This is a genomic window from Ruegeria sp. ANG-S4, assembly GCF_000814005.1.
Classification (GTDB): Bacteria; Pseudomonadota; Alphaproteobacteria; order Rhodobacterales; family Rhodobacteraceae; genus Ruegeria.
Map to the genome: position 1 here is coordinate 559561 of NZ_JWLK01000001.1, position 451293 is coordinate 1010853.

At 57.8% G+C, this 451293-nt stretch carries 431 protein-coding genes, 7 tRNA genes, 1 other RNA gene and 1 pseudogene (2 of these 440 cut by a window edge); 239 read left to right on the top strand and 201 right to left on the bottom strand.

Annotated elements, in window-relative coordinates; genetic code table 11:
• The 3 genes in view from RA28_RS02945 to RA28_RS02955 are tightly spaced (each overlapping or abutting the next) and all read left to right on the top strand, a layout consistent with a single transcriptional unit that may run on beyond the window.
• Positions 1–1025, top strand: partial view of a hydantoinase B/oxoprolinase family protein gene (locus RA28_RS02945; RefSeq protein WP_039523619.1) — the 3' portion only. It extends 625 nt beyond the left edge of the window; the window shows 1025 of its 1650 coding nt (coding positions 626–1650); its start codon lies beyond the left edge, outside the window; it ends in the stop codon at positions 1023–1025.
• Positions 1022–2101, top strand: a complete 1080-nt coding sequence (locus RA28_RS02950; RefSeq protein ID WP_039523622.1) for a pyridoxal phosphate-dependent aminotransferase — start codon at positions 1022–1024, stop codon at positions 2099–2101. Before RA28_RS02945 ends, RA28_RS02950 begins: the two co-directional genes overlap by 4 nt.
• Positions 2101–2877 (top strand): maleate cis-trans isomerase family protein, encoded by a 777-nt coding sequence (locus tag RA28_RS02955; RefSeq protein WP_052261336.1) that lies wholly within the window; start codon positions 2101–2103, stop codon positions 2875–2877. Before RA28_RS02950 ends, RA28_RS02955 begins: the two co-directional genes overlap by 1 nt.
• Before the next feature lie 242 nt (positions 2878–3119).
• On the opposite strand, the gene gph is transcribed toward RA28_RS02955, so the two are convergent.
• Positions 3120–3794 carry a phosphoglycolate phosphatase gene (gph, locus tag RA28_RS02960; protein WP_039525607.1) on the bottom strand — a complete coding sequence of 225 codons (675 nt, stop codon included), beginning with the start codon at positions 3792–3794 and terminating at the stop codon, positions 3120–3122.
• Positions 3795–4017: 223 nt separating this feature from the next.
• On the opposite strand from gph, the gene hemP reads away from it, so the two are divergent.
• Both hemP and RA28_RS02965 read left to right on the top strand, forming a co-directional pair.
• The gene (gene hemP / locus RA28_RS22395; RefSeq protein WP_082029707.1) at positions 4018–4185 is read left to right on the top strand and encodes a hemin uptake protein HemP; all 168 of its coding nucleotides are present in this window, start codon (positions 4018–4020) and stop codon (positions 4183–4185) included.
• 11 nt (positions 4186–4196) lie between these two features.
• Positions 4197–4658, top strand: coding sequence for a hypothetical protein (locus tag RA28_RS02965; protein ID WP_241481050.1), 462 nt, complete (start codon positions 4197–4199; stop codon positions 4656–4658).
• Between the two features lie 60 nt (positions 4659–4718).
• Here RA28_RS02965 and RA28_RS02970 read toward each other — a convergent pair whose 3' ends face one another.
• The 4 genes from RA28_RS02970 to RA28_RS02985 all read right to left on the bottom strand — a co-directional run bounded on the left by RA28_RS02970 (position 4719) and on the right by RA28_RS02985 (position 11628).
• Positions 4719–7784 (bottom strand): aminotransferase class III-fold pyridoxal phosphate-dependent enzyme, encoded by a 3066-nt coding sequence (locus RA28_RS02970; RefSeq protein ID WP_193747342.1) that lies wholly within the window; start codon positions 7782–7784, stop codon positions 4719–4721.
• Positions 7785–7787: 3 nt separating this feature from the next.
• Positions 7788–8660: an NAD(P)-dependent oxidoreductase gene (locus RA28_RS02975; RefSeq protein ID WP_039523626.1), complete on the bottom strand. Its 873-nt coding sequence runs from the start codon at positions 8658–8660 to the stop codon at positions 7788–7790.
• Between the two features lie 101 nt (positions 8661–8761).
• On the bottom strand, positions 8762–9151 hold the full coding sequence (cueR, locus tag RA28_RS02980; protein ID WP_039523628.1) for a Cu(I)-responsive transcriptional regulator: 390 nt from the start codon (positions 9149–9151) through the stop codon (positions 8762–8764).
• Positions 9148–11628: a heavy metal translocating P-type ATPase gene (locus RA28_RS02985; RefSeq protein ID WP_039523630.1), complete on the bottom strand. Its 2481-nt coding sequence runs from the start codon at positions 11626–11628 to the stop codon at positions 9148–9150. The genes cueR and RA28_RS02985 overlap by 4 nt, the downstream gene beginning before the upstream one ends.
• A gap of 221 nt (positions 11629–11849) precedes the next feature.
• On the opposite strand from RA28_RS02985, the gene RA28_RS02990 reads away from it, so the two are divergent.
• Positions 11850–13007 carry an acyl-CoA dehydrogenase family protein gene (locus RA28_RS02990; protein ID WP_039523632.1) on the top strand — a complete coding sequence of 386 codons (1158 nt, stop codon included), beginning with the start codon at positions 11850–11852 and terminating at the stop codon, positions 13005–13007.
• Between the two features lie 77 nt (positions 13008–13084).
• On the opposite strand, the gene RA28_RS02995 is transcribed toward RA28_RS02990, so the two are convergent.
• Positions 13085–13978, bottom strand: coding sequence for a LysR substrate-binding domain-containing protein (locus tag RA28_RS02995; RefSeq protein ID WP_039523634.1), 894 nt, complete (start codon positions 13976–13978; stop codon positions 13085–13087).
• Positions 13979–14160: 182 nt separating this feature from the next.
• Between RA28_RS02995 and RA28_RS03000 the strand changes: the two genes are divergently transcribed.
• Positions 14161–16353 (top strand): dehydrogenase E1 component subunit alpha/beta, encoded by a 2193-nt coding sequence (locus tag RA28_RS03000; RefSeq protein WP_039525614.1) that lies wholly within the window; start codon positions 14161–14163, stop codon positions 16351–16353.
• Entirely contained in the window at positions 16350–17393 is a 1044-nt protein-coding gene (locus RA28_RS03005; RefSeq protein WP_039523637.1) for an acyl carrier protein, read from the top strand. The genes RA28_RS03000 and RA28_RS03005 overlap by 4 nt, the downstream gene beginning before the upstream one ends.
• On the opposite strand, the gene RA28_RS03010 is transcribed toward RA28_RS03005, so the two are convergent.
• Positions 17394–18095, bottom strand: coding sequence for an SDR family oxidoreductase (locus RA28_RS03010; RefSeq protein ID WP_152611997.1), 702 nt, complete (start codon positions 18093–18095; stop codon positions 17394–17396).
• 101 nt (positions 18096–18196) lie between these two features.
• Between RA28_RS03010 and RA28_RS03015 the strand changes: the two genes are divergently transcribed.
• On the top strand, positions 18197–19048 hold the full coding sequence (locus RA28_RS03015; RefSeq protein WP_039523639.1) for a LysR substrate-binding domain-containing protein: 852 nt from the start codon (positions 18197–18199) through the stop codon (positions 19046–19048).
• Here RA28_RS03015 and RA28_RS03020 read toward each other — a convergent pair.
• Complete coding sequence (locus RA28_RS03020; RefSeq protein WP_039523642.1) at positions 19039–19941, bottom strand: LysR family transcriptional regulator; 903 nt, start codon at positions 19939–19941, stop codon at positions 19039–19041. The genes RA28_RS03015 and RA28_RS03020 overlap by 10 nt on opposite strands.
• A 76-nt stretch (positions 19942–20017) precedes the next feature.
• Here RA28_RS03020 and RA28_RS03025 point away from each other — a divergent pair, with 76 nt between their 5' ends.
• From RA28_RS03025 to RA28_RS03045, 5 genes are all read left to right on the top strand, one after another.
• Complete coding sequence (locus tag RA28_RS03025; protein ID WP_039523644.1) at positions 20018–23230, top strand: reductive dehalogenase; 3213 nt, start codon at positions 20018–20020, stop codon at positions 23228–23230.
• Between the two features lie 126 nt (positions 23231–23356).
• Positions 23357–24223: an FAD binding domain-containing protein gene (locus RA28_RS03030; protein WP_039525621.1), complete on the top strand. Its 867-nt coding sequence runs from the start codon at positions 23357–23359 to the stop codon at positions 24221–24223.
• Positions 24220–24699: a (2Fe-2S)-binding protein gene (locus RA28_RS03035; protein ID WP_039523646.1), complete on the top strand. Its 480-nt coding sequence runs from the start codon at positions 24220–24222 to the stop codon at positions 24697–24699. Before RA28_RS03030 ends, RA28_RS03035 begins: the two co-directional genes overlap by 4 nt.
• Positions 24699–26957 (top strand): xanthine dehydrogenase family protein molybdopterin-binding subunit, encoded by a 2259-nt coding sequence (locus tag RA28_RS03040; RefSeq protein WP_039523648.1) that lies wholly within the window; start codon positions 24699–24701, stop codon positions 26955–26957. Before RA28_RS03035 ends, RA28_RS03040 begins: the two co-directional genes overlap by 1 nt.
• On the top strand, positions 26950–27195 hold the full coding sequence (locus RA28_RS03045) for a MoaD/ThiS family protein (protein WP_039523649.1): 246 nt from the start codon (positions 26950–26952) through the stop codon (positions 27193–27195). Before RA28_RS03040 ends, RA28_RS03045 begins: the two co-directional genes overlap by 8 nt.
• Before the next feature lie 523 nt (positions 27196–27718).
• On the opposite strand, the gene RA28_RS03050 is transcribed toward RA28_RS03045, so the two are convergent.
• The gene (locus RA28_RS03050) at positions 27719–29683 is read right to left on the bottom strand and encodes an alpha/beta hydrolase (protein ID WP_039523650.1); all 1965 of its coding nucleotides are present in this window, start codon (positions 29681–29683) and stop codon (positions 27719–27721) included.
• Positions 29684–30415: 732 nt separating this feature from the next.
• Between RA28_RS03050 and brxF the strand changes: the two genes are divergently transcribed.
• Genes brxF through RA28_RS03080 form a run of 6 tightly spaced genes read left to right on the top strand, consistent with a single transcriptional unit; the run spans position 30416 to position 42940 of the window.
• Positions 30416–30874 carry a BREX-3 system P-loop-containing protein BrxF gene (gene brxF / locus RA28_RS03055; protein ID WP_039523651.1) on the top strand — a complete coding sequence of 153 codons (459 nt, stop codon included), beginning with the start codon at positions 30416–30418 and terminating at the stop codon, positions 30872–30874.
• 14 nt (positions 30875–30888) lie between these two features.
• On the top strand, positions 30889–34620 hold the full coding sequence (locus RA28_RS03060) for a DUF6079 family protein (RefSeq protein WP_206539610.1): 3732 nt from the start codon (positions 30889–30891) through the stop codon (positions 34618–34620).
• Positions 34621–34655: 35 nt separating this feature from the next.
• The gene (locus RA28_RS03065) at positions 34656–37424 is read left to right on the top strand and encodes a DNA methyltransferase (RefSeq protein ID WP_052261247.1); all 2769 of its coding nucleotides are present in this window, start codon (positions 34656–34658) and stop codon (positions 37422–37424) included.
• The gene (locus RA28_RS03070; protein WP_039523652.1) at positions 37421–40234 is read left to right on the top strand and encodes a DEAD/DEAH box helicase; all 2814 of its coding nucleotides are present in this window, start codon (positions 37421–37423) and stop codon (positions 40232–40234) included. The genes RA28_RS03065 and RA28_RS03070 overlap by 4 nt, the downstream gene beginning before the upstream one ends.
• A complete protein-coding gene (gene pglZ / locus RA28_RS03075) occupies positions 40231–42243 on the top strand; it encodes a BREX-3 system phosphatase PglZ (protein WP_039523654.1) in 2013 nt (670 codons plus the stop codon). The genes RA28_RS03070 and pglZ overlap by 4 nt, the downstream gene beginning before the upstream one ends.
• Positions 42224–42940: a hypothetical protein gene (locus RA28_RS03080; RefSeq protein WP_039523657.1), complete on the top strand. Its 717-nt coding sequence runs from the start codon at positions 42224–42226 to the stop codon at positions 42938–42940. Before pglZ ends, RA28_RS03080 begins: the two co-directional genes overlap by 20 nt.
• Positions 42941–43197: 257 nt before the next feature.
• Here RA28_RS03080 and RA28_RS23080 read toward each other — a convergent pair whose 3' ends face one another.
• The 4 genes and pseudogenes from RA28_RS23080 to RA28_RS03090 form a co-directional block, all read right to left on the bottom strand.
• The gene (locus RA28_RS23080; protein WP_342585412.1) at positions 43198–43557 is read right to left on the bottom strand and encodes an HGGxSTG domain-containing protein; all 360 of its coding nucleotides are present in this window, start codon (positions 43555–43557) and stop codon (positions 43198–43200) included.
• A gap of 125 nt (positions 43558–43682) precedes the next feature.
• Complete coding sequence (locus tag RA28_RS22965) at positions 43683–44381, bottom strand: hypothetical protein (protein WP_039523659.1); 699 nt, start codon at positions 44379–44381, stop codon at positions 43683–43685.
• A gap of 340 nt (positions 44382–44721) precedes the next feature.
• Positions 44722–44919: pseudogene (locus RA28_RS23115) on the bottom strand (helix-turn-helix domain-containing protein); the annotation flags it as partial.
• A gap of 100 nt (positions 44920–45019) precedes the next feature.
• Entirely contained in the window at positions 45020–45220 is a 201-nt protein-coding gene (locus tag RA28_RS03090; protein ID WP_446737311.1) for a helix-turn-helix transcriptional regulator, read from the bottom strand.
• 484 nt (positions 45221–45704) lie between these two features.
• Here RA28_RS03090 and RA28_RS03095 point away from each other — a divergent pair, with 484 nt between their 5' ends.
• Positions 45705–48383, top strand: coding sequence for a P-loop NTPase fold protein (locus tag RA28_RS03095; RefSeq protein ID WP_039523661.1), 2679 nt, complete (start codon positions 45705–45707; stop codon positions 48381–48383).
• A gap of 697 nt (positions 48384–49080) precedes the next feature.
• Here the strand turns inward: RA28_RS03095 and RA28_RS03100 are convergent.
• The 7 genes from RA28_RS03100 to RA28_RS03125 all read right to left on the bottom strand — a co-directional run bounded on the left by RA28_RS03100 (position 49081) and on the right by RA28_RS03125 (position 53322).
• Positions 49081–50031, bottom strand: coding sequence for a tyrosine-type recombinase/integrase (locus tag RA28_RS03100; RefSeq protein ID WP_241481051.1), 951 nt, complete (start codon positions 50029–50031; stop codon positions 49081–49083).
• A gap of 163 nt (positions 50032–50194) precedes the next feature.
• Positions 50195–50269: transfer RNA gene (locus tag RA28_RS03105), tRNA-Phe, on the bottom strand.
• A gap of 79 nt (positions 50270–50348) precedes the next feature.
• Positions 50349–50531: a DNA gyrase inhibitor YacG gene (locus RA28_RS22410; protein WP_082029710.1), complete on the bottom strand. Its 183-nt coding sequence runs from the start codon at positions 50529–50531 to the stop codon at positions 50349–50351.
• On the bottom strand, positions 50528–51550 hold the full coding sequence (locus tag RA28_RS03110; protein WP_039523663.1) for a ribonuclease E/G: 1023 nt from the start codon (positions 51548–51550) through the stop codon (positions 50528–50530). The genes RA28_RS22410 and RA28_RS03110 overlap by 4 nt, the downstream gene beginning before the upstream one ends.
• A complete protein-coding gene (locus RA28_RS03115) occupies positions 51547–52125 on the bottom strand; it encodes a Maf family protein (protein ID WP_039523665.1) in 579 nt (192 codons plus the stop codon). The genes RA28_RS03110 and RA28_RS03115 overlap by 4 nt, the downstream gene beginning before the upstream one ends.
• Before the next feature lie 11 nt (positions 52126–52136).
• Positions 52137–52355: a translation initiation factor IF-1 gene (gene infA / locus RA28_RS03120; RefSeq protein ID WP_005978431.1), complete on the bottom strand. Its 219-nt coding sequence runs from the start codon at positions 52353–52355 to the stop codon at positions 52137–52139.
• 91 nt (positions 52356–52446) lie between these two features.
• On the bottom strand, positions 52447–53322 hold the full coding sequence (locus tag RA28_RS03125; protein WP_039523668.1) for a carbon-nitrogen hydrolase family protein: 876 nt from the start codon (positions 53320–53322) through the stop codon (positions 52447–52449).
• 187 nt (positions 53323–53509) lie between these two features.
• Here RA28_RS03125 and RA28_RS03130 point away from each other — a divergent pair, with 187 nt between their 5' ends.
• A complete protein-coding gene (locus RA28_RS03130; RefSeq protein WP_039523671.1) occupies positions 53510–53902 on the top strand; it encodes an ankyrin repeat domain-containing protein in 393 nt (130 codons plus the stop codon).
• Positions 53903–53948: 46 nt separating this feature from the next.
• Here RA28_RS03130 and RA28_RS03135 read toward each other — a convergent pair whose 3' ends face one another.
• From RA28_RS03135 to RA28_RS22755, 9 genes are all read right to left on the bottom strand, one after another.
• Positions 53949–54542 carry a GNAT family N-acetyltransferase gene (locus RA28_RS03135; RefSeq protein WP_039523673.1) on the bottom strand — a complete coding sequence of 198 codons (594 nt, stop codon included), beginning with the start codon at positions 54540–54542 and terminating at the stop codon, positions 53949–53951.
• Positions 54535–54933, bottom strand: a complete 399-nt coding sequence (locus RA28_RS03140) for a ketosteroid isomerase-related protein (protein ID WP_039523675.1) — start codon at positions 54931–54933, stop codon at positions 54535–54537. The genes RA28_RS03135 and RA28_RS03140 overlap by 8 nt, the downstream gene beginning before the upstream one ends.
• A gap of 2 nt (positions 54934–54935) precedes the next feature.
• Positions 54936–55388, bottom strand: coding sequence for an arsenate-mycothiol transferase ArsC (locus RA28_RS03145; protein ID WP_039523677.1), 453 nt, complete (start codon positions 55386–55388; stop codon positions 54936–54938).
• Positions 55389–55391: 3 nt separating this feature from the next.
• Positions 55392–55871 carry a UPF0262 family protein gene (locus RA28_RS03150; protein WP_039523679.1) on the bottom strand — a complete coding sequence of 160 codons (480 nt, stop codon included), beginning with the start codon at positions 55869–55871 and terminating at the stop codon, positions 55392–55394.
• Positions 55872–55946: 75 nt separating this feature from the next.
• Positions 55947–57248, bottom strand: coding sequence for a histidinol dehydrogenase (gene hisD / locus RA28_RS03155; protein ID WP_039523681.1), 1302 nt, complete (start codon positions 57246–57248; stop codon positions 55947–55949).
• A gap of 53 nt (positions 57249–57301) precedes the next feature.
• Entirely contained in the window at positions 57302–57826 is a 525-nt protein-coding gene (locus RA28_RS03160; protein ID WP_039523683.1) for a GNAT family N-acetyltransferase, read from the bottom strand.
• Positions 57823–58299, bottom strand: coding sequence for a DUF2948 family protein (locus tag RA28_RS03165; RefSeq protein WP_039523686.1), 477 nt, complete (start codon positions 58297–58299; stop codon positions 57823–57825). The genes RA28_RS03160 and RA28_RS03165 overlap by 4 nt, the downstream gene beginning before the upstream one ends.
• Positions 58296–59564 (bottom strand): UDP-N-acetylglucosamine 1-carboxyvinyltransferase, encoded by a 1269-nt coding sequence (gene murA / locus RA28_RS03170; protein WP_039523689.1) that lies wholly within the window; start codon positions 59562–59564, stop codon positions 58296–58298. The genes RA28_RS03165 and murA overlap by 4 nt, the downstream gene beginning before the upstream one ends.
• Positions 59565–59570: 6 nt before the next feature.
• On the bottom strand, positions 59571–59726 hold the full coding sequence (locus tag RA28_RS22755; RefSeq protein WP_193747345.1) for a hypothetical protein: 156 nt from the start codon (positions 59724–59726) through the stop codon (positions 59571–59573).
• Between the two features lie 83 nt (positions 59727–59809).
• On the opposite strand from RA28_RS22755, the gene RA28_RS03175 reads away from it, so the two are divergent.
• Positions 59810–59884: transfer RNA gene (locus tag RA28_RS03175), tRNA-Thr, on the top strand.
• A 595-nt stretch (positions 59885–60479) separates the two neighbouring features.
• A complete protein-coding gene (locus RA28_RS03185; RefSeq protein ID WP_039523693.1) occupies positions 60480–60686 on the top strand; it encodes a hypothetical protein in 207 nt (68 codons plus the stop codon).
• 101 nt (positions 60687–60787) lie between these two features.
• On the opposite strand, the gene rplT is transcribed toward RA28_RS03185, so the two are convergent.
• The 5 genes from rplT to pyk all read right to left on the bottom strand — a co-directional run bounded on the left by rplT (position 60788) and on the right by pyk (position 65246).
• Positions 60788–61153, bottom strand: coding sequence for a 50S ribosomal protein L20 (gene rplT, locus RA28_RS03190; protein WP_039523695.1), 366 nt, complete (start codon positions 61151–61153; stop codon positions 60788–60790).
• A gap of 14 nt (positions 61154–61167) precedes the next feature.
• A complete protein-coding gene (rpmI, locus tag RA28_RS03195; RefSeq protein ID WP_039523697.1) occupies positions 61168–61368 on the bottom strand; it encodes a 50S ribosomal protein L35 in 201 nt (66 codons plus the stop codon).
• A gap of 182 nt (positions 61369–61550) precedes the next feature.
• On the bottom strand, positions 61551–63101 hold the full coding sequence (locus tag RA28_RS03200) for an alanine/glycine:cation symporter family protein (protein ID WP_039523699.1): 1551 nt from the start codon (positions 63099–63101) through the stop codon (positions 61551–61553).
• 14 nt (positions 63102–63115) lie between these two features.
• Entirely contained in the window at positions 63116–63553 is a 438-nt protein-coding gene (locus RA28_RS03205) for a universal stress protein (protein ID WP_039523701.1), read from the bottom strand.
• A gap of 247 nt (positions 63554–63800) precedes the next feature.
• Positions 63801–65246: a pyruvate kinase gene (pyk, locus tag RA28_RS03210; RefSeq protein WP_039523703.1), complete on the bottom strand. Its 1446-nt coding sequence runs from the start codon at positions 65244–65246 to the stop codon at positions 63801–63803.
• A 116-nt stretch (positions 65247–65362) separates the two neighbouring features.
• Between pyk and RA28_RS03215 the strand changes: the two genes are divergently transcribed.
• Positions 65363–66100, top strand: coding sequence for an N-formylglutamate amidohydrolase (locus RA28_RS03215; RefSeq protein WP_039523705.1), 738 nt, complete (start codon positions 65363–65365; stop codon positions 66098–66100).
• Positions 66101–66168: 68 nt separating this feature from the next.
• The gene (locus RA28_RS03220; RefSeq protein ID WP_039523708.1) at positions 66169–66483 is read left to right on the top strand and encodes a DUF1244 domain-containing protein; all 315 of its coding nucleotides are present in this window, start codon (positions 66169–66171) and stop codon (positions 66481–66483) included.
• A gap of 36 nt (positions 66484–66519) precedes the next feature.
• Here the strand turns inward: RA28_RS03220 and RA28_RS03225 are convergent, their stop codons facing one another.
• From RA28_RS03225 to dgcN, 3 genes are all read right to left on the bottom strand, one after another.
• Positions 66520–67380 carry a D-amino-acid transaminase gene (locus tag RA28_RS03225; RefSeq protein WP_039523710.1) on the bottom strand — a complete coding sequence of 287 codons (861 nt, stop codon included), beginning with the start codon at positions 67378–67380 and terminating at the stop codon, positions 66520–66522.
• A gap of 10 nt (positions 67381–67390) precedes the next feature.
• Entirely contained in the window at positions 67391–68356 is a 966-nt protein-coding gene (gene dgcA / locus RA28_RS03230) for an N-acetyl-D-Glu racemase DgcA (protein ID WP_039523711.1), read from the bottom strand.
• Between the two features lie 90 nt (positions 68357–68446).
• Positions 68447–69448, bottom strand: a complete 1002-nt coding sequence (gene dgcN / locus RA28_RS03235) for an N-acetyltransferase DgcN (protein ID WP_039523713.1) — start codon at positions 69446–69448, stop codon at positions 68447–68449.
• Between the two features lie 295 nt (positions 69449–69743).
• Here dgcN and RA28_RS03240 point away from each other — a divergent pair, with 295 nt between their 5' ends.
• Complete coding sequence (locus RA28_RS03240; protein WP_039523716.1) at positions 69744–70706, top strand: L-malyl-CoA/beta-methylmalyl-CoA lyase; 963 nt, start codon at positions 69744–69746, stop codon at positions 70704–70706.
• A 44-nt stretch (positions 70707–70750) separates the two neighbouring features.
• On the opposite strand, the gene RA28_RS03245 is transcribed toward RA28_RS03240, so the two are convergent.
• Complete coding sequence (locus tag RA28_RS03245) at positions 70751–71317, bottom strand: PA14 domain-containing protein (RefSeq protein WP_241481052.1); 567 nt, start codon at positions 71315–71317, stop codon at positions 70751–70753.
• Positions 71318–71728: 411 nt separating this feature from the next.
• On the opposite strand from RA28_RS03245, the gene RA28_RS03250 reads away from it, so the two are divergent.
• A complete protein-coding gene (locus RA28_RS03250; protein WP_039523718.1) occupies positions 71729–72325 on the top strand; it encodes a LysE family translocator in 597 nt (198 codons plus the stop codon).
• On the opposite strand, the gene RA28_RS03255 is transcribed toward RA28_RS03250, so the two are convergent.
• Positions 72326–73159 (bottom strand): AraC family transcriptional regulator, encoded by an 834-nt coding sequence (locus RA28_RS03255; protein ID WP_039525635.1) that lies wholly within the window; start codon positions 73157–73159, stop codon positions 72326–72328. It abuts the gene before it with no gap.
• Between the two features lie 122 nt (positions 73160–73281).
• Between RA28_RS03255 and RA28_RS03260 the strand changes: the two genes are divergently transcribed.
• Positions 73282–74244: an acetyl-CoA carboxylase carboxyltransferase subunit alpha gene (locus tag RA28_RS03260; protein ID WP_039523719.1), complete on the top strand. Its 963-nt coding sequence runs from the start codon at positions 73282–73284 to the stop codon at positions 74242–74244.
• Positions 74245–74248: 4 nt separating this feature from the next.
• Here RA28_RS03260 and RA28_RS03265 read toward each other — a convergent pair whose 3' ends face one another.
• The 3 genes from RA28_RS03265 to RA28_RS03275 all read right to left on the bottom strand — a co-directional run bounded on the left by RA28_RS03265 (position 74249) and on the right by RA28_RS03275 (position 76866).
• Positions 74249–75379, bottom strand: coding sequence for a lytic murein transglycosylase (locus RA28_RS03265; protein ID WP_039523720.1), 1131 nt, complete (start codon positions 75377–75379; stop codon positions 74249–74251).
• Between the two features lie 113 nt (positions 75380–75492).
• Positions 75493–76140: a GntR family transcriptional regulator gene (locus RA28_RS03270; protein WP_039523722.1), complete on the bottom strand. Its 648-nt coding sequence runs from the start codon at positions 76138–76140 to the stop codon at positions 75493–75495.
• Between the two features lie 30 nt (positions 76141–76170).
• Entirely contained in the window at positions 76171–76866 is a 696-nt protein-coding gene (locus RA28_RS03275; protein WP_039523723.1) for a M48 family metallopeptidase, read from the bottom strand.
• A gap of 100 nt (positions 76867–76966) precedes the next feature.
• On the opposite strand from RA28_RS03275, the gene RA28_RS03280 reads away from it, so the two are divergent.
• Both RA28_RS03280 and RA28_RS03285 read left to right on the top strand, forming a co-directional pair.
• Entirely contained in the window at positions 76967–77290 is a 324-nt protein-coding gene (locus RA28_RS03280) for a TIGR02300 family protein (RefSeq protein WP_039523724.1), read from the top strand.
• A 141-nt stretch (positions 77291–77431) separates the two neighbouring features.
• Positions 77432–77507 (top strand) — tRNA-Ala (locus tag RA28_RS03285).
• An 81-nt stretch (positions 77508–77588) separates the two neighbouring features.
• Here RA28_RS03285 and RA28_RS03290 read toward each other — a convergent pair.
• The 13 genes from RA28_RS03290 to RA28_RS03350 all read right to left on the bottom strand — a co-directional run bounded on the left by RA28_RS03290 (position 77589) and on the right by RA28_RS03350 (position 94474).
• The gene (locus RA28_RS03290) at positions 77589–78836 is read right to left on the bottom strand and encodes an MFS transporter (RefSeq protein ID WP_039525639.1); all 1248 of its coding nucleotides are present in this window, start codon (positions 78834–78836) and stop codon (positions 77589–77591) included.
• A 237-nt stretch (positions 78837–79073) separates the two neighbouring features.
• On the bottom strand, positions 79074–80759 hold the full coding sequence (locus tag RA28_RS03295) for a tryptophan halogenase family protein (protein ID WP_039523725.1): 1686 nt from the start codon (positions 80757–80759) through the stop codon (positions 79074–79076).
• A 280-nt stretch (positions 80760–81039) separates the two neighbouring features.
• Positions 81040–82506 (bottom strand): M81 family metallopeptidase, encoded by a 1467-nt coding sequence (locus tag RA28_RS03300; protein WP_039523727.1) that lies wholly within the window; start codon positions 82504–82506, stop codon positions 81040–81042.
• 16 nt (positions 82507–82522) lie between these two features.
• Positions 82523–83377 (bottom strand): alpha/beta fold hydrolase, encoded by an 855-nt coding sequence (locus RA28_RS22145; RefSeq protein ID WP_052261251.1) that lies wholly within the window; start codon positions 83375–83377, stop codon positions 82523–82525.
• Positions 83378–83445: 68 nt separating this feature from the next.
• Complete coding sequence (locus RA28_RS03310; protein ID WP_039523730.1) at positions 83446–85464, bottom strand: CocE/NonD family hydrolase; 2019 nt, start codon at positions 85462–85464, stop codon at positions 83446–83448.
• Positions 85461–86462 carry an ABC transporter ATP-binding protein gene (locus RA28_RS03315; RefSeq protein ID WP_039523732.1) on the bottom strand — a complete coding sequence of 334 codons (1002 nt, stop codon included), beginning with the start codon at positions 86460–86462 and terminating at the stop codon, positions 85461–85463. Before RA28_RS03315 ends, RA28_RS03310 begins: the two co-directional genes overlap by 4 nt.
• Entirely contained in the window at positions 86459–87445 is a 987-nt protein-coding gene (locus RA28_RS03320) for an ABC transporter ATP-binding protein (protein WP_039523733.1), read from the bottom strand. The genes RA28_RS03315 and RA28_RS03320 overlap by 4 nt, the downstream gene beginning before the upstream one ends.
• The gene (locus RA28_RS03325) at positions 87445–88287 is read right to left on the bottom strand and encodes an ABC transporter permease (protein WP_039523734.1); all 843 of its coding nucleotides are present in this window, start codon (positions 88285–88287) and stop codon (positions 87445–87447) included. The genes RA28_RS03320 and RA28_RS03325 overlap by 1 nt, the downstream gene beginning before the upstream one ends.
• A gap of 16 nt (positions 88288–88303) precedes the next feature.
• On the bottom strand, positions 88304–89248 hold the full coding sequence (locus RA28_RS03330; protein ID WP_039523736.1) for an ABC transporter permease: 945 nt from the start codon (positions 89246–89248) through the stop codon (positions 88304–88306).
• A 55-nt stretch (positions 89249–89303) separates the two neighbouring features.
• On the bottom strand, positions 89304–90863 hold the full coding sequence (locus RA28_RS03335) for an ABC transporter substrate-binding protein (protein ID WP_039523737.1): 1560 nt from the start codon (positions 90861–90863) through the stop codon (positions 89304–89306).
• A gap of 91 nt (positions 90864–90954) precedes the next feature.
• Entirely contained in the window at positions 90955–91647 is a 693-nt protein-coding gene (locus tag RA28_RS03340; RefSeq protein WP_052261252.1) for a helix-turn-helix domain-containing protein, read from the bottom strand.
• A gap of 128 nt (positions 91648–91775) precedes the next feature.
• On the bottom strand, positions 91776–93815 hold the full coding sequence (locus RA28_RS03345) for an NADH:flavin oxidoreductase (RefSeq protein ID WP_039523738.1): 2040 nt from the start codon (positions 93813–93815) through the stop codon (positions 91776–91778).
• Positions 93812–94474, bottom strand: coding sequence for a helix-turn-helix domain-containing protein (locus tag RA28_RS03350; protein WP_052261253.1), 663 nt, complete (start codon positions 94472–94474; stop codon positions 93812–93814). Before RA28_RS03350 ends, RA28_RS03345 begins: the two co-directional genes overlap by 4 nt.
• A 166-nt stretch (positions 94475–94640) precedes the next feature.
• Between RA28_RS03350 and RA28_RS03355 the strand changes: the two genes are divergently transcribed.
• Positions 94641–96605, top strand: coding sequence for a CocE/NonD family hydrolase (locus tag RA28_RS03355; RefSeq protein WP_052261254.1), 1965 nt, complete (start codon positions 94641–94643; stop codon positions 96603–96605).
• Positions 96606–96774: 169 nt separating this feature from the next.
• On the opposite strand, the gene RA28_RS03360 is transcribed toward RA28_RS03355, so the two are convergent.
• On the bottom strand, positions 96775–97809 hold the full coding sequence (locus RA28_RS03360) for a hypothetical protein (protein WP_039525656.1): 1035 nt from the start codon (positions 97807–97809) through the stop codon (positions 96775–96777).
• 76 nt (positions 97810–97885) lie between these two features.
• On the opposite strand from RA28_RS03360, the gene RA28_RS03365 reads away from it, so the two are divergent.
• The 5 genes from RA28_RS03365 to RA28_RS03385 all read left to right on the top strand — a co-directional run bounded on the left by RA28_RS03365 (position 97886) and on the right by RA28_RS03385 (position 104570).
• Positions 97886–98965 carry a trypsin-like serine peptidase gene (locus RA28_RS03365; RefSeq protein ID WP_052261256.1) on the top strand — a complete coding sequence of 360 codons (1080 nt, stop codon included), beginning with the start codon at positions 97886–97888 and terminating at the stop codon, positions 98963–98965.
• 120 nt (positions 98966–99085) lie between these two features.
• On the top strand, positions 99086–102094 hold the full coding sequence (locus RA28_RS03370) for a di-heme-cytochrome C peroxidase (RefSeq protein WP_039523739.1): 3009 nt from the start codon (positions 99086–99088) through the stop codon (positions 102092–102094).
• Positions 102095–102222: 128 nt separating this feature from the next.
• A complete protein-coding gene (locus RA28_RS22150) occupies positions 102223–102636 on the top strand; it encodes a hypothetical protein (protein WP_052261257.1) in 414 nt (137 codons plus the stop codon).
• Positions 102636–103595, top strand: a complete 960-nt coding sequence (locus RA28_RS03380) for a tyrosinase family protein (RefSeq protein WP_039523742.1) — start codon at positions 102636–102638, stop codon at positions 103593–103595. Before RA28_RS22150 ends, RA28_RS03380 begins: the two co-directional genes overlap by 1 nt.
• Positions 103596–103661: 66 nt before the next feature.
• A complete protein-coding gene (locus RA28_RS03385) occupies positions 103662–104570 on the top strand; it encodes a hypothetical protein (protein WP_039523744.1) in 909 nt (302 codons plus the stop codon).
• A gap of 60 nt (positions 104571–104630) precedes the next feature.
• On the opposite strand, the gene RA28_RS03390 is transcribed toward RA28_RS03385, so the two are convergent.
• Positions 104631–105899, bottom strand: coding sequence for a cytochrome-c peroxidase (locus RA28_RS03390; RefSeq protein WP_039523746.1), 1269 nt, complete (start codon positions 105897–105899; stop codon positions 104631–104633).
• A 15-nt stretch (positions 105900–105914) separates the two neighbouring features.
• Here RA28_RS03390 and RA28_RS03395 point away from each other — a divergent pair, with 15 nt between their 5' ends.
• Positions 105915–106385 carry a tetratricopeptide repeat protein gene (locus RA28_RS03395; protein WP_039523748.1) on the top strand — a complete coding sequence of 157 codons (471 nt, stop codon included), beginning with the start codon at positions 105915–105917 and terminating at the stop codon, positions 106383–106385.
• 4 nt (positions 106386–106389) lie between these two features.
• Here the strand turns inward: RA28_RS03395 and RA28_RS03400 are convergent, their stop codons facing one another.
• The 7 genes from RA28_RS03400 to RA28_RS03430 all read right to left on the bottom strand — a co-directional run bounded on the left by RA28_RS03400 (position 106390) and on the right by RA28_RS03430 (position 112750).
• Positions 106390–107094, bottom strand: a complete 705-nt coding sequence (locus tag RA28_RS03400) for a phytanoyl-CoA dioxygenase family protein (protein ID WP_039523751.1) — start codon at positions 107092–107094, stop codon at positions 106390–106392.
• Positions 107095–107166: 72 nt separating this feature from the next.
• On the bottom strand, positions 107167–108234 hold the full coding sequence (locus tag RA28_RS03405) for a TRAP transporter substrate-binding protein (RefSeq protein WP_039523753.1): 1068 nt from the start codon (positions 108232–108234) through the stop codon (positions 107167–107169).
• Between the two features lie 24 nt (positions 108235–108258).
• Positions 108259–109548: a TRAP transporter large permease gene (locus tag RA28_RS03410; RefSeq protein ID WP_039523755.1), complete on the bottom strand. Its 1290-nt coding sequence runs from the start codon at positions 109546–109548 to the stop codon at positions 108259–108261.
• On the bottom strand, positions 109549–110136 hold the full coding sequence (locus tag RA28_RS03415) for a TRAP transporter small permease (RefSeq protein ID WP_039523757.1): 588 nt from the start codon (positions 110134–110136) through the stop codon (positions 109549–109551). It abuts the gene before it with no gap.
• Positions 110137–110190: 54 nt separating this feature from the next.
• The gene (locus RA28_RS03420) at positions 110191–110706 is read right to left on the bottom strand and encodes a flavin reductase family protein (RefSeq protein WP_039525665.1); all 516 of its coding nucleotides are present in this window, start codon (positions 110704–110706) and stop codon (positions 110191–110193) included.
• Positions 110706–111596, bottom strand: a complete 891-nt coding sequence (locus tag RA28_RS03425; RefSeq protein ID WP_039523758.1) for an aldo/keto reductase — start codon at positions 111594–111596, stop codon at positions 110706–110708. Before RA28_RS03425 ends, RA28_RS03420 begins: the two co-directional genes overlap by 1 nt.
• A complete protein-coding gene (locus RA28_RS03430) occupies positions 111596–112750 on the bottom strand; it encodes an LLM class flavin-dependent oxidoreductase (protein ID WP_039523759.1) in 1155 nt (384 codons plus the stop codon). The genes RA28_RS03425 and RA28_RS03430 overlap by 1 nt, the downstream gene beginning before the upstream one ends.
• 105 nt (positions 112751–112855) lie before the next feature.
• Between RA28_RS03430 and RA28_RS03435 the strand changes: the two genes are divergently transcribed.
• Both RA28_RS03435 and RA28_RS03440 read left to right on the top strand, forming a co-directional pair.
• Positions 112856–113566, top strand: coding sequence for a GntR family transcriptional regulator (locus RA28_RS03435; RefSeq protein WP_039525667.1), 711 nt, complete (start codon positions 112856–112858; stop codon positions 113564–113566).
• Between the two features lie 12 nt (positions 113567–113578).
• Entirely contained in the window at positions 113579–114676 is a 1098-nt protein-coding gene (locus tag RA28_RS03440; protein ID WP_039523760.1) for a Gfo/Idh/MocA family protein, read from the top strand.
• 87 nt (positions 114677–114763) lie between these two features.
• Here the strand turns inward: RA28_RS03440 and RA28_RS03445 are convergent, their stop codons facing one another.
• From RA28_RS03445 to RA28_RS22630, 5 genes are all read right to left on the bottom strand, one after another.
• Positions 114764–115252 (bottom strand): putative molybdenum carrier protein, encoded by a 489-nt coding sequence (locus tag RA28_RS03445; RefSeq protein WP_039523762.1) that lies wholly within the window; start codon positions 115250–115252, stop codon positions 114764–114766.
• A gap of 117 nt (positions 115253–115369) precedes the next feature.
• The gene (locus tag RA28_RS03450; RefSeq protein ID WP_039523764.1) at positions 115370–117547 is read right to left on the bottom strand and encodes a xanthine dehydrogenase family protein molybdopterin-binding subunit; all 2178 of its coding nucleotides are present in this window, start codon (positions 117545–117547) and stop codon (positions 115370–115372) included.
• A 5-nt stretch (positions 117548–117552) separates the two neighbouring features.
• Complete coding sequence (locus RA28_RS03455; RefSeq protein WP_039523766.1) at positions 117553–118017, bottom strand: (2Fe-2S)-binding protein; 465 nt, start codon at positions 118015–118017, stop codon at positions 117553–117555.
• Positions 118018–118045: 28 nt separating this feature from the next.
• Positions 118046–118888, bottom strand: a complete 843-nt coding sequence (locus tag RA28_RS03460; RefSeq protein ID WP_039523767.1) for an SDR family NAD(P)-dependent oxidoreductase — start codon at positions 118886–118888, stop codon at positions 118046–118048.
• A gap of 22 nt (positions 118889–118910) precedes the next feature.
• Positions 118911–119126 carry a hypothetical protein gene (locus RA28_RS22630; RefSeq protein ID WP_152612000.1) on the bottom strand — a complete coding sequence of 72 codons (216 nt, stop codon included), beginning with the start codon at positions 119124–119126 and terminating at the stop codon, positions 118911–118913.
• A 158-nt stretch (positions 119127–119284) separates the two neighbouring features.
• On the opposite strand from RA28_RS22630, the gene RA28_RS03465 reads away from it, so the two are divergent.
• From RA28_RS03465 to RA28_RS03485, 5 genes are all read left to right on the top strand, one after another.
• Positions 119285–120181 (top strand): AraC family transcriptional regulator, encoded by an 897-nt coding sequence (locus RA28_RS03465; RefSeq protein ID WP_241481054.1) that lies wholly within the window; start codon positions 119285–119287, stop codon positions 120179–120181.
• 172 nt (positions 120182–120353) lie between these two features.
• Positions 120354–121118, top strand: a complete 765-nt coding sequence (gene fabI, locus RA28_RS03470) for an enoyl-ACP reductase FabI (RefSeq protein ID WP_039523768.1) — start codon at positions 120354–120356, stop codon at positions 121116–121118.
• Between the two features lie 17 nt (positions 121119–121135).
• Positions 121136–123553, top strand: a complete 2418-nt coding sequence (locus RA28_RS03475) for a DUF3141 domain-containing protein (RefSeq protein WP_241481055.1) — start codon at positions 121136–121138, stop codon at positions 123551–123553.
• Positions 123554–123559: 6 nt separating this feature from the next.
• Complete coding sequence (locus RA28_RS03480) at positions 123560–124948, top strand: bifunctional enoyl-CoA hydratase/phosphate acetyltransferase (protein WP_039523769.1); 1389 nt, start codon at positions 123560–123562, stop codon at positions 124946–124948.
• The gene (locus RA28_RS03485) at positions 124945–126162 is read left to right on the top strand and encodes an acetate/propionate family kinase (RefSeq protein ID WP_039523770.1); all 1218 of its coding nucleotides are present in this window, start codon (positions 124945–124947) and stop codon (positions 126160–126162) included. The genes RA28_RS03480 and RA28_RS03485 overlap by 4 nt, the downstream gene beginning before the upstream one ends.
• A 51-nt stretch (positions 126163–126213) precedes the next feature.
• Here the strand turns inward: RA28_RS03485 and RA28_RS03490 are convergent, their stop codons facing one another.
• The 4 genes from RA28_RS03490 to RA28_RS03505 form a co-directional block, all read right to left on the bottom strand.
• Positions 126214–127812 carry a hypothetical protein gene (locus RA28_RS03490; protein WP_039523771.1) on the bottom strand — a complete coding sequence of 533 codons (1599 nt, stop codon included), beginning with the start codon at positions 127810–127812 and terminating at the stop codon, positions 126214–126216.
• 12 nt (positions 127813–127824) lie between these two features.
• Positions 127825–129009 (bottom strand): hypothetical protein, encoded by a 1185-nt coding sequence (locus RA28_RS03495; protein WP_052261259.1) that lies wholly within the window; start codon positions 129007–129009, stop codon positions 127825–127827.
• Between the two features lie 81 nt (positions 129010–129090).
• Complete coding sequence (locus tag RA28_RS03500; RefSeq protein ID WP_039523772.1) at positions 129091–130218, bottom strand: amidohydrolase; 1128 nt, start codon at positions 130216–130218, stop codon at positions 129091–129093.
• On the bottom strand, positions 130211–131221 hold the full coding sequence (locus RA28_RS03505) for a pyridoxal-phosphate dependent enzyme (RefSeq protein WP_039523773.1): 1011 nt from the start codon (positions 131219–131221) through the stop codon (positions 130211–130213). Before RA28_RS03505 ends, RA28_RS03500 begins: the two co-directional genes overlap by 8 nt.
• 72 nt (positions 131222–131293) lie before the next feature.
• On the opposite strand from RA28_RS03505, the gene RA28_RS03510 reads away from it, so the two are divergent.
• The 6 genes from RA28_RS03510 (at position 131294) to rpsD (ending at position 136696) form a co-directional block, all read left to right on the top strand.
• Positions 131294–131782, top strand: coding sequence for an Lrp/AsnC family transcriptional regulator (locus RA28_RS03510; RefSeq protein ID WP_342585413.1), 489 nt, complete (start codon positions 131294–131296; stop codon positions 131780–131782).
• Between the two features lie 193 nt (positions 131783–131975).
• Positions 131976–132929 carry an HlyD family secretion protein gene (locus tag RA28_RS03515; RefSeq protein WP_039525682.1) on the top strand — a complete coding sequence of 318 codons (954 nt, stop codon included), beginning with the start codon at positions 131976–131978 and terminating at the stop codon, positions 132927–132929.
• Positions 132926–133852, top strand: coding sequence for an ABC transporter ATP-binding protein (locus tag RA28_RS03520; protein ID WP_039523774.1), 927 nt, complete (start codon positions 132926–132928; stop codon positions 133850–133852). The genes RA28_RS03515 and RA28_RS03520 overlap by 4 nt, the downstream gene beginning before the upstream one ends.
• A complete protein-coding gene (locus RA28_RS03525) occupies positions 133849–134994 on the top strand; it encodes an ABC transporter permease (RefSeq protein WP_039523775.1) in 1146 nt (381 codons plus the stop codon). The genes RA28_RS03520 and RA28_RS03525 overlap by 4 nt, the downstream gene beginning before the upstream one ends.
• A gap of 292 nt (positions 134995–135286) precedes the next feature.
• Positions 135287–135790, top strand: a complete 504-nt coding sequence (locus RA28_RS03530) for a hypothetical protein (protein ID WP_152612001.1) — start codon at positions 135287–135289, stop codon at positions 135788–135790.
• A 285-nt stretch (positions 135791–136075) separates the two neighbouring features.
• Positions 136076–136696, top strand: a complete 621-nt coding sequence (rpsD, locus tag RA28_RS03535) for a 30S ribosomal protein S4 (RefSeq protein WP_039523776.1) — start codon at positions 136076–136078, stop codon at positions 136694–136696.
• A 123-nt stretch (positions 136697–136819) separates the two neighbouring features.
• Here rpsD and RA28_RS03540 read toward each other — a convergent pair whose 3' ends face one another.
• Positions 136820–137281, bottom strand: a complete 462-nt coding sequence (locus tag RA28_RS03540) for an Lrp/AsnC family transcriptional regulator (RefSeq protein WP_039523778.1) — start codon at positions 137279–137281, stop codon at positions 136820–136822.
• 103 nt (positions 137282–137384) lie between these two features.
• On the opposite strand from RA28_RS03540, the gene RA28_RS03545 reads away from it, so the two are divergent.
• From RA28_RS03545 to RA28_RS03560, 4 genes are all read left to right on the top strand, one after another.
• Positions 137385–138800, top strand: coding sequence for an aminotransferase class V-fold PLP-dependent enzyme (locus RA28_RS03545; protein ID WP_039523780.1), 1416 nt, complete (start codon positions 137385–137387; stop codon positions 138798–138800).
• A 65-nt stretch (positions 138801–138865) separates the two neighbouring features.
• Positions 138866–139951 carry a histidinol-phosphate transaminase gene (gene hisC, locus RA28_RS03550; protein WP_039523785.1) on the top strand — a complete coding sequence of 362 codons (1086 nt, stop codon included), beginning with the start codon at positions 138866–138868 and terminating at the stop codon, positions 139949–139951.
• Positions 139948–140862 (top strand): prephenate/arogenate dehydrogenase family protein, encoded by a 915-nt coding sequence (locus tag RA28_RS03555; protein WP_039523786.1) that lies wholly within the window; start codon positions 139948–139950, stop codon positions 140860–140862. Before hisC ends, RA28_RS03555 begins: the two co-directional genes overlap by 4 nt.
• 47 nt (positions 140863–140909) lie before the next feature.
• Entirely contained in the window at positions 140910–141713 is an 804-nt protein-coding gene (locus tag RA28_RS03560) for an extensin-like domain-containing protein (RefSeq protein WP_241481056.1), read from the top strand.
• Here the strand turns inward: RA28_RS03560 and RA28_RS03565 are convergent.
• A complete protein-coding gene (locus tag RA28_RS03565; protein WP_039523790.1) occupies positions 141710–142711 on the bottom strand; it encodes a DUF2125 domain-containing protein in 1002 nt (333 codons plus the stop codon). The genes RA28_RS03560 and RA28_RS03565 overlap by 4 nt on opposite strands.
• Before the next feature lie 67 nt (positions 142712–142778).
• On the opposite strand from RA28_RS03565, the gene RA28_RS03570 reads away from it, so the two are divergent.
• The 4 genes from RA28_RS03570 to RA28_RS22760 all read left to right on the top strand — a co-directional run bounded on the left by RA28_RS03570 (position 142779) and on the right by RA28_RS22760 (position 147024).
• Positions 142779–143309: a gamma-glutamylcyclotransferase gene (locus RA28_RS03570; protein WP_039523791.1), complete on the top strand. Its 531-nt coding sequence runs from the start codon at positions 142779–142781 to the stop codon at positions 143307–143309.
• A gap of 69 nt (positions 143310–143378) precedes the next feature.
• Positions 143379–144557 (top strand): hypothetical protein, encoded by a 1179-nt coding sequence (locus RA28_RS03575; protein WP_039523793.1) that lies wholly within the window; start codon positions 143379–143381, stop codon positions 144555–144557.
• Between the two features lie 3 nt (positions 144558–144560).
• On the top strand, positions 144561–146261 hold the full coding sequence (locus RA28_RS03580; protein ID WP_039523795.1) for a peptidoglycan -binding protein: 1701 nt from the start codon (positions 144561–144563) through the stop codon (positions 146259–146261).
• 424 nt (positions 146262–146685) lie between these two features.
• Positions 146686–147024, top strand: a complete 339-nt coding sequence (locus RA28_RS22760) for a hypothetical protein (RefSeq protein ID WP_193747346.1) — start codon at positions 146686–146688, stop codon at positions 147022–147024.
• A gap of 112 nt (positions 147025–147136) precedes the next feature.
• On the opposite strand, the gene clpA is transcribed toward RA28_RS22760, so the two are convergent.
• Positions 147137–149461 carry an ATP-dependent Clp protease ATP-binding subunit ClpA gene (clpA, locus tag RA28_RS03590; RefSeq protein WP_039523797.1) on the bottom strand — a complete coding sequence of 775 codons (2325 nt, stop codon included), beginning with the start codon at positions 149459–149461 and terminating at the stop codon, positions 147137–147139.
• Between the two features lie 173 nt (positions 149462–149634).
• Positions 149635–150402 carry a hydroxyacylglutathione hydrolase gene (gene gloB / locus RA28_RS03595; RefSeq protein WP_039523800.1) on the bottom strand — a complete coding sequence of 256 codons (768 nt, stop codon included), beginning with the start codon at positions 150400–150402 and terminating at the stop codon, positions 149635–149637.
• A 61-nt stretch (positions 150403–150463) separates the two neighbouring features.
• Here gloB and RA28_RS03600 point away from each other — a divergent pair, with 61 nt between their 5' ends.
• From RA28_RS03600 to RA28_RS03630, 7 genes are all read left to right on the top strand, one after another.
• Positions 150464–151198, top strand: a complete 735-nt coding sequence (locus RA28_RS03600) for a class I SAM-dependent methyltransferase (RefSeq protein WP_039523802.1) — start codon at positions 150464–150466, stop codon at positions 151196–151198.
• A gap of 314 nt (positions 151199–151512) precedes the next feature.
• A complete protein-coding gene (locus RA28_RS03605) occupies positions 151513–152073 on the top strand; it encodes a F0F1 ATP synthase subunit delta (RefSeq protein WP_039525691.1) in 561 nt (186 codons plus the stop codon).
• Positions 152074–153612, top strand: a complete 1539-nt coding sequence (gene atpA, locus RA28_RS03610) for a F0F1 ATP synthase subunit alpha (RefSeq protein ID WP_039523804.1) — start codon at positions 152074–152076, stop codon at positions 153610–153612.
• 12 nt (positions 153613–153624) lie between these two features.
• Positions 153625–154503 carry a F0F1 ATP synthase subunit gamma gene (locus tag RA28_RS03615; protein ID WP_039523806.1) on the top strand — a complete coding sequence of 293 codons (879 nt, stop codon included), beginning with the start codon at positions 153625–153627 and terminating at the stop codon, positions 154501–154503.
• Between the two features lie 20 nt (positions 154504–154523).
• Complete coding sequence (gene atpD, locus RA28_RS03620) at positions 154524–155948, top strand: F0F1 ATP synthase subunit beta (RefSeq protein WP_039523808.1); 1425 nt, start codon at positions 154524–154526, stop codon at positions 155946–155948.
• A 12-nt stretch (positions 155949–155960) separates the two neighbouring features.
• Positions 155961–156371: a F0F1 ATP synthase subunit epsilon gene (locus RA28_RS03625; protein WP_039523813.1), complete on the top strand. Its 411-nt coding sequence runs from the start codon at positions 155961–155963 to the stop codon at positions 156369–156371.
• A 118-nt stretch (positions 156372–156489) separates the two neighbouring features.
• Positions 156490–156840 (top strand): H-type lectin domain-containing protein, encoded by a 351-nt coding sequence (locus RA28_RS03630; protein ID WP_039523814.1) that lies wholly within the window; start codon positions 156490–156492, stop codon positions 156838–156840.
• A 44-nt stretch (positions 156841–156884) separates the two neighbouring features.
• Here the strand turns inward: RA28_RS03630 and RA28_RS03635 are convergent, their stop codons facing one another.
• On the bottom strand, positions 156885–157316 hold the full coding sequence (locus tag RA28_RS03635; protein WP_039523815.1) for a hypothetical protein: 432 nt from the start codon (positions 157314–157316) through the stop codon (positions 156885–156887).
• Between the two features lie 156 nt (positions 157317–157472).
• Positions 157473–158492, bottom strand: a complete 1020-nt coding sequence (locus RA28_RS03640; protein ID WP_039523816.1) for a ribose-phosphate pyrophosphokinase — start codon at positions 158490–158492, stop codon at positions 157473–157475.
• A 108-nt stretch (positions 158493–158600) separates the two neighbouring features.
• Here RA28_RS03640 and RA28_RS03645 point away from each other — a divergent pair, with 108 nt between their 5' ends.
• On the top strand, positions 158601–159203 hold the full coding sequence (locus RA28_RS03645) for a 2-hydroxychromene-2-carboxylate isomerase (RefSeq protein WP_039525694.1): 603 nt from the start codon (positions 158601–158603) through the stop codon (positions 159201–159203).
• A gap of 95 nt (positions 159204–159298) precedes the next feature.
• On the opposite strand, the gene RA28_RS03650 is transcribed toward RA28_RS03645, so the two are convergent.
• The 7 genes from RA28_RS03650 to RA28_RS03685 all read right to left on the bottom strand — a co-directional run bounded on the left by RA28_RS03650 (position 159299) and on the right by RA28_RS03685 (position 165824).
• Positions 159299–160333, bottom strand: a complete 1035-nt coding sequence (locus tag RA28_RS03650; RefSeq protein ID WP_039523817.1) for a threonine aldolase family protein — start codon at positions 160331–160333, stop codon at positions 159299–159301.
• A complete protein-coding gene (locus RA28_RS03655) occupies positions 160333–160806 on the bottom strand; it encodes a YcgN family cysteine cluster protein (protein ID WP_039523818.1) in 474 nt (157 codons plus the stop codon). Before RA28_RS03655 ends, RA28_RS03650 begins: the two co-directional genes overlap by 1 nt.
• Positions 160803–161735 carry a bifunctional riboflavin kinase/FAD synthetase gene (locus RA28_RS03660; RefSeq protein ID WP_039523819.1) on the bottom strand — a complete coding sequence of 311 codons (933 nt, stop codon included), beginning with the start codon at positions 161733–161735 and terminating at the stop codon, positions 160803–160805. The genes RA28_RS03655 and RA28_RS03660 overlap by 4 nt, the downstream gene beginning before the upstream one ends.
• A 399-nt stretch (positions 161736–162134) precedes the next feature.
• Entirely contained in the window at positions 162135–162578 is a 444-nt protein-coding gene (locus tag RA28_RS03670) for a MaoC family dehydratase (RefSeq protein WP_039525698.1), read from the bottom strand.
• A gap of 100 nt (positions 162579–162678) precedes the next feature.
• On the bottom strand, positions 162679–163554 hold the full coding sequence (locus RA28_RS03675) for an HAD family hydrolase (protein WP_039523821.1): 876 nt from the start codon (positions 163552–163554) through the stop codon (positions 162679–162681).
• Between the two features lie 220 nt (positions 163555–163774).
• Positions 163775–164695: a manganese-dependent inorganic pyrophosphatase gene (locus RA28_RS03680; RefSeq protein ID WP_039523822.1), complete on the bottom strand. Its 921-nt coding sequence runs from the start codon at positions 164693–164695 to the stop codon at positions 163775–163777.
• Between the two features lie 103 nt (positions 164696–164798).
• Positions 164799–165824: a TraB/GumN family protein gene (locus RA28_RS03685; protein ID WP_241481057.1), complete on the bottom strand. Its 1026-nt coding sequence runs from the start codon at positions 165822–165824 to the stop codon at positions 164799–164801.
• An 84-nt stretch (positions 165825–165908) separates the two neighbouring features.
• Between RA28_RS03685 and RA28_RS03690 the strand changes: the two genes are divergently transcribed.
• The 6 genes from RA28_RS03690 (at position 165909) to RA28_RS03715 (ending at position 171701) form a co-directional block, all read left to right on the top strand.
• Positions 165909–166583, top strand: coding sequence for a DUF2161 domain-containing phosphodiesterase (locus RA28_RS03690; protein ID WP_039523823.1), 675 nt, complete (start codon positions 165909–165911; stop codon positions 166581–166583).
• Between the two features lie 154 nt (positions 166584–166737).
• Entirely contained in the window at positions 166738–167025 is a 288-nt protein-coding gene (groES, locus tag RA28_RS03695) for a co-chaperone GroES (RefSeq protein WP_039523824.1), read from the top strand.
• A 55-nt stretch (positions 167026–167080) separates the two neighbouring features.
• Positions 167081–168724 carry a chaperonin GroEL gene (gene groL / locus RA28_RS03700; protein WP_039523825.1) on the top strand — a complete coding sequence of 548 codons (1644 nt, stop codon included), beginning with the start codon at positions 167081–167083 and terminating at the stop codon, positions 168722–168724.
• 174 nt (positions 168725–168898) lie between these two features.
• On the top strand, positions 168899–169741 hold the full coding sequence (locus RA28_RS03705; protein WP_039523826.1) for a DMT family transporter: 843 nt from the start codon (positions 168899–168901) through the stop codon (positions 169739–169741).
• Positions 169742–169779: 38 nt separating this feature from the next.
• Positions 169780–170553: an esterase/lipase family protein gene (locus RA28_RS03710; protein ID WP_039523828.1), complete on the top strand. Its 774-nt coding sequence runs from the start codon at positions 169780–169782 to the stop codon at positions 170551–170553.
• Positions 170550–171701: an alpha-D-ribose 1-methylphosphonate 5-triphosphate diphosphatase gene (locus RA28_RS03715; RefSeq protein WP_039523830.1), complete on the top strand. Its 1152-nt coding sequence runs from the start codon at positions 170550–170552 to the stop codon at positions 171699–171701. Before RA28_RS03710 ends, RA28_RS03715 begins: the two co-directional genes overlap by 4 nt.
• 67 nt (positions 171702–171768) lie before the next feature.
• Here RA28_RS03715 and RA28_RS03720 read toward each other — a convergent pair whose 3' ends face one another.
• From RA28_RS03720 to RA28_RS03735, 4 genes are all read right to left on the bottom strand, one after another.
• Complete coding sequence (locus RA28_RS03720; protein WP_039525704.1) at positions 171769–172836, bottom strand: 5-(carboxyamino)imidazole ribonucleotide synthase; 1068 nt, start codon at positions 172834–172836, stop codon at positions 171769–171771.
• Positions 172836–173594, bottom strand: a complete 759-nt coding sequence (locus RA28_RS03725; RefSeq protein WP_039523832.1) for an NAD(P)-binding domain-containing protein — start codon at positions 173592–173594, stop codon at positions 172836–172838. Before RA28_RS03725 ends, RA28_RS03720 begins: the two co-directional genes overlap by 1 nt.
• Positions 173591–174076: a 5-(carboxyamino)imidazole ribonucleotide mutase gene (gene purE / locus RA28_RS03730; RefSeq protein WP_039523834.1), complete on the bottom strand. Its 486-nt coding sequence runs from the start codon at positions 174074–174076 to the stop codon at positions 173591–173593. Before purE ends, RA28_RS03725 begins: the two co-directional genes overlap by 4 nt.
• A 64-nt stretch (positions 174077–174140) precedes the next feature.
• Positions 174141–174365, bottom strand: a complete 225-nt coding sequence (locus RA28_RS03735) for a YdcH family protein (protein ID WP_039523835.1) — start codon at positions 174363–174365, stop codon at positions 174141–174143.
• A gap of 162 nt (positions 174366–174527) precedes the next feature.
• On the opposite strand from RA28_RS03735, the gene RA28_RS03740 reads away from it, so the two are divergent.
• The 3 genes from RA28_RS03740 (at position 174528) to RA28_RS03750 (ending at position 176164) form a co-directional block, all read left to right on the top strand.
• Entirely contained in the window at positions 174528–174941 is a 414-nt protein-coding gene (locus RA28_RS03740) for an Hsp20 family protein (protein ID WP_039523836.1), read from the top strand.
• Positions 174942–174946: 5 nt separating this feature from the next.
• Positions 174947–175171, top strand: a complete 225-nt coding sequence (locus RA28_RS03745; protein WP_039523837.1) for a DUF1150 family protein — start codon at positions 174947–174949, stop codon at positions 175169–175171.
• 114 nt (positions 175172–175285) lie between these two features.
• Positions 175286–176164 carry a PhzF family phenazine biosynthesis protein gene (locus RA28_RS03750; RefSeq protein ID WP_039523839.1) on the top strand — a complete coding sequence of 293 codons (879 nt, stop codon included), beginning with the start codon at positions 175286–175288 and terminating at the stop codon, positions 176162–176164.
• A gap of 7 nt (positions 176165–176171) precedes the next feature.
• Here RA28_RS03750 and RA28_RS03755 read toward each other — a convergent pair whose 3' ends face one another.
• The 4 genes from RA28_RS03755 to trxB form a co-directional block, all read right to left on the bottom strand.
• Positions 176172–177017: a hypothetical protein gene (locus tag RA28_RS03755; RefSeq protein ID WP_039523841.1), complete on the bottom strand. Its 846-nt coding sequence runs from the start codon at positions 177015–177017 to the stop codon at positions 176172–176174.
• A 105-nt stretch (positions 177018–177122) separates the two neighbouring features.
• Positions 177123–178838: a bifunctional sulfate adenylyltransferase/adenylylsulfate kinase gene (locus RA28_RS03760; RefSeq protein ID WP_039523843.1), complete on the bottom strand. Its 1716-nt coding sequence runs from the start codon at positions 178836–178838 to the stop codon at positions 177123–177125.
• 199 nt (positions 178839–179037) lie between these two features.
• Positions 179038–180723: an adenylate/guanylate cyclase domain-containing protein gene (locus RA28_RS03765; protein ID WP_152612002.1), complete on the bottom strand. Its 1686-nt coding sequence runs from the start codon at positions 180721–180723 to the stop codon at positions 179038–179040.
• A gap of 143 nt (positions 180724–180866) precedes the next feature.
• Positions 180867–181808: a thioredoxin-disulfide reductase gene (gene trxB, locus RA28_RS03770; protein ID WP_039523847.1), complete on the bottom strand. Its 942-nt coding sequence runs from the start codon at positions 181806–181808 to the stop codon at positions 180867–180869.
• Positions 181809–182038: 230 nt separating this feature from the next.
• Here trxB and RA28_RS03775 point away from each other — a divergent pair, with 230 nt between their 5' ends.
• On the top strand, positions 182039–182539 hold the full coding sequence (locus RA28_RS03775; RefSeq protein WP_039525708.1) for an Lrp/AsnC family transcriptional regulator: 501 nt from the start codon (positions 182039–182041) through the stop codon (positions 182537–182539).
• A gap of 119 nt (positions 182540–182658) precedes the next feature.
• Here RA28_RS03775 and RA28_RS03780 read toward each other — a convergent pair whose 3' ends face one another.
• From RA28_RS03780 to lgt, 4 genes are all read right to left on the bottom strand, one after another.
• On the bottom strand, positions 182659–183441 hold the full coding sequence (locus RA28_RS03780; RefSeq protein ID WP_039523849.1) for a Hint domain-containing protein: 783 nt from the start codon (positions 183439–183441) through the stop codon (positions 182659–182661).
• A 725-nt stretch (positions 183442–184166) separates the two neighbouring features.
• The gene (gene pgeF / locus RA28_RS03790) at positions 184167–184925 is read right to left on the bottom strand and encodes a peptidoglycan editing factor PgeF (RefSeq protein WP_039523852.1); all 759 of its coding nucleotides are present in this window, start codon (positions 184923–184925) and stop codon (positions 184167–184169) included.
• Positions 184922–185989: a class I SAM-dependent methyltransferase gene (locus RA28_RS03795; RefSeq protein ID WP_039523854.1), complete on the bottom strand. Its 1068-nt coding sequence runs from the start codon at positions 185987–185989 to the stop codon at positions 184922–184924. Before RA28_RS03795 ends, pgeF begins: the two co-directional genes overlap by 4 nt.
• Entirely contained in the window at positions 185986–186873 is an 888-nt protein-coding gene (gene lgt / locus RA28_RS03800; RefSeq protein WP_039523857.1) for a prolipoprotein diacylglyceryl transferase, read from the bottom strand. The genes RA28_RS03795 and lgt overlap by 4 nt, the downstream gene beginning before the upstream one ends.
• Positions 186874–186970: 97 nt before the next feature.
• On the opposite strand from lgt, the gene RA28_RS03805 reads away from it, so the two are divergent.
• The 5 genes from RA28_RS03805 (at position 186971) to RA28_RS03825 (ending at position 190172) form a co-directional block, all read left to right on the top strand.
• Entirely contained in the window at positions 186971–187219 is a 249-nt protein-coding gene (locus RA28_RS03805; RefSeq protein ID WP_039523859.1) for an accessory factor UbiK family protein, read from the top strand.
• 317 nt (positions 187220–187536) lie between these two features.
• The gene (locus RA28_RS03810; protein ID WP_039523861.1) at positions 187537–188037 is read left to right on the top strand and encodes a YbjN domain-containing protein; all 501 of its coding nucleotides are present in this window, start codon (positions 187537–187539) and stop codon (positions 188035–188037) included.
• 38 nt (positions 188038–188075) lie between these two features.
• Positions 188076–188891 carry a pyrroline-5-carboxylate reductase gene (gene proC / locus RA28_RS03815; RefSeq protein WP_039523862.1) on the top strand — a complete coding sequence of 272 codons (816 nt, stop codon included), beginning with the start codon at positions 188076–188078 and terminating at the stop codon, positions 188889–188891.
• The gene (locus tag RA28_RS03820; RefSeq protein ID WP_039523863.1) at positions 188884–189222 is read left to right on the top strand and encodes a tRNA-binding protein; all 339 of its coding nucleotides are present in this window, start codon (positions 188884–188886) and stop codon (positions 189220–189222) included. The genes proC and RA28_RS03820 overlap by 8 nt, the downstream gene beginning before the upstream one ends.
• Positions 189222–190172: a 2-hydroxyacid dehydrogenase gene (locus RA28_RS03825; protein WP_039523864.1), complete on the top strand. Its 951-nt coding sequence runs from the start codon at positions 189222–189224 to the stop codon at positions 190170–190172. Before RA28_RS03820 ends, RA28_RS03825 begins: the two co-directional genes overlap by 1 nt.
• On the opposite strand, the gene RA28_RS03830 is transcribed toward RA28_RS03825, so the two are convergent.
• Positions 190169–190747, bottom strand: coding sequence for a thymidine kinase (locus tag RA28_RS03830; protein WP_039523866.1), 579 nt, complete (start codon positions 190745–190747; stop codon positions 190169–190171). The two genes, RA28_RS03825 and RA28_RS03830, sit on opposite strands and share 4 nt — an antisense overlap.
• 355 nt (positions 190748–191102) lie before the next feature.
• On the opposite strand from RA28_RS03830, the gene RA28_RS03835 reads away from it, so the two are divergent.
• Complete coding sequence (locus RA28_RS03835) at positions 191103–191564, top strand: hypothetical protein (protein WP_039523869.1); 462 nt, start codon at positions 191103–191105, stop codon at positions 191562–191564.
• Between the two features lie 27 nt (positions 191565–191591).
• Here RA28_RS03835 and RA28_RS03840 read toward each other — a convergent pair whose 3' ends face one another.
• The gene (locus tag RA28_RS03840; RefSeq protein ID WP_039523872.1) at positions 191592–192716 is read right to left on the bottom strand and encodes a beta-ketoacyl-ACP synthase III; all 1125 of its coding nucleotides are present in this window, start codon (positions 192714–192716) and stop codon (positions 191592–191594) included.
• A gap of 158 nt (positions 192717–192874) precedes the next feature.
• Here RA28_RS03840 and RA28_RS03845 point away from each other — a divergent pair, with 158 nt between their 5' ends.
• From RA28_RS03845 to RA28_RS03855, 3 genes are read left to right on the top strand one after another with little or no spacing between them, the layout of a single operon-like run.
• A complete protein-coding gene (locus tag RA28_RS03845) occupies positions 192875–193342 on the top strand; it encodes a MarR family winged helix-turn-helix transcriptional regulator (RefSeq protein WP_039523874.1) in 468 nt (155 codons plus the stop codon).
• Entirely contained in the window at positions 193339–194376 is a 1038-nt protein-coding gene (locus RA28_RS03850; RefSeq protein ID WP_039523875.1) for an efflux RND transporter periplasmic adaptor subunit, read from the top strand. Before RA28_RS03845 ends, RA28_RS03850 begins: the two co-directional genes overlap by 4 nt.
• Before the next feature lie 11 nt (positions 194377–194387).
• On the top strand, positions 194388–197429 hold the full coding sequence (locus tag RA28_RS03855) for an efflux RND transporter permease subunit (RefSeq protein ID WP_039523876.1): 3042 nt from the start codon (positions 194388–194390) through the stop codon (positions 197427–197429).
• Between the two features lie 19 nt (positions 197430–197448).
• On the opposite strand, the gene RA28_RS22970 is transcribed toward RA28_RS03855, so the two are convergent.
• Complete coding sequence (locus RA28_RS22970; protein ID WP_241481058.1) at positions 197449–197655, bottom strand: hypothetical protein; 207 nt, start codon at positions 197653–197655, stop codon at positions 197449–197451.
• Positions 197656–197974: 319 nt separating this feature from the next.
• Positions 197975–201319, bottom strand: coding sequence for a carbamoyl-phosphate synthase large subunit (carB, locus tag RA28_RS03865; protein ID WP_039523881.1), 3345 nt, complete (start codon positions 201317–201319; stop codon positions 197975–197977).
• A 177-nt stretch (positions 201320–201496) separates the two neighbouring features.
• Here carB and RA28_RS03870 point away from each other — a divergent pair, with 177 nt between their 5' ends.
• The 4 genes from RA28_RS03870 to aspS all read left to right on the top strand — a co-directional run bounded on the left by RA28_RS03870 (position 201497) and on the right by aspS (position 205749).
• On the top strand, positions 201497–202624 hold the full coding sequence (locus tag RA28_RS03870; protein WP_039523883.1) for an aminodeoxychorismate synthase component I: 1128 nt from the start codon (positions 201497–201499) through the stop codon (positions 202622–202624).
• On the top strand, positions 202579–203226 hold the full coding sequence (locus RA28_RS03875) for an aminotransferase class IV family protein (protein ID WP_039523886.1): 648 nt from the start codon (positions 202579–202581) through the stop codon (positions 203224–203226). Before RA28_RS03870 ends, RA28_RS03875 begins: the two co-directional genes overlap by 46 nt.
• Entirely contained in the window at positions 203223–203894 is a 672-nt protein-coding gene (locus RA28_RS03880) for a CPBP family intramembrane glutamic endopeptidase (protein WP_052261263.1), read from the top strand. Before RA28_RS03875 ends, RA28_RS03880 begins: the two co-directional genes overlap by 4 nt.
• A 79-nt stretch (positions 203895–203973) precedes the next feature.
• Positions 203974–205749, top strand: coding sequence for an aspartate--tRNA ligase (gene aspS / locus RA28_RS03885; protein WP_039525712.1), 1776 nt, complete (start codon positions 203974–203976; stop codon positions 205747–205749).
• A 179-nt stretch (positions 205750–205928) separates the two neighbouring features.
• On the opposite strand, the gene RA28_RS03890 is transcribed toward aspS, so the two are convergent.
• Positions 205929–206645: a response regulator gene (locus tag RA28_RS03890; protein WP_039523888.1), complete on the bottom strand. Its 717-nt coding sequence runs from the start codon at positions 206643–206645 to the stop codon at positions 205929–205931.
• 135 nt (positions 206646–206780) lie between these two features.
• On the opposite strand from RA28_RS03890, the gene mce reads away from it, so the two are divergent.
• Together mce and RA28_RS03900 are read left to right on the top strand one after the other, a co-directional pair.
• Positions 206781–207185, top strand: coding sequence for a methylmalonyl-CoA epimerase (gene mce / locus RA28_RS03895; protein ID WP_039523890.1), 405 nt, complete (start codon positions 206781–206783; stop codon positions 207183–207185).
• 9 nt (positions 207186–207194) lie between these two features.
• Positions 207195–207470, top strand: coding sequence for a DUF1467 family protein (locus tag RA28_RS03900; protein WP_039523893.1), 276 nt, complete (start codon positions 207195–207197; stop codon positions 207468–207470).
• A gap of 3 nt (positions 207471–207473) precedes the next feature.
• On the opposite strand, the gene RA28_RS03905 is transcribed toward RA28_RS03900, so the two are convergent.
• The 3 genes from RA28_RS03905 to RA28_RS03915 all read right to left on the bottom strand — a co-directional run bounded on the left by RA28_RS03905 (position 207474) and on the right by RA28_RS03915 (position 209145).
• Positions 207474–208172, bottom strand: a complete 699-nt coding sequence (locus tag RA28_RS03905) for an EI24 domain-containing protein (RefSeq protein ID WP_082029758.1) — start codon at positions 208170–208172, stop codon at positions 207474–207476.
• Positions 208169–208747 carry a nitroreductase family protein gene (locus RA28_RS03910; protein ID WP_039523899.1) on the bottom strand — a complete coding sequence of 193 codons (579 nt, stop codon included), beginning with the start codon at positions 208745–208747 and terminating at the stop codon, positions 208169–208171. The genes RA28_RS03905 and RA28_RS03910 overlap by 4 nt, the downstream gene beginning before the upstream one ends.
• 149 nt (positions 208748–208896) lie before the next feature.
• Positions 208897–209145, bottom strand: a complete 249-nt coding sequence (locus tag RA28_RS03915; RefSeq protein ID WP_039523901.1) for a hypothetical protein — start codon at positions 209143–209145, stop codon at positions 208897–208899.
• Positions 209146–209266: 121 nt separating this feature from the next.
• Here RA28_RS03915 and RA28_RS03920 point away from each other — a divergent pair, with 121 nt between their 5' ends.
• The 3 genes from RA28_RS03920 to RA28_RS22415 all read left to right on the top strand — a co-directional run bounded on the left by RA28_RS03920 (position 209267) and on the right by RA28_RS22415 (position 210657).
• Entirely contained in the window at positions 209267–209971 is a 705-nt protein-coding gene (locus RA28_RS03920; protein WP_039523904.1) for a M48 family metallopeptidase, read from the top strand.
• Positions 209968–210336: a YigZ family protein gene (locus RA28_RS03925; RefSeq protein WP_039523906.1), complete on the top strand. Its 369-nt coding sequence runs from the start codon at positions 209968–209970 to the stop codon at positions 210334–210336. The genes RA28_RS03920 and RA28_RS03925 overlap by 4 nt, the downstream gene beginning before the upstream one ends.
• A 69-nt stretch (positions 210337–210405) precedes the next feature.
• Positions 210406–210657, top strand: a complete 252-nt coding sequence (locus tag RA28_RS22415; protein WP_082029759.1) for a DUF6455 family protein — start codon at positions 210406–210408, stop codon at positions 210655–210657.
• A gap of 128 nt (positions 210658–210785) precedes the next feature.
• Here RA28_RS22415 and RA28_RS22420 read toward each other — a convergent pair whose 3' ends face one another.
• A complete protein-coding gene (locus RA28_RS22420; RefSeq protein ID WP_082029712.1) occupies positions 210786–211028 on the bottom strand; it encodes a CDGSH iron-sulfur domain-containing protein in 243 nt (80 codons plus the stop codon).
• Positions 211029–211257: 229 nt separating this feature from the next.
• Here RA28_RS22420 and RA28_RS22425 point away from each other — a divergent pair, with 229 nt between their 5' ends.
• Positions 211258–211446, top strand: coding sequence for a hypothetical protein (locus RA28_RS22425; protein ID WP_082029713.1), 189 nt, complete (start codon positions 211258–211260; stop codon positions 211444–211446).
• Positions 211447–211559: 113 nt separating this feature from the next.
• Positions 211560–211916, top strand: coding sequence for a diacylglycerol kinase (locus RA28_RS03940; protein WP_039523914.1), 357 nt, complete (start codon positions 211560–211562; stop codon positions 211914–211916).
• Positions 211917–211924: 8 nt separating this feature from the next.
• Here RA28_RS03940 and rimO read toward each other — a convergent pair whose 3' ends face one another.
• On the bottom strand, positions 211925–213322 hold the full coding sequence (rimO, locus tag RA28_RS03945) for a 30S ribosomal protein S12 methylthiotransferase RimO (protein WP_039523916.1): 1398 nt from the start codon (positions 213320–213322) through the stop codon (positions 211925–211927).
• 97 nt (positions 213323–213419) lie between these two features.
• Here rimO and RA28_RS03950 point away from each other — a divergent pair, with 97 nt between their 5' ends.
• Complete coding sequence (locus RA28_RS03950; protein ID WP_039525716.1) at positions 213420–215372, top strand: AsmA family protein; 1953 nt, start codon at positions 213420–213422, stop codon at positions 215370–215372.
• Positions 215373–215405: 33 nt separating this feature from the next.
• Here RA28_RS03950 and RA28_RS03955 read toward each other — a convergent pair whose 3' ends face one another.
• Genes RA28_RS03955 through RA28_RS03970 form a run of 4 tightly spaced genes read right to left on the bottom strand, consistent with a single transcriptional unit; the run spans position 215406 to position 219962 of the window.
• Positions 215406–216902: a phosphomannomutase/phosphoglucomutase gene (locus RA28_RS03955; RefSeq protein ID WP_039523919.1), complete on the bottom strand. Its 1497-nt coding sequence runs from the start codon at positions 216900–216902 to the stop codon at positions 215406–215408.
• 15 nt (positions 216903–216917) lie between these two features.
• Positions 216918–217751, bottom strand: coding sequence for a 3-deoxy-8-phosphooctulonate synthase (kdsA, locus tag RA28_RS03960; RefSeq protein WP_039523920.1), 834 nt, complete (start codon positions 217749–217751; stop codon positions 216918–216920).
• A gap of 5 nt (positions 217752–217756) precedes the next feature.
• Positions 217757–219325: a capsule biosynthesis protein gene (locus RA28_RS03965; protein ID WP_039523922.1), complete on the bottom strand. Its 1569-nt coding sequence runs from the start codon at positions 219323–219325 to the stop codon at positions 217757–217759.
• Positions 219303–219962, bottom strand: coding sequence for an ABC transporter ATP-binding protein (locus RA28_RS03970; protein ID WP_039523924.1), 660 nt, complete (start codon positions 219960–219962; stop codon positions 219303–219305). Before RA28_RS03970 ends, RA28_RS03965 begins: the two co-directional genes overlap by 23 nt.
• A 201-nt stretch (positions 219963–220163) precedes the next feature.
• On the opposite strand from RA28_RS03970, the gene RA28_RS03975 reads away from it, so the two are divergent.
• Both RA28_RS03975 and RA28_RS03980 read left to right on the top strand, forming a co-directional pair.
• On the top strand, positions 220164–220751 hold the full coding sequence (locus RA28_RS03975; RefSeq protein WP_039523927.1) for a uracil-DNA glycosylase family protein: 588 nt from the start codon (positions 220164–220166) through the stop codon (positions 220749–220751).
• A complete protein-coding gene (locus RA28_RS03980; RefSeq protein ID WP_039523929.1) occupies positions 220744–221532 on the top strand; it encodes an SseB family protein in 789 nt (262 codons plus the stop codon). Before RA28_RS03975 ends, RA28_RS03980 begins: the two co-directional genes overlap by 8 nt.
• A gap of 13 nt (positions 221533–221545) precedes the next feature.
• Here the strand turns inward: RA28_RS03980 and yghU are convergent, their stop codons facing one another.
• Positions 221546–222421, bottom strand: a complete 876-nt coding sequence (gene yghU / locus RA28_RS03985) for a glutathione-dependent disulfide-bond oxidoreductase (RefSeq protein WP_039523931.1) — start codon at positions 222419–222421, stop codon at positions 221546–221548.
• Between the two features lie 245 nt (positions 222422–222666).
• Here yghU and RA28_RS03990 point away from each other — a divergent pair, with 245 nt between their 5' ends.
• Positions 222667–223185: a YHS domain-containing (seleno)protein gene (locus tag RA28_RS03990; RefSeq protein ID WP_039523933.1), complete on the top strand. Its 519-nt coding sequence runs from the start codon at positions 222667–222669 to the stop codon at positions 223183–223185.
• Between the two features lie 69 nt (positions 223186–223254).
• Here RA28_RS03990 and RA28_RS03995 read toward each other — a convergent pair whose 3' ends face one another.
• Positions 223255–223917 (bottom strand): J domain-containing protein, encoded by a 663-nt coding sequence (locus tag RA28_RS03995; protein ID WP_039523935.1) that lies wholly within the window; start codon positions 223915–223917, stop codon positions 223255–223257.
• A gap of 143 nt (positions 223918–224060) precedes the next feature.
• Positions 224061–224927: a methylenetetrahydrofolate reductase [NAD(P)H] gene (gene metF / locus RA28_RS04000; RefSeq protein WP_039523937.1), complete on the bottom strand. Its 867-nt coding sequence runs from the start codon at positions 224925–224927 to the stop codon at positions 224061–224063.
• 94 nt (positions 224928–225021) lie between these two features.
• On the opposite strand from metF, the gene RA28_RS04005 reads away from it, so the two are divergent.
• A complete protein-coding gene (locus RA28_RS04005; RefSeq protein WP_039523938.1) occupies positions 225022–225927 on the top strand; it encodes a LysR family transcriptional regulator in 906 nt (301 codons plus the stop codon).
• A gap of 96 nt (positions 225928–226023) precedes the next feature.
• Entirely contained in the window at positions 226024–226809 is a 786-nt protein-coding gene (locus RA28_RS04010) for an inositol monophosphatase family protein (protein ID WP_039523940.1), read from the top strand.
• A gap of 47 nt (positions 226810–226856) precedes the next feature.
• Here RA28_RS04010 and bhcD read toward each other — a convergent pair whose 3' ends face one another.
• Genes bhcD through bhcA form a run of 4 tightly spaced genes read right to left on the bottom strand, consistent with a single transcriptional unit; the run spans position 226857 to position 231206 of the window.
• The gene (gene bhcD / locus RA28_RS04015) at positions 226857–227843 is read right to left on the bottom strand and encodes an iminosuccinate reductase BhcD (protein WP_039525719.1); all 987 of its coding nucleotides are present in this window, start codon (positions 227841–227843) and stop codon (positions 226857–226859) included.
• A gap of 14 nt (positions 227844–227857) precedes the next feature.
• Complete coding sequence (gene bhcC, locus RA28_RS04020) at positions 227858–229021, bottom strand: 3-hydroxy-D-aspartate aldolase BhcC (RefSeq protein ID WP_039523943.1); 1164 nt, start codon at positions 229019–229021, stop codon at positions 227858–227860.
• 11 nt (positions 229022–229032) lie between these two features.
• Complete coding sequence (gene bhcB, locus RA28_RS04025; protein WP_039523953.1) at positions 229033–230004, bottom strand: beta-hydroxyaspartate dehydratase BhcB; 972 nt, start codon at positions 230002–230004, stop codon at positions 229033–229035.
• An 11-nt stretch (positions 230005–230015) separates the two neighbouring features.
• The gene (gene bhcA / locus RA28_RS04030) at positions 230016–231206 is read right to left on the bottom strand and encodes an L-aspartate--glyoxylate aminotransferase BhcA (protein WP_039523955.1); all 1191 of its coding nucleotides are present in this window, start codon (positions 231204–231206) and stop codon (positions 230016–230018) included.
• A 201-nt stretch (positions 231207–231407) separates the two neighbouring features.
• Here bhcA and RA28_RS04035 point away from each other — a divergent pair, with 201 nt between their 5' ends.
• Complete coding sequence (locus RA28_RS04035) at positions 231408–232226, top strand: IclR family transcriptional regulator (protein ID WP_039523957.1); 819 nt, start codon at positions 231408–231410, stop codon at positions 232224–232226.
• 17 nt (positions 232227–232243) lie between these two features.
• Here the strand turns inward: RA28_RS04035 and RA28_RS04040 are convergent, their stop codons facing one another.
• Positions 232244–232987 carry a rhomboid family intramembrane serine protease gene (locus RA28_RS04040; protein ID WP_039523960.1) on the bottom strand — a complete coding sequence of 248 codons (744 nt, stop codon included), beginning with the start codon at positions 232985–232987 and terminating at the stop codon, positions 232244–232246.
• 42 nt (positions 232988–233029) lie between these two features.
• Positions 233030–236431, bottom strand: coding sequence for a bifunctional proline dehydrogenase/L-glutamate gamma-semialdehyde dehydrogenase PutA (gene putA / locus RA28_RS04045; protein WP_039523961.1), 3402 nt, complete (start codon positions 236429–236431; stop codon positions 233030–233032).
• A gap of 103 nt (positions 236432–236534) precedes the next feature.
• On the opposite strand from putA, the gene RA28_RS04050 reads away from it, so the two are divergent.
• Positions 236535–237023: an Lrp/AsnC family transcriptional regulator gene (locus RA28_RS04050; protein ID WP_039525723.1), complete on the top strand. Its 489-nt coding sequence runs from the start codon at positions 236535–236537 to the stop codon at positions 237021–237023.
• A gap of 53 nt (positions 237024–237076) precedes the next feature.
• Here the strand turns inward: RA28_RS04050 and RA28_RS04055 are convergent, their stop codons facing one another.
• Both RA28_RS04055 and RA28_RS04060 read right to left on the bottom strand, forming a co-directional pair.
• Positions 237077–238966 carry a PhoX family protein gene (locus RA28_RS04055; protein WP_039523963.1) on the bottom strand — a complete coding sequence of 630 codons (1890 nt, stop codon included), beginning with the start codon at positions 238964–238966 and terminating at the stop codon, positions 237077–237079.
• Between the two features lie 255 nt (positions 238967–239221).
• Complete coding sequence (locus RA28_RS04060) at positions 239222–240172, bottom strand: LysR family transcriptional regulator (protein ID WP_039523965.1); 951 nt, start codon at positions 240170–240172, stop codon at positions 239222–239224.
• 128 nt (positions 240173–240300) lie between these two features.
• Here RA28_RS04060 and RA28_RS04065 point away from each other — a divergent pair, with 128 nt between their 5' ends.
• The 7 genes from RA28_RS04065 (at position 240301) to RA28_RS04095 (ending at position 248693) form a co-directional block, all read left to right on the top strand.
• Positions 240301–241305: a TAXI family TRAP transporter solute-binding subunit gene (locus tag RA28_RS04065; protein ID WP_039523967.1), complete on the top strand. Its 1005-nt coding sequence runs from the start codon at positions 240301–240303 to the stop codon at positions 241303–241305.
• A gap of 86 nt (positions 241306–241391) precedes the next feature.
• A complete protein-coding gene (locus tag RA28_RS04070) occupies positions 241392–243605 on the top strand; it encodes a TRAP transporter permease (protein WP_039525726.1) in 2214 nt (737 codons plus the stop codon).
• A 4-nt stretch (positions 243606–243609) separates the two neighbouring features.
• Positions 243610–244848, top strand: coding sequence for an NAD(P)/FAD-dependent oxidoreductase (locus RA28_RS04075; protein WP_039523969.1), 1239 nt, complete (start codon positions 243610–243612; stop codon positions 244846–244848).
• A 47-nt stretch (positions 244849–244895) separates the two neighbouring features.
• Positions 244896–245636: an aspartate/glutamate racemase family protein gene (locus RA28_RS04080; protein WP_039525730.1), complete on the top strand. Its 741-nt coding sequence runs from the start codon at positions 244896–244898 to the stop codon at positions 245634–245636.
• 122 nt (positions 245637–245758) lie between these two features.
• Positions 245759–246487 (top strand): TSUP family transporter, encoded by a 729-nt coding sequence (locus RA28_RS04085; RefSeq protein ID WP_039523971.1) that lies wholly within the window; start codon positions 245759–245761, stop codon positions 246485–246487.
• Positions 246488–246500: 13 nt separating this feature from the next.
• Complete coding sequence (locus tag RA28_RS04090; protein WP_052261264.1) at positions 246501–247514, top strand: D-cysteine desulfhydrase family protein; 1014 nt, start codon at positions 246501–246503, stop codon at positions 247512–247514.
• Between the two features lie 99 nt (positions 247515–247613).
• Positions 247614–248693: a PLP-dependent cysteine synthase family protein gene (locus RA28_RS04095; protein ID WP_039525736.1), complete on the top strand. Its 1080-nt coding sequence runs from the start codon at positions 247614–247616 to the stop codon at positions 248691–248693.
• A 119-nt stretch (positions 248694–248812) separates the two neighbouring features.
• Here RA28_RS04095 and RA28_RS04100 read toward each other — a convergent pair whose 3' ends face one another.
• Entirely contained in the window at positions 248813–249727 is a 915-nt protein-coding gene (locus RA28_RS04100; protein WP_039523973.1) for a LysR family transcriptional regulator, read from the bottom strand.
• A 98-nt stretch (positions 249728–249825) separates the two neighbouring features.
• On the opposite strand from RA28_RS04100, the gene RA28_RS04105 reads away from it, so the two are divergent.
• Positions 249826–250473, top strand: a complete 648-nt coding sequence (locus RA28_RS04105) for a class I SAM-dependent methyltransferase (RefSeq protein ID WP_039523974.1) — start codon at positions 249826–249828, stop codon at positions 250471–250473.
• Between the two features lie 120 nt (positions 250474–250593).
• Here the strand turns inward: RA28_RS04105 and RA28_RS04110 are convergent, their stop codons facing one another.
• Positions 250594–251397 (bottom strand): TIGR01458 family HAD-type hydrolase, encoded by an 804-nt coding sequence (locus tag RA28_RS04110; protein WP_052261340.1) that lies wholly within the window; start codon positions 251395–251397, stop codon positions 250594–250596.
• Between the two features lie 74 nt (positions 251398–251471).
• Between RA28_RS04110 and RA28_RS04115 the strand changes: the two genes are divergently transcribed.
• The 4 genes from RA28_RS04115 (at position 251472) to RA28_RS04130 (ending at position 256507) form a co-directional block, all read left to right on the top strand.
• A tRNA-Gly gene (locus RA28_RS04115) sits at positions 251472–251545 on the top strand.
• A 158-nt stretch (positions 251546–251703) separates the two neighbouring features.
• Entirely contained in the window at positions 251704–253524 is a 1821-nt protein-coding gene (locus RA28_RS04120) for an ABC transporter transmembrane domain-containing protein (protein ID WP_039523977.1), read from the top strand.
• A gap of 156 nt (positions 253525–253680) precedes the next feature.
• The gene (locus tag RA28_RS04125) at positions 253681–255570 is read left to right on the top strand and encodes an acyl-CoA synthetase (RefSeq protein WP_039523979.1); all 1890 of its coding nucleotides are present in this window, start codon (positions 253681–253683) and stop codon (positions 255568–255570) included.
• 13 nt (positions 255571–255583) lie between these two features.
• Positions 255584–256507: an alpha/beta hydrolase gene (locus tag RA28_RS04130; RefSeq protein ID WP_039523981.1), complete on the top strand. Its 924-nt coding sequence runs from the start codon at positions 255584–255586 to the stop codon at positions 256505–256507.
• A 3-nt stretch (positions 256508–256510) separates the two neighbouring features.
• Here the strand turns inward: RA28_RS04130 and RA28_RS04135 are convergent, their stop codons facing one another.
• Positions 256511–257347, bottom strand: a complete 837-nt coding sequence (locus RA28_RS04135; RefSeq protein WP_039523983.1) for an alkaline phosphatase family protein — start codon at positions 257345–257347, stop codon at positions 256511–256513.
• Positions 257348–257525: 178 nt separating this feature from the next.
• On the opposite strand from RA28_RS04135, the gene RA28_RS04140 reads away from it, so the two are divergent.
• Positions 257526–258023: a thioredoxin family protein gene (locus tag RA28_RS04140; RefSeq protein ID WP_039523985.1), complete on the top strand. Its 498-nt coding sequence runs from the start codon at positions 257526–257528 to the stop codon at positions 258021–258023.
• 42 nt (positions 258024–258065) lie between these two features.
• Here the strand turns inward: RA28_RS04140 and RA28_RS04145 are convergent, their stop codons facing one another.
• The 11 genes from RA28_RS04145 to RA28_RS04195 all read right to left on the bottom strand — a co-directional run bounded on the left by RA28_RS04145 (position 258066) and on the right by RA28_RS04195 (position 270523).
• A complete protein-coding gene (locus tag RA28_RS04145; RefSeq protein WP_039523988.1) occupies positions 258066–259703 on the bottom strand; it encodes an ABC transporter ATP-binding protein in 1638 nt (545 codons plus the stop codon).
• Positions 259700–260515 carry an ABC transporter permease gene (locus tag RA28_RS04150; protein WP_039523990.1) on the bottom strand — a complete coding sequence of 272 codons (816 nt, stop codon included), beginning with the start codon at positions 260513–260515 and terminating at the stop codon, positions 259700–259702. Before RA28_RS04150 ends, RA28_RS04145 begins: the two co-directional genes overlap by 4 nt.
• The gene (locus RA28_RS04155) at positions 260512–261468 is read right to left on the bottom strand and encodes an ABC transporter permease (protein ID WP_039523991.1); all 957 of its coding nucleotides are present in this window, start codon (positions 261466–261468) and stop codon (positions 260512–260514) included. Before RA28_RS04155 ends, RA28_RS04150 begins: the two co-directional genes overlap by 4 nt.
• 11 nt (positions 261469–261479) lie before the next feature.
• Positions 261480–263069: an ABC transporter substrate-binding protein gene (locus RA28_RS04160; protein WP_039523992.1), complete on the bottom strand. Its 1590-nt coding sequence runs from the start codon at positions 263067–263069 to the stop codon at positions 261480–261482.
• 396 nt (positions 263070–263465) lie between these two features.
• On the bottom strand, positions 263466–263903 hold the full coding sequence (gene dtd, locus RA28_RS04165; RefSeq protein ID WP_039523993.1) for a D-aminoacyl-tRNA deacylase: 438 nt from the start codon (positions 263901–263903) through the stop codon (positions 263466–263468).
• Positions 263904–264064: 161 nt separating this feature from the next.
• On the bottom strand, positions 264065–265168 hold the full coding sequence (locus tag RA28_RS04170) for a TFIIB-type zinc finger domain-containing protein (protein ID WP_039523994.1): 1104 nt from the start codon (positions 265166–265168) through the stop codon (positions 264065–264067).
• A gap of 27 nt (positions 265169–265195) precedes the next feature.
• Positions 265196–266341 (bottom strand): SPFH domain-containing protein, encoded by a 1146-nt coding sequence (locus tag RA28_RS04175; protein ID WP_039523997.1) that lies wholly within the window; start codon positions 266339–266341, stop codon positions 265196–265198.
• 22 nt (positions 266342–266363) lie between these two features.
• Positions 266364–267278: a DUF2927 domain-containing protein gene (locus RA28_RS04180; protein WP_039525744.1), complete on the bottom strand. Its 915-nt coding sequence runs from the start codon at positions 267276–267278 to the stop codon at positions 266364–266366.
• Positions 267279–267330: 52 nt separating this feature from the next.
• Positions 267331–268521: a toxic anion resistance protein gene (locus tag RA28_RS04185; RefSeq protein WP_039523999.1), complete on the bottom strand. Its 1191-nt coding sequence runs from the start codon at positions 268519–268521 to the stop codon at positions 267331–267333.
• 29 nt (positions 268522–268550) lie between these two features.
• Positions 268551–269465 carry a 5-bromo-4-chloroindolyl phosphate hydrolysis family protein gene (locus RA28_RS04190; protein WP_039524002.1) on the bottom strand — a complete coding sequence of 305 codons (915 nt, stop codon included), beginning with the start codon at positions 269463–269465 and terminating at the stop codon, positions 268551–268553.
• A gap of 173 nt (positions 269466–269638) precedes the next feature.
• Complete coding sequence (locus RA28_RS04195) at positions 269639–270523, bottom strand: pseudouridine synthase (protein WP_082029715.1); 885 nt, start codon at positions 270521–270523, stop codon at positions 269639–269641.
• On the opposite strand from RA28_RS04195, the gene RA28_RS04200 reads away from it, so the two are divergent.
• Entirely contained in the window at positions 270517–270966 is a 450-nt protein-coding gene (locus tag RA28_RS04200; protein ID WP_039524003.1) for a nucleoside deaminase, read from the top strand. The genes RA28_RS04195 and RA28_RS04200 overlap by 7 nt on opposite strands.
• 2 nt (positions 270967–270968) lie before the next feature.
• Here RA28_RS04200 and RA28_RS04205 read toward each other — a convergent pair whose 3' ends face one another.
• Positions 270969–271661 carry a metal-dependent hydrolase gene (locus tag RA28_RS04205; protein ID WP_039524005.1) on the bottom strand — a complete coding sequence of 231 codons (693 nt, stop codon included), beginning with the start codon at positions 271659–271661 and terminating at the stop codon, positions 270969–270971.
• A gap of 57 nt (positions 271662–271718) precedes the next feature.
• Between RA28_RS04205 and RA28_RS04210 the strand changes: the two genes are divergently transcribed.
• Entirely contained in the window at positions 271719–272399 is a 681-nt protein-coding gene (locus RA28_RS04210; protein ID WP_039524007.1) for a ceramidase domain-containing protein, read from the top strand.
• Here the strand turns inward: RA28_RS04210 and RA28_RS04215 are convergent.
• The 3 genes from RA28_RS04215 to RA28_RS22765 all read right to left on the bottom strand — a co-directional run bounded on the left by RA28_RS04215 (position 272359) and on the right by RA28_RS22765 (position 274001).
• Positions 272359–273114, bottom strand: coding sequence for a class I SAM-dependent methyltransferase (locus RA28_RS04215; protein WP_039524009.1), 756 nt, complete (start codon positions 273112–273114; stop codon positions 272359–272361). The two genes, RA28_RS04210 and RA28_RS04215, sit on opposite strands and share 41 nt — an antisense overlap.
• A gap of 33 nt (positions 273115–273147) precedes the next feature.
• Positions 273148–273711 (bottom strand): DUF4202 domain-containing protein, encoded by a 564-nt coding sequence (locus tag RA28_RS04220; protein WP_039524012.1) that lies wholly within the window; start codon positions 273709–273711, stop codon positions 273148–273150.
• A gap of 131 nt (positions 273712–273842) precedes the next feature.
• A complete protein-coding gene (locus RA28_RS22765; RefSeq protein WP_193747348.1) occupies positions 273843–274001 on the bottom strand; it encodes a hypothetical protein in 159 nt (52 codons plus the stop codon).
• A 232-nt stretch (positions 274002–274233) separates the two neighbouring features.
• Between RA28_RS22765 and gatC the strand changes: the two genes are divergently transcribed.
• The 5 genes from gatC (at position 274234) to rnpB (ending at position 277938) form a co-directional block, all read left to right on the top strand.
• Complete coding sequence (gene gatC, locus RA28_RS04225; RefSeq protein WP_039524015.1) at positions 274234–274521, top strand: Asp-tRNA(Asn)/Glu-tRNA(Gln) amidotransferase subunit GatC; 288 nt, start codon at positions 274234–274236, stop codon at positions 274519–274521.
• 3 nt (positions 274522–274524) lie between these two features.
• Positions 274525–276012, top strand: a complete 1488-nt coding sequence (gene gatA / locus RA28_RS04230; RefSeq protein WP_039524017.1) for an Asp-tRNA(Asn)/Glu-tRNA(Gln) amidotransferase subunit GatA — start codon at positions 274525–274527, stop codon at positions 276010–276012.
• Positions 276013–276053: 41 nt separating this feature from the next.
• Complete coding sequence (locus tag RA28_RS04235; protein WP_039525749.1) at positions 276054–276746, top strand: hypothetical protein; 693 nt, start codon at positions 276054–276056, stop codon at positions 276744–276746.
• Positions 276697–277416: an N-acetylmuramoyl-L-alanine amidase gene (locus tag RA28_RS04240; protein ID WP_052261265.1), complete on the top strand. Its 720-nt coding sequence runs from the start codon at positions 276697–276699 to the stop codon at positions 277414–277416. The genes RA28_RS04235 and RA28_RS04240 overlap by 50 nt, the downstream gene beginning before the upstream one ends.
• Positions 277417–277540: 124 nt before the next feature.
• An RNA gene (rnpB, locus tag RA28_RS22190) (RNase P RNA component class A) lies at positions 277541–277938 on the top strand.
• Positions 277939–277947: 9 nt separating this feature from the next.
• On the opposite strand, the gene RA28_RS04245 is transcribed toward rnpB, so the two are convergent.
• The 3 genes from RA28_RS04245 to RA28_RS04255 form a co-directional block, all read right to left on the bottom strand.
• Positions 277948–278280, bottom strand: a complete 333-nt coding sequence (locus tag RA28_RS04245; protein ID WP_039525752.1) for a GYD domain-containing protein — start codon at positions 278278–278280, stop codon at positions 277948–277950.
• Positions 278281–278364: 84 nt separating this feature from the next.
• A complete protein-coding gene (locus tag RA28_RS04250) occupies positions 278365–279192 on the bottom strand; it encodes a DUF2182 domain-containing protein (protein WP_039524023.1) in 828 nt (275 codons plus the stop codon).
• A gap of 13 nt (positions 279193–279205) precedes the next feature.
• Positions 279206–279841, bottom strand: coding sequence for a DUF1326 domain-containing protein (locus tag RA28_RS04255; RefSeq protein WP_039524025.1), 636 nt, complete (start codon positions 279839–279841; stop codon positions 279206–279208).
• A 312-nt stretch (positions 279842–280153) separates the two neighbouring features.
• Between RA28_RS04255 and RA28_RS04260 the strand changes: the two genes are divergently transcribed.
• From RA28_RS04260 to RA28_RS04270, 3 genes are all read left to right on the top strand, one after another.
• A complete protein-coding gene (locus RA28_RS04260; RefSeq protein ID WP_039524028.1) occupies positions 280154–280858 on the top strand; it encodes a DUF533 domain-containing protein in 705 nt (234 codons plus the stop codon).
• Between the two features lie 116 nt (positions 280859–280974).
• The gene (gene rpmG / locus RA28_RS04265) at positions 280975–281142 is read left to right on the top strand and encodes a 50S ribosomal protein L33 (protein WP_005630270.1); all 168 of its coding nucleotides are present in this window, start codon (positions 280975–280977) and stop codon (positions 281140–281142) included.
• Positions 281143–281339: 197 nt separating this feature from the next.
• Positions 281340–281846, top strand: coding sequence for a membrane lipoprotein lipid attachment site-containing protein (locus RA28_RS04270; RefSeq protein ID WP_193747349.1), 507 nt, complete (start codon positions 281340–281342; stop codon positions 281844–281846).
• 115 nt (positions 281847–281961) lie between these two features.
• On the opposite strand, the gene RA28_RS04275 is transcribed toward RA28_RS04270, so the two are convergent.
• On the bottom strand, positions 281962–282738 hold the full coding sequence (locus RA28_RS04275) for a Bax inhibitor-1/YccA family protein (protein WP_039525766.1): 777 nt from the start codon (positions 282736–282738) through the stop codon (positions 281962–281964).
• A gap of 174 nt (positions 282739–282912) precedes the next feature.
• On the bottom strand, positions 282913–283131 hold the full coding sequence (locus tag RA28_RS04280) for a DUF1127 domain-containing protein (RefSeq protein ID WP_039524034.1): 219 nt from the start codon (positions 283129–283131) through the stop codon (positions 282913–282915).
• Between the two features lie 127 nt (positions 283132–283258).
• On the opposite strand from RA28_RS04280, the gene RA28_RS04285 reads away from it, so the two are divergent.
• Positions 283259–284140: a LysR family transcriptional regulator gene (locus RA28_RS04285; RefSeq protein WP_039525769.1), complete on the top strand. Its 882-nt coding sequence runs from the start codon at positions 283259–283261 to the stop codon at positions 284138–284140.
• 3 nt (positions 284141–284143) lie between these two features.
• On the opposite strand, the gene RA28_RS04290 is transcribed toward RA28_RS04285, so the two are convergent.
• On the bottom strand, positions 284144–285100 hold the full coding sequence (locus RA28_RS04290) for an NADPH:quinone oxidoreductase family protein (RefSeq protein ID WP_039524036.1): 957 nt from the start codon (positions 285098–285100) through the stop codon (positions 284144–284146).
• A gap of 341 nt (positions 285101–285441) precedes the next feature.
• Here RA28_RS04290 and RA28_RS04295 point away from each other — a divergent pair, with 341 nt between their 5' ends.
• The 3 genes from RA28_RS04295 (at position 285442) to RA28_RS04305 (ending at position 288102) form a co-directional block, all read left to right on the top strand.
• Positions 285442–285813 (top strand): helix-turn-helix domain-containing protein, encoded by a 372-nt coding sequence (locus RA28_RS04295; protein WP_039524038.1) that lies wholly within the window; start codon positions 285442–285444, stop codon positions 285811–285813.
• A gap of 45 nt (positions 285814–285858) precedes the next feature.
• On the top strand, positions 285859–286650 hold the full coding sequence (gene hisN / locus RA28_RS04300) for a histidinol-phosphatase (RefSeq protein WP_082029716.1): 792 nt from the start codon (positions 285859–285861) through the stop codon (positions 286648–286650).
• A 117-nt stretch (positions 286651–286767) separates the two neighbouring features.
• On the top strand, positions 286768–288102 hold the full coding sequence (locus tag RA28_RS04305; RefSeq protein WP_039524041.1) for an 8-oxoguanine deaminase: 1335 nt from the start codon (positions 286768–286770) through the stop codon (positions 288100–288102).
• Here the strand turns inward: RA28_RS04305 and guaD are convergent.
• On the bottom strand, positions 288099–289388 hold the full coding sequence (gene guaD, locus RA28_RS04310) for a guanine deaminase (protein WP_039525776.1): 1290 nt from the start codon (positions 289386–289388) through the stop codon (positions 288099–288101). The genes RA28_RS04305 and guaD overlap by 4 nt on opposite strands.
• A gap of 140 nt (positions 289389–289528) precedes the next feature.
• Between guaD and mgtE the strand changes: the two genes are divergently transcribed.
• Positions 289529–290923 (top strand): magnesium transporter, encoded by a 1395-nt coding sequence (mgtE, locus tag RA28_RS04315; RefSeq protein ID WP_039524044.1) that lies wholly within the window; start codon positions 289529–289531, stop codon positions 290921–290923.
• Positions 290920–291477 carry a 5-formyltetrahydrofolate cyclo-ligase gene (locus tag RA28_RS04320; RefSeq protein WP_039524046.1) on the top strand — a complete coding sequence of 186 codons (558 nt, stop codon included), beginning with the start codon at positions 290920–290922 and terminating at the stop codon, positions 291475–291477. The genes mgtE and RA28_RS04320 overlap by 4 nt, the downstream gene beginning before the upstream one ends.
• A gap of 19 nt (positions 291478–291496) precedes the next feature.
• On the opposite strand, the gene RA28_RS04325 is transcribed toward RA28_RS04320, so the two are convergent.
• Entirely contained in the window at positions 291497–291724 is a 228-nt protein-coding gene (locus RA28_RS04325; protein ID WP_039524049.1) for a putative hemolysin, read from the bottom strand.
• Positions 291725–291812: 88 nt separating this feature from the next.
• On the opposite strand from RA28_RS04325, the gene RA28_RS04330 reads away from it, so the two are divergent.
• From RA28_RS04330 to RA28_RS04340, 3 genes are all read left to right on the top strand, one after another.
• Positions 291813–292625, top strand: a complete 813-nt coding sequence (locus RA28_RS04330) for a TIGR00282 family metallophosphoesterase (RefSeq protein WP_039524051.1) — start codon at positions 291813–291815, stop codon at positions 292623–292625.
• A gap of 91 nt (positions 292626–292716) precedes the next feature.
• On the top strand, positions 292717–294495 hold the full coding sequence (locus RA28_RS04335) for an SLC13 family permease (RefSeq protein ID WP_039524054.1): 1779 nt from the start codon (positions 292717–292719) through the stop codon (positions 294493–294495).
• A gap of 97 nt (positions 294496–294592) precedes the next feature.
• Positions 294593–295342, top strand: coding sequence for a YbaY family lipoprotein (locus RA28_RS04340; protein ID WP_039524056.1), 750 nt, complete (start codon positions 294593–294595; stop codon positions 295340–295342).
• A gap of 10 nt (positions 295343–295352) precedes the next feature.
• Here the strand turns inward: RA28_RS04340 and RA28_RS04345 are convergent, their stop codons facing one another.
• The 4 genes from RA28_RS04345 to RA28_RS04360 all read right to left on the bottom strand — a co-directional run bounded on the left by RA28_RS04345 (position 295353) and on the right by RA28_RS04360 (position 300481).
• Positions 295353–297014 (bottom strand): FAD-binding dehydrogenase, encoded by a 1662-nt coding sequence (locus RA28_RS04345; RefSeq protein ID WP_039524058.1) that lies wholly within the window; start codon positions 297012–297014, stop codon positions 295353–295355.
• 13 nt (positions 297015–297027) lie between these two features.
• The gene (locus RA28_RS04350) at positions 297028–297885 is read right to left on the bottom strand and encodes a bile acid:sodium symporter family protein (RefSeq protein ID WP_039524061.1); all 858 of its coding nucleotides are present in this window, start codon (positions 297883–297885) and stop codon (positions 297028–297030) included.
• Positions 297886–297957: 72 nt separating this feature from the next.
• Positions 297958–298692 carry a glutamine amidotransferase gene (locus RA28_RS04355; RefSeq protein WP_039524063.1) on the bottom strand — a complete coding sequence of 245 codons (735 nt, stop codon included), beginning with the start codon at positions 298690–298692 and terminating at the stop codon, positions 297958–297960.
• Positions 298693–298708: 16 nt separating this feature from the next.
• On the bottom strand, positions 298709–300481 hold the full coding sequence (locus tag RA28_RS04360; protein ID WP_039524066.1) for an SLC13 family permease: 1773 nt from the start codon (positions 300479–300481) through the stop codon (positions 298709–298711).
• Positions 300482–300591: 110 nt separating this feature from the next.
• Here RA28_RS04360 and RA28_RS04365 point away from each other — a divergent pair, with 110 nt between their 5' ends.
• Entirely contained in the window at positions 300592–301332 is a 741-nt protein-coding gene (locus RA28_RS04365; RefSeq protein ID WP_039524068.1) for a YebC/PmpR family DNA-binding transcriptional regulator, read from the top strand.
• 160 nt (positions 301333–301492) lie between these two features.
• On the top strand, positions 301493–302761 hold the full coding sequence (locus tag RA28_RS04370; protein WP_039524071.1) for an MFS transporter: 1269 nt from the start codon (positions 301493–301495) through the stop codon (positions 302759–302761).
• An 8-nt stretch (positions 302762–302769) separates the two neighbouring features.
• On the opposite strand, the gene RA28_RS04375 is transcribed toward RA28_RS04370, so the two are convergent.
• Positions 302770–303657: a LysR family transcriptional regulator ArgP gene (locus RA28_RS04375; RefSeq protein WP_039524074.1), complete on the bottom strand. Its 888-nt coding sequence runs from the start codon at positions 303655–303657 to the stop codon at positions 302770–302772.
• Between the two features lie 84 nt (positions 303658–303741).
• On the opposite strand from RA28_RS04375, the gene RA28_RS04380 reads away from it, so the two are divergent.
• From RA28_RS04380 to RA28_RS04405, 6 genes are all read left to right on the top strand, one after another.
• Positions 303742–304341: a LysE/ArgO family amino acid transporter gene (locus tag RA28_RS04380; protein WP_039524076.1), complete on the top strand. Its 600-nt coding sequence runs from the start codon at positions 303742–303744 to the stop codon at positions 304339–304341.
• Positions 304342–304380: 39 nt separating this feature from the next.
• A complete protein-coding gene (locus RA28_RS04385; RefSeq protein ID WP_039524078.1) occupies positions 304381–305301 on the top strand; it encodes a DMT family transporter in 921 nt (306 codons plus the stop codon).
• Between the two features lie 72 nt (positions 305302–305373).
• A complete protein-coding gene (gene betI, locus RA28_RS04390) occupies positions 305374–305955 on the top strand; it encodes a choline-binding transcriptional repressor BetI (protein ID WP_039524080.1) in 582 nt (193 codons plus the stop codon).
• Positions 305942–307450, top strand: coding sequence for a choline-sulfatase (betC, locus tag RA28_RS04395; protein WP_039524083.1), 1509 nt, complete (start codon positions 305942–305944; stop codon positions 307448–307450). The genes betI and betC overlap by 14 nt, the downstream gene beginning before the upstream one ends.
• Before the next feature lie 88 nt (positions 307451–307538).
• Positions 307539–309197, top strand: coding sequence for a choline dehydrogenase (betA, locus tag RA28_RS04400; protein WP_039524086.1), 1659 nt, complete (start codon positions 307539–307541; stop codon positions 309195–309197).
• 77 nt (positions 309198–309274) lie between these two features.
• A complete protein-coding gene (locus tag RA28_RS04405) occupies positions 309275–309514 on the top strand; it encodes a YdcH family protein (protein ID WP_039524089.1) in 240 nt (79 codons plus the stop codon).
• A 27-nt stretch (positions 309515–309541) separates the two neighbouring features.
• Here RA28_RS04405 and RA28_RS04410 read toward each other — a convergent pair whose 3' ends face one another.
• Entirely contained in the window at positions 309542–310942 is a 1401-nt protein-coding gene (locus tag RA28_RS04410; protein WP_039524091.1) for a helix-turn-helix domain-containing protein, read from the bottom strand.
• A gap of 63 nt (positions 310943–311005) precedes the next feature.
• On the bottom strand, positions 311006–312211 hold the full coding sequence (locus RA28_RS04415) for a multidrug effflux MFS transporter (protein ID WP_039524093.1): 1206 nt from the start codon (positions 312209–312211) through the stop codon (positions 311006–311008).
• A 182-nt stretch (positions 312212–312393) separates the two neighbouring features.
• Here RA28_RS04415 and RA28_RS04420 point away from each other — a divergent pair, with 182 nt between their 5' ends.
• The 5 genes from RA28_RS04420 to RA28_RS04440 all read left to right on the top strand — a co-directional run bounded on the left by RA28_RS04420 (position 312394) and on the right by RA28_RS04440 (position 317844).
• Positions 312394–313926, top strand: coding sequence for an acyl-CoA carboxylase subunit beta (locus RA28_RS04420; RefSeq protein ID WP_039524096.1), 1533 nt, complete (start codon positions 312394–312396; stop codon positions 313924–313926).
• 73 nt (positions 313927–313999) lie between these two features.
• A complete protein-coding gene (locus tag RA28_RS04425) occupies positions 314000–314476 on the top strand; it encodes a DUF6497 family protein (RefSeq protein ID WP_241481059.1) in 477 nt (158 codons plus the stop codon).
• A gap of 127 nt (positions 314477–314603) precedes the next feature.
• Complete coding sequence (locus tag RA28_RS04430; protein ID WP_039524098.1) at positions 314604–314957, top strand: hypothetical protein; 354 nt, start codon at positions 314604–314606, stop codon at positions 314955–314957.
• A gap of 520 nt (positions 314958–315477) precedes the next feature.
• Positions 315478–315681, top strand: a complete 204-nt coding sequence (locus RA28_RS22435) for a hypothetical protein (RefSeq protein WP_082029719.1) — start codon at positions 315478–315480, stop codon at positions 315679–315681.
• 117 nt (positions 315682–315798) lie between these two features.
• Positions 315799–317844 carry an acetyl-CoA carboxylase biotin carboxylase subunit gene (locus RA28_RS04440; RefSeq protein ID WP_039524102.1) on the top strand — a complete coding sequence of 682 codons (2046 nt, stop codon included), beginning with the start codon at positions 315799–315801 and terminating at the stop codon, positions 317842–317844.
• A gap of 76 nt (positions 317845–317920) precedes the next feature.
• Here RA28_RS04440 and RA28_RS04445 read toward each other — a convergent pair whose 3' ends face one another.
• Complete coding sequence (locus RA28_RS04445) at positions 317921–318367, bottom strand: DUF4174 domain-containing protein (protein WP_039524104.1); 447 nt, start codon at positions 318365–318367, stop codon at positions 317921–317923.
• Positions 318368–318536: 169 nt separating this feature from the next.
• On the opposite strand from RA28_RS04445, the gene scpA reads away from it, so the two are divergent.
• From scpA to RA28_RS04475, 6 genes are all read left to right on the top strand, one after another.
• Entirely contained in the window at positions 318537–320663 is a 2127-nt protein-coding gene (gene scpA / locus RA28_RS04450) for a methylmalonyl-CoA mutase (RefSeq protein WP_039524106.1), read from the top strand.
• Between the two features lie 108 nt (positions 320664–320771).
• On the top strand, positions 320772–321374 hold the full coding sequence (locus RA28_RS04455; protein ID WP_039524107.1) for a VOC family protein: 603 nt from the start codon (positions 320772–320774) through the stop codon (positions 321372–321374).
• A complete protein-coding gene (locus tag RA28_RS04460) occupies positions 321371–321859 on the top strand; it encodes a GNAT family N-acetyltransferase (protein ID WP_039524108.1) in 489 nt (162 codons plus the stop codon). Before RA28_RS04455 ends, RA28_RS04460 begins: the two co-directional genes overlap by 4 nt.
• Positions 321860–321904: 45 nt before the next feature.
• Positions 321905–322585 (top strand): molecular chaperone DjiA, encoded by a 681-nt coding sequence (locus RA28_RS04465; protein WP_039524109.1) that lies wholly within the window; start codon positions 321905–321907, stop codon positions 322583–322585.
• A gap of 3 nt (positions 322586–322588) precedes the next feature.
• On the top strand, positions 322589–323602 hold the full coding sequence (locus RA28_RS04470) for an endonuclease/exonuclease/phosphatase family protein (RefSeq protein WP_039524110.1): 1014 nt from the start codon (positions 322589–322591) through the stop codon (positions 323600–323602).
• 37 nt (positions 323603–323639) lie between these two features.
• On the top strand, positions 323640–324005 hold the full coding sequence (locus tag RA28_RS04475; RefSeq protein ID WP_039524111.1) for a hypothetical protein: 366 nt from the start codon (positions 323640–323642) through the stop codon (positions 324003–324005).
• An 11-nt stretch (positions 324006–324016) separates the two neighbouring features.
• On the opposite strand, the gene RA28_RS04480 is transcribed toward RA28_RS04475, so the two are convergent.
• From RA28_RS04480 to RA28_RS04495, 4 genes are all read right to left on the bottom strand, one after another.
• Positions 324017–325561 carry a Ppx/GppA family phosphatase gene (locus tag RA28_RS04480; protein WP_039524112.1) on the bottom strand — a complete coding sequence of 515 codons (1545 nt, stop codon included), beginning with the start codon at positions 325559–325561 and terminating at the stop codon, positions 324017–324019.
• Positions 325562–325610: 49 nt separating this feature from the next.
• Positions 325611–326300, bottom strand: a complete 690-nt coding sequence (locus RA28_RS04485; RefSeq protein WP_039524113.1) for a DnaA/Hda family protein — start codon at positions 326298–326300, stop codon at positions 325611–325613.
• On the bottom strand, positions 326301–327374 hold the full coding sequence (locus RA28_RS04490) for an AI-2E family transporter (protein ID WP_039525782.1): 1074 nt from the start codon (positions 327372–327374) through the stop codon (positions 326301–326303). It lies immediately after the preceding gene.
• A gap of 101 nt (positions 327375–327475) precedes the next feature.
• Positions 327476–328840 carry an FAD-dependent oxidoreductase gene (locus RA28_RS04495; protein ID WP_039524114.1) on the bottom strand — a complete coding sequence of 455 codons (1365 nt, stop codon included), beginning with the start codon at positions 328838–328840 and terminating at the stop codon, positions 327476–327478.
• Positions 328841–329009: 169 nt separating this feature from the next.
• On the opposite strand from RA28_RS04495, the gene proS reads away from it, so the two are divergent.
• A complete protein-coding gene (gene proS, locus RA28_RS04500) occupies positions 329010–330350 on the top strand; it encodes a proline--tRNA ligase (RefSeq protein ID WP_039524115.1) in 1341 nt (446 codons plus the stop codon).
• A 30-nt stretch (positions 330351–330380) separates the two neighbouring features.
• On the opposite strand, the gene RA28_RS04505 is transcribed toward proS, so the two are convergent.
• The gene (locus RA28_RS04505) at positions 330381–330740 is read right to left on the bottom strand and encodes a hypothetical protein (RefSeq protein ID WP_039524116.1); all 360 of its coding nucleotides are present in this window, start codon (positions 330738–330740) and stop codon (positions 330381–330383) included.
• Positions 330741–331132: 392 nt separating this feature from the next.
• On the opposite strand from RA28_RS04505, the gene RA28_RS04510 reads away from it, so the two are divergent.
• Both RA28_RS04510 and RA28_RS04515 read left to right on the top strand, forming a co-directional pair.
• A complete protein-coding gene (locus tag RA28_RS04510) occupies positions 331133–332419 on the top strand; it encodes a lipoprotein-releasing ABC transporter permease subunit (protein ID WP_039524117.1) in 1287 nt (428 codons plus the stop codon).
• A complete protein-coding gene (locus RA28_RS04515; RefSeq protein WP_039524118.1) occupies positions 332412–333098 on the top strand; it encodes an ABC transporter ATP-binding protein in 687 nt (228 codons plus the stop codon). Before RA28_RS04510 ends, RA28_RS04515 begins: the two co-directional genes overlap by 8 nt.
• Here the strand turns inward: RA28_RS04515 and RA28_RS04520 are convergent.
• Entirely contained in the window at positions 333082–333519 is a 438-nt protein-coding gene (locus RA28_RS04520; protein ID WP_039525785.1) for a DMT family transporter, read from the bottom strand. The two genes, RA28_RS04515 and RA28_RS04520, sit on opposite strands and share 17 nt — an antisense overlap.
• Positions 333520–333614: 95 nt before the next feature.
• On the opposite strand from RA28_RS04520, the gene RA28_RS04525 reads away from it, so the two are divergent.
• Positions 333615–334022, top strand: coding sequence for a c-type cytochrome (locus RA28_RS04525; RefSeq protein WP_039525789.1), 408 nt, complete (start codon positions 333615–333617; stop codon positions 334020–334022).
• 4 nt (positions 334023–334026) lie between these two features.
• Here the strand turns inward: RA28_RS04525 and RA28_RS04530 are convergent, their stop codons facing one another.
• A complete protein-coding gene (locus RA28_RS04530) occupies positions 334027–334713 on the bottom strand; it encodes a hypothetical protein (protein ID WP_039524119.1) in 687 nt (228 codons plus the stop codon).
• A 42-nt stretch (positions 334714–334755) separates the two neighbouring features.
• Positions 334756–335418: a DNA-3-methyladenine glycosylase I gene (locus RA28_RS04535; RefSeq protein ID WP_039524120.1), complete on the bottom strand. Its 663-nt coding sequence runs from the start codon at positions 335416–335418 to the stop codon at positions 334756–334758.
• 368 nt (positions 335419–335786) lie between these two features.
• On the opposite strand from RA28_RS04535, the gene RA28_RS04540 reads away from it, so the two are divergent.
• The 8 genes from RA28_RS04540 (at position 335787) to RA28_RS04575 (ending at position 342618) form a co-directional block, all read left to right on the top strand.
• Positions 335787–336737 (top strand): ABC transporter substrate-binding protein, encoded by a 951-nt coding sequence (locus RA28_RS04540; RefSeq protein WP_039524121.1) that lies wholly within the window; start codon positions 335787–335789, stop codon positions 336735–336737.
• 10 nt (positions 336738–336747) lie between these two features.
• Positions 336748–337797 carry a quaternary amine ABC transporter ATP-binding protein gene (locus RA28_RS04545; RefSeq protein ID WP_039524122.1) on the top strand — a complete coding sequence of 350 codons (1050 nt, stop codon included), beginning with the start codon at positions 336748–336750 and terminating at the stop codon, positions 337795–337797.
• Entirely contained in the window at positions 337794–339857 is a 2064-nt protein-coding gene (locus RA28_RS04550) for an ABC transporter permease (protein ID WP_039524123.1), read from the top strand. The genes RA28_RS04545 and RA28_RS04550 overlap by 4 nt, the downstream gene beginning before the upstream one ends.
• A gap of 146 nt (positions 339858–340003) precedes the next feature.
• Positions 340004–340525, top strand: a complete 522-nt coding sequence (locus RA28_RS04555) for a DUF2478 domain-containing protein (RefSeq protein ID WP_039525793.1) — start codon at positions 340004–340006, stop codon at positions 340523–340525.
• A 390-nt stretch (positions 340526–340915) separates the two neighbouring features.
• On the top strand, positions 340916–341215 hold the full coding sequence (locus RA28_RS04560; RefSeq protein ID WP_039524124.1) for a hypothetical protein: 300 nt from the start codon (positions 340916–340918) through the stop codon (positions 341213–341215).
• Between the two features lie 204 nt (positions 341216–341419).
• Positions 341420–341599: a hypothetical protein gene (locus RA28_RS04565; RefSeq protein WP_039524125.1), complete on the top strand. Its 180-nt coding sequence runs from the start codon at positions 341420–341422 to the stop codon at positions 341597–341599.
• 387 nt (positions 341600–341986) lie between these two features.
• Entirely contained in the window at positions 341987–342172 is a 186-nt protein-coding gene (locus tag RA28_RS04570) for a hypothetical protein (RefSeq protein WP_039524126.1), read from the top strand.
• The gene (locus tag RA28_RS04575) at positions 342169–342618 is read left to right on the top strand and encodes a helix-turn-helix domain-containing protein (RefSeq protein ID WP_039524127.1); all 450 of its coding nucleotides are present in this window, start codon (positions 342169–342171) and stop codon (positions 342616–342618) included. Before RA28_RS04570 ends, RA28_RS04575 begins: the two co-directional genes overlap by 4 nt.
• A 234-nt stretch (positions 342619–342852) precedes the next feature.
• On the opposite strand, the gene RA28_RS22635 is transcribed toward RA28_RS04575, so the two are convergent.
• Positions 342853–342936, bottom strand: a tRNA-Tyr gene (locus tag RA28_RS22635).
• 116 nt (positions 342937–343052) lie between these two features.
• On the opposite strand from RA28_RS22635, the gene rlmB reads away from it, so the two are divergent.
• From rlmB to RA28_RS04595, 4 genes are all read left to right on the top strand, one after another.
• Entirely contained in the window at positions 343053–343826 is a 774-nt protein-coding gene (rlmB, locus tag RA28_RS04580; RefSeq protein ID WP_039524128.1) for a 23S rRNA (guanosine(2251)-2'-O)-methyltransferase RlmB, read from the top strand.
• Positions 343827–343892: 66 nt separating this feature from the next.
• Complete coding sequence (locus RA28_RS04585; protein ID WP_342585414.1) at positions 343893–344108, top strand: hypothetical protein; 216 nt, start codon at positions 343893–343895, stop codon at positions 344106–344108.
• 56 nt (positions 344109–344164) lie between these two features.
• On the top strand, positions 344165–344656 hold the full coding sequence (locus RA28_RS04590; RefSeq protein WP_241481060.1) for a YHS domain-containing (seleno)protein: 492 nt from the start codon (positions 344165–344167) through the stop codon (positions 344654–344656).
• 201 nt (positions 344657–344857) lie between these two features.
• Positions 344858–345328 (top strand): CoA-binding protein, encoded by a 471-nt coding sequence (locus RA28_RS04595; protein WP_039524130.1) that lies wholly within the window; start codon positions 344858–344860, stop codon positions 345326–345328.
• A 4-nt stretch (positions 345329–345332) separates the two neighbouring features.
• Here RA28_RS04595 and RA28_RS04600 read toward each other — a convergent pair whose 3' ends face one another.
• The 3 genes from RA28_RS04600 to hisF form a co-directional block, all read right to left on the bottom strand.
• Positions 345333–345899 carry a hypothetical protein gene (locus RA28_RS04600; protein ID WP_039524131.1) on the bottom strand — a complete coding sequence of 189 codons (567 nt, stop codon included), beginning with the start codon at positions 345897–345899 and terminating at the stop codon, positions 345333–345335.
• Positions 345900–345974: 75 nt separating this feature from the next.
• Positions 345975–346292 (bottom strand): phosphoribosyl-ATP diphosphatase, encoded by a 318-nt coding sequence (locus RA28_RS04605; RefSeq protein ID WP_039524132.1) that lies wholly within the window; start codon positions 346290–346292, stop codon positions 345975–345977.
• Positions 346289–347050, bottom strand: coding sequence for an imidazole glycerol phosphate synthase subunit HisF (hisF, locus tag RA28_RS04610; RefSeq protein ID WP_039524133.1), 762 nt, complete (start codon positions 347048–347050; stop codon positions 346289–346291). Before hisF ends, RA28_RS04605 begins: the two co-directional genes overlap by 4 nt.
• A 120-nt stretch (positions 347051–347170) precedes the next feature.
• Here hisF and RA28_RS04615 point away from each other — a divergent pair, with 120 nt between their 5' ends.
• Positions 347171–347617, top strand: coding sequence for a DUF302 domain-containing protein (locus RA28_RS04615; protein ID WP_039525801.1), 447 nt, complete (start codon positions 347171–347173; stop codon positions 347615–347617).
• Positions 347618–347629: 12 nt separating this feature from the next.
• Here the strand turns inward: RA28_RS04615 and RA28_RS04620 are convergent, their stop codons facing one another.
• Both RA28_RS04620 and hisA read right to left on the bottom strand, forming a co-directional pair.
• Positions 347630–348094 carry a DUF2867 domain-containing protein gene (locus RA28_RS04620; protein ID WP_039524134.1) on the bottom strand — a complete coding sequence of 155 codons (465 nt, stop codon included), beginning with the start codon at positions 348092–348094 and terminating at the stop codon, positions 347630–347632.
• Positions 348087–348821 carry a 1-(5-phosphoribosyl)-5-[(5-phosphoribosylamino)methylideneamino]imidazole-4-carboxamide isomerase gene (hisA, locus tag RA28_RS04625; protein ID WP_039524135.1) on the bottom strand — a complete coding sequence of 245 codons (735 nt, stop codon included), beginning with the start codon at positions 348819–348821 and terminating at the stop codon, positions 348087–348089. The genes RA28_RS04620 and hisA overlap by 8 nt, the downstream gene beginning before the upstream one ends.
• 134 nt (positions 348822–348955) lie before the next feature.
• On the opposite strand from hisA, the gene RA28_RS04630 reads away from it, so the two are divergent.
• Entirely contained in the window at positions 348956–349357 is a 402-nt protein-coding gene (locus RA28_RS04630) for a DUF2147 domain-containing protein (RefSeq protein ID WP_039524136.1), read from the top strand.
• A 4-nt stretch (positions 349358–349361) separates the two neighbouring features.
• Here the strand turns inward: RA28_RS04630 and hisH are convergent, their stop codons facing one another.
• Together hisH and hisB are read right to left on the bottom strand one after the other, a co-directional pair.
• Positions 349362–350000: an imidazole glycerol phosphate synthase subunit HisH gene (hisH, locus tag RA28_RS04635; protein ID WP_039524137.1), complete on the bottom strand. Its 639-nt coding sequence runs from the start codon at positions 349998–350000 to the stop codon at positions 349362–349364.
• A gap of 58 nt (positions 350001–350058) precedes the next feature.
• A complete protein-coding gene (gene hisB / locus RA28_RS04640) occupies positions 350059–350646 on the bottom strand; it encodes an imidazoleglycerol-phosphate dehydratase HisB (protein WP_039524138.1) in 588 nt (195 codons plus the stop codon).
• A gap of 156 nt (positions 350647–350802) precedes the next feature.
• On the opposite strand from hisB, the gene RA28_RS04645 reads away from it, so the two are divergent.
• Positions 350803–351042: an Lrp/AsnC family transcriptional regulator gene (locus RA28_RS04645; RefSeq protein ID WP_039525804.1), complete on the top strand. Its 240-nt coding sequence runs from the start codon at positions 350803–350805 to the stop codon at positions 351040–351042.
• Here the strand turns inward: RA28_RS04645 and RA28_RS04650 are convergent.
• From RA28_RS04650 to RA28_RS04660, 3 genes are all read right to left on the bottom strand, one after another.
• Entirely contained in the window at positions 351039–351905 is an 867-nt protein-coding gene (locus RA28_RS04650) for a GNAT family N-acetyltransferase (RefSeq protein WP_039524139.1), read from the bottom strand. The two genes, RA28_RS04645 and RA28_RS04650, sit on opposite strands and share 4 nt — an antisense overlap.
• Before the next feature lie 80 nt (positions 351906–351985).
• Positions 351986–352060, bottom strand: a tRNA-Gly gene (locus RA28_RS04655).
• A gap of 33 nt (positions 352061–352093) precedes the next feature.
• A tRNA-Gly gene (locus RA28_RS04660) sits at positions 352094–352168 on the bottom strand.
• 149 nt (positions 352169–352317) lie between these two features.
• On the opposite strand from RA28_RS04660, the gene RA28_RS22770 reads away from it, so the two are divergent.
• Entirely contained in the window at positions 352318–352461 is a 144-nt protein-coding gene (locus RA28_RS22770; protein WP_193747350.1) for a hypothetical protein, read from the top strand.
• A gap of 15 nt (positions 352462–352476) precedes the next feature.
• Here RA28_RS22770 and RA28_RS04665 read toward each other — a convergent pair whose 3' ends face one another.
• Positions 352477–352860 carry an MAPEG family protein gene (locus RA28_RS04665; protein ID WP_082029720.1) on the bottom strand — a complete coding sequence of 128 codons (384 nt, stop codon included), beginning with the start codon at positions 352858–352860 and terminating at the stop codon, positions 352477–352479.
• A gap of 74 nt (positions 352861–352934) precedes the next feature.
• Complete coding sequence (locus RA28_RS04670; protein WP_039524140.1) at positions 352935–356372, bottom strand: pyruvate carboxylase; 3438 nt, start codon at positions 356370–356372, stop codon at positions 352935–352937.
• 363 nt (positions 356373–356735) lie between these two features.
• On the opposite strand from RA28_RS04670, the gene RA28_RS04675 reads away from it, so the two are divergent.
• On the top strand, positions 356736–359132 hold the full coding sequence (locus tag RA28_RS04675) for an ATP-dependent helicase (protein WP_039524141.1): 2397 nt from the start codon (positions 356736–356738) through the stop codon (positions 359130–359132).
• 404 nt (positions 359133–359536) lie between these two features.
• Here RA28_RS04675 and RA28_RS04680 read toward each other — a convergent pair whose 3' ends face one another.
• Positions 359537–359761 (bottom strand): DUF1127 domain-containing protein, encoded by a 225-nt coding sequence (locus RA28_RS04680; protein WP_039524142.1) that lies wholly within the window; start codon positions 359759–359761, stop codon positions 359537–359539.
• 949 nt (positions 359762–360710) lie between these two features.
• Between RA28_RS04680 and mraZ the strand changes: the two genes are divergently transcribed.
• From mraZ to RA28_RS04725, 9 genes are all read left to right on the top strand, one after another.
• Positions 360711–361178, top strand: a complete 468-nt coding sequence (gene mraZ, locus RA28_RS04685; RefSeq protein WP_241481061.1) for a division/cell wall cluster transcriptional repressor MraZ — start codon at positions 360711–360713, stop codon at positions 361176–361178.
• A 4-nt stretch (positions 361179–361182) separates the two neighbouring features.
• On the top strand, positions 361183–362175 hold the full coding sequence (gene rsmH, locus RA28_RS04690; RefSeq protein ID WP_039525814.1) for a 16S rRNA (cytosine(1402)-N(4))-methyltransferase RsmH: 993 nt from the start codon (positions 361183–361185) through the stop codon (positions 362173–362175).
• A complete protein-coding gene (gene ftsL / locus RA28_RS04695; protein ID WP_039524143.1) occupies positions 362172–362540 on the top strand; it encodes a cell division protein FtsL in 369 nt (122 codons plus the stop codon). Before rsmH ends, ftsL begins: the two co-directional genes overlap by 4 nt.
• Positions 362537–364324 (top strand): peptidoglycan D,D-transpeptidase FtsI family protein, encoded by a 1788-nt coding sequence (locus tag RA28_RS04700; RefSeq protein ID WP_039524144.1) that lies wholly within the window; start codon positions 362537–362539, stop codon positions 364322–364324. The genes ftsL and RA28_RS04700 overlap by 4 nt, the downstream gene beginning before the upstream one ends.
• A gap of 21 nt (positions 364325–364345) precedes the next feature.
• Positions 364346–365827: a UDP-N-acetylmuramoyl-L-alanyl-D-glutamate--2,6-diaminopimelate ligase gene (locus tag RA28_RS04705; protein WP_039524145.1), complete on the top strand. Its 1482-nt coding sequence runs from the start codon at positions 364346–364348 to the stop codon at positions 365825–365827.
• The gene (locus RA28_RS04710; protein WP_039524146.1) at positions 365824–367218 is read left to right on the top strand and encodes a UDP-N-acetylmuramoyl-tripeptide--D-alanyl-D-alanine ligase; all 1395 of its coding nucleotides are present in this window, start codon (positions 365824–365826) and stop codon (positions 367216–367218) included. The genes RA28_RS04705 and RA28_RS04710 overlap by 4 nt, the downstream gene beginning before the upstream one ends.
• 35 nt (positions 367219–367253) lie before the next feature.
• The gene (gene mraY, locus RA28_RS04715) at positions 367254–368336 is read left to right on the top strand and encodes a phospho-N-acetylmuramoyl-pentapeptide-transferase (protein ID WP_039524147.1); all 1083 of its coding nucleotides are present in this window, start codon (positions 367254–367256) and stop codon (positions 368334–368336) included.
• A gap of 98 nt (positions 368337–368434) precedes the next feature.
• Positions 368435–369850, top strand: a complete 1416-nt coding sequence (murD, locus tag RA28_RS04720) for a UDP-N-acetylmuramoyl-L-alanine--D-glutamate ligase (protein WP_039524148.1) — start codon at positions 368435–368437, stop codon at positions 369848–369850.
• A gap of 84 nt (positions 369851–369934) precedes the next feature.
• Positions 369935–370315, top strand: coding sequence for a hypothetical protein (locus tag RA28_RS04725; protein ID WP_039525817.1), 381 nt, complete (start codon positions 369935–369937; stop codon positions 370313–370315).
• On the opposite strand, the gene RA28_RS04730 is transcribed toward RA28_RS04725, so the two are convergent.
• Positions 370312–371493 (bottom strand): NAD(P)/FAD-dependent oxidoreductase, encoded by a 1182-nt coding sequence (locus tag RA28_RS04730; protein ID WP_039524149.1) that lies wholly within the window; start codon positions 371491–371493, stop codon positions 370312–370314. The two genes, RA28_RS04725 and RA28_RS04730, sit on opposite strands and share 4 nt — an antisense overlap.
• 280 nt (positions 371494–371773) lie before the next feature.
• Here RA28_RS04730 and RA28_RS04735 point away from each other — a divergent pair, with 280 nt between their 5' ends.
• Positions 371774–372817: a Hint domain-containing protein gene (locus RA28_RS04735; RefSeq protein ID WP_039524151.1), complete on the top strand. Its 1044-nt coding sequence runs from the start codon at positions 371774–371776 to the stop codon at positions 372815–372817.
• A 46-nt stretch (positions 372818–372863) separates the two neighbouring features.
• Here the strand turns inward: RA28_RS04735 and RA28_RS04740 are convergent, their stop codons facing one another.
• Positions 372864–373220 carry a hypothetical protein gene (locus tag RA28_RS04740; RefSeq protein WP_241481062.1) on the bottom strand — a complete coding sequence of 119 codons (357 nt, stop codon included), beginning with the start codon at positions 373218–373220 and terminating at the stop codon, positions 372864–372866.
• Between the two features lie 249 nt (positions 373221–373469).
• Here RA28_RS04740 and ftsW point away from each other — a divergent pair, with 249 nt between their 5' ends.
• The 15 genes from ftsW (at position 373470) to RA28_RS04820 (ending at position 389906) form a co-directional block, all read left to right on the top strand.
• Positions 373470–374633: a putative lipid II flippase FtsW gene (ftsW, locus tag RA28_RS04745; RefSeq protein ID WP_039524155.1), complete on the top strand. Its 1164-nt coding sequence runs from the start codon at positions 373470–373472 to the stop codon at positions 374631–374633.
• On the top strand, positions 374633–375730 hold the full coding sequence (locus RA28_RS04750) for a UDP-N-acetylglucosamine--N-acetylmuramyl-(pentapeptide) pyrophosphoryl-undecaprenol N-acetylglucosamine transferase (protein ID WP_039524156.1): 1098 nt from the start codon (positions 374633–374635) through the stop codon (positions 375728–375730). Before ftsW ends, RA28_RS04750 begins: the two co-directional genes overlap by 1 nt.
• Entirely contained in the window at positions 375727–377133 is a 1407-nt protein-coding gene (murC, locus tag RA28_RS04755) for a UDP-N-acetylmuramate--L-alanine ligase (RefSeq protein ID WP_039524157.1), read from the top strand. The genes RA28_RS04750 and murC overlap by 4 nt, the downstream gene beginning before the upstream one ends.
• Before the next feature lie 3 nt (positions 377134–377136).
• Complete coding sequence (locus RA28_RS04760) at positions 377137–377385, top strand: DUF2484 family protein (protein WP_039524158.1); 249 nt, start codon at positions 377137–377139, stop codon at positions 377383–377385.
• Positions 377382–377624, top strand: a complete 243-nt coding sequence (locus RA28_RS04765) for a DUF2484 family protein (protein WP_039524159.1) — start codon at positions 377382–377384, stop codon at positions 377622–377624. The genes RA28_RS04760 and RA28_RS04765 overlap by 4 nt, the downstream gene beginning before the upstream one ends.
• A gap of 39 nt (positions 377625–377663) precedes the next feature.
• Complete coding sequence (murB, locus tag RA28_RS04770) at positions 377664–378590, top strand: UDP-N-acetylmuramate dehydrogenase (RefSeq protein ID WP_039524160.1); 927 nt, start codon at positions 377664–377666, stop codon at positions 378588–378590.
• 107 nt (positions 378591–378697) lie between these two features.
• Complete coding sequence (locus RA28_RS04775; protein ID WP_039524161.1) at positions 378698–379615, top strand: D-alanine--D-alanine ligase; 918 nt, start codon at positions 378698–378700, stop codon at positions 379613–379615.
• The gene (locus RA28_RS04780) at positions 379603–380610 is read left to right on the top strand and encodes a cell division protein FtsQ/DivIB (protein ID WP_082029722.1); all 1008 of its coding nucleotides are present in this window, start codon (positions 379603–379605) and stop codon (positions 380608–380610) included. Before RA28_RS04775 ends, RA28_RS04780 begins: the two co-directional genes overlap by 13 nt.
• A 7-nt stretch (positions 380611–380617) precedes the next feature.
• Entirely contained in the window at positions 380618–381952 is a 1335-nt protein-coding gene (ftsA, locus tag RA28_RS04785) for a cell division protein FtsA (RefSeq protein ID WP_039525824.1), read from the top strand.
• Positions 381939–382355 carry a hypothetical protein gene (locus tag RA28_RS04790; RefSeq protein WP_039524163.1) on the top strand — a complete coding sequence of 139 codons (417 nt, stop codon included), beginning with the start codon at positions 381939–381941 and terminating at the stop codon, positions 382353–382355. The genes ftsA and RA28_RS04790 overlap by 14 nt, the downstream gene beginning before the upstream one ends.
• 351 nt (positions 382356–382706) lie before the next feature.
• Positions 382707–384320 (top strand): cell division protein FtsZ, encoded by a 1614-nt coding sequence (gene ftsZ / locus RA28_RS04800; RefSeq protein ID WP_039524167.1) that lies wholly within the window; start codon positions 382707–382709, stop codon positions 384318–384320.
• A gap of 214 nt (positions 384321–384534) precedes the next feature.
• Entirely contained in the window at positions 384535–385455 is a 921-nt protein-coding gene (lpxC, locus tag RA28_RS04805) for a UDP-3-O-acyl-N-acetylglucosamine deacetylase (RefSeq protein WP_082029723.1), read from the top strand.
• Positions 385456–385580: 125 nt separating this feature from the next.
• A complete protein-coding gene (locus RA28_RS04810; protein ID WP_039524171.1) occupies positions 385581–386444 on the top strand; it encodes an outer membrane protein assembly factor BamD in 864 nt (287 codons plus the stop codon).
• 36 nt (positions 386445–386480) lie between these two features.
• Positions 386481–388130, top strand: a complete 1650-nt coding sequence (gene recN / locus RA28_RS04815; protein WP_039524173.1) for a DNA repair protein RecN — start codon at positions 386481–386483, stop codon at positions 388128–388130.
• Positions 388131–388220: 90 nt separating this feature from the next.
• The gene (locus RA28_RS04820) at positions 388221–389906 is read left to right on the top strand and encodes a chloride channel protein (protein ID WP_039524175.1); all 1686 of its coding nucleotides are present in this window, start codon (positions 388221–388223) and stop codon (positions 389904–389906) included.
• A 3-nt stretch (positions 389907–389909) separates the two neighbouring features.
• Here the strand turns inward: RA28_RS04820 and RA28_RS04825 are convergent, their stop codons facing one another.
• The 7 genes from RA28_RS04825 to pepN all read right to left on the bottom strand — a co-directional run bounded on the left by RA28_RS04825 (position 389910) and on the right by pepN (position 399283).
• Complete coding sequence (locus tag RA28_RS04825) at positions 389910–391277, bottom strand: DUF3179 domain-containing protein (protein ID WP_039525827.1); 1368 nt, start codon at positions 391275–391277, stop codon at positions 389910–389912.
• Positions 391278–391395: 118 nt separating this feature from the next.
• Entirely contained in the window at positions 391396–391857 is a 462-nt protein-coding gene (locus RA28_RS04830; RefSeq protein WP_039524177.1) for a DUF4177 domain-containing protein, read from the bottom strand.
• Between the two features lie 80 nt (positions 391858–391937).
• A complete protein-coding gene (pepT, locus tag RA28_RS04835; RefSeq protein WP_039524179.1) occupies positions 391938–393194 on the bottom strand; it encodes a peptidase T in 1257 nt (418 codons plus the stop codon).
• Positions 393195–393286: 92 nt separating this feature from the next.
• Positions 393287–394798, bottom strand: coding sequence for an Asp-tRNA(Asn)/Glu-tRNA(Gln) amidotransferase subunit GatB (gene gatB, locus RA28_RS04840; protein WP_039524181.1), 1512 nt, complete (start codon positions 394796–394798; stop codon positions 393287–393289).
• A 111-nt stretch (positions 394799–394909) separates the two neighbouring features.
• Positions 394910–396169 carry a hypothetical protein gene (locus RA28_RS04845; RefSeq protein ID WP_039524182.1) on the bottom strand — a complete coding sequence of 420 codons (1260 nt, stop codon included), beginning with the start codon at positions 396167–396169 and terminating at the stop codon, positions 394910–394912.
• A 124-nt stretch (positions 396170–396293) separates the two neighbouring features.
• Positions 396294–396677, bottom strand: a complete 384-nt coding sequence (locus RA28_RS04850; RefSeq protein WP_241481063.1) for a hypothetical protein — start codon at positions 396675–396677, stop codon at positions 396294–396296.
• A 53-nt stretch (positions 396678–396730) separates the two neighbouring features.
• On the bottom strand, positions 396731–399283 hold the full coding sequence (gene pepN / locus RA28_RS04855; protein WP_039525830.1) for an aminopeptidase N: 2553 nt from the start codon (positions 399281–399283) through the stop codon (positions 396731–396733).
• Positions 399284–399489: 206 nt separating this feature from the next.
• On the opposite strand from pepN, the gene RA28_RS04860 reads away from it, so the two are divergent.
• Together RA28_RS04860 and RA28_RS04865 are read left to right on the top strand one after the other, a co-directional pair.
• A complete protein-coding gene (locus tag RA28_RS04860) occupies positions 399490–401625 on the top strand; it encodes a malate synthase G (protein ID WP_039525835.1) in 2136 nt (711 codons plus the stop codon).
• A gap of 67 nt (positions 401626–401692) precedes the next feature.
• Positions 401693–402118, top strand: coding sequence for a GlcG/HbpS family heme-binding protein (locus tag RA28_RS04865; protein ID WP_039524187.1), 426 nt, complete (start codon positions 401693–401695; stop codon positions 402116–402118).
• Position 402119: 1 nt separating this feature from the next.
• Here RA28_RS04865 and RA28_RS04870 read toward each other — a convergent pair whose 3' ends face one another.
• Positions 402120–402938, bottom strand: a complete 819-nt coding sequence (locus RA28_RS04870) for a phosphatase PAP2 family protein (protein WP_152612003.1) — start codon at positions 402936–402938, stop codon at positions 402120–402122.
• 305 nt (positions 402939–403243) lie between these two features.
• Between RA28_RS04870 and RA28_RS04875 the strand changes: the two genes are divergently transcribed.
• Positions 403244–404023, top strand: a complete 780-nt coding sequence (locus RA28_RS04875) for a gamma-glutamyl-gamma-aminobutyrate hydrolase family protein (protein ID WP_193747351.1) — start codon at positions 403244–403246, stop codon at positions 404021–404023.
• A 45-nt stretch (positions 404024–404068) separates the two neighbouring features.
• Here RA28_RS04875 and RA28_RS04880 read toward each other — a convergent pair whose 3' ends face one another.
• On the bottom strand, positions 404069–406309 hold the full coding sequence (locus tag RA28_RS04880; RefSeq protein WP_039524189.1) for a xanthine dehydrogenase family protein molybdopterin-binding subunit: 2241 nt from the start codon (positions 406307–406309) through the stop codon (positions 404069–404071).
• Positions 406310–406312: 3 nt separating this feature from the next.
• A complete protein-coding gene (locus RA28_RS04885) occupies positions 406313–406777 on the bottom strand; it encodes a (2Fe-2S)-binding protein (protein ID WP_039524190.1) in 465 nt (154 codons plus the stop codon).
• Between the two features lie 98 nt (positions 406778–406875).
• Here RA28_RS04885 and RA28_RS04890 point away from each other — a divergent pair, with 98 nt between their 5' ends.
• The gene (locus RA28_RS04890; protein ID WP_039524191.1) at positions 406876–407454 is read left to right on the top strand and encodes a TetR/AcrR family transcriptional regulator; all 579 of its coding nucleotides are present in this window, start codon (positions 406876–406878) and stop codon (positions 407452–407454) included.
• On the opposite strand, the gene kynU is transcribed toward RA28_RS04890, so the two are convergent.
• The gene (kynU, locus tag RA28_RS04895) at positions 407447–408640 is read right to left on the bottom strand and encodes a kynureninase (RefSeq protein WP_039524192.1); all 1194 of its coding nucleotides are present in this window, start codon (positions 408638–408640) and stop codon (positions 407447–407449) included. The two genes, RA28_RS04890 and kynU, sit on opposite strands and share 8 nt — an antisense overlap.
• Before the next feature lie 218 nt (positions 408641–408858).
• Here kynU and RA28_RS04900 point away from each other — a divergent pair, with 218 nt between their 5' ends.
• From RA28_RS04900 to RA28_RS04925, 6 genes are all read left to right on the top strand, one after another.
• Entirely contained in the window at positions 408859–409308 is a 450-nt protein-coding gene (locus RA28_RS04900) for a methyltransferase family protein (RefSeq protein ID WP_039524193.1), read from the top strand.
• A 131-nt stretch (positions 409309–409439) separates the two neighbouring features.
• Complete coding sequence (locus RA28_RS04905; protein WP_039524194.1) at positions 409440–411011, top strand: Re/Si-specific NAD(P)(+) transhydrogenase subunit alpha; 1572 nt, start codon at positions 409440–409442, stop codon at positions 411009–411011.
• 13 nt (positions 411012–411024) lie between these two features.
• Positions 411025–412479, top strand: a complete 1455-nt coding sequence (locus RA28_RS04910) for an NAD(P)(+) transhydrogenase (Re/Si-specific) subunit beta (protein ID WP_039524196.1) — start codon at positions 411025–411027, stop codon at positions 412477–412479.
• A gap of 84 nt (positions 412480–412563) precedes the next feature.
• A complete protein-coding gene (locus tag RA28_RS04915) occupies positions 412564–412920 on the top strand; it encodes a VOC family protein (RefSeq protein ID WP_039524198.1) in 357 nt (118 codons plus the stop codon).
• Positions 412921–413027: 107 nt separating this feature from the next.
• Entirely contained in the window at positions 413028–414305 is a 1278-nt protein-coding gene (locus RA28_RS04920; protein ID WP_039524200.1) for a DUF3422 family protein, read from the top strand.
• 69 nt (positions 414306–414374) lie between these two features.
• Positions 414375–415511: an MFS transporter gene (locus RA28_RS04925; RefSeq protein WP_039524202.1), complete on the top strand. Its 1137-nt coding sequence runs from the start codon at positions 414375–414377 to the stop codon at positions 415509–415511.
• Between the two features lie 6 nt (positions 415512–415517).
• Here the strand turns inward: RA28_RS04925 and RA28_RS04930 are convergent, their stop codons facing one another.
• The 3 genes from RA28_RS04930 to RA28_RS04940 form a co-directional block, all read right to left on the bottom strand.
• Positions 415518–416498, bottom strand: coding sequence for an ABC transporter permease (locus RA28_RS04930; protein ID WP_039524204.1), 981 nt, complete (start codon positions 416496–416498; stop codon positions 415518–415520).
• Positions 416491–417498 carry an ABC transporter permease gene (locus RA28_RS04935; RefSeq protein WP_039524205.1) on the bottom strand — a complete coding sequence of 336 codons (1008 nt, stop codon included), beginning with the start codon at positions 417496–417498 and terminating at the stop codon, positions 416491–416493. Before RA28_RS04935 ends, RA28_RS04930 begins: the two co-directional genes overlap by 8 nt.
• 94 nt (positions 417499–417592) lie before the next feature.
• Entirely contained in the window at positions 417593–419299 is a 1707-nt protein-coding gene (locus tag RA28_RS04940; protein WP_039524208.1) for a peptide ABC transporter substrate-binding protein, read from the bottom strand.
• 249 nt (positions 419300–419548) lie between these two features.
• Between RA28_RS04940 and RA28_RS04945 the strand changes: the two genes are divergently transcribed.
• The 6 genes from RA28_RS04945 to RA28_RS04970 are packed head-to-tail and all read left to right on the top strand — an operon-like array spanning position 419549 to position 426957.
• A complete protein-coding gene (locus tag RA28_RS04945) occupies positions 419549–421405 on the top strand; it encodes an ABC transporter ATP-binding protein (protein WP_082029762.1) in 1857 nt (618 codons plus the stop codon).
• A gap of 6 nt (positions 421406–421411) precedes the next feature.
• On the top strand, positions 421412–422221 hold the full coding sequence (locus RA28_RS04950) for a hypothetical protein (protein ID WP_039524210.1): 810 nt from the start codon (positions 421412–421414) through the stop codon (positions 422219–422221).
• Between the two features lie 13 nt (positions 422222–422234).
• The gene (gene argE / locus RA28_RS04955; RefSeq protein WP_039525847.1) at positions 422235–423401 is read left to right on the top strand and encodes an acetylornithine deacetylase; all 1167 of its coding nucleotides are present in this window, start codon (positions 422235–422237) and stop codon (positions 423399–423401) included.
• Between the two features lie 30 nt (positions 423402–423431).
• Complete coding sequence (locus RA28_RS04960; RefSeq protein WP_039524211.1) at positions 423432–424598, top strand: M20 aminoacylase family protein; 1167 nt, start codon at positions 423432–423434, stop codon at positions 424596–424598.
• 14 nt (positions 424599–424612) lie between these two features.
• Positions 424613–425776, top strand: coding sequence for a M20 aminoacylase family protein (locus tag RA28_RS04965; protein ID WP_039524212.1), 1164 nt, complete (start codon positions 424613–424615; stop codon positions 425774–425776).
• Between the two features lie 17 nt (positions 425777–425793).
• The gene (locus RA28_RS04970) at positions 425794–426957 is read left to right on the top strand and encodes a M20 aminoacylase family protein (protein ID WP_039524213.1); all 1164 of its coding nucleotides are present in this window, start codon (positions 425794–425796) and stop codon (positions 426955–426957) included.
• Between the two features lie 45 nt (positions 426958–427002).
• Here the strand turns inward: RA28_RS04970 and RA28_RS04975 are convergent, their stop codons facing one another.
• Both RA28_RS04975 and moaA read right to left on the bottom strand, forming a co-directional pair.
• Entirely contained in the window at positions 427003–428328 is a 1326-nt protein-coding gene (locus RA28_RS04975; protein ID WP_039524214.1) for a 3-deoxy-D-manno-octulosonic acid transferase, read from the bottom strand.
• Position 428329: 1 nt separating this feature from the next.
• The gene (gene moaA, locus RA28_RS04980; RefSeq protein WP_039524216.1) at positions 428330–429337 is read right to left on the bottom strand and encodes a GTP 3',8-cyclase MoaA; all 1008 of its coding nucleotides are present in this window, start codon (positions 429335–429337) and stop codon (positions 428330–428332) included.
• Positions 429338–429427: 90 nt separating this feature from the next.
• Between moaA and RA28_RS04985 the strand changes: the two genes are divergently transcribed.
• Complete coding sequence (locus RA28_RS04985) at positions 429428–429847, top strand: hypothetical protein (RefSeq protein ID WP_039524218.1); 420 nt, start codon at positions 429428–429430, stop codon at positions 429845–429847.
• Here the strand turns inward: RA28_RS04985 and RA28_RS04990 are convergent.
• Genes RA28_RS04990 through glmU form a run of 3 tightly spaced genes read right to left on the bottom strand, consistent with a single transcriptional unit; the run spans position 429835 to position 433715 of the window.
• The gene (locus RA28_RS04990) at positions 429835–430536 is read right to left on the bottom strand and encodes a DNA alkylation repair protein (protein WP_039524220.1); all 702 of its coding nucleotides are present in this window, start codon (positions 430534–430536) and stop codon (positions 429835–429837) included. The two genes, RA28_RS04985 and RA28_RS04990, sit on opposite strands and share 13 nt — an antisense overlap.
• Positions 430533–432356 carry a glutamine--fructose-6-phosphate transaminase (isomerizing) gene (gene glmS / locus RA28_RS04995; protein ID WP_039524222.1) on the bottom strand — a complete coding sequence of 608 codons (1824 nt, stop codon included), beginning with the start codon at positions 432354–432356 and terminating at the stop codon, positions 430533–430535. The genes RA28_RS04990 and glmS overlap by 4 nt, the downstream gene beginning before the upstream one ends.
• Positions 432357–432359: 3 nt before the next feature.
• Positions 432360–433715 carry a bifunctional UDP-N-acetylglucosamine diphosphorylase/glucosamine-1-phosphate N-acetyltransferase GlmU gene (gene glmU, locus RA28_RS05000; protein WP_039524224.1) on the bottom strand — a complete coding sequence of 452 codons (1356 nt, stop codon included), beginning with the start codon at positions 433713–433715 and terminating at the stop codon, positions 432360–432362.
• A gap of 132 nt (positions 433716–433847) precedes the next feature.
• Between glmU and RA28_RS05005 the strand changes: the two genes are divergently transcribed.
• From RA28_RS05005 to RA28_RS05015, 3 genes are all read left to right on the top strand, one after another.
• The gene (locus RA28_RS05005; protein WP_039525850.1) at positions 433848–434519 is read left to right on the top strand and encodes an HAD-IA family hydrolase; all 672 of its coding nucleotides are present in this window, start codon (positions 433848–433850) and stop codon (positions 434517–434519) included.
• A gap of 39 nt (positions 434520–434558) precedes the next feature.
• Positions 434559–435749 carry a DegT/DnrJ/EryC1/StrS family aminotransferase gene (locus tag RA28_RS05010; RefSeq protein WP_039524225.1) on the top strand — a complete coding sequence of 397 codons (1191 nt, stop codon included), beginning with the start codon at positions 434559–434561 and terminating at the stop codon, positions 435747–435749.
• Positions 435750–435915: 166 nt separating this feature from the next.
• Positions 435916–437079: an isovaleryl-CoA dehydrogenase gene (locus RA28_RS05015; RefSeq protein WP_039524226.1), complete on the top strand. Its 1164-nt coding sequence runs from the start codon at positions 435916–435918 to the stop codon at positions 437077–437079.
• A gap of 49 nt (positions 437080–437128) precedes the next feature.
• Here RA28_RS05015 and RA28_RS05020 read toward each other — a convergent pair whose 3' ends face one another.
• On the bottom strand, positions 437129–437734 hold the full coding sequence (locus RA28_RS05020) for an OmpW/AlkL family protein (RefSeq protein ID WP_039525853.1): 606 nt from the start codon (positions 437732–437734) through the stop codon (positions 437129–437131).
• 136 nt (positions 437735–437870) lie between these two features.
• Between RA28_RS05020 and RA28_RS05025 the strand changes: the two genes are divergently transcribed.
• The 17 genes from RA28_RS05025 to nuoF all read left to right on the top strand — a co-directional run.
• Positions 437871–439475: an AMP-binding protein gene (locus RA28_RS05025; protein WP_082029763.1), complete on the top strand. Its 1605-nt coding sequence runs from the start codon at positions 437871–437873 to the stop codon at positions 439473–439475.
• Entirely contained in the window at positions 439472–439999 is a 528-nt protein-coding gene (locus RA28_RS05030) for a lysozyme inhibitor LprI family protein (protein WP_039524227.1), read from the top strand. The genes RA28_RS05025 and RA28_RS05030 overlap by 4 nt, the downstream gene beginning before the upstream one ends.
• Before the next feature lie 86 nt (positions 440000–440085).
• Positions 440086–441693 carry a carboxyl transferase domain-containing protein gene (locus RA28_RS05035; RefSeq protein WP_039524229.1) on the top strand — a complete coding sequence of 536 codons (1608 nt, stop codon included), beginning with the start codon at positions 440086–440088 and terminating at the stop codon, positions 441691–441693.
• Positions 441694–441695: 2 nt separating this feature from the next.
• Positions 441696–441977, top strand: coding sequence for a hypothetical protein (locus tag RA28_RS05040; RefSeq protein WP_039524231.1), 282 nt, complete (start codon positions 441696–441698; stop codon positions 441975–441977).
• Positions 441974–442408 carry an ASCH domain-containing protein gene (locus tag RA28_RS05045; protein ID WP_039524233.1) on the top strand — a complete coding sequence of 145 codons (435 nt, stop codon included), beginning with the start codon at positions 441974–441976 and terminating at the stop codon, positions 442406–442408. Before RA28_RS05040 ends, RA28_RS05045 begins: the two co-directional genes overlap by 4 nt.
• On the top strand, positions 442398–444329 hold the full coding sequence (locus RA28_RS05050; RefSeq protein ID WP_039524235.1) for an acetyl/propionyl/methylcrotonyl-CoA carboxylase subunit alpha: 1932 nt from the start codon (positions 442398–442400) through the stop codon (positions 444327–444329). The genes RA28_RS05045 and RA28_RS05050 overlap by 11 nt, the downstream gene beginning before the upstream one ends.
• Positions 444330–444406: 77 nt before the next feature.
• On the top strand, positions 444407–445264 hold the full coding sequence (locus RA28_RS05055; RefSeq protein WP_039524238.1) for a hydroxymethylglutaryl-CoA lyase: 858 nt from the start codon (positions 444407–444409) through the stop codon (positions 445262–445264).
• Between the two features lie 7 nt (positions 445265–445271).
• Positions 445272–446060 (top strand): crotonase/enoyl-CoA hydratase family protein, encoded by a 789-nt coding sequence (locus tag RA28_RS05060; RefSeq protein WP_039525858.1) that lies wholly within the window; start codon positions 445272–445274, stop codon positions 446058–446060.
• A gap of 186 nt (positions 446061–446246) precedes the next feature.
• Positions 446247–446612, top strand: a complete 366-nt coding sequence (locus RA28_RS05065; RefSeq protein WP_039524240.1) for an NADH-quinone oxidoreductase subunit A — start codon at positions 446247–446249, stop codon at positions 446610–446612.
• Positions 446603–447136 carry a NuoB/complex I 20 kDa subunit family protein gene (locus tag RA28_RS05070; protein WP_039524241.1) on the top strand — a complete coding sequence of 178 codons (534 nt, stop codon included), beginning with the start codon at positions 446603–446605 and terminating at the stop codon, positions 447134–447136. Before RA28_RS05065 ends, RA28_RS05070 begins: the two co-directional genes overlap by 10 nt.
• A gap of 11 nt (positions 447137–447147) precedes the next feature.
• Positions 447148–447753, top strand: a complete 606-nt coding sequence (locus tag RA28_RS05075; RefSeq protein WP_039524242.1) for an NADH-quinone oxidoreductase subunit C — start codon at positions 447148–447150, stop codon at positions 447751–447753.
• Positions 447754–447927 (top strand): hypothetical protein, encoded by a 174-nt coding sequence (locus RA28_RS22775; protein ID WP_039524243.1) that lies wholly within the window; start codon positions 447754–447756, stop codon positions 447925–447927.
• Positions 447928–447934: 7 nt separating this feature from the next.
• Entirely contained in the window at positions 447935–448060 is a 126-nt protein-coding gene (locus RA28_RS23040; protein ID WP_275041366.1) for a hypothetical protein, read from the top strand.
• The gene (locus RA28_RS05085) at positions 448060–449283 is read left to right on the top strand and encodes an NADH-quinone oxidoreductase subunit D (protein WP_193747367.1); all 1224 of its coding nucleotides are present in this window, start codon (positions 448060–448062) and stop codon (positions 449281–449283) included. Before RA28_RS23040 ends, RA28_RS05085 begins: the two co-directional genes overlap by 1 nt.
• The gene (gene nuoE, locus RA28_RS05090) at positions 449283–450386 is read left to right on the top strand and encodes an NADH-quinone oxidoreductase subunit NuoE (RefSeq protein WP_039524248.1); all 1104 of its coding nucleotides are present in this window, start codon (positions 449283–449285) and stop codon (positions 450384–450386) included. Before RA28_RS05085 ends, nuoE begins: the two co-directional genes overlap by 1 nt.
• Positions 450387–450415: 29 nt before the next feature.
• The gene (locus RA28_RS05095) at positions 450416–450643 is read left to right on the top strand and encodes a DUF5337 domain-containing protein (RefSeq protein WP_039524250.1); all 228 of its coding nucleotides are present in this window, start codon (positions 450416–450418) and stop codon (positions 450641–450643) included.
• Between the two features lie 6 nt (positions 450644–450649).
• Positions 450650–451293, top strand: partial view of an NADH-quinone oxidoreductase subunit NuoF gene (nuoF, locus tag RA28_RS05100; protein WP_039524252.1) — the start only. 655 nt of this gene lie beyond the right edge of the window; 644 of the gene's 1299 nt are visible here — the first part of the coding sequence; the start codon lies at positions 450650–450652; the stop codon falls past the right edge of the window.

Consider the following 451293-nt stretch of genomic DNA (forward strand, 5'->3'; position numbering starts at 1 on the left):
AACTGTCGGAGTACATCATCGAAACCTCGCGCAAAGGAACAATCGACGCCATTTCCGAGTTGCCGCAGGGGACGTGGCGCCATGTCCTGACCGTTGATGGGTATGGTTCAGAGATAGAACTGCGCGCCGCACTCACGATTGAGAAAGACCAAGTTTTACTGGATTTCGCGGGCACGGCAGATTGCACAAACAAAGGTATCAACGTTCCGTTGAACTATGCTGCGGCCTACTCGGTTTTTGCGTTGCGATGCGTCATCGGCTCGGACATCCCCAATAATGCAGGCTCTTTGGAGCCGTTTCGCGTGATCGGTCCAAAGGGATGTATTCTTAACGCCCAGCCGCCGGCCCCGGTCGCCATGCGCCACACGCTTGGGCAGATGACGCCGGATCTGGTTTACGGCTGCTTGTCACAAGCCTTGCCTGATCTGGTGCCAGCAGAGGGGGCCTCGTGCATGTATGATCTGCCGCTACGGCATGTTCCCGAGGCAGTCGAACGCGGAGAAGCGCCGTTCGCGCTGGAATTGGTATTCAACGGCGGCACCGGCGCGCGTCCGACATTGGATGGGTTGTCGGCCACCGCCTTTCCCAGCGGCGTCTGGGGCAGTCAGATCGAAACCACCGAGGCCGCCGCGCCGGTCCTGTTTCGACGCCGCGAGCTGAGGCCTGATTCTGGTGGTGCGGGCCAATATCGCGGCGGGTTGGGCCAAAGGATCGAGGTAAGCGCGGCATCCGACAGGGATTTCATGGTCTTCCTTTCGGTCGAGCGCATTCGAAACGCCGCCAAGGGTCGGTTTGGTGGTCAGGATGGTGCGGCTGGACGCGTTCGGATCGGTCACGATGGACCGGACCTGCCGGGCAAGGGCGAGCTTCGCGTGGGGGCCGGGCAAACGCTGGTGTTTGAAACGCCTGGCGGCGGAGGGTACGGGCCACCAGCGGAACGGTGTCCGGAAGCATTGGCACAGGATGTCGAGGCTGGCCTCGTCAGCGCTGAAGGTGTCGAATGTGATTACGGAGACGGCAAATGACCGTGCCAAGACCCCATATTGCGAGTATGGCACCCTATAGTCTGGCTCGGCTGGCTCCACCCGATGGCGTTCCGCTGATTTCGCTTTCGCAAAACGAAAGCCTGCGACCACCCAGCCCCAAAGCTGTCGAAGCGGCGGCTGCAGTGCTGGGCAACGGGATGCTGTACCCGGACCCGGACTGGTCCGAGCTGCGTGAAGTGTTGGGGCAACAACATGGAGTGAACCCCAACGGCATTTTGTGCGGCAACGGGTCCCTGGACCTGATAGGCTGCATTGCGCGGGTATTCTCGGGTCCCGGTCGGTCCGTGCTTGCGCCAGCCCACGCCTATCCCTTTTTCAGATCGGCAGCGCAGATGTCTGGCGCGCGCTTCGATATCGCTCCAGAGCGCGGAACGACGGTCAGCATCGACACTTTGCTGAATGGGGTGGCACCCGACACGGGCGTCGTTTTCCTCGCCAACCCGGGAAACCCGACTGGAACCCGCATACCGCAGGCCGAGCTGCGCCGCCTTCGAGACAATTTGCGACATGACATCCTGCTGGTTGTGGACGAGGCCTATGGCGAGTTTGCCGACCCTTTGAACGAGACGAATTTCGATATGGTTCAAGAGGGAAACACGGTTGTTTTGCGTACGTTTTCCAAAGCCTACGGAATGGCGGGGTTCCGTGTTGGCTGGGGTCTGTTTCCAGAACGCATCGCAGCAGAGCTGCGCAAAGTCATGAACCCAAATAACATCAGCGCGGCGGCGCAGGCGGCGGCCGTCGCGGCTGTTTTGGATCACGACTACATGCGCGAGACCTGCCGGATCACGGCTGCATTGCGTGACGATGCAGCAACGGCGCTTACCAAAGCGGGGTTCAGCCTGACGGATAGTTTCACGAATTTCTTGCTGATCGACATGGGCGACCCTGAATCCGCGCAACAGGCGGATGAAGCAATGCGAGATAAAGGCATCTTTCTCCGGCCTCAGGGTGGCGCAGGCTTGCCGCATATGCTGCGTATGACCGTAGGAGCCAAACACGATAACGAAACGGCAATTTCGTCGCTGATCAAATGGAAAACGGAGACCCGCTGATGACCCCGTCCAGAGGACGCGCTCGTTTAGGTGTATTGGTGCCATTCACAAACACAAATCTCGAACCTGATATGGCGCTGATGCGGCCAGATGGCGTTTCGCTGCACTTTGCGCGTATGGGGGGGTATGATGCGGACGAGATACCGGATGAAGCGCAGATGCACGGCCTCGGGACTGCCGATCTGGGTGACCCGCTTGCACTGCTGATGGGCGCGCGCCCGGATGTTGTTTTGTACGGATGCACCTCGGCCACGCTGACTCACGGCCCGGAATTCGATCGGACGTTGGCAAAACAGATCAAGGCCACAAGCGGCGCCGAAACGGTCACGGCGGCAGGGGCACTTGTTAACGCACTGCATTTTCTGGGAGCGCGCAAGATTGGTTTTGCGTCGCCATACGTGCCGGCGATCAATGACATGGCAATCCAGTTCCTGGCCAAAACGGGCTTTGAAACACTCAAACGCTCGGAAATGGCCGAAGAACTGGACAATGAAGGGCAGGGCGCGTTGCTCCCTGACATGGTGTATGATCTGGGTCTGCGCGCGGATCATCCAGATGCCACAGTGGTCGTTTTATCTTGCACGGATATGCGCAGCGTTGAGGTTCTGGATCAGCTTGAACAGGCTCTGGGAAAGCCGGTGATCAGCTCGAACCAGGCGATGTTGTTTCAAACACTGCAGATTTTGAACATCGCGGAGCCTATCCAAGGGTTCGGAAGTCTTTTGGAACGTCCGCGACAGGTAATCGAAGCTGCCCAGTCCGTCCGGGTAAACTGACCCGATGCGAATGTGAATTTCTGACCATCGGTGCCTGCGAAGCTGTATCGGAAAGCCCAATAAACATTGGGTAAACCCAAAAAATCACAGGCACTACGGGAATCCCCCAATTACGCGCCGAGACCAGATGAGTTAACTTTTTGTTAATCAGGGGCCGAGTGCGGCCCAACCACTTTCACTTTATTTCCCCCGATGAGGGGCTGGCTCTAACCCCCTTGGCCGGCCCCTCTCTCTTTTTGAGGTTATGCCGGTCGCGTTTCGGCCTGCACGATCTGTTGAACCAAAGCCGGAATTTCCGCGCTGTCGTCATAGGAAAATCGGTGCGGAATTTCGGCGACTGGCGACTTGCGATAGCCTTGTGAAAACAGAAGGAACGGAACTTTTGCGCGCTGCGCGGTTTCGGCATCGACTTCACTATCCCCAACAAAGATCGTGGGCCCGGCCTGAGAAAGTCCACTAACGCAAGCAGTTAAGAGCGCCGGGTCAGGTTTACGGACACTCAGGCTGTCGCCACCGACCACGTGGCCAAAAAAGGGCGACAGGTCAAATGCGTCCAGTACGTGCCGCGCGGGCGCCTCTGGTTTGTTGGTGCAAACGCCCAAGGCACAGCCCAAATCGCGCAGTTGTTGTAAAGCCTCTGGAATGCCCGGGTAAACGGTCGATTCGCTGATGGGTGCAGCGGAATAGTGCTGCAATGTGTTCTGCGTGAGTTCGGCATGCCGTGCGCTGGGCAGATCACAATGCCGCATGACCCGCTCCACCAATTTGGGCAAACCGTTGCCAACGAATCGCTGAACCGTTTTTGTCGGAAGCGGGTCCACCCCTTGTTCCTTGAGCATCCGGTTTGCCGCTGCGGCAAGATCGGCGACACTGTCCACCAACGTCCCGTCCAGATCGAAAATCACCACTGCGGACATCGCCGTTCCTGCCATAGTTGCCTGCCATTCAACGCCTAAACTGCACCCAGAACCGGTGCAAGCCATTGTCCGGTGATGGTCGGAGATTCCTGCGCTTGACATACCTTACTATTTTTATCAGAATACTGCCAACGAACAGAAAGCCAACCCGTTTCAGGGTCAGCCAGATCAGGAAAACTATTGGACACGGCCATTCGCCACCCACCTTCTGGAGAAGTGACCCATGAACGCGCAGAACCCCACACCGTCGCAAAGCTATGCGGTTTCGATGTTGCCATCGCATAAGGCCGAAGACCTGACAAATGGCGGTAATCTTGCGCATATCGAATTGGGCGACCAGCTATACACGCTGCGCATAACCCGCGCCGGAAAACTGATCCTGACGAAATGAGGGCCCATTCGATGCGCGGCGGAGCTGCGGTCGGGCGATTGGCCGATCTGACCCCGATCGAGGCTGGCGCGGTCATGTACTTGCGCCTTTGGGGCGAAGGGCCGCACGGCCGCAAAGATGCGGCCAAGGACTTCGATATCGCGTTGGGCGCTGACCGGGGCAGGGCGGCGATGCTGACGCTGGATCGTCTGTGCGCACTGTGTCTCAATCATGGACGCAGGCCGCTGATCCGGCATGGGTTGGACTGCAGATGCCTTGGTGCGGATGAAAATTGCTTTGCGCAGATGATCGCCGCCGCCGCCGATGGTGACCGTGAAGATGCCATGATGATGGCGTCATTGATTGTTCGGCCGGATTATGCCCCGGCCTTGGCTTCATTGTCCGAAGAGCTTGGGATGGCTTTGCGCCGAATGACCGCCAGCACCCCCATGCCGACCACGGGACATCACGCTTCCCCCGCTGTATTGCACTGATCGGCAGGACAAACCCCGGCATCGTTGCCGGGGTTTCGTTTTGCAGTAGGTTTGTGCGGCTTAGCAGCACCCGCACCCGGCATGGTGATGATCATGATCGCATTTCAGCGCGGGGGTATAGTCGCCGATTTCAGACAGAACACTGCGCATCGCCCATAAGATCATGTCCACGTCATCACGTTCGATGGTGAGTGGCGGCCGGATCTTCAAGATATTGTCCTTCGGACCCTCGCTGCCGATCAAAATTCGGTGGTCGCGCATCCGGTTTTTGACATAGGCGCAGATTTCCGTGCCCTCGGATCCGTCCGGATTGACAAGTTCGACGCCCAGAAACAGACCCATTCCACGTACGTCGCCGACGCGATCAAAGTCCGCCTCGATCTTCTGTAACCCTGACATCAGACGGGCGCCCATCAGACGTGCGTTATCCTGCAGCCCTTCGTCATCCACGATATCCAGAACCTCTTTGCCGATGCGGCAGGACAATGTTGATCCGCCGAAGGTCGAAAAGAACTCGATCCCGTTGTCAAAGCTGTTTGCGATCTCTTGGGTCGTGACAACGACGCCCAAGGGATGCCCGTTGCCAATGGGTTTACCCATCACAACGATATCCGGCAGCGCGCCCTGATGTTCGAAACCAAAGTAAAATTCGCCCAACCGTCCCAGACCTGTCTGAACTTCGTCGGCAATGCAGACGCCTCCGGCGGCGCGAATTTTTTCGTACACTGCAGACAGATAGCCCTTGGGGGGAATGATCTGTCCGCCGACCGAAGGGAACGTTTCAGCAATAAAAGCCGCAAGGCCATGCCCCCTGTCTTGCAAAGCCGCGATTGCGGGGTCAACAAGGTCAGCATACTTGCGGGCGCGGTCCAGATCGTCGCGCCTGAACGTGCCACGATATTCGTCGGCGACCTCAACCAACTCAACCCAATCCGCTTTGCCAACACCGCCGGGTTTATTGAACTTATAGGCCGATATCGCCACAGCCGCATTGGTGTTGCCGTGGTAGCCATGATCCGGGGTAACGATCCCTTTGGCTCCGGTATGCGCCCGGGCCAGTCGCAGCGCAAGTTCGTTGGCCTCGGTACCCGAATTGACAAAAAAACAGACGCTGAGTTGATCCGGCAGCTTTGACAGTACCTTGTCGGCAAAGGCCGTCTGGGCAGGGTGCAAATAGCGCGTATTCGAGTTTATCCGCTTGAGTTGGTCTGCAGCCACCGCTTGAATGCGGGGGTGCGCGTGGCCGACATGGGGAACGTTGTTGTACGCGTCCAGATAGGGGCGGCCCCATTCGTCAAACAGGTGATGCTTCCACCCGCGGACCAACATGACCGGGTCGTCATAGGTCAGGGACAGGTTCCCGCCAAAGTGTTCCCGCCGCCCTTCAACGATCGTTCGTTTGTCTGTCGGACGGTAAAACACTTTCTCATCCGGGAGGTTCAAAAGGGCCGCAGGGTTCGGGCAAACTGCGTGCCACAAATCCATGTCGTCCGGGTCGCCGACGCCTGGCCAATCAGCCTGCATCCCGGCGGTCGACAGCGCCAGCTGGAAATGGACATGCGGGGCCCAACCGCCGTTTTGGGTGGCGTCGCCCAACTTTGCAAAAGCTGCGCCCTGGGCCACCGGATCGCCGGGTTTCAATCTATCGCAAACTTCCGGGTCGAGATGACCGTAGAGGGTATAAAACGGATCGCCCTGGGGCGTTTCGTGGTGCAGGATGATGACACCGCCGTAGTCCAGGTGATTATCCCGGTTTTCAACCACCTGAACACGTCCGCTCATCGGAGCATGCAGAACTGTTCCGGCGGGCGCGAAAACATCGACAGCCAGATGCACGGTACGCCGGTCAGATGCTTTCCAGGGCCCCTTGCGGAAACCAGGCTCGGCGTAGATCAATCGCGGCTCGTTGTAGTAGCCCAGCCAAATACCTTCTCCGAACTCCTCGCCGACCCGGGCGGCCTCGTCCAATGGCATGTGAAAAGGATTCTGCGGCCAAGTGGAGTTCTCGACAGACAGCGAACCCATCGGCGCTTCGGACAGATCCGCGGCAAACATTTCGGCAAATTGCCCGCGATGCTCGGTCAAATACGCGTGGATACGCTCGGCTCCGTCTACGACCGGCAGGCCGCAGGTCGCGCGCAGCCGCGCGGACATCAGATCGCCGTTGACATCGTCCCGTTCAAGGAAACGCCAGGCAGGGGTCTGACTAATCGTGACATAGGGGTCATCTGGGTTTTCAACGGCCATGAGCGTCGAATTGACGACAGAGACCGCAAGCCGCATGCGCAGCAACGGCCAGATCAGATCCACTTCTTCGGGACGCAGCCGATTTGAAGCGTGATAGCCTTGAACCAAGGCAGCAAGGGCGCGTTCCGGCTTTGGGTGGTCCAGAACAACATAGGCCCCGGCAATGGCCAGATCACACACGCGGGGGGCCGCGCACATGTCACCCAAGTCGATGAGGCCCGAGGCATTCCGGCGCTCCAGAAGTTCGCCCACCACCAGAATATTGTAGTCGTTTGCGTCGTTGTGGATCGCTTGTTTCGGCAAAACGTCCAATTTATCCGAAACGGCGTCAAAATTTTGGACGATCTCTGACAGAAGAGCCTTTCTGCTTGGGTCGGCAATTGCATCCAAGCAGTCGGCGATCCACCCGGCCTGCATCAGGTCCCATTTGAAATCCGGTCGGTTCAGACTGTCGTGGGTAAAGGACTCAAGAACGCGGTCGGTTGCACCCAGAACGCGCCCGAGTTTAAGGATCAGATCGTCCGACTTGGGCTCGGCAGCGGCATAGCTTCGCCCTGGCAACCTCTCAAGCAGCCAGACCAAGCGGGCGCGTCCGTCTTCGTCCGGGATTTCGGGCAACTCAGCGCCATTCAGGGTTTTTACAACCTTTGGAAACGGTAGGCCGGGCGCGGCGTCTGCAATGTGTGCAAGGGCCTTGATCTGCAAGTCGACAAGCGCGGTGTCGCATCCATCGCGCATGACTTTCAGAACATAGTCCTGACCATTTGTGGCCTCGACCAGAAAGTTGAGATCGTATTCACCGTCCAACTGAGACAATCGGGCGTCCAATCCCCAGTGACCGCGCAGCGCTGCCGCCCAATGATCCAAAGCCGTGGTCATGTGTCAGCCCAATGCCCGTAGCCGCTTGATGAGCGATGACGTATCCCAGCGGCCGCCACCCAATTTCTGAACGTCCTTGTAGAACTGATCGACCAGCGCGGTCACGGGCAGCGATGCCCCGGTCTCGTTCGCAGTATCAAGGCAGATCCCAAGATCCTTGCGCATCCAATCCACGGCGAACCCGTGATCGAAGTGATCGTCCAGCATGGTTTCATAGCGGTTTACCATCTGCCAACTGCCCGCGGCACCCTGGCTGATAACCTCGACAACAGAGCGCCCATCAAGCCCGGCCTTTTCGGCAAAATGCAGCGCCTCGCTGAGCCCTTGTACCAAGCCGGCTATGGCAATCTGATTGCACATCTTGGTCATTTGGCCCGCGCCGCTGTCTCCGATGCGACGGCATATTTTGGAATAGACCTGCATCACCGGCTCAGCCGTGTCATAGGCGGTTTGATCCCCGCCGCACATGATCGACAAAACCCCATTTTCGGCCCCGGCCTGCCCGCCCGATATCGGAGCATCAACAAATGCGATCCCCTGGGCGGCTGCGGTTGCAAAAAGCTCGTGTGTGACCTTGGCAGAAACCGTGGTGTGATCGACGAATATGCTGCCTTCGGACATCCCGTGAAAAGCACCATCGTTGCCCGTGCACACCGCGCGCAGATCATCGTCATTGCCAACGCATGACATGACAAACTCGGCACCTTGTGCCGCTTCCTTGGGGGTCGAAGCCGCCGCGCCACCGTATTGCGCGACCCATTTGTCGGCTTTGGCGGGCGTTCTGTTGTAAACGGTCACGTCATGACCAGCAGCCTGAAGATGACCCGCCATGGGGTATCCCATTACGCCCAAACCAAGAAACGCAATCTTTGCCATTAAGAAATTTCCTCCGCTGTCCGGCGGTCAATCGTCGGCGACCGACCACCTGGCTGATTGGCTCTGACAAAGCAAAGGACGGGCGAAAGGGCAACCCCGCTTCAGGACTTACCACCCAAATCCTTGAGGATCGGACAATCGGGCCGATCGTCTCCGGCGCAGGCATCAATCAAATGGCTCAGCGTGCCGCGCATCGCGTTCAGGTCAGCAATCTTGGCTTCGATCTGGGTCAGGTGTTCGCGTGCGACACGTTTTACATCAGCGCTGGCGCGGGTTTCGTCCTCGTAGAGCGCAAGCAATGTGCGGCAGTCTTCTATCGTGAATCCCAACGCCCGAGCGCGCCCAAGGAAGTTCAGTTTGTGGACGTCCTGATCGCGAAAGCGTCGGTAGCCGTTGCCGTCCCGCATCGGCTTGATCAGTCCGATATCTTCGTAATACCGGATTGTCTTTGCCGGTAGACCTGTGTTTTCTGCAACGTCGCCAATGTTCACGAGGTAACCTCCTGCGTGTTCAGCGGCGTTTCACCGTCTGGCAAAGTCGCCCGCATCCGGCGCAAACGCAGCGCGTTCGAGACGACAAAGACACTGGACAAGGCCATGGCCCCGGCCGCCAATGCCGGTGACAAAAGATGACCGCCAAATGGGTACAGAATGCCCGCCGCGACCGGGATCAGAACGACATTGTAGCCAAATGCCCAACCCAGGTTCTGACGGATGTTCCGCATCGTACGGCGACTGATCTCAAATGCGCGCGCCACCCCGCCAAGATCGCCTGACATCAGGACGATATCAGCCGTTTCGATGGCCACATCCGTGCCGGTACCAATTGCAATGCCAGTGTTCGCAGCTGCCAGCGCTGGCGCATCGTTGATCCCGTCACCAACAAATGCCACCACGCCATATTGCTTTTGAAGTTCCGCTATCGCCTCTTGTTTGCCTTCGGGCAGAACCTCGGCAGTCACATGGTTGATATTCAGCTTTCGGGCCAGTGCGTCGGCGGTTTTTGAGTTGTCGCCAGTGATCATTGCAAGTTTGAGGCCCTGATCCCTAAGCTGATCAAGCGCGGCCTTTGTTTCGGGTTTGATGGGGTCCGACACCGCCAAAGCTGCTGCGGCTTGCTTGTCAATCGCAAAGAACAGTGGCGTGGCACCCGCCTGTGCATGATGCTCGACCGCGTCCGCGAGTTTGGCACAATCAATACCACTCTCGGACAAGAACCGGTCAGAGCCGATCAGGATGGAACGCCCCTCAACCTCGGCACTGACGCCCTGACCTGTGTGAGAGCTGAACTTGGTGACTTGCGGAAGGGTTCCCGGTGCAGCGCGGGTGACCGCGTGGGCAATCGGGTGCTCCGACTGTGATTCGACCGCCGCAGCAAGCCGGAGGACCTGCGCGCGGTCAAAACCGGCCGCCGGGATTACGTCCGACAATTCTGGTCGCCCCTGCGTCAGCGTCCCGGTTTTGTCAAAAGCGACAACCCGAGCCCGTTGCAGGTTCTGCAACGCGTCGCCTTTTCGAAACAAAACGCCAAGCTCGGCGGCGCGGCCTGTTCCGACCATGATCGAGGTCGGCGTGGCAAGGCCCATCGCGCAGGGGCAGGCAATGATTAGGACTGAAACGCCAGCGACCAATGCCAGTGGCAAAGCGGGCGCTGGCCCCAGGATCAACCAAACCAACACAGTCAGAATCGCGACAGCAATCACAACGGGCACGAAATAATGCGTGATCCGGTCGACTAAGGCCTGGATGGGCAGCTTCGCACCCTGCGCCTGCTCGACCATCCTGATGACCTGGGCCAGCACAGTGTCCGCCCCGACATGCGTAGCACGGATGCGCAATGCGCCGGTGCCATTCATCGTTCCCCCGACAACCTGATCGTCTGGTGCTTTACCGACCGGAACCGGCTCGCCCGTGATCATGCTTTCGTCAACATAGGATGTGCCATCCAGAACCGCGCCATCCACCGGAACACGTTCGCCCGGACGAATTGTTAATTTGTCTCCTGCCTTGATGCTGGAAATGGGCGCATCCTGCCAAGACCCGTCGCGCCAGACGCGGGCCGTGCTGGGTTGCAAACTCATTAGCTTGCGGATCGCGGCACCGGTTCGGCCTTTGGCGCGTGCTTCCAGCAGGCGGCCCAGAAGGATCAGGACGATAATGACCGCCACAGCCTCGAAATAGACGTTTGCGGTGCCCTGCGGCAACAATTGCGGTGCGAATGTTGCGATGACAGAAAAGATGTAAGCGGCACTGGTTCCCAGCGCCACCAGCGCATTCATGTCAGGCGCGCCACGCAGAAGCGACGGTACGCCTTTGGCGTAAAAGACCCGTCCCGGACCGATCATGAGAATACTGGTCAACCCAAATTGGATCACGTGGCTGGCTTGAGTTCCAATGGTCACATGAACCCAGTGGTGAAAAGCCGGGATCAAATGGCTGCCCATTTCAAGAACGAAGACCGGCAGAGCAAGCGCCGCGGCGACCAAGGTAATTCGGGTCAGCGCGTGAATTTCATTGGCCTTGGTGCTGTCATCGCGGGTGGCTTCGGCGGTCTGTATCGGATGGGCAGGGTAACCGGTTGCTGTCACAACGGCCGCGAGATCAGAAGGGCTTGTCGTGCCTTGCGCATAGGTGACGGTCGCAGATCCGGTCGCAAGGTTCACATTCGCTTCGATAACGCCAGTGCTATCGCGCAGGGCGTTTTCGATCCGCCCGACACATGAAGCGCAATTCATGCCTTCAATTTTCAAGCGGGTCTGGTTCGAAGTTGTTGGATAACCTGCATGCGCCAAGACCTCAGCAATCCCTGCAAACCCGCCATCGTAGGACACCTGCGCGGTTTCGGTCGCCAAGTTAACAGTGGCGTCCGTGACGCCCGGCGCACCGCGCAGGGCGGATTCTACCCGTGTGACGCACGAGGCGCAGTTCATACCCTCAACTTTGATTTGGCTTTTGTGTGCTGCGCCCATTCGACTCGCCTCGGCGTTACTTCACAGCGCTATATGAGGGTTCCAGTGACGGGAAGGTCAAGGGGTGTGGTTTGATTTTCCGTTGTGTCGTAGCAAGGAAAGTTTCGCATCGGATCAGATGTCAAAACGTTGCGTCGCTGCATCTCAATCGTGTTCGACGTGGATTGGAAGAACATACCGCGACGGTTAGGGTTAACCATCACACCAGCTTCGAGGTCAATATGTCTCTTTTTACCAGTTCCGCCGCCTGGGTTACCGATGAACACAGGATGTTTGCCGAAATGGCTGGTCGGTTCATGGACGATGCGTTGGTTCCCAACGTGGAGACATGGATCGAACAAGGCATTGTGGATCGTTCCTTTTGGCAAGATGCAGGGACGGCCGGATTGATGGCTGGATCAATTGCCGAAGAACATGGTGGCGTGGGCGGTGGCATGGGTTTCGACGCCGTTACGCTTTATGAACAAAGCGCACGCGGCGACATGGGCTGGGGCTATGGCATTCAGTCAATCGTGACGCACTACATAGACACGTATGGAAGCGAAGAACAAAAGCTGAAGTGGCTTCCCAGGCTCGCCTCGGGCGAAATGGTTGGCGCACTCGCAATGACCGAACCCGGTACCGGCTCGGACGTTCAGGCGGTTCGGACACGCGCGGACAAGGATGGCAATTCCTATCGCCTCAACGGCTCAAAGATATTCATCACCAATGGTCAGTCGGCGGATCTGATCGTAGTCGCCGCCAAGACTGACATGTCCTTGGGCGCCAAGGGTGTTTCGCTGATTGTGGTGGAAACCGAAGGCGCCGACGGCTTTCGCCGGGGTCGCAACCTTAAAAAGCTAGGGATGAAAGCCAACGACACGGCCGAGCTGTTCTTCGAAGACGTAAAAGTGCCCATGACCAACCTGCTGGGGCGCGAAGAAGGGCAAGGGTTTTATCAACTTATGAAACAACTGCCGTGGGAGCGGCTGACAATTGGCATCATGGCGCTGGGAGCCATTGATTTTGCGATCGCGGAAACCGTGAAATACGTTCAGGAGCGCAAGGCGTTCGGTCAACGGGTCATGGATTTCCAGAACACCCGCTTCAAACTCGCCGAGTGCAAGACGAAAGCCGAAGTTCTGCGCAGTTTCGTCAACGACTGTATAGCCAAATTGGAGGCGGGCGAACTGGATGCAGCGACAGCATCCATGGTCAAATATTGGGGGTCCGAAGTGCAAAACGAAGTGATGCACGAGTGTTTGCAGCTTTTTGGCGGGTACGGTTACATGACAGAATACCCGATCGCACGACTTTACGCAGACGCCCGGGTTCAGATGATTTACGGCGGAACCAACGAGGTTATGAAAGAACTCATCGCGCGATCATTGGACGTATGAGAGTGCGCTAGGTCATTCTCAAAATTGTGGATCGGAACAGCGGACTAAAAACGCTGGTCTGGTCGCCTGAGTGATCGTTAGGTTTGCGAACCCAGCTGTACGGCCAGCCAATTCCGAAAAGACTTCACCGGTTGCGGTGTGGCCTGCGTATTAGGCCAGACGAGGTAATAGTCACCCAAGCTGATCCTGGGCGCGTTCCAGGCCATCACCAGTCGTCCGGCGTGCAAGTCTTCCTCGATCAAAAACACGGGAAGCAGCGCCACACCTAACCCATGGATCGTCGCCTGTATCATGGTTGAAAACTGATCAAACAGCATCCCCCGCGGTCCTGAAACCGAATGACCTTGTGCTTGAAACCACTGCTCCCAGGCATTTGCGCGCGTTTCAATGTGCAGCAGTGGGCTGTTTTGTAATGCGTCCAGCGTCTCGAACCCGCTTGGTGCCAAGCTGGGCGCACAAACGGGCACAACTTCTTCGCGCATGATCTTCTGGTACTCAACACCCGTCCAGTTGCGGTGTCCAAAGTGAATGGCAGCGTGAAACGGCTCTGTGGCAAAGTCAAAGGGCCTCAGGCGGGTGCCCAGATTGACGGTCACTTCGGGGTGAAGGCGCGCAAAATCATGCAGGCGTGGGGCCAGCCAATGCATGCCAAAGGTAGGTAAAATCGACAGGTTCAGCGACCCGCCTTTTGGGTTGGCCTTGAGCCTGATCGCGGCCTGGGCGAGATCGGTCAAAGATGATCTTGCCGTTTGCACGTAATCCTTCGCGGCAGGCGTCAGATGCAGGCGCATCTGGTTGCGTTCGATCAGTTTTGTTCCCAGCTGTTCTTCGGCCGTCTTAAGCTGGCGGCTTATGGCGCTTTGCGTCAACGACAGTTCCTCGGCCGCGGCAGAGGCGCTGCCAAGGCGGTCTACCGCTTCCAGTGCCAACAAAGAAGAAATGGAAGGAAGAAAGCGGCGCGGGCCGATCATATGACTAATCCTCATACCTTTTGGTCGCAATATCACTGGATTTTGGCACTTACCAGCCTCATCACAGTCGAACTTCGTGTTTTAAGTCGAAGCAACTGAATCGCCTTAAAAGCATGGACAGGCAGGTCAAAACCGACAACAAGTTCGGGCAGGTCGTACGTGCCAAAAGAATGAGGAGTGCCATGGATCGCGCCCAGATCGTACATGAGAATTTCCTGAGCCGTGTGGCGCGCCGCGACTTTCCACAAGGTCCGCCTCCACAAGCGGGCATGACCGACACCCAGGCCGTTTCGGTGTTCCGTTCGCAGGTTCTAAGCCGGGCGCTGGATCGCACCAGTCGGGACATGCAGAAGCGCGGTCAGGGCTTTTACACGATCGGGTCGTCCGGGCACGAAGGCATGGCCGCAGTTGCCCAAGCTTTGCGTCCGACCGACATTGCCTTTTTGCATTACCGTGATGCCGCTTTTCAGATTGCACGGGCCGAGCAGGTCCCCGGCCAACAGATCGCCTGGGACATGTTGCTGAGTTTTGCGTGTTCGAAAGAGGACCCGATATCGGGTGGGCGCCACAAGGTGTTGGGATCAAAGGCGCTGATGATCCCGCCCCAGACGTCAACCATCGCCAGTCACCTGCCAAAAGCAGTCGGCGCTTCATACTCATTGGGGGCAGCACGGCGTCACGACCCCGAACACCGAGAATTGCCCGAAGACGGGATCGCAGTTTGCTCGTTCGGTGATGCCTCGGCCAACCATTCCACGGCGCAAGGTGCGATCAACACCGCCGGTTGGACAAGCGTGCAATCGACCCCGCTGCCCTTGCTGTTCATTTGTGAGGACAACGGCATCGGAATATCCGTCAAAACGCCAAAAGGTTGGATTGAAATGTCGATGGCCCAACGCCCGGGCATCAAGTATTTTCAGGCAAATGGGCTGGATATCTTTGAGACCTACGCCGTGGCGCGGAAGGCTGCGGACTACGTCCGCTACCGGCGCAAGCCGGCGTTTCTTCATCTGAAAACCGTGCGTCTTTACGGTCATGCCGGTGCGGATGTGCCGACCACCTATCTCAGCAAGTCCGAGGTTGAGATGGACGAGGCAAATGATCCGCTGCTGCATTCAGTTCGGCTGCTGGATCAGGCGGGGGCGTTGGCGCCGGAGGCGGCGTTGAAAATCTACACCGATACCTGCGCGCGCACCGACCGGGTTGCCGATGAAGCAGCAACGCGCCCCCGTTTGGCAGACGCGAGAGAGGTCATGGCAAGTCTGATCCCACCAAAGCGTGCGTGCAAGCCGACAAACGGCCCAACTATCGATGCCCGCTCGGTTGCATTTGGCGGTGATTTGCGCGCCATGTCCGAGCCGCAGCCCATGAGCCGTCTGATCAACTGGGCACTGACCGATCTGATGCTTGAGCATCGCGAACTTGTCTGCATGGGCGAGGATGTCGGCCGCAAAGGCGGGGTATACGGGGTCACGCAAAAGTTGCAGCAAAGGTTCGGCGCGGACCGGGTTATCGACACTCTTCTGGATGAACAGTCCATTCTGGGGCTTGCAATTGGCATGGGGCATAACGGTTTCGTACCGATCCCCGAAATCCAGTTCCTGGCCTATCTGCATAATGCCGAGGACCAGATCAGAGGAGAAGCAGCGACTCTACCGTTCTTTTCGAACGGTCAGTTCACGAACCCAATGGTCGTCCGGATCGCGGGGCTGGGCTATCAGAAAGGGTTCGGTGGGCATTTCCATAACGATAACTCGCTGGCCGTGCTGCGCGACATCCCCGGTGTGATCATTGCGTGCCCGTCAAACGGTGCGGATGCCGCCAAGATGCTGAGGGAATGCGTGCGGCTTGCGCGGGAAGAGCAGCGGGTCGTGGTGTTTCTGGAACCTATTGCGCTCTATCCCATGCGGGATTTGCACGAACCGCAGGACGCAGGGTGGATGACCACCTATCCGGCGCCGGATCAACGGATTTCGATCGGCGAGGTTGGGCAGCATGGTAAGGGTACCGATCTGGGCATCGTGACCTATGGAAACGGGCACTATTTGTCCAGACAGGCACTGCCCCAGCTTCAAGCCGCCGGAATTGCGTCGCGGATTATCGACATGCGCTGGCTGGCCCCGCTGCCAGCGGAGTCGCTGCTTGCGGCGACGCAAGGCTGTCGCCACGTGCTGATCGTCGATGAATGCCGCCGAACCGGAAGCCAGTCCGAGGGGCTTATGACTTTGTTCCGCGAAGAAAGGGTGCAAACACCAATTGCCCGTGTCGTGGCCGAGGACAGCTTTATTGCAACTGGCCCGGCTTACGCCGCGCCGCTGCCATCAACCGAAGGTATCGTCGCGGCAGCCCTGAAACTGACCGGAGTGTCCAAATGACGCGAACGGCTGTCGTGATCTGCCCCGGGCGGGGCACCTACAACAAACACGAACTTGGCTATTTGCATCGCCATCATTCCGACCGAATGGGTATGTTTCGCGACTTTGACACCATTCGCGGTCAGGCTGGTCAGGATTCAATCATCGATCTGGACGGGGCCGCCCAATACTCGGTCGCGCGGTACACGCGGGGCGACATCGCCTCACCCCTGATTTACGCAGCGTCTTTGGCGGATGCACAAAGCCTTGCGCCGGACATTGAGGTTGTGGCCGTCACCGGAAACTCGATGGGTTGGTACATCGCGCTGGCGGCTGCTGGCGCTTTGAGCGCCACGAACGGGTTCAAGTTGGTCAATACAATGGGCACACTGATGCAGACCCATTTGATCGGAGGGCAACTTGTTTATCCGTTTGTCGGCTCAGACTGGGCAGACGACCCAGCACGCAAAGCGAGCGTTTTGGCCGACGTGGCAAGGATCAACGGTTTGCCGGATCATGACCTCGCGCTGTCCATCGATCTGGGCGGATTGCTGGTTCTGGCTGGAAACCAGGCTGGGCTATCCGCATTCGAAGTATCGCAACCGGTGGTGGATGCACGTTTTCCTATGCGGCTGCAAAACCACGCGGCGTTTCACACATCGTTGCAGGCCCCCGTCGCATCCGAAGGGCGGTCGAGGCTATCCGCCGATCTTTTTGAACAACCTGAGCGTCCGCTGATTGACGGCCGCGGTAAAATCTGGTGGCCGGGCGCAACGCAAGTAACTGATCTTTGGGATTACACGCTTGGGCACCAGGTGACCGAGACCTACGACTTCACCCGCGCGATCCAGACGGCCGCCCGCGAGTTCGCGCCGGACCTGTTCATCGTCACAGGACCCGGCGAAACCCTGGGTGGGGCTGTAGCACAATCCTTGATCCTGGCGGAATGGCGCGGGATGAAAGACAAGGCCGCTTTCCAGACGCAACAAAAGGCGCGGCCTTTCTTGGTTTCAATGGGGCGTCCGGATCAAAGGGCAATGGTAGCGCCCGAATCCCAGTGATCATACGGAACGCGTGATCCCGCCATCCACACGGATGTTCTGACCGGTGATATAGCCGCCGCCATCTGATGCAAGCAGAGATATGACCGACGCGATTTCGTCATAACTGCGGCCATAGCGGCCCATGGGAATGCGTGAGCGGAACTCTTCCTTTTCCGGCAAACTGTCGATGAAGCCGGGCAGGACATTGTTCATGCGGATGTTCTCGGCTGCATATTTGTCCGAAAACAGCTTTGTGAATGCCGCCAGCCCTGCGCGAAATACGCCAGAGGTGGGAAAAACCGCATCTGGCTCAAAGGCTGCAAAGGTCGAAATGTTTATGATCGATCCTCCGCCTTGTGCTTGCATGATCGGCGTAACGATCCTTGTCGGACGGACGGCGTTCAGGAAGTACACGTCCATTCCGGTGTGCCAATCCGCATCTGTCAATTCCAGGACAGGTGCGCGCGGTCCATGACCGGCCGAGTTGACCAATACATCGACCCGGCCCCAATGCGCCATTGCCGCGTCCACCAGCCTTTGCAGATCATCGTTGGACTGGTTCGATCCGGTGATACCAACGCCGCCCAGTTCTGACGCCAACGCCTCGCCTTTTCCCGAAGAGGACAGGATACCCACTTTGAACCCGTCCGACGCCAGACGCCGTGCAGCATCGGCACCCATTCCACTGCCCCCAGCCGAAATCAATGCTACTTTCGTCATGTTTTTTCTCCATTCAGTTTCGATCAATTCTGAAGGGTTTCGCGCCGTTTCACCAATCAGTTCTTTTGACAATTTGCTGTAGAAAATCTACTGTCTCATACATGAGCGCGCTTCCCCCGCTAAACGCATTGAGAGCTTTCGAGGCCTCGGCCCGGCACCTGAACTTTCGTCTGGCAGCCGAAGAATTGGGCGTCACGCAGGGCGCAGTGGCCCAACAGGTTCGCGGACTGGAAGCGCGTTTGGGGCAATCTCTTTTCGATCGCTTGCCGCGCGGGCTGCGACTGACGGAAGCTGGTCGCCGTTTTCAGTCTCCGTTGCGTCGGGCATTTCGGCTGATTGAAGAAGCGGTGGAGGATTTGTCGGGGCATCGTCAGATCACCCTTTCCGTAACGCCCAGTTTTGCCTCGAAATGGTTGGTGCCACGTCTGAGTGATTTCATGGAGAAGCACCCGGACATAGCAGTGCAAGTGGACGCGCGCGAGCGTTTGGCAGACTTCCGAACGGACGGCGTTGATCTTGCGGTCCGTCAAAGCCGCGCCCCCGCCGGCGCCGGATTGAAGGCAACGCCTTTGTTTTCCACCGAGTTCGTTGTGGTATGCAGCCCGGCGTTGGGCGAGCAGATTTCAACCGCCTCGGATTTGATGAATCATGTTTTGTTGAGCGATACGCACGGGCTGTGGCCGTTGTATTTGGAAAGGGTCGGGGTGGAAGGGCGCCCAAAGACGATGAGCTTCAGCCAGACCAGTCTGGCGATTGATGCGGCCGTTTCCGGTCAGGGTCTGACATTGGCGCACGCACCTCTGGTCGCGGCGGAGCTTGCTTCGGGTCTTTTGGTGCAACCCTTGCCCGACGCCTTGGTTGACGACCTGGGCTTTTACATTGTGGCCCCCAGCCGGCCTCGGCAACGTGAATTGGTTGCTATGATGCGGGAATGGCTGCTTTCTCAGATTTGAAGCGTTGACGCGATTCCTTCGATCTGGGTCCTCAACCATTTGTGGGCCGGGTCATTGGCCGATCTTTGGTGCCATACCAGGTAGATGACGACCGGCTCACACTCAAAGGGCAGGGGCGCGCAGTCCAGATCGGCCAGCGGGCCAGATTTCATCAGGGCCGTATCTGTCGAGATCATATCGCTGCCTTTGACAAAAGATGAAATCGCGTTGAAGTGCGGCAAGGTGACGGTTGCAGGTTTGATCTGGCTTTGGTCCACGCCGCGCATCACGGACCGCGCGCTGCGCCCGTCCGCAAATCGCACGTCCACGTGTTCGCTTTGGCAGTAGCTGTTCCAACTGTTCGGCGGTTCTCGCCGGTTGGCGTCGTAGAATACCATCAACGGGCTGGTCATCAGCCGCTTTTGAAAGATATCCGGGCCATCCGGCGGCAGCGGGGTCAGCATCAACTGACACCTGTCATTTCGCAAAAGCTCCGGGTCGGGAACGCCAGAGGGGATGAATTCGAGACGTAAGCGGATGGCGTCGTCGCGTGTCGTCCTTAATAGATCAGGAAAGATCAACTCGCGCGGCATGTCGTTGGTGGCAATCTGAAAATCCATCTGTTCTGACTGGGGATCGAATGGGCGGCCTTCGGTCAGGGCACGCATTCCGTCCAGAACGCTTTGTGCGGGGTCTTTCAGCGACAACGCGCGCTCGGTTGGCGTCAGGCCCTGACCCGAACGGACAAACAGCGGATCGCCCAGAACCTGCCGCAACTTGCCCAGCGTGTGGCTGATGGCGGATTGGGTCACGCCCAGCCGGTCGGCGGCCTTCGAGACCGAGCTTTCTTCGAGGATCATCAGAAACACCCGCAAGACCTTGCCGTCCAGATCCGTAAAATCGATTTTCTTCATGCCATTTATGATTATTCATGAATGGATTTGGTGTCTATGCCGGGTTAGGGGAAATGCAGCAAGCAGGAGGCACGCGATGGGGATCCGCTTTTTCTCGGACAAGAACAGACCCGTTCACATGGGTCCGTATCCCCTTGAGCGGCTGGCGCGGCAGGATCAGATGCCCGATCTGGCGCGGGTCTCGCCGATGCCGGCGCTCAGCTTTCATCGGCCTGAACAGCCCGAAAGCATCGTGAACGCGATGGGTGAGTTTCAGGCGATGATGGATGCAATCCGCGATGGGTTCGTGAACCCGGTTGCTTCGGAAATTCCCGCCAACCCCGTGGATCGTACCAACCATCTGAAAGCGTTTGGCTATTTCAACGACGCCTCGATGATGGGCTGCGGGCCGCTGCCCGCGGGCGCGATGCTGGCTGAACCGCGGCGCAACCCGGATATCGACCGCCTGGCCCATGCGCTTAGGACGCGTCAGACCAAGACGCTGGCCTCGGGCATTGATGTGATCATGGCGGACCTGAAGGAAAGCATGGAAGCCGCGCCCAAGCCCATGGACAGCCATCGCCATGCGATCGTGTTCCTTTATGAGTTCAACCGTGATCCCGACGCCTCGGAACCCGGTGCTGACTGGATTGGTGCGGCGCAGGATCACCGCGCGTGCTTGCTGGCGACTGAGAATGCGGTGGTTATCGCCAATTATATCCGCCTACTTGGCTTTGACGCGCGGGCGCACACGGTAATGTCGTCCGAAGTGGATTTGGGCAAGCTGGCGGTCGCCGCCGGTCTGGCCACGGTCGAAGACGGCGCGATTGTCGCGCCGTGGCTGGGTCAGCGTTTTGGACTGGCGGCGGTGACGACCGAGATGGAGATCGCCCATGATCGCCCCTTGCGACCCATGCGCGAACAGCCGTGGTTCCGCACCCAAGGGCCGGCATGGTGGCTGGGCGCTGGCTTTGCCAAGAACGCACTGAACAGGGATGTCTATGCCAAGCGGCGCTATGTCGACGGGACGCATCCGTTCGAAAATCTCAAACGGGTCGACACCCCCACCACCTATATAGACGAGGAAAACGTTGCCCGTGTACCGAAACGGGCCGATATGTTCGCGCGGGCGCAATTCGGCGATATGGGCAAATCGCTGCAGGATGCGACCAAGGGCGGGCATTACGTGCGCAAATCCGCCCCCAGCTTTGCCCAACGCCGCGCGCTGGGCGCGTTTGTCCTGCTGCAGGACAGTGACAGCGCCAAGGTCGAGCGGCCCGTGGATGCGGACCGCAATGCCGCGAACATCAAGGCCGCGACCTATTTTCTTGGCGTCGATGCAGTGGGCCTCAGCCGGTGCCCCGCGTGGAGCTGGTATTCACACGACGCCACCGGGGAAGAGATCGTGCCGCCCCATGATCACGCGATCAGCATGATCATCGATCAGGGCTATGAAACGATGGAGGGCGCCAGCGGCGATGACTGGATCAGCGTTGCTCAGTCCATGCGCGCCTATCTGCGCTTTTCGCTGCTGGGTGGCGTGATTGCGCAGCAAATCCGCAATCTCGGCTACAAGGCCAAGGCGCACACAGTGATGGATGGCGAGGTGTTGCAGCCGCCCCTTTTACTGCTGTCAGGGCTGGGAGAAGTCAGTCGGATCGGTGAGGTGATCCTGAACCCCTATCTCGGCCCGCGCCTGAAATCCGGCGTGGTGACCACCGACATGCCGATGGCACATGACAAGCCCATTGATTTCGGTTTGCAGACCTTTTGTGAATCCTGCAACAAATGCGCGCGCGAATGCCCCTCGGGTGCGATCACCGCCGGGCCGAAGCTGATGTTCAACGGCTACGAAATCTGGAAATCCGACAGTCAGAAATGCGCCACCTACCGTATAACCACGCCCGGGGGTGCGATGTGCGGGCGCTGCATGAAAACCTGCCCCTGGAACCTTGAAGGTATTTTCAAGGAACGCCCCTTCCGCTGGGCGGCGATGAACATTCCTCAGGCCGCGCCTGCATTGGCCAAGCTGGATGATGCCGTCGGCAATGGCGGGTTGAATGACATTAAGAAGTGGTGGTGGGATATCGAATTGCAGGCGGATGGGGCCTATCGCCCGTCCGCGCACCCATTGAACCGGCGCGATCTGCAAACCGATCTGGACCTGAAATACGAGGATCAGACACTGGCCGTCTATCCCGCCCCCTTGGCCCCGCATCCTTGGCCCTATCCGTTTGCGATGGATCGCGAAGCCGGGATTGCCGCGTACGAGGCGATGGTCACTGCCGAAGACTACAAGGCGCGGAAGGCTGCCGGCGATCTGTCGGTCATTCATCGTTACAAGGTCGCCGGGGACGCCCCGGTGATGCGGGTTGAACTGACCAAGGTCGACAAGATGACGGCGGATGTGAGCAAGTATGAATTTGCGACCCTCGATGGCGCACCGCTGCCGGAATGGACTGCCGGTGCGCATCTTGATGTGCTCGTTTCACCCGAATTCCTGCGGCAATACTCAATGTCGGGCGACCCCTCTGACCGGGCCACCTATCAGATCGGCGTTTTGCGCGAAGACGAAGGGAGAGGGGGATCGGCCCTGCTGCATCGCATCTTCTCCGAGGGGCGCAAGGTCTTCATATCGAAACCGATCAACCATTTCGAACTCGATGAGACCGCGACCAAAACGTTCCTGATGGGAGGTGGCATTGGAATCACCCCGATGATTGCCTTTGCGCATCGCCTGCACGCGCTGGACAAGCTGTTCGAACTGCATTATTCCGCCAGCACACGCGCAGGGGCCGGGTATCTGGACGATCTGGCTGCGATGCCCTGGTCCGATCATGTGCACTATCATTTCTCGGATGAAGGCACGCGGGCCGAATTGGATGTGATTCTGTCGGGGTATCAAGACGGCTGGCATGTCTACACCTGCGGGCCTGACCGATATATGGATGGAGTCATGCAAGCGGCAGAGCGCTTGGGCTTTCCTGAAGAGGCGCGGCATCTGGAGTATTTCTCGGTCCCCGAACAGCCTGAATATGAAAACCACCCATTCACGCTGAAACTGGCCAAATCGGGTAGGGAACTGGCTGTTCCCGCTGACAAGAACGCGGCGCAGGTGCTGAATGAGGCAGGTTTTCATGTGGATGTGAAATGTTCCGATGGGATCTGCGGCGTCTGCAAATGCGGTGTAATTTCGGGTGAGATTGAGCACCGCGATTTCGTGTTGTCCAACAAACAGCGTGAGGGTGCGATCATCCTGTGCCAAAGCCGCGCGGCGGAAAAAGACGGCGTGATCGAGATCGATTTGTAAGCCCAATCTGAAACCGACATTTCCCGGGTAAAAAATAGGTCGCGACAGCCATGGACGCGGGCGGGTTGCTGCACTAACGTCCCCTCAAACCCAGTCACCCTGATGAACAGGCACAAGGAATTTTCAATGAACTACCACAGCCCCGCCAGTTTCGCCGAAGCGTCGGCGCTGGCCGCAAACGCAACGGGCATTACACGGTTTTTGGCGGGCGGCACTGACGTTCTGGTGCAGTTGCGCTCGGAACTGGTGACGCCTGAAACCTTAATTGATATCAAGAAGATAGACGGTGTCAGCGACATCACCCAAAATGCCGATGGAAGCTGGACGCTTGGCGTCGCAGCAACCGGCGCCGAGATGAGCGAACACCCTACGCTTGGTCGCGACTGGCCAGGTGTTGTTGAGGCGATGGACCTGATCGGCTCGACTCAGATACAAGGCCGCGCCACGCTGACGGGCAATCTGTGCAACGGCTCTCCGGCGGCGGATTCGGTGCCTGCGATGGTTGCGGCAGGTGTGACCGTCACGGTGACTGGTCCGGGTGGTGACCGCGAGGTTGCGGTCGAGGATATCCCAACCGGACCCGGCAAGACGTCGCTGACAAAGGGTGAGCTGATTTCGGCCGTGCATATCCCCGCACGCGGCGACAATGCGGGTGACGCCTACCTGCGTTTCATCCCGCGGACCGAGATGGATATCGCCGTCGTCGGCGCAGGTGTCAGCCTGCGTCTGGACGGGGACACCGTGACCGAAGCGCGCGTCTCGCTGGGGGCCGTGGCCCCAACCGTCCTGCTGGTCGAGGACTGTGCCGAGGCGATTATCGGCAGCACGTTGGATGACACGGCGCTCGAGGCTTTGGCCGCTGCAGCCTCTGCCGCCTGTAAACCGATTGATGACAAGCGTGGTACGATCGCATTCCGTACCGAGGTTGCTGGCGTTTTGGCCAAACGCGCCGCCAAGATCGCCTATGCCCGCGCGAAGGGAGAAGACCTATGAGCAAGCTTCATGTATCCACCACCGTAAACGGCGACACGGTCGAATATCTGTGCGACCCGCGCGAAACCCTGCTGGATTGCCTGCGCGACAAGCTGAACCTGACCGGTGCGAAAGAAGGCTGCGGAACCGGCGATTGCGGCGCGTGCTCGGTCACTGTCGATGGCCGTTTGGTCTGCTCGTGCCTGATGCTTGGCGTTGAGGCCGAGGGCAAGCAGATCGAAACCGTTGAAGGCATCGCGGACGGGGATATTCTGCATCCGTTGCAGAAGAAGATGATCGAGTATGCCGCCCTGCAATGCGGCATCTGCACGCCTGGTGTTCTGGTGGCGGCCAAGTCGCTGTTGGAGAAAAACCCCAACCCCACCGAAGAGGAAACCCGGTACTGGCTGGCCGGCAACCTGTGCCGCTGCACCGGGTATGACAAGATCATTCGTGCCGTGATGGATACGGCGGCTGAGATGCGGGAGGCTTCGTAATGGCTCTGGACGATCGCAAATCTGACTTCACCTTCGTGGGGACCCGTCCGAACCGCCCGGACGGTCTGGACAAGGTGACTGGTCGCGCCAAGTTCGGCGCGGATATCTCGGCCCCCGGCATGCTGCACGGTGCCATCCTGCGCTCGCCCCATGCCCATGCGCGAATCGTGAAGATCGACACGTCAAAGGCCGAGGCGCATAAGGACGTCAAAGCCGTTGTTACGCGTGCAGATTTTTCCGACAAAGTTGAATTCAAGCCCGGATTGTCCGGCGAGTTCTGGAACGTGCTGGAAAACGTCATGGCGAGTGACAAGGCGCTCTATGACGGGCACGCAGTGGCGGCTGTGGCGGCCACATCTGCCCTCGCAGCGCGGGATGCGCTCAAGCTGATTGAGGTCGAGTATGAGGTTCTGCCCCACGTCACCGATGTGGACAAGGCAATGGCCCCAGACGCGCCCATCATTCGCGAAGGCGCTGCAGACTATTCCGTGCCCGAAGGGATGCATCCCAACGTGGTGCGCTATCACGAAAGTGGTCACGGCGATGTCGACGCCGGTTTTGCCGAGGCTGATCTGGTCATCGAAGACAGCTTTGCCACTGAGGCGACCCATCAGGGTTACATCGAACCGCATGCCTGCATGGGATCCTTGGGTAGTGATGGCAAGGGTGAGCTGTGGTGCACCACGCAAGGCCACTGGATCGCGCAGAAAACCTGCGCCGCGCTGCTGGGGATCGAGACCTCGCAACTGCGCGTGACAGCGTCCGAGATTGGTGGCGGATTCGGCGGCAAGACCACGGTGTTCATCGAACCCGTCGCGCTGGCGCTCAGCCGCAAGGCCAACCGCCCGGTCAAGATCGTCATGTCCCGGTCCGAGGTATTCCGCGCCACGGGTCCAACGGCCTCGGCGTCGATGGACATCAAGATCGGCATGAAGAAAGACGGCACAATCACCGCCGCGCAGGGTATCTTCCGCCTGCAGGGCGGTGCGTTCCCCGGCGCGCCCGGTGACATGACCGCCATGTGTGCTTTTGCGCCCTACAACCTGACCAATGTGCGTCAGGTCGGTTATGACGTGATGTCGAACCGCCCGAAACAGGCCGCGTATCGCGCACCGGGTGCCCCGATGGGGGCTTTCGCGGTAGAGTCCGTGCTGGATGAGCTTTGCAATCAACTGGGTCTTGATCCGGTGGATGTGCGTCTGAAGAACGCCGCGCATGAGGGCACCAAAGCCAGCTATGGTCCGACCTACGAACGCATAGGTCTGGTCGAGACGCTTGAGGCCGCCAAGGCCCATCCGCATTACTCGGCCCCGCTGAAACCAGGGCAGGGGCGCGGCATTTCCTGCGGGTTCTGGTTCAATCACGGCGGTGAGACGTCGGTATCGCTGGCTCTGTCCGAGGACGGCTCGGCCCAAGTCATGGTCGGCACGCCTGATATTGGCGGTTCGCGTGCGTCGATGGCGCTGATGGCGGCTGAGGTGTTGGGCATCCCCTACGAGAATATCCGCGTCACCGTCGCGGACACGGCAACGCTGGGCTATAATGACGTAAGCCACGGCAGCCGTGTCACTTATGCCTCGGGTCTGGCGACCATCAAGGCGGCGCGTCATGCGGTCGAACAGCTCTGCGCCCGCGCGGCGGCCAGTTGGGGCATTCCGGCTGATGCGGTGAAATGGGAAAACGGCTGTGCCGTGCCTTCGGGGCCCAATGCTGGTGACTTCGACCCGCGCCCACTGGCCGATATCACCGCCCATATGGGCGCGACCGGTGGCCCGATTTCAGGCCATTTCGAAGCGACACCGGAAGGTGCGGGCGTGTCCTTTGGCACCCATATCGTCGATGCCGAGGTTGATCCGGAAACCGGTAAAACCAGCATCACGCGCTACACGGTCATTCAGGATGCGGGCAAGGCGATCCACCCGACCTATGTCGAAGGTCAGTACCAGGGTGGTGCCGCGCAGGGCATCGGCTGGGCGCTGAACGAGGAATATATCTATGGCGACGATGGTCGCCTGCAGAACTCGATCTTCCTCGACTACCGCATCCCCGTAGCAAGCGACCTGCCGATGATTGATACCGTGATTGTCGAAGTGCCCAATCCCGGCCATCCCTTTGGTGTGCGTGGCGTGGGCGAGACCGGCATCGTGCCGCCCTTGGCTGCAATCGCCAACGCGGTGTCCAACGCTGCCGGGGTTCGGATGAAGCAACTGCCGATGTCCCCGCCACGCATTCTGGCGGCCCTGAAAGACAATGGTTGACGTCCACTTGTGGTCTGGTCTCCGGTCTCTGACCGGGGGCCAGCAGGTCGTCGCGGTCGAGGCCAAAACCACCGGCGATTTGCTGCGTGAACTGGTCCGGGCCCATCCCCAGCTTCAGGCGCCGATAGACGCGGGCGTGTCCATCGCCATCGACGGACGCGTCATCGCCACCGGCTTGACCGAGCCGATCCCCGAGGGCAGCGAAGTCTTTCTGATGCAGCGCCTGCGCGGCGGTTGACGCGACTGCATGTTCGATTGTTCGGACTTTCGATCTCGATTGGTGCGAAGTGAGACAGCATCACTTGGTCTGCTCAGCTGATGTATGCGAACTCCGAAACCCGATGCTAACCCTTATGCCTTCGGGCAATAAGAAAGGCATTCGCAAAAAACGGCCTCAAACATCGTTGCCTTGAAGTTGGAATGTAACGTTGGCGAATCTAGGCGATCTTTTTCGAGTGATTGAAACCTACTGCAACGTCTGCCAACGTGTTTCGCCGTTGCGAAGTGTTTTGCGAGTGGGGGCACCACTTTAGCCTCGTCTCAAAAGCTGACAAGAGGCCATGCGACTTGGAGAGTAATGGTGCCCGGGGGCGGAATATAAAAATCAACGTAGTACATTGAAAGTAATAAATAAGATTTTCAGCCTTTTTGCACGGTACCCCTATAGATACCCCCATGCGCGTTTTGCGCGAAAAGGGTCTATCGAATACACAAATATCCGGGTTCGGCTGTTACTGCTCTAAAGTCCAGCACCATCGAAATCAACGTACGCCGGGTTCGATCTTGTAGTAGTGCAAGGTCGATCCTGGTGCGGGTAGTGGGTTTAATCCTCTTTGTGCAGCCCGCCACTCTCCGCCAAACAATTTAGATAGGTCGCCCACTACTTCCTTCACTGTAAATGCGTGCCGATGATTCAAGTCGCCTGTAATGCCTTTGTCGAAAGCGGTTAAATCAATTGTATCCATGCCATCCAAAACAAAAATCGGTTTTGCTCGACCGGCGCGAGGTCGGGCATGAATACGGTTCGACCACCAAAGGGCGCCGTCGGCTTCAGTAGCCAAGACTGTTGTGACCGAGCCATCTGTTGCATTTACACTTTGAGACAGAATACGGCGCGCAAGGTCCGGGGCGGCCAAAACAATTGCTGCATCATTTCCGGGCCAATTGTCTCGCATGAATTTCGAGACTAGTTGAGTTCCCATACTGTGCGCCAAATAATCCACGCGCTCAATGCGCGGGTCGTTCACTAGGTTGACTATAAGCTCAATATAATGGGGCTGGCTCCACTCAAGACTATCGGAGTCATATCCATAGCTAGCGAGACCGCCTCCGGATGGCCAACTCCATACAAGCAAGTTGCTTTTCAGTTTGGCATCTCTTGCAAATGCTAAGGCGGTACTAAGGGCATCATCAAAAGTATTGTTGTAACCATGAACAAAGACGATAAGATCACCTCCACCTTCGCCTATTAGGGAAGCAATATATCCATGGCAGTCTTCATTTCGAACTATTGATCTTCCAGGCATCAGTGATACTACGCCGCTTACTTGTCCTATCTTTCCCGCGTTCACCGGCATTAACTCGCCACAATAAATCTCTTCGTTGAGGCTTTCTGAATTGGAGAATTGGTTTACCAGTGGACTAGCGCCTGAGTCGAAACGACGGTCAGTGGCAAATAAAATCTTCGCTGGTGATTGGATCGCCCCCTCTTCTTCCTCTTCCGGCTCGCGGCTTTCGGTTTCTTCATCGGAGTCACTAAGCGCCTCAATTTCATCGCGGAACTGAAGTATTCCTTCGGGGTCGGATTTGCTGGTGGTCCTTATGCTCGATGAAACAGCTTCTCGAAGCAACTCAGGTGCGATCGCTGACCATGAGGTTTCAAAAATGCCATACTTAGAGACTAGCTCACCAACCTCGTCTAACTCATTCTGAATTTGTTGAGCTGCTGCAAACTCAGCACTTTCAAGCACTTCAAAAACAGTTCTCTGTTGCAATGCAGTCAAACTCACCCACCAGTCGGAATTTACGAAAGTGGCACTTAGATCAACTTTGTGATCAGTAAGAATTGTACCACCCTCAAAGAAAGGCATTCTTTGCGGGCTGAGCCACTGCCGAGAAAGAACCGCACCATCTGCGATGCCCTTCTCCAATGCTTGATAAACTTCGGAGAACCCGATTTGAGCTGGTTGAGCTCCCATTGCTTTCAAAAAGTCATTGGTTTGAAAATCTACTGTGGCAATCTTCTTACCTTCCAGTTCCTTTATAGAAGAAAACGCCTGACCGCTTATGAGTGTGGAGCTTGAATAGGGCCATAACCGCAATGCAAAGGAGCTTTCTCCTGCAATTTCCTCTCTGGCTATATCGCCAATTATTCCTTTTGACGCTTCACGTGTGTCGTTCAGGCTAGGGAACGCACCAGGCGATGTGAGCAGCGCTGCAGCCACATCCCCTTCCGAGGTACTTCGCTGAAGGCTTGTAAGACCAAAGGAGCCCATTGTACTATCCACAAACTTCCTGACTTCTCCACGTTCCAAGGTTATTGCTTCACTCGGCGCGTCCGAACCAAAACCAGCTTCGATCAGTCCTTGCGTCAGGACTTCCAGATAAGCGCTTGTTGCGGCCGTTTTCGGCAAATCAGTTGCGATAACAAAACTTTGGCTGGTTTGTTGGGCGGCGCCGTTCACTCCAACAATACAGAAAGCAAAACAAAACAAGAAAATTCGCATCTTCGCACCAAATAAAACTAAGAAATGGTAGCCAAGTTTTGCACACTTCGAAGTACCAAACAACTTTTGCGACTTACGGCAGAAAAAAGGAGGCAAATTGTACCGTGTAGGCTCCAATTTGCTTTCGTCATCGGCAGTGCGCCCTATTCAGCGTCGACTTTGCTGCAGGTAATTCGAACTGCCTGTACCGACCGCCGCATTAATTTGCGCAGTCAAGGGCGTGGCCCGCAGCAATGACGGCGGCGCCGGTGTCCTGCCTCGACATAGGAAACGCCTGTCTAGCAGAGCAGACAAGGATTGCCGACCGCGACTGATTGGTTTTGGTACTCTGGTGCAAGTACTCCCCTACGCTGACTTCGCCTCGGGGTCACGTGAGAAGTCTTCTCCAACCTTGGCCCCGCTCTTCATGTGTATGTAAACCGTATAAGTGACTGCGATGTTTTACTTACTTAATCCTTGAAACTCGATTGATAATCAGTATGACGCTACCTAAAGTCGTCGTACTCCCCAAGTGGGTGCGCAAAATTTAAAAGCGCGCAAAATACGGGACACGAGTTGTATTACAACACATCAGAAATTCACGGGAGATCCAATCAGCGCCTTAAGTTCGCAGAGCTCCACCTAGTAGTGGGTAAACGGCGGGAAGACACAGTTTGTTGAACCGACTTAAAGTGATAGTGAGCAAAGCATCGACCTATTCGGTTCGCTTTCAGCAACTGGAGGCCGAGTTTAATGATCTCGTCTCTTGAACGTGTTGTCGACGATCTTGTAGTGGTAAACAGCAAGCTTCTGTTGTTGATTGGCGCACCCAACTCAGGAAAAAGCGATTTGCTATGCCAATTGGCCAATCGTCGGCAGCAGCAAATCCTCAAAGTCGGTGCGGCACTAGGGCGCGAACTGCTCACAGTTCCAAGCCCCAGAAGGCATCTTCACGCTGCGGATCTTCTTAAGGGGTTGGCCGGTGAGTACTCCCGCGAAGATCTCCTGCTCATGGACAATCTCGAACTCCTATTCGATAAGAAGCTGAAACTCAGTCCACTGGATTTGCTCCGACGGCATTCTCAGGCGCAACGCGTCGTTGCGGCTTGGCCTGGAGCACTTACGAACAACAGACTGTCCTATGCAAAGACAGGACACCCTGAATACCGGGACTACAGCTGTGATGGCGTAGTTCCGTTCAGAGTAGATTGAAAGGAAATCTCGAGATGGCAATGCGTTACGGCGATCTCATTCAATTTGAACCTATTGAGTCGGTTATTCAGCTTCTCGACGCGGATCGTCCTAGTGAAGCCAAGAAGCTTGTGTCCACCTATGTCATCTCAGATGACATGGCCGAACGCATCGCCAAGCTCATGATCCCGCAGCTGTCCTTCGATGAGGCTGTGGACCACAAAGGCGTCTTGGTGGTCGGGAACTACGGCACTGGTAAGTCGCACTTGATGTCGGTGCTGTCACTTGTCGCTGAGGATGAGGCATATCTACCGATGATCCTGCACCCCAAAGTGGCCGAGGCTGCAAAGACAATTGCGGGCCGCTTCAAAGTGCATCGGATTGAAATTTCAAGTCAGATGTCATTGCGCGACATCATCACCCAACAGCTTGAGGTGTTCCTAGAAAAGCACGGCGTGACATATGCGTTCCCGCCTGCCGACAAGGTCATCAATAACAAGGCCTCGTTCGAGGAGATGATGTCGGCTTTTGCGGACGTTCACCCCGATCAAGGAGTTCTCCTCGTTGTCGATGAGTTCCTCGAATACCTGCGGTCGCGCAAGGACCACGAACTGGTGCTCGACTTGTCCTTCCTCCGCGAGATTGGAGAGGTTACCAAACATCTCCGGTTCCGTTTCGTTGCGGGCGTTCAGGAAGCGATCTTCGATAGTAGCCGCTTTCAACATGTGGCGGATAGCCTGCGGAGGGTGAAGGACCGATTCACTCAAGTTTTGCTGGCAAGACAAGATGTCAGTTTCGTTGTCGCGGAACGCCTCTTGAAGAAGTCGGCTGACCAGCAGGACAAGATCCGCGCTTACCTTGCGCCATTCTCGAAATTCTATGGCTCAATGAATGAGCGGCTGGACGAGTATGTGCGTTTGTTCCCAGTACACCCAGACTACATCGGGACGTTTGAGCGCCTGGTATTCACCGAGAAGCGGGGCGCCCTGGTAACCTTGCGTGATCAGATCCAGGCAATCCTGGACGATGAAGTTCCTTCAGATCGGCCTGGTTTGATCGGCTTCGACAAGTTTTGGGACACTGTCGTAGCGAACTCCGTTCTGCGTTCAGATCCGAATATCGGGCCTGTGCTCAAGGTTTCAGAAGTGTTGGCGGAGAGGGTCTCCAAGGCGTTCACTCGTCCTGCCTATAAGCCGATGGCGCTTCGCATCATTGACGGTCTTTCTGTCCATCGCCTGACGACAGGTGGGGACATCTATGTTCCTGTCGGACCGACGGCCGAGGAACTGCGCGACACGCTGTGCCTGTTTCAGCCGGGTATTGAAGACATGGGTGGCGATCCGTCCGACGACCTACTCACTGCGGTCCAGACCACGCTTCGAGAGACGCTCAAGACAGTAAATGGTCAGTTCATCTCCAAAGCGCCAGACACCGAGCAATACTATCTCGACCTAAAAAAGGACGTCGATTACGACGCGCAAATCGAGAAGCGGGCCGAGGCTCTTTCTGAGGATGCGCTCGATCGCGCTTACTACGGCGCAATTAGCCAACTCATGGAGCGCACGGACGAGTCCAGTTACGTGACGGGACACCAGATTTGGCAATACCAGATCGAGTGGCAGGAGCGTCGCGTCGAACGGATTGGCTATTTGTTCTTTGGGGCGCCGAACGACCGGCCGACCGCTCAGCCAGAGCGGGATTTCTATTTGTACTTCATCCAGCCCTTCGATCCCCCGCGTTTCCGTGATGAGCAGAAGCCCGACGAGGTCTTCTTCCGTCTTAAAGCACCAGACGAAATCATCAAGCGATTGCTGAGCTTCTACGCCGCCGCCCAGGAACTGGCCTCCACGGCAAGTGGTGGCGCAAAAGGCGTGTATCTTGACCGCGCTCGCGATGCGCTGCGCGAAATGAGCAAATGGCTGCAGGAAAAACAGCTGGAGGCATTCGAGGTCACGTTCCAAGGCAAGTCCAAGACACTACGTGACTGGACCAAAGGTATTTCACTCAGGGACAAAGCGCGTTTGGGGCCAGACGAGCGCATCAACTTCCGCGACGTCGTCAACGTGATCGCGGGGATCGCGCTAAGCAGCCGGTTCACCGATGTTTCCCCCGAATACCCAACGTTCTCGGCGCTCGTGACGGAGTCCAACCGAAAACAGCTCATTGGCAACGCGCTTCGTGCCCTAACTGGCAGCAACCGTACGAAAGACGCTGTGATCGTCCTGGATGGCCTCGAAATGCTCGATGGTGATCGCATTGATCCGGTTCAATCTCGATATGCGCAGGAGGTTCTCGCGCGGCTGAAGACCAAAGGTCATGGGCAAGTGCTTAACCGCAGTGAGTTGCTCGTTGGAAATGCGGATATCGAGTACTTCGGCCCTGACAAATACCGGCTCGAGACTGACCTATTGGTCACGGTGCTTGGGTCACTGGTCTATTCCGGTGACATTGTCCTGGCAATTACCGGGGACAAAATTGACTCCGGCAAGATCGGACTTCTCGCGGATCGTCCGCTCGATGAGTTGAAGCAGTTCAAGCATGTTGAAGCACCGAAGGAAATCAACGTTGCAGTGCTCCGGTCGCTCTTCGAGATGCTGGAGTTGCCGCCGGGTCTCGCGCAGCAGGCCACTCAAGGCTCGGACGAGCCAGTCAAGGCGCTTCAGGAGGAAGTCAGCAAGCTCACAAAGCGTGTGCTTGCAGCCTCCACCGACATGGCAAACCGGCTTAGCTTCTGGGGCCAGCCCCTCCTGCGCGAGGAAGAAATCCGCGACTGGAGATCAAAGCTCGACGAGCTCAAGACCTTCTCGGAAAGCCTGTCGCCCTACAACACGGTCGGCAAGCTCAAGAACCTGCGCATTGGGTCGGATGATATCGCAGCCCAGAAGAAGAACCTTGAGGTTCTGAACTCCGTCGAAGGGCTCGTCAGCCTGATCGGCGAGCTCGGGAATACGGCAAGCTACCTTGGTCAGGCCGAGATGGTGCTGCCGTCTGACCACGCATGGGTGAAGCAGGCTCAGGATAGGCGCAAGCAGGTCGTCGATGCATTGTCGACGAGCCGAACTGGTCAGAATGGAACCGAACACCGGCAGACGCTCGCCAAGCTCAAAAAGGACTATGTGACGGCTTATGTCAGCCTGCACAGCAAGGCGCGTCTCGGAGTATCCGAGGACAAGACAAAGACCGCGCTGCGCAAGGACCCCCGGCTCGTCGCCATGCGGGCTTTGGCGAATATCTCGCTGATGCCGACAAGCCAGCTCACCACGTTCGAGGAGAAGCTCGACAAGTTGAAGAGCTGCGCCTCGCTGATCGACTCCGAACTCGCGGCCAGCCCGGTTTGCCCGCACTGCAACTTCCGCCCGGCGAACGAGCAGGGCGACATGCTGCCCGCGGCCAATGTGCTCAAACAGCTTGATGACGAGCTCGATCAGATGCTGGACGGGTGGGTACAGACGCTTCTCGACAACCTCGAGGATCCGATCATCCAGTCGAACTTCGAACTGCTCAAGGAAGGTTCCCGCAAGATCGTCACCGGCTTTGTCGACAGCAAGTCATTGCCCGATCCGGTCATGCCCGAATTCATCAGTGCAGTGCAAGAGGCGCTGTCCGGCCTCGACAAGGTCGTCGTCTCGGGCAGCGACATCCGGCAGGCACTGCTTCAGGGCGGATCGCCCGCGACACCCGAAGACCTGCGCAAGCGGTTCGAAGCGTTCCTGACCGACCGCTGCAAGGGCAAGGACACCTCCAAGCTGCGCTTCGTGGTCGAGTGAACTTCCGCCAACCGACATTGAAAAGAGACCAACCGATGACTGAACAACTGAAGATGGATGGCGGCAAGAACGGCGGGCCTGTCGAATGCCTGGGCATGACGTTCCCGAGCGATGACGCGCGCCGGGATCACTTCTCGGGGCTGCTTGAGGAAAGGCTGAAAGATCCGGACTTTCGGAACCAGGAAGGGTTTCCGCAAGGAGCGGACGACGCGATCCTTGCCATGTCGGATCCGCCCTACTACACGGCGTGCCCCAACCCCTGGCTCGCGGATTTTGTTGAGCATTACGGATCGCCCTATGATCCGACGCGATCGTATGCTCGTGAGCCGATGGCCATCGACGTGTCCGTTGGCAAGACCGACGCGTTGTATAAGGCTCATGGGTATCACACCAAGGTTCCTCATCTCGCCATCGTGCCCTCGATCCTCCACTTCACGGATCCGGACGACATCGTGCTCGACGGCTTTGCTGGGTCTGGGATGACCGGTGTTGCGGCCCAATGGTGTGGAACTGCGCCCGCCGCCTACCGACATCAATTGGAAATGGAGTGGAAAAAGGCGGGCATGGAGGCCCCCAAGTGGGGAGCGCGGCGCGCGGTGCTTAACGATCTATCCCCGGCGGCCACGTTTATCGGAGCCAATTACAATCTGCCTTTCGACGTCGACGCCTTTGCGAAAGCGGGTAAGCAGCTGCTTAACGAAGTCGAGAAAGAAATCGGCTGGATGTACAAAACACTGCATTCTGATGGCAAGACAGAAGCGCGGATTCAGTACACTGTCTGGAGCGATACGTTTAGCTGTCATTCTTGCTCAGGTGAAATCGTATTCACTGAGGCGGCTCTGGATATGGAAACCAAAAAGGTCTCCAAAACGCTGGTTTGCCCGCATTGTGGGGCAGAGGCTGCAAAAGAAAAAATGGATCTAGTCTTTGAGAACTTCATTGATCCAGCAACCAACACTATGACACAGCGCCCAAAACGGGTGCCGTCCCTCCTTGTCTATAAAATTGGTAAGGAAACTTTCGAGAAGACACCGGATCAACAAGACATTGAGCGCTTGTCCAAAATCGCAGAACTCGATTTGCCTAGTGCGCTACCGACTACCACGCTTCCAGACTGTCAAATGACACGGGTGGGTAGAATGCGCACCACGCAAACCGAAGCAATTCATCACATGTACTTGCCGCGTGCTGCTCATGGAATGAGCCTCCTCTGGCAAAGAGCTCAGAGTCACCCTGATCCAAAAACTCGCTCATTCTTAGTTTACATGGTGGAACAAGCGATTTGGGGAATGTCTATTTTGGCGAGGTATACGCCAACGCACTTTTCGCAGGTCAACCAGTATCTCAGCGGTGTTTTTTATGTTGCGTCTCAGATTTCAGAGTGCAGCCCTTGGTACATCTTGGATGGAAAGCTCAAGAGATTGGTCTCTGCCTTCGGGAAGTATCAAGCTAAGAAGAATGTAACCGCGGTTAATACAGGGTCAGCGACCGCGCTACCACTTCCCGACAACAGTATCGATTATGTGTTTACTGATCCGCCTTTTGGAGAGAACATTTACTACTCAGATCTGAATTTCTTAGTCGAGTCATGGCACGGCGTCACAACAGACCCAACTCCTGAAGCGATTGTGGATCGGGTAAGGCAAAAAGCTGTGCCAGAGTACCAACATTTGATGACACAGTCTTTCCGAGAGTATTTTCGGGTTCTTAAGCCAGGCCGCTGGATGACAGTCGTCTTTTCTAACAGTCGTGCCGCTGTTTGGAATTCGATCCAGGTTGGTCTTCAACAAGCAGGGTTCGTCGTAGCTGAAGTAAATGCACTAGATAAAAAGCAAGGCAGTTTTCAACAACTGGTCTCGCCAAATGCTGTAAAGCAAGATCTCGTCATTTCGGCCTACAAGCCCAATGGCGGCCTTGAAACGCGTCTGGCTGAACGTGGTGCTGCGCCTGAGTCTGCTTGGGACTTTGTCGAAACCCATTTGCGCCAGTTACCGGTTTCGAAGGTAAAAAGCGGGGTCATTGAAATCGTTGTGGAACGTGATCCGCGCCGCATCTACGACCGGATGGTTGCGTGGTTCATCCGCCATGACTACCCGGTCCCGCTCTCAACCGAAGAGTTCCTCGACGGGCTGCGCAGCCGCTACCCCGAGCGCGACGGGATGGTCTTTTTGCCCGAACAGGTGACCGACTATGACAAGAAGCGCGCAAAGGTGGAGCAAGCACCGCAGATCGAGCTTTTTGTCTCTGACGAGCGCTCAGCCATCGATTGGCTGACCGACCATTTGCGCAAGCGCCCCTCGACCTACCAGGATATCCACCCGGATTTCACGGTGCAGATTGGTGCGGGTTGGCGGAAGCACGAAGAGAAGCCAGAGCTGTCGGCGCTGCTGGAGGACAACTTCCTGCGCTATGATGGGAACGGCGACGTACCCAGCCAGATCCACAGCTACCTGTCGACCAACTTTAGGGATCTCCGCGGTCTTGAGAAGGAAGAAACGCTCCTGCAAGCAAAAGCAAAGGGCCGCTGGTATGTGCCCGATCCGAACAAGGCGAAGGATCTGGAACAGAAGCGTGAACGGGCGCTATTGAAAGAGTTCGAAGACTACAAGACTGCGACCAAGCGCCAGCTCAAGGAGTCGCGCCTCGAGGTATTGCGCGCCGGGTTCAAGGCAGCGTGGGCCGCGAAAGATTACCAAACGATCATCGGCATTGCGGACAAGCTGCCAAGTGAAACGCTGCAAGAGGATGAAAAGCTGCTGCTCTGGTACGACCAGGCGCTGACTCGTATGGAGGCTGATGCGTGACGCATGCCTCCCAAGACTTTGGCATTGGCGCGTGGTGCTGGCATGAACGACATGCCGCACCCTGCCGCGTCGTGGACCGGGAGGAGATGTGGGGCGAAACCTCATACCGTGTCTGGCTCCCGGGCAAGGATGCTGTTGTCCGTGCCAGGTCTCGGGAGATAGGGCCACTCGACGCTGTCCGGCCGTCAGTCGAACAGATCCTGCACACGGCCGCCGCGGCAAAGCTCCAGGACGCGCTGGAAGACAATCTGCTTCTCGCGCCAATCCAGTCGAGCGTCGTTCCTTTGCCGCATCAGCTCTATGCCCTGAACCGCGCCATGAGCCGGGATCGGATCCGTTATCTGCTTGCGGATGAGGTGGGGCTCGGCAAGACCATCGAAGCCGGTCTGATCCTCCGGGAGTTGAAGCTTCGCGGCATGGCCAAGCGGATCCTTGTCGTCGCGCCCAAGGGTCTGGTGCGGCAATGGCAGGCCGAGATGCGCCTGCATTTTGGTGAGAACTTCCAGTTCATCGAGCCGTCAGAGCTCTCCGCTTACCGGCAGTTTCGGGATGACGAGGAGAACCTCTGGCGGCTGCACGATCAGGCTATATGTTCGCTGGATTCGGTGAAGCCACTCGAAGGGCGGCGCGGATGGAGCGCGGAGCAACTCAGCACCTACAATCGTGAACGGTTCGAAGACCTGATTTCGGCCAACTGGGACCTTGTGATCATCGACGAAGCTCACCGAATGGGAGGCAGCACGGATCAGGTTGCACGGTACAAGTTGGGCGCGGCACTTGCCGAGGCCGCCCCGTACCTTCTCCTTCTGTCGGCAACGCCCCACCAAGGCAAAACGGATCAATTCCACCGTCTGATGCAGCTGCTGGATCGAGACTCTTTCCCCGATGAGAACAGCGTCTCGAGCGACGGCGTGCGCCCGTTCGTTGTGCGGACAGAGAAGAGGCTCGCGATCGATGCTGAAGGCAAGCCTCTGTTCAAGCCTCGAATGACCCGCATTCAGGCTGTCGCCTGGCTTGACCGACACAAAGCACAGCAAGGGTTGTACGAAGCGATCACTGAGTATGTTCGCCACGGCTATAACCAAGCCATGGCATCGAAGCAGCGGCACATCGGCTTCTTTATGATCCTCATGCAGCGTTTGGTGACGTCCAGCACCGCAGCCATCCGCGCAACCTTGGAAAAGCGCCTCCTCGCCCTGGACGACGACCAGCGACAGCTTCAGCTCTTTTCCACCGAAGGTGTCGGAGACTGGCATGAGCTAACGGGTGATGACCAGATCGATATCGCCGTGGCCTTCGATGCCTTGGATGACGAGCGAAAAGACGTTGAGGCATTGTTGTTCCTCGCTCGTGAGACAGAGGCGAAAGGAACAGACGCAAAAGCCGAGGCACTCCTTGAGCAGATCTACAAGATTCAGCAGGAGGAAAACGATCCTGAATTTAAGGTCCTGGTTTTCACCGAGTTTGTTCCGACCCAGGCCATGCTCGCGGAATTTCTCGAAAGCAGGGGGTTCTCGGTTGCAACGCTCAATGGGGGCATGGACCTTGAGGCGCGTGGCCGCGCGCAGCGGGCATTCTCCAAGGATGTGCGTATCCTGATCTCGACGGACGCTGGCGGCGAGGGCCTCAATCTTCAATTCTGCCATGTCATCATCAACTTCGACATGCCATGGAACCCGATGAGGGTCGAGCAGCGTATTGGGCGCGTGGATCGCATAGGGCAACCGCATATTGTGCGAGCCATCAATTTCGTACTCGAAGACACCGTCGAGCATCGGGTTCGCGAAGTTCTTGAAACAAAGCTCGCTGTGATCGCAGAGGAGTTCGGCGTGGATAAAGTTGCCGATGTGATGGATTCGGTGGAGGCGGAGCCTCTGTTCGACGAGCTTTTTGTCCATGGGATCCAAGACCCGGCGTCGATCGAAACAGAATGCGATGCCGTTCTTACGCAGCTTCGATCCTCGTTGGCAGAGAACCGGAAGAATAGTGATCTGCTCGCCGACGGCCATGAACTAGAAGCCGCTGATGCGCGCAAGTGGCGAGACCATCCGGCACAGTTTTGGCTGGAGCGGGCAATCACAACTGGCCTCCCTGCGCGCGGGGGTGAAGCCAAGAAGGAAGGCGATACCTGGCGGATACGGTGGGACGATGACACAGAGTCATCTTCGGTGTGTTTTGATGCGCGCACCGCGGGAGATCGGCCCGAAGTTGAGTGGGTCACGCTGGAAGATCCAAGAGCGCAGGCTTTGATTACCGATCTTCCGCGTTGCATCGCTGGTCAACCCGTCCCCGCCGTCCGCATAACAGGCCTGCCTGATAGTGTGAAAGGCGTTTGGTCACTTTGGGAAGTCAGTCTGGCAGCTGACGATTTCAGCCGCCGCCGCTTCCTATCCGTTTTCGTCAATGATGAAGGGCGCGCCTTCCAACCGACGGCAAAACGCATTTGGGACGTGCTTCTGACGGAGCAGATCGAGTCGATTGGTGCGCCTCAGATCGAGGCGCCGCGCGACTGGTTCGAGAGATCAAAAGGGGCTGCGGTCACGCAAGGAGAGCGGGTGTTCTCTGATCTTGTGACAGAGCACAAGGCTCGGATCAAGGAAGAACGAGAACGCGCACTCTACGCTTTCGAAGCTCGACACCAGGCGATTGGCAGAGTGGGGCTTCAGACTGTTCGTGATTATCGACGGAAGCGGCTGCAGAAAGAACATGAAGCTTGTATGGCGCAGCTCGATGCCGCGGCATCTTACTCGCCCGATCTCAATGCCCTCCTCGTGTTGCGAATTGGCGAAACGGTGGCTGGTGCACAATGAGTATTTGGGCTGATCGTATCCTGCGGGAGTTTCCCGCAGATCTGTCTCGCTTCTGGATCGCCTTGGATCCGGATGGCCTGCTCTTGGATGAGACCATTCTGCTCGGGCTTCGCGAACGCGATTTTGAGGTTCTCCCGTTCGAAGACTCTGTTTCCTTTAGAACCGAGTATGAAGAGCGTTATCGATCCGCATGGGATGTGGGTGAGAAAGGTACCGCGAAGGCGCTCATCCTGCAGTGGCGGGGCGCGGACATCAACTCCATACCTTGGGACTACATCAGGTCAGCACGACAAGTCAGCCTGAGCTTGGCTGATCTTTTCCCCAATCTGAATTATGGTGTCGTCCGCAAGCTTGACGCTGAACACCACGAAGGGCTCTTTCAAGCCTATCAGAAGCACGCGACGCAGCTACTGGGAGAAGGCGCAACCAAGGATTTTGTCCTCACGCACATCTTCAGGCTTAGCCCTTATCTGCTGAATCGACCGGAGGATTTCTGGCGAGAAGCTCTGCGGCTTCACTATCGCGGGGCTGGCCTTCCCAGCCCATTTGCAGACCATGTCGCAACCGTCCTCCGGGACACATCTCTTGGAAGTCTTCCGATTAGTGAGCTGCTCGCCTCAAAACCCTTTATGCTCCGCGCCATACAGGAATCTTGGGCGCGTTTCGTGGCACAATTTGGCGTTGAACCCGATGCCCGCGACAGGGATCAGGAGCCGGTCGAAGGCCATGCGTTTGACGTGCCCTTTGATCACCCCGACGTAAGGGTGATCATTGATACCATGTTCCTCGAGGGAGCCCTTCAGCCTATTGAGGCAAATGTCCGTCCTGAGCACCTTCCCGATTGGATACAGGTTGGTCTGATTGATGACCCTCAGGCACTTGCGCATTTGGTGTCGGAGGGAACGAAAAGGATCGCGGCGAGTCTACCCTCGGAGGGCGCTTCGCATCGAGATTGGTTAGAGGCGGCGCGCCGCCTTGGAGAACTCATCTACCGCTTCAACGAACTGAAAGCGGCGGACGCAGATAACCTGCAGGGGCAACTTCTGATCTTGCAAAAAGAGGCCGATGCCCGCCTCAAGGATTGGGTGCTTCAGCATTTTGCAGACTTGCCCTCCCTACCCGTCGCAAAAGCGCCAGTGATGGTACATCACGTGCCGCGCTATCTCGCGATGCGCAGGGGATTTGGCGAAGATCGAATTGCTCTTCTTGTCTTTGATGGTTTGGCATTGGACCAGTGGGCCCAGATCAGGGAGCACCTGTCGACCAAGCTTCCCGACTTATCCGCCGACGAGGGTGGCTGCTTTGCGTGGCTGCCGACTCTGACGTCAATCTCTCGCCAAGCGCTCTTTTCCGGCCTCAAGCCACGGGAGTTTCAAGGCTCAATGGATTCGACGGCGCAAGAACCGTCTCTCTGGGCGAAGTTCTGGCAAGAAAACGGCCTCCGGAAGCCCGAAGTCGTTTACCAGAAGGGCCTAAAACGTTCCGACCAATTGGCACTACTCGAGGACGTACTTTCAAAGCCGACGACCAAGGTCGCTGGCCTTGTCGTTGATATGGTCGATGAAATTGTCCATGGAGCAATGCTTGGGAAACGCGGGATTGCTGGCCAAATTCGCGAGTGGTGCGATACCGGCTTCATTGAAAAACTGTTTCTAATGCTCAGCAGGCACGGTTACCATATCTACCTGACTGCTGATCATGGAAATGTTGATGCTTTGGGCATTGGACGGCTTAGCCAGGGTGTTGTATCCGAGATGAAGGGAGAGCGTGTTAAAGCATATCGCAGCGAGGACCTCGCGGCGTCTGTTCCACAAGAGATCGATACGTTTCGATTCAGCGGTCCAGGACTCCCGCCCGACTTTTTGCCCGTTTACGCGAATGAACGCGGCGCATTTGTGCCCAAAGGAAACATGGTTGTCGCTCATGGAGGGATGGCGTTAGAGGAACTGATTGTGCCGTTTGTGAAAATAAATATGAAGAAAGACGAACATGCGACCAACAGCGCCTAAGATAGGATTTGACCGTTTCATTCGCCTTGAATGGGCAAAAAAAGCGCTGGAAGTCAGAACTGGTCTCGCTGAGCTCGACGATCTTGATGTTCTCCTGGATGAGGCTCACTCAGGACCTTCCGCCAAGAAAAAGACCAGAACCGTACTGAACCGCCTCTGGTTGGAGCCGCGCAAGGATCTGGAGCCTTTAGCTGAACACGCAGTGGAGCTTTTCCAATCCATGCCATCAGTGTCACCGGCCACTCTCACGTGGGGTATGGCTATTGTGACATACCCTTTCTTTGCCAAAGTGGCTGAAATCGTTGGCCGATTGACCTCGCTCCAAGGCGACTGCACTACCGCCGAGGTACATCGCCGGATGGCAGAAATCTACGGCGAACGCGAAGGGACGAGAAGGATGACCAACATGGTCCTTCAATCCATGTCCGACTGGGCAATGCTCGATCGTAGTAGCAACGGGAAGATTCTCACGCGAAAGAATGCCATATTAATAGATGGGCCAGATTTGGTTCGCTGGATGATAAGGGTTATTTTAGAGGCTGCAGGACGGCCGATTAAACTTGGATCGCTGGAAGCAAGGCCAGAAATTTTTCCTTTTGAGCTTGGTGAAAACCTCGGGTTCGTCGTATCATCTTCGACTTATCTGGAATTGGCCACCGATAGCGCTGGTAACCAGATTGTATCATCAAAAGTCTAGCTCAACTGTTTCAATGAATTTCAACTTTACACCCCCTTTTGCAAAGATAAGTTTTCTTTGAGAGCTGAGTTAAAAGGTCCGATGTAGCTAACCAAGCCGCATAATCTTTAAGTAACGATGCCGCCATATTCACTGTGTCCCTTGTATTGGAGGCATCCGGCAATCCACACTCTTTTCCAAACCTGCATCAGAATACGGAAACGCAGCACATGAAACCAATCGATTGACGGAAAGAGTGTTGTCCATACTATTATACATTAGTCAGGCGTTTTTAGAGCATTTTTTCCCTTTGGCCCAGTACTGAGACCACCATGAAGCCTGCATCGCCGTTTTCCGGGTACTACACGGGCATGACACTGGCCTCCAGCTCGAGTCTTTGCGCCGCATTGTGGGCGCTCTGACTTAGGCAGTTGTTCCCCGTCATCATTCAAACCCAATTCAGCCATCCGCTTGCAGTTCACTCCGGAGCACTGAGAGCAGTCCCTCTGGAAGTTCTGATGTTTGTGGGACTCTGCGGGGCAAGGCCGCCAGCGTGACAGACGCGACTGCCAATCTATGGGGTTGCCTTTAAAGCGTGCACGTATTTTCCGCTCAAAATTTGTCGGGCGCCCCATCATGAAACCTCAACATTTGTTAACATAGTCTGCAAACCCCATGACGAAGGTAGTACTAAGGGATTTCTGAGATCTTGTTATCGCCCGCCCCCCTTTCACGGTTCCTGTGGTGGCAATAACTATTGCTTTTACTTGCAAAATCCCCTGGCTTGCCGTGGGAAGGTTTCGTCCACGAGTTTTTGAATAGCCGCTCTTTCCTCTTCTGTTGGTGATCTTCGAACAGGAGCGGGATCCGGCTGCTGTCGCGAAAGCTCCTGCAGCATAAGCAAACGCGGCGAAATTTTGATTTTGCAAACTTGTTCAAGTTCATCCCAAGCTGGAAACCATTTCCAAGTTTTTGTCACTAGAGCGTAGCGGACAATGTCCGCGGGAAACTCCAAAAGGCGTCTCGTGTAAGCCGAAACCATGAGCTCAGCTTCAAAACCGTTGCGCCCTGCTCCAGCCGTTATCACTGACAATTCCGCAATCCATTCCTCGATTTGTCCCCGGCAAGCCGGCGTTAAGAACTTCAAAAGATCTTGCCTTGCTTTAGCGCGCTGTTCATTTGTACCAACAGCCGTGCAGGAGGTTGCCACTGAGAATGAGCCCAGGCTTTCGCCATTTTGGCCTCTGGGGTAACGGCCTTCATATACTACGTTCAGCTCGACGCCGCGCGACAACGCTCGCGACACCGCTGCCGTGTCGACGTCGTGAGGTGTCTGGCGTGAAAGCCATGCGCTGACTTCCAAATTTTCTTGAATTGCTAAGCCATGTTCTCCAGCCAGCATCCCAGTCTTTGAACTTGGTTCCCTTTGCGAGGTGGTAATCACGGAAACGATCGGCTTCATACTCAATCTCCTTCTCAGTGAAACTGCGATCTACTGCGTCTTGAACGTTTTTCTTAGAGGGCACCCAACTATCCGGCAGTGAGGTAGCCCGTGTCGTTTTTTGTTCTCGGGGGACTAAAGGGGGTTCTTCTGACGGTTCACTTAAGTTTCTAGGGATATTTGGGTGTACCTCCTGCACTTCTAGACCGGCATCTCTTGCACGTGTCAGATGTCCTTTTTGCATTCGTGCAGCTAGTGCACGGGTTGGCTCCAAGGTGGAGATCGCCCTAAGATTCAGTCGATACTCGATTGTGAAACCGTTGGCGCAAGGTCGCTTGCCAACGTGTGTGATAAGTCCAGCGCCAACTAAATCCTCGATGCACTTTTGAACTGTTCGCTTTCCCATTTCCAGATCTGCGGCGATAGTAGTTTTGCTTGCCCAAACACCCGAGCCGTCATCGCTCGCGCAACCCGCCATGTAGAGCAACACTGCTTTTCGTGTGGGCGAGCCAACTTTCTTTTTTAGAACTGCTCCTGTTGCCACGTAGCTCATGTGCATCCGCCTCGAAGGTTGAAACTTGACGGATTTCCAGCCAGCGGGTAGCTAAAATTTAGACACAACGGCCGACTGCGAAATAGTGCATCTTTTACCCACTTGGTCATGGTTCGATCTCGGCAAAACGGCGAGCATCAAGCCACGACTTTATGCTCGTTTCTGTCCAACCCACAGCTCGCTTTCCAAGTTTGATTGACTGCGGGAACTCACCCTCCGCAATCATCGCGTAAATTGTTGAGCGAGAGAGACCAGTAACCGCCTCAACTTCCTTTCGCCTCAAAACGCGCTCGATAGTTTTGTTCACAGTTTTTCCTTTCAAATCTTGTGCAATCAAAAAGCGCCCAAAAGTTGCGGCGCCTATATCGCTAACAGCCCATGAGTTGTTGGATCAACTCGGTCACAGTAAGACTTTGCCAGAATTTCAAAGCCACCTAAAAGCGTTTTTTTTCAATATTTTACCTTCGTTCATCACACTATCTCATTGGTAGAAATTCGCGATGTAGCAGGTTGTTGCAACTTGTTGCACGCTGTTGCAAATAGACTCACCAAGAAATCGAAGCGACTATACTATAAGTTGTGTCACAATTGGTCTTTTCACACGCATGCGGCTACCCAAAGCAAGGAAACTGCGCGAATCAATAAGGAAACTCCGCTTCTAACCAAACCACAAACATAGACAGTTCAATTAAGGCAGCCACACCAACGGTCTAGAATACCGATGCATATCTGGTCGTTCCGAGGCACAATGACTTTGCATAACCCATTGATGAATTGACCAAGGCAGTTTAATGGAACCTGAAGAGAACGATCCGACCCTCAAGGCTGTCTACTCGACCTCTGGAAAAGACGTCCTCCGGCTTCAGAAAATTTTATCGGAACTCGGACTGCTTAAGGACGTCGATGGCGTTTTTGGAGCGGACACAAAGAGCGCTGTCGAAAAATTCCAACGGCGAAATGGTCTTCCAGCTGACGGGGTAGCTGGTGAAGAGACGTGGAATGCGTTGAACGCTGCAAAATTGCGCGACGTAGAATACGAGCTCGAAGACGCCAGGCATCAAGACGCTCAAGGTCGACCCACCAAAGAGGTTATCCGGGAACTCCAGCGGGATCTGAACTCCAATCTAGGAGCCGACCTGGCTACAGATGGGATCGTTGGACAAGACACGCTGTCGGCCGTTCGGGATGTCATCTCTCAAGACGAAGAAGTGTCCGCAATGGTCAACGACCCCGAAGCCATTCGGGTCAACAGAGATCAGATCCTCAAGTACCTCACAGAAACATTTGGAACTGCACCGGCCCAGTTTCTATTGACCAGTCTTTGGTCCCAAGGGCCATTCACGATAGATGCTCCGATCCTTGAGCTGCAAGAAAAACTCAAAGCGGCGGGTGCGCTGACTGGAGAGGTCGACGGATCCTTTGGGCAAACAACAAAGTCGGACATCATAAGTCTCGCTAGCGAGCACGGGCTCCTTGAGGAGATCGAAAGATCCAGCGAGTTTCGCGAGTTCGCGCACTACGTCAATATGGCCAGGCGTCTTGGTCTTAACCTTGACCCAAAGAATAACCAAATAATTGGGTCACTTCTGTTTCGTGAGGCGTTCGACAAGAACTGGCGCGCCGGCAAACCTACCAGAGAAACCGTTCGAGAATTGCAGGAGTTACTCGATGCGAACGACCGCCTGAAGGGTCCCCTAGACGGAGGGCTGGGTTGGATGACGATCGGCGCCCTGTACGACTGGGCGGACGATTTGATCCCAACAGACCAGGATCGTGCCAATCGCGAAGCAGTCCGTGGGGCTTTGTCACGCCAGTTTCCCGAATTGTCGGACCCAGCGATCGAACTGTTCACTTTATCTGTCTGGCATCCTGGCCCAGAGATCTTCGAGCAAGAAACCGCACCTTTCTATTCTGATCGACCTGCAGAAGTCGACGAACTCGGTCGGGGCTCAGTTGCCCGCACTATTGCAACCATAGTAGACAGCGTTTGGCGCGAACCGGTGCCCGAAGGCGCCATGGATCACAGCTTCATGGTGCACATCCACGGCCCATGGGGCAGCGGAAAGACCTCGATACTGAACTTTCTCAAGAAAGACCTCCTTAAAGGTAATGTCGCTGCTCCGAAGCGAATAGATGGTCCGTCCTGGATTGTGGTGGATTACAACGCCTGGCAGAACCAAAGCCTTGGACCTGCGTGGTGGAGCTTAATGGAGGCCGTCTACCATGCAACGCGGGCTCAACTCCGCAAAAGCGACCGCAGAACGAGCAGAAAGTTGTTGTGGGGTCATCGCTTCTGGCAATTCAGGACTGCCTGGCTTCCTTCGATCTCAGGCGCGCTTCTTTTGGTTGTTGCCTTGTTCGTTCTTCTTTTCGTGGATCCCAGCAAATTTGGTCTCGGCGACGAATGGGGCGCTGTGGCTAAGACAATCTCGGGACTGGCCCCCCTTATCGGCTCCATCTTCCTGTTCAGAAACAACCTGTGGCTCTTCAACTCCAAGGCTGCCGAACGCTACGTGGAACTCGCGCGAGACCCGATACGCCCTCTCACAAGACGATTTGGTGAGATGATTAGCAACGTAAATCGGCCGGTCGCGGTATTCATTGACGACCTGGATCGCTGCAATCCGGACTTCGTTGTCGAGCTTTTGCAGTCCATCCAAACCCTGTTCCGAGGCGCGAGAGTTCTCTACGTCGTTGCGGCTGACAGGGACTGGATCAGTACCGCCTACGAGAAAGCCTATTCTGAATTCAATCAAAAGGTCAGTGAGCCAGGAAAAAACCTTGGGCACCTCTTTCTTGAAAAGGTCTTTCAGTTGGCCATTGAAGTGCCTCAACTTGGCGACAACCAGCGCGACGTTTTCTGGTCTTCGTTGATCAAGGTTGATGATGCTGAGCGGTCAAGCGACACCGGAACACCAAGTCAACCAGGCGAACACTCAAAACAAGACCGTCGACAGGAGCTGGAAACTCAAATCGACAGGAGGACGAAAGCCGCGACCAACGAAGCGGAGCTGATTGACATCGTCAGGCAGAGCACAGGCAGCGTCGAAGAGGCATCGATTGCCGGTGCAAAAGTCTTCGAAAGGCTGCAGTCTCCGGAACTCCGCAAAAAGCAAGAGCATTTGCTGTGGCACTACAGGAGCATGCTGGAGTCCAACCCGCGTGCAATGAAGCGACTTCTGAATGCTTACGGATTTCGGAGAGGTTACGAGATTTGGAACTACGGCACTGGGCGGGCATTCGATCAAATGGCTGGACGGGACGTCGACGACGACCAAGCCATCTATGATCCAGACCGCATCGTTAGAGAGACCATCTTGGAAACAAGGTGGCCAGTGCTAGCCGATTACCTCGACCCGCATTCGACCAGGCGGCATGACAAGGACACCATAAATGCCCTCCTCAAAAACCGAGAAGTCCAGGACGTTGTCGGCCCGCTGAATCTACAGCGCTTCACACCGATCGAATGAACCGCCTTGAACTTCAGAAAGCTGATTGAAGCATCTGTCTAACAGATTGTGGAAACGGCGATCTTCGTTCAGCATGCGGAGCGAGAACCATCGGATTGGCAAAACTTTTGGCTGGAAACTAGGGTCAAGACTTCGGTAAAGGGGCCGTTTCAGTCAAGCTGTTTTACGCAGAATAATTGATCCCCAAGGCGGTGTAGCTTTTCTTCGTTTGTGTCCGCCCTGCTTTCTGTCACGGCCTTCAATTGAAATCCTTCGGGTACAACCTAGCATTGCAAGTAACTGAATCTGCCAAAGCTGTGTGTCGGTCCGACGAAGACAATCATCGAGCTTTGCATTCTATCTGATCTGCGGACAAATCGTAGAAGCTAGTCCAAACGTGATGGCGGAAAACTGGTTGGTAAAATAGTGATTTCGTGAATCCTAATCAAATTGCCTTAGTTTTAACCTCGACTATTTCTTGGCCGCTTTAAGCTGATCCAAATAGTCAGCGCACCACTGAGACAACCGAGTTCTCTCATCCCAGTACTGTCCGCGAGCGTAAGCTCGGCGAATCTCGTTACCTTCGACGTGCGCAAGTGCTCTCTCAATAGCATCGGAGTGCCAGCGCCCCGCCTCATTGGCTAGTGTAGAGAATATCGCACGAAAACCGTGCGCCGACATCTCTTCCTTGCCATAACCCATTCTGCGAAGAGCCGCGTTAAGCGTGTTGTCGCTCATACATCGTTTGGATGACCGAATAGACGGAAAAAAGGTAAGTTCCCCAACTAGTCAAATTCTTCAATTCAGCAAGTTTGGATTGCGCCTGGTTTGAAAGTGGTACTGCGTGCGGGCGGCGCATTTTTGCGCGATGATCTGGGACTATCCAAACAGAGCCGCTTTCATCAATTTCAGACCACTCAGCCATGCGAAGCTCCCCGGGTCTTAGAGCAGTGAGTGATAATAGTTGGAGAGCAATCCTAGTAGTTGGCTGACCTTCAAATCCGTCGATGGCGTTTAACAAAGCCCCTACACCTTCCGGATCAAGGATTGCTGCACGGTGATTTGGTTTGGGTCGCACGAGAGCGTCTTTCAGGCCAAATGTGGGATCATTGTCAATTAGGCCCTGCGAAATCGCAAATCTAAAAACTGCTCCAGCAGCTGAACGCATACGCAATGCTGTTTCGTAATTTCCTTTAGCCTCGGCTTTCTTTAGCGGCACCAGAACATCACGGGCAGTTATCTGCGCTATGGGCATTGATCCAATTTCTGCGCACAGCATACCGTGAAGCCAACTTGTTTTTGCAAGGGTTGCCTGCGCTCTTCCTTCTTTATGCTTTTTCTCTAAAAGATCTGAAGCTAACCGCGCAAAGGTATTACGATGCTCGGCTTCCTGCTCAGCCTTCATCCTTTTAGCAACTGCTGATGGGTCTTGGTTGTCCGCTAGCATTGATCGAGCATCATCGCGCTTGGATCTGGCCTGTTTCAAAGAGACGTCAGGGTATTTGCCCAAAGCTAATAGTTTCTCTTTCCCCAACCAACGATACTTGAAACGCCAGAGCTTAGATCCATTCGGCTTTGTGAGCACGAAAAGCCCATCAAAGTCGGCGGTCTTAAATGGCTTATCCTTCGGCTTAAGCGCTCGAATCTTTGCATCACTTAGAACCGCCATAGGGGTACCTCTCCTATTTGATCGAAACGGTACCCCAGATTGATACCCCCTTTAGGGGTATATTCAGCTAGACCACCCAGGACACTGTCGGACACAAATCTCGACAATAGCCATAAAAAACAAGCTATTGTCAAACCAATCTGGAAGCAACAGGAAGGCTTTGTGGTGCCCGGGGGCGGAATCGAACCACCGACACGAGGATTTTCAATCCACTGCTCTACCCCTGAGCTACCCGGGCACGGGAACGGATATGTCCGCTGGGTGGAGGCGTTCTATGACTTGCCACTGGGAGTGTCCAGAGGCTTTTTCACATTTTTTCAGTGCGGTTGTGGTGGCTTTGGTAGTTCAACGTCATCCTCGGTCTCGACGTCCTCTTCGCGCTGTGACGGGATCGCGTAAGAGCCGTTAAGCCACTTGGCCAGGTCGAGATCCGCGCAACGTTTTGAGCAGAACGGGCGGTACGTAGGAACGGTGTTCTCGCCGCAGATCGGACAGCTCATTTCAGCACCTCAGACAACGGCACGCGGCCGCGTTTTCGTTGCAACTCATAGTGCCCCAGTGGCGTCCATCCGGCCATGATCGTTTCCTCCGGATCAGACTTCAAAGCCGTGCGAAGGGCGGCTTCAAACCCGCGCCGGTCCTTTTTGGGCATCGGGGCAAGGTCCAGTGTGATCTGACCGCCCAGTCCCCGGACGCGCAGCGCCCGAGGCAGCGTCTTGGCGCAGGCAAAGTTGGCCTTGGTGCCCGCCGCCAGAGACGTGTCTCGGCCCGTGTTGATGTCGACAGCCACAAGGGCGCGGGTTGGCTGGATGAACAGCGATCCACCCCCCGGCAAAGGCTCGGCGATACCTTGGGCCGTTTCAATCGCGTCCAGAACGCCGTATGTTTCGAAGCCACCGGGTTGCGTGGCGACTTCGGCAGGATCCGTCCAGTCGCGCCACGCGATCACATGGGGACCGTCACCTTCGCAAAGCGTCTCAAGCCCCGTTTCGGTGTCGTTCAAAACCTGTTCGGCCTGGGCGCGCATGGCCGCGATATCCTCGGCGATTTCGTCGGGGTCTGCGTTCCAGCAACACGACCGCAGGATGAGGCCGTAGTCGCATTGCTCCATCTGCTCATGCGCGATTTCCAGGAGGCGGTCGCGGATGTCATCGTCGCGGATACTGCGCGAAATGTTCAGACCTGGCGCATCGGGTGTCACGATCGCGTAGCGGCTTTTGAACAGGATGCGGTTGGTGACCGGGATTGCCTTGCCCGGTTCGGCGTAACCGGTGACTTGTACCAACATGTCAGCCCCCGGAGCGAGCCCCTTGACCTGCCGCAGAAAGGCCGGGCCATCGGGTGTCGTCAGGAACATGCCGCCTTGCCCCTTGACCGGACGATCCGCACGGGCTCGGTAAATGGTTCCGGGCGGCGGTGCATCCGAGGCGATCAGGAGGTCTTCGAGAACACCGTCAACCATCAGGGCTGCGGCCTCGCGGTCCTGAATGTGGTCCAAAATGATCGTCCGGCCCTTCATGATCCCTCACGATACAGCGGATAGCCGATGCCTTGCAAAAGCGCTGCGGTTTCTGACAGGGGTAATCCGACGATGCCGGTAAAAGACCCGGAAATCCATGGGATGAACGCGCCAGCCGGCCCTTGAATCGCGTAGGCACCGGCTTTGCCTTCCCAATCGCCGGTCGCCAGATAGGCATTGACCTCGACATCTGAAAGGCGTTTGACCTTCACCTGACTGACGACATCGCGTTGCAGAACACGATCGTCGCGACGTACGGCGACCGATGTGATCACCCGATGTCTGCGTCCGGACAAGGCGTGAAGGAATTCTGCAGCCTCGCCCGCGTCTTGCGGCTTGCCCAGTATTCGCCGCCCCAGCGCGACTGTCGTGTCGGCGCAAAGCGTTATGTCACCCGGATCGGACTGGACTGCGTGGACTTTTGCGCGAGTAATGCGGTGGCAATACGGAACGGGAAGCTCGCCTTTCAGCGGCGTTTCATCAATGTTGGGGGCGCGAATGGCGTCAGGTTGAATTCCAAGCTGCGCCAGCAGGTCCAGCCGCCTTGGGCTGCCCGATCCGAGGATAAACGCCATAGGGCAGGGCGTTACTTGAAGCGGTAGTTGATCCGACCTTTGGTCAGATCGTACGGGGTCATTTCGACCTGAACCTTGTCGCCGGCCAGAACACGGATGCGGTTCTTGCGCATCTTGCCTGCCGTGTGTGCGATGATCTCATGGCCGTTTTCCAGCTCGACCCGAAACGTCGCATTAGGCAGGAGTTCCTTCACGACACCGGGAAATTCGAGCGTATCTTCCTTGGCCATGTTGTCTCCACATTTAAGTTGCATCCGCAGAATCTGCGGGGATGTGCGCCTAAATGAGCCTATTTTGGCCTTAATTCAAGGGCGGATTCGCCTAAAGGCTGCAGATTGTGACGGAATCGACTCGGGGCGTCTGTTCTGCCCAATGGGCGCGGTTCAGCACGTGGCCATCGGCGCGGACATTGGCAATCGCGGACAGATCGACCTCGGCGTATGTCCATCCCGCTTCGTTCAACCCGCCTTCGGACAAAACCCCGTTCGGTGGAAATCCAATATCCGGCGGGCCAAAGACTCCGCCTGCGCCCGTATTCACATCCACGGCCTCGGACCAATCATAGGTGCCAACCAAGGACGACATGACCGTGACGCATTGGGTCTCCAGCGCGCGTGACATGGCCCCGATGCGAACGCGCCAATAACCTGACAACGCTTCGGTGCAGGAGGGGACAAGGATCAGATCCGCTTGTTGCAACGCGCGTCCCAGCAGCGGAAACTCGCTGTCATAGCAGATCAGCACGCCGATTTTGCCCAACGCGGTGTCAAAGAGTTTCAAGGGCCCGCCCGGCGCGATGTCCCAAGTTTCGCGTTCGAACCGTGTCATGATTTGCTTGTCCTGATGGTCGTACCGTCCGTCCGGCGCATAGAGCACTGCCCGATTGACCGGCCGGCCCGTCCCATCCAACACCGGGGCGGACGCGCCCAGAATGTATGTTTTGAATTCCTGCGCCAATCGGCGATGAATATCCGCGGCGTCCCCCATCCGGTCTGAAACTGCATGGATCGAACGCTCAAGATCGCCTGCGGTTTCGGCGCCATCCAAGGTCGACAATTCCATCGCGCCATATTCGGGAAACACCAACAACTGGGCGCCCTGTTTGCTGGCGTCGGAGACCCAATGTGCCAGTTTGTCTTCGTATTGGGCCCAGCTATCCAGCCAGTCCGGCGGATAGGCGGCGGTTGCTATTTTCATTCTTAACTTTCAGGACCGGTTTCTCGGGTGACCATAGGGTCAAACATCCTGCCGTGTACAGCCCATGCCCTTGCTTGAATCACGATTTTCTCTTTCGGATTAAGTGTTGTCGTGTGAAACATTTGCCGGGTGAATTCGACAAGACGAACGCGCGCCGTCGATCAAAATCGGTATATGGAATCGCGAAATGGCCAAAAAGCCAAAGACAAGAGAGTCACTGCAAGACATCCTGGCGTCTTGTTCGGACACCCTTTTTCCGGATCAAATGGGTGAGGCACCTGTTACAATCGACAGTCGCGACGCCGACGGGGACACACCGCTTCACGTAATGCTCTGGCGCGACAACACTCATGCGGTTCTGCAACTCATCAAAGCAGGCGCTGATGTGAACGCCGTAGGCGATATGTCGGAAACACCGCTGCACATAGCGGTAAAGAAACAGAACCTGCCTGTAATCGACGCGCTTTTGAAGGCAGATGCTGACACGTCGCTTAAGTCGGAATTCGGGCAATCGTCCCGTGACATCGCGGACCAACTTGGCGGTGAAGTCCGGCGGCTTTTTCTGAATTATCAGACCTGACGCAGTTCGAAACTAAGTTTCAGTTTAAGCGGTGTTGTCAGAGCCGTCAAAGATCCTTGATCCAGAATTGCAATGGCTTCAACGTTTCTCGGTCTTGATCCAGGTCTTTCCACGAAAACTGCGCGACTACGCCAGCCAAAGGTTCGTATCCCCGCGTACGCCAGAAAGCGTCCAGAGGGCGATAGTGTTCGGGGCGCATCGGATGATCCTCCGGGCGTTGAACGCCACAGAATGCGCATTTGGTGAAACCAAAGTGCCGTGCGTGCGCTTCGCGCAGATCAAAAAACCGGTGGCCGACACCCTGACCTCGAAACGCGGGCAACAGCACGGATTCTGCGCAATAGAAGATTTGCGAAAGATCCAAACCCGTTCCTTCAAAGGCTGCGGCAAAATCCTCGGCATGATCTACAAGCGGCGCGCCAGTGGACGCACCGACCAGTTCATCACCTTGGAACGCGCCGACCACGATGGCTTTGTCGCTGTCGCGGTAGGATTGCAGATATTTCCGTTCGTATTCCAGATCGCCGTCGTAGAGGTATGGCCACGCCCGAAACACCTTGATCCGCAGCCGCGCAACATCGTCCAACGCATCCGCGAGCGCCGGGCCCGTCAACGCGCGGACATTCGTGACTTCACCCATTGGAAACCTGTTTGGTCCAGTCGGCGAGGTTGTAGAAGGTGGTGACGCGGGTGATCTTGCCATCCCTCAGGTCAAAGAACGATCCCGCAGGCAGGCGATACGTCTGGCCATGCGCGTCGGGCAGGCCTTCGTCCGTTTCCAGGTATGTGCCGTTCACAACGAACTCAGCCGCAGCCCGCGCGCCGCCGTTGGCCTCAAAAATAACGATGTCAGTGAGATTTTCGCGATAGCACCGGTTCATATGGGCGCAGAAATCGGCAAATTTATCCTTTCCGACGCGGATTTGGCCCTCGTTCACATGATGTGCCACGTCTTCGGAAAGGCAGGCCAACATGCCGTCGACGTCACCATTATTGAAAGCATCGAAATAGGTCTTGATGGTCGCGTTCATGTTCACTCCGTCGGGTCGCCCCAGTTGGCTTTGAGATGCTGAATGATCTGATCTCGGGTCTGTCGGTAGTGATGTAACTTCTGTTCGCGGGTCTCGCCCATCCCAGTAGGGTCCATTATTGGCCAATAATCGACATCGAGGTGAAAAATCCGCGTCAGTTCAAGCGCTTTTCGCTGACTGGCAGGGGACAACGCCACGATCAGATCGAACGAGCTTAGATCATCGCCCCAATCCTGCATCTCATCAAAGGATCGCGAGCGGTGGCGGGACAGTTCAACATCAATCTCTTTGCAGGCCGCAATACAGAACCCGTCGATCTCCATATCGTTGTAGACGCCGGCGGACTGCACATAAGTGCCGGTGCCATAGAATTTCTTCATGATCCCTTCGGCCATGGGGGACCGAACCGCGTTGTGGTCGCAACAAAACAGGACCGACTGCGGCAAGGACTTCACGCGTCAGCCCCCGAAATGCAGCACGCAGATCAGCGTGAAAAGGCGGCGGGCGGTGTCACTGTCAACCTCGGCCTTGCCTTCCAGCCTTTCCTGCAAAACGCGGCTGCCTTCGTTGTGAATGCCGCGTCGGGCCATGTCGATTGTTTCAATCTGGCTGGGCGGCAACGATTTGACCGCGTTGAAATAGCTTTCGCAGATCTGGAAGTAATCCTTAACGACCTGACGGAACGGACCCAGCGACAGATGAAACTCGGCGGCTTTTTCTTCTGCTTCGGTCGCGATATCGAAAACCAACCGTTTGTCGCGGATCGACAACTGAACGTGGTACGGCCCGTCCGGCACAACGCGACCATCCCTTGACGGCAAGGCGAAAGAGTTGTCTTCCAGCAGATCGTAGATTGCCACCTTGCGCTCCTGCTCGATTTCGGGCGTCGGCGGCGGAAGGTTTCGATCATCCAGTTCGATATGCGAAATGCGGGTCATTTTCAGTGTTGTCCAGTCAGCTCGGATCAGACCTATAGCAACAAATCGGGCAGAGCAATGCAGCCGTGCGCTGCGCTAGGTGTTCAGCCGATTCAGCCGGGCGAGGACGGAAAGACCGTGGGCTTCAAGGCTCTCTGAACGGGCCAGTTGAGCCGCGGCGGGACCAATTGCACGCAGGGCTTCGGGTGTCATCTGGCTGAGTGTCGTTCGTTTGAGAAAGTCCATCACGCTGAGACCCGAAGAGAACCGGGCCGAGCGGGCCGTCGGCAAAACGTGGTTTGGTCCGCCAACGTAATCCCCAATCGCCTCGGGTGTATATTGACCCAGAAAGATAGCGCCCGCATGTTTGGTTTTTGTGCTGAGCGCAACCGGGTCCGCCACACAAAGCTCAAGATGCTCGGGGGCGATGCGGTTGGACAGATGCGCGGCTTCATCCAGGTTTCGAACCGAGATGATCGCGCCAAAGTCCCGCCAGCTGGCCCCAGCGATTTCGCGGCGTTCCAGCGTCTGCAATCGGGCATCTACCGCTTGTGCAACAGCTTGCCCGAATCCCGTATCATCTGTGATCAGGATCGACTGCGCGCTTTCGTCATGCTCGGCCTGGCTCAGCAGGTCCAGTGCGATCCAATCCGGGTCATTGTCTTTGTCCGCAATCACCAAAATCTCAGATGGGCCGGCGATCATATCGATCCCGACCTTGCCATACACTCGGCGTTTCGCGGCAGCCACGAAGGCATTTCCCGGGCCGGTGATTTTGTCGACTGCTGCAATCGTTTCCGTCCCATAGGCCAAAGCAGCGATCGCCTGGGCCCCGCCGACGCGATAAATTGTGTCCACTCCTGAAAGCTGTGCCGCCAACAGGACCAATGGATTCACCTGCCCATCTGGGGTTGGCACTGTGATGGACAACCGTTCAACGCCCGCAACCTTGGCGGGGATTGCATTCATCAGAACCGACGAAGGATACGAGGCCAAACCACCCGGCACATATAGCCCGGCGGCCGACACTGCGGACCAACGCCAGCCGAGTGTCGCGCCAGCCTCGTCCGTCCATTCGCTGTCGTGCGGTAATTGCTTCTGGTGGTAAGACCGTATGCGGTCAGCGGCCAATTCCAATGCTGCACGTTCTTCCGGCGACACCTGTTCGATTGCGGACGCAATTTCTGTGTCGCTGAACGCCAAGGTATCGGTCGTCAGCTCGAGCCGATCGAATTTTGCTGTCAACTCGATCACTGCCGCGTCGCCGCGATGGCGCACATCGTCGATGATCTGTGCTACGACGGCATCGACATCGGGGCTGTCTTCGCGTTTGGCGGATAACAGCGCCTGAAACGCGGGCTCGAATTCGGCAGAAGTCGTGTCGAGGAAGACGGGCATGTCAGATACTCCGAAGGCGTTTCCACGGGTCTTATCGTCGGTGCCGCAGGCGCTCAACCCCGACGCTGGGTTTCGTTTCCTTCGCCACGTAAATCAAGCACATAAAACCGATCATCCTGAGCGCCATCTGGCATAAGAACGGCGTTGGGGAAAACTCCGAAATGCGCGAAGCCGAAGCCCTCGTAAAAACGGATCGCGCGTGGGTTATCAGCCGCAACGGATAGCTCAAGTTGCCAAACGTCGTTGGCCCTTGCGAAATCGATCAGCGCGTTCATCAGCGCCTTGGCGGCTCCACCGCCCTGTGCGGAGCGCCTGACATAAAAAGGGCCGACTGAACCACGATGCCGGCATCGGGAAATGGATTGCCGATTTAACGCAGCTATGCCGACCGGCTTATCGCCATCAAATGCACCAAACCGCCCGCCTAGATCCAAGGACCGCATATCAACGTCTTTAGGGAGCGCAGATGACTCTTCGCTCGAAAGAAGGAACGCCTCCGGATACAAACGCGCGCCCTCAAGGCGCAAAGTGCGCCAGAGGTCGAGATCGATGGATGTCAGTTCGCGGGTGCGGATCATTCCGGGTGGTTCGGTGCGTGACCCGACGGTGCCCGATAGGGACGGGTTACGTCCTTGAGGGTGACTTCCACCGCCTCGACCTGCAACCGGATTGCCCCATCTCCCGCCAGGGTCAGCAGAACTTGTCCGGCTCCGTCCTCACCTTGTTCGAAGTCGACGGATAACAACGACAGGATCATGTCGGTGTCACCGCGATCAATGCCCTGGCTGGCCACAGACAAAACTGAGCCAAACATCAGCACGGACTGCACACGCTCAAACGCGCGACCGCGTTTGGCCGCCGCGTCTTGGTCTTCCCAGCGAAAGCGGTTCAACAGCAGGGCGAACTGCCGTTCAGATGCGCGCCACGTCATCTCTGTCACCGGAAAAACCGCGTCTTGAGTCAGGGTTGAAATCACCTGAAGATCGTCGGCATCTTCGGCCCCCAGATTCAGAGGGGCTTCTCGCCCGTCTTCAAAACTTGCGTCTGTCATTGACCCTTAATCCGTTCAATCTTTGCACCCACGCCTTCCAGCTTGCGCACCACATGTTCATACCCGCGGTCAAGATGGTAAACCCGGCTGACCGTTGTTTCCCCTTCGGCGGCCAGACCGGCCAGAATAAGCGAAACCGAAGCCCGCAGGTCTGTTGCCATGACCGGCGCACCTTTCAGGCGTTCGACCCCGGTGACCGTAGCTGTACCGCCGTGGACTTCAATATTGGCCCCCATTCGAACCAGTTCGGGCGCGTGCATAAAGCGGTTCTCAAAGATACGCTCTTCAAGAACAGAGACACCATCTGCTGTGCACATCAGCGCCATCATCTGCGCCTGTAGATCGGTTGGAAAGCCGGGGAATGGTTCAGTGACCACATCCACCGCAGAAACGCGTCCGTTTTTGCGCGAGACTTTCAACCCTGATTGGGTTTCCGACACTGAAACACCCGCAGCATCAAGTTTTGCGGCGAACGCCTCGACAAGCGACATGCGCCCGCCAAGCAGCTCGACCTCTCCTCCACACATCGCGGGGGCCAGCATATAGGTGCCCAACTCGATCCGATCCGTCACAACCTGATGCGTCGCGCCATGAAGGCGGTCAACGCCTTGAATCTCGATGGTCGGGCTGCCTTCGCCGGAAATCTGCGCACCCATCTTGCGCAGGCATTCCACTAGATCGACGATCTCAGGCTCGCGCGCGGCGTTCTTTAACACCGTCGTACCCTTGGCCAAGGTGGCTGCCATGACGATGTTTTCGGTCGCACCGACCGAGGCAAAACGCATCTCGTGCACCGCGCCTTTCAACCCGCCCAGAGCCTTGGCGTGCAGATAGCCGTCTTTCAGTTCGATTTCGGCGCCCAGTGCCTCCAAGCCTTCGACATGCAGGTCCATCGGGCGGGCACCAATTGCACAGCCGCCGGGCAGCGAGACAACAGCTTGCCCAAACCGCGCCAGCAATGGGCCGAGCACCAAATTCGACGCGCGCATCTTTCGCACGATGTCATAATCGGCAACATGGCTGGTCAGGCTGTGGCTGGACATCGCAATCACTTGCCCATCCTGCAGCGCGGACACCTCGGCCCCCAAGGATTGCAGCAATGCGGTCATCGTCTTGATGTCGCTCAACCGTGGCGCATTGGTCAGCGTCAGCGGTTCTTCGCTGAGCAGCGTCGCCGGCATCAAAGTCAAACAGGCGTTCTTGGCGCCTGCAATCGGAATCTGCCCGTTCAGCGGGCCGTTCCCCGTCACCAGAATCGAATCCATCTGCTCTTATCCCTCGTCGTTACCGGCTTTGCCGTCGGACGCCGCCCGCGCCTTGGCCTGCGCTTTGCGTCGCGCCATATTCGCCTTCAAGGCGGCTTTGAGCCGTTCCTGGCGCGCGTCCTCGGATTTGCCGTGCTTTTTTGGAGTATTTTTTTCTGCCATTGTCTTTCTCTACAGGAGCGGAAAAAAACCGTCCAGACACCCTTGCGCCGCGTTTCGTTTGAGTCTAATCACCCGCCCACAGCGCTGCTGTAGCTCAGAGGTAGAGCACTCCCTTGGTAAGGGAGAGGTCGAGAGTTCAATTCTCTCCAGCAGCACCATCCTAACAAAAAATTTTTCTCGGTCCTGTTGCAAGTATCAGTGCAACTCAACTGGCGTGATCGCCTGCTCAATTGCCGAAGACATTTGGATTTCACCCGGTGTTTTTTGTTCATGTGTGAACGGTGTCACGGACGGGATTGTTGGAACGTGCTTGTATGAGGTCAGTAACGAGTTGGCGCTCAGGTTTTTTGTTTTGAGAGCGCGGATTTTTCACTGTCCTCCCTGCCACTGAGGCGCGCCCATAGTCGGCGCGCCTTTTTTCTGTCGATGGGGTTCAGATGCCTCTTTTGGCCCTTGGTTTTGGGGCGCCGAGGTGCGTTCTCGCTCTGACGCCACGTCACAAACAATCGGGCACAGATCAGAAAGTTGACGTAAAGGTCAGGAGTTGCTGCGATTTTTGACTCCTTGGTCAAAAAGTGATGCAAATTGCCGGTTTCTTCCCCCTTACGATCCGTAACAAATTTCTTACATGCGCCGGGTCGCTGCGGGTTGCCACTCACGTAAGAAGGTCTTTGAGCCCGAACTTACCGAGGTGTTCGGACCGGGCCCGCAGCGGCAGAGTTTTTTTGAACCGAATTTGGAAAGGATATTGAAGTGCCCATCAAGTCTATCCTCAATCGGATTTCAGGCAAACGTTCTACATATACCGCTACGACCGGCGACCCCGGAACACTCGGGTTTGATGCTGACCCACAGCAGGTCAAACTCACCGAAGCGGACCTTCGAGCGCTTTTTCACAACGTGCTATCGGAAAAGCAAAATGATCTGCCAGTCCGGCGCGTCTCGGAAAAACAGACCTGAGACGAATAGGGCGGGTCCGTCACGTCGCCGAATGTCGGAAACAAAAGAAGGGGCTGCTTCACATGAAGCAGCCCCTTCTTTCACTGTCTCTCGAAAGAGGATCAGGCGGCCAGAGCAGCCTGAGCTTTGGCGACGATCGCGCCGAACGCTTCCGGTTCGTGCACGGCCAGGTCGGCCAGAACTTTGCGGTCCACTTCGATCCCGGCCAGGTTCAGGCCGTTGATGAAGCGGGAATAGGTCAGTGCCTCGTCATGCGAACGGACAGCCGCGTTGATACGCTGGATCCACAGCGCGCGGAAGTTGCGCTTGCGGTTCTTACGGTCGCGGGTTGCATACTGGTTCGCCTTGTCGACGGCCTGGGTGGCAACTTTGAAGTTGCTCTTGCGGCGACCATAGTAGCCTTTTGCGGCTTTGATGATCTTCTTGTGACGGGCGTGAGTTACGGTTCCACCTTTAACGCGGGACATATCGGTATCTCCTCTTAGCGGTCGTAGGGCATGTAGCCCTTGACGATCTTTGCGTCGGGGGCGGACAGGGTGGTGGTGCCACGGGCGTCGCGGATGAATTTCTTGGTCCGCTTGATCATGCCGTGACGCTTGCCGGCCTGAGCCGACATGACCTTTCCGGTCGCGGTCACCTTAAAGCGCTTCTTGGCGCTTGATTTGGTCTTCATCTTAGGCATTTCCGTCTCCTTTTCCGGGTTCGGTTTCAAACGCGACTCGGCATGCCATCTCGGCCGGTCACGCGATCAGAAGCGCCGTTTACGCAAGTTCCTTCATAGTGACAAGGGGGTTTGGGCCAGATTCTGCGAATTTCGCGCGCTGACAGGGCACCGGGGCGACGGGGCCGCCCCGGTGATTTGGATCAGTGTTCGAATTTGCGGATTTCGCCGCTCTTCAGTCTGGCGGCATAGCTTGCCAGTTCTTCACGCACCACTTTCATCAGGAAGTAGAGCGCAAAGACGTTCACAACCGCCATCGCAAAGATCGCCGCATCCGAGAAGTCGATAACGGGGCCAAGATTGGCCGCCGCACCGATCACAACGAAGATGCAGAAGATGACCTTGAACACCAGCTCCTTGGTCTGACCTTCGCCGAATAGATAAGTCCATGCCTTGAGGCCATAGTAGGACCAGCTGATCATGGTCGAAAAGGCAAACAGAACGACCGCGATCGCCAGAACATAGGGGAACCACCCAAAAGCGCTGGCAAAGGCTGCGGATGTCAGGCTGACGCCCGAGTTACCGTCGACCGTGGCAATCGCGTTGCCTGCTTCGTTCAGCATGTAGTTGCCGGTATCCGGGTCAATGATCAGCTGCTGTGTGATGATGATCACCAGCGCGGTCATGGTACAGATCACAACCGTGTCGATGAATGGTTCCAGCAACGACACGAAGCCCTCGGTGATCGGCTCCTTGGTCCGCACAGCGGAGTGTGCGATCGCTGCGGAACCAACGCCCGCCTCGTTCGAGAAGGCCGCACGGCGGAAGCCCTGGATCAGCGCTCCGACCATGCCGCCAGCAACGCCAAGACCTGTGAAGGCTCCGGCAAAGATTTGACCAAAGGCCCAGCCGATCTGGTCCGCGTGCATGATGATGATGATCAGCGCGGCCAGCACATACATCACGCCCATGAAGGGAACGACTTTTTCGGTTACCCGCGCGATGGACTTCAGACCACCGACAATCACGGCAAACACGATGCCCGCAAAGACCAGCCCGGTGATCCAACCGGGATAGTCCCCGGTGATGCCCGCGATCTGCTGGTGCGCCTGATTGGCCTGGAACATATTGCCCCCGCCCAGTGCGCCGAGGATACAGAAGATCGAGAACAGAACGGCGAGTATCTTGCCGCCCGGCAGGCCCAACTCGTTGAACCCTTTGGACATGTAATACATCGGGCCACCCGAGACGGTGCCATCATCATATTCGTTGCGGTATTTCACGCCCAGCGTACATTCGGTGAATTTTGACGCCATGCCCAACAGGCCCGCGACGATCATCCAGAAGGTTGCACCGGGGCCACCGATGCCGACAGCAACCGCCACACCTGCGATGTTACCCAGGCCAACGGTGCCCGAAAGCGCAGTCGCGAGCGCCTGAAAGTGGCTGACCTCACCCGCGTCGTTGGGGTCAGAGTAATCACCCTTTACAAGACTGATCGCGTGGCTGAAGAACCGCAATTGGACAAAGGCGAAATAGAGCGTGAACACGGTCGCCGCGATTACCAGCCAACCCACGATCCAGGGAAAACCGGTTCCCGGAAACGGGGCGAAGATAAAGCTGACAAACGGTCCGGTGAAATCGGCGAAGGCCTGGTTGATCCGTTCGTCCAATCCCGGCGCATCCTGCGCCATCGCGGGTGCTGCGACCATTGCGGCGATGAGCGCCAGCCACATGTGTTTCAAGGTTTTCATTCTCGTCTCTCCCCTCAATTCACAACTGTGACAGGCACGTCGGCATGCATGACCAAGTTCTGGGTCGAGCTGCCAAACAGGCGTTTCTTGAAGCCATCCGCCGATGATCGCCCGACGACGATCTGGGTGCCTCCGTTTTCGATCGTGATCGCGTTCAGCGTCTCGGCGACGTCACCATGGCGGACAATGCCATGCGCCGTGAAACCAGCCGCAGTCAGCGCTTCGACCGTCGGAGTGATGATCCGCGCCGTCGCGAGTTCGATTTCTTCCTCGCGCCGCTTATGCCTTTGGGCATTTTCTTCGGGTGTCTGGAATGTGAAAGGGGACCATTCGATTACATAAACCACCAGCAACTCGCACGCGTCGATCCGCCCGGCCAAGTCCTTGGCAAAGGCAATCGCGTGCTCTCCGGTTTCTGTCCCGTCCAGTCCGATGACAATTTTTGTTGTCATGTCGTTCCTCCGTTATTTTTTGATTGTACCGGGGCCCTCGCCCCCGGCAGGGCAGCCGGAACCTGGAACTTGTTTGAGTAGACTGCCCCTGTGGACAAGTATCCGAGAAAAACACGAAAAAACAGAGGGGTTTTTACGGCGCTCAACCGTAAAGGTCTTTTGTCATTGAAAATAAAGGATAATATACGCCTAAAAAATAGGCAATTCAAAAAGTATCAGTTTGGAACTTGTCGGCGTACGGGCGTTATTAGCCCGGGTCGGTGTTGTAGATCAGACGCTCGTCGCATGGTGCAATACGAAGGATGTTCGTGGTGCCCGGCACGTTGAAAGGCACACCGGCGGTCACGACAATCTGATCGTCGTCATTCGCGAAACCAGCAGCCCGCGCCGCGCGGGCAGCGTTCACGACGGCGCCTTTGAACCTTTCCAGTTCCGGAGTCATCACACAGTGGCAGCCCCAGCTGAGACATAAACGGCGCGCGGTTCCCGTCGCTGGGGTCATTGCAATAATCGGGACACCCGGACGCTCGCGTGCGGTCAACAACGCCGTGGTGCCGCTTTGCGTGAAACAGCAAACCGCCTTGATGTCCGTCTTTTCTGCGATTTCGCGGGCGGCGGCTACGATACCGTCGGCCACTGTCGTGCCTTTGGCCGTCCGCGAAGCAGCTATGATCTGCATGTAGGTCGGGTCAGCCTCGACCTCAATGGCCACCTTGTTCATCGTCTGAACGGCTTCGACCGGATATGATCCCGCGGCCGACTCCGCGCTGAGCATGATCGCGTCGGTACCTTCGTAAATCGCAGTTGCGACATCTGAAACTTCGGCGCGTGTGGGCATCGGGCTTTCGATCATGCTTTCCAGCATTTGCGTTGCGACGATGACTGGTTTGGCTGCTGTCCGGCATTTTCGAACCAGTCGCTTCTGAATGGGCGGAACGGCCGAGACCGGCAGTTCGACGCCCAGATCGCCACGGGCGACCATGATCCCGTCCGATGCATCCAGAATGTCGTCAAAGGCTTCGATTGCAGCCGGCTTTTCGATTTTGGACAGGATCGCCGCCCGTCCATCGGCCAGTGCGCGGGCCTCAAAGACGTCCTTGGCGCGTTGCACAAAGCTGAGCGCCAGCCAGTCAACGCCCAGTTGGCAAACAAATTCCAGATCGTCCCGGTCTTTTGCAGACAGCGCCGCCAGGGGCAGGACGACATCGGGCACGTTCACACCTTTGCGGTTTGAGATCGTGCCGCCAACCTCGACCGTGCAGTTGGCAAAGTCCTGACCGCATTCCTTGACGATCAGACGGATCTTGCCGTCGTTGACCAGCAACCGGGCGCCGGGTTCCAGCGCCGCGAAGATTTCAGGGTGGGGCAGGCAGACGCGACTGATATCTCCTGCCGCCGGATCGAGATCGAGCCGGAATGCCGCGCCTTCATCAAGTTCCTCAGCGTCATTGGCAAACACGCCGACGCGAAGCTTGGGTCCTTGCAGGTCCGCCAGAATGGCGATCGGGCTGTCCAGATCCTTTTCGATCTGGCGAATGACGCGGTGGCGTTCGCGAATCTCGTCGTGGCTGCCGTGGCTCATGTTCAGGCGGAACACATCCGCCCCGGCCTCGTGAAGGGCGCGAATGGTGTCGTAGTCGTTGGACGCAGGTCCAAGCGTCGCCACGATTTTTACATTTCTCAGGCGTCGCATCCGTTTTGCTCTCCTAACGTCTCGAATGTTACCGCAAACATTGCTCGGGTGCTTATTGCGCAATTCCATTTCCAAAGCAACTGCCCTACACCTGCGACAAACTAGATGACAGGCTCATGACATACACCCCGTATTTTGTGCACGGCGCCGACCGACCGTCCCGCTGGCTGATCACTTGCGATCATGCAACCAACACCGTGCCGCCCGAAATTGCCGGCGGCGACCTTGGCCTCCCGCGCGAGGATATGGAACGCCACATCGCCTATGACGTCGGCGCATACGAGGTTTCAAAGCACCTCGGCGAGGTACTGAATGCACCGGTGATTGCAGCAAATTTTTCGCGCCTCGTGATTGATCCCAATCGGGGCGAGGACGACCCCACCTTGCTGATGAAGCTATACGATGGCTCGATAATTCCCGGAAACCGCCACGCAGACACGGCAGAGCGCGAACGGCGTTTGAACATGTGCTATCGCCCTTATCACGACGCTTTGGCGCAGTTGGCAGCCTTGCCGCATGCCGTGATTGTCTCCATGCATTCCTTTACGCGGCAATTGCGTGGGCGTGCCCCGCGGCCCTGGCATGTCGGTGTGTTGCACACACCGGATGAACGATTTGCACGTCCTTTGATCAATCGATTGCGCGCTGACGATGATTTATGTGTCGGCGTCAACGAACCCTACACCGGCGTTCTGCCGGGCGATGCGATAGACAGGCATTGCACGGCTTTTGGCCGCCCCAACGCCCTGATCGAACTGCGCAACGACCTGATTGCAGATCACAACGGTCAACGGGAATGGGCCGAACGGCTGGCGGTCATATTGCAAGATGCTTTGAACGACAGCGAACTCTAGCCACGTTGAAACTCAATCCAAGGGACGCTAGTTCATTGAGATCGCCGCCATACCTTCGGAGCCGCATCATGGACCATCAAACGGAAATTGAACTTCAGGCCGCCGCCTTCCGTCGTCTGCAAAAGCATCTGATGGAAGACCGAACGGATGTTCAAAACATCGACATGATGAATCTGGCCGGATTCTGCAGAAACTGCCTGTCACGCTGGTATCAGGAGGCGGCCAATGAGAAGGGCATCGAGATGGATAAAGACGAGGCCCGACAAGTGTTCTACGGCATGACGATGGATGAATGGAAATCCAAATACCAGACCGAGGCCAGTGCCGAGCAGGAGGCAGCGTTCAAGGTTTCGTTCGAGGAAAACGTCGGCAAAAAGGACTGACGCAAAGTAAGCCCGCCGGACTGGCGGGCTTTGATCTTAGATTGCCGCTTTGCGGCTTTCGTCCAGATAAATCTCACGCAGCCGTTTGGCGATCCTGCCCGGTGTTCCGTCGCCCAGAGCCACGCCATCAATCTCGACGACCGGCATCACGAAAGCGCTGGCCGATGTGGTGAATGCCTCGTCGGCTTCTTTGGCTTCGTCGATGGTGAACAGACGTTCCTCGACCTCCATCTGCGCTTCGGCGGCCATACGCAAAACAGCCTTGCGGGTTATGCCATGCAGGATGTCGTTGGACAGCGGACGCGTTACGATTTTGCCGTTCTTGACGAAATAGGCGTTGTTGCTGGTTCCTTCGGTCACATAACCGTCTTCGACCATCCACGCGTCGTCACACCCAGCGGCCTTGGCCATCATCTTGCCCAGTGAAGGATACAGCAGTTGCGTCGTTTTGATGTCCCGACGGCCCCAGCGGATGTCGTCGATTGAGATGATCTTCGCCCCTTTTTTCGAGGCCGGGCTGTCGGCCAAACCCGGTTTGTTCTGTGTGAACAGGACCAGCGTCGGTTTTGTATCGGCCGCTGGGAAGACGAAATCGCGATCACCGTCACTGCCGCGGGTCACCTGCAGATAGATCAAACCTTCGTCGATCTCATTTAGTTCGACCAGTTTGCGATGAATTTCCAGCAACTCATCCTTTGTGCAGGGCTCCGCCATCTGCAACTCGTCCAGCGAGCGTTTCAGGCGCACCGCGTGTCCGTCGAAGTCGATCAACTTGCCATCCAGAACGCTTGTTACCTCATAAACCGCGTCGGCCATGAGAAAACCACGGTCAAAGATCGAAACCTTGGCCTCAGATTCCGGCAGGTAGTCGCCATTCACAAAAACGGTGCGGGTCATATAAGTCTCCTCAGCCCCAGAGTGCGGCCGACGGCGGGTGCACTCCGGCTTCATCAAATTTCAGCGGGTTGTCGCGGTCTTCGGCCAACAAAAGCGGCCCGTCAAGGTCTGTTACCAACGCGCCTTGCGCGACAAGTGTCGCAGGCGCCATCGCCAGAGAGCTGCCGACCATGCAACCGACCATAATGTCATAGCCTTCGGCCAGCGCGGCATCGCGCAATTTCAACGCTTCGGTCAAACCGCCAGTCTTGTCGATTTTGATATTGATGACGTCATATTTGCCTTTCAGGTCCGGAAGGCTTTGTCGATCGTGACAGGATTCATCGGCGCAGACCGGAACAGGGCGTTCCAGTCCGATCAGGGCGTCGTCATCGCCAGCGGGCAACGGTTGTTCAACCAAAGCAACACCGAGGCGCACAAGGTGCGGTGCGAGGTCGGCATAGACCTCGGCAGACCACCCTTCGTTTGCGTCGACAATGATCTTCGCCTCCGGAGCTCCGGCGCAGACCGCTTCGAGCCGAGGCATGTCATCGGGCGTTCCAAGTTTGATTTTCAGAAGCGGGCGATGTGCATTTGCCGCTGCCTGAGCCTGCATCGCATCGGGTGTATCCAGCGATAAGGTATAAGCCGTGATCTCGGGACCGGGGGCGGAAAGCCCGGCAAGTTCCCAGGCTCGTTTGCCTGCGCGTTTTGCCTCAAGGTCCCACAGCGCACAATCCAACGCGTTACGGGCGGCGCCCGCCGGCAAAAGCTCCATCAACGATTGGCGTGTGATTTCTGCTGGTAGCGCGGCAATCTCCGCTTCGACGGACTCCAATGTCTCATTGTACCGCGCATATGGGACACATTCGCCCCAGCCTTGATGGGTGCCATCCGATACCTTGACGGTCAACACCTTCGCTTCGGTCCGAGACCCACGCGATATGGTAAACACTTGTGCCAGCTTGAACACATCTCGAGAGACTTCAATCTGCACGCAAACGCTCCTTCATCTTTTCCCACCGACGCGCGATGGCAGCGCGGCTGTCGACGAATACCTCAGACCGCCAGCACCGCTGCGTTCAGATCACATCGCTGCAAGCGCGTCCACCAGTTTGCCCGAGCCAAAGCGGAACGGGTCCGTCGCTGGCAGACCCATATCGGTTTCGATTTTTGCCAGATAGGCCCTGGCGTCGTCTTCGCTCATATTCTGCGTGTTGACCGACACCCCGACCACCTGACAGTCGGGATTGGCGACGCGCGCCATGTGCAGCGCCGTGTCACGCAATGTTTCCAATGTCGGCAGCTGATATCCCGGCAGACCGCGCATGTGCTCGCGGGTCGGTTCGTGAGACAGAATCAAGGCGTCCGGTTGACCACCATGCACCAACGCCATGGTGACGCCCGAGTAGGATACATGAAACAACGATCCCTGACCTTCGATCAGATCCCAATGATCGTCGTCGTTGTCCGGTGTCAGCCATTCGACCGATCCAGCCATGAAATCTGCAACCACGGCATCAAGGGGCACGCCGTCGCCGGTGATCAGAATGCCGGTCTGGCCGGTGGCGCGGAACGTCGCTTTCATTCCGCGCTTGTGCATCTCTGCTTCCATCGCCATCGCAGTGTACATCTTGCCGACGGAGCAATCGGTGCCGACGGCCAGGCAACGTTTGCCTTTGCGCTTGATCCCGTTTGCGATCGGATAGTCCACGACCGGAACACGCACATCATGCAGCTTTCGTCCCGTGGCTTCGGCCACGGCGGCCAGATCGGGCTCGTCGCGCAGCAGGTTATGCAGGCCGGAAGCCAGATCAAAGCCCTCTTCCAGCGCGGTTACCAGAACCTTTTTCCATTCCTGACTGATAACGCCACCCCGGTTGGCAACACCGATTACCAGCGTTTTGGCCCCAGCGTCCCGCGCTTCTTCCAGCGACATGTCCTGAAGACCCAGATCCGCTTTGCAGCCGTCCATGCGGAACTGCCCCACGGCGTTGTCCGGGCGCCAATCCTTGATCCCGATCGCCACTTTTGCGGCCAATTGGTCAGGCGCATCGCCCAGGAACAGCAGATACGGTGTTTCGATCATCGCGCGGGACTCCTTTGATTCTGGAATAAGCTAGAGAAGCAGATCAGCGAGCGCTTCTCAATTTTCCAACGGGCGGGTGGGTGCGGTGCAAAAATATTGCAATAAATCCCTGCAAGTTGCATGATTCTTCGAAGTTTTGAAACTGACTAATCTTTGATCACACAAACTGAGGAAGTTCGCAGATCATGCTGCGCGCGCATTGCCGCGGCTGCATAATGATGCTTGCGCATGGGCGCGCAATTTAATACCCAAACAGGGAAGAAAATCGTAATTTCATTGCTTGAACGAGGCCCTGATGAGTTTTCGCATCCAACCCGCCGCCCCGGCCCGCCCAAACCGCTGTCAGTTGTTTGGACCTGGATCAAACACCAAGCTGTTCGCGAAAATGGCGGCATCGGCTGCAGATGTTATCAATCTCGACCTTGAGGATTCAGTCGCCCCAACCGACAAGGACGCGGCGCGCGCGAACGTGATCGACGCCTTGGATGCAGTGGATTGGGGGAACAAATACCTCTCGGTTCGGATCAACGGTTTGGACACGCCGTATTGGTACAGGGATGTGGTGGATTTGCTGGAACAGGGTGGCAACCGGCTCGATCAGATCATGATCCCGAAAGTCGGTTGCGCGGCAGATGTTTATGCGGTCGATGCGCTGGTGACTGCGATCGAAACAGCCAAAGGCAGGACTAAGCCCGTGTCATTCGAGGTGATCATCGAATCCGCCGCCGGCATCGCCCACGTCGAGGAAATCGCTGCCGCGTCGCCGCGTTTGCAGGCGATGAGCCTGGGGGCCGCGGATTTTGCCGCGTCAATGGGTATGCAAACCACCGGTATCGGGGGGACGCAGGAAAACTACTACATGCTGCGCAATGGCGAAAAGCACTGGTCTGACCCGTGGCATTGGGCGCAGGCCGCGATTGTGGCTGCTTGCCGGACCCACGGTATCCTGCCCGTCGATGGCCCTTTTGGCGATTTCTCGGACGACGAAGGGTATATCGCGCAGGCCAAACGATCGGCCACTCTGGGTATGGTTGGCAAATGGGCAATTCACCCGAAACAGATCGCGTTGGCTAACGAGGTGTTTACCCCATCCGAAGAAGCCGTGTCGGAGGCGCGCGACATTCTGTCCGCGATGGAACAAGCGAAGGCAAACGGCGAAGGCGCGACCGTATACAAAGGCCGGTTGGTTGATATCGCTTCGATCAAGCAGGCCGAGGTCATCGTGGCGCAGGCCGAATTGATCGCGGCGGGGGCTTGATGTAGCCTACAAGACCCCCGCTCAGGGGTCTTGTTGCCAATAGATCAGTGGCCAAAAATGTCGTTAGGAACCCAATCCAGTTCCGCGCCGTCCTTGCCCCATTTCATCATCAGGCAGGAACTTCCGCCTTTCTGAAAGTAGAGCGTTGTCAATTCGTACCAACCGGGCTCTGTGATTTCGACTTCGGTGACGCCATTTCCTTCACAGCCCTGAACGCCATCAAAGTAGCCGATTGTCTGACCACCCAGTTTTGTTTCGACGCCGTCATTTGAATAGACTTCGAACTGGTAGGATCCAGGTTCGTCTATTCTGATCAGTCCGGTGATTTCTGCCGCAACATTATGGGGTTGCGAGGCGGTCATTACGGGGTCGCCGTCCTCTGTATCCCGAAAGTCGAATGCGGGCACCGGATCTGCCGGCGCACCGATGGTATCTATCAGCTCACGCGCCTGTTCCAGGCTCTTGATCTTTTTGGGAGCTTCCGCATAGGTCACTTTGAGACCCGGCTTTACGATCGGTATCGGCGCAGACAACTCCGAAGCTATTGCGGAACTTCCAACCGCACCAGCAACGCATGCAATCACGACCATCAGTGTGTGTGTTTTCAACATTGGTTTCCCCAGGCAGGCTTTTTGTTTCGGGCAGCGAACCATGTGCATGTTTTGAAGTCAACTATTGGGCCCGCGTCGCGCGGCTCGTTCGGGGCGACCCATTCTGCGCTAAAACACTCAAAGGTCCAAATCGCCGGAGAAAATGACCTTCGGTTGCAAGTGTGGTGCCAGGGCGTTCCTATAGTGGAATGCTTTCGGCTGGCACAACGCGGCGCTATTGCCTCAGAGCCTCCCAAGGCACGATCGGAATTGATAAACGACTCTCCGATATGAATTTCGAGAGATCCTTTGGCCGCTTTTGGTGCTTCGGTGAAATCTCACCGCTTTTCCTTGATGTCTCGGTAAAGACAAACGTTATTCAGTCGCAAAAAGGCAGTTCCTTTTTCTACGATTGATGTATGGGTTCCACTTATGACCTACGACATCCTCATTGCCCTGATCGCGTTCGCTTTTGTTTCTTCGATCACACCCGGCCCGAACAACCTGATGTTGATGGCGTCGGGTGCGAATTTCGGATTCCGGCGGACCGTTCCGCATATGCTTGGAATCGGATTGGGATTCACTTTTATGGTGCTTCTGGTCGGGGCAGGGCTGGTTCAGGTCTTTGATCGCTTTCCGATCAGCTACTTGATCCTGAAGGCCGTGTCGGTGGTGTATCTGCTTTATCTGGCTTGGAAGATTGCCCATGCCGCGCCCGTTCGGGGTGAAGCGGTTGACGGCTCACCCATGACTTTTCTGCAAGCAGCAGCCTTCCAGTGGGTCAATCCCAAAGCTTGGGCAATGGCGCTGACGGCCACCACGGCCTATGCGCCAGGGCATACTCTTGGCGCAATTGTTTTGGTGGCGTTGGTGTTTGGCGCAGTCAATCTGCCATCGGTCAGTACATGGACCGTTTTGGGTCAGCAAATGGCGCGGGTGCTGACGAACCCGCGCCGGTTGGTGGTATTCAACTGGACGATGGCCTTATTGCTTGTCGCGTCTTTGTACCCGGTGCTCTGGCCCAACTGACTACTTCAGAGGAAGGCAAATCTCGGTCAGCAGATCTTCTGGCGCAGTTTCGCGCGGGTCGTTGAGATAAACCTCGTAACACGGCTGATCCGCCGGTTCTTCGCCTGATGTCGGCAACCAGTTTCCGAACAGGGTGTGGTATGCGGCGGCCAAGCCAGAATAGGGGCCCTTGAACGTCAGAACAGCGGTTTTGCCGCCCGGTATGTCAAGGCTTTCCATCCCATCGGGCGTTGCGTCACCGCGGTATTCGGCCCCCGCATAGCTGCGCAGCTCTTGTTCCGGCACATCATCCGGGCTGTCGAGGTATAGACCAATGGCCGGGCCGACATGCGGCCACAATTGGCGGGATTCACACAAGGCGCCAAAAGCCTCGAAGCTTTTGCCGATTTCGGCATACGCACCTTTGTGGGGCAGGGCGACGACCCGGCGGGCAGGCTCTGTTCGTGTCGTTATTGGATGCATTGGGTATTCTCCGGTTTTGAAGTGTGGGTTAGCTGGCAAAAACTGGCCCGCGCTGCGGAAAGAGGCGGGGCTCTTGCCATAGGCCTCGGAAAAGGCCCGCGCAAAAGAGTTCAGGTTGGGATAACCAATGTCTTTGGCGACCTTTGCGACGGGTTTGTCCGATTGCACCAGCCAGCAGGCCGCGCGATGCAACCTGATGCGGCGGACGGCTTGCGCGCAGGTCTCGCCAGTGATGGCGCGAAATACGCGGTGCCAGTGAAATCGAGACATAGCAGCGACATCCGCCAGCGCATCCAGCGACAAATCACCTGCGGGGTGCTCGTAAATGTACGACAATACCCGCAGAATGCGATCTTCATAGCTGGTGGCCATCGGCTCCGGTCCTTTCTCTTTGCCCGTCCGTGGTCGCATAATCCACATCCACAAATCTTGCTGAGTTGCATCCAAGGCAACCACAGGTCATATAGCAGGGAACTTCCGCGTTGAGAGGCGTCATGACCCAGTATCTGGATTTCGAAAAACCGCTGGCCGAGATCGAAGGCAAGGCCGAGGAATTGCGCGCGCTGGCCCGCGCCAACGAAGAGATGGACGTCGCCCAAGAGGCAGCAGCGCTGGATGCAAAGGCCGCCAAACTGTTGGACGAGCTTTACAATGACTTGACCCCATGGCGGAAATGTCAGGTCGCGCGGCATCCGGAGCGCCCGCATTGCAAGGACTATGTCGAGGAGTTGTTCACCGAATTCACGCCATTGGCGGGCGATCGCAACTTTGCTGACGATCTGGCCGTGATCGGCGGGTTGGCGCGCTTCAACGACCAGCCGGTCATGGTGATCGGTCACGAAAAGGGCTCGGACACGAAATCGCGGATCGAGCGGAACTTTGGTATGGCGCGCCCCGAAGGTTATCGCAAAGCGGTACGCTTGATGGAGATGGCCGGGCGATTTGGGCTGCCGGTGATCACATTGATCGACACAGCCGGTGCGTATCCCGGTAAAGGCGCCGAAGAAAGGGGCCAGTCCGAGGCTATCGCGCGTTCGACCGAGATGTGCCTCAAGATCGGTGTCCCGCTTGTTTCCGTCATCATCGGCGAAGGCGGGTCCGGCGGTGCGGTTGCCTTTGCGACCGCCAATCGGGTCGCCATGCTGGAGCATTCGGTCTATTCCGTCATCTCACCGGAAGGGTGCGCTTCGATCCTCTGGAAGGATGCGGAGAAGATGCGCGAAGCGGCAGAAGCGCTGCGTCTGACGGCGCAGGACCTCTACAAGCTGGGCGTTTGCGATCGTATTATAACCGAGCCCAAGGGCGGCGCGCATCGCGACCGCTCAGCGGCGGTTGAATCTGTGCGAGCAGCGATTGCGGCAATGTTGAAAGAGCTCGACGGGAAAGATCCGGCGGCGTTGATCAAAGACCGCCGGCAAAAGTTCCTTGATATCGGTTCAAAAGGGCTGGCGGCCTAGGTCATCAGCCACCCAGCCTTCGAAGCAACTCGACCGAGGGTTTGCCGGTGACAGGCAGCCCGTTTGCGCCTTGATAGGCGCTGATCGCAGCCTCGGAATTCTTGCCGATCACACCGTCTGCGCCTTGCGTATCGTACCCTGCAGAGGTCAGGCGGCGTTGCAGGTCTTTGCGATCCTCCAGCGTCAAACCGGTTTCGTCGGGGCCGAATGAGGCCTGAAATGGCGCGCCACCCGCGATCCGATCAGACAGATGGCCGACGCCAATCGCATAGCTGTCAGAGTTGTTGTACCGTTTGATCACCTGAAAGTTCCTGAAAACCGCAATGCGCGGCCCCGGTGTCTGCGGCTGAAGCACTGCGGCCGGTGATCCGGACACCGACCCAACCTCGCCACCCCAGGTCTGACCGCGAACCCACCCGGCGCGGGATAGGTAAGCGGCAGTGGATGCCAGCGAGTCCGTTGGGTCTTCGGACCAGATATCGCGCCGTCCGTCGCCTGTGAAATCAACCGCATATGCAAGATATGAGGTCGGGATGAACTGGGTATGCCCCATTGCACCGGCCCAGCTGCCGGTCATCTTGTCCGGTGTCGTGTCGCCGTTTTGCAGGATTTTCATCGCAGCGATCAACTGGCTTTCGAAGAACTGACCGCGCCGCCCGTCATAGGCGAGTGTCGACAGGGCCGAAACGACAGGGACGTCGCCGCGCCTCGCTCCGTATCGGCTTTCCAAGCCCCAAACGGCGACAACAACCTCTTTGTCGACGCCGTACTGGGATTCGATCCGCGTCAGGGTTCCGTTATGCTTTTGAAGCATCTGCTTGCCCGTGCTGATCCGTTCATCCGACGCCGCGATGGCCAGATAGTCTTCGAGCGAGCGTTTGAACTCGACCTGATTGCGGTCGCGCTCAATCACGCCAGGCAAATAGCCCGCACCTTGAAAAGCCCGGTTAATGGTGATCTGCGAAATACCCTGCGACGCGGCGCGCCCTTTGAAATTGGCGACCCATGCATCCCAACCTGCGTTTGGCACAGCGCGCATGCGCGACGCCGGTGCATTTGTTGGCGCTGTGCCGCCCGAACATGCGGCCAGCAGGGTTGCCCCAAGTCCCATGGATAAGGTCCGTCGATCAATCATGGCTGAAATCTGCTCTTGTTTGTGATTTTCACAAAACCTACCGCAGTCGAACCGCGCAAACCAGAGAAACGGGCAGCAGATCGGTCACGTAAGTGTTCTGAGCGATATGCCGCTTAGCTGACCAGCAGCCGCAAACCTTGTGTCACGTCCGAGCGCACCGCCAGCCGCAGGCCGGGTTCATCACCAGCTTTCAAGGCGGCGATGATCAGCTTGTGGTAATGCGGCGGTTCCGTGCGGCGCAACCGACCGTACAGCGCCCGCATCGTCGGCCCCAACTGCAGCCAAACAGTTTCCGCAATTGCAAGCATCGCTGGCGCCTGTGCGCGCAGATACAGGGTGCGATGAAATTCCAGATTTGCCCGGATGTATCCGACAGCGTCGCGCTTGGTGACCATTTCAGCGACAGTCATATTGATGCTCTGCAATCGGTCGATCAGCGCGATATGCGCACGCGGAAGCGCGCGGCTGGCCAGCTCAACCTCGATCAATGCCCGCAGCGCGGCCAGTTCCTCGATCCGGTCGTTGCTAAGTTCGGGTGTGGAAACCCGGCCCGACGTCGACAGAAACAACGCCCCCTCCGCGGCCAGCCGTCGAACCGCTTCGCGCGCGGGTGTCATCGAAACGCCGAACTCTTTTCCGATCCCACGCAGTGTGAGCGCCTGGCCAGGAGCGATCTCGCCATGCAGAATACGGGATCGTAAGGCACGATAAACCCGGTCATGCGTTGCGGTTTGGGAGTCTGTCGGTCGCGCGGTCAACATGCGATCATGTGATCACAAATTTTGGCGGCGTCAACCGGTCCCCGCATCAAAGCGGTAACTGTGCAACTCGGCCCCGTGATCTCTGAGCCAGCGCCGCGGTTCCTTATAGGGTCCGAAGATGCGTTCGACCTGCGCCCAGAACGCGCGGGAATGGTTCATCTCGGCCAGATGGGCGACCTCATGCGCAGCCACGTAATGAAGAACGTCGGATGGCGCGAGGATGAGTCGCCACGAAAACATCAGCCCCCCGACCGAACTGCATGATCCCCAGCGAGAGCGCGTGTCGCGCATGGTAAGCGTCGAATAGGGTCGCCCCAGCATCTTTGAATAATCGTTGCATGCGCCCGTTAGCCGGTCTCGGGCCAATTCCTTTAGGAACCGCGCCAGCCGTCTTGCTTCGGACCCCGATGGTACACCGATTTCATCGCGCCGCAGAACAACCCGGCGACCCGGTTCCCGCACGATTCGGCGGGCTATTCCTTCGACGGGTATGGTCTGGCCGACTTGCACGGTGGACGGGACAGGTCTTTCCTGCAGGTGCTGTCGTATCCAACCTTCTTTTTGATGGGCGAAATTCAATGCCTCGGTTTCTGCAACACCCTGCGGGTATGTGAGTGTAACCCGCCCATCTAACTGAGAAATTCGCAGACTGATACGCCTTGCACGCGCCGATTTGCGCAGCGTTAGCGGTACGGGGGGCGATCCGGGCAAGGCGTGTCGCCCCATGGTTCATTCTCCTGCGCTCAAAGGCTTTGACAGTGCCTGCCGCATATGGCAGGTCACCTGAATCATTTATACGATTCACCTGATATCAAGGGGATTTGATATGCCCAAGGAAGAATGGGGCGTAAAGCGCGTTTGCCCGACAACAGGCAAACGGTTTTATGACCTGAACAAGGACCCGATCGTCAGCCCCTACACGGGCGAGGTCGTGGAACTGGACACCGGCAAAAGCCGGATGATCGCCGCAGATGCCGAGGATGCAGCATCGGTGAAAGCGCGCGAGGCGTCGTCGGATGAGGACATCGTTCTGGACGATGACGACAACGTTGATGTCGAACTGGACGATGATCTGCTGGACGATGATGACGACAACGACAACGTCTCATTGGACGATATCAAGGATATGTCGTCCGAAGACGAGTCGTAAATTGGCTGAGAGGCGGCGCAAGCCGCCTCAGTTTCCTGTGGCTTTGAGCGACAGAATCTTTTTGACGGGACGTGCTTTTGGACTTGCGCTTTCCAGCGCCGTCTCATAAACGTCCGTCCACCGCAACAGCGGTATCGGCAAGGGGCCTTAGCTCAGTTGGGAGAGCGCTTGCATGGCATGCAAGAGGTCAGGGGTTCGACTCCCCTAGGCTCCACCAAAACCTTCCGACCTTGTCTCGCATTGATGCCCGCTGTTCAACGCGTTGTCGAAACGCGTTTTCGCGGCATAGCGTAACACGTCATTTCCCCTTGGTATCAAGGGCCTGAACACCTGAATAGCGGAACAGTTTTGCCATTGTAATAAGCGCCAGGACGCAGCAGAGGATGGCGATTATGAATGGCATTCTGAGGTTGATTGCCATCAAAGACCCGCTCAACGCCGTGATTGTGCCAGAGCCAAGGGCGTAAATTGCCACTGTTACGCCCATTACCCAACCCTGTTCGGTTGGTCCGACGCTTCCAGAAAACAGGGACAGCATAGTGGGGTACATGATTGCAAAGGCGATCGTAATCGGAACAATCAGAACGTAGGACAGATCGGCGATGGGGTTGAGCATGAAGGCCAATATGCCAACGCCCATCCCGGCAATCGAAAGATATAGTAAAGGGAACTTTTTGTACCGCTCATGAAGTGGCGCAGTAAGATAGGCGCTGCCAAAGGCCATGGATGCTCCGAAAACGGCCAGTGCCATGCTGTTTTGCAATGTTCCGAACTTGAAGCGTGTCAGAAGATAGGTGTCGATAAAAAAGAAAAACGCGTTCAGGCACATGAGCGAGAACAACATGACGACGGACAGTCTCAGAACGACCGGGTGCGAGAAGACCTTCCACAGGTTCAGAACGACGTCCAAAAGGCCGAAGTCAATTTTTTGGCTTTTGAAACCCGGCTCGGAAAAGAACAGAAGGATCAGCGCCATGTTGATCAGGATAAGACCAATGGCAACGTAGAAGGGCAGTTCCAGCGAGGCGAAAGAGCCCATAAGGTTCTGGTCGCTCAGCAGCCCTGAAATCAACGGACCACCCAGAAGCCCCAGGGCTGACGCGGCGACAATCATGCCGAGGTTTTTTGACTTTTCCTGATCGTCGTGGCTGATGTCGATCAGCGCTGCCTGCGCAATCGGCTGGTTAGCTGTCGTGAAACCGGAAATGGCGCGCCCCAGAAGCAACAACCAATAGCTGGCGGTCATGATTGCGGCCACGGTCAATACATACCCAATCAATGCGCCTGTCAGGCAGATCATGATCCCTTTTTTGCGCCCAATGTAATCCGACACTTTCGCAATGAAGGCCGCGCCGAAAAAATAGAAAAGGAAAAAGAGGGCTATGAGAATTGTGTAGTCAAACTGACGAGTGTGGGTAGGCGTATCTTGCGGCAGGAATGTCTGCTGTGGATCCAGCAAGATGGTGTTGAAAATAGGCAGGATCAACCCGAAACCCATCACGTCAATGAACACAACGAGCAACAAAGACAACCGCGAAAGGTTCATAACAACGACCTCCAAAAAGTCTTCGAACTGTCCGGCACGAAATACCCGACAAAAGGTCAAATCGTCGAAATCACATTGTGGCCCCAATCGGACGTACTGGGGCCAATGTTACTTGCCAGGGTGATTTGTGTCCAATTGGGCCGCGGTACCGGAATGCCGGAAAGGCCGGTGAGCGCGGTCACGTTGCACCACGTCGGCCTTCCGCATCCGATTTGATCTACCGCTTGAACAGAGCACTTAGAACAGTTGCAAGTCCTTGGTGCCACTTTGAATCTCGGCGAAGTTGGGCATGTTCTGGATTGCCACCGGCGCTGCTGCTGCGCCGGGCATCGCCACTGTCGGTTGCATTGCCGCCGCCATGCCAAAGGCAGGTTTTTCCAACTCCCCGCGGATATCGCGCAACAACGTTTTGTGATCCGGCATCGTTTTGAGTATCTGCGCGAGGTCCATTTTCGCGCCTTTCCACCACTGGAACCAAATCGGCTTTTTAAGCGGTCGCAGACGGTCGCGGATGCCCGCACCATAGCCCGTATCATAGACCTGTTTTCCCAACAAAACCGTCTGATAAACTCGGAAATTGAACAGGGTTGCGAACTCGATATCGTGTTCCATCGGCAGGCGGTTCTGCCACAGCTCCAGATTTTCGGCCAACCGGTCTGGTATCTTCATCTCTGTTCGCGCGTCGATCCAGTATTGATCATCTGTGCGATTGCCCAACCGGTAGTGCAGACAGATAAAGTCCAGAACCTCGTCATACAACTTGTTCATCTGCCGATTGTATCGGGCCCGCAGCGATGGTTCGATGTCTCGGGTCGGCAGATGCTCGGCGAACCAGCGGATCGCGTGATCAATCATGTGAATCGCGGTACTCTCAAGCGGTTCGATAAATCCGCCGGACAGTCCGATCGCCACGCAGTTCTTGACCCAGGCATTGCGCACGCGGCCAATCCGCATCGGAATCACGCGCGGCGTCAGACCCTTGCCGCTATCGCCCAGCCATTCGAGGTATTCATCAGCCGCCTGATCATCCGTGCGATGCGCGGATGAGAACACATAGCCCGTGCCCACACGGTTGTAGAGCGGCACCCGCCACGTCCATCCCGCGCCAAGTGCCGTTGACCGTGTCACACTTTCAATCTTGTCCGGGTTCGGATGCTCGATCTGCAACGCCATGGCTCGGTCGTTCGGCAGGTAGTCCGAGTAGTCCATGAACGGCTCTCCCAGCGCCTGATTGATGATCAACCCGCGGAAGCCGGTACAGTCGATGACCATTTCGATGTCATGACGGCCTTTGCGTTCCAACATCAGATGGCTGACATTGCCCTGTTCGTCCAGTTCGACCGACTGAACCTCATCCTGAATATGCTCGACGCCGCGCTTGGTGCAAACCTTGGTCAGCATGCCCGCAAACTTCACGGCGTCCAGGTGATAGGCATAGCCAAACCGCTGTTCGAATTCAGGCTGGCCCAGTTGCCGCGCACCTTTGCACAGGCGGGCCAGATCGTCGTGGGGCGAGATCGACTGGGTGAAGTCCCTGTCCCCATTACCGAAGCGCAGGAAGTATTCGGCAGCCTCCAACCCCTCCAACATCTGCCCGTGAGCGAAGGGATTCACATAGTCGATGCGGTTGCCCTTGGCGTCCTTGTTCCAGTTGCAGAATTTTACCCCCAGTTTGAAAGACGCGTTGGTTTCGCGGAAAAAGTTCCGCTCGGAAATGCCGGCCTGACGAAGCGTGACCGGCATACGCGGAACGGTCGCCTCGCCCACCCCAACAGTCGAAATATTGGGGCTTTCGATCAGGCAGATCTGGGGTCGGTCTTTGGTGGCCGACGTGCGGGAAAACACCATGTCCAGGATGAGCGCGGTCATCCAACCCGCCGTGCCGCCACCCACGATGGTGATTTTGCGTAAACGATTGTTCATTGTAGTTCTGTCCCTGTTGGCTCGGGGGATTTGTTGCTGCCCGCCCTTTCTTTGGGGTTTGTGTGGCAGCTTTCCCTTTTTTGCTTGAGGCAAACTATAGCACCTTTCCCGTGTTCAGCTAGGGGCTATGACGCCAAGTTCCGCGCCGCAAGCATATGCGCGGTGGGGTTTTGAACATCCGTTTTCAGGCTCGTCCTGGCAAACCTTTTCGAACAAGCGAAAGTCGACACCACTTGCACCAGATCAAGCCGCAAGGCGGATGAATCGTAATCGCGGCACGTTATCCTTCGAGGTGGGTGCGGACATCCGGGCGAAGGTTCCGATAGTTTACGTCCTTCAAAGAGCAGGGAAACTGCCCTGGTGCAGCACACAGCAACACGTCTTGCGCGATGGGCTCGAAGTCAGCGCGAAAGTGGGCCGTGCTTTTGACACACAGAATTTTGTTTTGCTTCGGCTCAAGTCCGAAATGGCGGAATTGGGCCAGGTCCAGACACTGGTTGCGTCCACTCGTTACGACGATGTGGATTTGCGATCCGATAAGCCTCAAAGCCGCAGAAGGGCCGAGTGTTGCAACACCGCCGCCGTACATTTCTCCGGTATAGGCACATTGCCCTCCGCTCAGGTGATGGACCAGGACTTTGGCTTGTACCGGTTCGTCCCCCGGCCCGTGCCCACCGATGGTGGCGTCAAAGGTGGCCCCATGTCCGGCTTGATGGGCTGCATTTGCAAGGGACGGATCGTGCAACAACCCCAAAAGAGTTGGCGGGGCGTTTTGTTCAATGAGTTCTCGCAGCAAGCCGGTTGTGTCCGAAGATGCGCCCGCACCCGGATTGTCTTGAACATCTGCGATTACGATCGGGTACCCATCCGGCGCTTGCTTTGCCCGCCGCACCGCTTCGACCGGAGAGAGCAGGGGGCAATCAAATTCTGGTTCCGCCGAAGACAGGCGGTCCGACAGCGTGTCACAAATCGCTTCGGCTTTGGTCCGATCCGGACCATACACAACCAGCGAAGGGCCCGTGTCGTGTATGTCTGCTGCCGTAAAACCCAGCGCAATTTCGGCAAGTTGCGTGCCCGGCCCGTCGAATTCGTCTAGCCCTTCGTATAGCGCCCTTGCCGGTCCCGCGCCGGTTTGCTGCGCGTGAAGCGGGATAAGATACTCACCTTGTCGCCATACTTTTTCGGGGCGACCGTCGCGGCGAATGGCCTCGATCATCCGGAACGCACGGGCGCCGGTTTCAGCCATATCCAGATGCGGGTAGGTCCGATAGATCGTCAGCGCGTCAGAACTGTCGACCATTTTTTTTGAGATGTTGGCATGCATGTCCAGGCTGGCCACTAAAGGCACATTCGGTCCCACGATTTGCCTGATCCGAGACAGCAACTCTCCTTCGCCATCGTCGCTGTTTTCTGTGACCATTGCACCGTGTAAATCCAAAAACACGGCGTCCAGCGGCGTCAGTTCCTTTATGGCGTGTGTGATTCTGCCTGCGATATTTTCAAAAGCGCTGGTCATTACCTTGCCGCCGGGCTCCGCCGCGCACCACAGGATCGGGCGCAGATCATGTTTGGTGGCTGCTGCGGCAAATCCGGCAATAGGCAGGTTCATACCACGTGTGGTTTCCAGCACGTCCTCGCCCACCAGAAGCGGCGGCCAGCTGTCAGCCTGTTCAAAGTCTGTCAAAGACGTTGGTGTCGAAACGAAGGTATTTGTTTCGTGTTGGAAACCTGCAATCGCAATTCTCATGGTACCGTAGCGCCGATCAGGAGTGGGCCAGTTCAGCCGTCAGAATCTCACGCAGTTTGGCCGCCACGATCCCCGGTTTGTGCCGCGCCATCGAGACATGCCCCAGACCGGGGATCTCGTAAAAATGACCGTTCGGTGCAAGGTCCGAAACCACCTTGCACATGACAGGGGCTGTCTGAACATCTTCCGAGAAGGCCACGACATGCATTGGAACCGGACAAGTCTTGAGCTCTTCCCGACAGTCAAACTCCAGGCAGGCTTCCCACTGGTCTATGGTTGCCTGCGGGTCCCTGTCCCGGAAACGTTCGGTGTAGGACGCCTTGATTTGTTCCCATAATTCGGGCTCGTGCAGGGCTTTGGCCGGGAATGCGTAAACGGCATAGTGTGGCGCAAGAAAATAGTCGGGCAGCACAATGCCTTCTTTGCGCAGATCAATTTCGGCCTGCATCCAGTCGCGTGTGAAACCGTCGATGTAGGCAGACGTGCCCATCGGGATCGCAAGACTGACTTTCTGGGGAAAGTCTATAGCGGTTTGTTGAGTTACCAGCCCGCCTAGTGACAGACCGCAGACCGCTGCATGACCGCCAGCGAATGCATCAATAACAGCGGCGCAGTCGGCTGCGTAATCCGCCATGGTCCAGGGCGGGGGCGGCGACTGCGTTTCGCCAGCGCCGCGGGGATCGTATGTGATGCAACGAAAGGTATCGGACAGGCGTGAAAACTGCTCCGAATAGGCCTCGGCCGTCTGATCGCCGCCGGGAACGAAGATCACCGCTGGTCCGTCGCCTTCCGTTACAACCCGCATGGTCACACCGTCCACGGATAACTGATGTGTCTCGGCCTTCGGTCCGAATTGCAAGAAAGCTGACATCCTAATTCTCCTGTCGTCGCAAGGCCGGACGCCTTTTCATCGGTTTCACAAGGAAATCCACGCGGGTTTTACATCCCGTTGCGCGGAATGACATGTGTGTGCTCTTCCTCAAAGATCAGATCAGCGCCGGCCCATGCTTTCAGGCGAGAGATCAGGTGAAACTCTGTCGTGGTCGCCCGCTGTTCGGAATAGGTCCATATCTTTGCCGACCAGTCTTCCCTTTCAAAACCGGCTGTTTGTTCCATCGTGGCGACCGCTGAAAGCGGATCACCGGGATGGATGGAGTAAAGCCGATCCGATACATCGCTGAGAACCGTTCCGGTGTCATCAAGACGAAAATCTCCGACCGGCCCGAAAACGCCACCGTCCAGGAAAAACCTGTGGGTCACATTGCCGTTCGTCAGATCTGTGTGGACCGACCGTTCCATCGAGCCAGACCGCACTTTTGTCTTTCTCGGCGCAACGCCCGGTTCATCCGGTTCCGGCAGTGCACGCGGTTCAATTGCCTGGTCAGACTGAACCCGCACAGGCAAATTGAGTTTCGATGTGCCCGGTTTGATCTTCAACGTCACGGGCTCTGGCGCAGGCCAAAGTACCGGCCAATAGGCCGAAGCTATTTGCAAGGTGACGCGATGCCCCGACAATACTCGGTAACCCGTTCCGTAAAGCGGCACAGTCACGTTCATTTCCGCGTCGGGGACGATGGGTTGCGGATCAGTGTCGCTTGTCCTTTGGTTCAGATTGCAAAACCCCCTTGCGATCAGCGTTTGCGCACCGTCAGGAGCTTCGTCAACAAGCAACGCGGCGACAAATCCCTGCTTCCGGTCTGCTGATACCGTCAGTTCGACTAAGGGCTGTCCCAACAGCTCTAGCGGTTTTTCCAATGGGGGCCCTTTGAATTGCAGCGCGCCGGCGGCGTCGATCCGGCAGTCTGCCGCCATGTCGCCCGGTATTGCAAATGAGCACATATCGCCTGCCGCCGCCCCAAAGGTTTGCGGCGAACAAATGGACATAGGCGCGCCCGGCACAGGGTTGTTTTCCAGTGTTCCGCTGTTCAGCCACAGCGTCCGATCCTCGACATTCGGTGAGGGCCAGCCGGGTTCTTCAACCCATTGGCCTTCGCGCTGAACATGTGTGCCGGTGGGCGGGGCGCTGTCTTGCAGGAAAAAGCGCAGGGGTGGTTCATCCATCAACCCGGTGTCTGTTCCCTTCAGCCAGTGGTCCCAAAATCGCGTAACTTCCGCGACAAAGTCAGCCTTTGGGCCCGGCACCCCCTCATGGGGGTAGAGATGGGCCCAAGGTCCCATGAGGATTTTGACGGGTCCGCTCAGATGCTCGGCGATGCGAAAGGGCGTGTCACGATACAAATCCATCCAACCGCCGAAGAAGTAGACTGGCACCTGAACATCGGCGTAATTCTCGCAGATCGAGCCGCGCCGCCACATCTCATCATGTGTCTGGTGTTCCAACCACATTGCGGGCCAGAATTCAGCGCCTTCCAGACGTTGACGCCACATGTCGATCCAGCGGTCTTTGCCGACGATCTCGGGGTCGGGCGGCATGGCATTGTAGAGCTGCATAATCGAGCCCCACCAGAAATTGTCGTTTGCAAGGCAACCGCCGTAAAAATGAATGTCCTCGCGCCAACGGTCGTCGGTTCCCATAACCGGTGCGATCGCTTTCAGAGCGGGCGGTTGGGTCGCTGCCACCTGAAATGCGTTATATGCGCCCCAGCTTTTGCCGAACATTCCAACGTTTCCGTCGCACCAGTCCTGGGTCGCGATCCACTGGATAACGTTATGGCCGTCCTGGATTTCCTGATGCGAATATTCATCTTCCGCGACGCCGTCGCTATCACCGTAGCCTCGGATATCCACGCGGATAGAGGCATATCCGGCGGCTGCAAAATGCGGGTGCATGCTTTCGTCGCGCATTCGCGTTCGGTCCCGACGGCGGTAAGGGATATACTCGAGGATGCAGGGCAACGGAGACGTCCTGGCCTCTTCAGGCAACCAAAGCCGCGCCGCCAACTTTGTGCCGTCGGGCATTGGAATCCAGACGGTTTCGATGACCTCGATGCGGCTCATGAAACGGCCCTTTCTGATTGTTCCGGTGGGCGGGCCCCGGGCTCTAGCGGAAAATGGCAGGCAATTGCACGACCATCTGTGACCTGTCGAACCGGCGCATCGGTGCTACAGCGCGATTGCGCCCAGGGACAGCGCGTGTGGAATTCGCATCCCGACGGGCGTGCAAGCAAAGATGGCACTTCGGCAGGAAGGGTGATCCGATCATGGGTTTTGTCCGGATCCGGCTCGGGGTTGGCCGACAACAGCGCGGCGGTGTACGGGTGCTGCGGTGCGCTGAACACTTGTTCGGTGTCACCAGCTTCGACGAAACGGCCCAGATACATCACGGCGGTGCGGTCCGCCACGTGATGCACCACGTGCAGGTTATGGGTGATAATGACCATTGCCAGCCCGAGCCGTTCTCGCAGATCGTTCAGCAGGTTTAAAACCTCGCCTTGCACCGACACATCCAGCCCGGCGGTAGGTTCATCGGCGATAATCAATGCTGGGTCCAGGGCGATCGCCCGCGCGACGCCCACACGTCGCGCCTGTCCCCCGGATAACTGATGCGGGAACCGCGACGCGAAATTGGTCGGAAGCCCGACCAATGTCAGCAGACGCTCGGCCTCATCCCGCAGGTTTCGACCTTCGACGCCATGAATGCGGAACGGTTCCGTCACAAGGTCGCCTACAGTCATACGAGGCGAGAGAGACCCTACCGGATCTTGAAACATCATCGACATGCGCCGCCTGACCGGCTTCATCGCCTTGCGATCCAATTCATCTATGCGCTGGTCCTCGAACGTGATGGTGCCGGCGCTGATCTCTTGCAGCCCGTTGACCGCCCGCGCCAGAGTGGTTTTGCCCGAGCCGCTCTCGCCGACAAGCGCGAAGGTTTCGCCCCGGTTTACCTCAAAGCTCACCCCGGCCACACCAAGGATCGCACCGCGGCGGCCAAGGCCACCAACCGGAAACGAGACCTGAACGTCCGCGACCTTGAGAATGGGTTCGTTGCTCATGCCGTCACTCCGGTTTCTGCGGGGGTATCAGCGACAAAACAGCGGGCGATGTGGCCGTCTCCGATGTTTTCGTCCGGCGGAGGGGTCGAACAGACATCAGCGACGCGGTCGCAGCGGTTGGCAAAGATGCAGCCCGCAGGCCGGGCCCGCAGATCGGGGATTTCACCGGGGATCGTAGGAAGATGCCGGGTGCGTTCGCTTTGCCGGGCAGGATCACATTCCAACAGCCGGGCGGTGTAAGGGTGTCGCGGGTCCTGAAAAATCTGCCGAACCGTGCCACGTTCCACAACTTCGCCCGCATACATGACCACAACGTCGTCACACAGTTCAGCGATAACCCCGAGGTGGTGCGAGATGAACATGACGGAGCAACCGATTTTCTGCTGTAGGTCCTTGAGCAGCTCGATCGTTGTCACCTCAAGGGTCGCGTCCAGCGCAGTGGTGGGTTCGTCTGCGATCAGCAGGGCGGGCTCCATCATCAGCGCCATAGCGATGGCGATCCGCTGTTTCATTCCGCCGGAAAACTGATGCGGGTACCGCGCCAGCGCCGCCTGCGCGTCAGGAATCCGCACAAGTTCCAGCATCTCAACGGCGCGCGCGGTTTTTTCTTCCTTCGACAAGGGTGAGCGATACTGGATGTTCAGCATCTGTTTGCCGACTGAAATCACCGGGTTCAGCGCACCCATTGGGTCCTGGAATACGGTTGCAATACGGGGGCCGCGCAGATCGCGCATGCGCGACGAGGGCAGGGTGGTCAACTCATCCTGCCCTTCGAACAGGATCGAACCGCTGTCGATGCTGCCATTGTCCGCCAAGAGCCCGAGAATGGCATTGATCAGCGTGGATTTCCCGCAGCCGGATTCGCCTACGATCCCAACGATCCGATTTTCAGGCACGTCAAAGCTGACGTTCTTCAACGCGTGCAGCGGCCCGGCCTCGGTCGAGAAGCTGACGTTCAGGTTATCTAAGCGCAGCGTGGTCATCAGCGTCCTTTCAGCCGAGGATCGAACACGTCCCGCAGCGTCTCACCCAGGAAAGTAAAGCCCAGCGTTGTGATGATGATCGGCACACCGCCTGCAATCGCGATCCAGGCGGTGTCTCGAATATTGGTGAACCCGTCATTCAGGATCGAGCCCCAGCTTGGTGTGGGCGGGCGCACGCCGAGGCCCAGAAAGCTCATCCCCGCTTCGATGCCGATCACGACCGGAATGTCCATTGAGGCGAGTATGACCAGCGGCCCGATCACATTCGGAAGGATGTGAACACGCAGGATACGCGCCGAAGACGCGCCCATGCTTTGCGCCGCCGTGACGTATTCCGAGGTTTTCAGTGCTATGGTTTGGGTGCGAATGATCCGCGCGTAACCGGGCACGGTCACCAGAACGACGACGACCATGACGGCAGTCAGCGACGGCCCCATCAACGTGACCAGAGCAAGGGCCAACATAACGGTCGGAAAGCTTTTCATCGCGTCGAACAGCAGGATCATCAGGTTGTCCAGCCAACGTGGCCCATAACCCGCGATCAGGCCCAGAATGATGCCGATGACCAGCGATACAGCAGTTGAGACCAGAGCCACGAACAAGGCGATCCGTCCGCCGTAAAGCACGCGGGCAAACAGGTCGCGGCCCAGTTGATCAGTGCCCATCAGATGATCGGCGCTCGGTCCCTGAAACCTGTCACGAGGGTTGATTTTCGTTGGATCCCAACCGGTCAGCAGATCGGCAAACACAGCGCCAAAGATCACGAACAGTACAAGAAACAATCCCAGCGCACCCAGCGGTTCGCGCAGGATTTTGCGGATCGGACGCCAAAGCTCGGCCATGCGCCCGGGGGCGGGGTTAGAAACTGCTTCTGACACGAGGATCCAAAGCTCCGATGATGAGGTCCGCCAACAGGTTGAGCAGAACGAAGAGGACTGTTGTGATCAGCACGGTACCTGTCACGATGGGGAAGTTGCGGGTCAGGATCGCGTCATAGACCAGCTTGCCCACGCCGGGGCGGGCAAAGACGATCTCGGCAAACACCGCCGAGGACAACATCTGACCGATGCCCACACCCAGCAAGGTGACCGTGGGCAGGATCGCAATCGACAGGGCGTAGCGGTATGTGATCGTCCGATCCGGCAGGCCAAAGGCGCGGGCGGTGCGGATATGGCTGGCTTCCAGCACTTCCAGCATCGAAGCGCGGACCATGCGGGCGATGTAGCCGACCCAGCCCAAACCAACCGCCAGCGAGGGCAGGATCAGGTGGGTCAGTTGATCGCCAAGATTGCCCGGCTCGCCCGCGCCGATGGCAGGCAACCAGCGCAATTCGACAGCAAAGATGAGCAGCGCATAAATCGCGATCACGAATGAAGGCACCGCAATCACGGCGACAGATAGGATGCCAACAACCCGGTCGGCCCAACTGCCGCGGCTGACGGCTGCCCAGCAGCCCAGCGGAATGCCCAATGCGACCGACCAAGTGATGCCGCCGACGATCAGGGCCAGAGTGTAGGGGAGTTGTTCAAACACGACCGTGGTAACCGGACGGCCCGACAGAACCTCGTCACCCAGATCACCCGTCCAGGCGCCGATGTAGAAATTCCAGAACTGAACCAGAACCGGCTGGTTCAGTCCCATCTTTTCGCGCAGGGCGGCGCGCATTTCCTCGGTTGCCCGAGGCCCCAGAGCGACCGAGGCCGGGTCGCCTGGGATCAGGTAGATCATGCAAAACAGCAGGAACATGGCGACCGAAACGATCGCAGCGGCCAGCCCAAGCCGTTTGAAAAAATAGCTCAGCATACGCCCCCCCTATAGGCCGTGCGGGCGGCAGTCTTACGCCGCCCGTTTGCGTGGATCAGGCGGGTTTGAACAGCGGAAGCAGCGGTTCGCCATTCGGCTTGAGGCCCGGAGCAACGGTATCCTTGTGGATAAGGCCGACCACCTCATGCGTCAGGAAGACATAGCACCCGCTTTCATCCATGAGACCTTGCATCTTCTTGTAGATCTCATCGCGCTTGGCCGGATCGCTTTCGACCAGACCTTCCTCGTGCAGGGCCTTGTAGTCCTCGTTGTTGAACCGTTCCCAATTCCAGACACCGACCTGTTCCGGCGTGAACCAGACCGTTGCCCAACTTGGGTCAGGGTTCATCGAGAACCGGCTGAGCACCAGTTGCAGGTTCATGAAATAATCCCCGTCCTTCGAGCCGAGCGTCCAGAACGTACCACTGTCGTTCTGCTTGATCTCGCAGGTGATGCCGACCTCGGCCAGATTGGCCTGAATGACCTGAGCGGCTGTCAGCCGTTCAGACTGATTTAGGATGTCCAAGGTAACGGTCATACCTTCGGCGCCAGCTTCGGCCAGCAACTCGCGCGCCTTGTCGGGGTCGTAATCGTAGGTCACGCTGTCCCGGCTGCCCGGCAGGCCCGGCGCGATGATGCCGTTGCCCACGGCGGCGGCGCCGAAATAGGCGGCATCAACGACCGTCTGCCGGTCAATCGCATGCTGTATGGCACGGCGGATGCGGACATCCTTCAACGCTTCGTTGTCCTGGTTCATGCCCAGCCAGACATATGCCAGCGAGGGTTTCTCTTCGACCACAGACCCTGCAGGCGGGTTTTCCTTGAGACGCGGCAGCGAGGATACCGAGGTCCAGGTGTAGTCCAGATCGCCCGCTTCAAACCCCAGTTCGGCGGTCGAGGGGTCCTCGATCGGTAGGATGTGGATTTCCTCATACCCGCCCGGCTCATACGCCCAGTCCGGGTTGCGTTTCAGAACCGTTTTCTGTTTGGGGACCCATTCGGTCAGGATGTACTGACCGGATTGCGCCACCGGCTCGGACCCGATCTTGCCGCCGATTTCCTCGACCGCCTTCCGCGAGATGATGCAGGATGCCGGCGTCGGCAGCGTGGTTGTCCAAAGCGGCACAAACTTGTTCTTCAGGTGGATCAGGCCCGACAGGTCATCTTTGACTTCAACCTCTTTCAGCGCGCTCCAATCCCCCGCATAGGGGCTTTCGTTGGCGGGATCAGCGATACGTTCAATCGAGAACTTCACGTCGTCTGCGGTCATTTGACCAAACCCGTCCGTGAACCCGATGTTGTCGCGCAGTTTGAAGGCGATGGTCAGATCGTCCAGTTGCTCAATGCTTTCCACGGCCACCGGACGCCAGTTCCACTCGTCGCCCTGTTGGTTCGATACCAGCGGGGCATAGATCGAACGCATGATGTCAGCTTCGGGCAAAGCCAGCCAGAAAGCGGGGTCCAGAACCTGTAGGTCGCTGTAGGACCGGATTGTCAGAACCGTTCCGTCCGCACTGACAGCCATATGCGGAAAGGCAAGGCTGGCCGCCCCCAATGCGCCGGCCCCCGCCAGTACGGACCGCCGTGAAACGTCCCCTTTGAAAATCGAACTCATTTGCTTACTCCCTGTTTGTCTTCGTGTCCGGGCATTCGTCCGGTTTGGTTGCTTGCAGGCATGTGCCCGCGACTTCAGGTGCCAGCAGGCGTTATCCGTTCTTTTTCTTGTGTGACTGTGGCAGTTGATCTGCGCTGCCCAAGGCTGAAAACCTTGGAATGATGACGGGTGAGTTCACCCAGATCATGCGTGCGGGTTGGTCTGATACGTTGCGAAGCACATGCAGAATTTCGCCCGGGAAACTGAAACTGTCCCCTGCGCGCAAAGTGACGGTTTCTTCCTCTAGTACGAGTTCGAGTTCGCCGTTCAGAATGACACCGTGCATTTCGCCGTCGCGCGAAAAGTACTGGTCGATGACCTGTTCGGAATAAGGGCGATAATCCGAAACGCCCAAACAGAACCCGCCGCCGATTGAACTGGAAAGCAGCTGATCCGCATAGCCCGATTGTTCGATCGGTTCGTCATAGAGCAGGTTCAGATTTCGGCGGTTGGATTGGCGCACGACATAGGCGCGCTCCAATGGGCCAGAGCCCGGGCGATGATTGAAGAACCATTCCTCGGGCACGCCAAGGGCGTCTGCGATGCGTGAGATCTTGTTCAGCGACGCGCTGACCGTTCCGCGCTCAATCGCGCTGAGGTGGCTGATCGAAACACCGCTGCTCGTGGCCAGCTCGGCCAGTGTCATCTGCCGGGCTTTGCGCAGCTGGCGCACCTCAGCCCCGAAGGCTGCCAGACCCTCTTCGCTTGCAGTGCGGGTTTGCTTTTTCGATGCGCCCTGGCTCACGAATCCTCCCTTCGGTCGCTGGGTGATTTGGGAATGCTACGACAGTTTTTCTTTTTCGCAAGAAAATTCGGTGATTTTTCCTTTATTGGCGGTTTACGTTTTCAACAGACTCGCGTTTCCAGTGTTCGCTACCACCGAAGACCGAACCGAAGCGCATCGTAGATGGCGGCGTGAATGTTGCGCGCCGATACGGCGTCACCGATGCGATACAAGTCAAAGTCAGCGGTGGGGTTTGTCTGCGGAAAAAGGCTGCCCGAGCCTGAAACGAGCGCACCGTGATCCACAGCCCCGCGGTTGCGTGATATGGGTTTAAGATCAAAGTAAAGGTCATCCAGCGGCAAGATGCCTTGATTGACAATCACTTGATCGTAAACCTTTTTTTCAACCAGATCTGAATAGTCGGTCCCGATGAGGGCCTGCAATTGATTGCCGGAATTTTTGATCGCTGTCAGTGTTCGGGTGACGGTGAACGTTGCCCCGGTCTTTTGCAATGAGCGCATATAGGGCACCAGATTCATCCCCATCACTTCCGGCGCAAAGCTGCGATCACGGGTCATGATTTCAACTCTTGCACCTGCGGCGGCGATCACTTCGGCGGCCATCAATGCCGGGTGATCACCGGCATCGTCGTAGACCAGCACGTTTTCGCCCGGCCGCACGTCACCGGAAAGGATATCCCATGCGGTAATCGCCAGATCGTTACCCGAATCGAGGATCGTGGTTTCGGGTAGCCCGCCGGTCGCGATTACCACCATATCCGGGGACAGGGTGGTCACGTCGTCGACATCCGCGAAGGTGTTGAAGTGGAAGCTGACATCCCGTGCGGCGCATTGGGCCATGCGCCAGTCGATGATGCCAATCATCTCGGCCCGCCTTTTGGATTGTGCTGTCAGGCGAATTTGCCCACCGGGTTCTGGCGCGGCTTCAAGAACTGTCACGTCGTGTCCACGCTCTGCGGCCACCCGCGCGGCTTCCAGACCCGCGGGACCTGCGCCTACGATGACCACACGACGGCGTTGTTCTGCTGCAGGGATCACATGCGGCATCGACAGCTCGCGCCCCGTAGCTGGGTTGTGGATGCACAACGCTTCTCCGGCCTGATAGATTCGATCCAGGCAATACGTCGCACCGACACAGGGCCTGATGTCATCTTCCTGTCCGGCCTCAATCTTGGACACAATCATTGGATCGGCCATATGCGCCCGAGTCATTCCAACCATGTCCAAAAGCCCGGTCGCAACGGCGTGTCGGGCCGTGGCCACATCCGGGATGCGCGACGCGTGGAAAGTCGGCATTCCGATCTCGGCCTTTACCCGTCCGGCGAAGTCCAGATGCGGCGCGCTTTTCATGCCCTGCACCGGGATCACATCCGTCATCGCCGGGTCAGTGTGAATGCGGCCCCGAATGACGTTGAGGAAATCGACCTGACCGCTGTCGCGCAGCTTACGGGCAATCTCGAGCCCTTCCTGTTCGGTGATGCCACCCTGCTGGACCTCATCGGCGGTATAGCGCACCCCGACGATGAAATCGGGACCAACGCGGTCCCGGATCGCATCCAGAACCATGAAGCCAAAATGCAAACGGTTGCCCAAATCGCCGCCGAACGGTGCATCCATCGTGTTGGTCAGGGGCGACCAGAACTGGTCCAGCAGATGCCCGTATGCCTGCAGTTCAATTCCGTCGAGACCCGCGGCTTGCATACGTTCTGCAGCATCGGCGTAGTCGGTCACGATCCGGGCGATGTCATAATCCTCGACTTTCTTTGGGAAGGCTCGGTGCGCCGGTTCACGGTGGTGTGAGGGTGAGACTGAGGGCAGCCAATCCCCTTTGTTCCAGCCTGTGCGCCGCCCCAGATGGGTCAATTGGATCATGACCGCGCATCCATGTGCGTGGCAGGCGTCTGTCAGCTCGCCCATCCATCGAACAACCTCGTCTTTGTAGGCGAGTATGTTGTTGAAAACCGGCGGACTGTCGCGACTGACAGTGGCCGAGCCTGCGGTCATTGTCATCGCAACGCCCGCCTTGGCGCGCACCTCGTGATAAGCGCGATAGCGTTCCTTGGGCATGCCGTCTTCGGGATAGGCGGGTTCATGACTGGTTGTCATGATCCTGTTCTTCAGGGTCAGGTGTTTCAGCTGGTAAGGCTGCAACAGAACATCGCGGCTCATGACGAAGTATCGCGGTCAGAAACAGGTGGGGCCACCACGTCTTTTGGAATGACAACAGGCGATACGGCCCAGATCAATCGGCATACGCGATCCGTCCGATTGCGGGCATGGTGGGGAATGCGCGCGTCAAAGCTGTAGCTGTCACCGGCGCGAAGCGTGATGAACTCGTCCCCGATCTGCATTTCCAACTCGCCTTCCAGGACCAACCCGTGTTCTTCTCCCTCGTGTTTTTGCAAGGGCTCTTCCGGGCGTTCCGCAAGCGGCGCGTACACCGCAAGCCCCATATAGAACTGACCGCCGATAGAGCTGGAGAGCAGGTGATCGGTATATCCCAATTCGGCCGCGTTCTGGCCATACAACGTGTTCAGGGTACGACGGTTTTGCGAGCGTACGACAAAGGCCTGCTCCATCGGACCCGACCCGGCGCGGCGCGCAAAAAACCAATCGGGCGTTACGCTGAGCGCATTGGCGATGGCCTGCAATACGTCCACCGAAGGTTTCGAGACACCGCGTTCAATTGCTGACACGTGGCTCAACGATATCCCGGCCTCCTCACTTAACTGCTTGAGGGTGAGCCCGCGGGCTTTGCGCAGCTGCCGCACCTCGCTTCCCAATGAAGAAATCGCGGACGGCAAAGCGATGACGTTGTCGGTTGACATACTGCTCTCCGATTCAGGAGTGAGAGGTTTTTTCAGATAAAATTAAAATCAGAATAGAATTTTTCTGTCAAATTCTATTAAAGAATGAATTTGGTGACTCTGTTGCAAGGGGGAGGATGGATTTGCAGAACTTTGGCCAGACCCGAAACCTAAACGTCGGAACAGTATGACAACGCAGACCGAAGATCTGTTTCAAGTGGATGAGACGGACCACCTGTGGATCGAAATGCCCGATGGTGTGCGGCTGGCGGCACGGCTGTGGCGTCCAGTGACGCAAAACCGCGTTCCGGCCATTCTCGAGTACATCCCCTACCGAAAAACCGATATGGTCCGCGCTCGGGATGAACGAAACCATCCGTATTTTGCAGCCAATGGGTATGCGTCCATTCGCGTCGACATGCGCGGGTCCGGCGACAGCGAGGGGCACATGCCAGACATGTATGCTCAGACCGAACTGGATGACGCCCGGCGGGTTATCGAGTGGCTGTCCGCGCAGCCATGGTGCAATGGTTGTGTCGGCATGTTTGGTACATCCTGGGGCGGGACTGCCTCACTGCAAGCAAGCGTTCGCGCCCCCGCGCAACTGAAGGCAGTCATTGCCGTTTGCGCGACCCATAACCGGTTCGAGGATGACATTCATTACATGGGCGGGTGCGTTTTGTCGGACACGTTCGAATGGGGTGCAACGCTGCCGTCAATTCTTGCGTCGCCGCCTTCCGCCAACACCGGCGCGGATTGGACGTCGATATGGAGAGAACGGATTGAACGCCTCTCGTTCTCATTGGAAAACTGGCTGCGGGAATGTGAAAACGGTGAATATTGGCGGCACGGTTCGGTCATTCATCAGGCAGACGCGCTTTCAGTTCCGATCTTGGCAGTCGGCGGTTGGAGCGATCGCTACTCGAACTCTGTCATGGCTCTGGTCAACGCACGCCCTGATCTGGTCTGGGGTGTTGTCGGCCCATGGGGGCACCACTATCCGGATCACGGATCGCCAGGGCCAGCAATTGGATTTCAAAAATTGGCCTTGGAATGGTGGGATCATTGGCTGAAACCAAGCCCACAAACCGATCTGAACTGGCCGCGTCTTCGGGTTTGGCAGCGCGAATTTGACCAGCCAACAGATACTTTGCGGGAACGATCCGGTAAATGGGTCGAAACCGGCCCACCCAAGGCCGAGACCGTCGACGAAGTGCTGCCGCTGGCCTCGTTGGTGTCCAATAATCAAAACGCGCCCTGGAGCATTCCTGGCAACCCGACCGTGGGGCAGAGTGCGGGGGACACGGGGTACTTTGGCCGGGTTGGCGGGATGCCGCTGGATCAAGCTGCAGACGACACCCTTTCGCTGGTATTCGAAACCGCGCCGTTGCCGGAAGACATTGTAATTTATGGTGTGGCCGCTCTCAGTCTGGCTGGAAAGTCTATCGGTCAAGGGGGGCAAGTCATCGCCAGACTCAGCGAGGTGGACGCAGACGGCGTTGCTGCACGCATTAGCTATGGCATCCGCAATCTGGAATTGGACGACGATCTGAAAAGAGGCCCGCATGTCGGACTGTCAGGCGCGTTCTCCGCAGAAGTTAGACTGCATTCGACAGCTTACCGTGTCCGCAAGGGGAACCGTATACGGTTGGCACTGTCCTTGTCCTGTTGGCCAATGGTTCACACCTGCGTTCCGACCGAGGAAATTCTGCTGGAAACGGGCACTTTGACTTTGCCCCTAATGGCAGCAGAGGCGCCCGACCTAGGGTCGCCCTTCCCGCCGCCGCAGGATTTGCCAAAGAAGAAGGCGCATTCAATCCATGCCCCAGAAGGCCTTGAGCGTTGGAGCCGTCGCGACGCCGATGCGGTAGAAATGGGCTGGCGCCAACCACCGGTACGAACCACGTTTTTTAAACCTGGCGTCGTATTCGGTTATGAAACCAAAATGGTGCATCGTTTGAATGTGGCGGGGGTGGTCGTTCAGGAAACACACGTCGATCATCAAATGACTTTTGATCGCGAAGACGGGGTCGCGGAGGTTTCCGTTACGCTGAACGCAAAAACCTCGAAAGGCGGGACATCCGTGGACGCTGATTTGAACGTAACTTGGAATGGTAGACCCTTCGCAAGTCGGCATTGGCGCATTCCATAGGCCAAGGACCCGTCCCTTCTAATTGCGTGGAAATGGGGGCTGGATCGCTCCTCAAATGTTGTGCCGTTTTGCGCCCAGCGTTCTGGTCGCCGACCGCCGTCGGCGGGTACTTTTGACCCACCCTAATGCAGTTTGTCGCAAATCCAAGTACATACCAAAGCTCGCGTCGTCACGACGCCAAAGCCGCATCCAGTGTGGCCCGAAACCTTTGGGTTACTTTGGCAAAGCCGTCATCCGTGCCGTGAATTTCATCAATCCAGTCTGTCACGTTCGACATCGCACCACGGCAATCCACAACCCAAACCTGATGATGCGCATTCGCCAGATCGTCCAGCATATCGTACAAGTGGTCTATCAGCCGTTTGACGATGTTGCGTCGCAGATCGCGCTGGGCCTGCGTAGCCGTTGGAAAGCTGCGCTGATCCAGCGGTTCGCCGAGCCATTCGTTATTGGCGGCGTGAATGGGATTGCGAGGATCGTTTTCGAAATGGGGATACGGGAAAGTGTAATCGTACCCGTGTACTATGATCGGAAGGTTTTGTAGCCCCGGTTCGGCCCGCACGTCTTGGATGACCCGCGTGTAGGCCTGACGCAAACTGTTCAGACGCTCGGTCAAAACCGTGTCATTTATGAAAGCATCCACGTTGGTTGCGCTGCCGTCGAACTCGTTCAGGATATCGAAAAGGGCCGATTTTCCGGTATTTGGGTCTTCGCCGATGATGTCGTTTCCGGCGGCAGAAAACAAAAATGCCTTCACATTGTCTTTCTGTCGACGAAGGTTGATCATGTATTCCCGTCCGCCGCTTTCTTCCGGTCCATCGACCATGTTTTTGGCCGTGTCCCCGGCTGCCGCAAGAGACAGGATTGCGTATTTGTTGGACAGGTGGTCGAGGATTTCATCCACCAGAATCGGGAATTGAAACCAACTGTCACCCTCGGCCACAAGGACAGGTTTGTGACGGCTGAAAATCCGATCAAGGGTAAACGCCGTGCGGCGGGCCGTGCGCTCGATGGCGTTTCCAGCCTGCAGGGCGTTTTCAAGCTGGATGTCATCGGGAATATCGACCACGAGGTCAGGGTTCGGCAGTACCCGAAAGTCAAACCCACTTTCGCCGGGCTCGACGACGGAATAGGCGCGAAACTCTTTCCGACGATTTCGGTCGGCTGAAAGCGACACGTAGGTGTCATATGAAATTTTGTCCATTTTGAAAAACCTTGTACAATAGGGCCTGTTTCCTTCGCTCATTCCTATTCTACAGCAAATTCAATTGTGAGTTCACATGGCAATTACCCCAGCAGATTTGGGCTTTGAGGATCATGATATCAGCATTGCCCGCATGCAGTCGCGTAAAGCCAAGTGGCAACGCGCGCAGGAGAACATCGCCAAGGGGAACGGTCGAGCACTGGAAAGCGATCAGCGCCGATTGAAGGCCGAATTGCGCCAAAAAGCGATGGACACAGCCGAATCGGAAGGCGCGCCAGGTTTCCTCACCCTCACGCCGGGTCTGGGGCAGGAGGCCAATATCGGTGACAAAAACAACATCCTGTCCGGTGAGTTCTTGGAAATCGGAATTCTCACGGCGCGATCAGTGTGCCGGATTTCGCAGGGCCTGAAGACAGGCACCGGATTTCTGGTCGGCAACGGTGTCGCCGTGACAAACCACCACGTGATCAAAAACGAAGTCGAAGCCAAAAACTCGCTGTTCGAGTTTCTGTTCGACGACAATAGTATCGGCACGCCGCGCAGTACCGAAACCTACGCCGCTGACACCGAGCATTTCTTTTGGGCCGACGAGGAACTCGACATCTGTTTTCTGGGTCTTCAGGGCGTAACGGACATCAAGACGTTTGGTTGGCTGCCGCTGTTGCGTGAAGAAGGCAAAGCGCTGATCGGGGACCCGACCAACATCATCCAGCACCCGGCAGGTGAGAAGAAACGCATCGTGGTTCACGACAGCACGTTCACCCTCGTGGACAACGGAACCGATGCTGATGCGTTTTGCTGGTATACCGGCGATACCAACAAGGGCAGTTCCGGATCACCTGTCCTGAACAACCGCTGGGAGGTTTTGGCCGTTCATCACAAGGCGATACCAGACACCGACATCAACGGGCACGTTCTGGACGTGAACGGAAAGAAAATCGCCAAAGACCGGTTCGAAGAGAATGATGCGCAGGTGCGATGGTTGGCCAATGAGGGCATCCGGGTGTCGCGCATCGTCGGCAAACTCGAATCGCAGGTGTTCGCCAACCCGCAACACGCGCAGGTGCGCGACGAATTGCTGGATTTATGGTCGGACCCTCTGGTGACGACCAAAGCGCGCAAGGCTTCCTTTGAGGGCATGAACAAGCAACTTTAGCGAGAAAATTGCGGAACTCGCACACCGAGTACGGACTTCCAGACTATCCAACTGCGCGCGAATCGTGGTTTAATTCGTGTATATTTTTTTAAGAATAAGCCCATTTAAGGAGAGTTAATCATGCTGCGCAGCTCATTCGCCGTATTGTTTTTGGTTGCCGGGACCGCTGTTGCTCAGGATTTTTCGCAAAACGATGTCTCTATTTTGCTCGAGGCACCGGTGCAGGCCAGCGACCCGCGGGTTGAAGTGCCCGAGGCGATCTTTTCCACCCCACTCGCCGCGGCGGCAGGCGCGGTCATTGACGCCGTTAACGGCATGCCAAGCGCTGTGGAAACGATTGACTCCAGCCTTCTGACGAGCCGCCGCAACCAGTTGCACGTGTCTTCAATCCGGATTGATCCCGGTGCCCCAGGGATGGACTCGGCCTTCAGACCTTTTGGTCGAAACCTGCAAATCAGGCTGGTCGTACAACCCGTCAACTTTTCCGGAGGCGCCCCCATTCGGGACGAGGCCGTGCATTTGGTCTACACCTTCGGAGCCAACGCATCAGATGAGGCGCCGGTCTGTCCGTTCCGGGTTTTACCGAACCAAAACGACATGGACGATTTTCAAGCCGCCATCGATGCGCTCGCGGCCATTCGGGATGACCTTGCGGCGATGGGCGTTACCACAACGGGAACCCCGTTGGGTGTTCATCCAGCGTTTCAGGATCCCGCCGCCGCGCAACTCTTGACCACGCGCCTGACTGCCTTTTTGGCGGACCACCTGACCGAAGACAGACTATCGGCTGTCTCAGTCGCCGGCCTTCCGCCAGGTGCACCTGAACCTTGGGTCTTTCTTGCTCTTCAGCGAGAGGGCGCCGGGTTCTCCCCGGTTCCCAGCCCGGCGATCGCGCAACCCGAGGACGGGACAGGCGCAATGAATTTTCAGCAGATGCTGACCTTCCTGACAGACCCGCAGAACGGCAGTGTTGTTCCCCCCGGACTGACCCGTAATCAATTGCCGGTCGACTGTCTTGCGAACTTCATCTTTCCTGCGGTCGGTTTGCCGCAACCGGACGCCAGCGCAGGCGTTTCGACAAGTACGCTTTTTGGCAGCGGAAACAACAGCCCGGAAGGTGCGGCTGAAGTCGCAAATGTTATTGCGGATCCTGCAGTTGCGCATTTCTTCAATACGGATTGCGTAAGTTGCCACACCGAAACGCGGCGGGAATTGGATGCTGCTGCCGACCCGCAATCCGTCGCAGAGCGTATCGCTGGCGAAGAAGCAATTGCGGTCGAAGACCTGCCGCGCAGCCCCGACGGGATGGGCTCCCGTTTTGACCGTTGGAACGTGCGTGCATTTGGGTGGTACCCAGGCTTCCCCGCCACGAGTGGGCGCGCCCACGCGACAGTGACGCGTCGAACGGCGCGTGAAACAGCCGAGGTGGTCGAATGCTTGAATGAGGGCGATTGGACCAATTTGGATGAGCCTTGTCTAAGCGAGGACCACACACAGTTTTTCGATCAGGGTTGGTCGGATGAAATCCGCAGGTTGTACTACCACACCAGCCAGGGCGGTGAAATCATGCCGCTCAGCTGGTTTCTTGCGCTCGAAACAAGCGATGGGGCAATGCGATTTGCCGCGCCCGGGAACCTGTCTCGGTACGGTTTGCTGCCATCTCCAACCGATGCACTGAACCCGCACGGACTGCCCGTGGGCTTTGCCGCGACCGAGACCGATAACGGGGTGAAAGTCAGTCTGAACTGCGCCGCGTGCCACACCTCAGATGTTTTGATCGAAGGTGCGCAATTCCGCATTGATGGTGGTCCGGCCAGTTTTGACTTTGACAGATTTGTCATCGATCTGACGAATGCGGTGCGGGAAACGGCGCAGATGGACCTTTCCGACCCTGCAGGTCCAAAACCGTCCGAGCGTTTTGCGAAATTCATGCAGAACCTTGCCCTGACAGACCCGGCGGCACTTGGGAATCCGCAGGAATTTGTTCCGCAGTTCCTGGCGTTCGCGACCGATTTTTCCGGGCAGATGGCGCAACGCAGCCCGCTGCACCCGTCCGGTCCGGGACGTGTTGATGCACTGACCCAGATCGTCAACGCGGTTGCAGTCAAGGATCTGGGCATTACCGAGAATCTGGCGACGCCTCGTGCGCCGACCAGCTATCCGGCTTTGTGGCTGGCAGAACAGTTGGAGTTTGTTCAATGGAACCTTGCGGTCGCAGATCCGTTCGCCAGAAATCTTGGGCAGGCCCTTGGCGTTTTTGGTAAGGTCGAGTTTAATCCGGCCAAGTTATTTGACTCTTCGGCGGATCAGGCTGCCCTGGAACTTTACGAAAGCTGGATAACGGATTTGAACCCGCCGGCATGGCCCGAAGATCTATTGGGTCCGATTGATACCACGTTGGCAGAGCAAGGCCGCGACCTGTTCGCTGCGAATTGCGAGGGGTGTCACAACGCACCACCGTTTCGGATGACCGATCCCGGCGAAAACCACAACGGAGATACATTTATCCAGGTCGCTGCGATACCCGCCCCCAAAGCGGGGACCGACGACGCATATACACGGGCATTTACACAGCGCTGGGCAAAGACGGGGCCGTTGGCAGGACAGCCCGAACAAGATGGTCTGCGCCCCGTCACTCCGTCAGTGTTATTGCTTCAGACTGTCGTGGGCGGTGTCGTCAAGAAAGCGCTTGGCGATCAGTTTGACGCAAAAACGCGCCAAAGGCCGGCAGATCACCCGGATTGCGCGCGTGAAAACGCGCAAAGCGCGGACCCCGGCCCGTGCGGCTACAAACCGCCCTTTGGAGGGGCCGCTTTGAAAGCATCGCCGTTGATCGGCGTGTGGGCAACAGGCCCCTACCTGCACAATGGATCCGTCCGCACGGTCTATCAGGTCATCTCTCCCCCAGAAGAGCGTGAAACGACTTTTTTTGTCGGCGACCGCACGCTTGATACTGAACGTCTGGGATTTGTCAGCACCGATCAGGAAAACGCCTTTCGTTTTGACACGTCAGTGCCGGGAAACGGAAATGGTGGTCACGTCTTTTGGGCCACACCATTCACGCACGACGAAAAAATGGCTTTGGTCGAATATCTGAAAGATCCAGAGCGGTTTCCAATTCAAAGGTGACCGCGCCAGATGCATCTGGCCTCTGATGAACGATGACTGATTGCAGATCTCGGCTCACAGGTCGGCGCGCTGTCCAAAACCCGTTCGTGCCCGACTGCATTTGGTGACCCTTAAGAAGGAGATTGTTTATGTCTGAAAATTATTCGCAGCATGACCACGACTTGAAACCGAATCTGGGCGAGTTGGAGCTTCCGGCGGGCGCCATGTCCGGCGCAGGCCACCACGGGCATCAAAAGTCTTTTACGTCCACAAGAACGGCCGTTCATCGTGGGAAGAAAATCAAGATCAAAACGACGTACCGGATCGAGATTGATGGCCAGCCGCTGACTTTGCACACCATGGTCATGGACGACGGAACCGTGCTCTGCCACGGGCTGCCGAATTATTCGTTCCCTTCCGCCATTGATCTGGCGCGTTCGATCATTGATGCGTCGCGGTTGGCTCCGGTTGTTTCGGACGAGCTTGGATCGGGTGATCACGACCATGGCGATCACGACCATGGCAATCATGGCAACACTGACGATCAGGGAGGGCACCACTGATGGCCGGAACCCGAGAGAACATCCTTGTCAGCCAATCCGTCCGGGATCAATTCCTTCAAGGCATGGTCGCGTTGGATCAGCCGAATTCAGGTATCTTCGCCCGCGACATTGCCGCGTTTCTTAGAAACAACAATCTGCCGTTGGACATCGTCGGAATAGATCAAGAGCTATCGATTTATGACATTTTTGTCTTTTGGCACGTGCTTGCAATGTCGATCCCGCTGTCGGTCGGAAACGCTGCCCACAGCGGGCCTATCTTCCTGCCATGGCACCGGATGTACATGATCCGTCTTGAGGAGAACCTGCAACAGGTGCTTGGCGATCCGGATTTTGGCCTTCCGTACTGGGATTGGGCCGCCGACGGCGAGATGTCTGTGCAGGATCAATGGCGGTCGGATTTGTGGTCACCCGCCTACATTGGCGAGGCGCGCGGGGCTGTTCGGTCTGGTCCCATAGCCTCGATGCGCGTTCGGCTCGTGCAGGACGCCCAAACCGGCAGACTTGTTTCAACACCACCGCGACCCATCCAGCGCGCAGCGGGGCTTGATCCGCGTGTCCGAACGCTCCCGACCGAGGCGCAGGTCGATGTCGCCCTTAACCAGCCCGCTTACGATCAGTTTCCTTGGAACCAGAGTGTTGTAAGCCACCGAAATGTTCTGGAGGGATGGGTCCAGGGGCCGCAGCTTCACAACCGTGTCCATGTCTGGATCGGTGGCGACATGGGTCCGGGAACCTCGCCAAATGACCCTGCGTTTTTCCTCAACCACTGCAACGTTGATCGCATCTGGCAGATCTGGATGGATCGAGTGGGTCAGGTATACGAGCCCGGACGCAACCGGGGGCCACAGGGACATCGAATTGACAGCATCATGGTTTCGATTATCGGACAGGCGCTGACACCAGAACAGGTTCTGGATCCGTCCAGTTGGTATGTCTACGATCACCAACTCCTCGCGTGATCTTATCGGAATTAAGAAAGCGCAAATCGCTTTTGGAGCTTTTGGACACAGTTGCGGAGATCAGGAATGGGAATTGGCGCGCGGATACAGAAGTTCTTTGAGCCTCAGGAAGACTGGCCGCTCAAGAGCCTTGTTGAATTCAAGCGACAGCGCCAGATTCAGGCGTTGTGGATCGGTATTCTGGCGTTTTTGCTGCCGGTGATCCTGTTCTTCGGACATCGGGCATCCGAGTGTTTCCGCGACACGATTTCGCACAGCTACTACCTGCCGTTCTGGGGGGATGTCTTTGTCGCCGTGACATGCAGCGTCGGGTTGTTTCTGATGTTCTATCGCGGACAGTCCAGACCCGAGCGTTACCTTGCAGTCTTCGGCGGTCTTTGCGCGATCATGGTGGCAATAAACCCAACCAACGGGTCCGGGTGTGATGATATGTTCGCGCAATCCCGAATTCTGTTGGAGTCGCACGAAAATACGATGCTGACCACAGCCTTTCCCGTCGATACATTCAAAGGAAAGTTGCACCTTTGGTCGGCAGTGCTTCTGTTCATTACGCTGGCGATCTTCAATCTGTTTGTGTTCACAGCGACCGATAAGAACAACGATTACCAGATCAAACAGAAAAACCGGAACAAGATCATTCGCAACGCAATTTACAAATTTTGCGGCGTTCTGATGATCTTGAACCTTGCGATCTTGGCTTATGGGCTTACGGCCGATTTCACGGACTGCGATGCTTTCAGCAAGGAAAAAGGGATCTTCGACCTTGCAACAGATTGTGAGCCGCATGGTTGGGACAAAAACAACATCACGTTTTATCTGGAATGGCTTGGCCTCGCTCTGTTTGGTATCGCGTGGTTCGTGAAAGGTCGCGGGGGTGGTTTCCTGCTGCTGGACGAAAAGCCTGACCAGATCTTCTCACGGCCTTGGTGGTGGCCGCTTTGGGGGCGTGATCGTCATCAGCAACTGGATCAGTGAGTCAGTGTCAGGCGATCTGTAAGCTGTAGGTTAGCTAAATGTCCGGAATCGTGCCTAAACCTAAGGCACAAACCCCTCTGGCACACCAAAAACCGGAGCGTCGATGCTGGTGCCGGTCAACGCATGCATGAACGCGACGAGGTTTTGGATTTCGGGCTCTGACAATTCGACAGGGGTGATATCGATCTTGCTGCGTTGACGCTCCATCTCAAAACGGTCGTCCCAAACCGCAAAATCCGCCTTTTCAAGCCACGGGACCTTGGGCAGGTTGGCCATTTCCGGTTTCCACATCGTCAGGCTTGTTTCCGGGTCCAGATGGTGGCGGATCACGGTTTCCAAATCCGGGAAAGCTCCGTTGTGTCCGTATGGGGCGGTAAGCGCCACGTTGCGCAGCATGGGTGTACGGAACCGATACGCATCTTCCAACCGGTCGCTTTCGCCCATTCGGCCGACATCCCGCACATAAGGGTCCCATTGCCGCGTGCGTCCCGGCCCAAATGGCGGCAGTGCCAGCGCATGAAACTTTTGGTCAGACAGCAATTGCCCGGAATGACAGCTGGAGCACTGTGCTTTGCCAAAGAACAAGTTCATGCCGTCCTTTTGGTCGGCTGTCAGCGCGTCTTTTTTCCCAGCCAGATATTGGTCGTAGGGACTGTCGGTGCTACGCCATTCGACCGCCATGAAAGCCGCCAGCGCATTGGCAACTTGGGCGATGGTGATCTCGGCGGTTTCATCAATTTCATCAAAGGCTGCCACTATTGCGGGGCCATATTTTGGGTCCGTTCGCACGCGTTTGGCCAAGATCGGCCATCCCTTGTCGATGCGGTCGTTCACGGCGCCCGTCACCTGGTTTTCAGCCACATTGCCCGCCATTTCGAATTGAGACGTCAGTGGAAACAGGGCTTGCGCAGCGAGCAGCGAATTCAGCCCTTCGGGCAGCCATTCCTGTGCCGGAGAATTGAAGCCATTGCCGTAAACGTCCGAGATGCTCAAGCGACCGTCATGAAAAACGGTGTGAATGTCCTTTGCCCCAAGGTTCCAGAGGCCCGGGGAGTTTCGGGGGATGCGTTTTCGGATTGCATCCGCGCCGATCCCTGGGGTTCGGTCGGGTCCCAAACCCTGCCCACCTTCGCCAATTCCCAACGACAAACCATCTGATGTGCCTAGGTCGGGATGGTGGCAATGCGCGCATGAAATATTCTGATTGCCCGACAGGATCGGATCGTAAAACAGTTGATGACCGATGGCGGCCTGGTCCATATCAAAGGGGATGAAATCATCATCCGTCAGCGGGCGCGGCAAATCCTGAGCCGCCGCAGCCCCTGCCAAGAGGAAAGCAGCCCCATGCGTCAGCTTGTATTTGCCCTTTGCCTGTTTGCATCCCCTGCGCTCGCCGAACTGGAACAGGCGCGCGATTTGATGGAGGCCGGAGAGTTTGAGGCCGCGCGCGAGGAATTGCTGCCTGCAGCCCGGTCGGGCAATGCCGAAGCCGAAGAGTTGATCGGTGTGATGTACGCGATGGGGCTTGGGGTCGAACAAGATTACGAGCGGGCGTTCGAATGGTACCTGCGCGCGTCGATGAAGGGGCACCCGGGGGCGCAATCCGGTATCGGATGGTATTATGAGCTTGGCTTGGGCATGCCCGCGCCCGATCTGGTGCGGGCATACATGTGGTACACGCTCAGCGCCATTGGTGGTGATCCCGACGCGGCGATCAGCCTTGAGGAAGTGGTTAAGAAAATGTCGCCGGAGCAGATCGAAAGGGCGCATGTTCTGGTCGATGATTACAAAGGGTGGATGTACCCTTTCAGATGACGGATTACACCCTGAGCGGTTTCGCAAACCGCTTGGGCGCGTTGGTTTCCGGGTCGATGATCGGGCCCGAGGAATACTGGCACACAAAAGCACGCCGCGGGTTGTTGGTGGTGTTCGCGCCAGAGCTATGCAGCGTCAGGCTGGAAAAGGCCACGATCGTACCTGCCTTGCAGGTCATCGGAGTCCCTGTGTCCGTGCCAAAATACCCGTTGAGCTCGTTGCTGTCGTCCTGCCATTCATGCCGGTCCAGACCGGGCTCGGCATCAAGGTCACGCGGCAGGATATAGACACAGCCATTCTCTTCGGTCGCATCATCCACAGCGATCCAGACGGTCAGGTAAGGTGTATGGTCGAACCCGACATAGGCCCCGTCCTGATGCCAGGCAAAGCTGGCTCCTTTGCCCGCGCCTTTGACCACAAATTGCTCATTGAAGAGCATTGGGTCTTCAATCCCGCAAGCACTGGTAATCTCGGCGACCTTGTCGCCCAGCAGAAAACTCTCCAGCCGGGGGAACTCGGCATGGCGATGACGCAGGAAACGGCGCGCGTCGCCCAACCCGATTTTATGCACGTCTCCACCGCCGTCATGGGCGGGCTCTTCTAAAAGCGTGTCGCAGGTGTTGCGCAGCATCTGCAAGTCTTCATCGTTCAGCGCATCCTCAAACACGAGGTACCCTTGGCGACGAAATGCATCGGTCTGGTCGAGCATCGGTTTTCTCCGGCGGGGTATGCAGGTTTGCGCGCGGTCATGCCGCGCGCAATTTTGCCCTCTCAGGCTGCGTTATTGAGTCTCAGATTCACGAGTTGCCGCGATCTGGGCCTCGGCTTCGGCAACTGCTGCGACCAAAGCGTCAAAGGCAGTTTCACCGCCGTCGACATTCGCCTTGAACCAATCGTAGACAGGTGCGGCGGCGTCTTTGAACGCCGCCTTTTCTTCTGGCGTCGGCACGTAGAGGTCACCACCTTCCGCAACGAAATCCTCATAAGCCTGGATCGATTTGCGCTTGGGCGAGGCAAATGTCGCTTGTTGCAACTGGTAGAACCCGTCGACAATGACATTGCGCAGTTCCGGTGGCATCGACATGAACTTTTCGTTGTTCATGAACCAAAGCGCCCCCATGTAAGCATGCCCGTCCAGCGTGATGTATTTCAGACCCGCATCCGGGAACTTCATGCTCATGATATCGGTGATGCCGTTTTTCGAACCCTCAACAACACCGGTCTGGAACGAGGTGAACAGCTCAGGCCACGGGATCGGCGTCGGGGCAGCGCCCAGTGCCTTGACCAGTTCCTGCGGCAGATCGGCCACCACGGTCCGGATCTTCAGACCCTCCATATCTTCGGGGTTCTGGACGCGGCGCTGGGTGTTTGCAAAATTGCGCCAGCCGCCCGTATTGCCGATGGTCATCAAACGCAGCGCACCGCCTGAGTTTTCCGCGACCATCTCCTGCATCTTTGTAACGAAGGGCGAGCCGTTCGCCAGAGCCGCTTCGGCCACGCGGTCATCAGACATCAGATACGGCAGGTCGAGCACCTGAACGAAGGGGAAAATCCCGGATGTGCCACTCGACGTCTGGATCACGATATCGATCTGTCCCTCGGCCACGCCCTGCAGGCACTCCGCGCCGTTCGAACACAGCTGCGTTCCTATGAACAATTCCACTTCGATCGCGCCGTTCGAAGCCGCCTCGACATAGTTCTTGAAGACGATCAGGCCGTCGTAATCCTCGTCGTTTTCGTTCGAGTTCGCGGTTGCGCGCAGCGTATAATCGGCAGCCGTTGCCGCGATGGCGGACGCGGCCACAAGCGATGTGGCCACCGCTGCGGTTTTGATGAATTTTCTGAGCATGCGTTTCCTCCCTGTGATACTCAGTTAATTTGCAAATCCCGTTATCGTTGGGATCGTCATTGATAGTGCGGGGACATAGGTGATCAGGAAGATCACTATGATTTCTACGGCGAGGAAGGGAAGGATTGCCTTGGCAATGGTTTCCACTTTCTCACGCGAGACGGCCGCCGCCACAAATAACACCAGACCCATCGGCGGTGTGGCAAGGCCAACGGTCAGGTTGACGCTCATGATAATGGCAAAGTGGATCGGATCCACGCCGAGGCTTGTGAAGATCGGTCCAAGGATTGGCCCCAGAATGATGATCGCTGGCCCTGCATCCAGGAACATGCCAACGATAAAGAGCAACAGGTTGATCAGGAAAAGCAGGATCAGCGGGTTTTCCGAAAGACCGAGGATCAATTGAGCCAACTGCTCTGGCGCGTGGCTAAGGCTGACAACCGTTTTGAAAGCCATGGCTGCGCCGACCAGCAGCAGAACAACGGCGGATGTCAGCCCCGCATTGCTGAGGATCTCGGGCACCTCTTTCCATGTCAGCGTCCGCAGAACAAAGAACCCGATGATGAAGGCATAGCCAACGGCCACGGCAGCGGCTTCGGTTGGGGTAAAGATCCCGCCCAGAATGCCACCCAGAATGATCACCGGTGTCATCAATGGAAAGAACGCCTTGAGGCTGGCCTGTCTCCGCTCGGGCCACGTGTATTTTCGGCTGGCCACTGGGAAATCGTATTTGTCGGCCATGAATTTGATCATCAACATCAGGCCGACGCCGACCATGACGCCGGGTACGATACCGGCGAGGAACAAGGCGGCCACGCTTTCGCCCATGACGTAGGCATAAATGATCATGATGCCCGACGGCGGAATGATCGGTCCGATCACCGAGCTGGCGGCCGTGATTGCGGCAGCGAACCGACGCGTGTAGCCCTGTTTCTCCATGGCGGGGATCAGCATTGACCCCAATGCCGAGGTGTCGGCCACGGCTGATCCGGACAACCCCGCAAACAGAATTGAACTGAGAACATTCACATGCGCCAATCCGCCCCGGAAATGGCCCATCAGCGCCTGGCTGAACTCGACAAGGCGAATTGTAATGCCGCCGCGGTTCATCAGTTCACCGGCCAGCATGAAGAAGGGGATGGCCATCAGCGGAAAGCTGTCCATCCCGTTGTAGACATTGCGATAAAGCAGTGTGATGTCGTTGGTCTGACCGTTCAGCCAAAGCAGTATGCCCGGCGCCGCCAGAAGGGCAAAAAAGACCGGTAGGCCGATCATCAGAAAAACAAGGAATGTGGGCAGGAACCAGATCAGCATTTATTCAGCTCCCACAGGTGCGTCGGCGATTTCCGGCAACAGGTCCCCGCCGCCAAGCAACGTGATCACCGAACGCAAGATCAGTTCGATGTTGACCAAGATAAGCAAGAACACACCAACCAGCAGCGATGCCATCATCCAGCTGCGCGGGATGCGGTACCATTCGTCAAAGCCCAGCGATGTCGGTATGTACAAAGCGGCCGTGGCGAATTTACCGCCGAACCCGGTGACTTCGGCCCATCCGATGTTGACGGCAACCAGCAGAACGGCCAGCGATACGAACAGCAAGAACAAAGTCAGGACCTGACCCAAAATGCGCGGCAGCATCAGCGGGACCATATCGATTGCCACAAATCCACCGCGGCGGAACGCAGTGGGGGCCATCAAACCCGTCATCCAAAGCATGCAAAAGCGGGCCGCTTCATCCGGCCATGGCAATGCGTTGCCCAGAACGTACCTGAAAAAGACCTGGATCAGGATTGCGATTACCATCAACGCGATCGCAACAATTCCAACCGCGCGGCCCAGACGCAGCGCGGTTTCATTCACAAACGCGATCGGCGCAAGCACCGACGTCAATCCGCCCATGCGGATCCTCCCTTGTTCAGCTGCGGGTTTGGTCCCGCAGTCGTCATAGCGCGCTTAGTGTTGCGCGAATTGGCCGAGTTTTCCGGCGTAAAAGGTCAGCGCGTCTCCCTCTGCCATGCTGACCTTCAGAACTTTGCCGACGACAATCACATGATCTCCGGCATCGTGATAGGCATGTTGCTCGCATTCGAACCGCGCCAGACAATCGGGCAGCAACGGTGTACCGTTGTTGCAGCGCTCGTGCGGGATATCACGCAAGGCATGCGCGTCCTTTGAGCATCCAAAGCACAGCTCGGCTTGCTCGGACGATAACACGTGAACACTGAAATGGCGCGCTTTGTGAAAATACGGGAAACGGCGCGAGTTTCGGTCGCCGGCCCACATGATCAGCGGCGGGTCCAACGAGAGCGATGAAAAGCTGTTGGCCGTGATGCAGATCGGCCCGTCATGACTGTCGCAGGTGACAATCGTGACCCCGGTCGCAAAACGCCCGAAAGCATCCCGTAGGGTACGGGTGTCGTCTTTGTGCGGAACGAAAGTGTGGGTTATGTCTTTGGAAATTGCGTTCATCATGGCACCTCATGCCCAAGCGCCGCCTCGTAAAGGCGGAACCAGCTTTCGCGATCCAGATTGACTTTCAATGCGTCCGAAAGACCCTTGATCCTGTCCAGATTGTTCGTGCCCATAACCGGCAGAATGCCTGCGGGATGCGCCAACAAGAACGCAACAGCAACCGCGGCCCGGTCCACGCCGAAATCCGCGGCAATCTCATCTGCAACCGCGCCGGTTGGGGAGTTTCCGGTCATCAGACTTCCGCCACCCAGCGGCGACCATGCCATGACCGGTTGGCCATGCTGTTGATGGAACGCCAAGTCGCCATTGGTGAAAGGGCCGATTTCACCCAGCGAAACTTCGATCTGGTTGGTGACCAATTGCGTTTTCATAGCTGATTGCAAAAGGGTCCAATCCCACGGACGGAAATTCGAAACGCCAACGGCACCTACTTTGCCGCTGGCTACGGCCTCGTCCAGTGCGGCGCCGGTTTCTTGATGGTCCATGAAAGGATCGGGCCGATGGATCAGCAGCAAGTCGATATGATCTATCGCCATTTCCGACAGTGAGGTGTCGACCGAATGCAAAATATGAGCGCGAGACGTGTCGTAGTATTTGACTTTAGCGTCGGCGTACCTGCCGCAGGGCGCGACAATGTCACATTTGGTTACGATCTCCATCTGCTGGCGCAGGGAAGAGTTGGCGCGCAGGGCGTTGCCCAGAACTGCCTCGGCGCCATAATCGCCATAGATATCGGCCTGATCAAAGCTGGTTATACCCTGATCCAAACAGGATTGAATCTTGGCTTCCACGTGACCAGCCGAGGTATCGGTGTCATCGCCCAGCCGCCACATGCCGTAGACGATGCGGCTTAGTTCCAGCGTGTCAGATAGTTTCACACGTTGCATCAGCGACGAACTCCGTTGCCCAGCGGTGTGGCCGGGATGGCTGCGGGCACGCGACCATATTCTTCAGGCAGCGAGCAGGTTTTCAGGTTGGGCATGACCCGCGCCCCGAAATGGCGCGCTTCGTCCATGTGTGGATATCCCGAAAAGATGAAAGCCCGGATGCCCATCTTTTGATATTCTTCAATCTTGGACATGACTTGATCGGTCGATCCAACCAATGCCGCGCCGCAACCGGACCGTGCACGCCCCACGCCGGTCCACAATCCTGGCTCGACATATCCGTATTCGTCCGCCAGATCGCGGTTTTTTGCCTGATGCGCCACGCCCAGCGAAGTTGAATCAAGCGCTCTTTCCCGAATGGCGCGCCCGTATTCATCATCCAGTTTTGAGACGATATAGTCTGCATATTCCTGTGCTTCGGCCTCGGTATCGCGCACGATCATATGAACCCGCAGGCCGTAATCCAGCGTCCGGTCATAGTTTTCAGCAACCGCGTGCACGGCTTTCATCCGCTCGGCCAATTGGTCTTTGGTTTCCGGCCACATCAAATAAACATCGCAATGCTCACCGCAGAGGTCCAGTGCCGAAGGGGAATAGCCGCCGAAGTACAACAACGGCCCACCTGTCTGGTAGGGTTTCGCGGGATCTGTTGTCAGGCCCGAGAAATTATAGACCTCGCCCGCATGGTTGATCTCATCCTGCGTCCAGGCCTGTTTCAGAATCTCCACGACTTCACGGGATCGCTGATAGCGGAATGCACTGTCCGCTTTTTCTCCGGGAAAGTCGGAAGAGATGATATTGACGGTCAACCGCCCCTTTAACATGTGGTCCAGGGTGGCGATCGTGCGCGCCAGCATGATCGGTTGCATTTCTCCGCAGCGGACAGCCGCCAGCAGGTTGATCTTGTCGGTGATGGGTGCACATCCGGCCACGAAACTCAGCGTGTCCTGCCCCACTTGGTAGGACGATGGGCACAGGATGTTTCGGAACCCCTGATCTTCGGCCTCTTTCACGATCCCGGAGCAATGCGCCCAGCTGGACCGTAGATCTCCGTCCGGCACGCCCAGAAATTGATAGTCATCCGAACACAGAGCCGCAAACCACGACACTTCGGCCGCATCCAGGTCAGGGGATGTGATGGGGACGATGGTCATCTGAGTCGGTCTCCGCGCAGTTTTGCTTTTTCTCTTGCGTAGCAATCGCTTTGATGTAGATCAATGGTGTATCAATTTTTTCTGCGACCGAGTGAAGCAACACCAGTGCCTCCTGCGAACCGAAACCCGAACGCCTTGCCGGTCTATATCCAGATCGCCGAACTGTTGATCCGCGATATCGCAGCCGGTCGCCTGATTGACGGAGAGCGTCTGCCGCCCGAGCGCGAGATGGCGGTGGAATTGAACGTGTCGGTCGGAACCCTGCGAAAATCGCTCGCTGAACTAGAGAAAAAGGGGATGCTGGAGCGTATTCAAGGCTCTGGGAACTATGTCCGCGAGACGGGAACGCAAAACAGCGTCTATGCAATGTTCCGGCTGGAGCTGCATGCGGGGGGCGGCCTGCCACGCGCCGACCTGTTGTCGGTGGATGCTTTGCAAAAACCCTCCGATCTTCCGAAATTTGGAACTTCGGACTTGGGATCACGCGTGCGCCGGATGCGCTATTTGAATGATACAATTATCGCGATCGAAGAGATTTGGTTGGACGAATCAGCCGGTCTGATTGACCGAAACCTCCTGTCAGACTCTCTTTATCGTTATTACCAACGCCAATTGGGCTTCTGGGTCACGCGCGCCGAGGACAGAGTTTCGGTACAACCGCTTCCAGATTGGACCCCGCCCGGATTTACCAAGCCACCCGGTGAAACAGTCGGCTACATCGAACGGTTCAGCTGGTCGGAAAAAGCTGAACCTGTCGAATTCTCAAAAACATGGTTCGATCCGGATCGGGCCACCTATGTCCAACGTCTGAAGTAAAAGGAAACGCGCATGACCCGGACCATCAATTACGGGCTGATCGGATGCGGAATGATGGGGCAAGAGCACCTGCACAATATCGCGCTGCTGGAGGGGGCCCATGTATCGGTGATCTACGAACCGGATCCAGAGATGGCAAAGAAGGCGAAGGCCATTGCGCCGGACGCCGCCATGGCAGAGTCGGTTCAGACCTTGCTGGCCGAATCCAATCTGGATTGTATTGTCATTGCCAGTCCGAACCATCTGCATGTTGAGCAACTCAGCGAAATCGCAAAAACCCGCCCCTTGCCCCTGTTGGTCGAAAAGCCGCTGTTTACCGATCCGGATGACTTGGCCCATCTCGAGCAATTGCAGCGGGATTACCCGTGCCCTATCTGGGTTGCGATGGAATACCGCTATATGCCGCCAATTGCCGCCCTGATTGAACAGGCCAGCGCTACGGGCGGCGTCAAGATGCTGTCAATCCGTGAACATCGGTTTCCCTTTCTGGAAAAGGTCGGGAACTGGAACCGCTTCAACAGAAATACAGGCGGCACCTTTGTCGAGAAATGTTGTCATTTCTTCGATCTGATGCGTCTGATTTTGCGCTCGGATCCGGTCCGCGTCAGCGCGACCGGCGGACAGGCGGTAAACCATTTGGACGAGACCTACGAAGGCGAAACGCCGGATATTCTGGACCATGGCTATGTCATCGTTGATTTCGCCTCGGGTGCGCGGGCGATGCTGGAGCTGTGCATGTTCGCTGAAGGCGCCCGTTATCAGGAAGAGATTTCGGCGGTCGGGCCGAACGCCAAAATTGAAGCTCTGGTTCCCGGACCTGGTCGGTTTTGGCCGGATCATCTTGGGGCGCCGCCTGTTCCGCAGGTCATTGTCAGCCCTCGCAACCCCAAAGGACCGGTTTCAAAAGACGTCCCCGTCGACCCGAACTTGCTGGCAGCGGGGGATCACAATGGATCAACCTACTACCAGCACCTTGGATTTCTCTCCGTCGTACGGGGCGAAAAGGAGAAACCAGAGGTCAGCCTGATGGATGGAATTTGGGCCGTCAGGATGGGATTGGCCGCGCAGCAGGCTGCAAGAACCGGCGAGACCGTTCGCCTGACGGAATGATTGGCTTACCGCGCGCGACGCGTTCGAACTTGGTTCTGTGCTTGAGGCAGGTTTTGACAGGTTTCGTCGGAAAGCCCGTCAAAAGCGTCATGGCTCGGAATGCGTCAGCGTTCTTTCAAGTATGCGTGTGACCAGTGGGCCAAGATCCGGCGCTTCGGAGTATCTTGGCCCAGCAATGTTAAGGACACCGACATTTGTCGTCGCAAGCCAAGCGCCAATCTGCTCTGCGCAGGCATCGAGCCCCGCTGAGACATCGACAACACAACAGGGCTTGTTCATTTCTTTCGCGAAAACAGCCGTTTGATCAGTGCCCGGACTTTTTGATCCATCCACGAATATTAGGGTCGCATCGCCGGATTCGACATTCAGCTGGGTCCTTTCGATGACATCGGCCGAATGCGTCTCTTTCAGCCCGAGGAAGTCATTGGGGATTTCGCCGGCTTCGTTGGTTCGCCCTCGGGGCACCCAGCCGCCATAGGGAAACCCATTGTCGCGCGCGAATTCCAGGGCGGCCATATCGACGCCCGTCTGTCCGCCTGCAATGATCTTGAACGGTTTTTGCACGCTTTCTTTCATCCACACACTGTGCGGCAGATTCTATCTGCATGTGAAGTCAGCGCCAAGCGTGTCCACCATTGCTGGGACACGAAGTTCCCCACCCCAAACAGTGTCACTGTTGGGGTGGGGGATTGATCAGACGAAGTAAACGCCGTTTTCAGTCATAGGAAGTTCGGCAACGCGCAGGTCGAGCATCGCAATGGCGTTCGCCAAAGCGGGCGCCGATGGTGGCGTGCCGGGTTCACCGATGCCTGTCGGGGCTTCGGTCGAAGCGACAATGTGTGTCTCGATGGCCTTGATGTCTGAGATACGCAGCGGTTCGTAGTCCGGGAAGTTGGATTGTTCCACAGCGCCGTCAGCCAATGTGATTTGATCGCGCATCGCGTGACCAATTCCATAACCGATACCACCTTCGATCTGTGCCTTGATCACGTCGGGGTTCACAGCGATGCCGCAGTCCACCGCGGCTGTAACCTTTTCGATCTGGATTCCATCGTCGAGGTTGCCCGAGATTTCGACAACTTCTGCCACGTAGGAGCCGAACGACTTGTGCACCGCAATACCTTGCACGTTGCCATCGGCGGGTTTGCCCCAATTGCCTTTCTCGGCAGCCAACTTCAAAACCGCCGCCTTGCGCTGCTGATCTTTGTCGCCGGACAGATACGCCAGTCGGAACTCGACCGGATCTTTGCCCGCTGCGCTGGCGGCCATATCCATCATGACCTCCATCACATAAGCCGTATGTGTGTGGCCGACCGAGCGCCACCAGAGAACGGATGTGGCTTTCTCGGTGTCCGTCAGACCAATCGACATGCCCGGGATCATATAAGGGTTCTCCGTAACGCCCTCGACAGTGGAATGGTCAATACCGTCCTTGACCAGCATGGCCTCGAACGCGGTGCCCTTCATGATGGATTGGCCTGCAATCTGATGCTCCCAGCCGACGATTGAGCCGTCACTGTCCAAACCCACACGGACTTTGTGGCCCGCCGCGGGGCGGTAGTAACCGCCTCGGATATCGTCCTCGCGATCCCACACCAGCTTCACTGGGCGTGTGCGATCCGTCATGACAAAGGCCAGACCCGCTTCGACCTGATAGTCGGCATCCGGGGTTGCGCGTCGCCCGAACGAGCCACCGGCCAGCATCGTCTTGATGTGGATTTTCTCGGCAGGCAGTTCGAAAATCTGCTGGAAGGCCATATGCGGACCGGTTGGCATCTGTGCGCCGTCGTGCAGGACGATGTCTCCGTCTGCGGTCTGCTCAATGGTACAATTCAATGGTTCCATCGGGGCATGAGCCAGCAGTGGGAAATAGAACGTCTTTTCCACGATGGTGTCCGCGTCGTCCACAGCAGCGGTGACAGCGGCCTGGTCGGCCTTGTTCACGTTGTAGACCGGCGCTTGCTGCAATGCGGTCAAAACCTCATCCCGGATTTCCTGGGATGATCGGGTCTCGGCGGCAGACAGGTCCCACTCGACTTCCAGCGCCTCGCGGGCTTGCATGGCGGCCCACGTGTTTTCAGCATACACAGCTACACCGTGACCGGTCGGCAAAGCCTGGGCCATGATGAAACCGGTTATGTCCTTGGCGGCGCTGTCGTCGAAACTGGCGACAGTACCGCCCCGCTGCGGTGTGCGCTTGATCATCACGACCATCTGGTTGTCCAAATGAACATCCATTGCAAATTTTGCAGCGCCATTCACCTTGATGGGACTGTCCTTGCGGCGCGTGGCTTCGTTGCCAATGATCTTCCACTCGGATGGATCACGCAGGCGTGGCGTTTCGCTCGGGGCGATCGCCGCCGCGGCAGCGACAAACTCACCCAGCGGCGCGGATTTGCCGGACCCGGCGATCACGCCTTCCTGAATGTCCAGCGTGGATGCGTCAACGCCCCAGGCGTCTGCGGCTGCCTTGATCAGCATTTCGCGTGCGTTTGCACCCGCCGTTCGGTACTGCACCCAGGAATTCGCAATTGCGGTCGATCCGCCGGTTCCCTGGAAGGGTCCGAACAGAGTGTTGTTGTAAACATTCGGGTTGGACGGCGCGAACTCGTAATCGATCTGATCCATTGTCACGCCAAGTTCTTCCGCGATCAGCGAGGTCAAACCGGTCGCCGGCCCCTGACCTTTTTCAAAGTGCTTCACAATTGCGATGACATTGCCGTTGCTGTCGATCTTGACGAACGGGTTCAGCATCGCGTCGGCCGTGTCGGCTGCGGCAATCGCGCCGCGCGCATTTGTGCCGACGTACAAAACCGCGCCGGCGGCGGCGGCGGATTTCAGGAATCCGCGGCGGGAAAGTGTTGCTGTCATCGATCTCAAGCCTCCAGAATCTCGGATGCGCGCAGGACGCCGTCGCGAATGCGCTGATAGGTGGCACAACGGCAGGCGTTGCCGTACATGTACTCATCGACTTCTTCGGCCGTGGGCTTGGCATTTTCCCGCAGCAGGCCCACGGCGCTCATGATCTGGCCGGACTGGCAGTAGCCGCATTGCACCACGTCCAGCTCCAACCACGCCTGTTGAACGGCGGCGCCGACCTTGTCCTGATCCATCACCTCGATCGTCGTGATCTCGGCGTCTTCGATGTCTTCAATGTATGTTTGGCAGGATCGCACCGGTTCACCGTTGAGGTGCACTGTGCAGGCCCCGCAGGAGGCGACACCGCACCCGAACTTGGTGCCTGTCAGTTTCAGTTCATCGCGAATAACCCAAAGCAGGGGTGTGCCGGGTTCGGCCTCGACATTGTGTGTCTGGCCATTCAGTTTCAGTGATATTGCCATGGCGGTAGGGGCTCCCTTTGGCTGGTGGTCAGTTGGAATTTTCAAAGTCGGCGAACGCGTCCGCGTAATCCGGATGCCAACGCGACAGGGCAGGGCGGTTTTCCACAATGTCGCCCAAAGCCCAAGTGACGCGACGCTTGTCACGGTCCGGGGATACGTCGTTGTCAGGGCAGAGAATGTAGAAATCACCCTTCGACATGTGTTCGATAAGGTGATCGACGGTCTGTTCCGAGGTCCAGGCAGAGTCGGGCTTTTGCGGAATATGTCGTGCGATCATTCCGGTATACGTGAACCCCGGCACGAACAGATGTGCCGTAATCGGTGCGTCGACATTCCGCAGTTCGTAAGCCAGTGCTTCGGTGAGAACTTTTACCCCGGCTTTGGAGACATTGTATGCGGGGTTCCCGGGCGGTGTGGTGATACCTTGCTTCGAACCGGTGTTGATTACGACAGCTGGTGTGGCAGCTTCTATCATCCGAGGCAGAAAGGCCTGAACACCGTTCAGCACACCGAACAGGTTTACATTGATGGTCTCGCGCCAGGCATCAGGTTCTGTCCAACTGCCGCTTGGGCGCCCTATGCCCGCATTATTCATCAACACGGCCACATTGCCAGCATCAAATGCGGCGTCTGCCAACGCTTGAACCGCCGATGCATCGCTGACATCCGTGATCATCGTATGGACTTGGGCGTTGCCTTGCAGATGCCTTTGAATTCGTTCTTTCGCCTGCTGCAGCGTGTCGCCTGACACATCGGCCAGCATCACGCTCAAGCCTGCCTGCGCGAACCTTTCGGCGGCTGCCAGGCCAACTCCGCTTGCGCCGCCGGTTACAACGGCAAGGCCGCCAATCTCAATCGCCTGATTGTACATGTGCGTTCCTCCTCGCTACAAACTAGAGCCCGAGATTTGGCTTCAAGGCTTCGATGAAAGTTGCGTCAAATTGTGAAGTGTGTGCATCCGTCAAAGTATCGGCGCCGGAACCAGCCCGATCGAACAGCAGCGTGGTGCCGCCGGTTACTTTGGCCCGGATCAAGTCGGTCACGATACTTGGCATTGATCGCGTTTCCCGACTGAAACAAGCGCCGGTGATGAGTATCGTCTGCGACATGCGGTGTACCTTTTGCGGATGTTCTAACGAAGGTAGCGCCTCTGAACTCAAACGCGCTGCCTTATTCTCCGAATGATCTGCCTATTTCTCCGGCGACCCGGCCTCGGGTCTTCACCGAATGGATGATTGGGATATATTCCGAAGGCACAGGAGGGCGCATGATGGTGTCTAAAAATCTGGTCGAAGACGTTTTTGGTCTGGTGAGCGACAAGAACGCGCTGGGTGTCGGCTGCGAAACTGGCGTCGACGGATTTTACGCTTTCGGAAGCCTCGAAACGACCGAGTGCGCCGCCGGTTTCTATGAGCCGATCATGTGTCTGGTCCTGCAAGGCGCAAAAGAGGCTTACATCGGTGGGCGTGTGGTTCGGTACAGCGCGGGTGATACGCTGATTGTCAGCCACGCCGTACCTGTCGAGGCGGCAATCATCCAAGCAAGCCCGACAGAGCCCTATGCCGCGCTCGCGCTGAAATTGGATATGGCATTGGCACGCAGCCTCTACGACGAAATCGGTGAGATTGGTGAGGCTGACGCGAATGTTCATTCATTGGAATCCGCGGCCTCGGATGAGGCACTGGTTGATGCCGTAACCCGCCTGTTCCGGCTGTCTCAGGACCCGGTCGAAGCCCGCGCACTTGCGCCGCTGGTTCTCAAGGAAATCCACTTTCGTCTGCTGCGTGCGCATCATGGCGGAATGTTGCGCCAACTTTTGCGCCATGAAAGCCCGGCGAGTCGGATATCAAAGACCATTGCTTTCATCCGCAGCAACTACAAGACCAGCATACCGGTTGCGGACCTCGCCGCGGAATCCGGGATGAGCCTTTCGGCCTTTCACGAGCATTTCAAAACAGTGACGTCCACATCGCCGCTGCAATACCAAAAAGAGTTGAGATTGCTTGAGGCGCGTCGATTACTGTTGTCTGGAAGCCTTTCGGTCGCGTCAGTCGCCTATGATGTGGGATACGAGAGCCCGACGCAGTTCAGCCGCGAGTATTCGCGGAAGTTTGGCCTGTCGCCGAGTGATCAGAAATCCAGCACAATTTTGATGGCCGGGTAGGCCGTGCCAATCGAAACCTGACACTGCCCGTGCCCAGACTCTGCGCCAGCGGGTCTATTGCGCCTGTTTGTTGGGCGTCAGGTCAATCTGCCGCAGGCCTTGTCACATGTATGACAATTGAAAATGCTGCACATGCAGCAAAGATAGGTGTCATATTGAGAGAGACGGTGCCATGTTTCAGATGCGCGGCAAAAAAGCTCTGGTTATCGGTGTTGCCAACGACAGTTCCATCGCTTGGGGGTGCGCCAAAGCTTTGCGTGCGCAAGGCGCAGATTTGGCAATAACATATCTGAACGAAAAAGCTGAACCCTTCGTCCGCCCGTTGGCCGAAGAGTTGGAGGCGGAAATCGTTATGCCGCTGGATGTTCAGGACAACGCCCAAACCGACGCTCTGTTTCATGAGATCGCCCGAAAGTGGGGGCGATTGGATACGCTTCTGCACTCGATCGCTTTTGCACCGCGTGAGGATTTGCATGGGCGCGTCATAGACTGTTCCGCTGAAGGTTTTTGCGTGGCGATGGATGTTTCGGTTCATTCCTTTCTACGCATGATACGCCGGTGCGAACCCCTGATGCCCGATGGCGGGACCTGCATGACCGTCTCGTTTCAAGGATCCACCAAGGTCGTGGAACACTACAACATGATGGGTCCGGTCAAGGCGGCGCTGGAAAGCGCAGTTCGCTATGCTGCAGCCGAGCTTGGGCCCAAGGGTATCTCTGTGCATGCACTATCGCCGGGGCCGCTCAGGACACGTGCGGCCAGCGGCATCGCGGAATTCGACGAATTGCTGGATGCCGCCGCTCAACGCGCGCCGACCCACCATCTTGCCACTATCGAGGACGTCGGTGCGTATGCCGCTTTTCTGGCAAGCGCCGAAGCCGCGAATGTTACAGGTGGCGTACATCAGATCGACGGCGGCTATAGCATCGTCGCCTGACGAGAAAGGAGTCAGTGATGACCCATGATCGAATTGAAAAGATTGAAGACATGCCCTTGGTAGACGCCAAGTCGACCGAGAAACTGATCCACGACCTGCAGACGCAACCATCTGAACGCGTCAAGGAATTGGCGGAAATGTACGGCGAAGCTGCGACGACTGCCGAATTGTTGATGAAATCCGTTTCACGACAAGGCAAGGCAATCACCGAAACTCACGCCATTCGCGTTCGCCAGCAAATGGAAGACCTGGCTCGTGTAGCAAGCGCAATGGCCGCGACAGGCGATGGGTATGCCGAACACTATGCAAACTACGTCGAAGACGCTGCAAAACGGTGGTTGCTGACGCTAGATGTTCTGCGGCAACGCGGCGACAACTTTATCCAGCATGAAGCGGCCGGGTGCCCGCCGGTCTTGGCATACGACTATGAAATCATCGTCGACGGCCGCGATCTGGAACACCCGTGCAATTACCAATTGCTGCGCATTGTGCCACCCGAGGGTATCGAGGTTCTTGGTTGGAAACGGCCCTATATCATAATCGATCCACGCGCCGGGCACGGTGGCGGAATTGGTGGTTTCAAAACCGACAGCCAGGTTGGCGTTGCTCTCAACGACGGCCATCCGGTTTATTTCGTCAACTTCACGCGTGACCCTGTGCGGGGGCAGACACTTGCGGATGTGACGCGGGCTGAGGCGGAATTCGTCCGCGAAGTGCAGCGACGCCACCCCGACAGTGCGAAACCGGTGGTGACAGGGAACTGTCAGGGCGGCTGGGCCACATTGTTGCTGGCGGCAACCAATCCTGATCTGACGGGTCCAATCGTGCTGAATGGTGCGCCGATTCAGCCGTGGTCGGGCGAAGTGGGCAAGTACCCGATGCGGTACAACGGTGGCGTGCTGGGTGGCGCGTGGCAGCCCATGTTCTGGTCCGACCTGGGCGGCGGGCAGTTCGACGGCGCGCATCTGGTGATGAATTTTGAGCAACTGAACCCGGGCCGAAATTACTTTGCCAAGTACTATGATCTGTTCGCGAACCCGGACGGTGGGCGCGCGCGTTTTCTGGAGTTTGAACGCTGGTGGGGCGGTTTCTTTGTTCTGAATGAAGCCGAGATCAAGTGGATCGTCGAACAGCTTTTTGTCGGCAACAAGCTGGTCAAGAACGAGGCCCAGTTGGAACCGGGACGAACAATCGATGTCAAACACGTCAAAGCACCGGTCATCGTCTTCACCAGTTACGGCGACAACATCACGCCGCCGCAGCAGGCACTGAACTGGATTGTCGACAGTTACGCGGATGAGGACGAAATTCGCATCCGGGGTCAGCGTATCATCTACATGATCCACGATCAGGTCGGTCACCTTGGCATCTTTGTCTCATCCAAAATTGCGAAGAAGGAACATACCGAGGTCGCTTCGACCATGAAGACCATCGAAGCTTTGGCGCCGGGTCTTTATGAAATGAAGATCGACAGCGTCGAAGGGCGCGGACAGGACAAGACCTTTACCGTCAGTTTTGCTGAACGAACCCTTGATGATCTGCGCAAGATCGACGACGGGCGGGAAGAGGAAGCAGGCTTTGCCGCCGTTGCGCGCATGTCTGAAATACAGTCCGAGGCCTATGATCTGATGGTGCGGCCAGTCGTAAAACCGCTCGTTAATCCCGCCACAGCCGAAGCGATGCGAAAGCTGCATCCATTGCGTCTGCAGCGCGCGTGGTCTTCCAGCGCCAACCCGTTCCTTGCGTTTCTCGAAAGTGTGACGCACCAGATGGGTACACGCGAACCGTTGCCGCAAACCAATCCGTTTCTGATGGCCGAAAAACTGTGGGCCGGCATGGTGGAACAACAGATGGATCTGTTTCGGGACGTCCGCGACGCGTTATATGAACAGACCTTTTTGTCTTTGTGGACCAACCCTTGGGCCGTCGCTTTTGGCAAACCCAAGGCAATTGGCAGAACGCTGCACAGCGAAACAGAACTGAGAGCATTGCCAGAGGTGGAAATGGCGCTTGCCCATATGTCGTCTGGCGGCTTGGCCGAGGCCGTTGTTCGCATGCTGGTGTTGATGGCCGACAGCCGTGGCAACGTCCGCAGGGACAGGCTGGAGCGCTCCGCGCGCGTCTTGACGCAGGACGAACCGTTCAAGTCTTTGACGATGGATGACCGGGCGCGGATCATTCACGAACAAACGCTGATAGCAACATTTGAACCCGAAAAAGCCATCGAGACGCTGCCCGATCTCTTGCCCAGTCGCACCGACCGTGAAAACGCGGCACGGGTGGTGCAGTTCATTCCCGGCAAGATTGACGAAATGGCACCCGACACGCTGGAAATGCTTCAGAGGTTTCACAAGGTTCTTGAGTTGGAACCCGTGACCGGGGATGTTCTTGAAGACCCTTTGAACTCAGACAAGGCATCTGCGGCCGCCGAGTGATTTTGTATGAAATACCACAACAAACCTTATGGCAGCCTGCAGGTTGGCGATACGGCAGAGCTGACCCGGATTTGCACTGAAGACGACTTTTATGTCTTTGCCAACAACTCGGGGAACCACAACCCGCTTCACCTCGCAAAGGAAGACGGGGATGGTGATGGCGTTGCCGAAGCGGTTGCGCCGGCCTTGTTCATCGGTGCGCTCGTTTCGGCGGTATTGGGCAATATCCTTCCCGGCGCGGGAACGCTGTACAAATCCCAGAGCTTTGAGTTCGGCGAGCGGGCGCATGCCGGCGACGAGTTGATTTCGAAAGTTACCGTGACAGAAAAGCGGGCCCATCGCGAAGTTGCCTTTGACACGGTCGTGACCCGAAAAAGTGATGGTGCCGTCATCGTTCGAGGCGAGGCGGTGGTCATCGCCCCGGAAAAAGAGATGGTGTTTGATGAGATTGACCTTCCGGGTTTGGTCGTCCAGCGCCACCGCCATTTCGACGCGCTGCTGGATCAGTCTCGGCCCCTTCCGGCAATGCCAACCGCCGTCGTTGCACCAGAGGAACCCAACTCGCTTGGCGGTGCCTTGCTGGCGGCGCGAGAGACAATCATCAAGCCCGTTCTTGTCGGCGATCCCGAAAAAATCAAAGCGGCGGCAATTGAAATCGAAGAGCCGCTGGATGGAATTGAGATCATTCCTGCCAAGTCGCATTTCGAGGCCGCCAATACCGCTGTGGACCTTGTTGCGGACGGGCGCGTAAACGCATTGATGAAAGGGCACCTTCACACGGATGATCTGTTACGCGCGGCGTTGCGCCGTGAACGGGGTCTGCGCGCCGGTCGTCGGTTCACCCATGTGTTCGTGATGGATATTCCGGGGCAGCCCTATCCGTTGCTGGTGACGGATGCCGCGATCAATATCGAACCAGATTTGGAAACCAAAATAGACATTACCCAGAATGCGATCGAACTGGCGTTGTCCATTGGGTTCGAACAGCCGAGGGCTGGAATTTTGTCCGCCGTTGAAACGGTAAACCCCGCGATCAAATCGTCTGTCGACGCGGCGCTTCTGTCCAAAATGGCCGAGCGCGGTCAGATCAAGGGTGGATTGGTCGATGGTCCATTGGCGATGGACAATGCCGTGAGCATTGCCGCAGCCCGCACCAAGGGCATCGTGTCTGAAGTAGCTGGAAAGGCAAACATCCTTGTGGTCCCGAACCTGGACGCAGGGAACATGGTGGCAAAACAACTGACCTTTATCGCCCATGCCGAAGGCGCGGGCGTGGTTCTGGGCGCGAAAGTGCCAATCATCCTGACCAGCCGCGCGGATGACGACAAAGCCCGCCTGGCGTCCTGCGCAGTTGCTGCGCTCCATCAGGCGCGCATGTCCGAGGGTGCGATATGACCCATGTTATCACGCTGAATGCAGGCTCGTCGTCGCTGAAATTCGGGCTGTTCAAACTTGGGGTCAATGATCCGGCTCTGGTCTGTTCCGGATTGGTGGACCGAATTGGCATGCCAGACGCGCAAGTCGAGGCCGAGACCGCAGATGGCAACCATGTGACCGACGACGCGCCGGGCCCCATCGCGGATCAGGCCGAGGCGCTGGAACGCGCCTTGAACATGTTGGAACGGCACTTTCCGGAAATGGTCGTCTCGGCCGTTGGTCATCGCATCGTGCATGGCGGGGCAGAGATCGACACACCGCAGCCTTTGACACCTCAGATGTTGAAAGCGCTCGAGAAGTTCTCGCCCTTCGCACCGCTGCATCAACCACACAACATTTCGGGCGCGCGTGCCGCGATGGAGCGATTTCCGGATGCTGCACAGATCGCCTGCTTTGATACAGCCTTTCACCGTAGCCATCCCTGGGTGAATGACGTCTTCGCGCTGCCTCGGGAATTCTATGACAAGGGCGTCCGGCGTTATGGTTTTCATGGGGTCAGCTACGACTATATTTCGGGCCATCTGGCCGAGACGGCACCGCTGTTACACGCCGGTCGGGTCGTGGTCGCGCATCTGGGCAATGGCGCGTCGATGTGCGCGATGGTCAACGGGCGATCGGTTGGCTCGACGATGGGTTTTTCCGCGCTTGACGGGTTGCCGATGGGAACGCGCTGCGGGCAGCTTGATCCGGGTGTCGTGCTGTATCTGATGGATCAGGAAGGCATGAGCGCCGATGAAATCGCAGACCTACTCTACAACAAGTCTGGTTTGCTGGGTTTGTCCGGTATGGGCAACGACATGCGCGTTCTCGAACAAGCGGATACGCGAGAATCGCGGCAGGCAATCAACTATTTCACCTTTCGAATCCGCCGGGAACTTGGGGCACTGACCGCGGTTCTGGGTGGACTGGATGCGGTGGTCTTCACCGGTGGGATCGGCGAAAATTCCCGCCTGATCCGCGACCGTGTCTGCGGCGATATGGGGTGGTTCGGAATCGAACTGGACCCGGACGCGAACGCCGACAACAGTCGGATTATCTCGACGGATCTTTCGCGCGTCTGCGTTATGGTCATCCCCACGAATGAGGAACTGGTCATCGCGCGTGCAGCCGCCGACCTTTTGCATAATCGTGGGTCCGCCGCGGGCCAGCCGATACACAACCTTCGCGCATAGGGGCCTACCGTGTCGCAATGGCGCTGAGCTGCGCCCCAATTCGCGCGCAAACTAGTTGGCCGGACTTGGCAACAGGCCCGGAAACTCATTCAACGGGGCACTGATTGCCTGCGTCTGGAAGGCCGCGCGGTTGTCAAGCAATCGAGCAAAAAGCTCTTGCAAGTGGGGCTGTCGCGTCGCGGGGTCGGCAAGCTGATTTTGGGTGCGGGTCAGGAACGCCCGAACCCTTGCATCCAGTTCGGACACCGGGTCAGCGTTCCTCAACAAAGACAGAAAATCCTCCTCGGTTTCAGATCGGTTGGGCTCGGCTTCAAGGTTGGCGATCACCGATGTACGCAAGGCTTCAGGCAACTGCGGCAGGGATGGGGCGCTTATCTGTTGCGGCACATGCTTCAGCAACGCGGCGCGCGACTCGGAAAACAGTGGCGTCTCGACATCTATTGCAAGCACGGCAGCAACAAAGGCATCGTCGACAATACCCCGTCGGTTCAGTCGTTCAACGACCCTGCGATCAAATTCGGACGGTTCCGGCCCGAACCACGGGAAAAGGGTGTCGCGCCCCGGCATACAACTGGTTTCTACGCCGCCGTTGATCAGTAACGCTTCGTACTCGTCAACCGACAGCCCCAAATTGCCCGGTGTGAACACGTTGGTGACCAGCCCCAGACCGCCGAACACCGGCAAGTCAATGTCTCGCATCTGAAAGATGTTCACGAAGAAGCTGTCGGGAATATTGAGGCGACCCGTGGCACGTTGCGTAATGCCGCCTTCGTCCAAACCGGACGTGCTGTTGGAACTGCCCAAATTCAATTCGGTGGGATTGAACAGGCTGTCCAGCAGGCCGGGCAGGTTGGACACGGTCGTGGTACCATCTGCCGCCGTGTTGATATGGCTGCGCACTTCGGCATCCGTGAACCGTTGGAGAGAGGATTGAATCGAGACTTCAAGAATTTGTGCGCCGGTCAAACGGTTGCCCAAAAAGCCGGTATTGGCGACTGGCCAACTCTGGCCGCCGGGGAACAAATACAATGCCTCGAAAGTGTTGGGCAGGCTGTGCCAATGATTCCAGGGAAAGGTGAATTCCTTCATGATCGGCCCGCCGTTGACATGACAGCTCAGGCATCCTTGAGACAACTCGCCGGAAGACGCTGTTTTAAGTTCGTTGGAACTGTTGCGGAACCGCCAGCTTCCGCCTTCGAGCTTGTAGTAATTATAAGTACCGTGAGCTGCATCCCATGCCAGAACCTCGATGTCCCCAACGGGACCGTTTGGCGTCATGAAGACCGAGAAAAAGACGTTGTTGTCCAACACAGAACCGCTGGGAGCATGCGTCCCGGTGAATGAGATCACCATCCGCCGGTTGGACGGACCGCATTCGGTCGACAGGGCGCTGCGGCCTATTTGTTCGCCGACCACAAAGCTCTGAAAGTCCGAACGCCCGCCATCCAGAAAGACATTGATGAGCGATGTCAGCGCCAGCGGCTGAGGTGATGCCTGAATGGCGATGTTAAAGAACGGGTCGTCAATCTGATTTAGAATTGCCGCAGGCATAGCCGACGGCGCACTGCCATCGGTTGGCTGATGCAGCAGCTGTTGCGCTTGAACCGGGGTTGCAAGGGCAATGGTGAGGGCTATCGATTTCAGTTGCATCCTCTTCCTCCCTCAATTGATACGCGCGTCGGGTCGCTGTAAATTTTCTTTTCCGGTGCGGGCCCATTCAGGAAGATCGGCGTCGGCAGCGATTGCGACCGTTGCCGCAACAAAAAGCTTGTCCGCTACCTGTGAACCGCTTTCCACCGGATCTCCATCCAGCCGAAGCTCATCCCCGCCGCCGACACGCAAGGTGCCGCGCCGTCCGTTCCGGCTGACAATCCATCGCGGATCGGCGGCGGATTGGTCGTTGATGTCGATCTGGTTGCCGCCAACCGTCCAATTGCCAGAGAGGCGCTGGATAAAGATGCCAATAGGGTCGATCAGCGAAAACGATCGCGCCGCGCGGACTTGCTGTTGGCATGCGGTGCAAATCTGCGGGTCTGATTGCCGCCCTGGCACGCATGCGCCGCCGACATTCGCGCAGACCTCTGAGGCCGGCAAGCCTGCCTTTTCGATCCCACAGAATGCTGCAAGGCCAAACAGAGCAGGGATCGAATTGACGGGCGTTGTCAGCGCCAGAATACCCTTTTGGCCATTGTTCCACGGATTGTCGCGCAAGTGATTGAGAAACAGAATCTCGCGCTGGCGACTGCTCGTACCGGTAAGGTTGCTGCGCCCATAAAGTTCGGCATTTGTCGGGATTGCACCGGGGTTTATGGACTCAATGGCCGTCTTTATCCCCGTGGGCGACACACCGGCAAGAATCCCAAAATATTCCCGAAACTCGGTCGTAAATGTGATCCGGTCCACGGCCCCGGTTGCATCGCGAAAAACAGACCATTCAACGTATTCCTCCTGAAGCGCGCGATTGGCGTCGATCTGAGAGGCGGTGCCCCCAACGCGGATCGGGAAGGCTTTCCAGGGAATGGTCGCTTCCTCGCGATTTGCTTCATCAACATCAAGAAGGGCGTCGATCCATGTAAACGCGCTGTCAGGTTGCTTGGCCGCGTCGCGATAAGCGGCCTCGAGCAGACCACGCCATTCGCTGAGTGCGCGAAAACGCGAAAGATGATCGGACCCAGATGGATCAGAATAGTTGAACATAGAAAACTCCGAAAATGCACTGATTGAAACGACATCAGTGTAACACAATCGCAGCGAGATCAGAAATTCGGGCGCCGCACGCGTCTTGGCTTGCCCACCATCAAAGGCGTATTTGGCGGTTGCAACCACCCAGACAGGAAGTTTGCGCAAGGTGGTTCGGTTCAGACGTGCGCAATGGTGTTTTTATTTGCAAGCAATCATTCGTCCGGGACTATGGCTTTGAAAGCCCGATCAAGGCCCGGGTTGATGGGCCAGATTGACCCAAAATGAAACACCGTGTTCGATAGCCTTGTCATTGAAGTCGTATTCCGGGTTGTGAAGCGGCATGGACGCCGATCCGTCCGTCCCGTTGCCCATCAGGACAAACGCCCCGGGACGATGGGACAGAAATTCGGCGAAATCCTCGGAAAAACCGACCCGTCCAAATCCATCATTCACCGAACCGACTTCGCGTGCCGCATTTGCCACAACGCCAGTGGCCCACTCATCGTTCATAAGCGGCTGGAAAGAAGTGGAGTAATCGACCTGAGCCCGCGCCCCGTACGCGACACATGTCCCGTCGACGATGGCGCGCATCCGCCTTTCGATCATGTTTGAGACGGCAGCAGAAAACCCGCGACAATCCCCGCGCAAGGTTACATTGCTGGGCAGAACATTGCGTGCTCCATCAGTGACGAATTCGGTCACCGACACCACGGCATGTTCGCTTGCGGGCATGGTACGCGAAACGATGGACTGCAGTTGCGTTACAATCGCTGAGCCGACCACGATAGGGTCTATCCCTTTGTCCGGTTCCGAAGCATGGCCACCTTTTCCCTTGATCCTGATCTCGAAATTGTCTTCGAAGGCGCAGAAGGGGCCGGGTTGTGTTGCGAAGTGGCCAAGTTTCATACCCGGCAAGTTGTGCAGGCCGTAAATCGCGGACATCGGAAAACGGTCGAAAAGACCGTCCGAGATCATGGCTGCGGCGCCGTTGCCGTTTTCTTCATCCGGTTGAAACACGAAATGCACGGTCCGCTTTAGGGCCGGATCTGCGGACAGGCGCAAGGCAGCGCCCATCAGCATGGTGCTATGCCCGTCATGGCCACATCCGTGGAACTTGCCCGCGACAGTCGAACGATGCGCAAAGGAATTGGCTTCTTCAATTGGCAGCGCATCCATGTCGGCGCGAAAACCGATTGCAGTCTCATCCGGGCCTCGCCGAAGGGTGGCGACAAGGCCGGACTGCCCGACGCCCCGCGTAACCTCCAACCCTGCGTGTTCCAAACGCTCGGCAATCAGGTGCGGCGTACGCTCAAGGTCAAACCCAGTCTCTGGGTGGGCGTGCAGATCGCGGCGGAAACGGGTTAGGTCAAGCATCCGAAACGCTCCCTTCTGACAAAATGATCAAAGGCCGGGCGGCGTCTTGCCTCAGACACGCGGAAAGGCCAGCCGCCCCGGATGGCGTGGTCAGGAACCCTGTGGCTCGGGCCGTTTCCACCGCCTCGGATGCTTGTTCATCGCTTACGGTAACCCATTCGTCTGCACATGACATCAATATGTTCAGCGCCAGCATGGACGGGGTTTTGCAATCCAATCGACCCATGGTTGAGGTCGGTCCTTCGACAGTGACAATCCGGCCTGCAATTGCACTTTCGCGAAGGCAGGGCGCGGCAACTGGCTCGACGACGATGATTTTTGGCTGTTCGGCCCAAGTTGAGCGGATCATATGAGCGATCGCGGCAGCCAAACCACCGACACCAGCCTGCAAATAGACATGACTCGGCCAGTTCCCATTCCTTGCGAACGACCTACGCATTTCTTCTGCGATGACGGTATAGCCTTCCATCACCAGTCGTGGCGGTTCCGTGTATCCGGGCCAAGAGCCATCGGCGAGGTGAATTGCACCTGTTGCTTCGCAATCCGAAACAGCTGCGTTGACGCTTGCTTCGTAATTGTTGCCAGAACGCACAACTTCGGCACCTTTGTCGCGCAGGCGTATCGCAAAGTCCTCGGGCACCGTTTGGGCCAAATGGATTCTTGCGCGTGCACCGAATACTCGTGCACCTGTCGCCACGGCCAACCCGTGATTGCCCGCGCTTGCGCAAACAAAGACCATATCGGAAGCAATTGCTCGACACGGCGCATCAAGAAGTTCCTGCGGGGCAATGGGATAGCCCAAGCGCGCTTCGATGAGCTTTGCGACCGCATAGACCCCGCCGAGCGCCTTGAACGCGCCAAGACCCATACGTTTTGTTTCGTCCTTGATCAGAATTGATCGCCCATCCAACTGGCAGGTGGTCAGCGGACTGGGGTTGTAAGCCGGACAGGCAGCAAGCAGTGCAAGGGGCTGAGTTACGTCGAGTGTGATTGCTTTTTTCATGTCTGCCAGTATACCCGCGCAGCCCGATTGAATTTGCTCACATTATGCTAAAATACGAGAAGGATTCTCGAAATGAGCGCGAAAATGACCGTAAAACTCGATGCGCCTGATCGGCATCTGCTGAATTTGGTTCAGTCAAATGCGCGGATGGGGCTTGAGGCGCTGGCCGCCGAAACAGGTTTGTCCGTCGCCTCTGTTCAGCGCCGCCTCAGGGCGCTTCGCGACTCGGGTGCTATTCTGTCGGAAGTCGCCATCCTTGACCCCAAAAAGGTCGGCGTTGCCATGAGCTTTGTTGTCATGGTCGAACTCGAACGCGAACGACAGGATCAGATCGACGCGTTTTCGCGTCAGGTTCAATCAGAGCCGAGGGTTCAGCAATGCTACTACGTGACAGGAGAGGCGGACTTCTGCCTGATCTGCACCGCACGAGATATGGAGGACTTTGAAGAACTGACCAAGCGCCTGTTTTTTGATAATCCCAATGTACGGCGTTTCAGAACCTCGGTTGTGATGGGGCGCAAGAAGGTCGGATTGGGCCTTCAGGTTAAGGAAGATGTCTAAGACTGTATGGGGTTCAAGATGTAAACACCAATTTGAGCGCTAAGGAAAAAGAACCCCTGTTTGTTTTACTGCGCAACCCAACGTGGCTTAGGCTTTAGTGGCATCGGATTATCCGTATATACAAATTGAATTTCCTGATTGTATGCTTTGATGACACGCTCAAGCCCGTCACAGGAGGTGGTCCTTGCTCAACATGACGATCCCAATACCGCTGATTTTTGCCGCGATACTTCCCGCAGTTCTGGATCGGTGCGCGGGCTCTGACACAAGCATGGCGCTGGGCGTTCTTGCCCGTGATCGTGTGGCGTTGACCGCTACGGCCAACGAAATCATCGTCGATTTGCCGGTGGCGGAGGGAACCGTGGTCAAGGCCGGCGACACGTTGGTCCAGCTCGACAACACTTTGCAGACCTCGAAACTGGCGCTGGCGCAGGCTGAACTTGAAAAGGCGCAGGCCACGCTTTTGAAGCTGCAAGTCGGCCCGCGCGAGGAAGAGATTGCGATTGCGAAGGCAAAAGTGGCCGGTGCCGTCGCTCGGCTGGCGGATGCAGAGGCGATTTATGACCGAAACGTCCGGCTGGTTGAAAACTCCGTCGTGACCGAAGCACAGGTCGCGAATGATCTGGCATTGCGGGACTCTGCGCGGGCGGAACTGACCAGTGCGCGAGAGTCGCTAAAGGAACTGCAAAACGGAACCCGACCGGAAGATTTGGCCGTAGCCGAAGCCAACGTGCGCGCGGCAGAGGCTCTGGTCGTTGCCGAACAGACCGTATTGGATGACCTGACCGTTGTCGCAACGCGCGACGGAGTACTGGATTCGCTGCCGTGGAACCTCGGTGAACGAGTTGCGTCGGGCAGTCCCGTTGCGGTGTTGGTGACCGGGCAAGTCCCCTATGCCCGCGTTTATGTGCCGGAGCCGCATCGCGTTAACCTGAAACCGGGCGACACGCTTGAAGTGCGCATTGATGGGCTTGAGAACCCGCAAGAAGGCGTTGTTCGATGGATCAGCGACGACGCCTCGTTCACGCCCTATTACGGTTTGAACAAGGATGATCGGACACGTTTGGTCTATCTGGCCGAAATTGACTTGCCCGCCGCGTCACCGGATTTGCCTGCCGGGGTGCCGGTGCAGGTCCAAATGCCATGAGTGACGTTGTTGTCTCGACGCAGGGTCTGACCCGGCGGTTCGGGGAAAACATCGCAGTCGACAATCTGGATCTGGAGATCAGAATGGGCCAGATCTACGGATTTCTCGGCCCCAATGGCTGCGGCAAGACGACGACCATGCGCATGTTGACCGGTTTGCTGACCCCCAGCAGCGGATCGATCTCGGTACTGGGGCAATCCATGCCCGAAGCCGCAGAGCCACTGAAGAACGAAATCGGGTACATGACCCAGATTTTTTCCTATTACCGCGACCTGACGGTGATGGAAAACCTCAGGTTTGCGGCGGAAATCTACGGCATCCCACCGAAGGCGGCCGCTACACGGATCGACGAACTGCTGCAAACCTATGACCTGACAACAAACGTCAACCAATTGAGCGGCAGCATGAGCGGTGGTCAGCGGCAAAAACTGGCCCTCGCCGCAACTGTTATGCATCGCCCGAAACTGCTGTTTCTGGACGAACCGACCTCTGCCGTAGACCCCGAAACGCGCCGGACCTTTTGGGAGCAGTTGTTCGATCTGGTCGATCAGGGCGCGACCATGATCGTCTCGACCCATTTCATGGACGAGGCCGAGCGCTGTCACCGATTGGCCATTTTGCAGCACGGCGTCAAAAAGGCGGATGGATCACCGCGCCAATTGATGGACGATCTGCAGGCCGATGTCATCGAAGTGGAAGGCCCGGACCTGCGAACGGTCAAGCACGAGCTGGATGGAAAGCCCAAGATACTATCAACGGCTCAGGTCGGGTCGCGGCTGCGCGTTCTGGTTGACAAGTCCGAATCTCAGCCTGTGGACATGGTGCGCCATCAACTCGACGCGTTTCCCGATCTGTCCCTGACACCGCAGCGGCCAAACCTCGAAGACGTGTTCGTCAGCGCAACCCGAGGGCCCGAGACATGATTTCACCGCGCCGCGTTGCTGCTGTCCTGAAGAAAGAGCTGTTACAACTGCGGCGGGACAAGATGACCTTTGCAATGGTGATCATGATCCCGCTGATCCAGTTGTTGTTGTTTGGTTATGCGATCAATACAAACCTGCGTCACGTGCCTGTCGCGCTTGTGGACCAGTCCAGAACCGAGTTGTCGCGGACGCTCGGCCAGTTGGTTCAGGCCACGCAGGTTGTGACGGTGGTGGAGGAGCTTACGACACCGCAGGAGGCGGAACGCGCAATCACGGAATCCCGCGTGCGCGCCGCACTGATCATACCGCCGGATGTCGCGGATCGTCTTGCGCGCAGCCCTTCTGTCGGGTTGGGATTGCCCGACGCAACAAATCAGACCAGCAGCAGACCGGTGGCCCATTGGATCGTTGATGGCTCGGACACGATGGTGGCCAGCGCGATCAAATCGCTGCGCACCATGCCGCTGACCGAATTGTTGAAACTACCGCCAAATCGGCAGGTTCCAACTTTTGAGGTGACGCTCTACTTCAACCCGGAACAGCGATCGGCGGTCAATATCGTGCCGGGTCTCGTGGGGGTTATCCTGACCATGACGATGATCCTGTTCACCTCGGCCGCCATCGTTCGGGAACGCGAACGGGGCAATATGGAGATGCTGATCAACACGCCCATCAAGTCTATTGAGTTGATGGTCGGGAAGATCATTCCTTACATCTTTCTGGGCCTCATCCAGGTCGCCATCATTCTCGGCCTAGGGCACGTTCTGTTTGACGTTCCGATAAACGGAGGCTTGGGAACGCTGTTGGTGGTGACGCTGTTGTTCATTATCGCCAGCCTGTCGCTGGGGTTGGTGATTTCAACACTTGCGCAGAACCAGTTGCAGTCGATGCAGATGACCATTTTCATCTTGTTGCCGTCGATCCTGATGTCGGGGTTCATGTTCCCGTTTGACGGTATGCCGCAGCCGGTTCAGATCATCGCGCAGGTTCTGCCCGCCACCCATTTCATGGACATGATCCGGGGCGTGGTCCTGCGCGACGCGTCGCTTTATGAACTACGCTGGGAAATCCTGTGGATGATTGGCTTTGCCGCCCTCGGATTGCTGGCCGCAACGCTGAGGTTCAAGAAGCGCTTGGGGTAAGCGCTTCGCGGTCATTTGCCCCGAATGCCAATCATGATGTGCCAGGGGCAGCATTCGCCCGCTTGAACATTGATGGCGGCGGGCGTCGATGCAGGAAAACAGAGCGCGGAAAGCCAATTGCGCAGCAGTCAGACGTGGTCGAAAGCGGCCCCCACCTTCGCGAGTTCGGGAGAATGGTTAACCTGAAAGCAACATTTATGTGAACGCTGCATTTCGGTCTCTTTTCTGCCCCTTTTTTCGTTGATACACAGAAAATGTTAAAGGTGGGATGTTTAACAGTGCAGGCGGATGGATGAGAACCGGTGAAAACGGTCGCATAGCAGTTTACTGGACCCAAACCGAACTGGATGGGCTAGAATCGGCATCTTTGGCCGACCTGTCCGTTGGGTCGTCATGGTCCTGGAGAGGACCTTCTGTCGACATAGCAACCGAAGGTCGGGCGGGTCTGAACACCCAAATCGTCAAAGATCAAATGCGGGCAGTTCCGCTTGGTATGGCCGCAAGATTGGCTGATGGTGACGCAGAGGTTTTTGCGACACTTGAACTTTCGAACGGCGCACAGCGATTTGTAGCGGATTTGGTGCGTGTCGACGGCGACGCGCGTGCGGTGATGGTTTTCGAACACGGATGCCCGCAGCGTGAGCTGGAGTTCTGGGTCAGTTCCGTCAGTTTTGCCGCGCGTGCTGCAGGCAACCTTAAAACCGATGAAACCGTTGTGGCGTTTCCTTCTGTTGCAACAGCGACCGGGACCGCCGCAGTCAGACGCGCTCGGATTGCCGGGGTCGCCGCTGAGTAGGCTTTGGCCCGATAATTCCCCGAAGCGGGGGTATTGCCAGCTGTGTTCTTTCTCATATTGACTCTGGTGGCCGCGCGGATATAAGCGCGGCTTCATTGGTGTTGGTGGCCCCCGCAAGGGGATGCCTGTCATGGGGAAACCCAAGAGGACAACGCCCTTTATAACCGGGCACAACGCCTGGTCCAAACCGGAACCATACGGTCCGAGCGGAGACGCGATTTCGGGCCGAAAAGTGGGAACCGGTTTTCGGATCAAGCCGAAATGCCACAATAAAGGAGATCAGCCGTGACCAAACGCACGTCTGCCAAGTACAAAATCGACCGCCGGATGGGCGAGAACATCTGGGGTCGTCCGAAATCCCCGGTCAACCGTCGCGAATACGGCCCCGGCCAGCACGGCCAGCGCCGCAAGGGCAAACTGTCGGACTTCGGTCTGCAGCTGCGCGCCAAGCAAAAGCTGAAAGGCTACTATGGCGACCTGACCGAGAAGCAGTTTCGCCGCATCTACGCCGAAGCCGAGCGTGTCAAAGGCGACACCGGTGAAAACCTGATCGGCCTGTTGGAGCGCCGCCTGGACGCTGTTGTTTACCGCGCCAAGTTCGTGTCGACCGTGTTTGCCGCGCGTCAGTTCGTGAACCACGGCCACGTCAAAGTGAACGGCAAGCGGGTCAACATCCCCAGCTACCGTGTCAAGGAAGGCGACGTCATCGAAGTACGGGACAAGTCCAAGCAACTGGCCGTTGTTCTGGAAGCTGTTGGCCTGGCCGAGCGTGATGTGCCTGACTACATCGACGCCGACCATTCTAAAATGACCGCGACCTTCGTTCGCGCGCCGGGCCTGAGCGATGTGCCTTACCCGGTCATGATGGAACCGAACCTGGTTGTTGAATTCTACGCGAAGAACTAATCTTCGCCGATAGTCTGAACATTAAGTGCCGCGCATTCTGCGCGGTCTTTTTTGTTTGCTGGGGCTCTGCCCCCGCCGCTGTGCGGCGTCCCCGGGATATTTTGGGCCAGATGAAGATTCGGATCAAAGAGGGAGCGGTCGCCCCTCGGCAATAGCCTCCATCGCGAAGTAAGAGGTCACGCTGTCCAACTCGACCTTCTCGATCAGCCGTTGGTAGACTTTGTCGTAGGACGCCATATCCTGCGTCACAACCTTCAACTGATAGTCGTAGTCGCCGCCGATCCGATGGAAATCGACGACTTCGGGGATCGTCAAAACATGGCTGCGAAACGCCTGAAGCCATTCGGTTGAGTGATGCCGCGTGCGGAGCATCACAAAAACCACGAGGCTGAGGCCGAGTTTTTCCCGCGCGATCCGTGCGGTCGACCCGCTAAGCACGCCGTTGTCCGTCAACGCCTTCAATCGTCGCCAACACGCATTCTGAGACAATCCAACGCGATCGGCGAGTTCCCGTTGGGAAAGCGTTGCGTTCGTTTGCAGCTCTTTCAGGATGCGCGTATCAATTTGATCTATTTTTTGCCTCATATCTGATCATATGACACAAAAATTCGAAAAATCACCCAAAAAATGGTGATGATTTCGGGATCAAAACCAATCACCTTTGAGGTCACAAGATGGAGCTATCAGAATGACCCTGTCCGAATTTCGCGCAGACTTAGAGGCCGACCCTCGGGTTTCAGAATTGCGGCGCGGGTTGATTGGCGAAAATGTACTGATCCCCGGTTTGTTTGGGGACGTACCACTTGTTTACGCGGATTACGTTGCCTCGGGCCGAGCGTTGCGGCAAGTCGAGGACTATATCGCGCAGCACGTTCTGCCGTTTTATGCAAACAGCCATACCGAGGCCTCATATTGCGGTTCTTACATGACGCGACTGCGCCGGGAGGCGCGTGAAGAGATAGCCCGTATTGTTGGTGCGAGGGGAGAAGACACGGTGATTTTTGCCGGGTCAGGCGCCACTGCGGGGCTCAACCGGCTGGTCAGTTTGATGGGTGTGCAAGAGGCTGACCGGCCGGTTGTATTGATTGGTCCGTACGAGCACCACTCCAACATTCTGCCCTGGCGCGAAAGCAAGGCGACCGTGGTCGAGATACCCGAAGGCGAGGAGGGCGGTCCCGACATGCTCGCGCTTGAGGAAGCGCTGATTGCACACGCAGCATCGGATTTGTTGATCGGTTCGTTTTCAGCGGCGTCCAACGTCACGGGGGTCATTACGGATGCTGATCCGATTACGCGTCTGTTAAAAGCGCACGGGGCGTTGTCGGTTTGGGATTATGCGGGCGGTGGACCGTATCTGCCGATGGATATGGGGCCGGAGGATGCGCGCAAGGATGCAATCGTTGTGTCCCCCCATAAGTTTCCAGGCGGTCCGGGCGCGTCGGGTGTAATGATCGTGAACGGGGCTGCAGTTCACCGAACCTGCCCCAGTTGGCCCGGTGGCGGGACCGTCAAGTTCGTATCCCCGTGGCGGCACGACTACAGTGACGATCTGGCCACGCGCGAAGAAGCAGGAACACCCAACGTTGTCGGTGACATACGCGCCGCGCTGGCATTCATCGTAAAGGACATAGTCGGCACCGAAGAGATCGCACGTCGTGAGGTCAAGTACAATCAGATGGCGATAGACGGATGGGCAAGCAATCCGCATTTGACGTTGTTGGGCGTTGGCAATTCGCATCGATTGCCGATCTTTTCTTTCCTCGTTCGCGACAAGGCGGGGCACCCGGTTCATCAGCAGCTCTTTACCCGTATGCTGAGCGACATTTACGGTATTCAGGCGCGGGGCGGATGCGCCTGCGCCGGCCCGTACGCGCATCGCCTTTTGGACATAGATCGGGAAGCCTCGGACGGGTTGCATGCAGACCTGATGGATGGGCAGGAGATGAAGAAACCTGGCTGGGTGCGTCTGAATTTCTCGTATCTGATGAGCGAGGACACCGTGCAATTCATTATCGACAGCGTTGATGAATTGTCCCGCAGGACCGAAGAATTCACACCGTATTACAATGCCGACCCGGCGACGGCCCGCTTCAAAGCGGCCTGACGGAAATGGCGCTTTTCTCAACGCGTTGAGACAGGTATGAGGGGCTTCAATCAACGGAGCCTCTTATGACGAAAATCACCCCGCAACCCGGCATCATGGACATCGCGCTGTATCAGGGCGGCCAGTCGCATGTGGCGGGGGTCGATAATGTCATCAAGCTGAGCTCGAACGAAAACCCGTTTGGCCCAAGCCCGAAAGCCATTCAGGCGGTCAGTGACAGCGCCGCAAACTTGCATCGTTATCCCAGCACCGATCACGCAAGCTTGCGTTCGGTGATCGGCGAGAAACATGGGCTGGATCCGGCGCGGATCGTTTGCGGCGTCGGCAGCGACGAAGTTCTGCAATTTGTAGCGCAGGCCTATGCCGGGCCCGGGGACGAGGTCATCCACACCGAGCATGGGTTTTCCATGTATCCGATCATCGCCCGGATGGCGGGCGCTACGCCGGTGATGGTCGCCGAAAAGAACCGCCATGTGGATGTCGATGCAATCCTCGCCGCGACAACGGCGCAAACCCGGATCGTATTTGTCACCAACCCCGGCAATCCGACGTCGACGATGATTTCCGACGCGGATCTGACACGTTTGGCGCAGGGTCTTCCACGCTATTGCCTGATGGTGATCGACGGGGCATATGCCGAGTTTGTCGATGGGTTTGATGGTGGCGCCGGTCTGGTTGATCGCTTTCCCAATGTCATCATGACGCGGACCTTTTCCAAGGTCTATGGCCTTGGGGGAATGCGCGTCGGTTGGGGGTATGCCGCGCAGGACATCATCGACGTTCTCAATAGGGTACGTCAGCCATTTAACCTTTCGTTGACGGCCCTTGCCGCGGCAGAAGCCGCCGCACGCGATGAAGAGTTTCTGACCTTCTGCCAAGCAGAAAACGCGCGTTTGCGAGTGTGGCTCGCGGAAGAATTGGCCAAAATCGGCGTGCCTTCGGACCCGTCATTTACGAACTTCATCCTTGCAAGGTTTGCAGATAGGGCAGAGGCCGAAGCCTGCGACGACTTTCTGAAAACGCAGGGTTTGATCGTGCGCCGGGTTGCGGGATACAACCTGCCGAATGCCCTGCGGATCACGGTGGGGGACGAAGAAGCATGCCGCCGCGTGGTTGCGGCCATCACCGCGTTCAAAGGGGGCGCTGCATGAGCCAGATTTACGACCGCGTGGCATTGATCGGTTTGGGACTGATCGCTTCGTCCATGTACTGGGGGATCAAGCGTGCGGGTCTTGCAGGCGAGGTTACTGGCTTTGCGCGATCGGAAGAGACCCGTGCTACTGCTCGCCGAATTGGGTTGTGTGACAGGGTTTGTGACACGGTGCAAGAGGCCGTCGATGGCGCCGATCTGGTCGTGCTTTGCGTGCCTGTCGGTGCGATGGGACCTTTGGCACAGGAGATCGCACCGGTGTTGATGCCCGGCGCGACGGTGTCAGATGTCGGTTCGGTCAAGCGCCATGTGATTGCGGATGTCGGCCCGCACATACCTGAGGGGGTCCATTTCATCCCGGCTCATCCCTTGGCGGGAACCGAGCATTCCGGGCCAGAATCCGGATTTGCCGAACTTTTTGACAACCGCTGGTGTTTGCTGGTGCCGGTCGAAGGTTCGGACCCGGAAGCGACCGCACACCTGCGCGCTTTGTGGGAGGGTTTGGGATCAAAGGTTGATGAGATGGACGCGGACCATCATGACCTGGTTCTGGCCGTGACGTCACATGCGCCGCATTTGATCGCCTATACGATGGTTGGTGTCGCGGATGACCTGCGCCGCGTGACCGATACCGAGGTCATCCAATACTCTGCGGCGGGTTTTCGTGATTTCACCCGCATTGCTGCCTCGGATCCGACGATGTGGCGGGATGTGTTCTTGACCAACAAGGACGCGACGCTTGAAATTCTGGGCCGGTTCACAGAGGAGCTGTTCGCGTTGCAGCGCGCGATCCGAACAGGTGACGGCGAACAGCTTTTCGACTATTTCACCCGCACACGGGCCATTCGGCGCGGAATTATCGACGCGGGGCAGGACACGGACGCTCCGGATTTCGGACGAGGGAAGGCATAGGAATGAGGGGTTGGCTGGGCACATTCGCGTTTTTTTGCGTCATCTTGATGTCCCTGCCTGCGTCCGCTGCCTCGCCCGAGACGTCTTTGTTTCCCGTGCCCAGACCTGTTGAATCTGCGAGCGTCATCCCTGCATCCGCGACCGCGACCGTATTGCCAGCGGCAATCACAAAGATGCGCCCGCAATTGCGACCTGCCTCGCCACAAGAGGTGGCGGTGGCCGCAAGGTCTGTGGATCTGCCAACGTTGGGACCGGACATATCCTTGAAGCCCTTTCTGCGCCCAAAGTCGCTGGAGCAGGAGGTTCTGTTCAAAAAACGCAAACTGCGCAAAAGCTCGGTCTGCGGCGATATCGCCATTCAGGGCAAACCGGTTGGCAAGGTGAGCAGCAAGGTGAAAGCCTGCGGTATCAAGGACGCGGTACAGATCACGTCGGTTTCTGGCGTCGTGCTCAGCCGACCGTCGACGATGGATTGCGGAACGGCAATCGCCCTGAACAAATGGGTGGAAAAATCGGTCAAGCCCACGTTCAAGCGTCGCGGGCCGGTGGTCGAATTGCAGGTCGCCGCCCACTACGCGTGCCGGACCCGAAACAACCGAAAAGGCGCGCGTATTTCTGAACATGGCAAGGGCCGCGCCATTGATATATCTGCGTTCAAAATGGCGGACGGAGAGGTCGTGACCGTGCTAAGCGGGTGGCGTAAGAATCCATCGCAAACGCAACTGAAGAAAGTCTGGCGCGGCGCATGTGGACCGTTTGGAACGGTTTTGGGGCCAAACTCGGACCGCTATCATCGCGATCATTTCCACCTGGACACGGCCCGCCACCGCAGCGGACCATATTGTCGCTAACGCAGGATCAATCGGGGCGCAGGTCCAAGCGGAAGTGGGCCGAGCGCGACAAACCCGTCTCGGAAGTTCAATTGCAGATCCAATGCGTTTGGGTTGCCGCCTAAGCCAGCAAGGAAATTCAACGCCCGTGTTACGGGGTCGACCGCTTGATCCGGCAGCGCTCCTGCGGCATTGGCCATTGCAATCATGTCGCGCCAGTTCTCGGCCTTGATCGCGATCTCGCCGGTTGGAATACCCTGTTCGTCGACGTCCAGATCACCTGCCGCAAAAAGGCGCAGCTCACCCCATTTCATCTCAGCAAGGTTCAACTCGACGCTCGTTGGTTGCGGTCTGCCTTGTTCCAGCGCGCTTCGGTCCCACGGTTTGTCGAACGCGACTGTCATGTCCAGTTCCAGCGTCTCGAACGCTTGCGGCAGGGTGGTCGCCGATCGCATGAGTGCACGCAGATCGTCACCGGGTGTAAACCCGTCGATGCGCGCCGAGATATGGTAGACCTCGGGATCGGAGGTTTGCTCCATGATCATACCAAGATTTTCGCCGGCAGCCTGAGCGGTATCGTCCTCTGACACCGACCAAGGGCCCGAGGTCAGAGCCATTTTCTCAAGTACAAGTGCGACGCCCGGTTGCAGTTGCAACTCTGCCTGCATTCGGTCCGCCATGACCGTAGCGGTCTGGTCGAAATACGACAGACGCTGCGATGTATCTGCAAACCGCAAGACCTGCTGCCCGGGCCAGATTGCGGGGCTTTGAAACTCGATCCAATCCGCGCTCCAGGCTGTACCGTTGACCGGGTCGGCCAAGGCCGGGTTTATCAACCGGGTTATGTGGTGCGTCGGATACCCGGCTGTCTCGACCTCCGAGAAGTCGGCTTGCCAGCCCAGCTGTTGCTGATTGTTGAACCATCCGGTCAATGCGGTGCGCAGCCCATAACCGGCGATGAACCAATAGGCGCTCCACGCAATCGCGATGAAAATCAATACCCGTATCAGACGGCGCATGAGGAATGGCCCTTTTTCCTGCTCTTGAATTGATGTTTATAGGCGCAAACAGGCAAGGACCAGTGCAATGACGATGTGGGTATTCGGATACGGATCGCTGCTGTGGAATCCGGGCTTTCCGGTGGCGCGCAGCGAACATGCGACACTGCACGGGTATGCAAGGTCTTTCTGCATGAGCTCGATCCACCATCGCGGCACGGAAGAGAACCCCGGACTGGTGCTGGCATTGGATGAACAGGCTGACGCGCAATGCACTGGTCTGGCATTGGCGGTCGAGGCCGGTCACGAAGACCGAACGCTGGATGAACTGCGCGAACGCGAGTTGATTTCTTCCGCTTATCTGGAGCGGACGCTGGACGTGAATTTGAACTCCGGCGAAGTCGTGAACGCCGTGACCTACGTGATAGATCCTCATCACGTCCAGTATTGCGGTGGCATGCCGTTGGAGGAACAGGCGCAGATCATCGCCCACGCGGTTGGCGGGCGCGGTCCGAATACCGAGTACCTGTACAATACCGCCGAACATCTGACCGAGATCGGGCTGCACGATCCGGACCTTGAGTGGTTGTCGCAACGGGTGCGCACAATTACCGCATAAACCCTTGGCGTCATCGCGGCGTTTTCGCTAGGTTTGGCGCAAAGCAGGCAAAAACCGGGAAACACGCGCATGGCGCAGGCACAGCAGGGCGCGAGACCGCATTTCTCGCAACCCATCCGACAAATCCTGATGATGTTGATCGCAATCGGGTTGTCCGGTCTGGGAGTGTTTCTGGCGTTGCCTTACGTGTTGCCGGTTTTTCAGGCGAACCTGTATCTGAACGGGTTCATCTTTCTGGTGTTCATTATAGGCGTGTTGGCCTGTTTTTTTCAGGTGACCCAGTTGATCGGATCGGTGCGCTGGATCGAAGCTTTCGTGGGCGGCGTAGAACGCGACGATGTGCGCCCGCCGCAACTGCTTGCCCCTTTGGCCTCATTGCTGCGGTCCCGGGGCGCGCGGTCGCACATAAGTTCAAGTTCCGGACGGTCGATTCTGGATTCGGTGGCTGAACGGATCGAAGAAGAGCGTGAAATCACCCGGTATATTACCAATGTTCTGATTTATCTTGGCCTGTTGGGAACGTTCTTTGGTCTGGCGACCACGGTTCCGGCGATTGTCGACACAATCCGCAGCCTGAACCCGCAGGAAGGCGAAGAAGGCCTGACCGTGTTCAACCGCCTCATGACCGGGCTTGAGGCACAGTTGCAGGGCATGGGCGTCGCCTTTGGGTCGTCCTTGCTGGGCCTTGCCGGGTCGCTGATAGTCGGTCTTCTGGAATTGTTTGCCGGTCACGGTCAGAACCGGTTCTATCGCGAGTTGGAAGAATGGCTTTCGGGGATCACCCGCGTCGGCCTTGGCGGGTCCGACGACGGTGGCGCCGAACTTGCCGTTCTGACACCGGTTCTGGACACGATGGCCGAACAGATGGACGCCCTGCAGGATATGTTCACAGCTCAGGAAGCGGACCGGGCGGATGTGTCTGCAAAGCTCGGACAACTTGTTGATGCCATAGGCGACATGAATCAGCGTCAGGCGCAGGGCGAAGGCGTGACCGCCGCGCTGGAGCGTGTCGCGCTGGGCCAGGATGCGTTGCTGGATCATATGCGGGATCACGGCGCGGGTGAGGGGATTGACGCCGAAAGCCGTATGCGCCTGCGCTCGATGGACGTTCAATTGCTGCGTATTCTCGAAGAAATCTCGGCAGGCCGTCAGGACAGCATGAATGAGTTGCGCAAGGACTTCGAGTTGCTGGTCAAGGCATTGACACTGCCGCGTGGGGCTGTGCGAACGCCCCCGGAAGGGGAATAGGGGATGGCCCTTTCCCGCCGTACCGGTCAACGCTTTCAGGGCTCGGTCTGGCCTGGCTTCGTGGATGCGATGACCGGATTGCTGATGGTACTGACATTCGTGCTGACCATCTTCATGATCGTGCAGTTCGTTTTGCGTGAAACCATCTCGGGGCAGGAGGACGAACTTACGGCCCTGTCGGACGAAGTTGCCGCCCTCGCCGGCGCGCTGGGATTGGAAGAACGGGAAAACAGCCGCCTGCAAGCCCGACTCGGCGCATTGAACACAACATTGACGCGCGTCGAAGATGATCTTGCGCAGGCACAGGGCCGCATCACGGCTTTTGAAGCGGAAGTCGCGGCATTGCTGGCCGATCAAGCCCGGGCACAGACGGACATTGCAGCGTTGGAATCGCTTCGTGCGGATTTACAGGCGCAGCGGGACAATTTGTTGTCGGAACAAGAGGCGCTGAACCTTGCATTGGCGCAAAGCCGTGAAGAAGTTGATGCTCAGGCCGAAGCCGCACGTTTGGCAGCCGCCCGACGCGAAGCGCTGGAGGCACTGGTGGCCGATCTGGAGAGCAGTGATGCAACCCAGACCGCCCAGATTGCCGAACTGGAACAACAGCTTTCCGACGAAGAGGCAGCCCGCCTTGCCGAAGCCGCCGCCGCAGAAGCCTTGCGCAATCGTCTGCAAAATGCCGATGCGGAACTCACGGCCATGACCCTCGCGCTTGAGGCGCAACGACAAGAGGCCGAAGATACGCTGACACTGCTCGCTGCTGCGCAGTCCGCAAAAGCCGAACTGGAACGTCAGTTCGGTGAACTGAACCCCGAGCAACTGAAAGCGCAATTGCAAGCTGCGCTCGACGCGCAGACCCAGGCGCAGACGGACGCAGCCGAGCAAAGATCACTGGCCGAAGAACGGGCTGCGTTGCTGGCCGCGGCGCGGGACTCGTTGGCGTCGGAACGGGAAATCTCGACCGAAGCACAACGGCAGACGGCCCTGCTGAACCAACAAATGTCCGCATTGCGCGGACAGCTCGGTTCGTTACAGGCGCTATTGGATGACTATGAGGACCGAAATACCGCGGCTGAAATCCGCATACAGACATTGGGGCAGGACCTGAACGCAGCACTGGCGCGGGCCGCATCAGAGGAACGGCGGCGCCGTCTTCTGGAAGAGGCAGAGCGCGTGCGGCTGGAAGCCGAAGCCGAAGAATTGGCAGGCCAGAACCAGCAATTGACGGCACAGGCGGAAGACCTGCAACGGTATCGATCGGAATTCTTCGGCCGATTGCGCGATGTTCTTGGCGATCAAGAGGGTGTGCGGATCGAAGGTGACCGCTTTGTCTTTTCGTCCGAGGTTTTGTTCGACACCGGGTCCGCGGTCCTGTCCGCTGAGGGACGGCAAGAGGTCGCCAAGGTTGCGAACATTCTTCGCAGCGTCGCGGCAGAGATCCCCGAAGGTCTGAACTGGGTGATCCGAGTGGACGGTCATACCGACAACGTGCCTTTGGCAGGCTCCGGGCGATACCGCGACAATTGGGAGCTTAGCCAAGGACGCGCGTTGTCCGTAGTGCGCTATATGGTGGATGCGTTGGACATCCCGCCCCAGCGTCTTGCGGCGAATGGTTTTGGTGAATTCCAGCCGGTCAATCCAGACGACACGCCCGAAGCACGCGCTCAGAACCGCCGGATCGAGCTGAAACTGACTGAGCGGTAATACGCCGTCCGGCGAACCGTTCGGGCGGATGCGATAAGGAATTCAGACCACATAAGGTGAAACGCGACGGCAATGACCCTATATCTGTGGGGCAGATAGTCGGGGAAAGCGCGTGAAAGACAGGGTAAAAGACGTTCAATTTGCCATCAGTAGAGCCCTGCGAGCGCCTTATCGCCGCGTAACACCATGCAAAGGCCACCAAGGCGAGACGTTTTGGCTGAAACGCGTTGAGCGTTTCGCGCCCCATCTGTGGCTGGTCAAAGGTAAGCCCGAGAACGCGTTTGCGCGCGATCGTTGGGCGCATAGGTTTTTGTGGAACCATGGCGTGCCGGTTCCAAGAATTTTGTCCGAAAGCAAGGATTACATCGCGGTTGAGGACGCAGGACCTAGCCTGAACAGACTTTGCAAGGACGGTTCCGTCGCTATGACGCAAAGACTACGCGCATGCCGCGCGGCGGGGCAGGCTTTGGCGCGCCTGCATGCGGGCGACCTGGCGCATGGTCGCCCCGCCTTTCGGGATATGTGTTGGGACGGACGTCAGATACGATTCATAGATTTTGAGTATTTTCTGCCCAAAAGGGCCGGGCGGCTGCGCAAAATGCGCGACATAAGTATCGCCGTTCTGTCGGCGCTGTTTCAGGGCACCGACGGACCCCGCTATGCGTTCTGTGTCTTGTCCGCATACTATGCTGCGCAGGACACTGCGCCAGGGATCGTACGCGTGCAACGTTCCATGCAAAACAGCTTACGCGTCACGCGCTGAGGGAAACCTAGACAGCTTGCCGCAATACCTTGACCTGGCGATTGAGCAATAACGCAGCCAAATGAAAAAACCCGCCTTGCAGGGCGGGTTTTCTGTTTGATGTTCAGGGTAATCAATCCGCCGTCAACAAGGGTGGTTTGTCGCCCGGAATTCGAGGTTGGTCGGGGCCAAGGATTTCCAGATCCAACTCGCCTTTCTTGACCGAAACACGAACCACGCCGCCTTTGGCCAGTTTCCCGAACAAAAGCTCCTCGGCCAAAGGTTTCTTGATGTGCTCCTGGATCACGCGGCCCAAGGGACGCGCGCCCATCTTGTCGTCATAGCCCTTGTCTGCCAGCCATTCGGCAGCTTTGGGCGTCAGGTCGATGGTTACACCGCGATCCAGCAACTGTGCCTCAAGCTGAAGAACAAACTTCTCGACCACTTGCAGGATAACCTCTTTCGGCAGCGGCGCGAAGGAGATCACGGCGTCCAAGCGGTTGCGGAATTCCGGCGTAAACATGCGCTCGATCGCGGCCGTGTCTTCGCCCTCGCGCCGGTCTCGCGCAAAGCCGATGGCGGCTTTTGCCTGCTCCTGCGCACCCGCGTTCGAGGTCATGATCAGAACCACGTTACGGAAATTGACCGTGCGACCGTTGTGATCGGTGAGTTCCCCGTGATCCATCACCTGCAACAGAATGTTGAACACATCCGGGTGCGCTTTCTCGATCTCGTCCAGCAGCAGCACGCAATGCGGATGCTGGTCGACACCATCGGTCAGCAGACCGCCCTGATCAAACCCGACATAACCCGGAGGGGCGCCGATAAGGCGCGATACGGCGTGTTTCTCCATGTATTCCGACATATCGAAGCGCAGCAGTTCGACGCCAAGCGTGTCTGCCAGCTGTTTTGCGACCTCGGTCTTACCAACACCGGTTGGTCCTGCGAACAGGTAGTTGCCGATGGGTTTTTCAGGTTCACGCAAACCGGCCCGGGCCAGCTTGATTGCGCTGGACAATGCTTCAATCGCTTCGTCCTGGCCAAACACCACACGTTTCAGGGATGTTTCCAGGTCTTTCAGAACCTCGGCATCGTTCTTTGTGACGTTCTTGGGCGGAATGCGAGCGATTTTGGCGACGACCGCTTCGATTTCTTTTACGCCAATCGTCTTGCGGCGCTTGCTTTCGGCCAACAAATGCTGCGCCGCTCCGGCCTCATCGATAACATCAATGGCTTTGTCGGGCAGCTTGCGATCATTGATGTAGCGCGCCGACAGCTCGACCGCGGTTTTGATCGCGTCCGCAGTGTATTTGATGGCGTGGTGTTCCTCGAAATACGGCTTGAGGCCGCGCAGGATTTTCACGCTGTCCTCGACCGAAGGTTCATTCACATCGATTTTCTGGAACCGGCGGCTCAGGGCGCGGTCCTTTTCGAAATGCTGACGAAACTCCTTGTACGTGGTTGATCCCATCGTGCGCAGTTTGCCGCCCTGCAAGGCAGGTTTCAGCAGGTTTGATGCATCCATCGCACCGCCCGAAGTGGCACCGGCACCAATGACGGTGTGGATTTCATCAATGAACAATACAGCGTCGGGGTGATCTTCCAGTTCCGTCACGACTGCTTTCAGCCGCTCTTCAAAATCACCGCGATAGCGGGTGCCTGCAAGCAGGGCGCCCATGTCCAGAGAGTATATAGTGGTGTTAGACAGTACATCCGGTGCCTCACCGGCCACGATTTTATGCGCGAGGCCTTCAGCGATTGCTGTTTTGCCCACGCCCGGATCGCCCACCAGTAGCGGGTTGTTCTTGCGGCGGCGGCACAGCACCTGAATACACCGCTCCACCTCGGCGGAACGTCCAATCAGGGGATCCACATCACCTGCCCGCGATTTGGCGTTCAAATCGACGCAGTATTTGCCCAGCGCGCTTTCCTTCTGGTCCGCCTCGGCGGTCGCGGATTGCGCCTCTTCTTCGACCTCGTCTGCCCCGGTCACGGACCGATTCTCGCCATAAGCGGGATCTTTGGCGACGCCGTGGGCGATGAAGTTCACCGCATCATAGCGGGTCATATCCTGTTCCTGCAGGAAGTAAGCGGCATTGCTTTCACGTTCGGCGAAGATGGCGACCAGAACGTTGGCCCCCGTCACCTCGGTTCGGCCCGAGCTTTGGACGTGAATCGCTGCCCGCTGAATGACCCGCTGAAACGCCGCGGTCGGGACAGCTTCGGACCCGTCAATATCGGTGACGAGGTTTGACAGATCCTCGTCAATAAATTCAACCAGTGTACTGCGCAACTCGTCCAGATCGACACTGCACGCCTTCATGACCCGGATTGCATCGGGTTCTTCCAGCAATGCCAGCAGCAAATGCTCCAGCGTCGCAAATTCGTGTCGCCGCTCATTCGCAGCCGCCAGGGCCGCGTGGATGGCTTGTTCCAATGTGCTCGAGAATGAAGGCACGCGGGTGCTCCTCTAAATTGGGCCGGAAGGGGTCGAGTATCGGCCGGAACCCCATCCCAACCATGTCCTCATACTATTAGAGTTTGGTTGATCGGCGTCCGGCTTCAAGGGTTTTCTTTCACTTGACAGTCACATTTCTTGTGAGAGTGACCGTGAAGAGGGGCAAATAGGCATCAGAACCGATCTTTTCTAGACCTGATTTCCGCGAAAACAGCCGCAGGTTCAGCGTTCTGCATCCCCAGATGCGCCTGAATCGCTGGATCCGTGGCGCGTAAAAACGGGTTTGTTGCCTTTTCTTGCGACAATTTCGCTGGAACCGTGGGATGTCCGGCGGCTCTTGCCGCATCAACCGCCGCTGCCCGGGCCTTGAGATCTGGATTGTCGGGATCGACCGTCAGCGCGAATTTCGCGTTGGATTGTGTATATTCGTGACCGGAGTAAACAATCGTTTCGTCAGGAAGCGCCGCCAGTTTTCCAAGTGACTCCCACATTTGCGACGGGGTGCCTTCGAACAAGCGTCCGCATCCAAGAGCCATCAGACTATCTGCCGTGAACACAGCATCGGACTTTGGCATGTAGAACGCGATGTGGCCGACCGTGTGGCCGGAAACATCCAGAACTTCGACCGGCTCTTCGCCTATGTAGAATGTGTCGCCCTCAACCACAGCAAGATCGAGTTTCGGCAACCGATGTTCATCCGCCTTGGCCCCAACCACCCGTGCAGGTTGCTTTTCCAATATACCGCTCAGCCCGTCCACATGATCCCAGTGATGGTGCGTCAATAGGAAATGGCTCAACCGCCAGCCACGCGCCTCCAGTTCTTCCAGAATCGGGCCGGGTTCCGGTGCGTCGATCAATGCGGTCTCGCCACTTGCGGCGTCATGGGCCAGAAAGGCGTAGTTGTCGCTGAGGCACGGGATGGTGACGATCTCAAGAGGCATGGCCTTTTGCCCTTTCGTTGCTAGACTGCGCCCAGCTAAGCCGATTGACCGGGTGTCCGCAATGCATCTTGATGTGCAGGATCTGAGGAATTTCTATTACCGCAGCACATTGGGTCGTGCGGCGCAGGCGGCTATTCGCGGGCGGCTTACCGATCTTTGGCCCGAAGCAAAGGGCCAGACCGTGGTTGGGTTCGGTTTTGCCGTTCCGCTGTTGCGCCCCTATCTGGCCGACGCGCGGCGCGTGATTGGATTGATGCCGGGCCCTCAGGGCGTCATGCCGTGGCCCGCAGGGATGCCTAACGTGTCCGTCCTGACGGAAGAAACGCTCTGGCCGATCGAGACCGGCCATGTAGACAAGCTGGTTGTCATGCATGGGCTGGAAACCAGCGAGCGACCAAGTCAGCTGCTTGAGGAATGCTGGCGCGTTCTCGGTCCGGGGGGGCGGGTGCTGTTTGTGGTCCCGAACCGCGCCGGTTTGTGGTCTCGGTCCGACCGCACGCCGTTTGGCTATGGGCGCCCATATTCGGCCACGCAACTGGAAAGCCAATTGCGTGAGCATCACTTCATCCCCGAAAACCACTGCTCGGCACTGTATCTGCCACCTTCCTACCGTCGGTTCTGGTTAAAATCCGGCGGGCTGATTGAAAAAACGGGCCAACGCCTGCCGACGGTTATGGCCGGCGGGGTTCTGATGGTCGAAGCCAGCAAGCAAATCCGCCCGCGCAGTGGCAGCGTGACAAAAGATGCAGCAAAACGACCAATCAAAGCCCTTGACGGGTTGCTGAAACCGGCCTGAGAACCGTTATGCCCGGCACCGCGTCGCAAGGGCGTAAATTGCGGGAAATAGGTCACAGGAATCGCAAAAAGCTGCACTTTGGTAACATTTTTCACCCCATCTAACCGGTCCAAAGGGTCGCACTTGGGTTAACCTTTTGAATCTAAACATTTTGTGGATAAATCTGTTACCGCTATATTATATTGCTAGCTTGGTTCGGCTCTGCTACATCCCCGGTGATTTTGATCCCCGCCCTTTATGGACGGGGTTTCTTCACGCCCCCGGGGTAGCTGCCGCAACGCGAATTCGGGGCCCAAAATATCGGAAGGGTGGACGTGTCCGAACCAGCTTCGATTTCCACAGGCATTGCTGAACGCTATGCCACCGCGATCTTTGAGATCGCCAAAGAGAATAATGACCTCGCAGGTCTGGAAACCGGCATCAACGATTTGGCAGCAGCTTTGGGCGAAAGCGCCGACTTGCGCGACCTGATCGCCTCGCCTTTGATTTCGCGCGCCGATCAGGAAAGCGCGATCACCGCAATCGCCGACAAGATGGACCTGCACGCAATCCTGCGCAACACGCTGGGCTTGATGGCAGAGAAGCGCCGCCTGTTCGTCGTTCCGCAACTGATTCAGGTGCTGCGCACCATGCTGGCCGATGAGCGGGGCGAAGTGACCGCCGATGTTGCCTCGGCCAAGGCGCTGACCAAGACCCAGGTGGAAAACCTGTCCAAGACGCTGTCCGAGCGCGTGGGCAAGACCGTGACAATAAATGCGACCGTTGATGAAAGCCTCATCGGCGGTCTTGTCGTTAAAGTGGGCTCGAAAATGATCGATAGCTCGATCCGTTCGAAGCTGAACTCCCTACAGAATGCAATGAAAGAGGTCGGATAAATGGGAATCCAAGCTGCAGAGATTTCTGCAATCCTGAAGGACCAGATCAAGAATTTTGGTCAGGAAGCCGAAGTGGCCGAAATCGGCCGCGTGCTGAGCGTCGGTGACGGGATTGCCCGTGTATACGGCCTGGACAACGTGCAAGCCGGTGAGATGGTTGAATTCCCCGGCGGCATCATGGGCATGGCGCTGAACCTGGAAAGCGACAACGTCGGTGTCGTTATCTTCGGGACCGACCGTGACATCAAAGAAGGTGACACCGTCAAGCGTACCAACTCGATCGTGGACGTTCCAATCGGTGACGAGCTTCTGGGCCGCGTTGTCGACGGTCTGGGCAACCCGATCGATGGCAAAGGCCCGATCAACGCAACCAAGCGTGGCGTTGCAGACGTCAAAGCCCCCGGCATCATCCCGCGTAAATCGGTGCACGAGCCGATGGCGACCGGCCTGAAATCGGTTGACGCGATGATCCCGATTGGCCGTGGCCAGCGGGAACTGATCATTGGTGACCGTCAGACCGGTAAAACGGCTGTGGCCTTGGACACCATTCTGAACCAGAAGGTTTACAACGACGCGGCGGGCGACGATGAGTCGAAGAAGCTATACTGCGTTTACGTTGCGGTGGGTCAGAAGCGGTCGACCGTTGCGCAGCTGGTTAAGAAACTGGAAGAGTCCGGCGCGATTGACTACTCGATCGTTGTGGCCGCGACCGCGTCCGACCCGGCGCCGATGCAGTTCCTGGCGCCTTACGCCGCGACCGCGATGGCGGAATATTTCCGTGACAATGGCCGTCACGCGCTGATCATCTATGATGACCTGTCGAAGCAGGCGGTTTCGTATCGCCAGATGTCGCTGCTGCTGCGCCGTCCGCCCGGACGCGAAGCCTATCCGGGTGACGTTTTCTACCTCCACTCGCGCCTGCTGGAGCGTTCGGCGAAGCTGAACGAAGACTTTGGCGCAGGTTCGCTGACCGCGCTGCCGGTGATCGAAACCCAGGGTGGTGACGTTTCGGCCTTTATTCCGACCAACGTGATTTCGATCACCGACGGGCAGATCTTCCTGGAAACCGAACTGTTCTATCAGGGCATCCGTCCTGCCGTGAACACCGGTCTGTCGGTTTCGCGCGTGGGCTCGTCGGCCCAGACCGACGCGATGAAATCGGTTGCCGGTCCGGTGAAACTGGAACTGGCCCAGTACCGCGAAATGGCGGCCTTTGCGCAGTTTGGTTCCGACCTCGACGCCGCGACGCAGCAGCTGCTGAACCGTGGTGCACGTCTGACCGAGCTGATGAAACAGCCGCAGTACTCGCCGCTGACCAACGCGGAAATCGTCTGCGTGATCTTTGCGGGCACCAACGGTTACCTCGACAAGATCGACGTGTCGGACGTTGGCCGCTATGAGGCCGGTCTGCTGGCGCACCTGCGCGGCAAGCACGCCGATCTGCTTCAGTGGATCACCGACGAAGATCCGAAAGTCAAAGGTGAAGCGTCCGACAAGATCAAGGCAGCGATCGACGAATACGCCGCGACCTTCGCTTGATAGGAGGTTCCGATGCCTAGTCTGAAGGACCTTAAAAACAGGATCGAGTCGGTCAAATCGACCCGCAAGATCACCAAGGCCATGCAGATGGTCGCGGCCGCGAAACTGCGCCGCGCCCAGGAATCTGCCGAAGCCTCGCGCCCCTATGCCGAGCGGTTCAATGCCGTGATGGCAGGGCTGGCGGCGTCGGTCGGGGGCAGCGACAGCGCCCCCAAGCTGCTCCGGGGTACGGGCAGCGATGATGTCCATCTGCTGGTTGTGATGACAGCTGAACGCGGCCTCTGCGGCGGCTTCAATTCGAACATTGCCAAGCTGGCCCGCGTCAAAGCGGAAGAGCTGCGCGGCAAGGGCAAGACGGTCAAGATCCTGACCGTTGGCAAGAAAGGCCGGGACGCGCTCAAACGCGACTTTGCCGATCTGTTCGTTGGGCATATCGACCTGAGCGAGGTCAAGCGCGTCGGTTATACCAACGCGCAGGACATTGCGAAGGACGTCCTGTCCCGCTTTGACGGGGCTGAGTTTGACGTTGCCACGATCTTCTACGCGAAGTTCGTCAACGTTGTGACCCAGATCCCGACCGCACAGCAGGTCATCCCCGCCTCGTTCGAAGACGAAGCGATGGGTGACGACAGCGATGCGGTTTTCGACTACGAGCCCAGCGAAGAAGCCATCTTGGCCGATCTGCTGCCCAAGGGGGTTGCGACCGCGATCTTCTCGGCTCTGCTCGAAAACGGAGCGTCTGAACAGGGTGCACGTATGTCCGCGATGGACAATGCGACACGCAACGCGGGCGAGATGATCGACAAGCTGACGATCCAGTTCAACCGCTCGCGTCAGGCCGTGATCACCAACGAGCTGATTGAAATTATTTCCGGCGCCGAAGCGCTGTAGAGACATACCGGAGACGAAACATGGCGAATGCAAAAGGCAAAGTCACACAGATCATCGGGGCCGTCGTTGACGTGCACTTCGAAGATCAGCTGCCTGAAATTCTGAACGCGCTGGAAACCACCAACAACGGCAAGCGTCTGGTGCTGGAAGTTGCGCAGCACTTGGGCGAAAACACTGTCCGTACCATCGCAATGGACGCGACCGAAGGTCTGGTCCGAGGCGAAGAAGTCAGCGACACCGGCGGCCCGATCTCGGTTCCGGTTGGCGACGCGACGCTGGGCCGTATCCTGAACGTCGTTGGCGAGCCCATCGATGAAAAGGGCCCCGTTGAGACAACTGAAACCCGCGGCATCCACCAGCCTGCGCCTGCGTTCGACGAGCAGTCGACCGAAAGCGAAGTGCTTGTGACCGGCATCAAGGTTGTGGACCTGCTGGCCCCCTACGCCAAAGGCGGTAAGATCGGTCTGTTCGGCGGTGCCGGCGTTGGTAAAACCGTTCTGATCATGGAACTGATCAACAACATCGCAAAAGTGCACTCGGGCTTCTCGGTGTTCGCGGGTGTTGGTGAACGGACCCGTGAAGGGAACGACCTGTACCACGAGATGATCGAATCGAACGTGATCAAGCCCGACAACCTGTCGGAATCGCAGGTTGCGCTGGTTTACGGCCAGATGAACGAACCTCCCGGAGCGCGTGCGCGTGTTGCTCTGACCGGACTGACCCTGGCCGAGCAGTTCCGCGACCAATCCGGGACCGACGTTCTGTTCTTCGTCGACAACATCTTCCGCTTCACGCAGGCGGGGTCTGAGGTGTCGGCTCTGCTGGGCCGTATTCCGTCTGCTGTGGGCTACCAGCCGACGCTGGCCACCGACATGGGTGCCCTGCAGGAACGCATCACCTCGACCAAGGCTGGCTCGATCACCTCGGTACAGGCGATCTACGTGCCTGCGGACGACCTGACCGACCCTGCGCCGGCGACTTCGTTTGCGCACCTCGACGCGACCACGGTTCTGAACCGTGCGATCTCGGAAAAGGGTATCTATCCTGCGGTTGACCCGCTCGACTCGACCTCGCGTCTACTCGACCCGGCCATCGTTGGCGAAGAGCACTACAAGGTTGCGACCGACGTTCAACAGATCCTCCAGCGCTACAAGTCGCTGCAGGACATCATCGCCATCCTCGGCATGGACGAACTGTCGGAAGAGGACAAGCTGACCGTGGCCCGCGCCCGTAAGATCGAACGCTTCCTGTCGCAGCCGTTCGACGTGGCCGAGGTTTTCACCGGCTCGCCGGGTGTTCAGGTTCCTCTGGATGTCACCATCTCGTCGTTCAAGGCCGTTGTGGCCGGCGAATACGATCACCTGCCCGAAGCAGCCTTCCTGATGGTTGGCGGCATCGAAGAAGTGATCGCCAAAGCCGAGAAGATGGCCGCAGAAGCCGCCTAAGGAGTATCCCTGATGGCAAACACGATGCAATTTGACCTCGTCAGCCCCGAGCGGAGCCTTGCTTCGCTTGAGGCCAGCGCGGTCCAGCTACCCGGCGCAGACGGGGACATGACGGCGATGCCCGATCATGCCCCCACCATCACCACGCTGCGCCCGGGCATCCTGAAGGTCGAGGCACCCGAAGGGGCCAGCGAGTATCTGGTCACGGGCGGGTTCGCCCAGATCAACGGCGACAGCCTGTCGGTTCTGGCCGAAAAGGCCATTCCGGTTGCCGAAGTGACGCGTTCGCATCTGGACGACCTGATCGCCGAGGCCCGCGCCTCGCACGAGGCGGCGAAGGAAAGCGATGATCAGACCATCGTTGACGACGCCGCCAAACTGCTGGCCGACATGGAAGCCCTTGGAACGCATATGAGCCTTTAAACGGCTCACAAAGAACGTAATATTGAAAACGGCCCTGTGAAAGCAGGGCCGTTTTTTTATCGTGCCATTAACGGCTTGCCAAAGTAAGCTTTGGATATTCAAACATAATGAAAACAGAATGAAAAAATTTCAAACGCATCCGATTGGGGTTGATCAAGGTGAGGAAGTCCTGTTTTCCGAGTTTGCGGATGGCGGAGATATGTGGACTGGCACGGGACCGCGCGAACGTAAGGTCGCAATCCAGTTCAGCGAGGCCTTTCGCAGCCCACCATTGGTTCAGATCGGTGTGTCCCTATGGGACGTCGATACCTCTTCAGCATTGCGGGCCGAGGTTCAGGCAGAAGACATCACGCCCGTCGGATTCAACGCTGTTTTCCGCACATGGTCCGACACCCGGATCGCCCGAATTCGCGCGACCTGGATGGCGATCGGTGAAGTCGCCCATGCGGACGATTGGAACATTTCCTAGCATTGTCAGCAGGTTGCGGCAGTTGCCGATTGGCTTTGGCAGTCTCAGTAGTTCGAGTACCGGAAGTTTACAACTTCGTCATTCTGGATCGCGCAGTGTGCTTTGATATAGCTGCGTGCGTCGCTGCGATCGCTTGACCGCGCGACCTCGAGGTCAATCAGGTCAATTCCATCTGCGTTCGTGGTATAGGAGAGCGTGCGCTCGAAATCCACGGCGTAGTACCCTTGGTTCGCCATCGCCTTGTGAGTGCGATGCATGCACAAACCAATCGCATTCTCTTTCGGCGATACATCGGGGTGTTTTTTGTAATCCGACCCGTGCTTGTGATGATGGTGTGCAATGGATGCCCCCAAAACCCCAAGCGCCACCCCGGCAATAAGTGCCCCGGCATCATCGGCCCGCGCAGGGGCAGGGGACAGTGAGGTCGCAGCGGCGAGGGCGCAAATGGTTCCGGCAGTAACGAAGTTGAGGCGCATGAGACTCTTCCTTGGGTGACCCGCTTGATTGGCGACCGATACGGTCTGCACCGAACCTAAACTGAGGATTGTGCCCAAGGCCAGATTTTTTCCAATCCAAATGCAAAGCAAGAACCGATCGCACAGACGGGCAAGTGTCCGGCATCGCGCAACGCGTCAGTCCATATGATAAAGCGACTCGTAAATTGGTGTCAGCGTCTTGTCCTCGAACAGCGATGACACGCTTGTCCCGTTCCAAATGTTCATTATCGCCTGCGTGAAAATGGGCGCGGTGGGAACAATCCGAATATTGGGCGCTTTGCCCACCTCGGGCGTGGGCTGAATGGTGTCGGTCAGCACCAGCGACTTCATAACTGAATTGGTCACACGCTCAACCGCCGGTCCACTCATGACGCCGTGTGTGATGTAGGAATGCACTTCTTTCGCACCGTTATCCAATAGGACCTGCGCCGCTTTGCACAGCGTACCGGCCGTGTCGCACATGTCATCAACAATCAGGCAAATCTTGTCTTTGACGTCGCCGATCACGGTCATTTCGGCCACTTCTCCGGCCTTCTCGCGGCGCTTGTCCACGATGGACAGCGGTGCTTCGATCCGCTTGGCCAGCTCTCGGGCTCGCGCAACGCCGCCCACATCCGGAGACACGACCATGATTTCATCCATCTGATCCCTAAATTGGGTTTTGACATCCAGCGCAAAGATGGGCGATGCGTACAGGTTGTCGACCGGCATATCAAAGAAACCCTGGATCTGCGCGGCATGCAGGTCCATCGTCAGGATCCGCTCGATCCCCGCGCCCGTCAGCATATTCGCAACCAGTTTGGCGCTGATCGGCGTGCGCGCCTTGGTGCGTCGATCCTGGCGGGCATATCCGAAATAGGGGATCACCGCGGTGATCCGCTGGGCGGACGACCGCCGCAGCGCGTCCGCAATGATCAACAGTTCCATCAGGTTGTCATTGGCCGGGTTCGAAGTCGGCTGGATAATGAACATATCCTCGCCGCGCACGTTTTCGAACACTTCGACGAAAATCTCGCCATCATTGAACCGCTCGACCCGCGCATCGACCAAACCCTGATCGACGCCGCGATGCAGGCTCATGCGGCGGGCAATGGTTTCGGCAAGCGGAAGATTTGCGTTCCCAGCAATAAGCTTGGGTTCGTGAAGTGTCGGCATCGGCTGATTATCCCCGGGCAGCAATGGCAATGTGACAGATTCGTGATGTTGACACCGCTTAGCATGGCCTTACCGTCCCGCAAAGGTAACGCAGCGGAGAAAGTGAACATGGCCCAGATTGACTACTATTTTGCGACAATTTCGCCCTACAGCTATCTGGCCGGGACACGGTTGGAAGAGATCGCGGCCAAGCATGGTGCGACGATCAATTACAAACCGCTGGATATCATCGCATTGTTCGGCAGAACCGGCGGCGTCCCACCCAAGGACCGCCATATCTCGCGCATTGAATACCGCGCACAGGAACTGCTTCGGCAATCAAGCAACCTCGGGATGGATTTCAATCTGCAACCCGCGCATTGGCCAACCAATGCCGCACCTTCATCTTACGCGGTGATCGCCGCAACCAAGGATGGTTCCGGGGATGTCGGCAAACTGTGTCATTCCTTTCTTCGCGCCTGTTGGGCCGAAGAAAAAGACATTGCCGAAGACGCCGTCATTCGCGACTGCCTTGAAGACGCCGGGTTCGATGCCGGCCTTGCTGATAGCGGTTTGCTTGTCGGGGCCGAAACCTACGCCGCCAATCTTGAAGAGGCGGTTGATCGCGGCGTTTTCGGCGCGCCCTTTTACATAACCCCCGACGACCAAAGGTTCTGGGGACAGGACCGCCTGACGGATCTGGACCGTCACTTGGAAACGCTGAAGGACTAAAGCCAATCGGAGCCGCGCACCCGCTTGCTTCATCTGGCCGGAAATATCCCGGGGGAGCCGCAGCTTGCTGCGGCGGGGGCAGAGCCCCCATCTTCCTACAGTAACGCCAGGAACTGATCGATCTGATCCTCTGTGATGGACCAGTCGCAAACAAGTCGGCACGCCAGCATCTCTTCTTCGTCCGTCCCTTCCAACGCGCTGCCCCACAGGTGATAAACGGCGCCCGCACGATGCAGGTTCCGATGTACGCGGCGCGGAAAGCTGGCGAAGATCATGTTGGCCTGTGGCTCGTACAGAAAGTCGGCCCCAACTGCCCGCAGCCCGTCAGCCAAACGCGCGCAATTGGCATTTGCCATGCGTGCCGACCTTAACCATAGGTCGTCCCGCAGATACGCTGCGAACTGAGCGGACAAGTAGCGGTGCTTGGAAAACAGATGAGCACCGCGCTTGCGACGCAATTCAAACTCCCAAGCCTTGCTTTCGTCGAAAAAGACAACGGCCTCAACGCCCATCAGACCGTTCTTGGTGCCGCCGAAGCTGACCGCATCAACACCGGCTTTCCACGTCATCTGTGCCGGCGAACAATTCAATGCGACCAGTGCATTGGCAAACCGGGCACCGTCCATGTGAACGGGCAGATTGAACTCTTTGGCAACGCCGCACAGTGCCTGCAACTCATCCAGCGAATAGACCGATCCGCGTTCGGTGACCTGAGTGATCGAAACAGGCCCACGTTGCGGCCCATGCACACCCCGAGTTTCTTCCCCCTCGATTGCGCCACGCAGCGCGTTTGGCGTCATCTTGTCGCCGCCCGGAACAAGGGTCAGTTTGGCACCTGTGTAGAACTCGGGCGCGTTGCATTCGTCCTCATGGATATGCGCGACGGGCGAGCAGAACACCGTCTCCCACGGTTTCGAAAGCGTCGCCAAGGCCAGCGCGTTTGCCGCCGTTCCCGTCGCCACAAGATATACCGCAGCGCCGGGCGCTTCAAAGATACCTCGTATCCGGTCGCGTACCTCGTTCATCAGCGTATCAGCGCCATAGGCCATCTCGTAACCCTGATTGGCTTCGGCCAGGGTGGCCAGCACCTCGGGATGAATGGGGCCGGAATTGTCAGAGGCAAAATGCATCAGTTCGGTTCCTCGATGATATAGTCTTCCCACTCTTCCATGGGGGTCTCGAATTCGGACACGGTGCGCCCCTGAACGGACACGCCTGCGGCATGAACACTGTCCGGCGTCCCGGATATCAGAGGATGCCAGTCATAGAGAGGCTTGCCCTCCCACAACAACCTGTAGGCGCAGGTTTGGGGTAACCAATAGGCGTGATCGTCGATGTTATCAGGCCGCATGACGATGCATTCGGGCACGAATTGATGGCGGATGTCATATTGCGTGCAGCGGCAGGTTTCATCGTCCAGCAGGCGGCAGGCAACGCACGTCAACGCGACCTCGCCCGTATCTTCGTCTTCCAGCTTGTTGAGGCAGCATTTGCCGCAGCCGTCGCACAGGGCCTCCCATTCCTGCGGGTTCATCTTACGCAGGGGCTTGCGCTCCCAATATCTGGGGGCCAGACCGGTTCTGGTGATGGGGTCACGGCTCATATCTTTGTCAGGATGCCGCGCGCCGTGTCGCAGTCGTCCCGCATTTGAGAAATCAGTCCGTCAAGCCCATCGAACTTCATTTCAGGCCGCAGGAATTCCACCAGCCCCACGGACAGTGTCGCGCCGTAAAGGTCGCCGGAGAAATCGAACAGAAACGTCTCGATATTGGGCACTTCGCCGTTGAACATGGGGCGCGTGCCAACAGAAGCAGCCCCAAAATAGCTGCCCATGTGCGGCCCATTCAGGACATCGACCAACACAGCATAGACACCGAACTTAGGTGGATGCAGCCCTTCGATCGACATGTTGGCCGTCGGGAAGCCAAGCTCGCGCCCGCGCTGTTCGCCACCAATGACCTCACCCTCGATACGATGCCAGTGGCCCAGCATCGCAGCCGCGTCGCGTGGCCGACCGTCCGACAGCGCCGCCCGAATTGCGGTTGAGGACACGACATTTTCCGATTTTTCCATAAGCGGCGCAATCGTTACGTCAAAACCCATCTGATCACCAAAGCGAACCAAATCGCCGGCCGTGCCGACACGACCCTTGCCAAAGCAAAAGTCGGCACCAACAACCACATGTGCCAGTCCCAGACCGTCGCAGATAACGTTCCGAGCGAATTCTTCCGGTGTCAGCCCAGCCAGCGCCGCATTGAAAGGCAATTCATAGAGCTTTTGAACACCAAGTTTTTCAAGTCGGTGCGCGCGGGCATTGCCGCGCATCAGGCGAAAGGGTGGGGCGTCTGGCGCGAAATACTCGCGCGGGTGCGGCTCAAATGTGAGAACGCCCAAAGGGGCCTCGGGTGCAACGCTATGTGCCAGTTCAATCACCGAGCGGTGCCCAACATGAACGCCGTCAAAGTTCCCGATCGCAACACTGGCACCTCGGTCCTCGGGTGTGACAAACTGAAAGTCTCGGATGATCTGCATGCGAACTGCCTAACGGGACTGCGAAGCGGGTTCAAGCATATGATGTGCAATGGGAAGGGGCGTAATCCACAGACGTGATTGATCAAATCGCGTGGTGGTGTTTCGGTTGTTCCGGATTTCTGGCATGGCACCGTTTGCAAAGCGCAGCGTCAGAACAAGGACGCGAAGAGCCGGCAAAAGGCAAGCCAAAGATCGATGTGGGTATGCGCTTACAAGACAACGGGCAAGAAAATGACCGAAGAGTGCAAATGCCTCGACCTCGGTTCCGACCCGATCAAAGGTCTTTGACCAGCGTGGGAGGAATTACGGAGTTTTCACTTCGAAGCTCGCGGAACGGAAACCAAAATCGCTCGCAAAAAGAGCGCGACGTCGCGCGCTCGACGTGCAAGATGCCAGGCGCTAGTCGAATTTCCGTGATGGCGCCAGAACCATCGCTTCGCCGACCAGAACCTTTTTACCTTCCACCGAACAATGGCAATCCAACTTGACCCGGCGTTTGGCATGATCGATGTCGGTCACCTTGACTTCTGCATAAACCATGTCGCCGGGGCGGACCGGGGCCAGAAATTTCAAAGACTGACCCATGTAAACCGTGCCGTGGCCGGGGAGCTGTTCGCCGATAACGGCCGAGATCAGGCCGGCTGTCAGCATGCCATGGGCGATACGACCTTCAAAGATCGTGTCGCGCGCATAAGCATCGTCCAGATGAACCGGGTTCCGGTCGGTCGACACTTGCGCGAACATCTCAATGTCTTCGTCCGTCACCACTTTGCGCAGGTGCCGCGACATGCCCATTTCAATGTCTTCGATACAGATCGTTCCGCGCGGAAGGTTATCCAACATGTCGCCCTCATCCAAGTTCATCGGGCAACAAAAAGTCAAAGTAGATACCCGATTGGCAACTTTATTACTTCGCAACCGCAGAAAATCAAGTCTTTTCTAACTATCTCAAACGACCGATCGAGTATGTCGGATTTATTTTTTCTTTTTCGTTGTGAGATCTTAGCGCATCTTCGTCCGGATGGTGCGACGTTTTGGTCTCGGCGGCGGCCAATCCACCCGTGATGAAGAGGGAATCAAGCCCTTCGCCCATGCCCCCGGCGATGTCTGTCTGCGGTCCGTCACCAATGACCAGGATGTTTGAATCCGAGATATCGGCCCCGAGTTCCGTCAGTCTTCGCCGTGCCAGATCGTAGATGGGCGGATGAGGTTTGCCGAAATACAGGCTTTCGCCTCCCATTTCTGTGTAAAGCCGTGCCAGCGCCCCGGCACACCATTCGCGCACTTCGCCGCGGTCCACGACAATGTCGGGATTGGCGCAAAGCAGCTTCATTCCCTTCTGTTTCGCGTACAGGAAATCCGCCCGGTTCACCGCGGGATCCGCCATTGGATCGAACGGGCCACAACAGACGATACCTTCCGCCTGATCCAGCGGCACGCGTTCAATGTTCAAAGGGTGATGCAACAGTTTGAGGGGCTCGAAAAACCCGGCATCACGTTGCCATTCACCCATGAAGAAGATCTTTTCGCCGACCGCACCGCGAAACATTGCGGAACGGGCTGAGTCGCCACTTGTTGCGATGGTGTCGTACGCGTCTCTTGGCACGTTGAACTGCACCAATTGCTCGGCCACGCCTGCGCGGGGCTTCGGCGAGTTCGTGACCAGCACAACCAACCCGCCCGCCTGACGATAGGCTTGCAATGCCGCAACCGCGTCCGGATAGGCCGTTATGCCGTTGTGGACGCAACCCCAAAGGTCAACGAACAGCGCTTTGTAGCGGTCAGAGATTTCGGAAAGCGCGTGGATGATCTGGGTCATGAGGATCTCAATGAGCAAGGTGCCGAATGCCAATCCCTATGGCAGAGGCCGTCCGGTTTGGCCAGAGGGGGCGCTGCCCCCGTCGCCGCAAGCCGCGACTCCCCTGGGATACTTCCAGCCAGATGAAGCAGGGGATCCAGTCTTCATCTGGCCTCAAATATCCCGGAGCGCGAGGCAGAGCCTCGCAAAAAAAGTCGCGACCCGCGGCGTATTCGGTGGGTCAGACTTTCAGGTTGGGGATGATCTGTTTTTTTCGGCTCATGACACCCGGCAGAACAACGGTGTCACCTGCAACGGCGGCACCGAAGCTCTTTTCAGCAACGCTTTTGACCAAGTCGTTCGGCACCAGCAGCGTGGCCTCTTCGTTCAGGATGTCGACCACGAACAGCAGCACCTGATCGACGCTGTCTTCCTTGGCAACTTCTGTCATCGAAGCGGCAAGGCTGTCCTTACGGTCGAGAACGACACCCGGCGCGGTGGTTTCCAGAACCGAGACGCGGAATTTTGTGCCGTCGACTTCGTACTCCTTGCTGTCCATTCGGATCAGTTCAGCATCAGAGAACGAAGAGACATCGGATTTGGCGGCGAACATATCGGCGGCATAGGCTGACATATCGAGATTCAGATCCGCTGCAAGTTTTTCAGCCACAGCGCGATCATGCGCTGTTGTGGTAGGCGAGCGGAACTCCAACGTGTCCGACAGAATGCATGTCAATGCTGCGCCTTTGACGGCGTCGGGCATCTTGGCGGCTTCGTCGCCCATCAAATCCATCAGAATTGTCGCTGTGCAGGCCAGCGGGCGAACGGTGATGTCGATCGGGCCCTTGGTTTCCAACCCGCCGACCAGCTTGTGATGGTCGATGATGGCCCGGATGTCCGCGTTGTTTATGCCAGCGGGCAATTCAGCCGGATTGTTCGTGTCGACGATGACGACCGGCGCGTCCTCGGTCACATCTTCAATGATACGCGGCTTTGGCAGGTCCCAGCGTTGCAACATGAATGCGGCTTCGGTGTTGGGTTCACCGAGCAAAACAGGCTCGGCCTGCTCGCCTTTTACTTCGTTCAGATACCAGGCCCAGACGATGGGCGATCCGGTTGAGTCGGTATCGGGGGATTTGTGGCCAAAAACTTGAATGGTCATGTCAGCGTCCTGAGGATTGAAGATTTGCGCGCCTTATAGGGGTGACGTTCCTGATTGTCACCCGGCGGCGGGCTTGTTGCGACGCTTGGTCTGTAAACGACTCTCAGAACCCTGCTCGAGTCAAACTGTACCCGGCTTCCTGCAGTTGGTTCAGCAAGCCGAACTGGTCTGCGAGGTGCCCGGCGCCGACGGCGATGACCGCGGTTTGATCGGTCAAGGAAAGAATGGTCCGCATCCAATTGTCGTTTCGCTGCGACAGTAACTGATCTTCGAACCCCTGCCACTCCGCTTCAAAGTCTGCAGCCGTCAAACCTGACGCCTCCAGGCCTTGTATCTTGGCCAGTTGGATGATCTCGGCGTGCTTTTCCTCTAGGTAAGCATTGGCCATCGTGATCAGTTGGTCGTCGCCAGCTTGCAACGCACCGGCTAGGCGGATCAGGGATTGCACCTGTTCTTCAAGCGGATGGCTGTCGAACATGGCAATCAGTTCGTCGATGCTTTCCAGCGAGTACCGGGGGATGCCATGCAAATCCGCCAGTTCCGCCAGACGCGTGTCCATTCCGCGGTCGAAGTCCGGTGTTTCCATAAGACATGGTGGTATGCCCAGCATCATGCTGAGAAACCAGGGCCGGAGTTTTGCAGCCATCCAACTTGGAATGCCGCGTTCGGCCAAAGTCAAAGACAGGGCGGCCCAGTCCTCTTCGGGCATCAGGTCAATAAGCGTTGGGCCAGACGTGATCATGACCGGGCTGAAGTCTTGCGCCAGATTCCGCTCGAAGTCTTTCATCTCCTCTTTGGTGATTTCAAAATAGAACGCATCGGCCTGGGACAAGATCGGAGCGAGTCTTTCAACTACGGCCCCCATTCTTTCGTCATTGGTGTGAAGGGTCCCGACAAGGTGCAGAACCGTGTCACCCTTTTGGGCGATCCAGTGATTGCCCTCTGGAAAAATGATCTCGGCGACCGCGTTGTCCAACTCGGCCCGCTGGGTTGCCGTCATATCCAAACGCAGGTCGCGACCTTCACAAGCTGCGTGCGCTGAAATCGGCACAAAAAGGCAAAGAACAAAGCTGATCAGACGCACGATACGGGCTTCCGCGGGAAAAGTACTCGGGGTTTTGTGAGACATACCTTTTTGTATTCCGAACACGCAAGGCAGCATGTTTTCAGGAAGGCGTCTGGCAATCCACGCCAATCCGTCTAGCATGACGACATGGAGCGCGAGCAAGATCTCTATCCCCCCGTAAAAGCACTGCTGGAACGTCAGGGCTATTCCGTCAAAGGCGAGGTCGGTGCGGCCGATATCGTCGCCGTGCGCGACAACGATGCGCCCGTGATTGTCGAGTTGAAACTGCGGTTCACGCTGGCCTTGTTCCATCAGGCTGTCGCCCGGATGAAGGTCACGGATCAGGTTTATATTGCTGTGTGTAAGCCAAAAGGGCGTTCAGCCCGGCGGGCTTTGAAAGATAATCTGGCCTTGTGCCGTCGCCTGGGTCTGGGTCTGATCACAGTCAAACCTGATGGCCGGGTCGAGGTCCAATGCGATCCCGGACCTTATGCGCCGCGCAAGAGCAAGGCCAAGGCCGCCCGCTTGTTGCGTGAGTTTGATCGGTTGGAAGGTGACCCAAATTCGGGCGGTGCAACCCGGCATGGAATTGTGACCGCATACAGGCAGGATGCACTGAAATGCGCAGCGCATCTTGCGGAATTCGGCCCGTGCAAGGGTTCGGATGTGGCCAAGGCAACTGGGGTCATCGCAGCAACACGGCTCATGCGGGTCAATCATTATGGTTGGTTTGAGAAAGTCGAAAAGGGCGTTTACGCATTGTCCGAAGCCGGGTTCGAGGGCTTGAAACATTGGGCCTACAGCTGGGAACCCACAGACTGAGCGAATTTGTGGAAAAAAACACCTCACATCTTGTTGACTTGGGGTTTTGGACTCCCTAGCTATGCGTCGTTATCACTCGGCTGGACCGAGTGCTAACGCCTCGCCTTAAGGTGAGGGGAGGATAAACAAACTTTGAGCCCAAGGAGCTGCAAAGATGGCATTGAAACCGCTTCATGACCGCGTGCTGGTTCGCCGTACGGAAAGCGAAGAAAAAACCGCAGGCGGCCTGATCATTCCCGACAGCGCTAAAGAAAAGCCCAGCGAAGGCGAAGTCGTCGCAACTGGCGAAGGCGCACGCAAGGACAGCGGCGAACTGATCGCAATGGCTGTAAAAGCTGGCGACAAGATCCTGTTCGGCAAATGGTCGGGCACCGAGGTTCAGGTCAACGGCGAAGAGCTGCTGATGATGAAAGAAAGCGACATCATGGGGATCATCGAGTAAGCGCAACCGCTTCCTCTGATCTTCATTCCAATACATTTTCTCAAGGAGAAACGACATGGCTGCAAAGGACGTCAAATTCGACACCGACGCCCGTAACCGCATGCTGGCAGGTGTGAACATCCTGGCCGATGCTGTTAAAGTGACCCTGGGCCCCAAAGGCCGCAACGTGGTTCTGGACAAATCCTTCGGCGCGCCGCGCATCACCAAAGACGGTGTTTCGGTTGCCAAGGAAGTCGAACTGGAAGACAAGTTCGAAAACATGGGCGCGCAGATGGTGAAAGAAGTCGCCAGCCGCACCAATGACGAAGCCGGTGACGGCACCACCACCGCAACCGTTCTGGCTCAGTCCATCGTAAAAGAAGGTCTGAAGCAGGTCGCAGCGGGCCTGAACCCGATGGACCTGAAGCGCGGTATCGACCTGGCGACTGCCAAAGTCGTTGAAGGCATCAAAGCCGCTTCGCGCGAAGTCAAAGACTCGGCAGAAGTTGCTCAGGTTGGCACCATCTCGGCCAACGGCGAAGCTGAAATCGGCAACCAGATCGCAGACGCGATGCAGAAGGTTGGCAACGAAGGCGTCATCACCGTAGAAGAAAACAAAGGTCTGGAAACCGAGACCGATGTTGTCGAAGGTATGCAGTTCGACCGTGGCTACCTGTCGCCTTACTTCGTCACCAACGCAGACAAAATGATCGCAGAGCTCGACGACTGCATGATCCTGCTGCACGAAAAGAAACTGTCCTCGCTGCAGCCGATGGTTCCGCTGCTGGAACAAGTGATCCAGTCGCAAAAGCCGCTGCTGATCATTGCCGAAGACGTTGAAGGCGAAGCGCTGGCAACTCTGGTTGTCAACAAACTGCGCGGTGGCCTGAAAATTGCTGCTGTCAAAGCACCGGGCTTCGGCGATCGCCGCAAGGCCATGCTGCAGGACATTGCAATCCTGACCGGCGGTCAGGTGATCAGCGAAGATCTGGGCATGAAGCTCGAGTCCGTCACCATGGACATGCTGGGCACCGCCAAGAAAATCGAAATCACCAAAGACGAAACCACCATCGTTGACGGTGCAGGCGAGAAAGCCGAGATCGAAGCACGTGTTGCTCAGATCCGCACCCAGATCGAAGAAACCTCCAGCGACTACGACCGTGAGAAGCTGCAAGAGCGCGTTGCCAAACTGGCAGGCGGTGTTGCCGTTATCCGCGTCGGCGGCATGACCGAAGTGGAAGTGAAAGAGCGTAAGGACCGTGTGGACGATGCTCTGAACGCAACCCGCGCTGCTGTGCAGGAAGGCGTTGTTGTGGGCGGCGGTGTTGCTCTGGTTCAGGCCGGTAAAGCACTGAACGAACTGAAAGGTGCAAACGCCGATCAGGACGCGGGCATCAACATCGTTCGCAAAGCCATCGAATCGCCGCTGCGTCAGATCGCTGAGAACGCAGGCGTCGACGGTGCGGTTGTTGCGGGCAAAGTGCGTGAGTCCTCGGACGCGGCCTTCGGCTTCAACGCTCAGACCGAAGAATATGGCGACATGTTCTCGTTCGGCGTGATCGACCCGGCCAAAGTTGTCCGTACCGCTCTGGAAGACGCGGCCTCGGTTGCTGGCCTGCTGGTCACCACCGAAGCAATGGTTGCCGACAAGCCCGCCAAAGAGGGTGCTGCCCCCGGTGGCGGCATGCCCGACATGGGCGGCATGGGCGGCATGATGTAAGCTGCTTAAGCCTTTGTGCTTATCGACGGGGTCGCCTTCGGGCGGCCCCGTTTCTTTTTGTGCGCTCGTTGGGTCGGTGTGCTTTCGGCAATGGGGTTCTCGACACGTGGAAGAGGGCTGCTTCTGTCCCGAAAGTGTGTGTCCAATCAGCAATGAACCCGCTATGTGGTTGTTATGCGACTGTTTCTGCTGACCGCCATGACCATGTGCGCCTTCGCGGCCAACTCGGTGTTAAACCGCTTGGCCATTGATGGCGGGTTCAGTGACCCGGCTGGCTTTGCAGTGATACGTATCCTCACCGGAGCGTTGGTTTTATCCCTTTTGGTCTTGTGGCAAGGCGGGCACTTGCCGGTGCTAAACAAACGCCGACTTGTCGGAGCGGGGTCGTTATCGCTGTATATGATTGGGTTTTCGTTGGCGTATCTGACACTGGATGCAGGGCTAGGGGCCCTGATCCTGTTCGGCGTGGTCCAAGTCACAATGTTTGCACTCGCGGCACTGACCGGAGCAAAACCCACCACAAGGCAACTGGCCGGTGCCGGAATTGCGCTGGTGGGACTGGCCTATGTGCTTTGGCCATCGGGGGCCGTGCAGGTGGACGCGAAGGGCGCAGTGCTGATGACCTCTGCCGGAATTGGTTGGGCGGTTTACTCCTTGGTCGGACGGTCCGAGCCGGATGCCCTGTCGGGCACCGCTGCGAATTTCGTGGCTGCCTTGCCGGTCACGGCGCTGGTTTTGTTTTCCTTGGGATCATCGTGGCAGATGACGGCGATGGGCTATGTGCTGGCGGCCCTGTCAGGTGGTGTCACGTCCGGGCTGGGCTATGCCCTGTGGTATCGGGTGCTGCCGCAGCTTGCCCCGGCCGCCGCTGCGGTCGTGCAACTCAGTGTTCCGATTATTGCAATAGCCGCTGGTGTCGTGCTGCTGGGCGAACGGGCGTCTTTGCCACTTTTGCTCGGAACGGCCCTGGTGCTGGGCGGCATCGCGCTGGCTGTGGCGCGCTTGCCGCGGCGCTAGGGGTTTCCTCTACCGGGATTAGCCCTTAACTAGCGGGCATGAAGTACCTAATTGCCGTAATGCTATGTCTGACCCCGTTTGCAGTCAGCGCGAAATGCGTTGTTCTGCTGCACGGCCTTGCGCGGACCGAGGCATCGTTTTCGGTGATGGAGCAATTGTTCAAAGCCCACGGTTACACCGTTGTTCGACCCGGGTATCCGTCAACCGACCTACCCATCGCGGAATTGGCCAACCAGACCTTGCCGGATGCCTTGGCCAAATGCGGCGACGATACGGCGAATGTCGTGGCACACTCGATGGGCGGTATCCTGTTGCGCTATTGGTTGCAGGACAATCAGCCGGAAAACCTTGGTCGGGTCGTCATGTTGGGGCCGCCCAATCAGGGCAGCCAGCTGGTCGACGAACTGGGGGATTGGGAGGTTTTCGGCCTGCTGCACGGCCCGGCCGGCCTTGCTTTGGGCACCGGGCCTCAGGGCGTGCCGCAGCACCTTCCGCCGGTTGACTTTGAATTGGGCGTCATAGCGGGTGAAAACTCGTTGAACCCGCTGTTTTCATCCCTGATCGACGGCACGGATGACGGCAAGGTTTCTGTCGAAAGCACAAAGGTCGAAGGTATGACCGATCACATCGTTCTGCCCGTCACGCACACTTTCATGATGAACAACCCGAGAGTGATGGCACAAGCCTTGCACTTCATTGAATTTGGGCGCTTCGATCCTCAGATCACCTGGCTGGACGGCGTTATGGATGTGATAGACGAAATCTGCATCGGGCAGAATTGCGAAGCGCCCGCATCGGAACCCACCAGATGACATCTCTCGAACTGACGTTCATTGGCGCAAACGTGTTGTTGCCGGACGATGGGGTTGTACCCGCCAGTCTCAGTATCGCTGATGGTCTCGTACAGTCGGAACCGGTCGGGCGGCCGATTGATCTCACCGGCTATCTGGTGCTGCCCGGAGTTGTTGATCTGCACGGCGACGGGTTCGAGCGTCACATAGCACCCCGCCGCGGAGCGATGAAACAAATGGCCGAGGGTATCTTGTCGGTCGAGGCCGAACTGGCGGCCAATGGGATCACGACGGCCGTGTTGGCACAGTTTTACAGTTGGGAAGGGGGCGTTCGCGGGCCGGAGTTCGCGTCGCAGGTGTTTCAGGGGATTGCTGCGGTCAAAGATGATGTGGTCACCGATCTGATCCCGCAACTGCGGTTCGAAACACATATGTTGGATGCCTACGCCGGGCTGACCGACCAGATTTCGGAGTGGCAGGTGCCATATGTCGTTTTCAACGACCACCTGCCGCATGACCGGTTGTCACAGGGGCGCACCCCGCCACGTCTGACCGGTCAGGCACTCAAGGCTGGCCGCAGCCCGGACAATCATCTTGCGATGCTCCAGATGATGCACCAACGATCCGTCGAAGTTCCGGCAGCGCTGGACGGCCTCTGTGCCGCGCTGGCCGACAAAGGTATTCGAATGGGCAGCCACGATGACGCGTCGGCAAAAACGCGTGAACAGTGGCGCGGACGCGGAGCACGGATTTCCGAATTTCCCGAAACGCTAGAGGCGGCTGAGGCCGCACGCGCCGCCGGCGACCACGTAATTCTTGGCTCGCCCAATGTTGTGCGCGGAGGTTCGCACAAAGGAAATGTCAGTGCGTTGGACCTGATCACCATGGGGTTGTGCGATGCATTGGCATCCGACTACCACTATCCTAGCCCGCGCCGTGCCGCGCTGATGCTCGCCAAATCCGGTCTGCTGGACCTAGCCGGGGCTTGGGACCTGGTGTCTTCAGGTCCAGCCCGTGTGCTGGGCGCGTCGGATCGCGGTGCTCTGTCGCCCGGAAAACGCGCTGATATCGTGATCCTCGATGAAAAGACCCTTCGTGTCGCTGCCACGCTGGCGCGGGGCAGGGTCAGCTACATGTGCGGTGACATCGCAACACGGTTCCTGAGCTGAACCGCTGCACTCTTCATCTTTTTCCAAATACTCCCGCCGGAGGCTTCACGCATCTGCGCGATCAAATTCACCTTTGAACGCGGTTGAAATGACCCATTTTCCGACCCGGCTTGACCTCTGCCTTGCCGTAAAGATGCAGTGCCACATCGCGTTCACGGGCCAGATCGGGCACGCGGTCCATGTCGGCGCCGATCAGGTTTTCCATGACAATGTCCGTGTGCCGTTGCCCGTCGCCCAGCGGCCAGCCCGCGACGGCGCGGATATGTTGTTCGAACTGATCCACCGCACATCCGTTTTGCGTCCAGTGTCCCGAATTGTGAACGCGTGGCGCGATCTCGTTGACGATCAACCCGTCCTTGGTAACGAATAGTTCAACACCCATGACCCCGACATAGTCCAGCGCGTTCAGTATGTTGGCAGCCAGTAAAACGGCATCGGTTCGTTGCGCGGGCGCCAGACGGGCTGGCACGGTGGTGGTGTGCAGGATGCCATCGCGATGGACGTTTTCGCCGGGATCGAAACACGCCACCTGACCGTCCAAACCGCGCGCGGCAATAACGGAAACCTCGTGGGAAAAGTCTACAAACCCTTCCAGAATGCAAGGTGCACCGGCCATTCCGGCCAGGGCACTTTCAGCATCTTCTGCGGATTTCAACCGCGCTTGCCCTTTGCCGTCATAGCCAAAGCGGCGCGTTTTCAGGATCGCGGGTGTTCCGATTTGGTCTACCGCGGCGCTCAGGCTGCCCAGATCCGTGATATCGGCAAACGGAGCGGTCTTTAGGCCCAACCCTTGCAGAAACGCCTTTTCGGTCAAGCGATCCTGACTGACGCGCAGTGCCTCGCGGCCCGGACGGATCGGGCGGTGGGCCTCCAGCAGATCCAGTGCCTCGGTCGGAATATTCTCAAACTCGTAGGTGATGACATCAACCGCCTCAGCGAAGCTTCTCAACGCATCTTCATCCTCATAAGAGGCAGTCGTAACGCGATCAGCCACCTGGCCGGCTGGCGGGTTCGAGCCGGGTTCATAGATGTGGGTCACAAAGCCCAACCTCGCGGCCGCAACCGACAGCATCCGGCCCAATTGGCCACCACCCAGAATTCCGATCGTTGCGCCGGGGGCGAGCGTGTCCGCCATCATCCATTCTCCAAACGTTTTCCAATTGCAGTCAGGGCCGCACGCAAGACGTCATGCGCACCCTCGGTTTGCAGTGTTTCGGTCATTTGCAGGCTCAGCGTACCGTCGGTCGCCAGCGCGTCGCGTTCAGTCGCCAGACGTCCGGCATCACCTTTGTCCATTGCCGCAAGAAAGCCCGAGATCAACTGGGTCGTGTAGAACTCGGCGCTGGCTGCGTCGCCTGTCTGGCTGGCCAACCAATCGGATCCAGTTGCCATCAGGTCCAGAACCCCCGGAACCATGGCGCAAATGGCGAAATGCGCGTTCAGCACGGCTTCGTCGGCAACCGTGACCACGGCGTTCTCGGGTTCGAACAAATTGGCCAAGAGCTTGTCGTTGCCATAGGCCGCCAAGGGGCAGCCACCAGACTGCAAAAAGCCCAGCGGGATCGTTTGAACAAAGTCTGCTGCCGGGGCGCACAACTCTCTGAGTTGTTCCGTCGAAACGGCGGCCATAACGGAAACGATCTGCTGATCGGCGCGGAAGACCAAGGGGGCCAGTACATCAGCGACAATTTGGGGACGCAGGCACAGGAACAGGATGTCAGAGGCGTCAATGACCTCTTGTGGTTCTGCGACCGTCACACCCAGCTCTGCCTGCAGCTGCGCCGAAACCTGAGTGTTTCGCCGGGACACCGTGATGTCATGACCCTTTGCTGACATCAGCCGGGCGATGGGTGCCGCAATATGCCCGGTTCCCAGAAAGCCGATCCGGCTCATCCCTGCGGTTCCTCGGGGATCGAAGCAGACAGTTTGTCCCGCCACGCGTCCAGACGTTCGGCCAGCGCGTCATCCTGGAGGGCAAGAATGCCAGCCGCCATCAGGCCCGCATTGGCGCCTCCGGCCGATCCGATGGCCATTGTTGCGACAGGAAAACCCTTTGGCATCTGAACGATCGAATAGAGCGAGTCGACACCGGACAAGGCACGTGTCTGAACCGGAACGCCAATCACAGGTACCCGCGTTTTCGAGGCCATCATGCCGGGAAGATGGGCGGCACCACCAGCCCCTGCGACAATAACCTGCAACCCGCGGGATACTGCGGTCTTGCCATAATCCCAAAGCCGATCCGGCGTGCGGTGGGCGGAAACGATGCGCTTTTCATAGGCAATGCCAAGTTCGTCCAGAATATCCGCTGCTTCTTTCATCGTTGGCCAGTCCGATTGACTGCCCATGATGATCCCGACTTTGACCTCGCCCATACGTCTGTTCCCTGCCGTCTGAAAGAGCGCGCACTATAGCCAAATCCGACTTTGTGGCAATGCGTCAGGCAATGATATCTGGGGTCAGGCGATCCTCGATCAGCCGGATGATGTCCTTGAGGCGCAGTTTCTGTTTTTTCAAACGTTTGATCGTCAGCGGATCCGAGGTTCCCTTGGCCTGCAACGCCTCGATTGCTTCGTCCAGATCGCGGTGCTGGCGGCGAAAAACCTCTAGCTCGACCCGCAAGACTTCGTCGGTTTTCATCGAAAGGTCGGTGGGCGCATTCATCGGCGACTCATGTCAATTGCAGTGCATTGAACACAAGATAGTGTGTTGCGGTGAATCCGGCCAGACCTTGTGGACATCCCTGTTTCTTCCCATATTCTATTGGACGCGGTTGCCGATACGGGGCCGCATTCTACGTCGCTTTAAAATCAAGGACGAAAATACGTGTCGAAACTTACCTTGGGTTCATACCCGCATCTGTTGGGGTTCGAGCAGTTGGAACGCCTTCTGGAACGGTCCGCAAAGGCCGGAAATGAGGGGTATCCGCCTTATAATATCGAACAGACGTCAGATTTCTCCTATCGCATCACACTCGCGGTAGCCGGTTTTGCCGAAGACGATCTGTCGATCACCATCGAGGATCGCCAGTTGGTGATCCGGGGTCGTCAGCATGATGACAGCGAAGGTCGAATATTCCTGCATCGCGGTATCGCGGCGCGTCAGTTTCAGCGCATGTTCGTGCTGGCCGATGGTGTCGAAGTCGGCGAGGCAATCATGGAAAACGGCCTGCTGCACGTCGATCTGACTCGCGCCGTGCCGGAAACCGTGGTGCAGACAATCAACATAAGAAAGGGGTAAGAGCAATGAATACACCGATTGAGATCAACACCGAAGGCAAGCGCATCGTTTATGTCAAAACGGTTGACGTTGCAGACCTGCCACGCGACCTGCGCGACCAAGCGGGCGATCTGGATCAGCTTTATGCCGTGCATGACGCGGATGGTCAGCAACTGGCACTTGTCGCGGACCGCAAGCTGGCGTTTGTTCTGGCGCGCGAGCATGATCTTTCGCCTGTCGCCGTGCACTAATCCAAGTTCAAAGACGTTCAATCCCGCAAAATGACGTGACATCTGCGGTCGCTGGGGCAAAGGATGTGATTTGGCGGGGGAACCCCTGCGCGTATCAAGCAAACGGGGGCACCAATGAGTTGGTTCGAGTTTGATTGGGTGGACGCATTTACAGACCGCGCCTTCGGCGGCAACGGGTGTGCTGTAGTCCATGACGCAGCGCATCTTTCTGACGAAGTCTGCATGTCTTTCGTTCGCGAAACGTCTTTGGTCGAGTGCACATTCACCGGCCCGTCGGACGTGGCCGACATGCGCGTACGCTACTTTCTGGCCAGCCGAGAAATCCCATTTGCCGGACATCCGACCATTGCAACCGTAGCGGCAATGCGGTCGCGCGGCTTGATCACGAGCGAAACGCTGACCTTGGAAACCGGCGCGGGATTGGTCGCGATTGGCCTGAACGGTGACGAGATCGAAATGACCCAGGTTGCGCCCGAGTTTGGCGTGCATGTTCCCGCTGAATTGGTTGCCGCCGCGGTCAGCTTGCCCGCCGACGCAATAATCTCGCCGCCGCAGATGGTTTCGACGGGATTGCCGTTCTGCATTACCGTTCTTCGGGATCATGACGCGCTGCGTTCAGCCCGCCTGGCATTGGACCCGCTGCGGGACATGGTGCGGGCGGCGGGGTATTCGGGCAGCGATATGGCTGAACCTTTTCTGGTGACGCTCAAGGGCGCGACAGAAGCCGGGGATACATATTCGCGCCTCTTGCTCGCTCCGCCAAGCCCACCAGAGGACCCATTCACCGGATCAGCAACGGGCGCTATGGCGGCCTATCTCTGGCATCATGGGCTGATGCCGAAGGACTCGTTTATCGCCGAGCAGGGGCACGGCATGGGACGTCCGGGACAGGCGAAGGCGACGCGGGTGGGGCCGTCGGATGCAATCGCGGGCGTAAAGGTCGCCGGGCTTGGATATGTTCTGATGCGCGGTCAGACGGACCTGCCGGATTAGCTCTGGCTCAATCCGGAACCATCCAGCTTAACTGTTTGATTGGGTTGAGGCGCGGATCAATCGCGTGCCGCTGGCAAAGGCGGTGCAGGTATGAGCCCCGTACAGGAAGGCCGGACAGTGTGTTGGCCAGCCATTTCTTTTGATGTCCGTAGACGTGAACGGAGTGGACGCCGTTCTGTTCGATCTCAGACGAAGCCACCGTTGGATCGTGCAGTTTCCCAAGCTCTTCCGGTCGCAGGGGGTAAAAGGCGTGCGGGGGCAGGGCAAATGCGTCTTCGCCCGTTTGCTCCAAAAAATATCCCAACGCCTTTGGCCCCGAACATCCCCACGGTAACGACTCGATACCCCATTGTTGCCCATTGGCGATGCGCGTTTCGTTGGCGCGGTGCAAACGTCGCCCGCGCCAGGGTTGCGTTGGATTTGGGCTGGTCACAAAATCCAAATAACGCTCAAGCGTTGGCGAGTTCGCAGGAAGCCGAAGAACGCCGTTTGGGTACATACCCGAGATTTCCCGCCCAAAAACATGAGGTTCGGTGAAATCAAAGGGTTGCACACAGTAAGCATCCAGATCCACCCAGATAAAGTCAGTCTGCTGACACATGTGCAGACGGAACAGATCCGAAAAAGCGGCAACCCTCTGACGACTATTTCCTTTCAGGTCAAAGGGTGCAGGCCACAGAATCTCCGACGCCGAACGAACAACGGCTGCGCTGGGAACTCTATTCACCGAATGCGCGGTGTAGAGGACAAAGCGGTGCCCGCGATCCAGAAAAGATTGAATACAAAGTTCTTCGAGCCAGGAAAGGTCCGAGCCGTACCAGAAGCTCGCAATAGTCGGCAGCGTGTCTGTCATGCCCCGAGCGTACTGATTTACAGGATTGGGACCATAGGTTTTGCGCGGATGAGAAAAGCCCCGCGCAATGTGCCGGGGCTTTAATCTGTGCGACGGGTGCCGTGACTATCCTGCGATCAACCCCATGCTTTCGAGCTTCAGCAAAACCTGATGCGCGCAATTGTCGACTTCGACGTTTTCTGTTTCGACGCGCAGTTCTGGGTTCGACGGCACATCGTAAGGGTCAGATATGCCGGTAAATTCCTTGATCTTTCCTTCGCGCGCCAGCTTGTACAGCCCCTTTCGGTCGCGACGTTCGCATTCTTCGATACTGGTTGATACATGAACCTCGCAAAAGGCGCCGAACTGTTCAATTTCTTCGCGCACCGCGCGTCGTGTTGTCTCATACGGCGCGATGGGGGCGCAGATGGCGATGCCGCCGTTTTTCGTAATCTCGGACGCCACATAACCGATACGACGGATGTTCAGGTCCCGATGTTCTTTCGAGAAGCCAAGTTCAGACGACAGGTTTTTTCGCACGATGTCGCCATCCAGAAGTGTTACTGGGCGGTCGCCGGTTTCCATCAGCTTGACCATAAGCGCGTTTGCAATCGTCGACTTGCCCGAGCCGGAGAAGCCGGTGAAAAAGACGGTGAAACCCTGTTTCGAACGCGGCGGGAACCGATTGCGCAGTTCCTGCACCACTTCGGGGAAAGAGAACCATTCGGGTATTTCCAGCCCTTCGCGCAGGCGGCGGCGCAATTCAGTGCCTGAAATGTTCAGGATCGTGACGTTGTCTTTCTCTTTGATCTCGTCGTTGGGCTCGTATTGCGCGCGTTCCTGCACGTAGACCATGTGCTTGAAATCGACCATCTCGACGCCGATTTCGTCCTGGAATTTGCGAAACAGGTCTTGCGCATCATAGGGGCCGTAAAAGTCTTCGCCCTGACTGTTCTTGCCGGGACCTGCGTGATCGCGGCCCACAATGAAGTGGGTGCAACCGTGGTTGGCGCGGATCAGGCCATGCCAGACCGCTTCGCGCGGACCTGCCATACGCATCGCAAGGTTCAGCAGCGACATCGAGGTGGTTGAGGCCGGGTATTTGTCCAATACGGCCTCGTAACAGCGCACACGAGTAAAATGATCGACATCGCCCGGCTTGGTCATGCCAACGACAGGATGGATAAGCAGGTTGGCCTGCGCCTCTTTCGCGGCGCGGAATGTCAGTTCCTGATGCGCGCGATGCAGCGGGTTTCGGGTTTGGAAGGCAACGATGCGCCGCCATCCCAACTTGCGAAAAAAAGCGCGCAATTCGTTTGGCGTATCGCGGCGGGCGCGGAAATCATAGTGAACGGGCTGTTGGATACCTGTGACGGGGCCACCCAGATAGACCTTACCTGCAACATTGTGCAGGTAATTCACGGCCGGGTGAGCTTGGTCATCGGCGCCAAAGACCTTGACGGCTTCGTTGGCCTTGGCCGGAGTCCAGCGGTCTGTGACCGTCATGGTGCCCAGAATAACACCCTCCAAATCGCGCAACGCGATATCCTGACCCAGTTCGACCTGCTCGGCAAATTCTTCGCTGACATCCAGCGTGATCGGCATCGGCCAGAGCGTTCCATCCGCCAAGCGCATGTTTTCAACCACGTTGTCGTAGTCCGCCTGCGTTAGAAATCCCTTCAAAGGGTTGAAGCCGCCGTTCATCAGCAGCTCCAGATCGCAGATCTGACGCGGGCTCAGGTCCCAACTGGTCAGGTCTGCGGCTTCGGCCTTGAGCTTTTGAGCCGAGTCATAAGACACGAACAATTCGGGGATAGGGGCGAGGTTACTTAACATCGTCATCGGAATACTCATTTCGGCGCTGTCAGACGCGTGTTTCAGGCGTTTCGGCGATGGATGTGCCCCGGAGGCGTGACAATGTCCAGAGGCAGCCCCCAACTAAGGAGGAAATGCACGGGTTTTGACGGGAATGGAAGAAACTTTCTGCTTTTGCCGATTTTTGAGGTCAGAATTCCGCTCAATCAGTCGGATGGGGGCTTTTTCAGGCAATCTGTTCTTCGGGGTTTATTCGCGACTCAAGCTGTGCTGCGTGTTCCACCAACAGCGCGGGAACAGGCGCGGATACCCCGCGCAATTCAAAATTGCGCAGTTCTTCGGGTGCCGTGCGCAATCCGGCAGCCGAAAGGACGGCTTGCGAAACCAGCAACTCTACGCCCAATGCCTTTGTTTCCGCCTCTAACCGGCTAGCAACGTTTACTGCGTCGCCGATGATCGTGCGCGGGGCATGTCTTGCGGCCCCGATCTCGCCCAGAACCAGATCACCCAGATGCAGGCCCATCCCGATACGTATCGCGGGGCTGCCCTCGGCCTCCAATTGCCGGTTGAACCTTTCCAGAGCTGTTCCCACCCCGGCTGCGGCATGCAAACCGGCCAGGGCAGAGCTGGCCGCGTCGCGGGTTTCGAACATGGCCAGCAGGCCGTCGCCCATGTATTTGTCGACCGTCCCGCCTTGTGCCGTGATTGCAGGAACGATCGCGTCAAAAAACCGGTTCAAAAGGAAAACGATATCATAGGGCAGCTGCCCGGTCGTACGGGCGGTGAAGCCGCGCATGTCCAAAAACAATACCGCCAATTGTCGTTCCTGCCCCTGGCTGGCGTGTGCCCTGTCGCGCCCGCCATCCGGGCGAAACACGCGAAAGACCGTCAAAGGACCGGTCGGGCGCATTTGGCAGGCCAATCTGGTTCCTTCCGGGGCTCCGACAGCGGCAAGGCTTCGCGCCTCGACATCGCCCGGCGCAGGCAGATGGTCTGCACCTTCTTCAACCACCACGCGGCATGTGGTGCATCGCCCCTTCCCACCGCAAAGCGCGGTATGAGGTATGCCATTGGCTTGCGACATCTCCAGAAGGGTCATGCCCTTTTCAGAAACAACTTCGGGTCCATTGACATAGCGCACCCGGACCGAGTGCCGCCGCCGCCAAAGCTTGCGGCCCAGATAGATGAACCCGGTCAGTGCCAGCAACGACCAAAACACGATCAATGCGGTATCAGTGACGCCGAAGAGTGCTTCGAACTCGTCTGGCGACGGCCAGTTATAATGCTCGATGTATTGTTCCCTCAGAAATGGATCGGCAAAATCCGTCCACAAGCGACGTCCTTCGGTCAGGACCCCTGCCAACGCAAAGCCAGGGACGAAAACGGCGAATCCGATGAGGTAGGGAACGGCTGTGCGCCACCAACCCGTCAGTCGCAACCACATGTGCAGACCAATGCAGCCGTGAACCCAAACGAGCAAAACAAGCAGGCTTTGCATCCAGATCGCCGTGCTGGGCCACATCAGAATGATGATGTAACCCATTTCGTCATTTACGTCATAGATTTCGTGGGCATAGCGCGTCTGGACGATATGGGCGATCAGTTGCAATGGGATCAGCAGGCCAAGAATAGCTTGCAACGCCATACTGAAAGGCATGCGCAATGTACGCCGCCGTGCCAGCGAATAAAGCGCCAGCCCGGCATGGATGATCAAAGCGATATACAGCACCAGGCTGATCAGGTTGTGACGGGTGACGAATTTTCGTCCGTCCTGCATCCCGTGCAACAAATCGGTGTGAAACAATCCCAGACCGATATTCATGAAATGGAAGAACGCAAAGATGAACAGCACAAGGCCGCTGACGATCCTGAGCCGCGTCACCCATCCGCCGCGCCAAAGTGCATTGTCCAATGAATTCATCCGTATCGGCCCTGACTGGACCCGAGTCTGGTACGCGAACGGGCAGGGGTCAATAGACCCTGCCCATTCCTGAAGGCGTTGTTACCTGTGGAAGACCGACGGTGGTCATAGCCGCCAGGTCGTTCGGCTTGCAGTTATCCGTTTTCGGCCAGAAAACGTTCGGCATCCAACGCAGCCATGCAGCCCATTCCGGCACTCGTCACAGCCTGACGGTAAATGTGGTCAGTCAGGTCGCCAGCCGCAAATACCCCCGGCACCGATGTTTCGGTCGAGCCCGGTTTTGTCACCACATAGCCGCCCATATGCATTTCAAGGGTGTCCTTTACCAACTCGTTGGCTGGCGCATGTCCAATGGCAACAAAGACGCCCTTGCAGGGGATTTCCGTGATCTCGCCGGTTTTGACATTCTTGACGCGCACACCTTCGACCCCCAAAGGAGCGTCGGTGCCGATGACCTCATCCAGTTCATGAAACCACAGCGGCTCAATTTTTTCGTTCTTGAACAGTCGGTCCTGAAGGATTTTTTCGGCGCGCAGTTCGTCCCGCCGGTGGATCAGCGTGACCTTGCTGGCAAAGTTGGTCAGGAACAGGGCCTCTTCCACGGCCGTGTTGCCACCGCCGATGACCACAATCTCCTGACCGCGGTAGAAAAAGCCGTCGCAGGTGGCACAGGCGGACACCCCAAAGCCCTTGAATTTCTCTTCGGATGGAAGACCCAGCCATTTTGCCCGCGCGCCCGTGGCCAGAATGACTGCATCGGCGGTGTAGACTGTGCCGCTGTCACCTGTCGCTGTGTAAGGGCGCTGGCTGAGGTCCAGGTCGCTGATGATGTCACCAATAACTTCGCAGCCCATGGCCTTGACGTGATCCTGCATCCGAACCATCAGGTCGGGGCCCTGAACTTCGGTGTCGCCGGGCCAGTTCTCGACTTCGGTCGTCGTTGTCAGCTGGCCGCCGGGTTCGATACCCTGCACAAGAATAGGCTCAAGCATTGCGCGACTGGCGTAGACGCCCGCAGTGTATCCAGCCGGTCCCGACCCGATGATCAGAACCTTTGTGTGTCTTGTGTCGGCCATGGTGCCCCCAATTCGATCTGCCTGCCGTAGCCTTTTGGCCCGCCTCGGTTGGATATAGCGACGCATGTAGGGGGCTTAAAGCCCTTTTGATGTTTCTATCCGCCATGCGTTGCTGACATGGCGCGATCCGAGAAATTGTGATCTGAATGCAGAAAGTTGCGCTGACACGAAAGATTATTGCGCATTGACAGGGCGCTGATATAAGAACCGAAAAAATGCAGGAGTCCTTGATGGTCACGACCCGGCTTGACGAAATCGACCGAAAAATTCTGGCGGAACTGCAGGCTGACGGTCGCATGACGAATGTCGAACTTGCAAAACGTGTCGGAATTTCGGCCCCGCCCTGCCTGCGCCGCGTGCGTACGCTGGAAGATGCGGGGTATATCCGTGGGTATCATGCGGACGTGAACGCGCGCGAATTGGGCTTTGAAGTACAGGTTTTCGCCATGGTCGGTCTGGAAAGCCAAGCTGAAACGGAACTGAGCGCCTTTGAGGCGCGATGCCGGGAGTGGCCGCTTGTGCGCGAATGCCACATGCTGAACGGCGAGGTGGATTTTATCCTGAAATGTGTCGCGCCGGATCTCAGCAGTTTTCAGCAGTTTCTTACGGGCGAACTGCTGACCACACCGAATGTGGCCAGCGTCAAGACATCCCTTGTCATCCGAGGCGCAAAAGACGAGCCAGGCGTACCATTTGACGTGCTGGAAGACCGGATGAACCGGACGGCCTGATGGCCAACCGCGTTTCGTTTGCGTTGATTGGCGGAAGCAGCGCTACCACCGTCAGGTATGCTACCCAACCCAATAAAATCTGCATCATGCCCCCAACACTTGCAGTACCATTTAACACTTTACGCAGTAATTGCGTCGATCTCGCCATCTCCGGCGCGCGGCATCAGCAGCGGACCGAAATCACTCAGCGATTCTATATGATAAAATAGGTTGAGATAGACAGAACGCAAGGACTGGCTGATCATTCGGACCGCATTTGAACCGGGATGGTAGGTTTCGAATTGCAGACCGTCCACGCGAATCACCGAATGTTTGCGCAGGCAGATGTGAAACAGTTCTACCGGCGTTGGCGGCAGCGTTTCAACGACGCTCATCCCGTCCTGAAACTCACACACGGGCGTAAGCATTTTTTGCCCGCCATAGAGGTGCCGCAAATGCGCAGGCGTGCCCAGCAAACGGGCCGCTGGTCCGGTTGTGACGCCAGACATCGGCTTTTGCATTCCAAACGTATCAGCCATGATTCGCGTCAACGGGCGCATCCGGCCACGCGAGTCCTCGCGTCCCGGAACCAATGTCACCGACCCCTTCCAAAGCACGGTCTCGGACGATCCATTCTGGGTCATAACTTCGTCGCCGGGCAGCAGGTCCTCAATGGCCATCGGCCCCTGTGCGGTTTCAACCAGCGAACCTCGGGTGAATGCGCAAAATGCATCTTCAAACATGGGCAAAGCCGGTGCGATGTGACGTGTTTGCGAAACGTCACCGTTCCTGAGCAAGGTGCTCACCTCATAGCGCCGCAGCTGCGCCTTGTTTTGTGTCGCCGGGCGCGGAGCGTCGCGCAGCAGAGACGAAGTCTCAACGGCGTTTCTGGCCGCGCGGGCCAGTGAATTTGGAATAGTCATATATTCCGTCCCCTACTATTTCCGTACAGGCGGGGTGTACCCCCGTGCATGCCCGCCAGACGGTCTTGTTCTTTGCCTTTCAGATACAGGGCAGACGCAGGACGGAGTTCGGACAGAACCCGCGCCGCGAAAGAAATCATGTTGTTTGGCCAATAGTATGACCCCCCAGACAAACTCGTAACCACAGGCAACAATTGCCTGCACACACACGCTCCTAAAAAATGCGACGCAAACCCATCTGCGACGCGGAACACCAGACCGGAGCATGTCTGATGCGCCTATTGCCCGTCGGAACCGGCAGCTTGGTTCCTTTGGGGTTATGTGTCAGCTTCGATCGGCCAGACGGCGCGCGACCCTGACGGAATGGCTTGAAACCCGCTTCCATGGCATTTCAGGTTCATGTGCCTGTACTGCCGCGACAACCGCGTTCAAAAAGCGTGATTTCGGCTTCATTTTTGATCCTGCTCTGTTTGGGGCTTTCGCCCGAGTTCCCGTTTACATTCTCGAAACTGACGCCTGTTTGCGGCGCAGATAAGGCTGATCCGGGATGAATTGAGGACAAAATGAAGGTTTGGGACCCCTCTTTGGTTAACCTGATCAGGAGAAACGGGTCCGACGACCGCTTAACACCCTGACTACTGGTGAAAATTTGAAACGATTCTGAGTCCGATAAACACAATAAATGTGGCGGAAAGGTGGCGTTTTTGCCTTATTTCAGGCCAAAATCAAAGCCGGATGGCTGATATGAGGCGCCCATAGTCCACCTCTTTTGCATGGGTGGAGCGCCGATATGAAAAGAACCTCTCCGGATCGGAATAGGTGCAGTGGCGTGTCCATTCCGAGTGCCCTACGCCAGCTTCGCGCAGGCGGTGCAGCCCATAACCGGGCAGGTCGAATTGCAGTCGATCCCCGTGGCCATTTGCGAAAAACCGTGCGTTTTGGGCTGATTCCGTCAAAAAATCTTCCAGGAACTCGGGGCCGACTTCATAAGCGCGCTGCGAGATAGAGGGACCGATTGCAACGCGCGTGTTTTCTCGGCTGGCCCCGAGCGCCTCCATCGCGTCAAGCGTTGCCTCCAGAACACCGTCCAGCGCTCCGCGCCACCCGGCATGCGCGGCACCAATCACGTTCGCGTCAGGATCCGCAAAAAGAACCGGTTGGCAATCTGCGGTCAATATTGTCAGTGCAAGGCCCGGTGTCGCTGTGACAACGGCATCAGCCCTGGGCTTTTCGCCTTCGATTGGGCCGTCGATGGTCAGAACAGTCGGGGAATGCACCTGATGAACACCGATAAGGGCCTCTGGCGAAACGTCCATCGCGTCAGCAACGCGGCTGCGGTTAATGGCAACAGCCTCAGTCAGGTCAGATGAACCATGACCGCAGTTCAAACCTGAAAAAATGCCGGAAGATGCGCCACCGCGCCGTGTGAAAAAACCGTGTTTCAAAGGGGACAGCAGATCCGAGGTCAGAATTTCCAGTGTCATGGTTCCAGTCCCGGTGGCGGTGCGCTTTGCGCCGGGTAAAGCCCCAGCACCTTGAACAGGTTTCCCATTTCCTGAGGATGCGTCAACCGCCGATGTGCTGCGATCACCTCATCATGTGCCTTTCCCCTCATTGAAGCGGCAAGGTTTTGCGCACGCGCAGTAATGCCAAGACGTTCCAGAAACACGCCCTGTGGCGTCAGCCGGGTGTGCCGACACCCTGCCGTCTGGGCGGCTTGGGCCAATGGTTCAAAATCAACATGTGCTGTTAGGTCCGCTTGACCGGGCGACGCCAAGGGGTCGACGCGTTGATGGGAGTGGAGAGCCTGAAATGTGTCACCTAACGAGCGCCAATCGCCGTAGTCGATGACCAAAGCCGCTCCGCCGAACCGGGAAATCCGATCAGAAACTTCGGACACAACCGGAATGGCGGCAGAACACAGTTCAACCAGATCGCCATCCTTGGTGTCGGTAAGCCGTTCGTCCAGCGCGGGTTGGTTCGCCTGCGTGCCTAACCCAAATTTCAGCGTCGTCTCATTCAGCCCGACCAAGCGTTCGTTCCACGCGTCGCCGTTGCGAATGAATTGCCGAATTGGCAGCGCATCAAAAAACTCGTTTGCAACCAGAAACAAGGGCTGTTTCGGCAGATCGGCGATCGTATCTATCCAAGTGGCTGTATAGGCCTGAAGAGCTTCGCGCTGTATCTTTCTCAGGGCGGGCGAGACCTCCAGTAAGGTGATCTGTGCGGCTTCATTGAATCCGGGTACCGCTCGTGTGGCACGCAGAATGTCCGCCATCAAAGTCCCGCGCCCCGGGCCCAGCTCGGCCAAGACAAATGGCCGCGGGCTGCCCTGATCAAGCCAACTTTGGGCAAGACACAGGCCGATCAATTCCCCGAACATCTGGCTGATTTCAGGCGCAGTGACAAAGTCGCCAAGCTGGCCCAGCGGGTCGCGGGTCGTGTAATAGCCCAGTTCGGGATGCAACATGCATTCCGTAGTGTAATCAGCGATGGTAAGGGGACCGGTCTGCCGGATTCGGGCGATCAAATGGTCCTTCAGGCTCATGTTGCCTGCCGAGCCCGCAAGACAAACCACAGTCCGATCGCGATCATCGGCAGGGACAAGATCTGTCCCATCGTCAATCCATACCCGCCGACATGCCAGGCCAGACCAAGCGGATTACCGGGTGAGACGAATTGCGCATCCGGCTGGCGCACAAATTCGACCACAAACCGCGAGGCGCCATATCCCGCAAGAAAGACGCCCATGATGAAGCCCGGTTTGCGAAATGCTCCTTTTCGGTACACCAACCACAAAAGCAGTGCGCCGAGCAGAAGCCCCTCCAATGCTGCTTCGTAAAGCTGCGAAGGGTGGCGGGCACACATGCCCGTCACGACCCCGGGGCAATCCTGCGCCGCCGCGCCGGGAAAGATAACGGCCCATGGCAAGTCGCTGGGGCGGCCCCAAAGCTCGGCATTGGTGAAATTCGCCAACCGGCCCAGCAAAAGACCAGGCGGAACGGTGTGCGCGACCAGATCGGCCAGTGACAAGACAGGGGCCTTGTGCCTTCGTGCGAAAAAGTAGGTGGCAATGATCACGCCCAGCAAGCCGCCGTGAAACGACATGCCGCCCTGCCAGACTTTCACGATCTCAAGAGGATGCGATAGGTAGTAGCCCGGTTGGTAGAACAGCACAAATCCCAGTCGTCCGCCAACGATCACGCCAATGATGATCCACGTCACAAGATCTTCCAACTGATCGGGCTGCATTGGCGCTTGCTCACCGGCCCAAAGGCGCGGGCGGCGTAAGGCAACGACGGCCATGCGCCACGCGATCAGAATGCCTGCGATATAGGCCAGTGCATACCAGCGCAGCGCAAGATCAATCCCGAAGACTGAGATCGAGAAAAGGTCCGGCGACAAATCGGGGAAGTTCAAAACTGCCTGCATGTGCGTCTCATTGCCCGGGGTGAATGGCACAAGTCAACCTTGAGCCTGCGCCATTCTTTACCCATATAGAGACCAAGCGCGATATCGGAGTAAAGCCATGCAGACCCGCAACAAAATTCTGGACGATATGTCTCAGCTTATGACCAACGCGATGGGCGTGGCCCAAGGCGCGCGGCAAGAGGCCGAGACAGCGATGAAGTCAATGATCGACCGCTGGCTGGCCGATCGCGATTTTGTGACGCGCGAAGAGTTTGATGCGGTTCGCGCCATGGCGCAAAAAGCACGCGAGGAAAACGCAGCACTTGAGGCGCGCATAGCTGCGCTTGAAGCAAAGCTCGACAAGTAAGGCCGGCGCTTCTTTCCGTTTTGATTTCAGGGGCATCGGTCCCGCGCGATCCACCATCGGATTGTGCGGTGTCGCGTATGATGACGCGTTGCAGCAATTAATCAAGCCAAAGCTGCCTAGTCCGCCAATATTTTGATCGGCGTTGCTGTCTGTCCACAACTTATTGCTGTTATCCCCAAAATTGGGGGTTGCCACAGACTCAGCCACATCGCACCATATTTAGTACAGGCCCAAGGGGGAAGCCCGGCTTGTAGAGCAGGCAACTAGCGCTGGGGCGCTGCCAGCCCCAAAACGCTAGAGATTAGTGAGGTGGCATTATGGCCCTTTCCGAGCAGTATCTCGAAGAAGACCTTCATCCGATCGATATAGTTGAACATCTTGCAGAACATCACGACTGGGACTTTGACCGGATCGGGGATGATCAGATTGCGATGGCCGTCGAAGGCCAGTGGCGCACATATTCAATCACCTTGGCTTGGTCCAACTACGACGAAACGCTGCGCATGGTCTGTTCCTTCGAGATGGAACCGCCCAGCGAACGAGAATCCGACCTGTACGAGCTGCTCAACAGAATGAACGATCAGTGTTGGGCGGGGGCGTTTACGTACTGGGCCAATCAAAAGCTGATGGTCTATCGTTACGGTCTGGTTTTGGCCGGCGGCCAAATGGCCAGCCCCGAGCAGATCGACACCATGATCAATGCAGCAGTGCTCAGCGCCGAGCGGTATTATCCCGCGATTCAGCTGGTAACGTGGGGCAACCGCACACCTGAAGATGCGATGCAAGTCGCCATTGCAGAGGCATACGGCCGCGCGTAAACCTTTGCCCCGAACCACGTCGCAGGGGAGGGGCAAAAATGGACATGTCGCGGGTCGCCGAACAGGGGCTTGTGCTTCTGGGATGCGGCAAGATGGGGTCTGCCATGCTGGCTGGTTGGTTGGATCACGGCCTGCCAGCCTCAAGCGTCTGGGTGATTGATCCGTACCCCTCTGATTGGGTGAAATCGCAGGGTGTCAACGTGAACACCGCGTTGCCCGAAACGCCGGCGGTTGTTCTGGTTGCAGTCAAGCCGCAAATGATGGGCGAAGCCCTGCCTGCAATTCAGGCGCTCGGCGGTGGCGGCAGCCTGTTCATTTCTGTTGCTGCAGGCACGTCGCTGGCAACGTTCGAGGGTGTGTTGGGGCAGGCGACGCCGATTGTCCGGGCGATGCCGAACACGCCAGCGGCGATCCGTCAGGGAATAACGGCGCTTGTCGGCAACGACAATACCTCGGACGCACAGATCGAATTGGCGGAAAACCTGCTTTCTGCGATTGGGGAGACGGTTCGTTTGGACGATGAGGCCCAAATGGACGCGGTCACGGGCGTGAGTGGATCCGGCCCGGCTTATGTCTTTCACTTGATCGAAGCATTGGCGCAAGCGGGTGAATCACATGGATTGCCGCACGACCTTGCGATGAAGCTGGCGAAATCGACTGTCGCTGGTGCTGGTGCGCTGGCAATAGCCGCTGACGAGGACCCGTCCCAGTTGCGGGTCAATGTCACTTCGCCCAATGGTACGACGCAGGCCGCGCTAGAAGTTCTGATGCATGAGGAAGAGGGATTTCCCGACCTTTTGCGCCGCGCCGTGAAAGCCGCAACCGAGCGATCCAAGGAGCTGTCGCGTGAGTGAAATATCCTTTGATGACTTTTTGAAAGTCGATATTCGCGTGGGTCAGATTGTGCGGGCCGAGCCGTACCCAGAAGCTCGCAAGCCTGCAATCAAGATGTGGATCGATTTTGGTGACGAAATCGGCGAGCGTAAAACCTCGGCCCAAGTAACGGCGCATTACGACCCAGCCGGATTGGTGGGCAAGCAAGTGATGGCCGTGATCAATTTTCCACCGCGCCAGATTGGCAAGTTCATGTCCGAGGTGCTTGTTCTGGGCTTGCCTGATGATAATGGCGAAGTCGTTTTGATCGGCCCTGATGAAACCGTTCCTTTGGGTGGAAGGATGCATTGATGAAGCTGTTGATCGCCCGACCGATGACAGCGGCCGTTGAAACGCGCGCGCGGTCTGAATTTGACGTCGAAATCCGTGACGATACACAGCCACTTTCAACCGAGGAAATGTTGCGCGCCTTGACCGAATTTGATGTGATCGTGCCAACTTTGGGTGACCAGTTCTCGGCACAGGTTTTTGCCCAGGCACCCGATCTGCGCTGCAAGTTGCTTGCCAATTTCGGCGTGGGCTACAACCATATTGATGTACAAGCAGCTCTTGCGTCTGGTGTAGCCGTGTCGAACACACCAGGCGCCGTAACTGACGCAACCGCCGATATCGCAATGACCCTGTTGTTGTGCACCGCACGACGCGCGGGGGAAGGCGAACGGCTGGTTCGAGCAGGTCGGTGGCAGGGATGGCACCCGACCCAGATGCTGGGCCATCACGTCACGGGCAAACGCGTCGGGATCGTTGGGATGGGTCGCATTGGTCAGGCAATTGCCCGGCGGTGTCATTTCGGCTTTGGCATGCGGGTTGCCTATCAATCCAGACAGCCCAAGACCGTTGAATTTCCTGCCGAGTATATCCCGAACCTGAAATCGTTGGCGTCTACGGTGGATTTTTTGGTCTTGGCTGTTCCCGGTGGCTCGGAAACGCATCATCTGATCGATGCTGATGTTCTGGGCGCGATGCCTCCGAGCGGCATTCTGATCAACATTGCACGCGGCGAGGTGATCGACGAATCCACGCTGATCGCAGCTTTGCGAGACGGGCGGATCGCGGGGGCAGGTCTGGATGTTTACGAATTCGAGCCAAGTGTTCCACTGGCCTTGCGCGAGATGGAGAATGTGACCTTGCTCCCCCATCTGGGGACCGCGACCGAGGAGGTGCGGACCAGTATGGGGCATATGGCATTGGATAATGTCGCGGCATTTGTAGACGGTCGACCGCTGCCCAACCCGGTCTAGGAACCGACCGCCTCGCGCCAGTGTTTGCGGCACAGCGAAACATAGGTTTCATTACCGCCAATCTGGACCTGCGCGCCTTCGGTAATTGCCCGGCCGTTCTCATCCTGACGGATCACCATCGTCGCTTTGCGACCGCATTTGCAGATGGTGCGGACCTCGCGCATTTCGTCCGCTAACGCCAGCAGGGCGGCAGAGCCGGGAAACAGCTTACCCTGAAAATCGACGCGAAGGCCGTAAGCCAAAACCGGAACGTTCAGGTCATCCACAGCGCGGGCCAGTTGCCAAACCTGAGTTTCAGTCAAAAACTGTGCCTCATCCACAAAGACGCAAGCGACTTCCCCAGCGCTCAGGCGCGTCTGGATCATTTCGAACACATCATCCTCTGCGCGGAAGGTGTCGGCCTCTTCCGAAATCCCAATCCGAGAGGCGATTCTGCCGGACCCAGCGCGCCCATCGACGGCTGCCGTCAGCAGATAGGTGTCCATTCCCCGCTCGCGATAATTATAGGATGCCTGCAGCAAGACAGTCGACTTGCCGGCGTTCATCGTGGAGTAGTTGAAGTAGAGTTTTGCCATGCCGCGGGTCTAAATCGCCAGGGCTGTTCGGGCAAGCCAACAGTTTTAAGGATTAGTGCGACGCCGCCGTTACAGTTACCGAGGTCGAGCCTGAGCTCTTGGGGATGGAAACCCCTGCTTCCGTAACAGCAGCGCCGCCGGCCACCATGAGGCCTAAACACTACAAGGCTGAATTGTGCCTTGCATTTACTCATTACCGGCACGAACGGCCGCCACTCACTCACAAAATCCCTGCATATCTGAGGGATAGTCAATTTATGGCATTTCAATTATGAATTAAATATGGGAAATTTCCCTACCCTTTCCCCCGCCCGTGTAAACGGGGGCAGGTGCGCAGGTAACAAAGGTAAAATAAATGGCGGATATCGGGGCCTATCTGAAAAAGCACACCGAAGCGCTGGTCAAGGATGTCGGGATTGAGGCCGCGTGCGAAATCACCGGCAAATCCAAGGCGACCTTGGGCCGGTACTATTCGGATAACGCGGAGCATTCGGACCGGTTCATGCCGGTTGACGCCGTGGCGCGGCTCGAGTCGGTTGCGACTTACCCGCATGTCACATCGGCTCTGGCCGACCTCCAGAATATCACGCTGTCCTATGATGGCCGCAATTCGACAAGCCCGCGCACCGGCGGCGTCAACGCAGATGTTATCGCGCTGAGCCAGCGCTTTGCCATGTTGATGACCGAATATCAGGCCGCCATCGAAGATGGTATCATTACGGTGAACGAGGCCAAGCGCCTGCTAAAAGAAACCAGTCTTTTGCAGCAGGTTCTGATTGAAATGAAGCTTCACCTGGAAGAAGAAAGCGTGAGCTAAACTGGCCCCGCCCGTCGCGTTGCCATCTCAAACGTGACGTTTGACGATCACCGAGCCAACGGAATACCCTGCACCGAACGAGCAGATCAGGCCGATATCGCCATCCTGCAAATCGTCAGAGTATTTCGAGAACGCGATAATCGATCCTGCGGATGACGTGTTTGCGTAATCCTGAAGAATGTTGGGCTGTTCACCCTGCAACGGCTCGCGCCCAAGTACCTTTTTGCCGATGAAATCATTCATGGTCTTGTTGGCCTGATGCAGCCACAGACGCTTGAGGTCTGTGTTGGTCAAACCCTCGTCGGTCATATGTTCGGCGATGTGCCGGCTGACCATAGGCAGGACTTCTTTGAACACTTTTCGGCCGTTCTGCATGAACTGCATGTCGCGGCGATCCACCAGGCCATCTGGCCGGGAGCGACGCAAAAAGCCATTATTATTCCGAATGTTATTGGAAAACTGCGTCGCACACCGAGTCGAGATGACCTCAAAATGCGGGCCTTGTGCGTCGTCGATGCGCTCGATCAGTGTCGCTGTGGCGACGTCACCAAAGATGAAATGGCAATCGCGATCCCGCCATTCCAGATGGCCCGAACAGATTTCAGGGTTGACGACCAATGCCGCACGAACCGAGCCTGACCGGACCATGTCTGCCGCCGCCTGAATGCCGAATGTGGCCGAAGAACAAGCCACGTTCATGTCAAATCCAAAACCGTCGATCCCCAACGCCTGCTGAATCTCGATTGCAATCGCCGGATAGGCGCGCTCGTGATTTGATGCAGCACAGATCACCAGATCAACGTCAGATGCCGTCCGTCCCGCCTGATCCAGCGCTTTGGTGCAGGCATCCACAGCCATTTCGGTCATGATGCCAGGTTCGTCATCGGACCGTTGGCGCAGGGCCGGGTGCATAACCTCGGGATCAAGAATGCCCGTTTTGTCCATTACAAAGCGGTTTTCGATCCCGGACGCCTTGATGATGAATTCCTCGGACGAATGCTGCATCGGCTCGATCTCACCAGCGGCGATTCCCTTGGCATTCTCGGTGTTTTTCCTGTCGGCGTAAGCGTTAAACGCTGCGACAAGCTCGGCGTTTGTGATTACGTTCTGGGGCGTGAAAACACCTGTACCGGTGATGGCGGGCGTATACATGAGGCGTCCTGGCGGTTTCGGATTTGCACAAGATGAAGGCACGGATCGGTTTGATCAAGATATCTTGACCCAAGGGAATGTGAACAAGTTTCTCAACTTCACATCTTGAATGGTTCAGAAAATGAAGTATATGGCGAACTCGAATACGGAGCGCCCACATGACAGACGACAATGGCAACGGATTAAGACGCCTCAGTCCTGAAATTCAGGCCATGATGGGGGTCTACGCCCTGTACTGGAAACTGGAAGAGAGCTTTGACAGCATCGAAACGGACCTGAGCCATCAGGAATGTCACATGCTGATCAAGCTGGACCAACCCAAACGCATGGGCGTTCTGGCGTCTGACATGCTGAGCGTGCCGTCCACGATCACGGCCACGGCAGACGCTTTGGAGGCTGCCGGCTATCTGACCCGACAACGCGACCCCGAAGACCGACGCGCCTGGCTGTTGGTTTTGACCGATCAGGGTGAAGACGCCCGAAACATGCTGGTCGCTACGGCCGGTGAGCTTTTTCATCGCGCATCCGGGCTGAGTGATACCGAAACGACAGAATTCGCGCGTTTGGCGTGCAAAATCCGAGAAAATATCCTTAAAACCGGAATTCCCGAGGGATTGACGAAATGAGACTCCTGACTTCTCTGGCCTTGTCGCTGGCCGTTCTTGCGGCGCCAACCACCGCACAGGAAACCCCCAAGCCTGTCAAATTGATGCAAGTGAAGGAAACCGCGCCCGGATTCTCGCGCCAGTTCTTTGGACGCGTCGCCGCGCGGCAAACGGTTGATCTGGCGTTTCAAGTCGCCGGGCAGATCGTCGAAATGCCGGTCAACGAGGGTTTTGTGATCCCCGAAGGCGAGTTGATCGCCCATCTGGATCAGGAACCTTTCGAATTGAAGCTGGATCGCGCGCGGCTGCAAAAAGACCAAGCGGACCGCACCGTCGCGCGCCTGTCCCGCCTGCGAGGCACAACCGCCAGTCAGGTGGCGGTGGACGATGCGGAAACGGCGGCCCAACTGGCGGCGATCGCAGTGCGGGATGCCGAGTACGAGTTGGAGCATGCGACATTGACCGCGCCATTTGATGCGTTGGTTTCAAGCCGCGCGGTCGAGGCGTTTACGACCGTTTCTGCCGGTACGCCGATTGTGCGCATTCACGACATGTCTGAACTTCGAATTGAAGTTGACGTGCCCGAGATCCTGTTCCAGCGCTCGAGCCAGGAAGACGAAATCACGATCACGGCAAGGTTTCCCGTCAGTGATGAGATTTTCCCGCTCGAGATACGGGAATTCGACGCCGAATCGTCCAGCGTCGGGCAGACGTTTCGCATCCAGTTTGGGCTGACGCCTCCAGAAGGTCTGCAGATCCTTCCCGGATCCTCGGTCACCGTGAACGTTCAGGTACAAGACCAGCAAACGGGAATAGTGGTCCCTGCCACTGCAATCGTGGCGGATGCCAACGGGGATCTGAACGTGGTCGTGTTCTCTCCGGTCGGGGCAGATGAGGGCACGGTGACCCGGGTTCCTGTGAAAATCGAGCCGACACAATCGGGCGATGTTCGCGTTCTCGAGGGGCTGTCAGATGGGGATGAAATCGTCGTCGCCGGCGGCAGCGCTTTGAGTGATGGGCAATCAGTGCGCCGCTTTGTCGGCTTTTCCAACTGAGGTGCAGAGCAATGAACATCGCACGTGCCTCGATTGATCGACCGCTCTACACATGGCTGATCATCCTGATCGCCCTGTTCGGCGGGATCTGGGGGTTTCTGTCGCTGGGGCGGCTGGAAGACCCTGCATTCACCATTAAAAACGCAGTCATCATAACGCAGTATCCCGGTGCCACGGCGGAACAGGTGGCGCTGGAAGTTTCGGAACCGCTGGAATCGGCCATCCAACAAATGGGCGAAGTGGACGAGATCACGTCGGTCAACCAACCTGGTCAATCGATCATCGAGGTCGAGATCAAATCCACCTATGATGGAAGCGAACTGCCCGACATCTGGACCCGTTTGCGTGCCAAGGTGAGCGATGCCGCCCGCGCCTTGCCGTCGGGCGTTGGCCAACCGTTTGTCAATGACGGGTTCGGGGATGTCTTCGGGTTGTTCTACGCGGTCACGGCCGAGGGGTTTTCGGATGCTGAAAAGCATGAGTTCGCAACCTTTCTGCGACGCGAGTTGTTGACCGTCGAAGGCGTTGCCGATGTCGAGGTGCAAGGGCTTCCCGACGAGGCGATATTCATCGAACCGGATTTGGCAATCTCGGTGAACCAGAATGTGCCTTTGCAAGCGATCAATGATGCGATTGCAAACGCGGATTCGGTCAACGCCTCGGGTTCGCTTCGCTCAAGCGATGACCGGACAACGATCCTGACGGCAGAAGGGTCGGACAGTGTATCGGCCATCGCCGGGCTGTCGGTCGGGTCGCAGGGGCAGGTCATCAACCTGTTCGATATGTCAAACGTGTACCGGGCGCGACAGAACGATCCCGACATTATGATCCGGTACAACGGCGTTGAAGCGTTTACATTGGGGATCGCAGGACTGGCCGATGAGAATATCGTCGAAGTGGGCAAGCGAGCGGATGCCAAATTCGCCGAATTGAACTCGGACATTCCCTACGGCGTCGAGATTCTGCCCATCTATCAGCAACACGTCGTGGTCGAGCAGGCATCGAACGATTTCCTGGTAAACCTCGTTATGTCCGTGACGATTGTCGTCTTTGTGTTGGGCGTCTTCATGGGATGGCGCGCCGCCGTGGTCGTGGGGTCCACGCTTTTGCTGACCGTTGTAGGTACATTGCTCTTCATGTCGCTTTTCTCGATCGAGATGGAGCGGATTTCACTGGGCGCGCTGATCATCGCGATGGGGATGTTGGTCGACAATGCGATTGTGGTCGCCGAGGGCATGCAGATCGCCATGCTGCGCGGAAAGTCGTCACGCGATGCGGCGGAAGACGTGGCTGGCAAAACCCAGATACCACTTTTGGGCGCGACCGTGATCGGCATCATGGCTTTTGCCGGGATTGGCCTCAGCCCCGACGCGACCGGAGAGTTTCTGTTCTCGCTCTTTGCCGTGATCGGGATTTCGCTGCTGCTGAGTTGGGTATTGGCGATCACCGTGACGCCAATGCTGGGACACTATTTCTTCAAACAGGGCTCAGGCGAGGAACCCGACGCTTATGGCGGTCCGCTCTTTCGGGTTTACGGTGCCATTTTGCGCGGCGCTTTGCGGCTTCGATGGCTTGTTGTGGCCGGTTTGGTCGGGATCACAGTGGTTTGCTATGCCGGTTTTGGTCTGATGAAGCAGCAGTTTTTCCCGGATTCTAACACGCCCCTGTTCTTCGTGCATTACAAACTACCGCAAGGAACTCCCATTGCACGAACGGCCGAAGACATGGCGGTGTTCGAAGATTGGTTGAAGGCGCGCGACGATGTCGTTTCGGTCACCACTTTCGTGGGACAAGGCGCGACCAGGTTCATGTTGACCTACTCGGCGGAAAAACCGAACCCCAGCTATGGGCATATGATCATCCGCACCGAAAGCCTTGAAGACATTCCAGCGCTTCAGTCTGACCTCGAAGCCTTTGGCACAGCCAGCTTTCCGGAAGGTGAGTTCAGAACCAAACGTCTGGTTTTCGGTCCCGGTGGCGGTGACCCGATTCAGGCACGTTTTTCCGGTAGCGATCCGGCGGTTCTTCGGCAGCTTGCGGATCAGGCGGTTCAGGTCATGACCGCGGCGTCCCCAAATGTGCTGAACGTGCATCATGACTGGCGCGAGAAAGAACTGGCGGTCCAGCCGATCTATGCCACAGAACGCGCGCAGACCGCAGGGGTGACCCGCGAAGACATCGCTGCAACCCTGCAGTTTTCCACGGATGGCATCAATGGTGGCGTCCTTCGCGAACGCGATCGTTTGATCCCCATTATTTTGCGGCGTCAGGCCGATGGCGACTATTCGATTGTGGATCAGGTCGTTTATTCGGATCAGTCCGAAAGATTTGTGCCAATTGAACAGATGGTGGATGGATTTGAGTATCAGGCTCTCAACACATTGGTGCATCGCCGGGACCGGGTTCTTACGATTACGGTTGGCGCCGACGTTCCGCCTGATCTGACTGCAGCGCAGGTTCATTCCGAAGTGCGCGACGCGATCGAGGCCATCGAGCTGCCGCTTGGTTACAGGCTGGATTGGGGCGGAGAATACGAAAACTCGCGCGATGCCCAGCAGAGTTTGGGACGGCAGCTGCCGCTCAGTCTGCTGATCATGGTTTTGATATCGGTCCTGCTTTTTAACGCGATACGGCAACCGATCATCATCTGGTTGCTTGTGCCCATGTCCGTCAACGGCGTTGTCATCGGCCTATTGGGAACCGGTCTGCCCTTCACCTTTACGGCATTGCTTGGATTGCTGAGCCTGTCAGGCATGCTGATAAAGAATGGCATCGTGCTGGTTGAGGAAATTGACCTTGTTCGGGCAACAGGAAAGCCCCTAAAAGAGGCAATAATCGAAGCTTCGGTTTCGCGTTTGCGTCCGGTCATGCTGGCGGCAGTTACGACGATTCTGGGTATGGCACCGCTTTTGACGGATGCGTTCTTTGTCTCGATGGCCGTCACAATCATGGGCGGGCTGGCCTTCGCCTCGATTCTGACAATGGTTGCGGCCCCGGTCTTTTACATGATTTTCTTTGCGCGGGAAGAAAAGCGAAGGCTGGTCACAAACTGATCTGGACGGGGCGGCTGTTTCAGCCGCCCTGATCCTGTTCCGGATCGTAATGATAACAAAAGCATGAAATCTTGTTGCCGTCCGGGTCGCGCAAATAACAGACGTAAAAGTCGGGTTCATACCTGTCCCGAATTCCGGGTTCGCCTTCGTCACTTCCGCCGTTTTCCAAACCAGCCGCGTGAAACCGACGAACCAGATCTCCGCTCTCAACGGGAAATGCGATCATTGTCCCGTTCCCAACGGATGCCGGGGCCGCGTTGAAAGGCTGGCATATCCAGAAACCTGTTCCTTGGTCCGGCTTGCTTCCCCATCCGGCCCAGGTTTCTGACCAACCCGGCAGGCGAGGCTGACCAAGCACGGAAAAGATCGCGTCATAAAACCGGATCGCACGTTGCAGATTGTTGGTTCCTACAGTCGTAAAAAGTTCCAAAGCGCACCTCGAACAACCAGTCGACCCAAGCATGGGGTGCAAATCGTCGAAGTTAAACAAAAAAGACCCCGGATGGTCCGGGGTCGAATTTGCCGTTATTTTGCGTTCCTTGGCGTCATCCTTGCAGGGATTTCACCTCAACATCGCCTTCGGTCTGCGCCTTGATGGCCAGCGCAGCCGCATGACTCGCGGCGGCTGTTGTATAGTAGGGGATACGGTCAAAAAGCGCGATGGAACGGATCGAGCGGCTATCCTCGACCGCTTGTGCGCCTTCGGTCGAGTTCATGACCAACTGGACGCCGCCATCCTTCATCAGGTCGGTGACATCAGGGCGGCCTTCGTACACCTTGTTGACCACCCCGCACGGCACGTCGTGCGCATCCAGCCAGCTTTGGGTGCCGCGCGTCGCGACCAGAGTGAAGCCCTGATCGACCAGAACCTTGGCCGCCTCAAGCATTGCAGGACCTTTGTCCGCGTCCTTGATCGAGATGAACGCGCACCCGGTATGGGGCAAAACCATCCCGGCACCCATCTGTGCCTTCAGGAAGGCGCGGGGGAAGTTGCGGTCCCAACCCATAACCTCTCCGGTCGAACGCATTTCGGGGCCCAGAATGGTATCCACACCGGGGAATCGCGCAAAAGGCAGAACTGCTTCCTTCACCGAGAACCACGGCATATCCGGGTCAACCAGTGTCATTTGGTCGGCGATCTTTGTGTCGTCCACTGTCTTGTAGGCAGGGCGCATCGGGAAGTCCGACAATTTTTCACCAGCCATCAGGCGAGCCGCGATCGAGGCAATCGCGCTGTCGGTGGCTTTTGCGACGAAGGGTACAGTGCGCGAGGCGCGCGGGTTCACTTCGATCAGGTAAATCTCGTCGTCCTTGATCGCGAACTGCACATTCATCAGGCCGACAACGTTCAGTGCCTTGGCCAGTTTAAACGTTTGATCCTTGATCTGGTCGATTGTCTCTTTGGACAGCGAATAAGGCGGCAGCGAACAGGCGGAGTCACCCGAATGAACGCCAGCCTCTTCGATATGCTGCATGATGCCGGCAACATGCACGTCGGTGCCGTCACACAGCGCATCCACGTCCAGTTCCACCGCACCGGCCAGATAGCTGTCGAGCAGAACCGGGCTGTCGCCCGAGACCACCACGGCCTCGTTGATATAGCGTTTCAACTGATCCATATCGCGCACGATTTCCATCGCACGCCCGCCCAGAACGTAAGAGGGGCGGATCACCAGCGGGAAGCCGATCTCTTCCGCGATTTCCAACGCTTGTGTGTCGGTCGAGGCGATGCCGTTCTTGGGCTGCTTCAGACCCAGTTCGTTGACCAGCGCCTGGAAACGCTCACGGTCTTCGGCCAAATCAATGGCGTCCGGGGTGGTGCCAAGGATCGGGATGCCCTCGGCCTCAAGCGCATTCGCCAGTTTCAGCGGGGTTTGGCCACCAAACTGAACGATCACACCGTGCAATGTTCCGTTTTCCTGCTCTTTGGTCAGGATTTCCATCACGTGTTCGAAGGTCAGTGGCTCAAAATACAGACGGTCCGAGGTGTCGTAGTCGGTCGATACCGTCTCGGGGTTGCAGTTAACCATGATGGTCTCGTACCCCGCGTCGGTCAGTGCGAAACAGGCGTGGCAGCAGCAATAGTCGAACTCGATCCCCTGACCGATCCGGTTCGGGCCGCCGCCGAGAATGACGACCTTTTTGCGGTCAGATGGGCGCGCTTCGCATTCGACCTCACCCATCATCGGGGCTTCGTAGGTCGAGTACATATAGGGCGTCTGCGCTTCGAACTCTGCCGCGCAGGTGTCGATGCGTTTGAACACCGCATTCACACCCAGATTTCGGCGCGCGCGGCGAATGTTGCTTTCTTCCCGACCCGTCAGGTTTCCCAGACGCGCATCGGTAAAGCCCAGCATTTTCAGTCTGCGAATACCATCTTCAGTAACGGGCAGACCCTCTTTGCGCACCGTGCGTTCTGCGTCGACGATTTCGCGGATACGGGCAAGGAACCACGGGTCGAATTTGGTGACACCAAAAATCTCGTCATCGCTCAACCCGTGGCGCATTGCCTGCGCGATAGTGCGCAAGCGATCCGGCGTCTGTTGGCTGATGGCTTTGGTGACTGTGGCCTTGTCGTCGGCCTCTTCCCAGACGCCCACGTTCAGCCCGGGGATTTCGATTTCGTCGAACCCGGTCAGACCCGATTCCATCGAGGCGAGCGCCTTCTGCATGGATTCGTGGATAGTCCGGCCGATGGACATGGCCTCACCCACCGATTTCATCGCGGTGGTCAGATAGGGTTCGCTGCCCGGGAATTTCTCGAACGCGAACTTCGGGATCTTGGTGACGACATAGTCAATCGTCGGCTCGAACGAGGCCGGTGTGACTTTGGTAATGTCATTGTCCAATTCGTCCAGCGTGTAGCCCACCGCCAGTTTGGCCGCGATCTTGGCAATCGGGAATCCGGTCGCCTTGGACGCCAGCGCGGACGACCGCGACACGCGTGGGTTCATCTCGATGACGACCATCCGGCCATCGTCGGGATTGATCGCCCACTGTACGTTCGACCCTCCGGTTTCGACACCAATCTCACGCAGTACCGCAATCGAGTGATTGCGCATGACTTGGTATTCCTTGTCGGTCAGCGTCAGGGCTGGGGCCACAGTGATCGAATCCCCTGTGTGCACGCCCATTGGATCCACGTTCTCGATCGAGCAGACAATGATGGCGTTATCCGCAGTGTCGCGGACCACTTCCATCTCGTATTCTTTCCAGCCCAACAGGCTCTCGTCGATCAGGATCTGACCCACGGGCGAGGCATCCATACCCGAGCGGCAAATATGGATATAATCTTCGCGGTTATAGGCAACACCGCCGCCTGTGCCGCCAAGCGTGAATGCAGGGCGAATGATCGCGGGCAGACCCACTGTTTCAAGGGTTTCGAGCGCCAGCGCCACGCCCGCATCCAAATCCTTTCGGTCCTGGTCGTCCTTTGGTGCCGTTACAATCTCGGCCTTGGGGTTTTCGATACCCAGCCGGTCCATCGCCTCGCGAAACAGCTTGCGGTCTTCGGCCATTTCGATTGCATCACGCTTGGCACCGATCATCTCGACCCCGAACTTGTCCAAAACACCCATCTCTTCCAGCGCCAGAGAAGTGTTCAGCCCGGTCTGACCGCCCATTGTGGGCAGCAAGGCGTCGGGGCGTTCCTTTTCGATGATCTTCGCGACAACCTCGGGCGTGATGGGTTCGATATAGGTCGCATCGGCCAGACCGGGATCGGTCATGATCGTTGCAGGGTTCGAGTTCACCAGAATGACCCGGTATCCTTCTTCCCGCAGCGCCTTACACGCTTGTGCGCCGGAATAGTCGAACTCGCATGCCTGGCCGATAACGATGGGGCCTGCCCCGATGATCATGATCGACTGGATGTCGGTTCTTCTCGGCATGGCCTTGTTCCTTCGATTGTCCGCGAGTCAGGGCACCGCCCCAGCGCCCAAATTGTCCTGCGTTATAGGGACCGCGCGAAAAGGTGCAAGTGGTATCGGAAACAGAGGCGAAATTGCCGCTTTCCCCCCTTTCCCTTGGTGGCGTATTCTCTATATCGCGCAGCACGGCTTATGAGGATGCAATTGCGTATTCGTTTTGATCAGGGGCCTGCCGGGCGCGGAACCCGGTTTGACCGCCCGTCCCGGATTATTCGCGCCGACCGCGCGGATGAGGTGCCCCAGGCTCTGGCGGCGCTGGATGCGGCGCGGGCGGACGGGTCATGGTTGGCGGGCTATGCCAGCTATGAATCGGGCTACGTGCTTGAGCCGCGCCTGGCCAAGCGGTTGCCCGATGGTCGGCGTTTGCCGCTGCTGTGCTTTGGCGTCTATGACGCGCCGGATCGGGTTGGGCTGTCCAAAGACCTTGGTGAGGTGACGGGTTTTCAGCCGCGTTGGGATGAAGCGCGGTACGAAGCTGCGTTTCGCTCTGTCCACGAGGCGATCGGCGCGGGCGATATCTATCAGGCCAACCTGACATTTCCGATTGATCTGACGGTCTCCGGTGACAGCGCCGCGCTTTATGCCACATTGGCCGCGGGCCAACCTGTCGGGCACGGTGCGCTGGTGCAGCAGGATGGGTTGCCGGACCTGCTCAGCCGTTCGCCCGAGCTGTTCTTTCGCACCGATGCGGATGGCGGCATCGAAACGCGCCCGATGAAGGGAACACAGCCGCGCAGCGAAGATCCCGACGAAGACGCCAGGTTGCGCAGTTTTCTTGCTTCGGACGCAAAGAACCGTGCTGAAAACCTGATGATCGTTGACCTGCTGCGCAATGACATCAGCCGCGTGGCCCTTGCCGGATCGGTGCGTGTGCCGGAACTTTTCAAGGTTGAGACCTATGCCACCGTGCATCAGATGGTTTCCCTGGTGCAGGCGCAACTGCATCTGGGCGTCGGATTGTCCGATATCCTGACCGCGTTGTTCCCCTGTGGCTCAATCACCGGCGCGCCGAAAATTCGTGCGATGGAGATTCTGTCTGAATTGGAGCCGTGGCCGCGCGACATCTATTGTGGCACCATCGGCTGGGCCGCGCCGGACGGGCGATCCGAGTTCAATGTCGCGATCCGAACCCTGATGGTCGAAGGCGACAGCGCGACCCTGAACGTGGGCGGCGGCGTCGTTTGGGACAGCACCGCCCATTCGGAATATGAGGAGGCTCTATGGAAAGCCCGCTTCGCGCACCATCTGAGCCTGATTTCCGCCTGATCGAAACGCTCGCGTTCCGGCCAGAACAGGGTTTTGTCCGCAAGAACCGCCATCTGGCCCGGATGGCACGGTCAGCAAGCGCTTTTGGCGTTCCGTTTGATACGCACGCAGCCGATAAGGCCTTGATGACCGCCAACGGAGACGCGCCCCTGCGCTGCCGACTGACACTTGATGCGGCTGGCCGATTTGATCTGACAACCGGGGCGTTGGGCCCAACCCCCGATTTGTGGCGCATCGCAATATCGGACGTTCGGCTTGAGGCTTCGGATATCTGGTTGCAGCACAAGACAACACGCCGCGCTGTTTATGACGTTGCGCGGGCCTCTTTGCCGCAGGGCGTGGATGAGTTGGTGTTTCTGAATGATCGTGAAGAACTTTGCGAGGGGACAATCACAAATCTCTTTCTCGATATGCCGGATGGACGTCGCCTGACGCCGGATCTCGCCAGTGGGCTGTTGCCCGGAATTTTGCGAGAGGAGCTTTTGGAGACCAAAAAGGTCACCGAGGCAACACTGACCTTGACCGATTTGCGAAATGCACAAACTGTTCGAATGGGGAACTCCCTGCGTGGGTTGATCCGGGTGGAGCTTGTAGAACATTGAAAGCAAACAGCGAATGGTCACTGTCCGCACCAAACCAACAGTGGTTGAGGCTGGAGTTTGGGCTGTTCTTCGTTGCTGTCCCAATCCTGATCGCCGTCTTGTTCCCACCCGATTGGATGTTCCCGTCGCTGTTCACGTTTACGGCAATCGGTATCGCGCTGCTGCACTTCACGCCCGGATTTGCATGGGCTGAACTGCGGTACAACTGGCGTAACTGGTCGTGGTTGGAGCTTGTCGTTTTTACCGTTCTGATGGCGGGTTTCTGCACGGCATTGGTTTTGATCACCCGACCCGGCGCAGCGTTTTCCCTGCTTATCCACCGACCGGAATTGCTGGCCTTCATCTGGGTCGGCTACCCTCTGGCGTCTGCATTGCCGCAAGAATTGTTGTTCCGCTCTCTGTATTTCCGCCGTTATCAGGCAATCCTGCCAAGCGGCCGGGCGGCCTATCTGCTGAACGCCGCGCTCTTTTCACTGGCCCATCTGATGTATTGGAGCTGGATCGTCGCGGTCATGACCTTTGGCGGCGGGCTGTTGTTTTCGTGGGCCTATCGCAAACGCGGGTCGTTCTTTTACGCCGTTTTGCTGCACGCGATTGCGGGGAATATCATCTTCGCTGCCGGGCTGGGTGTCTATTTCTACTCGGGCAATGTGCAAAGGCCGTTCTGACGGCGCGACCTGCCTTGACTTTCCCGGCGCGACGGGGTGTATCGGCGCGACGAATTCTGCGCCCGAAGGGATAACATCCATGCACGCCTACCGCAGCCACACCTGCGCCGCTCTGACCGCCGCCAATGTCGGTGAAACCGTCCGCCTGTCCGGCTGGGTGCATCGGGTCCGAGATCACGGCGGCGTGCTGTTCATCGACCTGCGCGACCACTTTGGCGTGACACAGGTTCTGTGCGATGGCGACAGCGCGGCTTTTGCCGAGTTGGAGAAGGTCCGCTCGGAATGGTGCATTCGTATCGACGGCACCGTCAAGGCGCGTGACCCTGAGTTGGTGAACCCGAAGCTGCCGACCGGCGAAATCGAGGTTTACGTGCGCGAGCTTGAGGTTCTGGGCGCTGCCGAGGAACTGCCGCTGATGGTCTTCGGCGATCAGGAGTATCCCGAGGAAACGCGCCTGCGCTATCGCTACCTTGATCTGCGCCGCGAGGTGATGCAGCGCAACATGACCCTGCGCTCGGACGTTGTGGCCTCAATGCGCAAGCGTATGTGGGATCAGGGGTTCCGCGAGTACCAAACGCCGATCATCACGGCCTCGTCCCCCGAAGGCGCGCGCGACTTCCTCGTGCCCTCGCGCCTGCATCCGGGCAAGTTCTACGCGTTGCCGCAGGCCCCGCAGCAGTTCAAACAGCTGATCATGATGTCGGGCTTTGACAAATATTTCCAGATCGCGCCGTGCTTCCGTGATGAAGACCCACGGGCCGACCGCTCGCCCACCGATTTCTATCAGCTGGACCTTGAGATGTCCTTTGTCGAACAGCAGGACGTTTTCGACACGATCCAGCCCGTTCTGACTGGCGTGTTCGAAGAGTTCGGCGGTGGCCGCAAGGTGGATCAGGAGTGGCCGCAGATTTCCTACAAGGACGCGGCGCTTTGGTACGGCACCGACAAGCCCGACCTGCGGAACCCACTTAAAATGCAAGTGGTCTCGGACCACTTTCGCGGGTCTGGCTTCGCGATTTTCGCGAAGCTGCTGGAGCAGGAAGGTACCGAAATTCGCGCCATCCCGGCGCCGTCTGGCGGCAGCCGCAAGTTCTGCGACCGGATGAATGCATTCGCCCAAAAAGAGGGTTTGCCGGGGATGGGCTACATCTTCTGGCGCGATCAGGGTGAGGGGATGGAGGCCGCAGGACCGCTCGCCAAGAATATCGGACCCGAACGGACCGAGGCGATCCGGCAGCAGCTGGGTCTGGGCGTCGGTGACGCGGCGTTCTTCCTCGGCGGCAAGCCGAAGGCCTTTGAAAAGGTTGCGGGTAAAGCGCGTGACGTCATTGGCGAAGAACTGGGCCTCACCGAGAAAGACCGGTTTGCCTTTGCCTGGATCGTGGATTTCCCGATCTATGAGCAGGATGAAGAGACAGGCGCGATTGATTTTGAGCACAACCCGTTTTCAATGCCGCAAGGTGGGATGGAGGCGCTGAACGGCAATCCGCTCGACGTGCGCGGTTACCAGTATGACCTTGCCTGTAACGGGTATGAGCTGGTCTCGGGCGCGATCCGGAACCACAAACCCGAGATCATGCTCAAGGCCTTCGAACTCGCCGGTTATGGCGAGGATGAGGTGAAGTCCCGCTTTGGGGCGCTCTTCAATGCGTTCCATTATGGCGCGCCGCCGCATGGGGGCTGTGCTGCAGGGATCGACCGGATCGTGATGCTGCTGGCCGATGAGGCGAACATCCGCGAGGTCATGATGTTCCCGATGAACCAACGCGCCGAGGATCTGATGATGGACGCGCCCTCTGACCCGACTTCGGATCAGTTGATGGAACTGGGGCTCAGGCTGATCCCTCAGGAATAAACGCGGACCGCCCCGGCGCGGGCGGTCGTTTGATGAACAGACCGGGGCGGCGCTATTTGGAAACCAGATATGCGCCGCTTTTTCGGCGGCTTGTCCGAATTTTCCTGGCCGTGCGTCGCGTCCGCAGATACATCCAAATGCAAAGCAGCGACGCAGTAATGAAGTAGGCAATTTCCATGTCAGATCGCCTCCTGCTGCTGTAGGCGGAACTGCACCAAACCGGCGACTCTGGCGGCTTGCGCGGTGACCGGTGCGCCCTGCTCCCGCGATGTCGCCAATTGCCGTGCAGCTTCTGCCAGAACGGTGTCCTCTGCATCGCGTGCCACGCCGCTCAGGAATTGGACTACGTAATCCAGCGTTCGTTGATCCGTGGGACCTGCCAGCACATCGGCGATGTGGGCCATATCGTCCTGATACGCCATCGGGTCTGGATGAACGGTATCATCTTGCACAGCTTCCAAACCGCTTGGCCGCCGGTCTTCGGGCAATAGTTGCAGTATGGTCGACTGAAAATAGGCCAAGGATGTCATTGGTTTGGCCAGAAACCCATCGGCACCGGCATTGAATGCCAGAGCCTCGGCCCCGTCATCGCCGGACAGGCCCAAAATGGCGTCGATTCTTGGCACCTCTTGCGTCAGTTCGGCGATCAAATCCGCACCAGAGCCGTCGGGCAAGCCCATGTCCACAATGATAACCGACGGTCGATAAATTTGAAGATGCCGCCGGGCCGATGTCAGGCAGTCCGCCCGCCTGATCCGGGCACCGCTATGCAGACACATCAGTCGGATTGCATCGCAGGCGTAGCGGCTGTCCTCGACAACAAGGATCGTCTGACCCAGCAGCGGGCGCAGTCTTGTGGGCGAAGGATAAGGGGCGAATGGTCCCGAATCGTCCATGGCAGAACTCCTAATCAGCATGAGCTTTAGGCTAGGAACTCCTGGCTAACACCGGGTTAACGGGCAATTTGGCGCACTTGCCCTTTGATCGGACAGCCCCCATAACCGCTGCAACGCAGAACGCAGGAGCTTTTTATGATCGGTCGTCTGAACCACGTCGCCATTGCCGTCCCGGACCTCGAGGCCGCATCGGCCCAATACCGCAGCGCGCTGGGCGCCAAGGTTGGTGCGCCACAGGACGAACCCGATCATGGCGTGACAGTCGTTTTCATTGAATTGCCGAACACCAAGATCGAATTGTTGTACCCGCTGGGCGACGACAGTCCGATCAACGGATTTTTGGAAAAGAACCCGGCGGGTGGCATTCACCATGTCTGCTATGAAGTCGAGGACATTATCGCCGCGCGGGATCACCTGAAGGAAACCGGAGCGCGCGTTCTTGGTTCCGGCGAGCCCAAAATCGGCGCGCACGGTAAGCCGGTTCTGTTTCTGCATCCCAAGGACTTCAACGGTTGCCTCGTTGAATTGGAACAGGTCTGAGGCCCCGCAATGACGATAACTGCCGCTCTGGTCCTGTTCGCCGTTATCTGGTTTCTGACGCTACTGGTTGTCTTGCCCGTGCGGATCAAAACGCAGGGAGATCTGGGCGACATTGTTCCCGGAACCCATGCAGGCGCCCCGGAAGTGCATCACATGAAGAAAAAGCTCTGGATAACCACAGGAATTTCATTCGTTCTGTGGGCGATCATCGCCGGAGTCATCATTTCGGGTCTGATCTCGGTGCGTGATTTTGATTGGCTCAACCAGCTTGAACCGCGTGTTTAGTCATCAAGGCCTGTCGCCCGACAGATTGTGATAGATATGGGTGAACGTGGCGGCACCCAGGATCGGGATCACAAGGTTAACAAGTGGCACCGACAGCGGAATAGCCATGAGCGTACCCGCGACCCAGATCGTCGTGGCATGTTTTGCCCGCAGTTTTCGCGCACCCGCACGCCCTAACCGCCGCATCGCTGCAAGGGTGAAGTATTCCCGCCCCAGCAAAAACCCGTTCATGGCCCAGAAAATGAAGGGTGCCAGCGGCGTGAAGATGACATACAGGATCAACGCCAGAAGGTTGGCGACGATCAACACGCCAAGAAAACTCAGCGAGTCCCACAACGCGTCTGCAAACGGGACGGGTGGCACTTGTGGCAAGCTTGGATAATGCTTGTCTTCGACTGCCTGCGCGACCTCGTCCAGAAACAAAGATGTTATGGCCGAAGCCACTGGAACCATCAGAAAAACGGGCAAGATCAAAACGAGGAATATGCCGGAGTAATTCAACACATCGTTGAGCCAGGGAACTGGTCCGACGAAAGGTAACGAGATTTCAGTCCCTGACAAAGCGTTGATCAGCCAGATCGCGCCCGCGCAGGTCAAAATCAGCAGGATCACAGTCAGGCCCACGCCGCGCAGCAGAACCGACCGAAATCTGGGATCACCAATCTGGCCGAGGGCCGCGAAAAACGCGTTGAGTACGGTCATTCCGAAACCCATTGCGTCAGCGACGCAACATCAGGCCTTGGGCGTTCCGGCGGGGCCACCTTTTCCGTCGCGATGTAGATGAAACCCGCCACACGCTCATTCTCATCAAGACCCAGCGCCTGTTCACAGAATTCCCGATCGTGCGATTGCCAGCCCGACAACCAATTTGCGCCCCAGCCTGCCGCCAGCGCGGCGTTCAACAGCGCAAGACAGACGGCCCCAGCGGAATAGGTCTGTTCGATCGCGGGCACTTTTTCCGATGTCTTTTGGACTTCGATAACGGCAACGGCCAGTTGCCCCAAATCGAACTGACTGCGTGCTTTGGTAATTTCTTCTTCGGTCTTGCCCAAAACCCGGGCGCGTTCTTCGGTCAAATCCGCCAGTCGTGGCATCGCCCCTTTTTCGAGTACGATAAAGCGCCACGGCTCCAGCTTTCCATGATCCGGGCTGCGCGCAGCGGCGGTCAACAGGGGCAACAGTTCCTTACGCGACGGGGCAGGGCCAACCAATGTCTTTGCCGGTCGCGAACGGCGCGCCAGCAGAAATTCCAGTGCTGCGGGGTTTTTGAGGGACATATGTTAACTCTCTTCACATGGGCCGAGTTCTATCTCGTCCCTGGACGGGCAGTTTTCAAGGGCGAACTGAATGGATTGGCAGTACAAAATCAATCGCAATCGCCAAGACGGGGATATGGTCGCAGTTCGGGCAGGAGCCGGTGGCGCGCCTACGAGTCCTGACGGTCGGATTCCCGAATCTGGTAGACGCCTTCGGGCAGGTCCAGTGCCGCTGCAAGATCGCGGATTTGTTCTGGTGACAGGGTTATCTTTTGTATCTTGTCGGATCTCGGGTCCAATTGTTCCAACGTCACACACTCGGCAAAGCTGTTGATAACAATGTCCTCTTGCAAAGGCTTGGGGCCTTCGTCCACCAACGTGATAACCGTCGCGTCGAATTCATGCTCAATCGAAAACATGCCACCACAGTGCAGGGCAGCGCAGCTAATTGCAACCCGTTCTCGGGCAATTCCGAGGTGGCCCAGCAATGATTGCCGCGCTATGGTTGCCTGCCGGCAAGACTGATGGAAAGGATATGGAATGCGCCGTCTCGCCCTGATGCTGGTTCTGTTTCTGGCGGCGTGTGACAGCTCGTCTGTCGTCGTTATTCCGGCGGCCAACTGGGCCCCGACGTCGCCAGACCTGCGCGCTGTTGCGCCGGCCTTCAAGCAGGTCAGTACTGCGGTGGGTGACGCGTCTCGTGCAGAATGCAAACGGCGCACCCGCGCGGTGAACTGCGATTTTGTCATTCTGGTCGATCTCGATCCGCGTGCGCCTGCCAACGCGTTTCAAACCCTTGATGAAAACGGTCGACCGCTGATCATCTTCACCCAGTCGATGATCCTGTCCACGCAGAACCCTGATGAGATGGCGTTTGTCATGGGGCATGAAGCCGCGCATCATGTTTTGGGGCATATTGCCCGTCAGGCCGAAAACGCGAAGGAGGGTGCCCGCATTTTCGGTGATCTGGCCCGAAAGCAGGGCGAGGACGCAGCCGGAGTGGAACGCGCGCAGGAAATTGGGGCCGAAGTCGGGGCACAGTATTATTCCCGGGCGTTTGAGTTGGAAGCGGACCAACTTGGCACCGTCATCACCAACTCTGCCGGATACAACCCATTGGTCGGGGCCGAGTTCTTTCAGCGGATCCCTGATCCCGGCGACCGGTTCCTTGCATCGCATCCGCCCAATGCCGAACGGGTACAGGCCGTTCTTCAAACTGCGTCCGAGCTGGGTTTGACGCGATGAGCGATTTGACCCGATTGGGTGTTGTTCTGACCGACCGGGGGTCAAGATACGCGGTTTCAGGTGGAATTGTCAGCAGCCGCAAGGACGTCGACGCGTTGTTGGCTGACCTGAAGTCCGATAAGTCTTATGCCAAGGCAACCCACAACACCTGGGCGGCGGTTTTGCCGACCGGCGCGCTCAAGGCGGACGATGGCGAGTCGGGCGCGGGCATGGTCATTCTAAGGATGATGGAACGGGCGGGGATTTCCAACCACGTGATCATCGTGACGCGTTGGTACGGCGGCAAGAAGCTGGGCGGTGACAGGTTTCGACGTGTTCAGGACGCGACGCGGGATTATCTGGACCACTTGGAGACTGGGCTTTGACCTAAATCAAAGGCGCGCGGCTTTTGCCCCGGTACCGTTTCGCCCATGGCGACACGGAAAGGACCTCGGATGCCTGACCTTAAAAAACTGAAGCACCACGCCGGTCTTGTCGATCTGATGGCGCAGAATCTTGGTGTCGATTTGCAGGAGGCCGCGATTGCCGGGGCACTCGAGATTGATGACATTTCCGAGGCTGTGTTGCGATGCACGAAGTGTGCCAATCCGGGCCATTGTGAATCCCTTCTGGGGCAACCCAGCCCGCCTCGGAACGCGCCGGAGTATTGCAGAAACCGGGATTTACTGAACAGGCTACGTCCCTAAAGCCAGAGATTCGTGCCCCCATTTTCGGCTACATCAACCAGCCCAGGCAGCCTTCCGCCAGCTTCAGACCGAATCTGAACGGGCCAAATTTGCAGGCGATGAAACAGGGCAGAACCGGCTGGGCAGGCTCAGAGCTTGGCGTGGCTACCGTCGCAGAGTGGCGGATTTCCGCAGTGTTTGCAGCCACAAAAGAAGACTTTCTTGGTGGCGTCAGCTGTGTATTTCACGGGCTCAAACCCGGTGTCTTTGTGGGAACCGTCGCAAAACGGCTGTCGTTTGGATTTTCCGCACGCACACCAGAAATAGGACTTACCTTCGACAACTTCGACAGGATATGGGGTTTTCTGGGCAATCACCGGGGCTTGTGACATGTGGCTACTCCGTCTTTGGCTGATGTCAGTAGCAGAGCCTAAGGCGATGCCTAAAAATTGGTAGCGTTTCACGTCCGCTTTGACCGGTCCAATTGCCGATACAGCGTGCTTTCGCCAGTAATCACGACCTCGTGATCAACGCTGTTGCCAGAGCGTCTTCTTGCGCCTATCCTGATCGCGGCCCCGAAAAACTGGGCAATATCAGAAAAGTAATAGAGGACTGACGGACATGAAACTCAAACTCGCTGCTATCTGTGCCACGGCATTTGTACTGACCGCTTGCTCGCAGCAGGAAGAGCCGACCCCGGTTTTTATCACCCCTGAATACGACAAATACGGCACGCCAAGCTGCCCGGCTGGTTATGACCTGGCCACGACAGAAGCTGGCCAGACAGTTTGTAACCCGGTCACACAGTAAAGGTTTCGCAGGCGCTCCTGTTGCGGGGCGCCTGCATTCGCCAGACAGGAAAAGCCGCCCGATGGGCGGTTTTTTCTTCGCCGCCCCACGAACCGGAAACACCGAGGTGCTGAATGCGCAATTTCTTTGTCCGTCTGCGCGACCGCACCGTCTGGAGTTGGCAGGGACTGGCTGACACCTACCGGGAAGAATATTCGTTCCGGGCCTGGGTATGGGCAAATGCGATCTCGCTTGCATTGGCGATCTGGTTGCCGCTGAGTGGAAGCGCCAGAGTTTTGATCATTGTTCTGGGTGTTCTGGTCTTGGTGGCCGAGCTGTTTAACACAGCGATCGAGCGCGCGGTTGATCACACTTCGACGGATCAACACCCCTTGGCCGGTCAGGCGAAAGATGCCGCAAGTGCAGCAGTTGCATTGACCGCGATCGCCGCCGGAGTAGCATGGGTCGGGGCATTGATCAGCCTGATCTGACCCATCGCCTAAACGTTGCTGACCCGTCGGCCCCACAGGTCGTATTCCCCGGCCTCATCCACCTCGACTGTCACGATATCGCCCGGGTTCAGCCCGTCGAAACCTTCGTCGATAAACAGGTTGCCATCGATTTCCGGCGCATCGGATTTGGTGCGGCAGGTTGCCGCCTCGGCATCGACATCATCGACGATGACCTGAAGAGTTTGGCCGACTTTGGCCGCCAGTTTGGCCTCAGAAATGGCCTGTGCCTTTTCCATGAAGCGTTCCCAGCGGTTCTGCTTCACCTCGGGCGCAACATGATCCGGCAGGTCGTTTGATCGGGCACCGTCCACGTTTTCGTACTGAAAACAGCCGACGCGATCCAATTGTGCCTCATCCATCCAATCCAGCAGAGTTTGAAACTCGGCTTCGGTCTCGCCCGGATAGCCGACGATAAAGGTCGAACGCAGTGTGATGTCAGGACAAATGTCACGCCATGCAGAGATTTCGTCCAGCGTCTTGGCCGCTGCGGCGGGACGGGCCATACGTTTCAGAACATCAGGGTGGGCGTGCTGAAATGGAATGTCCAGATAAGGAAGAACGTTGCAACCGGCATCCGCCATCAGAGGTATCAACTCGCGGACGTGCGGATAGGGATAGACGTAGTGCAGCCGAACCCAGGCGTCGAACTTGCCCAACTCCCGTGCCAAGTCCGTGATGTGACTGCGCACGTCGCGGTCTTTCCAGGGGTTGAGGTCGTATCTGCGATCCAGACCATAAGCCGAGGTGTCCTGTGAAATCACCAAGAGTTCACGGACCCCGTTGTCCACCAGCTTTTCCGCTTCGCGCAGCACAGCATGGGCAGGTCGACTAGCCAGTTTGCCGCGCATGTCAGGGATGATGCAGAATTTGCACTTGTGATTGCAGCCCTCCGAGATTTTCAGATAGCTGTAGTGGCGCGGTGTCAGTTTCACGCCAGAGGCCGGAAGAAGATCAACGAACGGGTCAGGGTCCGGCGGCACCGCCGAGTGAACGGCGTCCAGTACCTGTTCATATTGATGCGGTCCTGTCACAGCCAGAATGCGGGGGTGATGCTCGCGGATATAATCCGGCTCGGCGCCCAGACAGCCGGTCACAATGACCTTTCCATTCTCCACCAATGCTTCGCCAATGGCTTCCAGGGATTCAGCCTTGGCGCTGTCCAAGAACCCGCAGGTGTTCACGATCACGGCATCCGCCCCTGCATAGTCCGGTGATATACCGTAGCCTTCAGCGCGCAGGCGCGTGAGAATGCGCTCACTATCGACCAATGCTTTGGGGCAACCCAGCGACACCATTCCCAGGGTCGGTTGCCCACGGCGTGGCGCATCGGTGATCCGGGCTGCAGGCGCAAGGTCCGGGCGGAGGTTTGGCGGGTTCGTACTCATGGCGCGGCATATAGTGGGGAAAGCTTCCCCTTGCAAATGTTGCGCGCCGGGTGGACTCTGAACACGAGCAGACAAGCCGAGAAGGCAGGTGGCGGACATGAAGTGGCTGATCAGACTCCTATTCATCCTTGTTGCGGCTTTTGGGCTGGTCATCGGCGCCTTGCTGCTGATGCCGGCAGACAAGCTTGGTTCAATTCTGGCTGAACAGGTCAAGGCCCAGACCGGTCGTGATCTGACGTTGTCGGGCGACGTCAGCTTGTCGTTCTGGCCGGTTCTGGGGATGGAGACAGGGCCTGTTACCTTTGGCAATGCGCCGTGGGCCGGGCCCGAGCCCATGCTGAGTGCGCAAAGCCTGTCGGTTGGCGTGGATGCGGCCGCACTGCTGGCCGGCGAAATGCGGATCAAGCGGGTTATCGCCGAAAAACCAGTTCTACGGCTGGAGGTTTCGGACGGGCGCGGGAACTGGGTTCTCGGTACGCACAACACCGCGCCACAATCGTCGTCGAGCGATGGTGCATCCCAAACGGTTGAGAGCAAACCGGTGACGCTGGATCGGCTGGAACTGTCGGACGCGCGGCTGATCTACATCGAAAACGGCGCAACGAGTATGGATTTCCTCGAAGTTGACTTGTTTGCCAGCTGGCCAGATGCCACCTCTCCTTTGGATGTGCAGGCCCAGATGCCGGCTCCGGGGGGGACTGTGCAGGTCGACATGACGATCCCGGACCTTCCAGCCTTTTCATCGGGCGCTGTGACGCCTTTGCAGGTTAACCTGTTGGCTCCGGGCGGCGAGATCGGTTTTGACGGTCGGGTCAACCTTGCGGGTGAGATGGACGGGAAGATGACGGTCACCGCCAAGGACACCCACAAAATGCTCGCGGCCTTTGGGCAAGCTGGTGTCACGGTGCCAAAAGGGTTGGGACGCGTTGCCAAGGTTGACGGCCAGATGACGTATACACGCGAAGGCCGCGTGTCCTTGCGCGAAATGGTTGCGCAACTGGACGACAACCGCCTGACGGGCGAGGCCGACATTGTGATCGCAGACCCGCCGCAAGTGACCGCACGGGTCAGCACGAGGGACCTTGACCTGTCCCAAGTTGTCGATGACGAAAGTAACGGAGGAAGCGGCTCTTCCGGTACCGGTTCGTCTGATGGATGGTCCAAGGATCCGATTGATGCCTCAGCGTTGTCGCTGGCCAATGCGTCGATCCGGTTGCAGGCCAATTCAATCGCGGTGCCGGGCATGACACTTGGCAAAAGTGACTTGACGCTCAGCCTGGATCGGTCGCGGGCCGTTCTGAAGATGCATCCAGCGACCCTGTTCTCGGGTCAGTTGAATGGTCAGGTCGTGGCCAATAACCGCAATGGTTTCTCTGTTGGCGGGGACCTGAAGGCCACGGATATCGACCTGAAGGAAGCGTTGGTCACACTTGCCGATATAAAACGTCTTTCCGGAACCGCATCGGGGTCCTTGCAGTTTCTCGGGGTGGGCCAGAGCGAAGATCAGATCATGCGATCCCTTAGCGGTAAAGGCGATATCAAGGTGGGCAAGGGGGTGATCTCTGGCTTTGATCTGGACAGATTGATGGGGCGCGGCAACGGGTCCGGTGGGACCACGGTGTTCAACAGCCTGACTGCAAGCTTCACGATGGCCAACGGTGATTTGCAAAACGATGATCTGCTGATGCAGCTGAACAACTTCCGCGCCGATGGCAAAGGGCGCGTTGGAATCGGCGCGCGCGATATCGATTATTTGTTCACGCCAGTCGCCTTACGGGCAAATTCCGGTGAAGGCATTTCGGTGCCCGTACGAATAAAAGGGTCGTGGAGCGATCCGTCCATCAAGCCGGACTTGACCAAAGTGATCGAGGCCGCAGCCGAGGGCAAGGTGAAAGAGCTTGAAGATGACGCCAAGCAAAAGGTTCTGGACAAGGTCGGAGATGAGTTGGACACATCCATCACGGACAGCGGCCAAATAGAGGACGCGCTGAAGAACAAGCTCGAAGACGAAGCGAAGAAGGGCCTTCTGAAGCTATTTGGGGGCGACTGAATTCCGTCTTCCTTTTTTGACGCCTCGAATTGCTCAGATGGTCTGGTCGTATTCGCCAACACCGGGTTCCGTCCGGATAACGGCATCTATTTCGGCAAAAATATTGCGCATTTCCTGCTCGCCGTCACTGCTCTCGCAAACAACGACAAGGTTGGGCGTGTTAGAGGACGCGCGTACCAAACCCCAACTTCCGTTATCCAGTATGACCCTCGCGCCATTCACCGTGACAACCTCTTTGATGGCGCGACCGGCAAAGGGTTCTCCGGCATCTGCCTTGGCGACCAGCTTTTCGACGAGGCGCTGCAGGATGTCATACTTTTCGGTGTCCGATGCGTAAGGCGACATTGTTGGGGTAGACCAGGTCTTGGGCAGCGCTTTTCGCAGGTCCGACATGCTTTGATCCGGGTTCCGGTCCATCAGCTTGCAGATTTCCACCGCAACGCGCATTCCGCAGTCGTACCCCCGCCCAATGGGGTCGGCGAGGAAATAGTGGCCGGACTTTTCGAAACCGGCCAGAGCACCGATTTCTTTGACGCGCCGCTTCATGTGGCTGTGGCCTGTTTTCCAGTAATCGGCCTTGATGCCTTGCGCCTGAAGTTCGGGGTCGCTGGCAAACAATCCGGTGGATTTTACATCCGCGACAAATGTTGCGCCGGGATAGAGTTTGGCCAGATCGCGCGCCATGATGACACCGACTTTGTCCGCAAATATCTCTTCGCCTTCGTCATCCACAACGCCGCAGCGGTCGCCGTCGCCATCAAAACCAAGCGCCAGATCAGCGCCGCTGGATTTCACGGTTTCCGCCATGTCGTGCAACATTTCCATGGCTTCCGGGTTCGGATTGTAGTTCGGGAAGGTATAGTCCAGCCGGTTGTGGCTGGGCACAACTTCGACGCCCAGACGCTCGAATATTTCCGGTGCAAAGGCCGAGGCGGTGCCGTTGCCCGTAGCACAAACGACCTTGAGTGATCGGGTCATTCTGAAATCGCCGACCAGATCGTCGATATACGCCTCCCTGACCCCATCAACAAACTCGTACGTGCCACCGTCGCGGGTTACGCCATCCCCATTCAGAACGATGTCGCGCAGTTCTGACATTTCATCCGGACCATGGGTCAGAGGACGATCAAAGCCCATTTTCACGCCGGTCCACCCATTCGGGTTGTGGCTGGCCGTGACCATCGCCACGGCGGGAACATCCAGGTGAAATTGCGCAAAATATGCCATGGGGCTGAGCGCGGGACCAATGTCCTTGACCTGAATTCCGGCCTGCATCAGGCCAAGCATCAGGGCGTTTTTTATCGAAAGAGAATAGTCTCGGTAATCGTTCGCAACGGCGATTACCGGTTCCAGCCCGCGCCGGTGCATCTGGGTGCCAAGACCCAATCCCAACGCGGTCATGCCGGGCAGGTTGATTTCGTCCGGGTATTTCCAACGGGCGTCGTATTCGCGAAACCCGGTCGGTTTGATCATGGGATCGCGCAGAAAGCTCCAGGTGTTTGGGGTCACCACAGGATCAGGTTTGGCCATGCAAAATCTCGATCTTTAAATTTGAACAGGGTTGGCTTTTGCCAGCGCGTCAAAACGCATCAACATTTCGACCAGCTTGGGCATCTGGTCCAGGTAAACCATGTTTGGCCCGTCGGACGGTGCGTTGTCGGGGTCCTGATGCGTTTCGATGAACACCGCGCCAACCCCCAATGCAACAGCTGCCCGCGCCATGACTGGCGCAAACTCGCGCTGGCCGCCCGATGATCCGCCTTGCCCGCCCGGCTGTTGAACGGAATGGGTCGCATCCATGACAACCGGATATCCGGTTTTTGCCATCTGCGGCAAAGATCGCATGTCCGCCACCAGCGTGTTGTATCCAAAAGAGGTCCCGCGTTCTGTCAGAAGGATATTCTGATTGCCCGTACTTTCGATCTTGGTGACGATGTTCGGCATCTCCCACGGAGCCAGAAACTGACCTTTTTTCACGTTCACGGCATTTCCGGTTTTGCCGGCCGCCAACAGCATATCCGTTTGCCGGCACAGGAAGGCTGGTATCTGCAGGATGTCCACCGCTTCGGCGGCAATTGCGCATTGCGCTTCCGTGTGGACGTCCGTCAACGCAGGAATGCCCATCGTTGCACGGATATCGTCCAGAACCTTTAGGCCCGCATCAATTCCCATACCGCGCTTGCCTGACAACGACGTGCGGTTGGCCTTGTCATAAGAGGCTTTGAAAACGTATTGCGCGCCAGCAGCCTCGCAGGCTTCTTTCATCGTACCCGCGATCATTTGCGCGTGGTCTGCGGATTCAAGTTGGCACGGACCGGCAATGATGGTCAGAGGAAGGTCGTTACCGACGGTGATGTCGGCGATTTTTACATGTTTCATGATTCTTACGAGGATACCTGTTCACGAAGGACCGACGCGGTAAGCGAGATCATCAGGTAGATACCAGCAAACAAGAGGAATGCCAAAATCGTATTTTCGAACTTGCGCGGATATGTGGGTTCCTGACTTGCGACGGGGTTGACCGACACAGTGAGGTAACGGACCTTTCGGTTCGCTTCGGTCCGCGTCGTTTCCACCTGCTGCAAGGCCGACTGAAGCATCATGTCCCGCGATGCGAGGTCTGCCTGCGCCATCTGTATCCGAACGTTCAGCCGCGCCAGCGAGTTTTCACCGGCGGATACATCCAGCATTTCGGCGTTCAATTCGGCCAGAACCGTCTCGAGGCGTTCGATGTCAGCGCGAACGCCATCCACTTTGGCCTGATTGGGCCGAAGATTGTCCAAGAGCGCTGCAAGTTGCAGTTCTTTGTCCTGAAGTTCGATTTCGAATTGATTGATGCGCGCACGCAGCCCGGCGATCACGCTTTCGGGGTCCAGGATCGAGCCCTGCAATTGCAGCTCGATCAGGTCTTCTTGCGCCTGTCGACGCGCTTCCTGAGCGTTTTCAAAGCTATTCAAGGCCTCGCGCATCTGATCATCGCGTTTTAGTTCCGACAGGTTGTTGATCGTCTCTTCCGCATATTGAATCAGACGTCGCGAGATCTCGACCGAGTATTCGGGATCTGGCGTTGCTACTTCCATGCGAACAATTCCGTCCGCAGGGTCATATCCGATGGTGACGACCTTTTTGTATAGCTTATAGGCCTCTTCCAGCGTCGCATCCGGCGACAGTCGTTGGATCGGGTCGATCCATGGCTGTTTGAATACATCCTCAAAGCCGGTGTCCCGGTTCAACCGTTCAAGCGCATCCTTCGATTCCAGAAACTCTTGGCTGGCCACCGAATCCTGCGCGGTTGCGTATTGAGTTCCAGACAGAAACCCGCCAATTGCGCCAGCCGCCCCGTCCGCTTGAAGAATCGAGAACGCCGAAGAACTGGCATACATCGGCGTGGCCACGCGGTAGAAATAGTATCCAACCAGAAGGGTTGGCAAAAAAACAAAAACGGCCAGCCGCGCGAACATGGCAAACAGTTTGCGTTTGCGCCGCCGCGCGATGTCTTTCTGGATCTGCCCGATCTCGTAATCCCGGCGTTGGCTTGGCGTCAATTCCGGGCCAGGCAGGGTATTTTGCGCCTCCCCCGCCATTTGAGGCAGTTGCACCTTTACGGTCGACGAGCCGGATTTGGGTTGATCATTGGCCGCAAGGTCCAGCAAGTTCGCACGCTGAAACGGATCGATTCCTTTTTGCCGCAGCAGGCGCACCGCGTCATAGTCGGAGGTTGCCGGCAACCCGTTCTTTTGCGCCAGACGCCGCGCCACGCGCAATTGCCGACCGGTCAGCCCTTCGCGCTTGATTGCGTCGATGTCCGTGGCGGGTTCGGGCGCTTGGACCTCTTCCTGACCTTGGGTTGCACGCCTGATCCGTGCAATCGCATCTGCGCGCGCCTCTGGCGTGCCTTCGCCACTGGGCGAACGGCTGGGGTTGTATTTTCTAGCCTTGGGTTTCGTAGTCATAAAGCTGCTTAGCCTCTTCCAAGGAATCAAACATATACAATTGCCCGTCCAGCAAGACCGCCGCCTGACGCGCAAATTTTTCCAGGATCGACGGACTGTGGGACACGATGACCAATGTCGTTGTGCGCAACCGTTCCTGCAGGATGTCGCCGGCCTTTTTGTTGAACTCGACGTCGGTCGTCGATGGCATGCCTTCGTCGATCAGGTACATGTCGAAATCCAGCGCCAACATCAGCGCAAAGGTAAACCGACCCCGCATCCCGGCAGAATATGTTCCAAGCGGTTGGTCGAAATACTCACCCAGATTGCACAGCCATTTACAGTAGGCTTCGACATAATCGGGGTCCATGCCGTAGATGTTTGCGATGTAGCGTGCATTTTCCAGTGCGGACAGGCGCTTGGCCACACCCCCTGTAAAGCCCATCGGAAAAGACACGCGGCAATCCCGGCGAATGACGCCCTCATCCGGTTTTTCCAGCCCTGCCATCATGTTGATAAGAGTTGTCTTGCCGGTGCCGTTTGGTGCCAGAACACCCAGTGACGTTCCAAGTTCGACCCGAAACGAGACCCGGTCCAGAATCACCTTGCGGCTGCTTCCAGTCCAAAATGATTTGCTGACATTCTCAAATTCCAGCATCCGGGGCCTGTATTGCGTTGCTCTGCATCGTTTTTAAATGGCGAGGTTTAACGTTCCATGTTGGCTACATTATGTCGAAACATGAAACAAATGATCAATGCGCATCAAGACATGGTCAGCCAAGTGTGATGTTGTGGTGCCTTGGAGCGCGCAATCCCGTGCCATATCTTCGCGCGAACACTGCGTGGTGATGATTGTGATATGTCCGAACTGATCAACGACATCAAAGCCTGCCGGATCTGCGCGGATCGGTTTGCCCGAACGGCAACGGCGCATCAACCGCGCCCCGTTGTCTGGTACAGGCCCGGTGCGCGTATTCTGATCGCGGGGCAAGCACCGGGCGCGCGTGTACATGAGACCGGCAAGCCTTTTACTGATCCGTCCGGGGACCGGCTTCGCGCCTGGTTGGGAATTAACGAGAGCGTGTTTTACGACCTCTCGGTTGTTTCGATCGTGCCAATGGGTTTTTGCTTTCCGGGCTACAACGATCGCAAGGCCGACTTGCCGCCACCTGCCATTTGCCGACAAACGTGGCACGACAGGGTTATGGCAGAACTCGGGGATGTTCCGCTGACCGTACTGGTCGGCGGCCACGCTTTTGCCTATCACCTCGGAAGCAAGTTTTCCGTGACGGACACCGTGCGTAGCTGGCGGGACCATGCGCCACACGTCTTTGCCTTGCCTCATCCGTCCTGGCGCAATACGGCTTGGCTGAAGAAAAACCCCTGGTTCGAGGCCGAATTGCTGCCGGTTCTAAGGGCCAGGGTGCAAGAGGTGCTGAATGACTGAGACAACCGCCTTGGATTTGGCACATGCGGCGATGGATGCCGCCCCGCAGGACGATGCCGCCCGTTTGCGTTTCTTTGAACGTCTGGCGGATTCCGAGCTGTTTTTGATGCTGACCGAAGAGGCGCAAGGCGAAAACATCTCGCCCGAGTTGTTCGAGGTGGCAGATGGACGATTTGTTCTGGTTTTCGACCGCGAAGAACGCTTGGCGCAGTTTTCCGGACAACCGGTGCCGTACATTGCACTGTCAGGCCGCGTGCTGTCATCAATGCTGTCGGGGCAGGGGATTGGCTTGGGGCTGAATCTGGATGTCGCGCCTTCTTCCATGTTGTTGCCTGCCGAAGCGTTGGGGTGGCTGGCCGAGACGTTGCAGCACGGGCCGGAAGAGGTGCGGCAGGAATTGTCGGCGTTTTTGCCACCGTCAGACTTGCCAGAAAACCTGCTGCAAGCTTTGGATACGAAACTTGCAACCGCCGCAGGGCTGGCCGCAACTGCCTATTTGGTCGGCACGCAAACAAAGACCGGGGGGCAAGGGCACCTGTTGGGTTTCGTTTCTGCCGTTGAAGGCGCAAAGCCTGCCCTGGCGCGGGCTGTGTCCGAGGCGCTGACATTTTCCGGGATCGAAGCGGGTGCGCTGGACGTTGGGTTTTTTGAAGCTGATGAGCCTGCGGCGGCTGCCTTATCGCGGGTTGGTCTGCGGTTCGATCTGCCCCAACCGCAAGCACCGGCGAAAGAAAGGGCCGCCCCAGGACGTGATCCTGCGCGGCCCCCAATCCTGAAATAGCCAGGGCGCTCGTTTAGTCTGCCGGTTCCAGCTTGTCCTGCGTCTTGGTTTCGAAATCGCCGGCATCATGGCGTTCGTGCAATTGCGTGTGCGGTTCACCGAAGGCGCGGTTCACCATGCGGCCACGCTGCACCGCAGGCCGGGCGTCGATGGCCTTGGCCCAGCGCAGGACGTTCTTATAGGAGTCGACATCCAGAAATTCTGCCGCATCATACAGGCGACCAAGAACCAGCTGTCCGTACCACGGCCAGATGGCCATATCGGCAATCGTGTATTCGTCTCCGGCAATGTAGGTTTTGTTTTCCAACTCGTGGTCAAGGACGTGCAGTTGTCGTTTGGCCTCCATCGCAAAACGGTCAATTGGGTATTGCCACTTTTCCGGCGCGTATGCGTAGAAATGACCAAAACCGCCGCCCAAATAAGGTGCGCTGCCCATCTGCCAGAAGACCCAGTTCATCACTTCAGTTCGCTCTGGCCCGGACTCTGGCAAGAAAACACCAAACTTTTCGGCCAGATGAAACAGGATCGAGGCGCTCTCGAAAATGCGAACGGGCTCGTCCCCGGACCGATCCCAAAGCGCGGGTATTTTTGAGTTTGGGTTGGCTTCGACAAAGCCCGAACTGAACTGATCGCCTTCGCCGATGTTGATCAGCCAGGCATTGTATTCAGCTTCGGTGTGACCAAGCGCCAAAAGTTCTTCAAGCATAACCGTTACTTTTACGCCGTTTGGCGTTGCCAGCGAATAAAGCTGAAAAGGATGCTGCCCGACGGGCAGGTCCTTGTCGTGCGTTGCACCCGCGATTGGTCGGTTGATATTGGCAAAACGCCCGCCGCTCTCACTGTCCCATGTCCAGACCTTCGGAGGGGTATAGGTGGTTTGATCGCTCATTTCATGCGTTCCTTGTCAGAGCCCGGTCAATGGGCGGCCGAATTGAAAGCTAATATTGCAATCCGTAAAGTCCAACCCCGTATCTTGCGGTGGTTTTGTAACAATCCAACCCCCTGGCACTCACGTTTTCTCGTCCGTGGTCACAGGGGCGCGAGCGGCACTTCGCGCCGGGCCAGAATCACTTATTGTCTGCACAGACCCGCAAACCGGGCGCCCCGAAACCGTAAGGACAAGAGGATTACCAAATGAAACGCTTTGCGCTGACCGCCGCTTTCGCCTTGGCTTTTGCCGCCCCCGCTTTTGCCGGAGATCAATATGTAGACGGGACCGGCTTTGCCGTATCGGGCTATGATGTGGTCTCGTACCGCAATCTGGATCAATCCCCGGTCGGACAATCTCAGCCAGCCCCCGAACGTGGCCGCGCAGATATCACCGCCGACTATAACGGTGCGACCTGGGCTTTCGCCACGGAAGAAAACCGTGATAAATTTGTTGCAAACCCCGCTTTCTACGCACCCCAGTATGATGGCCACTGCGCTTACGGCGTCTCGAAGGGGGGTAAGGTTCCGGCGAACCCGAACCTGTGGCGTATTGTTGACGACAAACTTTATCTGAACATCACAGACGTGGTCGTTGGCTTCTGGGAAGAAGATGTGCCCGGCAATATCAACCTTGCCGAAGGCAACTGGCCTGGTATCGAAGGCGATGCCGCGTCGACCAGCGTGATCCCGAAGTTCACCTCGGAAGGCCCGCTGACCAACTAAGGCGACGCCATGCAAGCAAAGCCCGGCCTTTTGCAGGCCGGGCTTTCACGTTCCGGGTTGTCACAAGCGCTAGGAGGCCAGCCAGAATGCGTCACGCAGGCTATGGTCTGCCTCGAACCGGATCTTGACGCTTTTGGCCCCGGGAAACTTCCGTTCGCGGATCGTGTCGGGCACGACGACCTCGCCCGGTCCTGCGTTCCTGGATTGGAACGACAAAATCTCGGGGTCGGATTTCCGACCGCTGGACAGCACTGACGTAGGCAGGGCCACCCTGTTCGGGCCTTCGCAAACCGGGGTCGTGACAAAATATGTCAGTTCGCGTCCAAAGCAGCCGACGGCATCGGGCACGTGATCGGCCGCATCAGTTTCCCCGGCAGGCGGCGTTTCGTCGGCATAGCCTGCCATGTGACACAGCGCCCGATCCGGGCGCAGCATATCGCGGCAAATCTCAATCTCTGAAGCTGCCAAATCAATGAGCCGCTTTTTCAGTTTTGGGCGCCGCGGCTGGGCCGGACCCGTGGAATCTGCCGCTGTCAGGCCTTCTTTGCGCAGAAAATCATAGGCGATTTTCGCTTTCGAAAACCCGGAATAGTCCCCGCCGGTGTGATCCGGATGAGCGCGAAAAGCGACCTCGCGCCAGGCATTTCGGATGTCGTTGGCCGTGGCGTCCTGAGACAGCCCTAGCGTTCGCAGGGCCTCGGCCCGCGCATTAATCTTGTCTACTGGTTCCATAACTCGGAAAACTCTTCAAAACTTAACCAATGCCAGTTTGCCATCGGTCACATTTTTGTCAAATTTTTCCGTGTATTGGCAGATGTTTGACCAACAGTTTCCTTGCCAGAAGCGTATTGTTGCTTGGCTTGCGTTAAGCAGCGTCAGGCGACGTTTTGCAAGGCCGTGCGTGGTGTGATCCCCAGTGCAAAGCAAACGTCACGCGTCAGTTCTGGACGGTTCAGAGTGTAAAAGTGCAGCTTGTCCACACCACCTTCGATCAGGTCGGAACACAGTTCGGTGCATAGTGCGGTCGCCAGCAGCTCTTCGCGATCATCTCGCAATGCCTTTTCAAACGCCTGCTCGACCCAACCCGGTATGCGAGTTCCGCAGCGTCGCGCGAAGTTGCGGGCACCTTTCCAGTTTTCAATCGGCAAAATGCCCGGAACGATGGGCTTGTCGATGCCAGCTTTTTCGCAAGCGTCGCGAAAGCGGAAAAAGGTTTCGGCCTCAAAAAAGAACTGCGTTAGCGCCTCGTCTGCGCCTGCGTCCAGCTTGGCTTTCAACCAATCCACATTTGTGCGGGCACATTGCGCTTCGGGGTGGACGTCAGGGTATGCGCCGACACGAATGTTGAAACGTCTGGTTTCGGCAAGCGCTGAAATCAGTTCGACGGAATTGGCAAACCCTTCGGGATGCGGTGTGAACTGATCCTGACCCTTTGGTGGGTCGCCACGCAATGCAACAATGTCTGTTACGCCTGCTTCGGCAAACCCGTTGGCGATGTCCAAGGTCTCGGCGCGGGTCGCATCGACGCACGTCAGATGCGCTGCGACCTTCAGGCCGGACGACTTGTGCAACGTTGAAACAGCGTCACGGGTCAATTCGCGGGTTGCCCCGCCTGCACCATATGTGACCGAAACAAACCGGGGTTCCAGCGGCGCAAGGGTCTGAACCGTGTCCCAAAGGCGAAAGGATGCCTCAAGCGTCTGGGGCGGGAAGAACTCAAAGGAAATCTCTGGCTTGCTCATCGTCGTCTCTCGATTGCCGTTTGTGCTCTTGTGCCATGCCAATCGTTGTGAGACAAACTCATATTACTCAAGAACAACATGAGGCATACTGGATATGCACATCGAATTCCGCCATCTCCGCACCATCAAGGCGATCCATGACTGCGGCGGCTTGGCGCGTGCAGCGGATCAACTGAACATCACACAGTCGGCGCTGAGCCATCAGATCAAAGGGTTGGAGGATCAGGCCGGGGTCGAGCTGTTCCTGCGTCGGTCCAAGCCAATGAAACTTTCGGCCGCAGGGTTTCGCCTGTTGCGGTTGGCAGAGCAGATCCTGCCGCAGGTCGAGGCGACACTGGACGAGTTTTCGTCTCTGCGTGACGGGCGCACCGGGCGCATGCATATCGCAATCGAATGTCACGCCTGCTTTGAGTGGCTGTTTCCGGTTTTGGAGAGCTTTCGGAAATCCTGGCCGGATGTGGATGTCGATATTCGCCCCGGTCTGGCCTTTGACGCGATCCCGGCCTTGCAAAAAGAAGAAGTCGACTTGGTCGTCTCTTCCGACCCGGAGGACCTGCCGGGCGTCGAATTCGTTGAACTGTTCGACTACAACCCTGTATTCGTCGCTGCATCGACGCATCCCTTGGCCAAAAAGCCTTATGTTGAGGCAGAAGATTTTCGCGGGCAGACGCTGATAACGTACCCGGTGGAACGCACGCGTCTGGACGTGTTCAGCCAGCTGTTGATCCCGGAACGCGTTGAACCGGCGGCGATTCGTCAGGTTGAACTGACCGCGGTTATCTTGCTTTTGGTCGCGTCGAACCGAGGGATATCGGTTTTGCCGGATTGGGTCGTGCGCGAGGTCCAGTACAGTTCGGATTACGTAACACGCCCTCTAACCAAGGAGGGGATCACGAGGCGACTTTACGCCTCCGTAAGATCGGAAGATCTGGAAAAGCCCTTTGTGCAGGAACTGGTCAAACTTGCCCGCACCGAGGCGCGCAAACTGCAGGCACAGTAAGCACAAAACAAGGGTCTGCTATGCGCATCATTCCTCTTGGCAAGGACGCATTGCCCCAGTATACGCGCGGTTTGACCGGACAGGAGCCTTTTGAAGATGGTTGGCAGCGCAAACCTTAACATCATGATCAAAGCCGCGCGCAAAGCGGGGCGCTCTCTGGTCAAGGACTTTCGCGAAGTCGAGAACCTGCAGGTGTCCATGAAGGGCGCAGGCGACTTTGTGTCAAAGGCGGATATCGCGGCCGAAGCAATTCTGAAAGAGGAACTGTTGGGCGCACGTCCGACCTATGGTTGGCTGGCCGAAGAGGGCGGTTCAATCGATGGCGAGGATCCAACCCGCCGCTGGATCGTTGATCCGCTCGATGGCACCACGAATTTTCTGCACGGGCTCCCACATTGGGCGGTTTCCATTGCACTGGAACATAAGGGTAAAATCGTTACCGGCGTGATTTATGACGCAGCCAAGGACGAGATGTTCTTTGCCGAAAAGGGCGAAGGTGCTTGGATGAATGATACCCGTATCCGCGTTTCTGGCCGCCACCGTATGATCGAGTCGATTTTTTCTACCGGCTTGCCGTTTGGCGGCCGCGCGGATTTGCCGGAAACGCTTCAGGATTTGGCGCGCTTGATGCCCGCCTGCGCAGGCGTTCGGCGCTGGGGTGCTGCCGCACTGGACATGGCGTATGTCGCGGCCGGCCGATACGAGGGGTTCTGGGAGCGTCGTCTGAACGCATGGGATCTTGCCGCAGGTATTATAATCGTCAAGGAAGCCGGCGGTTTTGTGCAGCCGCTGAACCCCGAAGGTAGCGTTCTGGAGGATGGCGAAGTCATTTGCTCCAACGAGCCGATCTTTGATCAGTTCGCCAAGGTGATACGGGCCTGAGCGGCCCGTAAAAGCAGGAAAGCGTGCCCGGATGGGTGCGTGTTTTTTTAAAGAGTCACTTTGTTGGCCAGACCGGTGTTTTTCGCCAACTGCGCCGCAACCGATGCGACCGCCAGATCCTGAAGCCCCACGCCGGTTCCATCGAACAAAGTAATTTCCGCGTCATTGCTGCGACCGATGTGATCGCCGTTGATCACCGCTCCGATTGGGGTGATCGCATCCTGCGAAATTTCACCCTTCAGCGCCGCGTGTTGGGCCTCGCCAATTGAAATCGACTGCGCCACCTCGTCGGTAAACAGCGTCGCTGCCGCGACCAAGGCGGGGTCCACTTCCATCTTGCCTTTTGTATCGGTGCCCATACAGGCCAAATGGGTACCGGGCTTGACCCAGTCTTTCTTCAGCAGCGGTTCAAAGGCCGACGTGATGGTGATGATGACATCCGCTTGGGCGCCCAGGCCTTCGGGGGTTGTGGCTTCGAATTCAAGCCCGAGATCTTCTGCGACCTCAGCCAACCTCGGCAACATCTCTGGGTGTGGGTTCCAGGCGACGACTTTCTCAAACTCGCGCTGTTCGGCAGCGGCGCGAAGCTGGAATGTCGATTGATGGCCTGCGCCAACCATCCCCAGAATCTGTGCATCCGGACGCGCCAAATGAGCGATAGAGATGGCAGATGAGGCTGCAGTTCGCACTGCAGTCATGTAGTTTCCCCCAACCAAAGCGGTAATGCGGCCCGTATCAGGGTCGAACAGCACGACTGTGGATTGGTGATTTGTCAAACCCTTCTGTGAATTGCCTGGCCAATAGCCGCCGGATTTGACACCCAGCACTTGCCCGGACCGGTCAAAGCCTGATTTGAACCCGTAAATCGCGTCGGCATGACCAAGTGCTTCCCGCACGACCGGAAAGTTCCGGGCGTCTCCACGTGCCATCGCAGCAAAGACATCCTGCACGGCGTCAAACGCCTGTTGTCGGCCAACCAACTGTTCGCAAGCGTCTTCGTCAACGATCAACAACCCGTCTGTTTGCGTATTCATCTCATCTCTCATCGTCAAAAAGCCTTGCCACGCGCGGAAACCGGCCACAGCGCTTCGACCTTTCCGTTGCGCACCCCGACATACCAATCGTGGACATTGCATGTGGGGTCACAGTGGCCCGGTACCAGCCGCAGCTTGTCGTTCACCTTCAACACACCATCCGGATCGCCGATTACGCCGTGCTCATCCGAACACTTCAGGTATTCCACGTCATCACGCCCGAAAACAAAGGGCAGACCGCTGTCGACAGATTGCGCCTTGAGCCCTGCATCACAAATGGCCTTGTCCGGTTTTGCGTGGCTCATGACACTGGTCAGAATGAACAGTGCATTCTCCCATTCGCCCTGATCAATCCGCTTGCCATCTTTGTCCAGTATCCGGCCATAGTCGGCATCCATGAATGCGTAAGAGCCACATTGAAGTTCGTTGTAAACACCCGAGTTGCTTTCAAAATAGTACGACCCGGTGCCGCCACCCGAGACCAACTCGCACGCGATGCCTTCGGCTTTCAGGCCGTCAACGGCGTCTTTGACCATTGCGATTGCGGTATCGAGCTTTTCCTGACGTGCCTCATATGTATCCAGATGCTGCATCGCGCCCTGATAGGCCTGAATGCCGGTGAACTTTAAGTTCGGCGCAGACTCGACCGCTTTTGCAATTGCGATCACGTCGGACGTGGTGGTCACCCCGCAGCGACCGGCGCCGCAGTCGATTTCGACAAAGACCTCCAACTCTGTTCCATGTTTCTGAGCTGCCGCCGATAGATCCGGGATATTGTCGATGTCATCCACGCAGACGATTGTGCGCGCTCCAAGCGTAGGCAATTTGGCCAGTCGGTCGATTTTGGCCGGATCGCGAACTTGGTTTGAAACCAGAATGTCCGTGATGCCGCCGCGCGCGAACACTTCCGCCTCGGACACTTTCTGACAGCACACGCCCACGGCGCCGCCCAGCCTTTCCTGCAGTTTCGCAATGTCCACCGATTTGTGCATCTTGCCATGTACGCGGTGGCGCATCCCGTGCGTTTTGGCATAGTCGCCCATTTTCCTGATGTTCCGCTCAAGCGCGTCCAGATCCAGGATCAGGCAAGGGGTCTGTACGTCAGACTCGTCCATGCCGATTGCAGCAGGGATGTCGTATCCGACGTCCAGTTGGTCAATGTTCACGGGTTTGTTCATCCTGTTCCTCCTTACCCCTGAAGCCAGGGCAGCTTGTCCAAGTCCACATTTCCGCCGGTGACAATCACGCCGACGCGTTTGCCGCCGAAGGCTTCGGGATTCTTCAGTATCGTAGCGAGCGGCACGGCCGACGATGGTTCCATCACCACACGCAAGTATTTCCAGCCGAGTTTCATCGCCTCAACGATTTCATCTTCAGACGCGGTGAAAATGTCCGTCACGTCGTTGGACACAAAGTGCCATGTGTTTTCCTTGAGCGGCACAAGCAATCCGTCAGCGATGGTTTTGGGGGCGTCATCGGCGATAATGTGACCCGCCTTGAAAGAGCGGTAGGCATCATCGGCCTGTTCGGGCTCCGCCGCGTATATTGCGGTTTCCGAGGCCAGATTGGACACGGTCAGACAAGTGCCCGAGATCATTCCGCCACCTCCTATTGGCGCAATGACGGCATCTACGCCCCCCGTTTGTTCGAGCATTTCGGCGGAACAGGTCGCCTGACCCGCAATGACCCTCGGATCGTTGTAGGGATGCACGAATTCGCCACCTGTGCGGGCTTGAACCTCGGCAAAAGTTGCCTCGCGGGACGACGTTGATGGCTCGCATTCCGTAATGGTTCCGCCATAGCGCCGTACCGCATCTTTCTTGGCTTGCGGCGCGGTGTGCGGCATGACCACGTTGCATGGAATGCCTCGGCGGCCAGCGGCATAGGACAGCGACAGTGCGTGGTTGCCGCTGGAATGCGTGCATACACCCCTGGCGGCCATATCCTCGCTCAGACCAAACACAGCGTTGCACGCGCCGCGCACTTTGAAGGCACCTGCTTCCTGAAAATTCTCGCATTTGAAGAACAACTGCGCGCCGGTGAGGTCGTTCAGGAAGTCCGACCGAAGAACCGGGGTACGCCGAATATACGGTTTGATCCGGTCATGGGCCGTCTGCATGTCATCGATCGTCAAGTCGGCGGCAGGGGTATGGTCCAACATGATTTCCCTCCTTACGCGGCGGCTTGAGCCCGGCCTTGCGAACCAGACCGAAAATAATCCTGCGCTGCGGCAACGCCGCTGCCCAGTTCAATTGGATAATTCAAGTCCGCCATCGCCATTTCGATCGTGGCCAACCCTGACAAAACCATGACATCCGTCAGGCTGCCGAGATGCCCGATCCGAAAGGCCTTTCCATTCAGTTGTCCGAGGCCAATCCCGAAGGAAACGCCGTAGGTATTGAACGCATGGTCCGTCAACGCGTTGCTGTCGAATCCGTCGGGCACATAAATCGCGCTGACCGTGTCCGAATACAGCTTGGGTGAGGTGGCGACCAATTTCAGCCCCCAGGCGTCGACGGCGCGTCTAACACCCTCTGCCAACCGGAAATGACGCGCATAGACGTTGTCCAATCCTTCTTCGAACAGCATCCGAAGACTTTCCCGCATGCCGTAGATCAGCTGCAACGGTGGCGTGTAAGGAAAGCCCCCTGACGCATTGGCCGCCATCATGTCAGCAAGATCGAAATACGTTCGCGGCAATGTGGCTGCGTCCATTGCTGCCAACGCTTTCGGGCTGACGCACAGAATTGCCATGCCTGCCGCCAGCATAAAGCCCTTTTGCGAGCCCGAGACGGCGACATCGACGCCCCAGTTATCGAACTCGAACGGCATTGAGGCCAGCGAGCTGACGCAATCGACAAACAGCATCGCCGGGTGCCCGGCAGCGTCAATAGCTTGTCGAACGGCTGCTATGTCCGAGTATACGCCGGTAGCTGTCTCATTGTGCGTCACAAGAACTGCGCGTATCTCGCGGCCCACGTCATCGGCCAGAATGGACTGAAAGGTCGCGGCTGGTGCACCGTCGCCCCACGCGCATTCGATGACTTGTACGTCAAGGCCGTGCCGGGCGCACAAATCGATCCATCGGTGGCTGAAAACCCCATAGCGCGCCACCAACACCTTGTCGCCGGGGCTGAGCGTGTTCGTGATGGCCGCCTCCCATCCGCCCGTTCCGCTTGACGGGAAGGTGATGACCTGACCCTGCTGCGTTCCGAACACACTTTTGGTGTCCTCGAGAACGGGTGCAAAGGTTTCGACAAAATCCGGCGCACGGTGATCCTGGGTCTGGACCTGCATCGCAGCACGAAGCCGATCGGGGATATTCGTCGGGCCGGGTATAAAGACCGGGTTCTGATTTGACATGACTGCGTCCTCCGCTTTGAAGGCAATTCTTGCGAGGCTTTGGGATTTTTGCAATTTTCTTGAAAAATATTTTCATTTCTGCAAGTGTGGAGCTAAACAACTGTATTTGATCAGATTTCTGTTTTTCAATTCATGGGTCACGACTCAGCCCAAAGTTCTTTTTTTGCCGGAAGATGAGAAAGTGCTTGGAAAGGACGCGACATGGAGCCTCCCAAAAGACCGCGTGGCAGGCCCAAATCCCTGTTCAAGGAAAGCTCTGCCGGGACCATGCAGTCGCTGGATCGCGCGTTGGGCGTTTTGACAGCGGTGGGGGAGGTCGAGCGTGCCGCGCTGAGCGATCTGTCCCGGGCTACCGGTGTTCCGACAGCAACCACGCACCGTATTTTGTCCACGCTGCAAAAGCACGGGTTTGTCGCATTCGATGACGAGCGACAGGAATGGATGATCGGGATCGAAGCCTACCGGACCGGTGCTTCCTTTTTGCGACGCAGCAGTGTGCTTGAGGTCGGGCGTCCGATCCTGCGTCGTTTGATGCGTCAAAGCGGAGAGACCGCAAATCTCGCCGTTCCGGATGGCGCTGAGGTTGTGTTCATCGGGCAGGTTGAGACGCAAAACCCGATCCGCGCCTTTTTCCCGCCTGGCGCACGAACGCCTATGTATGCCTCGGGAACAGGCAAGGCGATCTTGTCGGCTCTTGATGAAACGGCAGTGACCACTTTGATGACCCGGCTGGATCCTGTTGCCTTCACCGAACATACGCGATTGCCCGGTGACGATCTGCTTGAGGATTTGGCTAAAACACGCGCGCGTGGGTGGTCGCATGACCGGGAAGAGCGGTATTACGGCATGTCCTGTATCGGGGCCGCGATCTTCGACAACAAGGCCGAACCCTGCGCTGGTGTTTCGGTCTCGGGCCCGACGGTCAGGTTCGGACCGGATCGCGCACCGGAATTGGCAGCTCTGGTCACGCAAGCAGCGTCAGAGATTACCGAACTCAGCGGAGGACAATTGCCCCCCTGAGTCTGTCTTGGAACCGCCTATCGGCGCGGTACACGCGGAATGCGTGATTGGGACAGCTTGTATTTGTACTCTGGATGGGGTGGATGGCCGTGGGTGCGCGTCCAAAACGCAGTGCCGCCACGTCTGATCCAAATTGGGATACACAAGACAAGACCTACGAAAAAGCCGCCGGTATGGGCCCAATAAGCGACCCCACCCTGATCCGGGTCACTGGCGAGGCTGCCGACGAATTGCAATCCGAGCCATACGCACAGCATCACATAGGCCGGAATTGCGAATACCCGGAAATAAACGATCAAAATCAGCAGTATATCAACACGCGCTTTCGGAAACAGCAGAAGGTAGCCGCCCATCACGGCCGCAATGGCACCAGAGGCGCCGATTGTCGGTACAATCGAACCCGGTGCTGTCAGTACATGAACCAACCCGGCGCCAACGCCTGCGACCAGATAAAACAACAAAAAGGGCAGGTGGCCCATCTCGTCTTCCAGATTGTCACCAAAGATCCAAAGAAACAGCATGTTTCCCGCCAGATGCATCCAGCCGCCATGCAGGAACATTGATGTCACCAAGGTTTCCAGTGCGACGCCATCCGCAATTCGCGCCGGAATGATGGCATAGTCGAAGTAAAGACGACCAATAAGCCGGGCATCGTCCATGATCCCTACGTAGCTGAGGAAGATCAGAACGTTGGCCGCCATCAGCAAATAAACGACATATGGAGTTCGCCCCGAGGGGTTATGATCACGGATCGGAAACATGGCGCGACGCTGGTCTTTTCCCGGTCCAGCGTCAAGGGCCGCTTACGCCGCACCTCCCAGCAAGGCGGCATTGCCGCCTGCGGCGGTGGTATCGACGCAAACGTGCCGTTCGGCCAGAACGCGGGATCGGTCGGGTAGACCGGGGATCAGGGGCAAGATCGGTCCCGGGCGTTTCGCCAGATGGCGCTCAATCTCTCGTGCGGCGCCGTCGTCCCCCCACCAAAGGACACCGGAAAAGCCGTTCAGGTTTTCGAGGCGATGCAGGTCAAGCGCCCCGGTTGCACGGATCGCCGTTCCGCCAAACGCATGCACTGCGTCTGCCTGCGCCTGCGCTGCTTCGTCTCCGGGTCCAAGGCACAAAAGGGGCGGGCGAGGGTACTCGCTCAGACGGTTGGATTCACCGGTCGGCCCGGGCAGAGATTGCGTCTGAGTGTCCGCAGGGCGACCGGTTGGGGGCGGCAAGTCGGCCATAGTGGCTGTCCAGTCCTGGGTCGAGCTTTGTCGGTCCGGGGCGCAGAACCTTGACAGATAGTTCGGTCCGCCTGCCTTGGGCCCGGTGCCTGACAAACCCTCACCCCCAAAAGGTTGCGAGCCGACGATGGCCCCAATCTGATTGCGGTTTACGTAGATATTGCCGGCATGGATGGCATCCGTCACATGCTGCACGCGGTCGTCGATCCGGGTGTGCAGTCCAAAGGTCAGTCCATACCCCGTCGCGTTAATGTCTGCGATGACCGAGTCGATCTCTTGCGCCTTGAACCGCGCAACGTGCAGAACGGGGCCAAAGATCTCGCGCTCCAAAGCGGCGATCCCTGAGATTTCGATCAGTGTCGGGGGCACAAACGTACCGGCAGGTGGCGTTGGCAGTTCTTTCAGAACCCGTCCTTCGTCGCGCGCGTCCGAGATGTGATCGGCGATGGTTTGACGCGCGGGCGCGTCAATGACGGGACCGCAATCGGTGGACAACGACCATGGATCGCCGACCTGCAACGCATCCATTGCGCCTTTCAGCATGGTCAATAAATCTTCGGCGATGTCTTCCTGGACATAGAGGCAGCGCAAAGCCGAACACCTTTGGCCCGCAGACTGAAAGGCGCTTTCGATGATCGACTGTACCGCTTGCTCGGGCAATGCGGTGCTATCGACGATCATGGCATTCAGGCCGCCCGTTTCCGCAATCAGCGGCGTTCCGGGGCGAAGGTTCTCTGCCATCGCGGCCCGAATTCTTTGCGCAGTGGCGGTCGATCCGGTGAAAGCAACCCCGTTGACCCGGACATCCGATGTCAGCGCCGCGCCCACAGATGGTCCGCCCGGCAACAATTGCAGCGCGTCGCGCGGGACGCCTGCCTTGTGCATCAATTGAATTGCACGATGGGCGATCAGGGGCGTTTGTGGTGCGGGTTTGGCAAGCACCGCGTTCCCGGTGGCCAGCGCTGCCGCTATTTGGCCGGTGAAAATTGCCAGTGGAAAGTTCCAGGGGCTGATGCAGGTGAAGGTACCCGCGGGCCGAGCTTGGGGAATTCTGGCCGCATAGTACCGTAGGAAATCGACCGCTTCGCGCAGTTCCGCCACGGCGTCTGGAATTGATTTGCCCGCCTCGCGCGCGAGCAAAGCAAACAGTTCGCCAAAATGCGCTTCGTACAGGTCGGCGGCAGAGTTCAGAATCCGCGCACGATCCTCGGGGCCTGCACTCCATGGGCTGGCCGTTGCCAAAGCAAGCTCGACGTCCCTGTCACTGGCGGGGGCAACCGAACCGACTTGATCTGCGGGCTTGGCCGGGTTGATGACCGGGTCGTCAGCGCCGGGTTGCTCTTTCCCTGACAGCAACGGCCTTGCGGACCAGTGGTGCGCGCGAAATGCGTCGCGCGCGGCATCAATCTGATCCAGCGTCGGCGTGTGTTGCAGATCGAATCCCAATGCGTTCGGTCTCTCGGGTTCAAACAACTCGGGACCAGTCGGCAATATGTTGACCGAAGACCGCACGGACAGAAACGGATCGGCGGCGACCTCTTCGGGGGAGACATCCTCATCCACAATCTGATTTACAAACGATGAATTCGCACCGTTTTCCAGCAGCCGCCGTACCAGATAAGCCAGCAAATCGCGATGCGCGCCAACCGGCGCATAAATGCGGCAGCGAGTGTTTTGATGGTCTTTGACGATTTGGTGCAGGGTTTCGCCCATCCCATGCAGCCTTTGGAATTCGAATGGCTGACCGTCGGCCATGTGCAGAATGGCGCTGACGGTGTGTGCATTATGGGTGGCGAATTGAGGATAAATACGATCTGTCATGCCAAGCAGTTTTCGGGCATTGGCGATATAGGACACGTCGGTGGCCAATTTTTCCGTGAACACCGGAAACCCATCCACGCCTTCGACCTGCGCGCGTTTGATCTCGGTATCCCAATAAGCGCCCTTGACCAGCCGTACCATCAGCTTGCGGTCATGCCGTTCTGCCATCGCGTACAAGGTGTCGAGAACCAAACCTGCCCTGGGGCCATAGGCTTGAACGACGATGCCAAACCCATCCCACCCCACCAGCGCAGGTTCGGCCATTACCTCCTCGATGACCTGAAGGGACAGGGAAAGCCGGTCGGCTTCTTCGGCGTCCACGTTCAGGCCCATTCCGGCCGCCTTCGCCAGCAGCGCCAATGCGCGAAGCCGTGGGACCAATTCGTCCATGACCCGCTGTTGCTGCGCCAATTCATACCGGGGATGCAGCGCCGACAGTTTGACGGAAATGCCTGGATTTGCGCGGATGTCATCATGCGTGCACGCTTCGGCGATCGCGGCAATGGCACGGGAATAAGAGAGATGATAGCGGGCGGCGTCGGCCTCGGTCCGCGCGGCTTCGCCCAGCATGTCATAGGAATAGGTATAGCCTTTGCTCTCCATTCCCTTTGCGCGGGACATGGCGGACTGGATCGTCTCACCCAGCACGAATTGCCGCCCCATTTCTTTCATCGCGCGGCCCACTGCGGTCCGGATCACCGGCTCGCCCAGGCGCTTGATCGCGCCACGCAGCGCGCTGACAGGTGAGGTTTTGCCGTCGTCCAGAACCCGCCCGGTCAGCATCAGCGCCCAGGTCGAGGCATTGACAAGGGGCGAAGATGACTGACCAAGGTGCTTACCCCAATCCGACGGCGCAATCTTGTCTTCTATCAGTGCGTCAATCGTATCGGCGTCCGGTACACGCAGCAAAGCTTCGGCCAAACACATCAACGCCACGCCTTCGTCGGTCGACAGGCCGTATTCGGCCAGAAAAACTTCCATCATCCCGGGCGATGTGCTCGAGCGAATATCGCGCACCAACTGTGCCGCAGCAGCGCAAATCGCGTGGCGGTCCGCTTCAGTCAGATCGGCCTGTGTGATCAACGAATCCAAAACCTCAGATTGATCGGCATAGGTTTGCGTGTCGATTTTGCTGCGCAGACTGTGTGACATGTGTACTCCGGTGCTTTTGCATAGTATAAACTTGTTCCAGCAGGAGAACGGACTGAATTTTTGTGATCAGTGGTTGATTGGACTGAAAAGTGGACATTTCACGATGCAAAACGACTTATCGTATTTGGATCGGTTCGATCAGGCGATCCTGACCGTTCTCGCGGAAGACGGTCGGATTTCGGTTGCGGACTTGGCGCGCCGGATCGGCCTGTCCAAATCGCCGACACAAGCCCGGCTCAAGCGACTTGAGGCGGACGGTATCATCACGGGCTATCGTGCGATGCTGGACCCGATACGATTGGGGCTGGACCATGTGGCATTTGTAGAAGTGCGTCTGAACGATACCCGCGAAAAAGCCCTGGCCGAGTTCAACGCGGCCGTTCGCAGAATTGCCGAGATCGAGCAGGCTCATATGATCGCCTCGAATTTCGACTACTTGCTTAAGGTGCGAACTGGCTCGATGTCGCAATACCGTTCTGTACTGGCCGAGAAAATCTCGTCGCTGCCCCATGTGGCCAACACGTCGACCTTTGTCGCAATGGAAGCGGTGAAAGAGACCGGGTTGCTGGGTCCGCGGGGCCACGAGCCATGACAACAAAAAACGCCCCTGAACGTGCATCCAGGGGCGTTTGAATTTCTACAGGCTTAACCGACGAGACCGTTGTCAGCGCGTTTGATCGCGATCACGGACGAGCGGGGCGTTCCGCCATCTGGCCAGTTGCTGCCCGGATGCTGGATGCCAACGAACATTGTGCGCAGATCATTCGACCACGCCAGCCCGGTGACTTCGCAACCGTTCGGGCCGGTCATGAAGCGGGCAATTTCGCCCGTGACCGGGTCACCAACCAGCATCTGGTTGTTGCCGTTGCCTGCGAAGTCTTCTTCGTTGTCGTCGTTGCCATCCGTCTGGATCCAGACCATTCCGGTCGAGTCGATCGCCATGCCATCGGGCGAGTTGAACAGGTTGCCTTCGTTCACATTTGGCGAGCCTGCGCGATCATCCGCGTGAACAGTCGGGTTGCCTGCCATCACGTAGAGGTCCCATTCAAATCCATCGGCGGCATGATCGTCGTTCGCGGGACGCCAGCGAACAATCTGACCGTATTTGTTTTCATTCCGCGGATTTGGTCCGTTGGCCGAGGTGTCGTCACCACCTGCATTCGGTTTGACGCCACGGTTTTTGTTGTTGGTCAGGCAGCAATAGGCCTCGACCGCGACGGGGCTGGAGGCCACCCACTCGGGGCGGTCCATCGTCGTACCGCTGGCAGCCGATGCAGCCATGCGGGTGAAGATCAGAATCTCGTCCGCGTCCATGCCAGTGGTTTCCGGCGTCAAAGGCAGCCATTTGCCCGACATGTCGTCGTCGAATTTGGCGACGTAGAGCGTGCCGTCATTCAACAGGCTTTCGGTGTCAGCACCCGGCGCGTATGCCGCGTTGGAGACGAATTTGTAAAGATACTCGCCGCGTTCGTCATCGCCCATGTAGACAACGACACGTCCGTCTGCTGCCAGGGTGACTTCGGCATTCTCGTGTTTGAAACGACCAAGGCCGGTGTGCTTGACCGGTGTGCTGTCTGGCTTTGTTGGGTCGATTTCGACGATCCAGCCCGCGCGGTGCGGCTCGTTCGGGTTTTTCGAGGTGTCAAAACGGGGGTCGAACAACTCGTACCCATTCCAGCTTTCTGCCTTGATGCCATACCGCGTCATGCCGTCCGCAACTTTCGGATCATAGCTGGCATTTTCGTCGGACGAGCCGAAGTAGCCGTTGAAGTTCTCTTCACAGGTCAAATAAGTGCCCCAGGGCGTCTTGCCCGAGCCGCAGTTGTTCATCGTTCCCAGCGATGCGGTGCCGGTCGGGTCAGCCTCGGTCTTGAGCAGATCGTGACCGGCCGCGGGACCGACAATCTTCATCGGGCTGTTGTGATGAATGCGGCGGTTGAACGGGCTGTCCTTGACGACAGACCATCCTTCGGGACCTTCCTGGATTTCCATAACGGTCACGCCCTGAAGGTTCTGCAGTTTCAGAACGTCATCTGCGCTGGCTGGAACGCCTTCCTGTGCTGCGGCGAGGTTGATCTTGCGGTTCGGGTACTCGTGGTTGATCGCGATCAACTCGTGACCTTGGTACGAGAATGTCTCCATTCCGTCCGTATTTTCACCAAAGACCTTGTCCGAGTTCTCGACCGGGCCGCCGTCTGTCAGATCGTAGCCGTCAGCGTCCGAGAACAGCGGATCGCCCCAACGCATCAGCATCTTCCATTCGTAGCCTTCTGGCACGTGAACGGTGCCATCGGTCTGCGCTGCGATGGGGGTGAAGGCAAATCGGGAAGTGGATTGTGCGCGCGCAGCGGTCGAATTCATCAGACCCGCACCCATCGCTGCAGCCCCTGAACCGAATGCCACCACGCCTGCAAGAAAACCACGACGCGATATGGCGCTCTCGACCACGCGATCAAAGTCGTTTTCCTCGGGGCGGGGGAAGTGCAGCTCGTCCCAATCGTCTGCGGACAAGGTGGTGGGGTCGACGTCTGTCATGGATAGCTCCTGGCTGTCTGGAATGAACGTAGATGACCCGCATATAGTTCCGAATTGTGACAGTTTGTTTTCAGTTTTCTGATGTCTGCGTTGGAAAAGGCTGAAGGACCCTTTGGCAGAACATCGTGATAGAAGAATCGCCAAACTGCACAAATTTCTTGCACATGAATGGATCCGATCTTCGGTTCAGCCCGACGCGGTTCGCCTATCCAAGACGGAAAGCGATTCAATTGGGGTATGCTCTGCTTTCGCGAGTCAGTCTACTGGCAATTCGGAGCTTGGGTTGGCACCAATGTCTTCCAACATCGCAAGAACTTCGGCCTTCCACCCTGCTTTGATCTTGAGCGCCAGTTGCGACGGCGGGCGGTGGGCCGGTACAAGGACCGCATATTCGTATCTGAGCGGTTCCCGGAACGGAACGAACACCACGCGTCCATTGGACATGTTCAATTCACGCTCGGTCGCTACGGTCAAAGGATCGACAATGGTGCAACACTGGCCGGAACTGACAAAGGGAATGAGCGGCAGAAAATACTGACAGGTAACGCTGGGATTGTACCTGGAAGCCGCCTTTTGGAATTCTGATTTGATTTTTTGCTGAAAGGGATGAGCGGCATGCAGCCCACCCATCGGCACACCGTCCAGATCGGAGATCGAGATTCCGTTTTGCGATGCCAGTGGGTTGTCGCGATCAACCGCGCAATAGCAGTCTCCGTAAATGATCTCTGATGAGAATTGCGGTCTTCGCCCCTGTCTGTCCTCGAAATCCGCAAATCCAAAATCGATGTTCTGGGTTCCTGCCAACTCCATGATCTGGGGCGAGCTTCGGGTCGAAAGAGTAATGTCGATTTCAGGGTTTTCCCCAATTGAATTGCTGATGAAACGCGGGAACAAATAAGCCGAGGGGCCGGGCATGGTGGCGACGTTCAAACTGCCGGTGCTGGCTTTGACCAGCCCATCCATCGTTCTGGATATCGTCGATATCCGGTCCAAAATACCGGTCGCCTCTGCCAGCAGGTAATGCGCTTCGGGCACCGGAATGAGCCTGCGGCCACGGCGTTCGAACAAGGTCAATCCAAGAGCCTTTTCAAGGTTCTTGATGGCTAGACTGATCGCCGGCTGCGTTCGGTTGAGTTTCTTGGCCGTCTGCGAAATGGAGCCTGTTTCCATCACTTCGCGAAATACGGTGAGCTGTGTAAGGTTCATGGCTTATCCATAAGGAAAAGTTTAGTTTAGTAAAATATAACAAATTTGTATTTATGGAAATTGTATCTACGCTGGCAGGATCGAAATTCGGGCGAACCGATTCCAAACTCTTAAACAGGGAGACTAAAATGAAGTTAGTGAAATGCCTCACCGGGCTCGCTTTGGCAGGTGCCCTCGCGGCCCCAGCTTTCGCACAAGACCCAACGTTTTTTCGCATCGGAACGGGCGGCGCAGGCGGGACATACTTTCCGATTGGCGGCACCATCGCCAATGGAATTTCGGCACCTCCGGGATCTCGCCCCTGTGAAGAAGGTGGTCAATGCGGTGTTCCGGGTCTGATCGCCATTGCGCAATCGACGACAGCTTCGGTTTTCAATAACGCCGCTGTTCAGAATGGCGAACTTGAGGCCGGCCTTGCAGCAGCTGACGTAACCCGTTCGATGTATCTGGGCGAAGGTAAATTCGAAGGAAAGCCCCATCCAAACCTTCGTATCGTCGCCAACTTGTTCCCCGAAGACCTGCATCTTGTGCTTCCGGCTGGAGAAACAATCAACGACCTGAGCGATCTGGAAGGCAAACGCGTTGGTATTGCGCAGGCCGGTTCGGGCACCCAGGTCGCGGTTTTGCAGATGCTTGAGGCGTGGGGCGTCAACCGCGACAACATGGATGAAGCCGAACTCAACAACAGCCAAAGCGCCGAGCGTTTGGCGGATGGTCAGCTGGACGCCTATTTCTATGCCGCCGGTTGGCCTGTCGCCGCCATGGTCCAGTTGTCTTCGACAAAAGGCATGAACCTGCATTCCTTCTCGGACGAAGATCTTGCCAAGATCAACGAAATCATACCGGCGTATATTCCTTCGGCCATTCCGGGCGGGGTTTACGAGGGTGTTGATGCGGACACCAAAACACCGGCGGTAAGCGCGATGTTGGTCGTTTCGTCCGACCTGTCAGAAGATCTTGTGTATCAGTTGACCAAGGCCCTGTGGAACGACAACACGCGCAAGCTGCTGGATAACGGCCATGCGAAAGGCAAGCAGATTACACCCGATACGGCACTGGACGGCGTCGAAGCACTTGGTGTTCCCCTGCATCCGGGGGCCGAGAAGTTCTATAAAGAGGCTGGCCTCCTCTAAGCCGCTGAAGTTTAACCAGACTTCTAACGACGGCACCCCGTTTTGGGGTGCCGTACCGATACCGTCGCGCAAATCAGGGTGCCTTTATGTCCGAGACCCAAAAACTTGATGACCACGAGCTGACAGCCGAAGAACTCGCCGCCATTGAAGAGCAGTTCGACGAAGGTGCGCAAACTCGGAAAGTCACTCCGACCGCAGGCAAGGTGTTGCGTGTCGTCGCGCTGATTTTCGCGTTCTACGAATTCCTGACTGCGGGGTTCGGCCTGCCGGCGGATCACTGGCACATGGGCATCTATCTCGCGGGCCTGTTTATCTTGATCTATGCGACAATTCCCATCTTCGGCTCCAAGAATCTTTACGCTTTGAAGGTCAGCCGATTCCGGGTCGGAAACATCCCGCTGTATGATCTGGTTTTCATGGTCATGGGCGTTATTGCCGCGCTGTATGTCGGCTTCGCCTGGCGCGGAATTCCGTTTCTTGGCATCGAGGAACAAACGTTCAGAATGGGGAACCCGAACGGGTACGACGTGTTTCTGGGCGTCGTGATCATCTTGTTAGTTCTTGACATTGCCCGCCGAACCCTTGGGTGGGTTCTGCCGCTGATCATCTGTGTTTTCATCTCCTATGCCCTGTTGGGGCCCTATTTTCCCGGACTGCTTCAACACCCGGGCGTGAATTTCAAAACATTCGTGTCGTCGATGTATTTCCCGCAGGAAGGCATCTACGGCGTTACGCTCTGGGTCGTTTCGACCATCGTGTTTCACTTTGTCTTGTTCGGCGTGATTGCGCAGCGCACAGGTCTGGGGCAGCTTTTCATCGACAACGCGACGATCCTGGCGGGTCGGTATACGGGCGGGCCCGCAAAAGTGTCTGTTGTGTCCTCGGCCTTTTTTGGCACGATTTCAGGGTCATCGGTGGCAAACACCGTATCGACAGGGGCCTTGACGATCCCCAACATGAAGCGGCTGGGCTATCCGGGTCATTTTGCCGGTGGGGTCGAGGCCGCATCGTCCGCGGGCGGGCAAATCACGCCTCCCATCATGGGGGCCGCCGCCTTCATCATGGCCGAATTTCTTGAAGTGCCGTATACAACCATCGTGATCGCCGCGATCTTTCCCGCGGTTCTGCACTATGTCGGCGTCTTCGCGGTGGTTCATCTGATGGCCCGCAAGCTAAGCCTGCAGGGCCTTGCCAAAGATCAACTGCCGCAGCTCAAGGCTGTTTGGAGCGAGGGGTGGGCGAATATCGTCCCATTGATCGGACTGCTTGTGGTTCTCTTTTCGGGGTACACGCCGTTTATGTCCGCATTTTGCGGCATCTCGCTTGCCGTTATCGCAGGCATGTCACGCCTGAGGCAACCGCGGACACTGATCTATGCCGCAGCATTCCTGGCCTTTGTCATCTGGAAGTTCTTGGATGGAGGTTTCGATCTGACAATGACGGCGATCCTGTGCGCGCTTTCAGTCATTGCCACGCTGAATCCGCAGAAGAGGATCGAGGTTCCTGAAATGCTTCAGGCCGTGGAATTGGGCGTGAAATACTCGCTGGCGGTTGGGGCAGCAGCGGCTGCAGTTGGCATCGTCGTTGGCGTCATAAACACCACGGGCATTGGGTTCCGCATTGGCTTCATGGTGACGCAAGGCGCCGGAAATCTGGCGGCCGATCTGTATAGCATGATTTCCTTCAGCAGCTTTCAACTGTTCGCAATGGAAGACCTGCAACTGTTCATCTCGCTGGTCTTTATTGCCATCGTCTGCATCCTGATGGGAGCCGGAATTCCAACGACCGCGCTGTACATCATGCTGGTCTCGGTCGCGCAGCCGGCACTGGCGCAATTGGGCGTTCCACCGATTGCGAGCCATTTGTTCGTGCTCTACTACGGCGTTGTGTCTGAGATCACGCCGCCGGTCTGCACGTCGGCCTATGCGGCGGCTGCCATTGCAAATTCGAACCCCTTCCGAACGGGTTTGTCGGCCTTCACGTTGGGATTGGGCAAAGTGATTGCCCCCATGGCCTTCGTTTACGCGCCTGTGCTGCTGTTTGTATCCTCGACCGGATTTGACCTATGGGAGTTCACCTATACGGCGAGCAGCTGTATCGCCGGTGTGATCGCCCTTTCAGCCGCAGTTGTGGGGTACTGGTTGCAGCCGTTGAATATGGTGTCCCGGATACTCATGGCAGTTGCGGGTGTGATCTTTGTCGCGCCGTCGCTGACTGCGGATCTGATTGCCTTGCTGGTTGCGTCGCCTGTGATCGCCACTCAGTTGATCGCGCGCCGCCGAACCGCTTCGCTGCCCTGATCAAATGAGCGAACGCATCACGATCCTTGGTGCCGGCATTGTCGGCATCTGTTGCGCCCTGTCGCTGCAGGAACGGGGCATCGCGGTCCGACTGGTTGATCGCGCGCAACCGGGGCAGGAGACGTCTTTTGGCAATGCCGGGGTGGTTTCGCCATGGTCGGTCATCCCGCAGCCAGTGCCTGGCATCTGGAAACAGCTTCCGGCGATGCTTTTCGACAGAAACAGCGCTTTGTCGGTTCGCCCGGCATTTTGGCCAAGGATGATCCCGTGGGGGCTTCGGTTTATGCGAAACTCCAGCGAGCCAAAAGTCCGGGAAGCGTCCGATGCGATGGAACTGCTTTGTCGCCCGTCCATCGAACTGTACCGCAAGCACCTGATTGGCACGGGTCATGAAAACCTGATCGTCGACAGTCATTATGTTCATGCGTTCCGGCAGCCAGAACAGGCAAGCCTGGAAGACTTGGGTTATCTGATCCGAGCCGAAAAAGGCGGGGATCTGGAGCGGATCGGCAGCGACGAGTTACACCGCCTCGAACCCGCCTTGTCCCGGGCTTTCCAGGCGGCGATCCTGATCAAAGGACAAGCGCGGGTAACGTCTCCGGGGCGCGTTGGCGCTGTGTTGGCTGAAAAAGCGCGGGATCAAGGCGCAGAGATCATCAAGACCGACGTCCAAGGGATTGCGCACGCGGAAGACGGCTATTGGCACCTGACCACGTCGGGCGAACCACTGCAGACCCGCAGCATCGTGTTGGCGGCTGGGGTCTGGTCGGCAGACCTGTTGAAACCTTTGGGACTTTCCGTGCCGTTGGTCGCCGAACGCGGGTATCACATCGAACTTCCGAATGCGTCTGTCAGCCTCAACCACTCGGTGATGGATGTGGATGCGAAAGTCGTCGCAAGCACGATGCAGGGCGGCCTGCGTGTCGCGGGAATGGCAGAGTTTGCGGGTATCGAGGCACCGCCCGATCCGCGCAAACAGACGATTTTACAGGAACAAGCCAAGGCCATGGTCCCCGATCTTGATGTGTCGGAGGCCCGGTTCTGGATGGGACGGCGCCCCTCTTTCCCGGACAGTTTGCCAGCCATTGGCGAGGTGAAAGGCAAACCGGGATTATTCTGCGCGTTCGGGCATTCTCACTACGGGCTGATGATGGCGCCAAAAACGGGCGAACTGGTGGCCGATCTCGTGTCTGGACGCCGACACAATGTGAACCTTGGAAAATTCTCGTTGGCGCGTTTTTGAACCCGGCACCATCGTTGGAACTGTTCAGCAGAAAGGACCCAGAGAAAATGCCAGTTTACCGTGGCGGACAAAACATTTGCGGTGCGTCAATCGGCGTTCTGTGCCTGGAAAGCTATTTCCCCAAGCCGCCGGGGCATATCAAGAACCCCTCTGGCCTGCCGTTTCCCGTACTTTATGAGATGATCGACGGGATAACTGTTCCGACGCTGTTGAATAACCCCACACCCGAGTTGCTGGAACCTTTTATTGTCGGCGCGCAACGGCTTGAGGCCGAAGGGGTCAGGGCCATTACCGGAAGCTGTGGTTTTTTGGCCTTGTTCCAAAAAGAGCTGGCAGCTGCCGTATCCGTTCCCGTTTTTGCATCAAGCCTTATTCAAGTGCCCTTGGCATTTCACATGACCGGCGCAAATGCGCCCGTTGGAGTTCTGACGGCTGACGCCTCGGCCCTGACACCCAGACATTTCCAAGGCGTGGGTGCTGACGATATACCGGTGGTCGTGAAGGGGCTGGAAATCACCAACGAGTTCGCCGACGTGATTTTGCGCAATTTACGCACAAACATGGACACTGATCTGATCGAAACAGAAGTATTGCAGGCCGCACGCGATCTGAAAACGGAAGCGCCCGAAATTCGGTCTTTGGTTTTGGAGTGTACGGATCTGCCGCCTTATGCCGCTCGCATACAGGCAGAACTGCAAGTGCCGGTTTTCGACCTGACAACCCTTGCCCAGATGGCGCATTCCGTTTCCACGCGTGCGCCGTATTCTGGCATTATGCCTTGGGGTTGAATGTCGTTGCCACAGGGTCGCAGATACGCAGTATTGCCCGCACATACAAACCAAGTGAACCTTGATCGGATGTTCTGCTCGCGCCAATTGATGCCGGTTCAGATCCTGAAAACAGGATTGAAATGTCGTTAGAATTGTCGATCCTGATGTTGGCCGTTTGTCTCGGCGCGGTGCTTCAAGTCGGTATTGGTATCGGGTTTAGCATTGTGGCCGGTCCACCAATGATGATTCTGCTGGGGACGGCGACGGCTGTGCCAGCGCTTTTGTTATTGAACACCATCGTGTCGGTGGTTGCCACGGACTGGCGCGTGCTTGCGGTTGAGAAGCAGACAATAACGACCGGGGTCGCCGGATGCCTTGCCGGCGTTTTGCTGGGGCTTTTGGTTTATCCGTGGCTCAGCGAAGCGTTCGTATTGGCGCTGACCGGTTTTCTTTTGTTGATCGGTGTCCTGATCACATTATTGCCAATCCATACGATGGTCGGGACCGTGGGATTTGCCGCTGTCTCAGGCCTGTCAGGGCTCGCGACGGTTTGGGCCGCAACCCCCGGGCCGCTAATGGTCTTTGGATTGATCGCAAGGGGGTTTGGTGCCAAGGACGTAGCAGTGCTTGTTCAACCGATTGCTTTGGTGGCCTATGGCACGGCATTCTTTCTGCATGGCCTGTCCGATTGGCCGTCAATCCCGTTTGGACCGCAGCTTTGGTCCTTTGTTGGCGTTGCCGCGGTTGGGAGTTTTTTAGGGCGGGCTGTCAGATCGCATCTGCCGCAGGTCTTCATCAAATCCGCGATCCGAGCGATCTCGCTGGTAGCCTGCTATGTTCTTTTGCATCGCGCATACATGTTGGCCTGAAGTCTGAAGGTGAATGATGATCCAAGATAACCTGTTGTCCGGCTTTCCCAGGGCTCAACTCATGTCCGGCGCGACGCCGTTGGAACGGCTGGACCGAATGTCGGAAAGAGTGGGCATCGACCTTTGGCTCAAGCGCGATGATCTGACCGGACTGGGGTTCGGAGGCAACAAAACCCGCCAGTTGGAGTTCTATTTGGGTGATGCGCAGGCACGTGGGGCGGATACCATACTGATCACAGGTGCGGTTCAATCGAACTATGTGCGTTCCGCAGCCGCAGCCGCAGCACGGTTGGGGATGAAGTCGGTTCTGCAACTTGAAGAACGGGTGCCAGATATGGGGCCGGAGTATTACGATTCCGGCAACGTGCTGTTGGCCAAAATTCTGGGTTCGGAGCATATGAGCTTTCCGGTCGGCGAAGATGAGGAAGGCGCCGATGCCGCACTTCATGCCCGTGCTGATGCGCTCAGGGCGCAAGGGCGAAACCCGTATGTCATTCACCTTGGCCTGAACCACCCGCCGCTCGGCGCGCTGGGATATGTAGCCGCGGGGCAGGAACTGTGCCGGCAAATGCGGGACTTTGAAGCTGTGGTCGTGCCGTCCGGCAGCGGGGCAACGCATGGTGGGTTGCTGACAGGGGTCAGAGCTTCGGGCGTTGCCGCTCCGGTTTTTGGGGTTTGCGTGCGGCGCAACAGTGCTTTGCAACGTGAACGGATGGCGACCGTTCTGGAAAAACTGTCAGCTATTCTGAATGTTGAATCACCAGTGTCCGACAATGACATCAACGTCTGGGATGGCGCGCTTGCCCCGGGTTACGGCAGGCTGGGCCCGAAAACGCAAACTGCGCTCGAGATGATGGCGCGGACCGAGGGGATATTTCTGGACCCCGTCTACACGGCCAAGACCTTTGCGGGGTTATTGGACTTGGTTCAGGACAATCAAATCCAAGAAGGGCAAAAGGTCGTCATGATACATACTGGCGGTGTGCCTGCGTTATTTGGGTACCGCTCGGCGTTGGTTGGAAATTGACTGAATTCAATGCGTCCTTTGCGTAGCGCGATGTGTTATCGTCACCCAAACAACATCGGAACCGATGGCACGTTACAAGTAAGCAAGTGGGAGGACGTCATGGCAATCCGGAACACCAAGGGGCGAGGGCGCTTGTATGACAGCGTTCTGGACACTGTGGGTGATACACCCTGCATTCGCGTCGGAAGAATTGCGCCATCCCATGTGGATGTTTACGTCAAATTCGAGGCATTCAATCCGGCGGGGTCCGTAAAGGATCGTTTGGCGCTCAACATCATCGAAGCTGCCGAGCGCGATGGTCTGCTGAAACCGGGCCAAACCGTTGTCGAGGCGACGTCGGGAAATACCGGAATAGGTCTTGCGATGGTCTGTGCGGCCAAGGGATATCCTCTTGTCGTGACGATGGCCGACAGTTTCTCGGTAGAGCGAAGAAAGCTCATGCGTTTTCTGGGGGCCAAGGTGGTTTTGACGCCGCGTGCGCAGAAAGGTTTTGGCATGTACACCAAGGCCAAGGAACTGGCCGAGGAAAATGGATGGTTCCTTGCCAGCCAATTCGAAACCGCAGCCAATGCCGATATTCACGAGCACACGACAGCCAGGGAAATCCTTGCAGATTTCGATGGGCGCAGCCTCGATTATTGGATCACCGGGTATGGGACCGGCGGCACGGTGTCCGGCGTCTCTCGTGTCCTTAAAAAAGAGCGCCCGGATACGAAAATCATCCTCACCGAGCCGTCCAATGCCGCCATAGTTGGTTCGGGCTATGTCAATTCACGCAATGGAACCCATCAGCCCACTGAAAGCCACCCGGCGTTCGAGCCGCATCCTATCCAAGGTTGGACACCGGACTTCATTCCCTGGGTGCTGCAAGAGGCGATTGATCAGTCCTACTATGACGACCTGATCCCCATTCCCGGCAGCGACGGAATTGCCTGGTCTCGACGCCTGGCCGCCGAAGAAGGTATCTTCACCGGAATCTCTGGCGGTTCGACGTTTGCGGTGGCCATGAAAGTGGCGGAGACTGCGCCCGAAGGATCCGTCATGTTGGTGATGTTGCCCGACACGGGCGAACGCTATCTTTCCACGCCTCTCTTTGAGGGAATCGAAGAAGATATGACGGAAGAGGAACAGGCAATTTCAATGTCCACGCCGTCGGCACAAATGGGCGAAGGGTCGTAGCGATCAAGGACGGTCCCAATTGATGAGTATAGGCATTCGGTGGCTGGAAAACTGGACTGACAAACCGGTCGTCCAAATTGTCGGATCATAGCCTTTGCACCTGCGCCCGTGGTTGGCATTCAAGGGTGGTTTTGAGCGTCACGTGTGTGACGGGTCAACTGCTCGGCCAGCACGTCAAAAACCAACCGAATGCGTCTTGCTGTATGCAGTTCCGAATGTGTGGCAAGCCAGATCGGGAACTTGAACGGGACGCGATCCGGCAGGACTTTCTCGACGCCCGGTGTCATTGCGGCGACATCGTCAGACATGACGCTGACACCAAGGCCCTGGCGCACCAACTCCCACGAGACAATCCCGACTTTTGACCCGATCCGAAAGTTCCGGGTGGTAACCGGAATACCGGCGGGATTCAGAAAGCCGATCATCGTACCCACGTCGCCAAACCCGACGAAGTCCAGCTTCGCCAGTTCAGCCTCTGTTTTTGGGCGCCCGACCTGATCAAGGTATGATGGCGCGGCATAGAAATGCGCAGTCGCCTCAGCCACCAGTTTGGCGATCAGGTTCGGCTGTGTCGGGCGAACATGCCGGATGGCTATGTCGGCTTCGCGCCGTTGAATGTCCTGAAGATCGTTTGCCGCGACCACGTCAATCTCAAGGCGCGGCGCGATCAGCCGGATTTGCTTTAGGATGGGCGGGAGTTGATAGGCCGCCATGACATCGGATGCGGTGATCCTGACGAGTCCCTCGATGGTCTTTGACTGCCCGGTCGCAGTTATCGAAATGCGGTTGGCAACATCGGCCATCTCGCGAACATGCACCAGCAGATCAGCGCCGCTGCCGGTCAGGTTCAGCGATTTGCCAACACGTTCGAACAGCGTGACGCCAAGCGACCGTTCAAGAGCGGCAACCTGCCGCCCCACTGTTGGTTGAGTCTGCCCAAGCACACGTGCCGCAGCCGAAAAAGACCCTTCTTCCGCAGTTGCCAGAAACGCGCGCACTTGGTTCCAATCGTAGTTGATGGCTGACCAGTTCATGCATTAATGCATAACACTTCTGCAATTCGAGGCAATTCCCCCTAAATGTGTTTAAAGGTAGTTGGTCCCGAATTTGTGAAACAAGAGAGCGATACCCCATGGCAGTACGATCAAAAGACGCCGCCTTCTGGAGCAAAATCTCGCGGAAGTACGCTGCGAACCCTATCCGAGACATGGATGGCTATATGTCGACGCTTGAACGGACGAAATCTTATCTGAGTCCCGATGATAGTGTTTTGGAGATCGGTTGCGGCACAGGATCAACCGCATTGCTGATCGCGCCTGAAGTGGCGCACATCACCGCGACGGATATTGCGCCAGGCATGATCGAGATCGCCAACGAGAAACTGGCCACTGAGCATGCGCCAAACGTAACGTTCAAAGTCGCCGAGGTGCTGGAACACTCCTTGGATGGCGCTGAGTATGATGCGGTGCTCGCTCACAATCTGCTCCACTTGGTTCCGGATCTCGACCACGCGCTTGACCATATATTTTCGCTGGTCCGGCCCGGCGGTGTTTTCATTTCAAAGACCGTCTGCGCACCAGAGCGGCGGGGCCTGAAATTTGCCCTGATCAGCAAGGTCGCGATACCGGTGATGCAGGTCTTTGGCAAAGCCCCGTTTGTCGAATTTATCTCCGCTGCGGAGTTGGAGCAGAAAATTGGTCGCGCTGGCTTTGAGATCATTGAGACGGCGGATCAAATCGGAACGCTGCGAAGTCGGTATGTTGTGGCCAGAAAACCCTGAGCGTCACTGATCGGCGGCGTTGCGTGGTTCTTATGCGTCGTGAACGATAGGTCCCAGATGCGGACTGTCTCGCATTCCTGAACCTCTGTCGACCTTTGGGCTGTGTGCATCTAGCGCTGCTTAATGCTGTCCTGATACGACCAATTCGACGGCTTCGCTTATCCCTTCCACGGTCTCAGAAGGTTTTGGATCATAGCGGATTTCGTCTCCGGCTTGGTACTTCCCGCTTCGAACCAAAATCGCGTTACCTACACCTGCTTTCAAAGCACCGGCGACGTCGCTTTCCGCGTCGTCGCCAATCATGGTCAGATCGGCCAATGCTTGTCCCATGCTTTGGGCCGCTGATCCAAAAAACGTGGGCGAGGGTTTCCCAAACAATTCCGCATTTTTTCCACTCGAATACTCCAGCGCCCGGACAAATGCGCCTGCATCCAGGCTGAGTTCGCCATCCGCATCCAGGAACTTTCTGTTGGACGCCAAAGCGAGAAAAGGGGCGCCTTTGTCGATCTGGCGAAAGGCTGCATTCAGCCGCTCGTAGTTGAAATACGGGCCTGCGTCACCGACGACGACGGCGACGGATCCTGACTCGGGGCACGTTGCAAAGTCTTCTTCCAGATCGGGGTGAATCAATAAATGCGGCACAAGACCATTTGCCCTTAACCAGGCGCACGCGGCTGCCGCCGGCGTCAGGATTTCATCGGCTTCTGCGTCAATTCCAAAACCCTTGAGTTTCTGATGAATAACGCGTTTTGGCCGCCGGGTAGAATTTGTGAGAAAACGAACCGGAAGTCCTGCGTCGCGAAGCGTAGAAACCGCCTGTGCCGCACCGGGCAAAGGTGCACTGCCCTGATAAAGAACACCTGCAATATCGAGCAGAATACCGCGTGTCACACCAGCCTCACAAACTGCAAAATCGGTCGCCATAAGGGCCAAGTTGCCCAAGTGATAGTTCGCTCTTGACGCCGACTCAGCCATCACATAGGTAGGCGAAACCTTGAGCGGGTATAGCTTAATGGTAAAGCCCCTGCCTTCCAAGCAGGCTATGTCGGTTCGATTCCGTCTACCCGCTCCAAGTTATTCTCTCTCGTCTGTTCCAATTCTTGGCTTGCGTCAAAAGGCCCTTTTGTCGGCGCCCGATCGGTTGGCTGCTTGACCCCGCGTGTCTGTGCCGCCAAGAAGCTTGGAGACCGGGTAAATCACGGTCCCGAAATCTGAATACAAGGGCCAATCATGGCAAGATCACGTACGGAACCCCAGGCTCAGCCCCAGGCACCCGGTGCCCAGGAAGAGCGCGCAAGCTCGAGAAAGCTGGGTGTTCTTGCGTCCCTTTGGCCGTTTATGAAACCGTATCGCGGGCTGATGTTTGGTGCCACGCTGGCGTTGGTTTTGACCGCTGGTATGACGTTGGCACTGCCGCTGGCCGTTCGACGCGTCGTCGACAATTTCCGGATCGAAGACGGTGAACTGCTGGATTGGTACTTTCTGGCTGCGCTGGGAATAGCGGCTATTCTGGCCCTCGGAACGGGTGTCCGTTACGCCTTGGTCACACGGCTTGGCGAACGTGTTGTGGCCGATATCCGCAAGGCGGTGTTCGATCGCGTCATCGGGATGAGTCCCGAATTTTACGAACGGATCATGACCGGTGAGGTCCTGAGCCGTATTACCACCGACACGACGCTTATTCAGTCGGTGATCGGCTCATCTGTGTCCATTGCATTGCGCAATTTGCTGATGTTCGTCGGCGGGCTTGTTCTGATGTTACTGACGTCGGCCAAGCTGACAGGTCTTGTTCTGCTTTTGATTCCCATCGTCATTGTGCCAATCCTTGTCTTGGGTCGCCGATTGCGAAGCATCAGCCGCGAGAATCAGGACTGGATCGCTGCGTCATCCGGCAATGCGGGCGAAGCGCTGGGCGCAGTTCAGACCGTGCAGGCATTCACGCATGAGCAGGCCAGCCGAAAGCAATTCGGCGACATGACTGAAACCTCTTATCTTGTTTCGCTGAAACGGATTCGCACGCGGGCGATTCTGACCGTTATCGTGATTTTTCTGGTGTTCTCGGGTATTGTCGGCGTTCTGTGGATGGGTGCCAATGATGTGCGCAACGGCGTTATGACCGAAGGCGTGCTGATCCAGTTTGTCATCTACTCTGTTATCATGGCCGGGTCGGTCGCCGCGTTGTCCGAAATCTGGAGCGAACTGCAACGCGCTGCAGGGGCCACCGAACGTTTGGTCGAGCTGTTGAACGCAACGGATACGGTGAACGATCCGTCACAATCGACACCTTTGCCCGACCCGGTGCGGGGCGAGATCCAGTTTGATGACGTCACATTCCGCTATCCCGCGCGGCCGCAGCGTTTGGCATTGGATCGATTCAATCTGTCTATCAAACCCGGGGAGACCGTGGCGTTTGTCGGGCCCTCCGGCGCGGGCAAAACAACGGTCATCCAACTTATTCAGCGGTTTTACGATCCCGAAGCGGGGCGCGTTCAGCTCGATGGCGTGGACCTGCGCGACCTCGACCGCGCGGATTTTCGCACCCACATGGCGCTGGTGCCGCAAGACCCGGTGATCTTTGCCGCCTCAGCCCGGGAAAACATCCGCTTCGGGCGCTTGGACGCCACAGATGCCGAGGTCGAAGCCGCCGCCCAAGCCGCAGCCGCGCATGAGTTCATTGCGGCCTTGCCGCAGGGCTATGACAGCTTTGTTGGCGAGCGTGGCGTGATGCTTTCCGGTGGTCAGAAACAGCGCATTGCCATTGCGCGCGCCATCCTGCGAGATGCACCCGTTCTGTTGTTGGACGAGGCAACCTCGGCTCTGGATGCGGAAAGTGAACGCGCCGTGCAGGGGGCAGTTGATCAAATGCGGGCCGGACGAACGACACTTATCGTCGCGCACCGGCTTGCCACGGTCAAAAAGGCCGACCGGATTGTGGTGCTGGAGGCCGGTCAAATCGTATCTCAGGGCACCCATGATGATCTGGTTGCGCAGGGAGGGTTGTATGCCCGCCTTGCCCGGCTGCAATTCACCGACGGGGTGGCCGCCGAGTGATGTGACGTCCCGGAACACACGGTTTCGCCGCAGCGTCATTCTACATTTTATTGCTGTTCCCGGCTAAGCCCTCGCTTGCGCGGGCTCTGTTTTGCTTCCATCTTGGGGGGAATGGAAGCCTGTGCGTGACACGGGAGAAAAATGGGGAGGAACTATATGGCCTTTGTGGGAGTGGAAGACAAAGCGCGTATGGAACAGGAAATGCCGTGGGAGGATCGGGACGTTCCCACGACGTTCCATCAGTTGTTGTCGCGAACAGCCGGGAAATTTCCCAACCACAAGGCGATCAGTTTCCAACTGCTGTCCGGCCCGACGGACAAGGCAGAAACACTGACATGGTCCGATCTGCTGGCCAAGGTCAATCAGGCGGCCAATCTGTTTCGATCACTGGGAATCGGTGAAAAAGATGTGGTGGCCTACGTCCTGCCGAATTGCAACGAGACGTTGGTTACCATGATGGGTGGCGCAGTCGCCGGGATCGTGAATCCGATCAACCCGCTGCTGGAGCCAGAGCAAATCGCGTCTATTTTGCGGGAAACAGGTGCCAAAGTCGTGGTGACGCTGAAGTCGTTTCCCAAAACCGACGTCGCCCAGAAGGTCGAAGAAGCAGTTCGCCACGCGCCCGGTGTGAAGACCATTCTGGAAATCGACCTGAACCGCTATTTGACTCCGCCAAAGTCATGGCTGGTGCCGTTCCTGCGGCCAAAAATGGGCGACAAGGAAAAGCTGGCGCATGCGACATACAAGAATTTCAATGCGGAACTGGCCAAACAACCTACGACATTGACCTTCGAAGACAGTGCAGAGGATCGCGTTGCTTGTTTCTTCCACACTGGTGGCACGACCGGCATGCCAAAAGTGGCGCAGCACAAGTACTCGGGGTTGATCTACAATGGGTGGCTGGGCAGCACCCTGTTGTTTGACGAAAACGATGTGATCATGTGCCCGCTGCCGATGTTCCACGTCTTTGCCGTGCATGTCATCGTAATGGCCGCAGTGTCGTCCGGTGCACATGTGATCTTCCCAACGCCTGCCGGGTATCGCGGCGATGGCGTGTTCGACAATTTCTGGAAATTGATCGAACGCTGGAAGGTTTCGTTCATTATCACGGTTCCGACAGCAATTTCTGCCAAGATGCAGCGCCCTGTAGATGCCGACATATCAACCGTCAAGACCGCCTTTTCCGGTTCGGCACCTTTGCCGGTCGAGTTGTTCCGCCGCTTTGAAGAGGCAACCGGTGTGACCATAGTTGAAGGCTACGGGTTGACCGAGGCGACGTGTCTGGTGTCCTGCAATCCTGTAGACGGCGAAAAGAAAATCGGGTCGATCGGTATCCCGTTTCCATATACGGACGTCAAAATCCTTCAGGACGGACCGGACGGACCGACAGAGTGTTCGACAGAACAGATTGGCGAGATCTGCGTGTCGAACCCCGGCGTTTATGTGGGTAACACTTATACAGAAAGCGAAAAGAACGCCGATCTCTTTCACTTTGACAAGTATCTTCGGACGGGTGACCTGGGGCGCTTTGACGAAGATGGCTATCTTTGGATCACGGGACGCGCAAAGGATTTGATTATTCGTGGAGGCCACAACATCGACCCGGCCGAAATCGAAGAAGCGCTTTTGGGTCACGATGCGGTCGCATTTGCTGGCGCTATTGGTCAACCGGACTCACATTCGGGCGAAGTGCCGTGTGCCTTTGTCGAACTTGTGGACGGGGCCAGCGCGACCGAAGAAGAGCTGATGGAGTTCTGCAAAGTTCACGTGCACGAGCGCGCGGCGCAGCCGAAGCATTTGACCATACTGGACGAATTGCCCAAGACCGCTGTTGGCAAGGTCTTCAAACCGGACCTGCGAAAACAGGCGATCACGCGCATCTATAATGGTGCGCTTGAAACGGCTGGTGTCGAAGCCCGGGTTGTTTCCGTCATCGACGACAAAAAGCGCGGGCTTGTTGCGCAGCTTGACGCGAACGGTTCCTCCGAGGACGATGTTGCCAGGGTGTTGGGTGAGTTTACCCGGCCCTGGGAATGGTCAGAATAACGCCGGAGCACTAATGGATTATGAACGCCTGATCGACGAAGAGACTTGGGCGTTCATTCGCCGCACAAACGAAAACTACCCCGATGACGCGGTGGACTTGTCCATCGAGGATCAGCGCCGCGTCTACGATACCATGTGTGGGAATTTCCGACAGCCGAGACCGGAAGGTGTCAGTACCGAGGACAAATCGGCCGATGGCGTGCCAGTTCGGGTCTATACGGCGGGTGATCCCACGCGAACCGTCGTCTATTTTCACGGCGGCGGTTTTGTCGTCGGTGGGTTGGACAGCCATGACGACGTTTGTGCGGAAATCTGTGTGCAAACGGGTTACCGCGTTGTGGCTGTGGACTACCGATTGTGCCCCGAACACGTTCATCCAGCGCAGTTTCAGGACAGCTGGACAGCGTTGAGTTGGGCAGCGCAGGAATTCGGCGCCCCGATCGTGCTGGCTGGTGACAGTGCGGGCGGGAACCTAGCCGCTGCTGTGGCACATAAGGCGCGTGGAGAGCTTGATAATATTCTGGGGCAGGTGTTGATCTACCCGGCGCTGGGCGGCGACACAACGCAAGGGTCCTATGTCGAACATGCACACGCGCCGCTTTTGACACTTGATGACGTGCAGTTTTATGAAAAGGTTCGTTGCGGCGAAAAAATACCGCACGACGATCCGAGCTTCGCACCGTTGCAAGATAAGGATTTCACCGGGTTGCCCCCGACGGTGGTGGTGACCGCCGACTGCGATCCGATACGCGATGACGGTTCCGCCTATTGCAAAAAAATTGCCGCCGCCGGAGGTCACGCGCAGTGGATCAACGAGGCAGGGCTTGTTCACGGCTATCTGCGGGCGCGAGGTTCGGTCAAGCGCGCAGCGGACAGCTTTGAACGGATTTCCGTCGCCATTGAGGCGTTGGGCCAAGGTATCTGGCCCTATGATTGACGCCTAGCGCAGAAAAGGGCTGGCCAGCATGGTTTCGGCCAAAGGCGCACCCATACGGGTAAGAATTGTCGGGGCAATCTGCAATTGGTCTATCACGGTATCCGGGTCGGGACCGTCGGCATCTCCAAAGTAGTAGAGCGCCGTTTCCTGTTGCAACGGGCTGCGCCCACCGTGGTGACCCCGGTCATCCTGACCATGATCAGCGGTCACAATGACTTCGTAGCCCATTTGCCGCCAACGTGGGATGAAAGGGGCGAGCATTTCGTCCATGACGAAACAGGCATGATCCATCTCGTCACAATCGTGAAAGAACCTGTGACCCATGCTGTCGAGCGTGCACGTGTGCAAGATGCCGTAATCCAGCCCGAACCGCAGGCACAGATTGGTGAGTGTTGCGAACAGGTCCACATCACAGGGTGTCATCTGGTTGGCCTTGCCATAGCCGGTCATCGAGTGAAACCGTCCATGGTTGATCGTCTTGCCCTCGGGTTCATCATATTCCACATCTCGGACGTAATCGAATGGGTGACGGTTGAAGAACTGCGACCAATAGCTGTGGGTCACAGCGCCGGTAACACCGCCGGCATCGCGCACTTGGCTGAAAATGTCCTTGTGGGCCAAACGAAATACGTTGCCATTCCCGGTGCAGCCGTGTTCCTGCGGAGAGACACCAGTATGGATCGACGCATAACAGCTGGCCGAGGTGGACGGCAGCACAGATTGGTGCTTCCAAACGCGGGCAGAGCCATTGTCGACCCAGCCTTCGAGGTTTCCGAAGAGACGGCGAAAGTTTCGCCATGGAACCCCATCCAGGATGATCAGTAGAATTTTGCGATCCATACCGCGCCTTTCCCGTTCCAGTCCTGCAGGGTCATGACTGAGATTGATCCTTCGGGCTGTAAGAAAAACGACAAAGTTGTGCGCAGATCGTAGACCCGCACGATGTCGAAATTGTGAACCGTGTTCCGCGCGTCTGTCGTTATCCTCTCAGCCGACAATAGGAACGCTTGGAAACGCCATGGCCAAAACATCGAAACGCAAAAAGGCGCAGATGGACCGGGTTAAGGCCGAAAGGGCCCAAGACCGCTCTCGCCGAGACGTCTTGCGTCTGGCCCGAAATGGTTTGGTCGGCGTTACGGTGCTGGGCGCGGGCGGGTTTTTCATGATGCGGTCCGTCCATGCCATGCAGGCAGAGCGTGACCTGTCCCGCATCGGGCAGGGCAAACCTGTTGTTGTTCAGGTTCATGATCCGCAATGCGCGACTTGCACAGCGCTTCAACGCGAAACGCGGAGCGCAATGAAGCAGTTTGGCGAATGCGACCTGATTTACCTTGTCGCAGATGTCAGCGAGACCGAAGGTGCCACCTTGGCCAACAAGCACGGTGTGCCACATGTCACTTTGCTGCTGTTCGACGGCAACGGAGAATTGCAGCAGACGCTGCGCGGAATGCGCCATCGTGACGAGCTGCGTCAGCTGCTGGCCCAGCATCAGCAGAATTTCAGCAGCGCCACATAAAAACGGCGGGCAAAACCCGCCGTTTCCCGTAGGTCGAAAGGATCAGTTTCCGGCGCTTTCCATCTTGCGATGGGCGACGACTTCTTCCAGCCACCCCAAGTGCATTTCCGGTACTGAACTGAGCAGAAGGTCGGTGTAGTCGTCGAAGGGCGGCGTCAGCACTTCGCTTTTCGAACCATAGCGCGCCAAACGGCCCTGATACATCACAGCGATACTGTCGCTGATGGCGCGCACAGTCGCCAGATCGTGGGTGATGAACAGATAGGCGACATCCTCGATTTTCTGCAAATCAAGCAGCAGCTTCAGGATACCGTCCGCAACCAGCGGATCCAGCGCCGAGGTGACCTCATCACAGATTATCATCTTCGGTTTCGCCGCCAGTGATCGGGCGATACAGACACGTTGCTTTTGGCCACCGGACAATTCCGCCGGATAGCGATCAATGAACTTTTCGCCCAGTTCGATCTCGTCCAGCAGTTCAACGATCCGCTTTCGCTTTTCAGCTCCGCGCATGTTGAAGTAGAACTCCAGCGGGCGACCGATGATGGTGCCGACAGTCTGACGCGGGTTCATCGCCACGTCGGCCATCTGATAGATCATCTGCAACTCGCGCAGATCCTCGCGCGAGCGGCCTTTCAGATCAGGTGACAGCTTGCGACCCGCAAACGTGATCTCACCATCGCGCGGTGGCAGCAGACCCGTGATCACCCGCGCCAAGGTGGATTTTCCGGATCCGGATTCGCCGACGATCGCCAGTGTCTGACCCGGATGAAGTTCCACGTTGACATTGTGCAGGACATCGAAATTCAGGCCTTTGTACCGCGCAGTTATGCCGTCGACGGTCAGCACCGCCTCGGGCGTGGGCTGTTTCTCCTCGTGCTCGATGGACCGCACCGAAACCAAGGCCTTGGTGTAATCCTCTTGTGGGTTGTTGATGATCTGATCGGTCGTTCCGTACTCGACTGTATTGCCCATTCGCAGCACCATGATGTCGTCGCTCACCTGCGCCACAACGGCAAGGTCATGGGTAATGTAAAGCGCCGCAACGCCGGTATCCGCGATGGCCTCTTTGATTGCCATCAAGACGTCGATCTGCGTCGTGACGTCCAACGCGGTCGTCGGTTCATCGAACACGACAAGATCGGGCTCGGGACACAGCGCCAACGCCGTCATACAGCGCTGCAACTGACCGCCTGAAACCTGATGCGGATAGCGTTCTCCGATATTGTCCGGGTCGGGCAGACCTAGCTTTGCAAACAGTTCCCGCGCACGGGCTTCAGCCTCTTTCCGCGAGAACTTCTTGTGCTCCACGGCGGCTTCGACAACCTGATCCATGATCTTTTTGGCCGGATTGAACGAGGCAGCAGCGGATTGCGAGACGTAAGTGACTTCACCGCCGCGCAAATTGCGAATATCGCCCAGACTAGTCTTCAGGATATCGCGCCCGTTGACCCAAACTTCGCCGCCGGTGATCTTCACGCCCCCACGGCCATAGGCCATCGAGGCCAGACCGATGGTGGATTTACCGGCACCGGATTCGCCGATCAGGCCCAACACCTTGCCGCGCTCGAGGTCAAAGCTGACCCCGTGCACGATTTCGATATCATGGGGCTTTTCGCCCGGCGGATAGACGGTCGCGCCGATCTTGAGGTCGCGGACCTTGAGAAGGGTATCACTCATCCCCGGCCTCCTTTCAGCGATGTGGTGCGGTTCAGAACCCAGTCAGCCACAAGGTTGACCGAGATCGCGAGCGTCGCGATGGCAACGGCCGGCAGCAGCGCGGCAGGAATGCCATAGACGATGCCTTCCTTGTTTTCTTTCACGATACCACCCCAGTCAGCCTCGGGCGGTTGCACACCCAGACCCAGGAAGGACAGGGTCGAAACGAAGAGAACTGCAAAGATGAAGCGCAGGCCCATCTCGGCCACAAGCGGAGACAGGGCATTCGGCAGGATCTCCCGGAAGACGATCCAGCTTCGACCCTCACCCCGCAGCTTGGCGGCCTCGACAAAATCCATCACGTTGATATCGGCCGCAACCGCGCGCGCCAAACGATAGACGCGGGTGGAGTCCAGCAATCCCATGACGACGATCAGGATCGGGATCGTCACGGGCATGACGGACAGAACGACTAAAGCAAAGATCAATGTCGGGATCGACATGATCAGATCGACGAAACGAGACAGCACTTGGTCCACCCAGCCGCCGATCACCGCGGCAAAGAAACCAAGGACCGAGCCGGTAACGAAGCTGAGGATTGTCGCAGCCGTGGCAATGAAGATCGTTGTCCGACCGCCATAAATCATGCGGCTCAGCAAGTCGCGACCGATGTTGTCGGTTCCAAGCAGGAATTCGGGCGATGAAGGCTCCCATACGTCGCCCACAACTTCGGCCATTCCGTATGGGGCAAGAAGCGGGGCAAAGATTGCCATCAGAAAGTAAGCGGCCATCAAGAACAGCCCGATCATTGCGGAAATAGGGATGTTCTTCATTTAGGGTGCCTCAGTCTTGGGTTGGCCAAAATCGCGACGATATCCGCGATCATGTTCAGGCCGATATAGACGGCGGCGAAGATCAGCCCGCAGGCCTGCACAACAGGCACGTCCCGCTTGGAGACATGGTCGACCAGATACTGGCCCATGCCGGGATAGACAAAGACCACTTCGACAACGACAACTCCGACGACGAGGTAGGCAAGGTTCAGCATGACAACATTGACGATCGGTGCGATCGCATTCGGGAAGGCATGCCGATAAATGACCATGAACGTGCTCAGGCCCTTCAGTTCGGCCGTTTCGACATAAGCCGATTGCATCACGTTGAGGATCGCGGCGCGGGTCATCCGCATCATATGCGCAAGAACGACCAGAGTGAGAACGATAACGGGTAGAGCTATGGATCGCAGCTTCTCAAAGAAACCCATATCGTCATTGATCATGGCAATGGATGGAAACCAACCGAGTTGAACGGCTAGGAAGAACATCAGCAGGTAGCCGATCAGAAATTCAGGAATTGAGATAGACGTCAGCGTAACAGCTGAAATCAGTTTGTCGGGCCAGCGATCTTTGTAGCGAACTGCAATCAGGCCCAGAAGAATGGCAAGCGGGACGGATATGATCGCAGCCCAGAAGGCGAGAAACAAGGTGTTCCCCAGACGTTCGCCCAGACTTTCCGCTATATCCCTGCCATTTGTCAGCGCAGTTCCAAGGTCACCCTGAAGGGCACCAAAAAGCCAATTAAAGTAGCGCGTTACCGCTGGTTCGTTCAGCCCGAGTTCTTCTCTCAGGTTGGCGAGGGATTCCGGTGTTGCAGATTGACCGAGGATTGACTGGGCAACGTCGCCGGGCAGGATCATCGTTCCTGCAAAAATCAATACAGAGGCCGCGAGAAGCAGAAGGGCACTCAGCGCAAGGCGCTGAGCTACCAGTTTGAGAATTGGATGCATATCCCGTGACCTTAGGCTTTCCAGGTCTTCTTGGGTGCTTTCCAGTACATCAGCTCACCGTTCGGGTCGCCTTCGTATCCCTGAACCGCAGTGGATGTCGCATCAATGAAGTCGTTGAACATCGGGCAGATCAATCCACCTTCTTCATTCAACAGACGCCCCATCTTCGAGTAGATTTCTTTGCGCTTGGCTTCGTCTACTTCGCCGCGCGCGGCAATCATCATTTCGTCGAATTCGGGACGCTTCCAACGTGTGTCATTCCAGTCTGCTGTGGAAAGATACGCTGTGGTGTACATCTGATCCTGCACCGGGCGTCCGCTCCAATACGACGCGCAGAAGGGTTCAACATTCCAGACTTCCGACCAATATCCGTCATTTGGTTCACGTTCGATTTCCAACGGGATACCTGCGGCTTGTGCAGATTGCTGGAACAATGCGGCGGCATCAACTGCGCCGGGGAAAGCACCATCTGCCGTTCTCAAGATGATCGGTGATCCATCATGCCCGGATTTCGCGTAATGCTCCTTGGCCTTGTCAACATCAAACGCACGCTGCGGGATTGTGTCATCGAACAGTGGGTAGGCCGCATTGATCGGGATATCGTTCCCAATACCGCCATAGCCGCGCAGAATCTTGTCAACCATTTCCTCGCGGTTGATCGCGTACTTCAGGGCAAGACGCAGTTCGTTGCTGTCAAACGGCGCGGTGTCGATATGCATAATGAACACGTAATGGCCGCGTCCCGAAACGTTGTTTACATTCACGTTGGGCGCTCGGGCCAGAAGCTGTGCAATTTTGGGCTCAACACGGCTGATCGCATCGACTTGGCCGGACTGAAGAGCAGCAGTACGTGCGGTCGTGTCATTGAGGACCAGAATTTCAGATTCATCGTAGTGCGCGAATTGGTCCAAGGCCCAGTAGTTCGGGTTGCGGATGAATTGCATCCGTACGCCCGGCTCGTCGGATTCCAGAACATACGGGCCGGTGCCGATCGCGGCGTTTGGATTATCAAACCCGCCATCCGGTTGGATCAGAAGGTGATAATCGGCCATCAGGTATGGCATGTCAGCGTTGGCTGATCCGAGTGTCAGCTCGAAAGTATCGCCGTCTGCTTTCATTGACTCAATACCCTGAACGATCCCCAGCGCCCCGGACTTCGAGTCCTCGTTCGTGTGTCGTTCAATTGTGCGCACTACGTCTTCAGCTGTTACCGATTTTCCGTTCGAAAACTCGATGCCTTCGCGAATTTTGAAACGCCAGGTCTTTGCATCTGCAGAGCCTTCCCAGCTTTCTGCGACCAACCCGTTCAGGTTTCCTTTGTTGTCGACTTCAACCAAAGCTTCGCCCCAATGGAAACCACCGGCGATTGGCACGTCGGATGCGTAAAGCGCAGGATCTTGAGTGTTGGTGCTTTCGCCGCCCTGAACCCCCATTTTGAACGTTCCGCCTTTAACCGGGCCTGCGGCGCGGGCGGCGTCCGCGAACATCGTGCTGGCCATCGCTGCGGACACGCCGAGTGCGGCCGCCTTTCCCATGAACTCGCGGCGGGTCAGCTTGCCTGCCGTGACCTGTTTGGTCATGTAAGTGAGTTGTTCGTTCATCCAAATTCTCCCAGTTGGTTGGATCACGCCCCTGACGGGCTTTTTATTGACGTCCGAGTCAACGTTGGCGCAATTTTGTTTCGCGGGCAAGGTGAAATCGCGGATTGTCCGACATTGCGCCTACACCTTATCGCGAGGGTCGATTTCCGACGTCTCATGCCGCCGAAAATTAGATTTTTTTCATCGTATAGACGGATTTTCTTTCAGAAATAAGACGTTAGGCGTGACCTGTTTAAAACAAACCAGTTGGGTGATCAATTGGATGTTATCCACACGCCTTTGTACGGGAGATGGCCCAAATCGGTTTGTCGAATGGATGCTGCGTCAGAGAGCGTGAGGCAGAGCCCGCGCACGAAAATCCGCCAAAAGTATTCCGAAGCGCTGCGTAAAGCTGCATCAGGTCTCGATCCAAATCGTGACCGGCCCGTCATTGACCAGCTCAACTGACATATCTGCTCCGAACGCGCCGGTTTCCACGGGAATGCCCTGATCGGCCAATTGCCGGACAAACTCTTCATACAACCTTTCGCCTTCCGCTGCCGGTGCCGCTTGCGAAAAACCAGGTCTGTTCCCGCGCGTTGTATCTGCGGCCAGCGTGAATTGACTGACGACCAGTGCCGTACCTTCGGTATCCAGGATCGATCGGTTCATTTTCCCAGCATCATCCTTGAAGATACGTAGCTTGGCGATCTTTTTTGCCAATTCAGCGGCCTGAGAGACTGCATCTCCCTGCATGGCACACACCAGTATCATTAGCCCCGGACCCGATTGCCCGATCAAACGGCCTTCGACAGAAACGGATGCCTTTGTAACTCTCTGCAATAAGGCGCGCATCGTTAGGGTACCCTGTCTTGCTGACCGCGCTCGCGGGTCAATTCTGTTTTAGTTATTTAGTCTGCGGGGGCTGTGACCGCCGACAGGTGCCGAAGCATCTGAACCAAGACCGGCAAATGATGATGCGTGAGTTGGCAGGTCATGACATTCGAAAACGACGATCACTGCTGACCGGTTGCTGCCAGATACCCGACACCGGCGGCAACGAGCAGGCCCAGAACAACGGCGATTGAGATCTTGATGGCTGACCAGGGGCGCTCGCCCTGAACGCGGCCGGTGCGACCGTTAACAACAAAGCGATAGGTTTGCCCGCGGTACTTGTACGCCGCCATCCAAACCGGCAACAGAATATGCTTAAACGTGACGTCCCGAACGTCCGTATCGACCGCATGAATGCGCTGCCGGTCACCGCCAATATCAAACCGAACGTCCCGCTCGATCACACGCGCCATATGTCCGCGTGCCTCTGAATAACCATCCTTCAAATCCACAGTATACGCTTCGGCACGAAAACCGGCGAGGAACTGGGGCTGATACGGTTCAAGCGCGGGCAGGTCCCAAGGCTCCAGCGCATCGGTGTAGCGTTTGGGCAAGGAGCGGGATGCAAGAACCAGCACGTCGTCAAAGAAGCGGGCGACGCGCCCTGATTTCGGCGACCACCTTACCTTTGCGACCTGTTGCTGAACGCGTTTGCCATCCCGCATAACGGTGTGCGTCTCATAGTACACCGTGCCACGTTCCCCGCGATAAGACGATTTGGTATCTGCATCAAAGGTCCAATAGGGAACATAAATGCCCTGCATTTTCCGACCTTTACGGGCATAGTCTTTCAAGCCGTTCGGCGCAAACCAAAGCCGGCCCAGCCAATCGCCCATGGCCTTGTGTGCCGTGCGTTCATCAAGAGCAAAGGGTAGCACTCCGCGCGGTTTGATATGGCGGCTGACCCCGGTATCAGTGACGACCGGCGTTGCGCAAAACGGACACTCGGCGGCATGGGTGTTGGGGTCGAACTCGACTTGCGCGGCACAGTTCGGGCAGGTCAGCACGCGCGTTTCTTCAATTTCGCTGTCCGGCAAGCGGTCAGCGACGGCAGCATCGAAGTCCAACTCTTTCAGGCTGGCGCCACCCCACGGGCCTGCGGCGATCGACTGAGTATGCCCGCAATGATCGCAGGTCAGAGAGCCATTGGCAGGGTCAAAACGATAATCCGCGCCGCATTGCTCGCACGGGAACCGGTGTTCGTCGATGGCAATTTCACCGCTCACACTGTCTACTCCGCATCCATCTGACGCTTAAGACACAGGAGGCGGCGGCGGCAGGATCGTAAACAGCTGCGCCAACTCCTGCACATCTCCGGCCTTTTTCCAGCCGTCCTGACCCGCAGTCCAGACGTGCGTTTCCCGTGTGATTTCACCGTCCGTGGCCATGCGGCCCATCTTGGCTTTCGAAAATGGCCCGCTGGTCTGCCCGTCGACCGCAATGTGCCAGACATGCTCAACCGGCGGAGGCGGCGGCGGTGTCACTTGCGCGGCCGGTTGCGGTGCAGCAGGGGCGGCGCCCCAAGGGCCACTTGATTGGCCCGCAGACATGTTGGCCATTTGATTGGCCATTGCCATGCCCATCCCCATGCCGAGACCCGCGCCCATGCCACCACCCTGACCGGGGTTGTTGGCGGCCGCTGTCATCGCTTCGGCGGCGGAATACTGTGTAAACTTGCCCAGATCGCCTGCAAGCCCCATCGAGGTCCGCTTGTCCAGTGCGGCCTCAACCGCAGGCGGCAGCGAGATGTTTTCGATGTAAAACTCGGGCATCTCCAGCCCATAGCTATCCAGAACGGGCGAAACCTCTGCCGCGATCAGTTTGCCCAAATCGGCGGTGTTGGCGGCCATGTCGAGCACGGGAATACCCGATCCGGCGATGACGCGGCTGAATTCCTGCACGATGATATTGCGAATTTGAAAGCTGATCTCGTCCATGGTGAATTCACCATCGGTGCCGACAATCTCGACCAGGAATTTCGCTGCATCCTTGACCCGCACCGTATAGGTCCCGAATGCGCGAATACGCGTAGGCCCAAATTCGGGATCGCGCAGCATGATCGGGTTCTTGGTGCCCCATTTCAGATCGTTGAACCGGGTTGTGTTGACGAAGTAAATCTCGGATTTGAACGGAGATTGAAAGCCGTGATCCCAATGTTGCAGGGTCGTCATGATCGGCATGTTATTGGTTTCGAGCATGTAAAGGCCGGGGGTAAACACGTCAGCCAACTGGCCTTCATGCACGAACACCGCAGCCTGCCCCTCGCGTACGGTCAGCTTGGCGCCGTATTTGATTTCGTGGCCCTCACGCTCAAACCGCCAGACCATTGTGTCGCGGGTATCGTCCACCCAGTGTATGACATCAATGAACTCGCCGGTCAGAAAGTCAAAAATTCCCATTGGATCTCTCCTGTTTCCGGGGTCAGAGCGACTGCCCCATCAATTCACGTGCAATTATTCGCGCCACCGGACGGGCTTCTTCCCCTGACATTCCTGGTTTCAGACGGGGATCGTACAGCATGGATAGCAGCTTTTCGTCATGACTGGTCAGCAAGGCGAACTCGTCATCGTCGTTGAAAATCGACGGTCTTGCCGACGGGCTGTCGTTGGACAGGCCAAGACCCTGCGCGATTTCTTCGTGAATACAGCTTAATCTCAGCAAATCCGAGTTTTCCGCCCGAATGAAGGCGACCGCTTTTGTGATCGTGTCCGCCGCGTTCGGGCTGGCAAAGGTAAACACCAAGCAAAAATATGGGCGTTGCAGGTTTCGAAGTAAGGCCAGCCTGTCTGGAGGAATATTCGGAACCAGTGTTTTCAATCGTTGCTGCACATAGGCCGTGTCATCCTGTCCAGCGATCACGACAATAAAGTTACCGTCCCGTTGAACGCTGCGGATACTGTGTCCGGTGACGCGCGCAAGTCGGTCCGCAAAGGCATCAATCTCTGTGCGATCTGCCTTGCGGGTTTCCGGCGGCACCGTTGGACCGAAGTCGGTCGTGATCCGAACAGGCTTTTCCCACCGCGTCAGTTTGACCTCGGATTGTCCCCCTGCATACAGACCCGTTCGTCCGGAATGTTCGTTTACGAAGGCGATCCTTTCAAAGTTGCGGGCCAGATCGTCGGCGTCATACGGCGTATCGGGTCCGCCGCCGTCCGTGCGCAGCAATCCTCGCGTGATCAGATCGTTTTCGACCCGGGTATAATACCGCGCCAACTCCTGACTGGCGGCAGAGGGCGGAACGTAGGCGTTTGCCGCTACTTGCGGTTGCGACGGTCTGGGCTGCGGCGCGACAGAGGTCTGCAGCGCCTCGTCGCAGGCGGATAGCGCGACAAGCATCAAGACCCCAAGGGCCGTTCTGAGGTACCCGGCAGGGACCATCCGGCGACCCTCAGCCGGGAACCGAAGTGCTGGCCGTATCGCCCGGCCCGTCTTTACGTGCCTTGGCTGAGGCGAGTGTGTCTCGCAATTCAGTTTCCATTTTCTGCAGCTCTTGTTCTGCCGCGGCGCGCTTGGCTTTGCCCTCATCGGCGATCGCAAGGCTTTCGTTGATTGTACCGATAAGGTCTTCGTTCGCTTTCTTGACGGCTTCGATATCAAAAACTCCGCGCTCCATTTCTTCGCGGATCATTTTGTTCGACTCACGCAGGTTGGCCGCGTTCGAGGTCAGCAGTTCGTTGGTCAGATCATTGGCATCGCGAACAGCCGCCGCCGCCTCGGCGCTGCGCTGGATCGTGACGGCCTGTGCCAGTTGCGTTTCCCAAAGCGGCACGGTGTTCACCAATGTCGAGTTGATCTTGGTCACCAGCGATTTGTCATTTTCCTGCACCAGACGGATCGAGGGCAGGGATTGCATTGTCACCTGACGCGTCAGCTTCAGATCATGGACCCTGCGTTCCAGATCATCGCGCGCCGCCCGCATGTCGCGTAGTTCCTGCGCTTTCATAACCTGCTCTTCCTCGGGCGCAGCCTGAACCTCGGCCTCTTTTTCCGGGATATCGTGGCTGTCCAGTTCGGTCAGCTTTTCCTCGCCTGCCGCAATGTACAATGCGAGTTCGTCATAAAAGCCCAGCGTTTTTTCGTAGAGAAGGTCGAGGGATTTGATGTCTTTCAACAACGTGTGTTCGTGCCCCAGCAAATCGTCGGTAATCCGGTCGATCTGCCCCTGAACCTCTTCATACTGGGCGGTGAACTTGGCAAATGGTGCCGCCTTGCCCACAAGCTTTTCCCACCAACTGCGTTCGCGCCGAACGTCCAGCTCACTGACTGAAAAGCCACGGATCGTAGTCACGATGTTACGCAGGCTGTCGCCTGCGGGGCCAACGTCCTTGTTCCGCACGTCTGCGAGCATGGCTTGGCTGATTTCCTGCAACTCGGCCTGCGCCGATGAACCGAACGCCACGATCGAGTTGGTATTGCCCATGTCGATCTCATCCATACGTTTGCGGATTTCGGCACTCACCGGTTCATCTGCCTCTTCCAGCGGCACAATCTCGGTCTGGGGTTCCGGCAGCGCGACAGCCGTCACCTCCTGCACCAGAGTTTCGGCTTGAACCGCCTTGTTCTTGATATCTTCGGACATGGGGTAATCCTCGCTCAAATTATGGCCGGTCAGTCCAGCCGGACTCCTTCGCGCTGCAGCCTGTCGCGCAGCACATCAATTTCGACCGTCAAATCGCTGCGGTCATCCAAAAGCATTTTTCGCGTGCGGGCTGCGAAATTCTGTTCAAGGTCATCCAGCAGCGCGGTGTAATCCGCCATGGCCTGCGCGTCCCGAGTTCTGGCATAGACGTCAGCAAACTTGACCGTCGCGTCGCGCGCGCCCTGCAGGTAGACCGTCAGATATTTCCGGGCACCCGCCAGGTCACGCGGGTCTTCTTCGACTGTCCGAAACAGATCGCGGGCCGTATCCTGAAACCGCTCGACCCGGGCTTCGACCCGTCGGTCACCGGCGCGTTTGATGGCATCGGTCATCTCTGACAGATGCGTTTCGGCGTCTTCGACCACGCGGGCCACGCGGTCTTGCTGGAAAGTGTCGATCCCCTTCATACCCTTGTCTTTCATCGGATCAATGCCGAAGGACAAAGAATGCAATGCGCTCGCGACGACGCCGAACAGGATGGGCGCGACCAGACTCGCTTGCGCTGCAGCGTCAGCATTCAGAAATTCGGTTCGATAAGATGCCAGGGCAGTGCCCAGGCCGGTCAGTGCGCTGGCGAATATCTTTCGAGGGAAGGCTGGGCGTCTGGCTGTGCGGCGCGTGTTGTATGCAGCCTCGGCGCGCAAGCCCTCTCGCAGAAAGAACGCCGCTGCCGTCAACAGCCCTGCGGCCACAAAACCGATTGTCATGCCGATTGCGCCGTCATTGATCGACAGGAAAATCAGCGGAATTGCGGGAAGGAACAAGAGATTGGCTCGGGCACCGGCCGGTTCCACGCGCGCGCGTTCGAACTGACCGCGCGGCGTTTGCTCGCCCGGGTCCGAGCCGCCCTGTGGGCTGTATTTTCCGCCGAACCGCTTGGACATGCCTTACAGGCCCCCCAGCACGCCAGTGCACACGCCGAATAGCAGCACAAGCAACGCCACATAGGCAAGTTTTTGCATTCCCGTCCCGGACATAAGGCCCCCCGCTGCAACCCTTGAAGAAAAGGTAGTGGATGCGAGGGCTTGGCGCTAGGGGGAAGGTCGCTAAACCTACGTCAGCTGCGATGTTTCTTGTTGATTGGCGCTCTTTTTCTTTGCGGGCGGGCGGTGCGTTTTGGCGTTGTTTCCGGTTTGGCTTCGCCATCCAGACCCAACTGGTCGCGCAGAACCCGGCGACGGATCTCTTCCACCTCACCGGGTTTCAGACTGCCAAGTTGAAACGGGCCGTATGAAACACGCAGCAGGCGGTTTACCGAGAATCCGATATCTTCCATCGCCCGACGGATTTCACGGTTTTTGCCCTCGCGAAGTCCAATTGTCAGCCACGCATTTGCCCCCTGTTGGCGATCCAGCGTGACTGTCATCGGTTGAAACCGTTCACCTTCGATCACCAATCCCCGACGGAGGGGGGCGAAGTCTTCGTCCTTGGGGCGACCGTTCACGCGAACGCGGTACTTTCGCAACCAACCGGTTGCGGGAAGCTCGAGCTTGCGCTTGATGCCACCGTCATTTGTCAGCAACAGCAGCCCTTCCGAGTTCAGGTCAAGTCGCCCGACGCTCATGACGCGGGGCATGTCCTCGGGCAGATTGTCGAAAATCGTTGCGCGGCCTTTTTCATCACGGGTGGTTGTGACCAGACCAGAGGGCTTGTGGTAAAGCCAAAGGCGAGATGGCTCGGGTTTCGACACCGGATTGCCATCTACAACGATCTTGTCCTGATCCGTTACATTCAGCGCGGGGCTGTCAATCGTGGTGCCGTTCACGGCCACACGACCGGCTTCGATCATGCGTTCGGCTTCGCGGCGCGACGCAATACCAGCGCGGGCCAGAACTTTGGCGATCCGATCGCCGGGAGGAGGGGTTTTGTTCATCCGCAGGCCATAACCCATCCCGTCCGCTTGCGAAAGGCAGGTTTCTGATGCAGTCAGGGGCAATGACATTCAGATCGCATATGGAAACGGCGCTGGCCGAGGCGCGTGCGGCCGCAGACCGCGGCGAAGTCCCGGTGGGGGCCGTCATAGTCTCGCCCGATGGCCGCATCGTTGCCAAAGCGGGCAACCGGACGCGCGAGCTGAACGACCCCACAGCCCATGCCGAGATCTTGGCGTTGCGTGCCGCCTGTGCCGATGCACGCTCTGAAAGGTTGCCGGACCACGACTTGTATGTGACCCTTGAACCCTGCGCGATGTGCGCGGCGGCTTTGGCGGCAGCCCGGATTCGGCGCATTTATTATGGCGCCTCCGATCCCAAATCCGGCGGCGTTGCGCATGGTGCACGGATTTTCACCCACGATCAGGCGCACCACGTCCCCGAAATTTATGATGGTATCGCGGCGCAGGAGGCCGCTGACCTCCTGAAAGCGTTTTTTGCCGCGCGGCGGTGACGCTACAATTTGATTGCCCGCATCACCTCTGGTTCGATCACGTCGACACCGGGAAGACCTTCTGCCAGCTCCTGGGCAGATTGCTCCAGAATCGGGAAGGTTTTGTAGTGGCCGGGAATTACGGTCTTGAAGTTGAAATACCGCTTGGCCGCGTAGGCCGCGCCTTTCATATCCATCGTGAAATGCCCACCAGCAGACAGGATACCGATGTCTGGCTTATAATAATCGCCCATCCAATCCATATCGGCCATGATGTCTGTATCGCCCGAGGCATAGACCATACGCCCTTCTGCGGCGATCATGAAGCCCACCTCGGACCCGCCTGTGCGCAGCCCATCCGGCGTCTGGAAAGTTGAACTGTGGGATGCCGGAACCATCGAAACCTTGACGCCATTCAGATTGACAGTGCCGCCTTTGTTGAAACCAATGGTTTCGATGTTCTCAGCCTCGGCCCAATAGCCCATTAGGTCATATTGGCCGACAACGGGAACGCCCAATTGCTTTGCCAGCGGCAACACATCAACCACATGATCGAAATGCGTATGGGTCAAAAGGATATGCGTGGCCCCCGCGACAGCATCGGCGTGACGATCTTCGGGTAAAGACGGGTTTCCAGTCAGCCAGGGGTCGATCAAAAGCACCTGTCCGCCGGCTTCTATGCGATAGCTTCCATGTCCCAGCCAAATGATATTCATAAATAATCCTCCCAATATGCGCTTGGCACCAACCTAGCATCCGCTATGTAAAAATCTATGAATTGGATGCAGCAAATTGACGGCTATTGCGAAAGGGTGTCCCCGGACTACTGGGCTGAACCCATAAACGCAGTGACAAACGCAGCGTTTCTTTTGGCGGCGTTCATCATGTGGCGGCAGATGCGCGGGCAAAAAGCGCCCCTGGCCCGGCTGCTGATTGTCTTGCTGGCGATAATTGGGGTCGGCAGCTATCTGTTTCACACTCACGCGCAGATTTGGGCCGCAATCGTGGACGTAACGCCCATTTTGCTGTTCGTACTGGTCTACATATTTGCCATCAACCGCGATGTCTGGGGCATGAATTTCTGGACTGCGTCGGGCGTGACGCTTTTGTTCTTCCCGTTTGCTGCTGCAACCATTCCGGTGTTTCAGCTTGTGCCCGGGTTGGGTGGATCCTCGGCCTACGCTCCGATTCCCCTGCTGATATTGATTTATGCCGTTTTGCTGCGGCGTCGCGTTCCTGACGTCGCGCAGGGTTTGGCCATCGGCGCGGCGATCCTGATTGTATCAATCACGTTCCGTGCGATAGACGAGCCGCTGTGCGCGCAAGTTCCAGCCGGGACGCACTTTATGTGGCATATCCTGAACGCCACGATGCTGGGCTGGATGATCGAAGTTTATCGGCGCGCGTTGTTATTCAGTCCGGCAGCTTCCGCGCGACATAAAAGCCATAGCTAACATAAGCCACGTTCCGCTTGTACAGGTCCATTTCTGCCTGTTCGGCTTTGATCAGCGCCTTGGCTTCGCCCGAGTGATTGTTTTTCTCCAGAAACGCGTCGAACCGCCGTTGCATGGGATCGTAGTATTCGTCTCTCCAACAATCAGGCGACAACGGGAAATAGCCCAAAGTTTCGTATCCATGCGCCTCAAGCTGGTCAATCTTGACCGAGGGCAGGGCGACCTCGGGGTATTCACGGTTCCAATGCTGCGTAAGCTCATCCGGCCTGTCTCGGGTCAGCCAAGTCAACTCGGACACGGCAAGAATTCCACCGGGTTTAAGATACTTTCGCCAGTTTTGAATGCCCGTTTCAAAGCCGACATTATAGATCGCCCCTTCGGACCAAAGCACATCAAATGCGGCATCTTGAAACGGAAGCGCATCCATTGAGGCGGTCCGGGTCGTGATGCGTTGGCCAAGACCCAGCTGTTCAGCGCGCCTGTTCAATTCGGTCAGAAACTCGGGCAGCAGGTCAACCGCGGTAACATCCGCCTGAAGGTCGCCAGCCAGGATCAAGCTGGCCGCTCCTGTGCCGCATCCGATATCCGCGATTTGCAAGGGGTTCTTGTCATTCAGTCCCGCCAGTTCAATGGCGCGTCGCGTCGAAGATGCACTTCCCGGCCCTTGACGGTCGCCACGGATGTGCAAGTCTATTATCAGTTCAAGAGTGTCCAATGCTCCGCCCCCACGGCCTGCCCACCGTTTGCTTTAGGCCCGAAAAGCAGCCGCCAATGGATCGGGCAGACTGAACTCTTCCAATACCTTCTCACGGGCTTCCGAGGACATTTTCCTTGCTGTCTTCTCAACGATGCTCTGAATTTTCTCTTCCGAGTGTTTGGCCGCAAACGGTTGGAAATACCATTTCAGGAACACAAAACAGATTACATCTTCCAGTGCCTGAACCTCGGCATCGCGTTTGATGCCCTGTTTGCGCAACATGCGCCCGATGGTTTCGACCGACTCGGGCGCGTAACCCGTATCTTTCATAAGGCCCATGACGACATCAGCGTGGTGGACCCCTTGTGCCTTGCGCCATGCCAGATATCCGGCGCGACCTTCCGGGTATTCGGTTCGCTTCAGCTTCCAGCGCTCAACATGCTGCCCACGCGCGGCGATCTGCAACTCGTCCGAGGCATCCGGGAAAAGGCGCGTCAGTTCCTGGCTCATTCTCTGCCCGTAAAGCAGTGCCTCCGGGGTACCTTCTTCCTGATTGGGGTCATGGGAATTGGCTGCATCGATTGCGTCCAGAACCTTTTGCTTTTGTGCGCTCATTTACCGCTCCGCTGGCTTGTTGGGCTGTAGCTTTTGAACATAGCTTAGCGGCTTGGTCCAGGCAGCGCAGCAGGGAATTGCGCAAGTCCCGGGCAGGGTGTCAGCGACCCCGCCCGGGAACAAGGGGCATGTCAATTGCCCGAGGGGGTCTTGTCTTTTGTCACTGTCTGGGTGGTCGGTGCAGGGAAGCTCAGGTCGCGGGTCAGGGTGTCCATGGTGGGGCCAAATGATCCGGCCTGTGCCGAAAATGCTGCGAGGGAAAGAACCAGTGCGGTCATCAGCGATTTCATGGTTTTACTCCGGGGATGATTGACGTCGTCTTTATGAAATGAACTGTTTAGTTCATATTTCAAGAGGCAAAATGAACTGATCAGTTTATTTTGTGAATTAGACACTCTCGCAGGACCCTAGGTCGGCACAGATATCGCTTGTTCGAAACCCTATGAATTTGGGTGCTCGGCGCACTTGCGACCGACGCGGCAGACAGGTAAACGCCCTGCTAAGCGTATATGAGGTTTCCCGATGTCGATTGACCAAAGCACCGCCGCAAAGGTGGCCAAACTGGCCCGGATCAAGGTCGAGGATGACGCGCTGCCCGCGCTGGCGTCCGAGTTCAACACCATTCTCGGCTTCATCGAGCAACTGAACGAGGTCGATGTAGACGGGGTGGAGCCGATGGTCTCGGTCGAGCCGATGCGTCTGAAGCGGCGTCAGGATGTGGTCACGGATGGGAACCAGCAGGACAAGGTCCTGTCCAATGCCCCAGATGCGCGCGAAGGGTTCTTCGCTGTTCCCAAAGTTGTGGAGTGAGTCATGAGCGATCTGAACAAACTGGGCCTGGCCGAGGCCCGCGATGCGCTGCGAGCGGGTGATGTGACTTCGGTCGAGCTGACCGAATCCTGCCTCAAGGCCATTGATGAGGCCGACGCGCTGAACGCCTTTGTCCACAAAACGCCCGAGATTGCTCTGGACCGCGCCAAGGCGGCGGATGAACGCATCAAGGCGGGCGACGCACCGTCCATGTGTGGCCTGCCCATAGGCATCAAAGACCTGTTTTGCACCAAAGGCGTGCCTTCGCAGGCCGCGTCGAAGATTCTGGAAGGCTTCAAGCCCGAGTATGAATCCACCGTATCGCAGCAACTGGCCGATGCGGGTGCCGTGATGCTGGGCAAGCTGAACATGGATGAGTTCGCAATGGGATCGTCCAACGAGACCTCGACCTATGGCAACGCGGTCAGCCCATGGCGGCGTGGAAACGATGGCGCGCAACTAACACCGGGTGGGTCGTCCGGCGGATCGGCCTCTGCTGTGGCTGCTGATCTCTGTCTGGCCGCAACCGGCACCGATACGGGCGGATCGATCCGTCAACCTGCCGCCTTTGTCGGTATCACCGGCATCAAACCCACTTATGGCCGCTGCTCGCGCTGGGGCATCGTTGCTTTTGCCTCCTCTCTGGATCAGGCCGGGCCGATGACCAAGAACGTGCGCGATGCGGCGATCATGCTGGAAACCATGTGCGGCCACGATCCCAAGGATTCCACCAGCGCGGAACTGGCGGTGCCCAACTTTGAGGCGATGCTGACCGGCGACATCAAAGGCAAGAAGATCGGAATCCCCAAGGAATACCGCATGGACGGAATGCCTGCCGAGATCGAAAAGCTCTGGGCCGACGGGGCCGAGATGCTGAAAGACGCAGGCGCCGAGATGGTCGATATCTCGCTGCCGCACACAAAATACGCGCTGCCTGCGTATTATGTGATTGCCCCGGCCGAGGCATCGTCAAACCTCGCCCGCTATGACGGCGTTCGCTATGGTCGTCGGGCACAGCTCTCGCAGGGTGATGGCATCACAGAGATGTATGAGAAAACCCGCGCCGAAGGTTTTGGTCACGAGGTTCAGCGCAGGGTCATGATTGGCACTTATGTGCTGTCTGCGGGCTTCTACGACGCCTATTACAATCGTGCGCGCCGCGTTCGGACGCTGATCAAAAAAGACTTTGAGGACGTGTTCGCCGAAGGTATCGACGCCATCCTGACCCCGGCGACCCCGTCAGCCTCTTTCGGTCTGGGAGAGATGACCGAGGCTGACCCCGTTCAAATGTATTTGAACGACGTCTTCACTGTGACGGTCAACCTTGCTGGCTTGCCGGGTATTTCGGTTCCCGCTGGTCTCGATCAACAAGGCCTACCCTTGGGATTGCAGTTGATCGGGCGTCCCTGGGACGAGGGCGATCTGCTCAACACCGCCTATGCGCTCGAGAGCGCAGCCGGGTTTGTGGCAAAGCCCGGGAAATGGTGGTAAGCCTGCAGTTGATCAAGCAACGCAAGACGACGGAGCTGCCAATGCGCAAGATGCTTTTGATCCCCACCCTTGGTTTGATCACTGCCTGCGAGACGGTGGCACCTGTTCAGGGGACCGGTTTCAACACGCCGGAATATCAGGCGCAGCGCGAAGCGCAACTGGCGGGGCAGGGATACGCAGGTAATCCGCTGTTGCCCCCCGAAGATGTCTCACAACAGCCCCTGTCGGCGTTGGAGTCTGACGGCGATAGTGCTGCCGATATTGCGAACCAGACCGCGGCGGCCCTTGCCAGCACCTCGCCCCAAGGGGCCCAAGGCGCAGCCGCGCTCCCGGTCAGCAATACGGCCATCTCGGACGAACAGGATTTCTCGGCCGTCTCAAATCGACGCAGCATCGAATCCGATGCGGCACGTATCGAACAGAACCGGCAGACATACGAGGTTGTCGCCCCAACCGCCGTTCCCGAGCGGGGCCAGGACGGGCAGCCCAACATCGTTCAATACGCTCTCAGCACCTCGAACCCGGTTGGCACGCAAGTGTACAGCCGCGCTGGTCTGAACCTGCAGGCCAAGGCGCAGCGCAATTGCGCGCGGTATCCGTCCCCCGATCAGGCCCAGATCGAATTTCTGTCCAGTGGCGGCCCGCAACGGGACCGCAAAGGGCTTGATCCCGATGGCGATGGTTATGCCTGCGGGTGGGACCCAAGCCCGTTCCGCAGTGCCGTCAACAACTGATCTTCCGGCGCCAATCTGGCATCCTTCCCCAAACTTCGGGGCCCGCCGTGACGGTCAAAAGCCGTCGCTGATCGTCCTCCATTACACGGCAATGGACGACGCTCAATCCGCATTGCACAGGTTGTGCGATCCGGTGCACGAAGTCTCCGCCCACTATCTGATTGGCGCGCAGGGAACGCTCTGGCAAATGGTTCGCGAGGAAGATCGGGCCTGGCACGCCGGGGCCGGAAGCTGGCAGGGACAAGGCGATGTAAACTCCCGCTCGATCGGTGTCGAGTTGGACAATACAGGCGCACACCCGTTCACCGAGCCACAAATGGCTGTCCTAGAGGCTTTGCTGACCAGTCTCATGTCACGCTGGGCGATCCCGCCCGACGGTGTAATCGGTCACTCCGATATGGCGCCTGGCCGAAAGTCGGATCCCGGGCCCCGATTTGATTGGCGCCGCCTCGAGCGCCTTGGATTGGCCCAAACCAGATCCAGCGCCAAGGGGCCGTCGGATGCACCGGTGCGTCTGTTTCGCGAATTGGCGCACAACGCCGGGTTTCCGTCTGATGTCGATGACGAAACACTGCTCGCCGCGGTTCGCCTGAGATTCCGCCCCTGGGGCAGAGGGGCCTTGGCTCCAGAAGATTTTTCGCCGCTCTGCTATACCTCGGCGCAAACCTGATCCGCGCTTCATCTGGCCAAAAATACCCCGGGGTTGAATTGGCCGCAGGCCAAGAAGGGGCTGGCCCCTTTGACGCCCGATCCACCCTTGACGCGGCTGCATGCAAAGCCTACCCAGCGCCTGCGCGGAGGGACGGATGGCTGCTGGGGTGCAGACCTCAGAGGAAAGTCCGGACTCCACAAGGCAACGGTGCCGGGTAACGCCCGGGCGGGGTAACCCGACGGAAAGCGCCACAGAAATCAAACCGCCCTGGGCTTTGGTCCAAGGCAAGGGTGAAACGGTGGGGTAAGAGCCCACCGCGCTGCTGGCAACAGCGGCGGCACGGCAAGCCCCACCGGGAGCAATGCCAAATAGGGTCCCCGCGCGGGCTGGTCGGTGCAAACCGATACCGCCGCTAGGCACGTCTTGGCCAAGAGGGACCGGGTTGGCAGCTTGAGCCGCGCAGCAATGTGCGGCCCAGAGGAATGGTCATCAATGGGGGCAACCCCGGAACAAAATCCGGCTTATGTGCCCTCCGCGCGCGTCGCCTGATCAGCGACCCGGCGGTGCGTAAGCTCCAGCCAGTTTTGCCGCTTTTTTCGTAACGGCAGCAAAGTCTTTTGCCTTCCATGCGCGCACTGTCTGAACGTTTGAAACCGCACCTGACGCTGCAACAGCCATACCTACGGCCACCGCGTCGGTCCCGTCCGGAACTTCGCTTACGACAACCACGTCATTGTCTCCGGTGGTCATGTAAAAGCCCAGAAGTTTCCCGCCGACTTTCTTCAACAGTGCCCTGACGGGTGCCGTGCGATCCTTGGGCTTTTTCAGCATGCCCTTGACACCTTCCTGAGAATAAGACGCGTAGGTAATAAAAATGGGCATGGATGCCTCCTGTTTTGCGGTTACAAACGGACCCGTAATTTGGCCGGTCCCTTGGCCTTCCGATGCGCCGCGGCGCACCGCATCTTATGATGTTGCAATCAGCCAGACGCCTGCGGTTATCAGTGCAACGCCGGTCGCGGGCACAAGCCACCGCGTCCAGGGCATGAGTTTTTCCAGCGCCACATAAATGGCGATACCAGCGATCCAATACAGGTTCATGATGCCGCCCACGAACAACAGGGCCATCAAGGCCCAGCAGCACCCCAGACAGTAGAGCCCGTGCAAGGCACCGGTCCGAAATGCGCCATAGCCGCCCGGACGGTTATGGGCGGCCAAGAACCGGGCCGGATTCTGGCAGTGCCTCAAGCAAGCGGTCTTGAGACTTGTAAGCTGGTATGCGCCTGCAGCCACCAAAACAAATCCTGCGAAGGATCTGCCTCTGATCGTCATCATAGGACCATCTGACAGCTCGATCTGCTCCAGCACCCACTGTGCAATGGTGGCGCCAAAGCTGAACAGGCCCCAAGCGATCAGATAACCGGCAAGAAAACAAAGGCTGAACCGGGAGGCTTTTTCCCTCTGGGTCCCAGCCCGTTTTAGCGCGGTGAACAGCAAGACGGCCGGCGCCGCGCTGGGAGTCATCATGGCGATCATCATGACCCACCACATCAGAAAGATCAGAACTGCATAGCTGAGGTCCCAAACCGGTGCCCCGCCCATCTGCATTGGCTCACCAATGGGGCCAGCCATGCGGGTCATATCGACCGCGGTCATGTTCATTCCAATACCGGCGACGGTGTACCAGACCGAAACCAGAATGATCAGGAACAGACTGCCCAGCACAATACTGCGATCATGCCGCATCAACTGTTCGACCGGCCCTGTGCCGGGTGGGGTGGATTGCGTGGTCATGACGGGCCTCTGGTCAGGCGCCCAAGACACCGTGGCCCGAGATGTTCAGATGCGCCATATGCGCGTGTGTCGCATCAAAAGTCAGACTGATTGCACCGCCACTGGTTTTGGCCGAACCCGAAGCGGCCTCAGCGTGGCGATATTCAAACCCATTTGGCAATTGGATGGACGCCCGGTGCGGGGCACCTGAAACGATATGCGGAATAGGGCTGACCTGCATATCAAAGACGCCGGGGGCTTTGGCGTATCCCGTGCGCTCATCCCTGTTCCATTCCAGCTCAATCGGAACGTAAAGCGTTTCGTATTTGGTCGGAGCCATGGCGCTGTAGACGTACCAAAATGTTGCCATTTCGTCAGTGTCTTCACCCGTCATTATGGCGTTCAGCGCGTCGCGCTGGTCGGCGCTTGCCGTGGTGTCTATGACCAATTGCATTTGGCCATTGCCTTCATGGATCGGCCCTGGCCAGTGGTACACTCCGGCGGCCCGCAAACCGCCGAGATCGGTATCGCCGTAATACCCACTTTTAATGTCGAAAACGACGACCGCCTCGCAGCTTCCGTGTGTGGGAAGAACGCTGAACTGGCACGGACAGCCAAAATCGCAGTTGCAGTTGGCAAGCTCCTCACCCTGAATTTCCCATTCTGTCATGATGCCCCCCAGAAATCTGTTTCATGCAAAACCTACCTGCCGCGGAAACAGCCTGTATATTTTGCCTCTGGGAATGAGCCTGTAATTGGCTTCTTAAGATAAAGCGCACACATATCATAAAATTGCAATTTACTCAAATGAGTGGCCGGCCGATGTCGCATGCCAGCAATAGATCTACTGGGATGAATTTCACAAAGCAGGTCAAAACCATCGCGCGTGAACTCGCCGGTCATTCCAAGGTCTGTATCCTTGAGCCCGCTGAGTTGTTATTCTTCCGGATCATAAAACACTAAATTCATTGGGAGGATTGTCATGAGCTTCATGAAAGCGCTTGCGTCGGTCGCCGTAGGATTTGCCGCGGCCAAAGGGTTGGAAAAATACAAGCAGATGGGCGGCATGGCCGGTTTGCAAGACATGATGCAAGGCGCTGGCGGCGGATTTGGAATGGACCAGTTGGGCAAAATGGCCGAGCAGTTCGGATTGCCCGGTGGCGCAGGTGGATTTCAGGACATGATCGGTAAGCTTGGAATAGCGAATTCGGCTGGGGTCGCTGGCCTGGGCGGGCTGATGAACGCGATGCAGGGGGCTGCGAAAACCGGCAGTCAGCAGACCGTGGACATGATGGACACGGTTTTCAAAGGCACGCCCGGCGGTGCCATGATGGAGGAACAGGCCAAACTGATGCTGCGTGCGATGATCCAAGCGGCCAAAGCGGACGGCGAACTGGATGCGCATGAAAAGGAGACCATCCTGGGTGAATTGGGCGATGACATCAGCGACGAAGAGCGTGCCTTTGTTCAGGAACAGTTGGAGGCCCCGATTGACGTGATCGGATTAGCGGCCGATTCTGGCGCGCCGCTGAAGACGCAGATCTACGCGACATCTTTGGCAGCGATTCGATTGGATAATCAGCGCGAGGCGTCCTATCTGCACCAATTGGCGACGGCTTTGGGCCTGTCGGACGCGGAACGCGACCAGATTCACACCTATATGGGGGCTCCGACCTTATCGACTTGACTTCCAATCCTGTGCGGGCGCGAATGCCCTTGACATGGGCCGTGCAGGGCGTAAAAGCGCACGCTCAGGAGAATTTAACCGAAAGGCCCCTGCCTTTTCGGACGCAGGAGATAACCATGGCGAAGCCGACGACAATCAAGATCCGTCTGAACTCGACCGCGGGCACGGGCCACTTCTACGTGACCAAGAAAAACGCGCGCACCATGACCGAGAAAATGACCGTTCGTAAGTACGACCCGGTCGCTCGCAAGCATGTTGAGTACAAGGAAGGCAAGATCAAGTAATCTGCCTTTTGACGTGGAATTCAAAATGGGCCCTGCCGCTGGCGGGGTCCATTTTTTTGTGCCCAACGCCATGATAGGAGCATTTCTGGCCGTTGCAGAGGCGCATCAGCGCTGTGGGTAATCGGAATGTGGGTGGCTTGCTTTTTCGCGCCACCTGCCGCTACGCTTTAGCTAACCGATCCAAAATGTTGACCGCCATGAAAAAAATCATCTTGCCAGCACTTGCTGTTTTGACCCTTTCGGCCTGTGAAGACCCCTTCAACCGTCAGGGCGTCGGTTTTACCGGAATTGACGGTGAGCCGCGCACTATCTCCGATGTGGAAGGTGCCGCAGCGTTCGTACCTGACGCAACCAATGTTCCGGCCGAGCTTGCCGAACTGCCAACCGTTCAGGTGACCTCTGACAAGACTGAGTTGGAAAAGCTGGCGGGTGTCGCCATCGACAACGGTGGACGCAGCGACACGACGGCGGTGCATCTGTCCGGAAGCGCAACAACGCTGTTCCTCAGCACCGTGTCCGTGAATGGGCAGTTGTTCGGCGTGCTGCGGACGCCCAGCAACAGCACCCGGGTCGACAATTCGGTCGGGTCCATTTTTGGATCGGAAACCGAACGGTTTACCGGCTGCCTGCCGGCGGGCCAAGTCTATCGCAAAGGCTCGTCAGAAAAGAGCTCTGGCTTCGCAGTGCCGTTGAACTGCAGCTGACAAACTCTCTCTCACGTCCAAGCCCCCGTCGATCAGGCGGGGGCTTTTTGATGGAGAGACACAAAAAAGGGCGGGTCGACAGGACCCGCCCCTTTTGATTGAATATGTCGCCCGCTTATTCGCGGTTGCCAAACAGCTGAAGCAGGAACATGAACATGTTGATAAAGTCCAGATACAGGCTCAACGCGCCCATGATTGCGGCTTTACCCAGCCATTCCTGATCGCCTGTATGGGCCATCTGCAAGTAGGTGGTTTTGATCTTTTGCGTATCGTACGCGGTCAGACCGGCAAAGATCAGAACGCCCAACACCGAAATCGCAAAGGCCATCGCCGAAGAGGCGATAAAGATGTTCACGATTGACGCAACGATCAGTCCGATCACACCCATGATCAGGAACGTACCCATTGCAGACAGGTCTTTCTTGGTCGTGTACCCGTACAGCGACAGACCTGCGAATGCGATCGCGGTGATCAGGAAAACCTGAATGATCGACTGGCCGGTAAAGACCAGGAAAATCCAGCTGATCGAAACGCCCATGACGGCCGCAAACGTGTAGAACACCAACTGTGCTGCGGATGCCGACATGCGGTTGATCCCGGCGCTGAAGCCGAACACAAACAGAAGCGGGGCAAACATGATGACCCACTTCAAGGGCGATGCGAACAAGGAATAACCCAGCGATGTCAGGTATTTTCCTTCGCTCAGCTGAGCCGCCGCCGCAGATGGATCGGTAGTGGTTGCCAGACCAGAGATCGCCCACGCCGCGGCGAAGGTGATCAACATACCTACGGACATTGTGCCGTAGACTTTGTTCATGTGGGCGCGCAGGCCCTCATCAATCTCGGCAGCGCGCGCGCCGGCCGCTGTCCGGATCGTGTCGAATTGTGCCATATAAGGGTCTCCCTTCATTCATCTGTTCCCGGCCCGCGAAAGCAGGCTGGTTTCCCAGCAAATATCGGAGAGTACGCCCGCTGTTTCAAGGGTTTTGCGGCTAAAACTCAGGAAAACTATCAACAAAAGTGGCAGGTCGCCCAAACCGGCGACCCGCATTTGCGGTTGAGGCGATTAATACAGGCTCTTTAACCAGTTATCCGGTGCGTCCCACATCGGGCGCGCGGCTTCGGACTGCGCCTGTTCGCGGGTCACTCCGATGTCTTCCAAGGCCCGCGCATCCAGTCGTGCCAGCGCCCGGCGCTGTCTTGCCAAAGACAGAAAGTCCAAGAGTTTAAAGCGACGAGAGGCAGGAACACCGCATTTGGACTGTGATTGAGTTATTAGGGTCATAACTATTGTCCTTTCGTGGTTTTTTGATGCCAATCTTGGTTTGGATCAATTCTGTTGATCTATATGGGGGAATATGGCACATTATTGAAACGAATGTTTTTGATGGCACCCATAAGGAATCTTGAAGTTGCGAAATCTGGACATCACGACACTTAGATCCTTTGTCGCCGTTGCGGATCACGGCGGCGTCACACGCGCAGCAGGGTTTTTGCACCTGACCCAGTCTGCTGTTTCGATGCAACTGAAGCGATTGGAAGAGCTGCTGGGCCTGGATCTGCTGGACCGCAGCGGGCGGACGATTGCCCTGACCGCTTCGGGCGAGCAGTTGCTGGCATACGCCCGGCGAATGATCGCGTTGAACGACGAGGTCATCTCGAAACTCACGGATCAGGCTTTTGAGGGTGAGGTGGTTTTGGGCGTTCCGCATGACATCGTGTACCCGGCGATTCCCCGCGTGCTGCAGCGTTTCAATGCGGATTTCCCAAGGGTGCGGGTGCAATTGATTTCATCGCACACGATGCAATTGAAAGAGATGTATCAGCGCGGGGAATGCAATCTGATCCTGTCGACCGAAACGACGGGTTCAGAAGGGGCCGAGACGATTGCCGAATTGCCATTACGGTGGATTGGTGCGCCGGGCGGTTCGGCGTGGCGTAAACGACCGATCCCGCTGGCTCTTGGTCGGCGCTGCATGTTCCGCCCGCAAGTGATCGCCGCGTTGGACGCGGCAGGGGTGCCTTGGGAGTTGTCGGTCGAGACGGAAAACGACCGAACCATCGAAGCCACCGTCAGTGCCGATCTGGCGGTTAACGCAATGCTCGACGGCACCGAAGCTGCGCATCTGGAACAAATCGACGCAGGCAGTGCGCTGCCGGAATTACCGGCGCACCGGATCAACCTCTACGGGGGCGAAAGTGGGCGTGATCCCGTGGTTGACGCGTTGGCCGCGTTGGTCCGGCAGAGCTTTTTCATGCTGGGTGGTTCGCCATTGCGGGCCGTGGCCGGGTAGCGATCAAGGTGTGATGACGACCTTGCCCGTGGACTTTCGGTCTTTCAGCAACTGCAGTCCTTTTGCCACGTCGCCAAGGGGCAGAACATGGCTGATATGCGGTTTGATCTTTCCTTGGCCATGCCACCGAAACAAGGTTGAAAAACTGTCCTTCACCACTGCGGATCTGAACGTCAGATAGCCGCCGATATAAAAGCCAATGACCGAAAGGTTTTTGACCAAAAGGTGGTTCGCGGGAATCTGGGGAACCTCGCCGCCGGCAAACCCGATGGGTAGCAGACGACCCTCGGGGTTGGTTGCGCGGAATGCTGCGTTGAACGTCTCGCCGCCAATGGCATCGTACACCACATCCGCGCCGCCGAGCGCAATAACCCTGTCGCGCAGGTCCTCGCTTGCATCCAGCAGGTGATCCGCGCCGGCTTTCCTGGCGATCTCTAATTTGTCTGCACCACGCGCCTGTGCGATGACCCTCGCGCCCATCAGCTTACCGATCTCGACGGCCGTCAGGCCCACGCCGCCTGCTGCGCCGGTAACCAAAAGGGTCTCTCCTGCCTGCAGATGGGCCCGGTGCGCCAACGCGATATGGCTGGTGCCATAGGCAATCTGTATCGCAGCCGCGTCCTCGAAAGACATGGAGTCAGGCAGCGCAATCGCGCGGTCTGCGTCGAACACACCAAATTCGGCCAACCCGCCCTGTCCGCAATAAACAGCGACCCGGTCACCCGGTCTGAATTCCGTCACATTGTTTCCAATTGCGTCAACAATGCCGGCAACTTCCATCCCCAAGGTAAAGGGTGCTTCAGGAGTGTCCTGATACGTTCCCTTCTGCATCAGAAGGTCGGCAAAGTTCAATCCGCAGGCCTTAATTCGCACACGAATCTGTTGGGCTTCTGGCTTGGGAGCCTCAATATTGCATAGCTCGGCCTTGGAGTTTTTGGTGATTACGCGATACGCCAGCATGTGGGAGCTCCGGTTCTTTGACCGCATAGGTCAGCGATGGCGCAGAAATGTCAAATCGAAAGCAAGGCCCTGCTGCGCGGTTGACCGACGTTACTTCTAATTGTCGCTAAAATAGAAACAAAAGGAGGTAAGACACGTTTTGTACAACCATAAACAACTATTCTTTGGGAGGAATACAACCCGCTTGAAAAAAAGGCGGAATGCGTCAATATAGGTCTTAGGTGCCGTTCGGGGGGCATGTTCCGCGTTAGGAAGTCCTTAAGCAGCGACCCGCTATGCAGGCGGGGCAGCATTTGTAGCGAGTTCCTGAATGGTTGTTTGAGTTACAGAGGAGACTACCAATGACCCATCACGTCGATGTCCATGTGGGCAAACGCGTCCGGCATCGCCGCTGGCTGATTGGCATGACCCAACAGCAACTGGCGCAGCAGGTTGGTATCAAGTTTCAGCAGATCCAGAAATACGAAACAGGGGCCAACCGGATAAGCGCGTCGCGCCTTTGGGACATCGCAGAGGCTTTGGATGTTCCTGTCAGCTTTTTCTTCGAGGGTCTGGAAGAGACTCAGAAAAGCGATGCAGACAAAAAATCTGTCCCGGCCGATCTGATGGCGGATAAAGAGGCTTTGGATCTGGTGCGTTCTTACTACGCCATTCCGGAAAACCAGCGCCGTCGCTTGTTCGAACTGGCGCGCGTTCTCAGCGAAGTCGCCTGATCCAACCGGGTTGACAATGGGGCATGGTGGCGGCACGGGTAAGCCATGCAAAACACCCCGTTAAGCGATCTAGAAGTTGCCGAAGAAATGGCCGACGCGGCGCGGGCGGCCATTCTTCCTTATTTTCGTCAGCCAAATCTTGAAGCCGACAACAAGCAAGACGATGGATTCGATCCGGTCACGATTGCCGACCGCGAAGGCGAAAAAGCGATGCGAGCCGTTCTGGCGCAGCATCGGCCAGAGGACGGGATTTTAGGCGAAGAATTTGGCCAAACCGCTGGCACCAGCGGGCGGACCTGGGTCCTTGACCCGATTGATGGCACGCGCGGCTTTATCAGCGGCACGCCGACCTGGGGCGTTCTGATCGCGTTGGGAACCGAAGCTGGCCCCTTTCTGGGTGTAGTCGACCAACCGTATATCGGTGAAAGGTTTTTAGGCTCCGAAGGCAACGCGATTTCCAAGGGTCCGGCGGGAACGATGCAGATTGCAACGCGCCAGACCCGCACCATTGAAGAGGCGATAGTATTTACAACCTTCCCCGAGGTTGGAACACCAGCCGAAGGCAACGCATTCCGTGCCGTATCCCAAAAGTCCAAATTGACCCGGTACGGCATGGATTGTTATGCCTATGCGCTGCTGGCTGCCGGGCAGGTCGATCTGGTGATCGAGGCCGGATTGCAGTCATACGACATTCAGGCCCCAATCGCCTTGATCCAGGCCGCGGGTGGCGTGGTCACAGACTGGCAAGGCAATCCGGCGCATCACGGCGGACGGGCACTAGCCGCAGCCAACGCCGAGTTGCACGCATCTGCATTGGAGATTTTGCGGCAATTCTGAACGCGGTTGCCGCCGCCATGCGTCCGGGCTAGGGTACCATTGGCTGGTTCTTGAGCCCGTTTTCCACCAGCCACGCACCTCCATTGCATGAGACGGGCAAATGCAGGAGTGCGATTAATGCCCGAAATACTTATCCGAAATGCCGACGCCATTCTGACGATGGATGACGCGCGGCGCGAATTGAACAATGCCGACATTTTGATCCGCGACGGGGCAATCGAACAAATCGGGCATAAGCTTGAAACCAAGGGTGAAATCCACGATGCAAGCGGATGCGTCGTGACACCGGGTTTGGTGAATACACATCATCACCTCTATCAGACGCTGACACGTGCCGTGCCGGGATGTCAGGATGCCTTGCTGTTCGGCTGGCTCAAGACGCTCTATCCGGTATGGGAGCGGTTTGGGCCCGAAGAGATATTCGTTTCCGCGCAGATCGGTCTGGCTGAACTTGCGTTGTCCGGATGCACGCTCAGCTCTGATCACCTGTATCTTTATCCCAATGGATCGCGATTGGACGACACAATTGCAGCCGCGGCAGAGGTTGGGTTGCGGTTCCAGCCGACACGCGGGGCGATGAGTATCGGTGAAAGCGCAGGCGGTCTGCCGCCGGACAGCTTGGTCGAGGCCGAAGACGCGATTCTCGAAGATATGATTCGCGTCGTCGATGCGTTTCACGATTCGTCCGCAGGGTCCATGTGCCGGGTGGGGTTGGCCCCGTGTTCACCGTTTTCGGTCAGTCGGGATTTGATGCGCGACGCGGCCATTCTGGCGCGGGACAAAGGCGTCATGCTGCATACGCATCTGGCAGAAAATGACGAGGATATCGCTTATTCACGCGCCCAGTTCGGATGTCGCCCCGGTCAATACGCCGAAGATCTGGGTTGGACCGGTGAGGATGTCTGGCACGCGCATTGCGTCAAGCTGGACGGGGCAGAGATCGACTTGTTTGCAAAAACCGGGACTGGCGTGGCCCATTGTCCGTGCTCCAATTGCCGGCTTGGGTCTGGCATTGCTCCGGTGCGTGAAATGCGGGATCGGGGCGTGAACGTCGGCCTTGGCGCCGACGGGTCGGCAAGCAATGACAATGGAAACCTGATGCTGGAAGCACGGCAGGCGATGTTGCTGCAACGTGTATCGCGCGGTGCGGACGCCATGTCATCGCGTGAGGCATTGGAAATCGCCACCCGTGGCGGTGCGGACGTTTTGAACCGCCCGGATTGCGGTCGGTTGATGCCCGGAAAGCGGGCCGACGTCGCCATTTGGGACACGCATGGGATTGAAAGTGCAGGCAGTTGGGACCCCGCGGCATTGCTGCTATCGGGACCGGTTCGCGTCAAACACTTGTTTGTCGAAGGGCGCCAGATCGTGCGCGATGGGCATGTGACATCCATTGACGTGCCGCGTGTGATAGAAAGACAGAACCTGCTGGCCCACGCCCTTCGGAGCTAGGTATTCGCGCGATTTCCACCGATCCAAACCTCGGCCACGGCCCGGTCATCGCCCATCATTATGGTCGGGAACACCGCTTCCCAAAGGTCGTTGGCCGTGGCTTCTCGTTGGGCGATATCGGGCGTTGAGGCGAGGTTGAGGACGACCAGATCCGCCTCCATCCCCGGCGCGATGTTTCCGATACTGTCTTCCATCCGCAATGAGCGGGCAGAGCCAACGGTGCCCAACCACAACAGTTGCGCCGGGTGCAGTGGGGTGCCACGCAGCTGACCAATTTCATAGGCCGCAGCCATCGTACGCAGCATCGAGAAACTGGACCCGCCGCCGGTATCTGTGGCAAGACCAACCCGGTGGCCCTGACGCATCAGCCCTTCCATGTCAAACAGGCCCGAACCGATAAAGGTGTTGGATGTTGGGCAGTGGATCAACGCCGCATCAACATCGCGCAGCCGGTCACGTTCCCGCTCTTCAAGGTGGATGACATGCCCGTAGAGGCCGTTTTTTCCAAGCAACCCGAATTGTTCATAGGTATCCAAATAGTCGCGCGCATTTGGAAACAGGGATCGAACCCATTCAATCTCATCCGTTTGTTCGCAGAGATGCGTTTGCATCAGGCAGTGCGGGTACTCGGCCCAAAGCGCGCCCATCGCCTCAAGCTGTTCCGGTGTTGATGTCGGCGAAAACCGGGGTGTGATGGCGTAAGACAGCCGGTCAACCCCGTGCCACTTCTCCAACAGAGCCTGCGATTGATCATAGGCGGTCTGCGCCGTGTCCCGCAATCCATCAGGCGCATTGCGATCCATGCAGGTCTTGCCTGCAACAACCCGCTGCCCGCGCGCTTGTGCTGCGGTGAAAAAGGCATCGACGCTTTCAGGGTGGATCGTGCAAAAGCTGCACATTGTCGTGGTGCCGTGCGACGCCGTCAGGTCCAGATAACGGTTTGCGATCTCCGCGGCATAGGCCGGATCACCGAACTTCATTTCTTCGGGAAAGGTATAGCTGTTCAGCCAATCTATCAGGCGCTTTCCCCAACTGGCGATCATTGCGGTTTGGGGATAATGGACATGCGGGTCCACAAACCCGGCCATGACCAGGTGGTTGCCATAGTCCGTGACCCGCGCGTCGGGATGCGTCTGTGACAATTCGGCGAAAGGCCCCAACGCGGCAATGCGTCCGTCCTGAACAAGGACCGTCTCATGCGTTTTTGCCGCCTCAGTCGGGTCTACGTCGAAGGGTGAGCCGTCAAAGGCCAGAACGCGCCCTTTCAAAAGCGTCTTTTGCGTCATGTCTTGGTCACTCCACCCGTTTTGTTGCCGCGCCACAGCATACGGGGGCGAAAGTTGCGGGTAAATCGGCGCATTGTCATTGTTTTCCGGTAGCTGCTTCTTCTATTTAGACCCCAATCGCCGAGAAATGGGGGCCGCGCATGACCACAGGCATTGACGAGGTCGGGCCAGATCAGACCCGGGACGAAGACGCCTATGCGCTGGATCGACGGACGGTCGCGGCGATCCTTTACGCTGTGGACGTCGACGACCGCGAAAAGCTCGTCGAACTCATGGAGCCGTTGCATCCGGCCGATATCGCCGACCTTCTTGAACAGATCAATCCGTATGACCGAACCCGGCTGATCCGCCTGTACGACAAGGAATTCGATGGCGACATTCTGTCGGAACTTGACGAGGCCGTGCGGGAAGAGGTCATCAGCGTTCTGAGGCCCGACGTGCTCGCCGAAGCGGTGCGCGAGATGGAAAGCGACGATGTCGTTGACCTTCTGGAAGACCTGGAAGAGCCGCAACAGGAAACCATTCTGGATGCGCTTGAGGATTCCGAAAGACATGCGGCAGAGCAGGCGCTGTCATATCCGGAAAATTCGGCTGGCCGCCTCATGCAGCGCGAAGTTGTCATGTCGCCGGAACACTGGACCGTAGGGCAAGCCATCGATTTCATGCGGGCCAATGACGACTTGCCGGATCAATTCTATCATGTCGTGCTTGTCGATCCCCGCCTGAAACCCATCGCGCAGGTGACGTTGGGCAAGTTGATGGCCACACGGCGCGAAAAACACCTTCGCGACATCGCCGACGAGGAATTCTACACCATTCCCGTCGATCAGGACGAAGAGGACGTGGCCTACGCGTTCAACCAGTACCACCTGATTTCAGCCCCTGTTGTAGACGAAGATGGACGTCTTGTTGGGGTGATCACCATCGACGACGCGATGGCTGTGTTGGACGAGGAACACGAGGAGGACATTCTGCGCCTTGCCGGTGTGGGTGAAGAAAGCTCGATCTCGGACAGCGTCGCCGCCACCAGCAGGCGGCGCCTGCCGTGGCTGACCGTGAATCTTTGCACTGCAATTTGTGCGTCTTTGGTGATTTCGCAGTTCGAAGCCGCGATTGATCAACTGGTTGCGTTGGCCATTCTGATGCCCATCGTTGCGTCGATGGGCGGCAATGCCGGAACGCAGTCGCTGACAGTGGCCGTGCGTGCATTGGCCACCCGCGACTTGACCGGGGCAAACGTGGCGCGCGTGATCAGGCGAGAATTGCTGGTTGGGCTACTCAATGGCCTTTGCTTTGCAATCGTTCTGGGAACGGTCGGCATGATGTGGTTCGACTCTCCGATGCTGGGTGTCGTGATCGGGACGGCTTTGGTCGTGAACATGATCATCGCGGGGTTTGTCGGTACGGTAGTACCGGTCGTGCTGGACCGTTTGGGCGCAGACCCGGCGCTGGCGTCGGGAACGTTTGTGACGACCACGACGGACGTCATGGGGTTCTTCATATTTCTTGGCCTTGCCAGCGTGGTGCTGCTGTGACCGATCTAAGTGAAATCAAAGCTGCCGCGCGCAAGGCGGCCTTTGCCCGGCGCAAGGTCGCTTTTGATAACCGATTGCCCGGCGCTGCAGGTCGCTTGTCCGAAGTTTTGGCCGGGCACCGGGGCGTGCCCTTGTCGGGATACATGCCGATCCGAACCGAGATTGATCCGCTGGCCGCCATGGCCGAAGCGTCTGCATACGGCCATGTCGGCGTGCCGGTTATTCAGGCGGCGGGGCAAGCATTAAAGTTCTCCCGCTGGTCCCCCGAAGGATCTTTGAAAGAAGGGCCATTCGGCGCGAAGGTACCCGAAGTCGACGAGTACTTTGACCCCGAGATTCTGATCGTTCCCCTGGTTGCTTTTGACGCCCACGGTGGGCGTTTGGGCTATGGCGGCGGGTTTTATGACCGAACGCTGGAAAAACTGCGCGCCAAACGCCCGACACTGGCCATCGGGTTCGCCTTCGATGCGCAAGAAACAAAGACCCTGCCGCTTGAGCCAACAGATCAGCCATTGGACATGGTCATTACCGAAAGCCGGGTGCTGACGTTCTGACGTGGCAATCGTTCAAGCGTCAGCCGGGGTTTTTCTCTCGGAAATACTCCCACGCATCCACTTCGCGGCCATCGGGCAGAATGCACACGCCGGTCTGACCATTTTCTCCGTCGCGTATTTCGTATTCTGCGCCGCTCTCGATACAGAAGGTTGCAGCGGGGTTGGCCAGTTCGGTGGATTGCTCCGGCGCCGGATCGCAGGCGGCAAGGGGAAGCAGGATCGCGGTCGGGATCAGGAAGCGGTGCATGAATATCCTCCGGTCGAATGAAATTCTTCGTTTTGTGCCGCAGTTTAAGCACTTGTGCTTGTGAGATACCACACTTACGAGGGTTTGGATGAGGATATTGTTTCTTGGTGATGTGATGGGGCGCGCAGGTCGCGCTGCTGTGCAACAGCATTTGCCACGCCTGCGCAATGAGTGGCGGCTGGACTTCGTCGTGATCAATGGTGAAAACGCCTCGAATGGAATGGGCCTGTCCGGGGATCATGCGAAACTGCTGCTGGACGCCGGTGCCGATTGCCTGACGTTGGGCGATCATGCATTCGATCAAAAGGACATGCTGCAGTTTATCGAGACCGAACCGCGCATCGTGCGGCCGATCAACTTTGCCAAGGGCGCACCCGGACGCGGGCATCGGCTTTATACCGCGCCCGGGGGCCGAAAGGTTCTGGTCGCGCAAGTCTTGGGACAGGTGTTCATGAAACGCCCATTTGACGACCCTTTTTCGGCTATCGAACCGGTCCTCAAGGCGCATCCGCGCGGCGGACAGGCGCAGGCGATCATCGTCGATATGCATTGCGAGGCAACATCGGAAAAGATGGCGATGGGGCACTATTGCGACGGGCGCGTCAGTCTTGTGGTGGGGACGCACACCCATGTGCCGACGGCAGACGCGCAGGTGCTACCCGGCGGTACCGCCTATCTAACCGATGCAGGGATGTGCGGCGACTATGACTCGGTCATTGGCATGGACAAACTGGAACCAATGCGCCGTTTCATTACCGGCATGCCAAAGGCGCGGTTCACGCCAGCAAACGGCGACGCGACCCTGAGCGGTGTCTTTGTCGAGACGGATGACCGCGATGGGCATGCCAAAAGCATAAAAATGGTGCGCGTGGGCGGTCGATTGCAGCAGGCCGAACCCTGACAGGTATGTCGGGCTTGCCCTGTCGCACGCAATCGGGGACACTGAATGCAGGGCACACGTGCCAGGCTAGGGTTCGGACAGAATACCAAGAATGCAATTCCTTCAACTGACAGATATGGGCAGCGCAATACTGGCGCTGATGATTGTTGCAGGGATGTTTGTTATGTTCCTGCGCGAGGTCTATCCGACCGAGGTGGTCGCTATTGGTGGCGTCGCCCTCATGCTGATATCTGGCATTCTGCCTTATCAAAGCGCGCTGGCGGTTCTCTCCAACCCGGCGCCGTGGACCATCGCTGCGATGTTCATAATCATGGGCGCACTGGTCCGGACCGGGGCTTTGGACGCCTTCACATCGGTCGCGCAAAGGCAGGCCCAGGTGAACCCTCGCATTGCGATCGGCCTGCTTATGGCCTTTGTAATTGTCGCCTCGGCGGTTGTGTCGAACACGCCTGTCGTGGTCGTTATGATCCCGGTTTTTGTCCAGATCGCGCGGACGCTGGGTGTTCCGGCGTCAAAACTCCTGATTCCGCTAAGCTATGCCGCGATTTTGGGCGGCACGCTGACGTTGATCGGCACTTCCACGAACCTGTTGGTCGACGGTGTCGCACGCGCGGAAGGCATGGCCGCGTTTACTATCTTTGAGGTCACCCCGCTTGGAATTGCCTTGGTGATTTACGGCATGTTTTACCTGCGCTTCATCGCACCGTTTCTTCTGCCGGAACGGGACAGCATGGCCACGATGCTCAGCGACCGGTCCAAGATGAAGTTCTTCACCGAAGCTGTCATCCCGCCGGACAGTAACCTGATCGGGCGCGAGGTGACTGGTGTACAGCTGTTCAAAAGACCCGGCGTGCGCCTGATCGACGTTGTGCGCGGCGATGAATCGCTGCGCCGAAACCTCAAGGGCGTTGAGTTGAATGTCGGCGATCGTGTTGTTTTACGAACGGAAATGACCGAGTTGCTGAGTTTGCAAACGAACAAGGAACTCAAACGGGTCGACCAAGTCTCGGCGGTGGAAACCAAGACAGTCGAGGTTCTGATCACGCCGGGATGCCGTATGGTTGGCCGGACGTTGGGCGCGATGCGGTTGCGTCGCCGATATGGTGTTTATGTTCTGGCTGTTCATCGCCGAAACCAAAACATCGGGCGGCAATTGGACGATCTGGTTGTTCGCGTTGGCGATACGCTTTTGCTGGAGGGTGCGCCGGGAGACATTCAAAGGCTTGCCGCCGAAATGGATATGGTCGATGTCTCTCAACCTTCGGCCCGGGCATTCCGGCGCAGCCACGCGCCGATTGCGATTGGCGCATTGATTGGGATCGTGGCACTGGCCGCGCTCGGAATCGCACCGATCCTTCTGTTGTCAGTCGTTGCCGTTGCTGTTGTTTTGATGTCCCGGTGCATCGACGCAGACGAAGCGTTTTCCTTTGTAGAAGGCCGCCTGTTGGCGTTGATTTTTGCAATGCTCGCCATTGGCGCCGCGCTGGGCGAGTCCGGCGCGGTTTCTTTGATCGTCGAAGCGGTCGCGCCGGGTCTGAGCGCCTTGCCACCGTTCCTGATCATCTGGGCCGTATATTTACTGACTTCGGTTTTGACGGAATTGGTGTCGAACAATGCTGTTGCCGTCGTTGTTACGCCCATCGCGATTGGCTTGGCCGAAGCTGTTGGGATTGACCCGCGCCCGCTGGTGGTGGCGGTAATGGTCGCCGCCTCCGCATCGTTTGCGACACCTATCGGGTATCAGACGAACATGATGGTTTATGGTCCTGGCGGCTATCGCTTCACGGATTTTCTTAAAGTCGGTGTGCCACTGAACCTGACCGTTGGTTTGTTGGCGTCTTTATTGATTCCGCTGATCTGGCCGTTGTGAGATCGGCGCAGAACCGCTGATTTTTTGGGCCACTCATTGTAAAGTCATAATATCTCACGATCTTTGAGTCGTGAATTGTACGAAAAGGAATAAACCCATGGCCAAAACAGGACAAACTGTACTGAGTGCCGCTGCATTCGCGGTGGTCATTGGTTCGACTGCCTTTGCCGGATCTATCGAAGGCACAGCAACCTATCGCGAGCGGATCGCGGTTATGCCGGACACCACGCTTTATGTGGAACTGCTGGATGTGTCCCGCGCTGATGCGCCTTCCGTGACGCTGTCTTCGCAACGCTATGCTCTGACTGGAGTGCCCGCTCCGTTTACGCTTACTTACGATGATGCGCTGATCCAAGAAGGGATGCGCTACAGCGTCAGGGCGACGATTGCCCAAGGCGACAAGATGCTGATGACCACCGATCAGGTCTATCCGGTTCTGACAAACGGGGCCGGGAGCCAAGCAGACCTAGTATTGGTTCAAGCCAGTGGTTCCGGCGGTCAGGGGGCAGCCATGCTTGAGAACAGCAAATGGACGGCCGTCGGGATATATGGCGACGTGGTGAACGCAGAACGCCAGCCGCAGATCGAGTTTGCCGAGGGTGGCGCATTTGGTGGTACGGGCGGATGCAATCGGTTTTCCGGGCAGGCCGAGATTTCCGGAGCGATGATTGACTTTCCGGACAACATGGCCGCGACCCTTATGGCATGCCCGCCTGCGTTGGAAGAGGTCGAAAAGCAGTTCTTTGATGCATTGCAGAAGGTACAAACCTACGCGGTCGCCGGGGACAGCCTTGTGTTCTTGGACGGGGCAGGGGAACCGGTTCTGAAGTTCGTCCGCACGCCGTAAGTCTGAACAATCAAGCAACGGCCCGCGACCGGCCCGCGTTGCGGCCAGAGAAAATGCACCCGCCTAAGAATGTGCCTTCCAGCGCGTTGTAACCGTGGTAGCCGCCGCCGCCAAAACCGGCAACTTCGCCTGCGGCGTAGAGGCCGGGAATTACCTGACCGTCGGCGCCGACCATCTGGCTGTCCAGATTGGTTTGCAGCCCACCAAGGGTCTTGCGGGTCAGAACGTGCAGCTTTACCGCGATCAACGGCCCGTTTGCCGGGTCGAGAAACCGATGCGGTTTGGCTGTGCGGATCAATCTGTCCCCACGATAGTTGCGTGCAGCAAGGATCGCCATCATCTGCGCGTCCTTTGCAAAGGGGTTGTCCACCTGAGAATCCCGCGCCTCGATCTGTGCGCGCAAATGTGCCTCGTCTATCAAGCCGCCGCCCAGATGGTTCATGCCGGTCACCAACTCGGTCAACGTGTTGGCGACCACGAAATCCTCACCCTTTTCCTTGAAAGCCTCGACCGGCGCGGTGGCTTTCGACCCTGAAAGAACCCGCTGTCGGATGACTTCTTTCCAACTGCCGGATGTAAAGTCTGGGTTCTGCTCGGAACCGGACAACGCAAACTCTTTTTTGATGACCTTCTGCGTCAGAACAAACCAACTGTATTCATAGCCGGTTTTCAGGATCTCCCGCAGCGTCCCCAAAGTATCGAATCCGGGCAGACAGGGCGGTTGCAAGCGGTTCCCGCGGGCGTCAAACCACATCGAACTTGGCCCGGGCAGGATGCGGATGCCGTGCGCTGGCCAGATCGGGTCCCAGTTGCGCACGCCTTCGGTGTAATGCCACATACGGTCGCCGTTGATCACATGACCGCCAGCCTTTTCGCTGATCGGGATCATTCGGCCATCTACGTGGAACGGAACGCCTGCCACCATGTCCTGAGGCGGCTCTCCGAGACGGTCACGCGGCCAATTCCTTCGCACCATTTCAAAGTTTCCGCCAATCCCACCGGATGTGACGATGATCGAAGGGGCGTAAACCTCGAATTCCCCGACCTCGTCCCGGTTGGTCTTGCCGCCGCGCTGGGCATCGTCTTCGGCCAGAACCTCGCCGGAAACGCCTTTGGCCGCGCCGTTTTGCATGATGATGTGGCTGACTTGGTGGCGGAATTTCAGTTCGATAAGTCCGGCCTGCTCGTGTTCCCTGACCCGTCTTATGAAATGCTCGAGCACGCCGGGCCCTGTTCCCCAGGTGATGTGAAAGCGTGGAACCGAATTGCCGTGACCTTCGGCGAAAGAACCCCCGCGTTCGGCCCAGCCGACGACGGGAAACCAACGCAGGCCCATCTGATAGAGCCAGGGCCGCATTTCGCCGGCAGCAAACTCTACATAGGCTTCTGCCCATTTACGCGGCCAAAGATCCTCATCGCGATCAAATTGGGCGCTTCCCATCCAGTCGTGCAAGGCCAGACCGTGGCTGTCCCGAATGCCCATTCTGCGCTGTTCCGGCGTATCGACCATAAAGAGCCCACCAAGGCTCCAAAATGCCTGACCACCCAAAAAATGCCCGGGCTCCTGATCCAGCACGATTACCTTTTTGCCGCGATCGCCCAGTTCCGCTGCCGCCGCCAGACCGGCAAGACCGCCGCCCACGACAATCGCGTCCGCAGAGTTTTTGGTCATTTCGTTTCCCTTTTTATCGGTTGCGGAACCAGATCAGGAACGGGATGGCCACGACATACATCATGATCCCATAAACGGCCGAAGGCAGGGCAAGCGGGCTAAAGCCGCTTTCCGTCCCGGTGATCAACGCAGCCAACGTGATGCCCATCGTTCCGTTTTGAATGCCTGTTTCGATCGAAATCGTCTTGCTCTCGGTCCAGGAAAGTTTTGCGGCACGCGCCAGTCCAAGGCCAATCAACAGCAAGGCCACGTTCAATGTGATCAGCCCAGCACCCATGATGCCAAGGTTGTCGACGAAAATGCTCCAGTTTCCGGCCAATGCGGCAATGACGATCAGAACAAAAAGGACAGTCGCAAGCCGCGAGAGTGGAACATCAATCCGGTTTGCAAACCCCGTTGCAAAGCTGCGAATTGTCACGCCAATCGCCACAGGCAGCGTTGTGATCAGGAACATGGCGATAGCCAGGCCGCTGATTGATACCTCGGGGGCGTTCTCGCCCATGAAATGGGCCACCGACCACGCGGCAAGGATCGGCACGGTCAACACCGAAAGCAGGCTGATGACCGCGGTCAGGCTCACCGACAAGGCGACATCGCCTTTCGCCAGTTTTGACAAAATGTTGCTGGTAACACCGCCGGGACAAAAGCTGAGCAGCATGAAGCCGACGGCAATTTCCGGCGGAAGACCGAACAATTTGACCGTCGCGAAGGCGGCCACAGGAAGCAGAACAACCTGACACAGCGCGCCAATCGCGAATGGGTATTTTCGCCCCAGAACGCGACGAAAATCAGCGACCTCCAGTCCGACACCCAAAGACAACATGATTATGGCCAACGACAATGGCAGGCCGACATTGATAAGCAGATCCAAGAACAACTCCTCCCCAAGCCGTCCTGTCCAGCCTAAGCGAGGGGCGGAGGGGCAGGCAACCGCTCCGTTAGGTCACGCGTAACGTTCGACGAAGCGCCGCAGGATTTCGCCGGGTTGGGTCACGTCCGCAGCGTGGCAAACATCTATCAGTGATTGCGCATCTTCAGGCGGGAAATAGCCATGTTCTTTGTAGATATAGATCCGCTGTTCAAAATCCTTGGCGTCGGCCTCGGGGTGGAACTGCGTGGCATAGACGTTTTCGCCCCAGCGGATCATCTGAATGGGGCAGGCATCGGACGCTACCAGATGCACGCACCCTTGGGGCAGGGCTTGAACGGCCTCTTTATGGCCGACGAACGCATCAAATTTCGGTTGCAGGTCGCGGGTCAGCGGATCTTGTCGGCCATCCTCGGTCAGACGGCACGCGGACGGCCCAACGGGCTCGCTGAATTGCCTTTTGCTGACGTCGCCGCCCAGATGCGCAGCCAGTATACCCAGCCCATAGCAACATCCCATGAACGGGTGATCCTGCCCAGTGATCTGAGGCATCAGCCCCATGATCGTGTTCTCGATCTTGGCGTCCAGGGGGGATTTGGCTGCCGGATCATCGCTGACGCATCCGGGGCCGCCGCCGACAATGACACCGGCGTAATCGGTCACATCCAAGCCCACAGGCAGGTTTTCGCAATCCAGCCGGATTCGATGCGTTTGATCGGGCGACAGTCCGCTCCGGTTGAGGATCGAGGCGAATTCGGCGTCGGACGCATCGGTCTCGGGACGCAGCTGCAGGATAAGAAAGCGTTTCATAGGCGGCTCTTACCCGTCAAAGCGGCCAAAATACAAGAATGGCGGGGATGGAAACCGCAATGATCAGAACTTCAAGCGGTAGACCCATGCGCCAGTAGTCGCCAAACCTGTAGCCACCGGGACCCAGAACCAACGTATTGTTCTTATGCCCAATCGGGGTCAGGAAAGCCGCAGATGCCGCAACCGCGACTGTCATCAGGAACGGATCGGGCGAAACCTCAAGCGTGCGCGCCATCTGGATACCCACGGGGGCTGCGACTATTGCTGTTGCGGTGTTGTTCAGCACGTCTGACAGGGTCATGGTGACCACCATCAACACCGTGAGTATGGCCCAGGCCGGTAAACCGTTCGTCAGCTGAATCAATGCGTTCGCGATCAATTCTGTTCCGCCCGACGTTTCCAGCGCACTGCCCAAAGGGATCATTGACCCCAAAAGCACAACCACGGGCCATTCGATATGATTGTAGATGTCAGCGATAGGCATGATCTTGGTCAGAACATACGCAATCACCACCAACCCCAGCGCCACGGGAAGATAGATAAGACCAACGCTGGCCGCCAGAACGGCGGCGGCGAACAATCCGATGGCGAGCCAAGCCTTGTCATTTGCGGTGACGCTCAAACCGCGTTCCGCCAACGGCAAGCAGCCGAGCCATTCGGTCACATCCGCTCCGCGATCACGCGGGCAGAGCAACAACAGAATGTCACCCGGCTGCACGTCTGTTTTGCGGACCTGACTTGTGATCCGTCGACCCTGCCGCGAAATTCCCATCAGAACGGTGCTCTGCCGCCAGGCCAAACCAAGGGCCTGCGCGGTGCGCCCGTTGATGCGGGCGCTTTCGGGAACAACGACTTCAATCACCTCAAGCCCGTCGCCCTCTGCCGTAAGCAGTTCCTGTCTGCGCGAGTCCGAGAAATCCAGATTGAGCGCCGCGCGGAATTCATCCAATGCTTCGGGCTTGGCTTCCAGAACCAGTGCGTCGCCTTCGCGCAGGATCGCGTTTGCAGCCCGTCCGTATCGACGTTTCCCGTCGCGGATCATGCCGATAATGGCCACGTCGGACTTTTCCGCCGTGTCGTAGAGTTCCGCAACGCGCTTGCCGATATGGGCAGACCCGGCCGGTATCGTCAGTTCGGCAATGTAATCCGCCAGAACTTCCGAGGTTTCTTTTTCCGCGCCTCGGTCAGGCAGTAATCGCCAGCCGATCAGGGCGACAAAGGTCAGACCGGCAATCGCGGCAAGCCCGCCAACCGGGGCAAAATCGAACATGCGGAATGGCTCACCCAGTGTTTCCGCCCGGATGGATGCGATGATGATGTTTGGCGGGGTACCAATCAACGTCGCCATGCCGCCCAGGATCGTGGCGAAACTCAGCGGCATGAGGCTGAGGCCCACCGAACGACCTGCCTTGCGCGCGGTTTGGATGTCCACCGGCATCAAAAGGGCCAGCGCCGCGACGTTGTTCATGAAGGCTGACAGCACCGCTCCGATCCCGCCCATCAGCGCGATGTGAGCGCCCAGACCGCGGGATGCATCGACCAGGGTGCGCGTGATCAAAAACACCGCGCCGGATCGGACAAGTCCGGCCGAGACGACCAGAACCAGTGCCACAATGATTGTTGCGGGGTGGCCAAATCCGGAAAACGCATTGTCGACCGATACCACCCCCAGGACCACGCCAATCATCAATGCGGCAAAGGCAACCAGATCGTACCGAAAGCGCCCCCATAGCAGCATTCCGAATACACTGATGAAAAGGGCAAAAAGAATAATCTGATCCGTCGTCATACCGCCACCATAACTGCGGAAACGATCCGAACAAGCCGGTGTCTTGATCCTGCCCCTTGCAAACGTCTATATGAGCGCCAATTACGCAACCACGATGACGAGGACGCAACATGGCAGGCCACTCAAAATGGGCCAATATCCAGCACCGTAAGGGGCGTCAGGACGCCGCGCGGTCCAAGCTGTTTTCCAAACTTTCAAAAGAGATCACCGTTGCCGCCAAGATGGGTGACCCTGATCCGGATAAAAACCCGCGTCTGCGTCTGGCGGTGAAAGAGGCCAAGTCGAACTCGGTGCCCAAGGACGTGATTGACCGCGCCATCAAGAAATCTGTAGCGGGCGAAGGCGAAGAATACGAGGAAATCCGGTACGAAGGCTACGGTCCCAATGGTGTTGCGGTGATTGTCGAGACCATGACCGACAACAGAAACCGAACCGCATCGACGGTGCGTTCGACCTTCTCAAAAAATGGCGGCAACCTGGGCGAGACCGGCTCGGTCGGGTTCATGTTCGACCGAAAGGGTGAGGTCGTGTATCCCTCCGAAGCAGGCGATGCGGATACAATCTTCGAGGCGGCGATCGAAGCGGGCGCCGAAGATGTCGAAAGCTCTGATGACGGCCACATTATCTGGTGCGCGGATACCGATCTGAACGAAGTGTCCAACGCTTTGGAAGGCGCATTGGGCGAGTCTGAATCGACCAAGCTGGTCTGGAAACCGACCACAACGACCGAGCTGGGTCTTGAGGACATGCAAAAGCTGATGAAGCTGGTCGATGCGCTTGAAGATGACGACGACGTTCAACGCGTGACAACCAACTTCGAGGCAACCGACGAGGTGATGGCCCAGCTTTAAGCCGTGCCAACCTGTGACATTGAAAACCCCGGTAATGCACCGGGGTATTTCGTGTGATCAATGGGTTCTTGGCCGCCGGAGCGAATGTGGATACATTTCATTCGACGCGTTGGTTCGGTCGAATGGTCGATAGACGTGCGACCACGGCACAGGCAGGCTCATGACGGACAAATCCCCTGATCCGGCAAAACGGAATGTTCCGGTTCTCGCCGGGCAAAGCATCCTGTCCCAGATCGCATGGACCTTGGGCAGCCCGTCGGTGGTTTTGCCTTTTCTGGCGGTTTCGCTGGAAATGCCTATGTTTCTGGCTGGCGCTTTGGTCTCCGTCCGCATGACCGGCAGTATGATCGCCGACGTCTTTCTGGCGCAGAATATCGCGTCGCGGGAGCGGAAGAAGCGTGCAATCGCGCTGACCGAGATTGCCATCGGTGCCTGTCTTGTTATGGCCGTGGCCGTGGCGGCAACAGGCGTCGTTCCGGTCATCGCTGTGGCCTTCGTCTCGGCGTTTCTTTTGATCGGGCTGATCGAGGAAATTCAATCCCTCATGTTTACCGATTTACTTGGGGACCACGTGAAGTCCAGACACCGAATGGTGATGCACTACCTGCAGCTTGGCGCGGGCGGTTTGGGCGCGATTGGTTTGGCATTGCTGATCCATCAGATCATGAAGGACAACCCACCGTTTTCACGGCATTCTGCCGTCATCGCTGCCTCGGTTGCGTTTTTCGTGCTGTCCGGCCTTTCCATCCTTGCCATGTCTGAAGCCGCGAAGAAAACGCCAGAAACCCAACATCCAAGGAAAAAGCGCAAGCTGTCCGAGAATTTCACCAACATTTTGAACATGTTCGATCAACCTTGGTTTCGTCGCTACATGGTCATGCGCATGCCGTTGGTGGTTGTGTCATTGTCGGTCCCGTTCTTCGCATTGATCGCGGCTGAGGCGCATCACAGTTCGGCCAAAGGGCTTACCGCAATGATCATATCGTCGGCATCGGGGTATCTGGTGTCCGCCCCGTTGTGGCAGGCGGTCAATATGAAATCGCATCGTGCCGTCATGGTAACGGGCACTTTGCTGGTGGCTGCGACCGGGTTTGCGCTGGTGGTTGTTCATTATTTGGATGCCGATCACGACGTGCACCTGCATGCGATCGCGCTGTTTGTTGTTACCGTCGCAGTGACTGGCGTCAGCAGTGCTCGCAAGCTCTATTTCCTGGATGTCGCCCCCAAGGATCAACGTGTGCAAGGGGCCGCAGCGATCAAAAGCCTGTGCCGAATAACCGCCGTCGTTCTGTCATCAATTCTGGCGACCGTGGCGCATATGCACGAGGTCTCGCTGGCCATCCTGTTCATTTGTCTGGTCAGCATTTTCGCTGCAATCACCTGTTATCGCGTCGTGGTTCCGAAACGGGATGAGGCGCAGGCGACCTGAGCCGTGGGTCAATCCGGGGCCAACATGACCTCTGCGGCCGCGCGCCGAACGGAACGGGTCAGGGGGGCAAGGGCCGGGGCCAGAATGCGCCCGACCTGCCAGGTTAGCGGAACGTCTAGCGGCGCATCCGGGATCACCTCTTGCAGGTTGCCACCCTCGATCCACGGGCGCGCCAGCGGTTCCGGGTTCATGCCCCATCCAAGGCCTGAGGCTGCGGCCTCGAGAAACCCTTGCGTGGACGGCAAAAAATGCGTCGGTGGCGACAGACGTGCGCCCGCTCGTTCCTTAATCCAGACCGTCTGCAAGTTGTCCTTTTGGTTGAACGTCAGACAGGGCGCGCGGGAAAGGGCCTCTTTGGTTGCCCCATGGGCGAACCACTTGGCAACAAATTCGGGGCTGGCCGTTGCCAGATAGCGCAGGTTGCCCAAAGCAAACGCGTCGCAACCCGTGATGGTTTGCCCGCCGACGGTTACTGCTGCACTGACCTCGCCGCGTCGCAGCCATTCCGCCGAATGGTCCTGATCGTCGATCACCAAATCGAACAGCATGCCGTCCACGTGCTTCATCGCGTTGATGAACCAGATCGCCAAAGCATCGGCCGGAACGGCGATCCGGGCCCGAGCCGGGCCCGTTTCGTCCCGGTGGGTCAGTTCGCGCTCAAGCTGCGCTTCAAGCAGCCCAATGTCATCGGCGTGACGCGAAATCCGCATTCCAACCTCGGTGCCGACACAGGGCGATCCGCGATGGATCAGGGTGGCTCCGACCCGGTCCTCCAATGCCTTGATCCGCTGAGAAATGGCTGATGGTGTCACCGCCAGTTCCGCGGCGGCAGCCTCAAAACTGCCAAGGCGCAGAATAGCAGACAAGGCAGACAGGTGTTGGGGGTCGAGCCACATTAGAAGAACTTATCCATGATTACTTTCTTTAATTTGATAGATGCGCACGCGCCCGTTAGTCAACGCCGACGTACAGGAGGTTTCATGACGACATCTTTGATTGCCGGTTTCGCCCTCGGGTTCAGCCTTATCCTGGCCATCGGCGCACAGAACGCCTTTGTCTTGCGGCAGGGTCTGCGGCGAGAGCATGTCTTTGTCCTGTGCCTGACATGCGCTGTCTCGGACGCCATTCTGATCGCCGCCGGGGTCGCGGGCTTTGGAACGCTGGCGCAAGCCGCGCCTTGGTTTGAAACGGTCATGCGATATGGCGGCGCCGTATTCCTGATCTGGTACGGGTTGCGCAGTTTCTGGTCGGCTTGGCAAGGGGGGTCGGTCATGGAGGTCGGCGAGGGCCAACGATCGAGCCTGCGCGCCGTATTGCTGACGGTTCTGGCGTTCACATGGCTCAACCCGCATGTCTATCTGGATACGGTAGTTCTGATCGGGTCAATTTCAGCGCAGTACGAAAACCAGTTGGGTTTTGCCATCGGAGCGATGATTTCCAGCTTTGTCTTTTTCTTTTCGCTGGGCTACGGCGCGGGCGTGTTGTCTCCAGTCTTTGCGCGCGCACGCGCGTGGCAGGTTCTGGATATCCTGATTGGCGTCGTCATGCTGGGTATCGCCGCGAAACTTGTTACCATGTGAAGGGTTGTCGATCACCGAGATTAGGTGTTCAACACACCCATGAGTTTGCCAGATGACCAATCGCGCCCGCTTGCGGGAATGTTCTGGATGTTTGCCGCGGGTCTTTCGTTTGTCGCGATGACCGCGCTGGTCAAGTCACTCGGAACCACGATGAACCCGATTCAGGCGGCGTTTTTGCGGTATGCGCTTGGACTGGTTTTCTTGCTGCCCGCGATACCCGCAATTCTGAACACCCGGATGACCCGCCGCAACGTGACCTTGTTCGGAGTGCGTGGAGTCATACATGCGGCGGCGGTGATGCTGTGGTTCTTTGCCATGACCCGCATTCCCTTGGCCGAAGTGACCGCGATGAATTACATGACGCCCGTCTATGTGACCTTGGGTGCCGCCTTGTTTTTGGGTGAAAAACTGGCCATTCGCAGGATTGCCGCAATCGGAGTTGCGCTGGTGGGGGTTCTCATCATCCTGCGACCGGGTTTCAGAGAGGTCTCGCCCGGCCACATCGCCATGCTTGGCACGTCGCTGACACTGGGTGGGTCCTATCTTCTGGCCAAGGTGATGGTGCGTGATATACGTCCGTCCGTCGTGGTCGCGCATCTTTCGATCTGGGTGACGGTTGCCCTGATACCTTTCGCCATAGCGGTGTGGCAGCCGCCAAGCCTGCGCGATATTGGAATTTTGTTTCTAATCGCCAGTTTTGCCACCGCTGGGCATTACTTCATGACCTTGGCGTTACAGGCAGCGCCGGTCGCAGTAACGCAGCCGGTGACCTTCCTTCAATTGATCTGGGCTACGCTGCTTGGCGCACTGGTCTTTCACGAACGGGTTGACATGTGGGTCGTATCCGGAGGTACGCTCATCCTTGCCGCAGTCAGCTTTATTGCCTGGCGCGAGGCAGTCCTGAAACGAACGGGAAATGTCCCGCCGCCGGGTTCGGAATCTCCGCCATCGCGTCCTTGAAAGGTTGTTGATTGACGAGTCAATAAAAACCTCTTAGCTTTTCAACGCAATGGGTAAGGCAGAGGTGCTGGGATGCCGAAACTTGGAATGGAGCCGATCCGGCGGGACGCGATTGTAAAAGCGACAATTGCCGAGCTTGGCGTCAAGAAATCCCTTGATGTCACAGTCAGCCAGATCGCAAAGCGTGCAGGAATGTCCAGCGCGTTGGCGCATCATTATTTCGGTGGGAAGGATCAGATTTTTCTGGCCGCCATGCGCCAGATTCTGACTGATTTCGGTGCCGAGGCACGTCAGCAGCTAAGGTCTGCGGGGCCGAACGAACGCCCAAGCGCGATCATTCGCGCCTGTTTTGCGCCCTCTTGTTTTACGCCGGACGTCATCGCAGCGTGGATGACTTTCTACGTTCTGGCCCAGACAAACGATGATGCGCTGCGCTTGTGGAGAATTTATCAGGCACGCATCCGGTCCAATCTGGTCGATGCCCTGCGTCCGCTGATCAGTGATCCGGTCGAGGCCGCCGAAGATATGATCGCCCTGATCGACGGGCTGTACATCCGCGCGGCGCTCAACGCGCCGCAAGAGCCGAAACTGGCTGAAAACCATGCGTTGCGCGTTCTCGCAACGTTTCTAAAGGTGAATAATGACAAAACCTAATATTCTGATCCTGATGGTGGATCAGCTGAACGGTACCCTCTTTCCCGATGGTCCGGCAGACTGGCTGCACGCGCCCAACCTGAAAAAGCTGGCCGCACGTTCAACGCGGTTTGCAAATGCGTACACGGCTTCGCCGCTTTGTGCGCCGGGCCGGGCGAGTTTCATGTCCGGGCAATTGCCGTCGCGCACAGGCGTTTATGACAACGCAGCGGAATTTCGCAGCGACATTCCCACTTATGCGCATCATTTGCGCCGCGCGGGCTACTACACCTGCCTGTCCGGCAAGATGCACTTTGTCGGTCCGGACCAGTTGCACGGCTTCGAAGATCGTTTGACCACAGACATCTACCCTGCCGATTTTGGCTGGACGCCTGATTACCGCAAGCCCGGTGAACGGATTGACTGGTGGTATCACAACATGGGCTCGGTTACGGGTGCGGGCATCGCCGAAATCTCCAACCAGATGGAATATGACGACGAAGTTGCCTATCACGCCAAGGCGAAACTCTACGATCTGGCGCGGGGAAAAGATGACCGCCCCTGGAGCATGACAGTCAGCTTTACCCATCCGCACGACCCGTATGTCGCGCGCAAGAAATACTGGGATCTGTACGAGGACTGCAACCACCTGCTGCCAAAGGTTGCGGACCTGGGCTATGAAAATCAAGATCCGCACTCCAAGCGCATCTTTGACGCGAATGATTGGCGCAGTTTCGACATCACCGAAGACGATATCCGCAAATCCCGCCGCGCTTATTTCGCCAATATCTCTTATCTGGACGACAAGATCGGCGAGATCCTCGAGGTGCTGGAAGCAACCCGGCAAGAGGCGATCATTCTCTTCGTCTCAGACCATGGCGACATGCTGGGCGAGCGGGGCCTGTGGTTCAAAATGAACTTCTACGAAGGCTCAGCGCGCGTGCCGCTGATGATCTCGGCTCCGGACCTGCCTGCGGGTCTGATCGAAACACCCGTTTCGACAATCGACGTGACCCCGACGCTGGGCTCACTTGCCGGAGTTGATATGGCCGAAATCGAACCGTGGACGGACGGCGAAGATCTGGTTCCGTTGGCGCAGGGCATCGAACGCACCGCCCCGGTTGCGATGGAATACGCGGCAGAGGCTTCTTATGCGCCTCTTGTTTCCCTGCGATATGGCAAGTGGAAGTACAACCGCTGCGCGCTGGACCCCGATCAACTGTTTGATCTTGAAGCCGACCCGCTCGAGCGGACCAATCTCGCGGATCATACAGAACACGTTGGAACCCTGCAAACCCTGAAAGCCAAGTCCGAAGCCCGATGGGATCTTGACCGCTTTGATGCCGATGTGCGCGCCAGCCAGGCGCGCCGCTGGGTCGTCTACGAGGCGCTGCGGCAAGGCGGCTATTACCCATGGGACTATCAGCCGCTGCAAAAAGCGTCGGAACGCTACATGCGCAACCATATGGACCTGAACATTGTCGAGGACAGCCAGCGCTTCCCGCGCGGCGAGTAACCTCTTCATCTTTTTGAAAATACTCCCGCCGGAGGCGACGAGATTATGCGACGGATAATCTCGGCTGGCGGGTACAGGAGACCCGAAAATGGAAGCTGATTTTGTCATCGTCGGCGCAGGATCCGCCGGGTGCGCGATGGCCTACCGGCTGAGCGAGGCTGGTGCGTCAGTTCTGGTGATCGAACATGGCGGGACCGACATGGGCCCGTTTATCCAGATGCCCGCCGCGCTTAGTTATCCAATGAACATGGCGCGGTATGACTGGGGCTACAGATCCGAGCCGGAACCCCATCTGAACAATCGACGACTGGCCTGTCCGCGCGGCAAGGTGATCGGAGGTTCGTCATCCATCAACGGAATGGTCTATGTGCGCGGTCACGCACGTGACTTCGACACCTGGTCCGAAATGGGCGCGGACGGCTGGTCCTATGCGGATGTCCTGCCCTACTACAAACGCATGGAGACATGGCACGACGGCGGTCATGGCGGTGATCCGCAATGGCGTGGTACCGACGGACCGCTTCATGTCTCGCGCGGCCCGCGGGAAAACCCCTTGTTTCAGGCTTTTGTCGATGCGGGAAAGCAGGCCGGCTACGAAATGACCGGCGACTACAACGGTGAAAAGCAAGAGGGTTTCGGCCCAATGGAACAGACCGTCTGGAAAGGACGGCGCTGGTCTGCCGCGAACGCCTATCTCAAGCCTGCGCTCCAGCGCGACAATTGCGATATCGTCCGGGGTCTTGCCTCGCGCGTTGTTTTCGAAAGCGGGCGCGCGACCGGCGTTGAACTGATCCGTGGCGGCAAGCCGGAAGTCATCCGCGCCCGGCGCGAAGTGGTGATCGCCGCATCATCAATCAACTCGCCCAAGTTGTTGATGCTGTCCGGGGTTGGGCCTGCAGCGCATCTGGCCGAGCATGGTATCGACGTGATCGCGGATCGCCCCGGCGTGGGCGCAAATTTGCAGGATCACCTTGAACTCTACATCCAGCAGGCGTCAAAAAAGCCGATCACGCTTTACAAGCACTGGAACCTTATCAGTAAGGGCATAATCGGGGCGCAGTGGCTATTCACCAAAACAGGTCTTGGGGCGTCGAACCAGTTCGAAAGTGCCGCGTTCATTCGCTCAAAACCGGGCGTGGAATACCCTGATATCCAGTATCATTTCCTTCCCATCGCAGTGCGATATGACGGGCAGGCGGCCGCTGAAGGACATGGTTTTCAGGCCCATGTGGGGCCGATGCGTTCGCCGTCGCGCGGGACCGTGACGCTGCGCTCGGACAAACCAGAAGATGCGCCCCTGATCCGCTTCAACTACATGAGCCACGAGCAGGATTGGGAGGATTTCCGAACCTGTATTCGTTTAACGCGCGAGATTTTCGGACAAGCTGCGTTCGAGCCTTTCGCGGGCAAGGAAATCCAACCCGGTGCAGATGTGCAGACAGACGCAGAGCTAAACGGTTTCATCGCCGAGCACGCCGAGAGCGCCTACCACCCGTGTGGTACATGCCGGATGGGCCGCGCCGATGACAAAAACGCCGTGGTGGACCCGCAAGGCCGCGTGATTGGTGTGGATGGCCTGCGCGTTGCAGACAGTTCGGTTTTCCCACAAATCACCAATGGAAACCTGAATGCGCCGTCCATCATGGTCGGGGAAAAGGTGTCCGATCACTTGTTGGGGAAAGACGCCTTGCCTAAGGCAAATGACCGTCCGTGGATTCACCCGGAATGGGAAGCAAGTCAGCGGTAATTTGATCCGCGTCAAAGTGCGTTGTGGGCAGGGCGAATAGACCTGACTTGCGACGAAAAAAACAGGAGCGAACAGGAATGTCCCACACACCGCATGAATTGGCCGAGGAATTCCCGGACAAGGTAGAACTCATGAGCCAGCTCAAGCAGAGCGACGCGCATTTTGCGCGTTTGGCAGATGAATATCACGAGATCAATCGCGCCGTTCATCGGGCCGAAACCAACGTAGAGCCGATGGAAGAACTCGCAGAGGTCGATCTGCGCAAAAAGCGTGCTGGGTTGAAGGACGAAATCTGGGCCATTCTGTCCAAGGCCTGACGCGAAAGGCGGGGTATACCCGCCTTTTTACGTGACTTCGTATGGCAGTGTCCCGCGCGTATGTGCGTCAATCGAGAGGCGACGTTCAAGCGGCGGCACCGAGCGTTGGTGGCAGGTCTGGCGCTCGCATATCCGGCACGAAATACCGATAGGCTCGTAGGCGCTTGCGTTGTCGATATCCAGATTGTCCGCATAAACCAGCGCATCGGCATGGCGCGTTTCACACCCCAAAGCGATAGCATACCGCCGCACAGGCGCGCCAAACGAGCCACCCGACTTTGAGACATCGCACGCAAGCGAGATGTAGCGCACGCCGTCCGGGGTTTCCGCAAGTTGGCGCAGAAAATGTCCCGGCGTTTCAAACGCGCGATGGACGTTCCAAAGCGGGCAAGCCCCGCCAAATCGAGCAAACTGCAAGCGTGTGGCCGAATGGCGCTTGGTAATTGTTCCGGCCTGATCGACTCGGACAAAGAAAAACGGAATTCCCTTTGCGCCGGGACGTTGCAGCGTGGACAGGCGGTGTGCGACTTGTTCGATAGAAGCCCCAAAACGGTTGCTGAGCAGTTCCAGGTCGTGCCGATCTTCCTGTGCCGCAGCCAGGAATTTTGCGTAAGGCATAAGCGACGCACCGGCAAAATAGTTCGCCAAACCGATCTTGGCGATTGATCGCGCCTCGTCGCTTTGGAACTTGGCAAAATCCAGCGTAGCCTCCAGCAGTTTGTCCTGACTGATCAGCGCAACCTGCAAGAGCAGTTGGAAAACCTGCGTCTGCGGGGCCGCGCGCGACGACAAGCGCAGGTTTTTTGCGGCTGTATCATAGCTGCGCAGCGTTTCGGTATCGGCAAAGCTGACCTGAATTCCGCGTTCCGTCAGGCTGTCCAAAGCCGCCTGACGTATGTTTCCCGTCTCATCTGCCCGCCCGGCGAAACGTTCTGCTGCGCGATCGACCGCATCTATGTAGTTGTCGCAATAGTGGAAAAAGTCGCGGACCTCCTCCCACGGGCTGGCTTGAATTTGCGCATCTTCCCGGCCCAACGCTTCGTCCAGAGAAGCCAGCCTTTCATGTGTTTGCCGATAGGTGCGGTGCAGTTCGATGAAGGCACGCGCAAGGGCCGGCGCATTTGATGCGGTCAGCCGAAGGTCGGCCAATGGTGGTATGTTGTCTGCGAATAGCGGATCAGCCAATGCCTCGCGCATATCCGATACAAGGCGTTCGCTGTCTCCGGTGCTCAGCTCGGTCACGTCCATACCGAATTCCTGTGCCAGCGCCAGAACAACCGTGGTCGAAATCGGCCGGTTGTTGTTCTCCATCTGGTTCAGGTAGGGCAAAGAGACGCCCAGCTTTGCCGCGAATTCCTTTTGCGTCAGCGTCAGACGCGTCCGCATTTCGCGCAGTTTTGCACCTGCGTAAAGTTTCTGGGTCGCCATAGCGTGCCTTTGCAAGTTTACTATTTCGGCAGGCTAACTTTGCAAACTATCTGGCGCAAGTCACTAAAGCCCCAGTTTTTTCTCTCTGCGGATGACGGACGTGATTGCAAGAATGGCAAGAACCGAAGTGGCCAGCATCAGCCACAACAAAGGCATGGCCCCTGTGTCAGGTGTCAGCAAGGCACCGGCCCAAGCGCTAAGTGCCGCGCCGCCCCCGAGCATGATTGCACCGCTCAACCCCGACGCCGTGGCCGCCAAGTGCGGGCGCACGGACAAAGATCCCGCAGTGGCATTCGGGATCGACATTCCGTTTCCCAAGCCCACGAACGTCATGAAGCCAAAGAAGCTGAGCGCCGTTCCCATATCGGCAAGAAACAGCACCGCTGACAGGGCGACTCCGATCGCGTTCAGCCAGCATCCCCACAGGACCATCCGGTTGACGCCAAAGCGCACCGAAAATCGTCCGCTGATGAAATTGCCAAAGAAGTATCCGATCGCAGGCGCGCCGAAATAGACTCCGATCTCTGCCGCCGTCATTCCGAACACAACCGTTCCGATGTACGGTGCGCCCCCGAGATAGGCAAAAAAGGCGCCCGAGGACAGCGCCGATGACAGCGAATACCCCCAAAATCGGGGCGATGTCAGAAGTTCGGGATATTCCCGAAACTGCTGCAGCAAGGTCTTGCCGCTTTTGGCGGATGTCTCACCGAAGTCCATGAAAGTAAGGCCGAGGGCGAAGGCACCCAAAGCAAACGGCAGCCAGAAATTGGCCTTCCAGCCGAATGCCTCCTCCAGCAAGCCGCCGATGGCGGGGCCGATCATCGGTACTACCGCCATACCCATCGTTACATATCCGATCATCGACGCCGCCTGATCTTGTGAATACATGTCGCGAACAGCAGCGCGACTTAACACAATGCCCACGACAATAACGGCCTGCCCCATTCGGAAGACCAGAAAAACCTCGGCAGTCGGCGCGTAGATGCAGCCAAGCGTGGCGAGCAGAAACAGCGCCAGCCCCCAAAGCAAAACCGGACGCCGCCCGGCCTTGTCAGCCATCGGCCCGATCAGAATTTGCAGCACCGCATTGACCAGCAGATAAAGTGCAATCGACAATTGCATGACCTTGTAATCTGCCTGAAAATACAAAGCCATATTGGGCAGGCTCGGCAGGAACAGGTTCATGCTGAGGGCAGACAAGCCGGACAGTAAAACCAGCGTGGTGATGGTCGGCGGCGACCGATGTGTAGATAGTGATCTGAACTGCATGGTTCACGTGTATAGGCAGGTTTCAGGGAATACTATTCGTCTTTGCGTCTCAAGCTGAAACTTAGCAAATTTACAGTATTCACAAGGCAAGTTGCCAAAAGTTTGCAAATTTGCTGAATATTTCTTTTGACAGTTTCGAACTGTCTGTATGGTCGCCCCAAATTTCACAGGGGACCATCGCCATGAAAGACATCCTTTCCGAGCTTGAAGATCGCCGCAACAACGCGCGGCTTGGAGGCGGACAAAAACGGATTGATGCGCAACACGCACGGGGCAAGCTGACGGCACGTGAACGCATCGAGTTGTTGGTGGACGAGGGCAGCTTTGAAGAGTTCGACATGTTCGTCAGCCATCGCTGCACCGATTTCGGAATGGAAAACCAGAAACCGGCCGGCGACGGTGTTGTTACGGGCTGGGGCACGATCAATGGCCGCATGGTCTATGTCTTCAGCCAGGATTTCACTGTGTTTGGCGGGTCGCTGTCCGAAACCCACGCTCAGAAAATCTGCAAGATCATGGATATGGCGGTGCAGAATGGCGCTCCGGTGATTGGCATCAATGACTCGGGCGGTGCGCGCATTCAGGAAGGTGTCGCATCGCTTGCCGGTTATGCCGAGGTGTTCCAGCGAAACATCATGGCATCCGGTGTGGTGCCGCAGATCAGTGTCATCATGGGCCCCTGCGCCGGTGGCGCCGTCTACAGCCCGGCGATGACCGACTTCATCTTCATGGTCAAAGATACGTCCTACATGTTTGTGACCGGACCCGATGTCGTGAAAACCGTCACGAACGAGGTTGTCACCGCAGAAGAATTGGGTGGTGCGTCGACGCATACAAAGAAATCGTCTGTCGCAGACGGTGCATTTGAAAACGACGTTGAAGCCCTGGCCGAGGTTCGTCGCCTGGTCGACTTCCTCCCTCTCAACAATCGCGAAAAGCCGCCGGTTCGCCCGTTCTTTGATGAACCAGACCGGCTTGAGACATCGTTGGATACGCTGATCCCGGATAATCCGAATACGCCTTACGATATGAAGGAACTCATCACAAAAATCGCGGATGAGGGTGACTTTTACGAAATTCAGGAAGACTACGCCAAGAACATCATCACGGGCTTTGTCCGGCTTGAGGGTCAAACAGTTGGCGTTGTCGCCAACCAGCCGATGGTTCTGGCGGGCTGCCTTGACATCGACAGTTCACGTAAGGCGGCCCGTTTCGTCCGGTTCTGCGACTGTTTCGAAATTCCGATCCTGACCTTTGTTGATGTCCCCGGTTTCTTGCCCGGGACGTCTCAGGAATATGGTGGTGTGATCAAACATGGCGCAAAGCTCCTGTTTGCCTATGGCGAAGCCACGGTGCCCAAAGTCACGGTCATTACACGCAAGGCATATGGCGGGGCGTATGACGTTATGGCGTCAAAGCATCTGCGCGGCGACTTCAACTATGCCTGGCCCACCGCTGAAATTGCGGTGATGGGGGCCAAGGGCGCGACCGAGATCATTCACCGCGCCGATCTGGGCGATGCAGACAAGATCGCGCAGCATACTCAGGATTACGAGGATCGGTTCGCCAATCCGTTTGTCGCAGCCGAGCGCGGCTTTATCGACGAGGTGATCATGCCGCAATCAACACGTCGGCGCGTATCGCGTGCGTTCGCCAGTTTGCGCGGAAAGCAGCTGAAGAACCCATGGAAAAAGCACGACAATATCCCGCTTTAGGCAATCTGGGAGGGCTGCGCCACCCAGGCCACATACCGCAAAACCGATAGGAAGCCAGATACGCGACCGCCTCATGACCTGCCACCTAGAAGATATCTCGACAAGGGCTGACAACGGCACCGATAGGCCTTGGAATGGCCTGATGTGCCGTTTGAACGCCATGAGTGTGGCGGTTCTGCTGGTGGCGCTTCAACCACAGCAATTGGCGGCTGAAAACCTGTTGCCGGTTCCATCCGGGCAGCCTGTTGAGCTGAGCAACGTGCTGCTGGATACGAACCCGGGCGAGTTGTGGGTGCGTTTTCGCTTTGTTGCGCCAAAGATCGGATCCAACGCGGGGCAGATTACCTATGACATCGCCGTGGTCGATATGGCGCATCTGTGCGAGGTGCTCGCCGTACCTTATGTCGCGCGACACGAGCTGGATCCGGCGCGCGTTGTCATCTCGTTCTCGGACCGTGCGTTAGACTTCGGAGTGTCGTCGCCTGATGCGACGCAGTTTTTTGAAGCGTACCGGCTGGAACAATCCGAGTGTGTTTGGGAAGGGTTCTGAAAATGACAGCCCGGCTGCGTGACATATTGGTGTTTTCCCCAATGATCCGGCCCGGGAAGGCGATGCTATCCGGCGACGCGATCAAACCCATTTGCGGTTCCCGCGCCACGAAAAAAGAGATTTCACCATGCTAAAGCATCGCGGATTTCCCGGACGTCTTCCGGGAACGGATTATCAGTTCACCATCCGTCGCGCCAATCCCAAAGGTGTCACACCTCTGACCCAACGCGAACGTTTCAGGGATCGCAAACCGGCTGACAAGCGTGCGGACGCCGCCTTTCTCGAGGCGCTCTGGCAGCATTTCGGCGATCAGCCGTTCGAGCGTGGCAACCTTGATGCCGGTAGGTTGAGCTGGCTGTACGGGCGCGAGGTGGTCGCCGCCGAAGATCCGTTTGACCCGGCAAGCTACGACGCATTGCTGGTCATAGATCCGGACGCGGCGCGTATATCCTTCCCCGACATCATTGACGGGGCGCGATAGTCATGCCTGTCAGTCTCGCAAACGAAACGAAATGCATGGCGGCGTCCGGGCGTTCGCGTGCTGCGATTTGGCGGGATATTGACGCTTGGCCGATGCGCGCGCGGAACAGGTCGCGTTCAGAGAAACTGCAGAAAGGGACCCGTCACACAACTGATCCGGGAAAATTTCGCGTCGGCACAATTCTGCGCGTGGGTTTTTCGGATGCGCGGGTTTCAGCCGGAATCGCAAATGGAAACAATCTTCTATTGGCGGGCAAAATTGTACCGGGCAATCTGATCCAGCCGTGCGACTCGACTTTGCCTGCGTCGCACATGCACCTACTATTCCGTACCCCTTCCTTCCGCGGGCAGGCTTGTGTTCCCCACATGGTCCTGTCCGCGGTTTTCTTTTTGCCTGTCGCGGGAAAAAAGCAGCAAAAACCTGCGCATAACCTGTCAGACTGGGCATTGATATTGAATAACAAGGCAGGATCGCCCCATCTGCCGATAAAGACAGCAAGAAACCAAAAGGGGCAGACATCATGCGACTCTCGAAACTCATCCTTGCACTTGCGATCTGCGGGGGCCTCACGGCCTGTGGCGATACAATTGGCGAACAGGCCATCCTGGGCGGTGGCGCCGGGGCGGTCGGGGCGGCCGTCCTCAGCGCAGACCCGCTGGTTGGGGCTGCGGTTGGCGCCGCGGGCAACGTTCTCTACTGCAAGGCACAGAACAACTGTAACTGACGCCGACTTTATCGGGGCAGGCCATGCCCCGGCTGAAATTGCGCAAAACGCCGTCGTGGGGTCATCGCCCTGCGGCGGCGTTTTGTGTTTCCAGACCACCAAGATAAAGGACGTTCCATGTTCAACAAGATCCTGATCGCCAACCGGGGTGAGATTGCCTGCCGGGTTATCAAGACGGCGCGTAAGATGGGGATTGGCACAGTCGCCATCTATTCGGATGCGGACAGGCAAGCGTTGCATGTCGCAATGGCGGATGAGGCGGTGCATATCGGCCCGCCCCCTGCCAACCAGTCCTATATCGTGATCGACAAGGTGATGGACGCCATTCGCCAAAGCGGCGCTCAGGCCGTTCACCCCGGCTATGGCTTTCTGTCCGAAAACGCCAAGTTCGCCGAGGCGCTAGAGGCCGAAGACGTTGCCTTTATCGGCCCCCCCAAAGGCGCGATTGAGGCGATGGGTGACAAGATCACCTCGAAAAAGATCGCGCAGGAGGCGGGTGTTTCGACGGTGCCGGGATATATGGGCCTGATCGAGGATGCGGACGAGGCCGTGAAGATCTCGAATGAGATCGGTTATCCGGTCATGATCAAGGCCAGCGCCGGGGGCGGGGGCAAAGGCATGCGGATCGCGTGGAACGATGAAGAAGCCCGCGAAGGTTTCCAGTCGTCCAAGAACGAGGCTGCCAACTCCTTCGGCGATGATCGGATCTTCATCGAGAAATTCGTGACCCAGCCGCGCCACATCGAGATTCAGGTTCTGTGCGACAGCCACGGCAATGGCATCTATCTGGGTGAGCGTGAATGCTCGATCCAGCGCCGGAACCAGAAGGTGGTGGAAGAGGCACCGTCGCCGTTCCTCGATCCCGAAACCCGCAAGGCCATGGGCGAGCAGGCGGTGGCTTTGGCCAAGGCCGTGGACTATGCCAGCGCGGGGACGGTCGAATTCATCGTGGATGGGGAAAAGAACTTCTACTTCCTCGAAATGAACACCCGCCTGCAGGTCGAACACCCGGTGACCGAGCTGATCACGGGCGTTGATCTGGTGGAACAGATGATCCGTGTGGCGGCGGGTGAGAAACTGTCGATCACGCAAGACGACGTGACCCTGACCGGCTGGGCCATCGAAAACCGTCTGTATGCCGAAGATCCGTATCGCGGTTTCCTGCCATCGATCGGTCGTCTGACCCGCTATCGCCCGCCACAGGAAACGGCCGCCGGACCGATGCTGGTCAATGGCAAATGGCAGGGCGATGCGCCCGACGGCGCTGCGGCTGTGCGCAATGATACCGGTGTCTATGAGGGCGGCGAGATCAGCATGTATTACGACCCGATGATCGCCAAACTCTGCACATGGGCCCCGACCCGCGAACAGGCGATCGAGGCGATGCGCGTGGCGCTGGACAGTTTCGAGGTTGAAGGCATCGGCCACAACCTGCCCTTCCTGTCCGCCGTGATGGACCATCCGAAATTCATCAGCGGCGACATGACCACCGCTTTCATCGCCGAGGAATACCCGGACGGGTTCGAAGGTGTCAGCCTGCCCGATGCCGACCTGCGCCGCATCGCGGCCTCCTGCGCGGCCATGCACCGTGTTGCCGAAATTCGCCGCACCCGCGTCTCGGGCCGGATGGACAATCACGAACGCAAGGTGGGCAACCGCTGGGTTGTTTCGTTGCAGGGGCAGGATTTCCCGGTCCGAGTCGGGGCCGATAAGGACGGCGCAACGGTTCGGTTCGAGGATGGCGCCAGTTTGCGCGTTGCGTCGGACTGGACTCCGGGTGATCAGTTGGCCGTCATGGACGTGGAAGGCGATCCGCTGGTCATGAAAGTCGGCAAGATTTCGGGCGGGTTCCGCATCCGGAATCGCGGCGCCGACCTGAAAGTTCATGTCCGACGCCCGCGCCATGCCGAACTGGCGCAGTTGATGCCGGAGAAACTGCCGCCGGACACTTCGAAGATGCTGCTCTGCCCGATGCCGGGCCTGATCGTGAAGATCGATGTTGAAGTGGGGCAGGAGGTTCAGGAGGGGCAAGCGCTCTGCACCATCGAGGCGATGAAGATGGAAAACATTCTGCGCGCCGAGAAGAAGGGCAAGGTTGCCAAGATCAACGCAGGCCCGGGCGACAGCCTCGCCGTCGACGACGTGATCATCGAGTTTGAATGATCATGTCCGAGTTTTCGCCATATCGCACAGGGTCTCCGGCACGCCACGCCGGGGTCTGCTGGTGTGGTGAAAACGTTCAGCCGCCCTCGCGCCGCTCGCGGATTTCGCGTTCGCGCAGGGGGGTTTTGTCGATGGACCGGCCAATCTCGCGCACGCTCCACGGCGCGGGTTTGCGCAGTTTGACCACGCCATCCTTGTCGACAAACACCATCTGGAACCCACGCGGGCGCAGCTGCGACCGGATCGGAGATCGCGCCTGTGGATCGGTGTCGGTCAGCACCACCACATCACGGTCGCGCATGGCGGCTTCGCCGTCCAGCAACATGTCGATCTGCTGTTGGAACCGGGGGTCTGCCGCTGTATCGGCGAAGACGACAATGGGCCGGTTGACCCAGAGAAACTCGTCCAGTGTGCTGTCGCCTGCAGGTCGGACAAAGGCGTCATCGGCAGGTGCGGTTCCGTCTGCGGCCAGTGCCGCCAGCGGTAATAGTGCTGAGAAAACAAGGGCAAGCGTACGTGTCATGTGGACTCCTGTTCCACTGAATATAGCCGCTGCGCAGACGAATGCGACCAGTGAAATGCAATGTGCGCTCAAATTGTCGCGCGCGGCCGCGCCGACCCGAGCAAACAAAAAACATCATCATGCGTGAGGCGATGCCCGCCGTGATCCGAATTGTGAAAAGGAAATCGCCATGACCGATACCAATGACTGGCAGGCGCTGGCCGAGAAAGAGCTGCGCGGTCGTCCTTTGGACGATCTGACCAAGGAGACGCTGGAAGGCATCGACGTCAAGCCGCTTTACACGCAGGACGACACGGCGAACCTGCCGCATATGGGGTCTCTGCCTGGCTTTGGGCCATTCACGCGCGGTGTGAAGGCCACGATGTATGCGGGCCGTCCCTGGACGATTCGGCAATATGCGGGGTTTTCAACCGCCGAGGAATCGAATGCCTTCTACCGCCGCAACCTGGCGGCAGGTCAGCAGGGGGTTTCGGTGGCCTTCGATCTGGCAACGCACCGTGGCTATGACAGCGATCACCCGCGTGTGGTCGGCGATGTGGGCAAGGCCGGTGTGGCGATCGACAGCGTCGAGGACATGAAAATTCTGTTCGACGGCATCCCGCTCGACAAGGTCTCGGTTTCGATGACCATGAACGGGGCGGTCATTCCGATTCTGGCCAGCTTCATCGTTGCCGGCGAAGAGCAGGGGCACGACAAATCCGTTCTGTCCGGCACCATTCAGAACGACATTCTGAAAGAGTTCATGGTGCGCAACACCTATATCTACCCGCCCGAACCGTCGATGAAGATCATCTCGGACATAATAGACTACACCTCGAACGAGATGCCAAAGTTCAACTCGATCTCGATCTCGGGCTATCACATGCAGGAGGCCGGGGCGAACCTGGTGCAGGAACTGGCCTATACGCTGGCTGATGGGCGCGAGTATGTCCGGGCCGCGACACAGGCCGGGATGGACGTGGACAAATTCGCGGGTCGCCTCTCGTTCTTCTTTGCCATCGGCATGAACTTCTTCATGGAGATTGCCAAACTTCGGGCCGCCCGCACGCTTTGGCACAGGGTAATGACCGATTTTGGCGCGAAATCCGAACGCTCGAAAATGCTGCGCACCCATTGCCAGACTTCGGGCGTCAGCTTGCAGGAACAAGACCCCTATAACAACGTGATCCGCACCGCTTATGAGGCGATGAGCGCCGTTCTGGGCGGCACCCAATCGCTGCACACCAATGCCTTGGATGAGGCGATCGCGCTGCCCACCGATTTCTCGGCCCGTATCGCGCGGAACACGCAGTTAGTGTTGCAGGAAGAGACCGGTGTGACGGATGTGGTCGATCCACTGGCCGGGTCATACTACATCGAAAGCCTGACCAATGAACTGGTTGAAAAAGCCTGGGCCCTGATGGAGGAAGTCGAGGAGATGGGCGGCATGACCAAGGCCGTCGCGTCTGGCATGCCCAAGCTGCGGATCGAGGAAAGCGCCGCGCGCCGTCAAGCCATGATCGACCGGGGTGAAGAGGTCATCGTCGGCGTCAATAAATACCGCAAGGAACAGGAAGACCTGATCGACATTCTCGATGTCGACAATGTGGCCGTGCGCGAGGCGCAGGTTGCCCGGTTGGAACGTATCCGCGCAACGCGTGACGAGGCGGCCTGCCAACAGGCGCTCGATGCACTGACCCAAACCGCCCAACAGGGCGGAAACCTTCTGGCCGCCGCCGTCGAGGCCGCTCGCGCCCGCGCATCCGTAGGAGAGATCAGCATGGCAATGGAAAAGGAATTTGGCCGCCACCGCGCCGAGGTGAAAACCCTGGCCGGTGTCTATGGTGCCGCTTACGAAGGCGACGAAGGCTTTGCCGCGATTCAAAAATCCATCGAAGATTTCGCCGAGGCCGAAGGCCGACGCCCGCGTCTGCTGGTCGTCAAAATGGGTCAGGATGGCCATGACCGCGGTGCCAAGGTGATTGCCACCGCCTTTGCCGATATTGGGTTTGACGTGGACGTTGGCCCGTTGTTCCAGACACCTGCCGAGGCCGCGCAGGACGCCGTGGACAACGATGTGCATGTGGTCGGAATTTCCTCGCAGGCCGCCGGGCACAAGACGCTTGCCCCCCAACTGGTCGAGGAACTGAAAAAAGCGGGGGCCGAAGATATCATCGTGATCTGCGGCGGCGTCATTCCCCAGCAGGACTATCAGTTCCTGTATGACCACGGCGTTAAGGCGATCTTTGGCCCCGGAACCAATATCCCTGAAGCAGCCCAGGATATCCTGCGCTTGATCGGCGAAGCCAAATCCTGACGTTGGCCAAGATTTTTCGTCGAAAAATCTTGTGATCCAGCGCCTTTAAGGAAAACATGCGATCAGACCGTCAAGGTCTGATCGTTTGTCGTTGAGAGAGGCTTTTTCATGTTATTGGATCATCTGGCAGTTGCGGGCGAAACGCTTGAAGCGGCCTCGGCTCATATCGAGCAGGCGCTGGGCGTGCGGTTGCAGGATGGCGGCAGACACGAAACCTTCGGGACCTATAACCGGCTGTTGGGCCTGCGCGACGGGCTTTATCTGGAAGCGATCGCCATTGATCCAGAAGCCCCCAACCCGCAGCGAACACGCTGGTTCGATCTGGATCGGTTCGAAGGATCACCTCGCCTGACCAACTGGATCTGCCGGGTCGAGGATATCGAGGCGTCGCTGGGCGTCTTCCCCGATGGTGTCGGCCAACCGATTGATCTGTTCCGCGGCGCATTGCGCTGGCGCATGGCGGTGCCGCCCAACGGACGTTTGCCGTTTGACAACCTCTTCCCGGCGCTCATCGAGTGGCAGGGTGATCTGCATCCGGCGCAGATGCTGCGGGACAGCGGCTGCCGCTTGCGCCGCTTGATTGTCTGCCATCCCGATGCGATTGAGCTTGCCAAGGGTTTGGGTGCGCTGGATCATGTTGCCTTTGACAGCGGCCCCGCAGCCTTGCGGGCTGAAATTGAAACGCCTCACGGGCTGCGTGTGCTGGAATGATCATCCGGCAGGCCAGGGCCGAAGACGCGCCCGCGATTGCCGCGATCTCGAACGCGGTCATCCGCGATACGCTGGTCACCTTCACCACCGATGAGCGCAGCATCGAAGGCGTCGTTGCGGATATCGAGGCCCGCGGTCCGGCATTTCTGGTGGCAGAGCGCGATGGCACGGTCGAAGGCTATGCGACCTACAGCGCCTTCCGTGCCGGTCCCGGATATGCAGCATGCCGCGAGCATTCGATCCAGTTGGCTCCTGAGGCCCGAGGGCAGGGGACCGGCCTTGCGCTGATGGAGGCGCTGGAAGCCTGCGCAATCGCGGAAAACGTGCATGTTCTGGTTGCTGGCATCTCATCGGCCAATCCCGGTGCAATCGCGTTCCATTCGGCAATCGGGTTCGAACACGTTGGTCGTATGCCCGAAGTCGGGCAGAAATGGGGTCAGCGACTGGATCTTGTCCTGATGCAGAAAATACTTCGCCCGCAGTGATCTGTCACACCTGACAGTTCCGACGCGGCACGCTAGGGTGCGGCCATGTCGATCTGGACCCGCATATCCGATGCCATCAGCGCGCTTGCACAAGGTGAAAGCCTGACGGCTGTTTTCGAGAAACTGCGCACGCCGCCTGAAAGGTCGGTGGCGTTTGCCATCGCCGTCATTGCGCTGGGTGCCAAAATGGCCAAGGCCGACGGCCAGGTGACACGGGATGAGGTCACAGCGTTCCGTGATGTTTTCCAGATAGCCCGCGAAGACGAAGCGGGCGCGGCCCGTGTGTTTGACATGGCCCGCACCGACGTAGCCGGGTATCAGGATTATGCCCGCAAGATTGCCCGGATGTTCGCGGACGACAGCACCACGCTTTGCGATTTGATGGAAGGGCTGTTCCACATTGCCATGGCGGATGGTTTTTACCATCCGAATGAAAATGAGTTTCTGGAACAGGTCAGCCGCATCTTCGGTCAGACAGAGGCGCAATTCATGGCATTACGGGCGCGATTCGTCCCGGATGCGCCCAGTGATCCCTATACCGTTCTGGGTGTCGCGCCCGATATGCCGATACCTGAGATCCGCAAAGTTTGGCGTCAATTGGTCCGGGACACGCATCCTGATGCGATGATGTCGCGGGGCGTGCCCGAAGAGGCGGTGCGCCTGGCCGAAAAGAAAATGATCGACATCAACCGCGCCTGGGACGAGATCAATGGCGCAAGAGTGTGATCCGTGCGTCTGGCGACGTACAACATAGAATGGTTCGCCAACCTTTTTGACCGCAATGATGAACTGATCGCGGATGACAGTTGGTCGGGCCGTCACGACATTACGAAAACCCGGCAAATCGAGGCTATTGCAAAGGTCTTGACCGCGTTGGATGCGGACGCCGTCCTGATCGTCGAAGCGCCCAACACGGGCAAGTCCCAGAATACCGTCCGCGCCTTGCAGGGCTTTGCCGAGGCCTTTGACCTACGAACGTCCCGCGCCGTGATGGGGTTTCCCAACGATACGCAACAAGAACTGGCCTTGCTGTTCGATCCTGACGCTTTGACTGCGCGTCAGGATCCAAAGGGCGAACCCGCAGGTCAGGCTGGCGGAGGTCATGCGCCAAGGTTTGACACCACCTTCCGCATTGATCTGGATGTTGACGCAACCAAAGACAGCGTACAATTCTCAAAACCGCCGTTGGAATTGGCGGTCGAAACCGCCGCCGGAAACGCGTTTCGACTGATCGGCGCGCATCTGAAGTCAAAGGCACCACATGGGGCCGCCACGCGGGATGAGGCGATCCGGATATCGATCTCTAACCGTCGCAAGCAGCTGGCGCAGGCCATCTGGTTGGCACAACGGGTTGAGGAACATACCGAAAAGGGCGAAAGGGTGATCCTGCTGGGCGATTTGAATGATGGGCCCGGACTGGACGAGTTCGAACATCTTTTCGGGCGATCTTCGGTCGAAATACTGCTGGATTCCGGTCTTTTCGATCCTCATGCAGTGCAGGTTCATGGACCGCGCGCATCCGCAGCGTTATCGACAGCCCGCTTCGCGCGTCCGGGCGAGGGGCGCTATCTTGAAGCGCTGTTGGATTACATCATGGTCAGTCAGGACTTGCGTGCGCACCAACCGATCTGGCGCATTTGGCATCCCTTCAAAGACAACGCTTGCTTTTCTGTTCCAGAGCTGCGCGATGCACTTCTGGACGCGTCAGACCATTTCCCGGTGACGTTGGACATTGCGCTGTAACCTTTCAACCAAGTCGGTCATCCCTTATATTCAAAGCATGAAACGCGCTCTGACCATATTTGCTGTATGTGCCACATCTGCACTGCCTGCTGTCGCGCAGGATGATGATTCCAAGTCGTTGATGGAGCGAGGCGCAGAACTGTTCCTGGAAGGATTGCGGCAGGAAATGGAGCCGACCTTTGAGGATTTGCGCGGTCTCGCCGAACAATTCGGACCCGCTATGCAATCCTTTGTTCAGGAAATGGGGCCGGCGCTTGCCGATCTGGCGGCACAGGTCAAGGATTGGAGCGCGTATGAAGCGCCCGAAATGCTGCCAAATGGGGATATCATCATCCGCAAAAAGCCGCAGCAGGATGAGCCCGACGTTGAAGAACCCGCGCCGGAAGGCTTCACGGATATCTGAGTGGGCGCCGGTCAGCCGCGCATGATCACACGCGTTTCGGACTTGACAGCGTTGGCGAGCGAGTTGAACCGTGCCTCGGCAACCTCATTGAACAAAGGCGCGGCATTCTTTGGCAATATCAGGTCAAGCTGTTGCTTTTTGGGGAAAAACCGCAGCTTGCCCATGGCGACGTTTGGTTTCATCCATAGCATCGCACCAAAGCGCATGGCCTTTCCAAGAATTTCGGCCTGTTTCTGTTCACGCTCGTCCAACAGCTCGTACAGAGGTGCAAACCGGTTGCCTTCGCGCTTGTTGCGGTAGCGATGCTGCAAAGCCAGCCCAATGAACACCCGTTCCGAGTGCTTAAGGCCGCTCATATTGGCGCGGGTCACGTATTCAAAGCAGACTTCGGCGCGGTAATCGGGATGCGCGCGCCAGCTGACGTCGTGCAACAAGCATGCAGCCTTGATCAGTCGCATCTTTTGCTGCGGAGCCGATTTGAACAGCGGAATGACAAAATCGAACAAATGCTTTCCGAACCCGGGAAGTCGCGCATCCTTGGCTTCGGCAAAGCGGCTGGCTTCGATCAACGGGTCGCGGTCGCGCAGACGCTGCGGCATTTGCTGATACAGCAGCCCCTCGCGGATACCATAGCTGGAGATGGCGATGTCTTTGGGTTTAAAAGTCCGGATCAACCGCGCCAGAACGTCCATCGCATAAGGAATCAAAGCCATACGTGAGCCTGAAACACCGGCCTGACTGCGCAACTTGTCCGGGTCTCCCTGTTCAATGAATTTGATGGTCTCCTGCACCGACTTGTGCGTCATGCGATACTCGTGCAGCACGTTCAGCGGATAACCGCGGCGCAGCATGTCCAACCGTGCGAAAGCCCTCCAGCTACCGCCGACCAGAAACAAGCGATCACGCTGCGGGCCCATCTGATCCCGCATATCTTCCAGCGTCTTTTTGATATGCGCCTTTCTTGCGCGCCGACCGCCCTTGATATCGCGCAGTTTCAAAGGCCCAAGGGCAGACGTCATGCGGCGACCCACCTCGCCGCCGCCGATCTCGGCCAGTTCAACCGACGAGCCGCCGATGTCGCATATCAATCCATATGCTCCGGGCCAACCCAGCAATACACCCTGCGCGGACAGGCGGGCCTCTTCCTCTCCGTCGACGACATTGATCGTCAGGCCGGTTTGGGCCTCGACCTCTTGGCAGAATTCCGGTCCATCCCTGGCTTCGCGCACGGCTGCGGTTGCCACGACATGCAAGTCGGGTAGCCCCAAATCCTTGGCCAGCGCCTGAAAGCGCAGCAAGGCCGCCATCGCGCGCTCGCGTCCCCGCGGGTTCAGACGGCCTGTGTCCGAGAGACCCGCCCCAAGTTCGCACATGACCTTTTCGTTGTAAAAATATGCCGGGGATCGCGCTGCACCGTCAAAGATGACCATCCTGACCGAGTTTGATCCCACGTCCACAACGCCAACCCGCGATAAGGCCCGCGCGCCCGGATCGTCGAACAATGGCCTGCCGAACAGGCCGTAATCCGATGTGTCAGTCTCGGCTGTCTGATCCATGAAGTCCCCAGTCCTTTGGGCCACAGGATGCGAAATCGTCATTCTTTGGTCAATCTTCCGTATTGTTGGCGGCCTGCAGCGTGTTCAAACAGCGCACGGCCAAAACCCGTGTGATTTCGCGCTTTTCGCTCAGCGCAAGATCGTCCAGATGTTTCACAACCGCTGCTGCGGCCTCAAAGCTGCGGTCCATGTGTTTTACAAGATAAGCGATCACGTCAGGGCCAGGATTCAATTGGCGATCGACGAACAACTTGGCCAGAACCGCCCCAAGCAGCGCGTCGTCCGGCGCTTCAAGGCTGACGTGATGTGATCCTTGCACGCGGCTTTGCAGATCGGCCAGCGACAAGCCCCAGAATGTCGGAGCTTCCCGCCCTGTCAGAAGCAGCGCATTGCCCTCGGCCAGCGCCAGGTTGTGCAGGTGGAACAGCGCGTTCTGTCGTTCTGCGTCACCTGCGATCAAAGGCACGTCTTCGACGGCCACAGGGGTGTTGGCCAATTCCGGGACATCATCGTGGCGCAGCGCGGTCGAGCGCACGATCTGCCCGCCGGTCTCGGCAGCCCAGACATGGGCGAGATGGGTTTTTCCCGCGCCAGCCGGTCCACTCAGCACCAGTTTGTTGCCCGGCCACGACGTGGCCGAGATCATGGCGACGGCCAATGCGTTAGCGGGGGAGACAAAGAAATCCTCGCGGCCCAAGGCTGTCTTGGACGGAAGATCAAAACTGAGCTGCGTGGCCATTTACTCTGGGTCCCGGGCCTGCCCATCCAGGCCGGTGTACAAGCGGCTGTTAAGGTATTGATGCGTGGCGAACCGCGCCAGAACCCCAAGCGCCGCCGCCACCGGAACGGCAATCAACATGCCGACAAAACCAAAAAGTGCGCCGAACACCGATAACGCAAGCAGCAACCAAACCGGATGCAAACCAACGGAACTGCCGACCAGTTTAGGGGTCAGGAAGTTACCCTCGGTCACTTGACCCAGCATGAAAATACCGGCGACCAAGGCCACGTGCGTCCACTCTCCCCAGAATTGGAACAGGGCCAATCCGATTGCCAACGTTCCGCCGATCAATGCGCCGAGGTAGGGGATGAACGTCACCAACCCGGCTATGGCACCAACAATCAGGCCGAACTGCAACCCGACAACCATCAATGCGATTGCGTAATATGTTCCAAGGATCAGGCACACGGTACCCATGCCGCGCACGAACGAGGCCAGAACCGCGTCAATCTCGCCGGCAAGGCGTTTGATTGTCGGCGCGTGATCGCGGGGCAGTAGCTCTCCGATACGGGCGATCATGCGATCCCAGTCCAACAGCAAGTAGACAGCGACGACCGGAACGATCACAAGCAAAACGACAACGTTGATGGCTGATCCGACCGAGGCCAGAACGGTTTGCAAGACGTCCCCGGTTTTGGACTTCAGCGTTTCACCGAAGGATACAAGCATCTGGTGGGTGCTGGATTCGCGGTCCAGCAGCGACGGGAACTGTTTCTCGATAAACGCCCGCATTTCCTTGAACAGGTTGGGCATGACGTCGATCAGATCAAGAAGCTGAGTGATGAGGGCCGGAACCACCATCAGGATCATCAGCACGAACCCCAGCATTCCGACGACCGTGATCAGGGCGGTCGCGGCGACGCGCGACAGACCCAGTTTTTCCAGACGGTCTGCTACGGGATCCAGAAAATATGCGATGGCACCGCCGATCACGAATGGCAAAAGCACGTCGCCCAGTAGCCAAAGCACAAGGATAAAAACGGCCGCGGCAATGCCCCAATATCTCAGCTGATCCTTAACCGGCAAAGCCATCGTGCATCCTTCTGTTGCGGTGCCTGAAGTGTTCTTGGCCCAACGGGCCAAGCGATGCAAGGGCTTCATGCGGCAAGGGATTTGCCGGGTTCGCGCGATGTTCAGAACACACGGACACCTTGACGGTCGAGTTCCGCGTGAACGGGGCTCAGGTTCAATTTGTCCAGATCTTTATTGCTCTTCAGTGACAAGGCCGCCGCAATGCCCGCGCCCTGTCCCATGACCGCACAACAGGCCATGTTCCGTGTCGCTGCGTGGGCAACCCGATCTGCCCCGTGCGAGCGTCCTGCGACCAGCAGACCTTTGACGCCCTTCGGCAGCATCGAACGGTAAGGGACCTGCATATAGCGCCCGGTCGTGGGTAGGATCAGAATGCCATAACCATCGATAAATTCAGGGTAAATGCCAATCGAGTCTTCGAAACGCCCCTCATGGCGAGCGTCCTCTTCGGTCATGTTGTAGACCGCGTCGATCTTGCGGGTGTCGCGGATGCCAATGGTCATCCCGAAATTCCGCAACCGCGCGTTTTCACAACCGGGCATGAAGCGGCGCAGCGCCTCGATGGCCAGCATCGACTGGCGGCGTCCCTCGATCTCGCCCTTCGTCAGGCTGTCGGGGTCGGTGCCGTCGATCTCGGCCAGATGGATCAGGTTCATATAGGTCAGTTCACCCGTGTCATGCATCGCCCCCCAGGTGCCTGCGATGGTGTTCAGATGCGGCGGGATCAGGCCTTGGTCGATGGCCTGCTGAAAGGGTTTGTGTACGAAGGGTGAGAACATATCGTCCTCTTTGCCCGAGGTTTCGATGTTCCACTCACCTCCGCCGCCCCAATCCTTGTAGGTCTGCGGGTCGGCCTTGACGCCTTCCATGAACGCGCGCTTGTCGACACCGGCCAGATGAAACATGACCGACGCCGCCATCATGTCCTCGCGCGGGGTTTTATGTGTTGGCGCGCCCGCACGATGGGCCACGTCCGCGTCACCGGTTGCGTCTATGACAACGCGGGCCAGAATCGCTTCGCGACCTGCCTTCGACTCGGTGATCACGCCGGTAATCCGGTTGCCGTCCATGATCGGAGCCACGAATTGCCGGTGCAGCATGGGATGCACTCCGGCTTCCTCAACCAGTTTGTCGGCCACCAGCTTGAACCCCTCGCTGTCCAGCTCATAGCTCAGCGATTGGCTCTCGGGCACGGCAGCACCCATATCCTTGGCGCGGGTCTCGAACTCCAGCCCGATACCGCCCGCCTCAACCGTTTGTTCGTGGCGGTACCAGGCGAACCCCTCGACACCGACGGTGGTGATATTGCCGCCCATGCACCCAAACCGGTCCATGAGCGTAACCTCGGCTCCCGCGCGCGCTGCGGCCAAAGCGGCGGCCAGCCCGGCAGGGCCAGAGCCCACGACCAGAATATCGGTTTGATGGATCACGGGGATCTGGCGGGCGGGTTCCTGAATCGTCTGCATCGGCGCCTCTTGGTTTTACAATTTCGGCACAATTGAAGAACATGACTGACGGGTCAATCAAAAAAACAGGCAGGCCACGGCTCGCAAAATCGCCAATGCCCGATTGCCCCCGGCGAGGCTTTGGCATAATCACCTTTGAAGTCGAATTCTTTGCTTTGAAGGTCCACCAATGCGCCTCAGCCGTTACTTTCTGCCCGTACTCAAGGAAAACCCGTCCGAGGCGCAGATCGTCAGCCACCGGCTGATGCTGCGCGCCGGCATGATCAAGCAGGCCGCCGCCGGGATTTATTCGTGGCTGCCCCTTGGGTTCAAAGTCCTGCGCAAGCTCGAAAACATCGTGCACGAGGAGCAGGCGCGGGCGGGTCACATCGCGATCCAGATGCCGATCCTGCAATCAGCCGAGCTGTGGCGCGAATCCGGGCGTTACGATGATTACGGTCAGGAAATGCTGCGGATGCAGGACCGCCACGGGCGCGACATGCTTTATACTCCCACGGCCGAGGAACTGGTCACCGATATCTTCCGCGGGAACGTCAACAGCTACAAAGACCTGCCGCTGACCCTCTATCAGATCCAGTGGAAATTCCGTGACGAAATCCGCCCGCGCTTTGGCGTGATGCGGGGGCGCGAGTTCTACATGAAGGACGGCTACAACTTCGACCTGACCAAGGAAGACGCGCTGCACGCCTATAGCCGCCATCTGGTCAGCTATCTGCGCACCTATGAGCGGATGGGCCTGCAAGCCATACCCATGCGTGCCGATTCCGGCCCGATTGGTGGCGATGACACGCATGAGTTCCTTGTGCTGGCAGACACAGGCGAGTCCGAGGTGTTCTATGACAGCGCCGTCACCGATCTGAGCTTTGGTGATCGCGAGATCGACTATGACAGCCGCGAACAGTGTCAGGCGATCCTTGAAGAGTTCACCTCGAAATACGCTCGCACCGACGAAACCCATGACGAGGCGCTGTTCAATCAGATCCCGGAAGAACGCCGCCGCGTGGCGCGCGGGATCGAGGTTGGCCAGATCTTCTATTTTGGCACCAAGTATTCCGAACCTCTGGGTGCGACCGTTCAAGGCCCGGATGGCAAGCCGGTTCCGGTTCACATGGGCAGCCACGGTATCGGGGTCAGCCGACTGGTCGGCGCGATCATCGAGGCCAGCCACGATGACAAGGGCATCATCTGGCCCGAAGGCGTGACACCGTTCCATTGCGGTATCGTCAATCTGAAGCAAGGCGATGAAGAGGCTGATGCGGCCTGTGACAAAATCTATGCCGCGCTAGCCGCACTGGGGCTTGAGCCGCTTTATGATGATCGTAACGAACGGGCAGGCGGCAAGTTTGCCACGATGGACCTGATCGGTCTGCCCTGGCGCATCACTATCGGGCCGCGTGGTCTGAAAAACGGTGTGGTCGAACTGACCAGCCGCCGCACAGGCGAAAGCGAAGAACTCAGCCCCGAGGCTGCGGTGACCAAACTCGCTGAAATCTACAAGGGCATCGCCTGATCCGGGCGATGCGCAAGGCGCTTGCGGACCTTAGGAGCGATTGACTGTTGGCCGAGCGGCCAGCAAGTCACCGTCGGCGTCGCGCCCTCTGGCAACCACGATGGGACGGCCCATCCGGCCAACCAGCTCTTTCAGATCCAGACCCAGAAACCGTAGGCCGCAGACCCGTTCGTTCGTCGCACGATCCGTGATGCACAAAGACCCCTGACGGAACGCCAGACGATATCCTTTGTCTCGCAGGATGTCTGTCAGGTTGCTCCAGCTTGCTGCGGTTGCAAATAAAGGCCGGATCGCCGCTCTGAGCAGCGCGGCCGTTTCGCAATCCAATTCTGATGATGCTTTGCGGGCCAAAATCGGGCCCGATTCATAAATGTTCTTTTGAATACCCATGAGCGACCTCCCGCTCTTAACTCTTAAAACTGTGTCCCCCGAACTGTAGGGTGACAAAATTACACAAAATAAGCAAAGCGCGAAACATAGTTACGTAGTAAATGTTGCTTTAAGGACTCGCATTATTGCTTTACTCGTCACATTGACTTCATAGCTGAAACAATACCCGGTTGTCTGTGAAGGGCTTCACAACTGAGGGTATATTAATCGGGAATCGCTTTCTCTGCTGGCTAGAGTGGATTTCGTACGCACGTCCGATGATTCGATTTGTCGAGAGCCTGAACCCTGCGTTCGGCGTGGCTGGGCCGGGTTGCCTCGACAAATGACACATCTGCCTTGACCATCCGTTGAAATGCCGAAAGGGTCGCCGCGACACAATTGCCGGAGCAGTAATGGCCAAGACGCCCCCGCCTTTCGCCCCATTTGAATGGAAAATAGCATGGCGCTATTTGCGTGCCCGTCGCGCCGAAGGCGGCGTCAGCGTGATGACGTGGATTTCGCTGATCGGCATAACACTTGCTGTGTTTGCGCTTATTGCAACATTGGCAGTTCGGTCGGGGTTCCGGTCCGAATTTGTCGGAACGATCCTGGGCGCAAATGCGCATGTGACGGTTTACTCCGCTGGTGAGATCGACGCGCAGGGTCAGGTGGATCGGACGATTTCGGACTACGACGAAACGGCGACGCGGATCGCAGAAGTGCCGGGCGTCGTAAGGGCCGCGCCTTTGGTCAAGGGGCAGGTTCTGCTGACAAATCGTGACCGCAGTACCGGTGTCGAAGTCTTTGGGATACGGCGGGATGACCTGTTCCGCTTGCCCGGTATCGCCGACAGCGAACAGGCGTATGGTGATCTTTCGCAGTTCGAAAACGGAATAGCTATCGGGTCCGGTGTGGCACGCGCAATTGGGGCAACGGTCGGGGACACGATCAGGATGACATCGCCCAATGGGGTCAAAACCGCCTTTGGGACCTCGCCGCGCGTGAATGCATATGACGTCGTCTATGTTTTTTCTGCAGGTCGGTACGACATTGACCGAACACGGGTCTACATGCCCTTCGCCGAAGCGCAGAGCTTTTTCAATCGAGACGGCGTTGCGGATGAAATTGAGGTCATGGTCGAACAGCCCGAAAACATGAACCCGGTGTTGATACCGATTTTGGAAGCCGCGGGGGAACGCGCGCAAATCTGGACCTGGCAGGACGCGTCCGGCGGCTTTTTGCGGGCGCTGGAAGTCGAAGACAACGTGATGTTCATCATCCTTTCGATCCTCGTTTTGATCGCCGCAATGAATATCGTGTCCGGTTTGATCATGCTGGTCAAAAACAAAGGCAGGGATATCGGAATATTGCGAACGATCGGCCTGAGCGAGGGATCAGTCCTGCGCGTGTTCTTTATTTGTGGTGCCTTCACCGGGATAATCGGGACCGTGATGGGTGTTGTGCTCGGATGTCTGTTTGCCCTGTATATCGATCCGATTTTCTCGTTCGTGAATTTCGTGATGGGTGGGGGTGTCTGGGACCCTGCAATTCGCGGAATTTACGCCCTTCCGGCGGAACTGCATCTGTCGGATGTGCTTAAGGCGGTTGGTTTGTCCTTGGGTCTGTCGTTTCTTGTCACCTACTTTCCGGCCCGCCGCGCGGCCCGGCTGAACCCGGTCGAGGCGCTGCGCTATGAATGACGCGACACTTCGGCTGAGTGGCCTGACAAAGACTTACCTTACCGGCACACCCGGAGAAGTGCAGGTTCTGCGCGGTGCCGATCTTGAATTGCGCGCCGGAGAGGCCGTTGCCCTTGTCGCGCCGTCCGGGGCAGGGAAATCAACACTCTTGCATATTGCCGGGCTGCTGGATTCACCGGATGCAGGTGTTGTTGAGATCGCCGGTCAGGACCTGAAGGGCAAAGGCGACCGCACCCGGACGGCAATCCGACGCCAGGATGTCGGGTTCGTCTACCAGTTCCACCACTTGTTGCCCGAATTCACGGCGTTGGAGAACATCGCTTTGCCGCAGCTGGCCAACGGCGCGTCAGAAAAAGCTGCCAGAGATCGGGCGATGACGTTGCTGGACAGGGTCGGCGTTGCCGCGCGGGCCGATCATCGTCCGGCCGCGCTTTCGGGTGGTGAACAGCAGCGGGTGGCGTTTTGTCGGGCGCTGGCCAACAGCCCGCGCTTGTTGCTGGCGGATGAGCCGACGGGAAATCTGGATCCCGAAACATCGGATCAGGTTTTCGAAGCGCTCATGAGCCTCGTGCGCGAGGACGGTCTTTCAGCGTTGATTGCCACCCACAACTTTGACCTCGCGGCCCGAATGGACCGGATGGTGCGGCTGGAGGCCGGTGTGCTCAGGCCAGTTGAGTGATTGCGACCCCCGCCGCCATCACTGCGATTCCACCCGCACGCATCCAGGTCAACGGCGTGACCTGAGCGCCGAAAAGCCCGTAATGGTCGATTGCCGCCGTACTGATCAATTGTCCCAACAGAACAAAAAACACCGCGTTTCCGACCCCGAAATGAGGGGCGACATGGGTAATGGATAGCACATAGAACGCGATGAGAACGCCAGCCAGAAACAGATGTTTTGGCGCTTGCGCGGCCTTGGCAAACGCCTGACCGCCCGGCATCACAAGCAACACTAATGCAGACGCAACAAATGCAATCGCAAACAGGATGACGGCAGCGGTTGTCGGCGATCCGATCAACCGCCCCAATGCCGCATTCAGTGCCGCAAGAATGGGGATACCGATCCCGGCCGCCAGCATGATCGCTGCGTATTGTGTCATGAAGCTCACCTGTGCGCTGCCCTCGTTGATCTGGATCATTGCGGCAACCTGCCCGCTGGGCAAGCCTGCAAATGTGTTTTCCAACGGAGGATGATATGACGGGTTGGTTACTTGGATCAGGAGTGTTCGCACTGGCTGTTGGGATCGCACCGATTGCCGCAGCGCAGGACGTGGCAACCGGTGAAGAACTTTACATGCATTACTGCGCAACGTGCCACGGGCTGGATGCCGCCGGGCAGGGGCCCATGGCGGCGGTTCTTGTCATCCAGCCGACCAACCTGAAAACGCTGGCTGATTCAGAAGGTGTCTTTCCCACAGCGCGGGTCGTGGAGCGGATCGACGGGCGTGATCCGTTGGTCAGCCACGGCAGCCCGATGCCGGTTTACGGTCCGTATTTCGAAGGGCAGGACACCGCGATCAAAACGCCAGCGGGCCAGCCGATACTGACCAGCAAGCCAATTGCCGATTTGGTCGAATACCTGAAAACGCTGCAGTCAAACTAGGCCCTCAGCGGCATATCCCTTCGACTTCCGCCCCGGCCCAAGGCAGAAGAACATCGCTTTCACGACGACCGCCGGGCAGTGCGGCAAGATCGAAATGAGGCTGCAACATATCATGCAGTCGCTTTGTGCGCGGCGCACCCGGGTCCAGTGCGCGGCAGCACACGTATTCTTCGACGATTGAACCTTGCTGTTCGAAACCGTAGGCCAGAAAATCGGGTGAGGTGTCCAAATCAAAGAGATAGGGATCAGATAACCGACCATGCTCGGCCGCCGCACGAAGTGGATGATAGCCGGTCGTTTCCCGATTCTGCCATTGCCAGACATGTGTGACCTCATGCGCCAGCAACATAGCGGCGATCAGGTTCATCCGATCAGGGTACTGGGACATGTAGTCGTCAAGGTACCAGTCTTTTGTAAAGTATACCCGATTGAACAGGGCAACCGCCGCCGGCTTTCCGGTTACCGTTTCGGTTTTGACCGGCGGCAGTATTCTCTCGCGGCAGGTGAGACGTGGCCGGGCTTTGCGGGTAAAGGTAACGGCAGCAACCGGCGCGCCCTTCACCAGCCGTACCCGATCAGCATCTACCGTTTCGCCATGAATGTTACCAACAAACGCGCGCTCTTGCGGGGTCAGTTGGCGACCGCAGGATGCAAAAAAGACAAAGGTCAAAATCAGAAAAACGCGGACCATGAGTAGAAGCCTAATACCCGCGCGCGGCGCTGCAAGTCGTTTTCACAGGCTCATTGCCAAAACCCTGCTGATTTCCGTCAATGATCGGCCAGATTGATCCATCCACGTGTTAAATGCCTCTTGAACCGCTGCCATCGCTTTTTTCGAGGTCGCGGGCTTGTCAATAACGCCTTCGGCAATCAATCGTGCGGTCACGTCTTGCGACAGAATAAAGCTATCGCGTCCGGCAAAGCGCATGGCGTATTGTGCTGACGCACCGCCCAGCCGGGATCCGCGTTTTGCCAGCATCGCAAGCAATCCGATGTAGTCGGACGATGGCCATTGGCCCAAAACCTGGCCAGCACCGCTCTCGTCGCGCAGTTCCAACAGAAAGGCCGCGTTGTCGCGAACCGAAGCGATTTTGGTCCCGTTGCGCACAATTCTGGTATCCTGCAGCAGCGCATCGAATTTCTCGTCATCCATAAATGCGCAGCGTCCGACGTCGAATCCGTCAAAGGCTGCTTCAAACCCGTCCCACTTGGCCTCGATCACTTTCCAGCTGAAGCCGGCCTGAAAAACTGTCTTGGAGATAATGGATAGCCAACGGTCATCCGGCATGGCGGCCAGTTCGGCGTGGGGTTTGGGCTTGCTTATGTTGCGCTCCAACGAGTCAGCACCACCGTGGCGATTGGCCGATATTTCATAAATTTCGTCAAAATGGCGCATTGGACTTAACCTCCGATCCGCAAGTGTTGCCGTTTTGTTCGCGCCTTGCAAGCAAATACCTTCTGGAATGCCAGAGGTTTGCCGTGACTTGCGCGTGAAGACAGCGAAACTGGGGTATTTGTAATTGACTGGTCAATCAATTTCCCGCAATCTGCCGCGATGAAAAAGCTGCAAGCGCTGTGACGTCTGTGGTTTGGGGGTGGGGCACAGACGCGAATGCCGATCAGGATTTATCGGCGGCGCTGCAAAATGCTCTCTTTCCTTACCACTTCCAACTCGTGCATGTTGCGGTACAGTCGCTAACTGATACGCCCATGGGTGGGTCACTGGTCCATGTGGGCGAATGAAAGAAGACAGGGAGAAAATACATGAAAAAACTTGGTGTAAGCCTTTTGGCGATGACTGTGGCGGGCGTAGCCCATGCCGCCGACATGGGCGCGGTGGACGAGCCGATCAAACTGGCCATCAACGAATGGACCGGTCAGCATGTCACAACGCATGTCGCGGGTGAGATGCTGAAAGCCGCAGGTTACAACGTCGAATATGTGACAGCCGGAATGATGAACCAGTTCCAGGCGCTGGCCGATGGCGACATCGATGCGACGCTGGAAATCTGGTCGTCGAACGTGTCGGATGAATACGCCAAGAAGATCGACGAAGGCACCGTGGTTGAAATCGGCGATCTGGGTCTTGATGCCAAAGAAGGCATTGCCTACCCCGCGCACGTCGCTGATCTGTGCCCGGGTCTGCCCGCTTGGGAAGCGCTGAAGGAGTGCGCCCAGGTGTTCGCGACGGCTGAAACACTGCCAGGCGGGCGTCTGGTCGATTATCCTGCGGATTGGGGAACCCCCGGCGCGGATCGTATGACCGGTCTTGAATTGCCGTTCAAGGCGGTGCCTGCCGGTTCCGAAGGTGCATTGATCGCCGAACTGCGCGCCTCGACCGAGCGGAAATCGCCGTTGCTGATCACCTTCTGGCAGCCGCATTGGGCCATGTCCGCCTATGACGTCCAATTCGTTGAATTGCCCGCGGGCGAGGAAGCCTGCTTCAACGATCCGGCGTGGGGCCCGAACCCGAACGCCGTAAACGATTGCGACTTCTCGCCGTCGCGCATCTTCAAAGCCAGCTGGAGCGGCATGGAAGATAAATGGCCCGCCGCGTATGAGATCCTGACCAACTATCAGCTGGCGGTCGAAGACCAGCAGCCGATGATGGGCGCGATCGACGTGGATGGCGGCAAAGTCGAAGAAGTCGTCGCGGCGTGGATGTCCGAGAATGAGGGCAAATGGCGTCCGGTTGTCGACGCGGCCACGCAGTGAGCCTGCCTAAGTGACCGACGCAAAGACACCAGCCATCGCCTGCCGGAACCTCTGGCAGGTGTTTGGCCCCGGTGCAGACAAAGCCCTGACCGACGCGCTGTCTCGGTCAGGGGATGATGCCGACAAAGCCGCCGCCGACCTGCGTGAGCACGGGTTCATCCCGGCGGTGCAGGACGCAAATTTCGAGGTCAAAGAGGGCGAGCTTTTTGTCATCATGGGCCTGTCCGGCTCGGGTAAATCAACCCTGATCCGCTGTATCTCGCAACTGTTGCCCGGCACGGGCGGGGAAATCCGTGTGGATGGCGAGAACGTCATGGGCGCATCCAAAAAGGTGCTGACAGACCTGCGCCGCAAAAAGCTGGGCATGGTGTTCCAGCATTTTGGCCTGTTTCCGCATATGACGGTGGCCGAAAACGTGGCCTACCCGCTGCGTGTGCAAGGCGTCGGCAAACAGGAACGTCTGGCGCGGGCGCAAGAGGTGATCTCTCTGGTTGGCCTGGAAGGCCGCGAAGACAGCTTTCCCCGGCAGCTTTCCGGCGGCCAGCGCCAGCGCGTCGGGATTGCCCGCAGCCTCGCCGTAAACCCCGATATCTGGTTTCTGGACGAGCCTTTCTCTGCCCTCGATCCGCTGATCCGCCGCCAGTTGCAGGACGAATTCCTGCGCATTCAGGCGACGCTGAAGAAATCCATCGTGTTCATCACGCATGACATTCAAGAGGCCCTGAAACTGGCCGATCGCATTGCCATCATGCGCGACGGCAAGATCGTGCAGATCGGCACGCCCACGGATATCGTGCTGCGCCCGGTCGACGACTATGTGCGCGAATTCTCGAAAGATGTCGCCAAGGGCCAGCACGCCAAGGTTGCCTCGGTCATGCGCGACGATGATGAACGTGGACCGGATGATCCGGGCCTGACCACATCGATGACGTTGGATGCGGCCCTTGCGCATTGCATGGAACTTTATGAACCCGTGCCCGTGCGTGATGCCGACGGCAATATAGTGGGCACCGTACATCCGTCAGACCTCGCCGCAGCCTTGCAGGTGGATGAGGCATGACCGCCGTCACGGAAATTCCGGCGCAGCACGCCCGCCTATCGACGGGTGCGCAGGCGGCGCTGATTACAGTGATCTTCGGTGCGCTGTGCCTCGCACTCGAAGGCGTCGCCCCGTGGCTGGTCAAATGGCCCGCCGCGTGGGAATTGCCCGCCACCCAGTGGGTCGGCGGGTTTCTCGATTGGTTCCTGAATGGCATCAAACCCGCCATGCGGTTGTTTTCAGACCTGATGACCTATCCGATGAATGCCGCCAACTTCGTGCTGGGCAACACGCCTTGGCCCATTCTCATCGGTATCGTCACCGCCTTGGGCTGGTATCTGGGTGGTCTGCCGATGGCGGCGCTGGGCTTTATCGGGCTCAGCTTCGTGCTGGCCTCGGGCTATTGGGCCGAGAGCATGAACACCCTCGCGCTTGTCGCCGTATCCGTGCCCGTGGCGCTGATCATGGGGGGCGCGATTGGCATCCTTGCCAATGAGGTGCCGCGGGTCAAAGCCTTCGTACAAGCGGCGCTGGACGTGATGCAAACAGTGCCGACCTTCGCCTATCTGACACCGCTGCTGCTGCTTTTCGGCTTCGGCCCGGTGGTTGGCCTGATTGCCTCGGCCATCTATGCCGCCCCGCCGATGGCGCGCAACGTTATGCTGGGACTGGAGCGGGTGGAATCCGAGATCAAAGAGGCCGCCATCATGTCCGGCGGCACCCGTCTGCAACAGCTGTTTCAGGTCGAAATCCCGGCGGCCACCACGCAGATCATGGTTGGCGTGAACCAATGCCTGATGGCCGCCCTGTCGATGGTGATCATCGCCGCCGTCATCGGCGGTTTCAATGATATCGGGTGGGAGGTTCTGCTGACCATGCGCAAGGCGCAGTTCGGCGAATCCCTGATGGCCGGTCTGGTAATTGTCGTCTTCGCCGTGGTCATCGACCGGATGAGCGGCACGTTGGCCACCGAGCGCAAACGCTATGACAGCCGCGTCGTCTGGGCGATGCTGGCCTTCACGGTGCTGTTCACGGCAGCCTTCTGGGCATGGCTGCCGAACCCGTCGGACCTGACGGTGCTCGACCCGATGGCCACCGCGATCGACAACGGCCTGACCGCGTTCACGCAGGCCAATGGCCCTTGGCTGGATGCGCTCAAGAACAACTCTCTGTTCTACGTCCTCTTGCCGCTTCGGATCGGCCTGGATCAGGCGGTGCTGCCGTTCACATGGGGCTTTGCCTGGACACCATCCATGAGCTACGGCCTCTTCGCCATTGGTGCCGCGATCGCGCTGCTGATGGCATGGCGCGGGCACCTGACCGGCGGATTGGTGGTGCTGATCCTGATCGGCATGCTGGAAACCGGCATCTCGAACCTGCCATGGCCCTTTGTCCTGACCGGAGCCGCGGCCTTGGGCTGGGTCGCCGGAGGCTGGCGTCTGGCGGCGCTGTCGGTGGGGCTGCTCTGCACCATCCTCGTCTCGGGCCTGTGGGAGCGTGCCTTGCTCTCGCTCTACCTCAGCGGCGCGGCGGTGTTTTTCTGCGCCGTGTTTGGTGGGTTGATCGGTCTGGCCAGCGCCGTCTGGTCACCGGTCTGGACCGTTGTGCGCCCCATCTGCGACATGCTTCAGACGATCCCGTTGTTCGTGTTCCTGATTCCGGTTCTGATGGTTTTCCAGATCGGAGAATTCTCGGCCTTCCTCGCGATCTGCGCCTATGCGATCGTTCCCATGATCCGCTACACGCGGCACGGGCTGGTCAACACGCCCGAAGAGATGATGGAGGCCGCAATCTCCAGCGGTGCGACGGAATGGCAGATCATGCGCGACGTCCGCGCGCCTTATGCCGCACCGACCATTCTGCTGGGGCTGAACCAGACCATCCTTTACGCCTTCGCGATGCTGGTGATCGCGGCACTGATCGGCACCACTGGTTTGGGCCAGTCGATCTATCTTGCGCTGGGGCAGGCGGATGTGGGGCTGGGCATCTCGGCCGGGGCTGCAATGGCCATTCTGGCGCTGATCGCCGACCGCATGGTGCAGGGTTTTGCCGAAGAACGGCGCAAGGCGCTGGGCCTATAGTGAATGGGCGGGGCGGCTCGACCGCCCCGCTTGGATCAAATGTGCCCTTGGTCTGCGCTTTCGGTGATGCAATTGCCCGGTTGAGTGGCCGACCACCCCAAACCGTGCTAACTCAGGGGCTGGTCTACAATCTTATGGGGTTCGAAATGCATTTGGCCTATGTCACCACCACCGATCGCGGCGCGACCGATCGGCTGCTCAGCGAGGTCGCCGAACGTTTGCTGGACAAAGGGGCCAGACTGTCGGGGGTGGTTCAAACCAACACCGAGTGCGCGGACAACAGTAAATGCGACATGGATCTGAGGGTTTTGCCTGATGGTGAGACCATTCGCATCTCGCAGTCTCTGGGCGCACACTCGCGCGGTTGCCGTCTTGACCCGGCCGCATTGGAACAGGCTGTCGGCTACGTCACCGCATCGCTGGCAGAAGCACCGCAGCTGCTGATCATCAACAAATTCGGCAAGCACGAATCCGATGGCCGCGGATTTCGACCGGTCATTGGTGAGGCCCTTGCGCTGGATATCCCGGTTCTGGTCGGCGTGAACGGCCTTAACGCGGACAAGTTCAAGGCGTTCACTGGCGAAGAAGCGGAAGCCTTGGAGCCAAATCTAGACACCATTCTGGCCTGGTTTGATCGGATCGACACCCAGAGCAATGCGGCAGCGTGATCGACAACTGGCATTCACAGTCTGAAAGCGACAGCCCGTTAATCTGAGCGGGGCGGTAAGAGCAAAGTTGTTGCCGTTCTACTTCGGCAGAGCTGCTCACAACCCCGACAACGTACTAGAGCAAGCCATAGCAGCGAGCTTTGGCAGGAACACCGCAGGTCCACCCACCTTGACGCGTTGACCACGAGCCTTGGCAAACACCGCACGCGTATACCCGCCGTGTGATTGTTGAGACGCGCGACAAGTTGCCCGCGCGTCAGAACCGTTTCAGGCTTGAGGCAGAGCGTCGTCGTGGGCGGTAGCAATCGGTAAGCTTATGCGCCTTACAAAAGCCTGAATTGCCGGAGAAATCGTTTCAAATAATTGAAATGCTGACGAAAGGATTTTTCTATGGTTTGGATTGTTTTTCTTATTCTGGTCGTGCTGATGTGTGGTGCTGCGGCAGTAAAAAACACAGCTTTTACGGTCGTAGCTGTTATTGCGTTTGTCGTCGTTGCCGGGTCTTTGGGGCTGGGAGGCTTTATTACCTCAGCTATCGAGGTTCTGGCCTGCGTCTTGTTGGCAGTATCAGTGGCCTATTTTTTTCTGCCCGAACCAATCCAAAAGTTGATGTGGGACCCGGAGCGTGACGGTGGGTTGAAACCCAAAAAGAAGGAATCGAAATTTGCAGCGCGCAAGCACCTGCGCTAGCCACCCTCAGCCGCATAGACCGCCTCGCAAGGCTTGCCCGTAGCCGGGGTTGGTTTGAGTTTTTCGGGAAATACTGCTATGGTTTCGCCAAGCGCCAAAGAGCGCATGCATACTCCACTACGGGATCATCGATGGGTGGTTAAGTTTAGGAATATGGGGCTCCGATAATCCTGCCGTGAGGCGGGGCCATTAGGAGAGTCCTAAATGAAGTCTATCGAAGCCCTTATTGCATCCAGCAAAATAGTGATCGGCCCAATCGAAGTCACAGGATTAGCGGCCATTCTGATTGTTGTGGCAATCTCAATACCCCTTGCGACTGCGGTCCCAAAGTTGGCGAGACGCGCCGCCGCCAAAGCGTTAAGCAAAGGCGGAGACAAGGTTTAGGTGGTGCGTCCACCGCGCGCGACGGCGCGGGACATTTGCGCCATAATCCGGCCTTTGGACGCTTTGAAGGCCGCCGTGTCGGGTGTCTGGATATAGACAGTCACCGGACGGCGGCCGCCGCATAGACCGCCTTACGCACATTGTCCCAGTTCTGGGCGTCCAGAGCGTCGGACAGGGCCACAACAGCCCACACAGGAGCGCCGTTGTGGTCACTAATCTGCAGACATTCGAGATCAATGATCCGGGCGTTGCAGAATAATATACGTCAAGTTTGGCGGAAAATGCCGGTTGTGCCGTGGTCTAAAACTGATCCCAATCCAGTAAGAACAATGCAGGGGCCGCAGGGCCCCTTTTTTCGTCGGAAACCGAACACGAAAGGAATACGGAATGAAACGAGTGATGATGCTGGCGGTCGTGGCTAGTGTGATCGGCGGCGCAGCGATGGCGCAGCAGGTTAAGTGGTGCGTGGTCACGGAGAGCGGAACAGTTGTCCGGTGTCACGGCAACAAATACGGGTGCGACATGCACGTGACTCAAACCATGGGAACGTCATGCGTGGCCATCGCCCAATGACCAAAGAAGAATTTGGACAAAAGCTTTACGAGGAAATGCGATCTCGGGGATGGAACGAGGACAAACTAGCGCAAAAGGCCCGTATAAACGTTGATTATGTCGGAGAATACTTGGACGGTTTAGTGTTCCCAAACAGCGTTCACTTGGTTCAACTCGCTGATGCCTTGGGACTCAAGCCAAAGGAGTTGCTGCCAGCCGCAGACATCGAAGTTTTGGAGGAAAAAGCCCTCGGTGTATCGAACGAAGGCGCGTTGCCAACGCGAGAGCAAGAAATAGACGCGGCAATCAAATACCAAGAAAATCGTATCGCCGATGCGCAGAACCATCTGGCGAATGTGCTTTGCGATGTCGTCAGCCCAAGGGACGCGAACCGCATAGGTCTGGCTATCAACAGGCTGATTGAAACCAAGTTCGACTATTACCGCACCGTTCAAGACAGCAGCTAGCCGTAAGAATAACACAGCCACAGAGCAGAGCAGGGGGCCGTCAGGCCCCTTTTTCATGCCCGCACACACCAACCAACCGTCCATCACAAACAACGTGCATATCGGCAGGATGAGAGGGTGAGTTGAGGTGCTTAACTGCGGTACACATGGGTCATAACCCATTGAAACTCAATAGCCCTCATTTTCGCTCTGCGGTACACAAGTGCATTGATTTTATTGAATAAAATAGTGAAATGGTGGGCGACCCTGGAATCGAACCAGGCGTGCGTCTCCGCGAGGGAGTTACAGTCCCCTGCCACACCTTGCGGCCTGTCGCCCACGGTCAGGCGTTGCACCTGACGTGAAGGCGTGATTACTAGCGCGCCTAAGGAGCGTCAACAGGAAATTACCCCTTCGACGCAGGAAACCTGTTGTCCGGCCCGGAGGCCCAAGCCATGAAAAAACCCAAATGGGTTGTCGAGAAAGAACAGGCCCGTAAAGCCGCTGCTGCGGAAACTGTTTGGCTGTTCGGATTGCACGCTGTGCGCGATGCGTTGATGAATCCAAAAAGGCAAAAACTGCGATTGCTCGTGACCCGAAATGCGCGTGACAAACTGGCTGAAGCGATTGAGTTTTCCGGTCTGGATGCGGAGGTTGTCGATCCGCGCAAATTCACTGCGCCGATTGATCCGGGATCGGTCCATCAGGGGGCCGCACTTGAGGTGAAGCCATTGGATTGGGGCGGATTGGCCGAGAACTGCATTGGTCGGGAAAACCCGCGTGTGCTGCTTTTGGACCGGGTCACGGATCCGCATAATGTGGGCGCGATCTTGCGCTCGGCCGAAGTGTTGGGCGCCAGCGCAGTGATCGGTACACGGCACCATTCCGCTCCGGAAACGGGCGCTTTGGCCAAAACCGCGAGTGGCGCACTGGAACGGCAACCTTATCTGCGACAGCGGAATCTGGCGGATACAATCACCGATTTGCAGGGCATGGGGTTTTTGGTGCTCGGGTTGGACGGCGAAGCGGATCAGACGATCGAGACCGCCTTGGAGGGGCGTCGGAATCAACCGGTCGCTTTGGTTCTGGGTGCCGAAGGTCCGGGGTTGCGGCAGAAGACAAAAGAAACCGTCGATCAACTGGTCAAGATTGACGCGGCGGGTGGTTTTGGGTCACTCAATGTCTCAAATGCAGCGGCTATCGCCCTATATGCATCCATAGACAGATGACAGGAGGCCGCCATTCCCGCCCCTCAGAAAATTGCCACCTGCTGCTATTGCGGCACCCGCGCCGCATTGGTCCTGAAAGGCAAGCAACAGCATGAATTGAGCTGTTCCAGTTGTGGCGCGCCGTTGCATGATCTCAAGATGATGCCAAAGGCCAAGCTGTCGAAAACAACTCAGCCTTACAAACCCAAGAAAAAGGGTGGCAAGTCGAAGAAAAAGCGAAAATCGCTGTTTTCAAAAGTTCTGGATGAAGCCTGGGACGTGATCGAGGACGTGTTCGACTAGGGCAACCACTGTCGTTCACATCCCTGTCATGGGGGGTTTCGACAAAGGACCCAACAATGCATGTTATGATCTTGGGGTCTAAAGCGGATGAAGCGCTGATGTTTTCAAGACGGGTATTTCTGGCTGGTTTGGCCTGTGCGGCGTATGCGCCGTTTGCGCATGCGCAAGAGGAACCGATGTATTTTTCCGCGGATGGCGCAGCGATATCTGGCTATGACGCCGTGTCCTATTTCAATGGTGGGCAACCATTGCGAGGCGCGGCGGACATCGCGGTGATGTGGAAGGGCGCGATCTGGCATTTTGCCTCGCAGGAGAACCGTGACCAGTTCGAGCGCAATCCGCGTGCCTACGCTCCGCAGTTCGGCGGATATTGCGCGTTGGCCATGGCGCAGGGGAGCCTGAGTTCAACGGACCCCAAAGCATGGAAGATCGTCGACGGGCGGCTCTATCTGACGCATTCACCGGCGATTGAAATAATCTGGGAAAAGAACGTGGATGAATACATCCATCTGGCCGAACAGCACTGGCCGGTAATCCTGTATGAGTGATCGGCGAAAATCCGCCTTTCGTGACTTGTCATCACAAAAATGCGCGCCGCCTCTTTTTTTTCGAGAACTCGTGCCTAAATGTCACAGTGACCGCGGAACGGAACTGCCGCGGGTCATTTCACTGTCCCTCGTTCCAACAACTAGCGCTCAGGATCATCCTGAGCGCTTTTTTCTCGGCTTGATGCTGCTTAGGGTGTCAGCATGACCCAGTATTCCGATGACTACCTGAAAAACGTCCTGCGCCGCACAAAATCTATTGCGGTTGTCGGCGTGTCGACGAATCCGGTGCGACCAAGTTATTACGTGGCGCGTTACCTGTCGCTTAAGGGATACAAGGTCATCCCGGTCAACCCCGGCCATGCCGGGACCGTGTTGTTCGGGCAAACCGTGCGCGCCTCTTTATCCGATGTTGTGGAACCAGTTGATATGGTAGATATATTCCGCAGGTCCGAGGCAGTGCCGCCGATAGTCGACGAAGCCTTGAGCAGTTTTCCGGACCTGCAAACCATCTGGATGCAGATTGGCGTTTCACACCCCGAGGCGGCAAGCAAGGCGCAAGCGCGTGGGGTGGATGTGATTATGAACCGTTGCCCCAAGATCGAGTACCAGCGCCTGTTTGGCGAATTGCGAATGGGTGGGTTCGCCACCGGCGTCATTTCATCCAAGCTCTAGCGGTTTAATTGACTTCCAGCGGTTTGAGGCGGGCAACCTGTTCTTGCCTGCGTTGCTCCAGCACGACCTCGCGCGGGACCCAGTCATAGCGCGTGTCTTCCGGCAATGGGGACCAGTACAGCACGCCGCCATACCGCCACGGGTCCAGAACAACACCTTCGTACATCGAGTCTCCTTTTCGGCTGATTATTGCCGTGCTGTGATCGATTCGAAGCGGGTTATCCGCGTTGGCGATGGCGCGGTGCAGTGTCAGGGTCTTGAAACCTTCCTGCTTCAAGCGGCGTTCAATGTCCTCGGCCCAATGCCAACACAAGCCGCGTGGGCGCAGCCCTTTGTTGACCTTCGCATTGTGGATCAGCGGCGGGTCCGTGATCTCATATTCCTGTACAAGTTGGGCTGTGTAGGAATACGCGATGCGTGCCGCTCGGTCGGCCTCTTCCTCATCGACCCCCGGCCCCAAGTTGCGGATTTCCGACGCAAGGCGCTGAACCTCATCCCCCGTTGTCGGCGGTGGGGTCGAGCAGGCCGCCACGGTCAGCAGGGCAAAAATAAGGGCCAGAGGTTTGATCATTCTTGCGTCCTTCGCTCCGTGTTGGCGCGGTGAAGGATCATAGTGGCGAAGCCGTCGCGACGAAACCCGTTTGAGTTACCCTTTCGGCCGCGCGGCCTTTTCCGCGATCCCGCTGACACCTTGCCGCCGGGCAAGCTCGGCCAGCACATCGTCCAGGGCCACATCGCTCGCGGCCAGCATGACCAGCAGGTGATACAACACATCCGCAGCCTCAGCGGTCAGCTTGTCCCGGTCCCCCTTGGCCACTTCAATGATGGCCTCAATCGCTTCTTCCCCAAACTTCTCGGCGCATTTTTCCGGGCCTTTCGCCAGCAACTTGGCGGTCCAGCTGCTTTCGGGGTCGGTTCCTTTGCGGGCCTCGATCGTTGCCGCCAGATCGTGCAGAATGCTCATGTCAGCCTCATCGGGATGCCGGCGGAGGCCATGTGTTCCTTGGCCTCGCGGATTGTGTATTCACCGAAATGAAAGATCGAGGCCGCCAGAACCGCGCTTGCACCACCTTTGGTCACACCTTCGACCAGATGGTCCAGAGTGCCGACGCCGCCACTGGCAATCACCGGCACGTCCACCGCGTCGCTGATGGCGCGGGTCAGGGGCAGGTTGAACCCGGCCTTGGTGCCGTCACGATCCATCGAGGTCAGCAGGATTTCCCCCGCACCCTTGGCAACAACGGTTTTGGCGAACTCCACTGCGTCAATGCCGGTGGGTTTGCGCCCGCCATGGGTGAAAATCTCCCATTTGCCGGGGCTGACGGTCTTGGCGTCGATGGCGCAGACGATGCACTGGCTGCCGAACTGATCTGCCGCTTCGGCGATCACATCCGGGTTGGCCACCGCCGCCGAGTTGAAGCTGACCTTGTCCGCCCCCGCCAACAGCAGGGCGCGCACGTCTTCCTTGGTCCGCACGCCACCGCCCACGGTCAGGGGCACAAAGCACTGTTCCGCCGTGCGCTGCACCACATCGAACATGGTGCCGCGATTTTCATGCGTGGCATGGATGTCCAGGAAGCAGATCTCATCTGCACCGGCAGTGTCATAGGCCTTGGCCGACTCCACCGGGTCGCCTGCATCGCGCAGGCCAACGAAGTTCACACCTTTGACGACGCGGCCATCGGCGACATCCAGACAGGGAATGATGCGGGTTTTCAGCATGCGGTGTCCTCTATTGGGGGCACCTCTACCGGCAAAGCCCCGCCGATGCCAGACTTGTGATTGTGATCTGCCGCGAAGCCATGGAAATTAGGGATGAAATTCACCAAAAGGAATTCTGATATGAAACATCTTCTGCTGGCTTCACTGCTCACGTTTGGAGGCACCCTGTCCGCCATGGCTGACGACATCATCAAGGTACAAACCGACAAATCCGTGGCCGAGGCGCTGGATGCGCTGGAAGCCGCGGTTGGAAATGCAGGCGCAACCGTCTTCGCCCGTGTGGACCATGCAGCGGGGGCGGAAAAAGTCGGTACGCCGATCCCGCCCAATCAGGTTCTGATTTTCGGCAACCCGGCGCTTGGCACGCCCGCGATGCAGATCGATCCGCGCGCCGGGCTGTTCCTGCCGCTCAAGGTGCAGGCTTATGAGGATGCAAATGGTCAGGTCTGGCTGGCCTATGAGGATCCGAAAGAAACGATGGATGAGCTCGATGAGGTCGAGAATTCACCGGTCATCGAGAAAATGCGCGGCGCATTGAAAAACCTCACAGCCGCCGCTGCGGGCTGATCCGGCGCGGTGTCAGGTGCTTGCGCGGCGCACCCGCGCAAGCGCATTGCGCGCGATCAGGATGTGAAACGGCATGATCGCTGCAAGATACAAGCGCCCACCCAGATTGTGCCGATGCACCCATGTGGCGAGCGAAATCCGTCCGTTATCCGACATTACCGAAACCCGGAAATCGAGGTGCCGGTCGTTGAACCCGGCGATCACCTCGGTCTCGTCATCGTGTTCAACCGGAAATATGCCCAATTTATCGGTGGCCTCGGGCCCGGATTTACTCAGCCCGAATGGTGCCACCAATATGCCGCGCAAACGCAGCAGGGCCTCGGCCCACGCGGGAAAGCGAGTGATGATCTCTGCGGCCTGACGCGGGGGCAGGTCCGATGCGACGCTGTAGCAGTCCAGAAAATCACCATCCGCCCGGCGCTTATGCAGCAGGCTTTTGGCGGGAAGCTCGGATCGTTTCACGCGTGCTTTAAACATCTGGGTGCTCTCCGAGCGCCATCAGCGCCTCTTTCAGATCAATCGCCCCATCATACAGCGCACGGCCCGAAATCGCACCGTTCAGGCCTGCGCCACAATCGCGCAGGGCGATCAGGTCGGCAATCGAAGACACGCCGCCGGATGCGATGACGGGAATATCAACCGCCTGTGCCAGCGCGGCAGTGGCATCTATATTCGGGCCCTGCATCGCACCATCGCGGTTAATGTCGGTGTAGATGATCGCGGCAACGCCCGCGTCCTCGAAACTGCGGGCGAGGTCCGTGACCTGCACATCCGTTTCTTCGGCCCAGCCCTTGGTGGCGACCAAACCATTACGGGCATCGATGCCCACGGCGACCTTGCCGGGAAAAGCCTTGGCCGCTTCGCGTACAAGCTCGGGGTTTTCGACCGCAACCGTGCCCAGAATGACGCGCGCCAGACCTTTGTCGATCCACGCCTCGATCGTTGCCATGTCGCGGATACCACCGCCCAGCTGCGCGGGTACGTTGCAGGCTTTCAGGATGGCCTCGACCGGGGCGGCATTGACCGGCGCGCCCGCAAAGGCCCCGTTCAGGTCCACCAGATGCAGCCATTCGCACCCGGCCTCGACAAAAGCGCGGGCCTGCGCCGCGGGATCATCGTTAAAGACGGTCGCCTTGTCCATTTCACCGCGCAGCAGGCGCACGGCCTGGCCGTCTTTTAGGTCGATAGCGGGGTAGAGGATCATGTCGGGCGGCCCTATATCTCTGTTACATGCGCGGCATATCGCACAAGCGGGGCAGGGGATGCAACGCGACGCCAAGTCATTCTTGCCCGACGCCGACAGGCAGGTCAGACTGACAACAATACAGGGAGAACATCATGAAGAAACTTATTCTTGCGGCGGGTCTTACTGCGATGGCAACCAGCGCGTATGCGGCCGATCCGGTTGACGGTCTTTGGAAAACCGCCGCTGGCGAAACAGGCGGCTACCTGCATGTCTCGATTTCCGAATGCGGCAGCGCGGTTTGCGGTACCATCGACAGCGCATTCAGCGCCGACGGCAACCAGAACCTGGAATACGAAAATCTCGGTAAACAGATCATCTGGGACATGGTGCCCGAAGGCGGCGGGAGCTACGACAACGGCCAGATTTGGGACCCGGAGAGTGACAAGACCTACAAGTCAAAAATGACGCTGGACAGTCAGAATAAGCTGACGGTCAAAGGCTGCGTTGCTGGTGGTCTGGTTTGTAAGGGTCAAACCTGGACGCGCGTTCAGTAGTCGCTCAGGGCGTCCAGGTCAGGAAGTTCCTGATCATCCGCAGGCCCACATCCTGGCTTTTTTCCGGGTGGAACTGCATTCCGACCATCGTGTCGCGGCCAATCACGGCCGTGACTTCCTGCCCATACTCCACATAGGCCAGCCGCTGTGCCGGATCGCTGACGCGGAAGTGGTAGGAATGCACGAAATAGGTGTGATCGCCCGATTTCACCCCGTCAAAGACCGGGTGATCGCTTTCCAGAACCAGATCGTTCCAGCCCATATGCGGCACTTTTAGCGTGCTGTCCGATGGCTCGATCCTGACGACATCACCGGCAACCCAATCCAGACCGTCGGCCTCGGTATATTCATGCCCCTTGGTCGCCATCAGTTGCATCCCGACGCAGATGCCCAGAAACGGGCGGGCTTTTTGCTCGACCGCCTCGACCATCGCGTCATAGATGCCCTTATGGCCGCGCAACTCTGCCGCGCAGGCGGGGAAAGCGCCATCACCGGGCAAAACCAGCCGATCCGCCCGCGCAACGACATCAGCATCCGAGGTCACGACAACCTCGCCCGCGTCCACCTCGCGCGCCATGCGCTGAAACGCTTTCTCTGCCGAGTGCAGATTGCCGCTTTCATAGTCAATGATGGCTGTCAGCATCTGAATCCTTTCTGCGCGCAGCTTGCCCGAAAACCGGTGCCCTCTTTTCGGGCTGCGCTTACAGTGCGCCCTTGGTGGACGGGATCGCGTCCGCCTTGCGCGGGTCGGTTTCAACCGCCAGCCGCAGCGCGCGTGCGACTGCCTTAAAGGCGGCCTCGGCGATGTGATGGCTGTTGAAGCCGTGCAGCTGGTTGATATGCAGGGTGATGCCACCATGCGTGCTGAGCGCCTGAAAGAACTCGCGCACCAGTTCGGTGTCGAACGTGCCGATCTTTGGCGTGGGCAGGTCTACGTTCCAGATCAGGTAGGGACGGCCCGACAGGTCCAGCGCACAGCGCACCTGCGCATCATCCATCGGCAAATGGCATTCACCATAGCGCCGAATGCCTTTCTTGTCGCCCAGAGCCTCGGCCAAAGCCTGACCCAGTGCGATGCCGGTATCCTCGACCGTATGGTGGTCGTCGATGTGGTAATCGCCCTTGGCGCGGATCGTCATGTCGATCAGCGAATGCCGCGCCAACTGGTCCAGCATATGATCAAAGAACCCGACGCCGGTCTGGTTGTCATACTGGCCGGTGCCGTCCAGATTGACCTCGACCGAGATTTCGGTCTCGGCGGTCTGACGGCTGATCTTTGCGCTGCGCATGGGCGAATTCCTTTTGCTACAGGCGCGCTTATAGACGCGGAAGGGCAGGCATATCCAGACCGCTTGACACCTTCGGCTGCAAACTGTTGCAGGGGATTGCGCCCACGCGCCGCCCGTGCCAGCCTGCGCGCAACACGAACCAACAAGGCCCGGCCCATGTCCACCTGCGTATTCATCCAGATCCGCTGCAAACCCGGCACCACCTATAAAGTGGCCGAAGAGATCGCCCTGCGCGAAATCCATTCCGAGCTCTATTCGACCAGTGGTGAATATGACCTGCTGCTGAAGCTCTATATCCCCGAAACCGAGGATGTGGGGCACTACATCAACGAAAACCTGCTGGTGATCCCCAATATCGAACGTTCGCTGACCACGATGACGTTCAAGGCGTTCTAACCCAACTCAAACGTGGTGACGCCAAAGATCCGGTCCAGATCGATATCCGGTTCGTGATCGGAATACATCCGCGCCGTTTCAAAGACTCTATCCAGCCCAAGTTCCTGAGCCAGCGCGAAGGCCGCTGCATTGGGCTGCGGCATGTCGACAAAAATCTCATGCGCGTTGTGGTCCTCGGGTATCGCCAAGAGAACAGCCGCCAGCAAGTCCCGCGCTATTTCGGTTGTGTCTGCAAACAGCGGGCCGATCTTATAGCCGGTCAAACAGGGGCGCAGCGTGGCATAGCCCCTGATCCTGCCGTTTTCGGTATAGACCTTTGACACATGACTGTAGGCGCTCAACCAACTGTCCAGAAACAGGTTGCGCGGGGCCGGGAACAGCGCGCGATCATAGGCTTTCAGCGCGTCCGAGGCACGGGTCAGGTCCGTGATGTGGCTGTTCGGGTCGGTCTCAAGCTTGGCCAGCATCCGGTGTTTTGTGCCGGCAAACCGGTAGTTTTTGTATGCAAAGGTGAAACCGGATTTGCGATAGTTGTCCTGTTGTTCGACCACGCCATCCAGCCCCATGTTGCGCCCTTCGCAATGCGCCAGCGCATGCCCGGCAATCTCAAGTCCGTGACCGTGATGGCGGAACTCGGGCCGGACGATGTAAAACCCCAGAAAAGAAAAGCTGTCGTCGTAATTCACCGCGGAAACCGAAGCGATCATCTCGCTATCCAGAAACCCGCCCAAGAACCCGCTGGGGTCGGTTGGATAAAAGCAGTCCGCATCATGCACGCCGGGATTCCATCCCTCGCGCCCGGCCCAATCGACCGAGTGCTGCACTTCGGCCTGGCTCAGCGCGCGGATGGTGTAATTCGACATGAACAGACTCCCTTACAGATTGCGCGATCAGAATGGCGCAACGCCCCGTAAAGAACCAGTATGTTCGGATGGTTTGTATCTGGAGCGGGCGAGGCGATTCGAACGCCCGACCCTAACCTTGGCAAGGTTATGCTCTACCCCTGAGCTACGCCCGCATCAGATACATATGTCGGCCAATGACCTCTCAATGGAGCGGGCGAGGCGATTCGAACGCCCGACCCTAACCTTGGCAAGGTTATGCTCTACCCCTGAGCTACGCCCGCGCCGTTGAGTGAGGAGGGATGTATAAACTCCCACGCATGCCTGCAAGAGGAAAATGTCGGGCCTCGCCAAATTTCTTTCGACGGAAACCGGCGCCTGATGCGTTCAAAAGAGACAAGAACGCAAACATGCTGAGCAGGGTGGTGAAACGATGATGGATGTCTCAGATATAAAGGCCATAGCCTTGGGCGCGATGATCCTGCTGGTGGTCGTCGTTTCGAAATTCGAAAACAAAGAGGATCAATCGCACCTGATCAGGGCGGATCAGGGCGTTTGGTACGCTCAATTGGGTTAGAATTCGGCGACCGCCTCACAGCGCCAGAATAAGGCTTGAAACCGCAGCGATCAGAATGGCCGCGAATGTCAGCATCATGCCGATCTGGCGGAAGATCATGATCTGTGGCGTTTTGCCAAACCCATAGGCGTGCATCAACCGCCCTGCCAACAGCGACAGGCCCAACAGGCTCACAAGCCATCCGCCCGCGCCCTGCAACTCGACCATCGCGATCAGCAACAGCGCAAAAGGCGCGTATTCAACGCAATTTGCCTGCGTCCGCATGGCCTTGATCATCGCCTTATCGCCATGATCGCCAACCGATATTTTACCGTCGCGCCGTTGCCGAATGACGTTCACGCTGAGCGCGACATACAAAAACGCAAGGAGAGCGGCGTAGATGGGTGTAATGGTCAGCATGTGAGCCTCCTCAGGGTACGAAAAAGGGCCGCGCCGTATTGGCGCGACCCTTAAGATGTAACCGAAAACCCGGTCTATTCCAGTTCGACAAGCAGGTCTTTCGCATCGATCTGGCCGCCGGGTTGGACGTGGACGGCTTTGACAACCGCGTCGCGCTCGGCGTGGATACCGGTTTCCATTTTCATGGCCTCGATCGTCAGCAGCAGATCACCTTCCTTGACTTCTTGCCCGGCCACGGCGGCGACGGTGGCGACAACCCCGGGCATCGGCGCACCGATATGGTTGGGGTTTCCAACCTCGGCCTTCGGACGCTGGGCGGTTGAGGCTTTGACCATCCGGTTCGGCACCCGGATCACGCGCGGCTGGCCGTTGAGTTCGAAGAACACGCGCACTTCGCCGTTTTCATCCGTTTCGCCAATTGCCTGACAACGGATTTCCAGCGTCTTGCCCGGATCGATCTCGGCGGTGATCTCTTCGCCCGGCTCCATGCCGTAGAAGAAAGTTCGCGTCGGCAGGGTGCGCACCGGACCATAGGTGCGGTGGCGGCCCATGTAATCCAGAAACACCTTGGGATACATCAGATAGCCGTTCAGATCCTCGTCATCGACATCCATACCCTCAAGCTGACTGGACAGTTCGGTGCGCACGGCCTCAAGATCGACCGCTTCGACATGCTTGCCGGGGCGCTCGGTATTGGGGGCTTCGTCTTTCAGAACCTTGTGGATGATGGTCTCGGGGAATCCGCCCGGAGGCTGACCCAGATTGCCGCGCATCATGTCGATCACAGAATCGGGGAACGCCACATCGGTGCCCGGATTTTCGACATCCGCACGGCTCAGGCCCTGGCTGACCATCATCAGCGCCATGTCGCCAACCACTTTAGACGAGGGTGTGACCTTGACGATATCGCCGAACATCTGGTTCACGTCGGCATACATCTGCGCCACTTCGTGCCACCGCTCCTCAAGTCCCAAAGATCGCGCCTGTGCCTTGAGGTTGGTGAACTGACCACCCGGCATTTCGTGCAGATAAACCTCGGAGGCCGGGGCTTGCAGACCCGACTCAAAGGCCGCGTACTGACCGCGGACCGCCTCAAAATAATCGCTGATCTCGCGGATCGCCTTGATGTCCAGCCCGGTGTCCCGCTCGGTGTGGCGCAAAGCCTCGACCACGGTGCCCAGCGTTGCCTGCGAGGTGTTGCCCGAAAACGCATCCATCGCGCAATCCACCGCATCCACACCGGCCTCGGACGCCGCCAGAATGGTGGCGCTGGCGATGCCCGCGGTGTCATGGGTGTGGAAATGGATCGGCAGGCCAACCTCTTCCTTCAGCGCCCGTATCAGAACGCGTGCTGAGGCCGGCTTCAGCAGCCCCGCCATATCCTTCAGCCCCAGAACATGCGCACCTGCGTCGCGCAGTTCTTTCGCCATGCCGACATAGTATTTCAGGTCGTACTTTGCGCGGTCCGGGTCCAGAATGTCGCCCGTATAGCAGACAGTGCCTTCACAGATTTTGCCGTTCTCGACAACCGCATCCATCGCGACGCGCATGTTTTCGACCCAGTTGAGCGAGTCGAACACGCGGAACACGTCGATATTCTGCGACGCCTGCCGGACGAATTCCTGCACCACGTTGTCGGGGTAGTTGGTGTAACCCACCCCGTTCGCCCCACGCAGCAGCATCTGGGTCATCAGGTTCGGCATCGCCTCGCGCAGATCGCGCAGGCGCTGCCAGGGGCATTCCTGCAAAAAGCGATAGGCCACGTCGAAGGTCGCGCCACCCCAGCATTCGACTGAGAACAGCTGTGGCAGGTTCGCCGCATAGGTCGGGGCCACCTTGATCATGTCGATCGACCGCATCCGGGTTGCCAGCAGCGACTGGTGCCCATCCCGCATGGTGGTATCGGTGATCAGCAACTGACGCTGCGCCTTCATCCAGTCGGCCACCGCCTGCGGACCCTTCTGCTCCAGCAGGTTGCGGGTACCCATCTGTGGCTCGGCCTTCAATGCGGGCGCGCGCGCCTCTTTCAGATCGGGGCGCGGCGTCGGGCGGTCCTTGGTCTCGGGATGCCCGTTCACGGTGATATCCGCGATATAGTTTAGAACCTTGGTACCCCGGTCACGGCGCTTCTTGAAGTGGAACAGGTCCGGCGTCTCATCGATGAACTTGGTGGTGTATTCATTCGACAGGAAGGTCGGGTGTTTCAGCAGGTTCTCGACAAAGGCGATGTTGGTCGAAACACCGCGCACGCGGAACTCGCGCAGCGCACGGTCCATCCGGGCGATCGCCTTCTCGGGCGTTGGCGCCCAGGCGGTGACCTTGGTCAGCAGCGAGTCGTAGTACCGGGTGATCACCCCGCCCGCATAGGCCGTACCGCCATCCAGACGGATACCCATGCCGGTGGCCGAGCGATAGGCGGTGATGCGGCCATAGTCGGGAATGAAATTGTTCAGGGGATCTTCGGTCGTGACCCGCGTCTGCAAGGCGTGACCATTCAGGCGAATGTCATCCTGGCTGGCTTTACCAGTGGCTTCGGCCAGCGTCTTGCCCTCTGCGATCAGGATCTGCGCCTGCACGATGTCGATACCGGTGACTTCCTCGGTGACGGTATGTTCCACCTGCACGCGCGGGTTCACCTCGATGAAGTAAAACTTGCTGGTCTCCATATCCATCAGGAACTCGACCGTGCCCGCGCATTCATAATTCACATGGGCACAGATGCGGCGACCCAGCTCGCAAATCTCGGCGCGTTGCGCCTCGGTCAGATACGGGGCCGGGGCGCGCTCAACGACTTTCTGATTGCGCCGCTGGACCGAGCAATCGCGTTCGTACAGGTGATAGATCTCATCATGCTTGTCGCCCAGAATCTGCACCTCGACATGCCGGGCGCGGGTGATCATCTTTTCCAGATACCCCTCGCCATTGCCAAAGGCGGCCTCAGCCTCGCGACGGCCTTCCAGAACCTTCTCTTCCAGCTCATCCTCGGACAGGATCGGACGCATCCCGCGCCCGCCGCCGCCCCAACTGGCCTTCAGCATCAGGGGATAGCCGATTTCGGCCGCTTCGGCCTTGATCGCGGCCATGTCGTCGCCCAGAACTTCGGTCGCCGGGATCACCGGGACATCAGCGGCAATCGCCACCTTCCGGGCGCTGGCCTTGTCGCCAAGCGCGCGCATGGTTTCGGCCTTTGGTCCGATGAAGGTGATGCCGTTCTGGACGCAGGCATCGACGAAATCCGGGTTTTCCGACAGCAGTCCATAACCGGGATGGATCGCATCCGCGCCGCTTTCCTTTGCGACCCGGATGATCTCATCAATGCTCAGATAGGCCGCAACCGGTCCCAACCCCTCGCCAATGCGATAGGCCTCGTCCGCTTTGAACCGGTGCAGCCCCAACTTGTCTTCCTCGGCAAAGACCGCAACTGTGCGTTTGCCCATCTCGTTCGCTGCGCGCATCACGCGGATGGCAATTTCGCCGCGGTTGGCAATCAGGATTTTTTTGAAGTCGGTCATTACAGGTCCCGGTCTTGGTGGTTTGGCCTTGGTCTCAGGCGGAGAATACGCGCCGGTATATCAGCGGTTTTGGCCAGAACCAGTCTGTTAACGCTCGCAAACGCCGCCTATTTGCACGTTTTCTAATACACATGCTGCATTGCGGCATCAATCATGCATTTAGAATAATCAATATCGCGGCCAGTGGACCGAATCGGTTGGCGAATCAGGTCAAGCGGCGAACATGGACGTAATACGCGCGGTGACGCCCCAATTCATCAAAAAGGCCGGTGCCGGGTTGCGACGATTTTGCTGCCAGATTTCGCGTGAACAAGCCGTGAACAAACCCTTTCCCTTAGCGCGCATCCGGCGTAGTTTGGACCCATGAGCAGTTTTGACGAAATGGACGCCTTTGAAGGCGCATCGCTGTCGGCGCGGGCGATGCCCACAGCCTCGGCCGAGTATCTCAACGATCTCAACCCTGCGCAGCGCGAAGCGGTCGAGCGGCTGGATGGTCCGGTGCTGATGCTGGCCGGCGCCGGAACCGGTAAGACCAAGGCGCTGACCGCGCGGATCACCCACCTGCTCAGAACTCACCGGGTGCGCGAGAATGAGATTCTGGCGGTGACCTTCACCAACAAGGCCGCGCGCGAGATGAAAGAGCGTGTGGGCCGCATGCTGGGTCGCCCCGCCGAAGGGATGCCGTGGTTGGGCACCTTCCACGCGATCTGCGTCAAGCTGTTGCGCCGCCATGCGGAACTGGTCGATCTGAAGTCGAATTTCACGATTCTGGATACCGATGATCAGCTGCGACTGCTCAAGCAATTGGTTCAGGCGGCCAATATTGATGACAAACGCTGGCCTGCACGGATGCTCTCCGGCATCATCGATGACTGGAAAAACCGCGCGCTGACGCCCGATAAGGTGCCCGCTGCGGATGCCGGGGCCTACAATCACAAGGGTATTGAGCTTTACGCGCAGTATCAAACTCGCCTGCGCGAGTTGAACGCCGTGGATTTCGGCGACCTATTGCTGCACATGGTCACGATTTTCCAGACTCACCCGGATGTGCTGGAGCAATATCAACGTTGGTTCCGCTATATCCTTGTGGACGAGTATCAGGACACCAACGTTGCCCAATACCTCTGGCTGCGCCTGCTGGCCGGGGGTCATAAGAACATCTGCTGCGTGGGTGACGACGATCAGTCGATCTATGGCTGGCGCGGGGCCGAGGTCGGCAACATCCTTCGGTTCGAAAAGGATTTTCCCGGCGCTTTCGTGGTGCGGTTGGAACAGAACTACCGCTCGACCCCTCATATTCTCGCCGCTGCGTCGAATGTCATCCGCGGCAATGAAAGCCGATTGGGCAAAGAGCTTTGGACAGCTGAAAAGGAAGGCGAAAAGGTTCGCCTGATCGGTCATTGGGATGGCGAGGAAGAGGCGCGCTGGATCGGCGAGGAAATCGACGCGATGCAGGGCGGGACGCGCGGTGTGCGGCCAATGAACCTCGACGAGATTGCCATCCTTGTTCGTGCCTCGCACCAGATGCGGGCGTTTGAGGATCGGTTTCTAACCATTGGTCTACCCTACAAGGTAATCGGCGGCCCTCGGTTCTATGAGCGGATGGAGATTCGCGATGCCATGGCCTATTTCCGGCTGGTGGTCAGCCCCGAGGATGATCTGGCCTTCGAGCGGATCGTGAACACGCCCAAACGCGGCCTTGGCGACAAGGCGCAGCAAACGATTCAGGTGGTCGCGCGCGAGAACGGGGTGTCGCTGGTCGAGGGCGCTCGGATCGCGGTCGACAATGGCTTGATCAAGGGCAAGGGCGGCAAGGCGCTGCGCGAATTGATCGACGGGTTGGCGCGGTGGAATGCCATGACGCGCGGTCCGCGGATCGAGGTGGATGATGACTCGGTGATCGACGATGAGGTCTCACCAATCCGCTATGGCGAACCCGAGCATACGCATATCGAACTGGCGCAGATCGTCTTGGACGAATCCGGCTATACCGCGCATTGGCAGAACGAAAAGACGCCTGAGGCGCCGGGGCGGCTGGAAAACCTCAAGGAACTGGTCAACCAGCTGGACAATTTCGAGAATCTGCAAGGATTCCTTGAGCATGTGAGCCTTGTGATGGATAACGAGCAGGAGTCGGACGGGGCCAAGGTCTCGATCATGACCCTGCACGCGGCCAAGGGGCTGGAATTCCCCGCCGTGTTCCTGCCGGGCTGGGAAGATGGCCTGTTCCCGTCGCAACGCTCGATGGACGAATCCGGGATCAAGGGTCTCGAAGAAGAACGCCGGCTGGCCTATGTCGGTATCACCCGCGCCGAAGAGGTCTGTACGATTTCATTTGCGGCCAACCGGCGGGTGTTCGGACAGTGGCAGAATTCCATGCCGTCGCGCTTCATCGATGAATTGCCTGAAGATCATGTGGAGGTTCTGACGCCGCCGGGCCTTTATGGTGGGGGTCAGGTGACCGCCAGTATCGAAACCCGAGCGGCTGAAGCGAATGTCTATAACTCGCCCGGTTGGAAGCGGATGCAGGCCCGGCAGGGGCAATATGGCATGTCCCAGCCGCGCGAGAGCCGCAACACCGTGATCGACGCGACCGCTGTGGCGAGCTTTACGCTGGGCGAGCGGGTGTTTCATCAGAAGTTTGGGTATGGCGCAGTGACCGGGATCGAAGGCGACAAGGTCGAGGTTGATTTCGACAAGGCCGGGGTGAAGAAAGTGGTTTCGCGCTTTCTGACCGCCAAGGACGACGTGCCGTTTTGATTTTATGCGAGGCTCTGCCTCGCGCTCCGGATATTTTTGCCAGGTGAAGCGGGGGCGTTTGCGCCCCTTTTTTGCGTTGTTGGAAAAGAAAAACGGCGATTCCCAGGGAGGAGGAGGGAACCGCCGTTCTTTTCTACATCAAGGCAGGGAGGAGGAAGCCCCGATGTATGCGAACCCGGGTTTGAGCCCGGTATGGGGAAGACGCGGCGACGTCAGGGAGGAGGAAGACGTCGCCACGCTCTTTCAACACCGAGGCAGGGAGGAGGAGAGCCCCGATGTATCAGGTTCCGGCGGTCAGGGCCGGTATAAGGTGCGGCAACGTCAGGGAGGAGGAAGACGTTGCCGCTGAAATACAGGTCCAAAATGGGAGGAGAAGGACCTGATCTCGGTGTTTCGTGCGGCGCTTACTGCGCTGCGTGTTCTTGTGCTGCCTGCATGGCCAGTCGACGGATCATCGAGCGGTGCAGACCCAGGTCAGCCAGTTCGCGGTTTGACAGAGCGGACAGCTCGGCCACCGTGCGACGATACATGCGATACCGTGCGAACCGTGCCTTGGCCGTTTCAAGCAGCGCAGTGATCCCAGATGCCTGCGCGTCCTTCGGTGCAATATGCGTTGTTGCGATTGCCATATCTGTGTTCCGTCTTTTGTTTTACCGGGCCAGCCCGGCGTTTGCTTGAGACTGAAGATAGGCAAATGCTGCAATTGCACAATGGGTCACGTCATCAATGCTGCTATGCAGCAAATGCATGGATTGGTTTGAATTTCCCGAAATGCTCGCGATACGCCCTAATAGAAGGGCTTTTAAAAACAGACAGTGGGGCAATGGTGTGGTGGGGCAGCAAAACCCGCCGAATTTGTTGCCCGACAATTGGGCGCATTTGACCGCGAAACAGGCAGTATGAGTTTGAATTGGTTGGGGTCTGCCTCGGAAAATAGCAAAAGCGCGCGGTCAGTTTGGCCCTTAAAAGCCCTTCATGGGAATTCATGGGCAAGCGTCGAGTCGGGCTGCGGGGTGCCAAAATTCGCTCGATTCTTTCTGCCTCTGTGGGCCGCTGGGCCGGATTTGAGAGCTTTTCGATGAAGATTCGAAAAATTTCTGGGAATTCGTGGGCAATTCACAACGCATATATATGGTAGGTGCGCTTTGGGTTTCGGCAATTTATGGTGCAGTTCCGGTCGTTTTCCTGTGTTTTTGAGTAATACTTGATCTCGGCTTGAAATTGAGTGCCCAAATTTCCTGTTGATTTCCATGAATTCCCATGTCATCCCTTATGCATCCGATGAGGACGAGGCAGCAGGGGCATCAAACGACCCCGAACCAAAAATACAAAAACAGGTTTCATACAGGCATCTCGCTTTCATCATCTAAAGAGATCCGGCGCGCGGGCGAGCAGACATCCCCCCAGGTGGCGCGCGCAGCTGGACATCCCGCAAGGCGGGTCAATGCGGCGGGTTGGTCAGTGGCAGCAGATCAACCCGCCGTTTTTCATCGGGGGGAACGTGAATTTTGAGGTGGGGCGCAAGCGAAAGGGACAGTCGTCTTGGCGCGCAGGTTTAGAGGTGAAAGCCACCACAAGGTGGATACGAAGGGCAGGGTGTCGATCCCGGCCTCGTTTCGCCGTGTGCTTGAAGCCTCTGACCCGAACTGGCAGCCCGGTGACAATCCAGAGCTTGTGATTGTCTATGGCGACCACCGCCGCAAATACCTTGAATGCTATACGATGCAGGCGATTGACGAGGTCGATGCCAAGATCGATGCGCTTCCACGCGGAACGATGGAACGCAAGATGCTGCAGCGCATGTTCCACGGTCAGTCCTTCCCGACCAATGTGGACGAAACCGGGCGCCTCGTGCTGCCCGCAAAGCTGCGCAGCAAGATCGATCTTGAAGGCGAGGCGTTTTTTATAGCCGCCGGTGACACGTTCCAAATCTGGAAACCCGAAACCTATGAGGCCGAGGAACTGGCCGCCGCCGAGGATTGGCTCGACGATCTGCCCGAGGATTTCGATCCGATGCAGTACCTCGATGGCATCGGGGATGGGTGACGGCATGGCCGGCGCTCAGACCTTATCGGACAAACCCCACATACCTGTTCTTCTGCGTCCGCTGCTGGCGGCCGTGGCACCGGTTTCGGGTGTTTGGCTGGACGGAACGTTTGGCGCGGGTGGGTACACGCGCGGTCTGCTTGAGGCTGGGGCCGAGAAGGTCATCGGCGTCGATCGTGATCCGCTGGCCTTTGAAATGGCCGCTGACTGGGCTGGTGACTTTGGTGATCGGCTGGTGATGCAGCCGGGTGTCTTCTCTCGCATGGATGAATATGCGCAGGATCTGGATGGGATCGTGCTGGACCTTGGCGTCTCGTCGATGCAGTTGGATCAGGCCGAGCGTGGGTTTTCATTCATGAAGGACGGCCCGCTTGATATGCGCATGAGCCAGCAGGGCGAAAGCGCCGCCGATCTGGTCAACGCGGCGTCCGAGGCGCAACTGGCAGATATTCTGTTCCATTTTGGCGAGGAACGCGCCAGTCGCCGAATTGCCAAGGCCATCGTGAAGGCGCGGGCAGAAGAACCAATCACGACAACGCTGCGCCTGGTCGAGATCATCGAGTCCTGCCTGCCGCGCCCGAAACCGGGTCAATCGCACCCGGCGACGCGCAGCTTTCAGGGTCTGAGAATCGCGGTGAACGCGGAATATGAGGAACTGTTTCAGGGACTTATGGCAGCCGAACGCGCGCTGAAGCCCGGCGGGCAACTGGCGGTCGTAACCTTCCATTCGATCGAGGACCGGATGGTAAAGCGGTTCTTTCAATCGCGTGCGGGCAAGACGGGACGCGCCAACCGCTATGCGCCCGAGATGGCGCAGGATCAGCCGCAATTCACCCTCAAGACCCGCAAGGCCGTCGGGCCGGACGATCGGGAATTGCAGGAAAATCCGCGTGCGCGTTCAGCCAAGCTGCGCGTCGCGGTGCGTACGGATGCCCCGGCGGGGGAAATTGAGGCCCGCGCCATCGGTATGCCGCAGCTGGGGGCAAGGGGAAGATGAAGAGTATACTGTATGTGTTGACCGCGCTGTCGGTATTCGGGCTCGCCTTGTGGGCCTATCAGGAAAATTACCGCACCCAACAGGTGCTGAAAGAAACGCAAGGCTTGCAGTTCAAGATCGGCAGCGCACAGGCACGTCTGGCGGTTCTGAACGCCGAGTGGGCGTATCTCAATCGTCCTGACCGACTGCGCGAACTGGCAGACCTGAATTTCGAACGGTTGGGTCTGCTGCCCTTGCGTGCCGAACAGTTCGGTCGCGCCGACAGGATCGCTTATGGCGAAGACCCCGATCTTCCGATCGTCAGCCCTGACGAATTGCAGGCAATCACCGAAATTCAGGCCTATGAAGAGGTGCAGATCCCATGACCCGCACACCTCTTCGGCCTCTGGCCCGTGTTCTGGATGCCCGCGCCCGCGGCGAAAACCCAAAAGCGATCGAGCGCGAGAATATCCGGCAGCGCCACGAAGACATGAAAGATCGCGCTCGGGCCCGGGCTGAAGGTCGCCTTTTGGTATTGGGGCTGTTCTTCTTCTGCGCCTTCTCTGTGGTGGGCGTACGCATGGGAATGCTGGCCACATCCGAGGCGCAAGAGCCGTTGGCCTCAGCCCCTGGTGCCTCCATCGCCATGCAACGGGCCAACATCGTGGACCGCGAAGGTCGTATTTTGGCCACCAACCTGGATACGTATTCGGTATATGCCCAGCCACCTTTGATGATTGACCCGGCTGCGGCAGCCGATCAATTGGTTGCGATCTTTCCGGATCTGGATCGCGATCGTCTGGTCAAGGATTTCACCGGAAACCGTAAGTTTCTTTGGATCAAGAAACGAATTTCGCCCGAGCAGAAGCAAGCCGTTCACGACATTGGCGATCCCGGTATCCTGTTCGGCCCGCGCGAGATGCGCCTGTATCCCAACGGCAAATTGGCCGCACATATTCTGGGTGGTTCCGGGTTCGGGCGCGAAGGTGTCAGCGCCGCCGAAGTGATCGGTGTCGCCGGTGTTGAAAAACAGTTCGATGACTATTTGCGCGACCCCGCCAATGGAAACAAACCGCTGCAACTGTCGCTGGATCTGACCGTGCAAGCGGCAGTCGAGCAGGTTTTGTACGGTGGCATGAAAATCATGAACGCCAAGGGGGCTTCGGCGGTCTTGATGAATGCGCATACGGGCGAGGTGATTTCGGCCGCGTCGCTTCCTTCATTTGATCCGAATGACCGCCCCCGCCCGCCGACGTCAGGCTTCGATCCCTCGGACAGCCCGCTTTTCAATCGGTATGTGCAGGGCGTGTACGAGTTGGGCTCGGTGTTCAAGATCTTCACCGCAGCACAGGCGGTCCAGCTTGGGTTGGTGAACTCGAATACGATCATCGACACATCGGGGCCGATGAAAATAGGTCGTTTCCCTATCGGAGAGTTCAACGGCAAGAATTACGGTAAAATCAGCGTCGCCGACGTGATCGTCCATAGCTCGAACCGGGGTACAGGGCGGTTGGCGTTGCAGATCGGCGCGCAGCGGCAGCAGAATTTTCTGGAAACGCTGGGGATGTTTGAACCCACCCCGTTCGAGATTGTCGAAGCAAAAGGCGGGCAACCGCTCAAACCCAAGAAATGGGGCGAACTGAGCACAGTGACCATCTCCTACGGCCACGGCCTGTCGACCAGCCCAATGCATCTGGCAGCAGGCTATGCGGCGATTGCAAACGGCGGGCATTACGTCAGTCCGACCATTCTGCGTCGGAACGGGTCGCAATACGGTCCGCGCGTGATGTCTGACAACGCGGCACAGCAAGCGCAAAAAATGCTGCGAAAGGTAGTAACGGACGGAACAGCCAGTTTCGGTGATGTGGCAGGATACGAAGTGGCGGGTAAGACCGGCACAGCGGACAAGCCAAAGCCGCGCGGCGGGTATTATGATGAAAAGGTCATCGCGACATTTGCGACCATCTTCCCGGCGCATAACCCGAAATACGTGATGATCGTCACGCTGGACGAACCCTCGATCGTGGCCTACGGCGAAAAGCGCCGCACGGCGGGTTGGACAGCGGTGCCGGTTGCCGCCGAATTGATCGGCCGGGTGGCCCCCTTGTTGGGCTTGCGCCCCCGGCTTGAGCCTGAAGCGGGCGCTGCTATAACGCTGACCTCGAATTAGGCTGTCCGGCAAGAGGTGGGCATGGGCACAGGAAAGTCGCAACTCAGCCAATTGGCCCTGACGGCAAGGGGCGGCGCGAACCCGGTCATAACCGGGCTTGCGGTTGACAGCCGCGAAGTGAAGGAAGGTTTTCTGTTTGCCGCTTTGCCCGGTACGCGCGTGCATGGTGGCGAATTCATTCAGTATGCGTTGCGCATGGGCGCAGCCGCAATCCTGACCGATGCCGAAGGCGCCGGAATTGCCGCCGACGAATTGGCTAGCTCTGATGCCGCATTGGTTGTCGTTGAAGACCCGCGTCAGGCGCTGGCGGGGTCTGCTGCGCTTTGGTTCGGCGCACAACCGCAGACGATCGTTGCAGTCACTGGCACGAACGGCAAGACCTCGGTGGCGTCCTTCGTGCGCCAGATCTGGGCAGAGCTTGGACATGCTGCGGTCAATCTGGGCACCACCGGTGTCGAAGGGGCCTGGACCGCGCCGTTGGCCCATACAACGCCCGAACCGATCACCTTACACCGCTGTCTGGCCGAGGCGGCAGAGAATGGCGTGACGCACGCGGCGATGGAAGCGTCTTCGCATGGTCTTGAGCAACGGCGACTGGACGGGGTGCATCTGGCCGCCGCCGGTTTTTCAAATTTCACGCAGGATCATCTGGATTACCACGAGACGTTTGAGGCATATTTTGCGGCAAAGGCCGGCTTGTTCGACCGGGTGTTGCCGCAGGATGGGACGGCGGTCATCAACGTCAGCGACCCCAAAAGTGCTCGGATGCGCCAGATCGCCGAAGCGCGGGGTCAGGCGGTGCTGACCGTTGGATCCGATGACGCAGACCTCTGCCTGCTCAACCAGCGCTTTGATGCAACGGGGCAAGACCTGCGCTTTGCATGGAAAGGAAAGACGCACCAGACGCGCCTGAACCTGATCGGTGGATTTCAGGCGGAAAATGTCCTGTTGGCCTGTGGGCTGGTGATCGCAGGGGGTGAGGAACCGGAGCGTGTTTTCGAAACCCTACCGCATCTGGCGACCGTGAGGGGTCGCATGCAACTGGCGGCGACCCGCGAGAACGGCGCGGCGGTTTTTGTCGATTATGCCCATACTCCTGACGCGGTCGCCACGGCACTCAAGGCGATGCGGCCCCATGTTATGGGACGTCTGATTGCCATTGTCGGGGCGGGTGGCGACCGCGATGCAACCAAACGTCCTTTGATGGGGCAGGCTGCCGCCGAAAATGCGGACGTAGTGTTTGTGACCGATGACAACCCACGCAGCGAAAACCCGGCCTTGATCCGTGCTGCCGTCATGGAAGGCGCACCCGAGGCGACAGAAGTCGGTGACAGGGCCGAAGCGATCCTGCGCGGAATTGACGCCCTGCAACCCGGCGATGCCTTGTTGATTGCAGGCAAAGGGCACGAAACCGGTCAGATTGTGGGTGATCAGGTTCTGCCGTTCGATGACGTGGAACAGGCCAGCATAGCGGTTGCTGCCTTGGACGGGAGGGTCGCATGACGCTCTGGACATCCGCCGAAGCTGCCGCGGCAACCAACGGTCGCGCGACCAAGGAGTGGCAGGCAAACGGCGTTTCGATTGATACACGGACCCTGCAACCGGGCGACCTGTTTGTGGCGCTGAAGGCGGCGCGGGACGGGCATGACTTCGTTGCACAGGCGCTTGAAAAGGGTGCAGGTGCTGCGCTGGTTTCGCATGTTCCCGACGGCGTCGATGACACCGCGCCTTTGCTGGTTGTCGATGATGTGCAAAAGGCGTTGGAAGACCTTGGGCAAGCCGCGCGTGACCGAACTGCGGCTCGCGTCGTCGGTGTAACAGGCAGTGTCGGCAAGACATCGACCAAGGAAATGCTGGCCAGCGTTTTGAAGACGCAAGGCCGGACCCACGCCAGCGTCGCCAGTTACAACAACCACTGGGGTGTACCGCTGACACTGGCAAGGATGCCGCGCGACACCGAGTTCGCCGTGATCGAGATCGGCATGAACCACCCGGGCGAGATCGCGCCGCTGGCCCGCCAAGCCCGCCCGCATGTTGCGCTGGTCACGACCGTGGCGGCCGTTCATCTGGAAGCATTTGAGTCAGTGGCTGGTATCGCGCGAGAAAAAGCCGCGATATTCGAGGGTCTGACAGAAGGCGGAACCGCCATCGTGAACGCCGATATCGAACATGCCGATATTCTGCGCGATTGCGCAAAGAAGCAGCGATACAACGTTGTTGAGTTTGGGCGAAACGCGTCTGATTACGTACTGGGAGAGATCAACCCATCCGCAAATTCGGTTCACGCGACGGCCACCGCAGGTGGGCAGCCCATCGCGTTCGAGGTGGACACGGCCGGAACCCATTTTGCGATGAACGGCCTGGGTGCGCTTGCCGCCTGTGTTGCGATGGGCGTCGATCTGGATCGCGCAATTGATGGGCTGCGCCGTTGGTCGCCGGTTAAAGGGCGCGGCGTGCGCGAGTTGATTGCGTTGCAGACGGGCGGCCAGATTGAACTGCTCGATGACAGTTACAACGCAAATCCAACATCGATGGAAGCGGCATTGGACGTTCTGGCAGCGTCACATGGCGCGCGGCGTATCGCCTTTCTGGGTGATATGAAAGAGTTGGGGGCGCACGAGATGGCCATGCATGCAGACATGGCCGCGATCAGTGCAATGGAACGTGTCGATCAGGTGCATTGCATCGGTCCCTTGATGAAGGCGCTGCATCAAGCCTTGCCCGAAGACAAACGCGGGCTCTGGAGTGAAACCAGCGCGGAAATGGCAGATCACCTTCCTGACTTGGTGCGAGACGGAGACGCGGTTTTGGCCAAAGGGTCGCTGAGCATGGCGCTTGCAGCCATTGTTGACGGTCTGCGGAAAATGGGGCATGGGGGCGCGCTTGATTCATAACGCGCCCGTGATCCCGGTGTGAGAAAGGTTTTGTAATGCTGTATTGGTTGACCGCGCTATCGGATGGAGGGGATTTCTTTAACCTCTTCCGTTACATCACGTTCCGCGCGGGTGGGGCCTTTCTGACAGCGTTGGTGTTTGGGTTCATCTTTGGCAAGCCGTTGATCAACGTGTTGCGCAAGCGGCAGGGCAAGGGTCAGCCGATCCGCGACGACGGACCAGAGGCTCACTTGTCCAAAGCCGGCACTCCGACAATGGGTGGATTGCTGATCGTGGGCGCGTTGGTGACCTCGACCCTGATCTGGGCGCGCTGGGACAACCCCTTTGTCTGGATGGTGCTTTTTGTGACGCTGGCCTATGCCGCAATCGGATTTGCGGACGATTATGCCAAGGTGTCCAAACAGAATACGAAAGGTGTGTCCAGCAAGATGCGGCTTGCCTTGGGTGTACTGATCGCAGTTCTGGCCTCGCTTTGGGCCACATTACATCACCCTGCGGATCTTCAGAACCAACTGGCCCTGCCGGTTTTCAAGGACACGCTGATCAACCTCGGGCTTTTCTATATCCCGTTTTCCATCGTCGTGATCGTGGGGGCCGCCAATGCTGTCAACCTGACGGACGGGTTGGACGGGTTGGCGATCATGCCAGCAATGATTGCGGCCACGACGCTGGGCATTATCGCTTACGCTGTCGGGCGGGTTGACTTCACCGAATATCTGGACGTGCATTATGTTCCCGGAACCGGAGAAATCCTGATATTTACAGCAGCCTTGTTTGGAGGCGGGCTTGGGTTCCTGTGGTACAACGCGCCTCCGGCAGCCGTGTTCATGGGCGACACCGGGTCTCTGGCCTTGGGCGGCGCTTTGGGGGCAATTGCCGTTGCCACCAAGCACGAACTGGTACTGGCTGTCGTCGGCGGATTGTTCGTCGTCGAGGCGCTGAGCGTCATTATTCAGGTTCTGTATTTCAAGCGCACGGGCAAGCGGGTGTTCTTGATGGCACCGATCCACCATCATTATGAAAAGAAGGGCTGGGCTGAGCCAACGATCGTGATCCGATTCTGGATCATTTCCCTGATCCTGGCGATGATCGGTCTGGCGACACTGAAAGTCAGGTAACGTGCCCGTCGGGTTCAGTGGGCCTGATGCAACCCTTGCCTTTCCGTTTTCCTTAGGTGCAGTGTGCGCATGGATTTCACGTCAGGAAGGTGCGCGGCATGATCCCGGTCAAAGGGTTTTCTGGGCAGAAAGTTGCAGTATTGGGGCTGGGCCGTTCCGGGCTGACCACCGCGCGGGCATTGCGCGCCGGCGGGGCCAATCCGATATGTTGGGACGATAACCCCGCCACGCGCGAGGCTGCCGAGTCAGAGGGGTTTTCCTGCGCAGACCTAAGGCGCACCGGGGCGATGGATGGTATCGCCTCTTTAATCGTTTCACCGGGCATTCCGCACCTTTATCCGGAACCCAACCCCGTTGTGGTGGCCGCGCTTGAAGCTGGCGTACCGGTGGACAATGACATCGGGCTTTTCTTTCGCAGCTATGCGGATCAGGATTGGGGTCGGTTTGACACCGCTCCTCGGGTCATTGCAGTGACGGGATCCAATGGAAAGTCCACGACTGCGGCACTGATCCATCATGTTCTGACCGAGGCGGGGCGGAGCTCGCAATTGGCGGGGAACATCGGTCGCGGTGTCCTGGACATTGATCCCGGAAGCGACGGATCGGTTGTTGTGCTGGAACTCAGCAGTTATCAGACCGAACTAGCCCGTGCGCTGACGCCTGATATCGCGGTGTTCACGAACCTGTCGCCCGATCATCTGGACCGGCACGCCGGAATGGGCGGGTATTTCGCGGCCAAGCGACGCCTGTTTTCCGAAGGCGGCCCGGACCGGGCCATTATCGGAGTTGATGAAGCCGAAGGGGCCTTCCTCGCTGGCCAGATGGCCGAAGGTCCCGCCGATGATCGCGTCATTCGCATCTCGGTCGAACGTAAGTTGGCAGGGCCGGGATGGCAGGTCTTTGCGCGCAAGGGTTTCTTGTCGGAGTATCGCAAAGGGCGGCAGGCCGGATCGATCGATTTGCGAGCGGTCAAAGGACTGCCCGGCGCACACAACCACCAGAACGCCTGTTCGGCTTACGCGGCGTGTCGCGCGATAGGCTTGTCGCCAAAGGTTATCGAAGCCGCGCTTCACAGTTTTCCGGGTCTTCCGCATCGCAGCCAGATCATTGCGGAGGTGGGCGGCGTCACCTTTGTCAACGACTCGAAGGCGACCAACGTGGACAGCGCGGTCAAAGCCCTCAGCGCCTTCGAGAACATCCGCTGGATTTGTGGGGGTCTCGAGAAAGAGGGCGGGCTTGCCGCCTTGAATGGGGCTGCAGGGAATGTGTTGAAGGCATACGTGATCGGGCGAGAAGCGGCCCGGTTTGCAATGCAGCTTGATGCCGAAGCCGAGGTTTGCACCACGATGGCACGGGCCGTGGAACAGGCAATGGCAGACGCGCAACCGGGCGAGACGGTATTGCTGGCCCCGGCGGCTGCAAGTTTCGATCAGTATGACAGCTTTGAAAAACGCGGTGAGGATTTTGTGTCAGAGGTGCGCGACAGACTGTCTGGCACCAGCAGTTGCAAATGACCGCCGGTTCGGTCAAGCTTTGACCCTATCAGCTTGACGCGCCATTACTTTTGGTTTTGCCTTTCGGAAATTCAAAACGAGGTCATGACTATGCCGTACCGTAAATTCGCTATGATTTTGCCTGCCCTTCTGGTTGCAGGCGCCTGCACCAATACGGGTGCCAACTATCAGCCCGTTATCGATGGCCCCGTTGGGCCGAACTACAACAACGACCTGCTGCAATGTCAGCAACTGGCCGCGTCGCAGGCGAGCGTTGACGGGTCAACCGCGGGTAATGCCGCAATTGGCGCGGCCGGTGCAGCGGCGACCACGGCGATCATCCAGGACAGCAGCGACAATCTGGGTCGCGCTGCCGCAGCAGGTGCCTTGATCGGCGCGGGCGCGGACGTGATCTCGAAGAACCAGAACAAAGAAGTGATCGTGCGCAACTGCATGCGCGGACGCGGTTATAACGTCGTCGGCTAACGGTTTCTGGCAATAGCCGTTCCAGCGGCGTGGCCTGACGACCAGGCCCACTGGAAGTTATAGCCGCCCAGCCAGCCGGTGACATCAACCGCTTCACCAATGACATAGAGGCCAGGGACATCCTTGGCCTCCATCGTTTTTGACGACAACCCATCGGTCGAGATACCGCCCAATGTAACTTCTGCCGTCCTGTAACCCTCGGTCCCGGACGGGGTGAGTTGCCAATTGGACAGCGCAGCGGTCAGGTCACCAAGGGCACCATCGGATTGGTCTGCCAAATTGCCGTGCATCGGGATATGTAGGCTTAGGAAATCGACAAGCCGGCCGGGCAAATGACGGGCCAGTTCGGTTCGCAGGGCTTTTCGCCCACCGACATGACGCTGCTCACGCAGCATGTCGAACAGGTCCAGATCGGGGATCAGATTGACGTGGATCGTTTCCCCCTCAAGCCAGTAGGACGACAGTTGCAGAACCGATGGTCCGCTAAGCCCGCGATGGGTGAAAAGCAGCGCTTCGTCAAAACTGGTGCGCTGGTTCGACAGCCGTACGGGCAAAGATACGCCGGACAGGTCTTTGAACTTTCCGTCCGAGAATGTGAACGGCACCAACGCCGCGCGCGTGTCCGTCACCTGCAGGCCGAATTTGCTGGCGATATCGTAGGCCAGCCCCGTGGCCCCCATTTTGGGGATCGACTTGCCCCCGGTGGCCAGCACAAGATTGGCGCAGGTCAGGCTGTGTCGTTGGCCCTCGCGGTTGACCTCAAGCGTGTATCCGGTTTCCGTTTTGCCAAGGTCTTTCAATTCGGTTCGGACCCACAAGTCGGCCCCGGCTTGCGACATTTCGGTCAACAGCATCTGGATGATCTGTTTGGACGACCGGTCGCAGAACAGTTGACCCAATGTCTTTTCGTGCCACGCTATGCCGTGGCGCCCGACCAGATCGACAAAATCCCACTGCGTATAACGCGCCAGGGCGGATTTGCAGAAATGCGGATTCTGCGAAAGGAAGTTTTCGGGGCCTGAATGGATATTGGTAAAATTACAGCGACCGCCGCCCGAGATTCGAATTTTCTCGCCCGCAGCTTTTGCGTGGTCAATCACAAGGACGCGCCCGCCACAATGCGCGGCGCACATCATTCCGGCGGCTCCGGCGCCAAGGATGATTGTATCGTAATTCATGCGAAAGCCATTGGCGCGGTTTTTCCCCGATGGCAAGCCGGGCTCGGTCGGCGTAGTTTCGCTTGCGGCTGAAAAACGGCACCTAAAAATCGCATCTTTTCTCAATTGAGCAGGCAAATTTCGGTTTCATTTCATCTGTTTGGATCAGATGGAACAGCACCGGTTGGATTTATGCACACGCAAATCCGTTGCTGTTGACCAATTCCTGCTTATTCCAATAGTCTTTTTCGACCCTGAGGACAGGGAACGGCCTAGTTTGAGTTTGGTGGAGTTTTCCCCGATGCCATCGACGATTTTCGGTGCACTGCGTAGCAACACGACACTGACGGATGCCGGAGCTTCGACCACGGTTGTCGGGTCCGTTTTCGAAATCTCTGCCTACAGCCAGATCACCGTCGAAGATGGCGCTGACGGAACGGTGTTCGAAGGCGACAGCGTTTCGAACGAAATCGGGAACGACCCTACTCAGACTTTGGATGACGAAATCATCTTTTGGGACTTCACGGTATCGGTCACTGACGGCACCAATACATATCAGATCGCGCTGTTCGATTATGATCTCAACGGGGATGGCGACTCGATTGGTGTCGATGCTGAGGACGGGTATTTCATGGCCTTCATCGGCGCGATACCACCGCTGGATACGCCGCTTGAGATTACGGCAATCATCAACAACGGGCAGAGCATTGATGTTGATACTGTTGTGCCTTGCTTTGTTTCAGGCACCGGTATTCAGACACCGACAGGGACACGCGCCATAGAAACGTTGAAAGCTGGCGATCTGGTCAACACACTGGATAGCGGCCCGCAGATTATCCGCTGGATTGGGTCCAGAACGTTGGACAGTATCGATCTTGCGGTCAAGCCAAACCTTCGCCCGATCCGGTTTTCCAAAGGCTCGCTTGGCGAAGGGTTGCCCGAAAAAGATCTGCTGGTATCGCCGCAACATCGAATGCTGGTGCGGTCACAAATAGCCTCAAGGATGTTTGCAAAACGGGAAATCCTGATAGCGGCGAAAAAGCTTGTTGGGATGTCTGGTGTTTCGGTGGACGCCTCCGTTGCGCAAGTCACGTATCACCACATCCTGTTCGATCGGCACGAAGTGATTTTCGCAGAAGGCGCGCCGTCAGAAAGCTTGTTCACCGGACCCGAAGCGCTCAAGAGTGTCGGCGATGCGGCAGTCGCCGAGATTCAAGACCTTTTCCCGGAAATCCTGACCGAAAACCATGTACCGCAATTGGCACGGCTGGTCCCGGCCAAAGGCGTGCAGGTTCGTACATTGGTGGAAAGGCACAAGAAGAACCGAAAGCCCCTGGTATCCTGATTGACGGGCTAGACGAAGACGGGCGGAAATCGGGAACCTTTATGGACTAACTTGGTGTGTCTGCAAATGGTTCGGCGACGATTTGGTGATCGTCTTCATAGACGACATAGCCGACCCGATCGGACCGCAGCGTTTCAATCACATACCCGTTCTCAGCAAGCAGCGCGATTAATTCATAGGACTTGGACAGCGCCTCTGACGCGTTGGGTTTGAACCAGCTCAAGCCGCGGGTATCTCGGTGAAATGCGCCTTTCGATTTTGAGCTGTTGAAACGGGTCGGGACCGCCAGGTGCTCGCGGAACCACTGCAACAAATGCTCAAGACGCGCTTGGGAATACGGATCCAGCGTCTGTGCCTCGTTCAGTTCGTAGGCAGCGCAAAAGAAGCCGCTTCGGGCGGCCATTCCGACAACGGGATCGGGGCACACAAATCTCACAAACATTCGGCGGCGGCTTTCACACTGAATTACCGGGCGTGTATTTTAGCTGAATTGCCGCGTCAGGTGTCAACTGCGAGGTCGTCCGGCACCACGGATGCTACGTGAAATCCCCCTGTTACGCTCATTCCGCTGGCCCAAACGCAAAAATCGCGGTAGAGTCTTTTTGAGACCCCGAAAACGGGGCGGTAACGAGGCAGATAGTGGCGGTATCTCATGACTGAGATGGTGTATGGCGCGGTCCAGGACCAGCGCGGCGAACCGATTCTACCAAAGTGGTGGCGGACGATTGATCGCTGGAGCATGTCCTGCGTCCTGATCCTGTTCGTGATTGGATTGCTCTTGGGCCTTGCTTCATCGCCTCCTTTGGCCGGTCGCAATGGGTTTGATCCCTTCCATTATGTCGAACGGCAGGCGCTGTTTGGCGGGCTGGCGCTTTTGGCAATGCTGCTGACCTCGATGATGTCGCCTGTTTTGGTACGGCGTCTGGCCGTGTTGGGATTTCTGGTTTCCTTTGTCGCACTGGCTTTTCTGCCGGTTTTCGGCACCGACTTTGGCAAAGGTGCGGTGCGCTGGTACTCGCTGGGCTTTGCTTCGCTGCAGCCGTCCGAGTTTTTGAAACCCGGTTTCGTTGTTGTTGCTGCGTGGCTTCTTGCCGCCTCGCAAGAGATCAACGGCCCGCCGGGGCGCCTGTGGTCGTTTGCGCTTTGTATGGCGATTGTTGGCATGCTGGTCGTGCAACCCGATTTCGGGCAAGCGTGCCTGATCCTGTTCGCGTGGGGTGTAATGTACTTCGTCGCGGGTGCACCCATGCTGCTGCTGGTGGGCATGGCCGGTGTCGTGGTTCTGGGCGGGATGTTCGCCTATTCGAACTCCGAACACTTTGCGCGCCGGATCGATGGTTTTCTCAATCAGGAGGTCGACCCGACAACACAGCTTGGCTATGCGACCAACGCAATCCGCGAAGGTGGGTTGTTCGGCGTAGGCGTCGGTGAAGGGCAGGTGAAATGGTCATTGCCCGATGCGCATACGGATTTCATCATCGCCGTCGCCGCCGAAGAGTACGGCCTGATTTTGGTTCTGATCATCATCGCGCTTTATTCGATCATCGTGGTACGCTCGCTGCTGCGCCTGATGCGAGAGCGCGACGTGTTCATTCGTCTGGCAGGCACCGGTCTGGCGTGTACCTTCGGTGTGCAGGCGATGATTAACATGGGCGTTGCGGTCAGACTGCTGCCCGCGAAGGGCATGACGCTGCCGTTTGTCAGCTATGGCGGCTCTTCTCTGATTGCCGGCGGTATTGCGGTCGGGATGCTTTTGGCATTTACCCGGGTGCGCCCGCAGGGCGAGCTCGGCGACATTCTGCGCGGACGGGGCTGATGAGCAAACCTTATCTTCTCATTGCGGCGGGCGGCACCGGGGGGCACATGTTCCCGGCGCAGGCATTGACCGAGGCGATGCTGAACAAAGGGTGGCGGGTGCGCCTGTCCACCGACGCGCGCGGCGCGCGTTACACCGGCGGCTTTCCTCACTCGACCGAGATTGTCGAGGCGTCCTCGGCCACGTTTGCGCGCGGCGGATTGGCCGCCAAGGCGATGGTCGGGCCAAGGATCGCTGGCGGCGTGTCCAGCATGACGTTTCAGATGCTTCGGGACCGGCCGGATGTGGTTGTGGGTTTTGGCGGTTACCCTTCGATCCCGGCGCTGGGTGCCGCAACTTTGCTAAAGCTTCCACGTATGATCCACGAGCAGAACGGCATTCTGGGTCGTGTCAATCAGGTGTTCGCGACGCGTGTCGCACATGTGGCTTGCGGCGTCTGGCCCACGGATCTGCCCGAAGGCGCGGATGGCGTCCACACGGGCAACCCGGTGCGGGCGTCTGTTCTGGATCGGGCGGCCGCCGGTTATATACCTCCCGGTGATTACCCTATGTCGATTCTGGTGATGGGGGGATCGCAAGGCGCACGTATTCTCAGCGACGTTGTGCCGGGTGCGATTGCCGCTTTGCCGGAAATGTTGCGCGGGTTCATTCGCGTGTCACATCAGGCAAGAGAGGAAGATGGCGAGCGTGTCGCCGCCATGTACAGCGAATACGGCATCAATGCAGATGTGCAGCCGTTCTTTCAGGATGTACCGCGCCGTATGTCCGAGGCACAGCTCGTGATCAGCCGGTCCGGCGCGTCCAGCGTCGCCGACATCTCGGTCATTGGTCGTCCATCGATCCTGATCCCATTTGCTGCCGCAGCCGGTGATCATCAGACTGCGAATGCACGCGGGCTGGTTCAGGCGGGCGGTGCCATCATGATACCGGAAAATGCCCTTGACGTTTCTGCGCTGACGCAGCAAATCACCGCAGTTCTGACCAACCCCGAAGCCGCGCAAAATATGGCCCATGCAGCCTTGGCGGCAGGGGCGCCTGACGCGACCGAGCGTCTGGTGGCCCTTGTCGAACAGCTGGCGCAGAAGGAGACCACATGAATCCAGCAACCAAACTGCCGCAGGACGTTGGACCGATCCACTTTGTGGGCATCGGCGGGATCGGGATGTCGGGTATCGCCGAGGTGCTTTTGAACCTGGGATACAGGGTGCAGGGGTCTGACCTGAAGGCTTCCAAGATCACCGACCGTTTGGCCGATTTGGGTGCCGAAATCTTCGTCGGCCAACGGTCTGAGAACCTGGAAAACGCGGCTGTGGTCGTCGTTTCGACCGCAATCAAACCAGGCAACCCCGAGTTGGACGAGGCCCGCGCCCGGGGCCTGCCCGTCGTCCGCCGGGCTGACATGCTGGCCGAATTGATGCGTCTGCGCTCGAATGTCGCCATCGCGGGAACGCATGGCAAGACCACGACCACCACGATGATGGCTGAATTGATGGTGGCGGGGGATTTCGACCCGACGGTGATCAACGGTGGGATCATTCACGCTTACGGATCGAACGCCCGTATGGGGCAGGGTGAGTGGATGGTGGTTGAAGCAGACGAGTCCGACGGCTCGTTCAACCGCCTGCCCGCGACGATCGCTATTGTCACCAATATCGACCCCGAGCATATGGAGCATTGGGGCGATTTCGACACCTTGCGGGATGGATTCTACGAGTTCGTTTCGAATCTGCCGTTCTATGGTTTGGCCGTCTGCTGCACCGATCACACCGAAGTGCAGACGCTGGTGGGCCGGATCACTGACAGGCGCGTCAGGACATATGGCTTCAACGCTCAGGCGGATGTGCGTGCCCTGAACCTGACGTATCAGGGCGGGGTCGCGCATTTTGATGTCCACCTGCAATACGAGGACACCATGATCGAGGGTTGCACTCTGCCCATGCCCGGTGATCACAACGTGTCGAATGCGTTGTCTGCCATTGCCGTGGCCCGCCATCTGGGTATGAAGACCTCGGAAATCCGCGACGCGCTGGCCAATTTCGGAGGCGTCAACCGCCGCTTCACCAAGGTCGGAGAGGTCAGCGGAGTCACCATCATCGACGATTACGGCCACCATCCCGTAGAAATCGCCGCCGTGCTGAAAGCCGCCCGGCAGGCGACCGAAGGTCGTGTCATCGCCGTGCACCAGCCGCATCGGTATTCGCGTTTGTCAAACTTGTTTGACGACTTCTGCACTTGCTTCAACGACGCTGATGTTGTTGCCATCGCCGAGGTGTTTGCCGCAGGCGAAGACCCGGTTGAAGGTGCCTCGCGCGATGACCTTGTGCAGGGCTTGATCCGTCACGGGCATCGTCACGCGCGCGCCATACTGAACGAGGAAGATCTGGCGCGCCTTGTCCGCGAACAGGCGCGTCCGGGCGACATGGTCGTGTGCCTTGGCGCCGGTACGATAAGCGCTTGGGCAAATGGCTTGCCGGATCGATTGCTTGCCAAGGCGGGTTGACCGGTGGCGCTTTCGCTGATCCTGGCCTGCGCATGGGTGCTCGCCGCGACCGTTGTCGCGATGCTGCCGATGCGTATGCAATTCCCGCCCGGTCTCTTACTGCTCTTTTGCGCACCTGCTTTGATCGTCTGGTTGGGATACGATTTCGGCTGGTTTGTTTCGCTGCTTGCTTTTGGCGGCTTCGTCTCGATGTTTCGCAACCCAATTCGTTATTACTGGCGTAAATGGACCGGCAAGGAGGTTCCGAAATGACGTTGTCCCTTGCCCTTGCCGGTCTTTGGGGAGTGATTGCCAACGTACTGGCGATGATCCCAAGCAAAGACAACCACTGGACCCGTGCTTATTTCCTGATCGCCGTAGGTGTACCCATTCTGGGCTATGTCACTTATGAAAACGGGCCTTGGATCGGTCTGATCGTCCTGGCAGCGGGGATGTCTGTTCTGCGTTGGCCGGTGATTTATCTGGGGCGTTGGCTGCGGAAAAGGATCTGACGCATTGCCATCCAATTCTGAATCCGCGATCAAGCGCTCATGACCACACTCCCAACACCACGCGGCAAACTCACCGAAAACCGGTCTCTCGACGACCTCACATGGCTCCGGGTTGGCGGCCCTGCGGATTACCTGTTCCAGCCCGCTGATACCGAAGACCTGCAGACCTTTCTGCGCGACCTGCCTGCCGAGGTCGCGGTCTTCCCGATGGGCGTTGGCTCGAACCTCATCGTGCGCGATGGCGGGTTGCGGGCCGTGGTGATCCGGCTCGGGCGCGGGTTCAATACCATTTCAATCGACGGCAACACCGTCACCGCAGGCGCGGCGGCGCTGGATGCGCATGTGGCCCGCAAGGCGGCGGATGCTGGCGTGGACCTGACCTTTTTACGTACCATCCCCGGCTCGATCGGCGGAGCGGTGCGGATGAACGCGGGCTGTTACGGCAGCTACACGGCGGACGTACTGCAAACCGCCACCATCGTCACAAGGTCGGGTGAACTGGTTGAACTCACGCCGAAACAGCTCAATTTCCGCTACCGCCAAACCGACCTGCCCGAAGGCGCGGTGCTGGTCTCGGCCACGTTCAAAGGCCCGCCCGGTGAACCCGTAGAGCTGCATGCCCGCATGGCGGCACAGCTGCAAAAGCGTGACGAAACCCAACCCACCAAGGACCGAAGCGCCGGGTCGACCTTTCGCAATCCCGCCGGGTTTTCCTCGACCGGCAAGGCCGATGATGTCCATGATCTGAAGGCTTGGAAGGTGATCGACGATGCCGGGATGCGCGGGGCGACCCTCGGTGGCGCGCAGATGAGCCCCAAGCACCCGAATTTCCTGATCAATACCGGCTCTGCCACCGCCGCTGACCTCGAAGGTCTCGGTGAAGAGGTGCGAAAAAAGGTTTACGAAACAAGCGGCATCACGCTAGAATGGGAAATCATGCGGATCGGTGATCCGCTGACAGATTAAAGCCGCGACCGTCAGACCAAAACAGGCAAATTCAGGCGACGGATCAAAGGCATAAGCGGATACGGACCATCACATAAGGTCCGGGGACATTGAGGCGCACATTGGGTATGTCGAGCAGGACAAACCCCAAAGTGGCGGTATTGATGGGTGGCCCCTCGGCGGAACGCGAGGTGTCTCTCAGCAGCGGGCGCGAATGCGCAGCCGCCCTCAGGGGAGAAGGCTTTGAAGTGGTCGAGCTGGACGCCGGTCCCGACCTCTACGCGCGCCTGTTGGACATCAAGCCCGATGTGGTTTTCAACGCCCTGCATGGCCGCTGGGGCGAAGACGGCTGCGTTCAGGGCCTGCTGGAATGGATGCGCATCCCCTATACGCATTCCGGGGTGCTCGCCTCGGCGCTGGCAATGGACAAGCAGCGCAGCAAGGAGATTTACCAAACCGAGGGCCTGCCGATCGTGCCCAGCGTGATCGTCCCCAAGGTCGAAGTGGTCGAGGTTCACGTCATGGAGCCGCCTTACGTGGCCAAGCCCAATAACGAAGGGTCCAGCGTCGGCATCTATATCGTCCACGAAAACGCCAACGGACCGCCGCAACTGGACGACGAGATGCCCGATCAGGTGATGGTCGAGAAATACGTGGCAGGCCGCGAACTGACGGTGACCGTCATGGGCGACCGCGCCCTAACCGTGACCGAGATCATGACCGATGGCGGCTGGTACGACTATGACGCCAAGTACAAGCCCGGCGGGTCGTGGCATATCCTACCCGCCGACATCCCGCAGGACATCTTTGACCGCTGTATGGATTACGCGCGTAAGGCGCATGATGCCTTGGGCTGTCGCGGGGTGAGCCGCACCGACTATCGCTGGGATGACAGCATGGGCGCGGACGGGCTGTTTCTGCTGGAAACAAATACGCAGCCGGGTATGACGCCCACATCGCTGGTGCCCGAACAGGCCGAGCATGTCGGCATGACCTTCGGCCAGCTCTGCGCGTGGATGGTGGAGGACGCCTCATGCGACCGCTGACCGCCACCCGCGCACCGGTCATCCACCGGACCAAGGCTCTGGCCGGGCCGGACGCGGAGTTCCATTCCGCTTCGGACGCCTCGCCTGACGCGAAACCAAAAATGCGCTTGCGGGGTTTTGGAAGGTTCGGACGCCGTTCAGGACGCAGTGATCCAACGCCTTCGCGTCTCAGCTACCGCTTCCAGCGCCTGATGCTGACGCCGGGATTTCGCAAGGGGCTGAGGCTCGGTCTGCCGGTGATCCTGATCGCAGCAATTGTTGGCGGATTTTTTGCGTCTCAGGACCGGCGCGATGCGGTCGCAACGTATGTGGCGGGTATCAAGACGTCGATCCAGGAACGACCGGAATTCATGGTCAACCTGATGGCCATTGACGGGGCCGGAACGGGTTTGTCCGAGGACATCCGAGAGGTGGTGCCACTGGACTTCCCGCTCAGCTCCTGGGATCTGGATGTCGAACTGATCCGCGACACGATAACCGGTTTGGACCCCGTCAAATCCGCCACTGTGCGCATCCGTCCGGGCGGCATTCTTCAGATTGACGTTGTCGAGCGCCAGCCGGTGATTGTCTGGCGAAATCGCGATGGAATTGAGTTGCTGGACGAAACCGGCGCGCATGTGGACCGGATCGCAGCACGGGCCGATCACGCAGACCTGCCGCTGATCGCGGGCAGGGGCGCAGACAAGCAAGTCCCCGAGGCGTTGGAAATCCTAACAACGGCCCGCAGTCTCGGACAGCGTGTGCGCGGTCTTGTTCGCGTGGGTGAGCGGCGCTGGGATCTGGTTCTGGATCGCAAGCAGCGGATCATGTTGCCGACGGAACGCCCTGTAAGAGCGTTGGAGCATGTTTTGGCCGTGAACGAGGTTCAGGACCTTTTGGAACGTGACGTGGCGGTTGTGGACATGCGCCTTGGACAACGACCGACGATCAGAATGAACAAAACCGCCAGCGACATCTGGTGGAACACAAAAGTTACACCAAGTGACGGGCAGTAAGACTATGATGACCGACCTCTACCAGTCCCAACGCGCCATGCGGCAGATGCGCAGGCAGGCGATGCAACGGGGCGTTGTCGCCATTCTGGATGTGGGCAGTTCCAAGATCGCCTGTCTTGTTCTGCGGTTTGATGGCACTGGGCGGTTGAGTGATGATAACTCGATCGGGTCGATGGCCGGTCAGACCGGGTTCCGCGTAATCGGCGCGGCGACCACCCGCTCGCGCGGCGTGCAGTTCGGCGAAGTCAGCGCGATGCAGGAAACCGAGCGTGCAATTCGCACAGCCTTGCAAGCTGCGCAGAAAATGGCAGACATTCGGGTGGATCATGTGATCGCCTGTTTCTCGGGCGCCAACCCGAGGTCTTACGGCCTTGACGCACAAGTCGATCTGGAAGGGCAACTGGTCACCGAGGCCGAGGTCGGGCGTGTCCTGAACGCCTGCGACGTTCCGGATTACGGCGTCGGGCGCGAAGTCTTGCATGCACAGCCAGTGAACTTTGCGCTGGACAACCGTTCAGGCCTGATAGATCCGCGCGGTCAGCTGGGCCAATCGCTGGCCGTCGATCTGCACATGTTGACGGTGGATGCTGTGGCGATCCAGAACATCGTGCGTTGTATCAAACGCTGTGATCTGGAGTTGGCTGGGATTGCGAACTCGGCCTATGTGTCGGGCATCTCGGCCCTGGTCGAAGACGAGCAGGAGTTGGGCGCGGCCTGCATCGACATGGGCGGCGGCACCACCAGCGTGTCGATTTTCATGAAGAAACACATGATTTACGCCGATTGCGTCAAAATGGGCGGCGATCACGTGACCAGTGATATTTCGATGGGGCTTGGCGTGCCCGCTGCGGTGGCCGAGCGGATCAAGACCTTCAATGGGGGGGTCCATGCAACAGGCGCGGATGACCGCGACCTGATTGATATCGGCGGCGACACCGGGGATTGGGAGCATGATCGCCGGACCGTCAGCCGGGCCGAACTGATCGGTATCATGCGCCCGCGGGTCGAGGAGATTCTCGAAGAGGTCCGCACCCGATTGGATGCAGCCGGGTTTGATCACCTTCCCAGCCAGCAGATCGTTCTGACCGGGGGCGGCAGTCAGATCATGGGGCTGGACGGGTTGGCAACCCGCATTCTGGGCCAGCGTGTTCGTCTGGGTCGCCCGCTACGTGTCCACGGTCTTCCCCAGTCGGCGACAGGACCCGGGTTTTCCTCGGCAGTCGGGCTAAGCTTGTTTGCTGCGCATCCGCAGGACGAGTGGTGGGACTTTGAAATTCCGGTCGACACCTATTCGGCGCGCCCGTTCAAACGGGCCGTGCGTTGGTTCCGTGACAACTGGTAAAGCAGTAACCGCCGCTATCCTGAGTGCGTTTTGGGCAACTGCTGCGCCGGCGCAATCGCGGATATCGCCCGAGGCGTTCCTGGCAGCGGTCGAGGGCAAAACCGTCGACTTCCACGAAATCCGCAGCGGCGAACTGGTCGGCACAGAGCAGTTCCTGAGCCCGTCGCTCTCGGTCTGGCGGCAGCAAGGGAAGGGCTGCGTATACGGGCAGATCACCACACCGGATGGTCAGGTTTGCTTCCTGTATGACGACGACCCGGACGGCTTGCCCGTTTGCTGGTGGCCCTTTGAATACGAAGGGCGATTGCTTGTACGGCTATCGACGTTTGCCGACGCCGAGATACAGGAGGTCCGCCGGATCACAACCGACAGTTTGAACTGTCCAAGTGCGCCAACCAGCTAAAGAATTGGGTTGCGTGGACCGGAATTATCCCTAAAACTATCCACAGGGCCCGAAAGAGGCTTGGCGGCAGGACCAGAGCAGTTTTCCGCGATCAAAGATCAAATTTGTCTGATGTGGCGCGTTGCTGGCAGTGTCGCGCGGAATTGCCTTGCGTTGTGCGAAACTTTGCTTGCACCGCTACATGTGGCGCGGTCTGCGAAATGCCGCTGATTGCTGCCATAATTCCTCCATATTTTGCGGTTTCCAGCCATTTTTGGCGTGACGTTTGTGGAATTCAGCAGTAGAATCAAGGGCGGATAGGTCAGAAAAACACCGCGTTTCGCGGCAACATATAAAACAGGCGGACAGAGCATGACATTGAATCTTTCGATGCCCGGGCACGAAGAATTGAAGCCACGGATTACGGTATTTGGCGTTGGCGGGGCAGGTGGAAACGCCGTCGACAACATGATTGCAAAACAACTGGACGGCGTTGAGTTCGTGGTCGCGAACACCGACGCGCAGGCGTTGCAGCAAAGCAGCTCGTCGGCGCGTGTTCAGTTGGGCGTGAAAGTTACCGAAGGTCTGGGCGCGGGGGCTCGTCCAACCGTCGGTGCCGCAGCCGCAGAAGAAAGCATTGAACAGATCGTCGACCATCTGGCCGGCGCACATATGTGCTTTATCACCGCCGGTATGGGCGGTGGCACCGGCACCGGGGCCGCGCCGATCATCGCGCAGGCGGCCCGTGAACTGGGCGTTCTGACCGTTGGCGTCGTGACCAAACCCTTCCAGTTCGAAGGGGCCAAGCGGATGCGTCAGGCCGAAGACGGTGTCGACGCGCTGCAGCAGGTGGTCGACACGCTTATCATCATCCCGAACCAGAACCTGTTCCGGTTGGCGAATGAGAAAACCACGTTTACCGAGGCGTTCTCGATGGCCGATGATGTGCTCTATCAGGGCGTCAAGGGCGTGACCGACCTGATGGTTCGTCCCGGCCTGATCAACCTCGACTTTGCCGATGTCCGCGCGGTGATGGACGAGATGGGCAAGGCCATGATGGGCACCGGTGAGGCCACCGGCGAAGACCGCGCCATCCAGGCGGCTGAGAAGGCCATCGCCAACCCGCTGCTGGACGAGATCAGCCTGAAGGGCGCCAAGGGCGTTCTGATCAACATCACCGGCGCACATGACCTGACCCTGTTCGAACTGGACGAGGCCGCAAACCGCATCCGCGAGGAAGTGGACCCCGAGGCCAATATCATCGTTGGCTCGACCCTCGATACCGAGATGGAAGGCGGCATGCGCGTCTCTGTCGTCGCGACGGGGATTGACGCAACTGATGTGCAATCTGACGTGCCTGTCGCGCGCCGTTCAATGTCAGCCCCGCTGACGCGGACGGTATCGGCTGAAGATTCCGCCGAAGAGCCGGTGCAAGAGGTCGCGGCCGAAGCGAGCGTGGATGAAACAAACATTGCGCCGACACTGTTTGAATCCATCGAGGACGTCGAACTGAAAGAAGGATGGCACGACGAACCTGCAGCAGTGGCCGAGCAAGACGATGGCCTGCCGCCGCCTGCTTATCAACCGCAGGTCGCCGAGTTTGAGCCGCGCCCCGAACCCGAAGAACCGGTTGCTGAAAGCTATGTCGCACCGCGCGCCCCGGCGCCCGGAACACCGTCCCCGGCCGCCATGCAGCGGTTGCAGGCGGCGGTTCAGAAAGTTCCGTCTTCGGGGCAGCGTATGCGCGTTTCGCAGACCCCGGAACCTGCGCCTCAGGCACAGCCTGAACAGGAAGAACGGCCGCGTTTCGGGTTCAATCGCCTGATCGATCGGATGACCGGTCACGCGGCGGATACACCCGCGCAACCGCCGCGTCAGCAGCCGGCGATGCGGGCATCCGACGCAACGGCACCTGTTCAGGATGAGGTCGATCCGGATCAGGAGCGTATTGAAATTCCGGCCTTCCTGCGGCGCCAAGCCAACTGAACACGGTAACAAAATCCATTTCCAGAGCCGCCACCGGGCGGCTCTTTTTCATTTAAAAATAACTCTTTGAGCGGCTGTAAGCAGGGTTTTGCCGATCTGTCACAATCATGTTTCATTCAGTTGCAAAGAGTGAGTTGAGCCCAAGCGCGCCGTTCCTTAACTGATTGTTCAACACAGCCACTGCCAGGCTGGACGCCGCTCTCTGAGGTTCAATTTGCAACATACGCTCAAATCTTCGGTCACGTTTACGGGCGTCGGGCTCCACAGTGGCAAGCCCGCAAGGATGGTTCTGAAGCCTGCCGCGGCAGGTCACGGGATCTGGTTCAAGCGGACTGACATCGAATTGGGCAACGCATTGATCCCGGCGATTTACGACGTCGTCGAGCGGACACCTTTGTGCACAAGACTGATCAACGACGCAGGCGTGTCGGTCTCGACCGTAGAGCATATAATGGCGGCTCTTGCCGGGTGCGGAATTCATAACGCTCTGGTCGAGATTGATGGACCCGAAGTTCCGATCATGGACGGTTCTTCGATCGAGTTTGTCCACGGCATTATGGCCAAGGGCGTCAGGCGCCAAGCCAGCCCGGTCCTGGCCTACGAGGTTCTCAAGCCGGTGACGGCGTCCCGCGAGGGCGCAAGCGCGTCGATCGCACCTGCTGATGGGCTGGTGATCGAGTTCCATATCGACTTTGAAGACAAGGCAATCGGGAACCAGACCAAAGTTCTGGATATGCGCAATGGTTCGTTTGCGCGAGAGCTCTGCGACAGCCGGACATTCTGCCGCCGCATCGATGTTGAAACGATGCGCGAAAACGGTCTGGCCTTGGGTGGTACGTTGGAAAACGCGGTCGTTGTACAAGGCAGCGAAGTGCTGACTCCGGGCGGGTTCCGCCATGAGGACGAAGCCGTGCGTCACAAGATGCTGGATGCTCTCGGCGATCTGTATCTGGCCGGTGGCCCGATTCTGGGTCACTTTACGGGCGACAAGTCTGGCCATGCCATGACCAATACGCTGCTGCGCAAACTGTTCGAAACACCAGGGGCAGTGCGGCCTGTGCTGTGTACGCCTGAACAGGCAGCGCGACTGCCGGGTCAAGGGCTGGTGCGCAGCGAAATCCCGCAAGTTGCGTGAACAGATCAACTCTGACGACATTTCCGCAAGACAGCGCATAAGGCGTTTTGCACCGGAATTTTATGTGCTAGACCAAGGCCGATCCGGGGTAAGCCCCGCTTGGTAAGACGACAAGGATGTGCGGTATGGTTGGCAGCAAAGCGGCAGTCAGGTTCGCGGGAGCGATTCTTCTGGCAGCAACTTTGACGGCATGCGGCAACGGGGGTGGCCTGTTTGGCAGGACCGGTGCGGATCGTTCACAAAACCTGGAAGGGTATACGCCCGAGCAAATCTATACGCGCGGCGAATTCGAGCTCTCGCAAAATCGCTCGGACGATGCGGCATGGTATTTTTCCGAGGTCGAACGCCTCTATCCCTATTCCGACTGGGCAAAACGCGCGTTGATTATGCAGGCGTTTTCGTTCCACACGGACAAGAATTACGAAGAAAGCCGCGCGGCAGCACAGCGGTATATCGATTTCTATCCCACGGACGAAGATGCGGCCTATGCCCAGTATCTTTTGGCGCTCAGCTATTACGACCAGATTGACGAGGTTGGCCGCGATCAGGGGCTGACTTTTCAGGCTTTGCAAGCGTTGCGCACCGTGATCGAAGTCTACCCTGACAGTGAATACGCCACCTCGGCCATTCTGAAGTTCGATCTTGCGTTCGATCATCTGGCCGGCAAAGAGATGGAAATCGGGCGCTACTACCTGCGTCAGGATCACTATACGGCGGCTATCAACCGATTCCGGGTTGTTGTCGAAGATTTCCAGACCACGTCACACACAGCCGAGGCCCTGTATCGTTTGGTCGAAGCGTATTTGTCGCTTGGGCTGTTTGATGAGGCGCAATCGGCGGGCGCTATCTTGGGATACAACTACCAGTCGTCGGTGTGGTACGATGATGCCTATACCTTGCTGACGTCTCGGGGTCTCGACCTCAAGAGCAGCGGCAACAACTGGCTCAGCACGATTTATCGCCAGACCGTCAAGGGTCAGTGGTTGTAATCGCCGTGGCGTTGGCCTTGGGACGCTGACGATCCGATGCTTCGTGCGCTTGATATCCGCGACATGCTAATCATCGACCGGTTGGAGCTGACTTTCCAACCGGGGTTGAACGCGTTGACCGGTGAGACCGGTGCCGGCAAGTCGATCTTGCTCGACTCATTGGGCTTTGTTCTGGGCTGGCGTGGGCGCGCCGAACTTGTGCGGCAAGGTGCGGCACAGGGCGAAGTGATCGCAGAGTTCGAGTTACCGGATGGTCATCCCGCACATGACATTCTGGCCGAAGCAGGGTTGCCCGGCGGCGATGAACTGATCCTGAGGCGGATCAACACGGCGGAAGGGCGCAAGACCGCCTGGGTCAATGACCGCCGTTGTTCGGGCGAGGTTCTGCGCGCACTTTCAGAGACCCTGATTGAACTGCACGGCCAGCACGATGATCGGGGCTTGTTGAACCCGCGCGGGCACCGCGCCATGCTGGACGAATACGCGGGGGCACGTGATTATCTTGCTGCCGTACGCCTGGCCTGGTCGAACATGGCGCAGGCCCGGAAGGCCCTGAACGAAACCGAAGCCGCACTGACAGCCATGCGGGCCGAAGAAGAATTTCTGCGCCACGCCGTTTCAGAACTCGACCAGTTGGACCCTCAACCGGGTGAGGATGCCGAACTTGATGCACGTCGCCGGATGATGCAGGGGGCCGAGCGCATTCGCGATGACGTCGCGCGCGCGTTTGCGCTGCTGGGCGGTGATGGGGCCGAGGGCGCTATGAGCGACTCTTTACGCTGGCTGGAAGGTGTTTCGGACAGCGCTGGCGGTCAGCTGGAAGAGCCGATTGCAGCGCTTGGCCGGGCCATGATCGAACTGGGTGAGGCTCAGGATGGCGTGAACGCCTGCCTGCAGGCGCTTGATTTCAATCCGGCGGAACTCGAAGCCGCCGAAGAACGCCTTTTCGCCATCCGGGCGCTGGCCCGCAAGCATGATGTGGCCCCCGACGATCTGGGCGGATTTGCCGAAACGCTGCGCGGCCGATTGACCCGGCTGGAAGCGGGCGATGCGGATCTGGCGGATCAACGCGCAGCCGTTGAGGCGGCACAAACGGCCTATGACGCTGCCGCAGAGGAACTCAGCCACGTGCGGCGCGCGGCGGGTGATCAATTGGATTCGGCGGTCATGGTAGAGCTTGCGCCGCTAAAGATGGAACGCGCCGTGTTCAAGACCGAAATCACGCAATCCGATCCGGGACCCGAGGGCAGGGACGCGGTTGCCTTTACGGTTGCCACAAACCCGGGTGCCCCGTCCGGGCCATTGAACAAGATCGCCTCGGGCGGAGAACTCAGCCGGTTTTTGCTGGCCCTCAAAGTCTGCCTGACCGGGTCTGACAGTGCGCGTACGATGATATTTGACGAAATTGACCGTGGTGTCGGGGGCGCGACTGCGGACGCGGTTGGGCGGCGGCTGGCCGCTTTGGCGCAAGGCGGGCAGGTCCTGGTCGTTACGCATTCACCGCAAGTCGCTGCGCGTGCCGCGCACCACTGGCGGGTTCAAAAGCATGTGACAGATGGCCAGACCCTTTCGACCGTTGTGCCGCTGGCTGACCCGGATCGTGTGGATGAAATCGCCCGAATGGTGGCCGGGGACACCATCACGGACGAGGCGCGCGCAGCAGCAAGGGCCCTGTTGCACGCCTGAAACACTTCGTGCCGTCACCGGAGTGTCATGCATCTTTTATATGATCGCTCCGTGGCTTACTAAGGATCAAGAGGTGATCCCCGTAGGCCCATGACCCAGTCAACCCGCACCGTTCTGCGTAACCAGTTCAATCAGGCCATGGCCGCGTTAAAAGATGCATGGCGGGTTATGCGGCGGCGCGGTCCAAGTCAGATACAATTCTGGTTCATTGCGCTTGCGATTGGAGTCGCCGCGGGCTTCATGGCGCTTGGGTTTCGAAAGGGAATCCGGGCGTTGCAAGCCTATATCTACGACACTGAAGACATTCTGCTGCTGCACACGCACGCGGAAAAGCTGCCATGGGTTTTGATCCTGATCACGCCGATCATTGGCGGTTTGCTGGTCGGCATCATCCTGCACAAATACACCGATGACGGGCGCGTCAGATCCGTTGCGGATGTGATCGAAGGGGCAGCGGTAACCGATGGCCGCGTCGAAACCAAAGCCGGGATCGCATCCTTCTTCGCGTCGCTCATAACCCTCAGTACCGGAGGATCGACGGGCCGCGAAGGGCCGGTGGTACACATGGCCGGTGTAATTTCGACTTGGGTCAGCAATCGCATCCATGCGGACGGCATCACAGGGCGCGATCTGCTGGGTTGTGCGGTCGCGGCAGCCGTTTCGGCCAGCTTTAACGCCCCAATTGCAGGCGCGCTTTTCGCGCTTGAGGTTGTTCTGCGCCACTTTGCGGTGCACGCCTTCGCCCCCATCGTGATCGCGTCGGTCGCCGGGACCGTGATCAACCGTCTGGAATACGGTGACGTGACCGAATTCACGCTACAGACGCCGGGATCGCTGCAGTTTTATGTCGAGTTGCCCGCCTTTTTGATCCTCGGACTGATCTGCGGGTTGGTTTCCCTGGTGCTGATGCGCTCCATCTTCTTTGCCGAGGACATTGGAACACATATCCAGAACCGACTGTCTTTACCGCGTTGGCTGCGACCGGCTGTGTCCGGCGCGATGCTGGGCGCGTTGGCGGTTTGGTTTCCGCACATTATCGGCGTGGGATATGAAACGACCATTCGTGCGCTGACCGGCGATCTGGTTCTGACGACCGCGATCGTGTTTGCGGTGATCAAAACCGTAGCTGTGGCAATTACGATGGGCGGGCGCATGGGCGGCGGCGTATTTTCCCCGTCACTGATGATTGGCGCGTTGACCGGGCTCGCCTTTGGTTTGATCGCCACGGGCCTGCTGCCTGATGTTTCGGGAACCCATACGCTTTATGCCTTTGCAGGTATGGGTGCGGTCGCAGCCGCAGTCTTGGGTGCGCCGATTTCGACCACGTTGATTGTGTTTGAGCTGACCGGGGATTGGCAGATTGGCCTTGCAGTGATGGTTTCGGTTTCGATGTCGACCGCGCTCGCCTCGCGGCTTGTCGATCGGTCTTTTTTCCTGACGCAACTGGAACGTCGCAATGTGCACCTTGCCGCGGGTCCGCAAGCATATCTGTTGGCCATGCTGCGCGCCGGTGCCGTAATGCGCCCAATCGGTGATGCCCGATCACTCACCAAGCAAGAGGCGCAAGTTCTCATAGATCAGGGGCTTTGCGTCAAAGCCAGCGCCACGCTGGAAGCGGCAATGCCATATTTTGATCGTGACGATATTCCTTGCATTCCGGTCGTCATAGTCGGTGACGATGGTTGTGAGACCCCGGTTGGTGCACTCTACCACGTTGATGCGCTCAAGGCGTATAACCGGGCGTTGGCTGCGACCGCAGCCGAGGAGCATTCCTAGCCCCTAGCCACCATAAACACTGGCCGCATCGCCAAGATAATTGTCCCATGCAAACCAGTATGAGATGTGACCGGCCACGCGTGGAAGCTCTGAGCCGTCTGGTGCGACCAAAGCCTCTTCGGTCAGCCGCCACTTCTGACCCGATTGATCCAAAAGCCCACCGTCGGACACCGTGAACCGATGCGATCCGCGCTCGTAGGCACGCACAGCGCGTTTGTCCGCATTGCCGATCAACACCAAGGGCCGGTTGGCAATCGCATCGTTGATTACATGTGTTCGGGTGAAGGCGTCCAATGGCCATGCCCGGGCCGCGCCGAATTGACGAATGGCAAAGACGTAGTCCTTTTGCCGATGCTGTGATTGATCGACCACAGCAGGAAACATCAACGCGCTGGATGCAAAGTAGTCACGGTAGACCACGCCCGAGCCGTAATTTCTGCGATGTCCAGTGTTTAACGACAGCACCTTGGTGTTTGGATGCGAGGTTTTCCAGCTATCCCAGGTCGTTATGACCACGGGCTTTTGCTTTAATTCAATTCCACTGTTGACCAGCGGGCCGACGACCGGCTTGCCGGTATATTGGTTCCAAAGAGAGTGGGTTTCGCGATCAAACATCAGTTTGTTTGACCGATACAAGAACCCCGACGACCCAAAGACCAGCGGTTTGCGTCGTCCTGAAACCTGCGTTTCAAACAGGATACCCGATCCGCAAAGCGTGCAATAGGCCAGCGCAACAGGTACGCCGCCAATGACCTCGTTGAACATCTCGTGCCAACCCATAATGCGCAGCGGATAGGCGCGTTCGTCCCCGTTGATCGCCACACCAAATACAAGATCGTCACCCCTGAGGTAATCCGCACGCGATGCAGAAATCAGCGCCGGATTGTCCAGCGACGGGATGCCGTCTTTGGAAACGCCGCCCCAGGCAATCTCCTCCAGCCGGATTTTCATTTTGTCGGGCTGCAGGTATTTAGGCCGCAGGAAGACAGCAAAGTTTTCGTCTATTCCCAGAAGGACCTCGCGTTTGAACGGAATGAGTGATGGGTGGGGCGTGATCTGGGGATTGCGTTCCTGCCACAGCATCCACTCGAACCAATCGGTGCCCAGAGATTGGCCCGCCAGCGCATCCATCACCTCGGCGATCTTCTTGTCCCTGCGACTGGCGTAACGCATCGCGGTCAGCAACGCAGGGACAACATCCGCATTGCCCCTTTGCCGCAGGTAAGACATTCCTTCCTCGAATTCGGTCGACGTTCCGAACAAGGTGGATCTGAGTGCGCCCAACACGGGATCCTGCTGTGCCCAAAGTGCTCTGGGCAGCCCGAGCGCAAGCCCCAGCCCTGCTGTAAATTCGCGGCGTGAAATAGTCATGGCACCCTCCCACATGTTTACATGCAGAATGTGCCAGCTTTTTCGCTCACATTCACACCACAGTGCCGTGACCGAAATCAGAAGGCCGCAGGGGCCGACCAACGCTCCTTACGGGAATTCAGGTTTTTGCATCCTTGGCGTCCTGCTCTTCGCCCGGAACGCTTTCTGTGTCTTTCAACGTAAGCGGCGGGTCTTTGACCTCTGCCGCGATCGGCGCAGGCGCGGTTACCTGCGTTTCCTGCGTGGGTTCTGGCAGAACCTCCTCTGGTCCAGGCACCGGTCGCGCCAACGGCACATCTTCGGGTTCCGCGATTTGAGCGGCTGCGTCTGGCTCTGTCGCGGCCTCAGCCAAGACACGGCGAAACACAAGAACATTTCTCCAGTTCACAGCTGATCCGGTCAGTCCGGTGCGTTCCTCGCTGGGCAGCAACTCGGCGCGCTGATATTCCCACCCGTCTTGTCCCATTTTGTTCAGAAGCTGTTCGACGGAATTGGCGAACCGCCCCTCTGGGGTTTTGACGCCCTTGGCCTTGGTACCCTTCTGAGGAGCGGGGACAACTTTGTATTCGTAGCGCGGCATCAATCGGTCCTGACTGTTTCGTCCCGGCAAATTAACATTTTGAACCGCGTGTAAAAGCGATCTTCCTGAATTGGCAAAATTCAGCCCGTACTGTTGCCCTGACCCCGCGCCGCTTTCGCAACCAGGGACAGACATACTTCGGTTGCCAGCGCCATATCCTGCACCGAAATCCATTCTTTCGGGCCATGAATGCACTGCATACCGGTAAAGATGTTGGGGGTGGGCGTTCCAAACTCGGTCAGGCGTGACCCGTCCGTACCGCCGCGGATCGGGACCGAGATGACGTCGATACCCAAGTCCTGACAGGCTTCGCGGGCCAGATCGACAGGGGTCATGTCCTTTTCCAGCCAATAACGCATGTTGCGATACTGGTGGCTGATGTCGCAGGTGATTTGCGCGCGTGGCTCAGTGGCTTGCACGGCACCGCAAACCTTGCGCACGATTTCGCGTTGCGCCTCCAAGCCGTCCATCTCGAAATCGCGCAGGATCAGTTTGACCTCCATCTCGGACGAGCCGCCATTCATGTCGGTGATATGGATAAAACCCTCGCGCCCGTCTGTGACTTCGGGCGTCATGGTGGCTTGCGGCAAAGTCTGAACGATTTTGGCAGCCAAATGCGCCGCATTCACCATCTTGTCCTTTGCCAGTCCGGGATGGATCGAAACGCCGGTGATTTTGATCACTGCCCGGTCGGCCGAAAAGCTCTCGTATTCGATCTCGCCAACTTCTTGCCCGTCCAGCGTATAGGCAAAATCAGCTTTCAGATCTTCGGGCAGGCGCTCTGTCACGCCGCGTCCGATTTCTTCATCCGGGGTAAAGGCGATACGGATCGGACCGTGGGCGACATCCTTGGTCTCAAGCAGGTGACGCGCCATCGTCATCAGGATCGACACACCCGCCTTGTCATCACCGCCGAGCAGGGTGGTTCCTGAGGCTGTGATCAGGTCGTGTCCCATTTTTTTCGCCAAGTATGGGTGTTCATCAGGAGACAACACCAGATCGGGATCATCGGGAAACGTAATGTCTCCGCCATTATACCCCTTGATCACCCTGGGTTTGACGCCAGTGGCGTTGAATTGCGGCGCCGTATCCACATGCGCCAGAAACCCGATGGTCGGCCCCTCTGCCGTGCCGGGGATCGTTGCCACGACAACACTGTCATGCGTCAGTTCAACGTCCTGCGCGCCAATCGCAGTAAGCTCATCTCGCAGCAAGTTCAGCATGTCGAACTGAATCTCGGTGCTCGGGGTCGAGGGCGAGGTTTCATCGCTTTGACTGTCTATTGCAGCGTAGCGCATCAGACGGTCTTCCAGTTCCTGATCAAATCTTTTCTGCATGACACCTACCTCTCTGGGGCCGAAGAAAGGGTGCAAATGAAAACGGAGTCAAGCAGATAGCCCAACTCCGTCAAATCATTGGTATGCGGGGTTCACGATCCCAGTTTTTTGCTCACCAATTCGTTCACGGCTTTGGGGTTGGCCTTGCCGCCAGTGGCTTTCATGACCTGACCCACGAACCAGCCTGCCAGCTTGGGGTTTACCTTGGCCTTTTCGACCTGCGCCGGGTTGGCCGCGATGATTTCGTCCAGTGCAGCCTCAATGGCGCCCGTGTCGGTCACCTGTTTCATGCCGCGATCTTCCACGATCTGCGCCGGGTCGCCACCTTCGGTATAGACGATTTCGAACAGATCTTTCGCGATCTTGCCTGAGATCGCATCGGAGGCGATCAAGTCGATGATCCCGCCTAACTGCGCAGGCGAGACCGGCGACTCGGTGATGTCGTGATCCTCTTTCTTCAACCGACCAAACAGTTCGTTGATCACCCAGTTGGCGGCCAGTTTACCGCTTCGACCTTTGGCGACGTCCTCGAAATAGGCGGCCGACTCTACTTCGGCAGTCAACACCGACGCGTCATAGTCCGTCAGGCCAAACTCTTCGATGAAACGCGCCTTTTTGTCATCTGGCAATTCCGGCAGCTTGGCGGCGATGTCATCCACCCAAGACTGCTCGATCTCCAGCGGCAGCAGATCGGGGTCGGGGAAATAGCGGTAATCATGCGCTTCTTCCTTCGACCGCATCGAGCGGGTTTCGCCTTTGTCCGGGTCATACAGGCGGGTTTCCTGATCGACGGTGCCACCGCCTTCGACGATGGCGATCTGGCGGCGGGCTTCGATCTCAATCGCCTGCTGGATGAAGCGCATCGAGTTCATGTTCTTGATCTCGCAACGGGTGCCCAGATGCGAGAAGTCCTGCGTCTCCTGGTATTTCTCATACGCGCCTGGCAAGCAGATCGAGACGTTCACGTCCGCGCGCAGGTTGCCGTTCTGCATGTTGCCATCGCAGGTGCCCAGGTACCGCATGATCTGGCGCAGCTTGGCGATATAGGCCGCCGCTTCTTCCGGGCCACGGATATCAGGGCGGCTGACGATTTCCATCAGGCAGACACCGGTCCGGTTGAGGTCGACGAAGGACATATGGGGGTCCATGTCGTGGATCGATTTGCCCGCGTCCTGCTCCATATGAATACGCTCGATCCGCACCATACGCGCGGTGCCGTCTCCCATCTCGACCAGCACCTCACCTTCACCCACAATAGGGTGATACAGCTGGGAAATCTGATAACCTTGGGGCAGGTCGGGATAGAAATAGTTCTTGCGGTCGAACGCCGATTTCAGGTTGATATCCGCCTTCAGACCCAGCCCGGTCCGTACAGCTTGTTCAACGCAATACTCGTTGATAACCGGCAACATCCCCGGCATCGCGGCATCAACGAAGGCCACGTTCGAATTAGGCTCGGCCCCGAATTGGGTTGATGCGCCCGAAAACAGTTTGGCGTTGGACGAGACCTGAGCGTGCACCTCCATCCCGATCACCAGTTCCCAATCGTGTTTGGCACCGGCGATGGTTTTGACTTTGGGCATGTCGTAAGTCAGGTCGAGCATGGCGCGCCTCTTATCCGCAGAAATCTAGGTCAGCGTATTAGGCCCGCTGCGCCATAGGGGCAAGGGGCAAAGGGTCGGATTCGCGTGAAACCGACGCCTTTCCAAGCCGATTCAGTTGCTGGAAAGTTGCAGACCGCTGGGCGTGAATGTCACGTTCAGGCCACTGCGCAATTCTTCGCGAAACAGGTTGCCGATGGCGCGCAATGCATCGCGATGGCCCAATGCGGCAAATCGTTCGGCCGAGCTGACACGAAGGCTGTTGTTGAATCCATTGGCGGCATGCGCCCAAATCAACGGGTGCAACTCGGTCAGATGATCACGGATCAACCAGTCTGCGGCATCGCAGATGCGCTGACGCGCGCGGTCCGCCTTTTCGTTGCGGCCCATCCGGTTCTTCAACGTGATTGCGCAATAGGCCGCAAGCAAATTGATCGTTTCCTGATCCGGGCGCCGCGCCACGATGTCCCGCAGGCCGTCGAGAAAGTAATCCACATCGACACGCGCACAGGCTTCGTCATCCTGCGCGATCGCATCAAACTGAACCCAGGTGTATCCACCGGCGCCCCAAACAGCCTGGGTTTTGGCCGCCATGCGCAAGGCCTGGTTTTCAAGCTTTTCGTAGCTGCCGAAAAAGCGCGGCAGCAGATGCGCACCCATCACACGCATGTGGCGGTGATTGTGCGGATCCAAGGAAATCAGCGTTTCGAATTTGTCTGCGGCCCGAGCATTTGCGGTACGATGACCCGCCAGCAAGGCGCAATCGCCCGCCGCGATAGCAGGGCTGTTTTTGGCCAGTTCGCGGCACTCAGAAAGTATGACCGAGGCCCGGTCAAAATGCGCAGCACAGCGCGACCGGTGCAAACGTGGCAATTTCGCTTCGGGCGTCTTTCCCCGCCACGCCCAGGCCAGGTCGATATGCGCCAGTGCAACCACCAGCGCGATCATCGGATCACCCGGATGATCGTTCATTTCGCTTTCAAGCTCGGAAATCCCGCAAAGCAGATCGTAGTCTGTAATAGCCTTTCCATCCGACAGGGCGTGTTCCACCGCAAGCACAACATCCGACCGTGCACCGAACGCCAAAAGCTCGGTTATCGACTGACCGCACGGCGTGGTGTCTCCGGCTGTGTCGGCTGTGGCCATTTCGGCGGACAGATGTGACCAGAGGCCTTGCCGCGCCAAATACCGACCGCGCTCAATCGTTTTATGACCGATCAACGCATCGGTGCCCGGCTGAGCGACAGGGATGTTCAACGTACCGATTGCCATTTGGCCTGCGCACGCCGCTTGCGACGCGGCAACGGGCTGCGATTCACTTTGCAGGAAGAAGGCTGAGATACGGGCGGCAATCGCCTCAATGGACCGCAACATGGCAAAAACTCGGAACTGAACACACTGTAACCTTTCAAGTTTGGCCGGAAATCTTACTAAAATCAAGGCGACGGGCCAGAAGCCGGAGATTCCGGATCAATCCGGCCCGCAATGGGCCATCGTTTCAAAAAACGCGAAAATGGTGGCGTTCAACGGCGAATCCCGCGTCTTTGAGCACCCCTTCGAACTGTTGGTGGGGTGGCAGTGATTCATCCGGAAGGCGCACGCGTTTGCCCGATTTCAGGATTGCGGAGACCCGAACCGAGAAGTCCCAGCGCGTGTCGAACCGGAATTTTTCGATCTGTACCAAAGGGATGTCGCCTTTTCGTTGACCAGTGTGCCAGCTGATTTCCTGATCGTCCAACTGCACGCCCGCATTGGTGTTTTGCACCACATCCCAAAGTGCCGGCAACGTTGTCAGCGCCAACAACGCCACCAGCCACCAGACGGCGTCGAAAATAACCAAAAGACCGCCCAATGCTGCATAAACGCAGATCAGGACAATCACCGCACGCTGTGATCGGTTATGGCGTTTAAAAACAAAGGTTTGCGCCGGTTCTGTCATGCGCCCAGAATACGCGAAATCATTTCTGTTGTGTCGCGGGACAAACCCGGCGTTTCGGCAATGCGTGTCAGTTGCGCCCGCAACAATGCCTGGCGGTCTGCATCGTACCGTTTCCATGTCTGAAAGGCGGAACACATCCGAGCCGTAGTTTGCGGGTTGACCGGATCCAGCCGGATCAACCAATCGGCCAACAGCGCATACCCCGCACCTTCTGCCTGATGGAATCCGGCATGGTTCATCGCCAAAGACCCCATCAAAGCTCTGAAACGATTGGGGTTTTTCCAATTGAAATCGGGGTGCAGGGTCAATTCCTTTGCGGTTTCAGGCGCGGTGTCCGGCGCTGCCAAAGACACCTGCAGGGCAAACCATTTGTCCATCACAAGGCGATCATGCCGCCACTGATCATAGAAGGCGGACAATTGCGCCTTTCCTTTGCCTGCCCGCAACAGGCAGGACAGGGCAGCCAGTTGCAGCGTCATGTTGTCGGCCGCTTCATAGGCTTCGGCGGCCTGTGCGCCGCCGTCCAGACGCGTCGTCAAGGCCAGCGCTGCGCTGCCCAACGCCCGCTTGCCCGATTGCACTGCGTCAGGTTGGTATGGGACATCGACCAAAGCCTCGCTGTGCAAACGCGGCAGCAGGTCTTGCATATGTTGCGCCGTGGCCTGTCGCAGTGTCTCAACGGCGGTCCAAATTGCCATCGGGTCGGGCGTTGCACCTTGTTCGTGCAAGGTCGAGGCCAGCTCGGACTGTGTGGGCAATCCCAACATCAGCGCCCGGTAAGCGGGGTCCAAATCGGCGTCCCGCAATACGGCCAGCAGCCCGTCGAGGTATTCGGAATCAGGTGCGGCGTCCTGCGTGATCATCTTCAACAGACTGTCTTCGGCCAGCGATCGCCCGGCTTGCCAGCGGTTGAAAGGGTCGGTGTCATGAGCCAGCAGAAAGGCGCGCTCGGCGTTTGATTGATCCTGTTCCAGGATGACAGGTGCCGAGAAATCCCGCAGGACCGATGGAACCGGTTTGGCGGCCAGCCCGGAGAACTGAAAGCTTTGTTGAGTCTCAGTGAGTTCCAGAACCTTTGTCGCGCTCACTTCATCCCCGTTCGGTCCCAACAGGCCCACGGCAACCGGAATGACTTGCGGCTGTTTGTCCGTTTGTCCCGGCGTCGGTTGGGTCGTTTGGCTGAGCGTCAGGGTGTACGTGCCATTCGCCCAGTCCTCGGCAACTGAAACTCGTGGCGTTCCTGACTGGCTGTACCAGCGTTTGAACTGGCTTAGATCGCGCCCCGTTGAGTCCTCGAACACCTTCAGCCAATCCTCGATGGTGCAGGCCTGTCCGTCATGGCGGTCGAAATAGAGGTCAAGCGCCTTGGCATACGCCTCATCGCCAACCAGCCGTTTCAGCATTCCGATGACCTCGGCGCCTTTTTCGTAGACGGTCGAGGTGTAGAAGTTATTGATTTCCTGAAAGCTCTCGGGCCGAACCGGATGCGACAGCGGCCCGTTATCCTCGGGGAACTGCCGTGCGCGCAGGTCGATGGCGTCGTGTATGCGCTTTACTGGGGCCGAGCGCATGTCCGAGGTGAACTGCGCATCCCGGAAAACGGTCAGCCCCTCTTTCAGGCACAGCTGGAACCAGTCGCGGCAGGTGATACGGTTGCCGGTCCAGTTGTGGAAATATTCGTGCGCAATGATCGCTTCGATCCGCTCGAAATTCATATCGGTTGCGGTCTCAGGGCTGGCCAGAACAGCAGAGGAGTTGAAGATGTTCAACCCCTTGTTCTCCATCGCGCCCATGTTGAAATCGTCCACGGCCACGATGTTGAACACGTCCAGATCATATTCGCGGCCGTAGACGTCCTCGTCCCATGTCATGGACTTTTTCAGGGCTTCCATACCAAAGGCGCATTTTCCTTCGTCCCCAGCGCGGACCCATAGGTTCAATTCGACGTCGCGGCCTGACTTTGTGGTGAACCTATCCGGATGCGCGATCAAATCGCCCGCAACCAATGCAAACAGATATGCGGGTTTGGGCCAAGGGTCCGTCCATTCGGCCCACCCCTGACCCTTTCCTGCAGGGTTGCCGTTGGACAGCAGCACCGGAAGATCGCCGTTGATACGCACGGTGAAAATGGCCATCACGTCGGGGCGGTCCGGGTAGAATGTGATTTTGCGAAACCCCTCGGCCTCGCACTGGGTGCAGTACATGCCGTTCGACATGTAAAGCCCCTCGAGTGCGGTGTTGTTGCCGGGGTCGATTTCCACCTCAGCCTCCCAAAGAAATGGCTGATCGGGCACTTTGGCCGTCAGTCCCTTGTCGGTCACATCCGGTGTGATCTCTGCGCCATCGATAGAGGCCCGGATCAACGTCAGGTCCTCTCCATGAAGGAAAAAGGTTTGATCCGTGGCCTCGGGGTATGGGCGGAATTGAATGCGCGATGTGACCCGCGTGGCATGGGCGGCCAGATCAAATGTCAGATGCACGCTGTCCACACCATAGCCGAAGGGCGTGTAGTCTTTCAGGTAGATCGTGGTGGGGGCGGCGTCGCGCATCGGGGGCCTCACATCAGTTTTGTCTGGCGCGACGTTATGGTTTTCCCCCGGTGGCCGCAACTGGCGCGCTCCGTTCATCGTGGCAATTGAAACACTAACTTGAGCGGTCAAAAAAGACGCAGCCAAAGTCAAAAGTTGCCTATCGGAAACAAACGGCCTAAGTGGAAAGCGCATACGATGGCACACAATCGCGGGAGAAAAGGCGAATGACTAGCAGAGAGATCCGGAGCGGGCTGCAAATCGACAAGGTTCTGACGGATTTCATCGAATCCCGCGCGCTGCCGGGCACAGGCGTCTCGCCCGAGGATTTCTGGGGCGGTCTTGCGCGTCTGGTCAATGAACTTGGCCCGAAAAACCGCGATCTCCTGACAAAGCGGGCAGACATTCAAAGCCGTATCGACGGATGGCATGTGGCCCGAAAAGGGCAACCGCACGACGCGGCAGCGTACCAGGCGTTCCTGCGGGAAATCGGCTATTTGATCGAGGAAGGGGCGGATTTCCAGATTGATACGGCAAATGTCGATCCTGAAATCGCACTTACACCGGGTCCGCAGCTTGTTGTCCCGATCACCAACGCACGTTTCGCTTTGAACGCAGCCAATGCGCGCTGGGGCAGTCTGTACGATGCGCTTTATGGCACCGATGCGCTTGGTGATTTGCCCGAAGGCAAAGGGTATGACAAAGAACGCGGCGCGCGGGTCATTGAGTGGGTAAAGACGTTTCTGGATCAGTCCGTGCCCTTGGCCTTTGGGTCTTGGTCCGATGTGTCCGGGCTAAGCGTTCAGGATGGCGCACTGATGCCGACATTGGCCGACCCTGCGCAATTCGCAGGCTATGGCGGCGAGTCCGCTAAGCCCGAGTTTGTGCTGCTGCGAAAAAACGGTTTGCATATTCAGATCAAGATAGACGCCCACAGCGTAACGGGCGCGACTGACCCTGCGGGCATTTCGGATGTGCGGCTGGAATCCGCGCTGTCGACGATCATGGATTGCGAGGATTCGGTAGCTTGCGTCGACGGCGAAGACAAAGTTGTCGCTTACGGCAACTGGCTGGGTTTGATGAAGGGGGATCTGACCGAGGAGGTTACCAAAGGCGGAAAGACCTTTACCCGCAAACTGGCACGCGATCTGGACTACACAGCCCCCGATGGTGCAGCCGCCGCGCTGAAGGGCCGCTCGCTGATGTTGGTGCGCAATGTCGGGCATCTGATGACCAACCCGGCGGTTCTGGATTCTGAAGGGCGCGAGATTGGTGAGGGCTTGATGGATGCCCTTTGCACCACGTTGATGGCGATGCACGATTTGAACCGTTCGGGCGGCAATTCGGTCTCCGGCTCCGTCTATGTGGTCAAACCCAAAATGCACGGACCGGATGAAGTGGCGTTCGCGGTCGAGATTTTTGACATGGTCGAAGATATCCTTGGCCTGCCACGCAATACCGTCAAGCTTGGTATCATGGACGAGGAGCGCCGGACCTCGGCCAATCTCAAAGAATGCATCCGTGCCGCGAAATCGCGCGTGGCGTTCATCAACACTGGGTTTCTTGATCGCACCGGTGATGAGATTCATACGTCGATGGAGGCTGGACCAATGCTGCCCAAGGGTGACATCAAGAACACCCCGTGGATCGCCGCGTACGAAGATCGCAACGTGGACATTGGTCTCGCTTGCGGCCTGAAGGGAAAGGCGCAGATCGGCAAAGGCATGTGGGCGATGCCAGACCGGATGGGAGACATGCTGGAGGCCAAGATCGGGCACCCGCAATCCGGGGCAACCTGCGCTTGGGTCCCGTCACCGACGGCAGCGACTTTGCACGCGACGCACTACCACAAGGTGGATGTTCTGGCGCGGCAGGATGCGTTGGCGGCTGGCGGCGCGCGGGGCACCTTGCACGATCTGCTGACGATTCCGCTGCTGGAAGGCCGAAACCTCAGCGACCATGAAATCACGCGCGAAATCGAAAACAATGCGCAGGGCATTCTGGGCTATGTGGTCCGATGGGTAGATCAGGGTGTCGGTTGCTCGAAAGTGCCGGATATCAATGATGTCGGATTGATGGAGGACCGTGCCACATGCCGCATTTCCTCACAGGCATTGGCAAACTGGTTGCATCAGGAAGTTGTCAGCCAGGAACAGGTTATGGCGGCGATGCAGAAAATGGCCGAGGTCGTGGATCGGCAAAACGCGGATGATCCGGTCTATTCGCCGATGGCGCCAGATTTTCAAGGCATTGCGTTTCAAGCCGCTTGTGACCTGGTGTTCAAAGGGCGTGTCCAGCCTTCAGGCTACACAGAGCCGGTGCTGCATGCCCGGCGGTTGGAACTGAAAGCTCAAACCGTTTGAGAACATGAGACCGAGGGCCCTAGCCCTCGTTCTTTCCCAAGCAGAAATTCCATCGAAAGGACAGTACATGTCAGTTTCACTGCGTAAGGCCCGCACGATCATCCGCAAAACACTTGAAAAAGGCCGGGAGGAGGAAATGAAACCTCTGTCGGTTGTGGTTTTGGATGCCGGTGGTCACGTCATTGCGTTTGAGCGCGAAGACGGGGCGGCCCCCGGTCGGTTCGCTATCGCGCAAGGCAAGGCCTATGGTTCAGTCATGTTGGGTATGGCAGGGACGGCGCAGATGCAGCGCGCGGAGGCACAGTCCTACTTTATGGCATGCGTAAACGGCGTCTACGGCGGACAAGTCATTCCTGTGCCGGGTGGCGTGCTGTTACGCGATCGCAAGGGTGCGGTCATCGGCGCTGTGGGTGTCACGGGCGATACATCCGACAATGACGCAAAGGCGGCATTGGCGGGTATTGAAGCGGCCGGGCTGACTGGCGAAATCTGACTCAGGGCTTGAGTTTCTGCATGCAGGGGCGGGTTGCGATCCAGGCAGCAATCGCGAAAACCGCCACCCCTCCGGCCATGTCTGTCAAATGATGACCGCCGTGAGACAAAATCGCCGGGATCATCAGGATGTTCAAGATGACAGCGGGGATAAACAGCACCGTCCCTCGCAAGAACCAAACCACGAGCAGAGCCATAACAGTGTGGTAGGATGGGAACGCAATGGTTCCGACGATATCCGAGGGTCGGATCACCTCAAGCCCATTTGCAGCCAGAGTGCGTAAAAGTTCCGCGTAATAACTGTTGGTTACGAGGCCAATCTCAGATTCCAAACCTTCAGGCAAACTGTGAAATGCTGCAGGTCCGACGCTCGGAACAATCCACCAAATAATCGTGGTTAAGAGCAAACTGAGCGTTCCTGCCAAAAGCGCCTGATCCAAGGTGTTGCTTCGACCAGTAAGCGCGAGGTATGCAACCATAACGAACAGTTGCGGCAGCGAGCTGAGATAGACAAACCTCAGAAAGTAACCAAATTCCGGGTGGTTGGCGACTGTCTGAACGATTTCTGGCCAAGAATAACCCAACGCGGCATCGGCCCGCATTAGCCATTGGTCAAACGCAAGCTCGGCAACGGGAAATCGCAGGTAAATGAGAAGGGTCGATATTCCCATAAACCCTAGAAACAAACTGTTTGCGATTGCAAGTTGCGCGATCTTGGGCTGGTTCTTGAACTGGCGGATGTAAACCCCCGCGGCAAACAGACCGATCGTCGGCAAAAGGCTGATCCCAAAGCCGACCCACGCGATTGGCTGCGATCTCATGAATGACAAAAAAACAGCGAGAACAGTGCTTCCAACCAGCAAACAGGCAAGAATGGTTTCAGCGCGGCTGAGGCAATCAATAAGTGCCAGCCGTTGAAGGTTACTCTGCCTTTTTACCGATATTGTCACGACAACCTGCCAATTCTCATCTGATTTTCGCTGTTTGAAACAGAACTACGGCATATCTGTGGCCTGGAAATGCGGCTGTTGAGAAATTCACACTCCAAGCTGCGCCCATGCACTTTGATTGATCGAGTTTTTTTGGCATGACTATTCGAACGGTTCTAAACTGCAGCGAGGATTGAATGGTGCGACCGGTCGTCGGAATAATCGGCAACTCTTACCTGATGAATGATCAGTATCCGACCCATGCGGGCGGGACGATGAATTCAGACGCGGTTTCGAACGTTTCAGATTGTGTGCCACTGCTGATCCCGGCAGACCCGAGATTTGTGTCCGTCGAAGAGCTGCTGGAGGTGTGTGACGGGTTTCTTTTGACCGGGGGTCGGCCCAACGTGCACCCTGAGGAATACGGCGAATGCGCCACCGCGGCGCATGGTGATTTTGACCGCGCCCGCGATGCGATCACGCTGCCGCTTGTCCGGGAATGCGTCTCGCGCGGTCAACCGTTTTTTGGCATTTGCCGGGGATTTCAAGAGGTAAACGTCGCCATGGGCGGCACGCTTTATCCCGAAATCCGCGATTTGCCCGGGCGCATGAACCACCGAATGCCACCGGATGGGACGCTGGAAGAGAAATTTGCCCTTCGTCACGTTGTGACCCTGACCGATGGCGGGGTGTTCCACGATCTGTTCGGGGCCAGCGAGGTCATGACCAATACTCTGCATGGGCAGGGGATCAAGACACTGGGGCAGCGCGTGGTGATCGACGGTCATGCGCCGGACGGCACGCCCGAGGCGATCTATATCAAAGATGCCCCTGGCTTTACCCTGTCGGTCCAATGGCATCCGGAATGGGATGCTGCAAATGACCCGGTTTCGCGCCCGTTGTTCGAGGCGTTCGGCGCCGCAGTCCATGCCTGGTCGGCAGGCCGGAAGACAGCAAGCCTAAAGCGCACGGCTTGATTTCTCGGGCGTCAGACCGGGCGCGGCCCGGTCTGATGATGTTCCTCAAATCAACAGATGGAACTGTTTGCTCAGCGGCAGCGTCCGTGCACGTTGCCCTGTCAGGTCAAACAGCGCGTTGCCCAGCGCGGGCATGGACGGTGGGGTTCCGGGCTCACCCGCGCCCCCCAGATGCTTGTTGGTTTCGAGAATCCGAACCTCGGTAACAGGCGCGTTGTGCATGCGAAGGGCGTCGTAATCATAGAAATTGCCCTGCTCAACTTCGCCATCGGAAAACGTGATCTCTTCCTGAACAGCGGCTGACAGGCCGTAGATCATACCGCCGATCATCTGCGCCTCAACAGTGGCAGGGTCCAGTGCAAGGCCCATGTCGCAAGCGATCCAGGCTTTGCTGATGCGGATCGTTCCGTCCTCGTCCACGACTTCGATAACCATCGCGACCGGAGTGCCAAAGCTGTAGGTAAGCGCCACGCCCCGACCAACGCCATCCGCCGTTGTTCCGGTCCAATCCGACATTTCTTTGACCGCTTGCAGGCAGCCGGCTGACGGTGCGTGTTCGGACTGTGCCAGTTCCAGCCGGAATTCCAGCGGATCTCGACCGGCAGCATGGGCCATCTCGTCCATAAAAGTTTCATGAAAGAAACCGTTGTGGCTGTTGCCGACGGACCGCCAGAACCCCACGGGCACAGCCAGATCGGCAATATGCCCGCTCATCCGGTAATTGGGAACGGCGTAGGGCTGGTTAAAGAACCCTTCCACCAGCACCTTGTCCGGCCCGCTGCCGGAAAATCCGGTATACCGACCGACTGCCTGTTGTGTCGGGGATTGCGAGGCGACTTTACCGTCGATCAGAACGGCTTTTCCATCCTTAACAGCGCCGCGCATCCGAGCGATTGCCGCAGGGCGGTAAAAATCGTGCCGCATGTCCTCTTCGCGGCTCCAAGTGGTCTGGATCGGAGTTCCGGGCATGGCCATCGCCACCTTGGTTGCGATTTCGCCGAAATCTAACTCGCCCCGGCGTCCGAACCCACCGCCCAGGTATGTGGTGTGAATCTCCACCGCATCTTTATCCAGATTGGCCACGTTTGCGACACGGAACTGGATCAATGTCGGGGCCTGGTTGCCACACCAGAGGTCCAGTTTCTGACCGGTATAAAGCGCCGTTGCGTTCATCGGCTCCATCGTCGCATGCGCCAGATAGGGGACGGTGTATTCGGCGGTCAGTTCAGTCGCACCCTCGGGCGTCACATCCACATCCCCGTCATCGCGCATTGTGGAATTCGGGGCAGCATCGAACGCCTTGGAAATCTCAGCCATGAGTTCATCAGTCTCAGGTGGATAGGGCGCTTCGCCCCAATCGACATCAATCGCTTCGACCGCCTGAATGGCCAGCCATGTGTTGCTTGCAATCACGGCAACGCCAGTGCCCAGATCGACGACTTTTTCGACCCCGGGCATGGTTTCGGCGACACTTGCGTCGAAACCATTCATCGGACCGCCCAGCTTTGGGTTCATCCTGACCGAAGCGAATTTTATCCCCTCTGGCCGAACATCGATGCCGAATTCAGCGGTCCCTGTCGATTTGCCCGGAATGTCCACGCGTGGTTGCGGCTGCCCGAGCAGTCGCCACTCTGACGGGTCGCGCAATGCGGTTTCAGGCGGCTCGATCAGCCCCGCCGCCTCGGCCAGTTCAGTGTAGGGGATACGCGTTCCGTCCGGCGCAATAACCGCGCCGTTTTCCGTCTTCAGCGCGTCGCGGCTGATGTTCAAACGATCAGCCGCCGCCTGTTTCAGCGTTTCGCGTGCGGTCGCGCCTGCCATCCTCATCCGCTCGAACCCGTCTTTCATGGAAGTCGAGCCACCGGTCACCTGCAAGCTCAGCGTTCTGCCAAGAACGCCCAGCGCCTCACCCAAGTTGTGCTGGAAATTTGAAACATCGTAGCCCTTGTTCGGCAATCCTTCTCCGACCAGGGCCGAGTTGTAATAAGCGGCAGCCGCCGGTCCATGCAGCACTCGGATTTGATCCAGTTCGACATCCAACTCTTCGGCGATCAAGGCCGTCCAGGTGGTCATCACGCCCTGACCCATTTCGGCCCGTGGCGCAAACAGCGTCACGCCTTCCTGATCAATGAGAACAAATGGGCTGAGGGCCGTTTCGCCCTTGCCGGGTTTCAGCGGATTGGCCGCCGGGCGCGAGACGTAATATGCGCCAAAGGCCACGCCGCCAACAACAGCAGCGGAGCCGATCAAGAACGTGCGGCGCAGGATTTTTCCGATGCTTGCCATGGCTCAGACCTCTTTCAGCTTGGCGGCAGCGTCATGAATAGCTGCGCGGATACGAGGGTAGGTGCCGCAGCGACACAGATTGCCCTGCATGGCATCGTCGATATCGATGTCGGTGGGCAAAGGATTTTCGGCCAGCAAAGCCGCCGCCTGCATGATTTGACCCGATTGGCAGTACCCGCACTGAGCAACCTGATGATCAACCCAGGCCTGCTGAATGGTTGCCATCGCATCCGGGGTGCCCAACCCCTCGATGGTCGTGACGTCACCCCAAACATCCGACAACGCCACCTGACATGACCGCACAGCCTCGCCATCAATGTGAACGGTGCAGGCGCCGCAGGCCGATACGCCGCAGCCGAATTTGGTTCCGGTCAGGCCGACTTCATCCCGTAAAACCCACAAAAGGGGAACGTCATCGGGCAGATCGACCTGATGGGCTTTGCCGTTGATATTCAGGGTGGTCGCCATGGCGTACCTCGTTTTTGCTGTGGCAGGTCCTGACATAATTGTCGAAAAATGTCAGGCTGTCAATTGACAATTTAGACAAAAAATGTCAGACGTTTCGCATGTTAGAGAAACTGGACGATCCCAAACAAGCCGCGATCCTGAATTCGGCGTTCATGGCTTTTGCAACATACGGGTTCAAAAAGACGTCGATGGACGACATCGCGAAGGGCGCCGGCATGTCCCGACCGGCGGTCTATTTGCACTATAAGAACAAGCAGGACATCGTCCGAAGCCTGACGCAGGCGTATTACAGCAAAAAGGCAGACGCGGTGGCCCAAGCGTTGCAGATGTCCGGATCTGTGCCAGAGGTTCTGAACCGGGCAATTCAGGCGCAAAGCGACGGTATGGCCGAGATCCTGTCCTCGCCCCATGGGGTCGAGATGCTGGACGCTACAAAGTCGATGGCCACCGATATCGTCGAGCAAGGCGAGGCCACGCTGACCAAGCTGTATTCTGATTGGCTGTCGCAGGAGAACGGGAAACGTCGCGTAAATCTGCCGGATGGTCCCGAAGAAACCGCAAGGACGATTACTGCAACGCTCAAGGGCATCAAACTTACTGCGACAAATGCCGCAGAATACACGCAACGGATCGCGCAACTCTCGGCGCTGTTTGGCGCCGGGATCGAGATCAGGTGACGCGCTGACGGATCTTGAACTCGGGCTTGTCCCAAAGCCGGTTGTTCATGATGTCCGACAAGATCACAACTGCCTGTTCAACGTCCGCCGCATCAATGTACAACGGGGTGAACCCGAAACGCATGATATCGGGCGCACGGAAATCGCCGATCACACCGCGTGCGATTAGCGCTTGCATCGCCGCATACCCTTCTGCAAACCGGAAAGAGACCTGGCTGCCCCGCTGCGCCGGGTCACGGGGGCTGGCCAGTTTCAGATCCGGGCAGGTGGCTTCGACGCGTTCGACAAACAGCTCAGTCAGTTCGATGGATTTCGCCCGCACATCCGACATGTCGGCCATATCCCAGATGTCCATTGCCGAGGACAAGGCGGCCATCTGGATCACGGGGGGCGTGCCAACCCGCATCCGTTCGATGCCCGCACCCGGGCGGTAGTCCAGATCAAACGCAAACGGGGATTCATGCCCCAACCACCCGGACAATGCCGGACGCACCGATTGCGCCAACCTTGGGGCGACGTAAATAAAGGCGGGCGCGCCGGGGCCTCCGTTCAGATACTTGTAGGTGCAGCCAACGGCGAAGTCCGCGTTGCAACCGGACAGGTCTACCGGAATTGCACCGGCGGAATGGGCCAGATCCCAGACCGTGACGACGCCATTGGCATGGGCCAACTCGGTCAGCGCTTTCATGTCATGCATTCGGCCTGACCGATAATCCACCTCGGTCAGCATCAAAACGGCCACCTCTTCGGTCACGTTATTTGCAACGTCTTCGGGTTCTACAACGCGCAACACGTAGTCAGGACCAAGAGAGCGCAGCAGACCTTTGGCCATGTAAAGGTCCGACGGGAAATTGCCGCTGTCAGACAATACAACCTTGCGTTGGGGGCGCAATTCCAAGGCCGAAGCAACGGCCTGATAAACCTTGATCGACAAAGTGTCCCCTACGACCACCGTTCCCGGTTCGGCCCCAATCAGGCGGCCAATCCTGTCGCCCAGGTTGCTGGGCTGACCCATCCACCCGGCCTTGTTCCAACCGGTGATCAGCATTTGCCCCCACTCCTGCGCCATCATGTCCTGCACACGGGCCTCAGCTGCCTTGGGCAAAGGGCCAAGCGAGTTACCGTCGAGGTAGATCATCCCATCGGGCAAAAAAAACTGGGCTTTTGTGGCGGCGAAGTCGGTCATGATTTTCCTGCTGCAGGTTGGATGGGAAATGGCTAACGGATCGGGCAACGCGTGTCTATCTGTCCAGTCCGAATACCGGCTTGGAGATATTCGATACCCGCTCATTTACCTGTATTGGACTGCGACCATCTGTGGTTTTGCCAACGCGGTTGAAAAGCGGTAGTTCTTCGCCCGAAAACGACATGTCGCGGAATGCTTCGGGCAGTTTAAAGTAAGGTATGCGCAATATCGATATCCCTCCGATCTGGTTGCTGGGCGCTGCATTTCTGGCTTGGCTGCAGTCACGCTTTTTTACGCTGAACCTGTCCCTCAAGAGTTGGTTCACCGATCTGATCAGCGGTCTTCTGATCGGGGGTGGGATCGTTCTGGTGGGCCTTGCGATTGCCGAGTTTCGCCGGTTCAAAACGACAGTCATGCCGCACCAAACGCCTACATCCATGATCCAGACCGGGATTTTCAAACGCAGCCGCAATCCGATCTATCTTGGCGATGTGCTGATTTTGACGGGGTTGATCCTTTGGTTTGATGCGGTTTTGTCGCTGGTTCTGATCCCGGTCTTTGTCTGGATTTTGGAACGCCGCTTCATACTGCCCGAAGAAGATCGCTTGCGCCGGACGTTTCGTGCGGATTTTGCAAGATATGAACGGGAAACGCGCCGCTGGATCTGAGCTTGTGAGTATTTTGACACAGCGTAAAAATTGCTGCGCTTGCGAAATAATCTTTCGCAAGATACATCAGGGCTTGACGAAGAATACCTGCCACCTTTGCGAACAGACCGAATATTAGGGGGAATGCACCGTTGAAGATAGGAACACCAAAGGAAACGTTTGACGGTGAGAACCGGGTCGCCATGACACCGGATTCCGCCCGCCAGCTGCAAAAACTTGGGTATGACTGCCTGATCGAAAAAGGCGCAGGTGCGGCTGCCGGTTTTTCCGATGCGGCATACAAAGAGGCGGGGGTCGAGATTGTCAAAACCGCTGCATCACTTTGGAAAGCTGCCGATATCATTGCGAAGGTTCGCCAGCCGAACGAAACTGAGCTCAAGCGTTTGACCAAGGGCAAGACGCTGATTTCCTTCTTCAATCCGGCTGGGAACGAAGAAGGGATGGAGCTGGCCAAATCCAAGGGCGCGAACGTCATCGCGATGGAGATGGTTCCGCGTATTTCGCGGGCTCAGAAAATGGATGCCCTGTCGTCGATGGCCAATATTGCGGGTTATCGCGCGGTTATCGAAGCGGGCAACAATTTCGGTCGCTTCTTTACAGGGCAGGTGACTGCGGCAGGCAAAGTTCCACCGGCCAAAGTGCTTATCGTCGGCGCTGGCGTGGCCGGATTGGCTGCCATCGGAACGTCGACGTCTCTGGGGGCGATTACCTATGCGTTTGACGTCCGCCCAGAAGTGGCCGAGCAGGTCGAATCCATGGGGGCGGAGTTCGTCTATCTGGACTTTGAAGAAGACCAGCAGGATGGCGCGGCCACCGGTGGTTACGCCAGCGTACAGTCCGACGAATTCCGCGAAGCGCAGCTGGCCAAGTTCCGCGAGCTCGCACCCGAGATGGACATCGTCATCACCACCGCGCTGATCCCGAATCGCGAAGCGCCCGAGCTTTGGACCAAGGACATGGTCGAGGCGATGAAGCCGGGCTCGGTCATCGTCGATCTGGCAGCGGAAAAGGGTGGCAACTGTAAGCTGACGGTCGCGGATGAGAAGATCGTGACGCCCAATGGCGTGACGATCATTGGGTATACGGACTTCCCCAGCCGGATGGCAGCACAGTCTTCCTCGCTTTTCGCAACCAATATCCGTCACATGATGGCTGATCTGACTCCCGAAAAGGACGGGCAGATCAATCATGACATGGAAGATGACGTGATCCGTGGCGCTACTGTGACCTACGAAGGCGAAATTACCTTCCCACCGCCCCCGCCCAAGGTGCAGGCGATCGCGGCGCAGAAGAAACCGGAAGTCAAGGAACTGACCCCGGAAGAGAAAAAGGCGCAAGAGGTTGCGGCCTTCAAGGCGCAGACCAAACAGCAGTTCACGCTGCTGGGCGTCGGCGGTGCGCTGATGCTGTTGGTGGGGCTGGTTGCTCCGGCCAGTTTCATGCAGCACTTCATCGTGTTTGTCCTGGCGATCTTTGTCGGTTTCCAGGTGATCTGGAATGTCTCGCACAGCCTGCACACGCCTCTGATGGCGATCACCAACGCGATTTCGTCGATCATTATCGTCGGGGCCTTGATGCAGATCGGGTCTGGGTCATTCCTTGTGATACTGTTGGCAGCGCTTAGCGTCTTCATGGCCGGGATCAACATCTTCGGCGGCTTCCTCGTAACCCGGCGCATGCTTGCCATGTTCCAGAAATCTTAAGGAGGCCGGGCACATGGAATTTGGCTTCACCACTGCCGCCTATGTTGTTGCGGCTGTTCTGTTCATCCTAGCCTTGGGTGGACTTTCAAATCAGGAAAGCGCCAAACGCGCCGTCTGGTACGGCATTGTGGGTATGGCGCTGGCGGTCTTTGCCACGCTGGTCGGCCCCGGGTCCGGCCTTTGGCTGCTCTCGATCTTGCTGATCATCGGCGGCGGTCTGATTGGTCAGTATGTGGCGCAACGTGTCCAGATGACCGAAATGCCGCAACTGGTGGCTGCGATGCACTCACTGGTCGGTCTGGCGGCCGTGTTTGTGGGTTTCAATGCGCATTTTGAGATCGGCAACGTGGCGCAGGTCATGGCCATCGCAGACTCGGCCTCACAGGCGGACCTGTCCGATCTGGGCGCATTCGCCAAGCTGATCGCCAAGAAAACAGCGGCTGAGCTTGCGATCCTGCATGTTGAGCTGTTCCTGGGTATTTTCATCGGTGCGATTACCTTCACCGGGTCGGTCGTGGCCTATGGCAAGCTGGCGGGCAAGGTGACATCTGCGGCGACAAAATTGCCCGGTGGTCACGCTCTGAATGCGGGTGCTGCGGCTTTGTCACTGATCTGCCTGATCTGGTACACATCCTCGGGTGGGTTGTTCCCGCTGATCCTGATGACGCTGGCCGCGCTGTTCATCGGCTATCACCTGATCATGGGCATCGGCGGGGCCGACATGCCGGTGGTGGTTTCGATGCTCAACTCGTATTCGGGCTGGGCGGCTGCTGCGATCGGGTTCTCGCTGGGCAACGATCTGTTGATTGTTGTCGGTGCGCTGGTTGGTTCGTCCGGTGCGATCCTGTCCTACATCATGTGTAAGGCGATGAACCGGCATTTTGTCAGCGTGATCCTGGGCGGCTTTGGCGGCCCGCAGGGGGAACAAATGGCGGTTGAGGGCGAGCAGATCGCGATTGACGCCGATGGTGTTGCTGCCGCGTTGAACGATGCCGACAGCATCATCATCATCCCCGGCTATGGCATGGCCGTGGCACAGGCGCAGCAGTCCGTGTCTGAACTGGTCCGCAAACTGCGCGCGAAAGGGAAAGAGGTGCGTTTTGCCATCCACCCGGTCGCGGGCCGTTTGCCGGGCCACATGAACGTGCTGCTGGCCGAAGCCAAGGTGCCTTACGATATCGTTCTGGAAATGGACGAGATCAACGAGGACTTCCCGGATACCGATGTGGCCATCGTCATCGGCTCGAACGACATCGTGAACCCTGCGGCGCAGGAAGACCCCAACAGCCCCATCGCCGGGATGCCGGTACTGGAATGCTGGAAGGCCAAGCAGGTCTTCGTCTCGAAGCGCGGTCAGGGCACAGGGTATTCGGGCATCGAAAACCCGCTGTTCTTCAAAGAGAACACCCGCATGTTCTATGGCGATGCCAAGGCGAGCCTCGACAAGCTGTTGCCCATGATCGACTGATCTTTGCTGAAACCAACCACAAAGGCGCCCGAACCGGGCGCCTTTTTTCGTTTTGCAGTACTCTGTTGGCAAAGGAGGTGCCTTATGGAGAGAGTAAACGGTATCGGTGGCGTGTTCTTTCGCGCGAAAGACCCCAAGGCCTTGACGGCGTGGTACGAGGAACATCTGGGCGTCAATCACTATGATCCCGTCCCTTGGAAACAGCGGGAAGGCTACACGGTCTTTGCGCCTTTTGCTGAAGACACGGAGTATTTTGGACGCGCAGAACAACAGTGGATGATCAACTTTCGCGTCGACGATCTGGCAGCGCTGACCGCTCAGCTGCAAGCGGCGGGGATCGAAGTTGAAACCAACCCCGAGTGGGACAGCGAGGTGGGAAAATTCGCCCGCCTTCACGACCCCGAAGGCAATCCGATCGAGCTGTGGCAGCCAAATCAATGAGATAGCGGGTTTGTATACTGTTGTATCCCTGTAAGTATCTGAAATAAAATGAGAATTGATGTATCGTCTCGGATGCGTATAGTTCCATTGACCTTACGGAGCTATCCATGACACCGATTCAGGATCACCCGCTGCGCTTTGCGCTGGCAAACGAGCTGCATGCACGACCTTTCCCAGTGGCCGAGGCTCCGTGCACAGTGGTTTTTCTTGCAATCAAGCAACCGGTTGAGGCCGCTGCGCGAGACAGGGCCGAGGATATGACGCACCTGATCAGCCTGCTTGACCGACACGGCGCCCCGCATCCGCAGCCCGGTGCCACGCATTATGCCGGTCAGATCGGGCGGCATTGGTTGAAATGGGAACAGCATACCGAGTTCGTTACGTACACGGCGATTACCCATAATGTCAGCGAGCGGGCCTTTAACCCCGCAGATTTTGAAGTCTTTCCCGCGGATTGGCTGGCTGCAAGCCCCGGCCAACGGGTGACTTCTGTCATGATGCGCGTTGTAGAACGGCCGGGCGACGATGCGGTCAAGACTGCGCTGTCAGACTGGTTTGAACCGGAAAGCCTTGCGGTCGCTCGCGTGCTGGATGACACCGCCATTTGCGCCAGCGACTTTCGTATTGATCCGGCAGGTCACATGCGTTTTGCGCTGTTTGTCGCAAAGGAAACCGGGCGGCGCAGAACGGGGCGGGTCATCCAGCGGCTTTGCGAGATCGAAACCTACAAGGCAATGTCCATGCTTGGATTTGCGCGGGTCAAACAAATGACGTCGCGCATTGGAGAGCTGGACAAACGATTGACAGAGTTGATGACCGAGATGACGGATGACGGCTTGCATCCCGATCATCTTTTGCCGCAGCTGCTGTCGACCTCGACCGAGTTGGAAACCATCGCAGCACAATGTGCCTTTCGCTTTGGTGCGACTGGCGCATATGAGGCAATCGTGAACCGCAGGATCGAGGTTTTGCGCGAAGAACGCTTTCATGGCGGCCAGAGTTTTGCAGATTTCATGATGCGCCGGTACGAGCCGGCGATCCGAACTGTGAAATCCACGGAGCGGCGCCTGCAGACCTTGTCGGACCGGGCGATCCGGGCGGGCGAATTGTTGCGAACGCGGGTCGATGTCGAACGCAGCGCACAAAACCAAGCGCTGCTGAAAAGCATGGACCGCCGGGCCGATCTTGCGCTGCGTCTGCAGCACACGGTCGAGGGGCTGTCGGTCGTTGCAATCAGCTACTATGCGGTTTCGCTGGTCAGTTATCTGATTTACCCGTTGACCAACGCTGGGATCAGCAAGGGGATGCTGACAGCCTTTATCACGGTCCCTGTGGTTCTCGCTGTATGGTATGCGGTCCGAAGAATCCGCCGGCGTCTGGAATGAGGCGCGATTGCCAATTTACGGCTGTCCTGCGATACACGGCTGGTTTGGCAGGCTTCGCATGAGGGTCAGGTGATCAATGTTGTTTCCGCATGGCGCGCGGTCTCGGCCATGTTCATTCTCAATGGGGCGCTGTTCGGAATTTGGGCCTCGCGCATTCCAGCCGTTCGTGACCACCTTGGCCTCAGCCACGAAGAACTAGGGTATGGCCTTTTGTTCATGGCGGCTGGTGCTGTTTGTTCGTTTCCGGTTACGGGGCGTTTGACGGACCGTTTCGGTGCTGTGGCAATCACCCGGATCATCGCCGTGCTTTACACGTTATCCCTGATCCTTCTGGCGTTTGCGGGCAGTTTTTGGGCACTCGCGGTCTTCTTGTTCGTTTTCGGTGCGTTCCATGGGTCGATGGACGTGGCCATGAACGCGTGGGCAGCGGAGGTCGAACAAGCCTACGACAAGCCCCTCATGTCGTCCTTTCACGCGATGTGGAGCCTTGGTGCCGGTGTTGGGGCGCTAAGCGGCTATGCTGCAGTCCAGATGCAACTGACCGTCCTCCAACACTTTCTTCTTGCTGGCGGGCTCGTTGTCGCGCTGGCGCTTGCACTGTCATGGGTAAGTTGGACGTCAAAACGTTCTGAACAGACATCAGGAGCGGTCTTTGCCCTGCCATCCGGTGCCTTGGTGCTCGTTGGCTTCACAGCCCTGTGCGGGGCACTGGGCGAAGGGGCCGTCGCCGATTGGAGCGCCATTTTTCTGCGTGACGTGACCGGGTCCGCCGAAAGCGTGGCGGCTTTGGGGTTTGCGGTTTTTTCGGTGACGATGGTAACCGTCCGGTTGGCAGGTGGGTTGGTCATAGCCCGGTTCGGGCCCGTCGCCACGGCTCGTGTCGGCGGGGTCTGTGCGGCCTTGGGCGTGTTTTGCGTCGTCTCGGCAGGCGAGGCGGGATTGGCATTGGCGGGTTTTGCGTTGATGGGGGTTGGGTATGCGGTGATCATGCCTTTGGCGTTCAGCCGCGCAGCCAACGATCCTTACGTCCCGCCGGGTCAGGCAATCGCCAGCGTTGCGACTTTGGGGTACGGGGGCTTGCTGATCGGGCCGCCGCTGATCGGATTTCTGGCTGAACTGGTGACGCTGCGGCTGGCCTTTGCGGTATTGCTGCCTTTGGCCGTGCTGATCGTCGTGTGTGCCGGCGCGCTAAGGCGCGCCGACTAGGTTTTTTCAACGTCCCCGAATACGCGGGTCCAGTGCGTCGCGCAGGCCATCGCCCAGATAGTTGACGCTTAGCACCGTCAGCGAGATCGCGAGGCCGGGCCAGAACACACGCTCCGGGTATTGCTGCAGATAGTCGACCCCATCAAACAGCAGGCGACCCCAAGTGGGGAAGTCCGGCGGGAAGCCCAGCCCGAGGAATGACAATGCACTCTCGGTGATGATCGCCGTTGCGATGCCCAAGGTCGCCGACACCATGATGGGCGACAGGACGTTGGGCAGTATGTGCCGCGTGATGATCTGGCTGTTGCTGGTGCCGATCGAACGGGCGGCCAGAACGAACTCTCGCTCTTTGATGGCCAGCACGTCGCCGCGCACGATCCGCGCGGTTGGCATCCACGAGGTGATGCCAATGGCGCAGACGATCAGGATGAAGATACCACGCTCCAGCCCGAAGGCCGCTGACAGCGGCTCGCGGAACAGAAGCATCATGACCAGCAGCAGGGGCAACAGAGGCAGCGCCAGAAACAGGTCGGTCAGGCGCATCAAGGGACCGTCCAGCCGTTTGAAGAACCCGGCCAGAACCCCGATGAACGAGCCCAGAAACAGCGCCAGCAGCATTGCTGTGATGCCGACGGAAACCGAGGTCTGCCCGCCCGACATCATCCGGGCCAGGATATCGCGGCCCAGCTGATCTGTTCCAAACGGATGCGCAAAGCTTGGACCCTGATTGCGGGACCGGATGTCGATCTGAGTTGGATCGATGGTCCAAATATAGGGGCCAAGATACACGGCAGCGACAATGAAGATGAACAGCACTGCGCCGATCATCGCGCCTTTGTGTGTTTTGAACTGATCCCAGACATCGCGCCATTGGCTGCGGGGCGGGGTGGCCAGTTCTTCCATCACGTCGGTGGTGGGCAACGCGGTCGAGGCCGGAGCCAGACCTTCGTCGGGGATCAGGGTATCCGTACGATCATGATCAGTCATAGCGAATCCTCGGGTCCAGAATGCCGTAGAGCACATCCGCGATCAGGTTGAACAACACAATCAACACGGCAAAGATGAAGGTCAGGGTCTGAACCATCGGCAGATCATTGGCCTGAATGGCCCCGATCAGCAACTGGCCGATGCCATTCACCTTGAACACTTGTTCGGTGATGATTGCGCCGCCGAAAATTGCCGGAATACCCAGCGCGATCACGGTGACCACAGGGATCATCGAGTTGCGCAGGACATGGACCATGACCACGGTATACTCGCTCAGACCCTTGGCGCGCGCGGTGCGCACGTAGTCCTGATTGAGGTTGTCCAGCATCGAGGCCCGCATAAACCGGCTGAGCTGCGCCGTGATCTGCAGTGCCAGAACCATGACGGGCATGATCATCTGCTGCAATTGTACGACAAAGCTGTCCCAGTCATTGACCACATGTGTTGTGTCATAGATCGACGGGAACCAGCCCAGCTGGACCGAGAAAATCACGATCACCAGCACACCCGAGAAGAAGGGTGGAACCGAAAAGCCGACCATCGACACGAATGTGCCCATCTGGTCGAACCAGGAATACTGGCGATAGGCGGAATAGATACCGATGGGCAGGGCGATCAGGATGGCGACCACATAGGCGGTGCCGACAACCCACAGGGTCTGCGGGATACGCTGAACGACAATGTCCATAACGGGCGAGCGGGTCTGCCACGAAATCACGCGCAGGTCACCTTCGGAAAAGGTGGTGCCAAAGATGTGGTCAATCAGAACCTGCGGTTCGATCCAGAAGAATTGCACGATCCATTTCCAGAACCGGATATGCATCGGCTGGCCGAGGCCAAGCGCCTCGCGCATCTTCTCTTTGACTTCGGGCGGAACGGTGAGCGGGACCTGTGCCATCGGGTCGCCTGGGGCGAGTTCAAGTAGCAGGAAAATGACGAGGCTGATGAACAGCAGTGTTGGAACGGCCAGCACCAGTCGTCTGATGGTGAAGTTGAGCATTAAAAGGCGCCTTTTTTATGCGTCTTCTAGTTGGTGGAATATGCGAAAGACCGCGCCCCGAAGAAATCGGGGCGCGGCATTGCAAGGCTACTGCTTAGGAACCGGTCTTGCGGTACCAGTCAGCAATGTTCCACAGTTCGCTGTCCCAGACGTTCAGGACAACACCGCCAAGCGTGTTTGCATGGGCCGACAGACGACCACGGTGCACCAGCGGGATCATGCCGCCGTTCTGAACCATGATGTCGTTCAGCTGCTTGGCAATCTCGGCGCGGGCTTCAAGGCCAGCAGTTTCGGCCAGCTGACCATGCAGCTTATCGAACTCTTCGTTGCAGAAGCGGCTGATGTTTTCACCCTGCCACTGCGTATCCGGACGCGGGGCCTTATCGCACAGGCCGTTGCCCAGATAGGACTGCGGGTCGGTGCCGTTGAAGGTGTTCGCGTACATTTCAACGTCTGCATAGAACTTCTGGAAGGTGTCGGGCGAGCCCGGGTCGCCACCGAAGAAGACCGATGCGTTGATGTTGCGCAGTTCGGATTCGATGCCGATCTGGCTCCACCATTCCTTGATCAGCGCCTGGAAGTCCTGACGGACGGCGTTGGTCGAGGTCTGATAGACGATTTTCAGTGGCACGCCGTCTTTTTCACGGATGCCGTCGCCGTCGGTGTCAACGATACCAGCCTCGTCCAGCAGCGCGTTTGCACCATCGATATCCTGCGTATCGCAGCTCATCGAGGTCGAGCTGAAGGCGGCCGGTGCGGGAACCCAGTTGCAGGTCACTCTGCCGGCCTGACCGTAGCCGATTTCGACCAGCAGCGGACGGTCGATAGCCATCGACATCGCCTTGTAAACAGCCGGATCCGTAAGGAACGGGTGCGGATGTGCGGCCGTCGAGCGCTCGCCTTCCGGCAGGTCAGGTGACGGGTTGGTCTGGTTCATCATGATCCGCTCAACCAGTGGTCCGAAGCCGGCAACCGGTGTGCCTTTGCCGCCTTCCTGCATCTGCGCGATGACTTCGGGCGCAAGTTGCAGGTTCCAGGCATAGTCAAACTCGCCGGTTTCCATAACGGCGCGGCCCGCTGCCGTTGCATCGCCGCCGCCTTTGAAGGTTACGGTCGCAAACGCCGGCTTGGCCGGATCGCGATAGTTGTCGTTGGCCGCAAACGTGATCACGTCATTCGGCTTGAATTCGGTGACGACAAAGGGGCCGGTGCCGATCGGGTTGAAGTTCTGATCGGTGCACTCGGGTGCCTTGGCGCCAACACAATCCGCGAACTGAGCGGCCTGAATGATCGGGCTTTCACCACCGACGAAGGGGCCGTACGGGAACGGTGTCGGGGCGTCAAAAGTCACTTTGACGGTCAGGTCATCCACGGCCTCGACCGAGGTGACGCCTTCGAATTTGGTGACCTGCGCGCAGCCACCTTCGGGGTGCATGCAGTAGTCAGCGGTGAATTTGACGTCAGCCGATGTGAACGGCGTGCCGTCCGACCATGTGATTCCCGGTGCAATCTTCCAGGTGATCGAGGTCAGGTCTTCGCTGACGCCGCCATTTTCCACGGTTGGTATCTCGGCAGCGAGGAACGGCACCATGTTTCCGTCTTGGTCATAGCGCGCCAAAGGCTCGATCACCAGCGACGCCGACTCGACGTCTTTGGTTCCGCCGGACAGGAAGGGGTTCAGGATCGACGGGGCCTGCCAGTAAATTATGCTGACATTGCCGTCCGATCCGCGCTCGGCAAAGGCCATGGGGGCCATCGCCGTGCTTGCAATCGCACCGAGCAAAAGTGTTTTAATCTTCATTATACACTCCCAAATTGGACACAAACGTGTCTCGATTATCTCCGCAATGCCTGCGGACTTGGCGTTGCCGCGCAAGGGGCAAAGCTTTGACGCAAAACAACAATGTGCTTCACGTCTCGCGAAATTCGCTGACTCCCCAAGGCGGTTACGTGGGGTATCGAAACAGAACTTTTGAAAATTGCAAGCCTTGCCGTCGCGAAATTCCGCAATGCGTTTGACTTTTCCGGCGTAGCGGCCTTAGCGTTTGGCATTCAGAAAAAAAATGACGCCAAAGGGAGCGCGCTTGTGCTGGATCAACCTATCGCCCAAATCAAAAAACTTAGGGTGGAATTTCAGACCAAAGACGGGCCCGTTGTCGGCGTCGAAGATGTCTCGTTCGAGGTGAAACCGGGCGAAACCGTTTGTATTGTTGGGGAATCCGGCTCGGGCAAGTCGGTGTCGTCGCTGTCGCTGATGCGTCTGGTCGAGTTCGGCGGCGGCGAAATCGCGGGGGGCGAATTGCTGTTTGATCGCCGCGACGGCGAGGAAATGGACCTGTCCAAAGCCGACCAGGATCTGATGAAACAGATTCGCGGCAACGAGATCGGGATGATCTTTCAGGAGCCGATGACCGCGCTGAACCCGGTTTTCACAGTTGGTCGTCAGCTTACCGAGGGGCTGCGCATCCACAAGAACCTGTCCAAGACGCAAGCAGAAGAGCGCGCTTTGGAACTGCTGCGCCAGGTTCGTATTCCGGAACCCGAGCGTCGTCTGAAGCAATACCCCCATGAATTGTCGGGCGGCATGCGTCAGCGCGTGGTGATTGCCATGGCGATGGCCTGTGAACCGCGCCTTTTGATTGCCGACGAACCGACTACCGCGCTCGACGTGACCATTCAGGCGGAAATTCTGGCGCTGATGGACCGGCTCAAGCGTGAAACCGGCACGGCGGTGATGTTTATCACGCATGATATGGCCGTGGTCGCGCAGATGGCGGATCGCGTCGTCGTCATGTTCCGTGGCAACAAGGTTGAAGAGGGCTCCGTCAAAGAGATTTTCGAAAACCCGCAGCACGATTACACCAAGGCCCTGTTGGCGGCGGTGCCCAAACTTGGCGAGATGCAAGGAAAATCCGCACCCGAACCGATGAAGCTGTTGGGTGTTGACGGCCAGAACATTGCGCCGATTCCCGGAACCGAAGAGGTTTTGCTGACGGTCAAAAACCTGACCACCCGCTTTCCCGTGAAAGGCGGGCTTTTGCGTCGCACCATCTCGAACGTGCACGCGGTCGAAGACGTTTCGTTCACGCTCAACAAAGGGCAGACGCTCAGCCTTGTTGGCGAATCCGGGTGCGGCAAAAGCTCGGCCGGGCGGTCGATCCTGCGCCTGGTCGAACCGATGGCCGGCGAGATTGATCTGGACGGCGTGGACGTCATGAAACTGGATCAGGGCGGATTGCGCAAAGCCCGTCTGGACATGCAGATGATTTTCCAGGACCCCTTCGCCTCGCTGAACCCGCAGATGCAGTTGGTCGATCAAGTCGCGGAACCCATGCGCAACTACGGCGTGGCGTCCGGGTCCGAGTTGCAGGACCGGGTGGCCCAATTGTTTGACAAAGTGCAGCTGCCGCGAAGCTTCATGCGTCGTTTCCCGCATGAGATGTCGGGCGGTCAGCGTCAGCGTATCGCGATTGCCCGCGCCCTTGCTTTGAACCCCAAACTGATCGTCGCGGACGAGGCGGTCTCGGCCCTAGACGTGTCCGTGCAGGCGCAGGTGCTGAATCTGATGATGGAACTGCAGTCCGAATTGGGTCTGTCATACCTGTTCATCAGTCACGACATGGCCGTGGTTGAACGTGTCAGCCACTATGTCGGCGTCATGTATCTGGGACGGATTGTTGAATTGGGTCCGCGGGCGCGGGTGTTTGAAAACCCCCAGCACGCCTACACGCAGGCGTTGATGAAGGCGGTGCCAATTGCCGACCCGAACAAGCGCAAGTCGGAAAAGGATCTGAACTTCAAACCGATCCCGTCACCCATTCATCCCATCGGGTATGAGCCTGATCCGTCGGTATACCGTGAAGTCGAACCTCGACACTTTGTGCTTGAGACCGACAGCGGTTACTAGGGCGCTATGAAGAAGCAAATTATCTGCATTAACTGGGGCACCAAGTACGGGCCGAATTATATCAATCGGTTATATGGAATGGTGGCTCGGAACATAACGCCACCTTTCACCTTTACCTGCTTCACGGATTCGCGTGAAGGCGTTCGCCCCGAGGTCCTGTGCGAGGATCTGCCCGAAGTCGACTATGAAATGCCCGTCGGCGTTATCGGAAAATGGCCAAAGTCCCGTCTTTGGAGCGAAAAGCTGGGCGCACTCAGCGGCCCGGTTCTGTTCCTGGACCTCGACATCGTCATTACCGGGTCGCTGGATCTGTTCTTCGAAATTGGCGAAGAAGACGATGTTGTGATGGCCCGAAACCCAACCACACCGTTCGAGCGGCTGGGCCAGACCTCGTTGTTTCGCTTCCCCGTGGGAAAGCTGGCACCGATGCAGCGGGCGTTCCGCGAAGACCCTCAGAAAATCGCCGAAAAATTCCGGTTTGAGCAGCGGTATGTCACGCAGAACGCACCCGGTGGCGTCAAGTTCTACCCGCGCTGGGCGGTGCAACAGTTCAGCCATGATTGCGTCTGGACGTTCCCTTTGAACCTTGTGATGACCCCGAAACTGCCGAAGCGTGCAAGGGTCGTTATTTTTGCCGGGGCCAACGATCCTGAAAACGCTGTTCAGGGTCGCTGGACGCATCGACACACCGCAGGGTCGCTGGGCACCTATTGGGCAGCGCGCCATGACCGAAAGTCGACTGAAAAAAACGGGTTAAGGTATTTGCGCCACTTCATCAAACCCGCGAAGTGGATTGAAGAGCATTGGGTGGGTTAGTCCGGGTCAAGAGATTGCTATGAGATTGTCGCCAAAGAATATTCTGGATCAGTTGGTGTCGTTTCCGACCGTCAGTCGCGACACCAATCTTCCGTTGGTTGACTGGGTTGCGAGCTATCTCAAATCTCATGGGATCGAACCCCATATCTGGCCGGACCCGGATCAACCGCACAAAGCCGCGGTCTTTGCTCATGTCGGGCCTTGGGAAGAAGGCGCGGTCGTCATGTCTGGGCATACGGATGTCGTGCCTATCGACGGTCAGCCATGGGACACCGACCCTTTTGTCGTGACCGAACGGGATGGCAAGTATTTCGGTCGCGGGACGTGTGACATGAAAGGCTTTGACGCTCTGGCGATTTGGGCGCTGGTCGAAGCCCAATATGCCGGCATCAAACGCCCCCTGCAATTGGCGTTGAGTTTTGACGAAGAAGTCGGCTGTACCGGCGCGCCGCCGATGATCCAAGCCATGCAGAAAGTACTTCCCAAAGGGTCAGCGGTCATCGTAGGTGAGCCATCCACGATGCAAGCCGTCACCGGCCACAAGGGCGGTTTCGGATATGACACGCATATCGTCGGGTTCGAAGTGCACAGCTCGATCATGCATACGGGCGTCAATGCGATCATGGAGGCCGCGCCGCTGATCAACTGGGCCAACGAACAGAACGCCCAAAACAGGACGGCCAAACCGACCGATATTGCCGCGATGTTCGACCCCCCTTGGACGACCGTCCATGTCGGGATGATCGACGGCGGGACTGCGCATAACATCACTGCGAAAGACTGCTGGTTCATGATGGATTTCCGGACGGTGCCCGGCCAGCAGAAAGCCGGGTGGCGCGACGCTTATTTTGAACAAGTGCGCGCGGTCGAGGCGCGAATGAAGGCGGTGCATCCCGAAGCGCGAATTGATGTGTCTGAAAATTTCTCAATCCCTGGATTGGCACCGGAGCAAGACGGCGAGGCAGAGGCCCTTGTGCGCTCACTGACCGGCGACAACGCCTCGCATGTTGTCAGCTATGGTACCGAGGCCGGCCAATTTCAGGAGGCGGGATACTCGGCCGTAATTTGTGGTCCCGGCGATATTGCGCAGGCCCACCAACCGAATGAATTTATAACTATTGAACAGTTCAACGCGGGACACGCGTTCATGGAAAAATTGGTCGAGCGACTGAAAAACTGATCTTTCTCGGCGCTGAAAGGGAGATTGCACATGCCTGTCAAAAACCGTCTTGCCGAAATGCACGGTGAGATCACCAAGTGGCGTCGCCATCTGCATGCTCATCCCGAACTCATGTACGATGTTCACGAGACCGCCGCATTTGTTCAAGATCGTCTCACAGCATTTGGGGTCGACGAGATCACGCCCGGCATCGGTAAAACCGGTGTTGTTGCTGTGATCAAGGGCCGGACAGACACCAAGGGCCGGGTTATTGGCCTGCGTGCCGATATGGATGCCTTGCCGATCGAAGAGGCAACCGGGCTGGACTATGCCTCGACCGTTTCGGGCAAGATGCACGCCTGCGGACATGACGGTCATACCTCGATGTTGCTGGGCGCGGCGCAGTATCTTGCCGAGACCCGGAATTTTGACGGCACCGTTGTGCTGATCTTTCAACCGGCCGAGGAAGGCGGGGCAGGGGGGCTGGCCATGTGTCAGGACGGTTTGATGGAGCGGTGGGGCATTCAGGAAGTCTATGGCATGCACAACATGCCGGGTCTTCCGGTGGGTGAATTCGCCATCCGGCCGGGCGCGTTGCTGGCGTCGTCTGATGAGTTTGAGATCGTGGTCACCGGCAAAGGCGGCCACGCTGCCGCGCCGCATGATGCAGTCGATACAACGCTGGTGGCATCGCATATTGTCGTGGCCTTGCAATCGGTTGTTTCGCGAACCGTTGATCCGATCAAACGGGTGGTTCTGACCGTGGGCACATTTGTGACAGACAGCGTTGCCTCAAACGTGATTGCGCATACCGTGCGTTTACAGGGGACTGTGCGCACACTGGACCCGGAATACCGCAAGATTGCCGAAGACCGTGTGCGTCGGATTGCCGAAGACACCGCGTCGGCCTTCGGTGCCTCTGCGCACGTGACATGGACGCCGGGTTATCCGGTGACGGTGAATTCGGACGATGAAACGATCTATGCCGCCGAAGCAGCGCAGGCTGTGGCGGGCAAGGTGAACGACAGCACCGATCCCATCATGCCGTCAGAAGATTTTGCCTACATGCTTGAAGAACGGCCCGGAGCCTACATCTTTATCGGAAACGGTGACACGGCCATGTGCCATCACCCGAAATACAACTTCGACGACGACGCCATTCCCGCCGGGTGCAGCTGGTTTGCTGAACTGGTGGAACGACGATTGCCCGTCACCTGATTTGGGAGGATCAGATGCCTATCAAAAACCGGCTTGCCGAAATGCACGACGAAATAACGGGTTGGCGGCGGGATATTCATCAGCATCCCGAGATTCTGTATGACACGCATCGCACAAGTGCGCTGGTTGCTGAAAAGCTGAAAGAGTTCGGTTGCGATGAGGTTGTCACCGGGATTGGCCGGACGGGTGTTGTCGGTGTGATCAAGGGGAAAACGGATACGCAGGGCCGCGTGATCGGGTTGCGCGCGGACATGGACGCGCTGCCGATGCAGGAACAGACCGGGCTGGACTATGCCTCAAAAACCGAAGGCGCGATGCATGCCTGCGGCCATGACGGGCACACGGCGATGGTGCTGGGGGCCGCGAAGTATCTGGCCGAGACGCGGAACTTCGACGGCACGGCGATCGTGATTTTCCAACCCGCGGAAGAGGGCGGCAATGGGGCCGAGGCCATGTGCAAGGACGGCCTGATGGACCGATTTGGCATTCAGGAAGTCTATGCAATGCATAATGTGCCCGGCGTTCCCACAGGGCAGTTTGCCATTCGGTCCGGTCCGCTGTTGGCGGCGGCAGATGAGTTCGACATTCATCTGGAAGGTCATGGCGGTCATGCAGCGAAACCGCAGGAGACGATTGATACCACGGTGATGCTCTCGCAGTTGATCGTTGCCTTGCAGACCATCGTGTCCCGCAACGCCGACCCGATTTTGCAGGCGGTCTTGTCTGTGACGTCCGTCGAGACGTCCTCGAAAGCGTTCAACGTGATCCCGCAATCTGCCCAGGTGCGGGGGACCGTGCGGACCCATTCGAATGATATGCGCGATCTCGTCGAAAAGCGGCTGACCGAGGTTGCCCAGGGTATCGCGCAAACCTTCGGAGGAAAAGCAACCGTAAACTACAAACGCGGGGTTCCGGTGACGATCAATGCCGAGGAACAAACCGGCTATGCCTCTGAGGCTGCGGTTTCGGTTGGCGGCAGTTGCATCGAGGCTCCGATGGTGATGGGCGGCGAGGATTTCTCGTTCATGCTGGAGGAGCGTCCGGGCGCTTTCATCGTGCTGGGCAACGGCGACAGCGCCGGGCTGCACCACCCCGAATACAATTTCAACGACGAGATCATCCCGATGGGGTGCTCGTGGTTTGCTGAAATGGTCGAGCGCCGAATGCCGGCGGCTTGAATTAGGAGAAAGAAGACATGCCAGTTAAGAACCGATTTGCCGAATTGCAGGATGAGATCACCGCATGGCGACGGGATATCCACGAAAATCCAGAGATTCTGTTTGAAACGCACCGCACCAGCGCGTTGGTGGCAGACAAACTGAAGGAATTTGGCTGCGATGAGGTTGTGACCGGGATCGGTCGCACCGGCGTTGTGGGAGTGATCAAAGGCAAATCCGACAGCAAAGGCAAAGTGATTGGTCTGCGCGCCGATATGGACGCGTTGCCGATCCATGAGGCGACGGGTCTGGACTATGCCTCGAAAACCGATGGGGCGATGCATGCCTGCGGTCATGACGGGCACACAGCGATGCTGTTGGGGGCTGCGAAATACCTGTCCGAGACGCGTAATTTCGATGGCACGGTTGTAGTGATCTTCCAGCCCGCCGAGGAAGGCGGCGGCGGAGGCCGCGAAATGTGTGAAGATGGCATGATGGACCGTTGGAATATCCAAGAGGTCTATGGCATGCACAACTGGCCCGGCAAACCGGTTGGCAGCTTCTCGATCCGCCCCGGTTCGTTTTTTGCTGCAACCGATCAGTTTGACATCACCTTTGAAGGACGTGGCGGACATGCCGCGAAGCCACAGGAGACCGTGGACACGACCGTGATGACAGCGCAGGCGGTTCTGGCCCTGCAGACCATCGCGTCCCGCAATGCCGACCCGATTGATCAGGTGGTTGTATCTGTCACGTCGTTTGAAACGTCCTCGAAGGCGTTCAACGTGATTCCGCAGACCGTGCAGATCAAAGGCACGGTACGCACCATGAGCAAAGAGATGCGTGACCTTGCGGAGCAACGGATCAACGAGATTTGCAGCGGAGTAGCGGCAACCTTCGGCGGCACGGCGGATGTGACCTATATCCGCGGCTACCCGGTGATGGTGAACAGCGACGAACAGACCGATTTTGCCGCCGAAGTGGCCCGTTCAGTGTCTGGGGATTGTGAAGACGCGCCGCTGGTCATGGGGGGTGAGGATTTCGCCTTCATGCTGGAGGAGCGTCCCGGCGCTTACATTCTGGTTGGTAATGGCGACACGGCCATGGTGCATCACCCGGAGTACAACTTTAACGACGAAGCCATTCCGGCTGGTTGCAGCTGGTGGGCAGAGATCGTTGAACAGCGGATGCCTGCCGCTTGATGTAACGGCTCGTGGGGGCTCTGCCCCCACACCCCCGGGATATTTTTAGCCAGATGAAATTGGATCCGTGACTTTTTTCAGATCGAGTTGTTGACACAGAACGCGGATGACATCGTCCAGCGCGGTTTCTTGCGTGTTTACGCATGATTGCGTCGCAGCGCGGGCGGCATCAAGCGCGGCAGAATCCGACAGCCATTGCGCGACCGTTTGCGCCAGCCCCGTGCTGTCTTGCACTTCGACAGCGCCACCGGACTTGATCAACGGCGCGAAGGTTTCGGCAAAGTTGAAATAGCCCGGTCCGGTGATGACTGCAGCCCGCGCCTGTGCCGGTTCGAATGGATTGTGCCCACCAATTTCCTTGAGCGAGCCGCCCAGAAATACGATGGGGCATAAAGCGTACCATGTACCTGTCTCACCCAGCGTGTCCGCAATGTAGACCTGCGTATCTGTGATGATGTCCTGTTTCGCGCTACGAAGTGCGAATTCGAGCGCCGAGTTGCGCACCAGGTCCACGACGTCGTCCCGGCGTTCGGGATGGCGCGGGATCAAAATCAGCAACAGGTCGGGCCATTGTTTCAGCAATTGCCTGTGTGCGGCCAGAACAGCCTCTTCTTCGCCGGGATGGGTGGAACTGGCGATCCAGACTGGGCGGTGTGCGATCTGTTTGCGTATGGTGCCAAGTACCTTTTCGTCAACCGGCAATGGGTCGGACATGGCTTTGAGGTTGGTGCCGGGATGCACCCGTTCCTTTTTGGCCCCCATTGCGATCAGATTGGCGGCGGTTTTTTCGTTCTGCGTCAGAAACAGCCGAAACTTGCCCAGAAGAAAGCGCGCCGTCTTTGGGCGGTTCCGCCACCCCTCGACGGATTTGTCGGACAAACGCGCGTTCAACAGGGCGAGGGGGATTTCGCGATTGGCGCTCTCCACGATCAGGCGCGGCCAGATTTCGCTTTCCACAAAAACACCGGCATCCGGCCTCCAGTGATCCAGAAACCTGCGAACAGGTCCGCCGGTATCCAGCGGTGGAAACTGGTGGCGCGTGCGAGGGGGCATTCGTCTTTCGATCAGCGCAGCTGACGTTGGCGTGCCCGAGGTGATCAGAAACTCGGCATCCGGCAGGCGATCGCCCAAACGATTGATGAGACTGAGGACGGAAAGGCTTTCACCGACGCTGGCTGCGTGAAACCATATGAGGCGGCCTTTGGGTCGCGGTTGACTGGGATAGCCCAACCGCTCTTTTTGCCTTTCAGGGGATACGCCTGCCGTCTCTAGTTTTCTCCGCACTGTTCGCCAGGCAACCGGTCCAATGATGGACGTCAGCCCGCAGTATAGTTTGTAAAGTAGCGTGGGGCGATCCGTCTGCCCGGACATGTTACCCGCCCGTATGACTCATGTGACGGGTCATCTGGCCATCGACGGTCTGGCGGGAATAGTCGAAATCATGACCTTTGGGCTTGAGATTGATCGCGGCACGGATCGCATCCTCCAACGGTTTTTCGCTGTTGGGATGTTCGCGCAGCGGCGCGCGCAGGTCTGCCATATCCTCTTGCCCGAGACACATGTAAAGCTCGCCGGTACAGGTCAGGCGGACGCGGTTGCAGCTTTCACAGAAGTTATGTGACAGCGGCGTAATGAAACCGATTTTCTGCCCCGTCTCCTCAAGGCGCACGTAGCGCGCGGGACCGCCTGTGCGTTCGGCCAGATCGGTAACGGAATAGTGTTTTTCATATTCCCGGCGCACGTCCTTCAACGACCAATACTGATCCAGCCGATCCTCGTTGCCGATGTCGCCCATGGGCATGACCTCGATCCACGTCAGATCCATATCGCGTTCCGCGCACCATTCCGTGATTTTGGGCAGTTCAGGCTCATTAAACCCCTTCAAGGCAACCGCGTTGATTTTGACACGCAGACCCGCCCTTTGTGCCGCATCAATGCCGTTCAGAACCTGTTTCAGACGTCCCCACCGCGTGACCTTTGCAAACTTATCTTCGTCCAGTGTATCCAGCGAGACATTCACGCGGCGCACGCCGGCTGCGTAAAGGTCATCGGCGAAGCGGTGCAACTGCGAGCCGTTGGTTGTCAGCGTCAGTTCCTTCAGTGCGCCGCTGTCCAGGTGCCGGGTCATGCTGTTGAAAAACATCATGATATTGCGGCGAACCAGCGGCTCGCCCCCGGTGATCCGCAGTTTCTGCACGCCTAAATTCACGAAGGTCGAGCACATGCGGTCCAGTTCTTCCAGCGTCAGCAGATCCTTTTTGGGCAGGAAGGTCATGTTTTCGGACATGCAATAGACACAGCGGAAATCGCAGCGGTCCGTAACGGAGACGCGGAGATAGGTGATGGCGCGGGCAAACGGGTCGATGAGCGGAGCAGTCATGGCCCATACGTAAAGCGGCAGGTGGGCACCGGCAAGGGTGAACTGCGCTTTGCACTGGCACAAGTGGGCGCACCGGGGTAAATTTCCCGTATGAGATTAGCTTTACTGGGATTTTGCTTTCTTTTGGCCGGATGCGAAACCGTTCGGTCCACGTCTGATCGACTTTTTGGTGGTGCGGAGCCGCAAACAGATGCCCAGCCTCAGGCGACAGAGGTTGAAACGGCGCCCGAACCCGTTGCAGCGTCATCGGCGGTGGGCTGGAATGGTCCGCGTAAAACGGTGGCCGGGTTGGGTGATCCAACGACGCCGGGACGATGGCTTGAGACGTCATTGGTCGAGGTCGAAATGACCGGCCGTGTCGTTGTTCCAAGAACAGGCGCGCAGGCCTATATCACACTTGTGCCGGGACCCGGAGCGGAAGGCAGCGGCAGTCGGCTGTCGTTGGACGCGATGCGCGCCCTTTTGGTGCCATTTGACGAGCTGGTGGAGTTGGAGGTCTATTCCAACTGATCGCGCAGGAACTTTCCGGCTTCTTTGCGGGCAAACGGCTTCATGTCGTTGCCGTATCTTTTGAGGAAGGCAATGACCCGTTCAGGATCGTGTTTCGACAGTTCGCGCAGCCACCATGCGATCGCTTTCTGGATGAACCAGGTTTGATCCGGCACATAATCGGCTGCCCAACCTAAGATACGATCACGGCGTTGAAGGTCATCGGGCTTGGGGTGGTTTTGTTTGGTCCAAGGAAGGGTTGCGACCAATGCGGCGCGACGGGTCCACATATGCGCGGATTCTGTCCACGACTCGACCTGATCCAATCGTTCGGGATTGGCAACCAGCCGTTTCTGCATCGCCATGCAGGCATGATCGGCGACAGCCCACGCGTCGAAATCTGGCAGCCAGGACTGCAAGAGGTCCCAGACCGCCTGATCCGGTCTGATCCGCGCCTGCGTCAAAAGCTTCGCAGCGGCAAGACGCCCCTCGTGAATGTCTGTTTGCCACAGGGCGCGTGCCAGAAAGACGCGCTGATCAATGTCCAGATCCTGCCGCCACGCTTTCGTCAGATCGTTCAGGATCGGGTTTGGCACGCCCAGATGCGTCCGGGCATTCTTGTGATAGGCTGCGGCCTGTTCGGCACGTAAAGCATCCGCGTGCGCGCGGATCTGATCCAGAAAGAACTCGGTTTCGATATTCCGGGTCATTCCACCGTCACGGATTTCGCCAGATTGCGTGGCTGATCCACATCCGTGCCTTTCGCGACCGCCGTGTGATAGGCAAGCAGCTGCGCTGGCACCGAATACAGGATCGGTGTGAGGCTGGGGTGGACATGCGGCATGCGGATCGTGCTCCAAACCCCGTCCTGAGCTTCGTCAATGCCGTCATCGTCCGAAACAAGTATGACTTTGCCCTTGCGCGCCATGACCTCTTGCATGTTCGAAACGGTCTTGTCGAAAACCGCGTCCTTGGGGGCCATGACGACCACTGGCATATGTTTGTCAATCAAGGCGATTGGGCCATGCTTCAATTCGCCCGAAGCATAGCCTTCGGCGTGGATATAGCTGATCTCTTTCAGCTTGAGCGCGCCTTCCATCGCCAGCGGATACATAAGGCCGCGGCCAAGGAACAGGACATCGCGAGCTTCGGACAGGCGTTGCGCCGAAGTTCGGATGGCCTGATTCTGATCCAGCGCTGTATTCAGCACCGAAGGCAGACCGCGCAGCGCGGCAGCATGATCGGCAATCTCGTCCGCCGTCAGGGTCCCACGGTCCGACGCTGCCTTGAGTGCCATCATCAAAAGAACGCTCAACTGGCAGGTGAACGCCTTGGTCGACGCCACGCCAATTTCAACGCCCGCGTGGATTGGCAGGGCCAAGTCGCTTTCTCGCGCGATCGAGCTCTCGGGTACATTCACAACCGAGACAATTTTATCCGCCTTGCCCTCGCAATAGCGCAGTGCAGCCAGCGTATCGGCGGTTTCGCCTGACTGGCTGACGAACATGGCCAATGTCCGTTCGGGGATCGGTGGCTCACGATAGCGGAACTCGCTGGCGATATCGACTTCGACGGGCATCCCGGCCAGTTGTTCAAACCAGTATTTTGCTGTCAGGCATGCATAGAAGGCGGTGCCGCATGCGACCATCGTCAGGCGATCAAGCTTGGTAAAGTCGATCCCTGCACCGGGCAGAACCACCTCATTGCCATTGGCGGGCAGGTAAGATCGGATCGCTTCGGCGACCACGACCGGCTGCTCGGCGATTTCTTTTGCCATGAAATGCTTGTGTTCACCTTTGTCGGCGCGGGCATGTTCAAGCTTGATCTGGTGCGTTTCGCGGTTTGCAAGCTCACCCGCCTCGTTACGGATCTCAAGCGAGGTGCGGGTCAGAACGGCGCGATCACCTTCTTCAAGGTAGGTGATGCGGTCGGTGAGCGGGGCCAGCGCGATCGCGTCCGAGCCCACATACATCTCACCGTCTCCGTGCCCGATGGCCAGAGGCGAGCCCTTTCTTGCCGCGACAATCAGGTCATCTTCACCGTCGAACAGAAATGCCAACGCAAAGGCACCTTCCAATTGATCGATCGTTTTGAAGGCGGCCTCGACCGGAGACAATCCAGAACGCATGAAATGCTCGGTCAGCAGCGCGACAGTTTCCGTGTCGGTTTCGGTAACAAAATTGACACCATGTTCGGCCAGTTCGGCGCGCAGTTCGCGGTAGTTTTCAACGATGCCATTGTGCACGACGGCCACCGGCCCTGCCTTGTGCGGGTGGGCGTTTGTAACGGAAGGCGCGCCATGCGTGGCCCAACGCGTGTGACCTATCCCGGATTTCCCCGGCAAGGGGTCATGCACCAGTAGGTCGCTGAGGTTGACCAGCTTGCCAACGGCCCGTCTGCGGCCCAGCGTGCCGTCGTTGACCGTCGCAATACCCGCGCTGTCGTAACCACGGTATTCAAGACGTTTCAATGCCTCGACCAGGATAGGTGCCGCTTCGTGCGAACCCAAAACACCAACAATTCCACACATAACTTAGGCTCCTTTATCGCGGCGAGCCTTCTTCGCCCGTAGCATTTCAAAGAGTTTGCGCGCATAGCCGGGCTTGTTTTCCTGCTTTGCGCGGGCAACGGCCAAGGCATCTGGTTCGATATCCCTGGTCACAACCGTGCCGGTTGCCGTCATCGCGTTGTCGCCGACCGTGACAGGGGCGACCAGCATCGTGTTCGATCCGACGAACACGTTCTGACCAATCGTGGTTTTATGCTTCATCACCCCATCGTAGTTGCAGGTGATGGTGCCTGCACCAATGTTCGAAGCCGCGCCAATTGCGGCATCGCCTATGTAGCTGAGGTGATTGACCTTGGCCCCTTCAGCAATCTCGGCGTTCTTGATCTCGACGAAATTTCCGACGCGAACATTCTCGGCAAGTTCTGCACCGGGCCGCAGCCGCGCATAGGGTCCGACAACGGCACCTTTGCTGACGTGGCAACCCTCCAGATGCGAAAATGCCCTGATCGTGGCACCACTTTCAACAGTGACACCCGGTCCAAACACCACATTAGGTTCGATTACGGTGTCACGGCCAATCACGGTGTCGGCTGACAGAAAGACCGTTTTGGGGTCCATCAGGGTGACACCCTGTTGTAAAAGCGCCGCCCGGGCGCGGGCCTGATAGTCGGCATCCGCTGCTGCCAGATCGGCGCGTGAATCGACACCCAGTGTTTCGGCTTCATCGCACTTGATCGCGGTTGCTTTCAATCCTCGCGCATTGGCCAGCGCGGCCAGTTCGGTTAGGTAGTATTCGCCTGAGGCGTTCTGGTTGCTGACCTGATCGATCAGATCGAACAGCAATTCTGAATCGCAGGCGAGCAATCCGCTGTTGGTAAATCGAATGGCTCGCTGCTCTTCTGTGGCGTCTTTGTACTCCACGATTTTGACCAACCGGTCGCCATCCATGATCAGCCGACCATACCGCGGTTGCACCTCGGCAATGTCAAACCCCAGCATGACCAGATCAAAGGACTTCCGGGCCTCGATCATGCGTTCCAGCGTTGCCGGGTCGATAAAGGGCGTATCCCCGTAAAGGACAATGACATCACCTTTGAACCCTGCCAAAGCATCGCGGGCCTGAGCGACGGCGTGAGCCGTTCCAAGCTGTTCTTCCTGAACGGCGATCTGGGCTGTCTCGTCCTCTGCGGTCACGGCTTTGGCCACAAGGTCGGCACCGTGGCCGGCAACAATCACTGTGCGTTCAGGCGAAAGCGCCCCACCGGCGCGCATGGCATGAACCAACATCGGCGTCTGTGCAATCGGGTGCAGAACCTTAGGAGTATCGGAATTCATCCTCGTGCCTTTTCCGGCAGCCAGGATGACAAGGGCAATGCTCATAAATTTGTTTTCTCTTTTGTTTTGTCGCAGTCCGTTTTATCCGCTGGGGTCAAACGCGCAAGCGGTTCGGCAATCAAAGAAGATTGCCGATTGCAACACAGGATGGCGGAAATCTGCCGAGCGAGGGGCAAAATGCGGACAGTGATTTTTGATCTGGATGGTACGCTGGCGGATACGTCCGGCGACTTGCTGGCAGCCGCCAATCACTGTTTTCGCCAGATGGGGCATGGCGACGTGCTGGATCGCGAACAAGATGCGGCCGTGGCGGTGCGCGGTGCACGCATGATGCTGTCGCACGGTTTGAAACGGGTGGGCGCATACGATCCCGAAACGGTTGACGCCTTCTATCCCGTGTTTCTTGACGTGTACGAGCAAGATATCGACACGCATACCCAGTTCTATCCCGGCGCGCTTGAGGCGGTGAACAGCCTGAAGGCTGCTGGCTATGGTGTCGGAATTTGCACCAACAAACCTGAAGGTTTGGCCGATCTGCTTTTGACCCGCATGGGCGTGCGCGATCAGTTCGCATCATTGGTCGGCGCCGACACCCTGCCGGTGCGGAAACCCGACCCTGAACCCCTGCGCGAGGCCGCGCGCCGCGCCGGCGGGCACCCAGAGTTGTGCGTCTTGATCGGGGATTCGGATACGGATCGGAACACGGCGCGTGCTGCGGGCGTCCCATCTGTTCTGGTGACATTCGGACCGGCGGGGGATGATATGGCCGCTTTGGAACCCGAGGCTTTGCTGCATCATTTCGATGACCTGCCGACATTGGTGCCCGATCTGATCGGTGCGGCGGCGTGAAGCCTTGACGTAACGGGTTTGCCGCCTCAGAAAAAGCGCATGACCGAGACATTCACCGGCAGCTTCACGCAGCAAGAACCCATTCCCGAGGACGCCATCGACGCAGCTATGGCCGTGCTGCGTCACGGTCGGCTGCATCGCTATAACGTGGCCTCGGGCGAGGTTGGGGAAACCGCGCTGCTGGAACAGGAATTCGCGGCCCAAATGGGCGCGAAATACTGTCTGGCGGTATCTTCCGGCGGTTATGCGCTGGCAACCGCCTTGCGGGCTGTTGGCGTTCAACCCGGCGATTCCGTGCTGACCAACGCGTTTACATTGGCGCCGGTGCCGGGCGCGATTGCCTCGGTCGGCGGAAAGCCAGTGTTTGTCGGTGTAACGGAAAGTCTGACAATTGATCTGGAGGATCTGCAGGCAAAACTCGATCGCGCACGGGTACTGATGTTGAGCCACATGCGTGGACATCTGTGTGACATGGACCGGTTGATGGAGATGTGCGATGCCGCCAACGTCGTCGTCATCGAAGACTGTGCGCATACGATGGGTGCGGCTTGGCGCGGGCAGCTTTCAGGCCGACAGGGCGCGATCGGCTGTTTTTCCTGTCAGACATACAAGCACGTGAATTCGGGCGAGGGCGGTCTGCTGATTACGGATGACGCGGAGTTGGCAGCCAAGGCAACAATGCTTTCGGGGTCCTACATGCTGTACGAACGTCACTTGGCTGCGCCGGGCCCCGACGTATTCGAGCGGATCAAATACACAACGCCCAATGTTTCGGGGCGCATGGACAATCTTAGGGCTGCGATCCTGCGTCCGCAGTTGCGAGATCTGGAAAAGCAAGTAGCGCGATGGAACGAGCGCTATGCGACCCTTGAGGACGGATTGCGTGGTACGCCGGGCCTGACAATTGTGGAGCGGCCCGAGGACGAGACTTATGTCGGGTCGTCCATCCAATTCCTCTTGCTGGATTGGCTTCCCGAACGTATCGCCGAAGTGATCCAACGTTGTGCCGCCCGTGGGGTCGAGCTGAAATGGTTCGGCGGTGCAGAACCGACCGGGTTTACCTCGCGCTATGACAGCTGGCGGTATGCCGAAAGCGAACGCATGCCGGTCAGCGACCGCATTCTCACGGGCATCATGGACATGCGCGTGCCGTTGACCTTTTCGCTTGAGGATTGCCGATTGATCGCCCGCATCATTCGGGCTGAGGTCGGGGCCGTCTACCAGTCGTAATGTAACGGAGTGCGCCTTTGGCGCACGCTCGATCCCTAAAAACGCCGCTTCTTCAAGCGGCGTTTTGCATTTGTTTTCGTGGGAACGTCCCAAGATTGACCGCGCAGAGATTCGCTGTTATCTATTTATTGAACGCTTGTTCATTAATGCAGGGAGGGGCACGCGTATGTTCTCAGCGACAATGAAATTTGATTTGGGTGAGGACGTGAACGCCCTGCGCGAAATGGTGCATCGTTGGGCCCAGGATCGCGTCAAGCCGATTGCAGCCGAAATTGATGCCTCTAACGCGTTTCCGAATGAACTTTGGAAAGAGATGGGCGATCTTGGCCTGTTGGGTGTCACCGTGCCCGAAGAATATGGCGGCGCGGGGATGTCGTATCTGGCGCACACGGTTGCGGTAGAAGAGGTCGCGCGGGCCTCGGCCTCGGTTTCCTTGTCATACGGTGCGCATTCCAACCTTTGCGTGAACCAGATCAAGTTGAATGGGACAGAAGATCAAAAGCAAAAGTACCTGCCCCGTCTGATATCCGGCGACCATGTCGGTGCCCTAGCAATGTCGGAACCCTCGGCTGGTTCGGACGTGGTATCGATGAAACTGCGCGCCGAGAAGCGCAATGACCACTATCGCTTAAACGGGAACAAATATTGGATCACCAACGGGCCGGATGCCGATACGCTGGTCGTCTATGCCAAGACCGATCCCGACGCCGGATCGAAGGGAATAACCGCATTTTTGATCGAGAAGGAAATGAACGGCTTTTCCACCTCGCCTCATTTCGACAAACTTGGAATGCGGGGGTCGAACACGGCGGAACTGATCTTCGAGGATGTTGAGGTTCCATTCGAAAACGTTCTTGGTGAAGAAGGCCGCGGTGTGGCAGTCTTGATGTCCGGGCTGGACTATGAGCGCGTGGTTCTTGCCGGAATTGGGACGGGCATCATGGCCGCCTGCCTTGACGAAATCATGCCTTATCTGGCCGAGCGCAAACAATTCGGCCAGGCCATTGGCAGCTTTCAACTGATGCAGGGCAAGATCGCGGACATGTATACCGCAATGAACTCGGCGCGGGCCTACGTTTACGAAGTCGCGAAAGCCTGCGACCGGGGCGATGTGACCCGACAGGATGCGGCGGCGTGCTGTCTCTATGCCTCGGAACAGGCGATGACGCAGGCCCATCAGGCGGTCCAGGCGATGGGTGGGGCCGGGTTCCTGTCGGATGCGCCGGTGAGCCGGATATTCCGCGATGCAAAGCTGATGGAAATTGGCGCGGGCACCAGCGAAATCCGACGGATGCTGATCGGCCGCGAAATGATGAGCGCGATGGTCTGAAAGGCCGCCTTGCAGGCATGGCCTGCAAGGCGACTACGATCAAAAAGGGTCAGAAGCGATGAACGTAGGACAGGCCAACCAGAATGGGGTCGATTTCGGCTTTGCCGATCTTGGTGCCGTTCAGCTCAACGTCCGAGTCGATGTCGAACCAACGCAGGTTCAGACGTACCGCGCCACGATCGCTGACCATGTAATCAAGTCCGGCCTGAACCGAAACGCCGAAGGAATTGTCGACTTTCAAGTCCCCCAACGGAGAGTCTTCGTCAAAGAAGACCGTGTAGTTCAAACCGGCACCGACATAAGGCTTCCATGCGCTGTTGGTCGGAAAGTGGTAGTTCAGCGACAGCGTCGGAGGCAGGTGCTTGACGCTGCCGGCATCGGTCGAGCCGCCCAGAGTGATGTTGTGCTTGAACGGCGTAGCTGCCAGCAACTCGATGCCCAGGTTGTCGCGAATGAAGTATTCCGCAGTGAAAATCGGGCGCGTGTCGGAGTCGATCTCGGCATCCAGGCCGGCCAACGTTCCGTTGTTGGATTTCGGGTCAAGGTAGCCAACACCAATACCTACGGTCCAGTCACCCTGCGATTGGGCAAAAGCCGGCGCGGCCAGCGCGACGAGCGCGGCCGAAAGGGTCAATGCAGCGAGTTTCTTAGTCATATCCATGCCTCTGGGTCTGTTGATGCATGTTTTGTGACCGCTCCCTCGCGGCAGTACCCTGATCTGCATCAAGCCGTTACGTTTGGCGCGGAAGGTGTGACTTGGTTAAGCCATTGCAAAATTAAGGATAATGTCCATGCGTCCCGCTGAGGTCATACCGGGCTTGCGCCCCGATTTCAGCTGGGAGATCCCGGATCGGCTGAACATGGCACGGCAATGCCTGTCGCATCCTGCCGAGCAGACCGCGATTCTGGATCTATCGGATGGCATGGACCGGGCGATCACCGTTGGCGAATTGCATGGAATGGTCGATGGTCTTGCGCGCGCGCTGCTGCAACAGGTTCAGTCGGGTGAGCGTGTGGGCGTGCTGCTCAGCCAATCGCCCTGGTGCGCCGCGGCGCATCTGGCGATTTGGAAGATCGGTGCGATCTCGGTTCCGTTGTTCAAGCTCTTCAAGCGGGACGCGCTGGCCTCTCGGGTCGGGGATGCAGGTGCGAAATTTGTTCTGACCGATGCTGAAGGGGCCGCGTTGGTCGGCGATCTGGCCTTGCCGCTTCTGGTTGATGAGATTGCGATGGATGGTGATCCGGTGCCCTTCGCGGAGACCGGGCCCGAGGACCCGGCGGTGCTGATCTACACATCCGGCACCACCGGCAGCCCAAAAGGTGCATTGCATGGGCATCGGGTTCTGACCGGCCATCTGCCGGGCGTATCGATCAGCCATAACCACTTGCGGAAGGGCGATTGCCTGTGGACACCCGCCGATTGGGCATGGATCGGGGGGCTGTTTGACGTGCTGATGCCCGGACTTGCGCTGGGTATCCCCGTGGTCGCCTCGCGGCTCGACAAATTCACGCCAGCGGCCTGTGCCGATGTCATCGCGCGGGGAGGCGTGCGGAACGTATTCTTCCCGCCCACCGCGCTGCGGATGCTCAAAGCGGCAAACCAGACAATCCCCGGTCTGCGATCTGTTGCATCCGGGGGCGAACCGCTGGGGGCTGAGATGCTGGCCTGGGGCAAGCAAGCGTTTGGCCTGACGATCAACGAGTTTTACGGCCAGACCGAATGCAACATGGTGGCCTCTTCCTGTGCCGAGGATTTCCCGGTTCAGCCCGGCTGTATCGGCAAACCGGTTCCGGGGCATGAGGTCGCGGTGATCGACCGTGACGGAAAACCGTCCGACGAAGAGGGAGATGTGGCCATCCGGCGCGGCTCGGCCTCGATGCTGCTGAAATACTGGAACCGGCCCGAGGCAACCGCTGAGAAATTCCGCGGTGACTGGCTGATCACCGGAGACCGTGGCGTGTGGGAGGGCGACTATCTGCGCTTCGTGGGCCGGGATGACGATGTGATCACCTCCGCCGGATACCGCATCGGCCCGGCCGAGATCGAGGATTGCCTGCTGACTCATCCGGCTGTGGCGACGGTTGGTGTGGTTGGCAAGCCCGACCCGCTGCGGACCGAGATCGTGAAGGCCTATGTTGTGTTGAAGCCGGGTGCCGAAGCGGCGGAGGTCGAGTTGCAGGATTGGGTCAAGGACCGACTGGCGCATTACTCCTACCCGCGCGAGGTGGCGTTTTTGGAGGAACTGCCAATGACGGTAACGGGCAAGGTGATCCGTAAGGAACTGAAGGCGCGGGCGCGTAAGGAAAGGGACTTTTCGGCCCGGGAGGGAATTGATGCTTTGGACGCAGCAACATATCTCTCCGTTGCTTATCAATCCAACAAGGAAAAAAAATGAGAGCTCTAGTTTCTGCCATAGTTTTCAGTGCCTTCGGTGTCTTCTCTACGGCAGCTTTCGCACAGCCGTTGCAATCGATTAATGATTTCGATCCTGAACTGCACCTGAACTTGGCTGAGTGTTTCAAATGGGAATATTCAGACCAACACAAGTGTTTCCAACAGTCACTGAGCCGCTGCTACCTGTTCACAGGCCACCTCGGCGCGGCGGGAGGAGCACAGTATTGCAGCCACATCGCGTTCGTGGAAATCGACGATAAACTCAATGAGTTATATCCCATATATTTGGCGGCTGCGAAAAACAACGCGTATGGCCCTGATCGCGTTGCAGAGAGCGAAGAGATGTTGAGAGCAGCGCAAAGGTCTTGGATCGCGTACCGAGATGCGATGTGCGAGATTGAAGCAACTTGGAACGCCGTTAAGTCTGGTTACTTCGCAGTCGTAGATGATTGCAAATCCCGACTGACACTCATGCAAATGCAGGCGCTTCATGCGGAATTGGGCGGGTTTGTCGAAGCGCGATAAAGTAGCCAATTCGCAGAACGGACCAGAGTTCCTTACCCTGCGAAGTTAGCCATATGGTTTTTGACCGGGAATGAGATTGCACAATCATGAAACTCACATCCAAAGCCATACCCACATCTGAGGGCTTCAAAGCCAACCGCGCTGCCCATCTCGACGCGCTGGCGCACATCTCTGCCGCTGCCGAAGCGGCTCGGATGGGTGGCGGTGAGAAATCCCGCGACCGGCATGTGTCCCGTGGCAAGATGCTGCCGCGTCGTCGGGTGGCGAACCTGTTGGACCCGGGGTCTCCGTTTCTGGAGGTCGGCGCGACGGCGGCGCATGGGATGTATGACAACGCCGCGCCCTGCGCCGGGGTGATCGCAGGCATCGGACGGGTGCAGGGGCGCGAGGTCATGGTGGTCTGCAACGACGCTACCGTAAAGGGCGGCACGTACTATCCGATGACGGTCAAGAAACACCTTCGCGCGCAGGAGATTGCCGAGGAAAACCATCTGCCCTGCATCTATCTGGTCGACAGCGGCGGGGCCAACCTGCCCAATCAGGACGAGGTGTTCCCCGACCGCGACCACTTTGGCCGCATCTTCTACAATCAAGCGCGGATGAGCGCGAAGGGGATCGCTCAGATCGCTGTGGTGATGGGGTCTTGCACGGCGGGTGGCGCTTACGTGCCCGCGATGTCGGATGTCACGATCATCGTGAAGGAGCAGGGGACGATCTTTCTGGCCGGGCCGCCTCTGGTCAAGGCTGCGACCGGGGAGGTTGTTACGGCCGAGGATCTGGGTGGCGGTGACGTGCACACGCGATTGTCTGGTGTAGCGGATTATCTAGCCGAGGATGACGCGCATGCGCTGGCACTGGCGCGGCGGGCTGTGGGGTCGCTGGGGGGTGCCGGGCTGAAGCCCGGCCTACAGTTCGAGGCACCCGAGGAGCCAGCTTATGACCCTGAAGAGATTCTTGGTGTTGTGCCTGCTGATCTGCGCACGCCCTATGACATCCGCGAGGTGATTGCGCGGCTGGTTGACGGGTCCCGGTTCGATGAGTTCAAGCCTCGGTTCGGTGAGACATTGGTGACCGGGTTCGCCCATGTCAAAGGCTGCCCGGTCGGGATCATCGCCAATAATGGCGTGCTGTTTTCCGAGGCCGCTCAGAAGGGCGCGCATTTTGTCGAACTGTGTTCTCAGCGCAAAACGCCGCTGGTGTTTCTGCAGAACATCACGGGCTTCATGGTGGGCCGGAAATACGAAAACGAAGGCATCGCGCGGCATGGGGCCAAAATGGTTACGGCGGTGGCGACGACCTCGGTACCCAAAGTCACCATGCTGGTGGGCGGGTCATTCGGAGCCGGGAACTACGGCATGGCCGGGCGGGCGTATCAGCCGCGGTTCCTGTGGACATGGCCGAATTCGCGGATTTCGGTGATGGGCGGTGAGCAGGCGGCAGGCGTGCTGGCCACCGTCAAGCGCGATGGGATCGAACGGCAGGGCGGTACGTGGTCGGCTGAAGAAGAAGCCGATTTCAAACGCCCGACGCAGGAGATGTTCGAGGAACAATCGCACCCGCTATATGCCTCGGCCCGTCTGTGGGATGACGGCATCATCGACCCGCGCAAAAGCCGAGATGTGCTGGCCTTGTCGCTGAGTGCCGCGCTGAACGCACCGATTGAGGAGACACGTTTCGGCGTGTTCAGGATGTGAGCATGGCGTTTTCTGGAAAAGTTCAGGATGTGTTCTTAATTACCGGCGAAGGCACTGTGCTTTGGCTCACGGGAGTTGTCGGAGAACCAATAGAGGGCGAGCGCATAGAAACTGAGCTCGGTGAGGCTTTGATTTTAGCCCTCAGTGAGCCAGCTATTCGAGATCGCTCCTGCCTCATGGGTAAAAAAGTCTCTCCTAATGGTGCAATATTGACCGATTTACCTATGCCAGATGCACAGGCGCTGCACGAAACAACAGTTCGAACACTTAGAGGGCTTTCATGAGCGAAGACCTTAGGCAACTGATCTCACGCTATCCCGGTGCGCAGACCTTCAAGTTTGGCGATAATGCAACGCTGAGCGCTGAACTGCTGAATTTGGTGCGTGCAGGCAAGAAAACGGCAACCTGTGGTGCCTTGCGGGATTACCCCGAAGGCAGCGCAGACACGCCGGTTGTGGGGCGCAGGGATATCGCTTTGGATTGGGACGACCGTCCGGCGCTGGTGATCGAAACGGTTGAGGTTTCGATCTGCCGTTATTGCGATGTGACCGAGGATTTCGCGTTGGCCGAGGGCGAGAATGAGACGCTTGAGGGGTGGCGCGAAGATCACCGCCGGTATTTCGAACGAAATGGCGGGTTTGATCCCGAAATGGAATTGCTCTGCGAACGGTTCCGGCTGGTAGAGGATTTGGCGGAGAGAATTGATGTTCAATAAAATTCTGATTGCCAACCGGGGTGAGATTGCCTGCCGCGTGATCGAGACCGCTCAGAAGATGGGCGTATCCTGTGTGGCTGTGTATTCCGATGCGGATGCCTCAGCCAAGCATGTGCAGTTGGCGGATCAAGCCGTGCATATCGGCGGCGCGGCTCCGGCTGAGAGTTATCTGAAGGGGGATGTGATCATTCAGGCTGCGCTGGATACGGGGGCGCAGGCGATCCATCCCGGCTATGGGTTTCTGTCCGAAAATCCAGATTTTGTGGATGCGGTCGAGGCCGCCGGCTTGACCTTCATCGGACCTTCATCGGAGGCAATCCGCAAAATGGGCCTCAAGGACGCAGCCAAGGTGTTGATGGAGCAGGCGGGTGTGCCAGTTGTTCCGGGGTATCACGGTGAAAATCAGGACCCCGAGCATCTGGCGGGCGCGGCGGACACCATTGGCTATCCGGTCCTGATCAAGGCGGTTGCGGGCGGCGGCGGCAAGGGCATGCGCCTTGTCGAAAGACCGCAGGATTTTGCTGCTGCACTGGACAGTGCGCGGGGTGAGGCCCGTACGGCCTTTGGTAACGACGCGGTGTTGGTCGAGAAGTTCGTCGCCAAGCCGCGCCATATCGAGGTTCAGGTGTTCGGCGATGGCACCCATGCGGTGCATTTGTTCGAACGCGACTGCTCGCTCCAGCGGCGACACCAGAAGGTGATCGAAGAGGCCCCGGCGCCCGGCATGACGGCTGAGATGCGCGCGGCGATGGGGCAGGCCGGTGTGCGCGCGGCTGAGGCGATTGGATATAAGGGCGCGGGAACGGTCGAGTTTATCGTCGATGCCTCGGACGGGCTGCGGCCAGACCGGTTCTGGTTCATGGAGATGAACACGCGCCTGCAGGTGGAACACCCGGTGACTGAGGCGATTACGGGTGTCGATCTTGTCGAATGGCAGCTGCGCGTGGCGTCCGGAGAACGCCTTCCGAAACAACAGGATGAGCTTTCGATCAACGGGCACGCGTTCGAGGCGCGGCTTTATGCAGAAGATGTGCCCAAGGGCTTTCTGCCCGCAACGGGAAAACTGACACATTTGAAATTCCCCAACGGGTGTCGCGCCGATAGCGGTGTCCGCGCCGGGGACACGATCAGCCCATGGTATGACCCGATGATTGCCAAGATCATCACGCACGGACCGACGCGCTCTGTGGCGTTGCAGTCCCTGGCCCGTTCCCTGGAACGAACGGAGGTTGCAGGAACCGTCACCAACCTGGCGTTTCTGGGGGCATTGACCCGCCATTCCGGATTTGCTGCGGGTGACGTCGACACCGGATTGATCGGTCGCGATACCGATGTTCTGGTTCAGGAATCCGCGGCTACAGACGACTCTTTGGTAGCGGCAGCGATGGCGGCGCTGGACTTGCTGAACCCAAAGGCCGAAACCGGGTTTACCTTGTGGGCGCCGTTGCACCGAGCGGTGCAACTCAGGCTGGATGAGCAGCAAATAGATCTGGATGTTCAGGTCGTTGGGCCGGACAGGCAGGTTTGGCGTGTGGGCGACAAGGAGATCGACGCGCATCTTGTTCAGGACCAATGGCTGATTAACGGTCGTCCGATGCCGCAGGTATCAATCGCGGGGTCCCAGATCACCGTGTTCCAGAACTATGGGGTGCGTTTCGAAACTGTCGATCCATTGGACCGCGATGCCGGAGCCACAGGCGACACCAACGTGATCGAAGCCCCCATGCCGGGGCTGGTCAAAGCGGTCTTTGCCGAGGCCGGGCAGGCCGTGCAGGAAGGTGACAGGCTGGCCATCCTCGAGGCGATGAAGATGGAACACTCTTTGCTGGCGGCACGGGACGGCGTTGTGGCCGAAGTTCTGGCCGAGGCGGGAACGCAGGTCGAAGCCGGCGCCGCACTTGTGCGGTTGGAAGAGGCGTGATCTGTCCGAAAGACATCGTTTGTGGCAGGGTCGCTTTGTCCGCAATCAAAAGATCATGACGTTGAGAGGAGCGCTGAATGGGCGAACGGGTCGAGATATTCGAAGTTGGTCCGCGTGACGGGTTGCAGAGCGAAGCGCGCGACATTCCGGTGGCTAAGAAGGTGGCGCTGATCGACTGCCTGTCCCGTGCCGGGTTCAACCGGATAGAGGTGGCAAGTTTTGTATCCCCCAAACGGGTTCCCCAGATGGCAGGCAGCGCAGAGGTTCTGGCCGGGATCAAACGCGCTGACAACATGCGGTATGCCGCTCTGACGCCCAACATGCGAGGGTACGAAGACGCCCTTGCGGCCAAGGCGGACGAAATCGCGGTTTTTGCGTCGGCTTCCGAAGGGTTTTCCAAGGCCAATGTCAACGCATCCATCGCCGAGTCCATCGAGCGTTTCAAACCCATTCTCGAGGCCGCTCGTCATATTGACCTTCCGGTGCGAGGATATGTCTCTTGCGTGACGGATTGCCCCTATGACGGTTCGGTCCCCCCCGAGAAAGTCGCCGAGGTTGCGGATGAGTTGTTTTCCTTGGGGTGCTATGAGATCTCGCTTGGGGACACCATCGGGCAGGGAACACCGGATTCGATTGCGCATATGTTGCTTGCAGTACGCGAGCAGGTGCCGGTTACTCGGTTGGCCGGGCATTTTCATAACACCAACGGCAAAGCCCTCGACAACATGGACGTCGCTTTGACCCTGGGTGTGCGTGTGTTCGATGCGGCCGTCGGTGGTCTGGGCGGATGCCCCTTTGCACCGGGCGCGGAAGGCAACGTTGCGACAGAAGATGTCGCCGAACACCTTGAGCGCCTCGGATACGAGACCGGCCTGAACCGAGACATTTTGAATGAGGCTGCGCAGATGGCCCGGTCCATGCGAACAGGCGGATGAGGTTGACATGTTCGAAACGATCACTCTGACCACAGATGCGCGCGGCGTGGCCACTCTGACGCTCAATCGTCCCGAGAAACATAACGCCATGTCGGCGCAGATGATCCTGGAACTGACATTGGCAGCGACGCAACTGGCCTCGGACACCGAGGTTCGCGTCGTTGTGTTGACGGGCGCTGGCAAGACGTTCTGCGCGGGTGGCGATTTGGGTTGGATGAAGGCCCAGATGGAGGCCGATGAACAGACGCGGTTTGTCGAAGCCCGCAAGCTTGCCGAAATGCTGTCAGTGTTGAATGCGCTGCCCAAGCCCCTGATCGGCGCATTGCAGGGCAATGCCTTTGGTGGCGGTGTCGGGCTGGCGGCGGTTTGTGACGTGGCAATCGGAGTTGACACGTTGAAAATGGGCTTGACCGAAACCCGACTTGGGCTGATCCCTGCAACCATCGGCCCTTATGTGATCGCTCGGATGGGTGCTGCACGCGCGCGGCGGGTGTTTATGTCCGCGCGACTGTTCGATGCGGCTGAAGCGGTCGATCTGGGGCTTCTGTCCGGCAGCGTCTCGGCCGAGCATTTGATGGATGCTGTCGAGACCGAGGTTGTTCCTTATCTGTCCTGCGCCCCTGGGGCGGTTGCTTCGGCGAAAGCCCTCGTCCAAAAGCTGGGGCCGCAGATTGACAATACTGTGATTGACAACTCGATCTCGGCTCTGGTCGCCCGCTGGCAAACCGCCGAAGCACGGGAGGGGATCGCCGCGTTCTTTGAAAAGCGAAAACCCGATTGGAACATTGGACCTTAGCAGACGTCGAAGTGAAACCCGCGACCAAGCTTGTCTGAGCGCATTGCTATCAAATCCTGCGCAGATTCCACGGGCTGCGCGCTTGTGTTCGGTTGACCCTCTGAGCCCGCACAGATACAGAATATCCAGTCAACACGCCAATTGACGGCGCATCCCTTAAAGGCTTGCGCGGGAAAGGAGCTTTACGTGGAAGACCTGCTGCGGGAGTACCTCCCGATTCTGGTGTTTCTTGCCGTAGCCGTGGGGCTTGGGATCGTGCTGATTCTGGCGGCTGTCGTGCTTGCAGTGCGCAACCCGGACCCGGAAAAAGTCAGCGCATACGAATGTGGCTTTAACGCCTTTGACGATGCGCGGATGAAGTTTGATGTCCGTTTCTATCTGGTCGCGATCCTGTTCATCATCTTCGATCTGGAGATCGCGTTTCTTTTCCCATGGGCCGTTGGTTTCCGCGACATCAGTGACGTCGGGTTCTGGTCCATGATGGTGTTCCTTGGCGTTCTGACCATCGGCTTCGCCTATGAATGGAAGAAGGGAGCGCTGGAATGGGAGTGATGACAGGTGCAAACACGGCCGACGTCGACAGAGACGTCGCCACACAGGCGTTGAATGCGGAATTGCAGGACAAGGGTTTCCTGCTGACGTCTACCGAGGACATTATCAATTGGGCCCGTACTGGTTCGCTGCATTGGATGACCTTTGGTTTGGCCTGTTGCGCCGTCGAGATGATGCACACTTCGATGCCGCGCTATGACGCGGAACGGTTCGGGATTGCACCACGCGCGTCCCCGCGCCAGTCCGACGTGATGATCGTCGCGGGCACATTGACCAACAAGATGGCCCCGGCGCTGCGCAAGGTCTACGATCAGATGCCCGAACCGCGCTATGTGATCTCGATGGGGTCCTGCGCGAATGGGGGCGGGTATTATCATTACTCCTATTCGGTCGTTCGCGGTTGCGACCGCATTGTTCCGGTCGACATCTACGTGCCGGGCTGCCCGCCAACTGCCGAGGCGCTGTTGTACGGCCTTATGCAGTTGCAACGCAAAATCCGCCGAACCGGCACAATCGTACGCTGAGGGGACGGCAGATGAGCGACGCACTTGAGGAACTTGGCACGCATATCGAACTGAAGCGGCCGGATTGCGTTCTGTCGTGGGATGTGAGCCACGGCGAACTCAACATGGATGTGTCGCTGTCCAACGTCGTTGAATTTGTTGAATATCTGAAAGCAGATCGGAACTGCCAATTCACGACCCTTGTGGACATTACGGGTGTTGATTACCCCGAACGCGCCAAGCGGTTCGATGTGGTCTATCACTTCCTGTCGATGTACCAGAACCAGCGCATTCGCCTGCGGGTGTCGATCCGTGAAGAGGACATGGTGCCGTCACTGGTGGATGTACACCCCTCGGCCAATTGGTTCGAGCGTGAAGTGTTTGATATGTTCGGCATCCTGTTTTCGGGCCATCCGGACCTGCGGCGCATTCTGACCGACTATGGGTTCCGCGGCTACCCGCTGCGCAAAGACTTCCCAACCACGGGCTACACCGAAGTGCGTTACGACGAGGCGCAGAAACGCGTTGTTTACGAGCCCGTATCGCTGGTGCAGGAATACCGCCAATTCGATTTCATGAGTCCTTGGGAGGGTGCGAACTACATCCTGCCGGGCGATGAAAAGCAGGAGGCTGAGTAAATGGGTGGTATCTGGTGGTTGATCCTGTCTGCACTGACGATCATTCCGATGCTGAAAATTCTGCCGTTTTTCGGGATCAACAAATACTGGTGTCTGCTTTGCCTGATCCCTTTCGGTACGATCGCGCTGCTGTGGTGGGTCGGGTTGAAACTGCAGGAATTGGAGCGCCGCTGAGATGTTGATGCTGGGGGAACTGATCGCTTTGGGTGCGCTGGGCGTTTTGCTGGCCGGCGCTGCAGCCAAGGCTGCTGACGCGCGGAAAATCCGTGTCCGCACTGAGGCGAAGAAGAAGCGGGGGCAACGATGATGGACGGCTCCAGATATGATGACGGCAGCACTGATGCACTGAGCGGCGAACAGAAGATCCGAAACTTCAACATCAACTTCGGACCACAACACCCTGCCGCGCATGGTGTTTTACGCCTTGTCCTTGAGCTGGACGGCGAGATTGTTGAGCGGTGCGACCCGCATATCGGGTTGCTGCACCGGGGCACCGAAAAGCTGATGGAAAGCCGGACCTATCTGCAAAACCTGCCGTATTTCGACCGGCTGGATTATGTTGCGCCGATGAACCAGGAACATGCCTGGTGTCTGGCCATCGAAAAGCTGACCGGGGTTGAGGTGCCGCGCCGGGGGTCGCTGATCCGGGTTCTGTATTCCGAGATCGGGCGCATCCTGAACCACCTGCTGAACGTGACGACGCAGGCGATGGACGTAGGCGCGCTGACCCCGCCGTTGTGGGGCTTTGAAGAACGCGAAAAGCTGATGGTGTTTTATGAGCGTGCCTGCGGGGCCCGCCTGCACGCCGCCTATTTCCGCCCCGGAGGTGTGCATCAGGACCTGCCGCCAGAGCTGTTGGATGATATCGAGACATGGAGCCACGAGTTCCCCGCTGTTCTGGATGATATCGACGGGTTGTTGACCGAAAACCGCATCTTCAAACAGCGCAACGCTGACATTGGTGTGGTGACCGAGGATGACATTCAGAAATATGGCTTCTCGGGCGTGATGGTGCGAGGATCGGGCCTCGCTTGGGACCTGCGTCGTGCGCAGCCATACGAATGCTACGACGAGTTCGAGTTCCAGATTCCAGTTGGCAAGAACGGCGACTGCTATGACCGCTACCTCGTCCGTATGGAAGAGATGCGCCAGTCGCTGCAGATCATCCGTCAGGCCATCGCCAAAATCCGCGACTGCCCCGGGGACGTCTTGGCCCGCGGCAAGATCACGCCGCCGAAACGGTCGGACATGAAGACCTCGATGGAGAGCCTGATCCATCACTTCAAGCTATATACCGAAGGGTTTCACGTTCCTGCTGGCGAGGTTTACGCCGCCGTCGAAGCCCCCAAGGGCGAATTCGGCGTCTATCTGGTCGCCGATGGCACCAATAAACCCTACCGCGCCAAACTGCGCGCGCCTGGGTATCTGCACCTGCAAGCCATGGACCACGTTGCCAAGGGCCATCAATTGGCCGACGTAGCCGCCATCATCGGCACGATGGACGTGGTGTTTGGGGAGATTGATCGTTAATGCTCCGCCGTCTTCACCCCGAACAACCCGACAGCTTTGCCTTCACCGCTGCCAACCAGCAATGGGCCGAAGCGCAGATGACGAAATACCCCGAAGGCCGTCAGGCCAGTGCGGTGATCCCTCTGCTGTGGCGCGCGCAGGAGCAGGAGGGGTGGCTGTCCCGTCCGGCGATTGAATCCGTCGCCGAGATGTTGGGCATGGCCTATATCCGCGTGCTTGAGGTTGCGTCCTTCTACTTCATGTTCCAACTGCAACCGGTTGGATCGGTTGCTCATATTCAGGTGTGTGGGACGACCTCCTGCATGATCTGCGGGGCTGAGGATTTGATTGCGGTCTGCAAGGAAAAGATCGCGGCGAAGCCGCATGAGTTGTCCGCCGATGGCAAGCTGAGTTGGGAGGAGGTCGAGTGCCTCGGCTCTTGCACCAACGCGCCCATGGCCCAGATCGGTAAGGATTACTACGAAGATCTTACTGTCGAGACCTTTGGCAAAATCCTTGATGACCTGTCCAACGGCAAAGTGCCGGTGCCCGGTCCCCAGAATGGCCGCTACGCCGCTGAACCGTTGAAGGGCCTGAGCAGTTTGACCGAGTATGAAGCGGCGAAGCCTCAGTACAATGTCAGCGTCGAACTGGCGACGGAACTGGGCGACACGGTCAAGCGCATCGATGGAACCGAGGTCCCGATCCTGACCCCTTGGTTGGGCAAGGACGGAAAACAGGCCGGCGCATCCGCCGCGGCGAAGCCACCCAAAGCGCCCGAAACGCCGAAACCCGCAGTCAAACAAGCTGAAGCGGCAAAGGCAGACGCCAAGGAGGACGCGCCTGAGACGCTGGAGGGCGCGCGGGATGGCAAACCGGACGACCTCAAACTGCTCAAGGGCGTTGGGCCGAAGCTTGAGCAGATGCTGAACGAACTTGGATTCTATCATTTCGATCAAATCGCGGCATGGACCCCTTTGCAGATTGCATGGGTTGACGCGCGGCTAAAGTTCAAGGGCCGTATCGAGCGTGACGGTTGGATCGAACAAGCCACGATGCTGGCGGCAGGTGAAGAGACCGAATTTGCAAAGCGTTCAAAGGCAGATGGCAAGCAAGAGGACTAAGCAGGTGCCCTACAGGGCATCGGGATGACATGGACCAGAGCAAGGAACAGGCCATAGCCCGCAAGGGTCGACATATCGGTATCGTCATCGCTGTAACGATGGTGATCTGGCTTGCCGTGACACTGTTCATTGGTCCTGCACTGGGAATGCCCGGGCGTTTTGCCCTGTTGTTCGACTTTGCTGCACTTGCGGGGTTCTTCTATGCGGGTGTCAACATTTTTCAACTCTGGCGCATGCGTCAGGACAGTCAAAGGTAACAGGCGATGCTGAAGGATCAGGACCGGATCTTTACCAATATCTACGGCATGCACGAGCGCACGTTGAAGGGCGCACAAGCCCGTGGGCATTGGGACGGCACAGCCGGCTTAATCGAAAAGGGTCGTGACTGGATCATTCAGACCATGAAAGACTCGGGCCTGCGCGGGCGCGGTGGCGCTGGGTTCCCGACTGGTCTGAAATGGTCGTTCATGCCCAAGGAAAGCGACGGTCGCCCGGCTTATCTGGTCGTGAACGCGGATGAATCCGAGCCCGGCACCTGCAAAGACCGTGAGATCATGCGCCATGATCCGCACACGTTGATCGAAGGTTGTCTGATCGCGTCTTTCGCAATGAATGCGCATACCTGCTATGTCTACCTGCGCGGTGAGTACATCCGCGAGCGCGAGGCGCTGCAAGCCGCAATCGACGAGGCTTATGACGCCGGTCTGTTGGGCAAGAACGCGGCTGGCTCAGGCTGGGATTTCGACCTGTTCCTGCATCACGGCGCGGGCGCGTATATCTGCGGCGAGGAAACGGCGTTGCTGGAAAGCCTTGAGGGTAAGAAAGGCATGCCGCGCATGAAGCCCCCGTTCCCGGCGGGTGCGGGGCTTTATGGCTGCCCGACTACGGTGAACAACGTCGAATCCAT

What these genes read in the sequence shown, in the direction of transcription:
- RA28_RS04080 (WP_039525730.1), top strand. Translation starts at nt 244,896, where the DNA reads ATGCCAGTTTACCGTGGCGGACAAAACATTTGCGGTGCGTCAATCGGC.
- RA28_RS04140 (WP_039523985.1), top strand. Translation starts at nt 257,526, where the DNA reads ATGGCCAAAACATCGAAACGCAAAAAGGCGCAGATGGACCGGGTTAAG.
- RA28_RS03980 (WP_039523929.1), top strand. Translation starts at nt 220,744, where the DNA reads ATGACTGAGACAACCGCCTTGGATTTGGCACATGCGGCGATGGATGCC.
- RA28_RS03755 (WP_039523841.1), bottom strand. Translation starts at nt 177,017, where the DNA reads ATGACAGACACGCTGCCGACTATTGCGAGCTTCTGGTACGGCTCGGAC.
- RA28_RS04475 (WP_039524111.1), top strand. Translation starts at nt 323,640, where the DNA reads ATGAAACGCGCTCTGACCATATTTGCTGTATGTGCCACATCTGCACTG.
- RA28_RS04160 (WP_039523992.1), bottom strand. Translation starts at nt 263,069, where the DNA reads ATGAACGAACAACTCACTTACATGACCAAACAGGTCACGGCAGGCAAG.
- RA28_RS05030 (WP_039524227.1), top strand. Translation starts at nt 439,472, where the DNA reads ATGAGAGCTCTAGTTTCTGCCATAGTTTTCAGTGCCTTCGGTGTCTTC.
- RA28_RS03920 (WP_039523904.1), top strand. Translation starts at nt 209,267, where the DNA reads ATGCGCCGTCTCGCCCTGATGCTGGTTCTGTTTCTGGCGGCGTGTGAC.
- RA28_RS04780 (WP_082029722.1), top strand. Translation starts at nt 379,603, where the DNA reads ATGCGACCGCTGACCGCCACCCGCGCACCGGTCATCCACCGGACCAAG.
- RA28_RS22965 (WP_039523659.1), bottom strand. Translation starts at nt 44,381, where the DNA reads ATGAAGCCGATCGTTTCCGTGATTACCACCTCGCAAAGGGAACCAAGT.
- RA28_RS04200 (WP_039524003.1), top strand. Translation starts at nt 270,517, where the DNA reads ATGACATTCAGATCGCATATGGAAACGGCGCTGGCCGAGGCGCGTGCG.
- RA28_RS03725 (WP_039523832.1), bottom strand. Translation starts at nt 173,594, where the DNA reads ATGAGCCGGATCGGCTTTCTGGGAACCGGGCATATTGCGGCACCCATC.
- hisD (WP_039523681.1), bottom strand. Translation starts at nt 57,248, where the DNA reads ATGCCCGTCTTCCTCGACACGACTTCTGCCGAATTCGAGCCCGCGTTT.
- RA28_RS04410 (WP_039524091.1), bottom strand. Translation starts at nt 310,942, where the DNA reads ATGGCGACCCAGAAACTTTACGCAGGTGCAAAACTGCGCGAAATGCGG.
- RA28_RS03845 (WP_039523874.1), top strand. Translation starts at nt 192,875, where the DNA reads ATGACAGACGACAATGGCAACGGATTAAGACGCCTCAGTCCTGAAATT.
- RA28_RS03995 (WP_039523935.1), bottom strand. Translation starts at nt 223,917, where the DNA reads ATGGAACCAGTAGACAAGATTAATGCGCGGGCCGAGGCCCTGCGAACG.
- RA28_RS04135 (WP_039523983.1), bottom strand. Translation starts at nt 257,347, where the DNA reads ATGGATCGCAAAATTCTACTGATCATCCTGGATGGGGTTCCATGGCGA.
- RA28_RS22765 (WP_193747348.1), bottom strand. Translation starts at nt 274,001, where the DNA reads ATGAAATCGCTGATGACCGCACTGGTTCTTTCCCTCGCAGCATTTTCG.
- guaD (WP_039525776.1), bottom strand. Translation starts at nt 289,388, where the DNA reads ATGACGCAAAAGACGCTTTTGAAAGGGCGCGTTCTGGCCTTTGACGGC.
- RA28_RS04595 (WP_039524130.1), top strand. Translation starts at nt 344,858, where the DNA reads ATGACCCAGTATTCCGATGACTACCTGAAAAACGTCCTGCGCCGCACA.
- glmS (WP_039524222.1), bottom strand. Translation starts at nt 432,356, where the DNA reads ATGTGTGGAATTGTTGGTGTTTTGGGTTCGCACGAAGCGGCACCTATC.
- RA28_RS03750 (WP_039523839.1), top strand. Translation starts at nt 175,286, where the DNA reads ATGAGTTGGTTCGAGTTTGATTGGGTGGACGCATTTACAGACCGCGCC.
- RA28_RS03950 (WP_039525716.1), top strand. Translation starts at nt 213,420, where the DNA reads ATGAAGTGGCTGATCAGACTCCTATTCATCCTTGTTGCGGCTTTTGGG.
- RA28_RS04005 (WP_039523938.1), top strand. Translation starts at nt 225,022, where the DNA reads ATGCACATCGAATTCCGCCATCTCCGCACCATCAAGGCGATCCATGAC.
- RA28_RS04060 (WP_039523965.1), bottom strand. Translation starts at nt 240,172, where the DNA reads ATGAACCTTACACAGCTCACCGTATTTCGCGAAGTGATGGAAACAGGC.
- trxB (WP_039523847.1), bottom strand. Translation starts at nt 181,808, where the DNA reads ATGGCCGACACAAGACACACAAAGGTTCTGATCATCGGGTCGGGACCG.
- RA28_RS04935 (WP_039524205.1), bottom strand. Translation starts at nt 417,498, where the DNA reads ATGCTCAACTTCACCATCAGACGACTGGTGCTGGCCGTTCCAACACTG.
- RA28_RS03005 (WP_039523637.1), top strand. Translation starts at nt 16,350, where the DNA reads ATGACGCGAACGGCTGTCGTGATCTGCCCCGGGCGGGGCACCTACAAC.
- hisH (WP_039524137.1), bottom strand. Translation starts at nt 350,000, where the DNA reads ATGCTGACAGCCATCATTGACTATGAAAGCGGCAATCTGCACTCGGCA.
- aspS (WP_039525712.1), top strand. Translation starts at nt 203,974, where the DNA reads ATGCACGCCTACCGCAGCCACACCTGCGCCGCTCTGACCGCCGCCAAT.
- pgeF (WP_039523852.1), bottom strand. Translation starts at nt 184,925, where the DNA reads ATGACACTGGAAATTCTGACCTCGGATCTGCTGTCCCCTTTGAAACAC.
- RA28_RS04860 (WP_039525835.1), top strand. Translation starts at nt 399,490, where the DNA reads ATGACTAGCAGAGAGATCCGGAGCGGGCTGCAAATCGACAAGGTTCTG.
- RA28_RS04885 (WP_039524190.1), bottom strand. Translation starts at nt 406,777, where the DNA reads ATGGCGACCACCCTGAATATCAACGGCAAAGCCCATCAGGTCGATCTG.
- hisN (WP_082029716.1), top strand. Translation starts at nt 285,859, where the DNA reads ATGCAAAACACCCCGTTAAGCGATCTAGAAGTTGCCGAAGAAATGGCC.
- RA28_RS04930 (WP_039524204.1), bottom strand. Translation starts at nt 416,498, where the DNA reads ATGACTGATCATGATCGTACGGATACCCTGATCCCCGACGAAGGTCTG.
- RA28_RS04820 (WP_039524175.1), top strand. Translation starts at nt 388,221, where the DNA reads ATGACCCAGTCAACCCGCACCGTTCTGCGTAACCAGTTCAATCAGGCC.
- RA28_RS03140 (WP_039523675.1), bottom strand. Translation starts at nt 54,933, where the DNA reads ATGAACGCGACCATCAAGACCTATTTCGATGCTTTCAATAATGGTGAC.
- RA28_RS04590 (WP_241481060.1), top strand. Translation starts at nt 344,165, where the DNA reads ATGCATGTTATGATCTTGGGGTCTAAAGCGGATGAAGCGCTGATGTTT.
- RA28_RS03580 (WP_039523795.1), top strand. Translation starts at nt 144,561, where the DNA reads ATGGCCCTTTCCCGCCGTACCGGTCAACGCTTTCAGGGCTCGGTCTGG.
- gph (WP_039525607.1), bottom strand. Translation starts at nt 3,794, where the DNA reads ATGTCCGCAGTGGTGATTTTCGATCTGGACGGGACGTTGGTGGACAGT.
- RA28_RS04405 (WP_039524089.1), top strand. Translation starts at nt 309,275, where the DNA reads ATGTCCCACACACCGCATGAATTGGCCGAGGAATTCCCGGACAAGGTA.
- RA28_RS04950 (WP_039524210.1), top strand. Translation starts at nt 421,412, where the DNA reads ATGAAGAAGCAAATTATCTGCATTAACTGGGGCACCAAGTACGGGCCG.
- RA28_RS04205 (WP_039524005.1), bottom strand. Translation starts at nt 271,661, where the DNA reads ATGAATATCATTTGGCTGGGACATGGAAGCTATCGCATAGAAGCCGGC.
- RA28_RS04990 (WP_039524220.1), bottom strand. Translation starts at nt 430,536, where the DNA reads ATGACCCGGAATATCGAAACCGAGTTCTTTCTGGATCAGATCCGCGCG.
- RA28_RS04335 (WP_039524054.1), top strand. Translation starts at nt 292,717, where the DNA reads ATGCAATTCCTTCAACTGACAGATATGGGCAGCGCAATACTGGCGCTG.
- RA28_RS04355 (WP_039524063.1), bottom strand. Translation starts at nt 298,692, where the DNA reads ATGAAACGCTTTCTTATCCTGCAGCTGCGTCCCGAGACCGATGCGTCC.
- RA28_RS03150 (WP_039523679.1), bottom strand. Translation starts at nt 55,871, where the DNA reads ATGACCCGCATTTCGCATATCGAACTGGATGATCGAAACCTTCCGCCG.
- RA28_RS03745 (WP_039523837.1), top strand. Translation starts at nt 174,947, where the DNA reads ATGAATACACCGATTGAGATCAACACCGAAGGCAAGCGCATCGTTTAT.
- RA28_RS03250 (WP_039523718.1), top strand. Translation starts at nt 71,729, where the DNA reads ATGACCTACGACATCCTCATTGCCCTGATCGCGTTCGCTTTTGTTTCT.
- moaA (WP_039524216.1), bottom strand. Translation starts at nt 429,337, where the DNA reads ATGACTGCTCCGCTCATCGACCCGTTTGCCCGCGCCATCACCTATCTC.
- RA28_RS04370 (WP_039524071.1), top strand. Translation starts at nt 301,493, where the DNA reads ATGACGGACAAATCCCCTGATCCGGCAAAACGGAATGTTCCGGTTCTC.
- putA (WP_039523961.1), bottom strand. Translation starts at nt 236,431, where the DNA reads ATGTCACACAGTCTGCGCAGCAAAATCGACACGCAAACCTATGCCGAT.
- gatB (WP_039524181.1), bottom strand. Translation starts at nt 394,798, where the DNA reads ATGCTCGACCTGACTTACGACATGCCCAAAGTCAAAACCATCGCCGGT.
- RA28_RS04485 (WP_039524113.1), bottom strand. Translation starts at nt 326,300, where the DNA reads ATGGCCACGCAGCTCAGTTTTGATCTTCCGTCCAAGACAGCCTTGGGC.
- RA28_RS03500 (WP_039523772.1), bottom strand. Translation starts at nt 130,218, where the DNA reads ATGCTTGACCTAACCCGTTTCCGCCGCGATCTGCACGCCCACCCAGAG.
- RA28_RS05045 (WP_039524233.1), top strand. Translation starts at nt 441,974, where the DNA reads ATGAGCGAAGACCTTAGGCAACTGATCTCACGCTATCCCGGTGCGCAG.
- RA28_RS03890 (WP_039523888.1), bottom strand. Translation starts at nt 206,645, where the DNA reads ATGGACGATTCGGGACCATTCGCCCCTTATCCTTCGCCCACAAGACTG.
- RA28_RS04920 (WP_039524200.1), top strand. Translation starts at nt 413,028, where the DNA reads ATGACACCGATTCAGGATCACCCGCTGCGCTTTGCGCTGGCAAACGAG.
- RA28_RS04055 (WP_039523963.1), bottom strand. Translation starts at nt 238,966, where the DNA reads ATGACAGACGTCGACCCCACCACCTTGTCCGCAGACGATTGGGACGAG.
- RA28_RS03110 (WP_039523663.1), bottom strand. Translation starts at nt 51,550, where the DNA reads ATGAAGGGCCGGACGATCATTTTGGACCACATTCAGGACCGCGAGGCC.
- RA28_RS04375 (WP_039524074.1), bottom strand. Translation starts at nt 303,657, where the DNA reads ATGTGGCTCGACCCCCAACACCTGTCTGCCTTGTCTGCTATTCTGCGC.
- RA28_RS05010 (WP_039524225.1), top strand. Translation starts at nt 434,559, where the DNA reads ATGACCGAGACATTCACCGGCAGCTTCACGCAGCAAGAACCCATTCCC.
- mraY (WP_039524147.1), top strand. Translation starts at nt 367,254, where the DNA reads ATGCTGTATTGGTTGACCGCGCTATCGGATGGAGGGGATTTCTTTAAC.
- RA28_RS03640 (WP_039523816.1), bottom strand. Translation starts at nt 158,492, where the DNA reads ATGCCGACACTTCACGAACCCAAGCTTATTGCTGGGAACGCAAATCTT.
- RA28_RS03395 (WP_039523748.1), top strand. Translation starts at nt 105,915, where the DNA reads ATGCGTCAGCTTGTATTTGCCCTTTGCCTGTTTGCATCCCCTGCGCTC.
- RA28_RS03440 (WP_039523760.1), top strand. Translation starts at nt 113,579, where the DNA reads ATGACCCGGACCATCAATTACGGGCTGATCGGATGCGGAATGATGGGG.
- RA28_RS05095 (WP_039524250.1), top strand. Translation starts at nt 450,416, where the DNA reads ATGGACCAGAGCAAGGAACAGGCCATAGCCCGCAAGGGTCGACATATC.
- RA28_RS04110 (WP_052261340.1), bottom strand. Translation starts at nt 251,397, where the DNA reads ATGGCGACCGATTTTGCAGTTTGTGAGGCTGGTGTGACACGCGGTATT.
- fabI (WP_039523768.1), top strand. Translation starts at nt 120,354, where the DNA reads ATGTTTCAGATGCGCGGCAAAAAAGCTCTGGTTATCGGTGTTGCCAAC.
- RA28_RS02995 (WP_039523634.1), bottom strand. Translation starts at nt 13,978, where the DNA reads ATGATCGGCCCGCGCCGCTTTCTTCCTTCCATTTCTTCTTTGTTGGCA.
- RA28_RS04775 (WP_039524161.1), top strand. Translation starts at nt 378,698, where the DNA reads ATGTCGAGCAGGACAAACCCCAAAGTGGCGGTATTGATGGGTGGCCCC.
- RA28_RS03485 (WP_039523770.1), top strand. Translation starts at nt 124,945, where the DNA reads ATGACCCATGTTATCACGCTGAATGCAGGCTCGTCGTCGCTGAAATTC.
- RA28_RS03045 (WP_039523649.1), top strand. Translation starts at nt 26,950, where the DNA reads ATGGTTGACGTCCACTTGTGGTCTGGTCTCCGGTCTCTGACCGGGGGC.
- RA28_RS04210 (WP_039524007.1), top strand. Translation starts at nt 271,719, where the DNA reads ATGAATTGGATGCAGCAAATTGACGGCTATTGCGAAAGGGTGTCCCCG.
- RA28_RS04960 (WP_039524211.1), top strand. Translation starts at nt 423,432, where the DNA reads ATGCCTGTCAAAAACCGTCTTGCCGAAATGCACGGTGAGATCACCAAG.
- RA28_RS04900 (WP_039524193.1), top strand. Translation starts at nt 408,859, where the DNA reads ATGCGCAATATCGATATCCCTCCGATCTGGTTGCTGGGCGCTGCATTT.
- RA28_RS04570 (WP_039524126.1), top strand. Translation starts at nt 341,987, where the DNA reads ATGAAACGAGTGATGATGCTGGCGGTCGTGGCTAGTGTGATCGGCGGC.
- bhcD (WP_039525719.1), bottom strand. Translation starts at nt 227,843, where the DNA reads ATGAATACGCAAACAGACGGGTTGTTGATCGTTGACGAAGACGCTTGC.
- RA28_RS04275 (WP_039525766.1), bottom strand. Translation starts at nt 282,738, where the DNA reads ATGGCACAATTCGACACGATCCGGACAGCGGCCGGCGCGCGCGCTGCC.
- RA28_RS04145 (WP_039523988.1), bottom strand. Translation starts at nt 259,703, where the DNA reads ATGAGTGATACCCTTCTCAAGGTCCGCGACCTCAAGATCGGCGCGACC.
- RA28_RS04970 (WP_039524213.1), top strand. Translation starts at nt 425,794, where the DNA reads ATGCCAGTTAAGAACCGATTTGCCGAATTGCAGGATGAGATCACCGCA.
- RA28_RS22970 (WP_241481058.1), bottom strand. Translation starts at nt 197,655, where the DNA reads ATGATCGCATTTCCCGTTGAGAGCGGAGATCTGGTTCGTCGGTTTCAC.
- RA28_RS04700 (WP_039524144.1), top strand. Translation starts at nt 362,537, where the DNA reads ATGACCCGCACACCTCTTCGGCCTCTGGCCCGTGTTCTGGATGCCCGC.
- RA28_RS22410 (WP_082029710.1), bottom strand. Translation starts at nt 50,531, where the DNA reads ATGAGCTGTCCGATCTGCGGCGAGAACACCGTTCCTACGTACCGCCCG.
- RA28_RS22145 (WP_052261251.1), bottom strand. Translation starts at nt 83,377, where the DNA reads ATGTCAGCTTTCTTGCAATTCGGACCGAAGGCCGAGACACATCAGTTA.
- gatC (WP_039524015.1), top strand. Translation starts at nt 274,234, where the DNA reads ATGTCGATTGACCAAAGCACCGCCGCAAAGGTGGCCAAACTGGCCCGG.
- RA28_RS03490 (WP_039523771.1), bottom strand. Translation starts at nt 127,812, where the DNA reads ATGCAACTGAAATCGATAGCCCTCACCATTGCCCTTGCAACCCCGGTT.
- murD (WP_039524148.1), top strand. Translation starts at nt 368,435, where the DNA reads ATGATCCCGGTCAAAGGGTTTTCTGGGCAGAAAGTTGCAGTATTGGGG.
- lgt (WP_039523857.1), bottom strand. Translation starts at nt 186,873, where the DNA reads ATGCAGGCAGTTTTGAACTTCCCCGATTTGTCGCCGGACCTTTTCTCG.
- RA28_RS03355 (WP_052261254.1), top strand. Translation starts at nt 94,641, where the DNA reads ATGACAACGCAGACCGAAGATCTGTTTCAAGTGGATGAGACGGACCAC.
- RA28_RS03335 (WP_039523737.1), bottom strand. Translation starts at nt 90,863, where the DNA reads ATGAGTTCGATTTTCAAAGGGGACGTTTCACGGCGGTCCGTACTGGCG.
- purE (WP_039523834.1), bottom strand. Translation starts at nt 174,076, where the DNA reads ATGGGCGAGGTCAAAGTCGGGATCATCATGGGCAGTCAATCGGACTGG.
- bhcC (WP_039523943.1), bottom strand. Translation starts at nt 229,021, where the DNA reads ATGAACAAACCCGTGAACATTGACCAACTGGACGTCGGATACGACATC.
- hemP (WP_082029707.1), top strand. Translation starts at nt 4,018, where the DNA reads ATGAACGCGCAGAACCCCACACCGTCGCAAAGCTATGCGGTTTCGATG.
- RA28_RS03760 (WP_039523843.1), bottom strand. Translation starts at nt 178,838, where the DNA reads ATGACGATGTTAAGTAACCTCGCCCCTATCCCCGAATTGTTCGTGTCT.
- RA28_RS03975 (WP_039523927.1), top strand. Translation starts at nt 220,164, where the DNA reads ATGTCCGAACTGATCAACGACATCAAAGCCTGCCGGATCTGCGCGGAT.
- RA28_RS03295 (WP_039523725.1), bottom strand. Translation starts at nt 80,759, where the DNA reads ATGAACAATCGTTTACGCAAAATCACCATCGTGGGTGGCGGCACGGCG.
- RA28_RS04495 (WP_039524114.1), bottom strand. Translation starts at nt 328,840, where the DNA reads ATGCAGACGATTCAGGAACCCGCCCGCCAGATCCCCGTGATCCATCAA.
- ftsL (WP_039524143.1), top strand. Translation starts at nt 362,172, where the DNA reads ATGAAGAGTATACTGTATGTGTTGACCGCGCTGTCGGTATTCGGGCTC.
- RA28_RS04035 (WP_039523957.1), top strand. Translation starts at nt 231,408, where the DNA reads ATGGAGCCTCCCAAAAGACCGCGTGGCAGGCCCAAATCCCTGTTCAAG.
- RA28_RS03300 (WP_039523727.1), bottom strand. Translation starts at nt 82,506, where the DNA reads ATGAGAATTGCGATTGCAGGTTTCCAACACGAAACAAATACCTTCGTT.
- carB (WP_039523881.1), bottom strand. Translation starts at nt 201,319, where the DNA reads ATGCCGAGAAGAACCGACATCCAGTCGATCATGATCATCGGGGCAGGC.
- RA28_RS04530 (WP_039524119.1), bottom strand. Translation starts at nt 334,713, where the DNA reads ATGGTCCGCGTTTTTCTGATTTTGACCTTTGTCTTTTTTGCATCCTGC.
- RA28_RS03280 (WP_039523724.1), top strand. Translation starts at nt 76,967, where the DNA reads ATGCCCAAGGAAGAATGGGGCGTAAAGCGCGTTTGCCCGACAACAGGC.
- RA28_RS02955 (WP_052261336.1), top strand. Translation starts at nt 2,101, where the DNA reads ATGACCCCGTCCAGAGGACGCGCTCGTTTAGGTGTATTGGTGCCATTC.
- RA28_RS04065 (WP_039523967.1), top strand. Translation starts at nt 240,301, where the DNA reads ATGAAGTTAGTGAAATGCCTCACCGGGCTCGCTTTGGCAGGTGCCCTC.
- RA28_RS03275 (WP_039523723.1), bottom strand. Translation starts at nt 76,866, where the DNA reads ATGGGGCGACACGCCTTGCCCGGATCGCCCCCCGTACCGCTAACGCTG.
- RA28_RS04750 (WP_039524156.1), top strand. Translation starts at nt 374,633, where the DNA reads ATGAGCAAACCTTATCTTCTCATTGCGGCGGGCGGCACCGGGGGGCAC.
- RA28_RS02975 (WP_039523626.1), bottom strand. Translation starts at nt 8,660, where the DNA reads ATGGCAAAGATTGCGTTTCTTGGTTTGGGCGTAATGGGATACCCCATG.
- RA28_RS03370 (WP_039523739.1), top strand. Translation starts at nt 99,086, where the DNA reads ATGCTGCGCAGCTCATTCGCCGTATTGTTTTTGGTTGCCGGGACCGCT.
- pglZ (WP_039523654.1), top strand. Translation starts at nt 40,231, where the DNA reads ATGAGTATTTGGGCTGATCGTATCCTGCGGGAGTTTCCCGCAGATCTG.
- RA28_RS22425 (WP_082029713.1), top strand. Translation starts at nt 211,258, where the DNA reads ATGAAACTCAAACTCGCTGCTATCTGTGCCACGGCATTTGTACTGACC.
- RA28_RS04330 (WP_039524051.1), top strand. Translation starts at nt 291,813, where the DNA reads ATGAGGATATTGTTTCTTGGTGATGTGATGGGGCGCGCAGGTCGCGCT.
- betI (WP_039524080.1), top strand. Translation starts at nt 305,374, where the DNA reads ATGCCGAAACTTGGAATGGAGCCGATCCGGCGGGACGCGATTGTAAAA.
- RA28_RS05060 (WP_039525858.1), top strand. Translation starts at nt 445,272, where the DNA reads ATGTTCGAAACGATCACTCTGACCACAGATGCGCGCGGCGTGGCCACT.
- RA28_RS05040 (WP_039524231.1), top strand. Translation starts at nt 441,696, where the DNA reads ATGGCGTTTTCTGGAAAAGTTCAGGATGTGTTCTTAATTACCGGCGAA.
- RA28_RS04040 (WP_039523960.1), bottom strand. Translation starts at nt 232,987, where the DNA reads ATGTTTCCGATCCGTGATCATAACCCCTCGGGGCGAACTCCATATGTC.
- RA28_RS04385 (WP_039524078.1), top strand. Translation starts at nt 304,381, where the DNA reads ATGAGTTTGCCAGATGACCAATCGCGCCCGCTTGCGGGAATGTTCTGG.
- RA28_RS03465 (WP_241481054.1), top strand. Translation starts at nt 119,285, where the DNA reads ATGATGGTGTCTAAAAATCTGGTCGAAGACGTTTTTGGTCTGGTGAGC.
- RA28_RS03065 (WP_052261247.1), top strand. Translation starts at nt 34,656, where the DNA reads ATGACTGAACAACTGAAGATGGATGGCGGCAAGAACGGCGGGCCTGTC.
- RA28_RS04735 (WP_039524151.1), top strand. Translation starts at nt 371,774, where the DNA reads ATGCCATCGACGATTTTCGGTGCACTGCGTAGCAACACGACACTGACG.
- RA28_RS04830 (WP_039524177.1), bottom strand. Translation starts at nt 391,857, where the DNA reads ATGCCGCGCTACGAATACAAAGTTGTCCCCGCTCCTCAGAAGGGTACC.
- RA28_RS22770 (WP_193747350.1), top strand. Translation starts at nt 352,318, where the DNA reads ATGATGGATGTCTCAGATATAAAGGCCATAGCCTTGGGCGCGATGATC.
- RA28_RS03655 (WP_039523818.1), bottom strand. Translation starts at nt 160,806, where the DNA reads ATGAGCCGTGACCCCATCACCAGAACCGGTCTGGCCCCCAGATATTGG.
- RA28_RS04190 (WP_039524002.1), bottom strand. Translation starts at nt 269,465, where the DNA reads ATGTCCAAGCGGTTCGGCGGAAAATACAGCCCACAGGGCGGCTCGGAC.
- RA28_RS04680 (WP_039524142.1), bottom strand. Translation starts at nt 359,761, where the DNA reads ATGGCAATCGCAACAACGCATATTGCACCGAAGGACGCGCAGGCATCT.
- RA28_RS03600 (WP_039523802.1), top strand. Translation starts at nt 150,464, where the DNA reads ATGCATCTTGATGTGCAGGATCTGAGGAATTTCTATTACCGCAGCACA.
- murC (WP_039524157.1), top strand. Translation starts at nt 375,727, where the DNA reads ATGAATCCAGCAACCAAACTGCCGCAGGACGTTGGACCGATCCACTTT.
- RA28_RS03955 (WP_039523919.1), bottom strand. Translation starts at nt 216,902, where the DNA reads ATGGCCAAACCTGATCCTGTGGTGACCCCAAACACCTGGAGCTTTCTG.
- RA28_RS03775 (WP_039525708.1), top strand. Translation starts at nt 182,039, where the DNA reads ATGGTCACGACCCGGCTTGACGAAATCGACCGAAAAATTCTGGCGGAA.
- RA28_RS22415 (WP_082029759.1), top strand. Translation starts at nt 210,406, where the DNA reads ATGCCTGACCTTAAAAAACTGAAGCACCACGCCGGTCTTGTCGATCTG.
- RA28_RS03320 (WP_039523733.1), bottom strand. Translation starts at nt 87,445, where the DNA reads ATGACCACGCTGCGCTTAGATAACCTGAACGTCAGCTTCTCGACCGAG.
- RA28_RS04535 (WP_039524120.1), bottom strand. Translation starts at nt 335,418, where the DNA reads ATGCGCCATTTTGACGAAATTTATGAAATATCGGCCAATCGCCACGGT.
- RA28_RS03265 (WP_039523720.1), bottom strand. Translation starts at nt 75,379, where the DNA reads ATGATTGATCGACGGACCTTATCCATGGGACTTGGGGCAACCCTGCTG.
- RA28_RS03380 (WP_039523742.1), top strand. Translation starts at nt 102,636, where the DNA reads ATGGCCGGAACCCGAGAGAACATCCTTGTCAGCCAATCCGTCCGGGAT.
- RA28_RS03455 (WP_039523766.1), bottom strand. Translation starts at nt 118,017, where the DNA reads ATGGCAATATCACTGAAACTGAATGGCCAGACACACAATGTCGAGGCC.
- pepT (WP_039524179.1), bottom strand. Translation starts at nt 393,194, where the DNA reads ATGCAGAAAAGATTTGATCAGGAACTGGAAGACCGTCTGATGCGCTAC.
- RA28_RS03530 (WP_152612001.1), top strand. Translation starts at nt 135,287, where the DNA reads ATGAGAACCGGTGAAAACGGTCGCATAGCAGTTTACTGGACCCAAACC.
- RA28_RS04360 (WP_039524066.1), bottom strand. Translation starts at nt 300,481, where the DNA reads ATGACGACGGATCAGATTATTCTTTTTGCCCTTTTCATCAGTGTATTC.
- RA28_RS03660 (WP_039523819.1), bottom strand. Translation starts at nt 161,735, where the DNA reads ATGCAGATCATCCGAGACTTTCAGTTTGTCACACCCGAGGACCGAGGT.
- RA28_RS04480 (WP_039524112.1), bottom strand. Translation starts at nt 325,561, where the DNA reads ATGGATCAGACAGCCGAGACTGACACATCGGATTACGGCCTGTTCGGC.
- RA28_RS03630 (WP_039523814.1), top strand. Translation starts at nt 156,490, where the DNA reads ATGAAAAAATTTCAAACGCATCCGATTGGGGTTGATCAAGGTGAGGAA.
- RA28_RS04460 (WP_039524108.1), top strand. Translation starts at nt 321,371, where the DNA reads ATGATCATCCGGCAGGCCAGGGCCGAAGACGCGCCCGCGATTGCCGCG.
- RA28_RS03360 (WP_039525656.1), bottom strand. Translation starts at nt 97,809, where the DNA reads ATGGACAAAATTTCATATGACACCTACGTGTCGCTTTCAGCCGACCGA.
- RA28_RS03715 (WP_039523830.1), top strand. Translation starts at nt 170,550, where the DNA reads ATGACATCTCTCGAACTGACGTTCATTGGCGCAAACGTGTTGTTGCCG.
- RA28_RS04915 (WP_039524198.1), top strand. Translation starts at nt 412,564, where the DNA reads ATGGAGAGAGTAAACGGTATCGGTGGCGTGTTCTTTCGCGCGAAAGAC.
- RA28_RS22775 (WP_039524243.1), top strand. Translation starts at nt 447,754, where the DNA reads ATGGGTGGTATCTGGTGGTTGATCCTGTCTGCACTGACGATCATTCCG.
- RA28_RS04675 (WP_039524141.1), top strand. Translation starts at nt 356,736, where the DNA reads ATGAGCAGTTTTGACGAAATGGACGCCTTTGAAGGCGCATCGCTGTCG.
- RA28_RS03480 (WP_039523769.1), top strand. Translation starts at nt 123,560, where the DNA reads ATGAAATACCACAACAAACCTTATGGCAGCCTGCAGGTTGGCGATACG.
- RA28_RS04415 (WP_039524093.1), bottom strand. Translation starts at nt 312,211, where the DNA reads ATGCAGTTCAGATCACTATCTACACATCGGTCGCCGCCGACCATCACC.
- RA28_RS03830 (WP_039523866.1), bottom strand. Translation starts at nt 190,747, where the DNA reads ATGGCAAAACTCTACTTCAACTACTCCACGATGAACGCCGGCAAGTCG.
- rplT (WP_039523695.1), bottom strand. Translation starts at nt 61,153, where the DNA reads ATGTCCCGCGTTAAAGGTGGAACCGTAACTCACGCCCGTCACAAGAAG.
- RA28_RS03855 (WP_039523876.1), top strand. Translation starts at nt 194,388, where the DNA reads ATGAACATCGCACGTGCCTCGATTGATCGACCGCTCTACACATGGCTG.
- RA28_RS04380 (WP_039524076.1), top strand. Translation starts at nt 303,742, where the DNA reads ATGACGACATCTTTGATTGCCGGTTTCGCCCTCGGGTTCAGCCTTATC.
- RA28_RS04740 (WP_241481062.1), bottom strand. Translation starts at nt 373,220, where the DNA reads ATGGCCGCCCGAAGCGGCTTCTTTTGCGCTGCCTACGAACTGAACGAG.
- RA28_RS04445 (WP_039524104.1), bottom strand. Translation starts at nt 318,367, where the DNA reads ATGACACGTACGCTTGCCCTTGTTTTCTCAGCACTATTACCGCTGGCG.
- RA28_RS04615 (WP_039525801.1), top strand. Translation starts at nt 347,171, where the DNA reads ATGAAACATCTTCTGCTGGCTTCACTGCTCACGTTTGGAGGCACCCTG.
- RA28_RS04085 (WP_039523971.1), top strand. Translation starts at nt 245,759, where the DNA reads ATGTCGTTAGAATTGTCGATCCTGATGTTGGCCGTTTGTCTCGGCGCG.
- RA28_RS04345 (WP_039524058.1), bottom strand. Translation starts at nt 297,014, where the DNA reads ATGACCAAAAACTCTGCGGACGCGATTGTCGTGGGCGGCGGTCTTGCC.
- RA28_RS04095 (WP_039525736.1), top strand. Translation starts at nt 247,614, where the DNA reads ATGGCAATCCGGAACACCAAGGGGCGAGGGCGCTTGTATGACAGCGTT.
- RA28_RS03825 (WP_039523864.1), top strand. Translation starts at nt 189,222, where the DNA reads ATGAAGCTGTTGATCGCCCGACCGATGACAGCGGCCGTTGAAACGCGC.
- RA28_RS03315 (WP_039523732.1), bottom strand. Translation starts at nt 86,462, where the DNA reads ATGAGCAACGAACCCATTCTCAAGGTCGCGGACGTTCAGGTCTCGTTT.
- recN (WP_039524173.1), top strand. Translation starts at nt 386,481, where the DNA reads ATGCTTCGTGCGCTTGATATCCGCGACATGCTAATCATCGACCGGTTG.
- RA28_RS04130 (WP_039523981.1), top strand. Translation starts at nt 255,584, where the DNA reads ATGGATTATGAACGCCTGATCGACGAAGAGACTTGGGCGTTCATTCGC.
- dgcN (WP_039523713.1), bottom strand. Translation starts at nt 69,448, where the DNA reads ATGATCGAAACACCGTATCTGCTGTTCCTGGGCGATGCGCCTGACCAA.
- RA28_RS04880 (WP_039524189.1), bottom strand. Translation starts at nt 406,309, where the DNA reads ATGGCAAGCATCGGAAAAATCCTGCGCCGCACGTTCTTGATCGGCTCC.
- RA28_RS04050 (WP_039525723.1), top strand. Translation starts at nt 236,535, where the DNA reads ATGCAAAACGACTTATCGTATTTGGATCGGTTCGATCAGGCGATCCTG.
- RA28_RS03220 (WP_039523708.1), top strand. Translation starts at nt 66,169, where the DNA reads ATGGACCATCAAACGGAAATTGAACTTCAGGCCGCCGCCTTCCGTCGT.
- RA28_RS04245 (WP_039525752.1), bottom strand. Translation starts at nt 278,280, where the DNA reads ATGCCCATTTTTATTACCTACGCGTCTTATTCTCAGGAAGGTGTCAAG.
- RA28_RS04560 (WP_039524124.1), top strand. Translation starts at nt 340,916, where the DNA reads ATGGTTTGGATTGTTTTTCTTATTCTGGTCGTGCTGATGTGTGGTGCT.
- RA28_RS04510 (WP_039524117.1), top strand. Translation starts at nt 331,133, where the DNA reads ATGGCCAAGACGCCCCCGCCTTTCGCCCCATTTGAATGGAAAATAGCA.
- RA28_RS04235 (WP_039525749.1), top strand. Translation starts at nt 276,054, where the DNA reads ATGCGCAAGATGCTTTTGATCCCCACCCTTGGTTTGATCACTGCCTGC.
- RA28_RS04180 (WP_039525744.1), bottom strand. Translation starts at nt 267,278, where the DNA reads ATGCTTGTCGCGCTATCCGCCTGCGACGAGGCGCTGCAGACCTCTGTC.
- RA28_RS04340 (WP_039524056.1), top strand. Translation starts at nt 294,593, where the DNA reads ATGGCCAAAACAGGACAAACTGTACTGAGTGCCGCTGCATTCGCGGTG.
- RA28_RS03260 (WP_039523719.1), top strand. Translation starts at nt 73,282, where the DNA reads ATGACCCAGTATCTGGATTTCGAAAAACCGCTGGCCGAGATCGAAGGC.
- RA28_RS05085 (WP_193747367.1), top strand. Translation starts at nt 448,060, where the DNA reads ATGGACGGCTCCAGATATGATGACGGCAGCACTGATGCACTGAGCGGC.
- RA28_RS02985 (WP_039523630.1), bottom strand. Translation starts at nt 11,628, where the DNA reads ATGGGCGCAGCACACAAAAGCCAAATCAAAGTTGAGGGTATGAACTGC.
- RA28_RS22420 (WP_082029712.1), bottom strand. Translation starts at nt 211,028, where the DNA reads ATGTCACAAGCCCCGGTGATTGCCCAGAAAACCCCATATCCTGTCGAA.
- RA28_RS03735 (WP_039523835.1), bottom strand. Translation starts at nt 174,365, where the DNA reads ATGAATGCGCCCACCGACCTTTCGATGAAAACCGACGAAGTCTTGCGG.
- RA28_RS03030 (WP_039525621.1), top strand. Translation starts at nt 23,357, where the DNA reads ATGAACTACCACAGCCCCGCCAGTTTCGCCGAAGCGTCGGCGCTGGCC.
- RA28_RS03345 (WP_039523738.1), bottom strand. Translation starts at nt 93,815, where the DNA reads ATGAGCCGCGATGTTCTGTTGCAGCCTTACCAGCTGAAACACCTGACC.
- RA28_RS03615 (WP_039523806.1), top strand. Translation starts at nt 153,625, where the DNA reads ATGCCTAGTCTGAAGGACCTTAAAAACAGGATCGAGTCGGTCAAATCG.
- RA28_RS03840 (WP_039523872.1), bottom strand. Translation starts at nt 192,716, where the DNA reads ATGTATACGCCCGCCATCACCGGTACAGGTGTTTTCACGCCCCAGAAC.
- RA28_RS04175 (WP_039523997.1), bottom strand. Translation starts at nt 266,341, where the DNA reads ATGGGAATTTTTGACTTTCTGACCGGCGAGTTCATTGATGTCATACAC.
- RA28_RS03385 (WP_039523744.1), top strand. Translation starts at nt 103,662, where the DNA reads ATGGGAATTGGCGCGCGGATACAGAAGTTCTTTGAGCCTCAGGAAGAC.
- RA28_RS03400 (WP_039523751.1), bottom strand. Translation starts at nt 107,094, where the DNA reads ATGCTCGACCAGACCGATGCATTTCGTCGCCAAGGGTACCTCGTGTTT.
- RA28_RS05025 (WP_082029763.1), top strand. Translation starts at nt 437,871, where the DNA reads ATGCGTCCCGCTGAGGTCATACCGGGCTTGCGCCCCGATTTCAGCTGG.
- RA28_RS04620 (WP_039524134.1), bottom strand. Translation starts at nt 348,094, where the DNA reads ATGTTTAAAGCACGCGTGAAACGATCCGAGCTTCCCGCCAAAAGCCTG.
- RA28_RS03365 (WP_052261256.1), top strand. Translation starts at nt 97,886, where the DNA reads ATGGCAATTACCCCAGCAGATTTGGGCTTTGAGGATCATGATATCAGC.
- murA (WP_039523689.1), bottom strand. Translation starts at nt 59,564, where the DNA reads ATGGATTCGATTCTGGTGACGGGGAACGGCCCGCTGAACGGGCAGATT.
- RA28_RS03990 (WP_039523933.1), top strand. Translation starts at nt 222,667, where the DNA reads ATGAAACGCTTTGCGCTGACCGCCGCTTTCGCCTTGGCTTTTGCCGCC.
- RA28_RS03325 (WP_039523734.1), bottom strand. Translation starts at nt 88,287, where the DNA reads ATGGCCGAGCTTTGGCGTCCGATCCGCAAAATCCTGCGCGAACCGCTG.
- RA28_RS05050 (WP_039524235.1), top strand. Translation starts at nt 442,398, where the DNA reads ATGTTCAATAAAATTCTGATTGCCAACCGGGGTGAGATTGCCTGCCGC.
- kdsA (WP_039523920.1), bottom strand. Translation starts at nt 217,751, where the DNA reads ATGAAACATGTAAAAATCGCCGACATCACCGTCGGTAACGACCTTCCT.
- bhcB (WP_039523953.1), bottom strand. Translation starts at nt 230,004, where the DNA reads ATGTTGGACCATACCCCTGCCGCCGACTTGACGATCGATGACATGCAG.
- RA28_RS03410 (WP_039523755.1), bottom strand. Translation starts at nt 109,548, where the DNA reads ATGCTGATCTGGTTCCTGCCCACATTCCTTGTTTTTCTGATGATCGGC.
- RA28_RS03475 (WP_241481055.1), top strand. Translation starts at nt 121,136, where the DNA reads ATGACCCATGATCGAATTGAAAAGATTGAAGACATGCCCTTGGTAGAC.
- ftsZ (WP_039524167.1), top strand. Translation starts at nt 382,707, where the DNA reads ATGACATTGAATCTTTCGATGCCCGGGCACGAAGAATTGAAGCCACGG.
- rsmH (WP_039525814.1), top strand. Translation starts at nt 361,183, where the DNA reads ATGGCCGGCGCTCAGACCTTATCGGACAAACCCCACATACCTGTTCTT.
- RA28_RS03940 (WP_039523914.1), top strand. Translation starts at nt 211,560, where the DNA reads ATGCGCAATTTCTTTGTCCGTCTGCGCGACCGCACCGTCTGGAGTTGG.
- RA28_RS04555 (WP_039525793.1), top strand. Translation starts at nt 340,004, where the DNA reads ATGCATTTGGCCTATGTCACCACCACCGATCGCGGCGCGACCGATCGG.
- RA28_RS04605 (WP_039524132.1), bottom strand. Translation starts at nt 346,292, where the DNA reads ATGAGCATTCTGCACGATCTGGCGGCAACGATCGAGGCCCGCAAAGGA.
- RA28_RS03515 (WP_039525682.1), top strand. Translation starts at nt 131,976, where the DNA reads ATGACGATCCCAATACCGCTGATTTTTGCCGCGATACTTCCCGCAGTT.
- RA28_RS04845 (WP_039524182.1), bottom strand. Translation starts at nt 396,169, where the DNA reads ATGTTGCGGTCCATTGAGGCGATTGCCGCCCGTATCTCAGCCTTCTTC.
- RA28_RS03650 (WP_039523817.1), bottom strand. Translation starts at nt 160,333, where the DNA reads ATGCATTTTGCCTCTGACAATTCCGGCCCCATTCATCCCGAGGTGCTG.
- RA28_RS03165 (WP_039523686.1), bottom strand. Translation starts at nt 58,299, where the DNA reads ATGACAGACGCAAGTTTTGAAGACGGGCGAGAAGCCCCTCTGAATCTG.
- RA28_RS04425 (WP_241481059.1), top strand. Translation starts at nt 314,000, where the DNA reads ATGACCTGCCACCTAGAAGATATCTCGACAAGGGCTGACAACGGCACC.
- RA28_RS04250 (WP_039524023.1), bottom strand. Translation starts at nt 279,192, where the DNA reads ATGACCACGCAATCCACCCCACCCGGCACAGGGCCGGTCGAACAGTTG.
- RA28_RS03290 (WP_039525639.1), bottom strand. Translation starts at nt 78,836, where the DNA reads ATGAACCTTTCGCGGTTGTCTTTGTTGCTCGTTGTGTTCATTGACGTG.
- RA28_RS05005 (WP_039525850.1), top strand. Translation starts at nt 433,848, where the DNA reads ATGCGGACAGTGATTTTTGATCTGGATGGTACGCTGGCGGATACGTCC.
- RA28_RS03270 (WP_039523722.1), bottom strand. Translation starts at nt 76,140, where the DNA reads ATGTTGACCGCGCGACCGACAGACTCCCAAACCGCAACGCATGACCGG.
- hisA (WP_039524135.1), bottom strand. Translation starts at nt 348,821, where the DNA reads ATGATCCTCTACCCCGCTATCGACCTAAAAGACGGCCAGGCCGTGCGC.
- betC (WP_039524083.1), top strand. Translation starts at nt 305,942, where the DNA reads ATGACAAAACCTAATATTCTGATCCTGATGGTGGATCAGCTGAACGGT.
- RA28_RS03555 (WP_039523786.1), top strand. Translation starts at nt 139,948, where the DNA reads ATGAGCCAGATTTACGACCGCGTGGCATTGATCGGTTTGGGACTGATC.
- RA28_RS03675 (WP_039523821.1), bottom strand. Translation starts at nt 163,554, where the DNA reads ATGACCCAGATCATCCACGCGCTTTCCGAAATCTCTGACCGCTACAAA.
- RA28_RS03560 (WP_241481056.1), top strand. Translation starts at nt 140,910, where the DNA reads ATGTCCCTGCCTGCGTCCGCTGCCTCGCCCGAGACGTCTTTGTTTCCC.
- proC (WP_039523862.1), top strand. Translation starts at nt 188,076, where the DNA reads ATGGACATGTCGCGGGTCGCCGAACAGGGGCTTGTGCTTCTGGGATGC.
- yghU (WP_039523931.1), bottom strand. Translation starts at nt 222,421, where the DNA reads ATGAGCGATCAAACCACCTATACCCCTCCGAAGGTCTGGACATGGGAC.
- RA28_RS22150 (WP_052261257.1), top strand. Translation starts at nt 102,223, where the DNA reads ATGTCTGAAAATTATTCGCAGCATGACCACGACTTGAAACCGAATCTG.
- RA28_RS03245 (WP_241481052.1), bottom strand. Translation starts at nt 71,317, where the DNA reads ATGTTGAAAACACACACACTGATGGTCGTGATTGCATGCGTTGCTGGT.
- rlmB (WP_039524128.1), top strand. Translation starts at nt 343,053, where the DNA reads ATGAAAAAACCCAAATGGGTTGTCGAGAAAGAACAGGCCCGTAAAGCC.
- RA28_RS03115 (WP_039523665.1), bottom strand. Translation starts at nt 52,125, where the DNA reads ATGGCGTTTATCCTCGGATCGGGCAGCCCAAGGCGGCTGGACCTGCTG.
- RA28_RS05055 (WP_039524238.1), top strand. Translation starts at nt 444,407, where the DNA reads ATGGGCGAACGGGTCGAGATATTCGAAGTTGGTCCGCGTGACGGGTTG.
- RA28_RS03130 (WP_039523671.1), top strand. Translation starts at nt 53,510, where the DNA reads ATGGCCAAAAAGCCAAAGACAAGAGAGTCACTGCAAGACATCCTGGCG.
- RA28_RS03870 (WP_039523883.1), top strand. Translation starts at nt 201,497, where the DNA reads ATGCAATTGCGTATTCGTTTTGATCAGGGGCCTGCCGGGCGCGGAACC.
- scpA (WP_039524106.1), top strand. Translation starts at nt 318,537, where the DNA reads ATGACCGATACCAATGACTGGCAGGCGCTGGCCGAGAAAGAGCTGCGC.
- RA28_RS03540 (WP_039523778.1), bottom strand. Translation starts at nt 137,281, where the DNA reads ATGAGGCAAAAAATAGATCAAATTGATACGCGCATCCTGAAAGAGCTG.
- RA28_RS03040 (WP_039523648.1), top strand. Translation starts at nt 24,699, where the DNA reads ATGGCTCTGGACGATCGCAAATCTGACTTCACCTTCGTGGGGACCCGT.
- RA28_RS03875 (WP_039523886.1), top strand. Translation starts at nt 202,579, where the DNA reads ATGGAAAGCCCGCTTCGCGCACCATCTGAGCCTGATTTCCGCCTGATC.
- RA28_RS04260 (WP_039524028.1), top strand. Translation starts at nt 280,154, where the DNA reads ATGAGCTTCATGAAAGCGCTTGCGTCGGTCGCCGTAGGATTTGCCGCG.
- hisB (WP_039524138.1), bottom strand. Translation starts at nt 350,646, where the DNA reads ATGCGCAGCGCAAAGATCAGCCGTCAGACCGCCGAGACCGAAATCTCG.
- RA28_RS03310 (WP_039523730.1), bottom strand. Translation starts at nt 85,464, where the DNA reads ATGAGCCGCATCGAGGTCATCGAAACCGTCTGGATTCCAATGCCCGAC.
- RA28_RS02965 (WP_241481050.1), top strand. Translation starts at nt 4,197, where the DNA reads ATGCGCGGCGGAGCTGCGGTCGGGCGATTGGCCGATCTGACCCCGATC.
- infA (WP_005978431.1), bottom strand. Translation starts at nt 52,355, where the DNA reads ATGGCCAAGGAAGATACGCTCGAATTTCCCGGTGTCGTGAAGGAACTC.
- RA28_RS03625 (WP_039523813.1), top strand. Translation starts at nt 155,961, where the DNA reads ATGGCAAACACGATGCAATTTGACCTCGTCAGCCCCGAGCGGAGCCTT.
- RA28_RS04540 (WP_039524121.1), top strand. Translation starts at nt 335,787, where the DNA reads ATGAAAAAACTTGGTGTAAGCCTTTTGGCGATGACTGTGGCGGGCGTA.
- RA28_RS04630 (WP_039524136.1), top strand. Translation starts at nt 348,956, where the DNA reads ATGAAGAAACTTATTCTTGCGGCGGGTCTTACTGCGATGGCAACCAGC.
- RA28_RS04515 (WP_039524118.1), top strand. Translation starts at nt 332,412, where the DNA reads ATGAATGACGCGACACTTCGGCTGAGTGGCCTGACAAAGACTTACCTT.
- ftsW (WP_039524155.1), top strand. Translation starts at nt 373,470, where the DNA reads ATGACTGAGATGGTGTATGGCGCGGTCCAGGACCAGCGCGGCGAACCG.
- RA28_RS04710 (WP_039524146.1), top strand. Translation starts at nt 365,824, where the DNA reads ATGACGCTCTGGACATCCGCCGAAGCTGCCGCGGCAACCAACGGTCGC.
- RA28_RS05075 (WP_039524242.1), top strand. Translation starts at nt 447,148, where the DNA reads ATGAGCGACGCACTTGAGGAACTTGGCACGCATATCGAACTGAAGCGG.
- RA28_RS04125 (WP_039523979.1), top strand. Translation starts at nt 253,681, where the DNA reads ATGGCCTTTGTGGGAGTGGAAGACAAAGCGCGTATGGAACAGGAAATG.
- RA28_RS03010 (WP_152611997.1), bottom strand. Translation starts at nt 18,095, where the DNA reads ATGACGAAAGTAGCATTGATTTCGGCTGGGGGCAGTGGAATGGGTGCC.
- proS (WP_039524115.1), top strand. Translation starts at nt 329,010, where the DNA reads ATGCGCCTCAGCCGTTACTTTCTGCCCGTACTCAAGGAAAACCCGTCC.
- RA28_RS05070 (WP_039524241.1), top strand. Translation starts at nt 446,603, where the DNA reads ATGGGAGTGATGACAGGTGCAAACACGGCCGACGTCGACAGAGACGTC.
- RA28_RS05015 (WP_039524226.1), top strand. Translation starts at nt 435,916, where the DNA reads ATGTTCTCAGCGACAATGAAATTTGATTTGGGTGAGGACGTGAACGCC.
- RA28_RS04730 (WP_039524149.1), bottom strand. Translation starts at nt 371,493, where the DNA reads ATGAATTACGATACAATCATCCTTGGCGCCGGAGCCGCCGGAATGATG.
- RA28_RS04910 (WP_039524196.1), top strand. Translation starts at nt 411,025, where the DNA reads ATGGAATTTGGCTTCACCACTGCCGCCTATGTTGTTGCGGCTGTTCTG.
- atpD (WP_039523808.1), top strand. Translation starts at nt 154,524, where the DNA reads ATGGCGAATGCAAAAGGCAAAGTCACACAGATCATCGGGGCCGTCGTT.
- RA28_RS04575 (WP_039524127.1), top strand. Translation starts at nt 342,169, where the DNA reads ATGACCAAAGAAGAATTTGGACAAAAGCTTTACGAGGAAATGCGATCT.
- dtd (WP_039523993.1), bottom strand. Translation starts at nt 263,903, where the DNA reads ATGCGCGCCTTATTGCAGAGAGTTACAAAGGCATCCGTTTCTGTCGAA.
- metF (WP_039523937.1), bottom strand. Translation starts at nt 224,927, where the DNA reads ATGAGCAAGCCAGAGATTTCCTTTGAGTTCTTCCCGCCCCAGACGCTT.
- RA28_RS03450 (WP_039523764.1), bottom strand. Translation starts at nt 117,547, where the DNA reads ATGACAGCAACACTTTCCCGCCGCGGATTCCTGAAATCCGCCGCCGCC.
- RA28_RS04440 (WP_039524102.1), top strand. Translation starts at nt 315,799, where the DNA reads ATGTTCAACAAGATCCTGATCGCCAACCGGGGTGAGATTGCCTGCCGG.
- RA28_RS03970 (WP_039523924.1), bottom strand. Translation starts at nt 219,962, where the DNA reads ATGCTGGAATTTGAGAATGTCAGCAAATCATTTTGGACTGGAAGCAGC.
- RA28_RS04550 (WP_039524123.1), top strand. Translation starts at nt 337,794, where the DNA reads ATGACCGCCGTCACGGAAATTCCGGCGCAGCACGCCCGCCTATCGACG.
- RA28_RS03795 (WP_039523854.1), bottom strand. Translation starts at nt 185,989, where the DNA reads ATGAGCCTGAAGGACCATTTGATCGCCCGAATCCGGCAGACCGGTCCC.
- RA28_RS04810 (WP_039524171.1), top strand. Translation starts at nt 385,581, where the DNA reads ATGGTTGGCAGCAAAGCGGCAGTCAGGTTCGCGGGAGCGATTCTTCTG.
- RA28_RS03900 (WP_039523893.1), top strand. Translation starts at nt 207,195, where the DNA reads ATGACGATAACTGCCGCTCTGGTCCTGTTCGCCGTTATCTGGTTTCTG.
- RA28_RS04010 (WP_039523940.1), top strand. Translation starts at nt 226,024, where the DNA reads ATGGTTGGCAGCGCAAACCTTAACATCATGATCAAAGCCGCGCGCAAA.
- RA28_RS03645 (WP_039525694.1), top strand. Translation starts at nt 158,601, where the DNA reads ATGGCCCAGATTGACTACTATTTTGCGACAATTTCGCCCTACAGCTAT.
- pepN (WP_039525830.1), bottom strand. Translation starts at nt 399,283, where the DNA reads ATGCGCGACGCCGCCCCCACCACGATCTACCTGAAAGACTACACGCCC.
- RA28_RS03670 (WP_039525698.1), bottom strand. Translation starts at nt 162,578, where the DNA reads ATGTTGGATAACCTTCCGCGCGGAACGATCTGTATCGAAGACATTGAA.
- ftsA (WP_039525824.1), top strand. Translation starts at nt 380,618, where the DNA reads ATGACCGACCTCTACCAGTCCCAACGCGCCATGCGGCAGATGCGCAGG.
- RA28_RS22435 (WP_082029719.1), top strand. Translation starts at nt 315,478, where the DNA reads ATGCGACTCTCGAAACTCATCCTTGCACTTGCGATCTGCGGGGGCCTC.
- RA28_RS03225 (WP_039523710.1), bottom strand. Translation starts at nt 67,380, where the DNA reads ATGACCCGCACCGTTTTTGTGAATGGCGACTACCTGCCGGAATCTGAG.
- RA28_RS03160 (WP_039523683.1), bottom strand. Translation starts at nt 57,826, where the DNA reads ATGATCCGCACCCGCGAACTGACATCCATCGATCTCGACCTCTGGCGC.
- RA28_RS03575 (WP_039523793.1), top strand. Translation starts at nt 143,379, where the DNA reads ATGGCGCAGGCACAGCAGGGCGCGAGACCGCATTTCTCGCAACCCATC.
- RA28_RS04865 (WP_039524187.1), top strand. Translation starts at nt 401,693, where the DNA reads ATGTCAGTTTCACTGCGTAAGGCCCGCACGATCATCCGCAAAACACTT.
- RA28_RS04155 (WP_039523991.1), bottom strand. Translation starts at nt 261,468, where the DNA reads ATGCATCCAATTCTCAAACTGGTAGCTCAGCGCCTTGCGCTGAGTGCC.
- RA28_RS04705 (WP_039524145.1), top strand. Translation starts at nt 364,346, where the DNA reads ATGGGCACAGGAAAGTCGCAACTCAGCCAATTGGCCCTGACGGCAAGG.
- RA28_RS04420 (WP_039524096.1), top strand. Translation starts at nt 312,394, where the DNA reads ATGAAAGACATCCTTTCCGAGCTTGAAGATCGCCGCAACAACGCGCGG.
- groES (WP_039523824.1), top strand. Translation starts at nt 166,738, where the DNA reads ATGGCATTGAAACCGCTTCATGACCGCGTGCTGGTTCGCCGTACGGAA.
- murB (WP_039524160.1), top strand. Translation starts at nt 377,664, where the DNA reads ATGACCACACTCCCAACACCACGCGGCAAACTCACCGAAAACCGGTCT.
- RA28_RS04075 (WP_039523969.1), top strand. Translation starts at nt 243,610, where the DNA reads ATGAGCGAACGCATCACGATCCTTGGTGCCGGCATTGTCGGCATCTGT.
- RA28_RS04520 (WP_039525785.1), bottom strand. Translation starts at nt 333,519, where the DNA reads ATGACACAATACGCAGCGATCATGCTGGCGGCCGGGATCGGTATCCCC.
- RA28_RS04270 (WP_193747349.1), top strand. Translation starts at nt 281,340, where the DNA reads ATGAAAAAAATCATCTTGCCAGCACTTGCTGTTTTGACCCTTTCGGCC.
- brxF (WP_039523651.1), top strand. Translation starts at nt 30,416, where the DNA reads ATGATCTCGTCTCTTGAACGTGTTGTCGACGATCTTGTAGTGGTAAAC.
- RA28_RS03545 (WP_039523780.1), top strand. Translation starts at nt 137,385, where the DNA reads ATGACCCTGTCCGAATTTCGCGCAGACTTAGAGGCCGACCCTCGGGTT.
- RA28_RS04365 (WP_039524068.1), top strand. Translation starts at nt 300,592, where the DNA reads ATGGCAGGCCACTCAAAATGGGCCAATATCCAGCACCGTAAGGGGCGT.
- RA28_RS04890 (WP_039524191.1), top strand. Translation starts at nt 406,876, where the DNA reads ATGTTAGAGAAACTGGACGATCCCAAACAAGCCGCGATCCTGAATTCG.
- RA28_RS04290 (WP_039524036.1), bottom strand. Translation starts at nt 285,100, where the DNA reads ATGCTGGCGTATCGCGTAATCACCAAAAACTCCAAGGCCGAGCTATGC.
- RA28_RS04120 (WP_039523977.1), top strand. Translation starts at nt 251,704, where the DNA reads ATGGCAAGATCACGTACGGAACCCCAGGCTCAGCCCCAGGCACCCGGT.
- RA28_RS04505 (WP_039524116.1), bottom strand. Translation starts at nt 330,740, where the DNA reads ATGGGTATTCAAAAGAACATTTATGAATCGGGCCCGATTTTGGCCCGC.
- nuoE (WP_039524248.1), top strand. Translation starts at nt 449,283, where the DNA reads ATGCTCCGCCGTCTTCACCCCGAACAACCCGACAGCTTTGCCTTCACC.
- RA28_RS03215 (WP_039523705.1), top strand. Translation starts at nt 65,363, where the DNA reads ATGACATACACCCCGTATTTTGTGCACGGCGCCGACCGACCGTCCCGC.
- RA28_RS03720 (WP_039525704.1), bottom strand. Translation starts at nt 172,836, where the DNA reads ATGGCGGACACGCTCGCCCCCGGCGCAACGATCGGAATTCTGGGTGGT.
- RA28_RS04670 (WP_039524140.1), bottom strand. Translation starts at nt 356,372, where the DNA reads ATGACCGACTTCAAAAAAATCCTGATTGCCAACCGCGGCGAAATTGCC.
- RA28_RS04220 (WP_039524012.1), bottom strand. Translation starts at nt 273,711, where the DNA reads ATGAGCGCACAAAAGCAAAAGGTTCTGGACGCAATCGATGCAGCCAAT.
- RA28_RS04455 (WP_039524107.1), top strand. Translation starts at nt 320,772, where the DNA reads ATGTTATTGGATCATCTGGCAGTTGCGGGCGAAACGCTTGAAGCGGCC.
- RA28_RS03095 (WP_039523661.1), top strand. Translation starts at nt 45,705, where the DNA reads ATGGAACCTGAAGAGAACGATCCGACCCTCAAGGCTGTCTACTCGACC.
- RA28_RS04465 (WP_039524109.1), top strand. Translation starts at nt 321,905, where the DNA reads ATGTCGATCTGGACCCGCATATCCGATGCCATCAGCGCGCTTGCACAA.
- RA28_RS03460 (WP_039523767.1), bottom strand. Translation starts at nt 118,888, where the DNA reads ATGTACAATCAGGCGATTGAGATTGGCGGCCTTGCCGTTGTAACCGGC.
- RA28_RS03430 (WP_039523759.1), bottom strand. Translation starts at nt 112,750, where the DNA reads ATGACCATCGTCCCCATCACATCCCCTGACCTGGATGCGGCCGAAGTG.
- RA28_RS03965 (WP_039523922.1), bottom strand. Translation starts at nt 219,325, where the DNA reads ATGACTACGAAACCCAAGGCTAGAAAATACAACCCCAGCCGTTCGCCC.
- RA28_RS03685 (WP_241481057.1), bottom strand. Translation starts at nt 165,824, where the DNA reads ATGTCTCACAAAACCCCGAGTACTTTTCCCGCGGAAGCCCGTATCGTG.
- RA28_RS03910 (WP_039523899.1), bottom strand. Translation starts at nt 208,747, where the DNA reads ATGTCCCTCAAAAACCCCGCAGCACTGGAATTTCTGCTGGCGCGCCGT.
- bhcA (WP_039523955.1), bottom strand. Translation starts at nt 231,206, where the DNA reads ATGTCAAATCAGAACCCGGTCTTTATACCCGGCCCGACGAATATCCCC.
- RA28_RS03925 (WP_039523906.1), top strand. Translation starts at nt 209,968, where the DNA reads ATGAGCGATTTGACCCGATTGGGTGTTGTTCTGACCGACCGGGGGTCA.
- RA28_RS04665 (WP_082029720.1), bottom strand. Translation starts at nt 352,860, where the DNA reads ATGCTGACCATTACACCCATCTACGCCGCTCTCCTTGCGTTTTTGTAT.
- RA28_RS03805 (WP_039523859.1), top strand. Translation starts at nt 186,971, where the DNA reads ATGCAGACCCGCAACAAAATTCTGGACGATATGTCTCAGCTTATGACC.
- RA28_RS03020 (WP_039523642.1), bottom strand. Translation starts at nt 19,941, where the DNA reads ATGAAGAAAATCGATTTTACGGATCTGGACGGCAAGGTCTTGCGGGTG.
- RA28_RS03690 (WP_039523823.1), top strand. Translation starts at nt 165,909, where the DNA reads ATGGAGCGCGAGCAAGATCTCTATCCCCCCGTAAAAGCACTGCTGGAA.
- RA28_RS22630 (WP_152612000.1), bottom strand. Translation starts at nt 119,126, where the DNA reads ATGTCGCAGACGATACTCATCACCGGCGCTTGTTTCAGTCGGGAAACG.
- RA28_RS04565 (WP_039524125.1), top strand. Translation starts at nt 341,420, where the DNA reads ATGAAGTCTATCGAAGCCCTTATTGCATCCAGCAAAATAGTGATCGGC.
- RA28_RS22760 (WP_193747346.1), top strand. Translation starts at nt 146,686, where the DNA reads ATGACGCAAAGACTACGCGCATGCCGCGCGGCGGGGCAGGCTTTGGCG.
- rimO (WP_039523916.1), bottom strand. Translation starts at nt 213,322, where the DNA reads ATGAGTACGAACCCGCCAAACCTCCGCCCGGACCTTGCGCCTGCAGCC.
- gatA (WP_039524017.1), top strand. Translation starts at nt 274,525, where the DNA reads ATGAGCGATCTGAACAAACTGGGCCTGGCCGAGGCCCGCGATGCGCTG.
- RA28_RS04090 (WP_052261264.1), top strand. Translation starts at nt 246,501, where the DNA reads ATGATGATCCAAGATAACCTGTTGTCCGGCTTTCCCAGGGCTCAACTC.
- RA28_RS03850 (WP_039523875.1), top strand. Translation starts at nt 193,339, where the DNA reads ATGAGACTCCTGACTTCTCTGGCCTTGTCGCTGGCCGTTCTTGCGGCG.
- RA28_RS04645 (WP_039525804.1), top strand. Translation starts at nt 350,803, where the DNA reads ATGTCCACCTGCGTATTCATCCAGATCCGCTGCAAACCCGGCACCACC.
- RA28_RS03510 (WP_342585413.1), top strand. Translation starts at nt 131,294, where the DNA reads ATGAGCGCGAAAATGACCGTAAAACTCGATGCGCCTGATCGGCATCTG.
- mgtE (WP_039524044.1), top strand. Translation starts at nt 289,529, where the DNA reads ATGACCACAGGCATTGACGAGGTCGGGCCAGATCAGACCCGGGACGAA.
- RA28_RS04600 (WP_039524131.1), bottom strand. Translation starts at nt 345,899, where the DNA reads ATGATCAAACCTCTGGCCCTTATTTTTGCCCTGCTGACCGTGGCGGCC.
- RA28_RS23040 (WP_275041366.1), top strand. Translation starts at nt 447,935, where the DNA reads ATGCTGGGGGAACTGATCGCTTTGGGTGCGCTGGGCGTTTTGCTGGCC.
- RA28_RS03710 (WP_039523828.1), top strand. Translation starts at nt 169,780, where the DNA reads ATGAAGTACCTAATTGCCGTAATGCTATGTCTGACCCCGTTTGCAGTC.
- RA28_RS03135 (WP_039523673.1), bottom strand. Translation starts at nt 54,542, where the DNA reads ATGGGTGAAGTCACGAATGTCCGCGCGTTGACGGGCCCGGCGCTCGCG.
- RA28_RS03050 (WP_039523650.1), bottom strand. Translation starts at nt 29,683, where the DNA reads ATGCGAATTTTCTTGTTTTGTTTTGCTTTCTGTATTGTTGGAGTGAAC.
- RA28_RS03635 (WP_039523815.1), bottom strand. Translation starts at nt 157,316, where the DNA reads ATGCGCCTCAACTTCGTTACTGCCGGAACCATTTGCGCCCTCGCCGCT.
- hisC (WP_039523785.1), top strand. Translation starts at nt 138,866, where the DNA reads ATGACGAAAATCACCCCGCAACCCGGCATCATGGACATCGCGCTGTAT.
- RA28_RS04985 (WP_039524218.1), top strand. Translation starts at nt 429,428, where the DNA reads ATGAGATTAGCTTTACTGGGATTTTGCTTTCTTTTGGCCGGATGCGAA.
- RA28_RS03125 (WP_039523668.1), bottom strand. Translation starts at nt 53,322, where the DNA reads ATGAAAATAGCAACCGCCGCCTATCCGCCGGACTGGCTGGATAGCTGG.
- RA28_RS03060 (WP_206539610.1), top strand. Translation starts at nt 30,889, where the DNA reads ATGGCAATGCGTTACGGCGATCTCATTCAATTTGAACCTATTGAGTCG.
- RA28_RS02970 (WP_193747342.1), bottom strand. Translation starts at nt 7,784, where the DNA reads ATGACCACGGCTTTGGATCATTGGGCGGCAGCGCTGCGCGGTCACTGG.
- RA28_RS04240 (WP_052261265.1), top strand. Translation starts at nt 276,697, where the DNA reads ATGCCTGCGGGTGGGACCCAAGCCCGTTCCGCAGTGCCGTCAACAACT.
- RA28_RS03255 (WP_039525635.1), bottom strand. Translation starts at nt 73,159, where the DNA reads ATGGCCACCAGCTATGAAGATCGCATTCTGCGGGTATTGTCGTACATT.
- RA28_RS03240 (WP_039523716.1), top strand. Translation starts at nt 69,744, where the DNA reads ATGAGTTTTCGCATCCAACCCGCCGCCCCGGCCCGCCCAAACCGCTGT.
- RA28_RS03915 (WP_039523901.1), bottom strand. Translation starts at nt 209,145, where the DNA reads ATGTTTTCGATTGAGCATGAATTCGACGCGACGGTTATCACGTTGGTG.
- RA28_RS04940 (WP_039524208.1), bottom strand. Translation starts at nt 419,299, where the DNA reads ATGAAGATTAAAACACTTTTGCTCGGTGCGATTGCAAGCACGGCGATG.
- RA28_RS03835 (WP_039523869.1), top strand. Translation starts at nt 191,103, where the DNA reads ATGGCGGATATCGGGGCCTATCTGAAAAAGCACACCGAAGCGCTGGTC.
- RA28_RS03080 (WP_039523657.1), top strand. Translation starts at nt 42,224, where the DNA reads ATGCGACCAACAGCGCCTAAGATAGGATTTGACCGTTTCATTCGCCTT.
- RA28_RS02990 (WP_039523632.1), top strand. Translation starts at nt 11,850, where the DNA reads ATGTCTCTTTTTACCAGTTCCGCCGCCTGGGTTACCGATGAACACAGG.
- RA28_RS04295 (WP_039524038.1), top strand. Translation starts at nt 285,442, where the DNA reads ATGACCCATCACGTCGATGTCCATGTGGGCAAACGCGTCCGGCATCGC.
- RA28_RS03405 (WP_039523753.1), bottom strand. Translation starts at nt 108,234, where the DNA reads ATGCTCAGAAAATTCATCAAAACCGCAGCGGTGGCCACATCGCTTGTG.
- RA28_RS03905 (WP_082029758.1), bottom strand. Translation starts at nt 208,172, where the DNA reads ATGACCGTACTCAACGCGTTTTTCGCGGCCCTCGGCCAGATTGGTGAT.
- RA28_RS03000 (WP_039525614.1), top strand. Translation starts at nt 14,161, where the DNA reads ATGGATCGCGCCCAGATCGTACATGAGAATTTCCTGAGCCGTGTGGCG.
- RA28_RS03100 (WP_241481051.1), bottom strand. Translation starts at nt 50,031, where the DNA reads ATGGCGGTTCTAAGTGATGCAAAGATTCGAGCGCTTAAGCCGAAGGAT.
- RA28_RS04255 (WP_039524025.1), bottom strand. Translation starts at nt 279,841, where the DNA reads ATGACAGAATGGGAAATTCAGGGTGAGGAGCTTGCCAACTGCAACTGC.
- glmU (WP_039524224.1), bottom strand. Translation starts at nt 433,715, where the DNA reads ATGAGCATTGCCCTTGTCATCCTGGCTGCCGGAAAAGGCACGAGGATG.
- RA28_RS04875 (WP_193747351.1), top strand. Translation starts at nt 403,244, where the DNA reads ATGGTGCGACCGGTCGTCGGAATAATCGGCAACTCTTACCTGATGAAT.
- RA28_RS04825 (WP_039525827.1), bottom strand. Translation starts at nt 391,277, where the DNA reads ATGACTATTTCACGCCGCGAATTTACAGCAGGGCTGGGGCTTGCGCTC.
- rpmI (WP_039523697.1), bottom strand. Translation starts at nt 61,368, where the DNA reads ATGCCTAAGATGAAGACCAAATCAAGCGCCAAGAAGCGCTTTAAGGTG.
- RA28_RS04965 (WP_039524212.1), top strand. Translation starts at nt 424,613, where the DNA reads ATGCCTATCAAAAACCGGCTTGCCGAAATGCACGACGAAATAACGGGT.
- RA28_RS03705 (WP_039523826.1), top strand. Translation starts at nt 168,899, where the DNA reads ATGCGACTGTTTCTGCTGACCGCCATGACCATGTGCGCCTTCGCGGCC.
- RA28_RS03415 (WP_039523757.1), bottom strand. Translation starts at nt 110,136, where the DNA reads ATGGGCGGATTGACGTCGGTGCTTGCGCCGATCGCGTTTGTGAATGAA.
- RA28_RS22755 (WP_193747345.1), bottom strand. Translation starts at nt 59,726, where the DNA reads ATGGCAGAAAAAAATACTCCAAAAAAGCACGGCAAATCCGAGGACGCG.
- RA28_RS03565 (WP_039523790.1), bottom strand. Translation starts at nt 142,711, where the DNA reads ATGCGCCGTCTGATACGGGTATTGATTTTCATCGCGATTGCGTGGAGC.
- betA (WP_039524086.1), top strand. Translation starts at nt 307,539, where the DNA reads ATGGAAGCTGATTTTGTCATCGTCGGCGCAGGATCCGCCGGGTGCGCG.
- RA28_RS04070 (WP_039525726.1), top strand. Translation starts at nt 241,392, where the DNA reads ATGTCCGAGACCCAAAAACTTGATGACCACGAGCTGACAGCCGAAGAA.
- RA28_RS04305 (WP_039524041.1), top strand. Translation starts at nt 286,768, where the DNA reads ATGCCCGAAATACTTATCCGAAATGCCGACGCCATTCTGACGATGGAT.
- RA28_RS04150 (WP_039523990.1), bottom strand. Translation starts at nt 260,515, where the DNA reads ATGAAGAACATCCCTATTTCCGCAATGATCGGGCTGTTCTTGATGGCC.
- kynU (WP_039524192.1), bottom strand. Translation starts at nt 408,640, where the DNA reads ATGACCGACTTCGCCGCCACAAAAGCCCAGTTTTTTTTGCCCGATGGG.
- RA28_RS04765 (WP_039524159.1), top strand. Translation starts at nt 377,382, where the DNA reads ATGACGTTGTCCCTTGCCCTTGCCGGTCTTTGGGGAGTGATTGCCAAC.
- pyk (WP_039523703.1), bottom strand. Translation starts at nt 65,246, where the DNA reads ATGCGACGCCTGAGAAATGTAAAAATCGTGGCGACGCTTGGACCTGCG.
- RA28_RS04100 (WP_039523973.1), bottom strand. Translation starts at nt 249,727, where the DNA reads ATGAACTGGTCAGCCATCAACTACGATTGGAACCAAGTGCGCGCGTTT.
- RA28_RS03570 (WP_039523791.1), top strand. Translation starts at nt 142,779, where the DNA reads ATGACGATGTGGGTATTCGGATACGGATCGCTGCTGTGGAATCCGGGC.
- RA28_RS04280 (WP_039524034.1), bottom strand. Translation starts at nt 283,131, where the DNA reads ATGACCCTAATAACTCAATCACAGTCCAAATGCGGTGTTCCTGCCTCT.
- RA28_RS04650 (WP_039524139.1), bottom strand. Translation starts at nt 351,905, where the DNA reads ATGTCGAATTACACCATCCGCGCGCTGAGCCAGGCCGAAGTGCAGCAC.
- RA28_RS04430 (WP_039524098.1), top strand. Translation starts at nt 314,604, where the DNA reads ATGCTAAAGCATCGCGGATTTCCCGGACGTCTTCCGGGAACGGATTAT.
- RA28_RS03520 (WP_039523774.1), top strand. Translation starts at nt 132,926, where the DNA reads ATGAGTGACGTTGTTGTCTCGACGCAGGGTCTGACCCGGCGGTTCGGG.
- rpmG (WP_005630270.1), top strand. Translation starts at nt 280,975, where the DNA reads ATGGCGAAGCCGACGACAATCAAGATCCGTCTGAACTCGACCGCGGGC.
- RA28_RS05020 (WP_039525853.1), bottom strand. Translation starts at nt 437,734, where the DNA reads ATGACTAAGAAACTCGCTGCATTGACCCTTTCGGCCGCGCTCGTCGCG.
- RA28_RS03200 (WP_039523699.1), bottom strand. Translation starts at nt 63,101, where the DNA reads ATGAAAACCTTGAAACACATGTGGCTGGCGCTCATCGCCGCAATGGTC.
- RA28_RS03680 (WP_039523822.1), bottom strand. Translation starts at nt 164,695, where the DNA reads ATGACCATTCAAGTTTTTGGCCACAAATCCCCCGATACCGACTCAACC.
- RA28_RS03445 (WP_039523762.1), bottom strand. Translation starts at nt 115,252, where the DNA reads ATGAAAGAAAGCGTGCAAAAACCGTTCAAGATCATTGCAGGCGGACAG.
- RA28_RS04325 (WP_039524049.1), bottom strand. Translation starts at nt 291,724, where the DNA reads ATGCACCGCTTCCTGATCCCGACCGCGATCCTGCTTCCCCTTGCCGCC.
- RA28_RS04490 (WP_039525782.1), bottom strand. Translation starts at nt 327,374, where the DNA reads ATGGCTTTGCCGGTTAAGGATCAGCTGAGATATTGGGGCATTGCCGCG.
- RA28_RS03330 (WP_039523736.1), bottom strand. Translation starts at nt 89,248, where the DNA reads ATGCTGAGCTATTTTTTCAAACGGCTTGGGCTGGCCGCTGCGATCGTT.
- RA28_RS05035 (WP_039524229.1), top strand. Translation starts at nt 440,086, where the DNA reads ATGAAACTCACATCCAAAGCCATACCCACATCTGAGGGCTTCAAAGCC.
- RA28_RS03420 (WP_039525665.1), bottom strand. Translation starts at nt 110,706, where the DNA reads ATGAACGCAATTTCCAAAGACATAACCCACACTTTCGTTCCGCACAAA.
- RA28_RS04525 (WP_039525789.1), top strand. Translation starts at nt 333,615, where the DNA reads ATGACGGGTTGGTTACTTGGATCAGGAGTGTTCGCACTGGCTGTTGGG.
- RA28_RS03425 (WP_039523758.1), bottom strand. Translation starts at nt 111,596, where the DNA reads ATGCAACGTGTGAAACTATCTGACACGCTGGAACTAAGCCGCATCGTC.
- gloB (WP_039523800.1), bottom strand. Translation starts at nt 150,402, where the DNA reads ATGCCTCTTGAGATCGTCACCATCCCGTGCCTCAGCGACAACTACGCC.
- hisF (WP_039524133.1), bottom strand. Translation starts at nt 347,050, where the DNA reads ATGCTGAAAACCCGCATCATTCCCTGTCTGGATGTCGCCGATGGCCGC.
- RA28_RS03810 (WP_039523861.1), top strand. Translation starts at nt 187,537, where the DNA reads ATGGCCCTTTCCGAGCAGTATCTCGAAGAAGACCTTCATCCGATCGAT.
- RA28_RS03505 (WP_039523773.1), bottom strand. Translation starts at nt 131,221, where the DNA reads ATGAAAAAAGCAATCACACTCGACGTAACTCAGCCCCTTGCACTGCTT.
- RA28_RS03350 (WP_052261253.1), bottom strand. Translation starts at nt 94,474, where the DNA reads ATGTCAACCGACAACGTCATCGCTTTGCCGTCCGCGATTTCTTCATTG.
- RA28_RS04195 (WP_082029715.1), bottom strand. Translation starts at nt 270,523, where the DNA reads ATGTCATTGCCCCTGACTGCATCAGAAACCTGCCTTTCGCAAGCGGAC.
- RA28_RS04185 (WP_039523999.1), bottom strand. Translation starts at nt 268,521, where the DNA reads ATGTCCGAAGATATCAAGAACAAGGCGGTTCAAGCCGAAACTCTGGTG.
- RA28_RS04105 (WP_039523974.1), top strand. Translation starts at nt 249,826, where the DNA reads ATGGCAGTACGATCAAAAGACGCCGCCTTCTGGAGCAAAATCTCGCGG.
- RA28_RS03035 (WP_039523646.1), top strand. Translation starts at nt 24,220, where the DNA reads ATGAGCAAGCTTCATGTATCCACCACCGTAAACGGCGACACGGTCGAA.
- groL (WP_039523825.1), top strand. Translation starts at nt 167,081, where the DNA reads ATGGCTGCAAAGGACGTCAAATTCGACACCGACGCCCGTAACCGCATG.
- RA28_RS23080 (WP_342585412.1), bottom strand. Translation starts at nt 43,557, where the DNA reads ATGATGGGGCGCCCGACAAATTTTGAGCGGAAAATACGTGCACGCTTT.
- RA28_RS03015 (WP_039523639.1), top strand. Translation starts at nt 18,197, where the DNA reads ATGAGCGCGCTTCCCCCGCTAAACGCATTGAGAGCTTTCGAGGCCTCG.
- RA28_RS03780 (WP_039523849.1), bottom strand. Translation starts at nt 183,441, where the DNA reads ATGACTATTCCAAATTCACTGGCCCGCGCGGCCAGAAACGCCGTTGAG.
- RA28_RS04870 (WP_152612003.1), bottom strand. Translation starts at nt 402,938, where the DNA reads ATGAGATCGCAGCCAATCGCGTGGGTCGGCTTTGGGATCAGCCTTTTG.
- RA28_RS03525 (WP_039523775.1), top strand. Translation starts at nt 133,849, where the DNA reads ATGATTTCACCGCGCCGCGTTGCTGCTGTCCTGAAGAAAGAGCTGTTA.
- atpA (WP_039523804.1), top strand. Translation starts at nt 152,074, where the DNA reads ATGGGAATCCAAGCTGCAGAGATTTCTGCAATCCTGAAGGACCAGATC.
- RA28_RS02950 (WP_039523622.1), top strand. Translation starts at nt 1,022, where the DNA reads ATGACCGTGCCAAGACCCCATATTGCGAGTATGGCACCCTATAGTCTG.
- RA28_RS04975 (WP_039524214.1), bottom strand. Translation starts at nt 428,328, where the DNA reads ATGTCCGGGCAGACGGATCGCCCCACGCTACTTTACAAACTATACTGC.
- RA28_RS04725 (WP_039525817.1), top strand. Translation starts at nt 369,935, where the DNA reads ATGACTATGCCGTACCGTAAATTCGCTATGATTTTGCCTGCCCTTCTG.
- RA28_RS03205 (WP_039523701.1), bottom strand. Translation starts at nt 63,553, where the DNA reads ATGACAACAAAAATTGTCATCGGACTGGACGGGACAGAAACCGGAGAG.
- mce (WP_039523890.1), top strand. Translation starts at nt 206,781, where the DNA reads ATGATCGGTCGTCTGAACCACGTCGCCATTGCCGTCCCGGACCTCGAG.
- RA28_RS03025 (WP_039523644.1), top strand. Translation starts at nt 20,018, where the DNA reads ATGGGGATCCGCTTTTTCTCGGACAAGAACAGACCCGTTCACATGGGT.